The sequence below is a fragment of the Synechococcus sp. NB0720_010 genome (genome assembly GCF_023078835.1).
Lineage (GTDB): Bacteria > Cyanobacteriota > Cyanobacteriia > PCC-6307 > Cyanobiaceae > Vulcanococcus.
In genome coordinates, this window is the sequence record NZ_CP090898.1 from 1,995,157 (window position 1) to 2,410,448 (window position 415,292).

Annotated in this window: 497 protein-coding genes, 7 tRNA genes and 1 riboswitch (1 of these 505 running past the window's edge); of the genes, 242 read left to right on the forward strand and 262 right to left on the reverse strand. The window is 64.0% G+C overall.

Annotated features, from left to right (window positions below):
- The 3 genes in view from LY254_RS10470 to LY254_RS10480 are tightly spaced (each overlapping or abutting the next) and all read right to left on the reverse strand, a layout consistent with a single transcriptional unit that may run on beyond the window.
- A protein-coding gene (locus LY254_RS10470) for an ABC-F family ATP-binding cassette domain-containing protein (RefSeq protein WP_247477028.1) crosses the window boundary here: on the reverse strand, positions 1-193 show its 5' end (the start). It extends 1,745 nt beyond the left edge of the window; only the first 193 of its 1,938 coding nucleotides appear in the window; the start codon lies at positions 191-193; its stop codon lies beyond the left edge, outside the window.
- Positions 190-831 (reverse strand): DUF2301 domain-containing membrane protein, encoded by a 642-nt coding sequence (locus LY254_RS10475; RefSeq protein WP_247477030.1) that lies wholly within the window; start codon positions 829-831, stop codon positions 190-192. Before LY254_RS10475 ends, LY254_RS10470 begins: the two co-directional genes overlap by 4 nt.
- On the reverse strand, positions 828-1,793 hold the full coding sequence (locus tag LY254_RS10480) for a glutathione S-transferase C-terminal domain-containing protein (protein ID WP_247477032.1): 966 nt from the start codon (positions 1,791-1,793) through the stop codon (positions 828-830). Before LY254_RS10480 ends, LY254_RS10475 begins: the two co-directional genes overlap by 4 nt.
- A 55-nt stretch (positions 1,794-1,848) precedes the next feature.
- Here LY254_RS10480 and LY254_RS10485 point away from each other — a divergent pair, with 55 nt between their 5' ends.
- Positions 1,849-2,793: an aspartoacylase gene (locus LY254_RS10485; RefSeq protein ID WP_247477034.1), complete on the forward strand. Its 945-nt coding sequence runs from the start codon at positions 1,849-1,851 to the stop codon at positions 2,791-2,793.
- On the opposite strand, the gene LY254_RS10490 is transcribed toward LY254_RS10485, so the two are convergent.
- The gene (locus LY254_RS10490; protein ID WP_247477035.1) at positions 2,790-3,104 is read right to left on the reverse strand and encodes a hypothetical protein; all 315 of its coding nucleotides are present in this window, start codon (positions 3,102-3,104) and stop codon (positions 2,790-2,792) included. The genes LY254_RS10485 and LY254_RS10490 overlap by 4 nt on opposite strands.
- 189 nt (positions 3,105-3,293) lie before the next feature.
- Here LY254_RS10490 and psbA (LY254_RS10495) point away from each other — a divergent pair, with 189 nt between their 5' ends.
- From psbA (LY254_RS10495) to budA, 3 genes are all read left to right on the forward strand, one after another.
- Positions 3,294-4,373, forward strand: a complete 1,080-nt coding sequence (gene psbA, locus LY254_RS10495) for a photosystem II q(b) protein (protein WP_247476282.1) — start codon at positions 3,294-3,296, stop codon at positions 4,371-4,373.
- Positions 4,374-4,536: 163 nt separating this feature from the next.
- Complete coding sequence (alsS, locus tag LY254_RS10500) at positions 4,537-6,282, forward strand: acetolactate synthase AlsS (RefSeq protein WP_247477037.1); 1,746 nt, start codon at positions 4,537-4,539, stop codon at positions 6,280-6,282.
- Positions 6,283-6,289: 7 nt separating this feature from the next.
- Positions 6,290-7,144 carry an acetolactate decarboxylase gene (budA, locus tag LY254_RS10505; RefSeq protein ID WP_247477038.1) on the forward strand — a complete coding sequence of 285 codons (855 nt, stop codon included), beginning with the start codon at positions 6,290-6,292 and terminating at the stop codon, positions 7,142-7,144.
- Here the strand turns inward: budA and LY254_RS10510 are convergent.
- Together LY254_RS10510 and LY254_RS10515 are read right to left on the reverse strand one after the other, a co-directional pair.
- The gene (locus LY254_RS10510; protein WP_247477039.1) at positions 7,091-7,846 is read right to left on the reverse strand and encodes a 16S rRNA (uracil(1498)-N(3))-methyltransferase; all 756 of its coding nucleotides are present in this window, start codon (positions 7,844-7,846) and stop codon (positions 7,091-7,093) included. The two genes, budA and LY254_RS10510, sit on opposite strands and share 54 nt — an antisense overlap.
- A gap of 6 nt (positions 7,847-7,852) precedes the next feature.
- The gene (locus LY254_RS10515; RefSeq protein WP_247477040.1) at positions 7,853-8,326 is read right to left on the reverse strand and encodes a nucleoside deaminase; all 474 of its coding nucleotides are present in this window, start codon (positions 8,324-8,326) and stop codon (positions 7,853-7,855) included.
- Positions 8,327-8,337: 11 nt separating this feature from the next.
- Here LY254_RS10515 and LY254_RS10520 point away from each other — a divergent pair, with 11 nt between their 5' ends.
- Positions 8,338-8,829, forward strand: coding sequence for a cupin domain-containing protein (locus LY254_RS10520; RefSeq protein WP_010315209.1), 492 nt, complete (start codon positions 8,338-8,340; stop codon positions 8,827-8,829).
- Between the two features lie 99 nt (positions 8,830-8,928).
- On the opposite strand, the gene LY254_RS10525 is transcribed toward LY254_RS10520, so the two are convergent.
- A tRNA-Thr gene (locus LY254_RS10525) sits at positions 8,929-9,000 on the reverse strand.
- 46 nt (positions 9,001-9,046) lie between these two features.
- Here LY254_RS10525 and LY254_RS10530 point away from each other — a divergent pair.
- Positions 9,047-9,307: a DUF3493 domain-containing protein gene (locus tag LY254_RS10530; RefSeq protein WP_071777943.1), complete on the forward strand. Its 261-nt coding sequence runs from the start codon at positions 9,047-9,049 to the stop codon at positions 9,305-9,307.
- On the opposite strand, the gene LY254_RS10535 is transcribed toward LY254_RS10530, so the two are convergent.
- The 6 genes from LY254_RS10535 to LY254_RS10560 form a co-directional block, all read right to left on the reverse strand.
- Positions 9,251-10,270, reverse strand: coding sequence for a low-complexity tail membrane protein (locus LY254_RS10535; RefSeq protein WP_247477041.1), 1,020 nt, complete (start codon positions 10,268-10,270; stop codon positions 9,251-9,253). The genes LY254_RS10530 and LY254_RS10535 overlap by 57 nt on opposite strands.
- A gap of 2 nt (positions 10,271-10,272) precedes the next feature.
- Positions 10,273-13,587 (reverse strand): translation initiation factor IF-2, encoded by a 3,315-nt coding sequence (gene infB / locus LY254_RS10540; protein WP_247477042.1) that lies wholly within the window; start codon positions 13,585-13,587, stop codon positions 10,273-10,275.
- Positions 13,588-13,648: 61 nt separating this feature from the next.
- Positions 13,649-13,930 (reverse strand): YlxR family protein, encoded by a 282-nt coding sequence (locus LY254_RS10545; RefSeq protein ID WP_029626136.1) that lies wholly within the window; start codon positions 13,928-13,930, stop codon positions 13,649-13,651.
- Entirely contained in the window at positions 13,927-15,369 is a 1,443-nt protein-coding gene (nusA, locus tag LY254_RS10550; protein ID WP_247477043.1) for a transcription termination factor NusA, read from the reverse strand. The genes LY254_RS10545 and nusA overlap by 4 nt, the downstream gene beginning before the upstream one ends.
- Positions 15,370-15,411: 42 nt before the next feature.
- Positions 15,412-15,885, reverse strand: coding sequence for a ribosome maturation factor RimP (rimP, locus tag LY254_RS10555; RefSeq protein ID WP_029626137.1), 474 nt, complete (start codon positions 15,883-15,885; stop codon positions 15,412-15,414).
- 151 nt (positions 15,886-16,036) lie between these two features.
- A complete protein-coding gene (locus LY254_RS10560; RefSeq protein ID WP_010315231.1) occupies positions 16,037-16,306 on the reverse strand; it encodes a hypothetical protein in 270 nt (89 codons plus the stop codon).
- Between the two features lie 52 nt (positions 16,307-16,358).
- Here LY254_RS10560 and LY254_RS10565 point away from each other — a divergent pair, with 52 nt between their 5' ends.
- From LY254_RS10565 to rpiA, 3 genes are read left to right on the forward strand one after another with little or no spacing between them, the layout of a single operon-like run.
- Positions 16,359-17,150, forward strand: a complete 792-nt coding sequence (locus LY254_RS10565; RefSeq protein ID WP_247477044.1) for a metallophosphoesterase — start codon at positions 16,359-16,361, stop codon at positions 17,148-17,150.
- Positions 17,151-17,183: 33 nt separating this feature from the next.
- Entirely contained in the window at positions 17,184-18,278 is a 1,095-nt protein-coding gene (locus LY254_RS10570; RefSeq protein WP_247477045.1) for a trypsin-like peptidase domain-containing protein, read from the forward strand.
- Positions 18,279-18,316: 38 nt separating this feature from the next.
- Positions 18,317-19,030, forward strand: coding sequence for a ribose-5-phosphate isomerase RpiA (gene rpiA / locus LY254_RS10575; protein WP_010315237.1), 714 nt, complete (start codon positions 18,317-18,319; stop codon positions 19,028-19,030).
- 4 nt (positions 19,031-19,034) lie between these two features.
- Here rpiA and hisD read toward each other — a convergent pair whose 3' ends face one another.
- Entirely contained in the window at positions 19,035-20,369 is a 1,335-nt protein-coding gene (gene hisD, locus LY254_RS10580) for a histidinol dehydrogenase (protein WP_247477046.1), read from the reverse strand.
- Between the two features lie 108 nt (positions 20,370-20,477).
- On the opposite strand from hisD, the gene rpsT reads away from it, so the two are divergent.
- From rpsT to LY254_RS10645, 14 genes are all read left to right on the forward strand, one after another.
- A complete protein-coding gene (rpsT, locus tag LY254_RS10585) occupies positions 20,478-20,780 on the forward strand; it encodes a 30S ribosomal protein S20 (protein ID WP_010315240.1) in 303 nt (100 codons plus the stop codon).
- Between the two features lie 34 nt (positions 20,781-20,814).
- Complete coding sequence (locus tag LY254_RS10590; RefSeq protein ID WP_247477047.1) at positions 20,815-21,636, forward strand: TatD family hydrolase; 822 nt, start codon at positions 20,815-20,817, stop codon at positions 21,634-21,636.
- 314 nt (positions 21,637-21,950) lie between these two features.
- A complete protein-coding gene (rpoB, locus tag LY254_RS10595; RefSeq protein ID WP_247477049.1) occupies positions 21,951-25,241 on the forward strand; it encodes a DNA-directed RNA polymerase subunit beta in 3,291 nt (1,096 codons plus the stop codon).
- A gap of 78 nt (positions 25,242-25,319) precedes the next feature.
- On the forward strand, positions 25,320-27,224 hold the full coding sequence (locus LY254_RS10600) for a DNA-directed RNA polymerase subunit gamma (RefSeq protein ID WP_010315245.1): 1,905 nt from the start codon (positions 25,320-25,322) through the stop codon (positions 27,222-27,224).
- A 47-nt stretch (positions 27,225-27,271) separates the two neighbouring features.
- Positions 27,272-31,378, forward strand: coding sequence for a DNA-directed RNA polymerase subunit beta' (locus tag LY254_RS10605; RefSeq protein ID WP_247477051.1), 4,107 nt, complete (start codon positions 27,272-27,274; stop codon positions 31,376-31,378).
- Complete coding sequence (locus LY254_RS10610; protein ID WP_010315249.1) at positions 31,375-31,530, forward strand: high light inducible protein; 156 nt, start codon at positions 31,375-31,377, stop codon at positions 31,528-31,530. Before LY254_RS10605 ends, LY254_RS10610 begins: the two co-directional genes overlap by 4 nt.
- The gene (rlmN, locus tag LY254_RS10615) at positions 31,530-32,627 is read left to right on the forward strand and encodes a 23S rRNA (adenine(2503)-C(2))-methyltransferase RlmN (RefSeq protein ID WP_247477053.1); all 1,098 of its coding nucleotides are present in this window, start codon (positions 31,530-31,532) and stop codon (positions 32,625-32,627) included. The genes LY254_RS10610 and rlmN overlap by 1 nt, the downstream gene beginning before the upstream one ends.
- Positions 32,628-32,674: 47 nt before the next feature.
- Positions 32,675-34,417, forward strand: a complete 1,743-nt coding sequence (locus LY254_RS10620; protein WP_247477055.1) for a sodium:solute symporter family protein — start codon at positions 32,675-32,677, stop codon at positions 34,415-34,417.
- 24 nt (positions 34,418-34,441) lie between these two features.
- Positions 34,442-34,567, forward strand: a complete 126-nt coding sequence (locus tag LY254_RS12975; protein ID WP_010315253.1) for a hypothetical protein — start codon at positions 34,442-34,444, stop codon at positions 34,565-34,567.
- Between the two features lie 39 nt (positions 34,568-34,606).
- A complete protein-coding gene (locus tag LY254_RS10625; RefSeq protein ID WP_247477057.1) occupies positions 34,607-35,407 on the forward strand; it encodes a HEAT repeat domain-containing protein in 801 nt (266 codons plus the stop codon).
- 65 nt (positions 35,408-35,472) lie between these two features.
- Complete coding sequence (locus LY254_RS10630) at positions 35,473-35,685, forward strand: DUF2997 domain-containing protein (RefSeq protein WP_010315257.1); 213 nt, start codon at positions 35,473-35,475, stop codon at positions 35,683-35,685.
- A complete protein-coding gene (locus tag LY254_RS10635; RefSeq protein ID WP_247477059.1) occupies positions 35,685-36,077 on the forward strand; it encodes a DUF1257 domain-containing protein in 393 nt (130 codons plus the stop codon). Before LY254_RS10630 ends, LY254_RS10635 begins: the two co-directional genes overlap by 1 nt.
- 9 nt (positions 36,078-36,086) lie before the next feature.
- Positions 36,087-36,482 carry a ferredoxin gene (locus LY254_RS10640; RefSeq protein ID WP_247477061.1) on the forward strand — a complete coding sequence of 132 codons (396 nt, stop codon included), beginning with the start codon at positions 36,087-36,089 and terminating at the stop codon, positions 36,480-36,482.
- Complete coding sequence (locus LY254_RS10645) at positions 36,482-37,681, forward strand: aldo/keto reductase (RefSeq protein WP_247477062.1); 1,200 nt, start codon at positions 36,482-36,484, stop codon at positions 37,679-37,681. The genes LY254_RS10640 and LY254_RS10645 overlap by 1 nt, the downstream gene beginning before the upstream one ends.
- Here LY254_RS10645 and rsmG read toward each other — a convergent pair.
- Positions 37,678-38,406, reverse strand: a complete 729-nt coding sequence (gene rsmG / locus LY254_RS10650) for a 16S rRNA (guanine(527)-N(7))-methyltransferase RsmG (RefSeq protein ID WP_247477063.1) — start codon at positions 38,404-38,406, stop codon at positions 37,678-37,680. The genes LY254_RS10645 and rsmG overlap by 4 nt on opposite strands.
- Before the next feature lie 55 nt (positions 38,407-38,461).
- On the opposite strand from rsmG, the gene LY254_RS10655 reads away from it, so the two are divergent.
- Both LY254_RS10655 and LY254_RS10660 read left to right on the forward strand, forming a co-directional pair.
- Positions 38,462-38,962 carry a J domain-containing protein gene (locus LY254_RS10655; protein ID WP_247477064.1) on the forward strand — a complete coding sequence of 167 codons (501 nt, stop codon included), beginning with the start codon at positions 38,462-38,464 and terminating at the stop codon, positions 38,960-38,962.
- Positions 38,904-39,170, forward strand: a complete 267-nt coding sequence (locus LY254_RS10660; RefSeq protein ID WP_247477065.1) for a DUF3143 domain-containing protein — start codon at positions 38,904-38,906, stop codon at positions 39,168-39,170. Before LY254_RS10655 ends, LY254_RS10660 begins: the two co-directional genes overlap by 59 nt.
- On the opposite strand, the gene LY254_RS10665 is transcribed toward LY254_RS10660, so the two are convergent.
- Genes LY254_RS10665 through LY254_RS10685 form a run of 5 tightly spaced genes read right to left on the reverse strand, consistent with a single transcriptional unit; the run spans position 39,167 to position 42,617 of the window.
- The gene (locus LY254_RS10665; protein ID WP_010315271.1) at positions 39,167-39,331 is read right to left on the reverse strand and encodes a hypothetical protein; all 165 of its coding nucleotides are present in this window, start codon (positions 39,329-39,331) and stop codon (positions 39,167-39,169) included. The two genes, LY254_RS10660 and LY254_RS10665, sit on opposite strands and share 4 nt — an antisense overlap.
- Entirely contained in the window at positions 39,328-40,005 is a 678-nt protein-coding gene (gene bioD / locus LY254_RS10670; RefSeq protein WP_247477066.1) for a dethiobiotin synthase, read from the reverse strand. The genes LY254_RS10665 and bioD overlap by 4 nt, the downstream gene beginning before the upstream one ends.
- The gene (locus tag LY254_RS10675; RefSeq protein WP_247477067.1) at positions 40,002-40,778 is read right to left on the reverse strand and encodes an SAM-dependent methyltransferase; all 777 of its coding nucleotides are present in this window, start codon (positions 40,776-40,778) and stop codon (positions 40,002-40,004) included. Before LY254_RS10675 ends, bioD begins: the two co-directional genes overlap by 4 nt.
- Positions 40,765-41,460 (reverse strand): alpha/beta hydrolase, encoded by a 696-nt coding sequence (locus LY254_RS10680; RefSeq protein ID WP_247477068.1) that lies wholly within the window; start codon positions 41,458-41,460, stop codon positions 40,765-40,767. The genes LY254_RS10675 and LY254_RS10680 overlap by 14 nt, the downstream gene beginning before the upstream one ends.
- Positions 41,457-42,617: an 8-amino-7-oxononanoate synthase gene (locus tag LY254_RS10685; RefSeq protein ID WP_247477069.1), complete on the reverse strand. Its 1,161-nt coding sequence runs from the start codon at positions 42,615-42,617 to the stop codon at positions 41,457-41,459. Before LY254_RS10685 ends, LY254_RS10680 begins: the two co-directional genes overlap by 4 nt.
- 69 nt (positions 42,618-42,686) lie before the next feature.
- Between LY254_RS10685 and LY254_RS10690 the strand changes: the two genes are divergently transcribed.
- Positions 42,687-45,497, forward strand: coding sequence for an RNA helicase (locus LY254_RS10690; protein WP_247477070.1), 2,811 nt, complete (start codon positions 42,687-42,689; stop codon positions 45,495-45,497).
- Between the two features lie 109 nt (positions 45,498-45,606).
- Positions 45,607-46,041, forward strand: a complete 435-nt coding sequence (locus LY254_RS10695) for a 23S rRNA (pseudouridine(1915)-N(3))-methyltransferase RlmH (protein ID WP_010315285.1) — start codon at positions 45,607-45,609, stop codon at positions 46,039-46,041.
- A gap of 1 nt (position 46,042) precedes the next feature.
- Here LY254_RS10695 and purB read toward each other — a convergent pair whose 3' ends face one another.
- Together purB and LY254_RS10705 are read right to left on the reverse strand one after the other, a co-directional pair.
- Positions 46,043-47,338, reverse strand: a complete 1,296-nt coding sequence (purB, locus tag LY254_RS10700; protein WP_010315287.1) for an adenylosuccinate lyase — start codon at positions 47,336-47,338, stop codon at positions 46,043-46,045.
- A gap of 52 nt (positions 47,339-47,390) precedes the next feature.
- Positions 47,391-47,597 (reverse strand): hypothetical protein, encoded by a 207-nt coding sequence (locus LY254_RS10705; protein WP_010315289.1) that lies wholly within the window; start codon positions 47,595-47,597, stop codon positions 47,391-47,393.
- Positions 47,598-47,737: 140 nt separating this feature from the next.
- Between LY254_RS10705 and LY254_RS10710 the strand changes: the two genes are divergently transcribed.
- Positions 47,738-48,571 carry a TlyA family RNA methyltransferase gene (locus LY254_RS10710; protein ID WP_247477071.1) on the forward strand — a complete coding sequence of 278 codons (834 nt, stop codon included), beginning with the start codon at positions 47,738-47,740 and terminating at the stop codon, positions 48,569-48,571.
- A 1-nt stretch (position 48,572) separates the two neighbouring features.
- Here LY254_RS10710 and LY254_RS10715 read toward each other — a convergent pair whose 3' ends face one another.
- Complete coding sequence (locus tag LY254_RS10715) at positions 48,573-48,911, reverse strand: P-II family nitrogen regulator (RefSeq protein WP_247477072.1); 339 nt, start codon at positions 48,909-48,911, stop codon at positions 48,573-48,575.
- A 172-nt stretch (positions 48,912-49,083) separates the two neighbouring features.
- On the opposite strand from LY254_RS10715, the gene queF reads away from it, so the two are divergent.
- Complete coding sequence (gene queF / locus LY254_RS10720) at positions 49,084-49,488, forward strand: preQ(1) synthase (protein ID WP_010315295.1); 405 nt, start codon at positions 49,084-49,086, stop codon at positions 49,486-49,488.
- Here the strand turns inward: queF and LY254_RS10725 are convergent.
- The 7 genes from LY254_RS10725 to LY254_RS10755 form a co-directional block, all read right to left on the reverse strand.
- Positions 49,476-50,756 (reverse strand): cytochrome c biogenesis protein ResB, encoded by a 1,281-nt coding sequence (locus tag LY254_RS10725; RefSeq protein ID WP_010315297.1) that lies wholly within the window; start codon positions 50,754-50,756, stop codon positions 49,476-49,478. The two genes, queF and LY254_RS10725, sit on opposite strands and share 13 nt — an antisense overlap.
- A gap of 25 nt (positions 50,757-50,781) precedes the next feature.
- Entirely contained in the window at positions 50,782-51,498 is a 717-nt protein-coding gene (locus tag LY254_RS10730; protein ID WP_010315299.1) for a cytochrome c biogenesis CcdA family protein, read from the reverse strand.
- Positions 51,499-51,521: 23 nt separating this feature from the next.
- Complete coding sequence (locus tag LY254_RS10735; RefSeq protein ID WP_247477074.1) at positions 51,522-52,703, reverse strand: FtsW/RodA/SpoVE family cell cycle protein; 1,182 nt, start codon at positions 52,701-52,703, stop codon at positions 51,522-51,524.
- Positions 52,704-52,808: 105 nt separating this feature from the next.
- Positions 52,809-53,009, reverse strand: coding sequence for a phycobilisome linker polypeptide (locus LY254_RS10740; RefSeq protein ID WP_247477076.1), 201 nt, complete (start codon positions 53,007-53,009; stop codon positions 52,809-52,811).
- A gap of 32 nt (positions 53,010-53,041) precedes the next feature.
- Positions 53,042-53,530 (reverse strand): allophycocyanin subunit beta, encoded by a 489-nt coding sequence (apcB, locus tag LY254_RS10745; protein WP_247477078.1) that lies wholly within the window; start codon positions 53,528-53,530, stop codon positions 53,042-53,044.
- A gap of 41 nt (positions 53,531-53,571) precedes the next feature.
- Positions 53,572-54,057, reverse strand: coding sequence for an allophycocyanin (locus LY254_RS10750; RefSeq protein WP_247477079.1), 486 nt, complete (start codon positions 54,055-54,057; stop codon positions 53,572-53,574).
- Between the two features lie 412 nt (positions 54,058-54,469).
- The gene (locus LY254_RS10755) at positions 54,470-57,511 is read right to left on the reverse strand and encodes a phycobilisome rod-core linker polypeptide (protein WP_247477081.1); all 3,042 of its coding nucleotides are present in this window, start codon (positions 57,509-57,511) and stop codon (positions 54,470-54,472) included.
- A gap of 163 nt (positions 57,512-57,674) precedes the next feature.
- On the opposite strand from LY254_RS10755, the gene LY254_RS10760 reads away from it, so the two are divergent.
- From LY254_RS10760 to LY254_RS10825, 14 genes are all read left to right on the forward strand, one after another.
- Entirely contained in the window at positions 57,675-58,895 is a 1,221-nt protein-coding gene (locus LY254_RS10760) for a bifunctional 2-polyprenyl-6-hydroxyphenol methylase/3-demethylubiquinol 3-O-methyltransferase UbiG (protein WP_247477083.1), read from the forward strand.
- Between the two features lie 35 nt (positions 58,896-58,930).
- Positions 58,931-59,437, forward strand: coding sequence for an ATP synthase (locus LY254_RS10765; protein WP_371820463.1), 507 nt, complete (start codon positions 58,931-58,933; stop codon positions 59,435-59,437).
- A gap of 50 nt (positions 59,438-59,487) precedes the next feature.
- Positions 59,488-60,216, forward strand: coding sequence for a F0F1 ATP synthase subunit A (gene atpB / locus LY254_RS10770; protein ID WP_010315316.1), 729 nt, complete (start codon positions 59,488-59,490; stop codon positions 60,214-60,216).
- Between the two features lie 170 nt (positions 60,217-60,386).
- Complete coding sequence (atpE, locus tag LY254_RS10775) at positions 60,387-60,635, forward strand: ATP synthase F0 subunit C (protein WP_010315318.1); 249 nt, start codon at positions 60,387-60,389, stop codon at positions 60,633-60,635.
- Positions 60,636-60,764: 129 nt separating this feature from the next.
- Positions 60,765-61,226: a F0F1 ATP synthase subunit B' gene (locus LY254_RS10780; RefSeq protein ID WP_010315320.1), complete on the forward strand. Its 462-nt coding sequence runs from the start codon at positions 60,765-60,767 to the stop codon at positions 61,224-61,226.
- Entirely contained in the window at positions 61,223-61,741 is a 519-nt protein-coding gene (locus LY254_RS10785) for a F0F1 ATP synthase subunit B (RefSeq protein ID WP_247477087.1), read from the forward strand. The genes LY254_RS10780 and LY254_RS10785 overlap by 4 nt, the downstream gene beginning before the upstream one ends.
- Positions 61,741-62,289 carry an ATP synthase F1 subunit delta gene (gene atpH / locus LY254_RS10790; protein ID WP_010315322.1) on the forward strand — a complete coding sequence of 183 codons (549 nt, stop codon included), beginning with the start codon at positions 61,741-61,743 and terminating at the stop codon, positions 62,287-62,289. Before LY254_RS10785 ends, atpH begins: the two co-directional genes overlap by 1 nt.
- Positions 62,290-62,341: 52 nt before the next feature.
- Positions 62,342-63,859 (forward strand): F0F1 ATP synthase subunit alpha, encoded by a 1,518-nt coding sequence (gene atpA / locus LY254_RS10795; RefSeq protein ID WP_010315323.1) that lies wholly within the window; start codon positions 62,342-62,344, stop codon positions 63,857-63,859.
- A gap of 31 nt (positions 63,860-63,890) precedes the next feature.
- Entirely contained in the window at positions 63,891-64,844 is a 954-nt protein-coding gene (locus LY254_RS10800) for a F0F1 ATP synthase subunit gamma (protein ID WP_010315324.1), read from the forward strand.
- An 85-nt stretch (positions 64,845-64,929) separates the two neighbouring features.
- Positions 64,930-65,643 carry a putative 2OG-Fe(II) oxygenase gene (locus LY254_RS10805; protein ID WP_247477089.1) on the forward strand — a complete coding sequence of 238 codons (714 nt, stop codon included), beginning with the start codon at positions 64,930-64,932 and terminating at the stop codon, positions 65,641-65,643.
- 41 nt (positions 65,644-65,684) lie between these two features.
- The gene (locus LY254_RS10810; protein ID WP_247477091.1) at positions 65,685-66,008 is read left to right on the forward strand and encodes a 2Fe-2S iron-sulfur cluster-binding protein; all 324 of its coding nucleotides are present in this window, start codon (positions 65,685-65,687) and stop codon (positions 66,006-66,008) included.
- Between the two features lie 41 nt (positions 66,009-66,049).
- Positions 66,050-66,208 (forward strand): hypothetical protein, encoded by a 159-nt coding sequence (locus tag LY254_RS10815; protein WP_247477094.1) that lies wholly within the window; start codon positions 66,050-66,052, stop codon positions 66,206-66,208.
- On the forward strand, positions 66,205-67,251 hold the full coding sequence (locus LY254_RS10820; RefSeq protein ID WP_247477096.1) for a DUF3326 domain-containing protein: 1,047 nt from the start codon (positions 66,205-66,207) through the stop codon (positions 67,249-67,251). The genes LY254_RS10815 and LY254_RS10820 overlap by 4 nt, the downstream gene beginning before the upstream one ends.
- A complete protein-coding gene (locus LY254_RS10825; RefSeq protein ID WP_247477099.1) occupies positions 67,251-67,670 on the forward strand; it encodes a YchJ family protein in 420 nt (139 codons plus the stop codon). The genes LY254_RS10820 and LY254_RS10825 overlap by 1 nt, the downstream gene beginning before the upstream one ends.
- On the opposite strand, the gene ald is transcribed toward LY254_RS10825, so the two are convergent.
- Genes ald through LY254_RS10845 form a run of 4 tightly spaced genes read right to left on the reverse strand, consistent with a single transcriptional unit; the run spans position 67,667 to position 72,472 of the window.
- Positions 67,667-68,800, reverse strand: a complete 1,134-nt coding sequence (ald, locus tag LY254_RS10830) for an alanine dehydrogenase (RefSeq protein WP_247477101.1) — start codon at positions 68,798-68,800, stop codon at positions 67,667-67,669. The two genes, LY254_RS10825 and ald, sit on opposite strands and share 4 nt — an antisense overlap.
- 47 nt (positions 68,801-68,847) lie before the next feature.
- Complete coding sequence (locus LY254_RS10835) at positions 68,848-70,533, reverse strand: NAD+ synthase (RefSeq protein ID WP_247477104.1); 1,686 nt, start codon at positions 70,531-70,533, stop codon at positions 68,848-68,850.
- On the reverse strand, positions 70,533-71,117 hold the full coding sequence (locus LY254_RS10840) for a nicotinate-nucleotide adenylyltransferase (protein ID WP_247477106.1): 585 nt from the start codon (positions 71,115-71,117) through the stop codon (positions 70,533-70,535). The genes LY254_RS10835 and LY254_RS10840 overlap by 1 nt, the downstream gene beginning before the upstream one ends.
- Positions 71,114-72,472 (reverse strand): GTP-binding protein, encoded by a 1,359-nt coding sequence (locus LY254_RS10845; protein ID WP_247477108.1) that lies wholly within the window; start codon positions 72,470-72,472, stop codon positions 71,114-71,116. The genes LY254_RS10840 and LY254_RS10845 overlap by 4 nt, the downstream gene beginning before the upstream one ends.
- A 26-nt stretch (positions 72,473-72,498) precedes the next feature.
- Between LY254_RS10845 and LY254_RS10850 the strand changes: the two genes are divergently transcribed.
- Positions 72,499-73,821, forward strand: coding sequence for an aminopeptidase P N-terminal domain-containing protein (locus tag LY254_RS10850; RefSeq protein ID WP_247477110.1), 1,323 nt, complete (start codon positions 72,499-72,501; stop codon positions 73,819-73,821).
- On the opposite strand, the gene LY254_RS10855 is transcribed toward LY254_RS10850, so the two are convergent.
- Complete coding sequence (locus LY254_RS10855) at positions 73,818-74,531, reverse strand: TIGR01548 family HAD-type hydrolase (RefSeq protein ID WP_247477113.1); 714 nt, start codon at positions 74,529-74,531, stop codon at positions 73,818-73,820. The genes LY254_RS10850 and LY254_RS10855 overlap by 4 nt on opposite strands.
- Before the next feature lie 101 nt (positions 74,532-74,632).
- Here LY254_RS10855 and LY254_RS10860 point away from each other — a divergent pair, with 101 nt between their 5' ends.
- Positions 74,633-75,109 (forward strand): 30S ribosomal protein PSRP-3, encoded by a 477-nt coding sequence (locus LY254_RS10860; RefSeq protein WP_247477117.1) that lies wholly within the window; start codon positions 74,633-74,635, stop codon positions 75,107-75,109.
- 56 nt (positions 75,110-75,165) lie between these two features.
- Here LY254_RS10860 and LY254_RS10865 read toward each other — a convergent pair whose 3' ends face one another.
- The 6 genes from LY254_RS10865 to LY254_RS10890 are packed head-to-tail and all read right to left on the reverse strand — an operon-like array spanning position 75,166 to position 80,231.
- On the reverse strand, positions 75,166-76,080 hold the full coding sequence (locus LY254_RS10865) for a hypothetical protein (RefSeq protein WP_247477119.1): 915 nt from the start codon (positions 76,078-76,080) through the stop codon (positions 75,166-75,168).
- Positions 76,077-77,231: a PP2C family serine/threonine-protein phosphatase gene (locus LY254_RS10870; RefSeq protein WP_247477121.1), complete on the reverse strand. Its 1,155-nt coding sequence runs from the start codon at positions 77,229-77,231 to the stop codon at positions 76,077-76,079. Before LY254_RS10870 ends, LY254_RS10865 begins: the two co-directional genes overlap by 4 nt.
- Positions 77,228-77,959 (reverse strand): VWA domain-containing protein, encoded by a 732-nt coding sequence (locus tag LY254_RS10875; RefSeq protein ID WP_247477123.1) that lies wholly within the window; start codon positions 77,957-77,959, stop codon positions 77,228-77,230. Before LY254_RS10875 ends, LY254_RS10870 begins: the two co-directional genes overlap by 4 nt.
- A gap of 3 nt (positions 77,960-77,962) precedes the next feature.
- The gene (locus tag LY254_RS10880) at positions 77,963-79,285 is read right to left on the reverse strand and encodes a protein kinase (protein WP_247477124.1); all 1,323 of its coding nucleotides are present in this window, start codon (positions 79,283-79,285) and stop codon (positions 77,963-77,965) included.
- A complete protein-coding gene (locus LY254_RS10885; protein WP_247477126.1) occupies positions 79,282-79,959 on the reverse strand; it encodes an FHA domain-containing protein in 678 nt (225 codons plus the stop codon). The genes LY254_RS10880 and LY254_RS10885 overlap by 4 nt, the downstream gene beginning before the upstream one ends.
- Positions 79,956-80,231, reverse strand: a complete 276-nt coding sequence (locus LY254_RS10890; RefSeq protein ID WP_010315354.1) for a hypothetical protein — start codon at positions 80,229-80,231, stop codon at positions 79,956-79,958. Before LY254_RS10890 ends, LY254_RS10885 begins: the two co-directional genes overlap by 4 nt.
- A gap of 73 nt (positions 80,232-80,304) precedes the next feature.
- Here LY254_RS10890 and LY254_RS10895 point away from each other — a divergent pair, with 73 nt between their 5' ends.
- Complete coding sequence (locus LY254_RS10895) at positions 80,305-82,554, forward strand: transglycosylase domain-containing protein (RefSeq protein WP_247477128.1); 2,250 nt, start codon at positions 80,305-80,307, stop codon at positions 82,552-82,554.
- Here LY254_RS10895 and LY254_RS10900 read toward each other — a convergent pair.
- The 3 genes from LY254_RS10900 to atpD all read right to left on the reverse strand — a co-directional run bounded on the left by LY254_RS10900 (position 82,529) and on the right by atpD (position 85,558).
- The gene (locus tag LY254_RS10900; protein ID WP_247477130.1) at positions 82,529-83,596 is read right to left on the reverse strand and encodes a rhomboid family intramembrane serine protease; all 1,068 of its coding nucleotides are present in this window, start codon (positions 83,594-83,596) and stop codon (positions 82,529-82,531) included. The two genes, LY254_RS10895 and LY254_RS10900, sit on opposite strands and share 26 nt — an antisense overlap.
- A gap of 74 nt (positions 83,597-83,670) precedes the next feature.
- Entirely contained in the window at positions 83,671-84,081 is a 411-nt protein-coding gene (atpC, locus tag LY254_RS10905) for an ATP synthase F1 subunit epsilon (protein ID WP_010315359.1), read from the reverse strand.
- Positions 84,082-84,097: 16 nt separating this feature from the next.
- Positions 84,098-85,558: a F0F1 ATP synthase subunit beta gene (atpD, locus tag LY254_RS10910; RefSeq protein ID WP_247477132.1), complete on the reverse strand. Its 1,461-nt coding sequence runs from the start codon at positions 85,556-85,558 to the stop codon at positions 84,098-84,100.
- Between the two features lie 269 nt (positions 85,559-85,827).
- Here atpD and groES point away from each other — a divergent pair, with 269 nt between their 5' ends.
- The 5 genes from groES to LY254_RS10935 all read left to right on the forward strand — a co-directional run bounded on the left by groES (position 85,828) and on the right by LY254_RS10935 (position 90,342).
- Complete coding sequence (gene groES / locus LY254_RS10915; protein ID WP_010315361.1) at positions 85,828-86,139, forward strand: co-chaperone GroES; 312 nt, start codon at positions 85,828-85,830, stop codon at positions 86,137-86,139.
- 47 nt (positions 86,140-86,186) lie between these two features.
- Positions 86,187-87,821 (forward strand): chaperonin GroEL, encoded by a 1,635-nt coding sequence (groL, locus tag LY254_RS10920; RefSeq protein WP_247477133.1) that lies wholly within the window; start codon positions 86,187-86,189, stop codon positions 87,819-87,821.
- A gap of 284 nt (positions 87,822-88,105) precedes the next feature.
- Entirely contained in the window at positions 88,106-88,465 is a 360-nt protein-coding gene (locus LY254_RS10925; protein WP_247477134.1) for a hypothetical protein, read from the forward strand.
- Positions 88,466-88,524: 59 nt separating this feature from the next.
- Positions 88,525-88,890 carry an MscL family protein gene (locus LY254_RS10930; RefSeq protein ID WP_247477135.1) on the forward strand — a complete coding sequence of 122 codons (366 nt, stop codon included), beginning with the start codon at positions 88,525-88,527 and terminating at the stop codon, positions 88,888-88,890.
- A 126-nt stretch (positions 88,891-89,016) separates the two neighbouring features.
- Positions 89,017-90,342, forward strand: coding sequence for an ammonium transporter (locus tag LY254_RS10935; RefSeq protein WP_247477136.1), 1,326 nt, complete (start codon positions 89,017-89,019; stop codon positions 90,340-90,342).
- Between the two features lie 60 nt (positions 90,343-90,402).
- Here LY254_RS10935 and msrB read toward each other — a convergent pair whose 3' ends face one another.
- The 3 genes from msrB to gpmI are packed head-to-tail and all read right to left on the reverse strand — an operon-like array spanning position 90,403 to position 92,706.
- A complete protein-coding gene (gene msrB / locus LY254_RS10940; RefSeq protein ID WP_247477138.1) occupies positions 90,403-90,873 on the reverse strand; it encodes a peptide-methionine (R)-S-oxide reductase MsrB in 471 nt (156 codons plus the stop codon).
- 4 nt (positions 90,874-90,877) lie between these two features.
- Positions 90,878-91,114 carry a preprotein translocase subunit SecG gene (gene secG, locus LY254_RS10945; protein ID WP_010315367.1) on the reverse strand — a complete coding sequence of 79 codons (237 nt, stop codon included), beginning with the start codon at positions 91,112-91,114 and terminating at the stop codon, positions 90,878-90,880.
- A 20-nt stretch (positions 91,115-91,134) separates the two neighbouring features.
- Positions 91,135-92,706 carry a 2,3-bisphosphoglycerate-independent phosphoglycerate mutase gene (gpmI, locus tag LY254_RS10950; protein WP_247477140.1) on the reverse strand — a complete coding sequence of 524 codons (1,572 nt, stop codon included), beginning with the start codon at positions 92,704-92,706 and terminating at the stop codon, positions 91,135-91,137.
- A gap of 239 nt (positions 92,707-92,945) precedes the next feature.
- On the opposite strand from gpmI, the gene pyrR reads away from it, so the two are divergent.
- Complete coding sequence (pyrR, locus tag LY254_RS10955) at positions 92,946-93,488, forward strand: bifunctional pyr operon transcriptional regulator/uracil phosphoribosyltransferase PyrR (RefSeq protein WP_247477142.1); 543 nt, start codon at positions 92,946-92,948, stop codon at positions 93,486-93,488.
- Between the two features lie 9 nt (positions 93,489-93,497).
- Here pyrR and LY254_RS10960 read toward each other — a convergent pair whose 3' ends face one another.
- The 3 genes from LY254_RS10960 to LY254_RS10970 form a co-directional block, all read right to left on the reverse strand.
- Entirely contained in the window at positions 93,498-93,719 is a 222-nt protein-coding gene (locus LY254_RS10960; protein WP_010315371.1) for a ferredoxin-thioredoxin reductase variable chain, read from the reverse strand.
- Between the two features lie 41 nt (positions 93,720-93,760).
- A complete protein-coding gene (locus tag LY254_RS10965; RefSeq protein ID WP_247477144.1) occupies positions 93,761-94,591 on the reverse strand; it encodes a hypothetical protein in 831 nt (276 codons plus the stop codon).
- A gap of 80 nt (positions 94,592-94,671) precedes the next feature.
- Complete coding sequence (locus LY254_RS10970) at positions 94,672-96,225, reverse strand: Hsp70 family protein (RefSeq protein WP_247477145.1); 1,554 nt, start codon at positions 96,223-96,225, stop codon at positions 94,672-94,674.
- Positions 96,226-96,311: 86 nt separating this feature from the next.
- Here LY254_RS10970 and LY254_RS10975 point away from each other — a divergent pair, with 86 nt between their 5' ends.
- From LY254_RS10975 to LY254_RS10985, 3 genes are all read left to right on the forward strand, one after another.
- Positions 96,312-96,617, forward strand: coding sequence for a hypothetical protein (locus LY254_RS10975; RefSeq protein ID WP_010315376.1), 306 nt, complete (start codon positions 96,312-96,314; stop codon positions 96,615-96,617).
- Positions 96,618-96,620: 3 nt separating this feature from the next.
- Positions 96,621-96,851, forward strand: a complete 231-nt coding sequence (locus LY254_RS10980; RefSeq protein ID WP_010315379.1) for a DNA-directed RNA polymerase subunit omega — start codon at positions 96,621-96,623, stop codon at positions 96,849-96,851.
- Between the two features lie 96 nt (positions 96,852-96,947).
- Positions 96,948-97,256: a DUF1818 family protein gene (locus LY254_RS10985; protein ID WP_371820464.1), complete on the forward strand. Its 309-nt coding sequence runs from the start codon at positions 96,948-96,950 to the stop codon at positions 97,254-97,256.
- On the opposite strand, the gene LY254_RS10990 is transcribed toward LY254_RS10985, so the two are convergent.
- Positions 97,219-98,097: an NAD(P)-dependent oxidoreductase gene (locus LY254_RS10990; RefSeq protein WP_247477149.1), complete on the reverse strand. Its 879-nt coding sequence runs from the start codon at positions 98,095-98,097 to the stop codon at positions 97,219-97,221. The two genes, LY254_RS10985 and LY254_RS10990, sit on opposite strands and share 38 nt — an antisense overlap.
- Before the next feature lie 358 nt (positions 98,098-98,455).
- Here LY254_RS10990 and LY254_RS10995 point away from each other — a divergent pair, with 358 nt between their 5' ends.
- Complete coding sequence (locus tag LY254_RS10995) at positions 98,456-98,683, forward strand: DUF2811 domain-containing protein (protein ID WP_010315385.1); 228 nt, start codon at positions 98,456-98,458, stop codon at positions 98,681-98,683.
- On the opposite strand, the gene LY254_RS11000 is transcribed toward LY254_RS10995, so the two are convergent.
- The 6 genes from LY254_RS11000 to LY254_RS11025 all read right to left on the reverse strand — a co-directional run bounded on the left by LY254_RS11000 (position 98,664) and on the right by LY254_RS11025 (position 102,746).
- A complete protein-coding gene (locus LY254_RS11000; RefSeq protein ID WP_247477150.1) occupies positions 98,664-99,425 on the reverse strand; it encodes a hypothetical protein in 762 nt (253 codons plus the stop codon). The genes LY254_RS10995 and LY254_RS11000 overlap by 20 nt on opposite strands.
- Positions 99,422-99,880: an EVE domain-containing protein gene (locus tag LY254_RS11005; RefSeq protein WP_247477152.1), complete on the reverse strand. Its 459-nt coding sequence runs from the start codon at positions 99,878-99,880 to the stop codon at positions 99,422-99,424. The genes LY254_RS11000 and LY254_RS11005 overlap by 4 nt, the downstream gene beginning before the upstream one ends.
- 47 nt (positions 99,881-99,927) lie before the next feature.
- Positions 99,928-101,307: a UDP-N-acetylmuramoyl-L-alanine--D-glutamate ligase gene (gene murD, locus LY254_RS11010; protein WP_247477154.1), complete on the reverse strand. Its 1,380-nt coding sequence runs from the start codon at positions 101,305-101,307 to the stop codon at positions 99,928-99,930.
- Positions 101,308-101,337: 30 nt separating this feature from the next.
- Positions 101,338-101,409 (reverse strand) — tRNA-Val (locus LY254_RS11015).
- A gap of 40 nt (positions 101,410-101,449) precedes the next feature.
- Positions 101,450-102,232, reverse strand: a complete 783-nt coding sequence (locus LY254_RS11020) for a photosystem II S4 domain protein (protein ID WP_247477156.1) — start codon at positions 102,230-102,232, stop codon at positions 101,450-101,452.
- A 10-nt stretch (positions 102,233-102,242) separates the two neighbouring features.
- Positions 102,243-102,746, reverse strand: coding sequence for a hypothetical protein (locus tag LY254_RS11025; RefSeq protein ID WP_010315393.1), 504 nt, complete (start codon positions 102,744-102,746; stop codon positions 102,243-102,245).
- A 107-nt stretch (positions 102,747-102,853) separates the two neighbouring features.
- On the opposite strand from LY254_RS11025, the gene serA reads away from it, so the two are divergent.
- The 4 genes from serA to LY254_RS11045 all read left to right on the forward strand — a co-directional run bounded on the left by serA (position 102,854) and on the right by LY254_RS11045 (position 106,332).
- On the forward strand, positions 102,854-104,440 hold the full coding sequence (gene serA, locus LY254_RS11030; protein ID WP_247477158.1) for a phosphoglycerate dehydrogenase: 1,587 nt from the start codon (positions 102,854-102,856) through the stop codon (positions 104,438-104,440).
- Between the two features lie 5 nt (positions 104,441-104,445).
- Complete coding sequence (gene prmA, locus LY254_RS11035; RefSeq protein ID WP_247477160.1) at positions 104,446-105,357, forward strand: 50S ribosomal protein L11 methyltransferase; 912 nt, start codon at positions 104,446-104,448, stop codon at positions 105,355-105,357.
- Between the two features lie 179 nt (positions 105,358-105,536).
- Positions 105,537-105,836 carry a ferredoxin gene (locus tag LY254_RS11040; RefSeq protein ID WP_010310832.1) on the forward strand — a complete coding sequence of 100 codons (300 nt, stop codon included), beginning with the start codon at positions 105,537-105,539 and terminating at the stop codon, positions 105,834-105,836.
- Positions 105,837-105,933: 97 nt separating this feature from the next.
- Entirely contained in the window at positions 105,934-106,332 is a 399-nt protein-coding gene (locus tag LY254_RS11045) for a hypothetical protein (RefSeq protein ID WP_247477162.1), read from the forward strand.
- A 65-nt stretch (positions 106,333-106,397) separates the two neighbouring features.
- Here the strand turns inward: LY254_RS11045 and psbV are convergent, their stop codons facing one another.
- Together psbV and rnz are read right to left on the reverse strand one after the other, a co-directional pair.
- Positions 106,398-106,907: a photosystem II cytochrome c-550 gene (gene psbV / locus LY254_RS11050; protein WP_010315401.1), complete on the reverse strand. Its 510-nt coding sequence runs from the start codon at positions 106,905-106,907 to the stop codon at positions 106,398-106,400.
- A gap of 106 nt (positions 106,908-107,013) precedes the next feature.
- Positions 107,014-107,964 carry a ribonuclease Z gene (rnz, locus tag LY254_RS11055; protein ID WP_247479876.1) on the reverse strand — a complete coding sequence of 317 codons (951 nt, stop codon included), beginning with the start codon at positions 107,962-107,964 and terminating at the stop codon, positions 107,014-107,016.
- A 102-nt stretch (positions 107,965-108,066) separates the two neighbouring features.
- Between rnz and LY254_RS11060 the strand changes: the two genes are divergently transcribed.
- On the forward strand, positions 108,067-109,374 hold the full coding sequence (locus LY254_RS11060) for a SpoIID/LytB domain-containing protein (RefSeq protein ID WP_247477165.1): 1,308 nt from the start codon (positions 108,067-108,069) through the stop codon (positions 109,372-109,374).
- A gap of 11 nt (positions 109,375-109,385) precedes the next feature.
- A complete protein-coding gene (locus LY254_RS11065) occupies positions 109,386-110,126 on the forward strand; it encodes a glucosamine-6-phosphate deaminase (protein WP_247477168.1) in 741 nt (246 codons plus the stop codon).
- On the opposite strand, the gene LY254_RS11070 is transcribed toward LY254_RS11065, so the two are convergent.
- Entirely contained in the window at positions 110,119-110,880 is a 762-nt protein-coding gene (locus tag LY254_RS11070) for a YebC/PmpR family DNA-binding transcriptional regulator (protein ID WP_247477170.1), read from the reverse strand. The two genes, LY254_RS11065 and LY254_RS11070, sit on opposite strands and share 8 nt — an antisense overlap.
- 18 nt (positions 110,881-110,898) lie before the next feature.
- A complete protein-coding gene (gene truB, locus LY254_RS11075; RefSeq protein WP_247477172.1) occupies positions 110,899-111,735 on the reverse strand; it encodes a tRNA pseudouridine(55) synthase TruB in 837 nt (278 codons plus the stop codon).
- A 100-nt stretch (positions 111,736-111,835) separates the two neighbouring features.
- On the opposite strand from truB, the gene LY254_RS11080 reads away from it, so the two are divergent.
- Both LY254_RS11080 and LY254_RS11085 read left to right on the forward strand, forming a co-directional pair.
- Positions 111,836-112,570: a queuosine precursor transporter gene (locus LY254_RS11080; protein WP_247477175.1), complete on the forward strand. Its 735-nt coding sequence runs from the start codon at positions 111,836-111,838 to the stop codon at positions 112,568-112,570.
- 6 nt (positions 112,571-112,576) lie between these two features.
- Positions 112,577-113,323 carry a bifunctional 2-polyprenyl-6-hydroxyphenol methylase/3-demethylubiquinol 3-O-methyltransferase UbiG gene (locus tag LY254_RS11085; protein ID WP_247477177.1) on the forward strand — a complete coding sequence of 249 codons (747 nt, stop codon included), beginning with the start codon at positions 112,577-112,579 and terminating at the stop codon, positions 113,321-113,323.
- A 60-nt stretch (positions 113,324-113,383) separates the two neighbouring features.
- Here the strand turns inward: LY254_RS11085 and rpmA are convergent, their stop codons facing one another.
- Positions 113,384-113,647: a 50S ribosomal protein L27 gene (gene rpmA, locus LY254_RS11090; RefSeq protein ID WP_010315415.1), complete on the reverse strand. Its 264-nt coding sequence runs from the start codon at positions 113,645-113,647 to the stop codon at positions 113,384-113,386.
- A 41-nt stretch (positions 113,648-113,688) separates the two neighbouring features.
- Complete coding sequence (gene rplU, locus LY254_RS11095) at positions 113,689-114,042, reverse strand: 50S ribosomal protein L21 (protein WP_247477180.1); 354 nt, start codon at positions 114,040-114,042, stop codon at positions 113,689-113,691.
- Between the two features lie 143 nt (positions 114,043-114,185).
- Here rplU and LY254_RS11100 point away from each other — a divergent pair, with 143 nt between their 5' ends.
- The 3 genes from LY254_RS11100 to kaiC all read left to right on the forward strand — a co-directional run bounded on the left by LY254_RS11100 (position 114,186) and on the right by kaiC (position 117,036).
- Positions 114,186-115,031, forward strand: coding sequence for a circadian clock protein KaiA (locus LY254_RS11100; protein WP_247477181.1), 846 nt, complete (start codon positions 114,186-114,188; stop codon positions 115,029-115,031).
- 38 nt (positions 115,032-115,069) lie between these two features.
- Positions 115,070-115,417: a circadian clock protein KaiB gene (gene kaiB, locus LY254_RS11105; RefSeq protein ID WP_010315420.1), complete on the forward strand. Its 348-nt coding sequence runs from the start codon at positions 115,070-115,072 to the stop codon at positions 115,415-115,417.
- Positions 115,418-115,494: 77 nt separating this feature from the next.
- Complete coding sequence (gene kaiC, locus LY254_RS11110; RefSeq protein WP_010315422.1) at positions 115,495-117,036, forward strand: circadian clock protein KaiC; 1,542 nt, start codon at positions 115,495-115,497, stop codon at positions 117,034-117,036.
- On the opposite strand, the gene nblS is transcribed toward kaiC, so the two are convergent.
- Complete coding sequence (gene nblS / locus LY254_RS11115) at positions 117,033-119,045, reverse strand: two-component system sensor histidine kinase NblS (RefSeq protein ID WP_247477183.1); 2,013 nt, start codon at positions 119,043-119,045, stop codon at positions 117,033-117,035. The genes kaiC and nblS overlap by 4 nt on opposite strands.
- Before the next feature lie 24 nt (positions 119,046-119,069).
- Positions 119,070-120,362 carry a phosphoribosylamine--glycine ligase gene (gene purD, locus LY254_RS11120; protein WP_247477184.1) on the reverse strand — a complete coding sequence of 431 codons (1,293 nt, stop codon included), beginning with the start codon at positions 120,360-120,362 and terminating at the stop codon, positions 119,070-119,072.
- A 79-nt stretch (positions 120,363-120,441) separates the two neighbouring features.
- On the opposite strand from purD, the gene LY254_RS11125 reads away from it, so the two are divergent.
- The 9 genes from LY254_RS11125 (at position 120,442) to LY254_RS11165 (ending at position 128,852) form a co-directional block, all read left to right on the forward strand.
- On the forward strand, positions 120,442-121,488 hold the full coding sequence (locus LY254_RS11125) for a hypothetical protein (RefSeq protein ID WP_247477185.1): 1,047 nt from the start codon (positions 120,442-120,444) through the stop codon (positions 121,486-121,488).
- Complete coding sequence (gene purC, locus LY254_RS11130; protein ID WP_010315429.1) at positions 121,485-122,234, forward strand: phosphoribosylaminoimidazolesuccinocarboxamide synthase; 750 nt, start codon at positions 121,485-121,487, stop codon at positions 122,232-122,234. The genes LY254_RS11125 and purC overlap by 4 nt, the downstream gene beginning before the upstream one ends.
- Before the next feature lie 50 nt (positions 122,235-122,284).
- Positions 122,285-124,546 (forward strand): BamA/TamA family outer membrane protein, encoded by a 2,262-nt coding sequence (locus tag LY254_RS11135; protein WP_247477186.1) that lies wholly within the window; start codon positions 122,285-122,287, stop codon positions 124,544-124,546.
- Positions 124,547-124,556: 10 nt separating this feature from the next.
- The gene (gene lpxC / locus LY254_RS11140; RefSeq protein WP_247477187.1) at positions 124,557-125,399 is read left to right on the forward strand and encodes a UDP-3-O-acyl-N-acetylglucosamine deacetylase; all 843 of its coding nucleotides are present in this window, start codon (positions 124,557-124,559) and stop codon (positions 125,397-125,399) included.
- 5 nt (positions 125,400-125,404) lie between these two features.
- A complete protein-coding gene (gene fabZ, locus LY254_RS11145) occupies positions 125,405-125,863 on the forward strand; it encodes a 3-hydroxyacyl-ACP dehydratase FabZ (protein WP_255439364.1) in 459 nt (152 codons plus the stop codon).
- Between the two features lie 9 nt (positions 125,864-125,872).
- Positions 125,873-126,706, forward strand: coding sequence for an acyl-ACP--UDP-N-acetylglucosamine O-acyltransferase (gene lpxA / locus LY254_RS11150; RefSeq protein WP_029626156.1), 834 nt, complete (start codon positions 125,873-125,875; stop codon positions 126,704-126,706).
- A complete protein-coding gene (gene lpxB, locus LY254_RS11155; protein WP_247477188.1) occupies positions 126,703-127,893 on the forward strand; it encodes a lipid-A-disaccharide synthase in 1,191 nt (396 codons plus the stop codon). The genes lpxA and lpxB overlap by 4 nt, the downstream gene beginning before the upstream one ends.
- Positions 127,890-128,525 carry a peptide-methionine (S)-S-oxide reductase MsrA gene (gene msrA / locus LY254_RS11160; protein ID WP_247477189.1) on the forward strand — a complete coding sequence of 212 codons (636 nt, stop codon included), beginning with the start codon at positions 127,890-127,892 and terminating at the stop codon, positions 128,523-128,525. Before lpxB ends, msrA begins: the two co-directional genes overlap by 4 nt.
- Before the next feature lie 132 nt (positions 128,526-128,657).
- Positions 128,658-128,852, forward strand: coding sequence for a hypothetical protein (locus LY254_RS11165; RefSeq protein WP_010315443.1), 195 nt, complete (start codon positions 128,658-128,660; stop codon positions 128,850-128,852).
- Here LY254_RS11165 and LY254_RS11170 read toward each other — a convergent pair.
- Genes LY254_RS11170 through LY254_RS11190 form a run of 5 tightly spaced genes read right to left on the reverse strand, consistent with a single transcriptional unit; the run spans position 128,849 to position 132,663 of the window.
- On the reverse strand, positions 128,849-129,091 hold the full coding sequence (locus LY254_RS11170) for a hypothetical protein (RefSeq protein WP_029626157.1): 243 nt from the start codon (positions 129,089-129,091) through the stop codon (positions 128,849-128,851). The genes LY254_RS11165 and LY254_RS11170 overlap by 4 nt on opposite strands.
- A gap of 19 nt (positions 129,092-129,110) precedes the next feature.
- Complete coding sequence (locus LY254_RS11175) at positions 129,111-130,607, reverse strand: leucyl aminopeptidase (RefSeq protein ID WP_247479883.1); 1,497 nt, start codon at positions 130,605-130,607, stop codon at positions 129,111-129,113.
- 37 nt (positions 130,608-130,644) lie between these two features.
- A complete protein-coding gene (locus LY254_RS11180; RefSeq protein ID WP_247477190.1) occupies positions 130,645-131,247 on the reverse strand; it encodes a GIY-YIG nuclease family protein in 603 nt (200 codons plus the stop codon).
- Positions 131,248-131,251: 4 nt separating this feature from the next.
- Positions 131,252-131,920 carry a type II secretion system protein GspK gene (locus tag LY254_RS11185; RefSeq protein ID WP_247477191.1) on the reverse strand — a complete coding sequence of 223 codons (669 nt, stop codon included), beginning with the start codon at positions 131,918-131,920 and terminating at the stop codon, positions 131,252-131,254.
- Positions 131,921-131,952: 32 nt separating this feature from the next.
- Positions 131,953-132,663 (reverse strand): response regulator transcription factor, encoded by a 711-nt coding sequence (locus LY254_RS11190; RefSeq protein ID WP_247477192.1) that lies wholly within the window; start codon positions 132,661-132,663, stop codon positions 131,953-131,955.
- 125 nt (positions 132,664-132,788) lie between these two features.
- Between LY254_RS11190 and LY254_RS11195 the strand changes: the two genes are divergently transcribed.
- A complete protein-coding gene (locus LY254_RS11195; RefSeq protein ID WP_010315455.1) occupies positions 132,789-133,112 on the forward strand; it encodes a DUF1825 family protein in 324 nt (107 codons plus the stop codon).
- Positions 133,113-133,154: 42 nt separating this feature from the next.
- Positions 133,155-134,417, forward strand: coding sequence for a tyrosine--tRNA ligase (gene tyrS / locus LY254_RS11200; RefSeq protein ID WP_247477194.1), 1,263 nt, complete (start codon positions 133,155-133,157; stop codon positions 134,415-134,417).
- Here the strand turns inward: tyrS and LY254_RS11205 are convergent.
- Positions 134,414-135,142: a carbonic anhydrase gene (locus LY254_RS11205; RefSeq protein WP_247477196.1), complete on the reverse strand. Its 729-nt coding sequence runs from the start codon at positions 135,140-135,142 to the stop codon at positions 134,414-134,416. The two genes, tyrS and LY254_RS11205, sit on opposite strands and share 4 nt — an antisense overlap.
- 72 nt (positions 135,143-135,214) lie before the next feature.
- Positions 135,215-135,628, reverse strand: coding sequence for a cupin domain-containing protein (locus LY254_RS11210; RefSeq protein WP_247477198.1), 414 nt, complete (start codon positions 135,626-135,628; stop codon positions 135,215-135,217).
- A gap of 140 nt (positions 135,629-135,768) precedes the next feature.
- Here LY254_RS11210 and pyrF point away from each other — a divergent pair, with 140 nt between their 5' ends.
- Positions 135,769-136,440: an orotidine-5'-phosphate decarboxylase gene (pyrF, locus tag LY254_RS11215; RefSeq protein WP_247479885.1), complete on the forward strand. Its 672-nt coding sequence runs from the start codon at positions 135,769-135,771 to the stop codon at positions 136,438-136,440.
- On the opposite strand, the gene LY254_RS11220 is transcribed toward pyrF, so the two are convergent.
- Genes LY254_RS11220 through hpf form a run of 5 tightly spaced genes read right to left on the reverse strand, consistent with a single transcriptional unit; the run spans position 136,437 to position 141,036 of the window.
- Entirely contained in the window at positions 136,437-137,579 is a 1,143-nt protein-coding gene (locus LY254_RS11220) for a glycosyltransferase family 4 protein (RefSeq protein ID WP_247477200.1), read from the reverse strand. The genes pyrF and LY254_RS11220 overlap by 4 nt on opposite strands.
- A gap of 28 nt (positions 137,580-137,607) precedes the next feature.
- Entirely contained in the window at positions 137,608-138,957 is a 1,350-nt protein-coding gene (locus tag LY254_RS11225) for an MFS transporter (RefSeq protein WP_247479886.1), read from the reverse strand.
- A gap of 5 nt (positions 138,958-138,962) precedes the next feature.
- Positions 138,963-139,772 (reverse strand): DNA repair protein RecO, encoded by an 810-nt coding sequence (gene recO, locus LY254_RS11230; RefSeq protein ID WP_247477203.1) that lies wholly within the window; start codon positions 139,770-139,772, stop codon positions 138,963-138,965.
- Positions 139,769-140,440: a deoxyribose-phosphate aldolase gene (gene deoC, locus LY254_RS11235; protein ID WP_247477204.1), complete on the reverse strand. Its 672-nt coding sequence runs from the start codon at positions 140,438-140,440 to the stop codon at positions 139,769-139,771. Before deoC ends, recO begins: the two co-directional genes overlap by 4 nt.
- Positions 140,441-140,448: 8 nt before the next feature.
- On the reverse strand, positions 140,449-141,036 hold the full coding sequence (gene hpf, locus LY254_RS11240; RefSeq protein ID WP_010315472.1) for a ribosome hibernation-promoting factor, HPF/YfiA family: 588 nt from the start codon (positions 141,034-141,036) through the stop codon (positions 140,449-140,451).
- A 47-nt stretch (positions 141,037-141,083) separates the two neighbouring features.
- On the opposite strand from hpf, the gene lipB reads away from it, so the two are divergent.
- The 5 genes from lipB to queA all read left to right on the forward strand — a co-directional run bounded on the left by lipB (position 141,084) and on the right by queA (position 146,718).
- Positions 141,084-141,779, forward strand: coding sequence for a lipoyl(octanoyl) transferase LipB (gene lipB, locus LY254_RS11245; protein ID WP_371820465.1), 696 nt, complete (start codon positions 141,084-141,086; stop codon positions 141,777-141,779).
- Between the two features lie 28 nt (positions 141,780-141,807).
- Complete coding sequence (locus LY254_RS11250; protein ID WP_247477205.1) at positions 141,808-143,724, forward strand: AMP-binding protein; 1,917 nt, start codon at positions 141,808-141,810, stop codon at positions 143,722-143,724.
- 77 nt (positions 143,725-143,801) lie between these two features.
- Positions 143,802-144,245, forward strand: a complete 444-nt coding sequence (locus LY254_RS11255; RefSeq protein WP_247477206.1) for a YlqD family protein — start codon at positions 143,802-143,804, stop codon at positions 144,243-144,245.
- A 68-nt stretch (positions 144,246-144,313) separates the two neighbouring features.
- Entirely contained in the window at positions 144,314-145,627 is a 1,314-nt protein-coding gene (locus LY254_RS11260; RefSeq protein WP_247477208.1) for a dihydrolipoamide acetyltransferase family protein, read from the forward strand.
- 68 nt (positions 145,628-145,695) lie between these two features.
- Positions 145,696-146,718 (forward strand): tRNA preQ1(34) S-adenosylmethionine ribosyltransferase-isomerase QueA, encoded by a 1,023-nt coding sequence (gene queA / locus LY254_RS11265; protein ID WP_371820466.1) that lies wholly within the window; start codon positions 145,696-145,698, stop codon positions 146,716-146,718.
- A gap of 45 nt (positions 146,719-146,763) precedes the next feature.
- On the opposite strand, the gene LY254_RS11270 is transcribed toward queA, so the two are convergent.
- The 3 genes from LY254_RS11270 to LY254_RS11280 all read right to left on the reverse strand — a co-directional run bounded on the left by LY254_RS11270 (position 146,764) and on the right by LY254_RS11280 (position 148,484).
- Complete coding sequence (locus LY254_RS11270) at positions 146,764-147,363, reverse strand: superoxide dismutase (protein WP_010315495.1); 600 nt, start codon at positions 147,361-147,363, stop codon at positions 146,764-146,766.
- A gap of 123 nt (positions 147,364-147,486) precedes the next feature.
- Positions 147,487-148,095: an FKBP-type peptidyl-prolyl cis-trans isomerase gene (locus LY254_RS11275; RefSeq protein ID WP_010315497.1), complete on the reverse strand. Its 609-nt coding sequence runs from the start codon at positions 148,093-148,095 to the stop codon at positions 147,487-147,489.
- Positions 148,096-148,142: 47 nt separating this feature from the next.
- Positions 148,143-148,484, reverse strand: coding sequence for a phasin family protein (locus LY254_RS11280; RefSeq protein ID WP_247477209.1), 342 nt, complete (start codon positions 148,482-148,484; stop codon positions 148,143-148,145).
- Positions 148,485-148,877: 393 nt separating this feature from the next.
- Here LY254_RS11280 and LY254_RS11285 point away from each other — a divergent pair, with 393 nt between their 5' ends.
- Positions 148,878-149,660 (forward strand): sterol desaturase family protein, encoded by a 783-nt coding sequence (locus LY254_RS11285; RefSeq protein ID WP_247477211.1) that lies wholly within the window; start codon positions 148,878-148,880, stop codon positions 149,658-149,660.
- A gap of 90 nt (positions 149,661-149,750) precedes the next feature.
- Here the strand turns inward: LY254_RS11285 and psbA (LY254_RS11290) are convergent, their stop codons facing one another.
- On the reverse strand, positions 149,751-150,815 hold the full coding sequence (gene psbA / locus LY254_RS11290) for a photosystem II q(b) protein (RefSeq protein WP_247479891.1): 1,065 nt from the start codon (positions 150,813-150,815) through the stop codon (positions 149,751-149,753).
- 311 nt (positions 150,816-151,126) lie between these two features.
- Here psbA (LY254_RS11290) and LY254_RS11295 point away from each other — a divergent pair, with 311 nt between their 5' ends.
- The 5 genes from LY254_RS11295 to LY254_RS11315 all read left to right on the forward strand — a co-directional run bounded on the left by LY254_RS11295 (position 151,127) and on the right by LY254_RS11315 (position 154,744).
- Positions 151,127-151,405: a hypothetical protein gene (locus tag LY254_RS11295; protein WP_247477213.1), complete on the forward strand. Its 279-nt coding sequence runs from the start codon at positions 151,127-151,129 to the stop codon at positions 151,403-151,405.
- 165 nt (positions 151,406-151,570) lie between these two features.
- Positions 151,571-153,031: an apolipoprotein N-acyltransferase gene (locus tag LY254_RS11300; RefSeq protein ID WP_247477214.1), complete on the forward strand. Its 1,461-nt coding sequence runs from the start codon at positions 151,571-151,573 to the stop codon at positions 153,029-153,031.
- A gap of 43 nt (positions 153,032-153,074) precedes the next feature.
- Complete coding sequence (locus LY254_RS11305) at positions 153,075-153,581, forward strand: hypothetical protein (protein WP_247477215.1); 507 nt, start codon at positions 153,075-153,077, stop codon at positions 153,579-153,581.
- A gap of 181 nt (positions 153,582-153,762) precedes the next feature.
- Positions 153,763-153,936, forward strand: a complete 174-nt coding sequence (locus LY254_RS11310; protein ID WP_156797832.1) for a hypothetical protein — start codon at positions 153,763-153,765, stop codon at positions 153,934-153,936.
- A 310-nt stretch (positions 153,937-154,246) separates the two neighbouring features.
- Positions 154,247-154,744 carry a mitochondrial inner membrane protease ATP23 gene (locus LY254_RS11315; RefSeq protein ID WP_247477217.1) on the forward strand — a complete coding sequence of 166 codons (498 nt, stop codon included), beginning with the start codon at positions 154,247-154,249 and terminating at the stop codon, positions 154,742-154,744.
- Here LY254_RS11315 and LY254_RS11320 read toward each other — a convergent pair.
- The 5 genes from LY254_RS11320 to ftsH all read right to left on the reverse strand — a co-directional run bounded on the left by LY254_RS11320 (position 154,741) and on the right by ftsH (position 160,189).
- A complete protein-coding gene (locus LY254_RS11320) occupies positions 154,741-156,408 on the reverse strand; it encodes a protein adenylyltransferase SelO family protein (protein WP_247477219.1) in 1,668 nt (555 codons plus the stop codon). The genes LY254_RS11315 and LY254_RS11320 overlap by 4 nt on opposite strands.
- A 48-nt stretch (positions 156,409-156,456) precedes the next feature.
- Positions 156,457-156,529: transfer RNA gene (locus LY254_RS11325), tRNA-Ala, on the reverse strand.
- Positions 156,530-156,619: 90 nt separating this feature from the next.
- Positions 156,620-157,246, reverse strand: coding sequence for a transcriptional repressor LexA (gene lexA, locus LY254_RS11330; protein ID WP_010315515.1), 627 nt, complete (start codon positions 157,244-157,246; stop codon positions 156,620-156,622).
- A gap of 56 nt (positions 157,247-157,302) precedes the next feature.
- Positions 157,303-158,247, reverse strand: coding sequence for an ornithine carbamoyltransferase (argF, locus tag LY254_RS11335; RefSeq protein ID WP_247477222.1), 945 nt, complete (start codon positions 158,245-158,247; stop codon positions 157,303-157,305).
- Positions 158,248-158,308: 61 nt separating this feature from the next.
- Positions 158,309-160,189, reverse strand: coding sequence for an ATP-dependent zinc metalloprotease FtsH (ftsH, locus tag LY254_RS11340; protein ID WP_247477225.1), 1,881 nt, complete (start codon positions 160,187-160,189; stop codon positions 158,309-158,311).
- A gap of 83 nt (positions 160,190-160,272) precedes the next feature.
- On the opposite strand from ftsH, the gene LY254_RS11345 reads away from it, so the two are divergent.
- Together LY254_RS11345 and LY254_RS11350 are read left to right on the forward strand one after the other, a co-directional pair.
- Positions 160,273-160,920, forward strand: a complete 648-nt coding sequence (locus LY254_RS11345; protein WP_247477228.1) for an SOS response-associated peptidase — start codon at positions 160,273-160,275, stop codon at positions 160,918-160,920.
- A gap of 15 nt (positions 160,921-160,935) precedes the next feature.
- Complete coding sequence (locus LY254_RS11350) at positions 160,936-161,682, forward strand: potassium channel family protein (protein WP_247477230.1); 747 nt, start codon at positions 160,936-160,938, stop codon at positions 161,680-161,682.
- On the opposite strand, the gene ribD is transcribed toward LY254_RS11350, so the two are convergent.
- Genes ribD through LY254_RS11370 form a run of 4 tightly spaced genes read right to left on the reverse strand, consistent with a single transcriptional unit; the run spans position 161,679 to position 166,105 of the window.
- On the reverse strand, positions 161,679-162,761 hold the full coding sequence (ribD, locus tag LY254_RS11355) for a bifunctional diaminohydroxyphosphoribosylaminopyrimidine deaminase/5-amino-6-(5-phosphoribosylamino)uracil reductase RibD (RefSeq protein ID WP_247477232.1): 1,083 nt from the start codon (positions 162,759-162,761) through the stop codon (positions 161,679-161,681). The genes LY254_RS11350 and ribD overlap by 4 nt on opposite strands.
- Positions 162,758-163,264 (reverse strand): DUF3122 domain-containing protein, encoded by a 507-nt coding sequence (locus LY254_RS11360; protein ID WP_247477234.1) that lies wholly within the window; start codon positions 163,262-163,264, stop codon positions 162,758-162,760. Before LY254_RS11360 ends, ribD begins: the two co-directional genes overlap by 4 nt.
- A gap of 48 nt (positions 163,265-163,312) precedes the next feature.
- Complete coding sequence (locus LY254_RS11365; RefSeq protein WP_247477236.1) at positions 163,313-165,826, reverse strand: GH116 family glycosyl hydrolase; 2,514 nt, start codon at positions 165,824-165,826, stop codon at positions 163,313-163,315.
- A 27-nt stretch (positions 165,827-165,853) separates the two neighbouring features.
- Positions 165,854-166,105, reverse strand: a complete 252-nt coding sequence (locus LY254_RS11370) for a hypothetical protein (RefSeq protein WP_247477238.1) — start codon at positions 166,103-166,105, stop codon at positions 165,854-165,856.
- Between the two features lie 22 nt (positions 166,106-166,127).
- On the opposite strand from LY254_RS11370, the gene cbiE reads away from it, so the two are divergent.
- Positions 166,128-167,366 carry a precorrin-6y C5,15-methyltransferase (decarboxylating) subunit CbiE gene (gene cbiE / locus LY254_RS11375; RefSeq protein ID WP_247477239.1) on the forward strand — a complete coding sequence of 413 codons (1,239 nt, stop codon included), beginning with the start codon at positions 166,128-166,130 and terminating at the stop codon, positions 167,364-167,366.
- Here the strand turns inward: cbiE and LY254_RS11380 are convergent.
- The 4 genes from LY254_RS11380 to pheS are packed head-to-tail and all read right to left on the reverse strand — an operon-like array spanning position 167,323 to position 170,382.
- Positions 167,323-167,760 carry a DUF192 domain-containing protein gene (locus LY254_RS11380; protein ID WP_247477240.1) on the reverse strand — a complete coding sequence of 146 codons (438 nt, stop codon included), beginning with the start codon at positions 167,758-167,760 and terminating at the stop codon, positions 167,323-167,325. The two genes, cbiE and LY254_RS11380, sit on opposite strands and share 44 nt — an antisense overlap.
- Positions 167,761-167,764: 4 nt before the next feature.
- A complete protein-coding gene (locus LY254_RS11385; RefSeq protein ID WP_247477241.1) occupies positions 167,765-168,433 on the reverse strand; it encodes a response regulator transcription factor in 669 nt (222 codons plus the stop codon).
- Positions 168,433-169,338, reverse strand: coding sequence for an NAD(+) kinase (locus tag LY254_RS11390; RefSeq protein ID WP_010315538.1), 906 nt, complete (start codon positions 169,336-169,338; stop codon positions 168,433-168,435). The genes LY254_RS11385 and LY254_RS11390 overlap by 1 nt, the downstream gene beginning before the upstream one ends.
- Positions 169,339-169,374: 36 nt before the next feature.
- A complete protein-coding gene (pheS, locus tag LY254_RS11395) occupies positions 169,375-170,382 on the reverse strand; it encodes a phenylalanine--tRNA ligase subunit alpha (protein WP_247477244.1) in 1,008 nt (335 codons plus the stop codon).
- 79 nt (positions 170,383-170,461) lie between these two features.
- Between pheS and surE the strand changes: the two genes are divergently transcribed.
- The gene (surE, locus tag LY254_RS11400) at positions 170,462-171,250 is read left to right on the forward strand and encodes a 5'/3'-nucleotidase SurE (protein WP_247477247.1); all 789 of its coding nucleotides are present in this window, start codon (positions 170,462-170,464) and stop codon (positions 171,248-171,250) included.
- Here the strand turns inward: surE and LY254_RS11405 are convergent.
- Positions 171,235-171,810 carry a DUF3611 family protein gene (locus LY254_RS11405; RefSeq protein WP_247477249.1) on the reverse strand — a complete coding sequence of 192 codons (576 nt, stop codon included), beginning with the start codon at positions 171,808-171,810 and terminating at the stop codon, positions 171,235-171,237. The genes surE and LY254_RS11405 overlap by 16 nt on opposite strands.
- Positions 171,811-171,846: 36 nt before the next feature.
- On the opposite strand from LY254_RS11405, the gene LY254_RS11410 reads away from it, so the two are divergent.
- From LY254_RS11410 to LY254_RS11435, 6 genes are all read left to right on the forward strand, one after another.
- Entirely contained in the window at positions 171,847-172,818 is a 972-nt protein-coding gene (locus tag LY254_RS11410) for a bifunctional riboflavin kinase/FAD synthetase (RefSeq protein WP_247477251.1), read from the forward strand.
- A gap of 150 nt (positions 172,819-172,968) precedes the next feature.
- Entirely contained in the window at positions 172,969-174,036 is a 1,068-nt protein-coding gene (locus LY254_RS11415) for a thiamine phosphate synthase (protein WP_247477252.1), read from the forward strand.
- Entirely contained in the window at positions 174,033-174,239 is a 207-nt protein-coding gene (gene thiS, locus LY254_RS11420) for a sulfur carrier protein ThiS (protein ID WP_247477254.1), read from the forward strand. Before LY254_RS11415 ends, thiS begins: the two co-directional genes overlap by 4 nt.
- Before the next feature lie 75 nt (positions 174,240-174,314).
- Positions 174,315-175,211: a DUF1517 domain-containing protein gene (locus LY254_RS11425; RefSeq protein WP_247479893.1), complete on the forward strand. Its 897-nt coding sequence runs from the start codon at positions 174,315-174,317 to the stop codon at positions 175,209-175,211.
- Between the two features lie 123 nt (positions 175,212-175,334).
- Complete coding sequence (locus LY254_RS11430) at positions 175,335-175,499, forward strand: hypothetical protein (protein WP_010315575.1); 165 nt, start codon at positions 175,335-175,337, stop codon at positions 175,497-175,499.
- 115 nt (positions 175,500-175,614) lie between these two features.
- The gene (locus LY254_RS11435; protein ID WP_198001908.1) at positions 175,615-175,773 is read left to right on the forward strand and encodes a hypothetical protein; all 159 of its coding nucleotides are present in this window, start codon (positions 175,615-175,617) and stop codon (positions 175,771-175,773) included.
- Here the strand turns inward: LY254_RS11435 and larB are convergent.
- Genes larB through LY254_RS11465 form a run of 6 tightly spaced genes read right to left on the reverse strand, consistent with a single transcriptional unit; the run spans position 175,745 to position 178,474 of the window.
- The gene (larB, locus tag LY254_RS11440) at positions 175,745-176,425 is read right to left on the reverse strand and encodes a nickel pincer cofactor biosynthesis protein LarB (protein ID WP_247477255.1); all 681 of its coding nucleotides are present in this window, start codon (positions 176,423-176,425) and stop codon (positions 175,745-175,747) included. The genes LY254_RS11435 and larB overlap by 29 nt on opposite strands.
- Positions 176,422-176,853, reverse strand: a complete 432-nt coding sequence (locus tag LY254_RS11445) for a TIGR03792 family protein (RefSeq protein WP_247477257.1) — start codon at positions 176,851-176,853, stop codon at positions 176,422-176,424. Before LY254_RS11445 ends, larB begins: the two co-directional genes overlap by 4 nt.
- The gene (ispF, locus tag LY254_RS11450) at positions 176,850-177,335 is read right to left on the reverse strand and encodes a 2-C-methyl-D-erythritol 2,4-cyclodiphosphate synthase (RefSeq protein WP_247477259.1); all 486 of its coding nucleotides are present in this window, start codon (positions 177,333-177,335) and stop codon (positions 176,850-176,852) included. The genes LY254_RS11445 and ispF overlap by 4 nt, the downstream gene beginning before the upstream one ends.
- A 52-nt stretch (positions 177,336-177,387) precedes the next feature.
- Positions 177,388-177,750 (reverse strand): PIN domain-containing protein, encoded by a 363-nt coding sequence (locus LY254_RS11455; RefSeq protein WP_247477260.1) that lies wholly within the window; start codon positions 177,748-177,750, stop codon positions 177,388-177,390.
- Between the two features lie 13 nt (positions 177,751-177,763).
- The gene (locus LY254_RS11460; RefSeq protein ID WP_247477261.1) at positions 177,764-178,009 is read right to left on the reverse strand and encodes an AbrB/MazE/SpoVT family DNA-binding domain-containing protein; all 246 of its coding nucleotides are present in this window, start codon (positions 178,007-178,009) and stop codon (positions 177,764-177,766) included.
- Between the two features lie 24 nt (positions 178,010-178,033).
- Positions 178,034-178,474 carry an NfeD family protein gene (locus LY254_RS11465; protein ID WP_247477263.1) on the reverse strand — a complete coding sequence of 147 codons (441 nt, stop codon included), beginning with the start codon at positions 178,472-178,474 and terminating at the stop codon, positions 178,034-178,036.
- A 56-nt stretch (positions 178,475-178,530) separates the two neighbouring features.
- On the opposite strand from LY254_RS11465, the gene LY254_RS11470 reads away from it, so the two are divergent.
- Positions 178,531-179,445: an SPFH domain-containing protein gene (locus tag LY254_RS11470; protein WP_010315595.1), complete on the forward strand. Its 915-nt coding sequence runs from the start codon at positions 178,531-178,533 to the stop codon at positions 179,443-179,445.
- A gap of 4 nt (positions 179,446-179,449) precedes the next feature.
- Here LY254_RS11470 and trmD read toward each other — a convergent pair whose 3' ends face one another.
- From trmD to era, 3 genes are read right to left on the reverse strand one after another with little or no spacing between them, the layout of a single operon-like run.
- Positions 179,450-180,148: a tRNA (guanosine(37)-N1)-methyltransferase TrmD gene (gene trmD, locus LY254_RS11475; RefSeq protein WP_247477264.1), complete on the reverse strand. Its 699-nt coding sequence runs from the start codon at positions 180,146-180,148 to the stop codon at positions 179,450-179,452.
- Positions 180,149-180,151: 3 nt separating this feature from the next.
- Positions 180,152-180,616, reverse strand: a complete 465-nt coding sequence (locus LY254_RS11480; protein ID WP_247477265.1) for a phycobiliprotein lyase — start codon at positions 180,614-180,616, stop codon at positions 180,152-180,154.
- 13 nt (positions 180,617-180,629) lie between these two features.
- Complete coding sequence (gene era, locus LY254_RS11485) at positions 180,630-181,553, reverse strand: GTPase Era (protein WP_247479895.1); 924 nt, start codon at positions 181,551-181,553, stop codon at positions 180,630-180,632.
- A gap of 89 nt (positions 181,554-181,642) precedes the next feature.
- Here era and LY254_RS11490 point away from each other — a divergent pair, with 89 nt between their 5' ends.
- Positions 181,643-182,170 (forward strand): hypothetical protein, encoded by a 528-nt coding sequence (locus LY254_RS11490; protein ID WP_010315603.1) that lies wholly within the window; start codon positions 181,643-181,645, stop codon positions 182,168-182,170.
- Between the two features lie 65 nt (positions 182,171-182,235).
- Here LY254_RS11490 and LY254_RS11495 read toward each other — a convergent pair whose 3' ends face one another.
- From LY254_RS11495 to LY254_RS11515, 5 genes are all read right to left on the reverse strand, one after another.
- Positions 182,236-182,970, reverse strand: coding sequence for a Bax inhibitor-1 family protein (locus LY254_RS11495; RefSeq protein ID WP_247477266.1), 735 nt, complete (start codon positions 182,968-182,970; stop codon positions 182,236-182,238).
- A gap of 75 nt (positions 182,971-183,045) precedes the next feature.
- Complete coding sequence (locus LY254_RS11500) at positions 183,046-184,029, reverse strand: PhoH family protein (RefSeq protein WP_247477267.1); 984 nt, start codon at positions 184,027-184,029, stop codon at positions 183,046-183,048.
- Between the two features lie 11 nt (positions 184,030-184,040).
- Positions 184,041-184,451 (reverse strand): 30S ribosomal protein S16, encoded by a 411-nt coding sequence (rpsP, locus tag LY254_RS11505; protein ID WP_010315608.1) that lies wholly within the window; start codon positions 184,449-184,451, stop codon positions 184,041-184,043.
- Positions 184,452-184,540: 89 nt separating this feature from the next.
- Entirely contained in the window at positions 184,541-186,007 is a 1,467-nt protein-coding gene (ffh, locus tag LY254_RS11510) for a signal recognition particle protein (protein WP_247477268.1), read from the reverse strand.
- Between the two features lie 60 nt (positions 186,008-186,067).
- Positions 186,068-188,044, reverse strand: a complete 1,977-nt coding sequence (locus tag LY254_RS11515) for an IMS domain-containing protein (RefSeq protein WP_247477269.1) — start codon at positions 188,042-188,044, stop codon at positions 186,068-186,070.
- Positions 188,045-188,185: 141 nt separating this feature from the next.
- On the opposite strand from LY254_RS11515, the gene pdhA reads away from it, so the two are divergent.
- Positions 188,186-189,295: a pyruvate dehydrogenase (acetyl-transferring) E1 component subunit alpha gene (gene pdhA, locus LY254_RS11520; protein WP_247477270.1), complete on the forward strand. Its 1,110-nt coding sequence runs from the start codon at positions 188,186-188,188 to the stop codon at positions 189,293-189,295.
- A 9-nt stretch (positions 189,296-189,304) separates the two neighbouring features.
- On the opposite strand, the gene LY254_RS11525 is transcribed toward pdhA, so the two are convergent.
- Both LY254_RS11525 and LY254_RS11530 read right to left on the reverse strand, forming a co-directional pair.
- On the reverse strand, positions 189,305-190,219 hold the full coding sequence (locus tag LY254_RS11525) for a histone deacetylase (protein ID WP_247477271.1): 915 nt from the start codon (positions 190,217-190,219) through the stop codon (positions 189,305-189,307).
- 9 nt (positions 190,220-190,228) lie between these two features.
- Positions 190,229-190,399, reverse strand: coding sequence for a hypothetical protein (locus LY254_RS11530; protein WP_247477273.1), 171 nt, complete (start codon positions 190,397-190,399; stop codon positions 190,229-190,231).
- A 70-nt stretch (positions 190,400-190,469) separates the two neighbouring features.
- On the opposite strand from LY254_RS11530, the gene LY254_RS11535 reads away from it, so the two are divergent.
- The gene (locus tag LY254_RS11535) at positions 190,470-190,697 is read left to right on the forward strand and encodes a hypothetical protein (protein WP_247477276.1); all 228 of its coding nucleotides are present in this window, start codon (positions 190,470-190,472) and stop codon (positions 190,695-190,697) included.
- Here LY254_RS11535 and LY254_RS11540 read toward each other — a convergent pair.
- Both LY254_RS11540 and LY254_RS11545 read right to left on the reverse strand, forming a co-directional pair.
- Positions 190,694-191,623 carry an RNA polymerase sigma factor, RpoD/SigA family gene (locus LY254_RS11540; protein WP_247477277.1) on the reverse strand — a complete coding sequence of 310 codons (930 nt, stop codon included), beginning with the start codon at positions 191,621-191,623 and terminating at the stop codon, positions 190,694-190,696. The genes LY254_RS11535 and LY254_RS11540 overlap by 4 nt on opposite strands.
- Before the next feature lie 111 nt (positions 191,624-191,734).
- Positions 191,735-193,348 carry an NAD(P)H-hydrate dehydratase gene (locus LY254_RS11545; RefSeq protein WP_247477280.1) on the reverse strand — a complete coding sequence of 538 codons (1,614 nt, stop codon included), beginning with the start codon at positions 193,346-193,348 and terminating at the stop codon, positions 191,735-191,737.
- A gap of 94 nt (positions 193,349-193,442) precedes the next feature.
- On the opposite strand from LY254_RS11545, the gene mnmA reads away from it, so the two are divergent.
- Positions 193,443-194,594 (forward strand): tRNA 2-thiouridine(34) synthase MnmA, encoded by a 1,152-nt coding sequence (mnmA, locus tag LY254_RS11550; RefSeq protein WP_247479897.1) that lies wholly within the window; start codon positions 193,443-193,445, stop codon positions 194,592-194,594.
- A gap of 22 nt (positions 194,595-194,616) precedes the next feature.
- Here mnmA and LY254_RS11555 read toward each other — a convergent pair whose 3' ends face one another.
- From LY254_RS11555 to LY254_RS11570, 4 genes are read right to left on the reverse strand one after another with little or no spacing between them, the layout of a single operon-like run.
- Positions 194,617-194,958 carry a DUF86 domain-containing protein gene (locus LY254_RS11555; protein WP_247477281.1) on the reverse strand — a complete coding sequence of 114 codons (342 nt, stop codon included), beginning with the start codon at positions 194,956-194,958 and terminating at the stop codon, positions 194,617-194,619.
- The gene (locus tag LY254_RS11560; RefSeq protein ID WP_247477283.1) at positions 194,955-195,245 is read right to left on the reverse strand and encodes a nucleotidyltransferase family protein; all 291 of its coding nucleotides are present in this window, start codon (positions 195,243-195,245) and stop codon (positions 194,955-194,957) included. The genes LY254_RS11555 and LY254_RS11560 overlap by 4 nt, the downstream gene beginning before the upstream one ends.
- A gap of 60 nt (positions 195,246-195,305) precedes the next feature.
- Positions 195,306-195,545 carry a 2Fe-2S iron-sulfur cluster binding domain-containing protein gene (locus LY254_RS11565; RefSeq protein ID WP_247477285.1) on the reverse strand — a complete coding sequence of 80 codons (240 nt, stop codon included), beginning with the start codon at positions 195,543-195,545 and terminating at the stop codon, positions 195,306-195,308.
- The gene (locus LY254_RS11570) at positions 195,542-197,002 is read right to left on the reverse strand and encodes a cobyric acid synthase (RefSeq protein ID WP_247479899.1); all 1,461 of its coding nucleotides are present in this window, start codon (positions 197,000-197,002) and stop codon (positions 195,542-195,544) included. The genes LY254_RS11565 and LY254_RS11570 overlap by 4 nt, the downstream gene beginning before the upstream one ends.
- 109 nt (positions 197,003-197,111) lie before the next feature.
- On the opposite strand from LY254_RS11570, the gene LY254_RS11575 reads away from it, so the two are divergent.
- Both LY254_RS11575 and LY254_RS11580 read left to right on the forward strand, forming a co-directional pair.
- Positions 197,112-197,306: a hypothetical protein gene (locus LY254_RS11575; RefSeq protein WP_247477287.1), complete on the forward strand. Its 195-nt coding sequence runs from the start codon at positions 197,112-197,114 to the stop codon at positions 197,304-197,306.
- A 185-nt stretch (positions 197,307-197,491) separates the two neighbouring features.
- Positions 197,492-197,689 (forward strand): type II toxin-antitoxin system death-on-curing family toxin, encoded by a 198-nt coding sequence (locus LY254_RS11580; RefSeq protein WP_247479901.1) that lies wholly within the window; start codon positions 197,492-197,494, stop codon positions 197,687-197,689.
- 131 nt (positions 197,690-197,820) lie between these two features.
- Here the strand turns inward: LY254_RS11580 and LY254_RS11585 are convergent, their stop codons facing one another.
- The gene (locus tag LY254_RS11585; RefSeq protein WP_247477288.1) at positions 197,821-198,072 is read right to left on the reverse strand and encodes a hypothetical protein; all 252 of its coding nucleotides are present in this window, start codon (positions 198,070-198,072) and stop codon (positions 197,821-197,823) included.
- Between the two features lie 209 nt (positions 198,073-198,281).
- Between LY254_RS11585 and LY254_RS11590 the strand changes: the two genes are divergently transcribed.
- Together LY254_RS11590 and LY254_RS11595 are read left to right on the forward strand one after the other, a co-directional pair.
- The gene (locus tag LY254_RS11590) at positions 198,282-198,632 is read left to right on the forward strand and encodes a nucleotidyltransferase domain-containing protein (protein ID WP_247477289.1); all 351 of its coding nucleotides are present in this window, start codon (positions 198,282-198,284) and stop codon (positions 198,630-198,632) included.
- Positions 198,619-199,014, forward strand: coding sequence for a HEPN domain-containing protein (locus LY254_RS11595; RefSeq protein WP_247477290.1), 396 nt, complete (start codon positions 198,619-198,621; stop codon positions 199,012-199,014). Before LY254_RS11590 ends, LY254_RS11595 begins: the two co-directional genes overlap by 14 nt.
- A 58-nt stretch (positions 199,015-199,072) precedes the next feature.
- Here the strand turns inward: LY254_RS11595 and LY254_RS11600 are convergent, their stop codons facing one another.
- The 3 genes from LY254_RS11600 to LY254_RS11610 are packed head-to-tail and all read right to left on the reverse strand — an operon-like array spanning position 199,073 to position 199,930.
- Complete coding sequence (locus LY254_RS11600) at positions 199,073-199,285, reverse strand: type II toxin-antitoxin system HicB family antitoxin (RefSeq protein WP_247477291.1); 213 nt, start codon at positions 199,283-199,285, stop codon at positions 199,073-199,075.
- Positions 199,282-199,503, reverse strand: coding sequence for a type II toxin-antitoxin system HicA family toxin (locus LY254_RS11605; protein WP_247479903.1), 222 nt, complete (start codon positions 199,501-199,503; stop codon positions 199,282-199,284). Before LY254_RS11605 ends, LY254_RS11600 begins: the two co-directional genes overlap by 4 nt.
- Positions 199,504-199,552: 49 nt before the next feature.
- On the reverse strand, positions 199,553-199,930 hold the full coding sequence (locus LY254_RS11610; protein ID WP_247477292.1) for an Npun_F0494 family protein: 378 nt from the start codon (positions 199,928-199,930) through the stop codon (positions 199,553-199,555).
- Between the two features lie 93 nt (positions 199,931-200,023).
- Here LY254_RS11610 and LY254_RS11615 point away from each other — a divergent pair, with 93 nt between their 5' ends.
- From LY254_RS11615 to LY254_RS11630, 4 genes are all read left to right on the forward strand, one after another.
- Positions 200,024-200,584 (forward strand): nucleoside triphosphate pyrophosphatase, encoded by a 561-nt coding sequence (locus LY254_RS11615; protein WP_247479905.1) that lies wholly within the window; start codon positions 200,024-200,026, stop codon positions 200,582-200,584.
- Positions 200,585-200,604: 20 nt separating this feature from the next.
- Positions 200,605-200,922 carry a hypothetical protein gene (locus LY254_RS11620; RefSeq protein WP_247477294.1) on the forward strand — a complete coding sequence of 106 codons (318 nt, stop codon included), beginning with the start codon at positions 200,605-200,607 and terminating at the stop codon, positions 200,920-200,922.
- A 67-nt stretch (positions 200,923-200,989) separates the two neighbouring features.
- Positions 200,990-201,337, forward strand: a complete 348-nt coding sequence (locus LY254_RS11625) for a hypothetical protein (RefSeq protein ID WP_247477296.1) — start codon at positions 200,990-200,992, stop codon at positions 201,335-201,337.
- Between the two features lie 71 nt (positions 201,338-201,408).
- Positions 201,409-201,840 carry a lysozyme inhibitor LprI family protein gene (locus LY254_RS11630; protein ID WP_247477298.1) on the forward strand — a complete coding sequence of 144 codons (432 nt, stop codon included), beginning with the start codon at positions 201,409-201,411 and terminating at the stop codon, positions 201,838-201,840.
- Between the two features lie 32 nt (positions 201,841-201,872).
- On the opposite strand, the gene LY254_RS11635 is transcribed toward LY254_RS11630, so the two are convergent.
- From LY254_RS11635 to psbD, 10 genes are all read right to left on the reverse strand, one after another.
- Entirely contained in the window at positions 201,873-203,519 is a 1,647-nt protein-coding gene (locus tag LY254_RS11635) for an autotransporter outer membrane beta-barrel domain-containing protein (RefSeq protein WP_247477299.1), read from the reverse strand.
- A 251-nt stretch (positions 203,520-203,770) separates the two neighbouring features.
- Positions 203,771-203,941 carry a hypothetical protein gene (locus LY254_RS11640; RefSeq protein ID WP_247477302.1) on the reverse strand — a complete coding sequence of 57 codons (171 nt, stop codon included), beginning with the start codon at positions 203,939-203,941 and terminating at the stop codon, positions 203,771-203,773.
- A gap of 66 nt (positions 203,942-204,007) precedes the next feature.
- On the reverse strand, positions 204,008-204,190 hold the full coding sequence (locus LY254_RS11645) for a hypothetical protein (protein WP_247477304.1): 183 nt from the start codon (positions 204,188-204,190) through the stop codon (positions 204,008-204,010).
- 342 nt (positions 204,191-204,532) lie between these two features.
- A complete protein-coding gene (locus LY254_RS11650) occupies positions 204,533-205,966 on the reverse strand; it encodes an autotransporter outer membrane beta-barrel domain-containing protein (RefSeq protein ID WP_247477307.1) in 1,434 nt (477 codons plus the stop codon).
- A gap of 383 nt (positions 205,967-206,349) precedes the next feature.
- The gene (locus tag LY254_RS11655) at positions 206,350-207,153 is read right to left on the reverse strand and encodes an MlaD family protein (RefSeq protein ID WP_247477309.1); all 804 of its coding nucleotides are present in this window, start codon (positions 207,151-207,153) and stop codon (positions 206,350-206,352) included.
- Positions 207,150-207,815, reverse strand: a complete 666-nt coding sequence (locus LY254_RS11660) for a hypothetical protein (RefSeq protein ID WP_247477311.1) — start codon at positions 207,813-207,815, stop codon at positions 207,150-207,152. The genes LY254_RS11655 and LY254_RS11660 overlap by 4 nt, the downstream gene beginning before the upstream one ends.
- 75 nt (positions 207,816-207,890) lie before the next feature.
- Complete coding sequence (locus LY254_RS11665; protein WP_247477313.1) at positions 207,891-208,289, reverse strand: HEPN domain-containing protein; 399 nt, start codon at positions 208,287-208,289, stop codon at positions 207,891-207,893.
- Positions 208,286-208,645: a nucleotidyltransferase family protein gene (locus tag LY254_RS11670; protein ID WP_247477315.1), complete on the reverse strand. Its 360-nt coding sequence runs from the start codon at positions 208,643-208,645 to the stop codon at positions 208,286-208,288. The genes LY254_RS11665 and LY254_RS11670 overlap by 4 nt, the downstream gene beginning before the upstream one ends.
- 116 nt (positions 208,646-208,761) lie before the next feature.
- The gene (gene psbC, locus LY254_RS11675; protein WP_029626170.1) at positions 208,762-210,150 is read right to left on the reverse strand and encodes a photosystem II reaction center protein CP43; all 1,389 of its coding nucleotides are present in this window, start codon (positions 210,148-210,150) and stop codon (positions 208,762-208,764) included.
- Positions 210,134-211,189: a photosystem II D2 protein (photosystem q(a) protein) gene (gene psbD, locus LY254_RS11680; RefSeq protein ID WP_185186856.1), complete on the reverse strand. Its 1,056-nt coding sequence runs from the start codon at positions 211,187-211,189 to the stop codon at positions 210,134-210,136. Before psbD ends, psbC begins: the two co-directional genes overlap by 17 nt.
- Before the next feature lie 183 nt (positions 211,190-211,372).
- Here psbD and LY254_RS11685 point away from each other — a divergent pair, with 183 nt between their 5' ends.
- Together LY254_RS11685 and LY254_RS11690 are read left to right on the forward strand one after the other, a co-directional pair.
- Positions 211,373-211,939, forward strand: coding sequence for a photosystem I assembly protein Ycf4 (locus LY254_RS11685; protein ID WP_247477329.1), 567 nt, complete (start codon positions 211,373-211,375; stop codon positions 211,937-211,939).
- 3 nt (positions 211,940-211,942) lie between these two features.
- Positions 211,943-212,644 (forward strand): peptidylprolyl isomerase, encoded by a 702-nt coding sequence (locus tag LY254_RS11690; RefSeq protein ID WP_247477331.1) that lies wholly within the window; start codon positions 211,943-211,945, stop codon positions 212,642-212,644.
- Here LY254_RS11690 and ilvN read toward each other — a convergent pair.
- Together ilvN and LY254_RS11700 are read right to left on the reverse strand one after the other, a co-directional pair.
- Entirely contained in the window at positions 212,641-213,171 is a 531-nt protein-coding gene (gene ilvN / locus LY254_RS11695; RefSeq protein ID WP_010315670.1) for an acetolactate synthase small subunit, read from the reverse strand. The two genes, LY254_RS11690 and ilvN, sit on opposite strands and share 4 nt — an antisense overlap.
- Positions 213,168-214,151, reverse strand: coding sequence for an alpha/beta fold hydrolase (locus LY254_RS11700; protein WP_371820467.1), 984 nt, complete (start codon positions 214,149-214,151; stop codon positions 213,168-213,170). The genes ilvN and LY254_RS11700 overlap by 4 nt, the downstream gene beginning before the upstream one ends.
- Here LY254_RS11700 and LY254_RS11705 point away from each other — a divergent pair.
- Genes LY254_RS11705 through LY254_RS11720 form a run of 4 tightly spaced genes read left to right on the forward strand, consistent with a single transcriptional unit; the run spans position 214,141 to position 216,702 of the window.
- Complete coding sequence (locus LY254_RS11705) at positions 214,141-215,283, forward strand: N2,N2-dimethylguanosine tRNA methyltransferase (RefSeq protein WP_247477332.1); 1,143 nt, start codon at positions 214,141-214,143, stop codon at positions 215,281-215,283. The two genes, LY254_RS11700 and LY254_RS11705, sit on opposite strands and share 11 nt — an antisense overlap.
- 18 nt (positions 215,284-215,301) lie before the next feature.
- Positions 215,302-215,403 carry a cytochrome b6-f complex subunit PetM gene (gene petM, locus LY254_RS11710; RefSeq protein ID WP_010315676.1) on the forward strand — a complete coding sequence of 34 codons (102 nt, stop codon included), beginning with the start codon at positions 215,302-215,304 and terminating at the stop codon, positions 215,401-215,403.
- 60 nt (positions 215,404-215,463) lie between these two features.
- Positions 215,464-216,426, forward strand: a complete 963-nt coding sequence (locus LY254_RS11715; RefSeq protein WP_010315679.1) for an NAD(P)H-binding protein — start codon at positions 215,464-215,466, stop codon at positions 216,424-216,426.
- Between the two features lie 60 nt (positions 216,427-216,486).
- A complete protein-coding gene (locus LY254_RS11720; RefSeq protein WP_010315681.1) occupies positions 216,487-216,702 on the forward strand; it encodes a hypothetical protein in 216 nt (71 codons plus the stop codon).
- Here the strand turns inward: LY254_RS11720 and LY254_RS11725 are convergent.
- Genes LY254_RS11725 through LY254_RS11735 form a run of 3 tightly spaced genes read right to left on the reverse strand, consistent with a single transcriptional unit; the run spans position 216,699 to position 217,904 of the window.
- Positions 216,699-217,181 (reverse strand): hypothetical protein, encoded by a 483-nt coding sequence (locus tag LY254_RS11725; protein ID WP_247477333.1) that lies wholly within the window; start codon positions 217,179-217,181, stop codon positions 216,699-216,701. The two genes, LY254_RS11720 and LY254_RS11725, sit on opposite strands and share 4 nt — an antisense overlap.
- Before the next feature lie 11 nt (positions 217,182-217,192).
- A complete protein-coding gene (locus LY254_RS11730; protein ID WP_247477335.1) occupies positions 217,193-217,732 on the reverse strand; it encodes a DUF2808 domain-containing protein in 540 nt (179 codons plus the stop codon).
- A gap of 7 nt (positions 217,733-217,739) precedes the next feature.
- On the reverse strand, positions 217,740-217,904 hold the full coding sequence (locus tag LY254_RS11735; RefSeq protein ID WP_247477337.1) for a hypothetical protein: 165 nt from the start codon (positions 217,902-217,904) through the stop codon (positions 217,740-217,742).
- Between the two features lie 147 nt (positions 217,905-218,051).
- On the opposite strand from LY254_RS11735, the gene LY254_RS11740 reads away from it, so the two are divergent.
- Positions 218,052-218,222 carry a hypothetical protein gene (locus tag LY254_RS11740; protein ID WP_010315690.1) on the forward strand — a complete coding sequence of 57 codons (171 nt, stop codon included), beginning with the start codon at positions 218,052-218,054 and terminating at the stop codon, positions 218,220-218,222.
- Between the two features lie 7 nt (positions 218,223-218,229).
- Here LY254_RS11740 and LY254_RS11745 read toward each other — a convergent pair whose 3' ends face one another.
- Entirely contained in the window at positions 218,230-218,394 is a 165-nt protein-coding gene (locus tag LY254_RS11745) for a hypothetical protein (protein WP_010315691.1), read from the reverse strand.
- Between the two features lie 160 nt (positions 218,395-218,554).
- Between LY254_RS11745 and LY254_RS11750 the strand changes: the two genes are divergently transcribed.
- Positions 218,555-218,740, forward strand: coding sequence for a hypothetical protein (locus LY254_RS11750; RefSeq protein ID WP_010315693.1), 186 nt, complete (start codon positions 218,555-218,557; stop codon positions 218,738-218,740).
- Here LY254_RS11750 and LY254_RS11755 read toward each other — a convergent pair.
- Positions 218,737-219,243: a hypothetical protein gene (locus tag LY254_RS11755; protein WP_247477338.1), complete on the reverse strand. Its 507-nt coding sequence runs from the start codon at positions 219,241-219,243 to the stop codon at positions 218,737-218,739. The genes LY254_RS11750 and LY254_RS11755 overlap by 4 nt on opposite strands.
- Positions 219,244-219,332: 89 nt before the next feature.
- Between LY254_RS11755 and LY254_RS11760 the strand changes: the two genes are divergently transcribed.
- Entirely contained in the window at positions 219,333-219,581 is a 249-nt protein-coding gene (locus tag LY254_RS11760) for a hypothetical protein (RefSeq protein ID WP_010315697.1), read from the forward strand.
- Here LY254_RS11760 and LY254_RS11765 read toward each other — a convergent pair.
- The 3 genes from LY254_RS11765 to LY254_RS11775 form a co-directional block, all read right to left on the reverse strand.
- Positions 219,578-219,916, reverse strand: a complete 339-nt coding sequence (locus LY254_RS11765; RefSeq protein ID WP_010315700.1) for a hypothetical protein — start codon at positions 219,914-219,916, stop codon at positions 219,578-219,580. The genes LY254_RS11760 and LY254_RS11765 overlap by 4 nt on opposite strands.
- A gap of 4 nt (positions 219,917-219,920) precedes the next feature.
- On the reverse strand, positions 219,921-220,064 hold the full coding sequence (locus LY254_RS11770) for a hypothetical protein (RefSeq protein WP_247477340.1): 144 nt from the start codon (positions 220,062-220,064) through the stop codon (positions 219,921-219,923).
- A gap of 191 nt (positions 220,065-220,255) precedes the next feature.
- On the reverse strand, positions 220,256-220,939 hold the full coding sequence (locus tag LY254_RS11775) for a pseudouridine synthase (protein ID WP_247479908.1): 684 nt from the start codon (positions 220,937-220,939) through the stop codon (positions 220,256-220,258).
- A 178-nt stretch (positions 220,940-221,117) separates the two neighbouring features.
- Here LY254_RS11775 and infA point away from each other — a divergent pair, with 178 nt between their 5' ends.
- Positions 221,118-221,384 (forward strand): translation initiation factor IF-1, encoded by a 267-nt coding sequence (infA, locus tag LY254_RS11780; RefSeq protein WP_010310444.1) that lies wholly within the window; start codon positions 221,118-221,120, stop codon positions 221,382-221,384.
- Positions 221,385-221,438: 54 nt separating this feature from the next.
- Here the strand turns inward: infA and trxB are convergent, their stop codons facing one another.
- The 3 genes from trxB to LY254_RS11795 form a co-directional block, all read right to left on the reverse strand.
- Positions 221,439-222,809, reverse strand: a complete 1,371-nt coding sequence (gene trxB / locus LY254_RS11785) for a thioredoxin-disulfide reductase (RefSeq protein ID WP_247477342.1) — start codon at positions 222,807-222,809, stop codon at positions 221,439-221,441.
- 124 nt (positions 222,810-222,933) lie between these two features.
- Complete coding sequence (locus LY254_RS11790; protein WP_010315719.1) at positions 222,934-223,179, reverse strand: hypothetical protein; 246 nt, start codon at positions 223,177-223,179, stop codon at positions 222,934-222,936.
- A gap of 97 nt (positions 223,180-223,276) precedes the next feature.
- Complete coding sequence (locus LY254_RS11795; protein ID WP_247477344.1) at positions 223,277-224,752, reverse strand: DEAD/DEAH box helicase; 1,476 nt, start codon at positions 224,750-224,752, stop codon at positions 223,277-223,279.
- A gap of 116 nt (positions 224,753-224,868) precedes the next feature.
- Between LY254_RS11795 and LY254_RS11800 the strand changes: the two genes are divergently transcribed.
- From LY254_RS11800 to LY254_RS11825, 6 genes are all read left to right on the forward strand, one after another.
- A complete protein-coding gene (locus tag LY254_RS11800) occupies positions 224,869-225,045 on the forward strand; it encodes a hypothetical protein (protein ID WP_198001912.1) in 177 nt (58 codons plus the stop codon).
- 4 nt (positions 225,046-225,049) lie between these two features.
- The gene (locus tag LY254_RS11805; RefSeq protein ID WP_247477346.1) at positions 225,050-225,718 is read left to right on the forward strand and encodes an SDR family oxidoreductase; all 669 of its coding nucleotides are present in this window, start codon (positions 225,050-225,052) and stop codon (positions 225,716-225,718) included.
- Between the two features lie 63 nt (positions 225,719-225,781).
- A complete protein-coding gene (locus LY254_RS11810) occupies positions 225,782-226,903 on the forward strand; it encodes an NAD(P) transhydrogenase subunit alpha (protein ID WP_247477348.1) in 1,122 nt (373 codons plus the stop codon).
- A complete protein-coding gene (locus tag LY254_RS11815; protein WP_010315729.1) occupies positions 226,900-227,199 on the forward strand; it encodes an NAD(P) transhydrogenase subunit alpha in 300 nt (99 codons plus the stop codon). The genes LY254_RS11810 and LY254_RS11815 overlap by 4 nt, the downstream gene beginning before the upstream one ends.
- On the forward strand, positions 227,196-228,611 hold the full coding sequence (locus LY254_RS11820; RefSeq protein ID WP_010315731.1) for an NAD(P)(+) transhydrogenase (Re/Si-specific) subunit beta: 1,416 nt from the start codon (positions 227,196-227,198) through the stop codon (positions 228,609-228,611). The genes LY254_RS11815 and LY254_RS11820 overlap by 4 nt, the downstream gene beginning before the upstream one ends.
- 50 nt (positions 228,612-228,661) lie before the next feature.
- Positions 228,662-229,672: a YheT family hydrolase gene (locus LY254_RS11825; RefSeq protein ID WP_247477352.1), complete on the forward strand. Its 1,011-nt coding sequence runs from the start codon at positions 228,662-228,664 to the stop codon at positions 229,670-229,672.
- Here the strand turns inward: LY254_RS11825 and LY254_RS11830 are convergent.
- Both LY254_RS11830 and LY254_RS11835 read right to left on the reverse strand, forming a co-directional pair.
- The gene (locus LY254_RS11830; RefSeq protein ID WP_247477354.1) at positions 229,654-230,007 is read right to left on the reverse strand and encodes a ferredoxin; all 354 of its coding nucleotides are present in this window, start codon (positions 230,005-230,007) and stop codon (positions 229,654-229,656) included. The two genes, LY254_RS11825 and LY254_RS11830, sit on opposite strands and share 19 nt — an antisense overlap.
- Positions 230,004-231,227 (reverse strand): 1-deoxy-D-xylulose-5-phosphate reductoisomerase, encoded by a 1,224-nt coding sequence (locus LY254_RS11835; protein WP_247477357.1) that lies wholly within the window; start codon positions 231,225-231,227, stop codon positions 230,004-230,006. Before LY254_RS11835 ends, LY254_RS11830 begins: the two co-directional genes overlap by 4 nt.
- Before the next feature lie 75 nt (positions 231,228-231,302).
- On the opposite strand from LY254_RS11835, the gene LY254_RS11840 reads away from it, so the two are divergent.
- The 3 genes from LY254_RS11840 to LY254_RS11850 all read left to right on the forward strand — a co-directional run bounded on the left by LY254_RS11840 (position 231,303) and on the right by LY254_RS11850 (position 233,905).
- The gene (locus LY254_RS11840; RefSeq protein ID WP_247477359.1) at positions 231,303-232,241 is read left to right on the forward strand and encodes a DUF368 domain-containing protein; all 939 of its coding nucleotides are present in this window, start codon (positions 231,303-231,305) and stop codon (positions 232,239-232,241) included.
- A gap of 66 nt (positions 232,242-232,307) precedes the next feature.
- On the forward strand, positions 232,308-233,666 hold the full coding sequence (locus tag LY254_RS11845; RefSeq protein WP_247477361.1) for a sodium-dependent transporter: 1,359 nt from the start codon (positions 232,308-232,310) through the stop codon (positions 233,664-233,666).
- Positions 233,667-233,689: 23 nt separating this feature from the next.
- A complete protein-coding gene (locus LY254_RS11850; protein WP_010315743.1) occupies positions 233,690-233,905 on the forward strand; it encodes a hypothetical protein in 216 nt (71 codons plus the stop codon).
- On the opposite strand, the gene cysS is transcribed toward LY254_RS11850, so the two are convergent.
- Positions 233,902-235,347, reverse strand: coding sequence for a cysteine--tRNA ligase (gene cysS / locus LY254_RS11855; protein ID WP_247477363.1), 1,446 nt, complete (start codon positions 235,345-235,347; stop codon positions 233,902-233,904). The genes LY254_RS11850 and cysS overlap by 4 nt on opposite strands.
- A gap of 298 nt (positions 235,348-235,645) precedes the next feature.
- Here cysS and LY254_RS11860 point away from each other — a divergent pair, with 298 nt between their 5' ends.
- Complete coding sequence (locus LY254_RS11860; RefSeq protein ID WP_247477365.1) at positions 235,646-236,569, forward strand: helix-turn-helix domain-containing protein; 924 nt, start codon at positions 235,646-235,648, stop codon at positions 236,567-236,569.
- Here LY254_RS11860 and LY254_RS11865 read toward each other — a convergent pair.
- From LY254_RS11865 to LY254_RS11885, 5 genes are all read right to left on the reverse strand, one after another.
- A complete protein-coding gene (locus LY254_RS11865; protein WP_247477366.1) occupies positions 236,547-236,774 on the reverse strand; it encodes a DUF6447 family protein in 228 nt (75 codons plus the stop codon). The two genes, LY254_RS11860 and LY254_RS11865, sit on opposite strands and share 23 nt — an antisense overlap.
- Positions 236,775-236,861: 87 nt before the next feature.
- Entirely contained in the window at positions 236,862-237,980 is a 1,119-nt protein-coding gene (locus tag LY254_RS11870; RefSeq protein ID WP_247477369.1) for an HlyD family secretion protein, read from the reverse strand.
- Complete coding sequence (locus LY254_RS11875; protein ID WP_247477377.1) at positions 237,981-240,860, reverse strand: peptidase domain-containing ABC transporter; 2,880 nt, start codon at positions 240,858-240,860, stop codon at positions 237,981-237,983.
- Positions 240,829-241,695 (reverse strand): peptidylprolyl isomerase, encoded by an 867-nt coding sequence (locus LY254_RS11880; protein ID WP_247477388.1) that lies wholly within the window; start codon positions 241,693-241,695, stop codon positions 240,829-240,831. Before LY254_RS11880 ends, LY254_RS11875 begins: the two co-directional genes overlap by 32 nt.
- Positions 241,696-241,757: 62 nt before the next feature.
- Positions 241,758-245,591: a putative Ig domain-containing protein gene (locus LY254_RS11885; RefSeq protein WP_247477389.1), complete on the reverse strand. Its 3,834-nt coding sequence runs from the start codon at positions 245,589-245,591 to the stop codon at positions 241,758-241,760.
- Positions 245,592-245,857: 266 nt separating this feature from the next.
- Between LY254_RS11885 and LY254_RS11890 the strand changes: the two genes are divergently transcribed.
- On the forward strand, positions 245,858-255,121 hold the full coding sequence (locus tag LY254_RS11890) for a peroxidase family protein (RefSeq protein ID WP_247477390.1): 9,264 nt from the start codon (positions 245,858-245,860) through the stop codon (positions 255,119-255,121).
- Positions 255,122-255,443: 322 nt separating this feature from the next.
- Here the strand turns inward: LY254_RS11890 and polA are convergent, their stop codons facing one another.
- Complete coding sequence (gene polA, locus LY254_RS11895; RefSeq protein ID WP_247477393.1) at positions 255,444-258,401, reverse strand: DNA polymerase I; 2,958 nt, start codon at positions 258,399-258,401, stop codon at positions 255,444-255,446.
- On the opposite strand from polA, the gene LY254_RS11900 reads away from it, so the two are divergent.
- The 3 genes from LY254_RS11900 to LY254_RS11910 are packed head-to-tail and all read left to right on the forward strand — an operon-like array spanning position 258,351 to position 260,480.
- The gene (locus LY254_RS11900; protein WP_247477394.1) at positions 258,351-258,953 is read left to right on the forward strand and encodes a DUF1643 domain-containing protein; all 603 of its coding nucleotides are present in this window, start codon (positions 258,351-258,353) and stop codon (positions 258,951-258,953) included. The genes polA and LY254_RS11900 overlap by 51 nt on opposite strands.
- Before the next feature lie 8 nt (positions 258,954-258,961).
- Positions 258,962-259,213: a hypothetical protein gene (locus LY254_RS11905; RefSeq protein ID WP_010315758.1), complete on the forward strand. Its 252-nt coding sequence runs from the start codon at positions 258,962-258,964 to the stop codon at positions 259,211-259,213.
- Positions 259,203-260,480: a cation:proton antiporter gene (locus LY254_RS11910; RefSeq protein ID WP_247479910.1), complete on the forward strand. Its 1,278-nt coding sequence runs from the start codon at positions 259,203-259,205 to the stop codon at positions 260,478-260,480. Before LY254_RS11905 ends, LY254_RS11910 begins: the two co-directional genes overlap by 11 nt.
- Here LY254_RS11910 and gltX read toward each other — a convergent pair.
- From gltX to LY254_RS11940, 6 genes are all read right to left on the reverse strand, one after another.
- The gene (gene gltX, locus LY254_RS11915; protein WP_247477395.1) at positions 260,385-261,821 is read right to left on the reverse strand and encodes a glutamate--tRNA ligase; all 1,437 of its coding nucleotides are present in this window, start codon (positions 261,819-261,821) and stop codon (positions 260,385-260,387) included. The two genes, LY254_RS11910 and gltX, sit on opposite strands and share 96 nt — an antisense overlap.
- A gap of 23 nt (positions 261,822-261,844) precedes the next feature.
- Positions 261,845-261,918, reverse strand: a tRNA-Asp gene (locus tag LY254_RS11920).
- Between the two features lie 207 nt (positions 261,919-262,125).
- Entirely contained in the window at positions 262,126-262,314 is a 189-nt protein-coding gene (locus tag LY254_RS11925) for a hyperconserved protein Hcp (RefSeq protein WP_006043540.1), read from the reverse strand.
- 37 nt (positions 262,315-262,351) lie between these two features.
- Positions 262,352-262,424, reverse strand: a tRNA-Trp gene (locus LY254_RS11930).
- A 95-nt stretch (positions 262,425-262,519) separates the two neighbouring features.
- Entirely contained in the window at positions 262,520-263,023 is a 504-nt protein-coding gene (rplS, locus tag LY254_RS11935) for a 50S ribosomal protein L19 (protein ID WP_010315765.1), read from the reverse strand.
- A gap of 44 nt (positions 263,024-263,067) precedes the next feature.
- Positions 263,068-263,373 (reverse strand): hypothetical protein, encoded by a 306-nt coding sequence (locus tag LY254_RS11940; RefSeq protein ID WP_010315768.1) that lies wholly within the window; start codon positions 263,371-263,373, stop codon positions 263,068-263,070.
- Between the two features lie 57 nt (positions 263,374-263,430).
- Between LY254_RS11940 and map the strand changes: the two genes are divergently transcribed.
- A complete protein-coding gene (gene map / locus LY254_RS11945; protein WP_010315770.1) occupies positions 263,431-264,297 on the forward strand; it encodes a type I methionyl aminopeptidase in 867 nt (288 codons plus the stop codon).
- Here map and LY254_RS11950 read toward each other — a convergent pair.
- Positions 264,294-265,040, reverse strand: coding sequence for an NAD-dependent epimerase/dehydratase family protein (locus LY254_RS11950; protein WP_247477396.1), 747 nt, complete (start codon positions 265,038-265,040; stop codon positions 264,294-264,296). The genes map and LY254_RS11950 overlap by 4 nt on opposite strands.
- 41 nt (positions 265,041-265,081) lie before the next feature.
- On the opposite strand from LY254_RS11950, the gene ebsA reads away from it, so the two are divergent.
- Genes ebsA through LY254_RS11965 form a run of 3 tightly spaced genes read left to right on the forward strand, consistent with a single transcriptional unit; the run spans position 265,082 to position 267,134 of the window.
- The gene (gene ebsA, locus LY254_RS11955; RefSeq protein WP_247477397.1) at positions 265,082-265,453 is read left to right on the forward strand and encodes a type IV pilus biogenesis protein EbsA; all 372 of its coding nucleotides are present in this window, start codon (positions 265,082-265,084) and stop codon (positions 265,451-265,453) included.
- A gap of 24 nt (positions 265,454-265,477) precedes the next feature.
- Complete coding sequence (locus LY254_RS11960) at positions 265,478-266,584, forward strand: phosphotransacetylase family protein (RefSeq protein WP_247477398.1); 1,107 nt, start codon at positions 265,478-265,480, stop codon at positions 266,582-266,584.
- Between the two features lie 37 nt (positions 266,585-266,621).
- Positions 266,622-267,134: a hypothetical protein gene (locus tag LY254_RS11965; protein ID WP_010315776.1), complete on the forward strand. Its 513-nt coding sequence runs from the start codon at positions 266,622-266,624 to the stop codon at positions 267,132-267,134.
- A gap of 9 nt (positions 267,135-267,143) precedes the next feature.
- Here LY254_RS11965 and LY254_RS11970 read toward each other — a convergent pair whose 3' ends face one another.
- Entirely contained in the window at positions 267,144-267,560 is a 417-nt protein-coding gene (locus tag LY254_RS11970; protein WP_247477399.1) for an MAPEG family protein, read from the reverse strand.
- A gap of 64 nt (positions 267,561-267,624) precedes the next feature.
- Here LY254_RS11970 and LY254_RS11975 point away from each other — a divergent pair, with 64 nt between their 5' ends.
- Positions 267,625-268,116, forward strand: a complete 492-nt coding sequence (locus LY254_RS11975) for a YajQ family cyclic di-GMP-binding protein (RefSeq protein WP_010315780.1) — start codon at positions 267,625-267,627, stop codon at positions 268,114-268,116.
- A 7-nt stretch (positions 268,117-268,123) separates the two neighbouring features.
- On the opposite strand, the gene LY254_RS11980 is transcribed toward LY254_RS11975, so the two are convergent.
- The gene (locus LY254_RS11980; protein WP_247477400.1) at positions 268,124-268,996 is read right to left on the reverse strand and encodes a LysR family transcriptional regulator; all 873 of its coding nucleotides are present in this window, start codon (positions 268,994-268,996) and stop codon (positions 268,124-268,126) included.
- Between the two features lie 59 nt (positions 268,997-269,055).
- Here LY254_RS11980 and LY254_RS11985 point away from each other — a divergent pair, with 59 nt between their 5' ends.
- Positions 269,056-272,661 carry a hydantoinase B/oxoprolinase family protein gene (locus LY254_RS11985; RefSeq protein ID WP_247477409.1) on the forward strand — a complete coding sequence of 1,202 codons (3,606 nt, stop codon included), beginning with the start codon at positions 269,056-269,058 and terminating at the stop codon, positions 272,659-272,661.
- A complete protein-coding gene (gene ggt / locus LY254_RS11990; RefSeq protein ID WP_371820468.1) occupies positions 272,658-274,472 on the forward strand; it encodes a gamma-glutamyltransferase in 1,815 nt (604 codons plus the stop codon). Before LY254_RS11985 ends, ggt begins: the two co-directional genes overlap by 4 nt.
- On the opposite strand, the gene LY254_RS11995 is transcribed toward ggt, so the two are convergent.
- The 4 genes from LY254_RS11995 to hemL are packed head-to-tail and all read right to left on the reverse strand — an operon-like array spanning position 274,469 to position 278,701.
- Positions 274,469-275,839: a TRAP transporter large permease subunit gene (locus LY254_RS11995; protein ID WP_247477411.1), complete on the reverse strand. Its 1,371-nt coding sequence runs from the start codon at positions 275,837-275,839 to the stop codon at positions 274,469-274,471. The genes ggt and LY254_RS11995 overlap by 4 nt on opposite strands.
- Positions 275,839-276,345, reverse strand: a complete 507-nt coding sequence (locus LY254_RS12000) for a TRAP transporter small permease subunit (RefSeq protein WP_247477413.1) — start codon at positions 276,343-276,345, stop codon at positions 275,839-275,841. The genes LY254_RS11995 and LY254_RS12000 overlap by 1 nt, the downstream gene beginning before the upstream one ends.
- Positions 276,345-277,460 carry a TRAP transporter substrate-binding protein gene (locus LY254_RS12005; protein WP_247477415.1) on the reverse strand — a complete coding sequence of 372 codons (1,116 nt, stop codon included), beginning with the start codon at positions 277,458-277,460 and terminating at the stop codon, positions 276,345-276,347. The genes LY254_RS12000 and LY254_RS12005 overlap by 1 nt, the downstream gene beginning before the upstream one ends.
- A 2-nt stretch (positions 277,461-277,462) precedes the next feature.
- Positions 277,463-278,701 (reverse strand): glutamate-1-semialdehyde 2,1-aminomutase, encoded by a 1,239-nt coding sequence (gene hemL / locus LY254_RS12010; protein WP_247479913.1) that lies wholly within the window; start codon positions 278,699-278,701, stop codon positions 277,463-277,465.
- A 231-nt stretch (positions 278,702-278,932) separates the two neighbouring features.
- On the opposite strand from hemL, the gene LY254_RS12015 reads away from it, so the two are divergent.
- A complete protein-coding gene (locus tag LY254_RS12015) occupies positions 278,933-280,387 on the forward strand; it encodes an FAD-linked oxidase C-terminal domain-containing protein (RefSeq protein ID WP_371820469.1) in 1,455 nt (484 codons plus the stop codon).
- On the opposite strand, the gene xth is transcribed toward LY254_RS12015, so the two are convergent.
- Positions 280,384-281,205, reverse strand: a complete 822-nt coding sequence (gene xth / locus LY254_RS12020; RefSeq protein ID WP_247477418.1) for an exodeoxyribonuclease III — start codon at positions 281,203-281,205, stop codon at positions 280,384-280,386. The genes LY254_RS12015 and xth overlap by 4 nt on opposite strands.
- On the opposite strand from xth, the gene LY254_RS12025 reads away from it, so the two are divergent.
- Positions 281,198-281,584, forward strand: a complete 387-nt coding sequence (locus LY254_RS12025; protein ID WP_247477420.1) for a hypothetical protein — start codon at positions 281,198-281,200, stop codon at positions 281,582-281,584. The two genes, xth and LY254_RS12025, sit on opposite strands and share 8 nt — an antisense overlap.
- Here the strand turns inward: LY254_RS12025 and LY254_RS12030 are convergent.
- Positions 281,544-282,380: a tetratricopeptide repeat protein gene (locus LY254_RS12030; RefSeq protein WP_247477422.1), complete on the reverse strand. Its 837-nt coding sequence runs from the start codon at positions 282,378-282,380 to the stop codon at positions 281,544-281,546. The genes LY254_RS12025 and LY254_RS12030 overlap by 41 nt on opposite strands.
- A gap of 67 nt (positions 282,381-282,447) precedes the next feature.
- On the opposite strand from LY254_RS12030, the gene LY254_RS12035 reads away from it, so the two are divergent.
- The 5 genes from LY254_RS12035 to LY254_RS12055 are packed head-to-tail and all read left to right on the forward strand — an operon-like array spanning position 282,448 to position 286,369.
- Positions 282,448-283,095, forward strand: coding sequence for a hypothetical protein (locus LY254_RS12035; protein ID WP_010315801.1), 648 nt, complete (start codon positions 282,448-282,450; stop codon positions 283,093-283,095).
- A 6-nt stretch (positions 283,096-283,101) separates the two neighbouring features.
- Positions 283,102-283,740, forward strand: coding sequence for a hypothetical protein (locus LY254_RS12040; protein WP_247479915.1), 639 nt, complete (start codon positions 283,102-283,104; stop codon positions 283,738-283,740).
- On the forward strand, positions 283,740-284,939 hold the full coding sequence (gene larC / locus LY254_RS12045) for a nickel pincer cofactor biosynthesis protein LarC (RefSeq protein WP_247477423.1): 1,200 nt from the start codon (positions 283,740-283,742) through the stop codon (positions 284,937-284,939). Before LY254_RS12040 ends, larC begins: the two co-directional genes overlap by 1 nt.
- The gene (locus LY254_RS12050) at positions 284,936-285,874 is read left to right on the forward strand and encodes a lysylphosphatidylglycerol synthase domain-containing protein (protein WP_247477425.1); all 939 of its coding nucleotides are present in this window, start codon (positions 284,936-284,938) and stop codon (positions 285,872-285,874) included. The genes larC and LY254_RS12050 overlap by 4 nt, the downstream gene beginning before the upstream one ends.
- A 21-nt stretch (positions 285,875-285,895) precedes the next feature.
- Positions 285,896-286,369, forward strand: a complete 474-nt coding sequence (locus LY254_RS12055; RefSeq protein WP_247477427.1) for a Fur family transcriptional regulator — start codon at positions 285,896-285,898, stop codon at positions 286,367-286,369.
- Here the strand turns inward: LY254_RS12055 and LY254_RS12060 are convergent, their stop codons facing one another.
- The 4 genes from LY254_RS12060 to LY254_RS12075 all read right to left on the reverse strand — a co-directional run bounded on the left by LY254_RS12060 (position 286,370) and on the right by LY254_RS12075 (position 289,053).
- Entirely contained in the window at positions 286,370-286,510 is a 141-nt protein-coding gene (locus tag LY254_RS12060) for a hypothetical protein (protein WP_010315811.1), read from the reverse strand. It lies immediately after the preceding gene.
- Between the two features lie 65 nt (positions 286,511-286,575).
- Positions 286,576-287,151: a HupE/UreJ family protein gene (locus LY254_RS12065; RefSeq protein WP_247477432.1), complete on the reverse strand. Its 576-nt coding sequence runs from the start codon at positions 287,149-287,151 to the stop codon at positions 286,576-286,578.
- A gap of 33 nt (positions 287,152-287,184) precedes the next feature.
- Positions 287,185-287,327: riboswitch (cobalamin riboswitch) on the reverse strand.
- Entirely contained in the window at positions 287,328-288,464 is a 1,137-nt protein-coding gene (locus LY254_RS12070) for a GTP-binding protein (protein WP_247477433.1), read from the reverse strand.
- A gap of 76 nt (positions 288,465-288,540) precedes the next feature.
- Positions 288,541-289,053, reverse strand: a complete 513-nt coding sequence (locus tag LY254_RS12075) for a hypothetical protein (RefSeq protein WP_247477435.1) — start codon at positions 289,051-289,053, stop codon at positions 288,541-288,543.
- 157 nt (positions 289,054-289,210) lie between these two features.
- Here LY254_RS12075 and LY254_RS12080 point away from each other — a divergent pair, with 157 nt between their 5' ends.
- From LY254_RS12080 to LY254_RS12090, 3 genes are read left to right on the forward strand one after another with little or no spacing between them, the layout of a single operon-like run.
- A complete protein-coding gene (locus tag LY254_RS12080) occupies positions 289,211-290,095 on the forward strand; it encodes a metal ABC transporter substrate-binding protein (RefSeq protein WP_247477437.1) in 885 nt (294 codons plus the stop codon).
- Between the two features lie 29 nt (positions 290,096-290,124).
- Complete coding sequence (locus tag LY254_RS12085; RefSeq protein ID WP_247477439.1) at positions 290,125-291,078, forward strand: hypothetical protein; 954 nt, start codon at positions 290,125-290,127, stop codon at positions 291,076-291,078.
- 43 nt (positions 291,079-291,121) lie between these two features.
- On the forward strand, positions 291,122-291,820 hold the full coding sequence (locus tag LY254_RS12090) for a metal ABC transporter ATP-binding protein (RefSeq protein WP_247477442.1): 699 nt from the start codon (positions 291,122-291,124) through the stop codon (positions 291,818-291,820).
- Here the strand turns inward: LY254_RS12090 and LY254_RS12095 are convergent.
- Positions 291,817-292,218, reverse strand: a complete 402-nt coding sequence (locus tag LY254_RS12095) for a transcriptional repressor (protein WP_247477445.1) — start codon at positions 292,216-292,218, stop codon at positions 291,817-291,819. The genes LY254_RS12090 and LY254_RS12095 overlap by 4 nt on opposite strands.
- Positions 292,219-292,249: 31 nt before the next feature.
- Here LY254_RS12095 and LY254_RS12100 point away from each other — a divergent pair, with 31 nt between their 5' ends.
- Complete coding sequence (locus LY254_RS12100) at positions 292,250-293,041, forward strand: metal ABC transporter permease (protein ID WP_247477448.1); 792 nt, start codon at positions 292,250-292,252, stop codon at positions 293,039-293,041.
- Between the two features lie 17 nt (positions 293,042-293,058).
- Here the strand turns inward: LY254_RS12100 and LY254_RS12105 are convergent, their stop codons facing one another.
- The 4 genes from LY254_RS12105 to LY254_RS12120 all read right to left on the reverse strand — a co-directional run bounded on the left by LY254_RS12105 (position 293,059) and on the right by LY254_RS12120 (position 294,785).
- Entirely contained in the window at positions 293,059-293,517 is a 459-nt protein-coding gene (locus tag LY254_RS12105; protein WP_247477449.1) for a M23 family metallopeptidase, read from the reverse strand.
- A gap of 83 nt (positions 293,518-293,600) precedes the next feature.
- Positions 293,601-294,029 carry a hypothetical protein gene (locus tag LY254_RS12110; RefSeq protein ID WP_247477451.1) on the reverse strand — a complete coding sequence of 143 codons (429 nt, stop codon included), beginning with the start codon at positions 294,027-294,029 and terminating at the stop codon, positions 293,601-293,603.
- Positions 294,030-294,033: 4 nt separating this feature from the next.
- Positions 294,034-294,261: a DUF3721 domain-containing protein gene (locus LY254_RS12115; RefSeq protein ID WP_247477452.1), complete on the reverse strand. Its 228-nt coding sequence runs from the start codon at positions 294,259-294,261 to the stop codon at positions 294,034-294,036.
- 59 nt (positions 294,262-294,320) lie between these two features.
- Positions 294,321-294,785 carry a 6-carboxytetrahydropterin synthase gene (locus tag LY254_RS12120; protein ID WP_247477454.1) on the reverse strand — a complete coding sequence of 155 codons (465 nt, stop codon included), beginning with the start codon at positions 294,783-294,785 and terminating at the stop codon, positions 294,321-294,323.
- A 45-nt stretch (positions 294,786-294,830) separates the two neighbouring features.
- Between LY254_RS12120 and hisIE the strand changes: the two genes are divergently transcribed.
- Positions 294,831-295,526 carry a bifunctional phosphoribosyl-AMP cyclohydrolase/phosphoribosyl-ATP diphosphatase HisIE gene (hisIE, locus tag LY254_RS12125; RefSeq protein WP_247477455.1) on the forward strand — a complete coding sequence of 232 codons (696 nt, stop codon included), beginning with the start codon at positions 294,831-294,833 and terminating at the stop codon, positions 295,524-295,526.
- Here the strand turns inward: hisIE and LY254_RS12130 are convergent.
- The 4 genes from LY254_RS12130 to LY254_RS12145 are packed head-to-tail and all read right to left on the reverse strand — an operon-like array spanning position 295,523 to position 300,900.
- Entirely contained in the window at positions 295,523-296,608 is a 1,086-nt protein-coding gene (locus tag LY254_RS12130) for an efflux RND transporter periplasmic adaptor subunit (protein WP_247477459.1), read from the reverse strand. The two genes, hisIE and LY254_RS12130, sit on opposite strands and share 4 nt — an antisense overlap.
- Positions 296,601-299,744 carry an efflux RND transporter permease subunit gene (locus LY254_RS12135; RefSeq protein WP_247477460.1) on the reverse strand — a complete coding sequence of 1,048 codons (3,144 nt, stop codon included), beginning with the start codon at positions 299,742-299,744 and terminating at the stop codon, positions 296,601-296,603. The genes LY254_RS12130 and LY254_RS12135 overlap by 8 nt, the downstream gene beginning before the upstream one ends.
- Positions 299,741-300,394, reverse strand: a complete 654-nt coding sequence (locus LY254_RS12140; protein WP_247477461.1) for a peptidase — start codon at positions 300,392-300,394, stop codon at positions 299,741-299,743. Before LY254_RS12140 ends, LY254_RS12135 begins: the two co-directional genes overlap by 4 nt.
- A gap of 8 nt (positions 300,395-300,402) precedes the next feature.
- Positions 300,403-300,900 (reverse strand): DUF2214 family protein, encoded by a 498-nt coding sequence (locus tag LY254_RS12145; RefSeq protein ID WP_010315862.1) that lies wholly within the window; start codon positions 300,898-300,900, stop codon positions 300,403-300,405.
- Positions 300,901-301,094: 194 nt separating this feature from the next.
- Here LY254_RS12145 and LY254_RS12150 point away from each other — a divergent pair, with 194 nt between their 5' ends.
- From LY254_RS12150 to LY254_RS12170, 5 genes are read left to right on the forward strand one after another with little or no spacing between them, the layout of a single operon-like run.
- Positions 301,095-302,030, forward strand: a complete 936-nt coding sequence (locus LY254_RS12150; protein WP_247477463.1) for an RNA polymerase sigma factor RpoD/SigA — start codon at positions 301,095-301,097, stop codon at positions 302,028-302,030.
- A gap of 44 nt (positions 302,031-302,074) precedes the next feature.
- On the forward strand, positions 302,075-302,440 hold the full coding sequence (locus tag LY254_RS12155) for a YkvA family protein (RefSeq protein WP_010315866.1): 366 nt from the start codon (positions 302,075-302,077) through the stop codon (positions 302,438-302,440).
- Positions 302,440-302,769 carry a hypothetical protein gene (locus tag LY254_RS12160; RefSeq protein ID WP_247477465.1) on the forward strand — a complete coding sequence of 110 codons (330 nt, stop codon included), beginning with the start codon at positions 302,440-302,442 and terminating at the stop codon, positions 302,767-302,769. Before LY254_RS12155 ends, LY254_RS12160 begins: the two co-directional genes overlap by 1 nt.
- Before the next feature lie 47 nt (positions 302,770-302,816).
- On the forward strand, positions 302,817-303,062 hold the full coding sequence (locus LY254_RS12165) for a hypothetical protein (protein WP_010315870.1): 246 nt from the start codon (positions 302,817-302,819) through the stop codon (positions 303,060-303,062).
- A complete protein-coding gene (locus LY254_RS12170; RefSeq protein WP_010315872.1) occupies positions 303,059-303,547 on the forward strand; it encodes a phosphate-starvation-inducible PsiE family protein in 489 nt (162 codons plus the stop codon). The genes LY254_RS12165 and LY254_RS12170 overlap by 4 nt, the downstream gene beginning before the upstream one ends.
- Here the strand turns inward: LY254_RS12170 and LY254_RS12175 are convergent.
- Positions 303,483-304,016, reverse strand: a complete 534-nt coding sequence (locus tag LY254_RS12175) for a Nif11 domain/cupin domain-containing protein (RefSeq protein WP_247477467.1) — start codon at positions 304,014-304,016, stop codon at positions 303,483-303,485. The two genes, LY254_RS12170 and LY254_RS12175, sit on opposite strands and share 65 nt — an antisense overlap.
- Positions 304,016-304,489, reverse strand: a complete 474-nt coding sequence (locus LY254_RS12180; RefSeq protein WP_247477468.1) for a GNAT family N-acetyltransferase — start codon at positions 304,487-304,489, stop codon at positions 304,016-304,018. The genes LY254_RS12175 and LY254_RS12180 overlap by 1 nt, the downstream gene beginning before the upstream one ends.
- Positions 304,490-304,609: 120 nt before the next feature.
- On the opposite strand from LY254_RS12180, the gene LY254_RS12185 reads away from it, so the two are divergent.
- Positions 304,610-304,975, forward strand: coding sequence for an AbrB family transcriptional regulator (locus LY254_RS12185; protein ID WP_010315879.1), 366 nt, complete (start codon positions 304,610-304,612; stop codon positions 304,973-304,975).
- 9 nt (positions 304,976-304,984) lie between these two features.
- On the opposite strand, the gene LY254_RS12190 is transcribed toward LY254_RS12185, so the two are convergent.
- Positions 304,985-307,672, reverse strand: a complete 2,688-nt coding sequence (locus LY254_RS12190) for a hypothetical protein (protein ID WP_247477470.1) — start codon at positions 307,670-307,672, stop codon at positions 304,985-304,987.
- A 3-nt stretch (positions 307,673-307,675) separates the two neighbouring features.
- Complete coding sequence (locus LY254_RS12195; protein WP_247477472.1) at positions 307,676-308,854, reverse strand: DNA repair exonuclease; 1,179 nt, start codon at positions 308,852-308,854, stop codon at positions 307,676-307,678.
- Positions 308,855-308,952: 98 nt separating this feature from the next.
- Between LY254_RS12195 and LY254_RS12200 the strand changes: the two genes are divergently transcribed.
- On the forward strand, positions 308,953-309,288 hold the full coding sequence (locus LY254_RS12200; protein WP_247477475.1) for a c-type cytochrome: 336 nt from the start codon (positions 308,953-308,955) through the stop codon (positions 309,286-309,288).
- 1 nt (position 309,289) lies between these two features.
- On the opposite strand, the gene LY254_RS12205 is transcribed toward LY254_RS12200, so the two are convergent.
- The 5 genes from LY254_RS12205 to LY254_RS12225 all read right to left on the reverse strand — a co-directional run bounded on the left by LY254_RS12205 (position 309,290) and on the right by LY254_RS12225 (position 311,384).
- Complete coding sequence (locus LY254_RS12205; protein ID WP_010315887.1) at positions 309,290-309,556, reverse strand: YciI family protein; 267 nt, start codon at positions 309,554-309,556, stop codon at positions 309,290-309,292.
- 25 nt (positions 309,557-309,581) lie between these two features.
- Positions 309,582-309,884, reverse strand: coding sequence for a hypothetical protein (locus LY254_RS12210; protein ID WP_247477477.1), 303 nt, complete (start codon positions 309,882-309,884; stop codon positions 309,582-309,584).
- 64 nt (positions 309,885-309,948) lie between these two features.
- A complete protein-coding gene (trpA, locus tag LY254_RS12215) occupies positions 309,949-310,761 on the reverse strand; it encodes a tryptophan synthase subunit alpha (RefSeq protein ID WP_247477481.1) in 813 nt (270 codons plus the stop codon).
- 33 nt (positions 310,762-310,794) lie between these two features.
- Complete coding sequence (locus LY254_RS12220; RefSeq protein WP_010315894.1) at positions 310,795-311,133, reverse strand: DUF3007 family protein; 339 nt, start codon at positions 311,131-311,133, stop codon at positions 310,795-310,797.
- On the reverse strand, positions 311,133-311,384 hold the full coding sequence (locus LY254_RS12225) for an NAD(P)H-quinone oxidoreductase subunit L (protein ID WP_010315895.1): 252 nt from the start codon (positions 311,382-311,384) through the stop codon (positions 311,133-311,135). Before LY254_RS12225 ends, LY254_RS12220 begins: the two co-directional genes overlap by 1 nt.
- Positions 311,385-311,427: 43 nt before the next feature.
- Here LY254_RS12225 and LY254_RS12230 point away from each other — a divergent pair.
- A tRNA-Leu gene (locus LY254_RS12230) sits at positions 311,428-311,511 on the forward strand.
- A gap of 10 nt (positions 311,512-311,521) precedes the next feature.
- Here the strand turns inward: LY254_RS12230 and LY254_RS12235 are convergent.
- Genes LY254_RS12235 through LY254_RS12245 form a run of 3 tightly spaced genes read right to left on the reverse strand, consistent with a single transcriptional unit; the run spans position 311,522 to position 314,789 of the window.
- On the reverse strand, positions 311,522-312,259 hold the full coding sequence (locus LY254_RS12235) for a succinate dehydrogenase/fumarate reductase iron-sulfur subunit (protein ID WP_247477483.1): 738 nt from the start codon (positions 312,257-312,259) through the stop codon (positions 311,522-311,524).
- On the reverse strand, positions 312,256-314,169 hold the full coding sequence (locus tag LY254_RS12240) for a fumarate reductase/succinate dehydrogenase flavoprotein subunit (RefSeq protein ID WP_247479916.1): 1,914 nt from the start codon (positions 314,167-314,169) through the stop codon (positions 312,256-312,258). Before LY254_RS12240 ends, LY254_RS12235 begins: the two co-directional genes overlap by 4 nt.
- Positions 314,170-314,174: 5 nt before the next feature.
- Positions 314,175-314,789, reverse strand: a complete 615-nt coding sequence (locus tag LY254_RS12245; protein WP_247477491.1) for a succinate dehydrogenase — start codon at positions 314,787-314,789, stop codon at positions 314,175-314,177.
- A 110-nt stretch (positions 314,790-314,899) separates the two neighbouring features.
- On the opposite strand from LY254_RS12245, the gene LY254_RS12250 reads away from it, so the two are divergent.
- The 8 genes from LY254_RS12250 to LY254_RS12285 are packed head-to-tail and all read left to right on the forward strand — an operon-like array spanning position 314,900 to position 325,090.
- Entirely contained in the window at positions 314,900-315,397 is a 498-nt protein-coding gene (locus LY254_RS12250) for a DUF2231 domain-containing protein (protein WP_247477493.1), read from the forward strand.
- A complete protein-coding gene (locus tag LY254_RS12255; RefSeq protein ID WP_247477495.1) occupies positions 315,397-316,035 on the forward strand; it encodes a DUF2231 domain-containing protein in 639 nt (212 codons plus the stop codon). Before LY254_RS12250 ends, LY254_RS12255 begins: the two co-directional genes overlap by 1 nt.
- A gap of 1 nt (position 316,036) precedes the next feature.
- Positions 316,037-316,978, forward strand: a complete 942-nt coding sequence (locus tag LY254_RS12260) for a cytochrome c oxidase subunit II (protein WP_247477497.1) — start codon at positions 316,037-316,039, stop codon at positions 316,976-316,978.
- A gap of 11 nt (positions 316,979-316,989) precedes the next feature.
- Positions 316,990-318,666: a cbb3-type cytochrome c oxidase subunit I gene (locus LY254_RS12265; protein ID WP_247477504.1), complete on the forward strand. Its 1,677-nt coding sequence runs from the start codon at positions 316,990-316,992 to the stop codon at positions 318,664-318,666.
- Entirely contained in the window at positions 318,663-319,241 is a 579-nt protein-coding gene (locus LY254_RS12270) for a heme-copper oxidase subunit III (protein ID WP_010315904.1), read from the forward strand. Before LY254_RS12265 ends, LY254_RS12270 begins: the two co-directional genes overlap by 4 nt.
- Before the next feature lie 10 nt (positions 319,242-319,251).
- On the forward strand, positions 319,252-320,766 hold the full coding sequence (locus tag LY254_RS12275; RefSeq protein WP_247477506.1) for a GMC oxidoreductase: 1,515 nt from the start codon (positions 319,252-319,254) through the stop codon (positions 320,764-320,766).
- 38 nt (positions 320,767-320,804) lie between these two features.
- Complete coding sequence (locus tag LY254_RS12280) at positions 320,805-323,468, forward strand: glucosidase (protein WP_247479918.1); 2,664 nt, start codon at positions 320,805-320,807, stop codon at positions 323,466-323,468.
- 38 nt (positions 323,469-323,506) lie between these two features.
- Positions 323,507-325,090, forward strand: a complete 1,584-nt coding sequence (locus LY254_RS12285) for a GMC oxidoreductase (protein ID WP_247477508.1) — start codon at positions 323,507-323,509, stop codon at positions 325,088-325,090.
- Here the strand turns inward: LY254_RS12285 and LY254_RS12290 are convergent.
- The 4 genes from LY254_RS12290 to LY254_RS12305 are packed head-to-tail and all read right to left on the reverse strand — an operon-like array spanning position 325,087 to position 327,999.
- Positions 325,087-325,602, reverse strand: a complete 516-nt coding sequence (locus LY254_RS12290) for a DoxX family protein (RefSeq protein WP_247477509.1) — start codon at positions 325,600-325,602, stop codon at positions 325,087-325,089. The genes LY254_RS12285 and LY254_RS12290 overlap by 4 nt on opposite strands.
- Positions 325,603-325,655: 53 nt before the next feature.
- Positions 325,656-326,633 carry a VOC family protein gene (locus tag LY254_RS12295; RefSeq protein ID WP_247477521.1) on the reverse strand — a complete coding sequence of 326 codons (978 nt, stop codon included), beginning with the start codon at positions 326,631-326,633 and terminating at the stop codon, positions 325,656-325,658.
- Complete coding sequence (locus tag LY254_RS12300; RefSeq protein ID WP_247477523.1) at positions 326,630-327,541, reverse strand: SMP-30/gluconolactonase/LRE family protein; 912 nt, start codon at positions 327,539-327,541, stop codon at positions 326,630-326,632. Before LY254_RS12300 ends, LY254_RS12295 begins: the two co-directional genes overlap by 4 nt.
- A complete protein-coding gene (locus tag LY254_RS12305) occupies positions 327,538-327,999 on the reverse strand; it encodes a cupin domain-containing protein (RefSeq protein WP_247477524.1) in 462 nt (153 codons plus the stop codon). The genes LY254_RS12300 and LY254_RS12305 overlap by 4 nt, the downstream gene beginning before the upstream one ends.
- 110 nt (positions 328,000-328,109) lie before the next feature.
- Between LY254_RS12305 and LY254_RS12310 the strand changes: the two genes are divergently transcribed.
- The 3 genes from LY254_RS12310 to LY254_RS12320 are packed head-to-tail and all read left to right on the forward strand — an operon-like array spanning position 328,110 to position 331,001.
- Positions 328,110-328,913, forward strand: a complete 804-nt coding sequence (locus LY254_RS12310; RefSeq protein WP_247477525.1) for an SDR family NAD(P)-dependent oxidoreductase — start codon at positions 328,110-328,112, stop codon at positions 328,911-328,913.
- Between the two features lie 23 nt (positions 328,914-328,936).
- Positions 328,937-329,650 carry a hypothetical protein gene (locus LY254_RS12315; RefSeq protein WP_247477527.1) on the forward strand — a complete coding sequence of 238 codons (714 nt, stop codon included), beginning with the start codon at positions 328,937-328,939 and terminating at the stop codon, positions 329,648-329,650.
- 43 nt (positions 329,651-329,693) lie between these two features.
- On the forward strand, positions 329,694-331,001 hold the full coding sequence (locus LY254_RS12320; RefSeq protein WP_247477528.1) for a chloride channel protein: 1,308 nt from the start codon (positions 329,694-329,696) through the stop codon (positions 330,999-331,001).
- Here LY254_RS12320 and LY254_RS12325 read toward each other — a convergent pair.
- The 3 genes from LY254_RS12325 to LY254_RS12335 form a co-directional block, all read right to left on the reverse strand.
- The gene (locus LY254_RS12325; RefSeq protein WP_247477529.1) at positions 330,982-332,304 is read right to left on the reverse strand and encodes an NAD(P)/FAD-dependent oxidoreductase; all 1,323 of its coding nucleotides are present in this window, start codon (positions 332,302-332,304) and stop codon (positions 330,982-330,984) included. The genes LY254_RS12320 and LY254_RS12325 overlap by 20 nt on opposite strands.
- Positions 332,305-332,360: 56 nt before the next feature.
- Positions 332,361-332,714 (reverse strand): hypothetical protein, encoded by a 354-nt coding sequence (locus tag LY254_RS12330; protein WP_247477531.1) that lies wholly within the window; start codon positions 332,712-332,714, stop codon positions 332,361-332,363.
- A 366-nt stretch (positions 332,715-333,080) separates the two neighbouring features.
- Positions 333,081-333,329 (reverse strand): hypothetical protein, encoded by a 249-nt coding sequence (locus LY254_RS12335; protein WP_156797844.1) that lies wholly within the window; start codon positions 333,327-333,329, stop codon positions 333,081-333,083.
- 409 nt (positions 333,330-333,738) lie between these two features.
- Here LY254_RS12335 and LY254_RS12340 point away from each other — a divergent pair, with 409 nt between their 5' ends.
- The gene (locus LY254_RS12340; RefSeq protein ID WP_247477532.1) at positions 333,739-334,599 is read left to right on the forward strand and encodes a metallophosphoesterase; all 861 of its coding nucleotides are present in this window, start codon (positions 333,739-333,741) and stop codon (positions 334,597-334,599) included.
- On the opposite strand, the gene LY254_RS12345 is transcribed toward LY254_RS12340, so the two are convergent.
- The gene (locus LY254_RS12345) at positions 334,596-336,119 is read right to left on the reverse strand and encodes an iron ABC transporter permease (RefSeq protein WP_247477540.1); all 1,524 of its coding nucleotides are present in this window, start codon (positions 336,117-336,119) and stop codon (positions 334,596-334,598) included. The two genes, LY254_RS12340 and LY254_RS12345, sit on opposite strands and share 4 nt — an antisense overlap.
- 121 nt (positions 336,120-336,240) lie before the next feature.
- Between LY254_RS12345 and LY254_RS12350 the strand changes: the two genes are divergently transcribed.
- The 3 genes from LY254_RS12350 (at position 336,241) to LY254_RS12360 (ending at position 338,370) form a co-directional block, all read left to right on the forward strand.
- Positions 336,241-337,311 carry an extracellular solute-binding protein gene (locus LY254_RS12350; protein ID WP_247477541.1) on the forward strand — a complete coding sequence of 357 codons (1,071 nt, stop codon included), beginning with the start codon at positions 336,241-336,243 and terminating at the stop codon, positions 337,309-337,311.
- A 173-nt stretch (positions 337,312-337,484) separates the two neighbouring features.
- Positions 337,485-338,084, forward strand: coding sequence for a Crp/Fnr family transcriptional regulator (locus LY254_RS12355; protein ID WP_247477543.1), 600 nt, complete (start codon positions 337,485-337,487; stop codon positions 338,082-338,084).
- 1 nt (position 338,085) lies between these two features.
- Positions 338,086-338,370 carry a hypothetical protein gene (locus LY254_RS12360; protein ID WP_247477544.1) on the forward strand — a complete coding sequence of 95 codons (285 nt, stop codon included), beginning with the start codon at positions 338,086-338,088 and terminating at the stop codon, positions 338,368-338,370.
- Here LY254_RS12360 and LY254_RS12365 read toward each other — a convergent pair.
- From LY254_RS12365 to LY254_RS12385, 5 genes are all read right to left on the reverse strand, one after another.
- Entirely contained in the window at positions 338,367-338,924 is a 558-nt protein-coding gene (locus LY254_RS12365) for a ferritin (protein WP_247477547.1), read from the reverse strand. The two genes, LY254_RS12360 and LY254_RS12365, sit on opposite strands and share 4 nt — an antisense overlap.
- Before the next feature lie 277 nt (positions 338,925-339,201).
- The gene (locus LY254_RS12370) at positions 339,202-339,996 is read right to left on the reverse strand and encodes a sulfite exporter TauE/SafE family protein (protein ID WP_247477548.1); all 795 of its coding nucleotides are present in this window, start codon (positions 339,994-339,996) and stop codon (positions 339,202-339,204) included.
- Positions 339,993-340,514: a rhodanese-like domain-containing protein gene (locus tag LY254_RS12375; RefSeq protein WP_247477550.1), complete on the reverse strand. Its 522-nt coding sequence runs from the start codon at positions 340,512-340,514 to the stop codon at positions 339,993-339,995. The genes LY254_RS12370 and LY254_RS12375 overlap by 4 nt, the downstream gene beginning before the upstream one ends.
- Before the next feature lie 17 nt (positions 340,515-340,531).
- Positions 340,532-341,653, reverse strand: coding sequence for a rhodanese-like domain-containing protein (locus LY254_RS12380; protein ID WP_247477553.1), 1,122 nt, complete (start codon positions 341,651-341,653; stop codon positions 340,532-340,534).
- Between the two features lie 49 nt (positions 341,654-341,702).
- The gene (locus tag LY254_RS12385; protein ID WP_247477555.1) at positions 341,703-342,308 is read right to left on the reverse strand and encodes a bifunctional 2-polyprenyl-6-hydroxyphenol methylase/3-demethylubiquinol 3-O-methyltransferase UbiG; all 606 of its coding nucleotides are present in this window, start codon (positions 342,306-342,308) and stop codon (positions 341,703-341,705) included.
- A 44-nt stretch (positions 342,309-342,352) separates the two neighbouring features.
- On the opposite strand from LY254_RS12385, the gene LY254_RS12390 reads away from it, so the two are divergent.
- Both LY254_RS12390 and LY254_RS12395 read left to right on the forward strand, forming a co-directional pair.
- On the forward strand, positions 342,353-342,691 hold the full coding sequence (locus tag LY254_RS12390) for an ArsR/SmtB family transcription factor (RefSeq protein ID WP_371820470.1): 339 nt from the start codon (positions 342,353-342,355) through the stop codon (positions 342,689-342,691).
- Between the two features lie 96 nt (positions 342,692-342,787).
- Positions 342,788-343,048: a hypothetical protein gene (locus LY254_RS12395; RefSeq protein WP_010315968.1), complete on the forward strand. Its 261-nt coding sequence runs from the start codon at positions 342,788-342,790 to the stop codon at positions 343,046-343,048.
- A gap of 3 nt (positions 343,049-343,051) precedes the next feature.
- Here LY254_RS12395 and LY254_RS12400 read toward each other — a convergent pair whose 3' ends face one another.
- Entirely contained in the window at positions 343,052-344,251 is a 1,200-nt protein-coding gene (locus LY254_RS12400; RefSeq protein WP_247477556.1) for an FAD/NAD(P)-binding protein, read from the reverse strand.
- Between the two features lie 47 nt (positions 344,252-344,298).
- Here LY254_RS12400 and LY254_RS12405 point away from each other — a divergent pair, with 47 nt between their 5' ends.
- From LY254_RS12405 to LY254_RS12410, 3 genes are all read left to right on the forward strand, one after another.
- Entirely contained in the window at positions 344,299-344,799 is a 501-nt protein-coding gene (locus tag LY254_RS12405) for a hypothetical protein (protein WP_247477557.1), read from the forward strand.
- Between the two features lie 153 nt (positions 344,800-344,952).
- A complete protein-coding gene (locus tag LY254_RS12980) occupies positions 344,953-345,078 on the forward strand; it encodes a hypothetical protein (RefSeq protein ID WP_256463392.1) in 126 nt (41 codons plus the stop codon).
- 36 nt (positions 345,079-345,114) lie between these two features.
- The gene (locus LY254_RS12410; RefSeq protein WP_010315975.1) at positions 345,115-345,504 is read left to right on the forward strand and encodes a hypothetical protein; all 390 of its coding nucleotides are present in this window, start codon (positions 345,115-345,117) and stop codon (positions 345,502-345,504) included.
- An 81-nt stretch (positions 345,505-345,585) separates the two neighbouring features.
- Here the strand turns inward: LY254_RS12410 and LY254_RS12415 are convergent, their stop codons facing one another.
- Positions 345,586-346,296 (reverse strand): hypothetical protein, encoded by a 711-nt coding sequence (locus LY254_RS12415; RefSeq protein ID WP_247477558.1) that lies wholly within the window; start codon positions 346,294-346,296, stop codon positions 345,586-345,588.
- Positions 346,297-346,589: 293 nt separating this feature from the next.
- On the opposite strand from LY254_RS12415, the gene LY254_RS12420 reads away from it, so the two are divergent.
- Entirely contained in the window at positions 346,590-346,799 is a 210-nt protein-coding gene (locus LY254_RS12420; RefSeq protein WP_156797851.1) for a hypothetical protein, read from the forward strand.
- 266 nt (positions 346,800-347,065) lie between these two features.
- Here LY254_RS12420 and LY254_RS12425 read toward each other — a convergent pair whose 3' ends face one another.
- The 4 genes from LY254_RS12425 to LY254_RS12440 all read right to left on the reverse strand — a co-directional run bounded on the left by LY254_RS12425 (position 347,066) and on the right by LY254_RS12440 (position 349,224).
- A complete protein-coding gene (locus LY254_RS12425) occupies positions 347,066-347,599 on the reverse strand; it encodes a hypothetical protein (RefSeq protein ID WP_247477559.1) in 534 nt (177 codons plus the stop codon).
- Between the two features lie 164 nt (positions 347,600-347,763).
- Positions 347,764-347,979, reverse strand: coding sequence for a Nif11-like leader peptide family natural product precursor (locus tag LY254_RS12430; RefSeq protein ID WP_247477560.1), 216 nt, complete (start codon positions 347,977-347,979; stop codon positions 347,764-347,766).
- Positions 347,980-348,014: 35 nt separating this feature from the next.
- Positions 348,015-348,533, reverse strand: coding sequence for an HPP family protein (locus LY254_RS12435; protein WP_247477562.1), 519 nt, complete (start codon positions 348,531-348,533; stop codon positions 348,015-348,017).
- Between the two features lie 7 nt (positions 348,534-348,540).
- Positions 348,541-349,224 carry a peroxiredoxin-like family protein gene (locus tag LY254_RS12440; RefSeq protein ID WP_247477564.1) on the reverse strand — a complete coding sequence of 228 codons (684 nt, stop codon included), beginning with the start codon at positions 349,222-349,224 and terminating at the stop codon, positions 348,541-348,543.
- Positions 349,225-349,559: 335 nt separating this feature from the next.
- On the opposite strand from LY254_RS12440, the gene LY254_RS12445 reads away from it, so the two are divergent.
- Positions 349,560-349,700: a hypothetical protein gene (locus LY254_RS12445; protein WP_010315999.1), complete on the forward strand. Its 141-nt coding sequence runs from the start codon at positions 349,560-349,562 to the stop codon at positions 349,698-349,700.
- Positions 349,697-350,104 carry a DUF1499 domain-containing protein gene (locus LY254_RS12450; RefSeq protein ID WP_247477566.1) on the forward strand — a complete coding sequence of 136 codons (408 nt, stop codon included), beginning with the start codon at positions 349,697-349,699 and terminating at the stop codon, positions 350,102-350,104. Before LY254_RS12445 ends, LY254_RS12450 begins: the two co-directional genes overlap by 4 nt.
- Here LY254_RS12450 and LY254_RS12455 read toward each other — a convergent pair.
- A complete protein-coding gene (locus tag LY254_RS12455) occupies positions 350,094-350,660 on the reverse strand; it encodes a pyridoxamine 5'-phosphate oxidase family protein (protein ID WP_247477568.1) in 567 nt (188 codons plus the stop codon). The two genes, LY254_RS12450 and LY254_RS12455, sit on opposite strands and share 11 nt — an antisense overlap.
- Positions 350,657-351,010: a hypothetical protein gene (locus tag LY254_RS12460; protein ID WP_247477570.1), complete on the reverse strand. Its 354-nt coding sequence runs from the start codon at positions 351,008-351,010 to the stop codon at positions 350,657-350,659. Before LY254_RS12460 ends, LY254_RS12455 begins: the two co-directional genes overlap by 4 nt.
- Before the next feature lie 32 nt (positions 351,011-351,042).
- Here LY254_RS12460 and LY254_RS12465 point away from each other — a divergent pair, with 32 nt between their 5' ends.
- Positions 351,043-351,444 (forward strand): DCC1-like thiol-disulfide oxidoreductase family protein, encoded by a 402-nt coding sequence (locus LY254_RS12465; protein WP_247477572.1) that lies wholly within the window; start codon positions 351,043-351,045, stop codon positions 351,442-351,444.
- Positions 351,445-351,456: 12 nt separating this feature from the next.
- On the opposite strand, the gene LY254_RS12470 is transcribed toward LY254_RS12465, so the two are convergent.
- Positions 351,457-351,975, reverse strand: coding sequence for a phycocyanin subunit beta (locus LY254_RS12470; RefSeq protein ID WP_010316008.1), 519 nt, complete (start codon positions 351,973-351,975; stop codon positions 351,457-351,459).
- A gap of 87 nt (positions 351,976-352,062) precedes the next feature.
- Here LY254_RS12470 and LY254_RS12475 point away from each other — a divergent pair, with 87 nt between their 5' ends.
- Complete coding sequence (locus tag LY254_RS12475; RefSeq protein WP_247477574.1) at positions 352,063-353,103, forward strand: methyltransferase domain-containing protein; 1,041 nt, start codon at positions 352,063-352,065, stop codon at positions 353,101-353,103.
- Between the two features lie 24 nt (positions 353,104-353,127).
- Here the strand turns inward: LY254_RS12475 and LY254_RS12480 are convergent, their stop codons facing one another.
- The 5 genes from LY254_RS12480 to LY254_RS12500 are packed head-to-tail and all read right to left on the reverse strand — an operon-like array spanning position 353,128 to position 356,851.
- The gene (locus LY254_RS12480; RefSeq protein ID WP_247477577.1) at positions 353,128-353,286 is read right to left on the reverse strand and encodes a hypothetical protein; all 159 of its coding nucleotides are present in this window, start codon (positions 353,284-353,286) and stop codon (positions 353,128-353,130) included.
- Between the two features lie 17 nt (positions 353,287-353,303).
- Positions 353,304-353,951, reverse strand: coding sequence for an NAD(P)H-dependent oxidoreductase (locus LY254_RS12485; RefSeq protein WP_247477579.1), 648 nt, complete (start codon positions 353,949-353,951; stop codon positions 353,304-353,306).
- Positions 353,952-353,982: 31 nt separating this feature from the next.
- On the reverse strand, positions 353,983-354,966 hold the full coding sequence (locus LY254_RS12490; RefSeq protein WP_247477581.1) for a glycine betaine ABC transporter substrate-binding protein: 984 nt from the start codon (positions 354,964-354,966) through the stop codon (positions 353,983-353,985).
- Complete coding sequence (locus tag LY254_RS12495; RefSeq protein WP_247477583.1) at positions 354,963-355,823, reverse strand: proline/glycine betaine ABC transporter permease; 861 nt, start codon at positions 355,821-355,823, stop codon at positions 354,963-354,965. The genes LY254_RS12490 and LY254_RS12495 overlap by 4 nt, the downstream gene beginning before the upstream one ends.
- Positions 355,823-356,851 (reverse strand): glycine betaine/L-proline ABC transporter ATP-binding protein, encoded by a 1,029-nt coding sequence (locus LY254_RS12500; RefSeq protein WP_305852544.1) that lies wholly within the window; start codon positions 356,849-356,851, stop codon positions 355,823-355,825. Before LY254_RS12500 ends, LY254_RS12495 begins: the two co-directional genes overlap by 1 nt.
- Before the next feature lie 378 nt (positions 356,852-357,229).
- On the opposite strand from LY254_RS12500, the gene LY254_RS12505 reads away from it, so the two are divergent.
- The 10 genes from LY254_RS12505 (at position 357,230) to LY254_RS12545 (ending at position 366,382) form a co-directional block, all read left to right on the forward strand.
- Positions 357,230-358,042, forward strand: coding sequence for a class I SAM-dependent methyltransferase (locus LY254_RS12505; RefSeq protein WP_247477584.1), 813 nt, complete (start codon positions 357,230-357,232; stop codon positions 358,040-358,042).
- A gap of 2 nt (positions 358,043-358,044) precedes the next feature.
- Entirely contained in the window at positions 358,045-358,896 is an 852-nt protein-coding gene (locus LY254_RS12510; protein ID WP_247477595.1) for a cyclopropane-fatty-acyl-phospholipid synthase family protein, read from the forward strand.
- Positions 358,896-359,021, forward strand: coding sequence for a hypothetical protein (locus LY254_RS12985; RefSeq protein WP_256463393.1), 126 nt, complete (start codon positions 358,896-358,898; stop codon positions 359,019-359,021). Before LY254_RS12510 ends, LY254_RS12985 begins: the two co-directional genes overlap by 1 nt.
- A 3-nt stretch (positions 359,022-359,024) precedes the next feature.
- Positions 359,025-360,464 (forward strand): urea transporter, encoded by a 1,440-nt coding sequence (locus tag LY254_RS12515; protein ID WP_247477598.1) that lies wholly within the window; start codon positions 359,025-359,027, stop codon positions 360,462-360,464.
- A 2-nt stretch (positions 360,465-360,466) separates the two neighbouring features.
- Positions 360,467-360,691, forward strand: a complete 225-nt coding sequence (locus tag LY254_RS12520; protein ID WP_010316020.1) for a hypothetical protein — start codon at positions 360,467-360,469, stop codon at positions 360,689-360,691.
- Positions 360,692-360,880: 189 nt separating this feature from the next.
- Positions 360,881-361,999: an aspartate carbamoyltransferase gene (locus LY254_RS12525; RefSeq protein ID WP_247477600.1), complete on the forward strand. Its 1,119-nt coding sequence runs from the start codon at positions 360,881-360,883 to the stop codon at positions 361,997-361,999.
- Positions 362,000-362,012: 13 nt separating this feature from the next.
- Positions 362,013-364,049, forward strand: coding sequence for an asparagine synthase (glutamine-hydrolyzing) (gene asnB, locus LY254_RS12530; protein ID WP_247477602.1), 2,037 nt, complete (start codon positions 362,013-362,015; stop codon positions 364,047-364,049).
- A gap of 149 nt (positions 364,050-364,198) precedes the next feature.
- The gene (locus LY254_RS12535) at positions 364,199-365,410 is read left to right on the forward strand and encodes a Zn-dependent hydrolase (protein ID WP_247477605.1); all 1,212 of its coding nucleotides are present in this window, start codon (positions 364,199-364,201) and stop codon (positions 365,408-365,410) included.
- Complete coding sequence (locus LY254_RS12540; RefSeq protein WP_247477606.1) at positions 365,407-366,126, forward strand: DUF1028 domain-containing protein; 720 nt, start codon at positions 365,407-365,409, stop codon at positions 366,124-366,126. Before LY254_RS12535 ends, LY254_RS12540 begins: the two co-directional genes overlap by 4 nt.
- 79 nt (positions 366,127-366,205) lie before the next feature.
- A complete protein-coding gene (locus LY254_RS12545; protein ID WP_010316036.1) occupies positions 366,206-366,382 on the forward strand; it encodes a hypothetical protein in 177 nt (58 codons plus the stop codon).
- Positions 366,383-366,825: 443 nt separating this feature from the next.
- Here the strand turns inward: LY254_RS12545 and LY254_RS12550 are convergent, their stop codons facing one another.
- Positions 366,826-367,365 (reverse strand): L,D-transpeptidase, encoded by a 540-nt coding sequence (locus LY254_RS12550; RefSeq protein ID WP_247477607.1) that lies wholly within the window; start codon positions 367,363-367,365, stop codon positions 366,826-366,828.
- Between the two features lie 156 nt (positions 367,366-367,521).
- Here LY254_RS12550 and LY254_RS12555 point away from each other — a divergent pair, with 156 nt between their 5' ends.
- The 3 genes from LY254_RS12555 (at position 367,522) to LY254_RS12990 (ending at position 369,749) form a co-directional block, all read left to right on the forward strand.
- Complete coding sequence (locus tag LY254_RS12555; protein WP_247477608.1) at positions 367,522-368,427, forward strand: polyphosphate kinase 2 family protein; 906 nt, start codon at positions 367,522-367,524, stop codon at positions 368,425-368,427.
- A gap of 83 nt (positions 368,428-368,510) precedes the next feature.
- The gene (locus tag LY254_RS12560) at positions 368,511-369,539 is read left to right on the forward strand and encodes a DUF4912 domain-containing protein (RefSeq protein WP_247477609.1); all 1,029 of its coding nucleotides are present in this window, start codon (positions 368,511-368,513) and stop codon (positions 369,537-369,539) included.
- 81 nt (positions 369,540-369,620) lie between these two features.
- The gene (locus tag LY254_RS12990) at positions 369,621-369,749 is read left to right on the forward strand and encodes a hypothetical protein (RefSeq protein ID WP_010316044.1); all 129 of its coding nucleotides are present in this window, start codon (positions 369,621-369,623) and stop codon (positions 369,747-369,749) included.
- A 24-nt stretch (positions 369,750-369,773) separates the two neighbouring features.
- Here the strand turns inward: LY254_RS12990 and LY254_RS12565 are convergent, their stop codons facing one another.
- The 4 genes from LY254_RS12565 to LY254_RS12580 are packed head-to-tail and all read right to left on the reverse strand — an operon-like array spanning position 369,774 to position 371,012.
- On the reverse strand, positions 369,774-370,061 hold the full coding sequence (locus LY254_RS12565; protein ID WP_247477610.1) for a hypothetical protein: 288 nt from the start codon (positions 370,059-370,061) through the stop codon (positions 369,774-369,776).
- A gap of 6 nt (positions 370,062-370,067) precedes the next feature.
- The gene (locus tag LY254_RS12570; RefSeq protein ID WP_247477611.1) at positions 370,068-370,349 is read right to left on the reverse strand and encodes a hypothetical protein; all 282 of its coding nucleotides are present in this window, start codon (positions 370,347-370,349) and stop codon (positions 370,068-370,070) included.
- 48 nt (positions 370,350-370,397) lie between these two features.
- Positions 370,398-370,739, reverse strand: coding sequence for a hypothetical protein (locus tag LY254_RS12575; RefSeq protein ID WP_247477612.1), 342 nt, complete (start codon positions 370,737-370,739; stop codon positions 370,398-370,400).
- A gap of 54 nt (positions 370,740-370,793) precedes the next feature.
- Complete coding sequence (locus LY254_RS12580; protein ID WP_371820471.1) at positions 370,794-371,012, reverse strand: Nif11 family protein; 219 nt, start codon at positions 371,010-371,012, stop codon at positions 370,794-370,796.
- A 130-nt stretch (positions 371,013-371,142) separates the two neighbouring features.
- On the opposite strand from LY254_RS12580, the gene LY254_RS12585 reads away from it, so the two are divergent.
- A complete protein-coding gene (locus LY254_RS12585) occupies positions 371,143-371,502 on the forward strand; it encodes a hypothetical protein (RefSeq protein ID WP_247477613.1) in 360 nt (119 codons plus the stop codon).
- A 3-nt stretch (positions 371,503-371,505) separates the two neighbouring features.
- Here the strand turns inward: LY254_RS12585 and LY254_RS12590 are convergent, their stop codons facing one another.
- Genes LY254_RS12590 through LY254_RS12995 form a run of 3 tightly spaced genes read right to left on the reverse strand, consistent with a single transcriptional unit; the run spans position 371,506 to position 372,051 of the window.
- Entirely contained in the window at positions 371,506-371,715 is a 210-nt protein-coding gene (locus LY254_RS12590) for a hypothetical protein (RefSeq protein ID WP_029626211.1), read from the reverse strand.
- A 2-nt stretch (positions 371,716-371,717) separates the two neighbouring features.
- On the reverse strand, positions 371,718-371,912 hold the full coding sequence (locus LY254_RS12595; protein WP_010316058.1) for a hypothetical protein: 195 nt from the start codon (positions 371,910-371,912) through the stop codon (positions 371,718-371,720).
- A gap of 4 nt (positions 371,913-371,916) precedes the next feature.
- Complete coding sequence (locus LY254_RS12995) at positions 371,917-372,051, reverse strand: hypothetical protein (protein WP_010316060.1); 135 nt, start codon at positions 372,049-372,051, stop codon at positions 371,917-371,919.
- 141 nt (positions 372,052-372,192) lie between these two features.
- Here LY254_RS12995 and LY254_RS12600 point away from each other — a divergent pair, with 141 nt between their 5' ends.
- Both LY254_RS12600 and LY254_RS12605 read left to right on the forward strand, forming a co-directional pair.
- Positions 372,193-373,680 (forward strand): FAD-dependent monooxygenase, encoded by a 1,488-nt coding sequence (locus LY254_RS12600; RefSeq protein WP_247477614.1) that lies wholly within the window; start codon positions 372,193-372,195, stop codon positions 373,678-373,680.
- A gap of 102 nt (positions 373,681-373,782) precedes the next feature.
- On the forward strand, positions 373,783-374,805 hold the full coding sequence (locus tag LY254_RS12605; protein ID WP_247477615.1) for a rod shape-determining protein: 1,023 nt from the start codon (positions 373,783-373,785) through the stop codon (positions 374,803-374,805).
- 59 nt (positions 374,806-374,864) lie between these two features.
- Here the strand turns inward: LY254_RS12605 and LY254_RS12610 are convergent, their stop codons facing one another.
- Together LY254_RS12610 and LY254_RS12615 are read right to left on the reverse strand one after the other, a co-directional pair.
- Complete coding sequence (locus tag LY254_RS12610) at positions 374,865-375,035, reverse strand: hypothetical protein (protein ID WP_247477617.1); 171 nt, start codon at positions 375,033-375,035, stop codon at positions 374,865-374,867.
- Positions 375,036-375,080: 45 nt separating this feature from the next.
- Positions 375,081-375,260, reverse strand: a complete 180-nt coding sequence (locus LY254_RS12615; protein ID WP_247477619.1) for a hypothetical protein — start codon at positions 375,258-375,260, stop codon at positions 375,081-375,083.
- Positions 375,261-375,373: 113 nt separating this feature from the next.
- Between LY254_RS12615 and LY254_RS12620 the strand changes: the two genes are divergently transcribed.
- Positions 375,374-375,697 (forward strand): hypothetical protein, encoded by a 324-nt coding sequence (locus tag LY254_RS12620; protein WP_010316070.1) that lies wholly within the window; start codon positions 375,374-375,376, stop codon positions 375,695-375,697.
- A 12-nt stretch (positions 375,698-375,709) separates the two neighbouring features.
- On the opposite strand, the gene LY254_RS12625 is transcribed toward LY254_RS12620, so the two are convergent.
- From LY254_RS12625 to LY254_RS12635, 3 genes are read right to left on the reverse strand one after another with little or no spacing between them, the layout of a single operon-like run.
- The gene (locus LY254_RS12625; protein ID WP_156797860.1) at positions 375,710-375,907 is read right to left on the reverse strand and encodes a hypothetical protein; all 198 of its coding nucleotides are present in this window, start codon (positions 375,905-375,907) and stop codon (positions 375,710-375,712) included.
- 56 nt (positions 375,908-375,963) lie between these two features.
- Entirely contained in the window at positions 375,964-376,179 is a 216-nt protein-coding gene (locus LY254_RS12630; RefSeq protein WP_010316074.1) for a chlorophyll a/b-binding protein, read from the reverse strand.
- Between the two features lie 19 nt (positions 376,180-376,198).
- Entirely contained in the window at positions 376,199-376,435 is a 237-nt protein-coding gene (locus LY254_RS12635; protein WP_010316075.1) for a chlorophyll a/b-binding protein, read from the reverse strand.
- A gap of 293 nt (positions 376,436-376,728) precedes the next feature.
- On the opposite strand from LY254_RS12635, the gene LY254_RS12640 reads away from it, so the two are divergent.
- From LY254_RS12640 to LY254_RS12655, 4 genes are all read left to right on the forward strand, one after another.
- Positions 376,729-377,130, forward strand: coding sequence for a YccF domain-containing protein (locus LY254_RS12640; RefSeq protein ID WP_010316079.1), 402 nt, complete (start codon positions 376,729-376,731; stop codon positions 377,128-377,130).
- 218 nt (positions 377,131-377,348) lie between these two features.
- Positions 377,349-377,585, forward strand: coding sequence for a hypothetical protein (locus LY254_RS12645; protein WP_247477620.1), 237 nt, complete (start codon positions 377,349-377,351; stop codon positions 377,583-377,585).
- 93 nt (positions 377,586-377,678) lie between these two features.
- Positions 377,679-378,089 (forward strand): cupin domain-containing protein, encoded by a 411-nt coding sequence (locus LY254_RS12650; protein ID WP_247477621.1) that lies wholly within the window; start codon positions 377,679-377,681, stop codon positions 378,087-378,089.
- A 241-nt stretch (positions 378,090-378,330) separates the two neighbouring features.
- On the forward strand, positions 378,331-378,477 hold the full coding sequence (locus LY254_RS12655) for a hypothetical protein (RefSeq protein WP_198001916.1): 147 nt from the start codon (positions 378,331-378,333) through the stop codon (positions 378,475-378,477).
- A 137-nt stretch (positions 378,478-378,614) separates the two neighbouring features.
- Here LY254_RS12655 and LY254_RS12660 read toward each other — a convergent pair whose 3' ends face one another.
- Positions 378,615-379,526 (reverse strand): bestrophin family ion channel, encoded by a 912-nt coding sequence (locus tag LY254_RS12660; protein ID WP_247477622.1) that lies wholly within the window; start codon positions 379,524-379,526, stop codon positions 378,615-378,617.
- Positions 379,527-379,579: 53 nt separating this feature from the next.
- Here LY254_RS12660 and LY254_RS12665 point away from each other — a divergent pair, with 53 nt between their 5' ends.
- The 4 genes from LY254_RS12665 to LY254_RS12680 are packed head-to-tail and all read left to right on the forward strand — an operon-like array spanning position 379,580 to position 380,410.
- Positions 379,580-379,741, forward strand: coding sequence for a hypothetical protein (locus LY254_RS12665; RefSeq protein WP_010316090.1), 162 nt, complete (start codon positions 379,580-379,582; stop codon positions 379,739-379,741).
- 33 nt (positions 379,742-379,774) lie between these two features.
- Complete coding sequence (locus LY254_RS12670; RefSeq protein WP_247477623.1) at positions 379,775-379,987, forward strand: hypothetical protein; 213 nt, start codon at positions 379,775-379,777, stop codon at positions 379,985-379,987.
- Positions 379,988-380,018: 31 nt separating this feature from the next.
- Entirely contained in the window at positions 380,019-380,246 is a 228-nt protein-coding gene (locus tag LY254_RS12675; protein WP_043705725.1) for a DUF3104 domain-containing protein, read from the forward strand.
- Positions 380,231-380,410 (forward strand): hypothetical protein, encoded by a 180-nt coding sequence (locus LY254_RS12680; protein ID WP_247477624.1) that lies wholly within the window; start codon positions 380,231-380,233, stop codon positions 380,408-380,410. The genes LY254_RS12675 and LY254_RS12680 overlap by 16 nt, the downstream gene beginning before the upstream one ends.
- Before the next feature lie 8 nt (positions 380,411-380,418).
- Here the strand turns inward: LY254_RS12680 and LY254_RS13000 are convergent, their stop codons facing one another.
- From LY254_RS13000 to LY254_RS12700, 5 genes are all read right to left on the reverse strand, one after another.
- Positions 380,419-380,553: a hypothetical protein gene (locus LY254_RS13000; protein WP_010316098.1), complete on the reverse strand. Its 135-nt coding sequence runs from the start codon at positions 380,551-380,553 to the stop codon at positions 380,419-380,421.
- Between the two features lie 68 nt (positions 380,554-380,621).
- Entirely contained in the window at positions 380,622-380,861 is a 240-nt protein-coding gene (locus LY254_RS12685) for a hypothetical protein (RefSeq protein WP_247477625.1), read from the reverse strand.
- Positions 380,862-381,028: 167 nt separating this feature from the next.
- Positions 381,029-381,271: a hypothetical protein gene (locus LY254_RS12690; RefSeq protein ID WP_371820542.1), complete on the reverse strand. Its 243-nt coding sequence runs from the start codon at positions 381,269-381,271 to the stop codon at positions 381,029-381,031.
- 45 nt (positions 381,272-381,316) lie between these two features.
- Entirely contained in the window at positions 381,317-383,044 is a 1,728-nt protein-coding gene (locus tag LY254_RS12695) for a SulP family inorganic anion transporter (RefSeq protein ID WP_247477627.1), read from the reverse strand.
- A 418-nt stretch (positions 383,045-383,462) separates the two neighbouring features.
- Positions 383,463-383,738, reverse strand: coding sequence for a hypothetical protein (locus tag LY254_RS12700; RefSeq protein ID WP_247477629.1), 276 nt, complete (start codon positions 383,736-383,738; stop codon positions 383,463-383,465).
- A gap of 56 nt (positions 383,739-383,794) precedes the next feature.
- On the opposite strand from LY254_RS12700, the gene LY254_RS12705 reads away from it, so the two are divergent.
- Positions 383,795-383,971: a hypothetical protein gene (locus LY254_RS12705; RefSeq protein WP_247477631.1), complete on the forward strand. Its 177-nt coding sequence runs from the start codon at positions 383,795-383,797 to the stop codon at positions 383,969-383,971.
- Between the two features lie 2 nt (positions 383,972-383,973).
- On the opposite strand, the gene LY254_RS12710 is transcribed toward LY254_RS12705, so the two are convergent.
- From LY254_RS12710 to LY254_RS12720, 3 genes are all read right to left on the reverse strand, one after another.
- The gene (locus LY254_RS12710; RefSeq protein WP_247477633.1) at positions 383,974-384,252 is read right to left on the reverse strand and encodes a hypothetical protein; all 279 of its coding nucleotides are present in this window, start codon (positions 384,250-384,252) and stop codon (positions 383,974-383,976) included.
- 133 nt (positions 384,253-384,385) lie between these two features.
- Positions 384,386-384,607 (reverse strand): hypothetical protein, encoded by a 222-nt coding sequence (locus LY254_RS12715; RefSeq protein WP_247477635.1) that lies wholly within the window; start codon positions 384,605-384,607, stop codon positions 384,386-384,388.
- An 80-nt stretch (positions 384,608-384,687) separates the two neighbouring features.
- Positions 384,688-384,900, reverse strand: a complete 213-nt coding sequence (locus LY254_RS12720) for a galactose oxidase (protein ID WP_247477638.1) — start codon at positions 384,898-384,900, stop codon at positions 384,688-384,690.
- A 128-nt stretch (positions 384,901-385,028) separates the two neighbouring features.
- Here LY254_RS12720 and LY254_RS12725 point away from each other — a divergent pair, with 128 nt between their 5' ends.
- Positions 385,029-385,559, forward strand: a complete 531-nt coding sequence (locus tag LY254_RS12725) for an ester cyclase (protein WP_010316116.1) — start codon at positions 385,029-385,031, stop codon at positions 385,557-385,559.
- Positions 385,560-385,761: 202 nt separating this feature from the next.
- Here the strand turns inward: LY254_RS12725 and LY254_RS12730 are convergent, their stop codons facing one another.
- On the reverse strand, positions 385,762-386,103 hold the full coding sequence (locus LY254_RS12730; protein ID WP_247477639.1) for a hypothetical protein: 342 nt from the start codon (positions 386,101-386,103) through the stop codon (positions 385,762-385,764).
- Positions 386,104-386,265: 162 nt separating this feature from the next.
- Between LY254_RS12730 and LY254_RS12735 the strand changes: the two genes are divergently transcribed.
- The 3 genes from LY254_RS12735 (at position 386,266) to LY254_RS12745 (ending at position 387,560) form a co-directional block, all read left to right on the forward strand.
- Positions 386,266-386,664: an NRDE family protein gene (locus tag LY254_RS12735; RefSeq protein WP_247477641.1), complete on the forward strand. Its 399-nt coding sequence runs from the start codon at positions 386,266-386,268 to the stop codon at positions 386,662-386,664.
- A 39-nt stretch (positions 386,665-386,703) separates the two neighbouring features.
- Complete coding sequence (locus LY254_RS12740) at positions 386,704-386,928, forward strand: hypothetical protein (RefSeq protein ID WP_247477656.1); 225 nt, start codon at positions 386,704-386,706, stop codon at positions 386,926-386,928.
- 428 nt (positions 386,929-387,356) lie between these two features.
- Positions 387,357-387,560, forward strand: coding sequence for a hypothetical protein (locus LY254_RS12745; protein ID WP_247477659.1), 204 nt, complete (start codon positions 387,357-387,359; stop codon positions 387,558-387,560).
- Here the strand turns inward: LY254_RS12745 and LY254_RS12750 are convergent.
- Entirely contained in the window at positions 387,557-387,733 is a 177-nt protein-coding gene (locus LY254_RS12750; protein WP_247477660.1) for a hypothetical protein, read from the reverse strand. The two genes, LY254_RS12745 and LY254_RS12750, sit on opposite strands and share 4 nt — an antisense overlap.
- Positions 387,734-387,840: 107 nt before the next feature.
- Between LY254_RS12750 and LY254_RS12755 the strand changes: the two genes are divergently transcribed.
- Positions 387,841-388,512 (forward strand): hypothetical protein, encoded by a 672-nt coding sequence (locus tag LY254_RS12755; RefSeq protein WP_247477661.1) that lies wholly within the window; start codon positions 387,841-387,843, stop codon positions 388,510-388,512.
- 7 nt (positions 388,513-388,519) lie between these two features.
- Here LY254_RS12755 and LY254_RS12760 read toward each other — a convergent pair whose 3' ends face one another.
- The gene (locus LY254_RS12760) at positions 388,520-388,699 is read right to left on the reverse strand and encodes a hypothetical protein (protein WP_247477663.1); all 180 of its coding nucleotides are present in this window, start codon (positions 388,697-388,699) and stop codon (positions 388,520-388,522) included.
- A gap of 113 nt (positions 388,700-388,812) precedes the next feature.
- Here LY254_RS12760 and LY254_RS12765 point away from each other — a divergent pair, with 113 nt between their 5' ends.
- A complete protein-coding gene (locus tag LY254_RS12765) occupies positions 388,813-389,538 on the forward strand; it encodes a hypothetical protein (RefSeq protein ID WP_247477665.1) in 726 nt (241 codons plus the stop codon).
- A gap of 2 nt (positions 389,539-389,540) precedes the next feature.
- On the opposite strand, the gene LY254_RS13005 is transcribed toward LY254_RS12765, so the two are convergent.
- The 4 genes from LY254_RS13005 to LY254_RS12780 form a co-directional block, all read right to left on the reverse strand.
- Positions 389,541-389,669: a hypothetical protein gene (locus tag LY254_RS13005; protein WP_010316132.1), complete on the reverse strand. Its 129-nt coding sequence runs from the start codon at positions 389,667-389,669 to the stop codon at positions 389,541-389,543.
- A gap of 166 nt (positions 389,670-389,835) precedes the next feature.
- A complete protein-coding gene (locus LY254_RS12770) occupies positions 389,836-390,015 on the reverse strand; it encodes a hypothetical protein (protein ID WP_247477667.1) in 180 nt (59 codons plus the stop codon).
- 4 nt (positions 390,016-390,019) lie between these two features.
- On the reverse strand, positions 390,020-390,196 hold the full coding sequence (locus LY254_RS12775) for a hypothetical protein (protein WP_010316135.1): 177 nt from the start codon (positions 390,194-390,196) through the stop codon (positions 390,020-390,022).
- Between the two features lie 78 nt (positions 390,197-390,274).
- Positions 390,275-390,424, reverse strand: coding sequence for a hypothetical protein (locus tag LY254_RS12780; protein WP_247477668.1), 150 nt, complete (start codon positions 390,422-390,424; stop codon positions 390,275-390,277).
- Between the two features lie 269 nt (positions 390,425-390,693).
- Here LY254_RS12780 and LY254_RS12785 point away from each other — a divergent pair, with 269 nt between their 5' ends.
- The 4 genes from LY254_RS12785 (at position 390,694) to LY254_RS12800 (ending at position 392,750) form a co-directional block, all read left to right on the forward strand.
- Positions 390,694-391,035, forward strand: coding sequence for a hypothetical protein (locus LY254_RS12785; RefSeq protein WP_247477670.1), 342 nt, complete (start codon positions 390,694-390,696; stop codon positions 391,033-391,035).
- 101 nt (positions 391,036-391,136) lie between these two features.
- Positions 391,137-391,304, forward strand: coding sequence for a hypothetical protein (locus LY254_RS12790; RefSeq protein WP_010316143.1), 168 nt, complete (start codon positions 391,137-391,139; stop codon positions 391,302-391,304).
- A 406-nt stretch (positions 391,305-391,710) separates the two neighbouring features.
- Positions 391,711-392,232 (forward strand): alpha/beta hydrolase, encoded by a 522-nt coding sequence (locus LY254_RS12795; RefSeq protein ID WP_371820472.1) that lies wholly within the window; start codon positions 391,711-391,713, stop codon positions 392,230-392,232.
- A 74-nt stretch (positions 392,233-392,306) separates the two neighbouring features.
- Positions 392,307-392,750, forward strand: coding sequence for a hypothetical protein (locus tag LY254_RS12800; RefSeq protein WP_247477674.1), 444 nt, complete (start codon positions 392,307-392,309; stop codon positions 392,748-392,750).
- A 330-nt stretch (positions 392,751-393,080) separates the two neighbouring features.
- On the opposite strand, the gene LY254_RS12805 is transcribed toward LY254_RS12800, so the two are convergent.
- Complete coding sequence (locus LY254_RS12805) at positions 393,081-393,263, reverse strand: hypothetical protein (protein WP_010316152.1); 183 nt, start codon at positions 393,261-393,263, stop codon at positions 393,081-393,083.
- Between the two features lie 458 nt (positions 393,264-393,721).
- Between LY254_RS12805 and LY254_RS12810 the strand changes: the two genes are divergently transcribed.
- Positions 393,722-394,000, forward strand: a complete 279-nt coding sequence (locus tag LY254_RS12810; RefSeq protein WP_247477675.1) for a hypothetical protein — start codon at positions 393,722-393,724, stop codon at positions 393,998-394,000.
- A gap of 525 nt (positions 394,001-394,525) precedes the next feature.
- On the opposite strand, the gene LY254_RS12815 is transcribed toward LY254_RS12810, so the two are convergent.
- Positions 394,526-394,825 carry a hypothetical protein gene (locus LY254_RS12815; RefSeq protein ID WP_247477695.1) on the reverse strand — a complete coding sequence of 100 codons (300 nt, stop codon included), beginning with the start codon at positions 394,823-394,825 and terminating at the stop codon, positions 394,526-394,528.
- Between the two features lie 121 nt (positions 394,826-394,946).
- On the opposite strand from LY254_RS12815, the gene LY254_RS12820 reads away from it, so the two are divergent.
- Together LY254_RS12820 and LY254_RS12825 are read left to right on the forward strand one after the other, a co-directional pair.
- Positions 394,947-395,198 (forward strand): hypothetical protein, encoded by a 252-nt coding sequence (locus tag LY254_RS12820; protein WP_247477697.1) that lies wholly within the window; start codon positions 394,947-394,949, stop codon positions 395,196-395,198.
- A 323-nt stretch (positions 395,199-395,521) separates the two neighbouring features.
- On the forward strand, positions 395,522-396,781 hold the full coding sequence (locus LY254_RS12825; protein ID WP_247477699.1) for a cytochrome P450: 1,260 nt from the start codon (positions 395,522-395,524) through the stop codon (positions 396,779-396,781).
- A 1,348-nt stretch (positions 396,782-398,129) separates the two neighbouring features.
- On the opposite strand, the gene LY254_RS12830 is transcribed toward LY254_RS12825, so the two are convergent.
- Positions 398,130-398,321: a hypothetical protein gene (locus LY254_RS12830; RefSeq protein ID WP_247477701.1), complete on the reverse strand. Its 192-nt coding sequence runs from the start codon at positions 398,319-398,321 to the stop codon at positions 398,130-398,132.
- Positions 398,322-398,843: 522 nt separating this feature from the next.
- Positions 398,844-399,110, reverse strand: coding sequence for a hypothetical protein (locus LY254_RS12835; protein ID WP_247477704.1), 267 nt, complete (start codon positions 399,108-399,110; stop codon positions 398,844-398,846).
- Between the two features lie 139 nt (positions 399,111-399,249).
- On the opposite strand from LY254_RS12835, the gene LY254_RS12840 reads away from it, so the two are divergent.
- From LY254_RS12840 to LY254_RS12870, 8 genes are all read left to right on the forward strand, one after another.
- Positions 399,250-399,753, forward strand: coding sequence for a hypothetical protein (locus tag LY254_RS12840; RefSeq protein ID WP_247477714.1), 504 nt, complete (start codon positions 399,250-399,252; stop codon positions 399,751-399,753).
- 52 nt (positions 399,754-399,805) lie between these two features.
- Positions 399,806-401,545: an autotransporter outer membrane beta-barrel domain-containing protein gene (locus LY254_RS12845; protein WP_247477716.1), complete on the forward strand. Its 1,740-nt coding sequence runs from the start codon at positions 399,806-399,808 to the stop codon at positions 401,543-401,545.
- An 80-nt stretch (positions 401,546-401,625) separates the two neighbouring features.
- Entirely contained in the window at positions 401,626-401,748 is a 123-nt protein-coding gene (locus LY254_RS13010) for a hypothetical protein (protein ID WP_256463394.1), read from the forward strand.
- A gap of 377 nt (positions 401,749-402,125) precedes the next feature.
- A complete protein-coding gene (locus LY254_RS12850) occupies positions 402,126-402,464 on the forward strand; it encodes a hypothetical protein (RefSeq protein WP_247477719.1) in 339 nt (112 codons plus the stop codon).
- Entirely contained in the window at positions 402,458-403,048 is a 591-nt protein-coding gene (locus LY254_RS12855) for an MliC family protein (protein ID WP_247477721.1), read from the forward strand. Before LY254_RS12850 ends, LY254_RS12855 begins: the two co-directional genes overlap by 7 nt.
- Positions 403,045-403,386 (forward strand): hypothetical protein, encoded by a 342-nt coding sequence (locus LY254_RS12860; protein ID WP_247477723.1) that lies wholly within the window; start codon positions 403,045-403,047, stop codon positions 403,384-403,386. The genes LY254_RS12855 and LY254_RS12860 overlap by 4 nt, the downstream gene beginning before the upstream one ends.
- Before the next feature lie 18 nt (positions 403,387-403,404).
- Positions 403,405-403,881, forward strand: coding sequence for a hypothetical protein (locus LY254_RS12865; RefSeq protein ID WP_247477726.1), 477 nt, complete (start codon positions 403,405-403,407; stop codon positions 403,879-403,881).
- Between the two features lie 274 nt (positions 403,882-404,155).
- A complete protein-coding gene (locus LY254_RS12870) occupies positions 404,156-404,431 on the forward strand; it encodes a hypothetical protein (RefSeq protein WP_247477729.1) in 276 nt (91 codons plus the stop codon).
- Between the two features lie 7 nt (positions 404,432-404,438).
- Here the strand turns inward: LY254_RS12870 and LY254_RS12875 are convergent, their stop codons facing one another.
- The 3 genes from LY254_RS12875 to LY254_RS12885 all read right to left on the reverse strand — a co-directional run bounded on the left by LY254_RS12875 (position 404,439) and on the right by LY254_RS12885 (position 405,293).
- Complete coding sequence (locus LY254_RS12875; RefSeq protein ID WP_247477730.1) at positions 404,439-404,657, reverse strand: hypothetical protein; 219 nt, start codon at positions 404,655-404,657, stop codon at positions 404,439-404,441.
- A 127-nt stretch (positions 404,658-404,784) separates the two neighbouring features.
- Complete coding sequence (locus LY254_RS12880) at positions 404,785-404,973, reverse strand: helix-turn-helix domain-containing protein (protein ID WP_247477732.1); 189 nt, start codon at positions 404,971-404,973, stop codon at positions 404,785-404,787.
- A gap of 246 nt (positions 404,974-405,219) precedes the next feature.
- Positions 405,220-405,293, reverse strand: a tRNA-Pro gene (locus LY254_RS12885).
- 84 nt (positions 405,294-405,377) lie between these two features.
- Between LY254_RS12885 and LY254_RS12890 the strand changes: the two genes are divergently transcribed.
- Both LY254_RS12890 and LY254_RS12895 read left to right on the forward strand, forming a co-directional pair.
- On the forward strand, positions 405,378-406,049 hold the full coding sequence (locus LY254_RS12890; RefSeq protein ID WP_247477733.1) for a M23 family metallopeptidase: 672 nt from the start codon (positions 405,378-405,380) through the stop codon (positions 406,047-406,049).
- Positions 406,046-406,747 carry an alpha-ketoglutarate-dependent dioxygenase AlkB gene (locus tag LY254_RS12895; protein WP_247477734.1) on the forward strand — a complete coding sequence of 234 codons (702 nt, stop codon included), beginning with the start codon at positions 406,046-406,048 and terminating at the stop codon, positions 406,745-406,747. The genes LY254_RS12890 and LY254_RS12895 overlap by 4 nt, the downstream gene beginning before the upstream one ends.
- On the opposite strand, the gene LY254_RS12900 is transcribed toward LY254_RS12895, so the two are convergent.
- A complete protein-coding gene (locus tag LY254_RS12900; protein ID WP_071777973.1) occupies positions 406,636-407,034 on the reverse strand; it encodes a Rid family detoxifying hydrolase in 399 nt (132 codons plus the stop codon). The genes LY254_RS12895 and LY254_RS12900 overlap by 112 nt on opposite strands.
- Before the next feature lie 55 nt (positions 407,035-407,089).
- On the opposite strand from LY254_RS12900, the gene LY254_RS12905 reads away from it, so the two are divergent.
- Positions 407,090-408,184 (forward strand): ABC transporter ATP-binding protein, encoded by a 1,095-nt coding sequence (locus LY254_RS12905; protein WP_371820473.1) that lies wholly within the window; start codon positions 407,090-407,092, stop codon positions 408,182-408,184.
- A gap of 3 nt (positions 408,185-408,187) precedes the next feature.
- Here the strand turns inward: LY254_RS12905 and gloB are convergent, their stop codons facing one another.
- Positions 408,188-408,937: a hydroxyacylglutathione hydrolase gene (gene gloB, locus LY254_RS12910; protein ID WP_247477736.1), complete on the reverse strand. Its 750-nt coding sequence runs from the start codon at positions 408,935-408,937 to the stop codon at positions 408,188-408,190.
- Positions 408,938-408,966: 29 nt separating this feature from the next.
- Here gloB and hisG point away from each other — a divergent pair, with 29 nt between their 5' ends.
- A complete protein-coding gene (hisG, locus tag LY254_RS12915) occupies positions 408,967-409,602 on the forward strand; it encodes an ATP phosphoribosyltransferase (protein ID WP_010316491.1) in 636 nt (211 codons plus the stop codon).
- Positions 409,602-411,401, forward strand: a complete 1,800-nt coding sequence (locus tag LY254_RS12920) for an ABC transporter ATP-binding protein (RefSeq protein ID WP_247477737.1) — start codon at positions 409,602-409,604, stop codon at positions 411,399-411,401. Before hisG ends, LY254_RS12920 begins: the two co-directional genes overlap by 1 nt.
- Here LY254_RS12920 and LY254_RS12925 read toward each other — a convergent pair.
- Complete coding sequence (locus tag LY254_RS12925; RefSeq protein ID WP_371820474.1) at positions 411,398-412,090, reverse strand: alpha/beta fold hydrolase; 693 nt, start codon at positions 412,088-412,090, stop codon at positions 411,398-411,400. The two genes, LY254_RS12920 and LY254_RS12925, sit on opposite strands and share 4 nt — an antisense overlap.
- A 139-nt stretch (positions 412,091-412,229) precedes the next feature.
- Between LY254_RS12925 and LY254_RS12930 the strand changes: the two genes are divergently transcribed.
- Positions 412,230-412,700, forward strand: a complete 471-nt coding sequence (locus tag LY254_RS12930) for a GNAT family N-acetyltransferase (RefSeq protein WP_247479926.1) — start codon at positions 412,230-412,232, stop codon at positions 412,698-412,700.
- Here the strand turns inward: LY254_RS12930 and LY254_RS12935 are convergent.
- From LY254_RS12935 to LY254_RS12945, 3 genes are read right to left on the reverse strand one after another with little or no spacing between them, the layout of a single operon-like run.
- Positions 412,697-413,389, reverse strand: a complete 693-nt coding sequence (locus LY254_RS12935) for a TIGR04283 family arsenosugar biosynthesis glycosyltransferase (protein WP_247477738.1) — start codon at positions 413,387-413,389, stop codon at positions 412,697-412,699. The genes LY254_RS12930 and LY254_RS12935 overlap by 4 nt on opposite strands.
- Positions 413,386-414,045, reverse strand: a complete 660-nt coding sequence (locus tag LY254_RS12940; RefSeq protein ID WP_247477739.1) for a TIGR04282 family arsenosugar biosynthesis glycosyltransferase — start codon at positions 414,043-414,045, stop codon at positions 413,386-413,388. The genes LY254_RS12935 and LY254_RS12940 overlap by 4 nt, the downstream gene beginning before the upstream one ends.
- A gap of 8 nt (positions 414,046-414,053) precedes the next feature.
- Positions 414,054-415,199 (reverse strand): trypsin-like peptidase domain-containing protein, encoded by a 1,146-nt coding sequence (locus LY254_RS12945; RefSeq protein ID WP_050778462.1) that lies wholly within the window; start codon positions 415,197-415,199, stop codon positions 414,054-414,056.
- Positions 415,200-415,292: the final 93 nt, after the last annotated feature.

The following is a 415,292-nucleotide window of genomic DNA, read 5'->3' on the forward strand; positions in this document are numbered from 1 at the left end:
GGGGCAGGACCCGGCGGTTGCCACTCCCAGTGGGCTCGAGTCCCGCCAGAACTCGCATCAAGGTGGACTTCCCGGCGCCGTTGGGTCCGATTAGCCCCAGGCGCTCGCGTTCACCGATGTGCAGGGTCAGCCCGTCGAAGAGGGTGCGGATGCCGAAGTCCTTGCGGACATCCACCAGGCTGATCAGGCTCACAAGTTGGGGGGCTGTCGCTGCGCTTCCAGATAAGCAAACACGCTCTTATCGCCCACGTCGGCCGCGGCATCCATCGGGAATTTCCGCAGGGTCAGCACCAGCAGGAGCGCCGCCTCGATGGCCAGCAGGGTCGCCGTGGCTTCTGCGCTGAGCAGATGGCTGAGGCGTCCGAGCAGCGCCAGAGGCAGCAGCAGAGTCACGCCAATGGCCTCGGGGCGGCGGAAGCAGAAAAACTCCTTGAAGCCGATCCCCGCTAGGGCGGCGAAGAAGGGACCCACGGCCCAGATCCAGCGGCTGTCTGTGCTGAGTGCGCCGGCCATTCCTTGGGGACCGGCGCTGATCAGCAGGGCGAGGAAGCCCAGGCATCCCGCCAGCCAGAACCATTGCAGGGCCCGGTGCAGGGGGCGCAGATAGATGTGAATCCAACGCAGGGCCAGGCCAACCCCTGCGGCCAAAGGCAGTAGCCAGGGCCAGATCCACGCTCCACCGAGCTGCTGCCATTGGATCAGCAGTGCGGCCTGGGCCACTGCCGCCGTGAAGAGGGCCAGCCGGTACCCCAGGACCTCGCGCCGGTCCGTGTCCGTGATGCTGTAGGTGCCATAGACACCTTCAAAGACCGGATCGGCGGCGGCGCTCATGCTGAGACGGTTCCTGACACCAGTGTGGCCAGAGCGGGGCCCGCGGGCACGATCCCCGAAGGATGGAGGGGAAACAGGGCGCCGAAGTAGTCCTTGCGCCAGGCCTGATCGCAGCAGGTTTCGGCCACGCCAGGTAGCGCGAAGAAGCGCTGTCTCCAGGCCCAGAGCCCAGGGAGTTGCCAGAGCGGCTGACGGCTGACCCCGAACAGGGGGGCGTAGACCAACTCCAGACGAATCAAGGTGGGGAAGAGCTGAACATCAGCCAGGCTTGGTCTCTCTCCGCAGAGCCAGGGCGAGGTGCCGGCGTCAGCCAGGACCGATTCCGCTTCGCTCAAGGTCTCAAAGAGCGCTGATTCGGCCCGGTCATAGGCCGCTTGGTTGCGGGCAAATCCGCAGCGATAGACCCCGTCATTGACGCTGTATTGCAGGCGCTCGCGCCAGTGCGCGATGGCCTGAGCCTGGTTGGCGGGTTCCAGGTCGAGGGCGTCCTGCGCTGCTGGCCAGCTGTTCAGCAGTTCCATCAGGCGAGCGCTTTCGCCCACCACCACGCCTCCTGAGCGGCTGTCCACCAGGACCGGAACGGTGGCCCGCTGGTTGGGGTCTGCCCCAGCGGCTCGGTAGAGCTCCTGCAGGGTCTGGCAGCCACGGAAGGGCTCGCTGAAGCGCCAGCGGCCTGCCTTGGGATCGGGCTCCACCACCAGCAGCTCAATGCTCTGGTGCAGTTGTCGCAGCTGCCAGACGAGCCAAGCCCGGTGGGCCCAGGGGCAGCTCCGTCCCACGATCAGCACATGGGCCCCCGCCTCACCGGCCGATGGGGGCAGCGCTGGTTTGGCGACAAAGGCTCCGGCGGGGCGGGTGTAGTTCCCCTCGGCATCGGCGGGTCCAAGGCCCCCCATCAGTTGCTGCCACTGCCACTGCCAGCCGTTGCGGGCGGCTGTCACCACGGCAGGGGGGATGGCCATGGACGTTCAGAAGACTTCTGCCAGGCTGACTCAGCTGCGGGCTGGAGCAAAGGGTATGGGGCGGGCTCAGGTGTTGGTTGTGGCGGGGACCCACGGCAATGAGCGCAACGCTCCGGCCTTGCTCGAGCGTTGGCGCAGGGAGCCCCGGGACCTCGATTGCGCTGGGCTGCCTGTGCAGCTGGTCCTCGGTAATCCGGCGGCCCATGCGGCCAATCGCCGTTACATGGATCGCGATCTCAACCGCTGTTTTGCCCCCGAGCTGCTGGCCGATCTCACCCAGCAGCCCTTGGAGCTGCAGCGTGCCAGGGAGCTGCTGGCCCAGTTCGCCCCGACGGGCGCGAATCCCTGTGCGGTCGCGATTGACCTGCACAGCACCACCAGCGGCATGGGCAATTCACTGGTGGTCTATGGACGGCGTCCCGCCGATCTCGCCCTGGCGGCTGGTGTTCAGGCTCGGCTGGGGCTACCGATCTATCTGCACGAGGCCGATGCTGCCCAGACGGGTTTTTTGGTGGAGCGTTGGCCCTGCGGCCTGGTGATCGAGGTGGGGCCTGTGGCCCAAGGGCTACTCAGTGCGCCAATCCTGCGTCAAACCCAGCTAGCGCTCGAGGCGGTCTTCGCGGTCTTGGCCGAGGCGGCCGCCGGGGAGCTGCGCCTGCCCGCGGGCCTTCAGCTCTATCGCCATTGCGGCAGTGTCGATTTGCCCCGGGACTCGGCCGGCGAGGCCATCGCCTGTGTGCACCCGGCCCTCGAACGTCAGGACTGGAGGCCGCTGCAGGTCGGGCAGGCCCTCTTTTGGCAGCCCGGCGGCCAGGACTGCCCGGCTGAATGGCGCTTCGACCCGCAGACCCTGGGTTTTCCTGCCGAGGCCCACTGGCCTGTCTTTATTAATGAGGCGGCTTACGGCGAGAAGGGCATCGCCTTCAGCCTCTGTCGCCGGGAACGTTGGGCGAGCGAGGGGGCCTGGCTTGAGGCCCTGCAGGCCCTGATGGCGGCCTAGCCGCAGGCCCAGGTGCCCTGCTCCTTGGTGCAGGGCAGATCGCTGGTGCTGCCGTCTGCCCAGTAGATCCTGAGGCGGTCATCGGCGCTGTCGGTGCGGAAGGTCAAGGACTTGACCGGCCCGGCCGGGGCCTTGCCGGTGGGATCACTGGTATCCACCCCTCCAGGGTTGGCTTGCCGTTGCTCCAGCTGCTGAAGGCGCAGTTCCAGCCGATTCAGGCGTTCGATCTGCGCTTCGTTATCGCGGCGTTCCCCTCCTTGGCAGCCCGCTAGCAGGAGACCGGCAGCAAGCAGCAGCAGGGGAAGACGCATGGCGCTGAAGGCGTGACAGGCGACTCCTAGCAGCGGTTTTGGGGCTTGGCTACCTGCAGTCATGGAGGCGTTGCGCAAGATCGCTTTACAAAGCGCGCAAACTTCCTTTACATTCCCCGGGGCAACCCGTTTGGGTCGCCCTAACTACCGCTCTGACGGCTTGCCGTTGAGCCTTTCTTTCCCGTACTCATGACGACCACCCTCCAGCAGCGCCAAGGCGCTTCTGCGTGGAACCAGTTCTGCGAGTGGGTCACCAGCACCGACAACCGCCTCTATGTGGGTTGGTTCGGCGTTCTGATGATTCCCTGCCTGCTGGCCGCCACCATCTGCTTCATCGTTGCGTTCATCGCAGCACCCCCCGTCGACATCGACGGCATCCGTGAGCCTGTTGCTGGCTCCCTGATCTACGGAAACAACATCATCTCTGGTGCTGTTATCCCCTCCAGCAACGCCATCGGCCTGCACTTCTATCCCATCTGGGAAGCCGCCAGCCTCGACGAGTGGCTGTACAACGGTGGTCCTTTCCAGCTGGTTGTTTTCCACTTCCTCATCGGCATCTACGCCTACATGGGTCGTGAGTGGGAACTCTCCTACCGCCTCGGCATGCGCCCCTGGATCTGCGTTGCTTACAGCGCACCCGTGGCTGCTGCTTCCGCTGTGTTCCTGGTGTATCCCTTCGGTCAGGGCTCCTTCTCGGACGCCATGCCCCTCGGCATCTCCGGCACCTTCAACTACATGCTGGTGTTCCAGGCTGAGCACAACATCCTGATGCACCCCTTCCACATGCTTGGTGTGGCTGGTGTCTTCGGTGGTTCCCTGTTCTCCGCCATGCACGGCTCCCTGGTGACCTCCTCCCTGGTGCGTGAAACCACCGAGAGCGAGTCCCAGAACTACGGCTACAAGTTCGGCCAAGAGGAAGAGACCTACAACATCGTGGCTGCCCACGGTTACTTCGGTCGCCTGATCTTCCAATACGCCTCCTTCAACAACAGCCGCAGCCTTCACTTCTTCCTGGCTGCCTGGCCCGTCGTTGGCATCTGGTTCACCGCCCTGGGCGTCAGCACCATGGCCTTCAACCTGAACGGCTTCAACTTCAACCAGTCGATCCTGGATTCCCAGGGTCGTGTGCTGAACACCTGGGCTGACGTGCTCAACCGCGCCAACCTCGGTATGGAAGTGATGCACGAGCGCAACGCTCACAACTTCCCCCTCGACCTGGCTGCTGCTGAGTCCACCCCCGTGGCTCTGACCGCACCTGCCATCGGCTGAGGTTGATCCTCAAACCAAAAGGTTCAATCTCGGTTGAACCAGAAGCCCCCTCGCAAGAGGGGGCTTTTTGTTGGGGGGACGCAGATTCCCGAAAAAAAACGAACGCAGGGGCTGTGGTGCAGCGTTGTGGTCATGGTGTGCGAATCAGCCTTCGGACCGTCGGATGACGACATCGGCACGCCATTCCCATCCCCACGCACCGCAGACCTCTAACCGCAGAACACCAGGCCGCTCAGTGGAGCCGGCGCCGCGCTCCAAGGCTCTGACGGGTGCTCAGTTTCTGGTCAAGGCGCTGGAAGCCCATGGCGTCACCCATGTGTTTGGCATCCCCGGGGCCAAGGTCGACAGCGTTTTCACGGCCCTGCTGGATTCGCCCATCGAGCTGGTGCTCTGCCGGCATGAGCAGAACGCGGCATTCATGGCTCAAGCCTTTGGCCGCCTGACCGGCCGCATCGGCGTCTGCCTGGCCACCTCCGGCCCTGGCGTGACCAACCTGGTGACGGGCCTGGCAACGGCGACCACCGAAGGCGATCCCGTGTTGGCGATCGGTGGTGAGGTGCCCCTGGACGATCGCTTTAAGCAGACCCATCAGTCGCTTGATGCCATCGGCCTGATGCAGCCGGTGACGCGCTTTGCCCAGTCCGCCCTCTCGATTCACGACCTACCGGAGGTCCTGGGCAATGCCATTCGGGCGGCTGAGCAGGGCCGGCCGGGGGCAGCCTTTCTGGGGCTGCCCAAGGACGTTGGCTTGGCTGAGATCGAGGCCGACCCATCGGCGGGCTGGGGTGAGCCGATCCTTCAGGGGCCCTGCCATCCCCAGGCCCTGAGCCGGGCCGCGGAGTTGATGGCAACCCTGGAGCGGCCCCTGCTCCTTCTGGGGATGCAGGCTTCAGATCCAGATCTCAGCGAAGCGCTCCAGGCCTATGTGCGCCGCAGCGGACTGCCCTACTGCGCCACCTTCCAAGGGCCCGGGCGCTGGGTCGCGCCGGAGCAGTACGTGGGGCGGTTGGGACTCTTCCGCAACCAACCGGCGGATGCCCTGCTGAGCGCGGCCGATGGTGTCATCTGCCTCGGCTTTGATCCGGTCGAATACGACCCCAGCCTTTGGAATAGCGATCAATCCCGCACCCTGATCAATGTCGATGTAAAGGCTGCGGACCAGGACCAAGCCTTCCTGCCCCAGGTGGAGTTGATCGGGGATCTGCAGCAGACCTTGATTGCCATGGCCACCCTGCCGCCACTGACGATCGCCCCTGATTTCCGTCAGCAGCAGCAGGCCCTCGCCGCTGAATTACGGGCGACGGCCGCCGAGGGTGCCTCCATGGGTGGAGCTGCTCCTGTTCATCCGTTGCGCCTGGTGCACGAGATCAGTTCGGTGATCACCAAGGACACCACGCTCTGCCTGGATGTCGGCTCCCACTACATCTGGATGAACCGCTATGCCCAGGCTGAGCGAGCTCGCCAGGTGCTGGTGAGCAATGGTCAGCAGACCCTGGGCGTGGCCCTGCCGTGGGCCATTGCCGCTGGGATGGTGCGCCCCGGCTGTCCCGTGGTCTCCGTCTCAGGGGACGGGGGCTTTTTGTTCACGGCGACGGAGCTGGAGACGGCGGTGCGGATGGGCAGCCGCTTCGTGCACGTGATTTGGAACAGCCACTCGTACAACATGGTGGAGTTCCAGGAGCAGGCCCACTACGGACGGGTCTCGGGGATCCAGCTTGGCGACTACGACGTCGTCAAGTTCGCCGAGGCCTTTGGCGCGAAGGGCTACTCGATCCAGAACGCCGAGGACCTCGGACCCGTCCTGCGGGAGGCCCTGCAGCAGCCGGTACCGGTTCTGATCAATGTTCCGGTGGACTACTCCGAGAACATCCGGTTGATGCAGAACGTGCACCAGCAGTTCATCCACTGAGGTTCCGATGAGCACGCAGCATGCGAGCGGTCACCACCTGAACGTCTCCGTTGGGGATGGTCTCTGGGACGCGCTGCACGCCTTGGCTGAACGCACGGGCGACAGCGTCAGCCATCTGGTTCGCCGCTCCCTGGCGGAAACCCTAGATCTTGACCACCACACGATCTATCAGGTCTCCACCTCTGGCGCCCTGGTGCAGGGGGTCTATCAGGGTTGCGTGCGCGTGGCGGACATCAAGCGCCATGGAGACTTCGGCCTGGGCACCTTCGATGGCCTCGATGGTGAGGGGATCATGCTCGATGGCACCTGCTGGCAGGCCCGCAGTGATGGGTCGGTGCATGTCGCCCCGGACACGGCCCTGGCTCCCTTTTGGGCGACGACCTTCTTTGCGGCTGACACCACCACGACGCTGCCGTCCGTCAGCAGTTGGGACGACCTCACCACTCAGCTCGATGGCCTAAGGCGCAGCGACAATCTTTTCTGCGCCATCCGTATTACCGGCACGTTCGAGAGGATCCACTACCGCGTGGCCTGCAAGAGCGCCCATGGCACTGACCTGGTGAGCGCGACCAGTCACCAGGCGGAGTTCAGCCAGAGCGGTTTGCGCGGAAGCCTGGTGGGGTTCTGGACCCCCAGCTATGCCCGCACGATCAATGTGCCCGGCTATCACCTGCACCTGCTGAGCGATGACCACAACCATGGCGGTCACATCCTCGACGTCCAGGCCAAAGATCTGACGGTGCAGGTGCACATGGACAACCACGTGCATTTGGCCTTGCCGGAAACGCCGGCCTTCCTGGAGGCGGATCTACAGGGGGATCCCGCCGAGGCTTTGGCCCGAGCTGAGAGCAAACACAGCTGATCCCTGAGCCAGGGTTGCGCTGAGGGCCGTGTCCACGCTCAAGGTCCGCTCCCCTAGATGCACGGGGCGGGCACCATTGGCCTGGGCGAGCTCGATCTCAAAAGGGACAAAGCCGCCCTCGGGCCCGATCATTACCAGAGCGGGTTGGCCGGCGTGCTGAGCCAAGGGCTCCTCGGCCCCCATCTCCGTGATCAGGCAGAGCCGTCCGACGCAGAGCCCTGGGAGCTCGTCTTCGATGAAGGGCCGGAAGCGTTGGTGCAGATGCACCTGCGGGGCGATGGTGTCTCGGGAGCGCTCCATGCCCGCGAGCAGGGCGGCCTCGACGTTGCTGGCTTGCAGCAGCGGGCTTTGCCAGTAGCTCTTCTCGACCCGCGCACTGTTGATCAGGTGCAGATGGCTGATCCCAAATTCGGCGCATTGCCGCAGGATCCGGCGCAGCATCTTGGGTCTCGGTAGGGCCAGCACCAAATCGAAGGGATGGCGCTTGGGTGGCGGTTCGCTGAGGACGGCTCTGAGCACCACGCCACTGGAGTCCAGGGACTCAATCAGCCCCTGACCGCAGGCACCTCCGATGAGCCCGAGCCGCAGGGTCTCGCCCACGCTCGACTTGAGCAAATTGCGGATGTGGCGCGCCCGCTCGTCATTCAGCAGCACGCGCTGCTCGTCGATCCAGTCTTCTGGCCTCAGCAGGACGATGTTCATCGCTGTTCAGCAGCCGATGTCTTCTGCCCAGAGCTCAGGCTTCTGCTGCTGCATGGTTTGCATCAGCTCTTCGCAGCGTGGATCGTCCAGGCAGGTGACTTCGATTCCAGCCTCCTTGAGCCAGGTCTCGGCCCCTTGAAAGGTCTTTCGCTCTCCGATGACCACCCGCCGGAATCCCAGCAGAACGGCCGTTCCGGCGCACATCGGACAGGGAGAGAGGGTGGTGACCAGGGTCAGCTCACGCCAGTCGCGGCGCCGCCCGGCGTTGCGGATGCACTGGGTTTCACCATGGCTGGTGGGATCCCCGTTCTGGACCCGTTGGTTGTGTCCACGGGCGACGATCGTTCCATCCTCTTGGGCCAGGACGGCACCGATGGGAATTCCCCCTTCGCTCCAGCCCTGTTCGGCTTCGGCCCGGGCCGCATCGACCAGACGTTGCATCGTGCTGCGATCGATCGCACCTCCGTGCCGTTGGCCCAAGCATGGCAGGCATGACGCAAGACAACCTCGGTCCGTGGGATCCAGAACGCCACAGCGTGGCTGAGATCGTTGCGGCCCTTGATCTTCAACCTCACCCCGAGGGGGGGTGGTATCGAGAGACCTTCCGCAGCGCGCTCAAGGTGCGCCGCGCCGATGGGGTGCAGCGCGACGCCCTGACCCAGATCCTGTTTCTGTTGGGCCCCGGGGAGATCAGTCGCTGGCATCGGGTGAACCACGCCGATGAGAGTTGGTGCTGCCTAGCGGGGGATCCCTTGGCGTTGCTGCTGGTGATGGATGGGCAGCTGCAGGAGCACTGTCTTCTGCCGGGTTCAGCAGAAACGGTCGTGGTGCCAGCGGGTGTCTGGCAGGCCGCTCGGGCTTCAGGGCGTTGGAGCCTGATGGTGTGTGCGGTCGCTCCTGGTTTTGACTTTGACGACTTTCAAATGCTCAGCGAACTTTCAGAAGCTGAACATCCACCAGCTGCCCTGGTCGAGTATCGATAGAGCTTGGTGCCATCTTTGGCTCGAATTCAAAGCCGCTGGCTCAGATGTCTTGCTGTGACTGCAGGGTCCCATCTCTTTTGAGAGCGTCAGGACCTGAAAAGCCGGAGATCGGACTTGAACCGACGACCTACTGATTACGAATCAGTTGCTCTACCACTGAGCTACACCGGCAGCCCAGTGAAATTAGCATTCAGGCTTCGAAGCCTGAGACGCGCGGATGCCGCCTGACTCCCGTCCCCCACTGGATCCCGATCTCAGGGCTCGTCTGTTGCAGGAGGCTCGCACCCCCTGGCGTGGACTCAGGCGAGGACTCTGGTTGGCCTTTACTGCTTCTGCGGCCGTTGGCCTGGCCACGATGGCGATGCGTTCGGCCGGTGGAGAGGTGGTCCAGTCCTCTGACCTCCTGATTCAGGTTTCGGCGTTAGCCCTCTTCGGGCTTCTCCTCTGGCGCGACCGCTCCCCCAGCGTCGACGACTGACGCGTCGTCCTCAGTGTCTTGGGGTGCTTCGGCAGTGGTCTCTTCGGGGCCGGTTTCTTCGGAACAGGGCTCTTCGTGAACGACCGCTTCCTCCTCGGGCTCTGCGTCGGCGTCTGAGGCTTCCGCTTGCGGCACATCGACGTCTTCTGAGGCAAGGGCTTCAGCGTTGGCCTCGTGGCCCTCGTCGGTTTCCTCAACGACCTCCGCGTCCGCCTGCAAAGGCTCTGCAGCAGCTTCAGACGCTTCTGCGGCGACGGGCTCTGTCTCGGCAGGGGAGTCGGTCTGCTCGGGTTCAGGAGTGACAGCTTCGGCTTCCTCCTGTTGCTCTTGCGGTGTGGCCTTCGGTTCCGGCTCGACGGAAGCCGCAGGTTCGGCAAAGGCCAACGGCGCGAGAAGCAAGAGCGGAAGCCCAGCGTTCAGGCGCTGCTCAGCGGCCTGGATTTGAGTGAGGGGCAGGGTCTGATCTACCAGGCTGGAGGACCGGGTGAGCATCCAGAGGGACTGAATCACTTGGGCCCACTGCCATTGGATCAGCGCCAGCACCGGGATGCAGAGCAGCAGAACCACCAGCCTGGGGCTGCTGGAGAGGGGGGACCAGGCCCAGGCCATGCCGGCGTGGCTGTCGGCCCACCAGGTCAGGGGAAGCAGCAGTGCGGCGCCAAGGGCAATGACAACCTTCAGAGGCAGGGCGGTCTGAAGGGCACTCAGACGAAACTGCTCCGGGCGGCGACCCCGCAGGGGCACCTGCAGGATCAGCACAGACCAGAGGTCGGGAGGAAGGCGCCAGAAGAGGACCGCGCTTCCCAGGGCGCCGATCGCCCAGGTCAGTAAGCGTTCAAAGCCGGGGAAGGGACCCGGGTCTGCCCCTGCAAACAGCAGGAATAGCAGCAGGATTTCGAGCGGCAAGGCCGCGAGCCCCAGTAGCTGGAGCCACAGGAGCGGTTCGCGTCTTGCCGGATTCACGGTCAGTTGCTGAGGGTGCGTCGCTGAGTGACCAGTTTGAAGGATTCCACCCGGTCGCCCTCTTGCCAGTTGGCAAAACGATCACAGCCGATGCCGCATTCGAAGCCGGTGGCGACTTCTTTGACATCGTCCTTGCCGCGGCGCAGGGAGTCCAGGTCGCCCTCGAACACCTTTTCCTTGCCGCGCCAGACGCGGACCTTGCAGTTGCGCTGCAGTTTGCCGCTGGTGACGTAGCAACCCGCCACGGCGCTCTTGCCGATCGTGAAGACGGCCCGAACCTCGGTTTCGCCCAGGGGCTCTTCCACCAGTTCGGGTTCCAGCAGGCCTTCCATGGCCATCTGGATGTCCTCGAGCAGTTTGTAGATGACGTCGTAGTCACGCACATCCACGCCCGTGGCGTCAGCAGCACGCTTGGCGCCAGGCGCCATCGAGGTGTTGAAGCCGACGATGACAGCACCGGAGGCCGCTGCCAGGTCGACGTCGGTTTCGGTGACTTCACCCGGTGCAGAGAGCAGCACGCGGACCTGAACCTCCTCTTGAGGCAGTTGTTCCAGGGACCCGAGGATTGCCTCGACGGAACCCTGAACGTCGGCCTTGAGGATGAGGTTGAGTTCCTTGAGTTCGCCTTCGCTGGCCTGGCCCGACATGGAGGCCAGAGAGACCCGGCGGGAGGCCATCTGTTGGGCCAGACGGGTTGCGCGGGCTTCGGTGGCGCGGTCGCCGACCACCGCACGGGCCGTTTTTTCGTCGGTGTAGACCTCGAACTCGTCGCCCGCCGTCGGCACTTCGCTGAAGCCCAGGGCCTCAACGGCGTAGGAGGGGCCTGCTTCTTTGACGCGCTTGCCGTTGTCGTCGACCATGGCGCGCACCTTGCCCAGGATCGGACCAGCGGCCAGCACATCACCGGTGCGCAGGGTGCCGTTCTGGATCAGCAGGGTGGCCACAGGACCCTTCGCCTTGTCGAGGTGTGCCTCGATGACGGTGCCCCGGGCCATCCGGTCTGGGTTGGCCTGCAGGTCTTCCACTTCGGTGACCAGCAGGATCATCTCCAGCAGCTTCTCGATGTTCTCGCCCTTGATGGCGCTGACCGGCACCATCACGGTGTTGCCGCCCCAATCCTCAGCGACGAGTTCGTGGGAGGACAGCTCCTGTTTGACGCGATCCGGGGAGGCACCTTCTTTGTCGATCTTGTTGATCGCCACCACGATCGGCACCTTGGCGGCGCGGGCGTGGCTGATGGCTTCCAGGGTCTGGGGACGCACGCCGTCATCGGCGGCCACCACCAGCACGGCCACGTCAGTGACCTTGGTGCCACGGGCTCGCATGGCGGTGAAGGCTTCGTGGCCAGGGGTGTCCAGGAAGGTGATCTTCCGCTGCTCCCCGGCGTGGGGCACTTCGACTTGGTAGGCACCGATGTGCTGGGTGATGCCACCGGCTTCGCCAGCGGTGACCCGGGTTTTGCGGATCGAGTCCAGCAGGCTGGTCTTGCCGTGGTCCACGTGGCCCATGACCGTGACCACGGGCGGACGCCGGATCAGGTGAGCGAGATCGCTCTCTTCGATCATCTCGACGGTCTTGGCCGCCGCTTCCTCGACGTCGTCCTCGAGCACCGGAACGCCGAATTCCTGGGACACCGTCTCGATCGCTGAGAGATCGAGGGTTTGGGTCACCGTGGCGATGATGCCCTTGAAGAAGAGGCTCTTGATGATCTCGGAGCTCTCGACGCCCAGCTTGTCGGCCAGCTCCTGCACCGTGAGGTTGCCCTCCGGAACGATGAGCATTTCGGGCCGCTGTTGCTTGGCTTCCCGTGCGGCACGCAGCTCCATCGCGCGGCGGCGCTGACGCTGACGGGCGGTTTCCTTGCGGCGCTTGCGGGCCACAACGGTTGGCTTCGGCTGAGCGGAGCCAGCGCTGCGGGGTTTCGCCGGACGGGCGAGGGAGGCCTGCAGCACCACCGCATCGGTGTCACCGGCGTAGCCGCCGGTTTGTGCGGCCAGCGAGTCGTCGTTCTCGCCAATGATGTGAACGCGCTGGCGCTGCTTCTGGGGTGAGCGGCTGCGCAGTGCATCCAGACGCGCGCTGTCGTCCCAATCGGGGCGGCGGGGACGGCCGCCACCGGGCGGCATGGGAGCACGGAAATTCGGGCGGCGTGGTGCCGACGGGGGAGTGGCTGAAGGACGGTTGGCGTCGCCTGCTCCAGGGGCTCCGGGGGCGCCGGCGGGTGCGCCAGGGGCGCCACCAGGACGCCGAGGCGGCGGTGCGCTGGGCCTTGCTCCAGGTTTCTGGAGCTGCATGAGCTCGCCAGGGGCCACCGGCTTGCGCATGCCAGGCATGCCGGGACGGGTCGGGGGCGCGGGGCGGTTTCCGCCGCCACCAGGACCGCTGACATCACGGCGAATGGGTTTGCCGACCAGCTCCACCTGAGGGCGGGCGGGTTTGGCGGGCTTGCCGCCCTGTCCCACCCGCGTGGGGGCTGGTGCGCCGGGGCGTGTGGGCATCCCTGGCCGCTGGCTCAGGGCCGGGCGGCCGGAGGGTGTGGCAGGACGGGCTCCGCCCTGGCCGCCCTGAGGACGACTCACGAGCTGCGGGCGGCCACCGCCTGCAGCGGGACGCGTGGGGGCGCCAGGACGCTGGGGGGGGCTACCTGCCGCAGGGCGCGACACAGGGGGCGCCGGCTTGCGGGCCGGGGGGGCTCCCGCTCCTGCCGGGGTCTTAGACACAATTGCCGGTGCAGGTCGGCTCGGGGCCGGGGCTGCAGGACGGCTGGGGGGAGCGCTGGCCGCGGGTTTGGCGGCAGGCTTGGCCGCTGCGGGACGAGCCGGAGGCGCTGACGGGGCTGCAGGACGGCTGGGGGGAGCACTGGCCGCAGGCTTGGCTGCGGGCTTGGCCGCTGCCGCAGGGCGGGCTGGGGGAGCGGATGGTGCGGCCGGGCGAGCTGGAGCGGACGGAGCGGCGGGCTTGGCTGCCTGGGGCTGGGGCCGAGGAGCAGGGGCCGCAGCAGCAGGTTTCGCCGGAGCAGGGCTGGCTGCTACCGGTTTGGCCGCTGCGGGTTTCGCAGGCGCTGCCGGTGCAGCAGGAGCGGCCTTCTTGACCGAGAGGATGGCTTTCTTGGGCTCGTCCACCGTCGGAGCGGCCTTGCTGCCATTCCCGCCACCTTTAATCAGGCTGCGGATTTTCGCTGCCTCGTCATCGCTGATGGAGCTGCTATGGCTCTTCGCTGCGATCGACAGTTTCTCGGCGGCATCGAGCACGTCCTTGTTCTCAAGGCCCAAGTCCTTGGACAGCTCGTAAATCCTGACTTTGCCGCTGCTGGTCATCAAGTGCTCCAAGTGGTCGGGGGCAACACGTGCCACCGGGCCATCACCCACAGTGAGGCCACTATTTATCTTGCCTCAGCGCCTGATAAGAGGTGGCATTCAGGCGCTGCGCCAAGGCCGCGTAGATGGAATCTGACACTTGGCACCGGAGTGCCTTCTGCAGACGTTTGCGGCGCTTGGCTTCCTCAAAACAGCTCTCGGTCGGACAGAGATAGGCCGATCGGCCCATCCCTTGGTCCAGAGCCATGCCGCCCTCGGCAAGGCGGATGACCCGTAGCAGGTGCTGGCGATCCAGCAGTGCACGGCAGGTCACACAACGCCTGAGGACGGGCTGTTGCTTCACCGGGCTCCTTCCTCGTCGGTCGTCTCTTCGACAGCCTCTTCGACTGCGTCTTCCGTTGCCACGGCTTCGGTGGTCTCAGCCTCAGCCACAGGCTCTTGCTCGTAGGCCGCTTCGTCGTACTGGGCCTGCTCGCCGTACTCCTCTTCGTCCTCGGGCAGGGGATAGAGCTCCCGAAGACGGGCGTCTTCCTCGGCACGCAGGGCGTGTTCTGCCTCCATCCGGGCTTCAGCTTCCGCCTGAAGCGCCTCCTCTTCCTGGCGCATGGAGATCAGTTCCGCGACCTTCTCGTCCTCAGAGGCCTGGTCGTACTCGGTGCTGTTCTTGATGTCGATCTTCCAGCCGGTCAGGCGAGCGGCGAGACGGACGTTCTGACCCTCGCGACCGATGGCCAGGCTGAGCTGATCGGGGGGCACCAGGACGTGGGCATGCTGCCCTTCGGGATCCACCAGTCGAACCGCTTCCACGCGGGCGGGGCTCAGGGAGTTGGCGATGTACTGGCCCGGGTCATGGGACCAGCGGATGACATCGATTTTTTCGCCACGCAGTTCGTTCACGACCTGCTGGATGCGAGAGCCGCGGGCGCCAATGCAGGCGCCGACAGGGTCCACTTCGCGCTCCACGCTGTCCACGGCCACCTTGGTGCGGGGACCGACCGAGCGGGAGGGGGGGTTGGCCTCACGGGCGACGGCAACGATGCGGACCGAGCCCTCCTGGATCTCGGGCACTTCGTTCTCGAAGAGATAGACGACCAGGCCGGCGTTGGCGCGGCTGACAAACAGTTGAGGTCCGCGGCGCGGAATCTCACTGACTTCCTTCAGGAAGACCTTGAAGGTGGCGTTGGCCCGGTAGTTGTCATTGGGCAGCTGGTCGCGGCGGGGGAGTTCGGCCTCCACTTCGGGGCGACCCAGTCCGCTGCTGACGGCCATGATCACGCTCTGTCGCTCGAAGCGAATCACCCGAGCGGTCAGGACAGGATCTTCCAGGTCGGCGAACTCCTCCTGGATCATGCGGCGCTGCTGGTCGCGCAGCTTCTGGGCCAGCACCTGTTTGGTGGTGGCGGCGGCCATGCGGCCGAAGTCTTCCTTCTCGGGGGTGACGTCCAGCACCACGGTGTCACCGGCCTGGGCGTCTTCCGCCACCTGCATCACTTCGGCCAGTGAGATTTGGTGGTCTTCGCTCTCGACCTCTTCAACGATGATTTTGGAGGCCAGTACCCGGTAGCCCTCTTCGTCGAGATCCAGGGCGACATCGAAGTTGGAGAAGTAGTCCTCCTCGAAGGGGTCCTCGCTAATCCCCAGATAAAGGGTGCGGCGGTAGCGCTCATAGCCCTTGAGCAGGGCTTCACGCAGGGCCGCTTCCACCACCGCAGGGGGCAGTTTTTTCTCTTCGCTGATGTCCTCGATCAGGTTGGAGAGACCGGGGAGCAGGACCAGTGCCATGGCAGGTGGTTGGGTGCGGGATTGGAGAGGGGAAAGGAGGGGTTAGGCCTCTTTGGGAGTCACCAGCTTCACGCTGATCACATCGGGGCGCGGGATTCGAACCGTGCGTCCCCGGACGTTGAGGAGAACGTTCTCCTCATCGCGTTCGAGCAAGAGGCCCTCACGCTCGTTGTCGCCCCCGGATTTGGTGTCGCGGTAGCGGATCGAAACCGGGAATCCGCGGAAGCTGCGGAAGTCTCGGTCGTCGCTCAGCTGCTCGCTGACGCCCGGACTGCTGACTTCCAGGACATAGGGGTCCTGCAGCAGCCCGCTGTTCTCGATGGCGTCGCCCAGCACTCCGCTGAAGCTGGCGCAGTTGTCCAGGCTCACGTCTCCGCCATCGGCCAGACGCAGCTGGACCAGCAACGTCATCGGAATTCGATGGGTGAGCAGTTCAAGGCCGCAGACCTGGAATCCAGCGCCCTCCGCCGCCTGGCTAGCCAGGGTTTGGAGGTCAGGGTGCAGGGGATGCGGCAAAGCCTGAATCGTGAACAGGGGAACGGGCGACCCGTCCGGCACCTGCAGTGATCTGCTGTCTGGCTGTCCAGCTGCTCCCGAGGAGTCAGCGCTGTTCAGTCAGAGGTGCCCGCCGGGCACAACACAACAGTACGTGATCGGCCTTGGAGCGTCAGGCCCCCATGCTGCCGAGATCGACAGCAGGTGGCTCCATGTAGGCATCCCCAGGTTGGGCCTCGCCCCGCAAGCTGGGGTCCTGGTTGAGGCACTGCGACTTTTGTTCGTCTGTGCGCAGGAACTGGCAAACCCGGGCGTAGAGCTTGGAGCGGGTGGAGGGCTTGCCTTGGCTGAAGTGCACCTGATCCAGGCCGCCGACTAAGCCCTGAATCTCCACTTGGCAGAGAGCACAGCGTTGACGGGTGCCCGGGGGGATAGCGGCCATGCCAGCTCGGTCAAGAACGGGCAACTTAGGGCCATTGATCTGCTCCGTTGGTGTGCCTGGCCTCCTTCAGTTGAGTGATCCGCACCTCCTGGCAGACCCTCGGGGGCACTGCCGAGGTCGTCCCTCTCTGGCGTCCTTGCGCCACGGCCTGCGGCAGGCCCTGTCCCAGATCGATCAGCCCCCGGATCTGCTGCTGATCACAGGGGACCTCTGCCAGGACGAAAGCTGGGGCGGGTATCGCCGCCTGCATGAGGTCCTGGAGGACGTTGAACCCCTGAGGGAGGTTCCCCTGGCCTTGACCCCGGGCAACCACGACCATCCGGCCCTGATGCGATCGGCCTTGGGACGTCGCGCTGTGATTGCCCCGGCGGCCCTGGACCTCGGCGACTGGACGCTGCTGTTGCTCTCGAGTCACCGCAGTGGCGCCGTTGCTGGCTTCCTTGACCCCAGGCAGCTGGCCTGGCTCGAGCGCCAGCTGGCGCTGGCCGATCAGCCCGTGGTGCTGGCTTTGCACCATCCCCCCGTGCCCATTGGTGATTCAGGCTTGGATCCGATCGCTCTGCAGGATCCAGGCCCGTTTCTTCGCTGCCTCCAGCGGGCCCCAGCCCTCAAAGCCGTTCTCTTCGGCCATGTCCACCAGCATTGGCAGGGCGAACTGCCCCGCAGCGGCGCTGGGGCTCCCATACCCCTTTGGGCCTGTCCCTCCTCGTTGGCGTCGTTTGCGGCTGTTCAACCCTGTCCGTTGGGGCGGCCTGACTGGCCGGGGGGGCGTTGGCTGACCTTGCAGCCCTCGGGCGAGGTGGCCTCGACCCTGCTGCGTTGGTCTCCCGTGGAATCTGCCTAGCCTTCAGTCCACTTGGGTGTGTTGCGGATCTTGGTGCGCGTTCTGCTGGCCCTGGTGTTGTTGCTGTCCGCTTGGTTCCCGGCGGCTCCAGCCTGGGCGGACTTTGGAAGTAACACCAACCACAGTTTTGTCTCTGCGGCGGTGAAACGGGTTGGGCCGGCGGTCGTGCGGATCGACACCGAGAGGACCGTCCCACGGATTGGTCTGGACCCTTCCTTTAGTGACCCGCTCCTGCGGGAGATGTTTGGCGATCAGATCCCCAATAGCCGCGAGCGCGGGCAGGGATCCGGAATCGTGATTGATGGTCAGGGCATGGTTCTCACGAACGCCCACGTCGTGGATGGCGCTGACCGGGTTGAGGTGACGCTGGCCAGTGGTCAAGAGCTGGAGGGCTCGGTGCTCGGAATCGATCCCGTGACCGATCTGGCGGTGGTGCGCATTGCCAAAACCCAGGGGTTGAAGTCCGCGCCGCTGGGGGACTCCAGTGCCCTGGAGGTGGGGGATTGGGCCATCGCCTTAGGGACCCCCTATGGCTTGGAGCGCACCGTCACCCTGGGCATCGTCAGCAGCCTGCACCGCAACATCACCAGCCTGGGCTTCTCGGACAAGCGTCTGGAATTGATTCAGACCGATGCGGCGATCAATCCGGGCAATTCCGGAGGCCCACTGATTAATGCCAGCGGCGAGGTGATTGGGATCAACACCCTGGTGCGTTCGGGTCCGGGAGCCGGATTGGGTTTCGCGATCCCGATCAACCTGGCCAAGGGTGTTGCGGCCCAACTGAGCCAAGGGGACTCCGTGGTGCACCCCTACCTGGGCCTACAGCTAGTTCCCCTCAATCCGAGGCTGGCTCGCGACAACAACGCTGACCCCAATGCCCTGCTCCAACTGCCCGAGCGGGACGGGGCACTGGTGCAACGGGTGATCCCGGATAGCCCTGCCGAACGGGCTGGCTTGCGCCGGGGAGATCTGGTGGTCCAGGCGGCGGATCAAGAGGTCAGCGATCCCGGGGAGCTGCTGCGTTTGGTGGAGGCCTCCCAGGTTGGTGATGTCCTGGCGATCCGCGTGTTGCGGGGCGAGGAACAGATCGATCTCTCGATCCGGCCTGAGGCGCTGCCGCATTCCTGAGGCCTGAGCTACGGTCACTGGCCAGTGAAAACGGCGTGATGGCGGATCTGCAGGACCAGATGAAACAGGCGGTGGCGGCTGCAGCCACCGAGCAGATCCAAAGCGGAATGGTGGTGGGCTTGGGCTCCGGTTCAACCGCTGCCCTAATGATTCAGGCCCTCGGCGCCAAGCTCAAAAGCGGAGAGCTGCGGGACATCGTTGGGGTGACCACCTCCTTCCAAGGTGAGGTGCTTGCTGCCGAGCTGGGTATCCCGCTGCAGAGCCTGAATGCCGTGGATCGGATCGATCTGGCCATCGATGGCGCCGATGAGGTGGATCCTTCGTTCCAGTTGATCAAGGGCGGTGGCGCCTGCCACGTTCAGGAGAAGCTGGTGGCGGTTCGTGCCAAGCGCTTCGTGGTGGTGGTGGATTCCACCAAGCTCGTGGACACCCTCAACCTGGGCTTTCTGCTGCCCGTGGAGGTGATGCCCGGTGCCTGGCGTCAGGTCCAGGGCCAGCTCAAGGAGATGGGGGGTGACGCCCAGCTCCGTATGGCAGTCAAAAAGGCTGGTCCCGTCGTGACGGACCAGGGCAACCTCGTGCTGGACGTCAAGTTCAGCGGTGGCATCGGCGATCCCGTCAGCCTGGAGAAGGAGATCAACAACCTCCCCGGCGTTCTGGAGAACGGTCTGTTCGTGAACATCACCGACCAGGTGCTGGTGGGCGAGATCAACGACGGCGTTGCCGGCGTCCGGGATCTGGTCAAGCGCTGAGCGCTTAGGCCAGGCGCCGGCGAACGGACTCTGCGTGGCTGTGGAGCCCCTCGCTGTCAGCCAGGGTGCCAACGGCAGCGCCGGTGGCCTCCAGGGCTTGCCGGTTGAAGTGAATCAAGCTGGTGTGGCGCATGAAGGTCTCCACGCACAGCGCTCCGGCGAATCGGGCCGTACCCGAGGTCGGCAGGGTGTGGTTTGGGCCGGCCAGGTAATCGCCAACTGCCTCCGGGGTCCAGGCCCCCATGAAGATCGCCCCGGCCTGTTGGATCTGTTCGGCCAGGGGCTCAGGCTGCTCGACCTGCAGTTCCAGGTGTTCGGGGGCAAAGCGATCACTGAGCTGTGCCGCCTCATCCAGGTCTGAGCAGACCACGATCAAGCCCCAGTCGTTGAGGGCCTGACGGGTGATGGCGGCACGGGGGTGTCCCTCCAGTTGCTGCTCAATCGCGGCGGGGATGGCCCGTGCCAGTTCCTCGCTGGTGGTCAGAAGGATTGCTGCAGCGAGGGGGTCGTGCTCCGCCTGCGCCAGGAGATCGGCCGCGACGTGGTCAGGGTTGGCGCTGGCATCGGCGATCACCAGCACTTCACTGGGGCCAGCTAGTGAGTCAATGGCGACCCGGCCGTAGACCGCTTTTTTGGCCAGGGTCACATAGAGGTTGCCTGGACCGCTGATGACATCCACCCTGGGGATGGATTCCGTGCCGTAGGCCAGGGCTCCCACGGCCTGGGCACCTCCGACCCGATAGATCTCATCGATTCCCGCTAGGTGGGCTGCCGCCAGCACGGTGCTGTTGATGCGGCCGTCGGGTCCGGGAGGAGTCACCATGACCACCCGCTTGACCCCCGCAACCTTGGCGGGCACCGCATTCATCAAGACGGTGCTGGGGTAGCTGGCGCGGCCCCCTGGGACATAGAGACCAGCCCGCTCCACCGGGCGCCAGCGGCGGCCCAGCCGCTCTCCGTGCTCTCCGGTGATGGCCAGGTCCTTGGGCAGTTGGCGCTGGTGGAAGTCCAGGATCCGGCGGTGGGCCAGGGCCAGGGCCTCCTGCAGCTCAGGGGAGGTGGAGGCCCAGGCCGCTTCGATTTCCTCCTTGGGAACGCGCAAAGGATCCGGGCGGACCCCATCAAAACGCTCGGTCAGTTCAAAGAGGGCGGCATCGCCCTGCTGTTGCACCTGCTCGAGGATTCCCTCAACCCGTTGGGCGACCTCTCGGCTTTGGCCGCTACCGGTGCGCTCGGCGATGGCCTCGAGCCGTTGACCGGCCTGCTCGGCATCGCGCAGCAGCTCGATCTGCAGCGGTGCGATCGACTCGGCACGGCTTGGAGGGGAGCTGGCGGTCACGAAACCGTGGTGCGGCGGTGATTGTTCAAGCTAGTTGCTCAGCCTTTTGGGAGGGTCGCAAGCCAGGGGGTAAGCTTGTCGACTGCCGAATCAGCGCCTTTTCCGTCTGTGGCCAATAACAAGTCGTCGAAGAAACGCATTGAGGTTGCCGAGCGCAATCGTCTGCACAACCGCACCTACAAGTCTGCGGTCCGCACCCTGATGAAGCGTTGCTTCGCCGCTTGCACCGCCTACAGCCAGGAGCCCGGCGATGCAGCCAAGCAGGCTGTCCAGTCGAGCCTGAGCGCTGCCTTCAGCAAGATCGACAAGGCCGTCAAGGTCGGCGTGCTGCACCGCAACAACGGTGCCCACCAGAAATCTCGCCTGAGCGCTGCTGTTAAGAGCGCCATCGAGCCCGCAGCGAAGGCCTGATTTTTTAGGTTGGATCCAGGTGAACCTTGGATCCATGGCAGCTGCCGTCGCTCTCGAGAGCCTTCCGGCTCCTTTGATTGACAGCCACTGCCACATCGTCTTTCGAAATTTCGACGAAGACTTGGAGGAGGTTGCTCAACGCTGGCGTGATGCCGGTGTGGGGCGCCTCCTTCACGCATGTGTCGAGCCTTCTGAGATTCCGGCGATTCGAGCGCTGGCCGATCGCTTCCCCGAGCTTCGCTACTCCGTTGGCGTTCATCCTCTGGATCCGGAGCATTGGGCTTCCAACACGCAGCAGGTGTTGCGCGAGGCGGCTCAAGCTGACCCCAGGGTCGTGGCGATCGGCGAGCTCGGTTTGGATCTGTTCCGCGACAACAATCTCGAGCAACAGCTGGCGATGCTCCGGCCCCAGCTGGACCTGGCGGTGGAGCTGGATCTGCCCGTGATCATTCACTGCCGCGATGCCGCTGAACCGATGCTTGCCGAGTTGCGCGAGCGTGCTGAGCGGGGTGCCTGCCCTAAGGGCGTGATGCACTGCTGGAGCGGCACTCCCGAGGAAATGCAGGGGTTCCTCGAGTTGGGGCTCTACATCAGCTTTAGCGGCAATGTGACCTTCCCGAAGGCCACCGACACCCATGCCTGCGCCCAAGCGGTTCCCGCGGATCGATATCTCGTGGAGACCGACTGCCCGTTCTTGGCGCCCGTGCCGCGACGGGGCAAGCGCAACGAGCCTTCCTATGTGATGGCTGTGGCGGAGCGAGTGGCAGTCCTGCGCCAGGAGCCGCTGCAGACCGTCGCCTTACAGAGCACCCGCAACGCCTGTGCACTGTTTGGACCCGCTCTTCACAATGTATGATGTTTCATTGGCCTGGCAGCGAGTCGTGATTTATCCGTGCTCGTTGCAGCCCGAAAGCGCTCGCCAGGGATCTGGTGAGTTAGCCCATGACCAGTGGTGCGTTGTCTTTCCGGTGCGAGTTGTCGTTCCCTGCGGTGTTCAAGCGATCTGAATAGGCGCCCCAGCTGGCCAGTCGCTCCCGAGAGGGACGGCTGGCTCTGTCGTCTGTGTGGTGATGTCGCGCTGACATCCCCCTTCGTCTTGATCTCCGCCTGGTTCTGAAACTGCTGTCCAGGCCCTCCGTTCCGTTTCACCCGTTCCTGCAGGTTCACCGCATGAGCAGCGCGATTCAGGTCGCCAAGACCGCCACTTACCTCCCCGACCTGGTGGAGGTGCAGCGCGCGAGCTTCAAATGGTTTCTGGAGAAGGGCCTGATCGAGGAGCTGGAGAGCTTCTCCCCGATCACCGACTACACCGGCAAGCTTGAGCTGCACTTCATCGGTAGCGAGTACCGCCTGAAGCGCCCTCGCCACGACGTGGAAGAGGCCAAGCGCCGTGACGCGACCTTCGCGTCCCAGATGTATGTGACCTGCCGCCTGGTCAACAAGGAGACCGGCGAAATCAAGGAGCAGGAAGTGTTCATCGGGGAACTGCCCCTGATGACCGAGCGCGGCACGTTCATCATCAACGGCGCCGAGCGCGTGATCGTGAACCAGATCGTGCGTTCACCCGGCGTCTATTTCAAAGACGAGCAGGACAAGAACGGCCGTAAGACCTTTAACGCCAGCCTGATCCCCAACCGTGGCGCCTGGCTGAAGTTTGAAACCGACAAGAACGACCTGCTGCACGTTCGCGTCGACAAGACCCGCAAGATCAACGCCCACGTGTTGATGCGGGCCATCGGCCTGTCCGACAACGATGTCCTCGACAAGCTGCGCCACCCCGAGTACTACCAAAAGTCCATCGAGGCGGCGAACGACGAAGGCATCGCTTCAGAAGACCAGGCTCTGCTTGAGCTCTACAAGAAGCTGCGTCCGGGTGAACCCCCCTCGGTGAGCGGTGGTCAGACCCTGCTGCACAGCCGCTTCTTTGATCCCAAGCGCTACGACCTCGGCCGGGTTGGTCGCTACAAGATCAACAAGAAGCTGCGCCTGACCATCCCCGATGCGACGCGCACCCTCACCCCTGAGGACGTCCTCAGCACGATCGATTACCTGATCAACCTTGAGCTCGATGTGGGTGGCGCCACCCTCGATGACATCGACCACCTCGGTAACCGCCGCGTTCGCTCCGTGGGCGAATTGCTGCAGAACCAGGTCCGCGTTGGTCTGAACCGCCTCGAGCGGATCATTAAAGAGCGGATGACCGTTGGTGAGACCGAGAGTCTGACCCCGGCCCAGCTGGTGAACCCCAAGCCCCTGGTGGCTGCGATCAAGGAGTTCTTCGGCTCCAGCCAGCTGAGCCAGTTCATGGATCAGACGAATCCCCTGGCTGAGCTCACCCACAAGCGCCGCATCAGCGCCCTGGGCCCAGGCGGTCTGACCCGCGAGCGCGCTGGCTTTGCCGTGCGCGACATCCACCCTTCCCACTACGGCCGGATTTGCCCGATCGAGACCCCTGAAGGCCCGAATGCCGGTCTGATTGGCTCCTTGGCCACCCACGCCCGGGTGAACGAGTACGGCTTCATCGAGACCCCGTTCTGGAAGGTGGAGGACGGCATCGTCCTCAAGCAGGGTGACCCCCTCTACCTCTCGGCGGATCTCGAGGACGAGTGCCGTGTGGCTCCTGGCGACGTCGCCACCGACGCCGATGGCCGGATCAAGGCCGACCTGGTTCCCGTGCGCTACCGCCAGGACTTTGAGACCGTGCCCCCCGAGCAGGTCGACTACGTGCAGCTCTCACCGGTTCAGGTGATCTCGGTTGCAACCTCGCTGATCCCTTTCCTCGAGCACGACGACGCCAACCGGGCCCTGATGGGTTCGAACATGCAACGTCAGGCTGTGCCTCTGCTGCGCCCTGAGCGTCCCCTGGTCGGCACCGGTCTGGAGACCCAGGTCGCCCGTGACTCGGGCATGGTCCCCATCACCACCGTCAACGGCACGGTCAGCTTTGTCGATGCCACCGCGATCGTCATTCGCGATGAAGAGGGCAACGACCACACCCACTACCTCCAGAAGTACCAGCGCTCCAACCAGGACACCTGCCTCAACCATCGTCCGATCGTCAAACTTGGCGATCAGGTGATCGCCGGTCAGGTCCTGGCCAACGGTTCGGCCTGTGAGGGTGGTGAAATCGCCCTGGGTCAGAACGTTCTGATCGCCTACATGCCCTGGGAGGGCTACAACTACGAGGACGCGATTCTCGTTTCCGAGCGCCTGGTGCGCGACGACCTCTACACCTCGGTGCACATCGAGAAGTACGAGATCGAAGCCCGTCAGACCAAGCTTGGACCTGAGGAGATCACCCGCGAGATCCCCAACGTTGCCGAGGAGAGCCTGGGCAACCTGGACGAGATGGGCATCATCCGCATTGGTGCCTATGTCGAAAGCGGCGACATCCTGGTCGGCAAGGTGACCCCCAAGGGTGAGTCGGACCAGCCCCCGGAAGAGAAGCTGCTGCGCGCGATCTTCGGTGAGAAGGCCCGCGATGTCCGCGACAACTCCCTGCGCGTTCCCAGCACCGAGCGTGGCCGTGTGGTCGACGTCCGGATCTATACCCGCGAGCAGGGCGATGAGCTGCCGCCCGGCGCAAACATGGTGGTTCGGGTCTACGTGGCCCAGCGCCGCAAGATCCAGGTCGGCGACAAGATGGCCGGCCGCCACGGCAACAAGGGCATCATCAGCCGCATCCTTCCCCTGGAGGACATGCCCTATCTGCCCGACGGCACCCCGATCGACATCGTGCTCAACCCCCTGGGTGTGCCGAGCCGGATGAACGTCGGACAGGTCTTCGAGTGCTTGATGGGCTGGGCTGCATCCCACCTGGATTGCCGCGTCAAGGTGGTGCCCTTCGACGAAATGCACGGTCCTGAGACCTCGAAGAACACCGTTCAGGCCTATCTCGAGGCGGCCAAGTCCCAGCCCGGTAAGGACTGGGTCTACAACCCTGACAACCCCGGCAAGATCCAGTTGATCGATGGCCGGACCGGCGAGGCCTTTGACCAGCCCGTGACCGTGGGCTACGCCCACATCCTCAAGCTGGTTCACCTGGTGGACGACAAGATCCACGCTCGCTCCACGGGTCCCTACTCCCTGGTCACCCAGCAGCCCCTGGGTGGTAAGGCCCAGCAGGGCGGCCAGCGTCTGGGTGAGATGGAGGTCTGGGCTCTCGAGGCCTACGGCGCCGCCTACACCCTGCAGGAACTGCTCACCGTCAAGTCCGACGACATGCAGGGCCGCAACGAGGCGCTCAACGCCATCGTCAAGGGCAAGCCGATTCCCCGTCCTGGCACCCCCGAGTCCTTCAAGGTGCTGATGCGCGAGCTTCAGTCCCTGGGTCTCGACATCGCGGTCTACACCGATGCGGGTGAGGAAGTCGACCTCATGCAGGACGTGAATCCTCGCCGCAGCACCCCCAACCGACCCACCTACGAATCCCTCGGCGTCGCGGATTACGACGACGACTGATTGCTGATCAACTCGGCCCACCCTTTGGGGTGACCGTCAGATCCCTTCTTCCTTCCGATCTCCGCGCGCTCTTAGGTCATGACCAACAGCAATCTCCGCACCGAAAACCACTTCGATTACGTCAAGATCACGCTCGCCTCTCCCGAGCGGGTCATGCAGTGGGGGCAGCGCACGCTGCCTAACGGTCAGGTGGTGGGCGAGGTCACCAAGCCCGAAACCATCAACTACCGCACCCTGAAGCCCGAAATGGACGGGCTCTTCTGCGAGAAGATCTTTGGCCCCTCCAAAGACTGGGAATGCCACTGCGGTAAATACAAGCGGGTGCGCCACCGCGGCATCGTCTGCGAGCGCTGCGGTGTGGAGGTCACGGAAAGCCGGGTGCGCCGTCACCGGATGGGCTTCATCAAGCTCGCCGCTCCGGTGTCCCACGTTTGGTACCTGAAGGGCATTCCCAGCTACGTGGCCATCCTGCTGGACATGCCCCTGCGGGATGTTGAGCAGATTGTTTATTTCAACTGCTATGTGGTGCTCGACCAGGGCGACCACAAGGATCTGACCTACAAGCAGCTGCTCACCGAAGACGAGTGGCTGGAGATCGAAGACGAGATCTACGCCGAAGATTCGGAGATCGAGAACGAGCCCACCGTTGGTATCGGCGCTGAGGCTCTCAAGCAGCTGCTCGAAGACCTGGATCTTCCGGTCGTTGCTGAACAGCTCCGCGAAGAGATCGCTGGCTCGAAAGGTCAGAAGCGCGCCAAGTTGATCAAGCGCCTGCGCGTGATCGACAACTTCATCGCCACCGGTGCCCGTCCTGAGTGGATGGTTCTGGACGTGATTCCGGTGATTCCCCCCGACCTGCGCCCGATGGTGCAGCTCGATGGTGGCCGTTTCGCAACCTCTGACCTCAACGATCTCTACCGCCGTGTGATCAACCGGAACAACCGGTTGGCGCGTCTGCAGGAAATCCTTGCCCCTGAAATCATCGTCCGCAACGAGAAGCGGATGCTGCAGGAGGCGGTTGACGCCCTGATCGATAACGGCCGTCGCGGTCGCACCGTGGTGGGTGCCAACAACCGTCCGCTCAAATCACTGAGCGACATCATTGAGGGCAAGCAGGGCCGCTTCCGTCAGAACCTGCTCGGTAAGCGCGTCGACTACTCCGGTCGTTCCGTGATCGTGGTGGGTCCGAAGCTGAAGATGCACCAGTGCGGTCTGCCCAAGGAGATGGCGATCGAGCTGTTCCAACCCTTCGTCATTCACCGTCTGATTCGTCAGAACATCGTCAACAACATCAAGGCCGCGAAGAAGCTGATTCAGCGCGCCGACGATGAAGTGATGCAGGTGCTGCAGGAGGTGATCGACGGTCACCCGATCATGCTGAACCGAGCACCAACCCTGCACCGTCTCGGCATTCAGGCCTTTGAGCCGAAGCTGGTTGATGGCCGTGCCATTCAGCTGCACCCCCTGGTTTGCCCGGCCTTCAACGCTGACTTTGACGGTGACCAGATGGCCGTCCACGTGCCCCTGGCCATCGAGGCACAGACCGAAGCCCGCATGTTGATGCTGGCCAGCAACAACATCCTTTCTCCGGCAACGGGCGATCCGATCATCACGCCGTCCCAGGACATGGTGTTGGGTGCCTACTACCTCACCGCCGAGCAACCGGCGGGCATCAAGCCTGAGTTCGGTGACCGCAGCCGCACCTTCGCCGGTCTGCGTGACGTGCTCAATGCTTTTGAAGACAAGCACCTGACCATGCACGACTGGGTCTGGGTGCGCTTCAACGGTGAAGTCGATACCGAAGGCGAAGCCAAGGAGCCTGTCCAGCAGGAGACCCTCAGTGATGGGACTCGGATTGAACAGTGGAGGTTCCGTCGTGATCGTCTCGATGAGGACGGTGCTCTGATCAGCCGTTATCTGTTGACCACCGTCGGACGCGTGGTGATGAACAGCACGATCATCGATGCGGTGGCAGCCGCCTGAGATCCCGGACGTTTTCAACCCCTAACTCCCTTTCTTCGCGCGCAGCCATGACCGCCACCCCCTCCAAAAAGACCAGCAAAAAGTCCAGTAAGAAGTCCGCAAAGGCTGAGGCTCCAGCACCCGCAAACGCTCCCTTGAGCAAGGCGGCTCCGACGTTCCGTAACCGGACGATCGATAAGAAGCAGCTGCGCAACTTGATGGCGTGGGCCTACAAGAACCACGGCACCGCGGCGACGGCTTCCCTGGCCGATGAGCTGAAGGATCTGGGCTTCCATTACGCCACCCAGGCCGCCGTCTCCATCTCCGTGGATGACCTGCGGATCCCCGGTGAAAAGGCTCGTCTGCTGGAAGAAGCAGAGCAGCAGATCACCGATACCGAGGAGCGCTATCGCCTGGGTGAAATCACCGAGGTGGAACGGCACACCAAGGTGATCGACACCTGGACTGAAACCAACGAGCGTCTGGTTGAAGAAGTCAAGAAGAACTTCAACGAGAACGACCCGCTGAACTCGGTCTGGATGATGGCCAACTCCGGGGCCCGGGGAAACATGTCCCAGGTGCGTCAGCTGGTGGGCATGCGCGGCCTGATGGCCAACCCCCAAGGGGAAATTATTGACCTTCCGATCCGGACCAACTTCCGCGAAGGCCTGACGGTTACTGAGTACGTCATCTCCTCCTACGGCGCCCGTAAGGGTCTGGTGGATACGGCACTGCGTACCGCCGACTCCGGTTACCTGACCCGTCGTCTGGTGGACGTCGCCCAGGACGTGATCGTTCGCGAGGACGACTGCGGCACCACCCGCGGTATTCCCATCAACGCTGATGACAGGGGCCGTTACGCCGCCAAACTCGTCGGCCGTCTTGCTGCTGAACCCGTTCTGGACGGCGAAGGCAATCTGATTGTCGACCGCGATGGTGAGATCGATGCCGTCATCACCGCCCAGATCGAAGCCGCCGGCGTTCAGACCGTGGTGGTTCGTTCACCGCTGACCTGCGAAGCCGCCCGTTCGGTTTGCCGCAAGTGCTACGGCTGGGCCCTGGCCCACAACCAACTGGTTGACCTGGGCGAAGCCGTCGGCATCGTCGCCGCCCAGTCCATCGGTGAGCCCGGTACCCAGCTCACCATGCGGACCTTCCACACCGGTGGTGTGTCCACCGCAGAAACGGGTGTGGTTCGCTCGCAAATCGCGGGCACGATCGAGTTTGGAGCCAAGGCGCGCGTGCGCCCCTTCCGCACCCCCCACGGTGTGGAGGCTCAGATCGCAGAGAACGATTTCCCCCTGACCCTGAAGCCCAGCGGCAGCGGCAAGGCCCAGAAGCTCTCGATCACCGCCGGTTCCCTGCTGTTCGTCACCGATGCCGCTGAGGTGCCGGCCGACATGATGCTGGCTCAGATCTCTTCTGGCTCCTCCGTCAAGAAGAGCGTTGAGAAGGCCACCAAAGACGTCATCTGTGACCTGGCTGGCCAGGTGCGCTACGAGGACGCTATCCAGCCCAAGGAAGTCACCGATCGCCAGGGCAACAGCACCTTCAAGGCCCAGCGTCTTGGCCGGATGTGGGTCTACAGCGGCGATGTCTACAACCTGCCGCCCAACGCCCAGCCCGTGATCGCTGGCAACACCAAGGTCACCACTGGCGAGGTTCTGGCTGAGAGCCGTCTTGTCAGTGAGTACGGCGGTGCCGTGCGCCTGCGCGAGAGCGCTGGCGACTCCCGTGAGGTCCAGATCGTCACCACCAGCCTCACCCTGAAGGACTGCAAGCTGCTGGGTGAATCCACCCATGCTGGTGAGCTCTGGCACCTGGAGGGTAAGGACAACATCCGCTATCGCCTCAACACCCACCCAGGCACCAAGATCGGTAACGGTGAGGTGATCGCGGAACTCGCCGATGATCGCTTCCGCACCCAGACCGGGGGCATCGTCAAGTTCGCCCCTGGCCTGGCCATCAAGAAAGCCCGTAGCGCCAAGAACGGCTACGAGGTCAACAAGGGCGGCACCCTGCTCTGGATCCCCCAGGAGACCCACGAGATCAACAAGGACATCTCCCTGTTGATGATCGAAGACGGTCAGTGGATTGAAGCCGGCACCGAGGTGGTGAAGGACATCTTCAGCCAGACCGCGGGCATCGTCACCGTCACCCAGAAGAACGACATTCTTCGCGAGATCATCGTTCGCTCCGGCCAGCTGCACCACGTCTCCGACGCCAAGGTCGTGGCTCGCTACAGCGACGGCAAGATGGTCAACCCCGGCGAGGAGATCGCCAAGGGTCTCAAGGCCGAGGCCATGGTCTTCGTTGAAGCCGTCGAGACCTCCGAGGGCGGCGCCCTGCTGCTGCGTCCCGTTGAGGAGTACCGCATCCCCGATGAGGCTCACCTGCCTGATCTCGGTAGCGTCACCCAGAAGAACGGTCCAAGCCTGGGCCTCAAGGCCACCCAGCGTTTGGCCTTCAAGGACGGCGAGCTGATCAAGAGCGTTGAGGGCGTCGAACTGCTGCGCACGCAGCTGATCCTCGAAACCTTTGACACCACCCCTCAAATGACGGTGGATGTCGAGGCTGTTCCCGACAAGCGCGCCAAGACCATCGAGCGCCTCCAGCTCGTGATCCTTGAGAGCCTGCTGGTTCGTCGCGACACCCTGTCTGACGCCAGCCACGGTTCCACCCATACCGACCTCTCCGTCAATGACGGCGACAGCGTCAAGGCCGGTGATGTGGTCGCAACCACCCAAATCCTCTGCAAGGAAGACGGTGTGGTGCAGGTCCCCGATGTGATCGATGGTGAGCCTGTGCGCCGTCTGATCGTTGAGCGCGCAAGCGACACCCGCAGCATTGACCTGGGCTCTGCGAAGTCTGAGGTCAAGCCCGGTCAACGCTTCGTCGATGGCGATCTCCTGGCCAAGGGCGTTCCGGCCCCCTGTTGCGGTCAGGTCCAGTCCGTGGATGGCAACACCCTCACCATCCGCTTGGGCCGTCCTTACATGGTCTCGCCCGATTCCGTCCTGCACGTTCGCGATGGCGAACTGGTGCAGCGCGGTGACTCCCTGGCCCTGCTGGTGTTCGAGCGCCAGAAGACCGGTGACATCGTGCAGGGTCTGCCTCGTATTGAGGAACTGCTCGAGGCCCGCCGTCCGCGGGAATCGGCTGTGCTCTGCCGCAAGGCCGGCACCGTTGAGATCAAGCAGGGCGACGACGACGACTCCGTCACCGTGACGGTCATCGAAGGCGATGACTCCATCACTGAGTACCCGATCCTCCTGGGCCGGAACGTGATGGTCAGCGACAGCCAGCAAGTCACCGCCGGTGAGCTGCTGACCGACGGTCCGATCAACCCCCACGAGCTGCTGGAGTGCTTCTTCGAAGATCTGCGCAGCCGCAAGCCGACCCTGGAAGCGGCCATGGAGGCGATCTCCAAGCTCCAGTTCCGCCTGGTGCAGGAAGTCCAGAACGTCTACAAGTCCCAGGGCGTGACCATCGACGACAAGCACATCGAGGTGATTGTTCGTCAGATGACCAGCAAGGTCCGGATCGAGGACGCCGGCGACACCACCCTGCTGCCCGGTGAGCTGATCGAACTGCGTCAGGTGGAGCAGGTCAACAGCGCCATGGCCATCACTGGTGGTGCTCCCTCTGAGTTCACTCCGGTGCTGCTCGGCATCACCAAGGCCTCCCTCAACACCGACAGCTTCATCTCCGCGGCCTCCTTCCAGGAGACCACCCGCGTGCTGACCGAAGCCGCCATCGAGGGCAAGAGCGACTGGCTGCGCGGCCTCAAGGAGAACGTGATCATTGGTCGCCTGATCCCTGCAGGTACCGGCTTCAGCGGCTTCGAAGAGGAGCTCCGCGCTGAGGCGGGTCCCCATCCCGACATCCTTGATGAGGATGCGATGAACTACCGCCGTTTGCAGAACCTGCGCCCGGATTACACCGTTGATATGCCCGCAGCTCCCTCTGCCGCCAATGCCGGCGCGATCCTCGACGATCCCTCCGATGCCGACCTGGATGCCACCCGCACCCGCCACGGCATCGAGGCCAGCGCCAGCACCACCGCAGCTTTCACCCGCCCCACGGTGGAAGAGGGACTGGAGGAGGAGCTGATCGCCGACCCGGAGGCCGTTCAGGGTCTCCAAAATGAGGGTCTGTTGGCCGACGAGTCATGATCCAGCCCAAGCTCGTTCCCCAGCGTCGTTTGCCGCGCTACGGCTTCCACACCCATACCGAACGACTGAACGGTCGTGTCGCAATGCTGGGCTTCATCGCCCTGCTGGCGGTGGAGTACAAGCTGGGGCATGCGCTCTTGGCTTGGGGTTGATGCCCCAGGCCAGTCCGCCACTGGACGAGGCCCGTCCCCTACTGGGGATGGGCCTCTCTGCTTTGGAGCAGTGGGCCAAGCAGCACGGGCAGGCCGCCTTCCGCGGCCGTCAACTCCATGACTGGCTCTATGCCAAGGGGGCGCGCTCCCTGGATCAGGTCTCGGTCTTGCCCAAGGCCTTCCGCGAGGAGCTCGCAGCCCAACCCCCAGCCGCTGCGTTCGACTGGATGGGACGCTCGCGGGAACTGCACCGCAGCATCGCCAGTGACGGCACCACCAAGTTGCTGCTGGGGACCCACGATCAGCTCAGCATTGAGACGGTCGGGATCCCGGCGGAAGGTCGCCTGACGGTCTGCGTCAGCAGCCAGGTGGGCTGCCCGATGGCCTGCCGTTTTTGCGCCACCGGCAAGGGGGGCCTGCAACGCTCCCTGGCGGTGCACGAAATCGTGGATCAGGTGCTGAGTGTGCGTGAGGTCATGGACCAACGCCCCAGTCATGTGGTCTTCATGGGGATGGGTGAACCGCTCCTGAACGTGGAGTCGGTGCTCGCGGCCATTGATTGCCTTTGCACGGATCTGGGCATGGCCCAGCGTCAGATCACGGTCAGCACCGTCGGGGTTCCGCGCACCTTGCCGCGACTGGCGGAGTTGGCCCTCGAGCGCCTGGGCCGTGCCCAATTCACCCTGGCGGTGAGTTTGCACGCCCCGGATCAGCGGCTTCGCGAGGAGCTGATCCCCACCGCCCATGCCTACCCGATTGAGGCGTTGCTCGAGGACTGCCGCCGGTACGTGGAGATCACCGGCCGCCGAGTCAGTTTCGAGTACATCCTGCTGGGGGGGCTAAATGATCAGCCGCGCCATGCGGCGGCGCTGGCTCAGTTACTGCGGGGCTTCCAAAGCCACGTGAACCTGATTCCCTACAACCCGATCCAGGAAGAGGAGTTCCAGCGCCCCACCCCCCAGGCCGTCGAGGCCTTCCGCCGCGGGCTAATGGACCGGCACGTGGCCGTGAGTGTTCGCGCCAGCCGCGGTTTGGACGCGGATGCGGCCTGTGGTCAGCTGCGCCGCCGCCTCGAAGGAAGCCTGGAGCCCGCGTAGCCGTTGCTGCTGAACTGAGGGAGACTGCCCTCCAGTGAAGGGCGGCCATGACCAGCATCGATTGGGCGATCGTCATCGCCTATCTGGTGGTAAGCCTCGTCGTTGGCCTCTGGCTGGCCCGCCGCAATCGCAGCGAGGAGGACTACTTCGTTGCGGGTCGTCAGCTCAAGGGTTGGCTGGCCGGGGCCTCGATGGCGGCCACCACCTTCTCGATCGATACGCCCCTCTATGTGGCGGGTCTGGTGGGCGTGCGCGGCCTCGCTGGCAACTGGGAGTGGTGGAGCTTTGGTGTGGCCCATGTCGCCATGGCGGTGGTCTTTGCTCCGCTCTGGAGACGTAGCGGCGTCCTGACCGATGCGGCCCTGACGGAGTTGCGTTACGGCGGGCCCACGGCCGCTTGGTTGCGGGGCATCAAGGCCTTTTTGTTTGCCCTGCCGATCAACTGCATCGGCCTGGGCTATGCCTTCTTGGCCATGGCCAAGGTGAGTGAGGCCCTGGGCTTGGCGCCCACGCCCCAGGCCAGGGTCACCCTGCTGGCCATCGTTGGCCTGCTGGTTTTGGTCTACACCGCGGCTGGCGGCCTCTGGGCTGTGGTCGTCACGGACATGCTTCAGCTGGTGCTGGCTCTGCTGGGGGCGATCGCTGTCTCGGTGGCAGCGGTCCATGCCGCGGGCGGGATGGATGCCCTGCTGGAGAGCATCCGCGGTCTCGAGCGGCCAGAGCTGTTGTCGTTGGTGCCCTGGCAGGTCGAGGGCGGACGGCTGCAGTGGCTGGATGGGGCAGGCATCTCCATTGCCACCTTCAGCTCCTACCTGGCGCTGCAGTGGTGGAGCTTCCGCCGAAGCGATGGTGGTGGCGAATTCATCCAGCGCCTGCTCGCCACCCGCGACGAGCGCGAAGCACGGACCGCTGGTTGGGTCTTCCTGGGCGTGAACTACGTCCTCCGCAGTTGGCCCTGGATTGTGGTGGCTTTGGCCGCGGTGGTCCTGCTGCCGGATCAGACCGACTGGGAGCAGAGCTACCCCCTGTTGGCGGTCCAACTGCTCCCCCCTGTGGCCTTGGGACTGGTCGTTGTTTCCCTGGTGGCCGCCTTCATGAGCACCGTCAGCACCTCGGTGAACTGGGGGGCCAGCTATCTCACCCATGACCTCTACCAGCGCTTTATTCGGCCTCAGGCCAAGGAGAAGGAGTTGCTCCTGGTCGGTCAGCTGGCGTCGGTGCTGCTGGTGGTCTTGGGGGTGATCACCTCCTTGATGAGCAGCAGTATCGGCACGGTCTTCCGGTTGGTGATTGCCATGGGGACCGGGCCCGGGGTCGTTCTTGTCCTGCGCTGGTTCTGGTGGCGCGTCAATGCCGCTGCTGAGCTGGCGGCCCTACTCGGCGGCTTCCTGATTGGCTTCTCCACCTCCGTGGTGCCCCTGTTGCGGATCGATGACTACGGCGTGCGCCTCTTGGTGACCACCCTGCTGACGGCTGGGCTCTGGTTGCTGGCGATGTTGGCGACCCCGCCGGAGTCGCCCGAGGTGCTCGAGCGCTTTGTCCGTCAGGTCCGCCCCCCGGGTCCCGGCTGGACCCGCTGGCGCCAGCGGACGGCCGTGCAGGCCGACGAGACGCTCCCAGGCCTGTTGCTCTTGTTGCTGGCTGGCTGCGCCCTGCTGTTTGGTGCCCTGCTTGGCATCGGTGGCTTCCTTTTGAAGCTGCAGCTTTGGGGATGGGGTGGTCTGGTCTTGGCGGTGGTCGGGGGCCTGTTGCTGCGCCGCGGCAGCGGTCGCGTGCCGGCGGAGGGATGATGGCCTGATCGCTTAGGCCCAACCGTGCAATTTCTCCGCTCCACCCTGCTCCCCGCCGCGATCGTGTTGCTCTTTGGTTTGGCCCTGTTTGCGGTGAGTGCTCGCATCTGGCTGCCCGGCGATATGGCAGCCCCCGCGCCGGTGGGTTGAGTCCGGGACTCGGCCACCACGGCCCTTACGATCCTCCGCATGACTGGCCCTTATCCCGAGTCTTCGCAGAGCCCGGCTGAACTGGCCCTGGACCCGGAGATGTTGGCCCGGGAGCTGGCCCAAGAGCTGCTCGGTGACCCCCTTGATGAGCTCGACTCGGCTGAGCTGGCCGCCGCCGATGTCGCAGCGGAGTGCGACCTGGGCTTGGCCTGGCTCGATGGCAGCCATGAGGAGCGCATGCAGGGACTGCGGATCTTCTGCGAGTACCGCGATCCCCGTGCCCCGGCCAAGCTGCTGCCCCTGCTGGAGGCCAGCTGCCCGATCATTCGCATGAGCGCGGTCTATGCCCTGGGGCGGAACCCGGACCTCCAGGCGCTGACGCCGCTCCTGCAGCTGCTGCAAAACGACAGCAATGGCTATGTGCGTAAGGCCGTCGCCTGGAGCCTGAGCAGCTATCCCGATGCTCCGGTCATGAATCCCTTGATCCGGGCCCTGGAAACCGATATCGCAGCGGTCAGGCTCTGGGCCGCGAGCTCCTTGGCCGATGCCGGGGCGACGGGCCTGGCGAAGGCTGATCAGGCCGCTGGTCAGCTGCTCTTGGCCCTCAAGATCGACAGCGAGCCCGTGGTTCGCAGCAACAGCGCCTGGTCCCTGGGCCGCCTCTATGCGGATCTGGTGGAACCCCGCCAGAAGGAGGTGGTGGACTCCCTGCTCAACGCCATGCTCAACGACGCGGATTTGGCCGTGCGCGATGAGGCTCGCCTGGCCCTGGAGCAGCTGGAGAGTCCGGAGATCCTCGAGCGCCTGCAGACCCTGGTGGATGAGGGACTGCTGGCATAGGGCGCCGCTCCACTCAGCAACCGGCTCTCGCGGCTAGCATCGCGTGACACCGCCCGTGTCTCGGGATGGCCCAGCAAACGATCCGCTTTCGCATTCGGCCTGACGGTCGCGTCGAAGAGGTCGTTGAGGGCATCACCGGCCACGGCTGCGAGCAGCTCACCGAGCGGATCGAGGAGAAGTTGGGCGTTGTTCAACAACGCCAGCCCACCTCTGAAGCCTTCCAGGGCCAAACCACCACAGTTCAGCCCGAGCAGACTCTTTCGTCCCAGGTCTCCTGATGTCGCACTTCAGCACCGTCAAAACAGAACTGCGCGATCGCTCCGCTCTGATTGATGCCCTGAAAGATCTGGGTCACTCCCCCATGGAGGGCGAGTGCCAGGTGCGTGGATACCGGGGCCAGACCGTGACCGCTGAGCTGTCCATCCCCACCGAGGGTGCCGGCGATCTGGGCTTCCGTTGGAATGCCGCCTCTGGCAGCTACGAGCTGGTGACCGATCTCGATCTCTGGAGTCAGCCGATCCCCGTCGAGCGCTTCCTCTCCAAGCTCACCCAGCGCTATGCCCTGCGCAGCATCCTGGCGGCCTCGGCCCAGGAAGGCTTCCAGGTGGCGGAAGAGCGCCAAGAGCAGGACGGCACGATTGAGCTCGTCGTGACCCGCTGGGACGGCTAGGCCCTCGGCGTGGGGATTGATCCCTCCGTTGCCTTCTCGGCACCAGCGGCCCCGGCCACCGAGCGCAGCGGTCTCGAGCCCGTACTCGGAGGAGCGCTGCGCCAGAAGGCGGTCTGGGTGGATGAGGCCGTCTGCATCGGCTGCCGCTACTGCGCCCACGTGGCTGGCAACACCTTTGTGGTGGAAGCCGACTGGGGCCGCTCGCGGGCCATCCGTCAGGACGGCGACAGCACCGAGACGATTCAAGAAGCCATCGACACCTGCCCGGTCGATTGCATCCACTGGGTGAGTTACGAGGAGCTGCCCGAGCTCCAAGAACAAACCCGTTACCAGGAACTCCAGCCCCTGGGTTTGCCGACGCCGGTTCGCTCCCGGCGCACCTTCCCGAGGCGGGAGCCCCATTGATGCTGCCCACACGGCGCTTTGGCCGCACCGAGCTGGCAATGCCGCTTCTCTCCCTCGGCGGGATGCGCTTTCAGCAGAGCTGGTCTGACCTGCCGCCGGATCGCATCACGGCTGAGAGCCAGGACAACCTGCGGGCCACGCTGGCAGCGGCCGTGCAGCACGGCTTTCACCACGTCGAGACGGCCCGGCACTACGGCAGTTCCGAGCGGCAGCTGGGTTGGTTGCTACCCCAGGTTCCCGATCCCCAGAGGATTCTGCAGACCAAGGTCCCTCCCCAAGACAATGCCCAGGCCTTCGAGGCAGAGCTCCAGCTGAGCTTCGATCGCTTGGCGGTCGATCGGGTGGACTGCCTGGCGATCCACGGCATCAACCTGCCGGAGCATCTTCAGGCCACCCTCAAGCCAGGGGGCTGCATGGAGGTGGCCCGGCGCTGGCAGCAGGACGGCCGCATCGGCTGCGTGGGCTTCTCAACCCATGGCCCGCTGGAGCTGATCGAGGCGGCCATTGCCAGCGATGCCTTCGACTACGTCAACCTCCACTGGTATTACATCCGCCAGGACAACGGCCCCGCCATTGCGGCGGCCCGCGCCCGGGACATGGGGGTGTTTGTGATCAGTCCCACCGACAAGGGGGGGCATCTCCATAGCCCGTCAGAGCGGCTGCTGGAACTCTGCGCTCCGCTGCATCCGATCGTCTTCAACGATCTGTTCTGCCTGAGTCACCCCGGGATTCAGACCATCAGTGTCGGAGCCTCAGGGCCGCAGGACTTGGCCTTGCATCTGGAGGCCGTCGCCTTGCTTCCCCAGGCCGCTGAGCTGTTGCCTCCGATTGTGAGTCGTCTCGAGGGGGCACGGCTCTCCGCCCTCGGCGATGCCTGGCTGGGCAGTTGGCAGCAGGGGCTGCCCAGATGGCAGGACACCCCTGGACAGATCAACCTGCCCACCCTTCTCTGGCTGCACAACCTCCTGGAGGCATGGGATCTCCAGAGTTATGCCAAGGCCCGCTATGGCCTGCTGGGTGCGGCGAGCCATTGGTTCCCTGGTGCCAATGCCGACGCCTTGGACGAGAGCGTGAGCGAGGCCGAGCTCAAGGCGGTGCTTCAGGCCAGTCCCTGGGTTGAGCAGATCCCCGGCATCCTGCGCCGCCTGCGGGAGCGTGTGGGGGGCACCCCCAGCAAGCGCCTGATGCAGGAGGACTAACTCCCCAGCGGGAATTTGCTGGGAAGTCCCACGGCCCGGGGGTAGGTCTTCGGGCAGGGTTCCTTGGGCTGCAGCACGATCGCGGTGCGTTGCCCCCGCTCCCCCGGCAGCTCCTGTTGACGGCAGGACAGGATCTGGGCCTTGAGCTGCGTGGCCGCCTTCTCCAGTTGGGCTTGGTCCTCCCCGCCCCACTGCCCGCGGTAGAGCAGGGCTTCGCCACCCGGGGCGAGCAGGGGCACGAGATACTCCGCCACCACCGGTGCGGCGGCCACGGCGCGGGCCATGGCCAGGTCGAATTGGCCGCGGCAGCGTTTTTGCCGCCCGGTGAGTTCAATGCGCTCGCAGCGCAGCTCCACGCGCTCCCCCAACCCCAGGCTCTGGGCCATCGCCTCAACGGCCTGGGTTTTGCGCCCCACGGAATCCACCAGGGTCAGCTGCGCCTGGGGGAAGGCAATGGCGACGGCCAGCCCCGGGAAGCCCCCCCCGGTGCCGACATCGATGCAGCGCAGGGCGGCTTCGGGGTTCGCCTGCAACTGCGGCACCAGGGGCCAAAGGCTGTCGAAGATCTGGGCGATCCAGAAGTCATCGCCCTCCACCAAGCGGGTCAGGTTGACCCGGCTATTCCACTGGCGCAGCTCCTCCTGGAGTTGGAGGAAGCGCTGGAGCTGATCGTCGCTGGGTCTCCAGTGCAAGGCCTCCCATAGTGCGTCTGCTGGCGCTGGCATCCCCTGGGCTGATCTCGTCACACTCTCTAGGATCCTCCCCAACCGGTGTCCTGCGTTGGCGGCTGCCAATCACTACGAACTGCTGGAGGTGCCCAGTGAGGCCTCCAGTCAGGAGTTGAGGCAGGCCTTTCGCAGCCTGAGCAAGCGCTACCACCCGGACACCACCGACTTGCCCGAGGCCGAGGCCCGGGAGGCCTTTCGCCTTCTCCAGCAGGCCTACCTCACCCTCAGCGATCCTGAGCGCCGGCGCAGCTACGACGCGACCCTGCAGGCTCCGCTGCCCCCTCGGCCACTACGGACCGCACCGAAACCAGTTCCGGTGCGTCGCGCCCTCTCCGGTGGTGAGTGGTTCGCGCTGCTGCTGCTGGCCGTGGCGGTTGCCTTCAGCCTGGTGTTGGGGGTCGGCCTGGCTTGGTCCCGCGGCGCCGAATTCCTCAAGCCCCCCAGCTGGCTGGAGGCCGGTGGGCAAACTGATGGGTCAAGCCCGCTGCTTGTGGATGTCGGATCTGCCGTCGCCTCAGACCCCGCTGTACAACCACCCGCTGCCGGTTCTTGAGCGTTGGCTCGCTGAGCTCGGCGGCATCCAGCGCGGCCACCACTCCTGTGAATGGGACCTGACCACCGTCGCCTGGAGCGCCGAGATGGTCTTGGGTTCAGAAGAACTGACGGTGCGCTGGGGGCAGGGTGTGGGCTCAGTCGAGCGCCACTTTCCCTACGGCCTCACCCGCGCGGACGTGCAGGCTGCGATCCTGGCGGGCCCCTAAAGCTGGCGCTTGCAGACCTCGCTCTGCTCTTCGTTGAGCGTGGAGAACGGGCCACAGTTCACCCAGCGCACGAACGAGAGTTCGATGTCGGTGAACAGCACCAGGATCCCAGCGCAGAGGGCTGTGACAGCAGCGATGACCGCGACTGAGGAGGGTTTCATGGGCGGCTCGTGACCCCCTTGAGCTTATGAACGAGATCCAAGGCCTGCCACTGCTGTTGCAGGCTGACGGCATCGAGGCTCGGGAGCGGCGGCAGACAGCCCAGCACCGGAACCCCTGAGATGCTCTCGAGGGTGCTCGCATTGTTGGGATGGGGCTCCCCGTTCAGCAGGATCCCAAGCAGCGGCAGATGGCGGCTGCGCAGGGCCTCGATCGAGAGCAGGGTGTGGTTCAAGGTGCCAAGTCCCGAGCGGGCCACCAGCAGCACCGGCAGGTTCCAGCGTTGCAACTGCTCAATCTGCAACCAGTCCAGGCGTAGGGGCACGAGCAGCCCACCGGCGGTCTCCACCACCAGGGGACCCTCCACGGCCGGGAGGCAGAGGTGCTCGCAGTCAATCGGGGGCTGATCCCCAGGTTCCAGTTCGGCGGCCCAATGGGGCGAGACCGGAGCGGCGAAGCGATAGGCCTCAGGCAGGACCCGCGCGTCCGGGAGGCCGAGCCAGCGCTGCACCCGCTCACGATCCCCTTCTCCGTTCTCCAGCCCGCACTGCACCGGTTTCCAGTAGTAGGCCTTCAGGCCCTGCACCACTAGGGCGCTGACCACGGTTTTGCCGACATCGGTGTCGGTGCCGCAGATCACTAGGCGTTGGTTGGCACCAACCGGTGTGTCTGTCATCGCTTCTGTCCCAGGAGCACCAGCACCTCCCAAACGATCGCCTGCTGCGGGCCCGGCCAGGCCCGCAGCAGGCGGCGGAGTTGTCCCGCATTGAGCTTGGGACTGCGGCTGGCCTGGGCGCCGATCGCCTTGATCTGTTGCAGGAACCAGAGACCGCCCCGGTTCGGACGGCTGAACCGCAGCACCTGAGCGTGATGCAACTGCAGCCGGTGCTGGGCGCAGTCGATCAGCCGTTGGGCGCAAGGGAGCTCTAGGGCGGTGCAGGGCACCCCTGCCTGGGCTGCGGCCTGGTGCCAGAGCGGGAAGCTGCCGGAGGTGGGGACCCCCAGGATCAGCCAGCCTCCAGGTTGGAGTTGCTCACACCAGTTCCCCAGCTGCTGTTCGGGTCGCTCCAGCCATTGCAGGGCGAAGCTCGAGGCCAGGGCCGCCGGTTGCTGCAGGCTCGCCGGCAGGCCCTGATTGAGATCCCAGTGGATCAGCGCAGCGTTCTCACCAGCGCCCTGCTCGAGGAGGGCGCTGCAGGCGTCGATCCGTAGCCAGGGGCCTTGGCCGAGGGCCGCCTCCAGGGAGCGACTCAGCAGCCCACTGCCTGCCCCCAGATCAGCCAGGGGACCGGGGGGGAATCGCACCCCCTGGCGGGCAGTGAGGCCGGCGAGCCGTTGGGCGACAGCGGCCTGAAGGCGCGCCCGGCTGGGGTACAGGCGGGCCCCCTCGCTGAAGCAGCCGCGGACGGCCTCGCTAAAACCCTCTGCCGGCGGTTCAGGCCTGGACATCGGCAATCCAATCGAGCACGGCGTCCGGCAAGGCCGGATCGATCAGGGAGTGCCCCAGGTCGTCGCGTGTCCAGACCGTGGCCTGGGGCAGGGCTTGCTGCAGTTCCAGGCGACTCCTGGCCGTCACGATCTGGTCCTGGCCAGCCTGGACCAGCAGCACGGGGATTCCGCTGGGGAAGCCCGCCGGGAGACCGCTGGTGGCCCCCAGGTGCTCGAGGTCCTCGAGCAGTCGTTCCCGGCCCGCATCGCTGATTCCCTGTTCCAGGGGGCCAGCGGGCAGCAGCGACCTGGATTGCGGTGCAGCGGCTTGCCGCAGGAAGTCCCGCAGTTGCTCCTGCTCCTCTCCGAGCTTGATCCTGCGCCCCATGGCCCGCAGGGCCGCACTGATGGCCCGCCCCTCTCGGCCTTCCGGGACAAAGCGGGTGAAGCTCGCCAGCAGTACAGCCGCTGTGGCTCCCTGCCAGAGGTCCTCGTTCAGCAGGTGCGGGCCGAAGGAATGGGCCAGGACAACGCGCCGCTGGGCGCTGGTCTCCCAGCGGGGTTCCAGGGGGGATTCCTGGCCATAGCCCCGTTCTCCGCAGTCCATGGACCAACCCCGCGCCGCAGCGCCCTCCGCCCAGGGAGCCCAGCTGCGGTGGTCCCCAGCCCAGCCATGCATGCCGATGAGCTGGATCGCGCTCATGGTTCCCCCAGGGCCTCAATCAAACGGGCCAAAGTCCCGCCGGGGCAATCGTGCCGAAGCACGAGCCGCAGCCGTGCCGTTCCCACAGGGACGGTCGGGGGCCGGATCGCCACGCTCAGCAGTCCTGCCTGCTCCAGTTGCTGCTGCAGTGCCAAGGCGCGGTGATCGTCCCCCACCAGCAGCGGCAGGATCGGCCCGCTCCCGCAGGGCCTCGGCCAGCCCGCTGCCTCGAGGGCGTCACGCCAGCGCTGGGACCGCTGCAATAGGGCCAGGCGCTCGGGTTCCCGCTCCTGAATCGCAGTAAGACCGGCGGCGGCCGCCGCCACGAGCGGTGGCGCCAGGGCCGTGCTGTAGCGGAACGGACCGGAGTGCTGCAGCAACCAGTCCCCCACCGTGGCATTCCCCGCCAGAAAGGCTCCGCCACTGCCAAAGGCCTTGCCGAAGGTGCCGCTGATCAGGCTGATGTCCTGGATGCGGTAGCCCAGGCCTCGGCCCCCCTCCCCCAGCACCCCAAGGGCGTGGGCCTCATCCAGCAGCAGGGCCGCGCCATGGCCGCGGCAGAGCTCGGCTAAGGCGGCGACATCGGGGGAGCTGCCCTCCATCGAAAACAGGCTTTCACTGAGCACCAGCAGCCGGCGTTGGGGGGCGTCGCGGCGGGCGCGTTGCAGCTGCGCCTCCAGGTCACTGAGGTCGTTGTGCTGAAAGCGCCGCAGCTTGGCCCCCGTCGCTTGGATCCCCACCAGCAGCGAGTGGTGAATCAACCGATCGGCCAGTACCCAGGTGTGCCGGTCCGCCAGGGCCTGAACCGCAGCAATGTTCGCCTGAAATCCGCTGGGGTAGAGCAGGACCCGCTCGCGCCCCAGCCAGGTGCCCAGGGCCCGCTCGAGGGTCCCGTGCAGGGGACGTGTTCCGCTGATCAGCCGAGAGGCCCCAGCCCCCACCCCTTCGCTCTGGATGGCTTCAGTCGCTGCACGCTGGAGGGCCGGATCGCGGCTCAGCCCCAGGTAGTCGTTGCTGGCGAGATCCAGCAGGGGAGATCCCTCTGCGACAAAGGCGGCCTGGCCCGCCGGCTGCAGGCTGCGCAGACGGCGGCGGCGTTCCGGAGCCAGGGCGGCCAGATCGGCGGCCAGGGGTGCCAATGGATCGGCTGCCTCCATCGCCCCAGCTGCGCCCTCGGGTGGATGCCCTCAGTTTGCCCGTTTGGCTGGAGCCCATAGGATCTACTAATGCCCAGTAGCGCTTCGGTCCCCGGCACCCCGGCCCAGTCCACGGACGTGCCGCCCCTGGAGCAACTCTTCCCCTTCAGCCTCGATGACTTTCAGCTGGAGGCGATTGAAGCCCTGAATCAGGGCCATTCGGTGGTGGTCAGCGCCCCCACCGGATCGGGCAAGACCCTGATCGGTGAGTACGCGATCCATCGCGCCCTGGCCCACGGTCAGAAGGTCTTCTACACAACGCCGCTCAAGGCCCTCTCGAACCAAAAACTGAGGGATTTCCGCGAGCAGTTCGGGGCCGAGCGCGTCGGCCTGATGACCGGCGACCTCACCGTGAACCGGGAGGCCTCGATCGTGGTCATGACCACGGAGATCTTCCGGAACATGCTCTATGCGGAGGCCGAGCAGGGGGATGACCCCTTGGCCGACGTGGAGGCCGTGGTGCTCGATGAGTGCCACTACATGAATGACTCCCAGCGCGGGACGGTCTGGGAGGAGTCGATCATTCACTGCCCTCCGGTGGTGCAGCTGGTGGCTCTCTCGGCGACGGTGGCCAACGCCGGGCAGCTCACCGACTGGATTGAGCAGGTCCATGGGCCGACCCGCTTGGTGATGAGCGACTTCCGGCCGGTGCCGCTGCAGTTCAGTTTTTGCAGTGCCAAGGGCCTGCATCCCCTGCTCAACGACGAGGGCACGGGCCTCCACCCCAACTGCAAGGTCTGGCGTGCCCCCAAGGGGGGGCGTAACCGCCGCGGGCCCAAAACCCCGAGGCCGCCGCAGCCGGAGGCACCACCGCTGGGGTTCGTCGTGGCCCAGATGGCGGAGCGGGAGATGCTGCCGGCCATCTATTTCATCTTCAGCAGACGCGGCTGCGACAAGGCCGTTCGGGACCTGGGCAAGGTCTGCCTGGTCAGCCCCCAGGAGCAGGCCCGCATTCAGGCGCGCCTGGATGTCTTCATGGCGGCCACCCCCGAAGCCGTACGCGATGGCGGCCATGACGATGCCCTGCTGCGGGGGATCGCGGCCCACCACGCCGGGGTGTTGCCGGCTTGGAAGGAACTGATTGAGGAGCTCTTCCAGCAGGGGCTGGTGAAGGTGGTGTTTGCCACCGAGACCCTGGCGGCCGGCATCAACATGCCCGCCCGCAGCACCGTGATTTCAGCCCTCTCCAAGCGCACGGAGCGGGGCCACCGCCCCCTGATGGGCAGCGAGTTCCTGCAGATGGCCGGCCGGGCGGGTCGCCGTGGACTGGATTCCCAGGGCTACGTCGTCACCGTGCAGAGCCGCTTTGAGGGTGTCCGGGAGGCGGGGCAGCTGGCCACCAGCCCGGCTGACCCGCTGGTGAGTCAGTTCACACCGAGCTACGGCATGGTCCTGAACCTGCTGCAGCGCTATGAGCTCTCCAAGGCCAAGGAGTTGGTGGAGCGCAGCTTCGGTCGCTACCTGGCGACCCTCGATCTCACGGAGGACGAGGCCCGCATTAGTGAGCTGCGCGAGCAGTTGGGGGACCTCAGCGGCACCGTTCAGGAGGTTGATTGGGAGGACTTTGAGGACTATGAGAAGCAGCGCGGCCGCCTGCGGGAAGAGCGCCGACTGCTGCGGATCCTCCAGCAGCAGGCCGAGGAAACCCTGGCCCATGAACTCACCTTGGCCCTGCGTTTTGCCAGCGAGGGAACGCTGGTGAGCCTGAAGGCTCCGGTTCTGCGGGGCCGGGTCACACCGGCGGTGATCGTTGAGAAGCAACAGGGCTCAGGTCAGTTCCCGCTGCTGTGCTGCCTCACCGACGAGAACGTTTGGGTGCTGGTGCCCTGCAGTGCAGTGGTCAGCCTCCATGCCGAGCTCACCTGCCTTCAGGTCAAGGATGTGGCTGTTCCCGAGCTGCACCGCCCCGGCGAGCTGCGCCATGGCGATCAGGCCAGTGGTGGCCTGGCCTTGGCCGTCGGACACATGGCCCGGCGCCACGACATGGTCACCCCCCAGTACGACCTGGCCGGTGAGGTTCAGGCCCAGGCCCATCTGGTGCGTGAACTGGAGCTGGCCCTGGAATTGCATCCGGCCCACGGCGCCGGCGACCGCAAGAAGCTGCGCAAGCAGCGCTTCCGCATGGAGGAGTTGGAGGCGGAGATTGCCGAGCGCCAGCGCGTGCTGCACTTCCGCGCCAATCGCCACTGGGAAACCTTCCTGGCATTGATCGAGATCCTGCGCTTCTTCGGCTGCCTCGAGGGGGACGAGGGCCTGGATCCGAGCGAAGTGGGCCGCACCGTGGCCGCCCTGCGGGGGGACAACGAGCTCTGGCTGGGATTGGCGCTGATGAGCGGTCACCTCGATGAGCTGGATCCCGCGGACCTCGCCGCCGTGCTGGAGGCGATCTCAACGGAGGTGAATCGCCCGGATCTCTGGAGTGGCTATCCACCGCCGCCAGCGGCCGATGAGGCGATGCATGACCTGCGCGGCATTCGCCGCGAACTGCAGCGGCAACAGGAGGCAGGCAAGGTCGTGATGCCGGTCTGGTTTGAAGGGGAGCTGATGGGCTTGGTCCATGCCTGGGCCAAGGGCGTCAGCTGGAGCGACCTGATCGCGAACACCTCGTTGGATGAGGGCGATGTGGTGCGGATCATGCGCCGCACCGTCGATCTTTTGGCGCAGATCCCCTACTGCGAAGCCATCAGCGAGCAGTTGCGCACCAACGCCCGGGCGGCCCTCAAGGCGATCAACCGCTTCCCCGTGCGGGAGCCGATCGATGGCGGCCAGGCTTCAGGGGAGGACTCCAATCCCGCTACCGCCCGCCAGGCCGATCCTTCGGCGCTTAATCCCGCGGCCTAAGCACCAGCCAGACGATCAGCAGCAATCCGGCCGTACTGCCCACGGTGTACAGCCAGTCGGCGTAGGGCGTCCAGAAGAGGGCAAGGGGCATGGGTAGCGTGAGCGCGTGATGAATCCGTCCCGCATCCGCATCCTGGCGGTGGGCAAGTTGCGCAAGAGCTGGGTGCTCGAGGGAGCCTCCACCTTCCTCAAGCGCCTGCCGGGATTGCAGGTCCTGGAGCTCCGCGATGCCGGCATGGCCAAGGAGGCCGAAGCGATCCTGGCGGCCCTGAAGCCTGACGAGCGCTTGGTGATCCTCACCGAGGAAGGCCAGACCTTGGACTCGGTGGCTCTGGCCCAGCGTCTCGAGGGCTCGGGGTCAGAGCGCTTGGCCTTTGTGATCGGCGGCGCTGAGGGCATTGACCCGGCCTTGAAGGCCCGCGCTAGCTGGCGCCTGAGCCTCTCGCCGATGACCTTCCCCCATGAACTGGCCCGGTTATTGCTGCTGGAGCAGCTCTACCGGGCGATGACCATTCAGCAGGGCGGGCCGTATCACAAGCCCTGAATCAGATCGCGAGGCGCTTCCAGATCACGTCCAGGTTGGCCTGGTGCAGATCGGTGGAGAAGCACTCCGCCAGCTGCTCGGCGGTGAGGCGTGAGGTCACCTCGCCATCGGCCTCCAGGTTGGCCCGGAAGTTGCCGCCCTCGGTGTTCCAGGCGGTGTGGGCGTTGCGCTGCACGATCCGGTAGGCGTCTTCACGGCTGATGCCGGCTTCCACCAGGGCCAGCAGCACCCGCTGGCTGAAGACCACGCCGCCGTAGACGTTCATGTTGCGGGCCATATTGCCGGGGTAGACCCCCAGACCCTTCACCACGGAGGTCATCTCCCGCAGCATGAAGTGGAGGGTGACCGAGCAGTCGGGCAGCATCATGCGCTCCACGGAGCTGTGGCTGATGTCCCGCTCGTGCCAAAGGGCGCAGTTCTCCAGCGCTGCCACGACGTAGCTGCGCAGCACCCGGGCCAGGCCACTGATCCGTTCGCTGCGGATCGGGTTGCGCTTGTGGGGCATGGCGGAGCTGCCCTTCTGTCCCTTGGCGAAGTTCTCCTCGACCTCCAGCACGTCGGTGCGCTGTAGGTTGCGGATCTCGGTGGAGAAGCGCTCGAGGGCGGCACCCACCAGGGCCAGGGTCTGGATGTACTCCGCGTGGCGATCGCGGGAGATCACCTGGGTGCTGGCGGTGTCGGGCACCAGGCCGAGCTTGGCGCAGGCGATCTCCTCCACCCGGGGGTCGGTGTTGGCGTAGGTGCCCATGGCACCGGAGATCTGGCCGACGCTGACGGCGGTTTCCAGGTGCTCCAGGCGCTGCTGGTTGCGCACCACTTCGGCGAGCCAGCCAGCCACCTTGAAGCCGAAGGTGATGGGTTCACCGTGGATGGCGTGGGACCGGCCGATCATCACCGTGGCCTTGTGCTCGCGCGCGAGGGCCCGCAGGGCGTCCGCGAGCAAGTCCAGCTCCTGGCGCAGCAGCTTGACGGAGGCCTTCATCTGCAGGGCCACACCGGTGTCGAGGACATCGGAGCTGGTCATGCCCACGTGGATGTGGCGACCGGCGTCACCCACGTGCTCGTTGACGTTGGTCAGAAAGGCGATGACGTCGTGACGGACCTCGGCTTCGATCTCGAGGATCCGCTCGACGCTGAAGCTGGCTTTCTCTTTGATCGTCGCGACGGCCTCAGCCGGGACGCGTCCCAGTTCGCAGTTGGCTTCGGTGGCTGCAATCTCCACGTCCAGCCAGCTCTGGAACTTGGCCTGCTCGCTCCAGATAGCGCCCATCTCGGGCAGGGTGTAACGCTCGATCAAGGCCGCGCCTGGCTCACATCAAGACCAATGTATGGAATGGCCTTTCGGGGCCCTAGGCGACGCTGGTGAGCTTGTGGTGCTCCACCTCCCACTGCACCAGTGGGCCCCAAGCCTGTTGTTGAACCCAGCAGCGCCCTCCACGGCAGCGCAGCACTTGGAAGGGGGGCAGGTCCGATGGCTGATTGCGCAGCTTCACGAAGCTGCCGGGTTGCAGCAGTTCAACCACCTTCGCGCTGTGGGGTTTGGGAGTGCGGGCCACGGTGGTACCCCTTGGTTTGGAACATCCTCAGGAGTGTTCCCAGGGAAACCCATTCAGCACCGGTTTTTATTCGGTTTCGCTTCGAGCTTTGTGATTAAACGGGCGTACGGCACGATGCAGAGGTGCTGGGCCGCTGCCCGATGGGTCGAAAGCGACGCTTGGATCTGCAGCTGGTGGAGCTGGGTCTGGTCACCTCCCGTCAGCAGGCGCAGCAGTTGATCCGTGCCGGCAAGGTCCGCAGCGGTGATCGCATCCTGGATAAGCCTGGACTTGAGGTGCTGCCGGAGCTGGAGCTGCAGGTGGAGCAGCCCCAACGGTTTGTCTCCCGGGGTGGCGAGAAGCTGATGGCGGCCGTTGAGGCCTTCCCCTTAGGCCTGGATCAGCGCGTCTGCCTGGATGGTGGGATCTCCACCGGTGGCTTCACCGATTGCCTGCTGCAGCACGGGGCATCCCGGGTCTATGGCGTGGATGTGGGCTACGGACAAACAGCCTGGAGCCTGCGCACCGACGAGCGCCTGGTGCTGAAGGAGCGCACCAACCTGCGCCACCTGCAGCCGGAGGATCTCTATGGCAGCGATGACCCCTGGCCTGATCTGGCCGTGGCGGACGTCTCGTTTATTCGCTTGGCCTTGGTGCTGCCGGCCTTGGGCCGCCTGCTGCATGGCGAGCGCCGCGAGGCGGTGCTGTTGGTCAAACCTCAGTTTGAGGTAGGAAAAGAGCGGGTCGGGAAGGGGGGAGTGGTGCGAGACCCCCTGGCCCATGCCGATGCCATTGCGGGGGTGATCGCTGCGGCGGAGCGGGAGGGCTGGCGCGCTTGTGGGGTGGTGGCGTCTCCGATTACCGGGCCCGCTGGCAACCACGAATATCTGCTCTGGTTGCGTTCAGGGGACTGGAGCGAGCAAGAGAAAACCTCCGAAGTGCCCCCCACAGAGGAACACATTCGGAGGTTGGTGGAGCTGACCTTGGCCAGCTAGCTCAGATCGCGCTGTTGTCCTTGTCGCCGGTGCGGATCCGGACCACGGACTCGACGGGGCTGATGAAGATCTTGCCGTCGCCGATCTCGCCGGTGCGGGCGGCTTCTTGGATGGCATTCACCACGGTGTCGACGCGGGCGTCATCCACCACGATTTCCAGCTTGAGCTTCTGCAGGAACTCCACGGTGAACTCAGAACCTCGGTAGCGCTCGACTTGGCCCTTCTGGCGACCAAAGCCGCGAACCTCGCTGACGGTCATGCCGACGATGCCGGCGTTGACCAGGGCCAGCTTCACGTCTTCGAGCTTGAAGGGGCGAATGATGGCCTCGATTTTTTTCATGGCTCAGGGCTGGAGATGGGGGAATTCTCTCAGGAAAATCCGGCGAGGAAAGGTCTTTGCGGACCTTCTGAAGCCATTAGGGCGCAGTCTTTCGGCGGGCGATGTGACCGTTGATACCGCCTTGGTTGAAGGGCCGCGATGCGTAGCATCCGAAGTCAGGACGAGCGCTTGGATGACTGCGACCGCAACAACCCGTACCCCCCTCTACGGAGAGCGCGCCATTGCCGAGGCGGAGCTGATCTGCTTCGACAACCCCCGGCCTGAGCGCCCCTACGAGGTGTCGATCACCCTGCCGGAATTCACATGCAAGTGCCCGTTCTCGGGTTACCCCGATTTCGCCACCCTGCGCCTGATCTATCAACCCGGTCCCCGGGTGATGGAGCTCAAGGCGATCAAGCTCTACGTCAACAGCTACCGCGATCAGTCGATCTCCCATGAGGAGGTGACCAACCGCATCCTCGATGACTTCGTCGCGGCCTGCGCTCCGGTCTGGATGCAACTGGAGGCCGATTTCAATCCCCGCGGCAATGTCCACACGGTGATTCGGGCCTGCCACGGCACCCGTCAGCCCTGCTGAACCTCCGCGATCAGCAGCGGCAATTCATTGGCCAGGGCTGTCAGGTTGCGGTTGCAGAGACCGGCAACGTGGAGCTTCTGGCCACCGGCCTCGGCGATCGCCCAGATCTGACGGGTCGCGATCAGGCTGAGGGCACCGCCGGCCAGGGCGATGGCAAATCCGCCATAGACCAAGGGCACCCCGGGGTCCCGTTTGAGCAGGATGCCGCTGGCTGGGACCACACCGGCCACCCGCAGCGGAATTCCCTCGACCTCAGCGGCGTCCCCCCCGGGGATCAGGGTGGCCAGGATTTCAGCGTCGGCGGAGTAGGCCGTCACCGGACCTTCCTCACTGGAGAGAGCCAGAAGCACCGGGTTGCTGCCATCGGGCCGGGTGGGAAGGACGATCCCCCAGACCTGTTCTCCGAGCTGGGGAAAGCTTTGAAGCGGCAGCTCCAGGATTGGGCTCTTCCCGAGTTGAACCTTGATGGCGGAGAGGGCCCAGTCCGCCTGATACAGGGTCATGCCGCGGTAACGCAGCGGATGGTTGACGCTGATCTCCGCCTGGGAGACCTCTTGGCCTTGGCTCGGGGTCAAGGTCAACTGGGAGCGGAATTGTTCCGGGCGTCCCGCCGGGTCCCGCTCGACGCCGAAGCGCTCCAAGCTGACGCTGACCTGGGTTTCACCGCGGCTGTTCAGCAGCTCCAACTCGTTGCCAGGGGCGAGGAACCGCTCCAGACGTTGGCCGCCGAGGGATCCCCAGGCGGCCCCCACCATCAGGACCACCAGGCCGGCGTGAACAAGCAGTGGACCGACCCGTCCCAGCACGCCTTTGCGGGCCGCTAGGCGGTCCCCTTGGGGTTGGAGTTCCCAGCCACGGCTCTGAAGCAAGGTCTCAAGTCGCGTCAGGCTGGCCTTGGGATCGGGAACGGCGATGGTCTCCGCCAGGGTGAGCTTGCTGAGCTGACGGGGGGTTTGGTAGTCGATCCAGCGCAGGGCGGCCTGTAGGGCCGGCCACTGGCGACGCCAGCTGCAGAGGATCAGGGCGAGCCCAAGCCAGGCCAGCAGGGCGAGGAACCAGCTGCTCGAATACACGTGATCCAGCTGCAGCGAGAGGATCGCGTCACCATTGAGCAGTCCCAGCCAGGGTTCTGGGTCATAGACGCGGTGGTAGAGCGCGGCGGCTTCCTTCTGCGGCACAAAGGTCCCCAGTCCGCTGGCCGCGGCGATCAGGATCAACAGGCCAATGGCCACCCGCAGGTCAGAGATCCAGGCGATCAGTCGCTTCATCGGTGGGGTGGAAGGAAAGCTGGGGTTAGGTCCAGCGGGCCAGCAGGGTCAGGCAGCCGGTCAGCAGCAGCACGGCCCCGCTGATGGGCGGTACCCATTGCCCGAGGGAGCGCAGGGCCAGGAGTCGGGGAGCCCAGGCCGCAGCGGTGCCCGCCAGCAGCAGAGGCATCACCTGCCCAGCGGCGAAGGCGGTCAGCAGCAGGGCGCCGGTCAGGGGGGTCCCGGACTGGGCGATCCAGGCCAGCAGGACCGCCAGCACAGGGGTGGTGCAGGGGGAGGCCGCCAGGCCGAAGGCCAGGCCTGCGGCCAGTGGGGCCAGGGCGGGTGGCACCCGCTGCCGCCACTGCTCCGGATCGGGCCCCGCCGGCAGCTGCAGGGGCACCAGGCCCAGCAGATTCAGACCCATCACGACCGCCAGCAGGGCCACCAGGGTCGGCACAACACCAGGAACCTGGCCATAGATGCGGCCTAGAGCGCCGCTGCCCAGGCCCAGGAGAACCAGGGAGCCGACGATGCCGCTGCAAAAACTGAGGCTGCGGGCCCAGGGACGCTGGCCGCCGCGGTCAAATCCCGCCAGGTAAGCCAGCGTCACAGGCAGCAGCGAGAGGGAGCAGGGGCCCAGGCTGGTGATCAAACCGCCAGCAAACACCAGCCCCACGGTCAGGGGCCCTGGATGGGCCAGGGAACTGCTCAGCAGCTGCTCACCACTGCGGGCCCAATCCGCTAGGGCCTGAGCCAGCATCAAACGGTACGCAGCGCGAGGGGTCAGCCTATCGGCATGCTCTGCCGCTTGGCTTGGATCCGGCGGTTGCGGTGGGGCTTGCCGGGCTCCAGGCCGGCCCCCTCCAGGGAGCAGCGCAGCAGGAGGCCTGCGGTGAGCAGGCTGGAGAGGAGGGAGTTGCCGCCGTAGCTGATCATCGGCAGCGGTAATCCCGTGGTGGGCATGGCACCACTGGCCACGGCGATGTTCAAGATCGACTGGCCCACCAGCAGGGTGGTGCAGCCGATGGCCACCAGCCGCTGTTGGTTGCTTCTGCAGCTCAGGGCAATGCGCAGGCCGACAAAGCCAAAGAGCAGCAGGAAGACCAGCAGCAGCAGGGATCCGACGTAGCCGAACTCCTCAGCGAAGACCGCGAAGATGAAGTCGGTGGTCTGGATCGGGAGGTACTGCAGCTTCTGTGTGGACAGGCCATAGCCCTCACCCCAGAGACCACCGGAGCCGATGGCCAAGAGGCTCTGAACCAGCTGATAGCCATCCCCCTGGGCATCTTTCCAAGGGTTGAGGAAGGAGGTGACGCGAATGCGCTGGTATTCGTTGATCGAGATGCTTCCCACCGCCACGGCCAGGCCAGCGCCGGCGGTGCCGAGCATGGCCCAAAGCGGCAGACCTGACCCCAGTGCCATCAGCCAGAGCAGGATTCCGCAGAGGGATGCGGTACTCAGGTTTGGCTGTTTGAGGATCAGTCCGAGGGTCACCACAAAGACCCCGAGCCAGAGCACCTTTTGATCGATGGAAATGCGTCTCCAATGGGAGAACAGGGCAGCTCCCTGGAGGACGAGAAAGGGCTTGATCAGTTCGGTCGGCTGGATCTGAATCGGCCCGATCACCAGCCAACGGCTGGCGCCATTCACTGTGCTGCCGATCACCAGGGTGAGGGCGACGAGAACGCTTCCGGCCAGTAGGGCTGGACCGGCCATGCGCAGCCAGCGCCTGAGGTTGATGCTGATGCCTGCATAGAGCAGGCCCCAGCTCACCAGCATCCAGATGGCCTGGCGTTTGAGGTAGTAGCTGGCATCCCCCATCTCCCGGGCGGCGACCCACCAACTGGCGGATCCCAGGACGGCCAGGCCCAGGAGGCACCAGATCGCGATCATCCCGAGGAGCAAGCGTGCCTCTGCGGGCCAGTGCTCAAACGGCACGGGGAGCCACGGTCGCTTAGCGGGCAAGGGGGTGCGCAAATCAGACACTGACTATCCCGTATTTCTCTGGCGCTTGCCAACAAAAAAGCCCGGCAGTGCCGGGCTTTTGAAGAAGGTTTCGGCCTGAAGGAATCAGTTGCCCAGGTTCACCTGACGGCGACCAGCAACGAGTTCAACTTTCAGGATTTTGCCCCCTTGCTTCATGATCCGCTGCTGTTCAGCGAACCAGCTTTCATAGGGCACCCACTTGGTGAAGAAGGTGTTCTGCAGCTCGCGCTGGGAACGGGTCTTCTCCGGGCAGGGAATGCAAGCTGTGATTTTGAAGAGGCGCATGGATTGATCCGCAGGTTTGCCGAAGGCAGGGATCAGTTACCCAGGCCGGAGCTGATGTAGTCGAAGTACACGCCCATTTCACGGCCTGCGTCAGGACCCACCAGGGAAGCGGTCACTTCCTTCATGGCCTGGATGGACTGAACGGTGGCGCCGATGGGCACACCCAGGGAGTTGTAGGTCTCCTTGAGGCCGTTCAGAACGCGCTCGTCGAGGATCGAGGTGTCACCGGCCAGCATGGCGTAGGTGGCGTAGCGCAGGTAGTAGTCGAGGTCGCGGATGCAGGCTGCATAGCGACGGCAGGTGTACATGTTGCCGCCGGGACGGGTGATGTCCGAGTACAGCAGCGACTTGGCCACAGCTTCCTTGATGATCGCGGAAGCGTTGGCGCTGATGGTTGCAGCGGCACGAACGCGCAGCTCACCGCTGGCGAAGTACTGCTCCAGGCGCCCCATGGAGGAGCTGTCCAGGTACAGACCCTGAACGTCGGCCTGGTTGATGACGTTGGTGATTGCGTCTTGCATGGAACCTGTTCGAAGAGGCGGGGATCAGAGAGAGAGCAACCTCAGGAGAGGGCGCCGACGACGTAGTCGAAGTAGAAGCCAGCCTCTTCGGCATCAGCACCGGTGAGCAGGCCCATGGCGGCGTTCTTCATCTCGCGCACGGCTTCAGCCATGGCTTCGAGGGGAGTGCCGAGGGAGCGATACATCTCCTTGGCGCCGATGATGCCGATCTCCTCGATCGGGGTGACATCGCCGGCGATGATCCCGTAGGTCACCAGGCGCAGGTAGTAGTCCATGTCCCGCAGGCAGGAGGCGGTCATCTCTTCGCCATAGGCGTTGCCGCCGGGGGAGATGACGTCGGGACGCTTCTGGAAGAGGGCGCCGCCAGCGGTCTTGACGATGCGCTCACGGCTCTCGCTCAGGACCTGGGCGACGCGAAGACGGCGCTGACCGCCGCTCACGAAAGCCTTGATCTGGTCGAGTTCGCCAGGGCTGAGGTAGCGGGCTTCGGCGTCCGCGTTGATGATCGAGTTGGAGACGATGCTCATGCAGTTCTGCCTCGAAACAAGCGGTCGCCTGAACGGTGACCGATATCCGGTGGGTAAGGGGGAGTCTCCAGCCTTGAGCGATGCAGTGACCTGCGTCGACGCGAGCTGAAGGAGCGACAGCTGAGCTGTGCGCCGAATCATTCTGTGGCAACGCCCCGCGCCGTCCTGAGTCCCGGTAACAGTTCTTCACGGCGATTATTTTTGCTTGAAACCCTTGCCGGCACTGGGTTTCTCTTGATCGAAGACTACGTTCAGGCTGCGGCGGTTGCTAACAGTCAGATTTGCTTCATGGCTCCACTGAATATTTATCTTTGTCTCAATCTTTTTCGCTTCATTGTTAAGAATGCCCATTAAAAAGCCGGCTCGTTAGAGCCGGCGAGGTGGACAGGGTCTGGATCTGAGGCTGGACTTCTCAGCGCCCCACTGGATTGAGTGCGGCATTGCCGCCATAGAGGGCGGCCGTGCGGTTGACCGTGCTCAGGGGGATCCCGTTGCTGGTGCCCATGCCCTTGAGGTAGGGAACGGTGTCGCGACCGAAGTTCTCGGCGTAGGCAGGATTGTTCAGAACGCCGTCGATGGCGGTGCGCATGCCCTCAACACAACGGGTGTTGAGGAAGGCGCTCGTTTCATCGGCCTGCGCTGCCCGACCCAACAGGGCGATATGGGCGGCGGCGGCGGCCTTGAACGGGGCCATCCGGTTCAGTCGGCTGACGAACAGGTCACAGCCTGCAACCCGAGCGACAAACTCGGCGACGCACAGGCGACCTTGACGGAGCTGGGATTCGGCATCCCCCAGTTGTTCTGACGCCAGGGGCTGGCGACCGAGCAGCTGGCGATAGACCGCCTCGATCACCTGCGTGACTTCAGCGCTGCTGGGATCCATGGAGAGCTTCACGGCGGTGCCGAGGCTCTTGCGCTTTCCGAAACCTTGCAGGGTTCCAGGCTTCAGGGCCCTGGCCATGGCAGCCCGGGGCTGCTCGGCGTTAGCGCCAGCTCCGCCAGTCGACACAGCGGCGTTCCAACCACTGCCGAAGCTGCTGCGGGCGGGGACCGCCGCGGCTGCAGAGGGGGCCGGGGCAAAGCTGGTGATCCCTGCCGCGCTCCAGGTGGGAGCTGCGCCGCCACCGGGTTGCCAGCGGGGAGCGCTCCACTTGCGCTCGGGCGAGGGCTTGGTCTGGACGGAATCGGGGCCGGAGCGCTTGGACGGTGCTGGAGCCAGCTGCTCTCCACCGGTCAGGGTGGCGCTCCAGCCGCCACGCACGACGCTGGTGCGGCCCTTGAGGTTGCGGGGGGTCAGCGAACTGCTGTCGCGGAAATCGCTTGGGGGGGTGACCTCAGGGCGAATCCGTGGGGTGATGTCGGCGTAAGCCGCTGCGTTGAAGGCGCGCTTCAGCGAGGGCACGCGACGGGTGTTGAGGTCGTTCGGGGTAATGAACCGCTCATAGGGAACGGTGTCTTCGCCGAAGGTCTCGCTGTACTCGCTGCTGTTGAGCATGGCGTCCACCACGCCGTAGAAGCCCTTGCGGGCAGCCACGTCGAAGTAGCTGTCAATTTCCCAGCGGCCAAAGGTGGGGCGGCCCAGCAGGCGGCGGTGCATGACCTCGATGGCCTTACAGATGTAGAGGCCACTCCAATAGCGACGGCGGAAGGCCTCGCTTCGTGCCACCTGGCGAATGAATTCACGCAGGCTCAGGTCACCGTTCTCGAGCTTGATTTCCTCGACGGTGTTGTGCTCGCCGGCGTAGCCGGTGTTGCCCAGGACCTGGACATAGACGGCGCGAATCACAGCCTGCGTGCTGGATTCGGTGTTGCGGATGCTGGGTTGACCGCCGCGACGGGGAACGGAGTTGCCGCCGGTGGCGATCTGCTGAAGCCTCACCAGCTTCGGCCCTGCCTTGCGGGGGGTCGATGCCCGGAACTGCGGGCTGTTCATCTGGCCCGGCTGGCGCATGCCATTGCCCACCAGGATGCGGCGGGTGTCGTAGCTCAGCGGTGCCGGACGGGTCGACACATTGGCGGTACCCGAGGGGAAGATCGCGCCGTAGTTCAGGCCCAGAGGATCGTTGCCGCCGCCATAGGGGTGCTGATCGGCGTAGGGCTGGCGGTAGCTGGCGTAGAGGGTGACGTATTGGGGAGCGCCTTCAAAGGGAGCGCTGAAGCGGAACAGCTTGCGGTTGGATCCCCAGCCGGCGCTTTCCTGTGCTTCCTCGCCGATGTCCCGCAGGTAGGGAACGGTCTCCTCGCCGAACACCTGGGCGTACTCCATGGTGTTGATCAGCGAATCCACGAGGCCCTTGAGGCCCTGGGCGCTGACGATGTCGAAGTAGCGGGTGAATTCCTCGCGGGAGCTGATGCCCCGGCCCAGGAAGTGGCGGAAGGCCAGCTCAACGGCACGGCTATTGGAGAAGCGGCCGTAGAACTGCTGTTGGTATTCCTTGCTGTGGCCGAGGGAGCGGATGAACTCCCGCATGGAGATGTCGCCCTGGCGCACCTGGGTGGCTTCCACGGGGCAGGGCACCTGGCTGTAGGCCTTGGCGATGTCCCGCTCGAAGATCTGGCGGTAGGCCGCCCGCACCACTTCTGCTTTCTGGCCGCCACTCATGGCGGGCCTCATGATGAAGCGCTGGGCCTTGCCTTGGGCCGCCAGGGCGTAGATCGCAGGCAGCTGCAGGCCCTGGTTTTCGGGGCTGCCCAGGCGCTGGCGGGCCGAGGGGGTTGGCACGGCCAGCTCTTCGAGCAGGACGTTGAAGCTCTCGATCAGGAGTTGACGGGCTTCGGGCAGGTCCTTCAGCAGTTCAGCGGCACCGGCACGCATTTCCTGCAGGGCCACGTTGGTGGCGGCCAGGGAACAACCCTTCTCCAGGACATCGCGGAGACCACGGGTGTTGACCCGCAGGATGCTGGGATCGCCAGCCACGACGGCGTAACCGACGTAGCGCAGGAACCAGGCCAGGTCGCGGATGGACTTTTTCATCCGCTCGGTGCCATAGATGGCCACCGAGATCGGGTTGAAGCCCGTGGGCAGAACCACGCGGACATCCGCGTCACCGCCGGCTCCCTCCAGGAGGCGGGTGAAGGCATTGCCGCGCTTGGTGCTGCCGCTGGCGCCAGCGAAGGTCTGCACGGAGCGCTGGAACGCGGCTTGGTCGGCCGCCAGTGGGGTCTGGGACCCGGCCGCCACTGGGTTCAGAGGCGCATCGAGATAGGAGAGCGGGGTGCCGCCCGCAAAGATCCGGTTGGCCGCCCGAGCGACGATGGCTTCGGCATTGGCCGAGACGCGACGGGCCGCCTCAACCCGGAGCTGGCCGCTCTGGAAGAAGTTCGTGAGGTTGCTGAGCTCGCCCCCATCCGGGAAGCGGTCCTGCTGCTCCGCCTGACGGACGCTGGAGAGCGGCAGGGTGTCGTAGCGCTGAGGAGCAACCCTGCTGCTGCCGCTGCTGGCGGTCACAGTCATGGACGAAAGCGAACCTGGCCTGGGCACGTTACGGCTGGCCCTCTGGCCTCCTGGCAGGCCATGAACAAATGTTTGCAGCCCGTTGTGGGTTTGCTCGAGCGGCAAGGCCGGGACATGAAATGCTCGGCCTCAGCGGATCCACCTTCTGACCCGCTTCCAGCCCATGACTCAGGCCCCTGCTGATGCCGCCACCCCGGTGGTGAGCGACTTTTACGACCGCTTCCCCTATCCCGGGGATCCCCTCCAAGACGGCCCACCGCCCGGATACAACTGGCGCTGGTGCGTTGACGCTGCCTACTCGGCCAGCACCGGTGCCTTGCCTGCGGCCCGTTCGAGCGCTGAGCCCCTCAGGATTCTTGATGCGGGCTGCGGGACGGGGGTCAGCACGGACTACCTCGCCCATCTCAACCCGGGGGCAGAGATCCTCGCGGTCGATATTTCGCCGGGGACCTTGGAGGTGGCGCGAGAGCGCTGCCGGCGCTCCGGTGCCCTGGACCGAGCCCAGGTCCGGATCGAAAACAGGAGCCTGCTTGAGCTGGCAGGAGAGGGGCCGTTCGACTACATCAATTCCGTCGGGGTCTTGCACCATCTCCGGCAACCGGAGGCCGGGCTGAAGGCCCTGGCTGCGTTGCTGAAGCCCGGTGCCTTGCTGCATCTCTTCCTCTATGCCGACGGTGGCCGCTGGGAGATTCACCGCACCCAGCGGGCGCTCACGGCGATGGGCGTGGGGACCGGAGCGGATGGACTGCGGTTGGGGCGTCAGCTCTTCACGGAGCTTCCTGAGCACAACAGGTTGAGGCGCCATCACGAGCAGCGCTGGGCGATCGACTGCGCCGCCGACGCGAACTTCGCGGACATGTATCTCCACCCGCAGGAGACCAGTTACAACCTCGAGCGCCTGATGGCGTTTGTGGCGTCCGCAGACCTGGACTTTGCCGGCTTTTCCAACCCGGAGGTCTGGGACCCCGCGCGGCTGCTCAAGGGTGAATTGCTGGAGCGGGCTCAGGCTCTTCCACCCGAAGCGCAGTGGCGTTTGGTGGAGGACCTGGATCCCGACATCAGCCACTTCGAGTTTTTCTTGAGCAAGGGTCCGGTTCAGAAGCAGCGCTGGGATGAGGACAGGGATCTACTGGCGGCCCTGGGCTGCCGAAACCCATGTCTCTGGGGCTGGCCAGGTCGCGCCCTGTTGGATTCCGACATGGCACCTCTGGACCTGAGTGCCGAGGGCTTCAGCCTGTTGCAAGCGCTCGAGCAAGCACCGGCAGATACTCCGCTGGGTCAGCTCCCATTGGACTGGTCAACGGCTCAGATCGCTTCTGTCGCAAGGGAACTGCAGCTGCAGCGCGTTCTTCTGCTTCGCTCAGGACCAGGCTTCAGCGCGTGATAGATTCCGCGCGCCTTTTCAGAGCAAAGGCGCCTTTGTTGGCTGCTTCATCACCCCAGTCAGATCCGGACTCTCACCTCGAGGGGCTGGACGCACTGGATGACACGGCGAGCCAAGAGACGGTTCCTTCTCCCCCTCTGGAAACAGAGTCCTCTGGGTCCTCTGCTGTCGCTGAAACCGAATCGGTTCCCGCTGATAGTCCTGACCTGGCTGACTTTCAGAGGCTTCAACGTCGCCTGATCCTCGCCACCTTGCTGGTGTCCGCCATTGCGGTCCCGGCCACGGCCCTGATCTACGACCTTCACATCGCCAGCAGCTTGCTGGTCGGTGGCCTCGCCGGCGCTCTCTACCTCAGGCTTCTCGCCCGAAGTGTTGCGAAGCTCGGCAACGGTTCCAAGAAGGTGGGCAAGTTCCAGCTTCTGGTCCCTGTGGTTCTTGTTCTGGCTGCAGCTCGCCTGCCCCAGCTCGAGTTGTTACCAGCTCTGCTTGGTTTCCTGCTCTACAAGCCCGCGGTGATTCTTCAGGCACTCACAGATCGCTGAGCGCCAAAAACCTTTTCAACGTCGCATTTGCGACCCCGAACGTCGACCCGATGGGTTCCTTGCCACTCGTTCTTCCCTTTGCCGAACTGGAGGTGGGTCAACACCTCTATTGGCAGCTGGGAAATCTCAAGATTCACGGCCAGGTGTTTCTGAGCTCCTGGGTTGTGATCGGAGCCTTGCTCGCCTTTGTCGTGGTGGGCACGCGCAAGATGGAGCGCGATCCCCGTGGTGTCCAGAACCTTCTGGAGTTCCTCTGGGATTACATCCGCGACATGGCCCGCGAGCAGATCGGCGAGAAGGCCTATCGCGATTGGCTTCCGTTCATCGGCACCCTCTTCCTGTTCATCTTTGTGAGCAACTGGGGCGGCGCTCTGGTGCCCTGGAAGCTGATTCATCTGCCCAGTGGCGAGCTTGGTGCTCCGACCGCTGATATCAACACCACCGTTGCCCTCGCGCTGCTGGTGTCCCTGGCCTACTTCTATGCAGGCCTGAGCCGGAAGGGCTTCCGCTACTTCGAGTACTACGTGGAGCCGACTCCGATCATGCTCCCGTTCAAGATCGTTGAGGACTTCACCAAGCCCCTCTCGCTCTCCTTCCGTCTGTTCGGAAACATCCTTGCCGACGAACTCGTCGTTGCAGTGCTGGCCTTCCTCGTGCCTCTCGTGGTGCCCCTGCCTGCGATGTTCCTCGGCCTGTTCACCAGTGCCATTCAGGCGCTGATCTTCGCCACCCTCGCCGCCTACTACATCGGTGAAGCGGTGCACGAAGAACACCACTGATACTCATCAGTCCCCCTGCCTGATCGGGGTCACCCGCTCTGGCAAACTCCTTGCGCGCAGGTCCGGTTCAATCCGGGCCCATCTCGGTTCAGTCCAGATGTCCCAGGCGCAGGGATAACGTCCCGGTCCCAATCCGCGCTCTCCCAGCGCCCTACATCCTTCGTTCCACCATGGATTCCATCACCTCCGCCGCGTCTGTTGTCGCTGCTGGTCTGGCCGTCGGCCTCGGCGCCATTGGCCCTGGTATCGGTCAGGGCACCGCTGCAGGCGGCGCTGTCGAAGGCATTGCTCGTCAGCCCGAAGCTGAAGGCAAGATCCGCGGCACCCTGCTGCTGTCCCTGGCCTTCATGGAAGCTCTCACCATCTACGGCCTTGTGGTCGCTCTGGTGCTGCTGTTCGCCAACCCCTTCGCTGGCTGATCGCGCTTGAGGTGACGAGGGAAGGGCGGCCTTCAGTTCGCTGAACCGCCCATCCCCTCAACCTTTGCCTCAGCCTTTCGCTTCCGCCGCCGTTTTGCGGCCCGCTTCAACCGCCCGCACCCCTGCCTCATGACCAGCTGGCTTTTGCTAGGTGCAACGGAGGGAGGTCTCTTTGACCTCGACGCCACCCTGCCTCTCATGGCAGTTCAGGTGGTTCTCCTCACCTTCATCCTCAATTCCCTGTTCTTCAGCCCCGTTGGACGGGTCGTGGAAGAGCGGGAGGGTTACGTGACCACCAGCCGTGCGGAGGCCAAGCAGAAGCTGGCCCAAGCCGAACGCTTGGAAGCTGACCTCAAGGAACAGCTCAAGGACGCACGTCTGTCCGCCTCGAAGCTGATCCAAGAAGCGGAAGCTGATTCCGACAAGCTTTATCGCGAGGCCCTGGCTGCAGCGACCGCTGACGCCAACGCCTCCCGTGAGCAGGCACGCCGCGAGATCGATGCCCAGCGCGAGTCGGCCTTGGGCCAACTCAAGACTGACGCCGACAAGCTCGGTGACCTGATCGTCGACCGTCTGCTGGCCGCCCGATGACCATTCCTTCCCTCTTCGCCAGCCACGGTGGCTTTGGTCTGAACCTCAACGTGTTCGAGACCAACATCGTCAACCTGGCGATCGTGCTCTTCGGCCTCTACAAGTTTCTGCCCAACTTCCTGGGCAGCATCCTTGAGCGCCGCCGCGCGATCATCCTGGCCGACCTGAAGGACGCTGAAGAGCGCCTCAGCTCAGCCACCGCCGCCCTCTCTCAAGCCCAGCAGGATCTGGCCGCTGCTCAGCAGAAGGCCGAACAGATTCGTGTTGACGGCAAGGCTCGCGCTGAAGCGATCCGCCTTGATTCTGAGAAGCGCACCATCGATGAGATGGCTCGTCTCAAGCAAGGTGCTGCCGCTGATCTCGACGCTGAGGCGTCCCGCGTCAGCAACCAGCTCCGCCGTGAGGCGGCTCGCTTGGCCATTGAGAAGGCTCTCGCCACCCTGCCCGGCAAGCTCAATGCTGAAGCCCAGGCGCAGTTGGTGGATCAGTCCATCAAAACGTTGGGGAACGCCTGATGCCGCTGCTCAACACCATTACGACCCCCTACGCCGAAGCGTTCCTGCAGGTTGCTGACAGCCGCAAGGAAACCGACGAGGTGGTGGATCAGGCCAAGGCCGTTCTCGGCCTCTGGAATGAGTCAGCTGATTTCCGGGAAGCCATGGGCTCTCCTGTGATCGAGGTTGACGCCAAAAAGGCGGCCCTTGAGAAGCTGTTCGCTGAGCAACTCAAGCCCTCTTTCCTCAATCTGCTGAAGCTCCTGGCTGATCGCCAGCGCATCGGCATGCTCGACGCGGTGCTGGATCGCACCCTCGAGCTCTACCGCGAGCAGCGCAATATCGCTCTCGCCTCTGTCACCTCTGCCTCTGCTCTCACTGAGGAGCAACAGGCTGAGCTCAGCAAGAAGGTTCAGGCCGTGGCCGGTACCGACAAGCTGGAGATCAATCTGAGTGTCGACCCCACTTTGATCGGCGGTTTCGTCGTCAAGGTCGGCTCCAAGGTGATTGACGCCAGCCTCGCGGGTCAGGTGCGTCGCCTCGGACTGGCGCTGGCCAAGGTGAGCTAGCTCCGCACCCGAACCCCTTTCTCACCCCTCGTCCTCAACCCCAACGCCTCCCATGGTTTCCATCCGCCCCGACGAGATCAGCGCGATCCTCAAGCAACAGATCGCTGATTACGACAAGTCGGTTTCCGTCAGCAACGTCGGCACCGTGCTGCAGGTCGGCGACGGCATCGCCCGCGTCTATGGCCTCGAGCAGGTCATGGCCGGTGAGCTGATCCAGTTCGAAGACGGCACCGAAGGCATTGCTCTCAACCTCGAAGACGACAACGTCGGCGCGGTGTTGATGGGTGAGGGTCGCGGCATCCAAGAGGGCAGCACCGTCAAGGCCACCGGCAAGATCGCCTCGGTGCCCGTCGGCGACGCCATGCTCGGCCGTGTGGTGAACCCCTTGGGTCAGGCCATCGATGGCAAGGGTGATATCCCCACCAGCGAGACCCGCCTGATCGAATCGATGGCGCCTGGCATCATCCAGCGCAAGTCGGTGCATGAGCCCATGCAGACCGGCATCACCGCCATCGACGCGATGATCCCCATCGGTCGTGGCCAGCGCGAGCTGATCATTGGCGACCGCCAGACCGGCAAGACCGCCATCGCGATCGACACGATCATCAACCAGAAGGGCGAGGACGTCGTCTGCGTCTACGTCGCTGTCGGCCAGAAGGCTGCCTCTGTGGCCAACGTCGTTGAGGTGCTCCGCGAGAAGGGCGCCCTCGATTACACCGTGATCGTGGCTGCGAACGCCTCCGAGTCCGCTGCTCTGCAGTACCTGGCTCCCTACACCGGCGCAGCCATCGCTGAGTCCTTCATGTACAAGGGCAAGGCCACCCTGGTCATCTATGACGACCTGACCAAGCAGGCCCAGGCCTACCGTCAGATGTCCCTGCTGCTCCGTCGTCCCCCCGGTCGTGAGGCCTACCCCGGCGACGTGTTCTATTGCCACAGCCGCCTGCTCGAGCGCGCCGCCAAGCTGAGCGACGCCATGGGCAAGGGCTCCATGACCGCCCTGCCGATCATCGAAACCCAGGCTGGTGACGTCTCGGCGTACATCCCGACCAACGTGATCTCCATCACCGACGGTCAGGTCTTCCTGAGCTCCGACCTCTTCAACTCCGGTCTCCGCCCCGCCATCAACGTGGGTATCTCCGTGAGCCGTGTTGGTGGTGCTGCCCAGACCAAGGCCATCAAGAAGATCGCCGGTACCCTCAAGCTTGAGCTGGCTCAGTTCGATGAACTGGCCGCCTTCTCCCAGTTCGCCTCCGACCTGGATGCTGCGACTCAGCAGCAGCTGGCCCGCGGTAAGCGTCTCCGCGAGATCCTCAAGCAGCCCCAGTTCAGCCCCCTGATCCTGGCTGAGCAGGTCGCCGTGGTTTACGCCGGCGTCAAGGGCCTGATCGACGAAGTTCCCGTCGAGTCCGTCGTTCAGTTCTGCCGCGAGCTCCGCGAGTACCTGAAGACCAACAAGCCCGAGTTCATCAACAAGATCCAGACCGAGAAGCAGCTCAGCGAAGACGCTGAGGCCATGCTCAAGGCTGCCATCAACGAAGTGAAGTCTTCGATGCTGGCTGCGGCCTGATCCCTGACGGTTACCCCGGAGAGTCCAATCCATGGCCAACCTGAAGGAGATCCGCGACAGGATCAGTTCCGTTAAAAACACCCGGAAGATCACCGAGGCCATGCGCCTCGTGGCAGCCGCCAAGGTCCGCCGGGCACAGGAACAGGTTCTGCGCAGCCGTCCGTTTGCTGATCGTCTTGCCCGCGTTCTGGAGAATCTCCAGACCCGGATGCAGTTCGAGACCGCTGACGCGCCGCTGCTCGAGAACCGCGACGTCCGCACCATCACCCTGCTCGCCGTGACCGGCGACCGAGGTCTGTGCGGTGGCTACAACGCCAACATCATCAAGCGCACGGAACAGCGTCACGCTGAGCTGAAGTCTCAGGGTTATGACGTGGATCTGGTGTTGATCGGCCGCAAGGTCGCCACCTACTTCCAGAACCGCGCCAGCCAGTACACGATTCGCGCCACCTTCATGGGGCTCGAGCAGGTCCCCAGCGCTGCTGAGGCCGGCAAGATCGCCGACGAGGTGCTCGCCGAGTTCCTCTCCGGCACCACCGATCGTGTCGAGATCATCTTCACCAAGTTCATCAACCTGGTGAGCTCGAAGCCTGTTTCCCAGACCCTGCTGCCCCTGGATCCCCAGGGCATTGCCAGCGCGGACGACGAGATTTTCCGTCTCACCACCCGCGACGGTCAGCTGGGCGTTGAAACAGGAACGGTCAACAACGACCAGCCTTCTCTGCCTTCTGATCTGGTGTTCGAGCAGAGCCCCGATCAGCTGCTGAATGCACTGCTGCCTCTGTATCTGCAGAACCAGCTGCTGCGTTCCCTGCAGGAGGCGGCCGCTTCCGAGCTCGCCAGCCGGATGACCGCCATGAACAACGCCAGCGACAACGCCAAGGCGCTCGCGAAGTCCCTGACCCTGGACTACAACAAGGCCCGCCAGGCCGCCATTACCCAGGAGATCCTGGAAGTGGTCGGCGGTGCTTCTGCCATGGCCTGAGCACGTTGCTCAGACGCCCAAAGCCCTCCCGTGTGGAGGGCTTTTTTTGTGCCTTGTTCCAGGATGAGGGAAGCGCCGGCGCCCCATGACGCTTTCCCTGCAACCGCTCTTCCCTTTGGCCCTGGGCACCGCAGATCTGGCCCTGGATCCGATGGATGCGGTGTTACTGCTCCAGGATGTCCTGGCTCTGCGGGGCGAGGACAGCGGCAACCCCCATCCCGGTTGCGCCTGGACCGGCGACATCAACGGTGTCTGGCGGGTTCACCAGCTTCCGGCTTTTGCGGCCATTAGCGATCAGGTGCGCCGGCATGCCTGGGCGTACCTGGAGCAACTGGGCTTCCACTGCGACCAGGTGGCCCTGCACATTCAGCGGTCCTGGCCGGTGGTGAGTGAACCGGGCCAGGCGGTGGGCCGTCATCACCATCCCAATGCCCATCTGAGCGCCATCGTCTACCTCAATGGCGATGGCTCCGGCCGCAGTGGTTGCCTTCGGCTTTACCCCGCCCGGCAGAGCAATGAGCTGGTGCCAGGCTTATCCGTGGGCCATGGCGGTCCCCTCGAGGGGGCCCTGCACTGGAATGCCCCCCACTTCGATTTGGCCCCACGGGCTGGGTTGCTGGTGCTCTTTCCCGCACAGATCGACCACGCCGTCACGGCCAATGAGGACGAGGGCGATCTGCGGGTGTCCCTGGCCTTTGATCTGGCCTTGAGTGCACCGCTCTATGAGCAGCCTGGGCTGGCCCCACCGGAATACCTGGCTCCGCACCCGCAGCAGTGGGGCGTCCTGCCCGGGCCGTGATCCTGGACAATGGGGAGCTTCTGGACTGAGCTGCTCCCTCCATGGGCGAGACCTACACCGTTGTCTGTGAACTCGACGGCACCAGCCACAGCTTCAGCTGCGCTGCCGATCAGACCGTTCTCGCTGCTGCGGAAGCCGCCGGTGTGGCTGTCCCCAGCTCCTGCTGCTCCGGTGTCTGCACCACCTGCGCTGCCGTGGTGAAAGAGGGATCTGTTCATCAGCCCGACGCCATGGGCGTCAAGGCTGAGCTGCGGGATCAGGGTTTTGCGCTGCTCTGTGTGGCCTATCCCCGCAGCGACCTCAAGGTGCTCGCCGGCCAAGAAGACGCGCTCTATGAGGCGCAGTTCGGTCAATACCAAAAGTGAGTCCAGGGCTCTCTGGCTTTCGATCCCTGGCGCTCACCCTGGTGGCGCAGCCTGGTCCGCTGCTGCCGCAGATTGACGCTGAACTGCGTCAGTACGGGGTGCCGTTGCGCTGGGCGATCACCCAGGCGGTCTGGCGGCCCGATGGTGGCCGCCAGCTGACCCTGGAAGCGATGGTGCACCAGCCCGCCCTGCTCGTATGACCCGCCCTGGCGCCCCCTTGCCCACCGTGATGGTGGTGCCCACGGGCATCGGCTGTGAGGTGGGCGGCTATGCGGGTGATGCGGTGCCCGCGGCGCGCTTGTTGGCGGCCGCCAGTGGCTGCTTGATCACCCATCCCAATGTGATGAATGGGGCCTCGCTCTATTGGAGTGACCCCCGCATTCACTACGTCGAGGGATCAAGCCTCGATCGTTTCGCTGCCGCTGAACTGGCGCTCCAGCCGGTTCGTTCTCAGCGCATTGGTCTGCTGCTGGATGCCGGTATCGAGGAGGAGCTGCGGCTGCGGCACCTGCAGGTGGCCGACGGTTGCCGGGCCAGCCTCGGGCTGAGCCTGGGTCCGGTGGAAACCACTACGGCTCCGATCGGCGTCAGCCTGAGCCAGGGGAAGAGCGGTGCCAGCTGGGGTCAGCTGGCGCGTCCCGACGTCTTGCTGGAGGCTGGGGAGCGCCTGCGCGATGCCGGTGCCACGGCCATCGCCGTGATCGCCCGCTTTCCGGATGACCCCGATAGCGAGGCCCTGACGGCCTACCGCCAGGGGGGCGGCGTTGATGCCCTGGCTGGTGCCGAGGCGGTGATCAGCCACTGGCTGAGCCGTCAGCTGAATCTGCCCTGTGCCCATGCGCCGGCGCTGAGCCCCCTGGAGATCGATCCCCAGTTGGATCCCCGGGCGGCGGGCGAGGAGCTGGGTTACACCTTCCTGCCCTGCGTGCTGGTGGGTCTGAGCCGCGCTCCAGCCCTCTGGCCAGCGGACCAGGCCCCCGCCGAATCGATTCGCGCGGAACAGATCGGTGCTGTGGTGGCCCCGGCTGGAGCCCTGGGGGGCGCGGCGGTCCTGGCCTGCGCTGAGCGCGGCATTCCGGTGATCGCCGTGGAGAACCCCTGCGTTCTGTCGGTGACGGCCGAGGCCTTGGGGATCGAGGTGCTCCGGGCTAAGAGCTACAGCGAGGCCGCTGGGCTGCTGCTGGCCCTGCGGGAGGGCATCAGTCCCGAGGCGCTGCAGCGTCCGCTGCGGCGGCTGGTCTGATGGCGGGCTTTGGCGTGCGCAAGGACCCCTGCCCCTGCGGCGGCGGGGTCTACGCCGACTGTTGTGAGCCGTTCCACCTGGGCCAGTCCCTGCCGGCCACGGCTGAGCAGTTGATGCGCTCGCGCTACAGCGCCTTCAGCCGCAACCTGATCAACTACTTGATCGAGACCCACCCCTCCCCTGAGCCCGTGGCCGAGCGGCGTCAAGCCCTCATGGCCAGCAACCGCGGCGTGCGCTGGACCCAACTGCGGATCAGCGCACGGGAGGCCGGAGGCGAGGCTGACCTCAGCGGCCGGGTGAGCTTCGAGGCCCACTACCGCCAGGCGGGGCAGACCCATCTGCTGCGGGAGTGCTCCCGCTTTGGTCGCGAGGGTGGGGTGCTCGAGGGGCGTTGGCTCTATCTCGACGGCAAGGCCTAGTTCAGGCAGGCCATCGGGTGACGATTGCCCACCCCCAGCGCTTTGGCCACGCCGGGATGGCAGACGGAGCCGCCGACGGTATTCAGGCCTGAGACCAGTTCGGGCCGGTCGGTGACCGCCTCGATCAGGCCCCGACCGGCGATCGCCAGGATGTAGGGCAGGGTGACGCTGACCAGGGCCTCGGTGGAGGTGTAGGGCACGGCGCCGGGCATGTTGCCGACGGCGTAGTGCTGCACGCCATGGATGGTCACCACCGGATCGGTGTGGGTCGTCTCCCGGCTGGTGGCGATGCAGCCCCCCTGGTCGATGGCGACATCGACGATCACCGAACCCGGTTGCATCTGTTTGACGAGGTCCTCGCTCACGAGGGTCGGGGCGCGATCGCCCGGACGCAGCACCGCGCCGATGACCAGGTCGGCGCTCGGGATCAATCGCTCCAGGCGGCCAACGCTGCTGACCAGGCTCACCATCCGCCCTTGGCGTGCCGGCTCCAGTTGCCGCAGTCTCTCGGGGGAGAGATCCAGCAGCAGCACCTCCGCATCCATCGCGGCGGCGACCCGGGCGGCGTTCCAGCCGACACTGCCGGCCCCCAGGACCACCACTCGGGCCGGCCGCACCCCGGTGCAGCCGCCCATGAGAACGCCGCGCCCGCCGTGGGGTTTCTCCAGCAGGTGCGCGCCCACCTGGGCGGCGAGCCGGCCGGCGATCTCGCTCATGGGCGCCAGCAGCGGCAGGCTGCCGTCGGAGAGCTGAACCGTCTCGTAGGCGATGGCGGTGGTGCCGGCCTCGATCAGGGCCTCGCCGACGGCGGGGTAGGCGGCGAGGTGCAGGTAGGTGAAGAGCACCTGATCGGCGCGCAGGAAGGGGAATTCCTCTGTCTGGGGTTCCTTGACCTTGACCACCAGGTGCGCGCCCCAGGCCTCCTCGCGGCTGACCAGTTCCGCCCCGGCGGCGACATAGGCCGCGTCCTCAATTCCGGCGCCGGCGCCGGCCTGGTGCTCCACCCGCACCGAGAGGCCATGGCTCACCAGCTCGCGCACGGCATCGGGCGTCAGCGCGACCCGCTGCTCATCGGGCTTGATTTCCCGTGGCACGCCGATGCTGGCGATCGGTGCGATGGAGCCGGCCATGGCAGACCTTCGATCACCTCCAAGATGGCGAGCTCAGGCTCCTCTGGCTACTGCGCCGCAGCTGCGATGGGCATTCGCCAACCGCTGCCGAAGGCCCGCTGGCTGAGCTTGAGCACCGGCGGGGCCTGGCGTCGCTTGAACTCCGCCCGGCGCAGCAGCCCCATCACCCGCTCGGCCAGGGCTGGGTCGGTTCCCTGCTGGGCCAACTCCTCGGGGCTTTGGTGCTCCTCCAGCAGGGCCTTCAGCAGCGGATCCAGCACGGCGTAATCCGGCAGGGAGTCGCTGTCTTTTTGATCGGGGCGCAACTCGGCACTGGGGGGTTTGGTGCGAATGGCGGAGCCGATCAATTCCCCCTCCGCCGGTAGGCCCAGCTCCTGGCGCACCGCTTGTGCAGCCTCGGAATCAATCCAGTCGCAGAGATGAAACACGGTTGATTTGTAGAGGTCGCCGATCACCGCTAGGCCACCATTCATGTCGCCGTAGAGGGTGCAGTAGCCCACGGCCAGCTCGCTCTTGTTGCCCGTGGTGAGCAGAAGCTGTCCCTGTTGGTTGGCCACCGCCATCAACAGGGTGCCCCGGATGCGGGATTGCAGGTTTTCCGCCGTCACCCCCGCCGGCGTCCCCCCCAAGGGAGCGATCAAGGCGGCATCGAATCCACCCATCAAGCCCTCGATCGGCACCGTCTGGGTGCCGATCCCCAGGCGATTGGCGAGCTCCAAGGAGTCGTTGATGGAGCCCTCTGAACTCCAGGGCGAGGGCATCAACAGCGCCTGCACCTGCTTGGCGCCCAGGGCCGCCGCCGCCAGCACCGCCACCAGGGCCGAATCGATGCCACCGCTCAGTCCAAGCAGCGCTTTGCCGAAGCCGCATTTGCGCGCGTAGTCCCGTACCCCCAGAACTAGGGCCCTCAGCAGCAGTTCTTCGTCGCAGGGGATCGGCGCTGCAGCGGAGGCGTCGCCGAGTGTCCAGCAGGCCAGATCCGCTTTTCCAAAGGCCAGCTGAGCGGCCACCTCACCGTTCGCGGTTGCGGCGAAGCTGCCGCCATCAAAGATCAGCTCGTCATTGCCTCCCGCCTGGTTGACGTAGAGCACGGGGGCGCCCAGGCGCTGGGCGGCGCTCTTGGCGAGCTGTTGCCGCAGTTGGGGTTTGCCCTGGCCGAAGGGGGAGGCCGAGAGATTGATCAGCAGGTCAGGCTTCAGCGCCGCCAAGTCCCCCACCGGATCGCCCCCCAGGAGCCGTTGGCTGTGGAGCTGCTCCTCCACCCAGAGGTCCTCGCAGATGGTCAGGCCCAGGCGCCAGCGGCGCCCCCCCCGCTCGAGCTCCAGCAGGCAAGGCTCTTCGGCCGGGCGGAAGTAACGCCGTTCATCGAAGACGTCGTAGCTGGGGAGCAGACGTTTGCGGGCCACGATCCGCCAGACGCCCTTCTCCACCAGGGCCACGCTGTTGAACAGATCGGGCTGCTGACCATCGCTGACCGTCTCACTCACCCCCAGCAAGAGGCTCTGGCCGGTTGGCAGGTCACGGGCTAGCCCGTCCAGCACCGCGTCTTGTTTGTGCCGCAGGGACGGGCGCAGCAGCAGGTCCCGCGGGGGGTAGCCCCAGAGCGCCAGTTCTGATGAGACCACCAGGTCGGCACCGCCCTCTGCGGCGTGGCGGCAGGCCTCAAGCAGTTGAGCCCCGTTGCCGCTCAGGTCCCCCACCAGGGGATTGATCTGGGCCAGGGCGACGCGCATTAGGGGGCGAGCTTGGAGGTGAGGCCATAGAGATTGTGCTTGAGCAGTTCGGGCCAGAGCACTTCGGGAATCGAGCTGTTCTCTTGCCCGCCGCGAATGGCCGAGCTGGCGGTTGCTGGCACAGGCAGCTCCAGCAGCTCCACTTGGGCCCCCAGATCCCGCAGCTTCTCCAGGGCGCCTGTCGCCATCGGGTGGCCCTGGCGCGGCACCACGGTGAGGCGGCAGCGCTGCAGCAGATCTGCCGCCCGATACCAACTGGGGATTTGAGCGGCGAGATCGCCCCCGACGACAAACACCAGCTGCCGATCCGGCCAGCGGCGGGCGGCGCGATCGAGGGTCTCGATCGCTTTTGGACTGCTGAGGTCCTGCGCCAGCTGCACCTGGTCGTTGCCCAGGCTCTCGATCAAGGTCCCCAGGAGCTGGGCGCGGAGCTCCAGCGGTGCCCCGTGCTGCTTGAAGGGGTTGTCGCTGGCCCAGGCCGCCACCTGGCCGTAGCGCTCGGCCAGGCCGAGCAGCAGGGCCTGATGCCCTTCGGTCGGGGGATCGGCGCTGGTGCCGAACAGGGCCAGTTCGCGGCTGCTCACGGCAACAGCTGGCCCGAGGGGATGGGGCCTCCACCCATGCGCTGCCACTGCTGCAGCCAATCGCGCACCTGGGGGTCTTGGCCGGCCAGGCGCCGCAGTAGCGAGGCGGGCCGAAAGCGCCCCCGCTGGGCGCTCCGCAGGAGCTCCGCCGCCGCCAGGCGTCCAGTCAGGCGGGTGCTGTAGACCGCCAGGGCCGCCTGGGCCATGGCCACCGGAGCCGCCGGTGCCAGGCTCAAGCCGCCACTCAGGGGGGCGGCCAGCAGCAACACCTGCCGCAGTCCCCCCAGCAGCAGTTGGATGCCCAATTGGGTTCCCCCCAGCAGGGCGTTTTGCGCCGAGAGCCGTGTCAACAGGGCCCGGGCGCCGCTGCTGCTCATCTCCAGGTCGTAGAGCTTGCAGAGCTGCAGCACCAGGGCGGTGTCGATCGCAAAGCCGCCGGCGAGATCCAGCAGTAGCAGCGGATTGGCGGCGACCCCGGTGGCTTTCATCGCCGCATAGCGGCCGATTAGCCCTTGGGCGGCGGCCTTGCCGCGTTTCAGGCGCCAAGCATGCAGGCTTTGGCTGAAACGATCCGCCGCCCGCAGTCCATTGAGGCCCAGCAGCAGGGAGCCCTGGTCCTGGAGTAGCTCCAGCAGGGCCCTGCGCAGGGGTGCGATCTGCGCTGGCTGGGGTTCGCTGCGCACGCGGCCCCCCTCCAGCAGCACCGCCCGCCGCGGGGCGGCGGCCACCGGCAGGATCTCCAGGTGCTGCGCCTGGCGGGGGAGGCGCGAGCGGATGCTCTCGATCAGCGCCGAGCGCTCGCCGCTCGGCCAGTTGTCGATGCGATTGAGCACCAGCAGCAGCGGTTTGCCGGCGCCCAGTAGCTGCTCGATCGCCTCGGCCTCCGGGGTCGTCAGGTCGCTGTCGAGCACCAGCAGGACCAGGTCGGCCCCCAGGGCGACCCGGGCCGCCAGGCGATGGCGGGCCCGGGCGGCAATCTCATCAATGCCCGGGGTGTCGACCAGCTCGATCTGGCTGAGATCGGGCACCTGGACCCCCCAGGTCTCGCGCTGCTGCTTGCGGGTGCAGCCGTGGGCCACGTCCGTGGCGAAGGCCGGCTTCTCCAGCAGGGCATTCAGCAGGCTGGATTTGCCCACGCCCACCCGGCCAAAGACCGCCACCCGCAGCCGCCGCTGCTTCAGCGCCAGCAACTGTTGATCCAGGGTGCGCAGCTCCGGCTCCAGCACCGAGCGCTCCCGATCGCTCAGGCGCAGGTCTCCCCGCCATTGCGAGAGCAACAGGGCGCAGCGTTCAGCGGTGGAGGGCTGAGGCAAGGGCAGGGGCCTGGTCGCCACGTATTGAAGCGGTTGTGCCATCGTCGCGCTCAGCACCGCTCGCTTCCATGTCGCTCGCTCCGGACGTCTTTGCCCAGCGCCGTGCTCGTTTCTTTCAGGCCCTTGGCGGCGCTGCTGCGGTGATTCCCGCGGCTCCGCTGGTGACGCATCACGCCGACTGCGAGTGGCCTTTTCGCCAGAACAGCGACTTCTGGTACCTGACGGGTTTCGATGAGCCCGACGCGGTTGCGTTGTTTCTGCCCCATCGGCCCGAGGGGGAGCGGTTTGTTCTCTTTGTGCAGCCCAAGGAACCCAGCGCCGAGGTCTGGATGGGCTTCCGGTGGGGCTGTGAGGGGGCCGTGGAGCGCTTTGGCGCAGACCTGGCCCACCCCCGCGAGGAGCTGGCGGAACGGTTGGCCGATTATTTGCGCGGTGCCGAAGGCATCGCCTTTCGGGTGGGCAAGCACCCCGAGGTGGAGCCCCACGTGCTGCAGGCCTGGGCTGGTCAGCTCGACCGTGCCCCCCGCAGCGGTACGGCGGCCCTGGGCCTGGTGGCGCCCTGTCCGCTCCTGCATGCCCTGCGGCTGCGCAAGAGCCCCGAAGAAATCGCGCGGATGCGCGAGGCGGCCCGCATCTCCGCCGAGGCCCATGAACTGGCCCGCCAGGTGGCTCGCCCAGGGCTGAACGAGCGCCAGGTTCAGGGGGTGATCGAGCAGCACTTCCTCGAGCAGGGGGCCCGCGGCCCGGCCTACGGCTCGATCGTCGCTGGTGGGGACAACGCCTGCGTGCTGCACTACACGGCGAACAATGCAGTGCTGAAAGACGGCGATCTGCTCTTGATCGACGCCGGTTGTTCTCTGAACGACTACTACAACGGAGACATCACTCGCACCTTCCCAATCAACGGCCGCTTCAGCGCCGAGCAGCGCGCCCTCTATGACCTCGTGCTCGCGGCCCAGGAGGCGGCCGTGGCCGTCGTTGCTCCTGGGCAGACGGCTGAAGGCGTCCATGACACCGCCGTGCGCGTGCTGGTGGAGGGCTTGGTGGACTTGGGTCTGCTGCGGGGCGAGGTGGACGGGATCATCGAGCAGGGGGCCTACCGGCACCTCTACATGCATCGCACCGGCCATTGGTTGGGCCTGGACGTCCATGACGTCGGTGCCTATCGCCTGGGTGAGCACCATGTGGCCCTGGAGACCGGCATGGTGCTGACGGTTGAGCCAGGTCTCTACGTCAGCGATCGCCTGCCGGTCCCTGAGGGGCAGCCTGAGATCGAGGCACGCTGGAAGGGGATTGGCATTCGGATTGAGGACGACGTGGCGGTGACCGACCACGGCCACGAGAACCTCACCGCCGCCGCCCTCAAGGCTCCGGCGGCCTTGGAGCGCTAGGCGATCGCCTGCTCCAACGCCGCCAACACAGCGCTGGTGTTGGCGATGACCGCATCAGCACCGGCGGCCCGCAGCTGCTCCTCATAGGCCCCGCGGCGCGGGCTGTTCTGGAGGTGCGGCGGGGCCACCGCCAGGCTGATGAAGCGTTGAGCGGGGCGCTCTTGGCGTGCCCGCACCACGGTGGTGACGTCAGCCACGGTGTCCCCCAGGTAGGCCACCGGCACGGTTGCCGCTGCCAGAGCGTCCGCCAGCCGCAGGAAGCCGCTGGGGTCCGGTTTGTCGGGGGCCTCCCCCATGGCGATGAGCGGCGGTTGCCTCAGGCCAAGGCGGGTCTCCAGCACGAAGCGGGCCGAGGGGGGCTCGGCGCCACTGACAAATCCCCAGGCCACATCCGCCGCCGAGAGAGAGGCAAAGAACGTGGGATCCACCAGCAACGGCTCGTTGCGGATGAAGCCCGCCCAAGCCGCTGGGTCACCCTCTGGATCACCACCGAAATAGAAGCTGTTGAAGACCTCTACCAGTGCCTCAAAGGCCGGGAGGTCTTGCTGACCCTGCCGGCGCAGCAACTCCAGGGAGGCCTCCCAGTCGTTGTTCCAGCACCCCTCGGCCTTCAGGGCATCGATGCTCTCGGGGGTGGGCCGCTGGCCGCTGTAGTGATGCACCGTCTCCACGATGGCCTTGCGGTAGCTGCCTCCCACATCGCGGATCACGCCGTCGATGTCGAACAGGAGAACAGCGCGCGGGCTCAGGGGACTGGAGAACAGCGGCTGGTAGGTTAGTTGTTTGTCATTAAGCCTTGAGCGCGGACACCATGAGCACCGAGAGCGCTGAGAGCGCCGCGGCGACTGCTGCTACGACTGCCTCGACAGAAGCTCCGGCAACGGAGACCACTGAGGCTCGTCCGGTGCTGAGTGGTGCCAGCGCTGCCCTGGCGACCGCCACCATCGACGAGAACGGCGTTCCCTCCGGCCGTACCCCGAAGGCCGATGAGGGCCGCTTCCTGGTGAAGATCCTCTGGCTGCCCGACAACGTGGCCCTGGCCGTCGACCAGATCGTCGGTGGCGGCCCCAGCCCCCTGACCTCCTACTTCTTCTGGCCCCGTGAGGACGCCTGGGAAACCCTGAAGACGGAGCTGGAAGGCAAGAGCTGGATCACCGATAACGAGCGCGTTGAAGTCCTCAACAAGGCCACCGAGGTGATCAACTACTGGCAAGAGGAAGGCAAGGGCAAGAGCCTGGAAGAGGCCAAGCTCAAGTTCCCCGACGTCACCTTCTGCGGTACCGCCTGATTTGCGCTTACCCCGTGTCCTTGGCCCCCGCAGAGCGGGGGCTTTTTTGTGCCTGCTCAGCGGCGCGGGCTGACCACTTGATCAAAGCTGCTGGCGGTGATCAGTCCCGGTTGGCTGGCGGTGTCCACGGTGAAGGAGCGAGATTCCGCCTGGCTGGTGCCATCCGGATAGACGAAGGTCACGACCCCCTGCAGGGTGACCTTGCTGCCATCGCGGCTGACTTCCTGGAGGTTGTCGACGGCCACCCGTTGGAACTGGCTGAAGAAGGCGGGATCGAACTGATCGGCGGCTTGGGGGCTGAAGAGTTGCTTGGCGGCAGCGGTGTTCCCTAGGGAGATGTCGTCGTACAGCTGGCGGACGGTCTCAATGGCCTGGTTCAACTGCAGTTGGGCTGGATCCAACTTGGGTTCGCTGGTGGCCGGCTCCGGTTCGGTTTGGGTGGGTTTGGGCTCGCTCACCAGGGCCGGCGCTGGGGCCGTGGAGGGCGTCATGGAGCGGTTGAGCAGCACCAGCCAGGTGAGGGCACCAACAACGCCCACCACCAGCACGCCAGCGATGAAGCTCAGCACTGCGACGACACCGCTGTTGGAGTGAACGGGGGTATCCACCCCGGCGGTGGGCTCGTCCTGGAGGTCGCTGGGGATGGCCTGGCCATCGGGGGCCAGGCCCAGCAGGCCCCGCAGGACGTCGGCCATCCGCAGGCACAGGGCCGGGGCGAAGAGAGCGTCGAGCTCCTGCTGCAGCCGCAGGTTGAGTTGGGTTTCGCTGGGTAGGGGCGGCCGCTCGGCCACGGCCTCCTGGAAGGCGGCGGTTTGCACCAGGTGCTTCAGGGCCGGCAGCAGCAGCAGTTCGTTGTCTCCGCAAAAATCGCTGAGCAGCGCCTGGTAGCGGCGCGCATCACTGCTGATCCCCCGCTCAAAGTCCGCCAGGATTTGGCGCCGCAGCTTCACGCCGAGCTGGTAGTCGTTCATGGTCGCGCCGGGGCGCGGGATGGCTCTTGAGTCTCGCTCGCCGCCTCCCATTGCGCCCGCAGGGCTTGCTCCAGGGCTGGGCAGATCTTCGGCTCCGCCTTGGCACCAGGCGCGTTGCTGGCAATCAGGGCGCCTAGGGGATCTCGCTCGGGGTGATCCAGCAGCGCCTGGGCTTGGGCGGGACTGCTCTTGAAGGCCAGGAATTGCTGGCGCCGTTGCTTGAGGCTGGCCTCAATCCGCTCGGGGTGCTGGCAGAGCTGTTGGATCTCGAGGGCCAGCGGATCAGGGGTCTTGGGCCACCACCAGAGGGCCCCCGCGATCAGGGCTGCGGCAGCGCCCAGGGCGGTGAGGACCCCCGCCTTCCCGCGCCGGGCTGGTTCGCTGCGCTGGGCGATGGCAACGGAGACATCGTCACCGCTGCCTTGGGCCGTGATTTCCTCCAATCCCTGGACCAAGGCCTCCCCCTGGATCTCCAGCATCTGCTGGCAGAGCTGCAGGAAGTCCCCATCTGTGGCGCAGGACTTGCGCACCCCATCGGTGCAGAGCACCAGGGCGGTTCTGGGGAGGGCGGACTGGAGTTGGACCCGCGTGGACCAGGCATCCAGGGCTTCGCTTTGGCAGAGGCTCAAGGTGGCCTCTCCTGTGGCGTTGCTCAGTTGCTCCTGGTTCACCAGACGGGCATCCCCATCGGCGTGGATCTCCACGAGGTCCCAATCGCCGATGCCGGTGCAGCCCCACCAGTCGGGGCTCAGCAGGACCAATCCCAGGGTGCAGCCGTAGAGCGCGCTGGAGAAGGCTTCGTCCGCTGAAGCGGCCTGGCTGCTCCAGTGCTCCTCGATCGCCCGGAGCCAGCGCTGCTGAATCGCGTTGGGCAGCTCCTGCGCGAGCAGCCGGCGCCAGCCGTCTTGATCCTGAAGGGAGAGTGTCCTGGCCAGCGCCGCGACCGACTCCTCTGCCGCAGCGCAGGCCAGCTGGCTACCCACATCGCTGAGGCGATAGCGGCTGCCGCCATGGCCATCGGAGACCAGAAGCAGTTGCAGCTCAGGGCCGACTTGGCAGACCCGGGAGGCGTCTTGGCAGGGTTTGCCCTGCCGCCGGTGGGCGGCGCCGATCACGCTGCAATGGCGTGCGCCAGTCCAGGCGGGTCTCACCACACCAGTGGACCGACGTCGTCGACGGGGTCCAGCAGGGTCGGCGGCAGATCCGGCAGGGGAATGTTGCCTGCATCCTGCGGCGTGTCATCCAACCGGCTGGCGGGCATGGAGGCCGCTCCGACCACGGCGGTGGAGGCCCATTGGATGTACTGCGCCAGGGTCGTGGCATTGCTGGCCTGCAGCGGTCGCCGCGGCGACTTGCCGCCACCGCTGGGCTCAGGACCAATGAACTGCTGCAGCACCTCGAGGTCGGCGTCATGGCCCATGGCAATCGCCAGGCGCACGGCCTTCTGGGCCCAAGGCTGACGCATCAGCTGGCTTAGCCCCGCATCGAAGTCGTCGGTGGGTTGGCCGTCGGAGATCAGCACCAAGACCGGGGGGAGAGCCCGCTCCTCCATCGGCGGGGACTGCAGCACGCCGGCCACCAGCTCCAGCGCTTCCCCCATGGCGGTGATGCCACCGGCCTCAAGATCACGCCACTGCAGCTCCTGCACCGGTGTGGGCTCGGCCAGATGCCAGGCGGCGCCATCGGCAAAACGCACGGCCCGCACCAGCACCCGGGCTTCAGGGTTTTGCTCGGCAACCTCCGCCATGCCCGGCAGGGACTGCCGGATCGACTGATTCAGGGCTTGCATCTTGCCCTGGGCGGCCATGGAGCCGGAGCAATCGCAGAGGTAAATGAAGTGCAGTGGGCGGTTGCTGAGGCGAACGTTGGGGAAGGGCATGGCTTATCTGCGGATCGGGGTGATCGGCCCGGCCTGGGTGCTGAGTTGCTGCAGGGCCGCGACATTACAGGTTTTGCCCGGCTCCACCTCCAGCAGCTGGCCGTTGCTCAACTGGCCTTGCCAGGCCGTTGCTCCGAGGTTCCTGAGACCGACAACGCTTGGGTCCGTGGGGTGGCCGACCAGCTGCGCCAGGGGCTGATCGAGCCGCTCGCTGTCGCGTCCATCGAAGTGATGGGGGTAGAGGTCATTGCCTGGGCAGGCGGCCACCTGTCCTCGGGGGAGCTGCAGTTGCAGGACTGCCGGGTTGGTGTGACCGCAGCTCCAGCAGGGTCCGCTGTGGAAGAGTTCTTCGCCGCAGTGCTGACAGAGGTGGCGTTGGTCCAGGCAGCGCGCGAGCACCTGCTTCCACTGCCCGGTCAGGGGGCGTATGCCGGGTTGCCGAAGCCCCGCGCCAAAGCTCGTCTCAAACAGCTGCTGCAAGCTCCGCGGGTAGATCGGCCAGGTCAGCAAGGCCGCGGCGTGTTCCTCTGAATCAGGCCGGTTCGCGGGGTTCTCTGGATCAAAGATGAACAGGGCCTCCTCGCCGTAGAGCCGGCGCCGGGCCGGTTCATCGAGGCAGCGGATCGCCAGTTCCTGTCGCCCGCGGAAGGGGTCGTGGCGGGTGAGCAGCCGAAAGAGCAGCACGGCCAGGCTGAATTGATCCGTGCTGGCACTGGGTTTGGCTGCCCCCAGCAGCACCTCCGGGGCCATGAATCCTGGGGTGCCGAGCACGCTGCCGGCGCCCTGGCCGTCGATCGCGACGTTGTCGTTGTCGCAGATCAGGATCGCGCCATCGCCTGGCCTGAGGAAGAGGTTCCCCAGGGAGATGTCCTTGTAACAGAGCCCCTTGAGGTGGAGTTCGTGGAAGGCATCGGCCAGATGAAAGCAGGCCCGCAGGATGTTCTGCAGGCTGATCTCCATCCGCCCGCCGGCATGGAGATGGGCCCCCTGGAAACCACTGGGACGCAGGGGCATCAAGTAGCCAAAGCCTGGCTCTTGGCAGCGGATCAGGGGCCGACTCTCGGCGCTGGGCTCCAGCAGTGCCATGGGCCAGAGAAAGGCGCCGTTGGGAGCCCCCAGGCGAATGCTTTGCTGCAGGCGCTGCCGCAGTAGTGGGTCGCGGGCGATGCAACTGGGGAAGTACCACTTCAGGGCGAGCTCCTCCGCACCGCAGCGCACGGCGTAGACCTGCCCTTGGGTTCCGCCCCCCAGGAGGCGCGTGAGTTCAAGGGGTTGATCGAGGCCGTCGAACGGCAGGTGTGTCCCCAGCGGCAGCAGGCTGTTCATCGGCCCTGGCTGGCGAGGGCCTTGCGGATGCCGTTGCGATGGGCCAGGGCCGTGCGGCGGTTGGCAAAGCCATGGCGTAGGGCACGGCCATCCCGTAGCACCACCACCAGGCTGTGGTCCTTGCGGGAGCCCAGCACGATCCAGCCGCCCAGGGCGCCGATTTCTAGAGGCCAGAAGATCAGCGGGAAGGGCAGCAACAGCAGCCCCCCGAGGCAGAACAGCAACCACCAGCTGAAGACGTGGGGGTGGCGGGGCAGGCTCTGCACTCCCGCCGAGAGGATCTCGGCCAGCTCCACCGCTTCCCCATCCACATCGATTCGGCGGGGCGCGGCTGGTTTGGGCGCTGGCTTGGTCGCAGTGGTGGTGATCAGCTCAAACTGCAGCAGGGGGCCCTGGAGTCCCAGCCGGATCTCATCGCCGTCCTCGAGCTGGCGGCACTGTTGAATCCGTTGCCCTTCGAGGAAGGTGCCGTCGTTGCTCTGCCACTCGCAGATCAACCAGCCCTGGGTTTGCGAGAACCGGACGACGGCGTGGTGATCGGAAACCCCGGTTTGGCTGGCGAGGCAGAGCCGATTGCTCGGAGCCTTGCCGATCGTCAGGGGCTGTTTGGGATCGAGGGGCGCGGCTTTGCTGGGATCGCTGGCGAGCAGCAAGCGGGCTTTGGGGGCGCTCATCGCTCTCCTCGCCGGCGCGCCCACCAGAGTCTCCAGTCATCGCGCAGGTCGTTCCAGAGGCCGCCATCCCCCTCGCGATAGGGCACGACACGACCGGGGAAGAGGACCGCTTTGCTGGCCAGCGCCAGCGCCACGAGCACCATCAACAGCAGGATCCAGCCCGGGATCGCACCCACCCAGGTGAAGGCAAAGAAGGCCCGCAGGGCATAGAGCCCGATCGTGATCGCCAACCAGAGGCGGAAGGGCTCCCAGGGGTCCCGTTGACGCTGCACCGAAGGGGGGCGGAGGTGGGCTGGTCTTAGCCTATGGCTGGACTGCAACACCCGCCTGAGCACTTCCTCTCGCTTGGATCGTCTTGCCTCACCGGCCGTTCGGGAGGCTTGGAAAGACTTTGCCCGTGCAGCCCTTCGCGGACCTTGGCGAGAGCGGCTCGAGGCGGTGCGGAGCACCCTGCCTGCATTGCTGGAACACCAGGCGCGCCTGGAGCTCTGGGGGAAGGACGGGAAGATCCAGGAGCTCAAGCTTGAGCCCAGGCGTTATCGCCTGGGCCGTGATCCGGCCTGCGAGCTGCCGTTGAGCGATCCGAGTCTCAGCCGGGTGCACGCGATCCTTGAGAAGGAGCGTCCCAGCGACCGGGACTTTGCATTGGAGGACTTTGGTTCCTCCAATGGCCTGTTCCATCGGGATCGTCGGATCCGCTGGATTCAGCTGCGGGATGGGGATGCGGTGCAGCTGGGCTCGCCCCTCAAGGGCCAGGCGCCTGAGCTGCGCTACGTCCACCCCCGCAGCCCCCTGGAGCAGGCGATTCGCCTGGTGGGCATCACGGCCTTGGCAGGCTCAGCCCTGTTGGTGAGTGGCATGCTGCTGGCCGCCAGCATTGGCGGCGGCTCCCGGATCCGCAGCATCGACGGTCCGGTCAAGATCTTTGCGGCCGATGGTCAGCAGGTGGATGCCAAGGAGGGGGCCTCCACGGCGCTGCCGTCCTTACGGTCCTATCCGCTGCATCTGCGCCAGGCCCTGCTGGCCTCCGAGGAGGCCCGCTTTGGTTGGAACAGCGGCATCGACCTGTTCGGCACCCTGCGCTCCGCTGTGTTGGGGAGCGGCGGCGGCAGCGGCCTCACCCAACAGGTGGCGCGCATGGTCTACCCGGAGGTGGGGCGCGACCTGAGCCTGACCCGCAAGCTGCGCGAGCTATGGGTGGCCCTACAGCTGGAGGTGGGCTTCAGCAAGAACCAGATCCTCAAGCTCTATCTCGATCGCGCCTACCTGGGCCTGGGGACCGAAGGCTTTGAGCAGGCGGCCCAGCTCTACTTCCGCAAGTCCGCCAGCGATCTGGACGTCGGCCAGTCGGCCTTTTTGGTGGGACTGCTCCCCAGCCCGAACGGCTACAGCCCCTGCAACCTCGAGGACCCAGGTGCGGGCCTGGAGCGCCGCAACCTGGTGCTGAAGTTGATGCACGAGCAGGGTTGGTTGAGCGATCAGGGCCTGATCGATGCCCAGCGGCGGCCCCTGAACATCGATCCCTCGGCCTGCCGGGAGTCGAGCTTCAGCAGTTACCCCTTCTTCAGCGACTACGTCATTGGTGAGCTCGAGGGCACCCGCTTTGGTTTGAACCTCAGGGGCGGTGATGGGGCTGGCAATTACGCGGTGGAGAGCACGATCAACCCCAAGCTGCAGCAGTTGGCCCAGGAGCAGCTGAAGCGTTTTTTGGAGGGGCCCGCGGCCGCGGCGGGGCTGACCCAGGGGGCGCTGATCAGCCTGAATACCGAGACCGGCGACATCCTGGCCTACGTCGGCGGTGGCGATTACAGCCGCTCGAGTTTTGATCGGGTTCAGGCCCTGCGCCAGCCCGGCTCGACCTTCAAGTTGTTCCCCTTCCTGGCGGCCTTGGCCGCCGGCGTCTCACCGTCCGAGTCCATCTCCTGTGCCCCACTGGACTATGTGGGGGGCTGCCGTCAGTCCGCCGGAGCGATCAGCGTGGCCGCGGGTCTGGCGGGTTCGGAGAATGTCGTGGCCCTGCGGCTGGCGGAGCGGGCGGGGTTCTCCCAGGTGCTCAAGCTGGCGCGACGGCTGGGCATTTCGACGCCGCTGGACGCGGACTACAACACCATGCTGGGCGGCCGGGAGACCTATCTCTACGAGATGGCCCGGGCCTATGCCGTGGTCGCGAACGGGGGGAGATCGGTGCCCGTGCACGGGGTCAGCCGCATCTATGACCTGGGCATCTGCCGATCGCTGAAAAGCCTGGACCGCTGTCCGGCCAGGGGTGTGACGACCCCGATTGGAGAGCGATCTCGCCAGTTGATCCGGCCGGAGGTGGCTGCGGCGATGGATCAGATGTTGGCTGGGGTGGTCCAGGGCGGAACGGGCAGAGCGGCGGCGGTGGTCCCGGATGCCCGCGGCAAGACCGGCACCACCAACAACGGCGTGGATGCCCTGTTCATCGGCTACTCCCCCTCGCTGAAGGTTCTGACGGCGATTTGGATGGGGAACGACGACAACCGTCCCGCCTCCGGAGCGAGCGGTGGCTTGGTGGCGCAGCTTTGGGGGCGCTACATGCAGCAGGCCGCTAGAGCCCTGCCTGCAGCCGGCTGATCAGGGCCCAGACCAGACCCAGGATCAGTCCCCAACTGCAGCTGGAGGCCAGCAGGCGTTGCAGGGCCGTGCTGCGTTCCTCGGGTTGCTGGCGGGGGAGCTGCCAGCCCAGTTGCAGGGCCCCCACCAACAGCAGCAGTACCCAAGCCGGGATGCTCAGCCCCAGGGGGCGAAAGACCAAGAGCTTCCACTGCAGCAGGCTGGAGCCGGCCGCTAGGCCGATCAAGGCACAGACCGGCCCGGCCGATCCGCTCCAGGTTCGTTGGACGCTCCAGCGTTTGGCGCAGAGTGCGGCCAGGCCCAGGCAGGCCAGGGCCGTCAGGCTGTAGCGCAGGATCACCTGGCCGAGGGGCAGGGGCGAGTTCCCCAGGATGATCAGCAGCACGGCCACGTTCACCGCGGCTTCGAGACCGCTGCCATGGACCCAGGGGGAACTGATCCAGCGCCAGACCTGCCGCGGTTGTGAGGCCTGCTCGCTGCTCAGACTCCAGCGTCGCCTCAGGCTGCTGCGCCACGGTCCGACGGCCAGGCCGGCCAGGCTTATCACCAGCACCAGACCCCCGCTCCAGCCCCAGCCATCAAAGATCAGCCGGTCCAGTTCCTGGCCGAACCAGCTCAGCACCAAGGCGCCGCAGGCTGAGAGGGCCAGCCCTGGGGCGAGTGGTTCCAAACCCTTGAGGGCCGTTGCGGCAGGAGCGGCCGCAACGCTCTGGCGCGGTGGGACGGCCGCAGGCTCGGGCTTGCTTGTCCCGCAGGCGGCGTCGAGCAGATCCTGAAGCTCGCTTTGGACCTCGGCGGAGTAGGTCTGTCGAATGTGTGCCCCCAGGCTGGCGCGGGCACTGGTTTGGCTGGCGCCGCTGCCATGGAGCAGCTGCAGCAGCAGGGGTTGGTTGGCAAGGTCGCGAATGGGACCCCTCAGCGCGTCCTCCGCGCCGAGGGCATCGACGAGGCGATTGGCGATCGCCCGTCCGCTTTGCAGCGCCTCAGGGTTCTGGATCTGCCATTGGCGCAGCTGCCTGCCGAGAGTCGTGCCGAGGCCCATGGCTTGGGATCTGTGGGCTGAGCATAAAAAAGCGCCCCATTTGGGGCGCTGGTGCGTGCAACTGAAGGCAGCGCTCAGTTGTTCAGGGTTGCCGCTTGAACCCGAGCGCGGGCACGGGAGACGGCTTGTTGGGCCTTGAGCTTCTCGGTGCTGGCGGCCTGACCTTCGAACTGGTTGGCAGCAGCGGTGGCGGCTTCCAGTTCTTTGTTGGCTTCGTCAGCGTTGATAGCGCTACCAAGCTCAGCGGTGTTCACCAGGACGGTGACTTCATCCGCTTCGATCTCGGCAAAACCACCCTGGAGGGCGATGGCTTTCCAGTCGTTGTTCTCGCGCACACGCAGCACCCCGTAGTCGAGGGCGGTGAGCAGGGAGACGTGACCGGGAAGAATGCCCAGTTGGCCCGTGGTGGAGGGAAGGATCACTTCGTCGGCAGGGCCGTCGAAGACGCTCTGGTCTGGAGCCAGAACGCGGAGGGTGAGAGACATCAGCTAACGCTCCGGATCAACCTTTGGCGTCGGCTTGGATCTTGGCCGCCTTGGCCTTCACTTCGTCGACGTTGCCCACCAGATAGAAGGCAGCCTCGGGCAGGTGATCCAGTTCACCGGAGAGAACCATGTTGAAGCCCTTGATGGTGTCCTCGAGCTTCACGTACTTACCGGGCATGCCGGTGAAGATCTCAGCCACGAAGAAGGGCTGGGAGAGGAACTTCTCGATCTTGCGGGCGCGGTCCACGGTGCGACGGTCGTCTTCGGACAGTTCGTCCAGACCCAGAATCGCAATGATGTCCTGGAGCTCCTTGTAGCGCTGCAGGGTGGACTGGACGGCGCGGGCGGTGCGGTAGTGCTCGTCACCCACAACGGAGGGCTGGAGCATGGTGCTGGTGGAATCCAGGGGATCCACAGCGGGGTAGATGCCCTTGGAAGCCAGGCCGCGGCTCAGCACGGTGGTGGCGTCCAGGTGAGCAAAGGTGGTTGCGGGTGCGGGGTCGGTCAGGTCGTCCGCAGGCACGTACACAGCCTGAATCGAGGTGATGGAACCCTCGAGGGTTGAGGTGATGCGCTCCTGCAGTTGACCGACGTCGGTGCCCAGGGTGGGCTGGTAGCCCACAGCGGAAGGCATGCGGCCCAGCAGTGCGGAGACTTCGGAGCCGGCCTGAACGAAGCGGAAGATGTTGTCGACGAACAGCAGCACGTCCTGCTTGTTCACGTCGCGGAAGTGCTCAGCCATGGTCAGAGCCGAGAGACCGACGCGCATGCGGGCGCCGGGGGGCTCGTTCATCTGGCCGTAGCAGAGGGCCACCTTCGACTTGGAGAGGTCCTCGGCGTTGATCACGCCGGATTCCTTGAATTCCTCGTAGAGGTCGTTGCCCTCGCGGGTGCGCTCACCCACGCCACCGAACACGGACACACCGCCGTGCTCTTTAGCGATGTTGTTGATCAGCTCCTGGATCAACACGGTCTTGCCCACGCCGGCACCGCCAAAGAGGCCGATCTTTCCGCCCTGGCGGTAGGGAGCCAGCAGGTCGATCACCTTGATGCCGGTCTCGAACACCTTGGGCTTGGTCTCGAGGTCGGTCAGCTTGGGAGCTTCGCGGTGGATGGGGGCGGTGGTGGTGGTCTTCACCGGACCCTGCTCGTCAACGGGCTCACCGAGCACGTTGAAGATGCGGCCGAGGGTGGCCTCACCCACGGGCACGGAAATCGGAGCACCGGTGTCCAGGGCGCCCATGCCGCGGACCAGGCCGTCGGTGCCGCTCATGGCGACGGCGCGGACGCGGTGGTCGCCGAGCAGCTGTTGAACCTCAGCGGTCAGAGCAACGTCTTGACCAGCCGAGTTTCTGCCCTCAATGCGGAGGGCGTTATAGATCTTTGGCAGCTTGCCGGCCGGGAATTCAACGTCGATCACCGGTCCGATCACCTGCCGGACGATGCCTTTGGTGCCGGTGGCAGTAGCAGCAGCCATTTAAAGGAGAAGTCGCAGGACGCACAGCGGGACGCAGCCCGCCTGAAGCGGCGCAAACATACCACCGCGCCCCTGCACCCCGTCACCCCTCCCCTGCCCTGTTCGGTCACCCGCCCCGCGGGGTGGTTGTGGAGTCGGGAAGCGCGCCCATAACTTGGCACTCAGGGGATGTGAGTGCTAACTCGCGTTCCCAGGCGTTTTACGCCGCGACCCTGGCAGCGTCTCTGGCGCCATGCCAATGGTTTCGCCAACCAACCCGAATTCCATCCATGGCTGCTGTTTCCCTCAGCGTTTCCACCGTCAAGCCCCTGGGCGATCGCATCTTCATCAAGGTCTCTGAGTCCGAAGAGAAGACCGCCGGTGGCATCCTTCTGCCCGACACCGCCAAAGAAAAGCCCCAGGTGGGCGAGGTGGTTCAGGTGGGCCCCGGCAAGCGCAACGACGACGGTTCCCGTCAGGCTCCTGAAGTGAGCGTTGGCGACAAGGTGCTCTACAGCAAGTACGCCGGCACCGACATCAAGCTCGGCAGCGACGAGTACGTGCTCCTCTCCGAGAAGGACATCCTGGCTGTCGTCAACTGAGCCTCAACACCGTCTTCTAACCACCCCTACCGCGAGATTCGCCTCCCATGGCTAAGCGCATTATTTACAACGAGCAGGCCCGCCGCGCCCTCGAAAAAGGCATCGACATCCTGGCTGAGGCGGTTGCCGTGACCCTCGGCCCTAAGGGCCGCAACGTCGTCCTCGAGAAGAAGTTCGGCGCTCCTCAGATCATCAACGACGGCGTCACGATCGCCAAGGAGATCGAGCTCGAGGATCACATCGAGAACACCGGTGTCGCCCTGATCCGTCAGGCCGCCTCCAAGACCAACGACGCCGCCGGTGACGGCACCACCACCGCGACCGTCCTGGCCCACGCCATGGTCAAGGCCGGTCTGCGCAACGTTGCTGCTGGCGCCAACGCCATCACCCTGAAGAAGGGCATCGATAAGGCCGCTGAATTCCTGGTCCAGAAGATCAAGGAGAACGCCAAGCCCATCAGCGACTCCAACGCCATCGCCCAGGTCGGCACCATCTCCGCCGGCAACGACGAAGAGGTGGGCCGCATGATTGCCGACGCCATGGACAAGGTCGGCAAAGAGGGTGTGATCTCCCTCGAGGAAGGCAAGTCGATGACCACCGAGCTGGAGGTCACCGAAGGCATGCGCTTCGACAAGGGCTACATCTCCCCTTACTTCGCCACCGACACCGAGCGGATGGAAGCGGTTCTGGAGGAGCCTTACATCCTGCTGACCGACAAGAAGATCGGTCTGGTGCAGGACCTGGTGCCCGTGCTCGAGCAGATCGCTCGCACCGGCAAGCCTCTGCTGATCATTGCCGAGGACATCGAGAAGGAAGCCCTGGCCACCCTGGTGGTCAACCGTCTGCGCGGCGTCCTGAACGTGGCGGCTGTGAAGGCCCCTGGCTTCGGCGATCGCCGTAAGGCCATGCTCGAGGACATCGCTGTTCTGACCAACGGTCAGCTGATCACCGAGGACGCCGGCCTCAAGCTGGAGAACGCCAAGCTGGAGATGCTGGGTACTGCCCGCCGCATCACCATCAACAAGGACACCACCACCATCGTGGCCGAAGGCAACGAGGTGGCTGTGAAGGCCCGCTGCGAGCAGATCCGCAAGCAGATGGATGAGACCGACTCCACCTACGACAAGGAAAAGCTGCAGGAGCGTCTGGCCAAGCTGAGCGGCGGTGTGGCCGTGGTCAAGGTGGGTGCCGCCACCGAGACCGAGATGAAGGACAAGAAGCTGCGCCTGGAAGACGCCATCAACGCCACCAAGGCGGCCGTTGAAGAGGGCATCGTTCCTGGCGGTGGCACCACCCTGGCTCACCTGGCTCCCGCCCTCGAGGATTGGGCCAAGGCCAACCTGTCCGGCGAAGAGCTGATCGGCGCAACCATCGTGGCTTCCGCTCTGACCGCTCCCCTCAAGCGCATCGCTGAGAACGCCGGTGTGAACGGCTCCGTCGTGGCCGAGCACGTCAAGAACAAGCCCTTCAACGAGGGCTACAACGCTGCCGTTGGTGAGTACGTCGACATGCTGGCCGCCGGCATCGTGGACCCCGCCAAGGTGACCCGCTCCGGTCTGCAGAACGCTGCCTCGATTGCAGGCATGGTTCTGACCACCGAGTGCATCGTGGCTGACATGCCCGAGAAGAAGGAAGCAGCTCCTGCCGGCGGCGGCATGGGCGGCGGCGACTTCGACTATTGAGGCCGGTCGGGGAGAGGGTGACCCCTCCCCGATGAACCTTCAGTCATTGCAATGCATCTGGGGCACATTCGTGCCCCTTTTTTGTGCCTATCGCTCGGCGTCGATCAGGGCGACCCCAGTCCTGCCAGGACTATTTGTCTAGGCGCTGCAATGCAGAGCTATGCCAGAGGGCCGCTTTTCTCTTGCCGCGAGGGCGAGCTGGTGCGGGTGCAAATGCTCGCCATTGAGCAGGGGAATGGGCGTGAAGAGGCGGACGTATTGTTTCGGCTATATGAGTCTTGGCTGTGCCGCGTCCTGGTGCCTTTGCTGCGAACTTCAGGCCTGAGGTTCTCGATCGCTTTCGGGATCTTTGCCGGCGGCAGGGCAGGCAGTACACCAAGGTTCTTGAGCGCCTTGCGGAGGTGTATCTAGAGACTGAGGGTGCTGTTCTAGATGGAGCGGTCTCCGCTGGACCGGCGGACCCCGATCGGAAGAAGCGGCTGGTCCAGGTGGAGTCACTTCAGAACAAGCTGCTGGAGGACCTCTTGAAGCGAGTGGAGCTTCTCGAGAAGCAGAAGGTGAAGACGGACTATGAGATCGAGCGTGTTCAGAAGAGCGTTGCTTTTCTGCGCTCCGGTCTTCAAGAGCCCGACTCCAAGGGCTGAAGACTTAGGGGCTTTGAGTCACCCGTGTTCGAATGAAGGCCTGCTTTCCCAGGTCTTTCATGCTCGCTTTTCGTCGCTGGTTGAAGGAATTCACGGAGTTCTTCTTTCAGAAGGGCAATGCCCTGAACCTGGCCATTGCGGTGGTGGTGGGCACCCAGTTTCAGCAGATCGTCGATGCGCTCACGAAAGACCTGTTGATGCCATTGGTGAATCCCCTGATTCGCAATGGCGGCTGGGAAAAGTGGGAGATTCCCTATGCCGGTGGGCAGCTCCTGATTGGACAGGCTCTGAATGTGCTGCTCAATTCCTTGATTGTGGGCTGGGTGCTGTTCTTCATTGTTAAGGCGATCAACCGGTCCCAGCGCATGGCCTCGGCGGGGATGGATCGCCTGCGTGCTGCCCAGGGCGGGGAAGCCGAGGTCTGAGCGGACACGGATCACCTAGAGCCCGTCAAATTGTTCGCAGCGAACAGTCCATCTCCTGCGTTGTCTGAAACGGTAGCCGTCATCACCGAATGAGTTCGCGTGCCGTTTCTTTCGCGACAGCGCCGATTGCTGATCGCTCTCCTCACCGTTCCTGCGCTGCAGTTCCTGCTGGGTGCGTTCTTGCCAGCCCAGGCGGCAGAAGCCTCGCTGGATAGCTCCGACAACACCCTGCTGCTGATCTCAGCGGCGATGGTGCTCTTGATGACCCCTGGTCTGGCCTTCTTCTACGGCGGCTTTGTTCAGGGGCGCAACGTGCTCAACACGATGGCGATGAGCTTCGTGATGATGGGCATCGCCACCTTGGTCTGGGCCAGCTTTGGTTTCAGCTTGGCCTTCGCCGATGGCGGCGCCGCCCAGGCGGTAGTGGGGAACCCCTTCACCTTTGCCCTGCTCGAGCGTCTGCCTGAGGTTTGGGATGGTCTGGCGGTTCCCGGCCTGACCTTTGCCCTGTTCCAGGGCATGTTCGCGATCATCACGCCGGCCCTGATCTCCGGTGCCCTGGTGGAGCGCATCAGCTTCCGCTTCTGGTGCCTGTTCACGCCGATCTGGCTGTTGCTGGTCTATTCCCCGCTGGCCCACATGGTCTGGGGCGGCGGCTTCCTGGGCAAAGATCTCGATTTCGCCGGTGGCACCGTCGTGCACATCAGCTCCGGCGTGACCGCACTGGTGCTGGCCGGTCTGATCGGTGCGCGCCGTCAGTGGCCCAAGGCGATCCGTCCTCCCCATGACGTGACCCAGATCCTGCTGGGTACCGGGTTGCTCTGGTTTGGTTGGTTCGGCTTCAACGGCGGCAGCCAGCTGGCTGTTGGCGGCGCCGAGATTCCCTTCACCACCACCCACGTCGCTGCTGCTGCGGGTCTGGTGGCTTGGTCGGTGGTGGAGACCTGGCGCGACGGCAAGCCCACCGCCGTTGGCATGGCCACCGGGGCTGTGGCTGGCTTGGTGGGCGTGACCCCCGCCGCTGGTTTTGTGACCATCGGCTCGGGCATGGCCATCGGTGCGATCACCGCCGTCCTCTGCTACATCTCGGTCCAGGTCAAGGTGAAGTTGCGCTTTGACGATTCCCTCGACACCTATGCCGTCCATGGCGTCGGCGGTACCGCGGGTGCCCTGCTCACCGGCGTCTTTGCCAACGCTGAGTTGATCTCTTCCCATCCCGCCGGCCAGATCCTGGCCGAACAGGGCCGTGGAGCTCTGGTGCTGGGTCAGCTGCAGGCGGTGCTGGTGGCCTATGGCCTGGCTGCCCTTGGCACCTTCTTGATTGCCGGTGTCTTGCGCGGTCTTGGTGTTCAGTTCCGTGTCGGCGAAAACGCTGAAAACCTCGGCGTTGATGTGGCTGAACACGGCGAAGAGGCCTACGCCGAGCGCGTCGGTTCGCCTCAGCTGTTCTGAGCACAAGCTCAATAAGCAAGCCCGGGGTGCAGCGCATCCCGGGCTTTTTGCTGTCTTGTTTTAGGCGTTGGGCGTAAAGGTCAACGCAACTCCGTTGTTGCAGTAGCGCTTGCCGGTCGGGCGAGGGCCGTCACCGAAGACGTGACCTTGATGGCCGCCGCAGCGGCGGCAGTGGTATTCGGTCCGGGGGACGATCAATTTGAAGTCCACCTTGGTCTCGATCGCATGGGCCAGGGGCTCCCAGAAGCTGGGCCAGCCGGTGCCGCTGTCGTACTTCGCCTTGGAGCTGAACAGCGGTAGATCACAACCGGCGCAGTGGAAGATGCCGGCGCGTTTCTCGTTGTTCAGGGGGCTGGAGAAAGGACGCTCGGTCCCCTCCTGACGCAGGACCTGGTACGCCGCTGGAGACAGGCGTGCCTTCCACTGGGCATCCGTGAGTTGCCACTGAGGATCAGCTGCCTTGCTGGCAGCATCCGCCGATTTGCCGCCTACCAGCAGGGCCAAGGAGGCGAGCAATCCCCGTCGTGTCATCGCGTTAGAGACCTTTGAACCAGCCGGCGCTGAGGGCCGTGGCCAGTCCCATGAAGATGGCGAGCAGGGTCCAGGTGATGCGGTTCAGGGTCGCTTCAGCGCTGCGGGCGCTGCTGAACATCGAGCTGCCGCTGGAGGCGATGCCACCCATGCCATCCCCCTTGGGGCTGTGCAGGAGAACGGTGATCACCAGCAGTGCACCACTGCTGAGCCAGATCCAGGTGAGGGTGGTTTGAATCATCGATGCAGCCTAGGCAGTGACTAGACGCCGAGGGTCTGGGGGATGCGGCTGGGTTGGCTTGGGCTGCCCAGGGGCGTGATCAGGGAGGTGCCAGTCATGCGGCTCGGCTGCTCCAGGCCCAGGATCTCCAGCAGGGTCGGGGCCACATCCGCCAGGCCACCACCACTGCGCAGTTCGACGGCGGTGCCGTGACCGGGGATCTTGCGCTTTTCGCCCTCCACCAGGATCAGGGGGACGGGGTTGGTGGTGTGGGCGGTCCAGGGCAGGCCATCGGGGCCTTCCATCAATTCGGCGTTGCCGTGGTCGGCGGTGACGATCAGGGTGCCGCCCATGCGGTTGGTGGCCTCCAGCAGGCGGCCCACGCTCCGGTCGACTGCGCCGATGGCTTCAACGGTGGCTTCCATCGCCCCGGTGTGGCCCACCATGTCGGGGTTGGCGTAGTTGATCACCACCAGGGAATAGATCCCCTTGTTGACCGCGGAGATGCAGTTGTCGGTCAGCTGCTCGGCGGACATCGCTGGAGCCTGGTCGTAGGTGGCGACGCGAGGGGAGGGGACCAGGTGACGGTCCTCGCCGGGGTAGGGCTGCTCGATGCCCCCATTCATGAAGTAGGTGACGTGGGGGTACTTCTCGGTTTCTGCCGTGCGGAACTGCCGCAGCCCGGCTTCGGAGACCACCTGACCCAGGAGTCCATCGAGGGACTCAGGGGGGAAAGCCACGCTCACCGGCAGGCCGGCTTCGTATTGGGTGAAGGTAACGACGTTGAGGTCGGGGATGAACGTCCGCTCAAAGCCATCGAAGCCTTCCACCACCAGCGCTTTGACCAGCTGGCGGACGCGGTCAGGGCGGAAGTTGAAGAGCACCACACCGTCCCCGGATTCGATCGCGCCGGGAGCCAGTCGGGTGGGCTCGAGGAATTCGTCGTAGATCTCCTCGCCGTAGGACGCCTTCAGGACCTCCTGGGGCGAGAGTTCGCTGATCGTTCCCTCTTCGGTGAGCAGGCGGTAGGCCTTTTCGGTGCGCTCCCAGCGGTTATCACGATCCATCGCCCAGTAGCGCCCGCAGAGGGTGCTGATCCGGCCGATTCCTGCCTTCTCGATCTGGGCTTCGATCGTGTTGAGGAAAGGCTCGGCGCTTTGCGGCGGGGTGTCACGGCCATCGGTGATGGCGTGGATGCAGACCTCCTTGAGGCCGCGGGCCTTGGCCCATTGCAGCAGGCCCCCCAGGTGGTCGATGTGGCTATGGACGCCACCGTCGGAGCAGAGGCCGATCAGATGCAGCGTCTTGCCACTAGCCCGGAGTTGATCGGCCAGGGCGTTGAGTTCTGCGTTCTCAGCGATGCTGCCGTCGCGCACGGCCTGGCTGATGCGCACCAGTTCCTGGCGAATGATGCGGCCGGCGCCGATGGTCAGGTGACCGACTTCCGAGTTGCCCATCTGATCGTCCGGGAGGCCGACATCGGCGCCGCTGGCTTCGATCAGGGTGTGGGGATAGGCATGCCAAAGGGCATCCATCACCGGGGTTTGGGCCGCCCGGATGGCGTTATGGCTGTCGTCGTGGCGGTAGCCCCATCCATCCAGGATGCAGAGCACAACAGGCGCAATCGCTCCGTTCTGGGAGGACTGCGAAGGACCTGCTGCGGTCCCCGCGTTGTGCGAGCTCGATTCGGTGGACGGTATGGCTGTCACCCGATAAAACCCCGCCTTTCCCTGCACAACCAGATGGGTCCAACCTACCTCTTGCCTTGCGCTGAGCCAGTCCTCAGCATGGTTGCGTCAGCTTTTGGCTACACCATGGGTTCCCACGCCCATCGCGCTCCCTTCTGAGACCCATGGCCGTTGATCGCGTTGAAATCCTGTCAGCGGTTGAGTTGGGACGGACCCTGAACCGCTTGGCCTCCCAGGTGCTGGAGAGCATCGATGACAGCCGCGATCTGGTCTTGCTGGGTATCCCAACCCGAGGGGTTGCCTTGGCCGAGGTTTTGGCTCAGTTGCTTGAGCAGCTCTCGGGGCATCCGGTGGACTGCGGCAGCGTCGATCCCACCTTTCACCGCGATGACCTGGATCGCGTCGGTACACGCCTGGTGACGCCGACCTCCTTGCCGTCGAGCCTCGATGGCAAGGAGGTGGTTCTGGTGGATGACGTGATTTTCACGGGGCGCACCGTGCGCGCTGCTCTTGAGGCTCTGCAGGCCTGGGGCCGTCCCAAGCGGGTTTCGCTGCTGGCGATGGTGGACCGCGGCCACCGGGAGCTGCCGATTCAGCCGGACTTCTGTGGTCGCGTGGTGCCAACGAACCGCCAGGAGCTGATCGCCCTCTGCCTCAAGGGGATCGACGGCGAAGAGGGGGTGTTCCTCTTAAAAGGTGAGCCCTAGGGCTGGCCCTCAGGCCACCGCCTCAAGTTCATCGGCGCGGAAGTGGGCGCGGAACTTTCCGAAGGCCACGATCACCGGCATGGTCGGGCTGATGGTGCGGCCCTTGTAGTCGTTCAGGACCTGGAAGACCTCCCCCTGCTGGCCCTTGAGATCGAAGGCCTGGCCGCGGTGCTGCGGGTGGTGGAAGACCACAACGCTCTGGCTGACCGTGACTTGATCTCCCGCCTGCATGAAGGATCGCCCTGAAGTGGTGGCCATCCTGTCACGCGTGATTAACGCCTGCAGGCTGTCTCGGGCCCATCCTCGATGACCTGTCCCCCCAGTTCGGCGCAGGCTTGGCTGAAGGCTTGCCAGTCATCCAGCCCTTGGCTGAGCTTCTGGCTGACGAGTCGGCTGAGCTGGGCCTCGGGGACGTTGGAGCCCAGGCCTCCATGGGAGTCGTGCTCGCCGTGGTCGCGCTTGCGCAGCCCCTCGATTCCCCCCTCGACCTGTTGGCGTAGGGCTTGGGTGTGTTGTTTCCACCAGGGATGTTCGATGCGATTGAGGGCATCGAGGGCTTCCCACCAGCGCTCTTGGGGGATCAGCCGGGCAGCGCGCTCCTTTTGAAACCGGTTTCGGCTCCAGTCCTCACGGAGTTGATCGCCCAGGGCAGTGCCTTGGGGGTTTTGGTCGGCATTCAGGCTCTTGAGCACCGCCAAGGCCCGATCCAGTTGTCCGCGGCGGTAGAGGGACAGGGCTTCGGTCTCCAGTTGCTGTTGCCAAGTCAGCAGGCGCTGTTGGTCCTCCGGGGTGCTGTTGCCGGAGTTGACGAGCAGACGCTGCAGTTGCAGAGCCTGGGCTGGTTGTTGGGCCAGCCAGAGCTGTTCGGCTTTCAGCCGGCGGCAGCGGCTGAGTTCCAAGGGGGCTTGGCCCCCGAGCCAGCGCAGGGCTGAGAGCTGTTCGCCAAAGAGCAGGCAGTCATCCAGTCGCCCGGCTTTGGCCGCTTGATCGAGCCGAGTGGGAAGTTGTTTCTCCCACCAGTAGGCCGCGCCAACCCCCGATGCCACCAAGCCCAAGGTGAGCACCAGCCAAAAACGCGGAAGCCGGTGTCGGCGGATGGCCAAGTGGCGGGTCTGGAGTCCAGCTCCGTTCTATGCAGCGACCTTCCAGTGATCACGCGGCCAGGGGCAGAGTTCGAGCCGGCCTAGCGGACCGCCCCCAAATCGATCGTGCTTTGGCGGATTTGGGTCTGTAGATCCAAAGGCTCAACCTGCAGGTGGCAGGCCGAATCGATCCAAAACCGCAGCTCGATGCGGTCCTCGCCGGGACTGCCGCAGGGGCTCAGGGGAATCTGGACAGGAGCCTGCGGCCAGGCCTGGACTCGTGCGGATCCGGTGCTGTTGCGGCGCAGGACCGGCAGGCCATCGACAAAGACGACTTCGCTGCGTTCCTCGGCTTGTGGTTCGCCAAGCACCAGTTCCAAGGCGCTCTGTTCGGCCTGGCTGCAGGACAGGCGGATGGTCAGGGGTTGCTCGATCGGCCAGCTCTGGCCCGCCATGAACAGCGGATGCCAGCGATGTTCAGCGCTGCGCTGATCCCAGCAACGCAGGGAGACCCCTTGGCTGAGCACATCTTTGATGCGAACACCGGGGGTCAGGCTCAAGGCGCCCAGGGCCACGGCTTCCACGGGGCGGCTCCCCCGCAGGGGGATGCCCGGGAGCCGTTGCTGGAGCCATTCGCGAATCAAGGGGATCTGGGCGCTTCCCCCCACGGGCAGAACCGCATCAATGTCCTCGGCTTGCACGCCCGCGGCCCGCGCTGCCGCCAGAACGGTCTCCAGCAAGTCGTCCAACAGGCTCAGCAGCCCCCGCTCCTCGAGCAGGTGCTGGAGCTCATCCCGCTGCAGCCGCAGCGGGATGGCGCTGGCGTCCTGGGGCGTCCAGAGCGCTAGCGCCTCCTCTGTTTCGCTCAATTCGCACTTGAGGCGTTCGCAGACCTCGAGCAGTCCCCGCGGTGGGCTGGTCCAATCCGGGCAGAGATGGGCCGCGATCCAGCGGTCGAGATCGCGGCCGCCGATGGCCAGTCCGGCCTTCCCCAGGACCTCGGCGGTCCGCAGGGTTTGCTGACTGTTGTTGAGGGTCCGGCCGCCAAAGCGCAGCAGTTGGGCGATGGGTGCTGCCCGGCCCTCGCCGCCCGGGAGCGCCACCAGCGACAGGTCGGTGGTTCCCCCGCCCACGTCGACCACCAACACACGGCTGCCCGGGGGGAGGCCTGCGCCGATGGCCGCAGCGGTGGGCTCATCCACCAGGGCCACATCAGGGACGTCCATGGCTTCGACGGCCTCCAGCAGCCACTGGCGGTAGCCCCGGTAGCCATCGATCGGTGCGGTCAGCACCAGGCGATCCGGTGCGAGGGCCTCCGGTAGATGGGACCAGATCTGCTCCAGCAGCAGGCGCCCGCTTTGCTCTGGGCTCAGCCAGCTGGCACTGGTCTCGCGGCTGGGTTGACCGATCAGACGTTTGAAGTCCCGCTGCAGCTGGGGCCCGTCCTGCTCCAGGAGTCCCCCTTCGACGACCTGCCGTCCAATCAGCGGTTGGCGGGTCTCCCGATCCCCCAGCCAGATCAGGCTGGGGATGACGACAGGATCGGCACTGCTGAAGGGCGGCAGCGGCAGCAGGCAGGCGCTCTGATCGCCGGCGCCTTGATGGGCCACCACCGTGGTGGTGCTGCCGAGGTCAATGGCAAGGGTGCCGGCCATTGGCCAAAGCTGAAGGGAAACTGCCGTCTAAGAGGGTGACGCAAAACCAGACTTCATGGTGAGACAAGCGGGACTTGTCTTGGGTCATGGAGCGGGTTGCTGTTGCCCTGTGGTCGTTCTATCGGGAGGATCCCGAGCAGGCGCGTCGCCTGGATCCTCTCCTGGCCGCGCGGCTGTCCCGCGGTTGGGGGTCCTTGCGGATCGAGTGCAGGGATCTCGCCCACCGCGCCATGGTCTGTGGTGTGATCGATCTACTGAGGCCACCGCTGGAGGCGCTTCAGCTGGCCCGCGAGATTCGTCTGGTGGTGGCTGGTGAGGAGCCGATGGTCTTCCCCGTCAGCGTTCCCTTATCCAGCAGTCTTCTGACCTACGATGAATCGATCGGCGAATAGTGCATGTATCTCGGCGTCAACGTCAGCCCCAAAGAGCTCGCGCAGCGCGCTGAGAATCTCGTTCGGCAGTCCAGCAACCGCTACCTGACCACCGTCCGCATCGCATTCCGCGCCAAGCAGCGTCGTTTCGATGACTTCGATGGTCTGCTGGAGGATTCGATGGTGAAGCCCGTGCAGCGCGCCATCATCGAGCTGAGCGACGAGCAGGACCAGCCCGATCTGCTTCCTGGTTGAGCCTTAACGGATGCGGTTCGCTCCCGGGTGACCGTGATTGAACGCGAAGGAGAAGGGTGGCGGTTGGCATGGGATGCCGGCCGTCACCCTTTTTCCGTGTTGATCGGGGGGGATGGCTGGGCGGTGGAGCTCAGTGAGGCCGAGGCCTGCAGCCTCCGCGATGGCCTGGGCGCGCTCATCGACCAGCACCGTCAGCTGATCGATCAACTGATGGCCGAAGAAGCGATCGAGCTTGAGCTCGAACGGGAGTGCTGGTGGATGGCCCTCGATGGCGATCGCCAGGGCTGGGCGTTGCGGGTGATGCTCACCCCTGGGCCGGGGCAGCGGGCGATCGAGGGCAGCTGGAGCCGGGAGGCAGCCGCTGGCTTTACCGCGGCGCTCTCGCAGCTCCATGGCCAGCCGTGAGGGCGTGCAGGGCGCAGTAATCCAGCCCATCGAGGCCTGCTGCAGTGGATCCTTGCAGCAGGTGCAGGAGTCCTTCGAGCCCGTCGCCATTCAGTCCTGCGGCTTGCGAGGCCTGGAGGAAGAGGGCGAGGTCCTTGCGCAGGTGGGCCGTGGGGAAGTTTGGGTTGCCGTAGTCGCCCGCGAGTTCCCGCTCCAGTTTCTTGTCGAAGGTGGGGGCGTAGAGGGCACTTCCGCGCAGGATCTCCATGAAGGCCTCTACCTCCACCCCGCTGCGCTGCACCAGATGCAGCGAGAGGCTGAAGGCATGGGTGAGGCTGGCGATGAGCTGGTTGAGGGCCAGCTTGCAGGCCATGGCGCTGCCCACGGCCCCAAGCCGCCTGGGGGCTTCGCTGAGTTGGGTCAGGATCGGTTGGGCCGCGGCAAAGACCGCAGGCTCGCCTCCCGCCATCAGTTGCAGCCGGCCCAGGAGGGCTTCCGGTTTGCTGCCCAGGACCGGAGCTTCCAGGTAGCGCCCTCCGCGCGCTGCCACACCATCGGCCAGGGCCTGGCTTTCCTCGGCGCCGATCGTGGCGATTTGGATCACGGTGCGGCCGTCGAGCTGCTGATCCAGGTCCCCGAGAAGCAGTGCCGAGGTGCTGGGTCCATCGCTCAGCACGGTGATCAGCCAGTCCGCCTGCTCGGCCACCTCCCGGGCCGTGGCGGCGCTGCGGGCTCCCGCCTGGATCAAGTCTTGGCAGCGCTCCGGCGAGCGGTTCCAGACCCAGAGTTCCTGCTCACCCTCGAGGAGCCGCCGGGCGATCGCACCCCCTAGCAGGCCGGTTCCAAACAGGGCGATGGCCATGGCGGCAGGGGTGAGATTGCTGATGAGATCATCGCTCTGATCAGGACTGCTGATCTCCGTTTTTCTCCCAGCCGAGCGCGCCTCTTCCCCAGGGTTTTGCACTGGTTTTCCACAGCCTGAGGGCGCCAGCGGGCAGTCGCCGCGGTCGCCTGGGGAGAACGGCCATCAATTCGGCAAGCCCTGTTGACAAGCCCTGGGGGCCTGACAGGGGTGCTGGCTCGCTCCCCGCTGTAGGGCGCAAACCCGCTCGGGCTGCTGTGATCTAGCCCTGAGATCCCCTGGGAATGGCTCGATCAGGGCGGTGTTGACCGTTCCCTCGCGTTGTGGGGAACTAGTGCTCATCGACCGCAGGAACGGCATGGAAGCAACTGGCACGGTGAGCATGTGCGCTGAGGTTCCCGAGCCCCTGCTTCAGTCCATGCAGGGCTTCATTGAGGCCCACCCCAACTGGGACCAATACCGCCTCTTCCAGGCGGCCCTGGCCGGCTTTCTGGTCCAGAACGGCGTGCAGACCCGTGAGATCACCCGTTGCTATCTGGCGAACCTCTTCCCGCAGCAATCGCGCTTCAGCGAGCCCCTCGCCTGATCCGGCGCCATTGGACATAGCTGTTGGTCACGGTCGTGGCCATCAGGCAGAGGGATGGCACCACCACCGCGCAGGTGATCAGCAGGCCCGAGCCATCCCAGAGCAGTTCACTCAGAAGGCCCAGGATGAAGGGCAGGCCTGTGATGGCCAGCAGCACCGCCGAGAGAGCCAGCAGCCCCGGCCCTTGCTGCTCCAGCAGCACAAAGCCTGCCCGGAAGGCTTGGGTCGCTCCGAGGCCTTCCGCCACCACTAGGCAGGCGTTGAAGATCTGACTGAGGGCGAGTCCCCCCCCGAGGACGACGCCAACCACCAGGGGCAGGGGCGCCAGAGGCTCAGCAATCAGCAGCAGCAGGGACCAGCTCAGGAAGCTCGTCAACACGATCAGGCTGAGGGCGGCGGTGAGTCGCAGGACCCCCCGGGTGAGGTGCCAGCTGCAGGCACCGTGCCAGCGATAGAGGGCGTCGGCCTTTGGGGCCAGGCCGCGACTGAGATCCAATCCCGCTCGCGTGAGGCCATCGATCAACCAGATCAGGCTGATGGCATACAGCGCAATCCCGATCAGCCGGATCAGTAGGGAGAGTCCAGCGTTGCTGATGGCTTCCCCCAGGCCGAACAAGACCCAACCCAACAGATGCAGGCCAAACAGGCTGGCGGTAAAACCAAGAACAATCCGCGGGTGGGCCCTCAGTTGGCTGAGGCTGTCGAGCAAGGCTCGCCCCGGCTTGATCTGGGCTTGCTTCAAAGGGGTCCGAGGAGGGCAAGGAGCCGCTCAGCGCTGGCATCCGGGACCGGCAGGATCGAAAGACGATTGCCGTTGCGCACCACCGGCAGCTCCTCGACGCTGAACTGCTCCCGCAGGGCATCAAGGCTCAGCATGGCGCCAAAGGTGCCGACGTACTTCAGGCGAACACAGTCCCAGCGGGGCGCTTCCGGTTTGGATTTGGAGTCGAAGTATTTGTTCTCTGAATCGAATTGAGAGGGGTCAGTGATCCCGGTCTCGATCACTTCCATCATCCCGACAATGCCCGGTGGTTTGGCGTTGGAGTGATAGAAGAAAGCGCGATCGCCGATCGACATCGAGCGCATGAAATTGCGCGCCTGATAGTTGCGAATGCCATCCCACAGCGTTGTGCCCTCGCGCTGGAGATGCTGGATGCCATAGACATCCGGCTCACTCTTCATCAGCCAGTAGGCCAAGGCTGCTCGTCCCGTTGGCCGCGAGTGTAAGGCGGTTGTTCAGGCCCCTAGAGGCCCTCGGTCAGGGAGCGGAAATGCTCGCCTCGCGCTTCAAAGTCGCGGTATTGATCGAAGCTGGCGCAGGCCGGTGAGAGCAGGACAGCTCGGCAGTGTTCCCGTTGGCTGAGCTGTCGTGCCGCAGCCACCGCTTCAGGGAGCGCGTCGCAGCACTCGATGACGCCGGTGTACCCGCCGGAGAGCAGCAGCTCTTGGAAGTGGGATTGGGCGGCACCGAAGAGCACTACGGCCTTGGCGCTGCGTTGAAGCGCCGCGATCCAGGCGCTGGCATCGCCCTGCTTGGCCTCCCCGCCGGCCAGGGCCACGAGCGGACCTTCGACGGCCCGCAGGGCTACCTCGGCGGCGTCGTAGTTGGTGGCTTTGCTGTCGTTGATCCAGTCGACCCCATCGAGGCTGCGGATCAGCTCGAGTCGGTGGGGGACGCCGGGGAAGGACCGCAGGGCCGCTTCCATCGCCGAGCCGCTGAGGCCCAGCTCCAATCCCACGGCCAGGGCCATCAGCATGTTCTGGCGGTTATGGGCCCCCGGCATGGCCAGGGCGTTGGCTGGGAGTAGGGCGCCGCTGCGCTGCATGACCTGATTGCCCTCGATCCAAAGCCAGGGGTCGATTCCTATGGCCAGGGCCGCCTCCCGGGATGCCGCGGTGATCCAGCGGGCCTTCGGCCAGCTGGCGGCATGGGCGCAGAGGTCAGGGTCATCCCCATTCAGCACCTGGATCGCAGAGCGCTCCAGCAGTCCCCGTTTGATGGCCCGGTAGTTCTCGAGCGTTCCGTGCCGCTCCAGATGATCCGGAGTCAGCGTGGTCCAGAGGCCGATGGCCGGAGCCAGCTCCGGGGCTGATTCGATTTGATAGCTGCTCAGTTCCACCACCAGGGCCTGGGGCCGGGTCTGTCCGTCAGAGAAGCGTTCGAGGGCCAACTCCGCGGCGGAGTGGCCGACATTGCCGCACATCGGCGCGTCGACGCCCCCCTGCTCGAGCAGGTGAGCGACCAGATGGGTGACCGTGGTCTTGCCGTTGGTCCCGGTGATGCCAATCCAAGGGGTCGAACCGCTGGCTTCCCAGGCGGTGCTGATCTCACCGTTGGTGGGGACTCCTTGCTGCCGCAGCCAGATCAAGGTCGGGTGATCCCAACGGATGCCCGGGCTGACGATCACCCGCTCACAGTCCGCCAGGAGCGGCTCAAAGCTCTCTGGTGCCAGGGGCTTACCCAGCTCCACCGCGATCCCTTCGCTGCGGAGCTTCTCGGCCTTGCGCTGATGCTCAGCCCCCTGGCCGCTTTCCAGCACCAGAACGTTGGCTCCCTGCCGTGCCAGTAACCGTGCGGCCCCAAGACCCGATCGGCCCAGCCCGAGAACCACGGTCACTGGCATGGCCTTGATGCTCGGGAGCGAATTAAAAAGTGGGCGATACTGGAATCGAACCAGTGACTCCTACCGTGTCAAGGTAGTGCTCTACCTCTGAGCTAATCGCCCTCAGAAGCCTTTCGGCTTGAGGAACCTAGCAGTCGGTGGATCAGCGTCTTTGCATCACCAGGCGCCAGCGTTCCCGTTTGGTGGGCTGAATCTCGAGGATCTCCAGCTCCCCTCGGCCATCGAGGCGGACCCGGTCGCCCTGCTTGAGCTCTCGGCTGGGGCTGGTGATGACGGACCAATTCACCCGAACGGCCCCCGCCCGGATCCAGTCGGCCATCTTGCTGCGGGACACCCCAAGCCCCGCAGAGGCCACGGCATCCAGGCGCAGTGAGGCTTCGACGCTGCTGAGTTGCTTCGGGGTGCGGCTGGCGGGGAGTTGCAGGGCGCTGACGGCCACGGCCTCAGTGCTGATCTCCACGCTGCGCACCTGAGCCGTTCGTCCCCCCCAGGCCTCTGCGACTTCCTGCCGCAGGATCAGTTGGGCGCCGCGGTCACCCCGCATCCAGATGTCGCCGAGGTCCCCCGCTTGGGCTCCGGCCTGGATCAGGCCTTGGCGCACATCCAAGGGTTCGGCTGGATCAAACAGGAAGTTCCCCGTGATCACGAGCCCCTGCAGGGGGGCTTCTGGTCGTTCGCCGTCGCTGATCTCGACGCGCCGCAACAGCAACCTGCGGCGCTCCGCCTGGGGCCATCCGCCGTCGCTGGAGAGGGTCAGCTCGGTCAGGCTGCCGAGCCGCTCTTGCGCCTCCTCGAGGAGGTCAGCGGCGAGGAAGTCACTCCAAACGGGTTCCCAGGTGCGCAGGGCCTGCTCCGCCAGGCCGATGAGCGCCCCCATGGCCTCGGGGTTGCTACAGCCCTGCAGCAGTTGATCACGGGGCAGCATCGGCGCGCTCCTAGTTGTCGCCGAGCCGCACCACGCTCTGGGGATTGGCCTCCTTGAGCCGGGTCCAGGGCACCTCGACGCCGGTGGCGGTTTCCAGCAGTAGCAGCCAGTTGCCCTCCTCGAGGCGATTGCGCAGGGCGCGGATGCGGTCGTCGCTGTCGGAGCTCACGCTGGCCGCCGCGGCGTAGCTCCCCATCAGGCCTGAGCCCAAACCCAGCAGGCCGCCGATCAGATGGGAGCCCACCTCTCCGGCAAAGGCAAAGGTGTCGAGGTCCGTCATGAAGGTGAAGGTCACGCCGGCGAAGAAACCAAAGGGCATCAGCCAGGTGGCCATCCCTTTTTGGCGCCGTTTGCGGGCGATCGAGGGGTTCAGCTCATCCACCTCGGCCATGGCGGTTTCTCCAGTCCCCACGGCGACGAGACGCACCGGGGCAGGGCTGAGGGAGGCCAACTGTTCCTTGAGTTGGTGCAGTCGCTTTCGCGACGAGAGCACCACCACCACGCTGCTGCCCACGGAGTCACGCTTCAGACCAGCCGATTCTCCATGGTGCGGCCTGCCGTTGTGGCGGCTTCAAGGTCCCTCTCTACACTTCACCTCCGGCCGCTCCACCCCGCCGGGTCATGACGAAGGTTCTGGTATCCGATCCCATCGATCAAACAGGGATCGACATCCTCTCTCAGGTGGCCCAGGTGGATGTCCGAACGGGCCTGCCGCCTGAAGAGCTGAAGTCGATCATTGGCGACTACGACGCCTTGATGATTCGTTCGGGCACCACGGTGACCGCGGACATCATCGAGGCCGCCTCCAAGCTGCGGATCATTGGCCGGGCCGGTGTGGGGGTCGACAACGTCGATGTCCCGGCGGCCACCAAGCGCGGCGTGATCGTCGTGAACTCGCCCGAGGGCAACACCATTGCGGCTGCCGAGCATGCCCTGGCCCTGATGCTCTCGCTCTCCCGGCACGTGCCCCACGCCCACGGCAGCACCATGGCTGGTGGCTGGGACCGCAAGAAGTACGTCGGAAACGAGCTCTATAAGAAAAAGCTGGGCGTGGTTGGCCTGGGCAAGATCGGCTCCCACGTTGCCCGGGTCGCCAAGGCGATGGGGATGGACGTGATGGCCTACGACCCCTTCGTCTCGGCGGAGCGGGCCCAGCAGATGCAGGTGCGTCTGCAGGAGCTGCCGGCCCTGTTCGCTGAAGCCGATTACGTCAGCCTCCACCTGCCCCGCACTCCGGACACCGAAAACCTGGTGAATGCGGAACTGCTGCGGACGATGAAGCCCACCGCTCGCATCGTGAACTGCGCCCGGGGCGGAATCATCGATGAAGCGGCCCTGGCTGAGGCGGTCGAGAACGGCGTCATCGCCGGTGCAGCACTGGACGTCTACGCCAAGGAGCCCCTGGCCGCCGATAGCCCCCTGCGCAAGGTGAGCGAGCGGCTGATCCTGACCCCCCACCTGGGGGCATCCACCGAAGAGGCCCAGGAGAACGTGGCAGTGGATGTGGCGGAGCAGATCCGCGATGTCCTGCTCGGTCTTCCCGCCCGCAGTGCCGTGAACATCCCCGGCTTGAACGCCGAGGTGATGGAGCGCCTGAAGCCCCACCTGCAGCTGGCCGAGATTTTGGGTCAGCTGGTGAGTCAGCTGGCCGGCGGCCAGATCAGTGAGTTGGAGGTGCGTCTCCAGGGCGAATTCGCCAATCACCCCGCCCAGCCCCTGGTGATTGCCTCCCAGAAGGGCCTGCTCTCCACCGCCCTGGGGGATTCGATCAACTTTGTGAATGCCGGCCTGGAGGCCAAGGAGCGCGGCATCCACGTGGTCGAGGTCAAAGATGACGCCGCCCGCGACTTTGCCGGTGGTTCTCTGCAGCTCACCGCCAAGGGCGCCAACGGCAGCCACGTCGTCACCGGTGCGGTCTTCGCCGATGGCGAGCTGCGGGTGACCACGATCGATGAGTTCCCGGTGAGCGTGACCCCGAGCAAGCACATGCTCTTCACCCGTCACCGCGACATGCCCGGAATCATTGGCCACATCGGCTCGGTCCTGGGCGAGCACAACGTCAACATCGCCTCGATGCAGGTGGGCCGCCGGATCGTGCGCGGTGATGCCGTGATGGTCCTGAGCCTGGATGACCCCCTGCCTGCCGATCTCCTGGCGGGGATCCATGCCATTGAGGGCATTCAGCAGGCGCACCCCGTCACCCTCTGACCCCGATGGCCTTGGCTTGGTGGCGGCTTGAGCTGCTCGCGCTTCCAGAACTCGAGGAATCGCTGACCTGGAAGCTCAACGCCCTGGGGATTCCCAGGGTGGCTCTGCGCCATAGCCCCGACCAGCCCCAGGACCGGAAGTTGGTGGCCTGGCTGCCCGCGTCCGATTGGCCGGAGAGTGAACGGCAGCAGCTGGAGCAGGCCCTGCAGCCCCTGGCCGAGACCTTTGGCTTGACCCTGCCGACCATCCACTGGTTTGAGCAGGACGACGAGGACTGGAGCCTGAGCTGGAAGCAGCACTGGGAACCCGATCCCGTCGGTCAGCGCCTGTTGATCCTTCCCGCCTGGCTGGAGCTGCCTCCCGAGCACGCCCACCGCCAGGTCATCCGGATGGACCCCGGCAGTGCCTTTGGCACCGGCAGCCATCCCACAACAAGGCTCTGCCTCGAGGCGATCGAGCAGTTGGCGGATGAGCGCGGCGGAAGCTTGGGGCCCATTCGTGTGGCTGACCTGGGCTGCGGCAGCGGGATCTTGGGCATTGCCTCCCTGCTCGAGGGCGCAGGCAGCGTGGCTGCAGTCGACACGGACTCCCTGGCGGTGCGCGCCACCCGAGACAACGCCGTGGTGAGTGGGTTTGCCGAGCAGTTCCAGGTGGACCTGGGCTCGATTGAACGCCTGGCGGAGCTGCTGGAGGGGCGTCCTGCTGACCTGCTGCTCTGCAACATCCTGGCCCCGGTGATCGAGGCCCTCTGCCCAGCCTTTGACACCGTTCTGGCCCCCGAGGGCCTGGGCCTGCTCAGTGGATTGCTGGTCAGTCAGGCCCCGCGCTTGCAGCAGGTTCTGGCGGAGCAGGGCTGGAGCGCTGAGCTCAGCGCCCAGCAGAGTCAGTGGGGACTGATGACCATCAGGCGCTCCTGACAAAAATCCGAAACCGTGGCTTGTTGCATAAGTCACGCTGATGTGTGCCCATGCTTCCCATTGGGCTTCGCCTTGAGATCCCCTCGAAACCCCAGGAACTGCCCTTGTCGGATGTAGGAAGGGTCCGTCCTACAGGGCCTGGGTGTTTTGTCCAGGAGCCTGTGAGCCCCATTCCTTTCATGGCTTCCTACAAGGTCACCCTCATCAGCGAGGCAGAGGGCCTCAACAAGACCATCGAGGTTCCCGACGACCAGTACATCCTCGATGCCGCTGAAGAGCAGGGCATCGATCTCCCCTACTCCTGCCGTGCTGGTGCTTGCAGCACCTGCGCCGGCAAGATCACCGCTGGCACCGTCGACCAGTCCGACCAGAGCTTCCTCGACGACGACCAGATCGAAGCTGGCTTCGTTCTGACCTGCGTGGCTTACCCCACCAGCGACTGCACCATCAAGACCCACGCCGAAGAAGAGCTGTACTGAGCTCGACCCGGGGCGTGCCCATTCACGCCCCGTCTCTTTGTGCTTTTAGAACCACCCCCCGGGGTGGTTTTTTTGTCTTTAGTCCCCGCCTGCCGTTGTGACTGCCTCAGCCTCGGCTTCAACCCCTCCTCAGGTGCAAGAGGTTTATGCGCCAGGTAGCGAGCACACCAGCCCTGGTGCGCAGTACAGCTTTCGGGTGGTTGGCCCCTGCTGCCGGCTGTTTGACCGTGAAGAGCTGCCCTGGCCCTGCTGCCGGCTCTCCTGGCGCAGCAAGGAGCCCAGCTGGCGTCGTGTGGGCAAGCGCTTCGTCCCTGACCTAGCGGCCCGCCGGTGCCCCTCCTATGCGGTGGAGCTGCTGCAGCCGGGTTCAAGGCCCACCCAGACCGTGCTGACGCTCTTCTCCCAGCGCCTCAGTGCGCCCCTGCAGGAGTGGTGGTACAGCAAGCAGCCCACCTCCTGCGATCCCAGCAACCTCACGCCGCCGGAGGCTGCCTGATCTGGGGCATAAAAAAAAGCCCCGCCGTGACGGCGGGGCTTTGCAGTCGTTGAGGTTGAGCGAGATCAGAAGTAGATCTTGCCGCCGCCCCACTGGGGACCAAGCACTTTGGGAGCGGTCAGGATGAAGCCGGCCATCAGGCGCAGGTCTTCGTCGTTCATGTTCCGCATCTGCACGAAGACGTCGCTGCTGCGGATGCTGGGGTGCACGTCGGCAATGCTGTATTCGCCGTCGTAGCTGGTCGGGTCCTTCATGTAGTCGACCAGGGCCTCAACGTTGTCACGGGCCGGGGTGGCCAGGGCCAGGGTCTCGGGGTCGAGGCCAACGTTGTGGTTGGTCTTGGTGATGCCGCCGGCGTGGCAGACGCCGCAGCTGTTGTTGAAGGTCTTACGACCTGCGTTGACTTCCTGCTCGCTGAAGGTCACGGTTGTGCCTGCGGCATCAGCGGGCACGGTGAGCTGCTCAGCAGTCCACTGGGCGGCCTGGGCAGGGCCGGCAAGACCCACCAGCAGAGCCAGGGGCAGAAGCATCAGCCGGGCCAAGGACCGGAGTGCAGAGGAGAAAACAGAGGCCATCGAAAAAGCCGGCGACGTGGCGTTTAAAACGCGCCTGAGTCCTTGTATCACGGCTGGCGGGCCCGCTGGTTGACCGCGGCCAAGGCACTCACGAACTGTTGCAGGCCTAGGGCTCCTGGGCGGCGACCTCCAGGGTCAGGAAATCCTTCGCCAGCAGCGTGTTGGGGAAGATCGCCTGGGCCTCCGCCAAGAGGTCATCTGGGGTGACGGGATTGCCGGGCACGTAGCGCGGGCTGAGGTGGGTCAGGGCGAGCTGCTTGACCCCAGCCGCCAGGGCGGTTTGGGCGGCCATGGTGCTGGTGGAGTGCTGTTTGGCGAAGGCCATTTCGGCCTCGGCATGGGCGAAGGTGCTCTCGTGGATCAGCAGGTCGGCGCCGGCAGCCAGTTCCACGGCCGCTTCGCTGAAGACGGTGTCGGTGCAGTAGACGACGCTGCAACCCGGACGGTCGGGGCCGCAGAGGGCCTCCCCGTTGATGATCCGGCCGTCCTCCAGGGTGACGCTGCGGCCGGCCTTGAGCTCGGCGTAGATCGGCCCAGGGGGGATTCCCAGGGCTTTGGCCTGTTCCACGTCAAAGCGCCCAGGGCGGGGCTTCTGCTCCACCCGGTAGGCGAAGGCCGGCACCCGGTGGATCAGCGCGGTGCAGCGCACGGTGATGTCGTCGTCATCCAGCAGCAGCGCTCCAGTGCGGGCTGCCTCTTTGACCCGATGGCTGCGCAGGGGATAGCCAATGCGCATGGAGGAGGTCCGCATCACCCCCTCGAGGTAGTCCCGCAGGGGATCCGGTCCGTAGAGGTCGATGCCGCTGCAGGTCCCGGCCAGCCCGAGGCTGGCCAGCAGGCCCGGCAGGCCAAAGGTGTGGTCACCGTGCATGTGGGTGATGAAGACCCGACGCAGCTGGCTGACCCGCAGCTCACTGCGCAGGAACTGATGCTGGGTGCCCTCGCCGCAATCAAACAGCCAGATCTCCGCCCGCTGCGGCAGGCGCAGGGCCACCGCTGACACATTGCGGGCTCGCGTAGGGACTCCCGAGCTGGTGCCGAGGAAGGTGACCTGCACGGCCGGTGTTCTCCCCGGTCTCTCTGGATTGATCGTGCCACGGCGGGGCTGGCAGGGCTCGCCCGGGCTGGTCACAATGGCCTGCCTTTCCTATTGGGGTCGATGCCGCGGCGCACCCATCCCCAACTCGCCGCCCTGGTTGCGGGGATCTGCATGGCGATGGCCGTGGCCCCATTGCGCGCGGCGGAGCCCTGGTTGCGGGTGTTGGTGCTGGAGGCCCCCAGCCTGCGCCTTAGGGCCGCTTCACCCTCGGGTGGCCTGCGGGTCCTGGATGAGCGCGGTCAGCAGCTGGGACTGGAGCCGTCCGGGGCTGAGCTGCGTTTTGAGGCGCAGCGCCAGCAGAAGGAGCTGTGGTTCGAGGCGGTGCCTGAAGCCCAGGGGCCGGATCGTGATCCAGGCCTCTGGCTTGGAGCGCGTCACTACCGCGGCCGCCTGCAGCTGCGGCGTCAGGGGGGCCAGCTGCAGGTGGTCAACCACGTGCCCGTGGAGACCTATCTCCCCAGCGTGGTCGGCAGTGAGATGCCAGCCAGTTGGCCCGAGGCGGCCCTGAAGGCCCAGGCGGTGGCAGCCCGCACCTACGCACTGAAGGCGCGCAAGCCGGCTGCGGCCTTCGACCTCAAGGCCACCGTGGCCAGCCAGGTCTACAAGGGGGTGGAGGCGGAAACCGCCAGCACCTGGGGGGCGGTCAACCAGACCCGCGGTCTGGTCCTGACCTTTGGCGACGCCCTGATTGATGCGGTCTTCCACAGCAGCAGCGGTGGAGCAACCGAGAGCAGCGGGGACCTCTGGACCCGCCATCTGCCCTATCTGGTCAGTGTCCCCGACTTCGACCATGCCTCGCCGGTGCACCAGTGGAGCAAGCCCCTCGATGGGCCCCTGTTGCGCCGGGCGTTCCCCGAGCTCGATCAGGTCCTGGCGATTGAGGTCCTGTCCAGAACGCCCACCGGCCGGGTCAAGCAGGCGCGTGCAGTCGGTCGCGCTGGCCAGCAGGTGCTGCTGAGCGGTGCCCAACTCCGGAGCCGCCTGGGCCTGCGCAGCACCTGGGTTCGCTTTGAGTTGGCCCCGACCAAGACCTCCAGCATTGAGCCGTTCGGCTTGACGGCCAGTCATGCCCCCCTGGGTTGGCCGGCACCACCGCCGCCGCTGCCTGCCTTCTCCCTGCCCCAGGCCCGTCCACTGCCGGGGGCGGCTGTTCAGCTGGTGGCCGTCGGCCGCGGCTATGGCCACGGCATCGGCATGAGCCAGTGGGGGGCACTGGCTTTGGCCCAGCGGGGCGAGAGTTTTGAGGCGATCCTGCGCCACTACTACCGCGGCGTGCAGCTGGAGTCCTATGGGGCCCTGGCGCAACGGGCCAGACCTCAGCCAGGCTTAAAGCCGGAGGCATGGCAGGCGATGGCCCCCCGTTTGTGAGCACTCAGCTGATGACCCTGACGCGGGCTGCCGATGGCGGCGCCGTGGCGGAGTTGGTGGCTAGTCGTCTGCTGGAGGCACTGCGCTCCGGGGGCAACCTGGGCCTGGCCACGGGCCGGACGATGCGGCCGGTCTACGGCGCTTTCGTGCGGCAGTGGCGCCAGTTACCCGCCGAGGAGCGTCAGCGGCTCTTGGCGGGATGGTGCAGCTTCAACCTCGATGAATACGTCGGCCTGGGTGCGCAGGACCCGCGCTCCTTTGCCGCGTTTATGCAGGCTCAGCTGGGGGCACCGCTGCAGCTCCCCCCTGGTGCCCTGCGGATTCCCAATGGTCTGGCGGCTGATCCGCAGCAGGAGGCCCGGCGATACCGCCAGGAGCTCCAGGGGGCCGGGGGCATTGGGCTGCAACTGCTGGGCCTCGGCAGCAATGGTCATGTGGGCTTCAACGAGCCCCCCTGCGGCCCAGAGCAGCCCTGCCGGGCCTTGGCCTTGAGCCAGGCCACCCGGGAGCAGAACGCCGCGGACTTCGGCGGAGACCCGGGATCCGTCCCCGATCAAGCCATCACCCTGGGGACGGCTGAGATCCTCGGGGCCCGTTCCCTGCTGTTGGTGGTGACCGGCGCGGCCAAGGCCGAGATCCTGCGGCGCTCCCTGCAGGAGCCGCCCTGCGAGCAGGTTCCCGCCAGTTGGTTGCAGCGCCATCCCCAGTTGGAGGTGGTGGCGGACCCGGAGGCGGCCTCTGCCCTCAGCTGAGGGCGGCGTCCATTAGGGCTTCGTCCGCCTCCAGGTTGGAGGTGACTGTCCGTACGTCGTCCAGCTCTTCGAGGGCATCGAGCAGCTTCAGGCAGCCGGCGAGGGTCTCGGGATCCTCCAGCTGGCAGGGGGTTTGGGCAATCCAACGGTGTTCCCAGCTGCTCACGGGCAGGCCGGCACTGCGCAGGCTGTCCTGCAGCGATTCCAGTTGTTCAAAGGCGCCGAGGATGTCTGCACCGTCGGCATCAATCTCGTAGCTCAGCACCGGCTCCTCAAGGTTGAGCAGCTGCTCCAGCAGGTCCTCGTCCTGCAGGCCGGCTTGGCTGAGGCGCACGACGCTGCGGTGCTCAAAGAGGTAGCCGACGCAGCCGGTCTCCCCGAGGTTGCCGCCGTTTTTGTTGAAGGCCAGTCGAATCTCCGCGGCCGAGCGGTTGCGGTTGTCCGTGAGGGATTCGATCAGCACCGCCACGCCCCCGGGCCCATAGCCCTCGTAGCGCACCTCTTCAAATTGATCGGCCCCGCTTCCCCCCTGCCCGGAGCCCTTGGCGATGGCCCGCTCGATGTTGGCGTTGGGCACCCGCGCAGCCTTCGCCTTCTCGATGGCGGTGCGCAGTTGGAAATTGCCCGCCGGGTCCGCGCCGGCCCGGGCCGCCACCATGATTTCCCGTCCCAGCCGCGTGAAGACCGCTCCGCGCTTGGCATCCACCACGGCCTTGGTGCGTTTGATTTGGGCCCATCGGCTGTGGCCGGCCATGCGTGATTTCCGAGTGAACTAGCCCGCGGCGTCGAGCACGAGCTTGGGTTGGAGTTGCCCAGGGGAGGCGACCCGGGCCATGCCCGCCAGGTTGCCATCTGGATTCACGACCACAACGGCGTCCTCGACTGCCCAACTGGGGTCACAGTCCTGCAGGCGCCCGCAGCGCCAGCCCGCGAGCCCCTCCTCGTCCAGCCGGTGTAGGGGGAGGTGGCGCAGGACCTCCAGGGGGTTGAGCAGTGCCGGAGGTTCCCCCTCCAGTTGCTCCAGGGTGACGCTTTGCGCCAGGTCAAAGCCCAGGGCTTGGGTCCGCCGCAGGCGCGCCAGGCTGCCCCCGCAGCCCAGGGCCTCGCCGAGGTCTCGGGCCAGGGAGCGGATGTAGGTGCCAGAGCTGCAGTGCACCTCCAGTTCGATCTGCCCTTGGGTTGGATCCCAGCCCAGCAGCTCCAAGCGGTGAATCGTCACCGGGCGGGGGGGCAGCTCAGGGCACTGGCCGGCGCGGGCCAATTTGTAGGCGCGCTCTCCATTGACGTGGACCGCTGAGACCGCCGGAGGTCGCTGTTGAATCGCCCCGCGAAATGGCGCGAGAGCCTCGCCGATGGCCTCTGGGCTGAGGTTGGGCAGGGGGCGCTGCTCCAGGACCTGGCCCTCCAGGTCATCGCTGTCGGTTGTGACCCCCAGTTGGATGACCCCCCGATAGGTCTTGTCGCTCTCCAGATAGGGGAGTAGCCGGGTGGCGGGCCCCAGGGCAATGGGCAGCACACCGGTGACTGCGGGATCCAGGGTCCCTCCATGCCCCACCCGTTTGAGCCCGTAGGCCCTGCGAATCCTTGAGACACAGCTGTGGGAGCTCATCCCTGCGGGCTTGTCCAGTACGAGAAAGCCGCAGGTCAACGCTGGATTGAGGCGAGCACGCCGCAATGGTGCCACCGTGTGGCACAGCTGATGCCCCCCAATGCCCGTGGATGAGGCGCTGCAACAGCGCCGGGAGCTGGCCTTTCTTGTCCTCTCGGGTCTGTTCCTTGGAACGATGGGGATGTTGAACATCCTTGGCCTGACACGCTTCCTGCAGCTCGGTCAGATCGGCTCATGGCCGGTGGTGGTGGCGGTTGGAGCCCTCCCCTATCCGGTGACCTTCCTCTGCACGGACCTGATCAGTGAGATCTGGGGCGAGCAGCGGGCCAATCAGTTGGTCTGGGTGGGCTTGCTGTTGAACGGTTGGATCGTCCTGGTGCTCTGGCTCGGCGGTGTGTTGCCGGGTCTGCCGGGGGCGCCGGAGGAGACGTTTTTTGCCGTTCAGGGCTTGGCCTTTGGTGCGATCGGAGCGTCGATGGCGGCCTACATGGCGGCCCAGTTCACCGATGTCCGCCTGTTTCATTTCTGGAAGCGGCGCACCGGTGGTCGGGCGCTTTGGTTGCGCAACAACGGCTCGACCCTGGTCAGCCAGTTGGTGGATACGACGGCGGTGGTGCTGATCAGCCACTACGCCGCCCACGTCCTTCCGGTGCGCGCGGATCTTCCGGTGGCGCCTCAACTGCTGAGCTTCATTGCCAGTGGCTACCTGTTCAAGGCCCTGGCGGCCTTACTGGACACCCTGCCCTTCTATTGGCTAACGGCCTGGCTGCGCCGCTGGTTGATGGTTCCCGGGGCTGGGGCGGAGTTGGGACCTGAGCAGCGACCTCTACGGTGATCAGCCATGACCGTCACCGCCGCTCTCTCCCTCGATCACTTTCTCTCCGGGGGATTTGATCTACGCCAGCATCTGGCCTCCCATCTCCAGCTCACGGCAGCGGAGCTGGAGCAGCAGTTGCCGATGGCGACCGAGGCCCTGGCCGCTGCCCACCCTGGGGCCTTTGATCCCGAGCAGGCGGGGAGCTTCTACGAGAACGAGGTGGGCCATGCCCATCTGCTGGAGCTCGCGGCTTGGCACCTGAGCAGTGCGGATTACATCGCGGACACCCTGCGCTTGCAGGCCATGTTTGCCAAGGGGCAGGTCCTCGATTTCGGCGGCGGGATTGGCACCCATGCCCTGGCGGCGGCGGCACTGCCTGAGGTCGAGTTGGTCTGGTTCGTCGACCTCAACCCCGCCAATCGCGCTTTCGTGACGGAGCGGGCGGAGCGCTTTGGCTTGACCCACAAGCTGCGTTGTTTCCGCGACCTCGGCGACGCCGCCCTGCCCGAGCGGTTTGACACGGTGGTGTGCCTGGACGTCCTTGAGCACCTCAACGATCCCTCGGCGCAGCTCGAGCAGTTCGCTCAGCGGATGGGGCCGGAGGCGATCGCCCTCCTGAATTGGTATTTCTTCCAGGGGTTCAACGGCGAGTATCCCTTCCACTTCGATGATCCGGCCCTGGTGGAGCGCTTCTTCCGCACCCTCCAGGCCCGCTTCCTGGAGGTGTTCCATCCCTATCTGATCACCACCCGCGCCTACCGCCTGGCCTGAGGCCGGGCCACAAAAAAGCCGGCACCTGGGTGCCGGCTCAATCAACCGTGGTGCTGGGCTTCAGCCGAGGGCCACGTTGATGCGCTTGCGGGTGCGCAGACCGCGCTTGATGGTGTCGAAGCTGACCACACCGTCGACCAGGGCGAAGAGGGTGTCGTCAGCACCGCGGCCGACGTTGTTGCCGGGGAGCACAGAGGTGCCGCGCTGGCGGATCAGGATCGAACCGGCGCTGACGGATTCACCGCCGTAGCGCTTCACGCCAAGACGCTTGGCGTTGGAGTCGCGGCCGTTACGGGTTGAGCCGGTGCCTTTCTTGTGGGCCATGGGGGAGGAAACTCAGGAGTTCAGGTGAAGGATCTGGAGGTTCAGGCCAGTGCTTTGCCGCCGACGCTGATGGACTTGACCATCACGCGGGTGAGCTCCTGACGGTGACCGTTCTTACGGCGGGTCTTCTTCTTAGGGCGCATCTTGTAGACGATGATCTTCTGGCCGCGGCGGTGAGCCATCACCTGCAGCTCAACGGTGGCCCCTTTGACGTAGGGCTGACCCACGTTGGCGGCCTTGCCGTCGTTCACCAGCAGCACGTTCTCGAGGGTGAGGGTGCTGTCGACCTCGGCGTGGATCCGGTTGAGGTCGTAGTAGCGGTTGGGCTGAACCCAGACCTGGGTGCCCGAGGTCTCAACGATGGCGTATGGGCCGGTTTGCGAATCAGTACTCATGACAGAAGGGGCGTGGTCAGGCTGACGGGAGGACGCCGTCATTGGGGCCTGCCACGGCAATTGGAAGACAAACAACGAGTTTCACCGCTCGAGGGCACTCCCGTCAACACTGAGGTCACTTGCCAGGGCTCCAACTCAGGGCCATGACCCAGCCGGCGCTCACTATTGCTTCGCTGCTGTCGGACCCTCGTCTGGTCAAGGCTGCCACCAGCTGGCTGAAGGGTGAGCGCTACTGCCTGGAGGACCTGGGCTCCCTTTCCGACCCGATCGCTGAATTGCTCCAGCGGCGGGATGCCTTTGATGTGGTGCTGCTGCAGCAGGGTGTCACGCCCCCAGAGGCCCTCCAAGGCTTGCGTCAGCAAGGAGTGCTTCTGCCGGCGGTTGTGGTGGGGGAAGTCAACGGCCGCGTCGACTACCACGAGGCGGAGGTGCATCTGCCCCAGGACCAGCTTGAACAGGTTGTCTACAGCCTGGATGCAGCGGTTTCGCGCTTCCTGCGCAAGGGACTGTCTGCTCAATCGGAGTCGGGCGGTGAGTCGGCCTCGACACCGCTGTCCTGGCGGCTACCCAATCGACTTCAGGGGCGCCTGGGCTACCTGGGGGTCTTCTACAAGCGGGATCCGTCCCTGTTTTTGCGCAATCTCCCGGAGCCTGACCACGGCGAGTTGCGCCAGTCGTTGCAGCGGGGCTACCGCGACATCCTGATCAGTTACTTCAAGGATCCTGCGGCGGCCAACCAGGCGATCGAGAGCTTTGTCCACAGCGCCTTCTTTTGCGATCTCCCGGTCAACAGCGTTGTTGAGATCCATGTGGATCTGATGGATTCCTTCTGGAAGCAACTGCGGCTTGAAGGCCATAAAAACGATTTTCTTCAGGATTACCGCCTTGCGCTTTTGGATGTGATGGCCCATTTGTGTGAGATGTACCGGCGTTCCATTCCCCCGGATCTCCCCTTGGCGGAACCACCGCCTGGTGAGGCCGTTGGTTAGTTCTTATTCGTTCCATTTGTCTTAAGGAGGTGATTCCGATGAGTCCACGCAAGACCTACATCCTGAAGCTCTATGTGGCTGGAAACACGCCCAACTCGATGCGCGCATTGAAGACCCTGCGGAATATCCTTGATACGGAATTTCAGGGTGTGTATGCCCTGAAAGTGATTGATGTTCTGAAAAACCCTCAGCTCGCTGAAGAAGACAAGATCCTGGCGACGCCCACCCTCGCCAAGATCCTTCCGCCACCGGTGCGTCGAATCATTGGTGATCTCTCAGACCGGGAGAGGGTTTTGATTGGTTTGGATCTCTTGTTTGAGGAGCTCAGCGATGAGGCCTTGTCCGAGTCCTTGTTGGACCAGGATGCGGTGGGTGATCTTGTGTGAAAACCAACGTTTCCTTCACAAGAGCGGCTGTCATAGCCGTGAAAACGAACTAGATTTCTGACAGGACCATCCTCCCCATGCAGGACCCCAGCCCACAGTCCAATCATCTCGCCTCGGTCCAGAAGCTGCCGACGGGGATTGAGGGGTTTGACGACGTTTGCCAGGGCGGTCTCCCCATTGGTCGCTCCACCCTGATCAGTGGGACATCGGGTACGGGAAAAACCGTGTTCTCGCTGAACTTTCTCTATAACGGCATTCGTCAGTTTGACGAGCCCGGGATTTTCGTCACCTTTGAAGAGTCGCCGCTCGATATTCTCCGCAATGCGGCCAGCTTTGGCTGGAATCTTCAGGAAATGGTGGAGCAGGACAAGCTGTTCCTGTTGGATGCCTCCCCTGATCCGGAAGGGCAAGATGTCGCTGGCAGCTTCGATCTGTCAGGTCTGATCGAGCGAATTAACTACGCGATCCGTAAGTACAAAGCCCGGCGTGTGGCGATCGATTCGATCACGGCCGTTTTTCAGCAGTACGACGCGGTCTCGGTCGTGCGCCGGGAGATCTTCCGCTTGATTGCCCGCCTGAAGGAGATCGGCGTCACCACGGTGATGACCACCGAGCGGATTGATGAATACGGTCCCATCGCCCGCTACGGGGTGGAGGAATTCGTCAGCGACAACGTGGTGATCCTCCGCAATGTCTTGGAGGGGGAGCGCCGCCGGCGGACGGTGGAAATCCTCAAGTTGCGCGGTACCACCCATATGAAGGGGGAGTTCCCCTTCACCATGGGCTCCCACGGCATCAGCATCTTCCCGCTGGGGGCCATGCGCCTGACCCAGCGCAGCTCCAATGTCCGCGTGAGCTCGGGTGTCCCCCGCCTCGATGAGATGTGCGGCGGCGGCTTCTTCAAGGATTCGATCATCCTGGCCACCGGTGCGACAGGGACGGGTAAGACCCTGCTGGTCAGCAAGTTTGTGGAGAACGCCTGCGCCAACAAGGAGCGGGCCATCCTCTTTGCCTATGAGGAGTCCAGGGCCCAGCTGCTGCGCAATGCCACCAGTTGGGGGTTGGATTTCGAGGAGATGGAGCGCCAGGGACTGCTCAAAATTATTTGTGCCTATCCCGAATCAACGGGCCTAGAGGATCACCTCCAAATCATCAAGACCGAAATCAGCCAGTTCAAGCCATCGCGGATGGCGATCGACTCCCTCTCGGCCCTGGCGCGGGGCGTGAGTCATAACGCCTTCCGTCAGTTTGTGATCGGCGTGACCGGTTACGCCAAGCAGGAAGAAATCGCGGGCTTCTTTACGAATACCTCCGAAGAATTCATGGGGAGTCACTCGATTACTGACTCCCATATCTCGACGATTACCGACACGATCCTGCTGCTTCAGTACGTCGAGATCCGTGGTGAGATGGCCCGCGCTCTGAACGTCTTCAAGATGCGCGGTTCCTGGCACGACAAGGGAATCCGTGAATACATCATTACGAGCAATGGCCCTGAAATTAAGGACTCCTTCTCGAACTTTGAGCGGATTATTAGTGGTGTGCCGCACCGCATTGACCACGATGAGCGCAGCGAGCTCTCACGCATCGTGAAGGGGGTTGGCGAGGGCCAGTTCTAGATCCCGTCACCCAAATTGCTGGTGCTTCGCCGTTCGGCCTGCAGGCGCAGTTCCGTGTCGTCAGCGTCTTCGAGGGGCAGGTCAAACCAGAAGGTGGTGCCCACATTGAGTTCGCTCACCATGCGAACGGTGGCACCGTGCTTCTCCAGGATGCCCCGCACGATGGAGAGTCCTAGACCAGTTCCCACTTCGGTGTGAACAGCGTTCTCGACCCGGTAGAAGCGATCGAAGATCTTCTCCTGGTCTTCTCGGGAGATGCCTGAACCGGTATCGGAGATTTCCACCCGTAACTTCGGCAGCGGCGCGGTCAGCTCGCAGGCGGGGTTATCCGGGTTGGCTGCGGTGCTGGGATCAATCGTGCAGATGTCAGGCCAGGGGTAGGCCCGCAGGCTCAGGCGGCCCCCGGCGGCAGTGAACTTCAGGCCGTTGCCCACCAGGTTGTCGAGCACCTGCAGCAGCAGGTCCCAGTTGCCGCGAACCCGGGGCAGCTCGTCGATGACATGAAGGTCGAGCTCGACGCCTTTTTCCTTGGCGTTCAGCTTGTAGTTGCGCAGGGTTTGCTCCATCGCCGGACCCAGCTCCACCGCTTCCATCGACCAGGCCCGATCGCTCTCCAATCGGGAGAGATCGAGGACGTCATTGACGAGGCGGGTGAGGCGATCGGTCTCGGCGTTGGCGATCGCCAGAAAGTCCTTCCGGTCCTCCTCGCTGAGCTGCTCGCCCATGTCGTGGAGGGTCTCGACGTAGCTCTTGATGTTGAAGAGCGGCGTGCGCAGCTCATGGGAGACGTTGCTGATGAAACGGCTCTGGGCGGCGTTGAGTTCCACCTCGCGGGTGAGGTCCTGGACGGTGACGGCGATGCCCTTCAGGGTTTCGCCGCTGGCATCGCGCACGGACTGCAGAACGATGCGCAGGGTGCGCGGCGGTTCACCAAAGCTGCAGCGCACATCGCTGCTCTCCTTGTCGTTCTCCAGCAGGCTCTCAAGGGGGGTCTGCAACTCGAGGTTCAGTCCCTCCGGCAGTTCGTCCATCAGGCGCGTGCCCTCCAGATTGCGGCCCTCCCAGCGGAACAGGCGCCTGGCGGTGGGGTTAACCAGCACCACCCGCCCTTCGGAATCCAGCAGCAAGGCCCCATCGGCCATGGTCGCGATCAGCGATTGCTGCTTCACCTGGGCGGCGGTGAGCTCTTCGATGTTGGCCTCGTTGTAGGCCTCGAGCTGGGAGGCCATGTCGTTGAAGCCGTCCAGCAGTTCCCCCAGTTCACCGCCAACGGGTAGGGCAATGCGCGCCTCGAAGTCCCCCCCTGCGATGGAGCGCACCCCCCGCAGCAGCTCCTTCACCGGCTGGGTGATGGTCAGGGCGTTGAAGACGGCCCCCAGGATCACCAAGATCCAGATCGAGATGAACACCGCCACCGTCACCTCGCGGCTCAGGGCGGCACTGGCCAGGGCGGCTTCGTTGGGGTTGATCCCCAGAGCCAGCACACCCATGTAGCGGCCATCGGCCACCAGGGGCACGAAGACATCGGTGACCTGGCCATCGGGGGTCAGGTGTTGCCGGATCAGAGGGTTTTGGGGACGTTTGGAGAGTTCGGCGGGCAGTTCCAACTTGCGGCTGAGCAGCAGCTCACTGCTGCCGGTGGTGCCGCTGATGGGGATCCCCAGGTAGATGATCCCCTCGGGATCGGCGAAGAAGATGTAGCGAAGGCTGCGGCTGGATTTCCAGAAGCGTTCGGCGACGGCCGCCAGCTCCCGGTCGTTGCCCTGGGCCACCAGGGGTGTGACGTTGGCCGACAGCAGCAGGCCCAGGTCGCGGGCAAAGCGGGTGTCGCTCATGCGCACATCCGCCTGGATGCCGTTGAGCGCAAAGAAGGTGATGGCCGTCATCACCAGGCTGACCACCAGGGTGGCGGCCGCCAGCAGCTTGGTTTGGAGGCTGAATTCCGCCCACCAGCGCACCAGGCTCTGCCACCAGCGGCGAGGGGCAAGCGGTGTGGAGCTGCTGGTCAAGGTGCTGGGATCGGCGGCGGAAGCTTAGTGGCTGCGGACCTGGTGGCCGATGTCGCGGCGATAGGTCATGCCCTCAAAGTGCACCTGCTGGAGGCCCTCGTAGGCCTTGGCGAAGGCGGCGTCAAAGTCGCTTGCTTGGGCCACCATCGCCAGCACCCGGCCCCCGTTGGTGTGGCAGACCCCGGCTTCATCCCGGCGAGTTCCAGCATGGAACAGCTGTAGATCGGCGCCGTTCTCCACGGAGCTCGAGATGGGGTCTCCCTTGCGGATCTCCCCGGGATAGCCCTGGGCTGCGGCAATCACGCAGGCGCTGCACTGGTCATGGATGGTCAGGCTCGGGGCGGTCTCAAGTTGGCCGGTGGCGCAGGCCATAAGGACCGCCGCAAACTCCGGACCCATCAGGGGCATCAGGGTCTCGCATTCGGGGTCCCCGAAGCGGCAGTTGAACTCGATCACGCTCGGACCGGTTTCGGTGAGCATGAGGCCCGCATAGATCACCCCCCGGTAGCTGATCCCCCGGGCCTGCAGGGCCGCCAGGGTGGGATCAAGCACCAGTCGTTTGACCTCCTCGAGACCGGCTTGATCCAGCAGTGGGGCCGGGGCATAGGCCCCCATGCCGCCGGTGTTGGGGCCCACATCCCCTTCGCCAATGCGTTTGTGGTCCTGGGCGGGGGGCAGCAGCACCATGCGCTGGCCGTCACTGAGGGCAAAGACCGAGACCTCGGGGCCGTGGGTGCGCTCCTCCAGCACCAGGGAGGCTTCGCCTCCAAACCGTCCAGCAAAGATCTCTTCAATCGCGGCGCGGGCTTCGTCCACGCTCTCGGCCACGGTCACCCCCTTGCCGGCGGCCAGTCCGTCAGCCTTCACCACAAGGGGCTCGCCCTGGGCGTCGAGAGCACGGAGGGCTTCGTCTCGGCTGTTGGCTTTCCAGTAGCCCGCCGTGGGGATGCCGGCCTCCACCATCAGCGCCTTGGCCCACTGTTTACTGGCCTCCAGCTGGGCGCCATCCGCTCCAGGGCCGAAGACGGCAAAGCCAGCCTGGCGCAGGCGGTCGCCGAGGCCCGCGGCCAGGGGGGCTTCGGGACCCACCACGACCAGGTCAATCCTTTCGTCTTGGCAGGTCTTCAGCAGGGCGTCCTGATCGCCCTCGCTGATGGCCAGCTGGATGCAGCCCTCGAGTTCAGCGGTGCCGCCGTTGCCTGGGGCCACCCAGACCTGCTGGACGCCAGCGCTGCGGGCCAGGGCCCAGGCCAGGGCGTTCTCCCGTCCGCCTCCTCCGACGACCAGCACGTGTTGCGGGGCAGCGGGCGCGGTCATGGAGGGCAGGAGGCGGGTGGTTTGTTCGGTGATCACAGCGGTGAGCTCCCCTAGGTTGTCCCCCAGAAGACCGCTGCCGGTGCCTTTCCTTCTTTACTCGCCGGTGGGGGCGCGCCGGCGGCAGCCGTGGGCTTGGGGCTTGGCGCTGCTTCCCTTGGTGCTGTCTGCGGCCCTGCCCGCCGAGGCCAAGTTGCCCTTCATTGGCGATCTGTTTCGCGGTCAGCCGAAGCCCAAGGTCCAGGGACCCTCGGCCCCAGAACTCGAAGGGAGCACCCCGGAAGCGGAGTTTCAGGAGCTACTGAAAACCGGGGACCTACGGGCCCTCAACCTGGCCTGCCAGGAGGCCGCCAGCTTTGACTTCGTGACCCGGTTGCAGTTGCTCCAGCAGCGGTTGTTGACCGTGGCTCCGCCGCCCCAGCCCTTCCCGGTGGTGTTGGTGAATGCCAATGCTCTGCTCAGCTGCCGGGCCCCCGATGCGGCCCTGGAGGTGCTGAACCGCTTTGGTCCGGCTCCCGGTCTCGAGCGCGAGCAGTGGTTGGTCCAGCGCTGGCGCGCCGCCATGGCTGGTTTGCATCACGACTTGGCGGCGCGCCTGTTGGAGCAGTTGACCGCGGCTGATCCCGAGCGCCTGGAGACCCTGGCCCTTCCTGTCCGGGTGAATGAGGACGGCACCGTGCTGACGCGGCCTGCCCTGGATCTCTACGTCGAACACCTGATCGTTCTGGAGCGCCACCAGGAGGCGGCGGCGCTGCTCTTGGCCGGACGACGACCGGGTCAGGTGGCGGCGGAGCGCCTCAGCCAAGCGGTCGCTCTGCTTGCGCAACTGCCCTTGGCCGAACGCGATCAGCTGATGGAGCGCGCCCTGGATCAGGCGGCGGCGGCCCAGGCCTGGGGCCTGGCCATCGCCTTGCTGGAGCAGCAGCGCGTCTTGATCGAATCCGAGTCCGGCGCGGTGGCGGAGCGCTCCCGCGCCCGCCTGAGCCGTCTGAGCCAGCGCCTGGATGATGCCTACAGCGAGTGGGCGATCACCCGGCAAGATTCAGGACAAAGCGCCAGGGCCGACGCATTGCAGCAGCAGTTGCGTTCCCCCCGCGATCCCGGAGGCCACGCCGCACCGCAACCATGACCGCTTACACCCTCGGATCTCTCCTCTACGAAGGCAAGGCCAAGCGCGTCTTCCAGACCGATCAAACCGATTTGGTGGCGGTTGAGTACAAGGACGACGCCACCGCCTTCAACGCCCTCAAAAAGGCCCAGCTGGCGGGCAAGGGGTTGATGAACTGCCAGATCTCGGCGCGGCTGTTCGAGTTGCTCGAGCGGGAGGGGATAGCCACCCACTACCTCTCCCTGCAGGAACCCAACTGGATGTTGGTGAAGCCGGTTCAGATCGTTCCGGTGGAAGTGGTGGTGCGCAACATCGCCTTTGGCTCGCTGTGCAAACAGATGCCGATCGAGCCCGGCACCCCCTTGGATCCGCCGCTGCTGGATCTCTATTACAAGGACGACGCCTACGGCGATCCCCTGCTGACCGATGCGCGACTGGAGCGTCTGGGGGTGCTGACGGCACCCCAGCGCCAGGAATTGGAGCGTCTGGCCATGGCCGTCAACGCGGTGCTGCGTCGCTTTTTTGCCGAGATCGCCCTGGAGCTGGTGGACTTCAAGATCGAACTGGGTTTCACCACCGACGGTCAGCTGGTGGTGGCCGATGAAATCAGTCCCGATACCTGCCGTCTCTGGGACAGGAACGTCAGCGGCGATGCCCAGGAGCGGATCTTGGACAAAGATCGCTTCCGTCAGGATCTCGGCGGTGTGGTCGAGGCCTACGGGGAGGTTCTCAAACGGGTCCAAGCCGCCTGTCCAGAACCCCGCTGAGCCAAGTAGGTTCGGCGGCATTTGCGGTTCGCCGCTCCAGTCCCCGTTCCATGGCTGCAACCCGCAACGGCAAGAACCACGCATGGAGCCTGGGGCTGGCACTGACGTTGCCCCTGGTCGCTGGGGTTGGCCCGGTCTGGGCCCAGGACAAGAGTCCGGAACCAGAGGACCCTGCACCGGTAGACCAGCCTGCGTCTGAGACCCCCAGTTCCAGACCATCACTTGCCCCCAGCACCAGTGATTCCTTGGCGCCAGCGGCTCCCGCTGAGCCTCAGGTGTTGATCAGTGAGGTGGTGGTCCAGGGGGCTGAGGGGCATCCGGAGCAGGAGCGGATGGAGATCGCGGTGTACGACGCGATGGCCACCCGCCCCGGCAGTCGCGTCACCCGCGCTCAATTGCAGACGGATCTGTCCGCGATCTACGCCAGCGGTTGGTTCTCCGACGTCCGGATTCAGCCGGTGGATAGCCCCCTGGGCGTCCGGCTCGTGGTCACGGTCGTGCCGAACCCGGTGCTCACCAAGGTGGACCTTGAGGGCGTTAGCGAGACCACCAAGCTTCCGGACAACCTCATCCCCGACATCTTTGCCGCGGACTACGGCAAGACCCTGAATCTCAACGCCCTGCAGGCCCGCATCGCTGAGCTCCAGAAGTGGTACGCCGATCAGGGCTATTCCCTCGCTCGGGTCACCGGTCCAACCCGCGTCAGCCCCGCGGGTGTGGTGCAGCTGCTGGTGCGTGAGGGCACCGTGGCGGGCGTCGAAGTGCAGTTCCTCAACAAGGAGGGCGACAGCACCAACGACAAGGGTCAGCCGATCCGCGGCAAAACCAAGACCTGGGTGGTCACCCGAGAGATTTCGATCAAGGCCGGCGACACCTTCAACCGCCGCCAACTGGAAGACGACATCAAGCGTCTCTATGGCACCGGTCTCTTCGGTGATGTGAAGGTGACCCTGCGCCCGGTCGCGGGTGAGCCCGGTGCCGTCACGATTGTTCTGGGTGTGGTGGAGCAGTCCACCGGCTCCCTCTCGGGCGGTATCGGCTATAGCCAGAGCCAGGGCATCTTTGGTCAGATCCAGCTTCAGGACAGCAACCTCTTCGGTCGCGCCTGGGATTTGGCCCTGAACGTCACCTATGGCCAGTTCGGTGGATTGGCGGATGTGTCCTTCACCGACCCCTGGATCAAAGGCGATAAGTACCGCACGGCCTTCCGCACCAAGGTCTTCCTGAGCCGGGAAGTCCCCCAGGTGTTCCAGAGCCAGCAGAACGGCAACTTCTACACCGTTTCTGACGTCTCCCAAGGCTTCTTCAACGCCCCGAGCACGGCCCTGGCCTACCAGAGCAACTCGACGGTCTTCACTGGTCCCTATGCCTCGCCGACGGCAGCCAAGGCTGCGAATCCCCAGCTCGGCGACAACAACAACTGGTTCCAGCTCGACGGCAATGCCGTGGCGATCCAGCGGATTGGTGGCACGGCCTCCTTGGCCCGCCCCCTGAACGGCGGTGACCCCTACAAGAAGGCCCCCTGGAATGTTGTCGTTGGCCTAAACGCCCAGCAGGTCAAGCCGATCAACTTTGCGGGGGAGGCGATGCCCTACGCCACGGCCTCCAACAATTTCAGCGGTAATGGCACCACCACGGTCAGCAACGTGATCTGTGTGGCCTACAACTGCGAAAACGGCGCGACGACGAACCAGTTGGTGGGCCTGCGCCTGGCGGCTTCGATGAACACGCTCAATGACCCGCGGAACCCCACCCAGGGCAACTTCCTGAGCGTTGGCACCGAGCAGTTCGTCTCCGTCGGTCAGGACTCCCCGACCTTCAACCGTCTTCGGGCCAGCGCCACCCACTACATCCCGGTGAACTGGCTGAAGTTCTACAAGGGCTGCCGTCCCAAGCCTGGGCAGAAGGAAGACTGCAAACAGGCCTTGGCTTTCCAGGCTTCGGTGGGTACCAACCTCGGCAACATGCCCGTCTACGAGGCTTTCTGCTTGGGTGGCTCCAACTCCGTTCGCGGTTACTACGACTGCGACCTGGGCGTGGGTAAGAGCTTCGGTGAGGCGACGGTGGAATACCGCTTCCCGATCTTCAGCATCATCAGTGGCGAGATCTTCGTGGATGCCGGCAGCACCTTTGGCAGCCAGGCCAATGTCCCAGGGAATCCCGGGACGCTGCTTGATAAGCCCGGTGATGGTGTCTCCCCGGGTGTCGGCGTGATCGTCACCACCCCGGTCGGCCCCCTGCGTTTGGAGGTGGCCAGCCAGGACTTCACCGACGAATGGCGCTTCAACCTCGGTGTGGGTTGGAAGTTCTGAGGCGGCTCCTGTGACCCTTTGGCCCAGCGATTACAGCCAAGCGTGGACCCTGGCTCAGCCCGTGGAGCGCTCCGGTGTGGGCCTCCACAGCGGTGTTCAAGCCAGGGTTCGTCTGGAGCCTGCGGAGCAGCCGGGTTTTTACGTGGGTTGGCTCAACGCCCCTGAGCGTCCCCACGTCCGATTGCAGCCCTCCCAGGTCTGCGAAACCCAGCTCTGCACCGCCCTGCAGCTGGGTGAGCAGCGTCTCGCCACCGTGGAGCATCTGCTGGCTGCCCTGGCCGGTGTCGGGGTGACCTCGGCGCTGATCCTGGTGGATGGCGAGGAGATCCCCCTGCTGGATGGCTCGGCCCAGCCCTGGGTTGAGGCCTTGGCAGAGGCCGGCCTGCGCTGCCTCGGTCCCCGTCCTGAGGCTGCACCTCTGGCCGCACCGATCACCCTGCAGCAGGGCCAAAGTTTTGCCACGGCGCTCCCGAGTGATCGCCTGCGCTTGGGGGCAGCCATCGAGTTCCCCCATCCCGCCATTGGCCGTCAGCTGTTCAACCTCGAACTCACCCCCCAGGCCTTCGTCGAGGAGATCGCCCCGGCCCGCACCTTCGGCTTCAAAGACCAGGTGGATCAGCTGCGGGCTGCGGGCTTGATTCAGGGCGGTGCATTGGATAACGCCCTGGTGTGCGACGGGGAGGGTTGGCTGAATCCCCCGCTGCGCTTTGCCGACGAGCCCGTGCGCCATAAGCTGCTTGACCTATTGGGCGATCTCGCCTTAGCGGGACTGCCTTTGGCCCAAGTGTTTGCCTTCCGTGGCTCCCACGGACTGCACACCGCCTTGGCCGCCGCTCTGGTTTCTTCTCGCTGAGTTCCTTGTCTTCATCCGCCACCCCTTCCGCCCCAGTTCTGACCAGCGAGCAGATCCAGGGGCTGCTGCCCCACCGCTATCCCTTCGCCCTGGTGGACCGGGTGATCGAGCATGAGCCGGGCAAGCGGGCGGTGGCGATCAAGAACGTCACCTTCAACGAGCCTCAGTTCCAGGGTCATTTCCCCGGTCGCCCGCTGATGCCAGGCGTGTTGATCGTCGAGGCCATGGCCCAAGTGGGGGGCTTGATCGTCACCCAGATGCCGGATCTCCCGAAGGGGTTGTTTGTCTTCGCAGGGATTGATGGCGTGCGCTTCCGCCGTCCGGTGGTGCCGGGTGATCAGTTGGTGATGACTTGCGAACTGCTGTCGCTCAAGCGACAACGGTTCGGGAAGGTCAAGGCGGAGGCCACGGTGGACGGACAGCTGGTCTGCTCCGGCGAATTGATGTTCTCCCTGGTCGACTGAATTCCCCCCATGACTCAGGCCGTTATGAACGGGGACAGCACCCGAATCCATCCCACCGCCGTGGTGGATCCCAAGGCCCAGATCGATGCGGGCGTTGAGATCGGCCCCTATGCCGTGGTCGGTCCCGAGGTGTCGATCGGCTCAGGAACGCGCATTGGCCCCCATGTGGTGCTCGACGGTCGCGTCAGCATCGGCAAGGGCAACCGCATCTTCCCGGGGGCCTCGATTGGCGCTGAGCCCCAGGACCTCAAATACAACGGTGCACCCACCGAGGTCGTGATTGGCGATGACAACGCCATCCGCGAATGCGTGACCATCAACCGTGCCACCCATGAGGGAGAGCAGACCCGCATCGGTGATGGCAATTTGCTGATGGCTTACAGCCACCTGGGTCACAACTGCGACCTGGGGAATCGCATCGTGATCGCCAACGGCGTCGCCGTGGCCGGCCATGTGGTGATCGGTGACCGCGCCGTGATTGGAGGCGTGCTGGGCATCCATCAGTTCGTCCACATCGGCACGATGGCGATGGTGGGTGGGATGAGCCGGATCGACCGCGATGTTCCGCCCTTCGCGATCGTTGAGGGCCACCCCGGTCGCCTGCGGGGCTTGAACCGGATTGGCTTGAAGCGCAGTGGTCTGAGCGAGCTGGATGGCGGCGCACAAACCAAGCAACTGCAGCAGGTCTGGGCCCAGCTCTATCGCGGTGATGTGGTGCTGGCTGAGGCGATCAAGGGCGTGCGTGAGCAGAGCCTGTTTCCCCCCGCCGAAACCCTGGTGAGCTTCCTGGAGGCCTCGATTGGCCCCGGTCGCCGAGGTCCCCTGCCCGCCGGGCGTTCATGAGGCGACTGCTGATTAGCACCGGCGAAGTATCCGGTGATCTGCAGGGCGGCCTGTTGGTCAAGGCCCTGCGGGAGGAAGCCCAGGCCCGTGGTCTTGAGCTGGAGCTCTTCGCCCTCGGCGGTGAGCGCATGGCCCAGGCCGGTGCAACGCTCCTTGCGAACACGATGGCGATGGGCGCCATTGGCCTCTGGGAGGCTCTCCCCTTGGTCTTGCCCACCCTGCAGGTGCAGCGCCGGGTCAATGCCTGGTTGCGTCAGTCCCCCCCCGACGGCTTGGTGCTGATCGATTACATGGGGGCCAATGTCAACTTGGGCCTCAAGGTCAAGCGGCTGCTGCCGAAGATCCCGATCCTCTATTACATCGCTCCCCAGGAGTGGGCCTTTCGCGTTGGCGAGGGGGGGACGACCCGGCTGATCGGCTTCACCGATCGGATCCTGGCGATCTTTCCAGAGGAGGCCCGCTTCTACGGCTCCCGCGGGGCCGATGTCACTTGGGTGGGGCACCCCCTGATCGACACCTTGACCCAGCTGCCCAGTCGTGAGGCGGCCCGCACTCAGTTGGGCTTGAAGCCGGATCAACGCCTGTTGCTGCTGCTCCCTGCCTCGCGCCAGCAGGAGTTGCGCTACCTGCTGCCGGACTTAGCCCAGGCGGCCGCTGAGTTGCAGCGGCGCTGCCCGGGGCTGCAGGTGGTGGTGCCGGCGGGTCAGGCCAGTTTTGAGCCGGTCCTGAAGGAGGTCTTGACCCAGGCTGGAGTGCAGGCCCGCGTGATTCCGGCGGCGGAAGCCGATGCCCTGCGTCCGGTCCTCTGTGCGGCAGCGGATCTCGCCATCAATAAATCCGGCACCGTCAACTTGGAGTTGGCCCTGCGGGGGGTGCCCCAGGTGGTGGCCTACCGGGTCAGCCGACCAACGGCTTGGGTGGCCAAGCAGATCCTGCGCTTCAAGGTCGATCACATCTCACCGGTCAATCTGGTGGTGGGTGAGCGCCTGGTCCCGGAGCTTCTGCAGGACGACCTCACCCCCGAGTCTGTGGTGGAAGCAGCCCTGCCGCTGCTGGAGGATCCGTCCGCCCGGGAGCGGGTTGCGCAGGGCTATCGCCGCTTGCGTGAGCTCCTTGGGGAACAGGGCGTCACCCGTCGGGCGGCCGCGGCGATCCTGGATGCCCTGCCAGGGGGGAGTGCGGCATGATCCGGCGCCTCTTGTCCGCCTGCTTGGCCATCGGCCTGCTGCTGCTAGGTCCCTGTGCCTCCGTGCTGGCCGCCACGGAAGAGGCGGTCCTCGCTGGTGGCTGTTTCTGGTGTCTGGAGCACGACCTGGAGGACCTGCCGGGGGTGATCGATGCCGAGAGCGGCTACAGCGGTGGCCATCTGGACAACCCCAGCTACGGGCAGGTCAGCTCTGGCGGCACCGGGCACCAAGAGGTGGTGCGCGTCCGCTTTGATCCCCAGACCATCAGCTACCCCACCCTGCTGCGGTCCTACTGGCGCAATATCGACCCCCTCGATGGTGGCGGGCAGTTCTGTGACCGCGGCGGGTCCTACAAACCGGTGATCTTCACCGAGGGCGAGCAGCAGCTCAGTCAAGCCAAGGCCAGCCTTCAGGCTGCAGCCAAGGAGCTGGGTAAGCCCGCCTCAGCGATCAAGGTGCAGATCAAGCCCCTCAAGCGGTTCTGGCCCGCCGAGGGTTATCACCAGAATTACGCAGTCAACAACGCGATCAAATACAACTACTACCGCTGGGCCTGCGGCCGGGATCGCCGCTTGGATCAGGTCTGGGGATCAAAGGCCCGTAGCGATGCTCCCTGGGTGACTGGACGCTGACCGGAAAGCTGAGGAAAAGCTAAAGAGCCGATTGCGCAAAATTCGGTTTTTTCGAGTGCTGATCCGGTTTTTACGCCTTTTTCCTCCCGGCCGCCCGAATTACCCTTACCTTGTCTCGACTGCAGGTTTTGTATGTATCTGCTGACGATTCGCGATGGTCTCGTGACACGTCATATCGGCCCTTACGCCACTCCGAAGCAGGCTTCGGACGATCTCGATCGCCTGTTGAAGCTCTTTGGTGATCGGGCTCGCTGGCAAATCCACGCCCTGGAAGAGCCGGCTTCCCTTCTTGGGGCGTCCAGCGCTTCAGCCGCCGCCGCTGCCTAGCGGCGCGGTTGGTTCTGTCCTGGGTAGCCCCGCAGCAGTCCGCTTTCCACCATCAGTCCGACGGCGGCCACGATGGCCACGAGGCTGAGGGTTCCGTACCAGAACCAGGGGCCGTGGGGCTGTCCCAGGGCTTGGAGTGTCCGCCGCTGGACGGCCTCGCCAAAGAGACAGAGTCCCGCCGGCAAGAGCAGGACGCCCAGCTGGGCTTTGACGTACCACCGAAGTTTGGGCACCGCCACGCTGCAGGTCTGCCTGAGCCTAGGCGGCTCCCCCGGCCAGGACCCAATTCACCAGGGTGCGAACGCCAAATCCAGTGGCACCGGCGGGATCCAAGCCCCGTCCCTTGTCGCTCCAAACCGTGCCGGCGATATCCATGTGGGCCCAGGGGATGTCCTTGTTGACGAAGTCCTGCAGGAAGAGGGCCGCCGTGATCGAGCCACCGGGGCGCGGGCCGGTGTTCTTCATGTCGGCCAGGCCGCTCTTGAGGCCAGCGCGGTAGGAGGCCCGCAGGGGCATGCGCCAGAGGTTCTCGCCGCCGTCTTCGCCGGCCTGCACTAGGGCCTGGGCCAGGGTGTCGCTGGGGGACCAGAGGCCGGCGATCTCGTCGCCCAAGGCGATCACGCAGGCGCCCGTCAGGGTGGCCAGGTCCACCACCGCGTCAGGCTCCAGCTTGCAGGCGTAGACCAGGGCGTCGGCCAGGGTCAGGCGACCTTCGGCATCGGTGTTGTTGATCTCGATCGTTTTGCCGTTGGAGGCGGTGACGATCGCTCCGGGGTGGATCGCTCCGCCGCTGATCATGTTTTCGCAGGCGGCCACCAGCATGTGGACCTCGATGCCGGCCGGTTTGAGTTCCGCGATGGCTCGCATGGCGCCCAGCACCGCAGCGCTGCCCCCCATGTCGAACTTCATCATGTCGATCTGGGAGCCGGCGGTTTTGAGGTTGTAACCGCCGGAATCGAAGGTCAGGCCCTTGCCGACGAGTACCAATCGCCGCTTGATCTCCCCATCGGGGACATAGGTCAGGTGGATGAACTTCGGTGGCAGGTCCGAGCCCTGGGCCACGGCCAAGTAGGAGCCCATGCCCAGGGCTTCACAGTCGCTGCGCTCCAGCACCTTGAGCTGCAGGCCGAAGTCGCGGGCCATGTCCGTGGCGGTCTGCGCGAGGGCGGCTGGGGTGACCACATTCGGAGGTGCTGCCACCAGTTCGCGGGCCAGCTCGACGCCGCTGCAGAGCGCTTGGCTGCTCGAGGCGGCGCCTTGGCAGGCGCTCAGCTCAGCTGCGGGTAGGCCCAGCAGCTCCACCTGGGCGGGTTGCTTAGCGGGTTCGGCTTCGCCTTTGAAGCGCTGGTCCTTAAAGAGGCTCAGCCGCACGGCCTCAGCCATGGCTGAGGCGGCAGCGATCGGGGCCAGGCCCTCGAGCGGCAGGGCGAGCCCCAGGCTGCTGGCGCCACTGGCGTTGGCTGCTTTGGCGCCCATGGCCGCGGCGTGGCGCAGCTGCTCGAGGTTGAAGTCCGCGGCGGCCCCAAGGCCCACCACCACCAGGGTGCTGGGCTGTTGATCCAGCAGCTCCACCACCAGGCTCTCGCCCGGCTTGGCTTTGAAACGGCGCCGCTCCATGCGCGCCAGCAGGGCTTCGCCAAAGCGGCTCTTCAGCAGCTCACGGCTGCCCTCTCCGGGGGCATCGCTGAAGAGACCCACCACCAGGGCCTCCCCCGTCCAATCGCGGGCGGTGGCACTGCTGCAGCGGATCTCCATGGCCATCTCGAGCTCAATGGGCGCGATGGTAGGGCGATCAGCCCGGCTCGGCCGTGAAGGGGGTGGCCCAGCGGCCGCGGGTTTCCTTGTTAAACGGAGGCAGCCAGTGTCGAATCAAGGCTTGCTCCAGGGCTTGCCGTGCCCGCCGTTCGCTGGGGGCGTCGTGCCAGAAGCGGATGCTCAGCTGGCTCTGGAGGTTGGCCTGCTGCAGCGCCTCGCCATAGGCCGCTAGGTAGCCCTTGCAGTCGTGTTCGCCTTTCCAGCGCCGATCGGCCTGTTTGGTCTCCCCCACATAAAGGAGGAGTGCCCCCTCCAGGTGGGGCGGCCGGTCCACGACGAAATACAGGGCCGCACCATCGGGTTGGCGTTCGGGCCATCGCCAGAACTGCAGATGTTGTGGGGCCAGCTGCAGCGGATCGAGGCGTTGCACAGCCGCCGCACCGAGGCTGCCGCCTCCGAACAGATCCATCTGACCTGGGGGCAGCTGGCTGCCGCTGGCCACCGCCTCAAAGCGGGGGCTCTGGTAATCCAGTAGACGCTGCTGCCAGGCGATCAGCTGATGCTCCTGCAGGGGTAGGGCCTCGCCGCTGATCCCGCCACCGACGGGTGTCGCGCCAAACAGTTCGCCTTGCCGTCCCATTCGCCTAGGCCGAGCGCGGCAGTTCTGGACCGGCGGAACCTTGGCCGAAGCGCACCTTCCCGATCAGCTCCTCCACCACCGACGCCGGCAGTTGCAGTCGCTCCTGTAGCTCCGCAAGGTCCTGGAAGGGGGCCCGTTGCCGCTCGCGCAGCAGCCGTTGGCGCCGCTCCGGGCTCAGTTGGGGCAGTTGGCGCTCGAGCGCCTGGGCCGGGGCGCGGTTGAGGTCGATCAGCAAGGGCGTCACGGCCGTTGGGGCGCCATCGCCGTACCAGCGGAATTGCAGCAGGGGTTCCCAGCTGGCCACCAGTGCAGCGGGGAGGTCCAACAGGCGCTGGAGGTCGTCTGGACCGCTGAGTTGCACCCCACCCTGCTGGAGCCGCAGGAGCAGGTCGACTTGATCGCGCGTGATCTGCGGCAGCCGCAACCAGTCGTTGGCGCTGGCGCGATTGACATCGAGGCGCCAACCCAGGGCCGCCGCGTGCTGGACCTCCTGGGCGTTGGTCAGCCGCAGGTTCGGGTTGTGCTCGAGCTTGAGGGCGAGGAGGTCTTGCTCGACGCTCTCCTCCAGGGGCTGGGGTTCCGGCGCGGCAGGTTGTTGTGCACGCCGCGGCAATTCTCCCGCCGCCTCCAGCAGTCTCCGGGCCAGAGGATCCAACCAGTGGCCTCGGCCCATGGCGGTGTCGGGTGCGGCGGAACCGCCTGACCTTAACGAGGGTCTGGCCACTCGACCAAGCCCAGGCGAATGCCTTGGACCGCGGCCTGAATGCGGCTGTTGGCATTCAGCTTGTGGAAGATGTGCCGGATGTGGTCTTTCACCGTCTCAACCGACAGGTGCAGGCGTTGACCGATGCCCTGGTTCTCGGTCCCGCCGGCCATCAGTTGAAGGATGTCCACCTCCCTGGGGGTCAGCTGCGCCAAGGGGGTGCCCTGGCCCTCGGCAAAGGCTTCGAAGTAGCTCTTGCTCAGGTTCCGGTCGAGGTAGAGCCCGCCGCTCTGCATGGCGCGAATCGCGGCCAGAAAGCTGCCGAAACCCAGGTTGCTCTCCAGGCAGAGCCCATCGCAGTTGGCCTGCAGTGCTTGGTGAATGGCCATCAAGCGCCGGGGCTGGGTGACCACCATCAAGGTGGCGGGCGGCTGGGGCAGGGCTTTGGCTTGGGCCACCAGGCTGCCGCCGTTGCCCTGCTCGAGCCGGTCAGTGCAGATCAGTACATCCGCCTGCCCCTGCTCCAACCTCTGCAATCCCTCGTCTTGGGTGGTCACCGCCCCGACGATCTCGGGCCCCGGCTGCAGGGCGGCAATGAAGAGGGTCAGGGCGAGCCGTGAGCCGCTGCAGACCACCACGCGGGATTGACTGAGCAGCGCGTTGCCTGCGGCCACGTTGCCCCGCACGGCCGCCAGGGAGGGGGTGTAGTCCATCGCGACGCAGGCTGCACTGTTCACTGTGCGCACGGGCCGCGAACTTGGCAGCCCGTTACGCCTATCCGCACTCGTCAGGGCCGCTCAGGCTCGACACAATCGTTGGGCCCGCCCGGCTCAGCCTGATGGCCTTCTTTGAATCCGAGATCGTTCAAGAAGAAGCCAAGCGCCTGTTTGGCGATTACCAGCAACTGATGCAGCTGGGCGGCGAGTACGGCAAGTTCGATCGGGAAGGCAAAAAGCTCTTCATTGAGCGGATGGAGGAGCTAATGGACCGCTACCGCGTGTTCATGAAGCGCTTTGAGCTCTCCGATGACTTCCAGGCCAAGCTCACGGTTGAGCAGCTACGCACCCAGCTCAGCCAGTTCGGGATGACCCCCGATCAGATGTTTGAGCAGATGCAGCGCACCCTGGATCGAATGAAGGGGGAGCTGGACGCCGAAAGCTGATCCCCGTCTGCGTACGATCCGACCCCAGACAGCAGGGCGGACATGGCCAAGGGCGAGTGGGGACTGCCGCAGTGGTTGGAGCGCGGTGTCGCTGACCTGTTCCCCACCGGTACGGAAGCCAGTGATGCCGACCAACAGCTGGCCGCCCGCCTCGCTGAGGCCGAGAAGGCCGGCCGGCCCCTGCGGATCAAGCTCGGCATCGATCCGACCGGCAGTGACATTCACCTGGGCCACTCGATCCTGTTCCGCAAATTGCGGGCCTTCCAGGATGCGGGCCACACGGCTGTGCTGATTATCGGTGACTTCACCGCCCGCATCGGTGACCCCACGGGCAAAAGTGCCACCCGCGTTCAGCTCACGGCTGAGCAGGTCGAGTCCAACGCCCGCACCTATCTCCAGCAGCTCGGCCAGGGCCAGGACCCCGCGCGTGCCCTGCTGGATTTCGAGACCCCGGGCCGCCTGGAGGTGCGCTGCAACAGCGAATGGCTGGCCTCCCTCGATCTACCCAAGGTGATCGAGCTGCTGGGGATCTCCACCGTCGGCCAGATGCTGGCCAAGGAGGACTTCGCCAACCGCTACGGCTCCGGTACTCCGATCTCCCTGCACGAATTTCTCTATCCGCTGCTGCAGGGCTATGACTCGGTGGCCGTGCAGGCCGACCTGGAACTGGGGGGGACGGACCAGAAGTTCAACGTGGCCATGGGCCGCGACCTGCAGCGCCACTTCGGCCAGCGCACGCAGTTCGGGATGCTCCTGCCGATCCTGGCGGGCCTCGACGGCGTTCAGAAGATGAGCAAGAGCCTGGGGAACACCGTCGGTCTGGCCGAAGACCCGCTCTCGATGTACTCCAAGCTCGAGAAGGTGCCCGATGCGGCGGTCGAGGAGTACCTCACCCTGCTGACCAATCTCGATCTGGCGGCCCTGCCGGATAACCCTCGGGAGCGCCAAAAGGCGATGGCCCTGGAGGTGACGCGCCAGCGCCACGGCCAGGCGGCGGCTGATCAGGCTCAGGCCGATGCCGGCAAGCTCGTGGGCGGTGCCAAGGGCAGCGGGGCGGCGGACGCCGAGGTTCCCGAGGCATCCCTGGCAGAGGTGAACTTCCCGGCGAAGGCCTTCTATTTGCTCAGCGCCGTCGGCATCTGCGCCAGCAGCAGTGAGGCGCGCCGCCAAATCCAGGGCGGTGGGGTCAAGCTCGATGGCGAGAAGCTGGCAGATCCCAACCAGGAATTTGCAGGGCCCGATCAGTTGGCCGGCAAGGTGTTGCAGCTGGGCAAGAAGACCTTCCGGCGCCTGGTGGCGGGTTAAACCGCGCTGACCCGGCCCGATTGGATGTCAAAGAAGGCTGGCTGGATCTTGACCTTGCCGCTGGCCTGGGCGTCCGCCAGGACCTGGCTGCGCTTCACCAGCTGCCCGGCGGCGTAGCGGGCGTTGCCCTGAATCGCTTGGGTGAGGTCGTCGTTGGGTTGCAGTGATGCGCGGATCGGCTGCACCAGGTCCTCCAGCAGCGGTGTGAGCGGTTCCGAGCCCATGGCGGCGGCGACGGCACCGCAGCCGCTGTGGCCCATGACGACGATCAAGGGCACCTCAAGGGCGGCCACGGCAAATTCCAGGCTGGCGATGCCGTCGTTGAAGGCGCTGTTGCCGGCCACCCGCACCTGGAAGAGCTCGCCTGAGCCGACGCCAAACATCCACTCCGGTGCCACCCGAGCATCGGCGCAGCTCAGTAGCGCTGCCCAGGGCCGCTGGCCTTGGGCTAAGGCCTGAGGATCGATGTGGCAGCTGGCATCAAAGATGGCCTGCTTGATCTGAATCCGCTCCTGGGGATTGCTGGCTTGGATGCTGCGTTGCCAGGCCTTGCTGAACACCTTGTTGCGCTCGAGCATCCAGGTGAAGGTGTCGCCACTGGGGCTGCAGACCTCGAGCTCCTGGCGCAGCTGCTGGGCTTCTTTGCTCCAGCCCTTACCGATGGCGGTGCTGCCGGCGGCGGCGAGACCCAGGGCCTGCAGGGCATGGCGACGGCTGAGGGGCATTCGAGCGCGGGCGTCTGCCCACAACCTGTGGAGCCCGGGCCCCCTTGGCTTGATTTGGTTGGCTTTTGTGACCTAGAGGCTGCGCAGCACAGCCAGATCTTCCGCATCCAACGGCGTCGGGATCCCGTGCTCCAGCAGGTCAGCGAAGCCACCATCGCGGCTGAGCACTGTGATCAGGTAAACCCTGCCTGGGCCTGGGTTCTCCAGGTCGTGGATCGCATCGCCGGGGACGCTGACAAAGTCCCCACCACTGGCGGTGATGCTGGATTCACCGACGTGGAACACCACGTTCCCCCGCAGAACGAAGAACAGCTCGGCGGCCTGGTGATGGCTGTGGGCGGGGACCCGATCGCAGGGGTCATGCACCTCTAGGAACTGCGTGCAGCCGCCGGCTTCCGGCTTGCTGAGCAGGGCCAGCCGGCAGTGGTCATTGCTGCCCAGCCGAAACCCCTGGAGTTGCTCGGGATGCAGGATCCGCGGACCCATGGGCGAGGCAAGGTGCTGATCCCATGCTGGGTGGCTCCTGGAGAACGCGCCAGGACAATTCGTAGCCTGAGATCTTCATCGAGAGCTGCCTCCCCGTGACCAGGCCTGCCGCTGAGCGGATCATCGTTGCCCTCGATGGCATGGCCCCGGATCAGGCCCTGGCCTTCAGCCGCGGGGTCGAGGGCCTGCGCTGGGTCAAAGTCGGCCTGGAGCTCTTTGTTCAGGCGGGCCCTGAGGTGGTGGCCCAGTTGCGGGAGCAGGGCCTGCGGGTCTTCCTCGACCTGAAGTTCCACGACATCCCCGCCACCATGGCCGGTGCCTGCCGGCGGGCGGCTGGCCTGGGTGCGGAGCTGATCACGGTTCATGCCTGCGCCGGTAGTGAAGCCCTGCAGGCAGCCCAGGCCGCCGCTGCTGAGGGCGCCCAAGCCGCTGGACTGGCCGCTCCGACCCTGCTGGCGGTGACGGTGCTGACCAGTTGGGAGGAGCAGCGGCTGCAGCGGGAATTGGCCATCCGTCAGGACATCGCTGAACGGGTTCCGGCCTTGGCGGCCCTGGCCGCAGGGGCGGGAATTGGCGGTTGCGTCTGTTCTCCGCTGGAGGCCGCCAGCCTGCGGGCCCAGCACCCAGAACCCTTCGCGCTGGTGACCCCAGGGATTCGCCCGAAGGGCAGCGCCGCGGGCGATCAGGCCCGGGTGCTGGGTCCCGCTGAGGCCATCGCTGCTGGAGCCTCCCAGCTGGTGATCGGCCGCCCGATCACCAAGGCTGAGGACCCCACCCTGGCTTTTGCCGCCTGCTGCGCCGAGCTGGCCTAGGCCACTGCCTGCGCCGCCGGGCTGAGCTCGCCGTAGAGCCGCTCCAGCTGGTCGATGTTGCGGGTGAGGGTGTAGCGCTCCAGCGCCCGCTGGCGGGCACGCCGGCCCAGTTCTGCACTAAGGACGGGCTGGTCCCGCAGCACCGGCAGCAGGGTGCGCAGTTGGGTGGTGACCCCTTGGGTGCTGATGACGATGCCGGCCCCGCCCTCGAGCACCTCCCCATCGGCCCCGGCATCGGTGGCGACACAGGCGGTGCCACTGGCCATGGCCTCCAGCAGTGCCAGGGAGAGCCCCTCCACCAGGGAGGGAAGGAGAAAGACCTCCGCGAGCTGCAGGAGCGCCAGCCGCACGGCCTGCTCCGGTTCATGGCCCCACCAGAGGATGCCGGCGTCCTCGCCGTAGTTCTGCATCAGCGATTGGCGCATCGGACCATCGCCCACCACCACGAGCTTGCAGCCGCTGGGCTGGACCAACTTCCAGGCCCGCAGCAGCGCTTCGACGTTCTTCTCCGTGGCGATTCGCCCCATGTAGAGAAAGACCCGCTGGCCACTGAAGCGTTGGCGCAGCTCCTGCAGCCGTTCGGAGGGTGCGGTTGGGTTGCTGGGACTCCAGCGCTGGGGGTCGACCCCGTTGGGGATCACCGCCAGGCGATCCCTGGGGACCCCGAGTCGCATCAACACATCCGCCTGCAGTTCCGAGAAGACCACCACCCGGTCGTACTTGGCCAGGGATGGGGCGTAGAGCTGATAGGTCAGCTGCTGGGTGCCGGCGCTCAGGTTGCGCAGGCTTGCGTCAAAGGGGGGGTGGAAGGTCGCCACCAGCGGCAGGCCCAGCTGCTGGCAGAGATCCGGCAGCCGGAAATCCAGGGGGGAGAGGGTCAAGCTGGCGTGCACCAGATCCGGTTTCAGCCGCTCCAGCGACTCCCGCAGTTCCCGCTGGGCTCCTGGCGAGGGGATCGTGTAAACCTGCGACTTGACCAGATAGGGCAGGGCCACGTCCGGGCTCGCCGTTCCTGGACTGTCGAAGTGGATAAAGCTGATCTCGTGGCCCCGATCCCGTAGGGCCTCGGTGGTGGTCAGGCCGTAGGTGACGTTGCCGCAAAAGGGTGACTTCTTGCCCAACCAGGCGATGTGGGCCACGCAGCGGCTACTCGACCAAGTGCCGAAACTAGCAGCGTTTCCACGGCTGCTCGAGCAGCGCAGCGGCCACCGCCAGCCCCGCCAAGACCCAGAGGACCGGCAGTAGCCCGTAGCGGCTGACGATTGCGCCGGCGAGCACCAGCGGCAGGCTCAAGGCGATGTTGATCAGGTTGTTCTGCAGGCCAAAGACCTTGCCCCGCATCGATTCCGGGGTGTCCTCTTGGATGGTGGTTTGGGCGGGGATGGCCAGCAGGGCGGCCCCCACACCGAGCACTGTGCAGAGGGCGAGGGTAAAGCCGAGGCTGCCGCGCAGTTGGCCGAGCAGCACCAGGCTCCAGGCGATCGTTCCCAGGCCCGCGGAGGCCAGACGGCGGCGGTTGAAGCGATGACCGATCTGGGCGACAGCGACGGCGCCCAGGGCGAGGCCGATGCCACTCATGGCCAGCAGGGTTCCGAATTGCGTGGGTCCCAGCTGACGGATGGCGGAGGCCAGGCTGATCGCTAAGACATAGAGCGCCGCCAGAAGGCTGTAGAGCAGCACCAGTTGCAGCATCGCGCTGCGGACGGTTGGACGCTGCTTGAGCACCTCCAGGCCTTCGGAGATCTCGCGCCAGATGTTCTCGTCGTGGCTGCGCTGCGGCGTTTCCTCGACGCGAATCCAAGCGATCGAGAGGGCAGCCAGGCCGTAGCAGAGGGGCAATAGGGCGAATTCGCCGTTGGCAATGCCCAGGGCACCCAGGCCATATTTCAGACCCCGCAGGATCGGATCACCCAGGGCAAAGCCGACGATGGTGGCGGCCATGCTCGTGGCCTGATAGAGCGAGTTGGCCGCCAGCAGCTGACGCGTGGGCACCAGCATCGGGATCGCAGCCTGCTCTGCCGGTGCAAAAAATTGGGTCAGCACCGACTCCAAAAAGGTGATGACCAGCAGGGCCCAGTAGCCCCAGCTCAGCCCCAGCCAATGGGGTCCATCCAGCAGGCAGAGGGGAGTGAGCAGGGCCAGGCCGGCACGGATGCCATTGCTGGCCACCATGACTTCGCGCTTGCGCCAGCGATCAGCCCAGACCCCAGCCACTAAACCCAGGACCATCGCTGGGATGGTGTTGGCCACATAAATCCCCGTGGCCAGCAGGGTGATCCACTGGGCCCGGCCCTCGATGCTGAGGTTGAACGCACCGGCGGCCTCCACCAGCGCACCGCCCTCGGGTGGTGTTGCCCCCGCCCAGTACTGGGCGATGAGGAACACCATCAACACGATGTAGAACTTGTCCGCCAGCTGGCTGAAGATCTGCCCAAGCCAGAGCTTGCGGAATTCGGGCAGGGCCAAAACCCCCTGGAGCCCTGTGTTGTCACCTGGAGACCGCGGGTCTTCGCTCACGTTCTTCAGGACCTCCCGGCTACCGATGATGCCCCATCGTCGAAGCACTGCCTCAGCATTCGCCAGGACCGGGCGCTGCGGTTGAGGTGTTCTCGGCACCAGAGCTCCAGCAGCTGCAGCAACCGGAGCCAGACCGACTCCGGTCCCATCAGCGTTCCATCCCGCTTGCGCGGCAACGCCGGCCGCAGCAGCCGCTGCAACAGGGCCAGCTCGGAGGCGTTCAGCATCATCTGGGCGCCGGGCACAGCGCCGATCACGAAGCCCTCACTGGGCAGCAGGCTGCAGCGCCAGTCCCAATTCCCCAGGGGCGGATCCAGGGGCTCCCCGCTGCGGCAGCACTCCGCCAGGGGCAGGGCGTAGCCCCCCAGGGCCAACAGGTGGGTGAGGCCCTGAACACTGATGGCCAGGGCTTCCATGCTGTCTTGCTTCTCCTTGACCACCAACTCCAGGCGGGCGAGCTGCACCAGCAGGTCCTCTAGTAGACCCTCGATCGCATCGCCACTGGGCACCAGCAGCAGAGCTACCTCGGCCAATCCCTGGGCGGCGGCCAGGGTCTCCAGCCGCTCCGCCAGGTGGGAGAAGTTGCGCAGCACCCGCAGTTGGCGCACACGCTTCAGGCCGCTTCGGCCCCCCACCTGCAGGCTGAGGACCGCCAGGGGCACAGCGGCGGCCAGGGAACTCTTGGGCTTGCGGGCGCCGGGGGCCGCCAGTCGGATCAGGCCCTCCTCATTGCTGAGGACCGTGATCAGACGGTCGCTTTCGCCCAGGGGACTGCTGCGCAGCACCAGCCCCTCAAGCCGTTGCTCTGGGCTCACGCTGACTTGGCCCGCAGGGCCTCCATCAGGGCCACCCCCCGGCTGGTCCCCAGCCGGCTGGCCCCGGCTTCGACGAGGCCGTAGGCCTGCTCGAGTCCGCTGATGCCACCGGAGGCTTTGATCGCGGCCCGGCCACGGGCCAGTTGCCGCAGCTGTTTGACCTGCTCAAGGCTGGCCGCCGGGCCAAAGCCGCTGCCGGTCTTGAGCATGCTTGCGCCGACATCGATGCTGGCCTCGACGGCCCACTCCAGAACCTCGGGCGACAGCCGTCCCACCTCCAGGATCACCTTGAAGGGCAGCCCCAATTCGGCGATCGGGGCAAGGTCCTCGCAGAACTGACTGCTGTTGCCGTCGGCCAGGGCCCCGAAGTCCGGCACCACATCGAGTTCGTCGGCACCGGCGGCAGCGGCCCATTCGGCCTCTTGGCGCTTGATCTCGGCGGGAATCGCGCCGAAGGGGAAGCCGATCACACTGATCAGCTTCGGGCCCCGCCCGCCGCTTGGACCGAGCCGCTCCCTGGCGAGATCCAGCCAGCGGGAGGCCAGGCAGACCCCTGCAAAGCCGAAGTGTTTGGCCTCATCGCAGCAGCGGAGGATGGCCTCCTGGCCCTGGTGGGGATCCAACAGGGCGTGATCGATCAGGGGAGCGAGATCGGGCAGGTCGCGCACAGTTGCGTTCAGTCCTTGGCCTGGATGACGCCAAATCCTCCATGGTTGCGGCGGTAGACCACCTGCAGCTCATCGCTGCCGGCGTCGCGGAAGAGATAGAAGTCGTGGTCGATCAACTCCAGTTGATGCAGGGCCTCCTCGAGGCTCATCGCCGGCATCGAGAAGTACTTGCGGCGCACCCCGCGGCTGGGAAGACCGGCTTCCTTGCCGTCCAGCAGAGATCCGCTGACGCTGTCATCGCCGGCCATCTCCACCACGCTGGGGGTCTCGCTGGCGTGGTGGCCATGGCTGTGGTGGTGGTCGCCGTGGCGGTCCTTGTAGCGGCGCAGCTGCCGCGTCAACTTCCCGGCCACCAGATCGATGCTGGCGTAGAGGTTTTCGCTGCGTTCCTGGGCGCGGATGACGGTGCCGTTGGCGAAGACCGTCACCTCGGCGGTCTGTTGCGGAACCCGGGGATTGCGGGCTACCGAGAGATGCACGTCCGCCTCTTTCACCATCCCGTCGAAATGACTGGTCGCGCGCTTGAGCTTCTCTTCGGTGTACTCGCGGATGGCTGGAGTGACCTCCAGATTGCGGCCATGAATCACGAGCTTCATCCCTTGCCTCCTCGGCGGTGGACCCGCTTAAACGCTAGGAACGGTCAGTGAGTTCAACCACGGCCTCGCCCACCCGCGACGCAATCTGTTTCGAGCCCACCGGCTGCGTTCCCTTCGCGCTGGCCTGGGATTGGCAGCAGCAGTTGCAACGGCGTCTGCTGGAGGACCCCGATGGGCCGGAGGCAGTGCTGCTGCTGGAGCATGAGCCCTGTTACACCCTCGGTCGCGGGGCCGACCCGGGGTTTCTGGGCTTTGATCCAGCCGATCCCCCCGCGCCGCTGTTTCGGATCGACCGTGGCGGTGAGGTGACCCACCACTGCCCAGGGCAGTTGGTGCTGTATCCCGTGCTCAACCTGCAGCGCCATGGCGCTGATCTGCACCTCTATCTGCGGGAGTTGGAAGGGGTGGTGATCGATCTGTTGGCGGAGCTGGGCCTGGAGGCCGGCCGCCTGGAGGGGCTCACAGGGGTTTGGCTGGAGGGCCGCAAGCTGGCCGCCATTGGGGTCGGTGCCCGCCGCTGGATCAGCCAGCACGGCTTGGCCTTGAACGTGGAGGCGGACCTCGCCGGTTTTGCCGAAGTCGTGCCCTGCGGGATTGCGAACCGGGAGGTTGGGCGGCTGGTGGATTGGCGGCCGGAGCTCTCGGCGGCGGCGCTGCGGCCACGGCTGCTGGAGACCTTCGCGCGTCGCTTTGGTTTGCAGTTGCGAGCCCCAACCCTGCAGGAGCAGCTCCAGGGGTGGTAAGACCGGGGCCAACTGACTGATATCCCCCATGCCGCTCGCCAAGATCAGCTGGACTGGCAGCCGCCAAGATCAGCGCGCCTTGGCCGAGAGGCACGACTGGAGTGCACTCCGCGGCCTTGAGCAGCTCTGGGGGCAGCTGGCTGAACGCCACGGCGATGCGCCTGCCCTCGAGGCTCCCCATGCCAAGCCGCCGGAGCAGCTGAGCTTCCGCGCCCTGCATCAACAGATCGAGCAGGCTGCGGCAGGGTTTGCGGCTCTCGGGGTCCGGCCGGGGGAGGTGGTGGGGTTGTTTTCGGAAAACTGCCCCCGCTGGCTGGTGGCGGACCAGGGTCTGATGCGTCTGGGGGCTGCGGATGCGGTTCGCGGCAGCGCGGCCCCCGTGGATGAGCTGCGCTACATCGCGGGCGACTGCGGCGCGGTGGCGCTGGTGCTGGAGTCCGCAGAGCTGCTGCAGCGTTTGAAGCTCAGCAGTGAGCTCCTCGGGCAGTTGCGCTTTGTGGTGCTGCTGCAGGGGGACCGCGGTTCGGTGGTGCCGGTGGTTCCCTGCTTCACCTGGGATGAGCTGATGGCCAAGGGGGTGAGCAGCCCCGCTCCTGCCTGGCCTGAAGGGGGAGAGGAGCGCCTGGCCACCGTGCTCTACACCTCGGGCACCACGGGCCGGCCGAAGGGCGTTCCCCTGAGCCACGCCAACTTGCTGCAGCAGTTGCGCAGCCTCGGTGTGGCGGTGGCGCCGCGCCCGGGCGATCGGGTCCTGAGCGTTCTGCCGATCTGGCACGCCTATGAGCGCAGCGCGGAGTACTTCCTGCTCTCCTGCGGCTGCCAGCAGACCTACACGACGCTCAAGCAACTGCGTCCGGATCTGCAGCGGGTTCGCCCCCACTATCTGATCAGTGTTCCCCGGCTCTGGGAAGCCCTGCTGAGCGGCTTTGAAGATGCCCTGAGCGCCATGCCGGCGAGCCGCGCCAAGCTGCTGCGCTCGGCCCTGAAGGTCAGCCGCTTCCACTGCCTCTCGAGGCGGGTGGCGGCGGATCGCACCTTGATCCGTGAGCGCAAGCGCCGTCGTCTGACCGCCGCCGCCGGGGCGCTGCTGAGTTGGCCCCTGCATGGGTTGGCCGAGCAGCTGTTCTGGCCAAAGGTCCGCGCTCAGCTGATCGGAGGGCGCCTGCGCACGGCCATCAGCGGCGGCGGTGCCTTGGCGATCCACGTCGATGGTTTCTTTGAGGCCATCGGTATTGAGCTGCTGGTGGGCTACGGCCTGACCGAAACCAGCCCGGTCTTGACCTGCCGTCGCCGCTGGAACAACCGCCGCGGCAGCTCCGGCCAACCGCTGGCGGGCACCTCCATCAAGATCACCGATCCCGAGACCGGGGCGGTGCTGGCCATCGGCGAGCGGGGCAAGGTCTTGGCCAAGGGCGCCCAGGTGATGGGCGGCTACCTGGGCAAGCCAGAGGCCACCGCCAAGGTGCTCGATGCCGAGGGCTGGTTTGACACCGGTGACCTGGGCCACCTGCTTGCCGACGGCACCTTGGTGCTGACCGGCCGCGCCAAGGACACGATCGTCCTGAGCAGCGGCGAGAACATCGAGCCGGGCCCCCTGGAGGAGTGCCTGGTGGCCTGCTCCCTGGTGGAGCAGGTGATGCTGGTGGGGCAGGACCGCAAGGCCCTGGGCGCCTTGGTGGTGCCGAAGCTGGAGAATCTGGAGGCCTTCGCGGCCGAGCAGGGGATGTCGGCCGCTGATCCGGCGCTGCTCAAGGCCCTGACCAGCCGCCTGAATCGCCGCCTGCAGTCCCGGGTGGGCGCCCGCCCGGATGAACGGCTGGCGGGGGTGGCCCTGGTGGAGGCCTTCAGCATCGACAACGGCTTGCTGACCCAAACCCTCAAGCAAAAGCGCGATCGCATCGCCGATCGCGATGCCCAAGCGATTGAGGCGATCTACGGGCGCTAGGGCCGGGAACCCGCCCGAGCCGGGCGTTGTCGGCCTCGCTCGCCCCTGACAGGCTGGGCGCCGCGAATCCCCCTCCCATGGCCGACGGTTCCCTCTCCGTGAAGCGCTCCATCACCGTTCGCGCGGTGGTTACGCCCCGTTGGAAGGAGGACGCCGAGCGCGAGATCAGCGCGGCCATCGCCAATAGCGACGCCCAGCTGGGGCAGCTCGAGCAGGAAGGGCAGCAGCTGGTGGACGCGATCCGCAGCCAGAGCGCCAACCCCCTGGATCCCCGCGTCCAGGAGCAGGTGGGTTCTGTGCAGGAGCAGGTGGCGGCCAAGCGCGCCGAGCTTGAGGAGCAGAAGCGTCAGCTGCTCGAGCAGCAGCGCCAGGTCCGCGACCTGGAGATGGAGCAGATCGTTGAGCAGGGCCAGCTCGACAGCTTCACCGACGTCAAGGTGGGCGACAACCTCGTGGAGAAGCTCCAGGTGGCTGTGGTTGTGCGCGATGGGGTGATCGAGTCGATCGAGGGAGCCCTCTGAGTCGCCACTCCGGAGGTCCCTGCCGCTGAGCCGCGTAAAATCCGCCTCAATTGAGCGGCAGACCTCCGTTGGCCACCCACGAAATCTTCATGCCCGCCCTCTCCTCCACCATGACGGAGGGCAAGATCGTGGAATGGCTGAAGAAGCCAGGTGACAAGGTCGGCCGCGGTGAGTCCGTCCTGGTCGTCGAGTCGGACAAGGCCGACATGGACGTGGAGTCCTTCAACGAGGGCTACCTCGCAGCGGTGTTGATGCCCGCCGGCAGCACGGCCCCCGTTGGTGAAACCATCGGCCTCGTGGTGGAGACCGAGGCGGAGATCGCCGAGGCCCAGGCCAAGGCCCCCAGTGCACCAGCCGCCGCTGCCCCCCCCGCTCCGGCACCTACTCCTGCAGCTGCTCCTGCCCCCGCACCCGTTGCTGCAGCCCCGGCACCCGTTGCTGCTGCCCCCGCTCCAGTGACCAATGGCCGCGTTGTGGCCAGCCCCCGGGCCAAGAAACTGGCCAGCCAGCACGGCGTCGCCCTCGAGACCCTGCGCGGCAGTGGCCCCCACGGGCGAATCCAGGCCGAGGACGTTGAGCGGGCCCTGGGTCTGACCGTGGCTGTTCCCCGCGTGGCCGAGGGCTCAGCTCCCGCTGCCAGCGGCAGCGGCAATGGTGCCGCTGCTCCTGCGGCTGCACCGGCGGGCAATGCCTTTGGTCGTCCCGGCGAGAGCGTTGCTTTCAACACCCTGCAGGGTGCGGTCAACCGCAACATGGTGGCGAGCCTGGCGGTGCCGACCTTCCGGGTCGGCTACACGATCACCACCACCAAGTTGGACGCCTTCTACAAGCAGGTGAAGAGCAAGGGCGTCACCATGACCGCACTGCTGGCCAAGGCCGTGGGCGTGGTGCTGGCCCGTCACCCCCAGGTGAATGCCGCCACCAGCGCCGATGGCAGCGCCATGGTTTACCCCGCTGCGGTGAACGTGGCTGTGGCCGTCGCGATGGAAGACGGTGGCTTGATCACCCCCGTGCTGGCCAACGCCGATAAGACCGATATCCACTCCCTGGCCCGCAACTGGGCGGATCTGGTGAGCCGGGCCCGCAGCAAGCAGCTGCAGCCTGAGGAGTACAGCACCGGCACCTTCACCCTTTCCAACCTTGGGATGTTCGGTGTGGATCGCTTCGACGCGATCCTGCCTCCGGGCACTGGCGCGATCCTGGCGGTGGCCGCCTCCCGTCCCACCGTCGTGGGCGGCAAGGACGGCTCGATCCGCGTGGCGAACCAGATGCAGGTGAACCTGACCTGTGATCACCGCGTGATCTACGGCGCCGATGCGGCGGCCTTCCTGAAGGATCTGACCCAGCTGATCGAGACCAACCCCGAGAGCCTGGCCTTCTGATCAGCGACGATCAGCTGCTTTCGAGCTACGTCTTCGATCTCCCGGAGACGTTCATCGCCCAGCGGCCCGTGGAACCGCGCCATGCGGCTCGGTTGCTGGCGCTGGAAGGCCCTGAGGGCTGCAGCCACCAAACGGTTTGGGAGCTGCAGCAGCTGCTGAAACCGGGCGACTTGCTGGTGGTCAACAACACCCGGGTGCTGAAGGCGCGCCTTCAGGCCCGCCGGGCCAGCGGCGGCGCGGTGGAGCTCCTGGTGCTGGAGCCTGTGGAAGGCAGTAATTGGCTCTGTTTGGCCAAGCCAGCCAAGCGCCTGAAGCCGGGCGAGATCCTGCAGATGGAGCATCCCGGTCAACCCCCCCAGCCCCTGGAGATCGTGGCCATCGACGCCGAGACCGGCGGCCGGGTCGTGCGCTTTCCGGCGGAGTGCACCACCCCAGAAGCGATCGAGGCGCTGCTGGCGCGCTATGGCGAAATCCCCCTGCCGCCCTACATCCACCAGCACTCCAGCGAGGACGACAGCCGCTACCAGACCCGCTATGCCTCGCGGCCCGGGGCGGTGGCTGCTCCGACGGCGGGCCTGCACCTCAGTGATGCGCTGCTCGAAGCCCTGGAGGCGCGAGGTGTGCAGCGCACCACCGTGACCCTGCATGTGGGCCTGGGCACCTTTCGGCCGGTGGAGACCGAGGACCTGACCCAGCTGGAGCTCCACAGCGAGTGGGTTGAGGTGTCGCCGGCCGCTGTGGAGGCCGTCGCCCAGTGCCGCGCCCGTGGCGGCCGGGTGATTGCGGTTGGAACCACCTCCGTTCGTAGTCTGGAGGCCGTGGCCCAACTCCATGGGGGCGAGCTCCAGCCCCATGCCGGGCCGGTGAATCTGGTGATTCAGCCCGGCTATCGCTTTGCGGTGGTGCAGGGACTGCTGACGAATTTCCACCTGCCCAAGAGCTCGCTGCTGCTGCTGGTCAGTGCCCTGGTCGGTCGCCGCCGCCTGCTGGATCTCTATGAGGAGGCCAAGGCCGAGGGCTATCGCTTCTTCTCCTATGGCGATGCGATGTGGATCGCACCGGAATCGGTTCTCGAGAGCGCCAGGCCATAAAAAAAAGCCCCCGCTTGTGCGGGGGCTTGGCTTGGATCGCTCGGATCAAGCGGCGGCCAGGTTGGCGGCCACGAAGTCCCAGTTGACCAACTTGTCGAGGTAGGTGCTGATGTAGTCGGGGCGGCGGTTCTGGTAGTCCAGGTAGTAGGCGTGCTCCCAGACATCCATGGTCAGCAGGGCCTTCTGGCCGTGGGCCAGGGGCAGATCGGCGTTGCCGGTCTTGGTGACCTTCAGGGTGCCGTTGTCGAGCACGAGCCAGGCCCAGCCGCTACCGAACTGGGTGGCGCCGGCTGCCTTGAAGGCCTCAACGAACTTCTCGAAGCTGCCGAAGTCAGCGTTGATCTTGTCGAGCAGCGCGCCGCTGGGGGTGCCGCCACCGTTGGGCTTGATGCACTGCCAGTAGAAGCTGTGGTTCCAGACCTGGGCGGCGTTGTTGAACACACCAGCCTTCCCGGCATCACCGGCCACGGCAACGATGGTGTCTTCGAGGCTCTTGCCTTCCAGATCGGTGCCAGCCACCAGGTTGTTGAGGTTGGTCACGTAAGCGTTGTGGTGCTTGCCGTGGTGGAACTCAAGGGTTTGGCGGGAGATATGGGGCTCGAGGGCGTCGAGGCCGTAGGGCAGCGCGGGCAGCGTATGAGCCATGAACGGAAGGATCGTGCTTTTCAATGCCCGGCCAAATGCCGGACGGCGGCGGCATCCTAACGATCGTTTGCAGTTTCGACAGTCGCGGGAACCGCACCGCTGGCGCGGCTCCCATGGAACGGATCAGCCCTTGATCTCGAGCAGTTCCACCTCAAAGATCAAGGTGGCGTTCGGGGGGATCACACCACCGGCACCGCGCTCGCCGTAGGCCAGATCGGGGGGGATCACGAGCTTGCGCTTGCCGCCCACCTGCATGCCGGCGACGCCCTCATCCCAGCCCTTGATGACGCGACCGGCGCCGAGGGGGAAGCTGAAGGGACCGCGGCCGTAGCTGCTGTCGAACTCTTTGCCGTTCTCAAGGGTGCCGCGGTAGTTCACAACCACGAGCTGACCGGAGCTGGCCTCAGGGCCATCACCGATCACCAGGTCGGTGATGCGCAGACCGCTGGGGGTCATCCGTTCTTTGGCCGCAACCATTTCTCCTCCGAGGGCAGACGCCCCACTGTCGGCGATGACGTCGCTGGCCATGGTGAAGAGGCTGGGGTTGGGGTCCTCCGGATCGAGCTCGATCTGGCCGCTGAAGCTGGCCTGGACTGGGGCACTGGCCACGGCCTGTTGCACGGCCGGCTGGCTGGGGGCGGCGTTCACGGTGGAGGGCGCCACGATCTGGCTCACCAGTGCCAGCAAGAGGCAGCCGACGCAAACGGCGGAGCTGATCAGGATGTCCCGCATGGCTGGATCAAAGAGGCATCAAGGGCCGATTCTCGCCTAGTCGCCTCTCAGTCCGGGATCTCGAGTTGGGATTGCTTTTGCCGGAGCTGCTGCTCCAGGCGATCGATGCGGCCCCGCAGTTCATCCACCTCCCGCTGGCGGGCCAGGCCCAGGTCCTGCAGTAGGTGGTCCAGGTTGCGCTCGACCTGCCGTTCGGTCTGTTTCTCCAGCTCGGGGTTCTCGCCGCGAAGGCTGGCGAGAACGTCATCCACCAAGGCGCTGGCCTGGTTTGGATCCAGGCGCCCACTGCTGACCCAGGCCTGGGTCACGCTCCGCAGGCGATCGGCCACCAGTGAAGTGGTGCCAAGGCCGCGGAAGAGAAGTTGTTGCAGGGTCCGGCTGGGATCCATATCACTTCTTTAGTGGTAAGCGAGCTGAGCTGATCAGAGAGGGTTGGCGCCAGCTCTGCCTTTTGCTGGTCTAGCTGGCCCAGAGTTCAGGCGCCTATGAACAGTGCGCCTGACCCAAGCACACCAACAGTTTTGAGTATGGCCAGGCTTGTGGTTTATCTGATCGCGTGAGTCATCCTTTTTGCCTGCTGAGTTGATGCTCTGCTGGAGCGCGGCGTGCTCTTTATGGACCCAGTTTCTTATGCATTGTTCGAATCATTAAGGATCGGGATTGAGAGGCTTCCTTGATACTCGCGATTGGCAGTACATGCAGAAGATCTGCTGCGTATTTGAGGCTTGATCCCTTGGGTTGCTGAAGGTTAATAGCTTGGTCTAGATGGAGTTGGATTCACGATGACGGTGCCAGGGCCTTTCGCTTCGGTCGTTGTCTTGCTTGATGGAGTGAATCTCTTTTTGATGGGCTTTGTTGTGATCTTTCTGATCATCAGTGCTCGCTCTGTTCTGATCGCTCTTGTCTCGGGGCTCTTGCTTCGAGATGGTCCCAACTGTTTTGGCCGAGCGAATGCCAACGATCTTCGACTCAGCTTTTCGTCTTCATTGGTCTTCGCTTGTGTTGGCTCAGTTTCGCTGATCCTGCATGGATCTGGGTACGTACAGCTTTACCATCACGAGTCTGAATGGCAGCTTCCTTTTCAGTTGACAGGATTTCTTGGTGTTTTGGCTGTGCAGGATGCCGTCTTCTACTTTGTTCATCGCCTTCTGCATCATCCTGCCCTCTACAGGATTGCGCACCTAGGGCATCATCGGTCAAGGCATTATTCAGCCTGGACTTCATTTGCTTTTGACCCAATCGAGTCACTCTTCCACTCTGTTTTTATTGTGGTTGTTGCGATGGCCGTTCCGCTTCACTTCGTCACACTGTTTGCCCTTCTTGTGACGATGTCTGTTTGGGCTGCTTTGAACCACATGCCGCCGGCTGGATTGCCGGAGGCATTTCCTCATCACTGGTTGGGGCGTTGGTTGATTGGCCCTGTTCATCATTCCATTCATCATCAAAAACAGGGCTCTAACTTTGGACTTTATTTCACGTTCTGGGATCTTCTATTCGGAACGCAGGATCAGGGCTACGCTCGAAGTGTCTCGCGCGTTGTTAGAAAAGATTCACTGTTGCGTTGAATGGCTCAAAAAAGGACTGGTGAAATTCTCGCCAGTCCTCCTTCTCTTGATTGCCTCAGTCAGGGCTTTTGTCTGTTGGATCCGCCATTTTTACGTCATGGCTATTTGGAGTGTGCTTGAGACCGCAAGATCAAGTGGGAAATTGTGCGCATTCCTTTCGTGCATGGCTTCGATGCCAAGATCTGTCCGGTTTAGTACATCAGCCCAGCTGTGAACGACACGACCTTGAGGATCAAGGATCGATTGATTGAAATTTAGACCATTCAGTCCAAAGGAAAAGCTGGCGATTGCAAGGGACGAGAACCAAATCCCGAGTACTGGCCATGCAAAGAGAATGGCATGGATACTTCGGCTGTTATTCAATGCTGCATAGGGGAAGACGAGCCGACCGAAGTAGGCGTGAGCTGAGACGATGTTGTAAGTCACCTCCTTCTGGCCAAAGCGATATCCACGATTAATCGACTCCTGTTCTGTGGTTTCTCGAACCAGGTTGCTTGAGACGAGTGATCCATGAACTGCCGCGAGGAGTGCCCCCCCAAATGTTCCGGCTACGGCAAGCATGTGAAATGGATGCATTAATACATTGTGTTCAGCTTGGAGGACAAGCATGAAGTTGAATGTGCCCGATATTCCAAGAGGCATTCCCTCTGAAAACGAGCCCTGGCCCATTGGGTAAACCAGAAGTACAGCCATTGCTGCTGACCAAGGTGCTGAAAAGGCAATGGCAATCCACGGCCGCATTCCTAGGCGATAGCTCAATTCCCACTGCCGCCCCATGTAGGCCGTGATGGCGATCAGAAAGTGAAAGACAATTAATTGGTACGGTCCGCCGTTGTAAAGCCACTCATCCAGACTTGCCGCTTCCCAGATCGGATAAAAATGGAGTCCGATGGCATTTGAGCTGGGCACGACTGCGGCGGTAATGATGTTGTTCCCACTGAGTAGTGATCCTGTGATGGGTTGCCTGACGCCGTCCAGGTCGACACCCGGAGCGCTGAGGAAGGCAATCACAAACGCCGCAGTGGCAGCGAGGCTCGTTGGAATCATCAAGACCCCAAACCAGCCGATGTAAAGCCTTTGGTTGGTCGAAGTGATCCAGTCTCCAAATGCAGACCAGGTCTGCAGTCCATTGCGGTTGGACAAGAATGTTGTCATGAAAAGTCCTTTGAGGTTCAGTCCCGCTGCCAGACTTGTGGCACTCAAATGGCCCGGCTATTTCGGGAGCTGGTGAACGAAGAAAGTGCATTTCAAGGATCTTGATTCCTCAGTGATCTCTGCACCTTCTCCGATAGACCCTGATGCCTTCCCTCTGGGCCTTTGGGTTTCGCTGTATCTTTGCTTCACTTTGGCTTCAAGCCAATGTCGATCGATCTAAATCTTCTTTTTCTAGATGCAGAACCGCTGCATTTCCTCCTTGGATCTGCAGGTGTTGGCTTTTCCTTAGCCAGTTGATTCATAATCCTGAGGTGGATTCACTTCGTCGCCGCAGCATCAGCGAGCTCAGTCTTCGTGACTATTGCCTTTATCGGGCTATTTGCTCAGAGCTCGAGGTTCTCGAGGACTCCATTCAGATTGATGGTCAATCAGGCGGTCATCTTCTAGAGCTGGCGGTGGCCATGCGTGATCGACGTCTCCTTGTCGAGTGGTTGCGTGAATTGGGGTATCCCCCAAGCTCTGATCTCAGCTACAGCGGTATCACTCCAGAGTTGGAAGAGCAGCTGATCACCCATGGATCTGATTGGTAGCTCTTTCGTTTAATTCGCCGCAACTTCTCTGCGCCACTGAACACGTGTCCGTGTAATCACTGAGAGACTGCCCCAAAGCTGATGGCAGCTCTCTTTGCGCTGGGCTGTTGTCTTTCGCTGCTTCCAGCCCTGTAGCAGCCAGGACCCTCTATAGGGTCAGTGGCCATGGCAGAGAACCGGCGACTGGTCTGGAGCGGAGCCCTCGCGGCTGGTCTGCTGGCCGGTGTGGCGCTCCCCCCCCTGGGATCCCCGCCCCTGCTCTGGCTGGCTCTGGTGCCGCTCTGGGCCTTTGGTCCTGGGCCGGCGGCCCTCTGGGCTGCTGCTGCGGTCTTGGTCAGCCATCGCTGGCTGCTTTGGTTGCACCCCCTCGATTGGATTGGGGTGCCCCTGCCCTTGAGCCTGCCGCTTTGTCTGCTGCTCTGGTTGGCCCTCGGACTGCTGGGGGCAGGGTTGGTGGCGCTCTGGCGCGCCCTGGTGGGGCGATTGGGCGCTGGCCGTTGGTCTGTGGCGCTTCTTGCCTCGGCCCTTTGGGGCTTGGGTGAGGTCTGGATGGCCAAGGGGCCTCTGTTTTGGCTGGGGCTGGGGGCGGCCGTTCTGCCGGGTGATCGCGCCCTGGCGGGGCTGGCCCAGTGGATTGGGGCCGGTGGCTTGGCGGCGCTGCAGTTACTGCTGGCCTGGGGGCTCTGGCGTTTGCTCCTCGGCTGGTGGGAGGGGCGACGCGGGCTTTGGTGTGGCTGGCTGTCCTGGTTGCTGGTGCTCGCCCTGCTCCATGGTCTGGGCTGGCAGCAGCTGCAGCGCAGCGCCCTAGAGGACCCAGGTGCTCCCTGGCTGTCGGTGCTGGTGCTGCAGCCCGATATCCCCACCCGCGAGAAGTTCAGTTGGGTTCAGCAGCGGTCTCTGGAGCGGCAGCTGCGCCAGGCCCAGGCCGATGCGGAGGCCCAGGGCGCTGACCTGTTGGTGCTGCCCGAGGGGGCCTTGGCTCTGGGGCAGGGGCTGCCCACTGCAGCGGGAGTGGAGGTTCTCAGCGGTGGCTTCCGTCAGGAGGAGACCCAGCTGCGCAGCAGTGTTCTGCGCTTTCCCCCTCAGGCACTGCAGGCGGAGGGGGGGATCGATAAGCACCGCTTGGTGCCGCTAGGGGAATGGGTCCCCGGTGGAGCTCTTCTGCGTTGGGCTGGGTTGTCTGCGGTCGGTGGGGTCGAGCCGGGAGCGGCCTCGCGTCTGCTGCAGCGCCCCCAGAGGGATCTGGCGGTGGCCATTTGCTACGAGATCGCCGATGGGTCTGGGTTAATCGCTGCATCCCAGGCGGGGGCTGGCTGGATCCTGGCCAGCGCCAACCTCGACCCCTATCCCCTGCAGTTGCAGCGGCAGTTCCAGGCCCTGTCCCAGTTGCGGGCGATTGAGGCCAGTCGCTGGCTGGTCAGTGCCGCCAATAGCGGCCCGAGTCTGGTGGTGCAGCCCGATGGGCGGCTGGGGGCCTCCTTGGCTCCGATGGAGCCAGGAACCCTGTTGGTGCGGCTGCAGGCTCGGGCGAATCAGACCGTCTACGGGCAACTGGGGGAATGGCCGCTGTTTCTGGCGGCGGGCGCCGGACTCGTCGCAAGTCGGTCTCGCATGAGACAATCTTGAGACTTGCTTAAGGCGCCTTTTGGTTTCCTTCCGCTCTGGTCTGTTGGGTCTGGGCTTGGCGGCCGCATCGGCGCTGCTGACTCTGCCTGCCAGGGCTGTGGATCCGGCTGATGCGGCGCTGGAGGCGGCCTCTGCCCTGGGGGTCGTGGTGATCCAGGGGGCGGACTGCGGCGGGCCGCGTCAGCTCGCCACCTACAACATGGGCGCGAACGTCCTCTGTCTCTCCAAGGCCCTTGACCTTGATCCGCAGAAGCGGGCCAGGGCGATCCAGCACGAGTTGGTCCATGTGGTGCAGGACTGCCTTGATGGTTTGGGTACGCCCACCTCGCTGACCCTGGCGGAGGGATTGCGCTCCAGCGGTCAGCTCAGTGGAGAACAGGTCAACGGCTTTTTTCTGCAGCATCTGCGCAAGCAGGGCAATTTGAATCACGTCGTGGCTTCAACGGCGCAGTTGCCATTGGAAAGTCGTCAACGTGAGTTCGAGGCCTACGCCCTGCAGGCGGATCCGGCGATGGTGGCGCACCTATTGAAGTCCACCTGCACGCTCTAAGTCGTCGGCTAATCGCGGATTGGAGTTGACTGTCAGGCCACGCAGACAGCGCGGTTAATGGATGCGTCTGTCTAGGTATTCAGCACCAGGTTATTGTGCCTAAATCACCAAAAGTATGGCATTTATACCTGGAAGAAATGCCCTGACCAGGGTTAGGACATCAGGAGTTGCCGCCTTTGCTGTGACCGCTTATCCCTGCTGCGCTGCCTGTAAGAACTTCATCATCGCTGGCGGCATGGGGGTCTGCCGCTGTTGGCGGATGACGATGAGCTTGAAGGACGCCGAGGCTCAGGTGCGATGCCCCTATTGGCTTCGCGCGGAGGCGGTTGAAGATCCCTTTGAGACCTTCGATTGAGTCAGAACTAGATTCAGTGAAGAGCACGTTGGTGTCCTGCGTCACCTTCTGAGGTCTTGGGTTTGCTCTTGATGGGGCGGTTGGCCGCCCAGAGTTAAGACGCTCTGGACGCAGCTGTGATGCCCGACGTGCTGTCCCTGACGGCGATCCTCCTGTATCTGACGGCTAAGGGGGTTCATGCCTTTTGGCTCGCTGACTCTCCGCCTGCGCCTGGCTCGGGTCGGGGCTGAAAACCGGAGAGATTCGGCGCGAACAACCTCCCACCTTCTCGAAATGGGTCCACTGAGACCAGGGTTGAGAGGGATGGGGTATGCGGTTCTCCAGGCCCATTCGCTTTGCGGTCCTGTTGGCTGCGCTGCTCGGGTTTGGATTGCAGGCGTCCCCGGCTCGAGCGGAGCGTCTCAGGTCCATCGCGTTGCTCGCCGGGCTGCTGCGCCGGGCCGGCACCGAGACCTTGGTGGCCCGGGATTGCCCCAAGCAGTTGATGGGTGCTTTTGTCTTCGCCCGCAATGCCGTGGTCTTGTGTGCCAACAACCTCAAGGACGATCCGGAGCGGGTCTGGGAGACCTTGGCCCATGAGTCAGCCCATGTGATGCAGCACTGCCGGCGTCAGCCGATCTTTGAGCGGGATCGTCTGGGCTTGGATTTCTTGCTGGCAAGCCATCAGTCACCGGAGCTGTTCAAGGCCGTTGGCCAGTACCACCCCAGTCAGCACCGCACGGAAATCGAGGCGCGGATTGTTCAGGGTTTGCCGGCTGAGGAGGTGATGAATCTCTTTCGCCGCTCCTGCGCGGATCGCCTGCTCTAGGACGAGCAGCTGTAGTGCGACAGCCCGCCGGCATTGAAGAACTCGCGGGGTTTGAGCCTGTCGTAGGTCGCCGCAAGCTCTGCTGGAGGGGTGGCGTAGGGATCGCGGAAGACCGTCTGGAGTTCTTGGATCAAGCTCAGATCGCCTTCAGCAGCACGCTCGTAGGCGGGGGCGATGAGCCACTCCCGCCAGGTGATCTGGGGATTGGCCTGGCGCATGGCGGCCCTAGCGGCCTCGGGGTCGCCCAGCTGTTCGCGCCAACGCTGCAGCCAGGTCGTCCAGCGCTGCTCGAGTTCAGCGTCGATTGGCAGATAGAAGCTGGGTTTGAGCGCCTCCACCTGCTCCGGGAGTTCAGAGAGGTGGCGGAAAGCCAAGGTGTAATCGGCCCTGGAGCTGGCCAGCAGTTGCAGCAGATCCTTCAGAAGGTCATCGTCGTAGCTCGCTAGTCCCAGCTTGCGGGTCCACATCGCCTCGAGTTCGCTGCGCATCGCTTCTGAGAAGCCCTCGCGCAGCCCATCGAGCTCAGCCAGCGCCACCGAGTCGTCCTCCAGCAGTGGCCGCAGGGCAGACCAGAACATCTGGTAGTTGGCCTCTGCGGCTGCCGGTTGGTTGAACAAGCAGAAGTGCTCGCCGCCGCCGGTCCAGGGCTGGAAGCGGGGATCAAACAGTTCGCAGAAGCCGAAGGGCCCGTAGTCGAGGGTGTAACCGCCGGCGGCGCAGTTGTCGCTATTGAAGTTGCCCTGGCAGTAGCCCACGCGAATCCAGTTCGCCACCAGGGCCGTCAGCCGTTGGCGGAAGAGCCGGGCCAGCTCCAGCACCTGCTGAGGGAAGGGCAGCGCTGCGTTGATCTCGGTGCGGTAGTTGCGCTCGATCAGGTGGGCGGTGATCTGCTGCAGCTCCCGCAGGGCCCCGGGGTGGGCGTTGCTGCGCACCCGGCGGGCAAAGAGCTCCAGCTGGCCCACCCGCAGGAACGACGGTGCCACCCGGGTCGTGATTGCGGCTGGGTTGTCGACCATCACGTCCGGCTCGAAGGAGCGCGATTGCGGGGAGTACCAGGGCCGCCGCACGCCCTCGGCGCGGGACATGTAGAGGCTGAGGGAGCGGGTGGTGGGTACCCCCAGGGCATGCATGAACTCCTGGGCGAGGAACTCGCGAACGCTGGAGCGCAGGACGGCCCGGCCATCAGCGCCGCGGCAGTAGGGGGTGGGCCCCCCACCCTTGAGCTGCATCTCCCAGCGTTGGCCCTGAAAGAGGCCTTCGAAGATTGAGATCGCCCGCCCGTCGCCGTAGCCATTGCCGGTGCCGAAGGGGCACTGCTGGATGTACTCCGTGCCGTAGATCGAGAGGGCATAGCCCGTGGCCCAGCCATAGGGCCGCATGGCTCCTCGCGCCACCCGGCTGTCACCGGAGAAGAGCCGGCGGAAGTCCTCGTCATGGGCCAGGCCTTCGCCTAGCCCCAGCTCCGCGAACAGGCTGGCGCTGTGCGCCACGTACTCCGGGGCCGGTAGTGGCTTGGGGGTGACGGGGACGTAGTGCCCTGAACGGACCTGTCGCGGCAGGTGATCATCCCCATCGCTGCTGGACTCCGGGTCGGCCTGGAGGGTCTCCAGCAGGGAGTAGTCCACCTGCGCCGCAAAGGCCTCAAAGCTGTCGGTGGTGGTCATGGGTGTTGGGCACAAAAAAACCCAGGTCAAGCCTGGGCTTTTGGAAAGTGGAGCCAAGGAGACTCGAACTCCTGACCCCCTGCATGCCATGCAGGTGCTCTACCAGCTGAGCTATGGCCCCTTTTGATACCGATGAGCTCACCTGACGCTGGTCGTCAGGGATGGCCCGGAGGCCGTGCTTTCGATGCGAAGAGCTTACACCGCAGAGGGTCTAAACCTGGCGCCAGACAGCGACGAGCTTCCCTTGGATCGCCACCTGATCGGCATCGATCAGGATCGGTTCGTAGGCGGGATTAGCGGCCTCTAGGCGCACCTGGCGTCCATCGCGGTGGAAGTGCTTGAGGGTTGTGCCGCTGCCGGGCACCAGGGCGCTGACGATCGTGCCTTCTCGCAGGCGGCTCGGTTCGCTGACGGGTTCCATCAGGACGACGTCACCGTCGGCGATGTGGGCGTCCACCATCGAGTCCCCGTTGACGGTCAGGGCGAAGAGCCCGCGGGTGGCCAGCACCGGCTCGAGCTCGAGTCGTTCCTCGACGTCGTCAAAGGTTTCGACCAGGCCGCCGGCGGCCACGGCCCCGAGTACTGGAATACCGCCCCCGAGGGCGTCGCCCAGGAGCTGCAGGGTTCGGGCCTGGCCCTCTTTCCAGGTGATCCAGCCCTTCTGTTGCAGGTGGCGCAGGCGACTCTGAATGGGAGCCGGTGAGCGCAGCCCCATGGCCTCCATCATCTGGCGGATGGAGGGGCTATGGCGATGTTCGCCGATGTACTGGGAGAGCCAGTCGTAGAGCTCTTGCTGGGCAGTGGTCAGGGGCTCAGGCGATCCAGCGGGCACCGGCAATGCATTTGTTCGTCAATACATTTGTACCGCTGGTGCTTGGCTTTGGCAACCGGCTGTTACGAGAGCAGGGCTGCCAGCAGGGCCTGCTGCGCGTGCAGGCGGTTCTCCGCTTGATCGAAGATCCGGCTGCTGCTGCCCTCCATCGCCCCGGCGCTGATCTCCAGGCCCCGGTAGGCCGGCAGGCAGTGCAGGACGATGGCCTTGGGGTCGGCCTCGGCCACGAGCTCCTCATTGAGGCACCAGCCGTTAAAGGCCTGTTCCCGTTCTCCCTTCTCCTCTTCCTGGCCCATGGAGGCCCAGACGTCGGTGTAGAGGGCATGGGCGCCGCGCACGGCGGCCACCGGTTCTTGAATGACCTCGATGCTGCAGCGACCGCCGGCCAGAGCCCGGGACTGCTCGAGGACCGCAGCGCTTGGCTCATAGCCCTTGGGGCAGCCCACGCGGATGTTCACCCCCAGCAGGGCGCCACAGAGCATCAGGGAGTGGGCGACGTTGTTGCCGTCCCCCACGTAGGAGAGGGTCAGCCCCTCGATCGAACCAAAGGCCTCCTGCATGGTCAGGAAATCGGCCAGGGCCTGGCAGGGGTGCTCCAGGTCGGTCAGGGCATTGATCACCGGAACCGAGGCCCAGTGCGCATACTCCGCCAGCTCCTCCTGGGCAAACGTGCGGATCGAGAGGGCGTCGACGTAGCGACTCAGCACCCGGGCGGTGTCGGCCACGGGTTCACCGCGCCCCACCTGGGAGACCTGGGGGTTGAGGTCGATGGTCTGGCCGCCCAGGCGGGCCATGGCCACGGTGAAGCTCACCCGGGTGCGGGTGGAGGCCTTGCTGAAGATCAGGCCCAGCACCTTCCCGCCCAGATCAACGCGGGTGCGGCCGGCCTTGAGGTCCGCGGCCAGGTCGAGCAGGGCTCTGGTTTGTTCCGCGCTGATGTCAGCTGACGAGAGGAAGTCGCGTCCGCTGAGTTCGGAGAGGGAGGAATAGCCGCTCAGTGCAGCCATGGGCCCGTCTTCAAAGACCCCTTATCCGAGATGACGGGCCCCCGCGTCAACCCCTTGGAGCTCAAACGATGGCTTGAGAGTCCTCGGGCATGACGCTGCTGGCGAGCAGATCCTTGAGGTCATCGCCTTCAATCACCTCTTTTTCGAGGATCTGCTGGGAGATGCTCTCCATCAGCTCACGGTTGTGGTGCAGGATCGAGAGCGCCCGGTCATGGGCGCGGTCCACCAGGGTGCGCACCTCCTTGTCGATCGCCTGAGCCGTGGCGTCGCTGACGACCCGGCGGGGATTGTTGGCGCCGCCGAGGAAGCGGCTGCCGCCCTGCTTGTCGTAGGCCAGGGGGCCAAGGATGTCGCTCATCCCGTAGGTGCCGACCATCTGCTCGGCGATGTCGGTGGCCCGCTGCAGGTCGTTGGCCGCACCGGTCGTGACCTCGCCAAAGACGATCTCTTCGGCGCTGCGGCCCCCCAGGAGGGTGGCGATCTGACCCTCGAGGTCTTCCTTGGAGTTCAGGAAGCGCTCTTCGGTGGGCAGCTGCAGGGTGTAGCCCAGGGCCGCCATGCCGCGGGGAACGATCGAGATCTTGGCGACCTTGCTGCCGCCAGGCATCAGGTGGCCGACGATGGCGTGGCCGACCTCGTGATATGCCACGACCTTTTTCTCGTCGGGCTGGAGGACGCGGCTCTTCTTCTCAAGGCCAGCGACCACGCGCTCGATCGCCTCGTTGAGGTCACCTTGTTCAACGGAGGTCCGCATGGCGCGGGCGGCCAGCAGGGCGCCTTCGTTCACCAGGTTGGCCAGATCCGCACCGGCAAAGCCGCTGGTGGCCTGGGCGATCTTGTCGAGATCAACCCCTGGGGCGAGCTTCACCTTGCGGGCATAGATGTCGAGGATGGTCTTGCGGCCCGAGAGGTCCGGGCGATCCACCAGCACCTGCCGGTCGAAGCGGCCGGGGCGCAGCAGGGCGGCGTCCAGGGTCTCGGGTTGGTTGGTGGCGGCCAGGACGATGACGGGCTTGTCCTTGGCGGCGAAGCCATCCATCTCGGTGAGCAGCTGGTTGAGGGTCTGCTCGCGCTCGTCGTTGCCTCCGACGACGCCCATAGAGCCTGCGCGGCTCTTGCCGATGGCGTCGAGTTCGTCGATAAAGATGATGCAGGGCGCTTTTTTCTTCGCCTCCTCAAAAAGGTCCCTAACGCGGGCGGCGCCGGCACCAACGAAGAGTTCGACGAACTCCGAGCCGCTGATGATGAAGAAGGGAACGCCCGCTTCACCGGCGACAGCCTTGGACAGCAGGGTCTTACCGGTGCCCGGGGGGCCCACCAGCAGGACGCCCTTGGGAATGCGTGCGCCGATCGCCGTGTAGCGCTCCGACGACTTCAGGAAGTCGACGATCTCGGTCAGCTCTTGCTTGGCCTCATCGACGCCCGCCACATCGGCAAAGGTGACCCTGGATTCTTCATCCGGGACGTAGACCTTGGCTTTGCTCTTGGTGAAGCTCAGGGCACCCTGGGCGCCCCCCATGGAGCGGCGGGCGAAGAACTGCAGCACCAAGATGAAGATCAGGGGCGGCACGATCCAGCTCAGGGCCGTGGTGATGAAGCTGGGCTTCTGGGGCGGAGCGGCGGCGAACTCAACACCGTGCTCCTCCAGTCGCTTCGGCAGATCCATATCGAAGATCGGCGTGGTGGCGAGCACCGAGGGGGCGTCCTCCTCCGGAGGGGCCTTGAGCTCGTAGCGGATCTGTTCTTGGGTGATGTAGGCGCGGCGGACGTTGCCGTCGTCCACCTGACTGACGAAGAGGGAGTAGGGAACCCGAGGCACCTGCTGCATGCCCTGGTTGGGCAGGAAGCTGCTCACCAGCAGCAGCACGCCAAAGCCAATCAGCAGCAGATTGACGATGCCGAAGCGCCGGTTCGGGGGCGTGTCGTCCTTGCGGATAGGCATGCGACGGGTGCGCGTTTGCCCCAAACTAGGGTTGCTGCAAGGCCCCAGTGGGGGGTGAGAACCGAACGGGGGCCGGTCAGACCATGTGCGGTCGTTACTCCCTGACCTCCCGTCTGGACCAGCTGCTGCCCAGGCTGGGAGGGGGCTTGCCGGACGGTTTGCTGGCGCACTACGCGCCGCGGCCCTTGATTAACCCGGGGGAGCCGGTGTTGGCCCTACGCCAGGAGCACGGTCAGATCAGTCCGGCCTTAATGCTCTGGGGGCTGCTGCCGGAGTGGAGCAAGGACCCCTTGAACGGGCCCCGGCCCTTCAATGCTCGATCGGAGACCGTGGCGGAGAAGGCCAGCTTTCGCGGCGCCTGGCGCCATCGGCGCTGCCTGCTGCCGGCCGATGGGTTTTACGAGAAGGGGCATCGGCTGGCCCCAAGTGATGGCGGGATCTTTTGGTTGGCGGGTCTCTGGGATCGCTGGATCGGACCGGATGGCAGTGAGGTGGAGACCTGCTGCGTGCTGACCACCTCGCCCAATGCCTTGGTGGCTCCGCTGCATGACCGGATGCCGGTGATCGTTCCTGAGGGGTTGGAGGAGGCCTGGATGGAGCCCCTGGATGGGCCGGGCCTGCGGGCCCTGGAGCCCTTGATGCAGGGCTGGTCGCCGGAGGGTTGGGCGGCTGAGGGGCCGGTCAAACCCAAAGCCAAAGCCAGCTCGGACCAGTTGCCCCTGTTTGGTTGATCGCCAGACTGGGCCATGGCCCGCAAGAACCAACGCCACCTCGGCTATCGCCTGCTGCTGGCGAACTGTCTGACGGTGATCGCTTGCTTGATGCTTCCGCTGGGCATGCGGCAGCTGTCGGCCTTGGGTTATCTGTCTTTGCCGTGGGTGCTGAGCTTCAGCTTGGGGGCACCCCTGGAGTCAGGCCGATGGTCGCTGCAACGCTCCCGGGTCTATCGCCTGCTGGCGCTGCTGACCTTTGCCTCCTCGATGGGTTGGTACTTCACCGGTGCCAATGCCAACCAGGCGGGCTTCCCGCTGCTGTTTGTCTGGACGCTGCTGGTGGCCTGGAGCTGTGAGCGCCTGATTCGCAACCTCGCGCAGGAGCGACTAATTAGCCGGGATGTGTTGATGGGGGCCCTGGCGGGCTACCTGCTGGTGGGTCTGGCGGCGGGGCTGCTGTTTGCCGTACTGGAGTCGCTGGCACCCGGGAGCTTCTTGAACTCCGTGGCCAAGGATGTCTCCCTGCTGCATGGTTCAGCGGGGCAGGCGGCCCGGATTTTCTCCCTGGATTTTGTCGAGCTCAACTACTACGCCTTCATCACCCTGACCACAACGGGGTACGGCGACATCAGTCCGGTGACGCCCCAAAGCCAGATGTTGAGCGTGATGGTGGCGGTCTCCGGGACGATTTACTTGGCCCTGGTGATGGGTCTGCTGATCAGCCGCTTCACCGTTCAGGACGTCGAGGAAGAGATCGCCGAAGAGCAAAGCAACGACTAGTGCTGCAGTTCCAATAGCCAGTCGTTGCCGAGGCGCCGGAGTCGTTGCTGCGGCCATAGCTCCGCCTGGTTGACATCGACCAGCCCCAGCTCGCCAAGGGGGGTGCGAGCGGCCAGGCCGCCCAGCAGTTTCGGGGCGATCACGCCTGCCAGTTGCTGCACGCAACCCTCGCGCAGCGCTGCGGCGGCCAGTTCCGCTCCGCATTCCCAGAGGACCTGATTGCAGCCCCGCTGGGCCAGGAGCTCCAGGGCTGCCCGGGGCTGGCACTCCGGCAAGGCCAGGTGCTCTACCCCGAGTCGATCGAGCTGCTGCTGTTGCTCGGCTGGGGCCTCACTGCCGTGGAGGACCAGGGTGTGGGCCAGGCTTTGATCCCAGAGCTGGGCGTCCTGCGGGAGATCCAGGCTGCGGCTGAGGACCATCCGCAGCGGCTCCGGGCTGCGCTGGCCGCGGCTGGTCAGCAGGGGGTTGTCGGCTCGGACGGTGCCGCCCCCGACGAGAACCGCGTCGCATTGGGCCCGTAGCTGATGCACCCAGGCTCGGGCCGGGGGACCGGAGATCCACTGGCTGGCGCCATTGGGCAGGGCGGTGCGGCCATCGAGGCTCATGGCCCACTTAAGGATTCCCCAGGGGCGCCCGGTTTGCACCCGCTGAATGAAGCTGCGGTTGAGGGCCTGGGCTTCGGCTTCGCAGACCCCGCTGATGACCTCGATGCCGGCGGCCTGCAGTTGGGCGATGCCGCCGCCAGCCACGCGGGGATCGGGATCGCGCATGGCCACGATGACCCGGCGGACCCCAGCGGCGATCAGGGCTTCACTGCAGGGGGGTGTGCGGCCGTGGTGGCAGCAGGGCTCCAGGCTGACGACGGCGGTGCCGCCTTGGGCGCGCTCGCCGGCCTGGCGCAGGGCATGGACTTCGGCGTGGGGCGTGCCGGCTTGGCGGTGGAAGCCCTCACCCACCAGTGCCCCCTGGCGATCGAGGACGACGCAACCCACTAGAGGGTTGGGGCTGGTGCGTCCGGCGCCGAGGGCGGCCAGCTGCAGGGCCCGCTGCATCCAGGGCCGCCAGGCGCTGCTGCTCATCCGGCGTCGCGCCAGCTCGGCAGGCTGCGCCATTCACCGACCACAAAGGGAGGAACCGGCAGCTCCACAAACACCCCGGGCAGCTCCAGGCGTAGGGGGCGGTTCTGGTGCAGCTCGGCCAGCAGTGGATTGAGGTCAAATTCGGCCGCGGCATCCCGGCCATCGGCGGCCAACTTGGGGTTGGCGGTGGTGATGTCCTCGAGCTCCCAACTGCCCCGGCCGGAGTGCACGATCAAGGAGGTGGGGTGATCCAGGCGGACGCGGCCGGGATAGCCGACGATCCGCAGGGTGACGGGGCCGCCCGGGGGACCGGTGCGGTAGGCCACGGCCTGCCAGCTCTGGTAGTCCAGATCCCGCAGGCTCTCGAGGCTTCGCACGATCTCTGTGCCGTTCTCATCGGGGTGCAGGTGCACCTGGGCGTTGGCGGGTTGGCCCAATCCCAAGGCGATTACCCCGCCGATCAGCAGGGAGAGGGCAATACGCAGAAGGGAGCCGAACGCCATAACACCATTGCTCTGAGGCCAGCGTATGGAACCGAGTTGTGGTTCCGCTTAGCCCCGCTCCGCCCCTGGGATCCGCTGCCAGTCGGTGTGGGTGGCCCAGACCCCCCAGATGGCCATGGCCCGCAGGTAGTGGCAGGCGCGGAAGGTGTTGACGGCCGTGATCGCCTCGGGGGTGCGGAACTGCAGGCCGCCGGAATAGACCTGATTGACCACCGCTGAGGTGATCGCCAGGGCGGTCTCGGTCTCGCCCATCAGCCGGAAGTAACTGGCGATGCCGAAGTTGATCCCGGTCCAGACCTCCAGCGGGTGGGTGCCGTTGGGATCCAGGGGGGTGCCATCGCGGCGCAGGCCATTGGCAACGCCCAGGCTGCCGCCCTCGAACTTCTCGAAACAGGAGTCCTTGACGGCATTGAGGGTGCTGCGGCTGTTGGCCTCGCTCACCACCGGCTCCAGGCCCAGCAGGCGGGCATAGAAATCGCCGCAGAGCTGATCAGCCATCACCACCGGCGTGCCGCTCTCGGCATCGATGTCGTAGTACTCGCCGTTCCAGAGGAGCCTGTCGAAGTTTCCCCGCGCCTGCGCCAGCCAACCACTGAATTCCTGTTGCTCGGCCGAGGTGTCTAGGCCGGTGCTGAGTTGCAGCTGCTGGGCGATCGCCAGGGCGGCCTCGAGTGCCGCAATCCAGAGGGCGCCGCAGTAGGCGCTGACGCCCTTGAGCGGCCAGTCATCAAAGGTCTGATCCGGCGCGCCGCCGTTGTCGGGTAGGCCGTCGTTGTTGATGTCGAAGGTCTTGAGATAACGCAGGGCTTCCACCGCGGCCGGCCAGCAGTCCGCCAGGAAGCGCAGGTCCTCGCCGTTGGGGGCGAGCTTGAAGGTGCGCCAGACCTGCAGCACGTAGTCGCTGGCGAGGTCCTTCCAGAGGTTGCAGTCCTGGTAGGCCGTGTAGTTCGTGGCATCCCAGGGCTTTTCGTTCGGCGCCCCCAGGTCATGGGGTGTGGCGCCTTTGACCTTGCGGGCGGCTTCCACGCGCCCCTTGCCCTGGGTGAAGTACCAGCCGATCGGCCGTGGCGTGGCATCGGCCGCGGGGATGGCCCGGGCAAAGCTGCGCAGCACCGCCTTGTCGAGCTCCGGCCAGAGCTGCAGCAGTGCCAGGGAGCCATAGAGCCGCACGTCCAGGCTCTCGTACCAGGCGTAGTCCAGGCACTCCAGCACCCCGAATCGGCCGACGGGGTCTTCGCGGCTGGCGGCACTCCAGAGGCTGCCGCCGCTGCAGAGGTCGTAGAGCTCGTTGAAGAGCGCCATCCGCAGCGGCTCGGGCAGATCACTGCGCTCCAGCACCGGTTGCTGCCAGGCCTCGATCTGTTGGCGCCAGCTGCGCCAGTCCCGCAGACCTTCGGCGGCGATGGCGGCGGCGTTCTTGCCGCTGGCGCCGAAGAAGTCGGTGTAGCGCCGCAGGGCACTGGTGCCGGTGGCGAAGGCCGTGACCGGCAGGTCCCAGCTGATCACCACCGGGATCTCGATGCTCTGGCCGGGCTCCAGGCGGCAGCGCACCGCCAGGGCCGCGCTGACGGGCTCGGCTGCTCCACTGCGGCGGTTGTTGTTGCTCTCGGGGATCGAGCCATCGCGGCTGAAGCTGCCCCAGAGCTCCGAGCCGTCGCCCTGGGGATTCCAGCGGCTGCAGCGTTGGATGCTCACGCCGGCTTGCTCCTGCGTCGCGATGCACCACTGCCCTTCCCCTTCGGCGACCGGGGAGGAGACATCACCCCCTAGGACGACTCCCTTGAGCGAGCCGTCGTCGATCCAATCGTTGCGATGGCCCTCGCTCTTGCCGATGGCCGGGGCGTAGTTGTGTTCGGGGCTGCCGTCATCGCGGAAGTGCACCTCTGCCGATGAATCGGTGTTGGTGAACCAGCCGCAGGTGTTGCGCCAGCTCAGCATCAACGAGAGGTCCAGGGCCTGGCGCGTGGGGTTGCGCAGGGTCCAGACGAAGGTCGCCAACGGGTAGCTGGTCTGCTGGTAGTTGCCGGGGAGGATCGGGCTGAAGGCCTCGCAGCTGACCTCGGCCTCGAAGACCCCTTGGTAGTGGCTCCAGCTCAGCGGATAGCGCGCGGCGTAGGTGCCGGTTTGGCGTTGCTCACTGCTGGCGGGATACCAGCTCCAGCTGGAGAGGGGGTCTGCGGCTTCGGGGCGTGAGTCATCCCGGTTGGGCTTCACCGCCAGGGCGTGGGCCCGTTGCTCTTTCCCGTTGCTTTCAAAGAGCGAGAACTGGCAGTCGGGCAGCACGCCGAACCAGTGCTCGCCGCCATCGAGGTGCCAGAGGTTGAAGGAGCCATCAGGGGCGCGGCCGATGCAGCCGGCGCCAAAGCCGCCGAGGGGCATCCCATGGTTCGGGCCGTCGTCCAGGTTGCTCGCGTAGCGAACGGTGTAGGGCGACGCCCAGCCCTGACCGAGGGCTCGGCTCCAGCTTGCGGTGGGGGGGTGCCAGGTGGAGGGGCGTGAGGCGCGACTGAGGCCGGCGCGGCGCAGCAGGGACTTCAGGGCGGAGAGGCCGAGGCGCGCCATGGGGCAGCTAATAGTGCCGCCAGCTTGTCAGAGTTGAGAGGGGTTGGCCCGTTCGTTGGCCTCCTGTTCCACCAGGGCATCAAGAGTGGCGGCGGAGCGCACCAAAGCCTGGTAACGCTGCACCACCCGGCGGTTGCGCTCCAGCCAGCCAGCGGGGTTGCCTTGGGCCACGGCCAGGCTGCCGCTGTTGTCGTCATCCAGCAGGTCCAGGTCGCCCTGTTGCGCGATCAGGGCGACGACCAAGTCATGCAGGCGTTGACGGCGATCGGAGGGGTTCATCGCTCAGCAGCAGAATGCACCCATGATTGAGGTGATTGGCACCGACGCGGGCGCTCCGGCATCGCTGCCCCTCGACAAGCAGCAGTTGTTGCGCCAGGCCCCCTTGGTGGCGGCGCCCCTGCGTCTGCATGACGCCCTGACGGCCTGGGACGGCTGGAGTGGTGCGCGGCTGATTGCCAGTGACCAGCCCAGCGCCCTACTCGATCAGCTTCAGGGGCAGGGGCAGGCTGTGGTGCTTGCCAGTGGAGACCCCCTCTGGTTTGGCATCGGCCGGCTGCTGATTCAGGGCCTTGGCGCCGAGCGCTTGCGGTTTCATCCGGCTCCCTGCTCCCTGCAGCTGGCCTTCTCGCGCCTGGCGCGCCCCTGGCAGAACGCCGCTTGGATCAGCCTGCACGGCCGTGATCCCGGCGCCTTGGCTGTGCGCCTGCAGCAGCGGCCAGAGGCCCTGGCGGTGCTGACCGACCCCAGCCGCGGTGGGGTCAAAGAAGTGCGTGAGCTGCTGCGCGCCTCGGGTCTGGAGCAGGCCTATGGCCTCTGGCTCTGTGAGCGGCTTGGGCATCCGGGGGAGCGGGTCCAGCGGCTGGCCTCCTCGGCTGCGCTGCCCGCTGATCTCGACCCGCTGCATCTGGTGGTGTTGCTGGCGGAGGTCCCGGCACCTACGCCGCCGGAATCCCTGCCCCTACTCGGTATTGCAGATGGCGCCTACCTGCAGCACCCCGATCGGCCCGGTCTGATGACCAAGCGGGAGGTGCGCGTTCAGCTCTTGGCCGAGTTGGAGCTGCCGGCCGCTGGCGTTCTTTGGGATCTCGGCGCTGGAGTGGGCTCCATTGGTCTGGAGGCCTTGCGGCTGCGGCCGGGCCTGCAGCTGTGGGCGCTGGAGCAGCGCGGCGGCTCGGCGGAGTTGATCCGCGCCAATGCCCAGCGACTGGGGGTGGTTCCCGCGGGTGTGATCGAAGGCCGGGCGCCCGAGGCTCTCTCCGAGTTACCGGACCCCGACCGCGTCTTAATCGGCGGCGGCGGCCGTGATCGGGCGGCGCTGCTCCAGGCCGTGCTGGATCGGCTGAAGCCCGCTGGCATCGTCGTGATCCCCCTAGCCACCGTTGAGGCCCTGGCGGAGCTGCGCCCCGTTCTTGAGAGTGCTGGCCTCGCGGTGAGCATCAGTCAGCACCAGGCCTGGCGCGGTGCGGCCCTGGCCGATGGCACGCGGCTGGCGCCCCTTAATCCGGTGTTGATCCTGCGGGGACAGAAGAAATCGGGGTAATCACCACGGGCATCCCCACCCGCAGGCCCAGGCGTTTGGCTTCTCCTGCCCCGAGTTCCACGACCCCATCCCCTGGCTCCATGGGGCCATAGCTGCGGCAGGGCAGGTGCGGGCAGGGAGTCGTCTCGGGCTCAATGGCGATCACCCGGTTGCCGTTGAGAAAGACCATGTCGAGGGAGGCCGGGGTCTTGTGCATCCAAAAGCGCAGGGGTTGCGGCTTGGGGAAGGGGAACCACATGCCCCGCAGCGGAGCCAAGGGCGGGCGGCCCTGAAGCCCTCGCCGCTGTTGCTCTTGGCTGCGGGCCACCTCGAGGGCAATGCAGGGCTGCTTCTCCTCAAGGCACCACTGGGCCTCGATCGGCAGTTGCTGGGGCGGCAGAGCGGGAGTTGGCATCGCCCTAGCCCAGTTGGGGAGGGCCGTCGCTGAGGCAGTAGCCCCGGCCGCGCACGGTGTGGATCAGGCGCTTGCCGCCGCCGGTCTCGAGTTTTTGCCGCAGGTAGCGCACGTAGACCTCGATCACGTTGCTGGCGGCGCCCTGCTGATCCCGCCAGACCGTCGCCAGGATCCGTTCGCGGCTGACCACCTCGCGGGCATGCCGCATCAGCAGCTCCAGCAGGGCGTACTCCCGCGCGGTTAGGGCGATGGTTTGGCCATTGCGGCGCACCTCATGGCGGCTGGGGACGATCGAGAGGTCCCCCAGTTGCAGCAGATCCCGCGGCGGCCGTTGCTTCTCCTGCAATTTCAGATGCACCCGCAGCCGGGTCAGCAGGTCACTGGCGCCCGCGGAGGACAGCCAGAAGTCATCGCCCCCCTCGATCAGCACCTGGGAGCGGGCGGGAACACTGTCCTCGACGATGTCCAGCAGCATCGGAAGCGCCCCGAGGTGGGAGCGCAACTCCTGAATCCGCGCTCCCCACTCGGCCGAGAGCACCACCAGCTCACACCCGCCCTGGCTGGCTTGTTGCAGGCCGCGTTTGCCGATCAGTGGGCTGTACCCCGAGGCGCTCAGACGCTCGGCGAGGGCCTCGGACGTCTCCCCCAGCAGCAGGACGCAGATGTCGCCCATCAAGCGCCGGGCTTGGCCACGTGCGGCAGGCCCCAGCCGAGCTTGTTGCGCAGCACCTGGAAAAACTCATGGTCCGCCAGGCGCACAAAGCGCACTGGGTGCTCACTGCGGCGGATCAGGACCCGATCCTCCGGCCAGACGTAGCAACCGGCGCTGCCGTCCACCACCATCATCAGCCGCTCCGGGGTGGCGGGGAAGACCGTCACCGGCTCCTGATCGCTGAAGACCAGGGCCCGTGAGGCCAGGGAGTGGGGCGCAATCGGGGTGAGTTGCAGCACCGGGCAGTCGGGGCTGATCACCGGTCCGCCGGCGCTCAGCGCATAGGCGGTGGAGCCCGTCGGGGTGGAGAGGATCACGCCATCGGCGGCGATGTCCACCGGGGCATGGCGCCCCACGGCGATCTCGAAATGGCACATCGAGGTGATTGGCTCGCGGTGCAGGGCCATCTCGTTGAGGCAGAGCAGTTCCCAGCGGCGCTGGTCCCCGCGCATCACGGTCACCACCAAGGTGGTGCGTTCCTCCACCGTCCATTGACCGGCGATCACCTGCTCGAGGGCCTCCTCGAGCTTGGGCAGGTAAGTCTCAGCCAGGAAGCCCAGGTGGCCGGTGTTGATCGTCAGGATCGGCACGTCGATCGGTGCCGTCATTCGGGTGGCCGAGAGCACCGTGCCATCGCCCCCCAGCACCATGGCCATGTCCATCCCGGCTTCGAAGTGGGGCGGGACGCAGGCAACGTGGCCCTTGCTGCGCAGGTGTTGCTCAGGATTGGCGAAACCCACCATTCCGGCGGCACTGCTGGCGCGCAGCACGTCGTAGCCCGCCTGCTTCAGGCGGGCCTCAATCGTGTCGGCGGTGGACAGGGCAAGGTCCTTGCCGTCGTTAATGATCAGTCCGACGCAGGGCAAGGAGCAGCTCAGGTGGTCCCCCAGAGTTTATGGGGATCAGAACTGTTCGAGGAAGCGCAGATCGCTCGTAAACAAGCGGCGGATGTCATCAATGCCGTGGCGCACCATGCAGAAGCGCTCCACCCCCAGGCCGGCGGCGAAGCCGCTGTAGCGCTCGGGGTCGATGCCCATGCCCTGGAGCACGGCGGGGTCGACCATGCCGCAGCCCATCACCTCGAGCCAGCGGCCGCGCCACTGCACATCCACCTCGGCTGAGGGTTCGGTGAAGGGGAAGTAGCTGGCGCGGAAGCGCACCGGCAGATCGCCGAAGAACTGCTGCAGAAAGGACGTCACCGTGCCGCGCAGATGGCTGAAGTCCAGTCCCTCATCGATGGCCAGTACCTCCACCTGGTGGAAGACCGGCGAGTGGGTGGCATCCACGGCATCGCGGCGATAGACGCGGCCCGGGGCAATGATGCGGATCGGCGGGGCGTTGTTCTCCAGGTGGCGGATCTGCACCGGAGAGGTGTGGGTGCGCAGCAGCTGGTGATCGCCCAGATAAAAGGTGTCCTGCATGTCCCGGGCCGGGTGGTGCTCGGGGATGTTCAGGGCGGTGAAGTTGTAGAAGTCGCTCTCGATTTCAGGCCCTTCTTCCACCTGGTAGCCGAGGCCCGAGAAGATATCGACGATTTCTTCGATCGTGCTGATCAGGGGGTGGCGGTGCCCCACCGGCGTGAAGCTCGCCGGCATGGTCACGTCCAGGGTCTCGCTGGCGATGCGCTCGGCCATCGCGGCGCTCTTCACCGCCTGCAGGCGATCGCTCAGCAGGCTCTGCACCTGCTCCTTGAGCACGTTGGCCCGCTGACCGACCACCGGCCGCTCATCGCCGGGCAGCTTGCCCATCGCTCCGAGCACCCCGGAGAGCCGACCCTTTTTGCCCAGCAGGCCCACCCGCAGCTCCTCGAGGGCTGCGGCATCCGCGGCGGCGGCGATCTCTTGGGCAGCCTGGGCCTCCAGCTGATCGAGTTGATCGGTGAGCTGCTGCAGGCTGACGGTGGCGCTCAAGGATCGACTTCAACGAGCGCCGACTTTAGGTAGACGCCTGTTTCAGGCCCCTTAGCCTCAGGCCAGGCGTGAGGGCACTGTGCGGATCCTGATCAGTAATGACGATGGCGTCTTCGCTGATGGCATCCGTGCCCTGGCGGCTGAGGCCCTGCGGCGCGGTCATCAGGTCACGGTGGTCTGCCCCGATCAGGAGCGCTCCGCTACGGGCCATGGCCTGACCCTGCAAACCCCCCTGCGGGCCGAGCGGGCCGACGAGCTCTTTGCGGAGGGTGTCACCGCCTGGGCCTGCAGCGGCACCCCCAGCGATTGCGTCAAGTTGGGCCTCTTTGCCCTGCTTGAGGAGTGGCCTGACATGGTCCTCTCGGGCATTAACCACGGCCCCAACCTGGGCACCGACACCCTGTATTCCGGCACGGTCAGTGCGGCGATGGAGGGAACCATCGAAGGCCTGCCCGCCCTGGCGGTGAGCTGCGCCGATTACAAGTGGCGCGACTTCGAGGCGTCCGCGCGCATTGCCCTGGATGTGGCCGAGCAGAGCCGCCGCGAGGATTGGGACAAGGGCATGCTCCTCAACCTGAATGTCCCGGCCCTGCCGCTGGAGTCCATCGGGCAACTGCGCTGGTGCAGAAAGGCCGTTCGCCGCTACACCGACCAATTCGTCAAGCGCGCTGACCCCCGCGGCCGCACCTACTTCTGGTTGGCCGGTGAGGTCGCCAATGACCTCGAGGCCGAAGTCGCCGGTCCCAAGGAGTGGCCCATCGATGTGGCCCATGTGGCCGCAGGCGGTGTCTCGCTGACCCCACTGCAGCCGGAGTTGTTCTGGCGCGGAGACCTCTCAGCCCTCAAGCCGCCTCACTTCGAGCGGTAGATCCGCTGCAGGAACCAGAGCGAGAAGATCAGACCGATGGTGTGGGCGAAGAGCACCTGGGTGTTGCTCAGCACCGAGAGCATCTCAATGGAGGTGATCGGATAGCCCACCAGGCTGCGGGCGCTGGTGCCCCCCACCGGAGAGCCAAAAAAGCCGGGGGCCTGCAGCGAGGCCTGGACAAACAGGCTGCCGGCCAGGGACTGATAGCCCACGGAGGCAAAGACCAGCCCGAGCACATCCGCCAGCAGGCCGCGTTTGATCAGCTTTCCGGCTTCGCTGCGGCTGGGCTTCGCGCCGCTGCCTAAGGCCCGCCCGAGCCGCACGATCAACCAGCCCTGCCAGAGGCTGTAGAGCAACACAAAGAAGGACAGGGTCGTCAGGGAGAGGCCCGGTCCTAGACCCAGGGCCCGCTCGGAATTGCGGGCCAGGCTGCCGCCGATGTTGTTGAAGAGCAGCACCCCCACGACCACGATCCCCAGGGCGGTTTGCGTCCAGAAGCGGATCCAGGCCATCCGCCTCAGCCCTAGGGAGAGCAGCTGAAAGTCGAGGCGATCGGCCATGGGACGAGGGGGGATGCCCAAACCTGCCATGGGAGAATGCCTCTGGCGAGGCCTCGAGCGCTTTTGGTTGTGATTGCAGCGCTCGAGCCAGGGCAGGCGAAGGGGCCGACGGCGGTGGCCCTCGGCAGCTTTGACGGTCTGCACCCGGGGCATCGCAGCGTGATCGCGGCCGTCACCGAACGCGCCGCCCAACGGCATCTGGTGCCGACGGTGGTCAGCTTCTGGCCGCACCCCCGGGAGGTGCTCTTCGCCGAGGCGCGGCTGCGGCTGGATTTGCCCAGCGAGAAATTGGCCCTGCTGGAGCCCCTGGGGATCGAGCAGTTGGTGCTCGTGCCCTTCACCCGCGAGCTGGCGGCTCTCTCCCCCGAGGCTTTCGTGCAGCAGGTGCTGCACGAGCAGCTTCAGGCCGGCCTGGTGGTGGTGGGCGCCAACTTCCGCTTTGGCGCAGGCCGCAGCGGCACTACCACAACCCTTCAGCAGCTCGGCGCTGAACGGGGCATCGAGGTTCAGATCCAACCCCTGCTGGCCGAGGGGGAGGAGCAATTCAGCAGCAGTCGCATCCGACGTGCCCTGGCGGCGGGAGATCTGCAGGAGGCCACCCGGCTGCTGGGCCGTCCCTATCGCTTTGGGGGCAGCGTGGTCAGCGGCCGCGGCCTAGGACGTCAGCTGGGTTGGCCCACGGCCAACCTGCAGGTGGATGGCCGCAAGTTTTTGCCCCTCGAGGGGGTCTATGCCGCTTGGGCCTGGCTCGGTGAGGAACGGCTGGCGGCGGTGATGAACCTGGGCCCGCAGCCCACGGTGGATCCCACGGCCCCATCGGCCGTTGAGGTTCATCTGCTCGGCCGGACTCTTGATCTCAACGGCAGGGAGCTGCTGGTGGAGCCGGTGCAGCTGCTGCGCAGCCAGCAGCGCTTCGAGAACCTCGAGGCCCTGGTCCAGCAGATCCAGCGCGATGCGGAGAGCGCCGCGGCGCTGTTGGAGTCAGCTGCCGGGGTAGGCGTTAGTTAGGCCCCAGCCGATGAAGGCGGCGATCGCCCCCAGCAGCAGAATCCCTGAGATCAGCACCACCATTGGGCTGTCGGATTCGCCCTGGGCCATCGCCATTCCTTTTGGTTTGCGCCACAAACCTAAGCAGAGAGTCCTGCCCGTGCAGACGCCATGACCACACCTGAACAGCCGGCTGCGGTGTTGCGGTTGCTGGACGCCAACCTGGACCGCGCCCGTGAAGGGCTGCGGGTGATCGAGGACTGGTGTCGCTTTGGCCTGGATCGGGCGGATCTGGTGGCCCGCAGCAAGGACATGCGCCAACGCCTGGGCCGCTTGCATGACGAGCGCTACAAGCGGGCCCGCGACGCGGCGGGTGATGTGGCGACGGGCATGGCGCATCCCGCCCAGCGGGAGCGGGAGCAACCCCAGGCAGTGGTCGCGGCGAACTGCGGCCGGGTGCAGGAAGCCCTGCGGGTCCTGGAGGAATTCGGCCGTGGCGTGGATGATCGCCTGGCTGAGGAGGCCGCGGCGGTTCGCTATGCCCTCTATGACCTGGAGGTGGATGTGATGCGAGCCAGTGCCGGCGGGCAGGAGCGGCGGGAGCGGCTGCGGGCGGCGCGGCTCTACCTGGTGACCAGTCCCTCGCCTCGGCTGGAGGCCGTGGTGGAGGCGGCCCTGGAGGGCGGCGTTCGCCTGGTCCAGTACCGCGCCAAGGACGGAAGCCTGGGTCCCGATGGCCAGCCGATCACCGATGCCGTGCGCCTGCAGCAGGCCCAGGCGCTGCGGCAGCTCTGCAGTCGCCACGGGGCCCTGTTCCTGGTGAACGACCGCATCGACATCGCCCTGGCGGTGGATGCCGATGGCGTGCATCTGGGCCAGGGGGATCTGCCGCCGGCCCTGGCGCGGCAGCTGCTGGGGCCGGAGAAGTTGATTGGCCGCAGCACCCATGCCCTGGCGCAGCTGCAGCAGGCCATGCGCGATGGCTGTGATTACGTCGGCGTTGGACCAGTGAACGCCACGCCGACCAAGCCCGGCCGTCAGCCGGTGGGATTGGATTACGTCCGCCAGGCCTCTGCGGAGAGCGCCATTCCCTTCTTTGCGATCGGCGGCATTGAGAAGGACAACCTGCCTTCAGTGCTGGCCACCGGTGCCACCCAGGTGGCCGTCGTGCGGGCGATCACTGAGGCGGCCGATCCCGCCCAGGCCGCCCGCGAGCTGTTGGAGGTCCTGGGGGAATGATTGAGATTCGGGTCAACGGCGAAACCACCAGCTGCCCGGAGGGCTTGAACCTGGTGCAGATGCTGGAACACCTCGGCTACCGCCCCCAACTGGTGGTGGTGGAGTTCAACGGCGAGATCCTGCCTCGCGCCCGCTGGGCTGAGCAGCCGGTTCGGGAAGCCGATGGTCTGGAGGTGGTCACCATCGTCGGCGGGGGTTCTTAGATTCCATCGAGCTAGAGCTCTGCCGTGGCCGCTTCACGTCCCTCCTCGCTCGTGAGACGGCTGCTCAGCGGCTTGATGGTTCCAGCCCTGGTGCTCACACTCCTGCTGGCGATGCCTCAGGCCAGCCAGGCAGCCAGTGGCGGTCGCATCGGCGGCGGCAGCTTCCGTTCCGCCCCCATGCCACGTAGTTATGGCGGAGGCGGTTATCGCGGCGGCGGCTACCAGCGCGGCTATGGCGGCGGCTTCGGCTTCCCCTTCGTAGTGCCCTTCTTCTTTGGTGGCGGCGGCCTGTTTGGCTTCCTGATCCTGATGGCCGTAGTCGGTCTTCTGGTGAACGCAGTGCGGGGCGGCGGTGGCGGCGGCTCCCTGCCGGCGGGCATGCAGGGCGGTGCTATCGATCGCGCGCCAAGCGATGGCCCTGTTTCGATCGCCCAACTGCAGGTCGGTCTGTTGGCTTCGGCGCGGGAGCTGCAGCAGGACCTGAGACAGCTCGCCGGCAGTGCTGACACCAGCACCAGCAGCGGCCTGCAGCGGGTCCTGCAGGACAGCACCTTGGCCTTGCTGCGCCAGCCGGATCTCTGGGTCTATGCCAACGCTGAGGTCGGGCAGGTTCCCTTCCAGGCTGCGGAATCCACCTTCAATCGCCTCTCGATGACCGAGCGCAGCAAGCTGCGCAGCGAGGTCACCAGCAACGTCTCGGGAACGGTGAGCGCCAATAGCGGTGGACCGGCCGGTGATGCCGATGCCGTCAGCGACTACATCGCCGTCACACTGCTTGTGGCCAGCCGCAGCCGCCTGACCCTCAAGCCGGGGAATGGCTCCGAGGACTTGCGCGAGACCCTGCGCATCCTGGGTTCGGTTCCGTCCAGTCAACTGCTGGCTTTGGAAGTGATCTGGCAGCCGGAAGGGGCGGGTGATGTGCTGAGTGCTGATGAGCTGATTACGGCCTATCCGCAGCTGAAGCACCTCTGATTGGGCTCTGCGGATTTCCTCAAGAATTGAGGAACTAAAGAATCTCTTCGGCTCTTGATCGCCAAAACCCGTTGTTAAGCAATGGGTTCAATTTGTAGGGTCTGAAGACTTCAATTTCAGACCGTGTCCACCCCGCGCCACACCGCCGAGACCTCCGCCATGAAGTGGCAGGCCAACGGTGAATTGGCCGGCGTGGATCTGCAGGCCCTGCTCAGCCGCCTGAACAAGGTGGAGAGCGAAGAGCGGGCCCGCGAGCTGGAGTGGCTGAGCCGCCACGAGGCGGTCTGAGGGTTGGCGCGGCGTTGCGCCGGGGCCAATCCTGAAGGCCAGCCGCAGATTCGGCCTGGGCTAGTTGCACCCCCTGGGGGTGCTCAGCACACTGCGGTGCACCGGCGTTGCGTGAATGGCTCGGCGATCGATGCAGTGGGTGAACACCCCCGTGTTGATGGAGGCCTTGGATCGCTACGAACAGGGGCGACTGCCCCGCTCGATGCGTCTCTGGGTGGAGGCGGTGCTGGAGATCGAGCGCCCGCTCAGTGCTCCGCTGCGGCCCCACTGCTGAGCAGGATCCGCAGGGCGGCCATGGCCGCGCCATAGCCGTTGTCGATGTTCACCACGCTCAGGCCCGGAGCGCAGCTGGCCAGCATTCCGTGCAGGGCAGCCTGGCCGCCGGCACTGACGCCGTAGCCAACGCTGACCGGCACTCCGATCACCGGTTGGGGCAGTAGGCCCGCCAAGACTGTGGGTAGGGCGCCTTCCATGCCGGCGCAGGCGATCAACACCCGGGCCTGGCGCAGCCGCTCCAGTTGATCCAGCAGCCGGTGCAGGCCCGCCACGCCCACATCCAGCACCAGTGCGCAGCTGATGCCATGCCATTGCAGGGCGAGCTGCGCCTCGGCGGCGACCGGTAGATCGCTGGTGCCGCCGCTGAGGATCAGGACCTCGCCGAGCGCCGGCCGGGCCGCCGCCGGAGCGCCAAGGCTGAGGCAGCGGGCATCGCTGTGGAACTGCAGCTGCGGGTCATGGGCGAGCAGCGCGGCCACGTCCTGGGCTTTGGCGGGATCGACCCGGGTGGCCAGGGCCAGCTCGCCGCTGTCCTGTTGCCGCTGCAGGATCGCGGCAATCTGTTCGGCTGTTTTGTGCTCTCCCCAGATCGCCTCGGCCATGCCCAGGCGTTGGCGGCGTTGCAGATCCAGGCGGGCCTGCTCGCTCATGCCGCGGGGATCAGTTCCCCTTCAAAGACCAAGGGAAAGGGATTGCCCTGGCCTTGGCCCGTGGCTTCGCGAGCGAGTTGCTCAAAGCGCTCTTGCACCGCCTCCACCTCCGTCTCGGGGATGGCCTTCCACTGCTGCCGGCTGGCCCAACGGATCAGCAGGGTGCCCTCTTCCCGCTCGCTGTCCCAGAGCAGGTCACGGCCGAGGTACCCGTCCTGCTGCTTGAGCCAGGGCTCCCAGCTGCCCTGCTCGGCCTGCAGCCAGGCGGCGCGGCCGTCGGCCGGCACTTTGATGCGCAGGTGCTCCACGACGACAACCTCCAGCTGACCGCCCGGCTTCGCGTTGGTGGCGATCGCCACGTCGGGATGGCCGGCCAGCAGCATCGCCAGGCAGAGCACAAGTGCGGCGACCCTAGCGAGCAGCCTCATGGCTGTTGCAGCAGCGCCACGGCCTGGCAGGAGATCCCCTCCTCGCGGCCCTCGGCACCGAGCTTTTCATTGGTGGTGGCTTTGACGCCCACCTGATCCGGCTCAAGCCCCATGCGCGCCGCGATGGCGCTGCGCATGGCGTCGATGTGGGGCTTGAGCTTGGGGCGCTCGGCGATCACGACCGAATCCACGTTGACCACGCGCCAACCCCGCTCGGTCACCAGGGCCACCACCTGCTCCAGCAGCACCAGGCTGTCGGCTCCTTTCCACTTGGGATCGTCGGGGGGGAAGTACTTGCCGATGTCCCCCAGGGAGAGGGCCCCCAACAGGGCATCCATGATCGCGTGCACCAACACGTCGGCATCGCTGTGGCCATCGAGCCCCAACCCGTCTGGATGCTCTAGCTGCTGCCCGCCCAGGATCAGCGGCCGACCAGGCACCAGGCGGTGGATGTCGTAGCCGTTGCCGATCCGCAGCTGCATGGGGCACAAGGGAGATCCGGACGCCGACCCTATCGCCGCCTTTGATCAGAGCTCAGCCCAGCATCTCCACCCCGTCATGGCAGGCGAAGCGTTGATCGAAGCTGAGCACCGGTAGGGCGCCATGGCTGCTCGCTCGGGCCAGCAGCAGGTGATCGGCAAAGTCACCTCCCTTCAGAAATCGGCCGAGGGCATCGATGACTCCGTCGACATCGACGACGGCAACGCCACGGGTGCGGACCAGGCGATGCAGCAGGGCATGGCGCTGGCTTCGCTCGAGGCCATAGCCACGCAGGACCCAGCCCACCTCGGCAAGCACGACATCGGGAATGAAGGCGCCGCCCGCTGCAATGGCATCGAGAAACGCTTGTTCGGCCAGAGGGGTCTGAACGGGGTCATCCCCGATCAAGATTCGCACTACAACGTTGGTATCAAGCGTCCGCACGGCCGGCAGCAGCGGCGATGGCGCGATCCATGTCCTCGAGGGTCATGGATCGCTGGACCGTTGGTCGATCGCGAAAGAGGTCCTCTGGTTCGTAGAGCGAGGGCACCAGGATCAGTCGTCCGTTTGGATCAACACTCACCATCAGGCGTGTTCCAGGGGTTAAGCCCAAGGATTCCCGCAGCTGCCGCGGAATGGTCAGCTGGCCCTTTGAGCTGAGAGTCACGCTGGTCATCCATCCAAGGTAAGGCAGCTGGCCTTACTTGGTTGATTGCTGCTGCTCCGGCAGCACCTGCAGGTTGGTGCCGGAGCGCCCCATCACCAGGACCTGGCTGCCGGGCTGGAGCGCTTGACGGGGTTCAAGGTTCTCGGCTGCCCAGCTCTGGCCGTGCCAGAGAACCCTCCCCTGGTCACTGCCGGCCCCGAAGCCGCTGATGACCTCCGCGTATTGGGAGGCTTCGCTCTGGCGAATGGCCCGTTCCCGCTTGCGCGCTGACCAGCGCTGCAGCACGAGCAGGAGTGCCACCGAGCCCCCCGCAAAGAGCAGCAGCTGCAGTCCCAGGTTCAGGGGCAGCCAGGCGCTGAGTAGGGAGACCAGCAGGGCCGCCAGGGCCGCGGCGAGCAGGCCATCGAACTCCACCCCGAGCCACTCCAGGGCCAGGAGGACCAGGGCCAGCAGAAACCAGAGCAGCGCGGTCACGGGGTTGCGATCAGGCAGCTGCTGCCTAGCTTGAAGCCAACGGATCAATTGGGCCAATGGAAGCGCTGTTTGGCTTGCCGGCCCTGGTGGTGATGGCCTTCCTGGGGCTGAACAGCATCAAGGTCACCAGCGGCGGCCAGTCCCGACTGGTGGAGCGACTGGGTAAGTACGACCGGCAGCTGCAGCCGGGGCTCTCACTGGTGCTTCCGGTGGTGGAACGGGTGGTCAGCCATGAGTCGCTGAAGGAGCGGGTGCTGGATATCCCGCCGCAGCAGTGCATTACCCGCGACAACGTCGCCATCGAGGTCGATGCGGTGGTCTATTGGCAACTGCTGGAGCACGAGCGGGCCTACTACTCGGTCGACAACCTGCAGGCGGCGATGGTGAATCTGGTGCTGACCCAGATCCGCGCCGAGATGGGCAAGCTTGATCTCGATCAGACCTTCACCACCCGCCAGGAGGTGAATGAGGCGCTGTTGCGGGAGTTGGATTCCGCCACCGATCCCTGGGGCGTGAAGGTCACGCGGGTGGAGCTCCGGGACATTCAGCCCTCCCGCGGGGTGCAGCAGGCGATGGAGCAGCAGATGACGGCCGAGCGGGAGAAGCGCGCCGCGATCCTGCGCTCTGAAGGCGAGAAGGAGTCCCAGCTCAATGCAGCCCGGGGCCGGGCCGAAGCCCTGGTGCTCGATGCCAGGGCCAAGCAGGAAGCCCTGCTGCTGGAGGCGGAGGCCCAGGCCAAGCAGCAGGGACTCTTGGCCCAGGCCCGCGCCGATGCCGCCACCCGCCTAGCCAAGGCGATGCAGGCCGATCCCGAGGCGGCGGAGGCGATGCGCCTGCTGCTCGCGGGCGACTGGATGACCATGGGCGAATCGATGGCCCAGGCCCCCGGGGGCAGCGTGCTGATGGTGGACCCGCAAAGCCCGGCGGCCCTGCTCGGTGCCCTCAAGGGGCTGCAGAAGCCCGAGGCCTAACAGCTCACTGCTGTTGCTGCTGCTCTTGCCAGCGGGCGTAGAGATCGGGCCGGCGCTCTTCGGTTCGCTGCTGCTGTTGATCGGCGCGCCAGCGGGCGATGGCGCCGTGGTCGCCGCTGCGCAGCACCTCCGGGACGGTCATGCCGCGGAAGTCAGCCGGCCGGGTGTAGTGGGGGTGCTCCAGCAGCAGGGCACTGTGGCTTTCCTCCTCCAGGCAGGCCTCGGTGCCGACGGTGCCCGGCAGCAGACGCACGACACCATTGATGATCGTCATCGCCGGCAGTTCACCCCCGGTCAGCACGAAGTCGCCGATCGAGACCTCCTCATCGGCCAGGGAGCGAATGCGTTCGTCGAATCCTTCGTAGTGGCCGCAGAGGAAGACCAGCTGGTCGTAGTCCGCAGCCCAACGGCGCAGATCCTGCTGGCGTAGGGGTTGCCCCTGGGGCGACATCAACAGGGTGCGCCGGCGCGGCTGGGTTGGGATCGATTCGTAGGCGGCAAAGACCGGCTCGGGTTTGAGCACCATGCCGGCACCGCCGCCATAGGGCTCGTCATCCACCTTGCGGTAGCGGTCGGTGGCGAAATCCCGGGGGTTGTGAACGTGGAGCTCAGCGCGGCCGGCGGCGAAGGCGCGGCCGATGACCCCAAGACCCTGCAGCGGCGCGAAGGCCTCCGGGGTCAGGCTGACCACATCGAGACGCATCGCTCAGGCGGCGGGCCGGCTCACCCGGCGAATCTCAGAGCTGAAGCTGGCGCGGCCGGGGGTGCCATCGGCCGGTTGCTCGATGGTGGAGCGCAGCCGCAGGTTGGGCTTGTTGAACCAGATCCGCTCGCGGATCTCGTTGCCATCGCGCTCGATCACCAGTTCCAGGCTGCTGTCGGGCCAGAGGGTCCAGCGGCCCTGCTGATCTCCGGCGTGGAACTGCCCATCGGCCTGAAACTGCAGCTGCTTGGGCGCCTGCTCCTTGGGCCCGACGCTCAGCCCGCCGGGGTTGCCCTCGAGGTAGCGGACCACCAGTTCACCGCGCTCGCTGCTGTGCCACTCGTCGCCCTCACCGGCGTCGCTGTCATCGCCCAGCACGAAACGGGACCGAAGGCTCATCCACTCGCCGTCGCAGAAGCGCAGGAAGGCTTCGATCGAGTCGGGGGGGAAGGAGGCGTTGTCGCTCATGGCGGCGATTCTCTCAGCTGTCGCCGCGGTAGCCCAATTCCGCCAGCCGTGAGGAGTTGCGGCGCCAGTTGGGAACGACCTTGACGAAGAGCTCCAGGTAGACCGGACCGGCGATCAGTTTCTGCATCTGCTGCCGGGCGCCCGTGCCGATTTGGCGCAGCATGCTGCCGCCTTTGCCGATCAGGATGCCCTTCTGGCTGTTGCGCTCCACCAACACGGTGGCCAGCACGGCGGTGCGTTCCTTGTCATCCACCACCCGCTCGATCTGAACGGCGACGGAGTGGGGGATCTCTTCGCGGGTGTGCTGCAGAACCTGCTCACGGATCAACTCCGCCAGCAGCAGCTGCTCGGGCTGGTCGCTGACCGCATCCGGTGGATACAGGTGGGGGCCTTCAGGAAGCTCCGCGGCGAGGGCACTGACCAGGGCCTCGGTCCCATCGCCGTTGAGGGCGCTGACGGGGTGCAGGGGCCAACCGGGCACCAGCTCGCGGTAGCTGGCCTCCAGCTCGGCGGCCTGGGCCGGGTCCACCAGGTCGGATTTATTCAGCGCCACCTGGACCGGCACCTTGATGCGCTCCAGCAGTTCCACGATGAAGCCGTCGCCTCGGCCGGCGGCCTGGCTGCCATCCACCAGCAGCAGGACCTGATCGACTTCGCCGATGGCACCGCGGGCGGTCTGCACTAGCCGCTCCCCCAGCAGGTGGTGTGGCTTGTGGATTCCAGGGGTGTCCACCAGGACCAGCTGGGCTGTGGGGGTGGTGAGGATTGCCCGCAGCCGGTTGCGTGTGGTCTGGGCGACGGGGGAGGTGATCGCCACCTTCTCCCCCACCAGCTGATTCATCAGGGTGGATTTGCCCACGTTGGGCCGTCCCACTAGGGCGACAAAGCCCGAGCGAAATCCTTCGGGGCTCTGCCCCAGGCTGAAGCCCCCGGCCATGGCCTCGGCCGGCAGATCGCTCAGATCTGGCAAAGGCGGCAGCTGGTCGTGTGACTCCATAGCCTCACCTTGGCAGTTCAACCTCCCCCATGACCGAAGCCGCCCCGCTGGAGCCCACGTTTCAACAGGCGATGGAGATCACAGCCCAGTGGCTGGGGCTCTGGGAAAACGGTGAACTCAGCGATGAGGTGATTGGCGATCGGGTCTCTGAGCTGGTGGCCAGCCGTGATGGCGCCCGGGGGTTCTTTGTGGTCTCCCTGGCAGGGGATTGCCCGCTGATGGACCGTCTGCCGGATCCGGTGGTCTTGGCCCTGCGCCAGGCCGGCGATGGCGTGGTGGATCTCAGCGCCCGCAACCTGGCGATGAGCACGGCCATGGCGCTGCATCACGGTCGCAATGCCGATGAGGCGCAGCAGGCAGGATCGGAGCGGGTACAGGCGCGTTGCACCGAACTGCTGCGGTTGCTGGAACCTGAGGCCGTGAAGGCCCGCCTGGAAGTCCTGCTGGAGGCGACCGAGGGCCGCGGTGAGGACGTGGCCTTCCTCAAGCGCTGGGGGTATGACGCCGCTCAGACCGCGGCGATTGCTGAGGCGGTGCTGGCCGTGGCGGAGGGCTGAGGCGCCCCCTCAGCGCATCAAAAAAGCGCCCCGTTTGGGGCGCTTGGGTGAACCAGGGAACGGGATCAGTCGCGGCGGCCGCCACCGTTGAGGGCGATCACCAGACGCAGGATGAAGATGAAGAGGTTGATGTAGGTCAGGTACATGCTCAGCGCACCGGCCAGGTACTGGTCGTCGCTGTAGGTGCGGGGCATCGTGTAGAAGTCCACGAAGGCGGCGCCCACGAAGATCACGGTGCCGAAACCGGCAATCAGAAGCTCCATGCCGCCCATGCCGAAGCCGGGCACAAAGATGCCGCCAACGATCTGGACGACCATGGCGATCACTAGGCCGAGGATGCCCAGGCCGACGACGCCGCTCAGGGCCTGACCGACGCTGTCGCTCATGCGGCGGCCCATCACCGAGGCGGCCACGAAGGTGACGCCGGTGGCCAGAGCCGCGGTGCCGATGGCGCCGATGCCGGCGGTGCCGATGGCCAGGGCGACGATGCCGCTCAGGGTGAAGCCGGTGATCAGGCTGTAGGCCGCCATCAGCGGCAGCGCGGTGCTGTTGTTCGCCTTCAGGGCCACGTTCTGGGCCACGAAGAAGAGGATGAAGTTGCCAATCAGGGCCACCCAGAACAGGGGCATGAAGCTGGCGGGGTTGCTGGCCAACAGAGCCAGGCCGCCCATCACGCCACCGGCGGTGAGCACCATGCCGCCGCCCACGTAGGGCAGCGCCTTATTGACCACGTTGGGCCCCACGAGGGCGCTCGATTGCGCCTCGCGGATGGCCTCCTGGAAATTGCTGCTGGCCGGCATGGCACAGAGGATGACTGGCTTCATCCTGCCAGCGATCTCCAGCTTGTGTGCCCTTTGGGGGTGTGGATCCCCCGACTAACGCCGGGACTTGGCCGCATCCCGGGCGGCGTAGGCCGTGACCAGGCGCTGCACCAGCGGATGGCGCACCACATCGGCGGCGCTGAGCCGGCAGACGGCAATGCCCTCGACCCCCTCCAGGACTTGAGCGGCTTCGATCAGGCCGCTCAACTGCCCCTGGGGCAGGTCGATCTGGGTGGGGTCTCCGGTGACGACCATCTTTGATCCCTCCCCCAGGCGGGTCAGCACCATTCGCATCTGGGCGGGGGTGGTGTTCTGCGCCTCATCGAGGATCACGAAGGCCTCCGCCAGGGTGCGGCCCCGCATGTAGGCCAGCGGCGCCACCTCAATGACGTTCTTCTCGATCAGCGCCGCGGTCCGCTCCTGTCCCAGCAGGCTGTGCAGGGCGTCGTAAAGGGGCCGCAGATAGGGGTCCACCTTCTGCTGCAGATCCCCTGGCAGAAAGCCCAGGCGCTCGCCGGCCTCCACGGCCGGGCGGGTCAAGATCAGCCGCTCCACCTTGCGCTCCTGCAGGGCTCGGACTGCCTGAACGGCCGCCAGGAAGGTCTTGCCGGTGCCGGCTGGACCGAGGGCGAAGGTGAGGTCGTGGCGTTCGATCGCCTCGACGTAGGTCTTTTGTTTGAGGGTCCGGGGACGCAGCAGCTTCCCGCTCTGGCTGCGGGCCAGCACCTGTTTCCCCAGCTGCTGGTGCTCCTCTCCGCGGCCCGTATCCAGGGCGGAGAGGGCGGTTTGCACATCCACCTGGGTGATGCCTTGGCCTTCCTGCCAAAGGGGACGCAGCAGTTCCACCAGGCCGGCGGCCCGCTCCAGCTGGGTCGGCCTGCCGCGCAGTTGCAGCGAAAGACCCCGCAGCACCAACGAAGCACCAGTCAGGGCTTCCAGGCGATGCAGGGTCGATTCAGCTTCACCGGCCAGGGCCATGGCGGCGTCCTGGTCGGGAAGGTCGATGGTGAAGGCCGTGAGGCTTTCAGCCCCGGGCATGGGGGAGGGCCTCAGGCTTCAGTTGCTTCTTCAGCGGGAGCCTCTTCGGCGGCAGCGGCGGCTTCTGCAGCAGCAGCGGCCTCAGCAGCCTTGGCTTCGGCAGCTTCCTTAGCGGCCTGCTTGGCAGCAGCCTCGCGGATGGCGGCTTGCTTCTTCTGGCCGACGACCACGGAGGGACGCACTTTCTTCTCGATCAGACCGCCGCGCTCGAGCAGGGTTTGCACGACCTCGGTGGGCTGAGCGCCTTGGGCGAGACGGGCGCGGATGGCCTCGGTGTCGAGACGGGTCTCCTTGGTGCGGGGGTTGTAGAAGCCCAGCTCCTCAAGGGGACGACCGTCGCGGCGTGAGGTGCTGTTGCAGGCCACCAGGCGGAAGCTCGCTTCCCGCTTCTTACCGAACCGCTTCAGGCGGAGCTTGATCATTGTGGCCTTGCCTTGCTGACTGGATAAACGCGCGTTGATTCCCCAGGGAATCGGGCGCAAACGACAACAATACTCTCTGGGGTGACCCCCTAGAGCTGGCCGAAGCCTTTGCGCTTCTTGGCGGGTTTAGGGGCCTTGGGCATCCCGCCGCCACCGCGGCCACCCATTCCCCCCATGCCGGGCATTCCGCCCATTCCAGGCATCCCTGGCATTCCGCCCATGCCGGGCATTCCAGGCATGCCGGGCATTCCGCCACCGCGGGTCATCTGCTGCATGAAGCCTCGCATCTGCTGGAAGTTCTGCAGCACCTTGTCCACATCCGCGGGGGTGTGGCCACTGCCGCTGGCGATCCGGCGCCGGCGGGAGGGATTGGCGGCCAGCAGGTCGGGGTCGCAGCGCTCGGCTTCGGTCATGGAGCCAACCATCGCTTCGATCTTCTTGAGCTGCTCTTCGCCCTGCTTGAGCATCCCGTCGTCGATCTTGTTCATCCCCGGGATCATTTTCATGAGGCCGCCCAGGGAGCCCATGCGCTTGATCAGGCGCATCTGCTTGATGAAGTCCGAGAAGTCGAAGGTGGCTTCCTGGAGCTTCTGCTGCATCTTGGCCACGTCGGCCAGCTCGACCTCCTTCTGGGCCTTCTCCACCAGGGTGAGGACATCGCCCATGCCGAGGATGCGGCTGGCCATCCGCTCGGGGTGGAAGGGCTGGAGTGCCTCGACCTTTTCGCCGGTGCCGATGAATTTGATCGGTGCGCCGCTGACCTTGCGGATCGAGAGGGCCGCCCCGCCGCGGGAGTCGCCGTCGAGCTTGGTCAGCACCGCACCGGTGATGCCCACCTGATCGTGGAAGGCCCGTGTGAGTTCGGCGGCCTCCTGGCCGATCATCGAATCCACCACCAGCAGCACCTCATCGGGCTGGACGGCTTCGCGGATCCGCACCATCTCCTCCATCATCGAGGTGTCGATCTGGAGGCGGCCGGCGGTGTCCACCAGGACGGTGTCGAAGCCTTCGGCCTTGGCCTTCTCAATGCCGGCGGCGGCGATGGCTTCCGGTTTGGCGTCGGTGCCAAGGCTGAAGACCTCAACGCCGATCTGCCCGCCCAGGGTTTTGAGCTGCTCAATGGCCGCGGGCCGGTAGACGTCGGCCCCCACCAGCAGCGCCCTGCGTCCTTTTTCTTTGAGGTGCAGGCCGAGCTTGGCGGTGGCGGTGGTTTTACCGGCGCCCTGCAGGCCCGCCATCAGCACCACCGCCGGAGCGCCCTCTTTGCCGGCAGGGGCCAGGGGTGCGTTCTCGCCGCCCATGGTCTCCACGAGTTGCTCGTGAACGACCTGAATGAATTTCTGGTCGGGGCTGATGCCCCGCACCACCTCTTCCCCTAGGGCCTTCTTGCGGACCTCTTCGACGAAGTCCTTGACCACCGGAAGGCTGACGTCGGCCTCCAGTAGGGCCCGGCGCACGTCCTTGAGAGCACCGTCGATGTTGCCCTCGTTGATGGCCCCCTGACCGCGCAGGTTCTTGACGGCATCTTCAAACCGTTGGGAGAGCTCGTCGAACATGGGGGCGCCTGTGATCGAGTGATCGTAAAAAGCGACCGTCTCGGCAGCGGGTCGGGCGCGTCAGTTCTTGGCGGTGGGTTTGTAGGCCACGAGCTGCCAGCTGCCGTTCCTGCGGCCAAAGATGTAGGTGTTGCGCAGGGTCATCTCAGGAGTCCTGCTCAGGACCTGACCGGTGCTGCTCTTGCGTTCATCGCTGTAGGTCAGGACCACCTGGGCAGCGATGCGGACGGGGGAGCGGTCGCTGACCTTGAAGCCGGTGATGGTGGTCTTGACGGTTTCAGTGGCTCCGCGCTGGCGGTTGGCCTGGCTTTGGCGCTGCAGACGCTGGATTTGATCGCTGCTGGCCAGATCAGCCAGGGATTCGCTGGGGGCTCCACCGGCGAGCACCGCGGCTTTTTCCGTTAACCAGGCCTCCAGTAGGCCCTGCAGTTGGCCGGCACTGGGGTCGGGGGCCTTGAGCGGGAAGGGGGCTTCGAGCGGCGCTGGTGCTGGGGTTTCGGGTTGAACCAGGGCGCTGCTGGCGGCCGTTTCCACCTCACTGACCCGTGGTTTCAGAGCCATCCAGCCGCCGAAGCCAAGGACGAGGGCAGCGACGGCCGCACCAACCGGCAACCCCCAGCTGGGGAGCGCCTGCAGCCGTTCGTTCAGGCCGCCGAGTTGGGGCCATTGGAGATCGGGGAGCCTCCAGCGGGGGCCATCCCAGAGCTCGTCATCGTCCTCCTCGCTCTCCTGCTCCAGCGACTCAAAGCTGCTGGGGCTATCGGAGCTGCCTGAAAGGTCGAAGCTCGGCCAATCGCCGAAGGGGCTGCTGGTCTCGGCGGTCGCTGGTGTCTCGAGGCTGGTCTTGGCACTGAACTGGCGGCCGCGGATGCGGTCCTGTTGATCGATGTAGGCCTGGACATCCCGGTCAGCGAACCAGGCATCGAGGTTGGCGTCGACGTCGATGTCGCGGAATCCCTCGAGCACCTCGCGGGTGAGCCAGTCACGGCAGTAGGCGCAGAGGCGGGCCAGGGGGTCGTCCCCCTGTTCCAGGGCCCACTGCTTCAGGGCGGCATCCGCCCCGAGATCAAAGAGGCGCTCCGCTTCGTCTACCTGACCGAGCAGCAGTTGCTGGCAGGAGAGGAAGACCTCAATGCCCGGCTGGCCGCTGTTCTTCAGGCGTTCGTAGGCCTCGAGAATCCGCTCGGGCTTGCGCTGGGAGAAGCCCGAGGCCGTGAGGGCAAAACTGGCGAGAAAGTCAGCGGTGGCTGAGCCGGCATCGCCCCAGCGGCTGAACAGTTCCACCTGCTCCTGGGCCGTCAGGAACTGACGGATCTGCTTGAAGAACGGCTGGAACTCGCTTTGGGGGAAGGTCAGATCGGCGTGGCCCTCGAGACCGCCCCGTTGCTGCACCAGCTGCTCCAGCAGCGCAATACCCTGTTGGCGCGAGCCGCTGGCGGAGAGATCGCGGCTGATCAGATCCAGCACCCGGTAGGGGAGGAGTTCCTTGAGGTCCTGCTCGAGCTTTCGGCGCTGTTCGGCCTGTTGGCCCATGCGTTGCAGCAGCTGCAGACCCTGCTGCAGGGTCAGGGCGGCCGCCTCATAGCGGCGTTGGTCGCGGTAATCCCGAGCAGTGCCCTGGCAGGCCAAGCCAGCCAACAGGGTCAGGTCGGCTTCGCGGCTGCTGCCCAGGGCGGGTGCTTGGGGTGGCTGAAGCCCGCGGGCGGCGCTGTCGAAGGCCTCCTGGGCTTGGCCGGCCTCCATTAAGAGGAGAAGACCGCCGACCTCACGGGAGGGCGGAATCTCCAGGGCGGCGATGGAACCGTTGGCGTTGTCCGCAATGGCCGTCAGTTCCCGCTCATAGGCCTGGCGGCGGGTTTCGTCACTCAGCAGGTCGGCGCTGGCTTCCAGCAGCTCGGCCCGGGCCTGGAGAGTGTCTTGGGTGAAGCCTTGGTCTGGCGCGCGATCAAGACGCTGCTGCAGGGTTCGCAGCACGCTCTGCCGGTCGGAGCTGGCATTCACGCCGAGTAGGCGGAAGTGGTCGATCGGCAGTTCCAAATTGAGCTCGGATTGGCGGGCGCTAATCGGACGTGACTGTAGGCAGAGTCTTCGGTTTTGGCCGTCCTTCGTGCACCTTTTGGAGATGGACCCCGTACAGTCAGGCCAGCATCAGAGTCCCCGGAGAGCAGGACCTCAGCCATGACACAGGCCGATCTTGGACAGGGCGTCGCCACCAGTGGTGCTCCCTCCTGCTCCGCCGATGTCAATCAGGTCGGCTTGCATGCCGAGCGGCTGATGAATCTCTATCCCTCGACGCCGGCGACGGTGACCCGGGATGAGGGGTTGATGCTCTACCGCGACATGACTCTCGGTCGGCGCTTCGAAGACAAGTGCGCCGAGATGTACTACCGCGGCAAGATGTTTGGCTTCGTTCACCTCTACAACGGCCAGGAGGCCGTGAGCACGGGGGTGATCAAGGCGATGAAGATGCAGCACGACTGGTTCTGCAGCACCTACCGCGATCACGTGCATGCCCTGAGCTGCGGCGTGCCGGCCCGCGAGGTGATGAGCGAGTTGTTCGGCAAGGAGACCGGCTGCAGCAAGGGCCGCGGCGGTTCGATGCACCTGTTCTCCAAGGAGCACCACCTGCTGGGTGGCTATGCCTTCATTGGTGAGGGCATTCCCGTGGCCCTAGGTGCCGCCTTCACCAGCCGCTACAAGCGCGATGCCCTGGGGGATTCCAGCAGCGATGCGGTGACCGCCGCCTTCTTTGGCGATGGCACCTGCAACATCGGCCAGTTCTACGAGTGCTTGAACATGGCGGCGCTCTGGAAGCTGCCGATCTTGTTTGTCGTCGAGAACAACAAGTGGGCCATTGGTATGGACCACAACCGCGCCACCAGTGATCCGGAGATCTGGCGCAAGGCCGCAGCCTTCGGCATGGCCGGTGAAGAGGTGGACGGTATGGATGTCCTGGCCGTTCGCGGTGCTGCCCAGCGTGCGATCGAACGGGCCCGGGCAGGCGAGGGCCCCACGGTGCTGGAGTGCCTGACCTACCGCTTCCGCGGTCACTCCCTGGCGGACCCCGACGAGTTGCGGGCTGAGGCCGAGAAGGAGTTCTGGGCCCAGCGGGACCCGATCAAGCGCTTGGCGGCGCACCTGATCGAGCACAACCTGGCGACCACCGAGGAGCTCAAGGGAATCGAGAAGGAGATCGACGCCGAGGTGGCCGATTGCGTGGAGTTCGCCCTGTCGGCCCCAGAACCCAAGCCCGAGGAACTGACCCGCTACATCTGGGCGGAAGACTGAGCGGCAGCCCTAGAGCCCGTGCAAGCGGGCTTGCTCGCTGGCGGCGCGAAAGACCAGGCCGTGGCGCAGCACCAGCGGCGTGAGCGCGTCGTAGCCGCCGCCGATTACCGTCGCGACCGGGATGTTGCGGCGCAGGCAGCTGTCCAGGACGAGGCGGTCGCGGTTGAGTAGGCCCTGATCCGTGAGGTTCAGCCGACCGAGTCGGTCTTCCCGGTGGGGATCGACGCCGGCGTTGTAGAGCACCAGATCCGGTTGCTCTTGATCCAGGAGAGTTGGGATGAGATCGCCGATTGACTCCAGATAGGCGTCATCCCCCAGACCATCGTCGAGGGCGAGGTCGACGTCGCTCTGTTGTTTGCGCAGGGGGAAGTTGCTGCCGCAGTGGACCGAGAGGGTGAAGACCCGCGGTTCATCGCGGAAGATCGACGCGGTGGCATCCCCTTGATGCACATCCAGATCGATGATCATCAGGCGCTGGACCTGGCCTTCTGCCAGCAGGACCTGGGCGGCGACGGCGAAGTCGTTAAAGATGCAAAAGCCGCTGCCGTGGTCGGGGTAGGCGTGGTGGGTTCCCCCGGCGAGGTGGCAGGCGACGCCGTGTTGGAGGGCCAGGCGGGCGGTCAGGAGCGACCCTCCCACCGCCAGCCAGGTGCGCTGCACCAAGGGGGTTGTGGCTGGCAGGCCGATCCGGCGCTGCTCCGCGGGCAGCAGCTCCCCGCGGGCGAAGGCCTGGTGGTAGCGGCGGCTATGGATCAGCTCCAGTGAGCGCCGCGGCACCGGAAGGGGGGTATGGATCTGCTCCTCCCTCGCCAGGCCCTGCTCCTCGAGCAGGGCACGCAGGAGCTTGAACTTCGCCATCGGGAAGCGATGGCTACTGGGCAGAGGGGCCGAGTAGGCCGGGTGGTAGACGAGCGGCAGGCGCACCGGGGGTGATCAGTCCTCGTCGCCGTCGAACTCTTCGTCGAAGAGGGACTCCCGCAGCAGGCGATCCACCAGCAGCCCCATGTCATCGAGCTGCAGTTGCTGCATCAAGAGCTCGAGCTCCTTGATCACCGGCTCCGAGAGCCGCAGGGTGATCGGAAGGCTGTCCTCTCCGCCGAGCATTGCGGGTAAGCGTTGGTGCGCGAAGTCTGGCGGAAACCGGGCTACAAAGGAGTGCAATCAAGGGATCTCGATGGCTCCGGTTTGGCTGGTGATCTTGTTTTGGTCCGGATCCGTCCACGGCGGCACGGCGATGCAATCCCTGCCGATGAAGACCTTCGCGGATTGTCAGAAGTCCCGCGACATGCTGATGGCCCAGCTCAAGACCAGCCCCGTGAGCAAGAGCAAGGCCCTTAACAGCTTCTGTATTTCCGGCTCGGAGCTGCCCGCAGCGCCAACCCCGGCAGCGACGGAGTCCTAGATGGCGGTGGGCAGGCGGCGGGTGAGGTGACGCAGCTTGCGTAGGGCCTTGAGTTCGACCTGGCGCACCCGCTCGCGGGAGACCTCGAGCATGCGGCCGATTTCAGCGAGGGTGTGGCGCTCCTCCCCTTCCAGGCCAAAGCGCAGCTCAAGCACCTGACGCTCCTGGTCGGTGAGGTGGCTGAGCCAGCGTCCCAGCTGCTCTTGATGGATGCCGCGCTCGACCTGATCGAGGGGCTCGCTGTTGCTCTGATCGGCAATGAGATCGCCGAGGAAGCTGCGCCCTTCTTCTCCGTTCACCGGGGCATCCAGGCTGGAGGTGGTGAGGGCCTGGCGCAGCAGGGAATCCAGCTCATCGAGAGGCATGTCCATCTCTTCCGCAATTTCCTTGCGGCTGGGCATGGCACCGAGCTTGTGGGCCAGCTCAAGGCTGACCTTGCGGATGGCGGTGAGGCGCTCGGAGAGGTGCACCGGCAGGCGGATGGTGCGCGACTGACAGGCGATCGCCCGGGTCATGCTCTGGCGAATCCACCAGAAGGCATAGGTCGAGAACTTGTAGCCGCGGGTGGGGTCGAATTTCTCCACGGCGCGCTCGAGGCCCAGGGAGCCCTCCTGGATCAGATCGAGCAGTTCCAGGCCCTTGCCTTGGTATTTCTTGGCGACGCTGACCACCAGGCGCAGGTTGGCTTTCATCATGCGCTCTTTGGAGCGCTTGCCCACACGCATGATCTTCTTTTCATGCGTTGTATAGGCCTCGCCTTTGTCTTCTTCGGCAAGCCGCATCATCGCTTGCACTTGATTGCCGAGTTCGATTTCTTCCGCGGGCGTCAGCAGGGGCACCCGACCAATGGTTGAGAGGTACCAACTAATCGGATCGCTGCTGCGGCGCCGACTGCTGCTGGTGTTGGAGCTGGTGGCGGCTGCCATAGAGGCTCCTGTTGAAAGGTGGGAAGAATCTCCTATGGCTTTTTTTGAAAGTGCTGGGATTTCAGTAACGCTTCAGCTTTGAGATACGAAAGATCACAACACTTTTGAGACTCAGGTGCACAACTGGCCGCTGCGGATTCTGTTAACAATCCCTGACTTCGTTTTTCTCTCCATCGCGGCCAACATTTCGGCAATCTGATGCGGTGTAGCAGCGCCGATGCCGTGCAGCGTGCTGACTTGCAGCCCGGCGCTGGCGTGGGCCAGGGCTGCCAGGGCGAGCAAGGAACCACTGCAGCCGGCGCCGCTGGCCTGCGCGAGGGCGCCCAGTCCTCCGGCGTAGCCCGCAAGGACATCGCCCAGGCCTGCGCGGGCGGCATGGCTGCTGGCGCTCCTGAGCTGCCAGCGCTCTCCGCTGGGATCCGCAATGACGCTCCGGGCCCCCTTGAGCAGCACGGAGCAGCCGCTCTGCTGGGCCGCCGCCGCGCAGGCCTCCAGCGGCGGCAGTCCGGTGAGATCGGGGAAGAGGCGCTGAAATTCGCCGGGATGGGGGGTGAGCCAGCTGGGGCCCGAGCGGCCTCGCAGCCAGGGAAGGGCGGCGCGCTGGGCGAGGCGGTTGAGGCCATCGGCATCGAGGACCAGTAGGCCAGGGAAAGCCTGCAGCGTCTCCCAGATCGCTGCATCGTCTGTCGTGTTGCCGATGCCCGGGCCGATGACCAGGGCATCGAGCCGCTCCAGGGCTGAGGGGGCGAGCGCGCTGAGATCCAGGTACCCATCGCCGCGGCTGGGCAGCCGGGCGGAGAGCACCGCATGGGGGAGCTGGCTCCAGAGCTGATCGGCGACGGCCACGGGGACGGCGGCCCGCAGGCTGCCGAGGCCACTGGCGCTGGCCCCCAGCAGAGCGAGCAGGGCGGCACCGCGGTAGGCGTCGCTGCCGGCGACGACCAGGAGGCGCCCCCGCTGGTATTTCGAGGCCGCGGCAGCGGGCGTGGGCCAGGGGGCGCCATCGAGGTCGCTGGGGCTCAGGCCCCGGGGCTGCTGCGCGGGCAGTTGCTCCAGTAGAGCCATGGGAAGCCCCAGGTCGATGCGCTCCAGTGCTCCGGTCCAGGCCAGGGCGCTGTCTTGGATGAGCCCCTGTTTGATCAGGCCGATGCTCAGGGTCAGCCCGGCGGTGGCGGCGGTCTGACCCAGGGGCAGGCCACGATCGGCGCAGAGGCCTGTGGGGCCGTCGATGGCGATCAGCCGCTGGGGTTGTTGCCGTTGGCGCTGGGCCAGCAGGGACTCCAGGGCCTCTCCCGGGGGCCGGCTTTGGCCGATGCCAAAGAGCGCATCGATCCAGAGGGCCGGATCACTCGGGTCGGGCGGGCTGCCCAGCTGGGGAATTCCCAGCCAGAGGGCATGGCGCAGGTGGTTCTCGGTGAGGGGCTTGCGCCGTTCAAAGGGAGACCAGAGCCGTACGGGGATGCCTGCGAGCTGCAGCTCCCGGGCGATGACCAGGCCATCGCCGCCGTTGTGGCCGGGGCCGACCAGCACCAGCGCCCCCCGCGCTTGAAGCTCTGGCCAGAGATCGGGGTCCTGCAGCCGCCGGCTGATGGCCAGGGCGGCCTTCTCCATCAGCGCCTCCACCGGCAGGCCGTGCTCGAAGAGCACCTGCTCGAGTCCGGCCATCTGCTGGCCGCTGACCAGCAGGTGCTCGGCGTCGCGTGGGGGCCAACAGGACGAGGCCAAAACAGCACTGACGGCGTCAGTTCCATGATGGAGAGAACAGCCACCGTTGGCATTGGCGCGCTTCTCCGCTGTTCCCGTTGCATCTGAGGCCTCCGTGGCGGCAACGGAGGCGGGGGCGCTGGCGATTGAGCGTCTGCGCCAGTGGCCGGGGGAGCACCGGGTGGCCGTGGGGCTGTCCGGCGGAGTGGACAGCTCCCTGACGGCGGCCCTGCTGGTGGAGGCCGGCTGGGAGGTGGAGGGGCTGACCCTCTGGCTGATGAGCGGTAAGGGCGCCTGCTGCGCCGAGGGTCTCGTGGATGCCGCTGGGGTCTGCGAGCAGCTGGAGGTGCCGCACCACGTGGTGGATTTCCGCGAGCACTTCAAGGAGCAGATCGTTGATTTCCTGGTGCAGGGCTACGAGGCCGGTGTCACACCGCTGCCCTGCTCGCGCTGCAATCGGGAGGTGAAGTTCGGGCCGATGTTGCGCTGGGCCAAGGAGGAGCGGAACATCGATCGGATCGCCACGGGGCACTACGCCCGGGTGCGCCATGGCGATCAGAGCGAGAACGGTCGCCATCAGCTGCTGCGCGGCTTGGACGAGCGCAAGGACCAGAGTTATTTCCTTTATGACCTGCCCCAGGAGGCCCTGGGTCGGTTGGTGTTTCCCCTGGGCGAGCTGACCAAGCCCGACACCCGCCTGGAGGCGGATCGTCATGGGCTGCGCACGGCCCAGAAGCCCGAGAGCCAGGACCTCTGTCTGGCGGACCACCACGGTTCGATGAAGGCCTTCTTGGATGCCTACCTGCCGCCACGGCCGGGGCAGATCGTGCTGGCCGATGGCCAGGTGGTGGGCGAGCACGACGGCATCGAGCACTTCACGATTGGCCAGCGCAAGGGCCTGGGCGTGGCCTGGAGTGAGCCGCTGCATGTGGTCCGCCTGGATGGCGCGATGAATCAGGTGGTGGTGGCCCCCCGCCGGGATGCGGCCCGCGGCGAGGCCGTGGTGGGCGCGGTCAACTGGGTCTCCATCGCGCCACCCACTGAGCCGCTCGATGTGGAGGTGCAGGTGCGCTACCGCAGTGGACCCCAGCAGGCCCGACTGATTCCCCTGCCGGAGACCGATTCCGACCGCGCGGCCGACCGACCGCACCGCTGCCGCCTGGAGTTCGCCGAGGAGCAGTTCTCGATCACCCCGGGCCAGGCGGCGGTGTTCTACGCCGGCGAGATGGTGCTGGGGGGTGGCTTAATTCAGCGCGATCACCAGTAGGGATCGGCGAATTGCGACTGTTTCAGCTCGTTGTCTCTGTACTGAGGATTTCGAGGACTCGGTCTCGGATCCAGGGGAATTGCCGATAGGCCTGCCAGACCTCCTCAAGGTCCACCTTGTCGTAGGCATGGATCAGGAGATCGCGCATTCCTGCCATGCCGCGCCAAGGCAGATCGCTGTGAGCATCGCGCAATTCAGAGCTGATCCGTTTGACGGCTTCTCCCATGACTTCCAGGCATCGGATGAGTGCGTCCTGCAGATAGTCCGTCCGCTCCAGCGCATCGAAATCTGCAATCGGAAATCCCAGGGCACGCTCGATCACCGCAAGGATGTCGTTGAGGGCGTCTTGATCCGATGGGGTCATGCCAGGGGAATGGCGTCTGCCTCGACGCGATCACGCAGGCTTGGTTTGAGGTTGCGGCGACGGATCAGATCGACGCTGTGCTGGAGCAGGGTTTCCAAGTCCTGCTTGAACTCTGCGTGCTCAAAAAGGCTCGTGCCTTGGGGCAGATCAACCAGAAGATCGATATCACTGGTTGCTGTCGCTTCATCGCGGGCCACGGAGCCAAACACAGCGATGTTGGAGGCGCCATAGCGCGCTGCGATCAGCTGCAGTTCTGGAGTGAGGGCCTGAAGTTCTGAAAGCCGCATCTGCTCTGCCGAGCGTGACTTAAGCCTACGGGTTGCCTCTGAATCCTTTCTGCTTGGTGCTCACCAGTAGGGATCCGTCGCCAGCTCCACGCTCAGTTGACCGCTTTTGCTGGCGGGAACGGTGGCGATGCAGGCCCGGATGGTCTTGCCGTTGACGTCGATTTCGCAGGCGCCACAACTGCCGCCGAGGCAGCCCGTGGGGATTGAGAAACCGGCCTCGCGTGCAGCCTGCAGCCAATCCTTCCCCGCACTGCAGCGGGTCTGCTGTCCATTGGGCCACTGGATCAGGACGTCCTTCATGGCTTGAGCAGGGGCTCCAGGTTGACGTGTTGCTCGAAGGCATCGGCGAGGCGATCGAGCAGTGCCTCCCGCTGACGGCTGTGGTGGGGTTGGCGTTCACTAAGCAATGGCAACCCCTTACGCGCCCTGAGCTGGTTGAGCCAGCGCCGCCGCCAGGGGCCACTCTCAAACACACCATGGAGATAGGTGCCGGCGATACGGCCTGAGACCCAGCCCAGGGACTCATTCTCTGCCAGGGTCTCGCACGCTTCGATCGCCTTGGTGGCTCCCCGGTGCAGTTCAAAGCCCTCCAGTAGCGCAGGCTCTGATCCTTGGGGCCATCGCGCCGGACTGCTGCATTGCCGCAGCGCCTTGACCTCTCCAAAGACCGTGCGCAGTGGCAGGAGCCCTAGGCCGCCGTGGCTCGAGCCGGCACCCCCTTCCAGTCCCTGGGGATCAAGCAGTTCGCGCCCCAGCAGTTGCATGCCGCCGCAGATACCCAGCACGGCTCCGCCCTGGGAGGCATAGGCCGAGAGTTGCTCCCCCAGGCCACTGGCCTGTAGGGCCGCCAGGTCCCGCAGGGTTTGTTTGCTGCCGGGCACCACCACGGCATCAGGGCGCCCCAGTTCCTGGCCCGGTGCAATCCAGTTGAGCTGCACAGTGGGCTCAGCCTCGATGGGGTCGAGGTCGGAGAAGTTGCTCAGCGAGGGCAGCTTGAGCACGGCGATCTCCAGCTCGGCCCCGCGTTTGCGGCCGCGGCGCTCCAGCAGATCGAGGGAGTCCTCCGGGGGGAAGAGTTCATCCAGCCAGGGCATGACGCCGAGTACGGGGATGCCGGTGTTGGCCTCGAGCCAGCGGCGGCCCTCATCAAAGAGTTCGCGGCGCCCACGGAAGCGGTTGATCAGTAGACCCCGAATTAGCGGACGCTCGACCGGCCGCAGTAGCGCCAGGGTGCCGACCAACTGGGCAAAGACGCCGCCCCGTTCGATGTCGGCCACCAGCAGGCAGTTGGCCCGCAGGTACTGGGCCAGGCGCAGGTTGGTCAGGTCCCGGGGTTGCAGGTTGACCTCGACCGGACTGCCGGCCCCCTCCAGCACCAGTCGCCCGCCGGGGTGGCTTGCCTTGAGGTCGCTGAGGCCCTGGCGAATGGCGGCCCAGCCGGGGCGGAACCAATCGCGGTAGTAGTGCTCGGCGCGGCAGTTCCCGACCGACTGCCCCAGGTGGATGACCTCGCTGGTGCTGTCCCCCTGGGGCTTGAGCAGCACGGGGTTCATGGCACAGGCGGGCTCCAGTCCCGCCGCCCAGGACTGCAGGGCCTGGGAGTAGGCCATCTCGCCGCCGGCCTGATCCACCCAGGCGTTGTTGCTCATGTTCTGCCCCTTGAAGGGCAGGGGTGTCTCCCCCCGGCGCCGCAGCACCCGGCAGAGGGCGGCCGTCATCAGGGACTTGCCGGCACCGCTGCTGGTGCCCAGCACCATCAAGGGGGTGGGGTTGGGGGCGGGCAAAGAGCGGTAGAGCTGTGGCCGCAACCTAAAACTGACTAGGTGGTGCCAAGATCAACCGTAGTAGTACAGCGAGAGCCAAGGGATGACGTTGGCGATTGAACTGTCTGATCAGCAGGCCAAGGCGCTGGCCGCTGCCGATGAACAGTTGCACGTCAGCGAAGCAGAGTTGGCTGCTGCTGTGGTGCGCGATTTCGTGTCAGAGCCAGCTTCTGACTTTGCGGCGGCCTCTCAGCTTGTGCTTGCCAAAAACAAAGAGCTGTATCGCCGCTTGGCTTGATGCGTTGGTTGACCTTGGCTGAGGTCCTGGCTCTTCACCGCCAATTGATTGAGCAGAGTGGTGGTTCAGAGGGTCTTTGGGATCTGGGCCTTCTCGAATCCGCTCTGGCTCAGCCGTGGTAGAGCTTCTCCGGCGAGGATTTGTACCCGGGTTTTTGGGAGAAGGTTGCCTGTCTGGGCTTCTCTTTGATTCAGAACCATCCTTTCGTTGATGGCAATAAACGCATTGGCCACGCAGCGATGGAGGTCGTGATGGTTCTCAATGGGTTCCAACTCGTTGTGGATGTGGACGAGGCGGAGAGGCTGGTTTTGTCTGTTGCGGAGGGAACTGTGGATCGCTCAGCGTTGTCGCAATGGCTCGTGGAGCATCAGGCTCCTGTTTGATGCTCAGATCTTCTGAAAGGTCACTAAGCCGGTATTGACCAACTGAATCAAGCCAGCGCAGCATTCCGTTGGAGTCGGCTGATGGAGGTGTCGGCCAGTTGGAATCGGATAACTGCAATAGGGCGTCGAGCCTATTGTTTGCCTCTCACAATCTCCTCGTTTCTTGCTCGATGTCGTAGACGGGTCGCCAGTTCAGCATCGCCAACAAGCGCCGCCAAAGCGGCAAGGTGGAGACATACTCCGATCTGCTCATCCAGAGCGGCGGCTCTGAGGTGGATGAGTGCTCCATATCCAATGTTGCTGAAAAAAGAAATTGCAAGCAGGAGGGCACCTGCGATCAGGGTGGCGGCGGCCTGGCGGTCGAGAACGGGTGGGCTGTCCATCACCGTAGCGGCGCCATTCGGGCGTCGTTTCTTGATGCTCTCCGCTATTACCAGTCGGCGGCATCCGTGAACGCACGGAAGGGTCGCGTTAGACCAAAACCGTCGCGACCGAGGCATGGGCTCTCGGGCGAGGGGCTGCCTCTTCTTGCAGAACCACGATGAGGTTTGAGGTCGGCACTAGCCTGACCAGAGCTCAGCGCAACGCAGCGGTGGCCGCTTCCGGTTTTTCTAAAGAGGCCTGGTCGGTGACGGAGGAGAAAGTCCTCGAAGCCGTCGACCGTCTTGTGAAGGCAGCAGCGCCTTTACGCCTGATTGCCTTTGGATCTGCATCCAAGGGAGAGCTGAGCTCTGCCAATGACCTGGATCTGCTCGTGGTTGAACCATCGGTGCAGAGTCGCTACGCAGAAACGGTGCGCCTCCAGAGAGCCCTGAGAGGAATTCTGATGTCCGTCGATGTTGTGGTGACGACGGCGGAGCACTTCCGTGAACGCTCTGCAATCCCGGGAACTGTTGAATTCACCGCACACCATCAGGGCAGGGTGCTGCATGACTCCCTCTGATCAGGGGCTTCTTCTTCTGCGTAAGGCAGCCCAAGACCTGGCTGTATTGGAAAAGTTGATCAACGATCCTGAGATCTCCGACGAGACCCTGGGGTATCACGCTCAACAAGCCGCAGAGAAATGCCTCAAGGCTCTGCTGGCTTCTCCCAAGCTGGACTATCCCCGGAGCCACAGCATCGGTCTTCTGCTTGACCTTCTTGAGGCACAGGGTTTTGTCCTGCCCCAGGAGTTCCAAGAGCTGGAACTGTTCACACCTTTTGGCAAGATCTTTCGGTACGACGAATTGCCGCTCGAGGAGCCCCAGGACCGCTCTCGGTGGCCGCTGTTGATCAAAGAGCTCTATGCATTTGCCGTTTTGAAGGTCCGAGACTCAGGGGATTAGCCCTACTAGCCCCGTGTTCATCACTCCCCGGCATCCGTGAACGCACGGAAGGACGGTCTCAGACCACAACCGTCGCGACCGAGGCATGGGCTCTCGGATGAGGTTCCGCCTCTTCTTGCAGCCCATCAAGATGAAAACGAATGGCGGAACGGATCTCTTGCAGAACCGCCTCACGTGTTGCAGCTGTTGCGACGCACCCGGGAAGGTCCGGTACGTAGGCCGAGAAGTTCTCTCCGGCAGGCTCAATGACAACGGCGAACGATTGATTCATGGCAGGGCCACTCCCGATTGCTTCGCAATGCTTTTGAGGGTGCCGGTGGCGAGATCATCACTTGGCTTACCCGCAACCGTAACGCGACCTGGCCGGTCTGGATGCTTGAACTGCCTGTGACTGCCTCGCGTTGCAACCAGAGTCCATCCGGCAGCGTTCAGTCGAGAGATGACATCTCGAACCTTCACGGCATCGAGGCTGAGCTGGTTGTTCACCATCAGCCAGTAGCCCACTCCCCGGCATCCGTGAACTCACGGAAGGACCGAGCTAGAGCCTCGGCCAGTGCTGCTTGATCCAGTGGCGCAGGCGGGAGGGGAGGCTGGCGCTGGGAATCTCCCCGGGCCAGTCCGAGAGCACGACCCGCCCGAGGGGCGTCAGGCGAACCCGTTCGGTCAGGCCCTGGCCATCGACCTCGCGGCGTAGCACCCCCAGTTGGATCAACCAGATCAGGAGGTCTTCGCAGTGGTTGGCTGAGAGACGCCGGCAGCTGAGGGCAGTCCAGTCGGAGCGAGCCGCGAGCTGGGTGCTGCTGAGGGCCTCCCGCTCGAGTTCCTCGTAGAAGCGGCGCCGAAAGGGCAGGCAGCGCACGGCCCGCCTGGCCCGGATCAGCGCCCGTTGCTCCTGCTGGCTAAGGCGGGGCTGCATCAACGGGAGCGCTGGGGTCCCTTCATTGTGGTCATCAGCTGGCTCCTACCGCCCGAGACCCTTGCCAGAGTGGGCCGAGCTCAAGGATCGGTCGTGCTGCTGTTGGCCTCTGCCTCCCCCGCCCGCCGGCGCTTGCTGGAGCAGGCGGCGATCCCCCATCGGGTGCAGGTCAGCGGGGTGGATGAGGAGGCCATCAGCCACCCCGATCCGGCGCAGTTGGTGCAGCTCCTGGCCCGGGCGAAGGCGCGGGCGGTGCTGGAGAGCGGGCTCGATCGGGAGGTCTCGGCGGTGCTGGGCTGTGATTCGGTCCTGGCGTTTGACGGGGAGGTCTTTGGCAAACCCGCGGATCCCCAGGAGGCCATCAGCCGCTGGCGGCGGATGCGCGGCGCCTGGGGGGAGCTGCATACCGGTCATGCCCTTCTGGATCCTGCGGGGGGCGAGCGGGTGGCCGCGGTGACGACTCGGGTGCTCTTTGCTGATCTGAGCGACGCCGAGATCGAGGCCTATGTGGCGACGGGTGAACCGCTGCAGTGCGCCGGTGGCTTTGCCCTGGAGGGCCGCGGCGGCTGCCTGGTGGAGCGCCTGGATGGCTGCTTCTCCAACGTCATTGGCCTGAGTCTTCCCTTGCTGCGGCAGTGGTTGAGCGCGGCCTGAAGCCTTGCCGAAATCCACTGTTGCCATTTTTCTTTGGCCGTAGCTATCGCGAAGACAAGGCCCTCCTCACACACCTGGCCATGAAGACCTTCGCGCTTGCAGCAGCATGCAGCCTCCTGGTTGGTAGCGGATTCACGCTGAACGCCAACGCCATGGAGCCGATCCAGCTCTCCACGGCTCTGCCCACTGCCGACCACGGACTGATGGCCGAGCAGGCCTACATGGAGGACGCCTCGGCCCGCCACAGCGTCGAGGTGGCAGACGATGCGCTGTTGCCCCTGGAGTTCAAGAAGCCCTCCGGACCGCAGGGCTACAACGTCCTCAACCTGAGCTTCTGAGGGATCGTTGCGAAGGCTGGCGCTTCGCCGTGGTCTCAGCAGAATTCAGGCAATTCCTCCTGGGCTGATGGGTCGACGTCTAAGCCTCAGCCTGGCCCTCCTGAGCGCGGGCTGGATGGCGGCGCTGCCGGTGCAGGCCCAAAGCCCCAGGCCTCCCCAGGCTCTGGCGGTCTTGCTCAAGCAGCTCAAGGCCCAACCCCTGGGCCTCTACGACGGGATGCGTTTGCTGCGCATCCCCCAGAGCGATGGGGGGAGCCTGACCATCAGCGTCAGTTGCGAGCGTCAGCTCTGGCGCGTCCAGAGCCGTCAGACGCCCGCCGGCCGGCCGACGTTCTATGGCGACAGTCCGTTCCTGAGCGCAACGGGGATTGATCGCTCCTGGGTCTGCACGGGCCCCGCTCGGGTTCTCGAATGAAGCGCGCGCCTGCGCTTCGATGTGTTGGCCCCCATCCCTCAGGGCTTCTGCAACGCTCCGTACAAGTCGTCATGCTCCATCAACCACGACTGCGCTTTTGCTGCGTTTCCCTGTTCGCACTGGCTGCTTTGGCGGGGAGTACCCAACCAGTGGCGGCCCAACCCAATCCCTGTGCCCACACCATGAGCACGGTGGAGACATCGCTGTGCATCGCCAAGGTTCTTGAGCAGAAGGATCGGGACTTGGCTCTGGCCATGCAGAAGGTGGCAACGGAGGCTGCCGCGATGCCCGGCGGTCAGTTCCCCACGCTCTGGAAGGACAACCTGACGGGCTTCTTTAAGACCAGCGCGGATCCCGAGGACCAGCTGGCGGCGTTTCAGCAGGCCCGCCGCAATGCCTGCGTTTACATGAACTCGATTGCCTTCCAAGGCACGGGCTTCGGCATCTTCGTTAGCAACTGCGAGATCCGGATGACCGATGCCCTGATGCAATCTTTGGATTAACAGGTCTAGCCAGTAACGAGTCTTCTCTAGCCCTACCAGCTGTAGCGAAAACCTCCGCCGTAGGTCAGCTCGTTGCCGTTGGACCAAAAGGATCCAGCAACGTTGCTGTAGATCGCGGTGCTGGAACTGATTTCATACTCAAGTCCAAGGGAAACATCGACGTCATTGCTACCTCGGTTCTGGCCGTAGACATCGATTTCACCTGCTTCTGGCAGATCGACGAAACCACCAGTCACCTCGTGCTCTTCGTCGGAGTTGCCATTGACGTCGTAGCGATAGCCAACACCAAGCCTCGGGATGAGTCGACTTTCAGAGGAGACAACTATGGGAGCCTGCAGAATCAAACCACCACCAAAGATCACCGATGTGGCTGTGTGTGGATTGAGCTTGAGGTTGAGGGACTGTGCACCTGATTCCTCAATGAGCCCTTGGGAGTACCCAGCGAAGGAAACCAAGGCATTGGGCTTGAGAAGGATGGCGTTACGGCGTTCTTTCTCTTTTTGCTTGGGGTCCGCTGAGTCAGTGACTTTTGAGAGAGTGAAGGCGTATTCACCTGTTAACGCAACGGTGTAGCCGTTGGAATTCCAGTCCGCTTCTGCAAGACGATTGATCGTGCCGAACTGGATTGGCCTGCGTGAATCGCTGTTGAAGCGCGAGTAACCGCCAAGCAGGGCAATGGTTGCTGGTTCAGATGGCTTGTACAAGCCGTAGAGGCCGCCCGAGTAGGTATCACTATTAACCCGTGTATCGGCAAATTCGTAGTTGTAGAGATTGTTCTGTCCGTAGCCAAAAACTCCGCCAATGCTGAACTGATCGCTCAGTGCGTATTCGACGCCATAGGTGGACTGGAAGATGTTGTAGTCAAGCGAGCCAAGGTCCTCTGTTCCCCTGAGGCTGGCCTGTGTGTTGGTGCCGTCGATGACAAGAGACCAGGGGAGTTTCTTTGTGACCTTTACGGTTTTGCAGTTGGTTGACTCTTTTGAAACCTCTTGGTCTTTGGTGCTTGCTGTCAATGCGTTTCCATTCTCGTCAACACAAACTTTGACCTTTTCGGTTTTTGTATAGGAGATCTTGTTGTCAGCAAGTGCAATGGCCAATGCATTCTTTCTGAATCGGTTCATCGATTCAAGGCCAACCGATAGGTTGCTGGCGTAGGCCTCAGCTGTCAGCTGCTCCCAAGATGATGCATTAACAGAGGCAAGAACAGTGACGCAGTCTCTTGTTGTTGCGGGATTGATTGATGCATTGCTCACGCAACTCACCAAGGAAGTCAGTGCCCCTTTGGTATTGTCTGGTTGATCGGTTGGCTTGGGAGCAGGGGCAAGAAATCCCCAGGCAAAAGATGCAGAATCAGTAGAAAGGGGCCAGGCACGGTTTTTAGATTTGATACCGCCAAGAAAAAGGACCCCATTATTGTCAAACTCTGAATCTGCGAAGACTGTGCCATCTGTATTCCATGCCTGAGCGAAATCAATGCTGAGCTGGTATTTCCGCCACCAGGGAGAACTTTTTATCTTGTTCAGTTCATCGCTCGAAAGGTTGCTAGGAGTGCTGCTTGGCAGAGCGAAAACCTTGTATTGAGTGCCATTGACTGTGATGATCTCCGAACTCGCAGGCAGTGCACTCAGAAGCTGAAGGCCACACGCCACCGCCGCAGTGGCAAGTGCGGGGAGCCTCATTCGAAGAAATTGCACAGGTCTTTGTTGCTTCAGCAGAATATCTCGCGCCTCTGTGAGGAGGAGCCACCCCAGCAGGCCAGCTGCCGAGCTGGATCCGCTCCCACTGGGATGTCGATTGCCTCTGGCCAGTCTCCAGCTCAATCCCATCGCTATCGGTGGAGCACAGGCCCCACCGCCATGTCCGAGTAATGCGTATCTACGGCTGGGATCGGCTCCAGGGGCTTCAGGGCTTCACTCCGGTCGGTTGAGTTCTAGTTGTTCTCGGCTCCAGGCTCGCCGTCCTGCATGACGGCCATCACGTTGCAGCCAGGAAAGAGGTCCTGTCTAAAGGCCCTGGCCTGTTCTGCACTCTCTGCGTGGAACAACGTCCCGACAATCTCGCCCTTAGAGACCTCAACGGCCAGGTCGAACAGCTTGCCCATAGATTTGTCGCTTACACCATGGATTAGCCACGGACAGGGCAATCGAGGGAGCGAGCAGCCCCACCCTCACCACGGCATCTCCCTGCAGACCGAGTGCAGCTCTTTAGATGTGATGACTTCCTTCCCTCTAAAGCTGTCGTAGATGCACATCTGATGAACGTGCCAGCCAACGCGATGCAGCGAACCAATCCCCCAAGTCAAAAGGGCGAATGGGCCAACAAACCAAAGAACAGCCTTGAACTCTTTCATGGCTTCAGGCTCCAACGGGAACGGCGGCCGACGTCACCCCATTGGCGGCATCAAAGGCGCTGATCAGGTCAAGACCTGGGGTTGCACGCCATGCCGCGGCCAAAGCACCGGATAGGAATTTCAAGCGTTTATGTCTCTGAGGGCTTCGAACCAAACTCTCAGGGCTACCGCTCTGCCCTGGTCGCCTCTGCGATCAGCCGCTGAACGCGGTCCAGCACGGACTCATTGCTGAGCCTGGATCGCACCGCTCCACCTGGAGTGCTGGTGCCCGCCGCCGTCTAGAGCGGATCAATGGGAGACGCTGCGGGGTCTGATGGAGCTGGTGGGGGAGCTGATACCCAATCACCAGCTGTAACGGAAGCCTCCGCCGTAGGTCAGCTCGTTCCCGTTAGACCAAAAGGATCCAGCAACGTTGCTGTAGATCGCGGTGCTGGAACTGATTTCATACTCAAGTCCAAGGGAAACATCGACGTCATTGCTACCTCGGTTCTGGCCGTAGACATCGATTTCACCTGCTTCTGGCAGATCGACGAAACCACCAGTCACCTCGTGCTCTTCGTCGGAGTTGCCATTGACGTCGTAGCGATAGCCAACACCAAGCCTCGGGATGAGTCGACTTTCAGAGGAGACAACTATGGGAGCCTGCAGAATCAAACCACCACCAAAGATCACCGATGTGGCTGTGTGTGGATTGAGCTTGAGGTTGAGGGACTGTGCACCTGATTCCTCAATGAGCCCTTGGGAGTACCCAGCGAAGGAAACCAAGGCATTGGGCTTGAGAAGGATGGCGTTACGGCGTTCTTTCTCTTTTTGCTTGGGGTCCGCTGAGTCAGTGACTTTTGAGAGAGTGAAGGCGTATTCACCTGTTAACGCAACGGTGTAGCCGTTGGAATTCCAGTCCGCTTCTGCAAGACGATTGATCGTGCCGAACTGGATTGGCCTGCGTGAATCGCTGTTGAAGCGCGAGTAACCGCCAAGCAGGGCAATGGTTGCTGGTTCAGATGGCTTGTACAAGCCGTAGAGGCCGCCCGAGTAGGTATCACTATTAACCCGTGTATCGGCAAATTCGTAGTTGTAGAGATTGTTCTGTCCGTAGCCAAAAACTCCGCCAATGCTGAACTGATCGCTCAGTGCGTATTCGACGCCATAGGTGGACTGGAAGATGTTGTAGTCAAGCGAGCCAAGGTCCTCTGTTCCCCTGAGGCTGGCCTGTGTGTTGGTGCCGTCGATGACAAGAGACCAGGGGAGTTTCTTCTTGACCTTGGCCGTTTTGCAGCTGGCTGACTCTTTTGATGCTTCTTGGTCTTTGGCGCTTGCCGTCATTGCATTTCCATTCTCATCAACACAAACTTTGACCTTTTCGGTTTTTGTGTAGGAGATCTTGTTGTCAGCAAGAGCAATTGCCAGAGCGTTCTTCCTGAACCGATTCATCGATTCCAGGCCGACGGAGAGGTTGCTGGCGTAGGGCTCAGCGGTCAGTTGCTCCCATGCAGCGTCAATGGCCGACGCACTTCCTAAGCGCCACAGGGAGTTCGTCACGGCTATCAGGTCGCCAAAGGTTGACGAAGTGGGATTTGCAGTATTGGCAATGGCGGTTAGTTTCCCTCCAGCGGTCGCGCCTGCATTTTTTGAAACGCCGGATGTGGTTGTTAGTGATATGGTCGAATTGCTCGCGACTGTTGATACAGTGCTGGAGGGCAATGGTACGGCTATTGCGTAAGAGGTGCTTAAGACATCAGGCTCGGTCCAGTTGCCAAGTCTGTCGACAAAGCTCACGCTAGTGCCGCTAGCACTATAGGCGTACTGGTACGACATGCTGCAATACCCATACAAGCAGAAAGTGCTTGCTTGGCCTAGGAATTGCTGTGCGCTCCCAAGGTCGTTCCACCAGGGTTGAGACTGAAGTAAGGCGCCACTACTTTGATATGAAGTGATTAAAGGGCTTATCTGGTATTTGATTCCATTTACCGTCGCATCGCTAGCAAAAGAGACAGTCCCTACCCCTTGGGTGGCGAATATGGTGGCTGCAATATGTATCGCTCGTGCAACCAGGGAGGTTCGCCGCATGAATTCTCGCCGGGGCATACAAATATTGGCTCATGCTACCGGCGTGCGAGGAATCTTCCGCTTAGTTCCCGCGCTCTCAATTGAGACGAAAATCAGTCTGTGATTCCTGTCGCCCCCGTCAGAAGCTGCAGCAGTTTCCGGCTGATCCTGCTGAGTTCCTGAAGCTCCTTCAAGGTGTTCACCAGGATCGGCTGGGTTTGCTCCAGCACCTGCTGAGCACGATTGGAGGTGGCCTCGGCACTGGCACCGGTAGCGCTGATTTGCGTGAGCGTTTTGCGCAGGGTGGGTGCTGTCGCTGCGGTTTCCCGTTGCACTACGCCGCTGAGGTTGTCGACGCTCCCGAGGGTTTTGCGGATCTCGCGCAGGGTGTCGGGAACATCCTCTGCCGTGAGTTTGGTGGTGTTGTTCAAGGTGGCCTGCAGGGCCTTCTGGGTTTGATGCAGATCCACCATCAGGCTGCTGATGGCGGGCGGTTGCTCATAGGGCAGGGTCGTGTCGCGCATGCCGTGCTTCTCCAGGCTCACCGGCCAGGGCTGCGGATCCGGACTGACCACCAGGAAGTGCTCCCCGACAAGACCTTGCTGCCCTTGGCTGGCCTTGCTGCGTGGTCCCACCAACGGCGCAAATCGCTCGTCAATTTGAAACTTCACCTGCACCTTGGCGTTGGGCAGCATCTCCAGGGAGCGCACCTGACCGACCTGCATGCCTGAGATCTGAACCGCCTGGCCAGGCCTGATGCCGTTGGCATTGGCCGCCACCAAGCGCAGGTTCAAAAAGCGTTGGCCCCAGCGCTGCTCACGCGCCAAGCCAATGATCAAGGCTCCTAGTAGCAGCACACCAGAGCCAAGAAAGAGGAGTTTCTCGTGACTCCGCGTCGGTGGATTCGGCATCGTCATAGGGAGCTCGCCTGCAGACGGATGGGATCGAGCACCGTGATCCAGAGCAGCTTGAGGGCAAAGAGAACCATCAGTCCCTCGATCAAGAGATTGCTGACCATCAAGGCCGGATGGCGTTGGCGTTTGAGTTCCTGGTAGCCCCGCCATTGACTCCAGGCGCAGATGCCGGCCAGGAAGAACGAGCAGCGCAGCATGGCCCGCAGGACATCCTGCAAGTCAACACCGCTGAGCAGCGCCTGCGCTTCACCAATCAGGTCACTGCGGGGCGTGGTCAACGCTCCCGCGCAGAGCGAGGAGATCAAAAACAGCACCAGCAGAACCGCGGCGAGCAGTGCCGAGGCCGGGACGCTGATTAGCCAGGCCCTGGAGCCGTGGCGTTCGACGCGATCCAGCCAGTTCGGCATCATCAGCGCCATCGCCAACAGGGAGACCAGCAGCGGTCCGACCAACTGCAGCACCAGCAAGGTCAGCAGCTCCAAGCTGAAGCGACTGTTCTGCCCAAGGGGACCGGCACTCAGCTCAACGATGCCGGCGCCAACCACCAGCCCCGAGAGCAGCACGGGACCGCCGCAACGTTGACCGTTGCGCTCGGCGGTGTTCAGCACCCGCCAGATTCGATCACTCGTGAGCTGGCTTTGCACCAGAGCGCTCAATGGCTCCACCCAGGTTGCCGATGCGTGCCTGATCGTCTACGGCTGATCGCTCAGCCGATAAACAGTGCCACAAAGCACCAACGCTTAACTCGCATCAACCAAAGCGGACTCGACAAATTGCAAGACGGCCTTGGAGGCCTCTTGTGCCATCCCGGAGTCGTTGGCATCGAACCGGTCGATGGGAGCCTCATCGTCTCTTGGATATCGGGTCTCACTATTCATCCGACTCAAGGCCTTGAGGCGCAGTGAATCAATCCAGACGGTATCGACACCTTGCTCGCGAATCGCTTCAGCTAAGCGATCCAGAGAATGGCTGTAAGGGGGCAGTGTCCCCAGGGAAATCAGCAGTCCCTTAAGGGCTTTCTCCGCCGCTTGGCTGTAGTGATAGCAAGCCTGGCTGTGGAAACCCTGTGACTGAGTGAGTTCTCCAACTTCGAAGTCACTCTTGGCTTGCCGCAGCCAAGCCTGTTGTCGTTGGCTCATCCTTTTGCCAGGCAAAGGGCGTCTTTGGCAATGGCCCGCCAGTACGGGTCCTGACTTTGTGACTGTTGGAGCCAGTCCGTTGTGCTGAGTGCCAAGGCGTCATCGGCCATGCCAATGGCGAGAACAGCCTCTGCCAGTTGATCAGCTGTTGCCTGGTCCCCAGCGACGGCCAGCATGTCCACGTCGGAGTAGGCGTCCCAGTCGCCGCGAGCCAGTGATCCAAACAGCCAGAGGCTGGAGCCTGGACACTGGCTGACAACAGCTTCAGCGTTCGAGCGAAGTTGAGCTAACCGTTCTGTTCGCTTTCGTTCGCGAATTAGCGCAACTTTGGCGGCGGTGGAGGCTGCTTCGACCATGGTTCAAGAATATGCAGGACTTCAGTCTTTTGCTGGCTGAGCCCGTCCTGTCCACAAAGGCCACAAAAAAAGCCCCCGCCGATGGGCGAGGGCTGAGGGACGATCGCTGAGAGGAATCAGTCGAGGTCAGGCATGGCCAGGGTGGGCTCGGCCTGACGGTCGATGCCCTTCTCGAAGCCAGCAGCAGCAGCGCGGGCGCGGCCGGCGTGCCAGAGGTGACCCACCAGGAAGAAGAAGGCGAGAACGAACTGAGTCGCAGCCAACCACTGACGGAGGTTCACGAAGTTCACCGAGTTGGGCTCGGTGATGATGCCGCCCACAGAGTTCAGAGACGCGTTGGGGGCGTGGGTCATGTACTCAGCCGCGCGGCGCACTTGCCAGGGCTGAATGTCGTTCTGGAGCTTGTCGAGGCTCAGGCCGTTGGGGCCACGCAGGGGCTCCAGCCAAGGACCACGGAAGTCCCAGAAGCGCATGGTCTCACCACCGAAGATGATCTCGCCGGTGGGGGAGCGCATCAGGTACTTACCCAGACCGGTGGGACCCATGGCGGAGCCGATGTTGGCTCCGAGGCGTTGGTCACGCACCAGGAAGGTGAAGCTCTGGGCCTGGGAGGCTTCGGCGTTGGTCGGGCCGTAGAACTCCGAGGGGTAGGCGGTGTTGTTGAACCAGATGTAGGCCGAGGCGATGAAGCTCATGAAGCTCAGGGCGCCAAGGCTGTAGCTCAGGTAGGCCTCACCGTTCCAGATGAAGGCGCGACGCACCCAGCCGAAGGGCTTGGTGACCACGTGCCAGATGCCACCGAAGATCAGGGTCAGACCCAGCCAGATGTGGCCACCGATGATGTCCTCCATGGAGTTCACACCGATGATCCAGCCCTCACCGCCAAAGGGAGCGCGGAAGAGGTAGCCGAAGATCACACCGGGATCCAGGGTGGGGTTGGTGATCAGGCGAACGTCGCCACCACCAGGGGCCCAGGTGTCGTAGACGCCGCCGAAGAACATGGCCTTGAAGACCAGCAGCAGAGCGCCGACGCCCAGAAGAATCAGGTGATAACCAATGATGTTGGTCATCTGGTTCTTATCCCGCCAGTCCTGGGAGAAGAACGCGGAGTAGTTCTCCAGGATTTCGGGACCACGCAGGGCGTGGTACAGGCCGCCGAGGCCGAGCACGGCGGAGCTGATCAGGTGCAGAACACCAACGACGAAGAAGGGATAGACATCCACAACTTCACCGCCAGGCCCAACGCCGTAGCCAAGGGTGGCGACGTGGGGGAACAGGATCAGGCCCTGCTCGTACATGGGCTTGTCGAAGGTGAAGTGGCTCACCTCGAACAGCATCATGGCGCCGGCCCAGAAGACCATCAGGCCTGCGTGGGCGACGTGGGCGCCGAGAAGGCGACCAGAGAGGTTGATCAGACGGGCGTTACCCGACCACCAGGCATAGCCGGTGGAGTCGAGGTCCTTCCCGCCGATCCCGGAGAGAGAAGGATTAGAGAGCGTTACCACGGGGCAGAACCTCTTCAGGGAAGACGAAGTTTTCGTGCGGTTGGTCCGCGGGGGCCATCCAGGCGCGCAGGCCTTCGTTCAGAAGAATGTTCTTCGTGTAGAAGGTCTCGAACTCGGGGTCCTCAGCAGCGCGGATCTCCTGCGACACGAAGTCGTAGGCACGCAGGTTGAGGGCCAGGCCAATGATGCCGATGGAGCTGGTCCAGAGGCCCATGACGGGCACGAACAGCATGAAGAAGTGCAGCCAGCGCTTGTTGGAGAACGCGATCCCGAAGATCTGGCTCCAGAAGCGGTTGGCGGTGACCATCGAATAGGTCTCTTCTTCCTGTGTGGGCTCAAACGCCTTGAAGGTGTTGGCCTGCTCGCTGTCCTCAAACAGCGTGTTCTCCACCGTGGCGCCGTGGATGGCGCACAGCAGAGCGCCGCCGAGGATGCCGGCCACGCCCATCATGTGGAAGGGGTTCAGGGTCCAGTTGTGGAAGCCCTGGAGGAACAGCAGGAAGCGGAAGATCGCTGCCACGCCGAAGCTCGGAGCGAAGAACCAGCTGCTCTGGCCGAGGGGGTACATCAGGAAAACACTGACGAACACCGCAATCGGGCCGGAGAAGGCGATGGCGTTGTAGGGACGAATGCCGACCAGACGGGCAATCTCGAACTGACGCAGCATGAAGCCGATCAGGGAGAAGGCGCCGTGCAGGGCCACGAAGGTCCACAGGCCGCCGAGCTGGCACCAGCGCACGAAATCGCCCTGGGCTTCTGGGCCCCAGAGCAGAAGGAGAGAGTGGCCCATGGCATCAGCCGGGCTGCTCACCGCAGCGGTGAGGAAGTTGCAGCCCTCCAGATAGGAGCTGGCAATGCCGTGGGTGTACCAGGAGGTGACAAAGGTGGTGCCGGTCAGCCAGCCACCCAGTGCCAGATAGGCAGTGGGGAACAGGAGCAGACCCGACCACCCGACAAAAACGAAGCGGTCGCGCTTGAGCCAGTCATCGAGGACGTCGAACCATCCCCGCTGCGGCGCGCGCCCTACAGCGATCGTCATGGGTGGGAAAACCGCGAGCTGTGGGTTACCGGGCGATGGTAACAACGTTCATTGGCGCTGCGAGACGGGTTTTGACGGCCTGACACGCCACGTCACCATTGCGTTTTTAAGTACTAATGCCTAGTCCTCCCCAGAGGGGCGCGTGGGGGAGCGAAGATGGCAGGCCCTCGGATCCTGCCCTGCATGGCATCGGCCTCCGCCGCCAAGGCTGCACCCTCCTCTGATCTGCTCGAGCAGGCGGTGGTGGGCTCCCGCCGTCTCTCCAATGTGTTGGTGGCCGCTGTGGTCAGCACTGGGGGACTGGGTTTTCTCCTGACCAGCGCCTCGAGCTACCTGGGCAAGGATCTGCTGCCGATCGGACACCCTGCTGCCCTCTCCTGGGTTCCCCAGGGACTGGTCATGGGTCTCTACGGCATCGCCGCCGCCCTGCTCTCCTCCTATCTCTGGGCCGTGATTGCCATTGATGTGGGCGCCGGCAGCAACAGCTTCAATAAAAAGAGTGGTCAGCTGACGGTCACCCGCCGCGGCTTCCGCGAGTTGATCAGTGTCAGCACTCCCCTCAAGGAGATCCAGGCGGTCAAGGTGGACGTGCGCGACGGCCTCAATCCACGTCGTCGTCTGGCCCTGCGCGTTCAGGGTCGCCGTGATCTGCCCCTGACCACCGTCGGTGAGCCGATGCCGCTGGCGGAGTTGGAGCGCGGCGGTGCTGAGCTGGCCCGCTTCCTTGGGGTTCCCCTGGAGGGCGTCTGAGCGATGGTGCGCTCCCTTCTTCTCGCCCTCTTGCTGGTCCTTAGTCCCTTTGGACTGGTGGCCTGCGCCGCCCCCTCGCCGACGGCGAGCTACGGCTGCGGAACAGCGGGAGTCCCCTGCCTGCAGGGCAAGGCCCTGGTCGAGCTCAAAACCAGCAAGGGTGTTGTTCAGCTGAGCCTGGACGGGGCGGAGGCCCCCCTGACCGCTGGCAACTTTGTCGATCTGGTCCGCCGCGGCGCCTACAACGGCACCGTCTTCCACCGGGTGGTCAAAGAGCCGATTCCCTTTGTCGTTCAGGGCGGCGACCCCCAGAGCTCCAAGCCCGAAACCCCTGTCTCGGCTCTGGGAACCGGCAGCTTCATCGACCCCTCCAGCGGCCAGCCGCGCTTCATCCCCCTGGAACTGCTGTTTGAGGGTGAATCCGGCCCCCGTTACGGGGAGATTGTGACCAGTCCAACCCAGCAGCAGCGTCTGAAGCTGCCCCATGAGCGCGGCTCCCTGGCGATGGCCCGCTCCAGTGATCCCAACTCAGCCAGCGCGCAGTTCTACATCGCCCTGCGGGCCCTGCCTGAGCTCGACGGTCGCTATGCCGTCTTTGGCCGGGTGACCAAGGGGATGGATGTCGTCGATCAGATCAACCAGGGCGACAAGTTGATCAGCGCCAGCGTCCTAGAGGGCGGAACGCTGGTGCGCGACGCCAATTAGGCGGGAACCCGCTTGTCCAGGCTGGTGACCTTCAGGTAGGCCGTATTCACTCCGGAGGCGCGCTCCAGAGCGATGCGGCCCGTGCGGGCAATCTCCAGGATTCCGTAGCTCTCGAGGACGTTCTCGATGGCCACGAGCTTGCCGGGGTCCCCCACGACTTCGATGACCAGAGCGCTGTCGGCCACGTCGACAACCTTGGCGCGGAAAACCTGCACCAGATCGAGGATGGCGGCGCGGTTTTCCGGCGGTGCCGAGACCTTGATCAGCATCAGTTCCCGCTCCACCGAAGGGATCGGGGTGAGGTCGGTGACCGCCAGCACGTTCACCAGCTTGTCCAGCTGTTTGGTGAGCTGCTCGAGGGTTTGGGCGTCACCGTCCACGACCATCGTCAGACGGGAGTGGCCGCGCTTCTCGGCCGGGCCGACGGCCAGGCTTTCGATGTTGAAGCCGCGACGGGCGAACAGACCAGCGATGCGGCTGAGGGCACCGGATTCGTCTTCCACCAGCACCGAGAGGGTGTGCTTCATGCCCAGGGCTGTTCGCGTGGCTGACCGCTCCCCAAGTTACGTGCCAGCCAGGTGGTCACCACCCTGTTGAACAGTTCAGGGTGTTCGTCGTGGGGACAGTGCCCCAGCTCCTGAAGCAGCTGGAGCTGGAGATCGCTCTTGTGGGGCTGCAGTTGCCGGCTGATCTGGGCTGGGACCAGGCGGTCCTGGCTGCCCCAGAGCACCAGCAGTGGTTGCTGCATCCGTTGCAGCAGTGGGGCGGCGGTGGCTTCGCGGGGGCGCAGGGCCATGCCGATGCTCATCGCCCGCAGGGCCTGGGCCGCCTGGGGACGCAGGGCCGGCCGGGCGATCAGCCGCCGCAGTTCGCCGTCCACCGCCCCCAGGTCCTGATAGGCGCTGCGCAGCCCGAGATCCAGCAGCGGTGTTCGTGCGATCAGGGGGACCAGTAGCTCCAGCGGCAGGATCCGGCAGAGGACGATCACCAGCCGGCGCTTCCAGGCCCGGCGCCAGCGGGGCCGCCGCCGCCGCAGGGGCATCAGCAGCGTGGGATCGGGCAGCGGGGCCGCCACGACTCCCTGCACCCAGGTGGGAAAAAAGACGGCGCAGGTCACGGCCACCAGGCTCCCCAGGGAGTTGCCCACCAGGACTGCCGGTCCCTGGACGACCTGCTCCAGAAAGCCCTGGAGTTGCCGCGCCCAAAGCCTGTTGTCCAGGGGGCGATGGCGACGGTGCCGCGGCTGACTGGAGTCGCCAAAGCCCACGAGGTCGATGGCATAGACGCACCAGCCGGCCTGCGCGAAGGCGGCGGCGTTGTGGCGCCAGTGGCCACTGGCGGCACCAAAGCCATGGATCAAGACCAGCGCAGGTGCGCTCCGCTCGCCGACGACGCGCCAATGGCAGGCGTGGCCTTGCCAGTGCCAGGTCCCGTGCTCACCCCAGTGCACCCCCGCAGAGGCAGGCTGGAGATTCAATCGCGGTGGCGCAGTCACAGTGGCCGACACGGCTAGCCCAGCTCACTATTGCGAAGGGGCCGCGCAACTGGTGCTGGGGCCGGGCTTTTTTCGGCCGCAATCCCGTCCCTCCCGGGATGCGGGAGTCCTGCTGAGCCGGTGGCTGACCCGGGAGCGGCCCGGGCGGGTGCTTGATGCCATGGCCGGCTGCGGCATTCGCGCCCTGCGTTATGGCCTGGAGGGGCGGGCCCAGGAGGTCTGGGCGAACGATGCCGACGGGGATCGCCTGCCCCTGCTGCAGGAGAACCTCCAGCCCCTGGGGGACCGTCGTCTGGAGATCAGTGCCCGCACGGCCCAGCACCTGCTGGCCGATTGCTTGATGCAGCAGCGGCGTTTCGATCTGCTCGACCTGGACGCCTTTGGCTGCCCCACAGCCCTGGTTCCCTTGGCGCTAGAGGCCCTGGAGTTCGGGGGTGTTCTCTACCTGGCCAGCACCGACGGTCGCTCTCCGACAGGCCATGACCGCCCCGCGGCGATCCGCTCCCTGGGGGCTGCAGCGCGGGCCCATCCCTCCAGCTGGGAGCTGGCCCTCCGCCTTCAGTTGGCGGTGGTGGCCAAGGCCGCCTGGGCCCTCGGCCGGGGCATCCGGCCCCTGTTCTCCTTTAGTGAGGGCCGCACCTTCCGGACGGCCGTTCAGTTGTTGCGTCGCCCCCAGCCTCGGGAGGAGGAGCAGTTGGGGCTCTGGGCCTACTGCCATCGCTGTGCGGAGCAGTCCCAACAGAGCCTGCTGCGGCTGCGCCGATGGCCGGCCTGCGCCTGCGGTGATGACTCGGCCGCTCCCCTGGCAATTTCGGGGCCCCTCTGGCTGGGCCCCCTGCAGGACCCGCTGGTTCTGCAGGAGCTGCTTGAGGAGTCCCAGGCCCTGCCCCAGCAGAGCCTGGCTCCGGCGAGCCGCCGTCTATTGGAGGGGCTGCGCGCTGACGACGGTTTGCCGGTGTCGTGTTGGCCGCTGGATGTGCTGGCCAAACGTCTGGGGGGCGGCCCGCCCCGCTTGGATGCCTTGATCGACGGCCTGCGCTCGGAGGGCTATGAGGCCAAGCGCTCCGGGGTGATGTCTGCTCAGTTCCGCTGCAATGCGCCCTTCAGACGCGTGGTGGAGCTGGCTTCTGCGCTAAATAGGTAGCTGTTACGGCTTGGGTTCATGGCCTCGGAAATCTTCGGCACCGCAGCGCTGTTCTGGGTTCTGATTCCCCTGGGTCTTGTGGGCGGTGCCCTGCTGCTGAAGCTCCAAGGCGACAACTGATCCCTGATCGCGGGCCGGTTCGGCTCGCCTTTAGGCTCGGGCGTCTTTCGAGTCAGCCCGATGCAGGTCCTGGTGATCGGTGGAACCGGAACCCTGGGTCGCCAGATCGCGCGTCAGGCCCTGGATGCCGGCCATCAGGTCCGCTGCATGGTGCGTTCGCCGCGCAAGGCGGCCTTCCTGCAGGAGTGGGGCTGTGAACTGACCCGCGGCGACCTGCTGGAGCCCGACAGCCTCGATTACGCCCTAGAGGGGCAAGAGGCTGTCATTGATGCCGCGACGGCGCGGGCCACGGATGCGGGCAGCGTCTACGACACCGATTGGACCGGGAAGCTCAATCTCCTGAACGCCTGTGAGCGCGCCGGGGTGAAGCGTTTTGTCTTCCTCTCCCTCCTGGGGGCCGAGAAGCATCGCGATGTCCCGTTGATGGACATCAAGCACTGCACCGAGCAGGCCCTGATCGATTCCGACTTCGACTACACGATCCTGCGCGCTGTGGCCTTCATGCAGGGCCTGATTAGTCAGATCGCGATTCCGGTTCTGGAAAGCCAGACCGTCTGGGTGAGCGGCACGCCGACCCCGATTGCCTACATGAACACCCAGGACCTGGCCCGCTTTGCGGTGGCTGCCCTGGCTCGCCCGGAGACCAGCCGCAAGGCCTTCCCGGTGGTGGGAAATCGGGCCTGGAGCACCGGTGAGATCACCCAGATGTGTGAGAAGTACACCGGCAAGAGTGCTCGCGTGATTCGCGTGCAGCCTTTCCTGCTGCGGTTGATGCAGGGCTTCAGCTCCTTCTTTGAGCCCGCCGTGAACGTGGCGGAACGCCTGGCCTTCGACAAGGTGATGGGCGGTGGCGAGCCCCTGTCGGCTCCGATGGAGGAGAGCTATGCCGCCTTCGGCCTGGACCCCGCGGAGACGACCGAGATGGAGGCCTACCTGAAGGAGTACTACGACACGATCCTCAAGCGCCTGCGCGACATGGAGGCCGATCTGGACAAGGACGCCAAGAAGAAGCTCCCCTTCTGACACCCCTCTGGCGCAGTGAGTGGTTCGCTTGTACTATTGAATCAGTGTTGAGGTAGCTCGGTGGCCATTGCTCAGATCAAGAACCTGCAGCGTCGTCTCGGTTTGCTTGAGCAAGAGGCCGTCGAAGAGGTCAGCCGCGCCTGCGGCAGTGATCTCTGGCAGACCGTCGGTTTTGACGTGGTCGACAGCATGGAGGATGCCGATCGCCGTGCCCGCGCCAACTACTACTACGGGCAGCTCCAGGTGGTGCGTGAGCTGAAGGACGCCCTGGGCTAGGCGGTGAGGGAGCGGATCGGGACACCGCAGGAATAGAGGTGTCCCGGAACCAAGGCGACTAGAGCGAGTTCATGGTCTTGATGGCAGGCCTTGCTCTTGGTCACAAAGGCAGCCGCGTCGTTCGCCCCCCAGACCAGCTCGCCTTTGGCCTCTTCTCTGTATTCCTCCCAAAGCTCAGCAAATTCCTCGCCATCGGCTCCGTTGAGCAGGGCCTCAATCGCTGGCTCGGGTCCGATCTCTTCATGCAGCACGAAGAGCTGTTGGATTAAGGGGTGATCCACGGTGCGGGAGATGCGCAGCACCGATCCGATCGTTCCAATCGCCGTCGCGTAGACCCGGGTGGGTGGTTTGCGGGCATCGATCACGGCCACAGGCAGCGCAAGGGACCAGCTCGCCTGCGCTTCTGCCTGGCGGGCGATGTCCGCTAGCTCCTCGCGCACGCTCTCCACCAGAGCCTGGATGCCGCTGTCCTTTGCCATGGCAGCAGTCTCTAGCGCCCCCAGTCATCGAGGATCTCCATCCTGGCGAAGCCCAGGGGTGCAGCAGCAGGGTTGGGGCCCGCTGGCAGGGCCTCGACTGCAAAGAGATAGAGGTCGTTGAGGGAGGGGTTGTTGGGTGGCCGCAGGACCACGGTCAGCGTCGAACCCGCGGGCTGTGGCTCGGGAAACTCCAGTCGCATGATCCGTTTTTGTTCATGGAACTGGGCGCGGACCGGAATCGCTGTCCCCTCTTGGCGCGGGCGCCCGAAGAACGCCGTGGTTTGTGTGGGGTCAATCCAGAAGGTCTGATCGCTGCCTGAGGTTTGTGTGATCACCAGTCCCCCGAGATCTGCCCCGGCGTTCTGCGCCAGTGAGACGGTGAAAAAATATTCAGGCCCCCCCTGGTCGACGAGCCAGTCGTAGTTGGTGAACTCCACCCTCCAGGGGGGCTGGGTGAAATAGCTCTGACCGTTGAGTTCAAGGGATCGGCCAGGCGTCGCTGCTCCCAGGCTCAATGCCCCGAGCAGGAACCAGCGCTGGACCCGTGCCATCCGTTGCTTAGGCCGCGAGATCCTTTTGCTGTTGCAGGCGCACGCGGTGGGCCACCAGCTTTTCCTGTTGCCGCAGTGCTTCGAGTTGCTTGCTGGAGACCCGAGGGTTGTGCACCTGCCAGTCCCGGTCGGCGGCCGCCTGGTCTGCAGTTGAAGAACCGTGCTGTTCCATGTCTCACCGCTTGCGCCTGGTCCACTCCAGCACTAACAGGCCAGTCCTTGGGCGGGTCTTCATGTTTGCGTAAGGCCCGGTATTTCTGCTCTGGACACCACTCTTTCCCTCGTCGTAGGAAAAGAACCACAGCCAGAGGAGGGGACGATGGCTGATCAACGGCACCCAGAATCCGGAAGCTGCGAACGGAGGACCTGCCTGAAGTGGCAGCCCAGCGGCGAGCTCTCAGAGCATGACTTCGCCAGCCTGATGGACCTGTTACTCGTGGCCGATCAGGAACTCCACGCGGACGATCACTGCGACCTCAAGAGCGCCTGAGGAGCTGTCAGCTCAGGACCGCAGCCCGTTCTTGCTCTTGAGCGCGGGCTAGGTCTTCGCTGAGGACCAGCAGGGCCATGCCCATGAGGGCGAGGGCAGTACCGCAATCCTGATGGCTGCTGCGCTCGATCAGTCGGGCTGTTTGCAGATGTTGGGCCCAACTCAGCTGCATCGGATTGCATCTGCAAGACCATCACTCTCAACTGCGCGGACGAGGCGGCGTGGCTTTGCTTACAACCTGAAACACTGACAATCGCGCTGACTCGTAGCTGCTGTTACGTCTTGCTTGGTTCAGCCCGATACGTTTCGATCAGTCATCGACTGAAGGCGCAATGTCCAACGCGATCGAACTCACGGTTGGTCAGCAGTTTGAGATTGAGCGTTTCAATCGCGCTCTGGATGCCACAACGGATCCGGACCAATTGCGCGATCTAGCCAAGCAATTGATGCAGGCTTGGCAGACCCAAAAGGCCGCCACCAAGTGGGCGATCGAGCACCAGCAGGGCCTCTCCTGCTAGGAGAGCCAGTCCAGGGGTAGGGAGAAGGTGAGGACCCCGTGGGTATTGCTGGTCGGTCCTGGAGTGATCGCAACGCAGGCCAGTTCGCGGTCTTTCCAGGCCTCCCGAGATTTGGCCACAAAGGCTGCAGAATCGCCGACGGACCAAACCGCATGGCCCTTCTCTTCGCGCTCTTCGCGATAACGCTCATAGACCTCGGTGAAGTCCTCCGCCTCGGAACTATCGAGGAATTCCGTTAGGGCTCGCTCTGGGTCACTTTCCCTGGCTCGCTTGAGAAAGGACTGCAGTAAGGGGTGATCGAGGGCACTACTGGCCACCAGTACTGAATTGATCGTGCCGACGTGGGTGGTGACCACCTGCGGAGCGCTGTTTCGGGCATCGATCACAGCGCAGATTGTGGAGAGGGACCATTCCCGTTCCGCCTTGACCAAATTGGCTGGCGCGCGCAGCAGTTGGCGCACATCGCCCACGAGGTTTTTGACGAACTGCTCGGAATCCCCCATCGCCCGATCTCCCCCTTTGGCAGACCGTAGCGATTGCGGAGCCTGGATGAAGCGATTAGGACTACCGGGCGCGGCCTCGATTCAGGCGAATGCTGGTTTTAAAAATCACCAACGCCTCCAAGGTCGTTGCGGCCAAAACCAACCGCTTGTTTGAGGCGCTGACCCCCGACCGCCTGGACCAGAAGCTGGTGGAGGAGCAGGTGATGAAGGGGCTGATCGAGCAGCTCAGGGCCGAGGGCATTGAGGCCGAGGTCGCCCTTGTGGATGGCCTGGATTTCGGTACCAAAGGGGTCTTGGTGACTGAGCGCCTACGAACCAAGCACCGGGAACGCATCTAGCGCCGTTGGCGCCACTGCCAGAAGGTGCGGATCAGCTTGCGGTGGGGTGGTGTGACATCCACCATCGGCCGTGGGGCCGCTTGGCGGTACAGGTTCTCGAAAAACGGCTCCAGCGGAGTCCCCTGGAAGGGATTGCGTTGTTGCGCGGCGACCGTCTGCTCGGCCTCCTTGCGCAGGCGCCGGAGAGTCGGGATCAGCATCAGGCTGACCACCAGCGCCATCAGCAACAGATAGGGCAACAGGCTGGCCAGCCAGATCGTGGCCACCACGGCGGCGCAACCCTGCAGCAGGACCGTGATCCAGCGGGGGCGTTGGCGGCCAGGTAGCTGTTTCACCGAATCAGTCCGTGAGCACTGCGTGGAAGTTGCAGACCTTGCTCAGGCTGTCCTGGTCGCAAAAATCAATGCTGTTTTTGGAGCGCTGCAGCCGCAGCTGAGAGGAGAGAACGGCAGTGCTGACCAGTAGGACCCAGAAGCTGAGCACCGCTGCTGTTCGAAGCAGATCCCCAGCGCTCCTCAATGCTTAGCTGCTCCCGGCATGGCCTTTGTGCGCCAGCACAACGGCAACTTCACGGATCAACTCTCGCACTCCATAGAGAGCCAGAGCGCTCACAATGCCTGCAACCAGTAGGGGCACGGCGTAGTCCATGGGGAAGCGCGCGCGTTTCCCCTGTCTTATCTCCGGAATTTGGCTTTGGCGACGCCACCCTTCCCCCAGCCTCCAGCGCGGCCCGACTTTCCGCCCCCCGCGCGGCCGCCCCGGCCTGATTGCAGCAGGGATTGAAGCCGTCGATCTTCTTCGTCATTAACCGATCGCCACTGGCCCGGTGCCAGCCCGTCCAGGCTGAGAGGTGGGCCTCCATCCATCAGGTCCATCGCCACCCGCAGCAGCCGCAGGGTGGGCAGTCCGACGGCCGCGGTCATCCGCCGCACCTGCCGGTTACGCCCCTCCCGGAGCTCCAGCTGCAGCCAGCTGGTGGGGATGCTCTGGCGCACGCGAATGGGTGGATCACGCTCGGGCCAACCCGGGTCCTGCAGGGCCTGCGCTTGGGCGGGCAGGGTGCGTTGGCCCTGAATCACCAGCCCTGAGCGCAGGGCGTTGAGGGCATCCTCGCTGGGAATGCCCTCGACTTGGCTCCAGTAGCGGCGCCAGTGGCCCCAGGAGGGATCGGTCAGCCTCTGCTGCAGTCTTCCGTTGCTGGTCAGCAGCAACAGGCCTTCGCTATCGGCATCCAGCCGCCCCGCTGCATAGACACCGGGAACCTCGATGTAATCGGCCAGGCAACCCCAGCGACTGCCCTCTTCAGGGGTGAACTGACTGAGAACGCCGTAGGGCTTGTGGAACAGGAGGGTGGTCAGGGTTCAGGAGGCCTGGCGAGCCTTCCAGAGATTCACAACCCCGATCGAGATCATCAGCAGACCCAGATCCATCGAAACGGGGGGGAGAACCATGCTGGCTGCCAAAACAATCGTGAGCCGCGACCCTAGCGACAACTAAGCTGTGGAGAGCACTTGGGTTGGCCACTAGCAGCAGCGCATGATTGAGACCTCCGGCGTCATCGAGAAGGAACAGGGCAACGGGTTCTACCTGGTCACCCTCGAGCAGCCCGCTGGCCACCAATGCCTCTGCCGCGCCGCCGGCAAGCTGACCAAGTTCCGCATCAAATTGCTGGCGGGCGACAAGGTGCTGGTGGAGATCAGCCCCTACGACCTGAGCCGCGGTCGCATCACCTACCGCGAGCGCAACGCCAACGCCGGCCCCCGTCCAGGTGGAAACCGTCCTGGCGGTCCCCGTCGTCGTTGATCACTCTTCAACCCCTGGCCGGAGCGGCCAGGGGTTTTTTGTGGCCCGTACCGCCTAGAGCAGGCTTTCGATCGCCGCCTTGAACTCGCTGCGCTGCTTGACCCCGCGGAACTGTTGCTTGAGTTCCTTGTTCAGGAAGACCTGAACGGTGGGTGTGCCGCTGACACCGGCCTGCTGCGCAATCTCCTGTTCGGCCTCGATGTCGATTTCGATGCCCTGGGCCTGTCCTCCCAGTTCATCCAGGACGCGCTTGAGTTGCGGTTTGAGCACGTGGCAGGGGCCGCAGGTGGGTGAGGTGTAGACGACCACCAGCGGTTTGGTGCTGTCGTGATACAGCTTCCTCAAGGCAAAACTTCCCTTCTGCCACAGGGCATCGCTGCTGAAGTTGGCCTCATCGCTGACGGCTGTGCGCTTGGTTTCGCCCACCTCGGCTGGATCGACGGGCTCATGGCTGACGGTGACCGCCAGGTCCTTCTCCGTCAGCCAGCGTTCGGCGGCGAGGGCGGCCTGGCAGCCGCTACCGGCGGCCGTGATCCCCTGGCGCCACTCCGCATCGGCCACGTCTCCGGCGGCATAGACCCCCTCAAGGCTGGTCTCGGGGCGCCCCGGCTGGGTGATTAGGTAGCCCTTGCCATCGGTGCTGAGCTGCTCGCGCACCAGGCGGGTGTTGGGGGTGTGGCCGATGGCATAGAACATGCCCCGCACGGGGAGCTCTTCGCTCTGGCCGGTCGCGGGATCCTTGAGCTGGATCGCCTCGAGCCACTCGCCACCGCTGCAGTCCGCCACCTGACGGTTCCAGTGCACCTGCACCTTGGGGTTGGCCAGCACCCGGTCTGCCATGGCCTTGCTGGCGCGGAGCTTGTCGCTGCGCACGATCAGGTGGACGCGGCTGGCGTATTTGGTCAGATAGACCGCTTCTTCGCAGGCGGAGTCGCCTCCGCCGACGACCGCCAGCTCCACATCTCGGAACTGCGGGGTCGCACCATCACAGATGGCGCAGGCGCTGATGCCGGCGTTCCAAAAGCGCTGCTCGCTGGGGAGGCCCAGGCGATTAGCGCTGGCACCCGTGGCCAGGATCACAGCGTGGGCCTGGATGGTCTGCCCGTCCGCCTGGATCCGGAAGGGGCGCTGTGAGAGGTCGATGGCCTCGGCGTCGGCCTCGATTAAGCGGGTGCCCCAGCGGACGGCCTGGGCCTTGACCCGGTCCATCAGCTCGGGGCCGAGGATTCCATCGGGGAAGCCGGGGAAGTTCTCGACGTGGGTGGTGGTCATCAGCTGACCGCCAGGGATTCCGCCATCCTGAAAACCCGTGATCACCACAGGGCTGAGGTTGGCCCGGGCGGCGTAGATCGCTGCGGTGTAGCCGGCGGGGCCGGAGCCCACGATGACGAGGTTTTCAACCGATCCGGGCGCGCCAGCGGCCATGGCCTAAAGCGGAATGACTTCGCTTTAGTTTAGGGATCTCCCTGGCGGCGATTGGGGAGGGGCTGGACGGTTGTCCGTATCCCCTTCGCCAGAGCAAATAAACGGGAAGGTCTAAAGATTCTCTTTAGATTTCAAGTAGGCCGTCGGATTCGTTGCTGGTTTCGTTCTCTGAGCCCTTCTCGAAGCTGGGCACCATCAAGACCTGGTCCAGGATCAGTTCGGGCTGGTCGTCGGCGCAGAGGATCCATTCCCGGAACTCCTCTGTCAGGGCGTAGCTGTCTTCATAAAGCTCGCGATCATCCAGGTAAGCGATGCGAGTGACGGCCCAGTTGCTTGCGACCGAGATGCGCCGTTGGGTTGAACCGTGCATGGTTCTCCGTGCGGTTGAGACCAGGTTGGCGGCTGGAGTGCCGCTTTCCGGGCTTGATTCGCACAAATTCGCATTCAGTGCTGAATATTCGATGTAGTCATTGCTGCATTAAAAAGTCAGGAAGGCGTGGTCCTCGCACCCGAATCACCCCTCCGGCACCATCCTCGACGGCCTGCAGCGGCAAACTGGCGCCTCGGTTTTGTCCACTTGCTTCTTCCGGAGCGTCGCTGCTTTTCGGCCTCAGGACGTAGGGCTCGCTCAGGGACCAGGTCCGGGCGTACTGCATCAGCAGCGGATCGGCTGGGGCAAAGACGTAGGAGGGGTGCCGCGGCACGCTCTCGGCGCTGGCCCGCTCTCCATTCATGCGAACGGCTCGGGTGATGGCCTGCACGAAGCGAGTGCGGGTGACGACGGTGGTGAGGTAGGCCACCACCCGCAGCCTCGGTGCATCGAAGCCCTCGGCGCACATGTCGATGCTCACCAGCCAGTCGGAATCGCCCGCCTTGAAGCGCTCCATGCGTTCTGCGGCTTCGGGGTCTTGGGAGTGCACCAGTTGAACCCGGTCCCCTTCCTCCTCCAGCAGTCCGCAAATCCGGCGGGCATGGGCAATGTCACGGGCCACCACCAGGCCGCCCGCCTCGGGATGCTCGCGCCGAACGGATTCCAGCCGTTTGCGGGCATTGAGCAGCAGCCGCAGGGCGATGCTGCTGCTGTCCCCCAGGCGAATGGCGCGCCGCAGGTTCCGCGCCCGCCAGCTCTCGCGCTCTTCCTGGGAGAGGGGCGAGCGCTCGGTGTCTGACAGTTCCCCCTGCCGGCCGTGATCCACCCAGCCGTCCTGGAAGCGGAATTCCAGGGGGCGCACGTCACCGGCCTGGATCAATTCCCTGGGCTCGACACTCAGATCAGGAGCGATCTGCTCGACCCACTCCTGGCCGTCATGGACCTGGATCCGCCGGGCGGCGCAGAAGCCGAGGTTGTCGGCTCGAAACGGCGTGCCGGTGAGCCCCAGGCGCAACTGGGCGCTCTGGCTGAGCCGGCTAAAGGCATGGCCCCAGGCCGTGGCCTCCGGTTCCTCTGGGTCGACCCCGAGGTGGTGCACCTCATCGGCGATGGCCAGCCAGGGACCCCAGCCCCACTGCCTGAGCTGATGCTCCAGGGACTCCAGGTTGCGGCCCGCCGCCTGATAGGTGAGCAATAGGCCCTGGCTGTCCGCCAGGTCGCTGCCGCAGAGGCCCGGTTGCCAGTCCTGGATCTTCAGGTTGAGCCGCTCGGCAGAGGCAATCCACTGGGCGGCGATGGAGCTGCGGTGGCAGAAGACCAGAAAGCGCTCCAGCCGGCCTTCCCGAAGCAACCGCTCAAAGCTCAGCAGGGCCCCGAGGGTTTTGCCAGCCCCGGGCCCGGCGTTGATCAGAACATCGCTGCCCCGGTTGGTTTCCAGCCGGCGCCGCAGCAGTTGGATCAGCTGGGTCTGCCACTGCCGCGGTTGCAGGTTGCTGAGCGGCCGCTGCTCAACAGCCTTGGCGGCAGCCGGAGCGCGCCGGGGAACGCGCAGGTCGAAGGACAGCGATGGCATGCCGCCATTGTGTGGCGATTCGGCCAAAAAAGTTGGGCACTTCTACCTATTCGCATTGGCGCTGGAGGCACTAACTTCCGGCCATCACCCGCTCCCGGGCTTTGCCCCTGTTGCCCATGGATGAGCGTTTTCTGTTTGCACTCACCCCAGACGAGCTTCGGCAGCGCTTTGAGGAGGCGCTGTCTCTGGAATGCGATCTGGACCCAATGATCCTGCGGGCGCGCCAGTTGCGCCGACAGGGCTCCAGTCCCCAGGCCCGCTGCTTAGAACAGGAGCTTCTGCCCCTGTTCTGAGTCCATGCGAGTCGCGGTCACCGGCGCTTCCGGCAAAACCGGCTGGAGAGTGGTCGCCGAGGCCCTGGCCCGCGGTTTCGAGGTTCGGGCGATCGTCCGACCTGGCTCAGTCCTCCCACCTGGTTTGGAGGGAGCCGAGGTGCATCGCCTCCAGCTGAACGACAGCGCGGCCCTGCAACAGGCCCTGCGCGGCTGCGATGCCCTGGTCATCGCCACCGGGGCTCGACCCAGTATTGATTTGTTGGGCCCCCTGAAAGTCGATGCCCTTGGCGTGCGCCAGCAGCTGGAGGCTTGCCGCTCCGTCGGCCTCAAGCGCCTGGTGCTGGTGAGTTCCCTCTGTGCGGGCCGTTGGCTGCACCCGCTGAACCTCTTTGGCCTGATCCTGGTCTGGAAACGCCTCGGCGAGCAGTGGCTCGAACAAAGCGGGCTAGAGGTCACGATTGTTCGCCCGGGGGGCCTCAAGGAAGCCGAGGAGGACATCGCCGCGCAGGAGCTGCGCTTCTCCGGTCCTGATCAACAGGAGGACGGCAGCCTTCCGCGCCGCCTGGTGGCCCGGGTTTGCCTGGATGCCTTGGAGGTCCCAGCCAGCGCGGGACGCATCATTGAGATCACCAGCACTGTTCCGGACGTTCCGGCCCCTGAACCCCCTGCGCTTGCCAGCTGGTTGGCTTGAGAACGCTTACGGCCGTATGCGAATCTGCCTCAACCCAGGGTCGAGACATTGATTCGTGTTTTAGTGCCAAGGGAGTGCCGTCCTGGTGAAACCAGGGTCGCGGCCACTCCCGAAACCGTGCGCCGTTTGGCGGCACGCGGCTGCACCTTTGTCGTCGAGCGGGGCGCTGGTCAGGCCAGCGGTTACGACGACGCGGCCTATGAAGAGGCCGGTGCTGCGCTGACGGACCCCAGTGCTGAGCAGTGGTCTCAAGCGGACGTCGTTCTGACGGTCCAGGGTTCGGATCTGGCCCAGAAGCATTCCCCGAAAGCCGGAGCTCTGCTTCTGGGTTTGCTTGAGCCCCACGGCAACGACGCCCTCAAACAGCGTTTTCAGTCCGCTCAGGTGAGCGCACTCGCCCTTGAGCTGCTGCCTCGGATCAGCCGGGCCCAGAGCATGGACGTGCTCTCCTCCCAGGCCAACATCGCTGGTTACAAGGCCGTTCTGCTCGCTTCGGCGGCCCTGGATCGCTACGTGCCGATGCTGATGACGGCCGCGGGCACAATTCAGCCGGCCCGCGCCCTGATCTTGGGTGCCGGCGTTGCGGGCCTTCAGGCCCTGGCGACCGCCCGCCGCCTGGGCTCCGTGGCCTACGTCAGCGACGTTCGCCCCGCCGCCAAGGAGCAGGTGGAGTCCCTCGGTGGCCGCTTTATTGATCCGCCTGAGTTGGATCAGAAGCCCGGCGAAGCCGGTGGCTACGCCAAGCAGGCCACAGAAGCCTTCCTCGCTGAGCAGCGCCGTCAACTCACCGAACAGTTGGCCCTGGCCGACATGGTCATCTGCACGGCCCAGGTGCCGGGTAAGAAGGCGCCGCGTCTGATCGATGACGCGATGCTGCAGCACATGCGTCCCGGCAGCGTCGTGGTTGACCTGGCGGTCGCCCAAGGCGGCAACTGCGAAGGCACCGTGCCCGGCCAGACCGTCATCCGCCACGGCGTTCAGCTGATCGGCGGCGATGGCCTGCCCTGCAGCGTGGCCAACCACGCCAGTGCCCTCTATGCACGCAACATCGCTGCGCTGCTTGAGCTGTTGCTCAACACCACCGCCGAGGGTGCCTCCTCGGTGAATCTCGATCTGGACGACGAGATCGTCTCGGGCTGCCTGTTCAGCCACAACGCCCCTGAATCTGCCGGAGGTGCTGCATGAGCAGCCTGAATGAAGCCCTTTGGGTGCTGCTGCTCGGCAGCCTCCTGGGTCTGGAACTGATTGGCAAGGTGCCCCCCACCCTGCACACCCCCCTGATGAGCGGCGCGAACGCCATCAGTGGCATCACCGTGCTGGCCTCCCTGACCCTGATCGCTCAGGCCCAGGGCAACCCCGGGATGTTGATCCTCGGCGCGGTCTCCCTGGGCTTTGCCCTCTTCAACGTGATCGGGGGCTTCCTCGTGACCGACCGCATGCTCGCCATGTTCAGCCGCAAGAAGTCAGGAGCACGCCGATGAGTGGCCTCGCGCTGTTTGGTTATCTGATTGACCTGCTGGCGGTCCTGCTGCTGGCCCTGGGCCTCAAGGGCCTCTCCAAGGTTCGCTCTGCCCGCTCCGCCAACGGCCTGGCTGCCCTGGCCATGGGCCTTGCCGTGGTGGGTCTGTTGATTCAGTTGGCGCCCTCGCCGGTGGCTTGGGTCTGGATTGCCGTTGGTACCGCCGCTGGCGGCCTGCTGGGTCTGATCACGGCTCGCCGGGTGCCGATGACCTCCATGCCGGAGACCGTCGCCCTCTTCAACGGCTGCGGTGGCATGGCCTCCCTGCTGGTGGCCATTGCGGTGGCCCTCTACAACTCCGCTGAGTCGGACATGGTGGCCCTGGTGTCCATCGTGATCTCGGTCTTCGTGGGTGCGATCACCTTCAGCGGCTCCATCGTGGCGATGGGCAAGCTGCAGGGCTGGATCGACACCCCTGGTTGGACCCAGAGCCAGGTGCGCCATGGCGTGAACATCGCCATCGCCGTTGCCGCTCTGGTGGGTGCCTTTGCCCTCCCCGGCGATCCCGCTGGCTCGTCCCTGTGGCTGCTGGTGGTGGCCTCGAGCCTGCTTGGCATTGGCGTGACCCTGCCCATCGGCGGTGCCGACATGCCGGTGGTCATTTCGTTGCTGAACTCCTATTCCGGCGTGGCGGCTGCCGCCGCTGGCTTCGTGGTGGGCAGTCAGCTGCTGATCGTGGCGGGCGCCATGGTCGGTGCCGCTGGCCTGATCCTCACCCAGGTGATGTGCGACGGCATGAACCGCTCCCTGGTGAGCGTTCTCTTCGGTGGTGCCCTGGGCGGCGCTGCTCCGGTTGGTGGTGGCGGCGAAGAAGCCGGCTATACCCGGATCGTCAGCTGCAGCCCCGAGGAGTGCGCCATGGCCCTCGAGAGCGCTGAGCGCGTGGTCTTCGTCCCCGGTTACGGCCTCGCCGTGGCCCAGGCCCAGCACGCCCTGCGCGAGCTGGCCAAGATGCTCGAAGCCAATGGCTCCGAGGTCAGCTACGCCATCCACCCGGTGGCCGGCCGCATGCCGGGTCACATGAACGTGCTGCTGGCGGAAGCCGATGTGCCCTACGAGCAGCTGCTCGAGATGGACACCATCAACCCCGAGTTCCCCCGCACCGATGTGGTCATCGTCCTGGGTGCGAACGACGTGGTGAACCCCGACGCCAAGAACGATCCCAACAGCCCCCTCTACGGCATGCCCGTGCTTGAGGTGGACGGGGCCCGTCAGGTGTTCGTGGTCAAGCGCAGCATGGGCGCCGGTTATGCCGGCATCAAGAACGCCCTGTTTGAGCTGCCCCAAACCGCCATGGTCTTCGGTGATGCCAAGGCTGTGCTGCAGGGCCTCTGCGCTGAACTGCGCAGCCAGGGCGTCGGTAAGGGCGCTTGATTCGCTCCTCGTCAATGAGCAGCATTGGGGGCCCTCGGGGCCCCTTTTCCATGGACGGTGAGCCTCCCTTTGAGCCTCGCTTCCCCTGGCTGAACGGCGATCTGCAGACCCTGCGGGACACCTTCCGCTCGGATGCCCTTCCCCCCGATCAGGGGCAGCCCTTGCCCTTTGATGTGGGCAATGGCGATCAGCTCCTCGCCAAGTGGGATGCCCCCCTCTCCGGGCCGGAGCCCCTTGGCCTCGTGCTGTTGATGCATGGACTGGGGGGATCAAGCCAGCGCGGCGGACTGAGGCGGATGGGTGACACCCTCCAGCGCGCCGGCTTTGCCGTGCTTCGGCTGAACATGCGCGGCGCCGGCGACGGCCGTGCCCTGGCTCGCGGCACCTATGCGGCCAACAGCAATCGCGATCTGCTGCCGGTCCTGCGCCAGGCCCGCAGCTTGGCCGCTGGCCTCCCCCTGCTTGGGATGGGGATTTCCCTGGGCGGGACCAAGCTGCTCAATGCCCTGACCTCCAGCTCACTGGAGCGCCGCACGGCCGGTCTCGATCCCCAGGCGCCACTGCTGGATGGGCTGGTCACCATCAGCACTCCAGTCGATCTGGAGAGCTGCTCCCGCCAGATCGAGTTGCCCCGCAACCGCCTCTATCAGCATTGGCTCTTGAAGCGGCTGGTGGCCCAGACCCTGGCCGATCCGTTTGGGGTGACGGACGCCGAGCGTCAGGCCCTGGAGGGGCCCCTCGAGAGCATCCGAGCTTTTGACGCGGCGATCACGGCTCCCCGTTGGAGCTATGGCTCGGTGGACGACTACTACCGCCAGGCCAGTCCCCTCTGGCGTCTGCAGGAGCCCCGGATCCGGCGAGAGCTGCCCCCCTGCCTGCTGATTCACGCCGAGGATGATCCTTGGGTGCCCGTGGAGCCCACCAGAAGCCTGGAAGCCTTCCAGGATGAGCGCTTACAGCTGCTCGTGACCGCCAAGGGCGGCCATAACGGCTTCCATGGCCGCGGCGGTTGCTGGACCGATCAGCTCACCGCCCGCTGGTTTCAGGCCTTGCTCGCCTGAAAGGGCATCCGTTTGACGATCCACTCCTCGATGGGGGCGCCGCCGATGACGTGCTCCCTCAGGATCCGCTCGATGCGCTCAGCGGTGACCCCGCCGTAGACGATTCCCTCGGGCCAGATCAAGAGCACCGGACCCTCGGCGCAGATGCGGAGGCAATCGGCCTTGCTGCGCAGCACGATCCCTTCAGGGCGTGCTGGATCCTCCAGGCCCCACTCCCGCACCAGGCGCTTGAGGGCAGTCCAGCTCTCAGGGCCGACGGTTGGGTCGGGGCTGCAGAGCGCCTTTGCCGGGGTGGCGCAGAGCAGCAGGTGGTGCTGAATCAACGGCTGGCTCAAACAGAGACGGCTGCAGCTTCACGCACCGCCTGACGGGACCAGCTGTCGACCGCCAGCACGTCGTCCAGGGAGGGATGGGCCATGAGGTCAGCCTTGTGGCGATCGCAAACCCTGTCGATCAGCTTCGGGATGTCGAGGAAGTGGATCTTCTCCTCGAGGAAGAGCGCCACGGCCTGCTCGTTGGCGGCATTCATCACCGCGGGCATCGTTCCCCCGGCGCGGCCGGCGGCATAGGCCAGTTCCATGCAGGGGTACTTGGCGGGGTCGGGCTTGCGGAAGGTCAGTTGCCCCACCTCGGTCAGATCCAGGCGGCGCCAGGGGGTCTCCAGGCGCTCCGGCCAGCTCAGGCAGTAGAGGATCGGCAGCTTCATGTCGGGCCAACCCAGCTGGCCCAGCACGGAGGAATCCGCTAGCTCCACCATCGAGTGGATGATCGACTGCGGGTGGATCACGATCTCGATGTGGTCGTAGTCCAGACCGAAGAGGTAGTGGGCCTCGATCACCTCCAGACCCTTGTTCATCAAGGAGGCGGAGTCGACGGTGATCTTGCGACCCATGCTCCAGTTGGGGTGGCTGGTGGCATCGGCCACGGTGGCCTTGTGTAGATCCGCCGCATCCCAGTCACGGAAGGCACCGCCGCTGGCGGTCAGTTGAATCCGGCGTAGACCCGGCGTCGGCACACCGGTGGAGAGCCGGGCGGTGTCAGCCCAGGGGGTGCCCTGCAGGCACTGGAAGATGGCGGAGTGCTCGGAGTCCGCGGGCAGTAGGCGCGAGCCGCTCTTGGCGAGCTCCGGCAGCACCACCGGACCAGCGGCGATCAGGGTCTCCTTGTTGGCCAGGGCCAGGTCCTTGCCGGCGCGAATCGCCGCCAGGGTGGGCAGCAGGCCGGCGCAGCCCACGATTCCGGTGACCACCAGGTCGGCGCTGGACCAGGCCGCGGCGGTGCAGAGCCCGTCCGTGCCGCCCACCAGCTCCGGCAACTTGGCGGGGCGCTCACTGGCGGAGAGGGCCTGGAGCCGCTCCTGCAGGGCCGGGAGTTTGGCTTCATCCGCCAGGGCAACCACCTCAGGGGCGTGCTTCTGGATCTGGCGGATCAGCAGATCGAGGTTGTTCCCGGCCGTCAGGGCGACGACGCGGAAGCGATCGGGGAACTCCTCGACGATCTCGAGGGTTTGCGTACCGATTGAGCCTGTGGAGCCGAGCACGGAGAGGGCTTTCACGGCGGAGCTCCAGGGATCAGCGGCCAGTTTCCCATTTCCAGGCGCGTAGCGTTGCCGGCACTCCTTTGATCCGCGATGGCCGAGCAGAACCCGGCGGCGCCCCAGCGCTGGCCCTACGTCCTGGGATGTGGCTTCGCCATGGGCGCCGCCGATGTGGTCCCCGGGGTCTCGGGGGGCACGATGGCTTTCATCCTCGGCATCTACGGCACCCTGCTGGAGGCTGTCTCGGGCTTTGACTTCGAGCTCCTCGGACTCCTGCGACGCGGCGCCTGGGCGGAGGCCGCCGAGCGGGTGCACCTGGGCTTTTTGCTGCCCCTTTTGGCTGGCCTGTTCGGTTCAGTCCTTGTGCTGGTGCGTCCGATCACCTGGCTCTATGTGAACCAGCCGGCCCTGCTCTTTGCCTTTTTCTTTGGTCTGATCGTCGGTTCGATCGTGTTGATCGCCCGCCATGCCCATTGGGGCGCTGCCGGCCTGGTGGCGATGGTGGTGGGTGTGGCGGCGGCGCTGCTGCTGGTGACCCGTACGCCGGTGACCATGCCCCACGATCCCTTCACGATCTTCTGGAGCGGGGCCGTGGCGATCATGGCGATGATTCTTCCGGGCGTCTCCGGCTCCTTTCTGCTGCTGGTGCTCGGCCAGTACCAGTACGTGATGGAAGGGGTGAAGGCCCTGGATCTGGCGACCCTGGTGCCCTTCGCCCTGGGCTGTGCAACGGGGCTGCTGCTGTTTGTGCGTCTGCTGAGCTGGCTGCTGAAGCGCTGGCATGGCCAGACCGTGGCCCTGTTGATGGGTTTCATGGCCGGCTCCCTCTGGAAGATCTGGCCCTTCCGCACCGTGCTGGAGAGCACCACGAATGCCAAGGGCAAGTTGATCGTCCTGCGGGATGCCCTGGCGGCGCCCCCCAGCGGCTCGGCCTTCGCCCTGGCCCTGCTGCTGATGGGGCTGGGTGTGCTTTTGGTGTTGGGCCTCGAGCGGATTCAAGAGCGCATGGGCGCTGCGGAGATGGGCGGCTGAGTCCAATCCGTTGATGCAGCTCCCTTGCCCCGCCGGTGAAACTGGGGGCTGCTTTTTGCTGCCCCGATGACGTCCCACGATCGTGGTCACCCCCCCGAGCAGTGGGGCTCGTCTCTGGGCTTCGTGTTGGCCGCCGCAGGCAGCGCGGTCGGTCTGGGCAACCTCTGGGGCTTCGCCTATCGGGCCTCCCAGGGGGGCGGGGCGGCCTTTGTGCTCCTCTACCTGCTGATCGTCTCGCTGGTCTGTCTGCCGGTGCTGGTGGCAGAGATGGTCCTGGGGCGCAGTACGGGCCACGCCCCCCTGCTAGCTCCGATCACCGCCGGCGGTCGCCGCTGGGCCCCGCTGGGTTGGCTGTTCCTGGCCGCTGCGATGGGGATCCTCAGTTACTACGCCGTCCTGATGGGCTGGACGGGCCGCAGCTTGATCCATGCCTTGAGTTCGCCGCTCCCAGCCGACATTCCCGCGGCGGAGCGCTTCTTCGCTGGCATCAGCAGCGGCGGTGATGCGGTGCTGGGGCACCTGATCAGCCTGGCCCTCACCGGGGTGGTGGTTGCCGCCGGCATCAAGGCCGGCATCGAGCGCCTCACCCGCTGGGCCATGCCCCTGCTGTTTCTCCTGCTGCTGGCCCTGGCGATCTGGGCGGCCTTTCTGCCCGGAGCCCATGCGGGCTACAGCGGTTTTTTGCTGCGCTGGGATCCCAGCAAGCTCACGGACCTGGGCACGATCCGCAACGCCTTCACCCAGGCCTTTTTCTCGATCGGCACCGGCATCGGCGCGATCTTGGCCTACGCCACCTACCTCGATCGCAAGAGCGCTCTCCCCGGTGAGGCCGTGGCGGTCGTCGGGATGGACACCGCCGTTGGCCTGATGGCCGGCTGCATCACCTTCCCGCTGGTGGCCAGCTTTGGTCTGGTGGATGTGGTCAGCGGCAGCACCGTGGGCACCCTCTTCATCAGCCTGCCGACGGGGCTGGCCTCCCTGGGGGGCGGTGGCCGGGTGGTGGCGGCTGTCTTCTTCCTATTGGCCTACGTGGCCGCCATCACCTCATCGGTCTCGCTGCTGGAGGTGCCGGTGAGCTCGTTGATGGATCGCCTGGGCTGGAGCCGCTCCAGGGCCGTCTGGCTGATGGTGCTGCTGATTGCTGTGATCGGCCTTCCTTCTGCTTTGGACATTGGGGTGCTGGAGCGGATGGATGCCCTCTTTGGCGGGGTCTGCCTGATCGCCGGTGGCCTGCTGCTGGCCCTGCTGCTGGGCTGGCAGGTGCCTGATCGCTTCCGCAGCGATCTGCTGGAGTCGGGGTCCTCGCCTGAGCTCGTGCGGCTTCTGCGCTGGTCCCTGCGTTGGATTTCGGTGCCGGCCATCAGCCTGGGCCTGCTGATCTCGATCATCGATCTGGCCAAGAGCTGGAGCGGCGCTGGCGCTTAACTGAGCGGAGCTTTCGTCTCCCCATGGCCATCGGTCCCCAGTGGCTCCAGCGCTTCAACTTCATTGAGCGGGCGAAGCTGGAGCGTCAGCTCTGGGAGGCCTTTGAGCGGGGCGAGCCGATCGAGACCCTGGTCGAGGAGTGTGAGCCCGGGTTTCAGAAGGAGGTCTGGAGCACCACGGCCACCCGCATTCGCAAGATCGAGCAGATGATGAAAAACCAGCAGGCTCCCAAGCCCTAGGCCCTGAGCCACTCCGTCAGGCCGCCGGGCTTGTCGATCAGTTCGATCCCCTGGGTCTTGAGTTCGTCGCGGATCTGGTCGGCGGCGGCAAAGTCCTTGGCGGCTTTGGCCGCCTTGCGGGCTTCAATCTGCGCTTCGATCTCAGCGTCGCTCGGACCGCCGCCGCCGCTGGCGTTGCCCTCGGCTCCCTCGTGCTTCAGCCCGACGACCTCGGCCAGCTCCAGCAGCAGGGCCAGTTGCTGTTGATGGCTGGCTTGCTCCAGTTCGCCCTGGGCGCTGGCGTCGCCGCGCTCGATCCGGTTGGCCAGACCCCGCAGGGGCTTGGCCAGCTCAAACAGCACCGCCAGGGCGGCGGAGGTGTTGAGGTCATCGTCCATGGCCGCGGCGAAGCGTCCGCGCGCATCCGCCAGGGCGGTTGGCAACTGTGAGGCGGCGATGCTGGTGTCGCCGGCGAGGCCGAGGGCGGCGTTCAGTCCTTTCCAGCCGGTGGCGGCGGCCTCGAGGGCTTCCGCGGTGAAGTCGAGGGGTTTGCGGTAGTGGGCCTGCAGGGTGAAGAGGCGCAGGGTCATTGGCGAGACCCCGGAATCCAGCAGGGCGCGGATGGTCGTGAAGTTGCCGAGGGATTTCGACATCTTCTGGCCGCCGACATTGACCATGCCGTTGTGGAGCCAGAAGTGGGCCAGCTCCTTGCCGGTGGCGGCTTCCGATTGGGCGATCTCGTTCTCGTGGTGCGGGAAGACCAGATCGGCACCGCCCAGGTGGATATCGATGGTGTCGCCGAGTTCCTCGCGCACCATCGCTGAGCACTCGATATGCCAGCCCGGGCGCCCCTGGCCCCAGGGGGAGGGGAAGCTGGGTTCGCCGGGTTTGGCTCCCTTCCAGAGGGCGAAGTCAAAGGGGTGCTGTTTGCGGGCTTCCTCGGCACTGGCCACCCGACCGGCGGCGTTGTCCTGCTGTTGCTCCAGATCGCGGCCGCTGAGCTTGCCGTAGCCGGCGTGCTTCATCACGGCGAAGTAGACGTCTCCATCGGCGGAGTAGGCCGCCCCTTTGGACTCCAGCTCGCTGATCAGGCCGCGGATGGCATCGAGGCTGCGGGTGGCCCGCGGCATCCGATCCGCCGGCAGGATGTTCAGACGCCCCATGTCGGCGACGAAGGCGTCGATGTTGCGCTCGCTGACCTCCTCCATCGAGCTGCCCTCTTCGCTGGCGCGGTTGAGGATCTTGTCGTCGATGTCGGTGTAGTTCTGCACGAAGGTCACGGCGTAGCCGCTCCAGCGCAGGTGGCGGCGCAGCACGTCCCAGGCGATGTAGCTGCGGGCGTGGCCCAGGTGGCAGAGGTCATAGACCGTGACCCCACAGCAATAGATGCTGACCTTGCCCGGCTCCAGCGGCCGGAAGTCCTCAACGCGGCGGGTGAGGGTGTTGGTGAGGCGCAGGGTCACAGGTGCGGTCGAGCTGAGGTCCGGGCCGCATGGATCGTGGCACACGTGCTGACACACATCCGCCGGCCCAATCAGGTCAAACGGACGAAGAGACACCTTGAGTTAGTCCAGTCTTGATGCCGCTTTGAGGCGAGTGAGACTGCGGCGCACTGGTCGGCGCTCGCTTCGGATCAAGCCTCTTTCCTGTGCAGATCTGCTTGGCTCTGCGTTGCTGTTCTCGGTGATCTCTAGGTAAGACCAGTTGTCCTGGCCCAAGGTGATCTCAACAGCACATCTGGGCTTGCAGGTGGAGCCTGAGATGGCCGCCTGGCTGTCGCGACTCCAGCTGAATCGAGACTCAGCTTTTGGTGGGCCGAGGATCCGCGATGTGCAGGTCGAAACCTATCGGGGTTCACAGCTCACCGTCCTCAAGATGTCGGCGGCTGGGATCTCTGATCTGCGCTTTCGTCATCATCCCGCCATGGTGAGCGTCGTGATCCCAACCCGGGGCCGCTTTCAGGGCGTGGCAGCCGGACGTTCTTTCACGGCGGTGCTCAATCAAGTGGGCTGTGTGCTGCTCCCGGACGATCCGCTCGCGTTGACTGCGGGATCCGATGTGCTGTCGGCTCTGGTGATGCAGCTGCCGCTGCAGGGCCTTCTGGATCTCTGCCAACGCCAGGGTGTCGCCCAGCCCAATCTGCACCTGTTGCTGGATGCCCTGGCGGGACAGGAAAGGTTGTTACTGGCTTGCTGCGAGCGGTTGCTGCAGTTGGCACTCCGGCCCGAGGGTGAAGCGCGCTCCACATTGGCGTTGCCACTTGAAGCCTCCGTGCTCGCGGTGATGGCAAGCGGGCTGGTGGGGCGTGATCAGTTGCCGCACGGTTCTGTGCAGGATGCCCATGCTCTGCATGTGGAGCGTGCCATGGCTTACATGGAAAGCCACATGTCCGAGGTGATCGCTCTGCAGGATCTGTGTCAGTCCTGCTACATCTCTGCGCGCACACTTCAGGTGTCCTTTCAAAAGGTGCGTGGCTGCACGCCTCTGCAGGCCCTTCAGGAGATCCGTCTGGTCAGTCTGCGGAAGCATCTTTTGAAGCGCCTTGATTTAAGAGAAGCCTGCGCGTTGGTGGGTTTGCCTCCCACAGGGCGGATGGCTGCCAATTACAAACGACTGTTCGGTGAACTGCCGAGTCGGACCCGCCAGCGCGCAGGCCGGGTGATTAGTCGGGTAGACGGTTTGTGAGCTCCTGTAGCAGGGTTCGATGGGCGATGCTCAGATAATCAACATCGCGCCGAAGCCTGGTGATCTGTGCTTCACAGTCGTAGGCAGCTTTGACCAGTTTCTGGGCTTCATCGCTGAGATCTGCAATCGGATAGCTCCGATCACCGATGGTGAGTGTCGCGGCTGGGGTGCCGTTCTCTGTACGGGTGATGGTGGGTTGTTCCATAACTTGGGAATGAAGGTAGGAATGTCCGATGTCGCTGTGCCTGATGAGCCGGTCTCGCCATTCAGGGCGAGCGTGATCGTGTACACATCAGTGTCGCTCTGCCATCGGTTTGAAGATGTCCTCAAGAAAATCAAAAACAACAGCAATCACTGGTTTTTCATGCAGCACAACCCGGGCGGTGATGCCCATTCCAGATCGCAGAGATTCCGCCGGGTAATGCTCTGGAATACCGCTTTTGTTAATGCGAATTCGGGCGATGTAGGCCTGTACCTGACCCTTGCCGTCCAGCGCAGATGTGGTGGGAGACAATGATTCAATAACACCTCGAAGTGTGCCGTGTTCATTGGCTGGAAAGGCATCCACGGTGATCTCTGCCCGTTTACCCCGTTGGATGGGTGCTGCCAATTTGGATGACACTTGTACCGAGGCAATCAGGCCATCACTGGGCACCACTTTCGCGAGAACTTCACCTTGGTCCACCCGTTGACCAGTCACCTGAACGGCCAGTTGCTGCAGCGATCCACCAATGGGCGAAACCACATCGAATTGAGCTGAGCGGTCGCGCAACTCCCGTAGTTGCATGCTCAGGTCATTGATCTCGATCCTGCGCTGTAGATCCAACTTGGCTTTCTCTTCCAGCAGGGCCTGGTGCTCGGCTTTGCTTTGAAAGAGCTCGTTTTTCTTTTCGAGCAACTGCACCTCCTGCGCGGCGCCCTGCTGCACCAGATTTCGCAGCCTGGCCACCAGGCCGGTGTTCAATTGGATACGTGCCTTGGCTTGACTGAGGCGGATGGCAAAGGCGAGGTCATCACGTTGTCCCTTTTGCTTGAGGAGTTCAAGCTTGAGGGGAATACTCTCCAGTCTTGGCTGTAAATCACCACGGCTTAGGGTGAATAAGACTTGCCCTTGTTGCACCATTTGGTGTTGCACGGCATTCACCCGTTCCACCACGGCTGAATCGGGGCTTTTGATGCTGGCCTCCGCGCGTATCGTCTCCAGCTGTCCAGGCAGATTGCTGGTTTCTTCAATGCGGCTGAGGCATGACCAGCTCAGCAAGGCTAGAGAACCCAGCCCCAGCGACCAGATCAGGGCGCGGCTCCAGCGCGGGGGAGGCGTGAGCAGAATCTGGTGACAGGCTGTTGCGTCATTAGCTTGTTGCAGCTTGCGTTTTGTTAGTTGTCTTAGGTCGGTCAAGAGTGATTTCATTTAGCCTCCAAACTGTTGTTGATAAAGGGCGTAGTAGCGACCTGATTGGGCCATTAATTCTTCATGAGTGCCTACGGAGTCGATGCGGCTGTTGTGCATCAGGACAATTTGATCGGCATGAATCAATGTGGAGAGTCGGTGGGTGATCATCAGTAGGGTGCGGCCTTTGGCGTGGCTTCGAAGATTCCTCACAACCTGCTGTTCTGTATCCACATCGAGGGCACTTGTGGCCTCATCCAAAATCATCAAATTGGGGTTTTGCAGCAGCATTCGAGCCAGGGCAATCCGTTGCCGTTGTCCACCAGATAGACCTCCTCCCTTTTCTCCAACCGGAGTGCTGTAGCCATAGGGAAGTCCCATGATGAAGTCGTGGGCACAGGCAAGGCGTGCCGCTTCTACCACCTGATCCGTTGCGGCTTCCGGATCGGCTACGGCGATGTTGGAGTAGATCGAACCTTCGAATAGCAGGCAGTCCTGTGGAATAAATCCCAGCTGCCTGCGTAGGGAGTAGAGCTCAACCTTGCTGACATCCAGGCCGTCAATGAGTACTTTTCCTCGGCTTGGTTCATAGAGCCTGGGAATCAACTTGAGCAGGGTGCTCTTGCCGCAGCCGCTTTGCCCTACCAGACCCGTAAAGCTGCCCTTGGGAATCGTCAAGCTCACCCCGGACAGCTGTCCGCCACTGGTGGCTCCGTAACTAAAGCTCACCTGATCGAAGCGAATCGTCCCTTCGATTGGGGGCATGCTGATGTTCGCGTCTTCGATGTCCTCGGTTTCTAGGGGTTGGTTCACCAGATCCCCGAGCCGTTCCACGGCTAGAGAGACCTCCTGGAAGTTCTGCCAGGTGCCAGCTAGGCGCAGGATCGGTTGGGTCACATAGCCGCTGATGATCCGAAACGCGATCAGACCGCCCAGTGTCAGCTGGTTCTGCAGAACCAGCCATGCCCCCACGGTGATCACCAGAATGTTGCTGCTTTTATTGATCAACTGCAGGGCGTTGGAGCTGGCCGTGTTGGCTAGAACCGAGCGAAATCCCTTGTTGATGCCATCGAGGTGCCGGTCTTCCCAGTTCCGCCTTGTCGTCAACTCACTGTTTTGCACCTTCACGGTCTGGATGCCGTTTAGCACTTCCACCATGTAGGACTGGGTTCTTGAGTACGCCTCAGCACGCTGCCGGATCAGGTGCTGGGTAATCGGTGTCAGGCCAAGGATGACTAGCAGTAGTAGTGGAATACTTCCAAGGATGATGCCGGCAAGAATCGGCGAGTAGAAAAACATCACCCCGAAGTAGAGCATCGCAAACAGTGCATCGAGGACCACCGTGAGTGCAGTGCCAGTAAGGAAGCTCCGAATCTTGTCGAGTTCATTGAGGCGGCTGGCCAGCTCGCCTACGGGATGCTTTTCGAAATAGCGAATATTGAGCCTCAGTAGGCGAGAAATAATTGCCGAGCCCAGGCTGATATCAACCCTGTTGGAGATCTCCATGAACTGGAAGGTGCGCAGATTACTGAAGATCAGTTCCAGAACCATTAGCAGCACCATCACCACCGCAAAGCCGCCGAGCGCATTCACCGAACCCTGGCCAATGACCCGGTCGATGATCTGTTGAAAGAGCAGTGGTGTCGCCAGGGCAAAGAGTTGCGCCAGAAAGCTCGAGATGAAGACCTCCACAAGTCCAACCTTGTAGCGGCTCAGGAAGGGCAGCACCCAGCTCAGGCCAAAGCGCTGCTGTGGTGTATGCCGGCCCGCGCTGATGGTCACAGCCTTTAGATCCGAACCGAACCGCTCGCTCAGGACCTCACCATTGAGTCGTTCAGCCTTGGTGTTGGGGTTGAGAATTAACAGGCCGGATCCATTGGCTTCAATAATGAGGCTCGGATTTTGCTGGGGATCCAGAATCACGGCAGGCGTGGGCAGACGGCTGGCATCGGCAGCCCGAAACGTCACGATTCGCCCGGCCAGCCCGAATTGATCCGCCACGCTCACCAGCTTTTCCAGGCTGAGGTTCTGTTCGCTGGCGGCGAGAAAATGTCCTGCTTTGCGCAGGTTGTCTCTCCGCATGGGTAGCCCGTAGAACTGGGCCAGCATCGTGAGCACAGCGGTATGGCACTCCGCCGCCGTACCGCCACCCACGGGGCGAAACCCGAGTTGTCGGATCTGCTGAGCAAGGCTTGGTTGCTGTTGCTCCAGTGCTGTGGTCTGGCTGTCGGGCGCTGCGTTGGTCGGGGCGTCCCCACGGTCAATCGGTCGTAGCCCGGCGGTGCGTCTGGAGTGCTCTTCCTTGGGATGTTCAGCGTCGCTCCAGATCAGAACGCGCGGCTTCTCCTCACCCAGGAAGCAGCGAATCGCCTCCGATGTGACCAGCTGTCCGTAATGAAACCCTTTTGTGGAGCGATCGGCATAAATTAGTGGTCCTTTTGGTTCGCTTTTTGGTGGTGGATCTCCTGTGGGCAATATCTGCCAGCGCCGCAGGTAGATCTCCGGAGTCTGCTGGTCCTCTGGCACATTGATCCCGTAGCCCTGGATGTATTTCTGGATCAGCGGTAGTTCACTCGGGGAGAGGCCGCTGCGTAAATGATCTAGAACTGCTTCCTCCAGTTTTGGATCCAAGGGCAGCGTGCCGAGCACGATGGCTTCGCAGTCTGTGGAGGCCATCAGCTCCTCCCCCAGGTCGCTGTTCAGCAGGGTCAGGGCACCGCAGAGATAGGGACTCTCCGGTCGCAGCACGGTGTGGCTGCCGAACCAGCGATCGGGATCCAGCAGCCGGCAATGCCCTTCCACCACCAGCAGCACTTCGGGACTTGAGCCACTGGTCTGCAAGACCGATCCTGCGGGGAATCGGCGATGGTCACAACCCAGTTGTTGTGCCAGAGCGCGCAAGGCATCTGCATTTGCCGTTGTGAGTTGCATCACGGAATTGACCCTGCAACCAGCTCGAGAGCTGTTGCAGCTCGGTCTTGAGATCGCCGCAGATCCTCGACTTGAAATTCATTTCCTCGAGAAAGTTTTGCGTATGTGCGTCGTATACGCTGTCGAACCGGTACTCCAAGCGCAGCAGCGTGTGCCACTCAGCGGCTTCAAACGGGCCGATCAACTGGCCGGCCTGAGCCGTGCGCAACCGGCCGGCGATCTCCGGATGGGGGGTGGTCAAGTCAACAGGGCCGACAATGCCCTGCGTTTTTGCCTCCGGACCCCGTGAATGGAGACGTGCCGCCTCACCGAAGCTGATCTCGCCAGCTTCGATGGCATAGAACAGTTCGCGGCAGAGGCCCGCATCATCTACGCGAATCAGGCTATACAGCACCCTGTCTAGATTGTCCTTGTAGCGCAGGTAGAGTGATTCGACGTTGCCACAGAATTGCTCGCGGAGTTCTGTGCGGCGCCAGTCATGAATGGCCTCGGAGATGAGATCAGCCCTGCTCATGCCACGTTGAAGGCACCATTGCTGCTGCTCCTCCTGGTTTTTTAGACCGTGTTTGCTGCAGTATGTCTTCGTGGCATCTTCGGCAACCTTATTGGGGTCTGACAGGTTGTTGTGTTCAAAGACCAAGGCTCTTTCTTTGAGTTGTCTCAGGAAGGGTTCTGCCAACTCGAAGCGAAATAGCAGTGAAATTAGCTCCACACTGCTGGCATCCTTCAGCGCTGTAAGAAGCGACTCGGCCGTCAATGTCGAAGGCTCTGCTGTATTCATGATTGGCGAGTTGTTGATTGCCATGTTCGTGATCGCAGTCGGTCTGGCAGTGGTCACGGCGATACTGTTGGTTGTGTTTGATGTGTTCAGCCCTTCTGAGGCATCAGTCCCAGCTGCACCTGGCAGTTGAGGAGTTCACTGACCATCAGGGCATCAGCCATGGCCTGATCAATGTCTTGCGCCAGCAGTAGCGATTGCTTCAACTGCTGCAGTTGGATTCGCTTCTGAGGGTTGGCTGGCGGATCGCGCTGCCATGCCAGGTGATCCAGCCAGCTGCCCCAATTCAGGTCCTCCTCCTGGTGGTCCAGGACGCGTTCGATCATGCGGCTCACATCAGCCAGTAGTGCGCCTGGATGGCTACTGCTGCAGATCAACTGCCACAGAGAGGCCTGCTGATCCAGCTCACGGGTGACCAATAAGGTGTTCGGCGCATGGATCTGATTGGCCTGCAGGCTGATGCGGCCGTGCTCGATCAACAGCTGAAGTGGCATCGGAGTACCTCTAACGGGGTAAAGCCGCAGATGCCATGCAGCTTTCAGCTCGGGATTACGCCGCTGCAGCTGAATCGCTCGGCCGAGCTTCGATTTGAGCAGCAGGGAGCGAAGACCACGCTCACCACCGGCGGGCATCGTCATCATCGTGATCACGAGGCCCGCCAGGCTCGCTGGATGCTGAAAAAACTCGAGCAGATTCCCTAGCAGGCTGCGGAAGTCATCGGGCTGCTGAGTTTCCATTCGCCGCCTCTGCTGCCAGGTGTCCATGGCTTCGCGTCCCTGCTCGTCAGGCTCGTTGCCTTGCCGCAGGCGTCCGCGTTTCAGCGCTGACTCGCTCAGAGGAACTTCGGTTTCATCCGTCGGTGCTGCCGGGTGCCCTGCCGCTGTCACGGTTAGAAGAAGTGGTTGGTCGTTGCCCCGCAGGTCAGCACCCACTCTTCCGACGTAGAGGGTCGGAACTTGTGCTGTGCGTGTCTCTGGCCCAGACGGTCCTGATAGATCGAGCTGCAGAGCACTGGCTGATTCGCCGCGCAGCGATGGGCTCTGCGATGGGCTCGTCTCGACGACGATGCGAATGCCGACACCGCGGACCCTGTTGGCTTTCTCCTGTCCCTCGCGAATCAATCGATCAATCAGTGTCTGAGCGCTGAGCGACTTGATTTCCAGTTGCCGTGCTGCATCGCTGCCATCGGCCATGGCGAGTCCCAGTCCACCCGCTGACTCCTCATTGAGCATCAGATCCAAGCGGATCGGAGCCGATGGATCCGTGAGCTCAAAATCAAGGACAAGAAACGTCTCGGCAGGCTGGTCACCAAGCGCCTCACCCAGGCCGAGTTCCGGCAGGCTGGCAGCGCTGAAGCGCAGGCGGTTCTCGTTAAGACGGCTTGGATCGACCTGCCGAAACAGAGGGAAGACCGCAGTGATCGATTCGTCGAGGGGGCGATCGGCTGGCTGTCTCAGCTGCAGACCTGTCCAGTGCAGATCCAGATCAAGCCCGATCACCCCTGGGTTGAGGCTGCTCTGCCGCTGATCAGTCAGTTCCACACGCATGGACAGCTGAGTACCAGCGGGCAGGGTCCCAAGTTGCTCCGTCCTGATCCGCTCGCCGCTCCCTGAGAGATAGAGGCGGGGTTCAATGCTGAGCAGGTTGTCCTCACCGCGGCTCTGCTTCGTGCCACCCTTCTGGTCAGCTGTGATGACATCGAGGTTGAGTTGATAAAGGCTGATCGCACCACTGCGATCCGTTGCAGTCAGGGTCAGTCTGTGTAAGCCTTGGTCGCCTTCACCTGGTGAAAATCTCAGTTCGCCGGTGTCAGGATCAAAAACCAGGTTGCTCTCGCGGTTTTTCTGCAGGCCGAAACTGAGTTTGTCGCTATGAATCTGATCGAGATCTCCAAATAGATCCCTGGCTTCCAACCATACATCGCTGTTGATGAGGATGCGGCGCTCGTCAAACGCCCCATCCAGGTAGAAGGGGGCTTGGTTGCTATTCTCAACCTGCAGCAAGAAACGCTTCTCTGCTAGGGCTCCAGCTTGATCAATCGCCTTCAGTCGGATGCGATGCTCGCCCACTGAATCGTTATCTGTGCTACCGCTAAGTCTGTTTCGCTGTGGATCAACTTCAAGCCATCCTGGAGCATCCACTTCAAACCGGAGCTGGTCGCCAATCAAGATGTCGTCGTCCTGAAAAAGCACCCCATAATCCAACTGGAATGTATCCCCTTCCTGCAGGATGATCTGCTCCAGCTCTGGACCAATCCGATATGGACTGCGGTTGAAATCCCTATCCACTACTTTGAGTCGCAGTGGCACAGCTGCTGACTCACCGGCAAGATCGGTGGCAACCAGTTTGATGTTGAGCAGTTGTGTTTCGCCTGCTGGAATCAGGCCGCTAATCGTCCCCCTCTCTGCATCGATTGTCAGCAGCGAAGCAAGCTGCTCAGCATTCTGTAGATCCAAGCTGTAGCTCAGCTGATCTCCGGCATCCACATCGCTGATGCTTTGCTCCGGCAGCCTGATTTCGAATGGACGGTCCTGCCGGACCCAGATCTCTGGGAGAGGTTGCCCATTCCAGAGCGGCGCATCGTTGGTGTTGATCACCACCAGCTTCACGGTCTGCTGTGTGGTCGCTCCACTCTGATCCTGTGCTTCCACGCCGATCTGCCAGTGGCCCACCTCGCTATTGCTTGCCTGCCCACTGAGCAAGCCGCTTCGTTCATCCAGCACCAACCATTCCGGTGCTCCTCTGCTCAGCTGATAAGTCAGGCTGTCGCCGACGCTGACATCGTCATCCTGGAAGGCATCGGCCAGATTGATCGTGAATGCTTCGTCTTCCAGGATCTCGATTGGGTCGATTGCAATGGCCTTGGGGGAGTCATTGACATTGAGAACGTTGAGAAGCAGCGTCTGCTCCCACGCTCGACCTGAGTTGTCGATGGCTTGCAGCAGCAGTCGGTGCTCTCCCACCTGTGCTTGCTGGGCAAGGCCGAACAGCACGGGAATGGGTCGGCTCTGGCTGTCGACGACCACCACCTGCTCGGCAGAGAGGGCGGCGTTGCCGCGTGCGGGATAGTTGCGGGGAATGATCGTGAGATCGGGCCCTTCTTCCCCATTCGTGAGCAGTCGATAGTTGAGCTGAGCAAAGCTTTCTCGCCAGCTGTCGCCCAGAATTTCACCATTACCACTGCTGGGCAGGCTTGCGGCCACCAGACCACTGAGGCTTCCTGCTGCTGCATCGAGGTTGCCCGTATCACGAAACAGCGGCAGTGATGGTGTGAGGTTGACCTGCTCCAGCTCCACTGCATCGGACTTCCAGAGCAGATCCAGCTCCAGGCCGATCAGGCCGAGGCCTGCATGGCGCGTGTCTGTGACCACCACATCCAACTGCATCCCATCGCCTAAGGGATCTTGGAACAGGCCTTCAATCACCACCTTCTCCGCCAAGGTGGCATCGGGTAATCGCCACTCGTAAGTCAGCCAGTCGATGGGCTGACCGTCTGCCTGATTCAGGATCTGGAGCTGCTCCACGTTCTGCGCTTGCGGCAACAGGCTCTGAAGCTCAAGGCTGAAGGGGCGGTCTTCAAGCACCAGTCTCTGTTGCAGCGCCAGCGGCTGATAGGTCAGAAACGCGTCCTGGCCAATGGCTGATTGCAGAAGGGGGGGGGTGCTGACCTCCGTGGGACCTGTCAGTTGATCCGGGACGGTGGTTGTTGTGATCTCTCCTCCAAGGGCCGCGATGGCTGTATCCAGCTGATCGAACTGCTCTGGTGATCGGACTGGAGGTGTGCTGTCCAGAACTCCCAGCGTGTTCATCACATCGCTGGCTGTCTCAATGGGTTCGCTGAGCGGTGACGTCAGTGGCTCCTGTAGATCAACAGAGGCGCTGAAGTTGCTGTCGGTCTGCAGAGGATCGCTTGTGAGTGCCATACACCAACCAAGACCTCAGCCATGGTGATCAGCCGGTTTGTGAATGGCCTGGCTCAGGCATTGGAACGTCGCTTTTGGGACAAGCCTGCGTTTTGTGCTGCCTGAGTGCGCAGGTTTGTCCGATTTACGCGGTTCTGGCGTTCTGACCAAGAAGGTCGCTGATCAGCTCGTCATGGTTATGGAGGTCATAGCTGGAAAGGCCTCAGGTTTCGTAGGCCTCCCTTGGCTATGTCACTTCCTCCTGTGCACTTCCTCGGACACAGTTCATGGCCAGTTCATTCCACGTTAATTACGCCGACTTACAACGGATTCTTGAGAATATCAAGATTGCCGAGCGCGAATCTGCCGGTGAGAACCTGCTCGACATCATTACAGAGGTAGCCACTGGCTCCCCTGCGATCACGGGAACAACCTTTGTCAATGCGGCGAATCTTCCCCTGGGCCTGCGCCATGTTGATGGCAGCTACAACCAGCTGATTCCTGGATCGCCAGACGGGGTTCTCACGGGCGCGGCTGATCAATCATTTGCTCGCCTGGTTGATCCCAGCTACATCAGCGAGACCGGAAGCCCCAGCCTGGATCTCAATCCTGATCCCGCCAGTTTCCTTGAGGTCACGAACAGCAGCTATGACCCAGAGTCTCCCAACCCTCAGAACGATCCGGGCATTCATCCCAACAGTGTTGTTGATGCATCTGTTCGCACCATTTCGAATCTGATCGTTGATCAGACCATCAGCAACCCTGCTGCTATCGCATCCGCTCTACGTTTGGCGGGTCACGAGGATCCTGATGGCCAGGCGCTCATCCTGCATGAGCAGGCGCGTGTGCTCCTTGATCCTTTGGCCGCCGAGGCGGACCAGGCTGATGCGCGAACGGCATTAACGAATGCCCTGGCTGAAACCGGTGTCACGATCACGTCGGATGGCTCCATTGTTGTGGAGCATCGCAGCGCTGATATCGGCCTTTCGCCGGGTAACAGCAGCTGGATGACGATCTTTGGTCAGTTCTTCGACCACGGACTTGACCTGCTTGCCAAGGGTGGCCAGGGAACGGTGTACATCCCGCTTCAACCTGATGACCCTTTGTATGTGGAGGGCAGCTCTTCCAATTTCATGGCTCTCACTCGAGCCGCTGGCAACCCTGGCACGAATCTGATTACACCCTGGATTGATCAGAACCAGACCTATACCTCCCATCCCTCGCATCAGGTCTTCCTGAGGGAGTATCAGCGCATTGATCGTCAGACGGGTGCTCTTCTGACTGATCCTACTCAGACTGAGTGGGAGGCCGGTCTCACCGTTGCCACAGGCCGCTTGCTGAACGGTGCGCAAGGTGGTGTTGCGACTTGGGCTGACGTGAAGGCCCAGGCCCTCACCTACCTCGGCATTGCTCTGGATGACCGGGATGTGCTCAAGATCCCTCAGGTTCTGACCGATCCTTACGGTCGCTTCATTGCGGGCCAGAACGGCTATGCCCAGTTACTCGCTGTGGATCCACAGGGCCAGCCGATCACGGTGGAGGGCACTGCTGAAGGTGTGATTCCATCTGAGCTCAATGTGAGCCGGATTGCCCAAGCTTTCCTGGATGACATCAACCGGGCCGCTGTTCCCGTGATCGTTGATGGACAGCTGCTGCAGGATGCCGACATGGCTGTTGGCCTCTCTGACGCGGTGCCGGATGGTCGGGGTGGCTTCACCACGTACGACAACGAACTACTGGATGCTCACTATGTGACCGGCGATGGTCGTGGCAACGAAAACATCGCCCTCACGGCCATCCATAGTGTTTTTCATGGCGAGCATAACCGTGTGCTTGAGGCCAACAAGCTCACGATTCTGCGCAGCGGTGACCTGGAGGGTATCAACGAGTGGTTGCGTAGACCCCTCGCTGATGATGTTGCTCTCCCGTCCTCTCAGGCCAGTGATGCTGATCTGACTGCTTTCGCGGCTGGGCTGCAGTGGGATGGTGAACGCCTATTCCAGGCGGCAAAATTCTCTACCGAGATGCAGTATCAGCATATCGTCTTTGAGGAATTCGCTCGTCGGATCCAGCCAAATATCGCTCCATTCGTGTTTACTAACTCGGCAGATCTTGATGCTCGTATTGTTGCCGAGTTCGCCCATGCGGTCTACCGCTTTGGTCACTCCCAGCTGGGTGATGGAGTCGCCAGATTGGAAGCGGATCTGGCTTCTAGAGATCTGGGCCTGATTCAATCCTTTCTCAACCCGCTGGAGTTTGCCAATAGCGGCCTCGATGCCGAGGCGGCTACAGGTGCCATTGCCCGCGGGATCACGCGTGTGGTGGATCAAGAGATCGACGAGTTCATTGTCGAAGCGCTGCGCAACAACCTGCTAGGGGCGCCGCTTGACTTGGCCAGTCTCAACTTGGCCCGCGGACGTGACCTGGGTGTCCCGTCGCTCAATCAGACCCGGGCTCAGCTCTATGCGATGACCGGGGCTGTTCAGCTCAAGCCCTACACCGGTTGGACGGTTGATCCAAATCAAGCTGATTCCCATGGTTTCTTCCAACATCTGAAGAATCCGATGTCGGTGGTGAATCTCATCGCTGCCTACGGCACACACCACACCATCACAGAGGCTACAAGCATTGAGGCCAAGCGTCGTGCTGCGATGTTGATTGTCTTCAACACGCCGTTTGATGGTCAAGAGCCGCCCGCTGATTCTCTGGACTTCCTGAGGGGTACGGGTGCGTATGCCGACCAGGAGACCGGCATCAATGATGTGGACCTTTGGATCGGGGGTCTGGCAGAGCAGGTGAATGAATTCGGCGGCCAGCTGGGAGAAACCTTCAACGCAGTCTTCCAATACCAGATGGAGCAGCTGCAGAACGGAGACCGCTTCTATTACCTGAGTCGTACACAGGGGATGAACCTGCTGACCCAGTTGGAGGCCACAACCTTCTCCGATCTGGTGATGCGGAACTCGGATCTTGGCGATCCGCATGCGACTCACCTGTCTGCGCACATCATGGGTGTGCCGGATCTCATTTTAGAGCTCGATCTCAATACGGCTCAAGCCAATTACAGCGGTGATCAAGAGCTTGATGCTTTGGTTGGAAGCGAAAATACAGCTGAGCAACGGGGCTCTCTAGACCCCACGGCATCCACGCTCTTCGATTTCCTCCTGGGGGGTGCGGCCACGAGCAAAGTTGTTCGTCAGTACGGATCTTTAGATCTTGACGGTAACGGTTTTGTGGATGGCAACGTCTTGCGCTTCACCGGCGGTGAACATGTCGTTCTGGGCGGAACAGAGGGGAATGATGCCATCTATGGCGACAAGGGCATCGATACGCTATGGGGCGATGGCGGTGATGACTATCTCAATGCCGGCATGGAGTCTGATCAGGTCTTTGGTGGCGACGGCGATGACATTATTATTGATCCCTTCGGTGATGATTTTCTCCGTGGTGAAAATGGAGATGACGTAATCGTCAATGGTGCTGGCCTTGACGTTGATTTTGGCGGTGCGGGTCAAGACGCGATGTTTGCCGTCGTTGATAGCACTGAAATGTTTGCCGGTGAGGATAACGACTTTATGCGTGGCGGTTCAGCTCCTGATCTCATGATGGGAGGTGAGGGCGACGACTGGATGGAGGGTGGCGAAGGCTTTGATTACATGGCCGGCGAAAATTCGGAGCTGTTCTTTAACAGCCCAATTGTTGGTCATGACATCATGAATGGCCAAGGTAACGATACTGATTATGACGGTGAAAATGGTGATGATATTATGGTACAGGGCGTAGGCATTCAGCGCAACAATGGTATGAATGGCTTTGACTGGGCTATTCACAAAGGTGACCCTGTTGCGGCTGATACGGACCTCACGCCGCAGATCCCAGGTCTGGTTGAAATCCCAGATGCTGCCTTGGCGGTGATACTACGTGACCGTTTTGATTCTGTTGAAGGCTTATCGGGCTGGAAGTATGACGACTATCTGAGGGGATCTGTTCGTTCCATTGACCAGAATCCCTGGTTCCAGAACCAGCTCACACAGGCTGGTGTCGACAGGATTCGTGGCCTGCGCGCTGTGCTTGGTGGTGAAGATCTTGCTGATCCAGATGCTGTTGCCTTCGGTGACCCCAATATCGATGGGAATTCGGATGGCCAGATCTTCCTCGGCGGAGACGGTAGTGACACCATCATGGGCGGAGTTGGCGATGATCTCATCGATGGCGATGCCTGGCTGAATGTTCGCATCGAAGGGACTCGTAAAGACGGTTCTTATTTTACGGTCGACAGCCTTAGTGACTTGTTCGTTGATCTCGTCTCAGGGGCTATTGATCCTGGTGAGATCCATGCTGTGCGTGAGATTCTGTATGACGATCGCGCTGACGGCTCTAACCCCGATGATGTCAATCTTGATGTCGCTGTCTTCCAGGACCTGAGGGGCAACTACGACATTGCTTTTGACGCGGACGGTTCTGTCACTGTGTCGCATCTGACCGTTTCAGACGGCCTGCAGAGTGACGGGATCGATCGACTTCGCAATATTGAGGTCGCACGTTTTGCCGATCAGGATCTGCGGCTGGTTAATGATCCTGCACTGTCTTCGGGTTTGCTGGCAACCACGGAGCTCTCCACAACGGGCTTTTTCGGTTTCTTCGGTGCCGCTAACCGCGTTGGCCTTGCCGCTCCAGCCCTCTTTGACGCGAATAACGTCACACCTGATAACCCGCTAGGGCTTGTTGATCCAAGCTCGGTTTCTGTTTCCTTCTTTGATGCCGCTGATTCTGCCACTGCGCTGCCGCTCTCGGCGGCCGGTGAGCTGGTGTTGGCCGCCACGCCCGGCCGGCAGCTGTCGATGACAGCCAGCTATATCGATGCAGCTGGTTTCACCAATACCTTTGAGGCACCCATCTTCAATGCGATTGTTGGCACTGCTTTGGCCAATACGCTGACGGGTACGGCTGATCTGGATTATATCTTCGGTGGTGGTGGAGCTGATGTTCTGCTCGGTAATGGTGGTGATGACTATCTCTCTGGTGGTGTGGGTTCCGATCTGCTCAATGGCGGTGACGGTGTTGACCTTGCCAACTTTGCCGGAGTGGCCACTAGTCTTTTCAACGCGGCTAATCCTCCAGCACAGGCAGTTGTGGATGCCAGATTCGACCTGAATGGTGTCAACCTTACGGTCTCAACTCTCACCGGCGGTCTTGACACGCTTGTATCGATTGAACGCCTGCGCTTCAGTGATGGCGTCTTTGATCTTGTCGCTGGTGCCACCAACGCTGCTGATGATCTGATTTATAGCGGTGAGCAGCGTGCGTTGCTGTTTGGTGGTGGTGGTGATGACCATCTGCGTGGCGGAGCTGACGATGATGTTTTCACCTACACCGCAGCCGGCACGATTGTCGAGAACGCCAGTAGCGGCGGCGGCCGCGATTCTGTTGACGGTGGTGCTAACCGTGAGCTTGGTGATCGCCTGGTGATTCAAGGTGATAACACCACAGAGACGTTCCGTGTGATTGCCGTGGCAGGGGATGTCAATGCATCACACCGTGCTGAGTTAACGGCAGCGGGCTTTGCCGCCATCGCTGAGACTACCGAGATCGTGATTCTCCGGGGTACCGGTAATCTGTCTGCTATTGCGCCACTGACGACCGATAACTTTGCCGTCATCGCTGAAGTGATAGAGATTGAAGAGTTAACGATTAATGTGAGTGGTGCTGGCCGAACTGGTACCCAACGTGTTCAGGTGATTGGTGACTTTAATCCCACCAGCCTGCGCACCAACACCATCACGATCAGTAGTGATGGCACTGGCGTTGATGTTGATGTGACCAGCCTTGAATCCGATCACCGTGTTGTGCTTGATGCCGGCACGATCCTTGGTCAGCGCCCTCAGGATGTTGTTCAGACAGCTGCGAACGAAATCATGAAAGCTGATCCCATGACGCCTGATCAGAACAATGAACTTGCTGATGGCAACGTGTCTGCATCGCTCACCTTGCGAGACGCCCAGGATCTTCTTGATCTTGTGCGTGGGATTGCCCCAGAGCGTCTCGATCCCGAGAATGCCGATGCGGTTGGTGTTCGTGATCTGGCTGGCGCTGAGAACAATCGCGCCAATGCCACCTTCGGTGCAGCGAACGAACCGTTCATTCGTCTCACTGAAGCGCGATTCGGCGCTGTTGACCCCGACTCTGGCACCGCTGAGATCAACCCGATCTTCGCTGGGCTCGACCCCCGCCAGATTTCCAACAGTGTGGCGACCCAGCAGCCGCAGACTCCCCCCAGCAGACAGGCGAACCTGTTCTGGATGTCCTTTGCCCAGTATTTCGACCACGGCCTCGACTTCGTTGTGAAGGGGGGTAATGGGACCATTCCCATCGGCGGCGTCGGTTCTGGTGGTGCTGATAACCCTGCAGATCTCACGCGGGCAACGATCACCGGTTGGGATGCTGATGGCCCGCAGCACCTCAACCAGACATCCCCCTTCGTTGATCAAAACCAGGCCTATGGCTCCACTGCCCTGGTTGGTCAATTCCTGCGTGAATCCGACGGCGCGCGTGGCTTGGGATCTCATTTGATGTCAGGTGGCGATGATCCTTCCGCTCCCGGATTCAAGTTGCTGCCGACACTGCGCACACTGCTGGACCACCACATCGCAGCCCAAACTATTTTCACTGGCACCAAGCTTGGTGACTTAACCCTGACGGAGTACTACCCCGCTCTGATCAAAGCTGACACCTCTGACTACGACCCGGCTGTCATCGCTGAGCTGAACCGTGATTTTCTCGGATCGGGTTACTCCTTGCTTGTTGATCTCAATCCGTTTGTCTCGCCTCTTGAGCATGTTGTAGCTGGTGACGGCAGGCCGAACGAGAATGTCGCCCTCTCTTCGATTCACTCGATCTGGGCGCGTAATCACAACTATCACGTTGACCAACTAACGGAGCTTTACTCAGCGGCTGGCCTTGATGTGACCCCGGAGGAAGTCTTCCAGGCAGCCAAAATCATCAACGAGACGGAGTATCAGCGCGTCATCTTTACGGAATTTGCCCAGGTTCTGTTGGGGAGTGCTGGGATTCGTGGTTATGGCGAGCACGGCTTCGATGACTATCAACCGGCTACGGACGCTCGCATTAGCCACGAGTTTGCAGCCATGGCCTATCGCGTGGGCCACACCATGATTGCTGACGACTTCACGATCCTTGATGCTGATGGGCAGCCAGTGCGCGTGCCCCTGGTGGATCTTTTCCTCAACCCCACCAATGAGGCGGGGGCCTTCACGTTTGACCCTGATGGTCCAGGACCTGCGGCGCCCCTCAACGGCGATGCCGCGCTGAGTGTCTTGGCCTCTAGGGGGTACACCCCCGTTCCTGGCTATGAGCAGCTAGGCGTTGCCCGCATCCTCGGGGGTATGGCCCTCCAGCCTGCTGAGGAGGTTGATCCCCAGGTGGTCGATGCCGTTCGCAACGATTTGGTTCGGGTGCGTGCTGATCTGGCTGCTTTCAACATCGCCAGGGGCTGGGATCTTGGTCTCGGCACGCTTAATCAGGTCAAGGCCGGCCTGCTGGCTTCCACCAACCCTTATGTCCAGGAAGCCCTCAGCTATGTGGGCCTCGAGAACATGACCCCCTATGCCAGCTGGGAGGACTTCCAGCTGCGTAATGGTCTTGCCGATGCGGAGCTGGAGCGGCTTCGTGCCGCCTATCCCGATCTTCACCTCGAGTCCCCCGCTGTGGAGGTGTTCCGTCAGTTCAATCCTGATGTGCAGCTATCGGTCCAGGGCGATGGCAGCGCCGTGGTTTCGGGCATCGATCGCGTTGATGCCTGGGTGGGTGGTTTAGCTGAGCAGAAATTCGAGGATTCACTGCTGGGCACCACCTTCTGGACGATCATCCATGAACAGCTGGATCGCCTGCAGGAGGGTGACCGCTTCTACTACCTCTCCAGGGTCGATGACCTGGACTTCTATGAGGCCTGGGCCAAGGAACAGAGCTTTGCCGACATTGTTGAGCGCAATACTGGCCTCACAGGTCTACCCAAAGATATTTTTGCAGTCTCTGATTCCGAAGTATTAGTTGGATTGCCTGCTGCGGATGGGGCTCCGGCAGACGGTGGCGCTCCTGCTCCTGTCGATCCTGACCCCGCCGATGGGCTTTTGACTGACGCTGAATCCGACGTTGTGGCTAAGGCATTGCACCTGGGCCTGAGTCTGCACAAGCTTCCGGATTTCACCGGTGATGAACCGAATGAGCTCGTGCTGCGCCCCTTTGGTTCACCGGCAGAGCGATCTGCTCAGTTCTACCTGATGCTCACGGCAGAGTCGCTGCGCGATGCCAGCATCGACACCCTGGATGTCACCTTCGATCTTGGAGAGGACTTCGTCAATGTTTTTGAGCTGAGCGGGGAGCAGATCTTCTTCTCCGATGACCTTGCTCTCCAGCGTCGCGTACAGATTGATGGCAGTAAGCTTCGTTTTGAAGGTGCCGGGCTGGGTGCACTTGGCGCTGGCCAGGGTGTTTCAGAAAAGGCCCCCATTGCGGTGATTGCTCTCACCCCGCGAGAAGACATTGATGAGCAGATTCTTGCGGCGCGCCTGGCCGATCGCTATGGCTTCACCAATTCTGAATCCTGGCAGCAATCGCTCCAGTTCAGTGTTGATGCCAATGTCCATGAGATCATGTTCTCTGATCTCATGTCGCTCGGTGATCTCGGCGGCGAGGCGGCATTGCTCACCGACGAGCTTCAGGTGCTTGCCCGTGCTGCTCAGGTGGATCTGCTGACGGACGACGTCTTCGCCTTGGGCACAGAACGCCAGGTGCTCAAACCGGGTGAAGGAGGAATCACCAACCTGATCCGCTCAGGAGACACCCTGGAGCGCACCACCCAGTGGCAAAACGGCGGTGAATTCACCCTGCAGGACCTGTCGATCACCGACCTCAATCAGGCGGGTGTTGCCACCTCCAAGAGCTCGATTGCAGGTGGTTCGGATGCCTTGGCTGTTGGTGCGACAGCCGACATCACCACAGAGATCAGTGTGTACGGTCCTGCTGGTTCGGTTCTGGACAGCGCAGCCCTCGGCTTCCAAATTGATGCCCTCGGTGGCTATCACTGGGATACGGCTGCCATGCCTACGTTCCAGCAGAAAAATCTGGTCACCTACCAGGCCGACCTCAACTATGACGGTCGTGTCAGCATGAAGGACTTGGCCTTCCTGAATGCCGGTGTGAGCCGTGGTTACAGCCGTGATGTTGATGCCAACTATGATGGGACACTCGATATCAAGGACCTCGCGGTGATTGATGCCGAATGGGGGCAAAGTCTCCATCAGGGTGAAGGTCAGTTCCTGGGTTCTGATTTCATGTCTATGGCGGATCTGTCTCAGCAGGGCCTGCAGCAGTGGGACAGCTCCGCCTTCATCGCTCAGAATGCAATCGAAGCGGAGCAGCAGGTTTCGAATCCTGTTGCTGAATCCGGTGGCACATTCGTCACGGTGCAGGGCTTTGAGGCGCTTCTTGCTCAGCTCGAGCAGCAGCAAACCCAGCAGTACGACCTGACCTAACGGCAATTGCCCCTCAGCCTTTGGCTGAGGGGCTTCTTGTCTCTAGAAGCTGGTCAAGAGATCGATGCAAGAGGGTGGCGTCTCTTGCATCGATTGTTTCGTGTCATGGAGTGGTCGATCCGCTTGGGAGAGTTCAGTGAGGGGAGCGCTGTTAGCGCTCTGCCGGTTTAATGGTGGTGCGCAGTTATTCAGTGCCTCAGAGTTGATCCGATAGCTAAAGCGGAGTGCCATGCGGTCTACGCGCTGCGTTTAGACGTCTAATTTCTTTGCAACCGCTAGTGATCAACTGCCGCGGATTTGCCCCGCTGCTGCATCAGCGCTCTCATTTCGCTTCCATCCAGTTGGGGCCAACGCCGGTCTCCACCACCAGGGGCACAGACAGGGTCACCGCGCGCTCCATGGTTTCACGCGTGAGGTTGAGCACCGTCTCCAGGGCCTCGGGGGCGGCTTCGAGCACCAGTTCGTCATGGACCTGCAGCAGTAGCCGGGCGGGCAGGGCGCTCTCAGTGAGCCGTTGCTGCAGCTGCACCATCGCCAGCTTGATGATGTCGGCGCTGGAGCCCTGGATCGGGGCGTTGGCGGCGGCGCGCAGTTGCTGGGCTTCCATGCCGCCGCGGCGGGCGACATCCAGTTCGATCTCCAGGGGGTCCTTGCCCAGGTGACGTCCCAGGCCGCTGGGGTCAAAGGCAAAGGGTCGCCGGCGCCCCAGGATCGTTTCGACGTAGCCGCGGCTGAGGGCGAGCCGCTCCTGCAGCTCCAGAAAGGCGAAGACCTTCGGGTAGCGCTGCTTGTACTTGCTGAGGAACTCCTTCGCTTCGGCCTGGCTGACCCCCGTTTCCCGGGCGAAGCGCTGCACGCCCATCCCGTAGATCACCCCGAAGTTGATCGTCTTGCCCAGGCGGCGCTCGTCGCTGCTGACCTCGTCTTTTTCAAACAGCAGCCGGGCGGTGAGGGCGTGGACGTCATCACCGCTTTGATAGGCCTTCACCAGCACCTCCTCGCCGGAGAGGTGGGCCAGGATCCGCAGCTCGATCTGGGAGTAGTCGGCGCTGATCAAGGTCCAGCCGGCCTCCGGCAGGAAGGCCTTGCGAATCCGCCGAGAGAACTCCGTGCGTACGGGAATGTTCTGCAGGTTGGGGTTGCTGCTGGAGAGCCGTCCGGTGGCGGTGACGGCTTGGTTGAAGTCCGTGTGAACCCGTCCGGTTTCCGCCTCCATCAGGGCGGGAAGGGCATCGACATAGGTGCTCTTGAGCTTGCTCAAGGTGCGGTGCTCCAGCACCAGGGGCACCACCGGGTGGGCGTCCTCCAGCTTCTCGAGCACCGTCGCGTCGGTGCTCCAGCCGGTCTTGGTCTTGCGCGACTTCTTGCGATCGAGCCCGAGGGTGTCAAAGAGCAGCTCACCGAGCTGCTTCGGTGAGGCCAGGTTGAAGTCCGTGCCGGCGGCCTGCTTGGCGTCGCTCTCCAGTCGCTCGAGGGTGGTCTTGAGTTCCCGGCTGAGTTCGCCGAGGTAGTCGGTGTCGATGCGAATGCCGGTGGCTTCCATTAGGGCCAGCACCGGCTCCAGGGGCAGCTCCACCTGATCGAGCAGCGCCGTGAGGGGTTCACCCAGGAGCTCAAGTTGGCCGCGCAGCAGTGGGGTCAGGCGGTAGGTGACATGGACATCCATGCCGCAGTAGAGGGCGGCCTGGGCCATGGGGACGGCCGAGAAGTTGGAGCCCTTGGGGACCAGCTCGCTGTAGCTGGTGGGTAGGAAGCCGAAATTCCGCTGGGCCAGCAGCTCGAGGCCGTGCTTGGCGTTGGCATCCCGCAGGTAATCCGCCAGGAGGGTGTCCATGACAACGCCCGCCAGGGGCAGACCATGGCGCAGCAGGATCAGCCGGTCGTACTTGGCGTTCTGCAGCGTTTTGGGGTGCGCGGCGCTGCTGAGCCAGGGAGCCAACGCCCCCAGTACTTGGTCGAGGGGGAGTTGCGCTGGATCGCTCAGTTCCGCTTGATGTCCCAGGGGGATGTAGGCCAGCTGATCGAGCCCCTCGCCCCAGCAGACTCCGAGGCCAACCAGTTCGGCCTGGAAGGGGTTGAGGCTGGTGGTTTCAGTGTCCAGTGCCACAGGGCTCTGGCGGTCGCAGCAGCCCAGGAGCCTCTGCACCAAGGCCTCGAGTGCCTCGCTACTGGTGATCAGTTGGGGCGTAAGGGCCGGCGGCGCAGCGTCGCGGGCGTCTCCGTTATCGGCGGCCGGATCGCTGAGCGCTTCGGCTTTTGCTTCTGCTTTGGCTTCGGGTTCGGCGGCGGCGACGGCCGGGGGTGGTTCGTTGGAGAAGACCGTGGCGAAGCTGTTGACCTGGCGCCGCAGGCTGAAGAGTTCCAGTTCCTCCAGGCTTTCGGCGAGGGAGTCGCTCTTGACCGCACCGAGGGGCAGACGCGGGTCCGTCGGCAGCGGAATGTCCACCAGGATTTCCGCCAGCATCCGCGAGCGGTAGGCGTTCTCTTTGTCCGTGCTGAGCTTGCCCAGCAGCGCCCCCTTCAGGGCTCCCTTGGGATCTTTGGCCTTGGGGCCCGCGGCTTCGAGTTGCTCCAGCGCGGCATAGATCCCATCGAGGTCGCCGTAGGCCTGCAGCAGGTTGATGGCGGTCTTGGGACCGACGCCTTTGACCCCCGGGATGTTGTCGCTGCTGTCGCCCGTGAGTGCCTTGAGGTCCACGACCTCTTCGGGGGTGACCCCCAACTTGGCCACAACACCATCGCGGCGAATCTCGAGCGGTCCGCTGCTCTTGGCATAGGGCCCACCCCCCATATAGAGGACAGCGATGTCGCGCTCGTCGTCCACCAGCTGGAAGAGGTCACGGTCACCCGAGAGGATGCGCACCCGCCAGCCATCGTTGGCGGCTCGATTGGCCAGGGTCCCCAGGACATCGTCGGCTTCGTAGCCGGGAGCCATGCAGAGGGGAATGTCGAGGGACTGCTCGAGGATCTGCTGCAGGTTGCCCAGATCCTGGAAGAAGTGTTCTGGCGCTACGTCACGATGGGCTTTGTAGGCCTCGTCAGCTTCATGGCGGAAGGTGGGTTCAGCCGTGTCAAAGGCGATGACCACCCCCTGGGGGGCCAGGCCTTTGCAGTTGTCCAGCAGGGCCTTGAGAAAGCCATAGGTGACCGAGGTGGGAATGCCCTCTTTGGTGCTCAGTCCCCCCTCGCCCCCTTTGCTGAAGGCGTAGAAGCTGCGGAAGGCCAGGGAGTGGCCATCCACCAGCAGCAACAGGGGTTTGAGGGTGGTGCCGCCGGTCAAAACGCCCTGGAGATCAAGTGGGCCCAGCCTGGCAGAACGGGCCGGGCTGCTTTGAGTTCCTGCGGCCGTTATCGCTGGTGGCTCGAGCGGCAGTGGCAGCCGCAGGCCCCGCGGTTGCTGTTCGTCGGGCTGAATCCTTCCCGCGCCACGGCCGAACGTGATGATCCGACCCTGCGGCGCTTGATCGCGTTTGCCCAGGCCTGGGGCTACGGATCGCTGGAGGTGCTGAACCTGTTCGCCCGCATCTCGGCCAGTCCGGCGGTGCTGCGGCGCAGCGCCGATCCGATCGGCCCGCAGACCGACCAGTGGTTGCGGCGGCGCTTGGGCGTCCTGGCGGACGCGCCCGGGGCCGCGGTCTGGCTGGGCTGGGGCAACGGCGGCCGCTGGAGGGACCGGGACCAAGCGGTGTTGCGCCTCTTGCGGCAGCAGGGTGTGCCGCTGCTGGCCCTCGGGCTGACCGCGAGTGGCCAGCCCCGGCATCCGCTCTATGCCGCCAAGGCTGCGCAGCCGCTGCGTTTGACCCATTCTGGGGAAGAGCTTCGGCCTGGTTGAGCGCCTCGATGACCCGCACCCCCAGCCGCTATGCGATCCATCTGCTGCTCTCCGGGGGGCATGAGCAGGTGGTGCACTTCCCCAGCCTCGATGCGTTCCAGCAGTGGTACGGCACGGTCCTGAACGCCGGCCCGGCCGATGCCTTCATCAACGTGCCGATCACGGAGTTGCCCGATGAGTACCTGGTGGTGCGCCCCAGCGCCGTGAAGGGGATCCGAGTGGAGCCGGTCTTCGGTGCCCTCGATGACGATGACTTCTGAGCTGATCTGGGGCTTTTCGTTTTTTGCCGGTGCCCTGGCCCAGCTGATCGCACGCCTGAGTGGCTGGCCTTCGGTGGTGCTGCTGCTGGCGTCGGGGCTGCTGATCGGTGATGCCGGACTGGATTGGGTGCAGCCCGAGCGCCTGGGGGGAGGGCTGGAGTCCTTGGTGGGCTTGCTGGTGAGCTTGGTGCTCTTTGACGGTGGCCTGAATTTGCGTCTGGCTGGCCGCGACCTGCAGCGCACGGTGCTGCAGTTGGTGCTTACCCGTGGTCTGCTCGGGCTGGTGGGCGGAGCCCTGCTGGCCCATGAGCTGGCGGGGTTGTCCTGGCCCTTGGCCTGGGTGTTTGGGGCCATCGCCCTGGGGACAGGGCCCACGGTGATCACGCCCTTGGTGCAGCAGATGCGTCTGGTGCCGCGCCTTTCGGCGGTGCTCGAGGCTGAAGGCCTGATCCTGGAGCCGGTGGGGGCCGTGCTGGCCTTGCTGCTGCTGCAGTTGGCCCTGGGTGATTTGTCCCAGTGGGATCAGGTCCTGCCGCTGTTGCTGCTGCGCCTGGGCGGTGGGGTGTTGATGGGTGGTTGTTGCGGCTGGCTGCTGGTCCTGGTGCTGCAGCGTCTGCCGAGTGAGGCCGAGGGACTCCGGTTGCAACTGAGCTTGGGGGTGCTGTTTTTGTTGGTGAGTGGCACCCAGGTGCTCTTGCCGGAGGCGGGGCTCCCGGCGGCGGTGTCGGCGGGGATCGTGGTCGGCCTGCGGCTCAAGGACGAAGCGAGCAACCTCGATGACCTGATTGCCCACCTGGCGCAGCTGGCGATCACGGTGCTCTTTCCCCTCTTGGCCGCGGATCTCTCCTGGGCTGAGCTCTCGCCCTTGGGCTGGGGTGGTGTCAGCTGTGTGGCCGCCCTGATGCTGTATCGCTGGCTGGTGGTTCAGGCCGGTTCGCTGGGCCTGCCGGGATTGAGTTGGGGCGACAAGTTGATGCTCAGCTGGGTGGCGCCACGGGGAATCGTGACGGCGGCCGTGGCCAGCTTGTTTGCCCTGAAATTGAGCGCCGCCGGGGTGAGTGGCGGCGGTGCGCTGAAGGGCCTGGTGTTCCTGACGATCTTGATCACCGTGGCGGTGCAGGGGCTGTCCGCTCCCCTGCTGGCACGGCGCTTGGGGCTTGTGGAGAGCGACCTAGAGGCTGCGCTCGATGCGAGCCCTGGCCTCGCCACTGGGCTGGAGCAGCAACCAGGTGGTGAGCAGGTCGGGACCTTGAAGGCTGCCGAGTAGGGCGGCCCGCAGGGTCTTCATCAGGACGCCTTTCTTGACGCCGGCATCGGCCACGGCCTTGCCCAGCAGTTCTTGGGCGGTCTCGGCTGTCAAAGCGCCCTCGGGCAGATGCTCGAGCAGGGCCTTCAGGGCCGGTCGGGCACCGTCAAGCTCGAGTTGCTTGAGGGCGGCCTCGCTGAGTTCGGGGCGCTCAAAGAAGGGACGGGCCTGCTCGATGCCGTCCTTGAGGGTGACCAACGAGGGACCGAGCAGGGCGCAGAGTTCCTGGAGCCAGCTGGCGTCGCTGTGGCTCCAGCCCAGGGCCTTCCATTGGGGCTCGAGTTCAGCCAGAAGTTGCTCGGGGCTGCGCTCGTGGAGCACCTGGCTATTGAGCCAGTTGAGCTTGTCCCAGTCGAAGCGGGCTCCAGCTTTGTTGACCCGATCAAAGCCAAAGACCTGGGCCGCGTCGCTCAGGCTGAACCGCTCTTCCATGCCCTCCGGCGGCGACCAGCCCAGCAGGGTCATGTAGTTCGCCAGGGCCTCAGCGGTGTAACCCTGCTCGCGGAAGTCATTGACCGAGGTGACGCCGTCGCGCTTGGAGAGCTTCTTCCCTTCCTTGTTCAGGATCAGAGGGGTGTGGGCAAATTCGGGGACGGGTGCACCGAGGGCTGCATAGAGCAGCAGCTGCTTGGCGGTGTTGGCGATGTGGTCTTCGCCGCGGATGACATGGCTGATGGCCATGGCGGCGTCATCCACAACCACCACCAGGTTGTAGAGGGGGTCGCCGATTTGATCGGCCGGAGCACGGCGGGCAATGACCATGTCGCCGCCCAGGTCGCTACCGGACCAGCGCATGGCGCCGCGGACCAGGTCGTTCCAGGTGATGACGGCCTCGTCATCAATGCGAAAGCGGATGGTGGCCTCGCGGCCCTCGGCGATGTAGGCCTGCTCCTGCTCGGGGCTGAGGTCGCGGTGGCGGTTGTCGTAGCGGGGGGCGCGGTTGGCGGCAGCCTGCTGCTCCCGCATTTCAGTGAGCTCTGCTTCGCTGGCATAGCAGCGATAGGCCTTGCCGGAGTCCAGTAGCTGCTGAATGGCGGCGCGATGGGCCTCGATTCGCTCGCTTTGGATCACGGGCTCCGCGTCCCAGTTGATCCCCAGCCACTTCAGCCCTTCAAGGATGTTGGCGGTGTATTCCGGCTTGCTGCGCTCCTTGTCGGTGTCTTCGATCCGCAGCAGGAACTCCCCACCGAGGTGACGGGCGAAGAGCCAGTTGAAGACCGCCGTGCGAGCGGTACCGATATGAAGCGTTCCAGTCGGGCTGGGGGCGAGACGCACACGGACCGCCGCTCCAGTTCCAGTCACTGGCGTTGACCTCAAGGTGGAAACGGGACTGACGGGATTCGAACCCGCAACTTCCGCCGTGACAGGGCGGTGCTCTAACCGGTTGAACTACAGTCCCTTGAGCGCTCTAAGAGCTCTCTCCGTCTGGGATTTCAAGGCCCCAGCCGTGTCGCGTTTGCGACCTCAAAAGTATCCGTTGTCGCCCTGCCCTCCGTCAACACACTCAGGGCCTGAGCCGGCCAACCTTGTGAACTGGCCCTGGTTTTGGGCACAAAAAAACCCGCCAAGGGCGGGCTTGAGATGGTGATGAGCGGAGCTCAGACGATCAGGGGCGGAAGCCGGCGGGTTCGATCAGGCGGACCTGATTGCCACGGGCGGTGAACTCACGGCCTTGGTCGCTCTGGACGACGACACGACCGCCGGATTTGACGCGGATCACCCGGGCACGAACCCAGCCGAGGGCGGCGGATTCCAGAACCTTGACCACATCACCGGGCTGTAGATCCAACTCCATGTCCGGAAACGAGAGACTGCAGGTAGGGGACATCGAACGCGCCGTGGAGGACTTGAACCCCCGACATCAGGTTTTGGAGACCTGCGTTCTACCAACTGAACTAACGGCGCAGGGCCGATGTCCCCTCTTCAAAGACTTCTGCTGAGCAGAGGTCTTCAGTGGCCACTCCTGGGAGAAGTGGCCGATGTGCTGGAGGCGGTGAGCCTCAGCGATCGAAGCGCTGCTTGACGCGAGTGGCTTTGCCCACCCGGTCGCGCAGATAGAAGAGCTTCGCCCGACGCACCTTACCGCGGCGCTCCACCTTGATGGAAGCCACTTGGGGGCTGTGGATCATGAAGACGCGCTCCACGCCGACGCCCTGGAAGATGCGGCGAACGGTGATGGTCTCGTTGAGGCCGCCGTGGCGCTTGGCGATGATCACGCCTTCGAAGGGCTGGATGCGCTCCTTGTTGCCCTCGGTGATGCGCACGCCGATCCGGACGGTGTCGCCGACGTAGATGTCGGGGAGCTCCTTGGGGTTCTTGGCGATCTGCTCGGCCTCAAAGGCCTGCATCAGGGCGTGGGCGCTGAGCTTGCCCACAGTGGCTTTTGCAGCAGCAGGCTTTTCGGCCACAGCTACGGCGGAGTCAGTTGCAGCCTCGGTGCCGGCGGCTTCCTGGGTCTCTTCGTTCTTGATCTCGTCGGTCATGTCCTTGGAATCCGCTGCCATCCCAGCTCCGTTAAAACGCCTGGCCAAACAACCAGTGTACTGGCTCAAGGTGCCCCCGAATTCCGGGGGCGCAGACGCCACAGCCGGCGGATTGCCAGGGTGGTGCCTGTGACCAGCATCCATAGCAGACCGAGCCCGTTGAGCAGCACGTAAATCGGCTCCGCGGTGGTGCCCAGCCATTCCCCTTCGTGCAGCACCATCAGCCAGTGCACCTGGTCCCGGCCGAAGCCTCCCCAATCCTTCAGAAGCCGATAGGCCATTCCGCTGCAGACGGTCAGCAGCAGCGGCAGCACCACCAGCGGAGCGATGGCGGCATGGAGGCGCCGCATCCAGGCCAGGGTTGCTTGCATGCGGCACAGTTCAGGGCTCAGGTTCTAACTTGCAGAGAGCAGGCCTGCACTGGCGCGATGAACCTCTTTGCTGATTTGCTGGCCGCCACCCAGAAAGAACAAGGTCAGGTGCCCCAGTCGGCGGTGACCCAGACCGGCCCCCGGATTCAGAAAAGTCGCCGCGGTGTCGAGGTCAAGAGCGCGCGTGAGATCGAGACGATGCGCCAGGCCAGCCGGATCGTGGCCACGGTCCTGCGGGAGATCATGGAGTTGGCCCAACCGGGCATGACCACAGGGGATTTGGACGCCCACGCGGAGAAGCGCATTCGCGAGATGGGTGCGACGCCCAGCTTCAAGGGCTACCACGGCTTTCCCGCCAGCATTTGCGCCTCGATCAACAACGAGGTGGTCCACGGCATCCCCAGCAACAAGCGGGTGATTAAGGCCGGTGACCTGGTCAAGGTCGACACCGGCGCCTACTTCGACGGCTACCACGGCGATAGCTGCATCAGCCTGTTGGTCGGTGAGGGTGCTTCCCAGGAGGCCCAGGACCTGGCGCGGGTGGCCCAGGAATCACTGATGAAGGGCCTGGCGACGGTCAAGGCGGGCAGCACCCTGCTGGATCTGGCCGGTGCGGTTCAGGACCACGTCGAGGCCAACGGTTTTGCGGTTGTGGAGGACTACACCGGCCATGGCGTGGGCCGCAACCTGCATGAGGAGCCCTCGGTTTTCAACTACCGCACCCGGGAGCTGCCGAACATGAAGCTGCGCCCGGGCATGACCCTCGCGGTGGAGCCGATCCTGAACGCCGGCAGCAAGGTTTGCCGCACCCTGAAGGACCGCTGGACCGTGGTGACCGTTGACGGCAGCCTCTCGGCCCAGTGGGAGCACACCATCGCGGTGACCAGCGACGGCTGCGAGATCCTGACCGACCGCGACTTTTAGGGCCGGCTGCTGACCAGCCGGAAGTAGGCCCAGCGACTGAGGGTCGCAAGGGGCATCAATAGATAAGTCAAGGGGTTTGGTGTGACGATCACCAACCCCAATCCCCAGTGGGTCTGCCGCAGGATTTCCCGGGCGACAAACGCCGCAGACATCAGCCCGATGGGATTGAGGGCGGAGCGAAATGGGCCGAGGACCAGCCGGCGGATTCGGAAGGTCTCAGTGGCCAGGTCCAGGCTCCGCAGGCTCAGCAGTTGGCCCTGCAGCCGTTTGCTGATCTCATAAAGCGGGCTAACCGCCGCTTGGATCTCGGCCTCGGAAGTGTTGATCCAGGCCTCCCGTTTTCGCGTGCCGTCGTCCTGCTGGGCGAAGAGCTCGAGCAACCTCCAGCTGCTGAGGGCATTGACCTCGAGCGATCGCACGATCGCTTCGGGGCTGCGCTCGCCATGGCAGTTCACGCCATGGTTGATCACCAAGATGTCGGCCCGCGCTAGCACGTCGCTCAGGGCCTGCTCCTGGCCCACGCTCCAGCGCACCTGTTCGAGGGGGATGGGGTCACCATTGGCCCGCTCAATGCGTAGCGGTCGATCGCTGCTGGTCAGGGCGATCAGCAGCGCTCCCTCCGCGTCGAGCTGCTGCAACAGGGCTTGGCCCAGGCTGCCGCTGGCTCCAGTGAGGGCAACGGTGCGTCCTTGAAAGCGCGGCAGTCCCATGCAGCGGTGGGCGATGGCCTCAGCTTGCGCCATCCTCGGTGCAGAGGACGGTGCTTGGCATGTCGGCGGGGCTGGTGGCCTTGTTCGCTCCCTATTGCCAGGGGAGCGCGCGCCCGGCGGAATTGGAGCGTGCCCTGGAGACCTTGGCCCGTGGCTCCTGCTCTGGGGTGCGTCAGCTCAAGCCCGCTGGGCAGCGGCCCTTTGAGCTGCGCTGGCGTGCGGGGGTGGCCCCTTCGGAGCCGGCGCAGTTGGAGTTGGTGGTGGAGGCGGACCCGACCCGTCCGTCGCCGGCACTGCCTGGGGCGAGCTACGCCTGTTCGGTGGCCACCTCTCAGCTGGTGCTCTGGCTGATGGATTGCAGGGAGCAGGACGGTTCGATGGATCTGCCTGAGAGCTTCTGGCAATGGTTGTTGCTTGGACTCGATCCGCCCCCCGGCACCCCTTAGATTCGATTGAACAACTGGGTTGACATGGGCCAGGGCAACGCGGCGAATCACGCTTGTTCCCCCGCCCTGCTGATCGGTTCCTGTGCGCCCTTCAGTGGCAAATCGGCGGTGGTGCTGGGCTTGGCCCGCCAGCTGCTGCAGCGTGGAGTGAGCGTTCGGCTGGGCAAACCCCTGGCCGATAGCGCTGAGGGCTCAGACCCGCTGATCGACGATGACGTGCGCTTCGTCGGCCAGATCCTGGGACTCAAGGATGACCAGCTGGTCCCTTCGGTTCATCTCAAGGACGCCGAAGCAGCTCGGGCGCGTCTGCTGGATGGCAACCTCCAGCCAGGGGCTGGATTCCAGCGGCTGCAGCAGCAACTGCAGTCTTCGAGCGAGGGGCTGACCTTGATGGAGGCCTCAGGAAGCCTCAACGATGGCCGTCTCTATGGACTGAGCCTGGCCCAGGTGGCCGAGGGCTTGCAGGCGCCAGTGCTGCTCGTCCACGCCTGGGACGACAGCAGCAGCGTTGAGCCCCTGCTCGCCGCGCGCGATCAACTGGGTGAGCTGCTGGCTGGGGTGGTGCTCAATGGAGTGCCCCCCGCCCAGGTGACGGCCCTGCGCGCTGATGTGGTCCCCGCCCTCGAGCGGCTTGGCCTGCCGGTGCTGGGGGTGATGCCCCGCTCGCCGCTGCTGCGCAGCGTCACCGTCGAGGAATTGGCTCGCCGCCTCGATGCCCGGACCCTGTGTTGCCCTGAGCGCCACGATCTTCTGGTCGAGACCCTGTCCATTGGTGCGATGAACGTGAACTCCGCCATGGAGTTCTTCCGTCGCCGCCGCAACATGGCTGTGGTCACGGGTGCGGACCGTACCGATATTCAATTGGCTGCGCTGGAGGCCTCGACCCAGTGCTTGATCCTCACGGGTGCGGGTGAACCGTTGCCCCAGTTGATCTCCAGGGCTGAAGAACTTGAGGTTCCCTTGCTGAAGGTCGACCACGACACCTTGACGACCGTTGGGGTGATCGAAAACGCCTTCGGTCAGGTCCGACTGCATGAATCGGTGAAGGCCACCTATGCCTTCCGCCTTGTGGAAGAGCATTGCGATTTTGAGCGGCTTTTCAGTCGCCTACGGCTGCCAGTCCCTGCGTAATCACTGCTAGTTTCGAAACGTCAGCTGGTGTTATGCGTTGACCCGGTCTCTTGATTTGCCGGCCCTCGACCGGATTGACACCCTGGCTCAAGAGCTGGCGATGCTCCAGGACCGGAGTAAGCGTCGCATTGCCATTCTCGGCAGCCGCCATGTGCCGGTGGTTTCGGTCCACCTGGTGGAGTTGGTGGCCCGCTCCCTGGCCCAGGAGGGGCACAGCTTGATTACTTCGGGCTCCCAGGGCGTGAATGCCGCTGTGATTCGCGGTGTCCTGGAGATCGACCCGTCACGGTTGACGGTGCTGCTGCCGCAAAGCCTGGATAGACAACCCCGGGAATCCCGCGAGCAGCTCGATCGGGTTCTGCACCTGGTCGAGAAACCTGAGAACGACGAACTGCCGTTGCCGATGGCCAGCAGCCTCTGCAACCAGGAGATCATTCGCCGCTGCGATCAGCTGATTTGCTTTGCCTTCCACGACAGCGAGACCCTGCTGGCCAGCTGCCGAACCGCAGAAGACATGGGCAAGGTGGTCAGCCTGATGTTCTTCGACTGACCCACCTGCTCAGTTAGCCGCGGCAATGACGGCCTGCAGTCCCTCCCAATAGAGAAGACCGGCGCAGGTCATGGCACCGGCCCAGCAGAGGGAGCGAACGGGCGGAAGGTTGGCGACGTAGGCGGCGATGTAGCCCAGCCGTAGGGCGGGATAGATCCAAGCGGCGGCGATGGCCACCGGCGAGCTGACGCCGGCCATCAGACAAATCAGCGCGGCGGGGGCGTAGAGGGTGAAGGCCTCAAAGCTGTTGAGGTGCGCCCAGTTGGCCCGCTTGCCCCAGTCCGGCAGCCGCTCGGCCATGGCCCGGGGGGCGGCCAGGTCGCTCAGTTGGAAGTCGGCCTTGGAGCGGGCCGCGCCGAGGGGCACCAGGCTGGAGACCACAACACCGGCGCTGAGGAAGAGCGACCAGGCAAAGGCGGGATGCATCGGGGCCAACGGGCTTGGGTTGCCTCCTTTTCTAGGCTGAGACTGGTTCACCCCGCGCGACCGCATGGCCTCCAGCTACTCCTTCGACGTCGTCTCCGATTTCGATTGGCAGGAATTGGTGAACACCCTGGACCAGGTGCGCCGCGACGTCTCGACCCGCTACGACCTCAAGGATTCGGGCACCGAAGTGGACCTGGAGGAGACCAGCCTGACGATCACGACCGCAAGCGATATGACGCTGCAGGCGGTTGAGGATGTGCTGCGTCAGAAGGCGACCAAGCGCAACCTCTCGCTCAAGATCTTCGACTTCCAAACCCCTGAGCCCGTCGGCGGCAACAAGGTCAAGCAGGTGGTCAAATTGCGCAAAGGGCTCAGTCAGGAGCTGGCGAAAAAGCTCAGCAAAACCATTCGCGACGAGCTCAAGAAAGTCACTGTCGCCATTCAGGGTGATGCCCTGCGGGTGACCGGCAAAAGCAAAGATGACCTTCAGGCGGTGATTCAGCTGCTGAAGGACCAGGACGTCGAAGTGCCCCTGCAGTTCCAGAACTACCGCTGAGTGCTGGTTAGCAAAGGAGTCGAATTTCTGGCCAGCGCTGCTTCATGGCCCGCAGTGGTTCCTGGAATCGTTCAAGCAGTGGTGTGACCTGAGGCCGTTCCGCGAACCCACGCTTGAGTACAAGCGCATCGCCGGACTCCAACGGCAGGCTGAGCGGCAGTTTGACCATGCTTCCTCCCAGCAGCTCCAGACTCATGGCGGTGGCATAGCCAATGGTCAGCTCTGTTTCGCTGCGACCCTCCCATTTCTTGAAGTCGTAGCGCTGCATCCGCATCGGAGAAGACCAGAGGCCAATGTTCTTAAGCGCCGCCTCCACTTGCGGATAGGCCCCTTCTGGCAGGGCCAGGCTGGGGTAAGCCGTGAGGTCCTCAAACGTCAACGCCCCCTGTCGCAGCAGTGGATGGCTGGGGGTCACCACGCAATGCACCGGCATGGCAGAAAGAGGCAGGCTGATGAACTCGGGGTCGTGAGCTGCCGGTGCGTCTGGCATGGGGCCCACCCATGCATCAACGATCCCCAGGCGCAGCAACTCCAGGTTGCGGGGTACGCCGACGATGTCGCAAAGCCCGACCATCCAGCCCGCTGGGGGCGGATCAGTGATCAGCGGCCGCCACCAGTAGGAGGCCTCGAGTCGGAGAGGGGCTAGCCCCTTCCAACGGGCCATTTGATGCACGCTGCGCTCGGCATTCAGCAAGAAGGCATCGCTTAAGAGATCCCATTCCCCATCGATTTTCTGGCTGCAGACCCCAAAGATGGTCTGCGCCTGTTTGGCGCGGCGCGAGACGCTCGATTGACTGAGGGCCAGCTTTTCGGCGGCTGCCTCTCCGGTCCTGAGCCAGAGCAGTCCGTCCAGTGCCGCCAAGGTTTCCAGATCGACCATGGGCGAGCGGCTAGCTAGGCGTTTTTAAAATTCTCGTGGATTGTGTTTCCCGTCAGCCCATGACCCGCTCAGGCTGGCGTTTTTGGATCGATCGGGGCGGAACCTTCACCGATGTGGTGGCCTGCAGGCCGGATGGGGAGCTGGAGGTCTTCAAGGTGCTCTCGGAGCAACCCGACCATCCGGGGGATCCGGCGGTTCGGGTCATTCGTCAGTGCCTGGGACTGGGGACGGAGCAGCCAGTCATTCCTCCGGGGCTCGTGGCCGAGGTGCGGCTGGGGACCACGGTGGCCACGAATGCCTTTTTGGAGCGAGGCGGTGCGCGCACCCTGTTGCTGATCAACCGGGGATTCGCTGATCTGCTGACGATTGGAGATCAGCATCGGCCTGATCTCTTCGCCTTGGCCATTCACCGTCCGCAGCCGTTGCAGGGCCGGGTGATTGAGGTTCAGGGCCGCTTAGCGGCTGATGGCCAGGAGCTTGAGCCCCTGCTGTTGGATCAGGAACTGCGGGCTGCCGTTCAGGCGGCGAAGGAGGACGGCTACAGCAGTGTTGCCGTGGCCCTGCTGCATAGCACCACCAATGGGAGCCATGAGCAGCAACTTGGCTCCTGGTTGGAGCCATTCGGCTTTGAGCAGATCGCGCTCTCCCATCAGGTCAGTCCCCTGCCGCGCCTGGTGCCGCGGGGGCAGACCACGGTGCTGGAGGCGTCTGTGGGTCCGGTGCTGCAGGGTTATCTGCAGCAGGTGCAAGAGGCCCTGGGCCGCCATGTGCCGCTGCGGGTGATGCAGTCCAGTGGTGTCTTGGCTGCCCCAGCAGCGCTGCGCGCCAAGGACACGATCCTGTCGGGGCCGGCCGGGGGGCTCGTCGGTGCGGTGCGCACGGCGGCGGAGGCGGGCTTTGGCCGCATCGTCGGTTTTGACATGGGCGGAACGTCGACGGACGTTTGCTACTGCGATGGGCACTGGCCCCGCTTGGAGCAGGTGGAGCTCGAGGGGCTGTCGATTCAGGCGCCGATGCTGGCGATTCACACCGTGGCCGCCGGCGGTGGATCGCGCCTCCAGTTCGATGGTGTGCGCCTGCGGGTCGGTCCCGAGTCGGCGGGGGCGGATCCCGGTCCGGCTTGCTATCGCCGCGGTGGGCCCCTGACCATCACCGACGCCAATCTGTTGCTCGGGCGGCTGCAGAGCGAGCAGTTCCCCGCGGTGTTCGGCCCCAAGGCTGATCAACCGTTGGATGGGAGTGTTGTGCGGTCGCAGTTCGACGCCCTTGGCGAGCGCTTGGGCTGCTCCGCCGAGGCGGCGGCCGAGGGGGCTCTGGACTTGGCCTTGGAGCGGATGGCCGAGGCGATTCGCCGCATCTCGATCCAGCAGGGCCATGACGTGCGTGAAGCCGTGCTCTGCTGCTTCGGTGGGGCTGGCGGCCAACACGCCTGTGCCCTGGCGGAGCGGCTGGGGATGCAGCAGGTGCTTCTGCATCCCTTCGCTGGTGTGCTGTCGGCCTACGGCATTGGCCTGGCGGATGAGGGGCAGGTGTGGGAAAAGTCCTGGGGGCGTCCGCTCTCAGCAGGCGGCTTGGCTGCACTGGAGGCGATCACGGCTGAACGGATCCGTGCCGTTCCCGCGTCTCCCCAGCTGCAGCGGACCCTTCAGTTGCGCTTGCCAGGCCGGGACCAGTGCCTAGCGGTGCCTTGGCCCCAGCCCTGCCCCGGACCTGAGCGGCTGCGGCAGCAGTTCATCGCCCAGTTCCAGCAGCGCTACGGCTACCTCCCCAGCGGCGACCGGCCCGAGATCGTCGTCGATCGCCTCAGCCTGGAGTTCAGCTGGCCCGGTGCCATGGCTCGCCCCCGCTCCAGCTATGCCGTCGCAGCCGAACCCCAAGGGCCCGGGAGCATCTCGGTCTTCCTGGATGGCGCCTGGAGGTCCGCCGCCCTCTGGCAGCGCGCCCAGATCGCCCCGGGTCAGTGCATTGAGGGTCCGGCCTTGATCTGCGAGGCCACAGGCACCAACCTGCTTCCCGCGTCCTGGCGTGCTCGCTGCCTGCCTGGGGGCGAATTGCTCTTGAGCCGTGAGGCTGCGGCTGGCCTGCAGCCCAGCAAGGCTCAGACCACTGATCCTGACCCGGTCAATTTGGAGTTATTCGGCCATCGCTTCATGGCGATTGCTGAGCAGATGGGCACCCGTCTGCAGCAGACCAGCGTCTCGGTGAACATCAAAGAGCGTCTGGATTTCTCCTGTGCCCTCTTTGACGGGCGGGGACGTCTGGTGGCCAATGCGCCGCACATCCCCGTTCACCTGGGCTCCATGGGGGAGAGCGTGTTGTCCCTGATGCGGGCCGTTCAGCAGGGGGAGCTCGAGCCCCTGCAGCCCGGGGATGCGGTCGTCTCCAACAACCCGTTCAATGGCGGCACCCATCTGCCGGACCTCACGCTGATCACGCCGCTGTTTTCCCCCTCAGGCGGTGACCAGCCTGTGGCCTTCGTCGCCTCCCGCGGCCACCACGCCGATGTGGGAGGGATCACGCCTGGATCCATGCCATCCAGTAGTCGTTCGATTGCGGAGGAGGGACTGCTGTTCGACAACGTCCCGCTGGTGCGGGGCGGCCGGCTGCTGGAGCAGGCCTGGCGGGAGCGGCTGGCCCAGGGGCCCTGGCCGGCTCGCAACCCCGATCAGCTGCTGGCGGATTTGCAGGCGCAACTGGCGGCCAATGACCTCGGGATTCAGCGTCTGTTGTCCTTGATGGATGCGGTGGGTGAAGCTCGGATGCTGTCCTACATGGGGCACGTCCAGGATCAGGCGGCCGCAGCTGTGCGTCAGGTCCTCAGTCGACTGTCCGATGGCGAGGCGCGGGTTCCGCTGGATGCCGGCCCTGAGATCGTCGTTCGCCTGTCGGTGGATCGACAGCAGCGCCGCGCTCGGATTGATTTCAGCGGGACCTCCGCTCAGATTGAGGGCAATCTCAACGCCCCCTTGGCGATCACCAAGGCTGTGGTGCTCTATGTCTTCCGCTGCCTAGTGCAGGAGCCGATTCCCCTCAATGCCGGCTGTTTTGATCCTTTGGAACTGGTGGTGCCGGAAGGCTGTCTGTTGAACCCCCGGCCCCCAGCCGCCGTGGTGGCGGGGAACGTTGAGACCTCCCAAGCGGTGGCCAATGCCCTGTTTGCCGCGGTGGGGGCGCTGGCGGCCTCCCAGGGGACGATGAATAACTTGAGCTTTGGCAATGCCCATTGCCAGTACTACGAGACGGTGTGCGGCGGAACCGGAGCTGGCGAGGGGTTTGCGGGTGCCGATGCGGTGCAGAGCCACATGACCAACTCCCGCCTGACGGATCCAGAGATCCTGGAGCAGCGCTTACCGGTGCGGCTTGAGCACTTTGCAATTCGTGCCGGCAGCGGGGGCATCGGCCGCTGGCCCGGTGGCCATGGCGTGGTGCGGACCCTGACGGCTTTAGAGCCCTTGACCGCCTCCCTGCTCAGCGGCAGTCGCCTGGTGCCCCCCTTCGGTCTGGCCGGTGGCGGCGCTGGGGCCTGCGGTCAAAACAGCCTGCGGCGGGCAGGCACTACGCAGCTGGAGCCCTTGCCGGGGTCTGCGCTGCTGGAGCTGCAACCCGGCGATCAACTCCAGATGGCGACCCCCGGTGGCGGCGGCTATGGAGCAATGAAGCCATGAGACGACACTCCCCCTTCGCCATGGGTTTGGCCTGCCTCGCCCTGGCCTTCCCCAACGCGGCCGGGGCGAACCTCTTGCAGGAGCGCAGTCAACGTTTCCATCCCGTTGAGTCCTCCGCCGGAGTCGTGGCAGCCCAGGAGGCCCAGGCCGCGGCGGTGGGTGCTGAGATCCTGCGCCGGGGCGGTAATGCCGTCGATGCGGCCGTCGCGACGTCCTTTGCCCTAGCGGTGACCCTGCCCCAGGCGGGCAATTTGGGCGGCGGCGGCTTCCTGTTGCTCTGGCTGCCCAAGCGGGGGCCGATTCGCACCTGTGCCGCGGTAGCCCGGGGACCGGAGCTTCCCCAGGCCATCAGCCTGGGCCGAGGCGAGGCCGTGGCCCTGAACTTCCGCGAGAAGGCTCCGCTGGCGGCCCGGGCGGATCTGTTCTTGAACCCCGACGGCACGGTGAATCGTCAGCGGGCCCTGCGCAGCCTCCTGAGCACGGGGGTCCCCGGCACGGTGGCTGGCTTGACCCAGGTGCAACGCCGCTATGGCTGCCTCTCCCTCGCCCAGGTGATGCAGCCGGCGATTGACCTGGCTGAACAGGGAGTTCTGGTGGGGCCGGAGTTGAGTGACTCCCTCCAGGCGGCGGCGCCGTTGCTGAAGGCTGATCCCACGAGCCGTTCCCAGTTCTTCAAGCCCGATGGGGCCCCCTACCTGAGCGGCGAGCGCCTGAAGCAACCGCTGCTGGCGCGCAGTCTGCGCTGCATTGCTGAGCAGGGCGCCCGTTGCTTCTACAGCGGTCCCTTGGCCGAGAACCTGGTCGCTTTGATGCAGGCCCAGGGCGGTCTGATCAGCCTGGAGGATCTCAAGCGCTATCAAGCCCCCTGGATGCGTCCGCTGCAGGGGGAACTCCGGGGCTATCCCGTGCTGACGATGCCCCCTCCCAGCGGGGGCGGGGCCACCCTGCTGCAACTGCTCAAGGTCTTGGAGCCGCTGCAGCTTCAGCGCAGCGGTCTGAACAGCGCCGCGACGATTCACCGGATGGTGGAGGCCATGAACCTGGCCTACCGGGACCGCAACCGACTCCTCGGCGATCCGGACCAGGTGGCGATGCCGCTGGGTCGTCTCCTCAGTGATCGCTATGCCGATGCCCAACGGCAACGGATTCGGCTCGATCGTCACCGCCCTGCCGCTGAGCTGGAAGCCGAGGTCCTGCCGGCCCAGGGCGGCACCAATACGACCCACCTCTCGGTGGTGGACCGCGATGGCGGGTTGGTGAGCACCACCACCACCTTGAACACGGCCTACGGCAATGGCATCAGCGTTCCTGGCGCCGGGTTCCTGCTCAATAACGAGATGGACGACTTCACGGCCAAGCCCGGAGCGCCCAATGCCTACGGCCTGCGCCAGGGCAGCCAGAACGCCATCGCCCCAGAACGCCGTCCCCTCAGCTCAATGACCCCGACCCTGGTGTTCCACGCCGATGGCAGGCCCCTCTTGGCCACGGGCAGCCCCGGCGGAAGCCGGATCATCACCACAGTTCTGCAGGTGCTGCTCAACCGGTTGGTGCATGGCCTTAACCTGGCCTCAGCGGTGGCAGAGACCCGGATCCACAGCCAACTCTGGCCTGATCAAATCAGCACGGAGCAGGGGTTGAGTCCCGACACCTGGAGGCTGCTGGAGCAGCGGGGCCATGAACTCCAGCTGCGCCCAGCGATGGGGTCAGCGAACTCCGCGGAAGTCCGCTACGACGCCGAGAGACTCCTTGGCAGTTGGGGTGTGGCTGACCCCCGTCGACCGGATGCGGCGGCGGCGGCTGAGCACCCCTAGACGCGCAGCATCGACGGCAGCCAGTTCACCAAGGGCGGGAAGCAGACGATCAGCAGCAAGACCGCGAGTTGAACGCCGATGAAGGGCCAGGCACCGCGGTAGATCGACTGGGTGCTGACCTCGTCTGGAGCCACCCCGCGGAGGAAGAACAGGGCAAAGCCGAAGGGGGGCGAGAGGAACGAGGTCTGCAGGTTCGCGCCGATCAGCACCCCAAACCAGAGCAGGGCCTCAGGTCCCAGCAACTGACGCGCGCTGGGCAGCAGCAAGGGCAAGACGATGAACGCGATCTCAAAAAAGTCGATGAAGAAGCCCAGGGCAAAGATCACGGCCATGCTCACCAGCAAAAAGCCCGCCTTGCCCCCCGGCAGGTTGAGCAGCAGATCGCTGATCAGCTGATCGCCGCCCACGCCGCGGAAGACCAGGCTGAAGGCTGTGGATCCCAACAGAATTGCCATCACCATCGCGGTGGTGCGCAGGGTGTCGTCGCAGACCTGACTGAGGCCGCGGCGATTCAGTCCCCCCTCCAGTGCCGCCAGGGCCATGGCTCCGATCGCCCCAATCGCTCCAGCTTCGGTGGGGGTGGCCAGGCCAAAAAAGATGCTGCCCAGCACCAGCAGGATCAAGCCCAGGGGCGGCAGCAGCACCTTCAACAGTGCCCCGCCGCTGGGCTGGCTGGAGCCGGCCTCGGCGGTGAGGGCTGGTGTCAGTTCCGGCTTCAGGCTGCTGATGACCAGGACGTAGAGCGCGAAGCCCGCGGTCATCAGTACCCCGGGGATCAGCGCCCCCAGAAACAGGTCGCCAACGGAGACCCCCAACTGGTCGCCAAGTACCACCAGCACGATGCTCGGCGGAATGATCTGGCCCAGGGTGCCGGAGGCGGCAATGACTCCCGTTGCCAGGGAGCGGTCGTAGCCCGCCCGCAGCATCACCGGCAGGGAGATCAGTCCCATTGTGGTGACCGTGGCGGCGACGACACCGGTGGTTGCGGCGAGGAGCGCCCCCACCAGCACAACCGCCAGGGCCAGGCCGCCGCGGACTCCCCGCAGCAGTTGGCCCATGGCCACAAGCAATCGTTCGGCGATGCCCGAGCGCTCGAGCATGGCCCCCATGAACACGAAGGCCGGAATCGCCAGCAACGTGAAGTTGCTCATGATCCCGAAGATCCGCTGGGGCAGCGCCGTCAAGAACTGCGGTTCAATCACCCCAACGGCCATCCCCAACAGGGCGAACAGCACCGAGATGCCGCCCAGGCCGAAGGCCACCGGGTAGCCGCTCAGTAACGCCAGCACCAGGGCGATGAACATCGCGGGCCCCAGGACCTCGCCGGGGAAAAAGGTGATGACGTAGCCGAAGGCCTCCAGTTCCATCAGCGCTCACGCCTCAGGCGCAGCGCCTGGGCCAGGCCCTGCAGCGCCAACAAGCCAAAGCCCAGGGGGATCAAGCTTTTGATCCAGTAGCGCGGCAGGCCGTTGGGATCCGGCGACTGCTCCCAGATCTGCCAGGACTGCAGGGCGGGCAGTAGCGAGACCAGCAGCACCATGACCGCGAAGGGCAGCAGCAGCAGCAACGTCCCGCCGAGTTCAATCCGCCGTTGTTTGCGGGCGGACCAGCGGCTGTGGAGCACATCCACGCGGACATGGCCATTGCGCTGGAGCGTGTAGCCCAGCCCCAGCAGGAAGGCGATGGAAAACAGGGCCCACTGGGCCTCGATCAGGGCGTTGGAGCTCAGGCTCAGTCCCAGGGCCAGGCCGAGGTGGCGCCCGACCACATTCCAGGCTCCGACCACCAACATCAGCAGGATGGCCCAGCGACCAATCCAGGCGGCAGCCTGGTTCAGTCGATCGATCTGATCAGGCCAGTCCAAGCGCGCCATCAGCGGGGTTGGCCGTAGCTGAAGCTGGCGTAGGAGAGCTGATTCACCCGGTTCCAGGCCCAGATCTGCTCACGGAAGGTCTGCCAGCCGGCGTAGAGGGTTTTGAAATCCTGGTTCGTTCTCGCCGTGTCGGCGTAAAGCTGGTCGCTGGCTTCGCGGGCGGCCGTCAGGATCGCTTCGTCGTAGGCACGCAATTGGGTTCCGCCTGTGATCAGGCGCTGCAGGGCCTGACCGTTGAGGCTGTCGTAGCGGCTCAGCATCGAGAGGTTCGCTTCGTAGCAGGCCGTGCTGAACATCGCCTGATAGTCCGCCGGAAGGGCGCGCCAGGCGCTCTGGTTCACCAGGGCCGCGAGGGTCGGACCTGGTTCCCACCAGCCTGGGTAGTAGTAGAAGCGGGCCGCCCGGGGGAGGCCGAGCTTCTCGTCGTCGTAGGGGCCGGTCCACTCCGCCGCATCGATGGCGCCACGATCAAGGGCCAGGTAGATCTCGCCGCCGGGTAGGACCTGAACGTTCACCCCGAGGGCGGCCATGACCTTGCCCCCCAGGCCGGGGATGCGCATCTTCAGGCCCCTCAGGGACTGCAGTCCCTCCAGTTCCCGTTTGAACCAGCCGCCCATTTGGGCTCCGGTATTCCCCGCCGGGAAGCTGATCACACCGAAATCGGCGTAGAGGCGATTGATGGCCTCATTGCCGCCACCCTCATAGAGCCAGGCGTTCTGCTGCTGCGCCGTCAGGCCAAAGGGCACGGAGGTGCCGAAGGCCAGCGCGGGGTTCTTGCCGACGTAGTAATAGCTGGAGGTGTGGCCGCATTCGACGGAGCCGTTTTGCACGGCGTCGAGCACTTCCAGGCCCGGCACTAGTTCCCCGGCGGCATAGGGCTCGATCTGGAAGCTGCCCTCGCTCAGTTCCGCGACCCGGCGGCTGATGGTCTGGGCGCCGCCAAAAATCGTGTCCAGGGAGTGGGGCCAGCTGGTGGCCATGCGCCAGCGCACCTGGGGCCGTGCGACCCCGGAGGCATCACCGACTTTGCGGATGCGGCAGGCACCCAGTAAGGAGGCTGCTCCCGCGGAGCCCGCCGCTGTGGCCGCAGCCCGCAGCAGGCCCCGCCGCTGCATCGTCAGGCCACCATGGAGAAGCACTCGCGGAAGGCCGCGATGGTGGTGTCGATGTCTTCGTCGGAGTGGGCCAAGGAGGTGAAGCCCGCCTCAAAGGCGCTGGGGGCCAGGTAGATGCCGCGCTCGAGCATGGCGCGGTGCACCTTGCCGAACCGCTCCGCATCGGCGGCTTTGGCCTCTTCGAAGTTGCGCACCGGACCCTCGCAGAGGAAGAAGCCGAACATGGCGCTCACCGAACCACCGGTGATGGGCAGACCCGCGCTGCGGGCGCCATCCATGATTCCGGCGATCAGGCGGCTGGTCATCGCTTCAAGGCGCTCGTAGCTGCCGGGTTGCTTCAGCAACTCCAGGGTCTTGATGCCAGCGGTCATGGCCAGGGGGTTTCCGCTGAGGGTGCCGGCCTGATACATCGGGCCGGCGGGGGCCACCATGCTCATGATGTCGGCGCGGCCGCCGTAGGCACCCACGGGCAGTCCGCCGCCAATGACCTTGCCCATGGTGGTCAGGTCAGGGGTGACGCCGAACTTGGCCTGGGCACCGCCGTAGCTGATGCGGAAGCCGGTCATCACTTCATCGAAGACCAGCAGGGCGCCGTTCTCCTTGGTCAGCTCACGAATGCCCTCGAGGAAGCCGGGCTCGGGGGTGATGAAGCCCGCGTTGCCGACAATCGGCTCGAGGATCACACCGGCGATCTCACCGGGGTTCTCAGCAAAGAGTTGCTTGACCGCTTCCAGGTCGTTGTAGGGAGCGGTGAGGGTGCTGGCGGCGGTGGTGCGCGGCACGCCAGGGGAATCGGGCAGGCCCAGGGTGGCCACACCGGAGCCGGCCTTCACCAGGAACATGTCCGCATGGCCGTGGTAGCAGCCTTCGAACTTGATGATTTTTTCGCGGCCGGTGAAGGCGCGCATCAGGCGCAGCACCGACATGCAGGCCTCGGTGCCGCTGTTGACGAAGCGCACCATCTCCACGGAGGGGACGGCATCGATCACCATCTCGGCCAGCTGGTTCTCGAGGGCGCAGGGGGCGCCGAAGCTCGTGCCTTTCTCCAGGGCGTCGTGCAGCGCGCTGATCACCTCAGGGTGGGCATGGCCGCAGATGGCAGGACCCCAGCTGCCGATGTAGTCGATGTAGCGGTTGCCATCGACGTCCCAGGCGTAGGCCCCTTTGACGCGGTCAAAGACGATCGGCTGGCCGCCTACCGAACGGAAGGCGCGCACGGGTGAACTGACGCCGCCGGGCATCAGCTTCTGGGCGGCACTGAAGAGTTCCTGGGAACGGGTGGTGTTGTGCACAGGTGCCGAGACAGGAGCCGAGGTCAAAACGGAATCCGCAGACTGGATTGGGGCTCGAGACCCCAAATGGGCCTTAAGCGTCGCCCATCCTTACGCAATCACCGCCCAAGCGGTCGAGACCGTGCCAGCTCGTTAAGGTCGTTGGGCATCCCCACAATCGCTGTGAATCCAGACTGGGGCTTGGTTGAGCGCCGATTGAAGGCCCTGCTGCCGGCGCGCTCGGTGGTGGCCAAGCGTCAGGAGTTGCTGGCCTACGACTGCGATGGTTTGACGCTGCATCGCCATCAACCGCCCTTGGTGGTTTTGCCGGAGACCACCGCTGAGGTGGCGGCGGTGGTGCGCCTTTGCAACGAGCTTCAGGTTCCATTCATCGCCCGAGGCAGCGGCACGGGCCTCTCGGGCGGAGCCTTGGCGGAGCAGCCCGCGCTGGTCATCGCCACCAGCCGCATGCGCCGGGTGATCGCCATTGATCTCCCCAATGAGCGCATCACCGTGGAGCCCGGGGTGATCAACAGCTGGGTGACGAGGGCGGTCGCCGGTGATGGCTTCTATTACGCCCCCGACCCCTCCAGCCAGGTGGCCTGCAGCATCGGCGGGAACGTGGCGGAGAACTCCGGCGGGGTGCACTGCCTGAAGTACGGCGTGACGAGCAACCACGTCCTGTCGATGGAGGTGGTCCTCCCCGATGGCAGCGTGACGACCCTGGGTTCGGGCATGGCGGAGACCCCCGAGCTGGACCTGCGTGGGGTGTTCATCGGTAGTGAGGGAACCCTGGGGATTGCGACGGCCATCACCCTGCGCCTGTTGCGGCAACCGGCCTGCGTGGCGGTGCTGTTGGCGGACTTCGCCTCGATGGAGGCGGCGGGCGAGGCCGTGCGTCTGGTGACCGCCGCTGGGGTCCTGCCGGCGGGCATGGAAATCATGGATCGCCGCTGCATCCATGCGGTCAATGACTTCTTCGGCGTGGATGAGTACCCCCGCGAGGCCGCAGCTGTTCTGTTGGTGGAACTCGACGGGCACCCCCTGGAGGTGCAGGAGTCGGTGCAGATGGCCGCGGAGCTCTGCCGGGAGGCAGGAGCCGGTGGGGTCCGTGAGGCCTGGAGTCAGGAAGAGCGCGATCGCCTTTGGAAGGGCCGCAAGAGTGCGATTTCAGCCCTGGGCCGCCAATTCCCCAACTACTACTTGCAGGACGGGGTGGTGCCGCGGACTGCCCTGCCGCGGGTCTTGGCGGCGATTGAACGATTAAGTGAGGAGCACGGTCTGGCGGTGGCCAACGTCTTCCACGCCGGTGATGGCAACCTCCACCCCTTGATCCTGTATCGCGCCGATGAGCCCGGCGTGAACGAGCGGGTCACGGCCTTGGGGGCAGCCATCTTGAAGCTCTGCCTCGATGCTGGCGGCAGCATCAGTGGTGAACACGGGGTGGGCAGCGACAAGCGCTGCTACATGGACTGGATGTTCAGTCCCGATGACCTCGAGACGATGCAACTGGTACGGCGGGCCTTTGATCCAGACGGCCTGGCCAACCCCGGCAAGATCTTCCCCACCCCGAAGAGCTGCGGAGAATCGGCCCGTCGCTGGATGGAGCTAAAGGAGGAGGGCCAGCGCCTACCCGAGGGGGTCGAGCTCTACTAGGGCCAGCTGTCCTCGTCTTCGTCCTCTTCCGGCGGCCAGGCCAGGTTCACCACCACCGGGGCATGGTCACTGGGTTGGACATTGCCGCGGGGCTGTTTGTCGATGACGCAGCCGGTGGCGCAGCCCAGGAGCTCCTCTGAGAGATAGATGTGGTCGATGCGCCAGCCCAGGTCCCGGTCCCAGGCCCCGCTGCGGTAGTCCCACCAGCTCCAGTGCCCACTGCCCGGTTCAAAGACACGAAAGACATCCGTGAGGCGATCGGCGAGGGCGGCGCGCAGGGCTGTGCGCTCTGGATCGCTGGCCATGATCGTGCCGCTGAGGCGTTGCGGGTCCGGTAGATCCCGGTCCTCCAGACCGATGTTGAAGTCCCCCACCATGCAGAGCGGATCCCCCTGCTCCTCCTGCACCGCCAGGTAGCGCTGCAGGCAGGCCAGCCACTCAAGCTTGTAAGGGTATTTCTCGCTCTTGAGGGAGCTGCCATTGGGGACGTAGAGGTTCAGGATCCTCACCCCATCGACCAGTCCGCTGATCACCCGTTTTTGTTCGCTGAGCGGCCCCGCGTCCGGGAGCAGGGCGTCGAAGCCCACCTGGACGTCCTCCATCGGCTCTCGGCTGATCAGGGCGACGCCGTTGTAGGCCTTCTGTCCGCTGATGGCGCAGTGGTAGCCGATCTGCTCAAAGGCCTGCAGCGGGAACAGGTCGTCGCTGACCTTGGTCTCCTGCAGGCAGAGCACATCCGGTTCATGGGTCTGCAGCCAGGCCAACACTTGATCCAGGCGGGTCCGCACGGAATTGACGTTCCAGCTGGCGATGCGCATCGATGGGAGGTGGCTTGGGGCTGCTCCTAGCATTCCCGCCAAGCTGTTCGATCGAAGTGCCATGTACCGGGGACTCACCGCGGCCTTGATCGCGGCCGCCGCAGTGCTGCCCCTCGCGGCTCGCGCCCAGTCCGGCAACACGAACCTCGCTCCCGAGCCGAGCGTTTTTGATCAGGGCCCCGGTGGCACCAGTCGGAAGGGCGGGTCGCTGCTGGACAGCACGAATCCGATCGACCTGATGAACAAGCTGCGGCGCAGCTCGGCGATGGATGACGCCACCGACCCCGGCGACGCCATTGACGCGGCACTGCGTCAGCTCGACAGCCAGCCTGCTCCCCCTAGCTCTGGGGCTTCTTCTCCGCTGGTGACGGCTCCTTAGCGCTCTTTTTGTTCTCCCTGAGGCTGTCGAGTCCCCAGCTGGCGGCGACACGATCCAGGCGTGGGTCTTTCTTTTCCGGTTGCCTGGCCTGGGCGTCCGCCAGGGCCTGACCAGCTCCCGCGAGGTCGCCTTGGTCTTGTTTCAGCAAGGCAATGGCAAGAAGAGGTCTGGGGTCTCGCGGGAAATCTTTGGCGAGCTGTCCATAGAGGGCTAATGCGTCCGCGCTCTTTCCTTGCCGCTGGCGCAGATCACCCAGCAGCAGGCCAAGCCCCAGCTTTTGTGGCTGGGGGGTGGGTTTACTGCTGGCCTCCAGCAGGGTCTTGAGCTGGGCCTCGGCTTCGGCGCCGCGCCCCTGCTCCAGTTGGATCAGGGTGAGCAGTTGCAGCGCTTCAATCCGATCGGGCTTGAGGTTGAGGATCTGGCGTAACTCCCGCTCAGCCCCGGGGCGGTCGTTGTTGTCGCGGCGGAGCTCCGCCAGCAGCAGACGCAGCTGCCAGTTCTGAGGCTGCTGATCGGCCAGGCGCTCCAGCACGAGGCTGGCCTCCTGGGATTGACCTTGCTGAATCAACAGATCGATGAGCCGCTGCTGATCCGCGTTGCTGGCGGATCCGTCGCCGAGGCGGGCTTGCAGCAGGGCAATTTGGCGCTCATTGCTGCCCTCGGGGCTGCCCTGGGCTTTGAGGGCTTGGTGCTGACCCAGCAGCCAGCCGCCGGTGAGTGACACCGTCACCAGCCCCGATGCCACCAGGGCGATGAGCACGCCATCGCGCTGGTTGGTGCGGCCGCGTGCCGGCATCGAGGAACCTGCAAGTGGGCCTCAGTCTGGGCCCTTTTTGCAAGCTCGGTACATTGTCCAGCGGGCGATGGATTTCACGAGCGCCCAGAGGGTTTCAGCCACGATGCGTCAACACCCCATTTCCCCGGTCACAGAACCGATGCAGTACCGCGCCATCGGCGTGGTGCGGGGGACTTACGTGCCGGCTGATGCAGATCAGCTCACCCGTGGAGTGATCCAGACCGAGGACGGCTCAGAGATTGATGCCGTTGTCCTTGGCCGCGTGCTGACGCTGATGCGTCGTCACTTGGACCTGAGCAAGCCCCACCTCTGGGTGGCCTATCCCCGTTTCCGCGATCCTGATCAGCTCCATCTCCAGCTGGTGGGGGTCTGGGAACCCAGCACCCTCTCCCCCGAGGAGAGTGCCGATGAGGGGGATGACCTGCCCGAAGGCGATGGTTATTTCTCGGTGCGCGGCGAGTTGATCTACACCCGTCCAGAGGACGGTGATCTGGTCGTCAAGATTCGCCAGCAGCCCAGGCCTGACGGTCGCCGCCCAACCCCATTCAAGCTCCAGCTGAAGGGCCAGGTGGATCCTGCCCATCTGCGCCACTTCGTTTCATTGGATCTGCGCCGCGAGGGTCAAACCCTGCAGGTTGAGAACCACGAAGTCATTGCTCCTGTGCCCCAACGGGCCGGCCGCGGTCGCGGCGGTCCCCGCGGTGCTCGCCGCTAGGTGCGTCTGGCCAGCTCCGATCAGGGATCAACGGCGGCCTTGCGGGCCGGCGTTGCCGTGGCGGGGATCAGTGTTGTCTCCGTTGTGGGCCCTGTGCTGGGCCTCTCCCCCTGGCTGATTGCCGGAGCGGCCGGTGGGGCACTGACGGCCCTGACGCTGGATGCGGCCCGCTTCGGTGGCCTCGGCGGACATCTGCTGGCGGAGGCCTTGCCCTTTGGTTTGGGTCGCGCCCGGCTGCGGCGCATTGCTGTGCATGAGGCTGGGCACCTGCTGCTGGCCGCAGAGAACCAGTTGCCGGTGAAGCAGGTTCTGGTGGGCAGCCGCGCCTGTTTGCGCCATGGTTTGCGCGTGAACGGCAGCACCGAATTGGAACCTCCTGCCCAGGTGAAGATGCCGCTGGAGGATCTGCGGCGTTGGAGCCGGGTGCTTCTGGCCGGGATGGTGGCCGAGGTTGTCGAGTACGGCGGCTCCCGCGGCGGCGCCGATGACCGGGCTCTGCTGGGACGGCTCTGGGGTCTCTCTGGCCACGATGTGATGACGGCGCAAAACGAGCAGCGTCGTGCCCGCCGCGAGGTGCAGCAGTGGCTGGAGCAGCACCGTGAGCAGCTTCAGGCCAGTGCGGAGCAGCTTCTGCAGGAGGCCTGATGGGATCCCTGGCGGTGGTGGATTGCCCGACGGGATTGGCCGGGAACATGCTCCTGGCGGCCCTGTTCGACTGCGGACTGCCTGAGGAGGTCGTCCACCAACCCCTGGCGGCCTTGGGTTTGGCTGGGCTCTATCGCCTGCAGCTGGAGGAGCGCCGCAGCGCAGGACTGCGTGGCTTGCATCTGGAGGTGGAGCTGATGGAGCGGCAGCCCCCCCATCGCCACTGGGCGAGCCTCAAAGAGCAGATTCAGGCAGCCGATTGGCCGCAGGCACTCCGTGAGTCGGTGTTGAGGGCCTTTGGGGTGCTGGCGGAGGCGGAAGGCGCGGTCCATGGCCACCCGCCCGAGCAGGTGCATTTCCATGAGGTGGGGGCTCTGGATGCCCTGGTGGATGTGGTCGGCGTCTGCGCTGGCTTGCAGCACTTCGGGGTTGAGCGCCTGATCTGCAGTCCTCCACCCGCTGGCCATGGCCAGGTCAAGAGTGCCCACGGCCTGCTGCCGGTGCCGGTGCCCGCGGTGCTGGAGCTGGCCACGCGCCATGGGGTTCCGCTCGCCACGAGTGCGGGCTTTCCTCCAGCGGAATTGACGACGCCGACGGGATTGGCCCTGATGGTGGCTTGGGCAGAGTGCTTCGCGCCGGCGCCGTCCCTGCGTCCGAGCCGGCTGGGGATCGGGCTGGGCACACGCGAGTTGGATCGCCCGAATCAGTTGCGCCTGCTCCTGGCTGAGGCGGATGTCCCCGCTAGCAGCGCTCCCGAGTTGCAGACCGTTGTGCAGCAGCAGGCCCAGATCGACGATGCCACCCCGGAGGATGTGGCCTTCCTCCAGGAGGCCCTGCGGGAGGCCGGGGCGTTGGAGGTCTTTGCCCAGCCGGTCGTGATGAAGAAGGGACGCGCGGGCAGCTTGATCACAGCATTGGCCTGGCCGGAGCAGGCGGAGGCCCTGCGGGCGATCTGGTGGCGCTATGGCAGCAGCCTGGGGGTGCGTGAGCAGCAGCAGCAGCGCTGGGCCCTGCCTCGGCAGATCGAGCAGCGGCAGACGCCCTGGGGGCCCGTGCGCTTCAAGCGCTCCATCCGACCCGATGGCAGCGTGCTCTGCAAGCCGGAACTGGAGGACTTGATTCCCTTGGCGCAGCAGCGGCAGCTGCCCCTGGATCAGCTGCGTGCAGAGCTGCTCCGCTGGTTGGAGGAGCAGCCGTGATCCAGCGGCTGAGGGGGTTCTCTCTGCCTGGGGGTGCCCGGCTTTGGGTGAGTGCAGCGAGCTTTGCTTTTGTTCTGACGGCTGTGGTCTCCCACGGCAGCCAGCTCTTGCAGCTCAGCCTGGATCGTCAGTCCTGGCTCTGGCTTGCCTTGGGCCTCGGGCTGAGTGCCTTGAGCCTGGTGGTCAATGGCTTGGCGTGGGGAGTGGTGCTGCGCTGGTTCGGTGCGGCACCGCGCTGGACGCCTGTGCTGCTGCTCTTCCTCGAGTCGAATCTGCGCAAGTACCTGCCCGGTGGGGTGTGGCACCTGGTCACGCGGGTTCGGGCCCTGCGCGCTGGTGGACCGTGTCGCCAACCCCTGAGTGGTCGGCAGGCTCTGGGGACCGTCCTGCTGGATCCGCTTTTGATGGCGGCGGCGGCCTTGGCCCTGGTGGCCCTGGGGGGAGGGCTGGGTCTGTTGGGCCTGCTGCCTTTGCTGGCCTTGGTACCGCGTTGGTTGAACCCTCTGCTGGAGGGTCTGGAGCGCCGCCGCGCCCAAGCCCTGGAGGTTGATCCCGCCGGCCTGAACCCAGGGAGCCTGCGCTTGCCGGGCTATCCCTGGCTGCCCCTGCTGGCGGAGTTGGTCTTTGTTCTCTGCCGCTTTGGAGGCTTCGCCTGCTGCGTTCAAGCCTTTGACCTCAACGTTCAACTGAGCTGGTGGGGCTGGTTGTCCGGGTTCGCCCTGGCCTGGACGGCTGGGCTGGTGGTGCCTGCTGCCCCTGGGGGGCTGGGGGTGTTTGAGGCGGTGTTGGTGCTGCGCCTGGCGGTGTCGGTCCCCGAGGCCCCCCTGCTGGCGGTGGCCCTGAGCTACAGGCTCGTGGTGTCCCTGGCGGATTGTCTGATGGCCGCCGCTGCCCGCCGGGACCTGGCGGCACTTCGCAACAGTGGGTATTGTTGAGAAGTGCCCTGAGAGAGCGTCTTGCCCGCTGGTCCCGTCTCCCCGGTGCAGGCCGATGCCTTACGCAGCTCGCTGCATGACCGCGGACAGCGTCTAACGCCCCAGCGGCAACGGGTCTTGGCCCTGTTTGAGCGCCTGGGTGAGGGGAGTCATCTCAGTGCCGAGGAGGTGCATCAGCGCCTGCTGAAGGCGGAGGAGCGGGTCTCCCTGGCCACGGTGTATCGCACCTTGCGGCTACTGAGTTCGATGGAGCTGCTCTGCGAATTGGAGCTGCCCGAAGGGGGCCGGCGCTTTGAGCTGGCCAGTGATGAGGCCCACCGGGACCACCACCACTTGGTCTGTGCCCGCTGCGGACACACCGAGGAGTTTGAAAGCGAAGCGGTGCTTCAGGCCGGCGGTGAAGCAGCGGCTCTACACGGCTTTCAGCTGCTCAACTGCGTCTTGAACGTGCGGGCGCTCTGTCCCGCTTGTTCCCAGCAGGACGACGAGGTTTGATCAGCGGCGGTTGACCCGGACCGGCACGAGCGACGGTTGCATCAAACCGCCGCCGCCGTTGTCATCGTCCGAGTCGGTGGCAAGCCAAAAAATTAGACCGACGAGCCCCAGAACCGTTGTGAGTGCAGTGAACTCGGCCATCCGGGGGATGCGGTTCGACACACCATAACGGCGTTTTTCGCTTCTGCTGTCGCGGATGCTGCAGCTCAGAGGGGTGCAATCGCCAGCAGCCCGCCGGCCAGCACCAGCAGCCCGGCCCCGAGGCTGGCCAGGTTGCGGTCAAGCCGCTGGCTCAGCCAGGCGCTGCCGCCCACCACCGCAGCGGAGCTCAGCAGGGCGCCAATCCACCAGAAGGAGCTGCCACTGGATTCCAGGCCGTGGAGCATGGCGTGCAGGGCGACGGCCCCGCCAACGGTGAGGGCCAGGATCGAACGGCCGCAGTGACCGCGCAGCACCAGAACAAGCACGGCAGCAACAGCCGAGATTGCCAGTGCTGCCAGCACTTCAGCCCCGGGTAGTTGTCCGCCAAAGCTGCCCACGATCGAACCCAGCAGCGCGCCAGCAACGGCAGTCGTCAGCAACGGGCGCCCGGCCTGGGCAACGCAGAGACCGACGGTCACCAGCATTAGCAGGTGATCCAGTCCCAGCAGGGGGTGCAGGGCTCCACCCATCACGCCATGGTCGGCGCTGCCATGGGCACCGGCCGGGAGCATGGAGAGCAGGCTCAGTCCCAGTCCAGCTGCAGTGCTGCTCAGCAGCGATCGGGTCAGTTTTGAGTTCATGGCAGATCCGGTCCGCGCCGGTGCTGAGGTTTTTTTTGGGGGGGTGAGGGCGGCGAGCGTTCTGACTGAGGAGCGGGCGCTCCCATCACAGCTGCGGGACAGTGCCGGAGTCACACCGAACTTTCCTCGTTGCCTTCCTGGGCTGGTTCCAGGAAACCGCTGCTCGGATTATCGCTTCAGGAGAAGCCCTTGCCGGCATCTTTGGCGACGCAGGCCTGAAGTTGCTTGCGGATCTTGGCGTGGTCGAGGTTTTTGCCGATCACGACCAATTGGTTTTTGCGGTCGCTGGGCTTGCTCCACTCGCTGTCGTCGATGGAGAAACGCTTGCCGGCCAGGTGGAAGACGTGGCGCTTGCTGCTCTCGTTGAACCAGAGGATTCCCTTGGCCCGGAAGACCCCCGCAGGCAGCTGGTTGTCGAGGAAGTTCTGAAACTTCCGCAGGGAAAAGGGCCCCTCGGCATTGAAGGAGAGGGACGTGAATCCCTCGATGGCGAGGTGATCCGCGTGGGAATGGTCGTGGGAGTGCCCGTGATCGTGACTGTGGTCGTGTGAATGACCGTGGTCGTGCTCGCAGTGCCCGTGGTCGTGATCACAGTTGCTGTGGTCCTGGTGGTCGTGGGAATGATCGTGGTCGTGCTCATGGACGCAGTGACCGTGGTCGTGGTCGCAGTCGTCGTGGTTTTGCTGCGCAGCCACCTTGTCGCTTTCGAAGAGGCCCACGCTGAGCAGCAGCGGCAGATTGACCTCCCCTTTGACCGAGCGCAGGATCCGCGCATCGGTTTTGATCTCCCGCAGCTTGTCTTCCACCGCAGTGAGGCGCTCCTCGCTCACGAGGTCGCACTTGTTAAGCAGAAGGATGTCCCCATAGACCACCTGGGCCCGGGCCACCTCCCCATCGAGGATCTCGTCGCTGAAGTTCTCAGCATCGACCAGGGTGATGATCGAGTCGAGCCGGGTCTGATCCCGTAGATCGCTGCCGAGGAAGGTCATGGCCACCGGCAGCGGGTCAGCCAGTCCAGTGGTCTCCACCACCAGATAGTCGACCGGATCTGGGCGATCGAGGATCCGGTAGACGGCGTCCAGCAGCTCTCCATTGATGGAGCAGCAGATGCAGCCATTGCTGAGTTCGACCATGTCCTCGCCAGTCGCGATGATCAGGTCGTTGTCGATGCCGATTTCTCCAAACTCGTTGACCAGCACAGCGGTTTTGACGCCCTGCTGGTTGCTGAGGATGTGGTTGAGCAGCGTGGTTTTTCCTGCGCCAAGGAAGCCCGTGAGGATGGTCACGGGAAGCCCGCTAGGGGCCTGTTCCATCAGGCTGCTGCTCATGGTGAAGGCGGCTTGCTGCGGCTGGGATCGATCCCCTCAGTCTGGGACGTGGCCTGCAGCTTTAGACGCTGCTCAAGCCACAGGCCTTCAGATAGGCCTGGTCGATGGTTTGGCTTTCGGCTGAGCTCGTGAGGTCCTTGTAGGTCTTGGCGGCAGCCTTGGCTCCAGCGCCATCGCCATCGGAGAGGGCATCGAGCATCGCGTTAATCACGCCGAGTTCCTGTTGCTCGAGCTTGAGGTAGGCCGCTTGGGCGCTTTTGCAGGGGCCATCCTTGAGATCGGCCTGAATGCTCTGCAGAGCGTCGGTGTAGCTCGTGGCGGTCGCCCGGGTCTGTTTGATCAGGGCCTCATGGTCGTGGTCATCTTCAGGATCAAAGCGATCGGGAGAGAGCTCGATCGCGGCCAGGAGATGGCCTTCCAGGGCTGTGATGGCTCCCTCGTTGTAGGCATAGACCTCTTTTTGCGGGCCGCTCATTGCGGACTGGTCTGCGCTGGGCGATTGGCAGGCGGCGAGGGCGAGTAGGCCGCTGGCGAGTGCCGCGGCATGGACGGCTGAGCGACGTGGGAAGGACATCGGCTCTCGAGAGGGCGGGGAGTTGGTTTCAGGCTGATCAGGAATGGCCAACACGGCAACGGGCCAACCCTTAACCGAGACTGAGAACCGTTATCGTTTCCGGAGCTGCGGGGTGGGTTTGGCGCGTTCTTTGGCGCTTGCGGCTGTTGCAAGTGGATTGACGCTCGTTGCTCCGCAGGCCAGTGCTGCACAGGCCTCCCCCTCGGTTGTTGCAGCGAACGGCATTCTTTGCGACCTCGTTGGTGTGCTGGCGGGATCGAGTGCTTCTGTCGCCTGCCTGGTGCCCGCTGGAGCCGATCCACACGACTACCGCCTGAACGCCAGGGACCGAGCAGCGATTCAGTCGGCCTCTCTGGTCTTCTTGAACGGCTATCGGTTAAGTCCTGCCCTCGAGCGTGTCGGGAAGCTCAAGCGCACGGTCAAGGTGGCCGAACGGGCGGTCCCCTTGAGTCCATCGCGTGATCCGCATGTCTGGCACAACCCGCTCCAGGCGGTGGCGATGACGAGGGCGGTCTCCTCTGAACTCAAGACTTTGGTGGCGGCCCCTGCCCGCCCGGCGATTGAGGCACGCGCGGCTCGAGTGGCCTCCGTGCTCCAGCAGTTGGATCGATGGGCTGCCGTGCAATTCGCGACGGTGCCCAAGGGGCATCGTGTGGTGCTGACTGAGCACGATGCGATTGCCGCGTTGGCCCGGCGCTACCAGGTTCGCTATGTGCCCTTGATGCGCTCCTTTGCCTCAGGCGGCCCGCTGCGTCCCAGCAGTTTGGGTGAGATCACACAAGCGGTGAAGGGATCGGGAACGAAGTATCTGTTCTCGGAGTCCAAGGCCAACTCAAAAACCTTGCGCCGCATCAGTAAGACCTCGGGGATTCCGATTTATCGCCAGCACTTGGTGGTTGATGGAGTCGCCAAGGGACAGACCTACGTCGCCACGTTCGTCTCCAATGTCTGCACCTTGGTTGATGCCCAGGGTGGACGCTGTGACCGCTCCGCCGCTCACGCACTCGTCGTCCGTTGGAAAGCGATTCGCTCGTCTCGCTGACTGTCGAATCCTCGCTTTGATCTCCTTAGATGATTGGCCCCCGTTCGCTGTTCTTGCCCTTGAGGTGCCTCCCCTTTGGTGTGGGCTGTGCTCTGTTGCTCTCGGCCCCCGCTTTCGCCCACGGCGGCGCGACTGGCGAGGAGCTAAAGCCTGGCGAATTCAAGGCCTCCCCTGTGATCACCATCGAGGGACACGGTGGTCTGGAGAACAATTTGCAGGGGCCGCCCAGGCACTACGCCATCGATGGTCTTTATGGAACGGTTTTGGAGTGGGGGCTCAAGAACCAGGGCAGTTTTGCGATCGAGGCGGCGATTGGTCCAGCCTTTGTCTGGGGTGAGGCTGAGCATTTTTATGGCCAGGTTCATGCCCATGGGGGGCATGCTGATGAAGAGCACGAGGGTGAGTCCTTTACCTCTGCCAGTCCATGGCGCAGGACGGACATTAAGGGCTATCTCACCGCTCGCTATCAACCCTGGAGCAACCTTTCCTTCCAGGCAACCTGGAAGCCGTACTACATCACTCGAACTGAAACCCTGGATGGTCTAGAGGATCAGTTGGGTTTGAGGAATGAGATTCAGGCGGGTGTGCTCTACGCCTTTGGTGATGGCGACGTCAATTTCGCCTTGGGTGATGGCCTGGAGAGTGTTGTGGATGGACTGTTTGTGTCTGCAGTCAACAACACGGGCTGGGATAGTGATGGAACCTATTTGGGCAACTACACCGATACCTGGGGTGGGTTTGGTTTTAACTACGACCTGCTGAATGTGACGCTCTCAGCTGGTCCACGGTTCTACACACCCGGCCGCTACGCCAACCTTCCGCAGCGTACGGATTGGGGTGGAGAGATTGAGTTCGAGTATCCCTTCACCACGTCAGTCGTTGGCTTTGCCCACTGGCAGGCCGTGTACAGCACCCAGGCTGGTGAAGGCTGGGGAATTGGATTTCAGCACCACATCGGTACTGGTGTGACTTTCCGCTTCTAGGGGCTTTTCTAGCGATCCGACTAGCTTGAGCTCTAGAGGCTGGATGGCTTTGCTTCGCGTTCAAAACCTCTGCGTTCATCGCGGCCAGCAACTGGTTCTCGATGACGTCTCTTTCACGATCAAGTCCGGCTCGTTAACGGCTTTGGTTGGCCCCAATGGAGCAGGCAAGAGCACGTTGTTGCATGCCCTAGAGGGGCAACTTCCAGCCACCTCCGGCCTCCTGGAGTTGGCTGGTTTGGCCCTCACCCCTGCATTGGCCCGTCGAGAGATTGCGCTGATGCCGCAACGCGGAGCCATTGATTGGAGTTTCCCAATCACGGTCCAGGAGTTGGTTGCCCTGGGGCGTCTTCTCGGGCGTCGACCGGGCTGCTGCGATGTGGAGGCGGTTTTACAGCGGGTGGGTCTGGCTGGCTTGGGTTCACGACGGTTGGATGAACTCTCCGGCGGTCAGCAGCAGCGGGCGCTGCTCGCGCGCACGTTGTTGCAGCCAGCCCAGCTCTTGCTCCTCGATGAGCCCTGCGCTGCGATTGATCCCCCATCGCGCACCAATTTGTTGCGGGTCATGCGTCAGCTCTGCGATGCGGGATTGACCCTGCTGGTGAGCAGCCATGACTGGGGAACTGATCTGGATGCCTACGACGAAGTGCTGGTCCTGGATCGAGCGCTGCTTGCCCAAGGTCCGCCCGAGGCGGTACGGCGCTCCTTGGGCGACCTCAGGGTTGGGCATCAATGCTGTGGTTAGTCGCTTTGACGGGACTGGCAGCTCTCGCACAGTCCGAAGAACTCCAGGGTGTGAAAGATCAACGAAAACCCTTTGCTGTCCTCGGTTTCGAGGTCAACGTGATGAACAGGACAATGGTTGAGGACCGCGGTGGCGCCGCAGTCCACGCAGGTTATGTGATGCTCGTCCCGCCCCAACGGAGCGAAGAGGGCTTCGCCGCTGGGCAGATGCCGACAGCGGATCAGTCCCCGTTGCTGGAGTTGGCGCAGGTGCCTGTAAACCGTCGCCAGTCCCATGGGGCTGTGGCTGCTCCGCAGCTGGGCATGCAGCTCCTGTCCCGACAGTTCTTGCTCGGCGTCCTCCAGGTGCTGAATGATCAGCTGCTGCCGCTCCGTGATGCCGGCAACCTGGGGGGGCATGCGCGTCCAGTTTGGATGGGGTCCAGATCCTATGGCTGACGCCTGGTGGCTCTTGCCCTTCAGCATCGCCCTGGTGGTGGGCGTGCTCTGTCCCCTGGCCGGAACGGCTCTGTTGGTGCAGCGCCGGTTGTTCCAGGTCAATTTGATCTCCCATGCGGTGCTGCCAGGACTGGTACTCGCCGTGTTCTGGGGGCTGGAGCCAAGCCTCGGCGGATTAATCAGTGGCGTGGTGTTCGCGCTGCTGGCTGAGCGGCTCACGGGGCTTCTGCCCCAGGGCGATCGCAATCGGGAGGCCGTGCTCAATGCCGTCTTGGCGGGATCGCTGGGGCTGGGGGTCCTGCTGATTCCCTTGCTCGGGGTCCGAGTGGATCTCGAGGCGATCTTGTTTGGGGATCTTCTGGCGGCTGGTCCAAGGGAGCTCTTGCAGAGCCTCATTGCCTTGGTCCTGATCGTCGGCGTGCTCGCCGGCCGCTATCGCCAGTACGTCTATCTCGGGGTGGATCCCGTTGGGGCCCAGGCTGCTGGGCTGCGTGTCTCGGCCCTGCGCTTGCTGTTGACACTGGTCACCGCGCTGGCGGTGGTGAGCGCGATTAGCGCCGTGGGCATTGTCTTGGTGGTGAGCCTGATGGCAGCACCTGCTCTCTTGGCCTTGCCGAAGGCCAGGAGTTTGCGGCAGGCCCTGCTGCGCTCCTCCTTGTGGGGACTGCTCCTCTGCGGGGGAGGATTTCTGTTGGCGGTTCAGGATGCAGTCAACCTGCCGCCGGGTCCTGTGATCGGTGTTGTCTGTCTGGCCACCCTGCCGTTGCCACTCTTGCGCCGCTGATCAACGGGCGGGGGCTTTTAGTCTTGCTTCACCAGGGCGGCCGGTGAACCACCGGTCCCTGTGAGGCTGGCCGCAGGCTTGGCTTGCTCCTGCGCGACCTCGCTATAGAAGCTGGTGTCCAGGTTGCTCAGCAGTGCGGGGCGGTTGGTCTCGAAGTGCAGGTGGGGCCCGGTGGTCCAGGCGCCGCTGTTGCCGCAATGGCCAATCAGGTCGCCCCGCTTGTAGGTCCCGGGCGCTTGGGCGCTGTGCAGATGGCTGTAGCTGGTCTCTAGACCGTTGTTGCCCACGAGCACCACGGTGTTGCCGTGGGTGTGGCTGCGGATCACGCTGGCCACTCCGTCGTGGGCGGCGCGCACCGGTGTTCCGACCGCACAGGCGATGTCCAGGGCCGGGTGCTCGGCGTGGGCGTCTTGGGTCACAACCCCTGGCATGGGATTCAGCAACTGCAGCGCGGGGACCAGGAGTGCGACGGGCAAGAAAAAGCTTTCGTGAAATAGAAAGCGAATCTTAAGTTACGACCCCTGAGACTTGAATGTCGTCTATGCGACAGGTTCGGGTTTCAGTCCGGATGTGCGCTGCAGGGCATCCAGAGGTCTCCCATGGCATGGGCTCCTTCGCAGCCCAATTCATGGGCTTTCTCCAGGGCAATCTGCCGGCTGGGGTAAGCCATCAACTGTTCCTGCGGGGGCGTGCTGCTGTGGTGTTGATGCCCGCTGCTCGGGCTCAACGTCCAAATCCCCATGGCGCTCAGACCTGCCACGGCGACACCCATCCCCACCACGCAGGCGTTCACAACGCCCATGCCAACAACGCCGAGACTCAGAACGCCCATCGGCACAACGCCGATGCTGACGACGCCCATGGGCACGATGCCGATGGAGATGATCCCCAACGGGGCAATCCCAACGGCCACCAGTTTTGGCGTTCCGCCGCATTGGGAGCCCTGGTCGATGGCCAGCTTCTCTTTGATCAGTGTTGGGGTGGCCATTGGTTCAGTGGTTCATCGGCTGTTTGTTCCCTGATGGGTGCTTCTCACAGGGCATCCACTGATTACCCATGCGGTGGGCACCGCTGCAGTTGAAATGCTCTTTGGCGGCCTGCTCAGCGGCTTCACGGGTTGGATAGAGCGCTGGCACTCCTTCTGCCCCAGCTGGGTCAGGGATGGCCAAGGTCAGCAGCAATCCGCAGACCAGTTGGATGCGAAGAAGGCTTGGCCGCACTTCAGGGATTGCGCCAGACGCTGGACCCTAAAGGCAATCCATGGGGCTGGATGGTCGTCTTAAGCAGTCCGAAACCAAGTGGGGACTGCGGCGTAGCAGGCGGCGTTCTTCTCGTTTTCACGGGCCTCGACCTTCCAGCAACAGCTGCGGCCGCCATCACGGGCCTTCAATAGCTTGTTGGCCCAGTCCCAGACCAGGGCAGCGCTGGCTTCCATGCCGACGTTCTCCATGACCCGTAGATCCAGGGCCCCCTGCTCATGCAGGGATTGCCATTGCGCCAGCAGCGGGTCGTCCGCATTGACCAAAAAGGTGTGGTCAAACTGCTGCCTCAGTTGCTTCTCCAGTTCGCTCAGGCTGGAGAAATCCACCACGAAGCCGTTTTCATCCAGCTCCTCGGCCTGGAACCAAAAACAAAAGCTGCGGCTGTAGCCGTGCACAAAGCGGCAATGGCCGCTGTGCCTCCACTGCCGGTGGCAACAGGGGTAGCCGCTAAAGGTTTTGCTGCAGGTGTAGGCGGCGGTCATCCCCGGTGAATGCTGGATGTGGGTCTTGAGGGAGGATCGGGGTAGATGGATCGGCAGCCCTTGCAGGCATCATTTCAGGCCCCAGATCCGGCCTTCATTCGCTCCCTTCGTTTTAACGAGGCCGGCCTGATCCCGGCGGTGGCTCAGGACTGGCTCGACGGGGCGGTCCTGATGGTCGCCTGGATGAACCACGAGGCGATTGAGCGCACCTTCGCCACGGGCGAAGTGCACTACTGGAGTCGCTCCCGCCAGGAGCTTTGGCACAAAGGTGCCACCAGTGGCCATACCCAGGCCCTGCGCGGCCTGCGCTACGACTGCGATGCCGACGTGCTGCTGCTCACGATCGAGCAGCGCGGCGATGTGGCCTGCCACACCGGAGCGCGCAGTTGCTTCTATGACGATGGACCGAGCCCGACGGCTGGTGGTGCCGGCGCCGCTCCCCCGCCCGCCGATGTCTGCACGGAGTTAATGCGGGTGATCGAAGGACGCCGTGACCAGCCGGAACCCGGCAGCTACACCAACAAGTTGCTCGAGGGCGGCGATAACCGGATCCTCAAAAAAATCGGTGAGGAGAGCGCCGAGTTTGTGATGGCCTGCAAGGACAACAGTCCTGAGGAGATGGCGGGTGAGGCGGCCGACATCGTCTTTCACCTGCAGGTTGCTTTGGCCCATCACGGCGTGAGCTGGCGCCGGGTGCAGGAGGTGTTGGCCTCCCGCCGGGGTGCTCCGCGCCGCGACTAGGGCTGTTTGAGACGAACGGGGGTCCCATGGCGGAGCCCGCTGCCGTTGCTCAGGATCACCCGATCGGTGGCCGAGAGGCCTTTGAGGACCGGATAGCGATCCCCCTGCAGGGGGCCCAGGGTGACGCTGCGCTGGAGCGCCACGTTGCTGCCCGCCGGTAGGCGCTCAATGGTCGCCAATGGCGTCTTGCCCGGGTCTTTTTTCCATTGGGCAGGGGTGCCAACGACGAAGACGAAGGTCTGGCCAAATTGGCGCGTGACCGCCTCAAACGGAATAGCCAGGTGACGCTCCGCGCCAATGATCAAACGGGTTCGCAGGCGCTGCCCGTCGCGAAGCATGCCCTGAGGATTCTCGATCTTGGCCTTGGCCAGCAGGGTCTGACTTTTGGCGTTGATGTTGGGATCGATCATCGTCACCCTCCCCTTGGCGACGGGGCGCTGCCCTTGACCATCGAGTAGTTGCACCAGCTGCCCGCTGGCGAGCCGGTTCGCCTGGCCGGCCGGCACGTCGATCCGGGCCTGCAGGGCTTCGTTGCGGATGATCCGGCTAAAGGGGCTTCCGGCCTGGAGGACATCCCCTGCTTTGACGCTCAGATCACTGATGACCCCAGCGATGGGGGCCCGTACATCCTTGTAGGAGAGGTCCGCCAACTTTGCCGTCAGGGCTTGGCGCGAGCCGATCGCTTTGGCTTCGAATTCATCGCGCTGTAGCGCGGTTGCCGCCCCTTCCTGGGCCAAGCCGGCCAGTCGCTCAAAGGCCAGTTGATCGCTCTTGCTTTGGGCCTGCAGGGCTGAGACGTCCGCCTTGAGCTGGGTTTGATCGAGGACCAGCAGCAGTTGCCCGGCCTCAACGGACTGACCGGATTGGACCAGGACCCGTTGGATTCGTCCACCGGCCTGGGCCGCCAGCTCGATTTCATCGGTGGCCTCCAGGGTGCTGACGGTGTCGATGCTTTGCACGAACACCTCCCGCTCAAGTGGAGCGGCCGTGACCTTCTGCGGCGGACGCCCAGTCGAGCTGCCGCAGCCGCAGAGTGCGAGTAGTCCAAGGGCGGCCAGACCTGGCCAGAGTGCTTTAGCCATGGCTCCTCCGGGCTTTGAGCTCGAGCTCCCAGCCCTTGATCAACCTGTAGCTACTGGGCACGACAAATAGGCTCAAAACGGTGGCCACCAGTAGGCCAAAGAACACCACAGTGCCGATGCTGATGCGGCTGCTGGCGCTACTGCCGCTGGCCAGCAGCAGGGGCAGAAACCCCGCCAGGGAGGAGATGGCCGTCAGCAGGATCGGCCGCAGCCTGGAGCGGGCGGAGTCGCGGATGGCCTGGTCCAGGTTCAGTCCCTCCCGCAACCGTTGATTGGCAAATTCCACGATCAAGATTCCGTTTTTGGCGGCCAGGGCCACCAGGACCAGCAGTCCCATCTGGCCATAGACATCCAGGGGCAGACCGCGCAGCACCAGGCCGCCCAGTGCTCCAAGCAGGGCTAGGGGAACGGTGATCAAGATGATGAACGGGTCCAGCAGGTTCTCGTAGAGGCCGGCCAGCACCAGCGCCATGACCAAGACCGCCAGGGAAAAGACCCGGACGGTGCTGCCGCCGGAGCGTTTCTCTTCCTCCGCTAGACCGGTCCAGGCCAGGTCCGTGCGCCGTCCGCCCAGTTGCCCCTGCAGCCGCTCGAGCTCAGCCATGGCTTGGCCGGTGCTGACCCCCGAGGCTGGTAGGGCACGAATGCTGATGGAGCGCACCAGGCGGCTGTGGTTGATCGTGCTGGCCCCACTGGAGGCCTCCACGCGCACCAACTGGCCAACGGGGATCAGGGTTCCTGATTTGGCGCGCACCTGCAGGGCGAGGACGTCGTCGAGGTTGCGCCGGCCCTCTCCATCCAGCTGCACAATCACCCGGCGGACCTGATCGCCCTCAAAGCTGTCGTTGACGTAGCTGCTGCCCAGGCTGGCCTGCAGGGTGCTGACCAGTTGGCTCAGTTCCACGCCGAGGGAGGCCATCTGCAGGCGATCGGGCTCCAGCCGCAGGAGCGGGGAATCGGCGCTGAAGCGGGTGGAGACCCGCTCAAACAATCCGCTGGCATTGGCCGCTTGGATCAGGCGTTGGGCCTCGCCCGCAAATTGCTGCAGCGAGAACTGCCCGTTGCTGGTGTCCAGCAGCTCGAGCTCCAATCCCCCTTCGCTGCTGAAGCCGCGCACGCTGGGGGGCTGGCTGACGATCACCGTGGCCCCGGAGATCGTTTTGCGCAGTTGGCGGTTGAGCCGTTGGGCCACCGCCTCGGTGCTGGGGCGTCCAGGCCCCCGCTTGCCGATCGGCTGAAGCCGCAGGAAGAGCAGTCCCTTGTTGGGGGTGCTGTCCCCAAAGGAACGGCCGGCATAGAAGTTGCCGGTTCGAATCGCGGGGTCCGCCTCCGCCAGCGCTTGGACCTGTTGCATCACCGCCTCGGTGCGCTGCAGGGAGAGCCCCTCCGGCAGCACAACGACCCCCCGTAGTTGGCCATTGTCCTCCTGGGGAATGAAGGCCGTCGGTCTCCAGCTCAGCCCCAGGGCGGTCACCAACAGGCCCACCAGGACGCTGGCCATGACGCGGCGCCGCAGCTTGAGGGAGCCCTCCAGCCAGCGGCCGTAGGGGGCCTCCAAGGATTCCAGCCAGCGCCGGGGCGGATCAATCCAGCGCAGCAGCCAGGCGGGCTCGCGTTGTTCCGCGTGGAGCAGGCGGCTGGCCGCCACCGGCGTGAAGCTGATGGCGTTAAACGTCGAGACCGCAATGGCGGCACTGATGCTGATGGCGATGGGCGCGTAGAGCCGGCCCACGCTTCCCTCCAGCCCGATCACCGGCAGGAAGACGACCACCAGCACCAGGGAGGTCGCCACCACCGCCCCACCGAGCTCCGCCATGGATTCGCGGGCGGCGGCCAAGGGGGAGGCCCCCGCTTCCAGCCGCCGTCCGATGTCCTCACTAACGACGATGGCGTCGTCGACCACCAGGCCCGAGGCCAGCACCATCCCAAACAGGCTGAGGGTGTTGATGGAGCCGCCGGCCAGCTTGATCAGGCTGATCGACCCCAACAGAGAGACCGGAACCGCCAGGGCGCTGATCAGGGCTAGACGGCTGTTGCCAAGCCCCAGCAGCAGGGCAAGAAACACCAGCAGTACCGCATCCCGGAGGCTGCCGGCGGTCTCACCAATGCTGGTGCGAATCGTCTCGGCTTCGTTGACGATCAGCTGCAGATCAATGCCAGGGGGAATGTCCGGCTGGAGCTCCGCTAAGGCCTGCTCCACCGCCTCACTGACCGCCAGGGCATTGGTGCCATCCCGCTGGTAGACGCCAATGGCCACAGCGCTGCTGCCCTGGAGGTTCGTGGCGATGGCGTCATAGCTCTCACTGCCCAGACCCACGCGGCCGATGTCCCTCAGCAGCACGACTCCGCCTTCGGGGCCCTCGCCGACCACCAGTTGTTCGAGTTCTTCGCTGCTGCGCAGCCGGCCCTCCATCTCGAGCGGGAGGGTGGTGGCCTGCCCCGGGGGCATGGGCGCTTCGCCGGTTTGTCCCAGTGCGGCTAGGACGTTCTGGGCCTGCAGGGCCCGCTCGACATCGTTGATTGTCAGTTGACGCTCTAGCAGTGCCGCGGGGTTGAGCCAGAGCCGGAAGGCCAACGGGCTTCCGCCAAACAGACGCACATCGCCAACCCCCTCGACCCGCTGGAGCCGCTGCTGCACCACCTGGCTGACCCAGCCATTGAGGAACTGCGGGGTGTAGCGCTTCGGATCTGCGCTGAAGCTCAGGACCATTAAGAGGTCATCGGAGCTGCGCCTGACCTGCACGCCCAGGCGAGCGACCTGGGCTGGTAGCCGCCGCAGCACCTGGGCGATTTCGTTTTGGGTGTTGACCTGATTGAGTTCGGGGGAGCCGCCGCGGAAGTTCAGCCGGATGCTGCTGCCACTGCTGCTGCTGCTGGAGCGGATGCTCTCGAGCCGCTCGAGTCCGTTGAGCTGCTGCTCGATTAAGGCGGTCACCCCCTGCTCCACCACCTCGGGGCTGCCGCCGGGGTAGGAGCTGCGGACACTGACCCGTCCGGGGGCAATGCTCGGCAGGTTCTCGACCTGCAGGCCGCTCAAGCTCAGGGCTCCCATGAGCAGCAGCAGCAGACTCAGCACCAAGCTGAATACGGGCCGTCTCAAGAACAGGTCTGAGAGGGTCCGCCTGGGCGGAGTCATGGCTGGGTGCTGGGCTGATCAGCCTGGGTCAAACCGGGCTGTTCTTGCAACCACTTCAGGGTGGCTTGATCCCTGGGGCTCAGCTGCAGGACCGGGACCGCTCCGGCCTTGACCGCCAGCGCATCGCCGGCTTGGTCGCTATGGCCCCAGAGACCAAAGGCGTGGCCCAATTCATGCAGGCTGGTGGCCTGAATGGCCGTTTGCGCTTGCCCGGGGCTGATCAGCACGGTCACCAGCGGCTCGAGGGACCAGCGCTGATCCCCGCGGACCTCACGCAACTGAAGCAGGGCCCGTCCATTGCTGGCGCGGTTATTGAGCAGGGGAGGCCGACGCCGCTCCACCAGAACGTGGGCCCGCAGCGGCTCGGTGACCAGGTGAATCGGCAGCTGGTCTTGCCAGGTGCGCAGGGCAGCCTGCACCGCCTGATGCCAGCGCTGCTGCCAAATCGCCCCAGGCCCCTGGGTGGTCACGGGCTCCACCCAGACGCACCACTGCTTGCGATGGGGCCAGCCTGCGGGTGTGGTCTTGAGACGACTGCTGTAGCCAGCGCTGCTGGCGGTGGTCTGGACCGGCTCGATCAAGAGCGGCCCCTGGCCGGACCAGGGGCGCACCTCAGAGGCCAGGGGGCAGGCTGGAGGCGGTAGCTCCATTGCTGGGGCTAACCAGGCAGGCCGACGCCCCGGGCCATCAAGGTGGCCAGGAAAGGAATCAGGGCAAAACCCACCAGTTCAATGTTGAGGATCCAGGCCAGCCGCTTGGCCAGGCCTTCGCTGACCTGGGGCAGTTCCCCTTTGCGCAAAGGGATGGCCCAGGTGATGTAGGTGATCGTGGGGTAGAGGGAGAGGCCACCCACGGAGAGGTAGAGGCCGACCTTCCACCAGAACAGAGGGTTCTCCGTATAGAACTCTGAGCCCTGTCCGAAGTACATCACCCGCAGGATCCCGCTCACCAGGAGGGCGAGGGCCGCCATTCCGTAGACCACATCGGTGATCACCATCAAGGTGGCGTCCTTGCGGTTGGGGTTGGGCTGGATCAGGCGACGCTCCAGCACGAGGGCGCCGAAGCAGAGCATGAAGCTCAGGTAGTGGACGTAGGCCACGCCCGCTCGGGTGAGAACGGTCGGTGCGATGTCGGCGATCAGAGCCGGGGCGGGCATTGCCTTGGACTGGATGGGGCCTCAGACCGTAGCGAGCGAGCGACTGAGCTGGTTTTGTTCAGGCTTTGGAAGCCAATCTGCAATTGGGAAATAAGTCTGAATTTGGGAAGCAATTTTGAAAGTTGGAAGCTTTTTAGTGGCTTTCTTTTTTGAGTCAAAAACCCCTTAGGTTCAAATCAGCAGAACGCGCAAACATGGCCAGCTCGCTGAGTGCTTTCTTGGGTGAAATTGGTCGTCACCAGTTGTTGACGCCAGAGCAAGAGCTGATGCTTGGCCGCAAGGTACAAGCCATGGTGCAGCTGCACGAGCGCTGCACCATGGCTGGTGGTGTTGGTGAAGCCTGCAGCTACAACGACATCGAGAAGCGCACGATGCGTGTGGGCGAGCGGGCTAAAGATCAGATGATCACGGCCAACCTGCGCTTGGTGGTCAACCTGGCAAAGCGTTACCAGGGCAAGGGACTTGACCTGTTGGACCTGATTCAAGAGGGGACCCTGGGTCTGACCCGAGCCGTTGAGAAGTACGACCCCACCCGCGGCCACCGCTTCAGTACTTATGCCTACTGGTGGATTCGCCAGGGACTCAACCGTGCGCTCTCGACCCAAAGTCGCACGATTCGTATTCCTGTCAATGTCAACGAAAAACTGACACGTTTGCGGGCTGCAAAGGCGCGTTTGATGCAGCGCAATGGCATGGCGCCTAATTCACAACAGCTGGCCACAGCGTTGGGTTTGCCGCTCGATGAAATTGAGGATTTGCTCGGTTGTGAGCTCCGCAGCGTCACCGTCAGCCTGCAGGGCATCGTCAAATCCAAATCCGATCCCACGGAACTGGTGGATGTGCTTCCTAGTGAGGATCTGCCTCCCATGGAGCGCTGTGAACTGGCGGAGCGCAATGCCGCGGTTTGGAAGCTTCTGGATCAGTCCAACCTCACGCCGAAAGAGCGCACTGTCGTGATGCTGCGCTTTGGTCTCGATGGCAGCCATGAGTGGCGCACCCTCGCTGAGGTGGCCCGTCTCCTGGGCTGCAGTCGGGAGTACTGCCGTCAGGTGGTCCAGCGGGCCCTGCGCAAGCTGCGCAAAGTGGGCATCCAGAGCGGATTGGTCGACGTCAGTTCTGTCGTTCAGTAGGTCGGCCTTCAGAATGGTGTCACCGCTTGAGGTGACACCAGCCCATGGCTGTCGATCCTGCTGCTCAACCCATTGATGCCCAAGTGCTGGGCAGCACCGAGGTCGATGAGGGCGCGCTGCGACGCCTCCTGCGTCGTGCAGGTCGCGCGATCGCGCGGCCTGCCATCGAATGCCTCGAGTTGTTGCTGGATTCCGGCACCCCGCCACAGGTTCGCCTGACGATGCTGGCGGCCCTGACCTATCTGCTGGTTCCGGTTGATTTGATCCCGGACTTCATCCCGGCGGCGGGCTTCAGCGATGACCTGGTGGCCTTGACCGCCCTGCTCGGTCTCTGCTCGAGTCACATGAGCGAACCCATTCGGATGCGGGCGCAGCGCAAACTGGATCGCTGGTTTCCTCCGACGCGCTGATGGCTGCTCTGACCTCTGAGCAGTTAGACGAACTGCAATCGTTCATCAAGGATTGGCTCCGCCACAGCGGCCGGACCCAGTCGGACCTGCGGCGAGCCCTGCGGGCAAGCTCGATTCGGATGCCGGTCCTTCTGGATGAGTTGGACCGCACCTACCGCCGTGACGGTTTGGTGGGCCTGGCTGAACGTCTCTGTGCCATTGAGGCGGTCTGGCAGAGCGAGGACCAAGGCGGGGTTGGTTCCGCCGATGCCGCTCCAGCCGTTGAGGACTCCCTTGGGCAATTGGATCTGCTCCTGGAAGAAATCCGACTGGAAGTCGGAGACGGCTGACGGAGGCCTGCACTCACGTCACAGTGGGTGCACGTTGCACCGTTGAGATGACCTGCGCGCGTTGGCTGGCTTGGGCGTCCGTTGCGGCCCTGGGTGCTGCAATGCCTTCGGCCGTTCATGCCCAGGCGGAGAGTTTCCTCTGGGGACCCGGCAGCAATGTGGGCCCCTCCACCACCGTGGAACCCAAGAACTGCGTGACGGCGGCCGACGGAAGTATCACCTGCGACACCAAGTTGGTGAACCCTCCGGGGGATACTCCGGCTAAGCCTCAGTACACGCCCTTTCGCAATTGAAGTCTCTGTTTTGTGATCGCGCGTTCCTGCGAGGAATCTCGGGTTTCGAACGCGCTCTGGCCAAGGTCCTCTCGGTCACCCTCACCGTGGTGTTGGTGGTCGCGACCCTTCAGCTCCTGATCTTTTTGGGCAGTGACCTGCTGGATTTGCAGGTCAATTGGACCGGTGAGGGCCTGGTGAGCCTGTTGGATCAGGTGCTGGTGATCCTGATTGCCCTGGAGGTGCTGCAGAACCTCACCGCTTACCTGCGGGAGCATGTGATTCAGATCGAATTAGTGCTGGTCACGGCCCTGACCGCCGTGTCCCGCAAGGTGATCGTTTCTCCCCCGGGGATGCAGAAGGACCCTGCGGTTCTGATTGGCTTGGGGGTGGCGATCCTCTCCCTCGCTGCCGCCTATTGGCTGGTGCGGCAATCCAACCTCAAGCGCCCACCGACCAGAACAGAGCTAGCCAGACCGTCCCAGGATTCGGGTCGGTTGCCGTAACCCGATGGCGGCGATGCGGCGCAATCATCAGCGCATCGCCGACGCAGAGGTCCCGCGGCTGCTCTTCGTCTTCAAAGTGCAGCGACGCACTTCCGCGCAGAACCAGAACCCATTCGCTCTCCTCTTGGTCGTACCAGCCCTCGGCTGGGCTGCTGGCCTGGCAGGAATGAATTCGCTCGAGGCGCCAGTTCTGTCCACTGGCGAGCACGTCGGTTTGTTCCTGGCCTGACTCCGGGCAGTCCCCCCGCAGCAGATTGGGTTGATCAGCGGGCCTGTCTGGCTGGGGGCTGCTGTCCCCCCAGCGCCGGCCGATGTCAAAGCCAAATTGGGCTGCCAGTTGGACCACATCGTGGTGGTTGCTGCAGTCTCTGAGGGCTTGCCGAAGCTCGGGCTGGGCTTCAGTCAAGGCCACGAAGGCATTGAGCTGTTGGATCTTCTGGAGGAACTGTTGGAGCTGGGCTTCGGCCATCAGCTCAGTATCGGGTTCAGCGTTTTGCTGAGGTTGAACCGCTCGAAGTGCACCCCGCGGATCAGGAGCTCTTCTCTCCAGCGGATCCGCCAGCCCAGCTTCAGCAGTAGAGGGGTGGAGATCAGGCTGGCTTCGGTGACGAGGGCGCCGAGCTTGTCCTGAGTCGCTTCCGCCTCAATGGCCTCAATCAGGGCGCGTCCATGGCCCCGCTGCTGGTGTTCAGGATGGCAATAGAGCAGGGATAGGCGTTGGCTTGGATCCCGCAGGGCAAAGGCGAGGACGCCTCCATCCGTTGCTTCGCTGGCCAGGGCGCGACCGCGCTCGAGCTGAAGTGCTAGTGCCGGACCTTGACTGGCCCAGGCTTCTCTTTGTGCCTGCGTGTACAGCTTCGGGTCGCAACTCAGGACGGCCTTCTGATAAATCGTGATCGCCTCAGAGTGCTCGTCCCTGCGTAATTCACGGATTCGATGCATCGAGGCCTTTGATACTCAACTCCTTGCCGAATTCTGGCTTGGTTTGATCTTCATGGAGCTGGTGCCTAGTTAAACCGTGTTGTATGTTGCACGAGTATCTGGCTCAAGCCCTCTACCTCAATGCTCACCGGTTCCGATCTTCTGGCCAAAGTTAAAGAGCTTGGCGATGTAAGTAAGTCCGATATCGTCCGCGCTTGCGGTTATGTCTCCTCCAAGAAGGACGGCGGCGAGCGTCTGAACTTCACCGCTTTCTACGAAGCGCTTCTCGAGGCCAAGGGTGTTGAGCTTGGCGTGAGCAGCAAGGTCGGCAAGGGTGGCCGCAAGCTCAGCTACATCGCCACCGTTCAGGGCAACGGCAACCTGCTGATCGGTAAGGCCTACACCGCCATGCTGGATCTTCAGCCCGGTGACGAGTTCGAAATCAAGCTCGGCCGTAAGCAGATCCGTCTGATTCCCGCCGGCGGCAGCGACGAAGACGAAGAGTGATCGACAGCCCTAACGGCTGAGCGTGACCTCCACGCCATTGGCCCCCTCCAGCGATTGGAGGGGGCTTTTTTGTGCCCAGCCCAGAACGTTTTGATAGTCCTCGGGATGGCAGCTGAGCAGGATGATTTGAATCCCCTGCTCCATCCCCCGCTGCAACATTGCTTGCAATGGATCGAGGCGTTGCCGATCGGTATTGGTAAAGGCGTCGTCGAAGACCAAGGGCAGGGCACCGTCATAGGCACCCATCAGGACTTCGGCCATGGCCAGTCGCAGCGCCCCTGCGAATTGTTCGCGCATGCCTCCACTGAGTCGCGCAAAGTCATAGGCCTGGCTGTCCTGCAGCAGTTGCAGTTGCTGGAAGCCATGTTTGGGATTGAAGGCCAACAGGGCCTTCTCCGCTCCTGTCGGCAAGAGGGCCCCGAGGTAGGGATTGAGGGCTGAACAGAGCGGTTCGCTGTAGCGATTGGCCAGCTCAGCTTGGGCCTGATGGAAGTGCTCCTGCAGCAGTTGCAGAGCGTTGGCCTCCCGTTCTTGCGTTTGGCGTTCCTGCTGGACGTTCTCCCAGCGGGCCTGGGCTAGCTCCAGTTGAGCACTGGGGTTTTGGGCTCCCAGGCTGGCGCAGCGCTGTTCGTTCTGCCCCCGCTCATTGAGGAGAAGCTCTTTCTCCTGGTTGAGCTGCTCGAGCAGTTGCAGGGCCCCAACGGATCCCTGGCGGTGTTGCTGCAATGTTTTTCGTTCGCTCTCCATCGCCGCTAGGACCGCTCGCCGCTCCTTGACGTCTTGCTCCAGGTGTTGGAGCTGCTCGACGCTCGCTGGGGTTGACTCTTGTTGCAGTCGTTGCTCGACCATCGCCAAGGAGCCGGCGAGTTGCTCGAGCCGATTGCGGCATTGCTCCAGCTGGCGGCTCTGGGCTAGCTCCTGTTGCCGCTGTTGCTGATGCTGTTGCAGCTGCTGATCGAGGGCGCTGCTTTGTTGCTGGATGGTCTGGCGTAGCTGCGTGTCCAGCTCTTCGAGTGCCGTTGGATCGCTGGGCAGTCCCTCCTGGCGATCGAGACTGATGGCTTGCTCCAGGTCCTGCTGGCGCGGGAGCAAGGCACTGAGACGTTCGCTCAGCCCGGACCAGGGGATGGCCTTGGCTGCGCTGCGAAGGTCGCTGAGATCCCGCTCCAGGCTGCGCCGTTGTTGCTCAATCGCCTCCGCGGCTTCGCTGTTGACGGCCCCGAGCTGCTGGGTTAACCGTTCGCAGTCTTGGCGGCAGCGCTCCAGCTGAGCCTGGGCCTGGGGCAGCGCGTCGCCGCCGCCGGGGCTCACCCGTAGGCGGACGGCAGCTCCAACCTGCAGTTCAGTGATGCTGTTGAGCTGGCGCTTCTCTCCGGCCTGGATCGCTTCACCGGCGAGCGTGATGGCCTGATCGCTTTGGATCACTTCGATGCTGGTGGCCATGGCCTCCAGCCGCGCCTGGGCCTGGGCGAGGGCCTGCTCGGCGCGCCGCAGTCCGCGCACCTGTTCGGCATCGATCGGCGGCAGTTGGGACAGGGTTTGCTTGAGCCGGTTCGCTTCTGACTGCAGGCGGTTCATCTCCTGCTGGTGGGCTTCAAGCTGTTGGCGCTCCCTACGCAGTTGCAGGAGGTCGAGCCGCTGACGCACTCCCTCTTGCCGCGTCCGCAGGGTTTGCAGCTGTTGCTGAGCGGCTGCGATCTGCTGCTCCTGCTTCTGCTGCTGCTCGGTTTTGAGGGCGTCCTGCTCGAGTGCCCGCTTCAGCTGCTCTTGCAGCAGGAGTTGCTCTTGCTGCTGCTCCTGCTGGGTTCGCTTGAGTTCCTGCTGTTGTTTCTGCTGTTGCTCAAGGGTCTGGCGTTGCAGCAGCACCGGTTCAAGTTCCGCCTGCAGCAACTGCTGTTGCTGCTCCAGTTCCCGCTCTCTCAGTAAGGCGGGCCGCAGGTCCTGGTCAATGCAGTGGAGCCTCTCGGCGATGGCGCCCAGGCGCTCCATGGCTTGTTCGAGCTCGAGCAGTTGTTGTTTGGCCCCGTTCAGCTCCTCCAGGCACTCCTGTTCCCGTTGCAGCACTTGGGCGAGGGCTGATCCGGCCTTCACGCGCCCCGTCGGAGTGAACACCTGTCCCAGGCGCTGCTGGAGTTGCTCGACCACCTGGCGATCCAGGGGGGACTGCAGCGTTCCTAGATCGGTCTTGGATTGAAGCTGCTGGAGCAGCCGCTCGTAGTCGTAGCTCTCCGGCTTCCCCTCCAGGGGGTTGAAGCCTGCGTCCCCCTGCCGCACCCAGAGGTGGGCCCAGCGCTCGGGCAGCTGCGCGATCCGCCTGCCTTCGACGGGACCCTCCAGGCCGAGCAGCCGCGCCAGCTCTTCTTCCGCTGCTGGACCACTGAGGGCCTGCCCTTTCTGGTTGCTGAGCTGACAGGTTCCCCCGGCACCAGCGAAGCGTTTGCGCAGCGTCCAGCGTTCTCCCTGGGCGGCAAAACAGAGCTCGACCTCCGGCAGGCCGCCATGGGTGCGTGAGCGCAGCTCCTCCACACCGCGCCCGGTGGCGGTGGAGCGCAGGAAGAGGGTTTTGTGGAGTGCCTCCACCAGGGTGCTTTTGCCCGATTCGTTGACCCCGCCGACCAGGGTCAGTTGGCGACCAAAGCTGAGCTCTAGATCGAGGTGTTGACGAACCCGTTGCAGGCGGCAGGAGAGCAGGTGCATGGCTTACTCCCCTGCGCAGCGGTGCAGTTCGGCCAGGGCCAGCTGCAGCAGTTCGCGCCGCTCCTCCAGCAGCGCGCTGTCCGCCAATTCGCTCTGAAGGCGATGGGCGACGTTGGCAATCAAGGGGTCACTGGGGCGCTGGCTGAGGGCCTTGAGTTCGATTGGATCGGGAGCCTGGGCGCAGCGCCCGCGGCGCTTGAGCCGCAGCAGTTGTGCCTCCAACCGCTCGATCAGCGCGTCGTAGCGGCGATGACCCTCGAGGCTCAGGCTGCCGCTCTCCTCCAGCAGCAGAAGATGTTGTCCTGGCTCGTCGCCCAGGAGCGTCTGGAGCTGCGCTTCAAAGCGCTCCAGCTCCGCGTCGCTGCTCAGCCGCACCGCCGTGGCGTGCCATTGCAGCATCGCAGTCGCCAGAGGGGTCACCTTGGGAAGACTCCCCCGCTCAGCGCGCACCGCCAGGACGACTCCATCGCGGTAGGCGTCATGGCGAGGAAAGCGATCGGGCTCCGGGGTCCCGCTGTACCAGGCCTTGGCATGGACCTGCTTGAGGCCATGCCAATCCCCCAGGGCGACGTAGTCCAGCTGCTCCAGTAGGCCAGCGTCCAGGCGCAGTTGGTTTTGGGCGCTGGTGGGATTCTCCTCATCGGCATCCAGGTCATCGGAGCCAAAACCATGGATGGAGCCATGGGCAAGCAGGAGGCGAGGGCGGTCGCTGGGCAGTGAGGCCCAATCGATCGATCGCACCCATGCGGTGGGGTCCTGGCTGTCCGTGCGGCGCAACAGCGGGCAGGGCAGCACGATCGCCTGCTCCAGCACGAGCGGTTCGCGGCTCAGGAGCACCTGGAGGTTGGGGGCCCGGCGCTGGCACTCCTCCTGGAAAAAACGTTGGTGCCAGACACTGCCTGGGGCACCGTGGTCATGGTTGCCAGGAATCACCAGCACCGGGCAGCTCAGGCGGCCGAGGGCCTGGCAGACCGCACTGATGTCACTGCTGCTGGGGGTTGGTGAGTCAAAGAGATCACCGGCGACCAGGAGGAAGGCGGCCGCCTGCTCCTTGGCGCATTGACCGATTTGATCGATGGCGGCGATGCGCACCTGCCGCAACTTGGCCCGCTTGTCGGGGTCCTGGACCCGGGCGTAGGGCTTGCCGATCTGCCAGTCGGCGCTGTGCAGAAAGGACAGCATGGGGTGCGTGGGTGTGGGGCTATTTGAGCGCGGACACACCGGGAGTGGGCCGGTCAGACTGACGCTTGGCGCGCTGCGCCCCCCTTGCCCTTGACCCGATGTCCTTTGCGTTGCTGCGCCGGCTGTTGTTGGCTCTGGTGTTGGTGCTGGGTTTGAGCGTGGCCCAACCTGCCTGGGCCGATGGTGCCCAATTGTTTGAGCTCCACTGCGCGGGCTGTCACCTCAATGGCGGCAACATCATTCGCCGCGGCAAAACCTTGAAGTTGGCGGCCCTAGAGCGCCAGGGCATTGCCTCCCAGGAGGCCATTGCGGCGATCGCTGCCCAGGGCCAGGGACAGATGAGCGGCTACGTCGAGGCCCTGGGTGAGGACGGTGTCCAGCAGGTGGCTGAGTGGGTCTGGCAGCAGAGCCAAGCCGGTTGGCCGAAGGCTTGATCTAGAAGGCCTGGATCCAGGGGTAGACCTCGAGGGCCGTCCAGATTCCCTGGCGCCAATACACATCGTTGTGGAGCAGATCCACCACCTGCTGCTTGGACTCGGCCTCGTAGATCCCGAAGACGTGGCTGCTGGTTTCCGTGGGTCCCAGGGTGATCAATACGCCGTCATCCTTTTGGCGCTGCAGCCCCGCGAGATGCTCCTCGCGGTAAGGGGTGCGTTTCTCCAGCGCGTTCTCGCAGTAGGTCCCCCAGAGAACAAAGCGCACGGATCAGCAGGCGTGTGCGAGCAAGTTACAGCCAGCCACTGGCGAAGATCGGCTGGCGAATTTTGGCGGGCAGCAGCACCGGCAGGTTGCTGGGTTCGGCGCCGGCTTTGTCGCTCCAGCGCACCTTGCAACGGAAGTTGCCGTCCTTGACTTTGAGCACGTATTGCTGAGGAACGGCCTGTTCGGGCATCAGGTACTGGGCCTGATTGCAGGCATCCACCTCAGAGATGTTGGAGGTGTACTCACTCCAGCCGGCCTGGGCGGCGCTGGGGGCGACCAGCAGCGCGGCGCCAAGGAGTCCACGGGAGAGGCGGTTGCGCAGCGCCATTGAAAACGGTCCCTCGCAGGGGCGAACTGCGCTGATTCTGCCGTGCGGATCGAGGGCTGGCCGCTTAGTTGTCGAGGGCCTGGCGCAGTTGGCCGCAGAACTGACCCGCAGCAGCAGCAATGTCCCCCTGCTGGCTGTGGCTTTCAGCCATGACCTTGACCAGGGCGCTGCCGACGATGGCGCCATCGGCGCCCCAATCACGAACTTGGCGCGCCTGCTCGGGGCCGGAGATGCCAAAGCCAACGGCGACTGGGGTTGGCCCCATTCCTTTGAGTTGATGCACCAGGGTGGCGACCCGGTTTTCCAGGGTGGTGCGGACACCGGTGACCCCGGTGACGCTGACCAGGTAGGTGAAGCCGCGGCTGGCCTGGGCGATGCGGGCCATGCGATCGCTCGGGGTGGTGGGCGCCACCAGCAGCACGAGATCCAGCCCTGCCGCTTCGGCAATGGCCGACAGCTTTTCTGCTTCTTCCAGGGGGAGATCAGGCACCACCAGGCCGGCGGCACCCGCCGCTGCGGCATCGCGGCAGAAGGTCTCCATGCCGCGGTTCAGCAAGGGGTTGCTGTAGGTGAAGAGGATCACCGGGATGGTGAGCTCGCCCTTGAGGCTGCGGAGCATCTCCAGCACCCGACCAGGGGTGGTCCCGCTGCCCAGTGCTCGGCTGGCCGCGGCTTGGATCACCGGACCATCGGCCAGCGGATCGCTGTAGGGAATCCCCAGTTCGATCATGTCGGCCCCGCCGGCCTCCAGGGCCAAGAGGGTCGAGCGGGTCTGCTCCAGATCCGGATCGCCGGCCATCAGGAATGGCATCAAGGCGCAGCGGCCCTCGGTCTTGAGCTTCTGAAAACGCTGCTGGATCGGGGTGCTGGTGGTCACGGCAGCGTGAGATCTGCAGCTGAGCCTATGGCCTCAGCCTTCGCTGTCCTGGGCGAGTTCCCGCATGAGCTTCTCTTGCTCTTCGGGGCTGAGGGCGTCAAAACGCTTCTGCAGCTCTTCGTCGGTGGCAGCGTCGTAACCCGAGCGGTAGCGGCGGCGCTGCTCCATGTAGGTCATGTTTCCGGTCACGACCCGGAACAAGTAAGAGCCCGTCCAGACCAGGACGATGACCACCAGTAGGGCCTGGGCGGCAATGCCCGCACTAAACCCTTCAAAGCCAGCGGCTTGGAAGCCCCAGTAACCGATGCCGCCGATGCCAAAGATGGCCAGGCCGGCCAGAAGCGCCTTGCCGCGTGTGATGCCGGATCCCATTAAGTGTTGCCCTGGCCCTGCAGACGCAGATTCACGAAGGGGGCGAAGACGATCAGTCCGGGGAAGAACAGGAAGACCAGTCCATAGACCGCCGTGCGCTCGATCTTGCCCATCACGGTCCAGCGCTTGGTCATCCAAGCCATCAGAGCCAGGGGGACTGCCACCAGGTAGGCACCGGCGAGTGCCCCGTAGGCGGCCAGCACCAGCAGGGTCTCACTGGTGAGGGAACTGAGGAACCCGGGCAGCGGCACGGCGATGGTGCAACGTCCCGCCAAATCTAAGATGGTCTGCGCCGGGACCATGGCGGAATTGGTAGACGCAGCGGACTTAAAATCCGCAGACGGCAACGTTGTGAGGGTTCAAGTCCCTCTGGTCCCACTGACTGCTCTTAGCGAGCTTCGCCGTTCATCCAGCTGATCCAGTCCGCGGAAATCTCTTTCGGGCAGACGGCTTCGCATTCGAGATTGCTGCTGCAACTCCCGAATCCTTCCTGCTCCATCGCGGCCTGCATCGAACGCGCCCGTGAGCGCCGTTCGGGTTGTCCCTGGGGAAGCTGGCCGAGGTGCGCCAACTTGGCGGCGGTGAAGAGGCTCGCCGAGGCATTGCGGCAACTGGCAACGCAGGCGCCACAGCCGATACAGGTTGCTGTTTCAAAGGCGGAGAGAGCCTGCTCCTGTCCGATCAACATCGCGTTCCCATCGGGTGCTTGCCCGGTGTTGATCGAGCAGTAGCCGCCGCCGGCAATGATCCGGTCCAAGGCTGAGCGTTCAACCGCCAGATCTTGAATGAGAGGGAAGGCCGCAGCGCGCCAGGGTTCCAAGGTCACGGTTTCTCCGTCCTGGAACTCCCTCACGTAGAGCTGGCAAACAGTCGTCGCCCGCTGGGAGCCATGGGCCTGGCCATTGACGAGGAATCCGCAACTGCCGCAGATCCCTTCCCTGCAGTCGTGCTCGAAGTAGATCGGGCGCTCATCGCTGCGAATGAGCTGATCGTTCAACTGATCCAGCACCTCCAGCAAAGAAAGGTCGGGGCTGAGGCCTTTGAGCGTGTAGGTCTGGAAGGTGCCCTTGGTCTGCTGGTGCTCCTGGCGCCAGATCCTCAGCGTGAGAGAGAGGGTGGGCGTCATCGGTAGCTGCGGGTGCTGGGTTGCAGGGCTGTGAACTGCAGAGGTTCGCTGTGACGTAAGGGGTCGGCACCGTCTTGGTACTCCCAGGCGGCGATGTGGGCGAAGTGCTCGTCATCTCTCTGGGCTTCACCCTCTGGGGTTTGGTGCTCCTCGCGGAAGTGGGCCCCGCAGGATTCCTCGCGGGCCAGGGCGTCCCGGAGCATCAACTGGGCTAAGCCAAAGAAGTCGCTTAACCGAAGCCCTTTTTCCAATTCGAGATTGGGTCCCTCGGCGCCGCCTGGAATGCGAACCCGCGCGTGGAAGTCCTGCTCGAGTTCACGGACCTCCTGGAGTCCCTGGCTCAGTCCAGCGGCATCACGGCTGATGCCGCAGCGCTCGATCATCGTCAGGCCCAACTGACGGTGGAATTGATCGACTGGGGTGTCACCTTTCGTGGCGACCAGGCGGGCAATTCGTGTCTGGGCAGCCGCCAGGGCTTCCCGGCAGGCCGAATGGTCTTGCGTGACCAGCGGTCCGCTGTGACTCGCCAGCCATGCGGTGACGGTGGCTGGTGCGATGAAGTAGCCGTCTGCGAGGCCTTGCATCAGGGCGCTGGCGCCAAGGCGGTTGGCCCCATGTTCAGAGAAGTTGGCTTCCCCGAGCACGAAGAGCCCAGGAATGGAGCTCATCAGGTGGTAGTCAACCCAAAGCCCGCCCATCGTGTAGTGCGGTGCGGGGTAGATCTTGAGCGGCTTGGCGTACGGGTCTTCGCCGCTAATCCGCTCATACATCTCCAGAAGGTTGCCGTAGCGCTTCTCGATGACATCGCGGCCGCTCTCTCGGATGGCATCGCGAAGATCCAGGTAGATCGAGCGACCGGCTGGGCCCACACCTTGGCCTTCATTGCAGAGCTCCCGTGCCCTGCGGGATGCCACATCCCTCGGGACCATGTTCCCGTAGCTGGGGTATTGGCGCTCGAGGAAATAGTCCCGCTCGGTCTCAGGAATGGTCTCTGGATCACGGCTGTCCTGGCGGCGTTGCGGCAGCCAGACGCGGCCATCGTTGCGCAGGCTCTCGCTCATGAGCGTGAGCTTGCTCTGGTAGGGATCGCCGCTGGGGATGCAGGTGGGGTGGATCTGTGTGAAGCAGGGATTGGCAAAGAGGGCCCCCTGTTCATGGGCCCGCCAGATCGCACTGGCGTTGGATTTCAGGGCATTGGTGGAGAGGAAGTAGACGTTGCTGTAGCCACCGGTGGCGAGCACCACCGCATGGCCCGTGTGGGTTTCCAGGGCTCCACTGAGCAGATTGCGGCAGATCACCCCTCGGGCGACCCCGTCGACGCGAATCAGCTCAAGCAGATCCCGCCGGGGTAGCAGTTCCACCCGCCCGAGTTGCACCTGGCGCATCAGGGCCTGGTAGGCGCCGTAGAGCAGCTGCTGACCGGTCTGCCCACGGGCATAAAAAGTGCGGCTCACCAGGGAGCCGCCGAAGTTGCGGGTGGCCAAGGTGCCGCCGTACTCGCGGGCAAAGGGCACCCCCTGGGCCACGCATTGATCAATGATCGCGCTGCTGATTTCAGCGAGGCGGTGACAGCCCGCTTCGCGGGCGCGGAAGTCGCCGCCGCGGACGGTGTCCCTGAAGAGTCGGCTGATGCTGTCGCCGTCAACGGCAACCGGCCGGGCGGCGTTGATCCCGCCCTGGGCAGCGACCGAGTGGGCACGGCGGGGACTGTCGTGAAAGGTGATCACCTTCACGCGGTAACCCTGCTCAGCCAGGGTTGCTGCGGCCGAGGATCCAGCTAAGCCCGTTCCAACAACCAGGATCGTCAGCTCTCGCTTGCGCAGCGGGCTGATCAGGGGCAGCTCTTCCTTGGTTCTTGTCCAGGCATCACGAACCGGACCCGAGGGAATTCGAGGATTGAGGGCGTTCATCGGCGTCATCCCTGCAAGGCCAACCAGCCGGCGGAACCGGCGAAGCCCAGGCCAAGAATCAATCCCACTGCGCGGGCCGTGCTGCGGATGATCCCAGCGTTCTCTGGACTGAGGACTCCCAAGCTGCGCTGTGCCGACTCACCGCCCTGGACGACATGCAGTCCGAGGGCAAGGCAGGCCAGTCCGTAGAGGGTCAGGGTGATGGGGGACTGGAGGCTTGCGCTCAAGTGCAGGAGCTCGAGGCCAGGGGCTGGTCGCGGTAGTCGTAGCTGTTTGAGGTGGACAGCGATGAAGAGCAGCAGGGTGAGACCGCCGAGGGGTTGCAAGCGGGCGCTCCAGCTGCCAAGACGATCGCCACGTCGACTCTGGAGCTGAGCATGGTTTCCCGCTCTCCAGTTGCTGAGAGTTTTGCCCAGGCTGATGCTGACGTGCAGGCCGGCCGCGAGTAGCAGCAGTCCCTCAACGACAGGCAGCCACCAGCTCTGATGCAGGGCGCTGGCGTAGTTCTCGAACTGCAGTGGCGCGAGAGGAGCAATGGCGACGCCGATGAGATGAAGCACAAGGAACGCCATCAGCATCAGGCCGGAGCCTGCTAGGAGCACGCGGCGGACCATGGCCATCGGTTGCTGCCTTGAACGCTAGGCAGGTCGCCTCCGCTTCATGACAAATCGGCTGACAGTTTGAAAAGCCGTGGCCAGGCTGATCACTGTTGAGCCCTGGCCCGTTCTTCATGCTTGAGCTGCTGCCGCCGCTCAACGATCACAACCTCCCTTGGATGGACACGATTCATCCAATCGTGGTGCATTTCGTGATCGCCATGGCCCTGATCGGGTTCGTGTTCGATCTGATCGGGGTGATCTGGCGCCGCCCGGCGCTGTTTGAAGCCAGTTTCTGGAATTTGTTATTCGCGACGGGCGCGATCTTCGTTGCGATCATTTTTGGTCAGGTGGAGGCCGGTTTGGCCTCGCCCTATGGCGCAGCGCGCAACATCCTTGATATTCACACCACGATTGGCTGGTCCCTGGCCGGTGTGTTGTCGCTGTTGACGGGCTGGCGCTATGTGCTGCGCAGCCGTGATCCTGAGGCGCTGCCCCTCTCCTTTCTCGGCGCTGGGGCCTTGGTCAGTGCCTTGATCATGGTTCAAGTGGTCTTGGGCGACAAGCTGATCTGGACCTATGGCCTGCACACCGTGAAGGTGGTGGCGGCCACCCGGGAGGGGCTGATCTGATGCTCGTTCAGGCGATGGCCTTGGCCTACAGCCCAGAGGCCACTCCCATTGATCAAATCGCGGGGGAGTTAGGGCCGAATGGCTTGCCCTATGCCCTGCCCATTCATCCGAATTTGGTGCACCTCACCATCGGTTTGTTTGTGATTGCGATTGCCTTTGATGTGGTGGGTGCTCTGTACCCCCTGGAAAAACGGGTCTTTCGCTTTTTGGCCCTTCCGATTACCCGCGGGGGCTTTCACGACGTCGGTTGGTACAACCTGCTGGCCTGCTGCCTGGTGACTTTTTTCACCGTCGCCAGTGGCTTCTACGAAATGCTCACCGCCGTCCCGCTGCCGGGTGTTGTGAGCACCTTTGGGCTCGGCAGCATGACCACGATGCTCTGGCATGGCGTGGGCGGCGTGCTGCTGCTCACGGTGATTACGGCCATGACCGTTTGGCGTGGTTTCCAGCGCTATCTCTGGCGGCGCGACATGGGGCGGCAGGTGCAGTGGCTCTACCTGCTGGTCGGCCTCGGCATGTTTGCGCTGCTGGGTTTGCACGGGACCCTCGGCGCCCAGTTGGCGGCTGAATTCGGTGTGCACATCGCGGCTGACCAGTTGCTGCAGGCCGGCGCTGACCTTCACGCCGCCCTGCCCTGAGATGAGCAATAGCGCCCCCCGCCCCAGCCTCTCCCGGCCCGCTCTGTTGGCCTGGTTGGTTTGGGTTGTTCTGCTCCTGGCCCTCAGCGTCTGGATGGGTCAGCAGTCCCACCATTGGCTTCCTGTTCAGGCCTCAACGGCGGCGCCGTTGGTGGATGACCTGTTCAGCTTGGAGACCGCCATCGGCACCCTCGTCTTCTTTGGCGTGGTCTCGGTGATGGTCTGGGTGGTGCTCTTCAACCGCGCCGAGAAGTACGACGACAGCGACGCCTTCCCGATTGAAGGCAACACGAAGTTGGAGGTCATCTGGACCGCTATTCCCTTTGTGTTGGTGATGGCGATTGCCTTCTGGACGATTCGCGCCAGCGACAAGTTGGGGATGTTGGGTCCGATGGAGCACATCCATCTGCGCAATTCCACAGAAGAGGTTGGGGGCTATCCCGGTGATCGCTTGCCGGCCGAACAGGTGGAGGTGATTGCCCGCCAATGGTCTTGGGAGTTTCGCTATCCAGGCAGCAATGTCTCCTCCACGGAACTGCACCTGGAGCTGGATCAACCGGTGAGTTTGCGGTTGGTCTCCGAGGACGTGCTCCACAGCTTGTTTATCCCCGCCTTCCGCATCAAACAGGACGTGGTTCCAGGCCGGGCGATTGATCTGAATCTCACGCCAACGCGCGAGGGGATCTACCGCCTGCGGGATGCCCAGTTCAGTGGCACCTGGCATGCCGCGAATCAGGTCGATGTGGTGGTGGAGAACTCCCAGGCCCATCAGCAGTGGCTCGAGCAGGCCGCGCGCCAACCGCTGCAGCCGGGCCTGAGCCTTGCCGTGGATGAGTTCGCCATCCGTCAGACCAAGCCCAACCCGGGCTGGGCGACCGTCCCTCCCGCTCCGCCCCCTCAGGTGAATGTCCCTGGAGACCCCAATCAGCCCCATGACGCCTGAGACCTGAGCCGATGACCATCGCCACCTTTCCCCCTGAACCGCCACCGCAGAGCAGCTGGAAGCGCTACTTCGGCTTTTGCACGGACGCCAAGGTCATTGGCATCCAGTACATCGTTACGGCCTTCTTCTTCTTCTTGATCGGTGGCCTGCTGGCCATGGTCATCCGCGGGGAGCTGATTACACCTGCCGCCGATCTGGTTGATCGCTCGGTCTACAACGGCATCTACACGATGCACGGAACAATCATGTTGTTCCTGTTCATCTTTCCGGTCCTCAACGGTCTCAATAATCTGTTGATTCCAACCATGATCGGTGCGCCCGACATGGCCTTCCCGCGTCTGAATGCGGTGGCCTTCTGGTTGGTTCCGATCTTTGGATCGATTTTGATCGCCAGCTTTTTTGTCCCAGGTGGTCCGGCCTACGCCGGCTGGTGGAGTTATCCGCCCGTCAGTCTTCAGAACCCGGCGGGACACCTCTTCAATGGCGAGGGCCTCTGGATTACGGCTGTGGCCCTATCGGGGGTGTCCTCGATCATGGGTGCGATCAACTTTGTGACGACAATCCTGCGCATGCGGGCCCCGGGGATGACCCTGACCCGGATGCCTGTGTTTTGTTGGACCGCCTTTGCGGCCCAGTCCCTGCAGTTGATTGGCCTGCCTGCACTGACCGGTGGGGCGATCATGCTGTTGATGGACCTGAACTTCGGCACCAGCTTTTACCGGGCCGAGGGTGGTGGTGATCCGGTGCTCTATCAGCACTTTTTCTGGTTCTATTCCCATCCGGCGGTCTATGTGATCATCCTGCCGGTCTTTGGGGTCTTCTCAGAGCTGTTTCCGGTGTATTCCAGGAAGCCACTCTTTGGTTACCTCTACGTCGCCTTTGCCTCCTTCATCATTGTTGGCCTGGGCTTGATTGTTTGGGTTCACCACTTCTTCACCAGTGGTGTGGCGCAGTGGATGCGCAATCTGTTCATGGTCACCACCATGTTGATTGCCGTGCCAACGGGGGTGAAGGTCTTTGCCTGGCTGGGCACCCTTTGGGGCGGGAAGTTACGCCTGACGACCCCGATGCTGTTTTGCCTGGGGGGCCTCTTTAACTTTGTCTTTGCTGGCATCACCGGCATCATGCTGGCCACGGTGCCGATCGATATTCACGTCTCGAACACCTACTTCGTCGTCGGTCATTTCCATTACGTGATCTACGGGGCCGCGGTGATGGGGATCTTTGCGGCGATCTACCACTGGTTCCCGAAGTTCACCGGGCGCATGCCCTACGAAGGCCTCGGCAAACTGCACTGCCTGCTCACCTTTGTGGGGGCGAATCTGAATTTTCTGCCGATGCATCCCCTGGGGCTGATGGGCATGCCGCGGCGGGTGTCGAGCTACGACCCTGAATTCACCTTCTGGAACGTGATCGCCAGCCTGGGCGCCTTCCTGCTGGGGGTTTCGATCATTCCCTTCCTGCTCAATATGGTGAGCTCCTGGATCCGGGGTCCCAAGGCCACCCATAACCCCTGGAATGCCATCGGACTGGAGTGGTTGTTGCCCTCTCCGCCGCCGGAGGACAACTTTGGGGAGGAGGTCCCCACTGTGATTGCGCGTCCCTACGGCTATGGCAGCGGCGAACCGCTGGTGGAACACCAGGCTGAGCTGGAGCGTGCCTTGGTGCTGCAGGAGGCGGCGCAATGACGACGACGACCCCTCAGGCTGAGTTGGAGCTGCATCCCAAGCACAACCTCACCGGCTTCATCATTTTTCTGTGCTCAGAAAGCGTCATCTTTCTGGCCTTTTTCAGCGGCTATGCCCTGCTGAAGACCTCAGCCCTCGACTGGCTTCCCCCTGGTGTGGAGGGGTTGGAGTGGAAGATGCCGCTGGTGAACACCGTGGTCCTGGTGTCCAGTTCCGGGACGATCGCCCTGGCTGAGCACTTCAAGGCCAAAGAGAACATGGCCCTCTTCCGGGGGTTCTGGCTGCTGAGCATGGCCATGGGGGCCTACTTCCTCTTTGGGCAAGCCGTGGAATGGGGCGGCCTGAAGTTTGGCTTCACCTCGGGAACCTTTGGCGGCACGTTCTATCTCCTGACCGGTTTTCACGGCCTCCATGTGGCGACGGGAATCCTGTTGATGGGATTGATGTTGGTGAAGTCGTTTATCCCTGGCAATTACAGCGGCGGGGAACAGGGAGTTCAGGCCACGTCCTTGTTCTGGCACTTCGTGGATGTCATCTGGATCATCCTCTTTTTGCTGATCTACGTCTGGCAGTAGCCCAAGAACCATGATCATTGACGACATTCACTACGACGTCATCGTGATCGGCAGCGGTGCTGCTGGCGGGACGATCGCTGGACAGTTGGCGGCCTCGGGCAAGCGCATCCTGCTGCTGGAGCGCGGTGGGGTGATGCCCCTGGCGGATCAGAACGTCGCGGACGTCGACTTGTTCCGCAAGGACCGCTACCACCCTGGCGAGCAGTGGTTCGGGACCGATGGGGACCCCTTCTCGCCCCAGACGATCTATGCCTTGGGTGGCAACAGCAAGATCTGGGGCGGCGTTCTCGAGCGCATGCGTGAGCGTGAGTTTGGCGGGCTCCCTCTGCAGGAGGGGACGGCTCCGAATTGGGAGCTGAGCTACGAGGATTTCGCCCCGTACTACGACCGTGCCGAAGCGCTCTATCGGGTCCACGGCGAAGCCGGTGTCGACCCGACTGAGCCTGGGCGCACTGGGCCCTATGGCCATCGCCCGAGGTCCTTTGAGCCCTGGGTGGCTGAGCTCAGGGCAGCGCTGGAGCGCCAGGGGACCCACCCCTATGCCTTGCCGCTGAGCTGGTCGGAATCCGCTGAAGACCCCACGGGTGATGCGGAGTTGTTCGGCGTGGATCTGGCGAAACAGGCCAGCAATGTCAGCATCCGTGATCGGGTCAAGGTGCGTCGCCTACACGTCAACCCCAGTGGCAATGAGGTGCGTGCTGTCGAGGCGGAGGTTGACGGTCACGCCTGGTTGTTCAGTGGCGATCTGGTGGTTCTGGCCGCCGGCGCCATCAACAGTGCTGCGATCCTGCTGCGCTCGGCGACCGAGCATCACAGCCGCGGACTCGCCAATGGCTCTGATCAGGTGGGCCGCAATCTGATGAAGCCCCAGCTGACGTCGATCATTCAGCTGGCGGCGGCGGCCAATTCCGGTCGCTATGGCCGCAGCCTGGGCATCACGGATTACCTCTGGGGCGACAGCAATGTCAGCTTCCCCCTGGGCTCGATTGCCAGTGGCGGTGGTGTTCTGCAGGACGCCCTGTTTGCGGAATCCCCACCGGTTCTCTCCCTGGTGACCAAGTTGATGCCCAACTTTGGCCTGGAGCAACTGGCTGCGCGATCGGTGACCTGGTGGGCGATGAGCCCGGTCCTGCCCGACGCCCATAACCGGGTGACCCTGCGGGGGAATCATCTCCAGATTCACTACCTCCCGAACAATCGCGAGGCCCATGACCGCTTGGTCTATCGCTGGATCGACACCTTGAAGAAGGTGGAGAACGATCCCCTCTGTCATGTGGTGAAGCCCGCTCCAACGCACCCCCGCGGTGAGGCTCCGCTGACGGTGATGGGCAGTGTCTGCGGCACCTGCCGCATGGGCTCCAATCCGGCGACCTCGGTGGTGGATCTCCAGGGGCGGAGCCATGAGCTGGCCAACCTCTATGTCGCCGATGCCAGCGTCTTCCCCAGCTGTCCTGCCGTGGGCATAGGGCTGACGGTGATTGCCAACGCCCTGCGGATTGGCGATCAGGTGTTGGGTGTGCTGTGACCAGCGGCTCGAGCCAGGTGACCTCTGAACTCCGCCGGATGGCGGAACGGGACCAGGACCAGGTGCCCTGGTCGCTTTGGGGCAGCTATTTGCCGGAGCGCCAATGGGGGACGGTTCGAGAGGACTACTCCGCCGATGGCAACGCTTGGACCTCCTTTCCCCATGACCATGCCCGTTCACGGGTCTATCGCTGGGGAGAGGACGGTCTGCTGGGGATCTGCGATTCGGAATGTCGCCTCTGCTTTTCGCTGGCCCTTTGGAATGGTCAGGATCCAATCCTCAAGGAGCGCCCCTTTGGCTTGGCCAACGGCGAGGGGAACCACGGCGAGGATCTCAAGGACTACTACTTCCACCTCGCCAATACGCCGACCCACAGCTTCATGCGTGGGCTCTACAAGTACCCGCAGCAGCGCTTCCCCTACGAAGACCTGATCGCTGAGAACGGCCGGCGCAGTCGCGATGAACCCGAGTACGAACTGGTCGACACCGGCATCTTTAACGAGAGCCGCTATTTCGATGTCTTTATCGAGTACGCCAAGCGCTCCCCCCGCGACCTGGCGATTCGCCTGAGGGTGATCAACCGCGGTGATCAGGCGGCTCCGTTGACCCTGCTGCCCACCCTCTGGTTACGCAACACCTGGAGCTGGGCCTATCCGGATGAGCAGGAGCAGCCGATGGCTCTCAAGGGTGATGTCCTGCAGGCCCAGGTGGGCGGTGGCTTGGGCGCTTACGAACTCCACTGCCGCAATGAGGGGCGTTGGATTTTTACCGACAACGAAACCAACACCGAACGCCTCTACCAACAGCCCAATACGCGGCCCTATCAAAAAGATGGCTTCCACCGCTATTTGATCGAGTCCGAGCAGGGAGCGATCAACCCCCAGCAGAGTGGGACCAAGGCTGCTCGCCTCCTGCAGCGCACCCTGCAACCTGGCGAGGAATGGCAGGTGGACCTGCGCCTGATGGCCCAGGACGAGACCAGTGGGAATGAGGCCTTTGGTCCTGAGACCGATGCCCTGTTTGTGCAAAGGGAGCGGGAATGGAACGAGTTCTTCGCCGAGCGTGTTCCCAACCTCTCCAAGGAGGACCGTTTAATCCACAGCAGCGCCGCGGCGGGTTTGCTGTGGTGCAAGAAGTACTACGGCTGGAGTGTTCTGCGCTGGCTGGACGGCGATCCGACCTCCCCGGTGCCACCCCCCCAGCGCTGGGCGACGGACAACGCGGAATGGCAGCGGCTGCATGCCCACGACGTGATTTCGATGCCCGATGCCTGGGAGTACCCCTACTTCTGCCAATGGGACCTGATGTTCCATGCGGTCGCCTTTGCGGTGATCGATCCGGCGACGGCCAAGCAACAGGCGATGGTTCTGCGGACGCCCCACTACACGGCGCCGAATGCGCAAACCCCTGCCTACGAGTGGGCCCTTTCTGATCCCAACCCGCCGATTGGCGCCTGGGCGGCGATGCGCATTTTTCAGATCGAGCGCAAGCAGAACGACGAGGGCGATCTGGGCTTTCTGCATGCGGCCCTGCGGAAGTTGATCCTGGAATACGGCTGGTGGGCGAACCGTAATGACCGGGGGGGGGACAACCTCTTTGAGGGGGGCTTCCTCGGTCTCGACAACATCGCGGTGTTTGATCGCCGTTACCCCTTGGCCGATGGCAGCCGCATTGAGCAGTGCGACGGGACCGCCTGGATGGCCTCCTTGAGCCTGAACCTGCTCAATATCAGTGTGGAATTGACGCGCACGGAACCCGAGTACGCCGATATCGCGGAGCGGTTTGTCTACGACTTTGTTCAGCTGGCCCTGACGCTGAACCTGCCCGGCAATCGCGGCTACCTGAATTGGGATGAGCAGGACGGCTTCTATTACGACGTCATCAAACGACCGGATGGATCGACGGAATACCTGCGGACCCGCTCGGTCTCTGGCCTGATTCCACTGTTGGCTGTGGCCAGCTTTGACGTTGAGACGATCAAACGGCTGCCTGTTCTTGATGTCACCCAGAGCTTGAGCTGGTTTTTGCATGAACGCACCAGCCCAGATTGGTTGTTGGATCACTTCGGGCAATGGCGCCATGACCGCCTGCTGTTTGCCCTGGTGCCGGAGCAGCGGCTCCGCCGCATCTGCGAGCGGCTCTTTGACGAATCAGAGTTTCTCTCGCCCTACGGCATTCGCGCCCTCTCGAAGGTCTACGAAGACCAGCCCTACAGCTTTACCGAGGGGAGTGAGACCCAAACCTTGGCCTACAGCCCAGCCGATAGCCCGGTGGCGATGTTTGGTGGTAACTCCAACTGGCGCGGTCCCGTTTGGATCCCAATCAACTTTCTCTTGATTGAGTCCCTGCAGAAGTTTGGCCACTACTACGGCGCTGACTTCAAGGTGGAGTTCCCCACCGGCTCTGGCTGCTGGATGAATCTTTGGGATGTCTCGCTGCAACTGCAGCATCGTTTGGTCAATTTGTTTCGCCGTGATGCCTCCGGTCAGCGGCCCTTCTTGGGCGATGTGGAGCTGTTTCAGAACGATCCCCATTGGCGGGATCTGATGCTGTTCAACGAGTATTTCCACGGCGACAACGGCCGGGGGGTCGGGGCGAGTCACCAAACCGGTTGGACGGCGATGGTCTGCAAGATGATCAATCAGCTCAGCCGCTATCCAGCGCCAGGCGCCCCTTCATCACAATCAGCGGACAGCCATTGAGCCCGTTTCTAGTTTGCGGGTAGTGGCTGGTTGATCCAGTGTTCGAGGCACAACTGCAGAAGCCCGATCGTCAGGACTTCGATCTGGTGATCATTGGCAGTGGTGCTGGTGGCGGCACCTTGGCGCGGGTTCTCGCGCCGACGGGTCTGCGCATCTTGATCCTGGAGCGCGGGGATTGGTTGCCCCAGGAACCGGAGAATTGGGATGCCGAAGCTGTTTTTCAGAAGGGTCGATACGTCTCCAAAGACATCTGGTACGACGGCAAGGGCCAGCCGTTCCAGCCAGGAAGTCATTACTTCGTCGGTGGTGCCACCAAGATGTATGGCGCCCACCATTTCCGTCTGCGGCAGCGGGACTTTGAGGAGCTGGAACACCGCGACGGCGTCTCCCCGGCGTGGCCCCTGCGCTACAGCGACTTCGAGCCTTTTTACCAAAAGGCCGAGGAGATGTATCACGTCCATGGACTTCGCGGTGAGGACCCCACCGACCCCCCAAGTTCAGCGCCCTATCCCCATCCGCCGATTTCCCACGAACCGCGGATTCAACAGCTTGCCGATGATCTGCGCTCGGCCGGATTGAACCCCTTTCATGCCCCCAGTGGCGTGATGCTGAATGAAGCCAATATGGAGATCAGCCGCTGTAGGCGCTGCAACAACTGTGATGGCTTCCCCTGTCTGGTGCATGCCAAAGGTGATGCCGAGGTCTGTGGTGTCAGACCGGCGCTCAAGGAAAGCGGAAATGTCTCCCTCTTGACCCGCGCTGAGGTGAAGCGCCTGGTGACCAATCCAGAGGGGAGTGCCGTCACCTCCATTGAGGTGGAACGCGATGGGGAACAGCTCAGCTACAAGGCCAATGTTGTGGTCGTCAGTTGCGGTGCGGCGAATAGCGCCCGCTTGCTGTTGATGTCGGCCAACGATCGTCATCCCCGCGGATTGGCCAATGGCTCCGATCAGGTGGGCCGGAACTACATGTTCCACAACAGCAAGGCCGCCGTTGCCCTGTCCCACGAGCCCAATCCAACGGTCTTCCAGAAGACCATCTCAATCAATGACTGGTATTTCGGCGATGCCGATTACGACTACCCGATGGGCAATATTCAAATGACGGGTAAGACCCGCGGCGCGATCATGAAGGGCTACGCCCCGCTGGAGACCTTCCTGGTTCCGGGCTGGACCATGGACAAAATCGCCGAACACGCCCTCGACTTTTGGGTGTCAACGGAGGATCTGCCGGATCCAAATAACAGGGTGACGATTGATGCGGGGGGGCACATTCACCTGAACTACAAGGTCAATAACCAGACCTCAGCGGATCGGCTCTGGGGTCGCCTTCAGGGAATCCTCGACAAGCTCTACTTGAAGAAACACCTGGTGGAGCGTCAGGTGTACATCAAAAATGCCATGGGCATCGCGGCCGTGGGTCACCAGGCTGGGACCTGCCGGTTTGGCACGGATCCGGCGAGCTCGGTGCTCGATGTCAATTGCAAGGCCCATGAGCTCGACAACCTGTATGTCGTCGATACCAGCTTCTTCCCCAGCATTGGGGCGGTGAATCCATCCCTCACCGCCATCGCCAATGCCATTCGTGTGGGCGAGCACCTGACGGCTCGCCTGAGGACCTAGAGGGTGAGGCCGGTCTGGAGCACCTGCTCGGTAATGGCGTGATCCAGCGAGAAGAAGCCGCCGCCGCAACCGATCAAGACAACACACATCACGACATACATCGCCGCTTTCTCCCAGCTGGGGGGCTCGCCCACCCCAAGGGGGCCGGCGTAGTCCCCTTCTGGAATCAGATAGGGGTCAACGGCAACGAAGGGCAGTCCACCCTTCATCTCCAGGACCATGGCGTAGGCCATCGACACCAGAATTCCAAAGGCCGCAATCGGGGTCAGGATTCCGGCCACCAACGCGATGCCGCCGGCCCACATCGATCCGGCTGAGAGAAAGCAGAGCCAGGCCGGGGTGCCCAACATTTGCGACCAGGTCTGCAGGTTTTTCAGCTTCGGCCAGCCATGGCGGATGAAGCAGATCCCCGTAAAGACCCGCAGCACCAGCAAGGAGGCTTCCGCAATAGGCGAAGGGGCCAGACCTGCGGGTGCATCGGGCACCAGCAAATTCACAAGAGTGACGTCCACAGCACTTCCGTGACTTCCCGAAAACTAGACATCACAACCGAAACCGGCCGCGCTTAATCCACGCTGATTAACTGCAGCTGGTGGCCGTCTGGATCGCGCACCTGCAATCCCCGCTGGAAACCCAAGAGCGCCGCCTGCTCGCTGTTCAGCGTCTGCACTCCGTCGGACACGTGCGAGCCGCCAAAGGACTCGAGACGTTGGCTGATGGCATCGAGCTCTGCGACCTCAAGACGGATCTGCCAGTGGGCCAGGTCTGCCGCGGATTGATCGACCGGCAGGGGCCTCCCCCCGGTGGGCTCGATGTAGTTCAGGCATTCCACCCCCGCTCCCTCAGGGCAGCGGTGGGAACTGATGTGGACCCGCGTTCCCTCCAGACCATCCAGCCGGTCCTGCTCCAGGCCATGGTTCACCCCATCACCGCCGAAGCGCAGGCCTAGGAGGTCTCCATAGAACGCAGTGCTGCGTTCGGTGTTGGCGTTGGCAATGGCGCTGTGGTCGATGCCAAGGAAGGTCCCGGCAGGCGTGTTGGGATGCCAGCGGGCATCGCCTTTGCCCCCTGGGAACTGCAGCAGCTCAAGGCAGTGCCCTTCGGGGTCGTGGAATTTGTAGGCCTGAATTCCAGCCGCCCCTTGGTTCCACTGCGGCAACGTTTGCGGACCAGTGGAGATGGGCTGAAGCGCACCGGCCTGCACCTGGGCCGTGATCGGCTCCGCCGCCTTCGCCATGTCGGAGACCACGATGCAGATGTGCTGAAACCAGAGATCGCAACTTCTGGAATCCTGCTGAATCGGACGCCCTGGGGGCAGTCCTGGGCCTAGTTCCAGGACCTCGGTGAACTCCAAACGCTCCTGGCCGAGTTGGAGTTGGTGCAGGCGCAAGCGGCTTCCAGGCAGGCCGATGAGCTCCGCGTAGGGACCGGCGTCGATGTCGAACGCGGCCACCGGGCTGAAGCCGAGGTGTGTTTCGTAGAACGCGCTGAGGCGGTTGGCATCTGAGCAGCTGAAGCCGATGCTTTTGATCTGGGGAGTCATCGGGTACCTCGGGTGTTTGTGAAGAGGGAATAGAGCTGGTTCGAGGCACAGATGAAGAGGCGACTGCCGTAGCGATCGCCAAAGCAGAGGTTCGAGACCCGTTGGGGAACGCGAATTTTTCCGAGGAGCGCTCCATCCGCGGCAATCACATGCACGCCATCACCGGCGCTGCACCAGAGGTTCCCCTGCTCATCGATTTGAAATCCGTCGGCCCAGCCGACATTGACTTTGTGAAAGAACTGACCCGGTCCCAGGCTGCGTCCATCGGCTGCAACTGGATAGCGAATGATGTGTTGCCGCGGTTCATCGGCGTCAGGGGCTCCTGTCTCAGCGACATACAGCCACTGCTCATCGGGTGAGAAGGCCAGACCATTCGGTCCGTCGAGGTCGCGGATCACTGCATCAAGCGCGCCTGTTTCAGGGTCCAGGCGATAGAGCGCAGCGGGCTGCTCAGAGGCTTGCCGGCCCCCTTCGTAGTCATTGAGCAGGCCATAGAGGGGATCGCTAAACCAGATCGATCCATCCCGCTTCACCACGACATCGTTCGGTGCATTCAGGCGTTTACCTTCGGCCGCATCCACCAGGGTCGTCACCTGTCCATCGTGTTCCAGTCGGGTGAGACAGCGACTGCTGTGATGGCATTGGATCAGGCGTCCAGCGGCATCACGGGCTTGTCCGTTGGCGAAGTCAGAGGGTTCCCGAAAGACACTGACCCCATCGCGTTCGCTCCAGCGCAGCGTGCGGTTGTTGGGGATGTCGTTAAACAGAAGGCAGTGGTGGTCTCCAAACCAGAGCGGACCCTCCAGCCAGCGAAATCCCTCCGCAAGTAGCTCGAGCTCCGCGTTGAAGAGCACCAGCTGCTTGAAGCGCGGGTCGAGGCAGTCGCAGTGAGGAGCAAGCGGGCTCATGGCTGGGCAAAACAACCCGGTTGCAGATTCAGCCAGCGCTCATCCCGCGGTTGGATGGCCATCTGGATGCAGGGTTCATCCCCCAGTTGTTCGGAGAGGTGACCGCAGCGTCCCTCGGCATCGGTGATGCAGTTCTGATCGCCGCCGAAGGAGAACTCGCCAGGCCCCACTTCAATGCGCTGGCCATCCATGCTCGTGATGGCCCAGCGCCCCTTGAGCACATAGATCAATTTGGGTGCTGGGTTTTCATGCCAGCTCGCTTTCCAACCCACGGGTAGGACCACGGCCGTGGCCATTAACTCGTTCTCAATCACCCGGTTGAACAGAGGGGTATTGCGCGGTCCCAGTTGGATCAACTCAAAACCGCTGAGCTCGCAGTAGGTCTGTCGACTGATGCCATCGGCATCACGCCAAAGGTGCCAGTAGCCAAGAGCAATGCCTTGGTCGCTGTTGTTCACGGTCTCTTGTTGCGGTGGGCCCCAGCTCAGCTTGTCCTTGGTCCTGGTGGTTGTCAGCTGTGGTCTGTTACCGCCGCCATGCATACCCTGCGGATGAGTGATCAAACGGCATGTCGACGAATCCCTACGCCATGGAGACCCTCTCCAATTTCCTCAAGGGAAAGGTGATCATCGTGACGGGCGGCAACAGCGGAATTGGTAAGTCGATTGTTGAAACGGTGGCCCGCCTTGGCGCCAAGGTGGTGATCGACTACCGCTCCCATCCCGAGGCAACGGAAGAGCTCGAGCAAGAGATTGGCGAGCTGGGGGGCTGCTCCTATGGGGTGCAGGCCGATGTGGGCAAGTTGGATGATTTGCAGCGTTTGGTTGAGGCCGCGGTGAGTCGTTATGGCCGCCTCGATGTCATGGTGAATAACGCTGGTATCGAAACCAGGACGTCGATTCTGGACACCACGCCAGAGGATTTCGACAAGGTCCTGAATGTCAACCTGCGCGGCGTTTTCTTCGCGACCCAGTACGCCGCCAAGCAGATGATCGCCCAGGGCAGTGGCGGCCGTGTGATCAATATCTCCTCGGTGCATGAGGACTGGCCGATGCCCAATAACACCCCCTATTGCGTGGCCAAGGGTGGTGTGCGGATGTTGACCCGAACCGCTGGCGTGGAGCTGGCCTCCAAGGGCGTGACGATCGTGAATGTGGGGCCGGGCGCTGTGGCCACGCCGATCAACGACTCGACGATGAACAACCCGGAGTTGCTGGCCAAGCTCAACGCCGCGATCCCGATGGGGCGGATGGCTCAGCCCGATGAGATCGCCAAGGTGGTGGCTTTCCTGGCGAGCGATGCCGCCAGCTACATCACGGCCACCAGCATCTTTGCCGATGGCGGAATCATGCAGAGCAGTCCTGGTCTTTAAGGGCACGCCTTGACCGTGCGGTCATGAAGATCACCCCCGAGCAACTGCTGCAGATGCGCCGCCGCCATCGCGGTTATCGCATCACCTTGGGGGCGCAACTCCTGTTGCTGTTGCTGTTGCCGGTGGCACAGCGGGTGCCCTGGTTGCTGTCCTTGATGCTCTGCCTGCTGGCCATCGAGTTGATGGTGTTTTTGGCGCGCTATTCACCGCTGGGGCGTAAACGCCTGACCTACAGCCTGGGGACGCTCGCGGTGGTGCTGGAGATCACCTGGCATCTGGCCCTGCGTTGGTGGCCAATCCTGGGAAAAATTCTGACCCTGCCCCATGTCATGGTCTGGGTTCTGTTTCTTTTGGTGGTGGCGATTCGCAAGGTCAAGGCTCTGGTGCGGGAGCCCTATGTGACCTTCTCGGTTGTGCTTGGGGCCGCCTCGGGTTACCTCAGTGTCGGTCTGGCTGGTGGTGTGCTGTTGACAGCTCTTTGGGTGCTGCACCCAGCGGCCTTTCTGCAATCATCCCTGCCTCAGCTCTCGGCCCTGGGCGACCTCACCGTGGCCGTGGCTCCAGCCCTGATGGCGGCCTCGTTTTCATTGCTTACCACTGTGGGAACGGAGGTGCTGCGTTCGAGTGATGTCACGGTTCAGGTGTTAGCGAACCTGATCACGATTAGTGGGCAGCTCTACGTCGCCATCTTGATTGGTTTGATTTTGGGGCGTGTGCATCACCGGGCCGTGATCTGACGCGATTTCGGCGGCATCATGTGCTCGGTTTGAGAGCACCGCCGTGGTTCTGCGCACCCGCGAGCTGATCCGCAACCTGTTGCAGTTGTCGCTGCTTGGTGTGCTCGTCGGGGTGGCCTGTTGGCCCTTCAACATGCTCGATCGTTGGCAGGACCAACTGCTGGGTCTGCTGCCGGCCTTCAGTGGTGAGGGGTGGACCCCAACCTCCCTTGCCTTGGCCTGTTCGCCGCTGGTGGTGGTGCCGATCCTGCTGTTGTTGCAACGGGGAATCTGGGCCCGGGGCGCCGGCTCGGGTATCCCCCAGACCATGACCAGCATTGAGCATCCAGCCCAAGCCTCGGCGCTGCTGGGCTGGGCACCCAGCCTGCAGCGCTTGGCCCTTTGGGGAATCGCCAGCCTTGCCCTGATCCCGATCGGCCGTGAGGGGCCCGTGGTGCAGGTCGGTGCGTCGGCCGCCCATTTTTTGCGGCGCCGTTTCCCGAATTGGTTCTATGGCTTAGGGCAAGCCGAGCTCTTGGCGGTGGCCGGCGGTGCTGGTTTGGCCGGGGGTTTCGATACGCCGCTCTTGGGTGTGGTGTTTGTGGTGGAGGAGTTCATCAGTGCCTTTTCCTCCACCCTGATCTGGCCTGCCCTGGTCGTCAGTGGGATGGCCGCCTCCTTCAGCAACCTGGCCGGTCAGCCGATGTTTGCCTTGGGCACCGTGGGCGTCGAGCCGATGGAACTGCTGCAGGTGCTTTGGGCGCTTCCCGTTGGCCTGCTCGGCGGTTTGGTGGGGGCGGCCTTCGCCCGCCTGTTGCTGGCGGGCACCCGTCGGGGTGTTGCGTTGGCGCGCCGTTATCCGATTCGTTTAGGCCTCGGTGTCGGAGCGTTCCTGTCGCTGTTCCTGCTGGTCAGCGGCGGTATGGGAGGTGGTGACGGCGAGCTGCTGATGGGGCGGTTGCTGTTTGGCTCAGCCGATGGGGTGGAGCTCCCCCATGGGTTGTGGACCGATCTGCTCACGCTTGTGCTGCGGATCATTGGTCCGGTTTTGGCCCTCTCCACCGGTATCCCCGGCGGATTGATTGATCCCTCCTTCACCTTTGGCGCGGCCATGGGACAGGTGATCGGCGATCTTGCGGGCTCGCCTCAACTCTTTTTGGCCTTGGGCATGGTGGCTGGACTGTCCGGCGCCACCCAGCTCCCGGTGATGTCAATTCTCTTTGGGATTCGACTGGCGGGAGATCAGCAGTTGCTACCGGGACTGCTGGTGGCTTGCGTGCTGGCCGCCTACGTCAGCCGGCAGTTCGTTGCCAAGCCGATCTACCACGCACTCCATGCCCTGAGTGGCGAAGCTACGAAGACGTCTCCGTAATCACCAGGGCTGAGCGCTCGCGGGTGGCAATCATCCAGAGCCATTTGGTCAGCAACGTCAACCGACTTTCATTGGCGGGCATGAAGGCCAGGTGCGCCAGGCCCCAGAGGACCCAGCCCAGGGGACCGCTGAGTTTGAGGCCCCGCAGGTTGGCGACCGCAAAGAGTGGTCCGACCACCGCCATGCTGCCGAAGTCGGTGAACGCAAATGCGGGATTGGGCTGGCTTTGGCACTGGGCCAGGATGTCCTTGGCCACCCAGCCCCCCATCTGCACCGCCGGGCCGGCCATCCCAGGCAGGGGTTTGCCATCGCGGGTATGGCTGTAGCTGCAGAGATCTCCGATCACTCGGATCTCGCCATGCCCTTTGATCGAAAAGTCCGGCTCCACTACGACTCGGCCGCCACGGTCGAGTTCACAGCCGGTGCGCTCGGCCAGCAGCTTCCCGAGGGGGGAGGCGGCGACACCGGCCGTCCAGCAGATGGTGTTGGCCTCCAGGGTGACTTCGCCATCTTTGGTGGTGATGACGACCTTGCCCTCGCTGATGTCCTTGACACGCCCCCCCAGCAGGAGCTCGACCCCCTTGGCTTTGAGGTGATCGCCAGCCGAGGCTGAGAGCTGCGGATCCATGGCCCGCAGGACTCGATCGCCTGGGTCCACCAGCGTGACCTTGCAGTGGGTGGGATCGATCTGCATGAAATCCCGCTCCAGGGTGTGCCGCATCAGATCGTTGAGGGATGCGGCGAGTTCGCAGCCGGTTGGACCTCCTCCGATCACCACCACGGATTGCAGCCACTTGCGGCGTTCTGGGTCGGGGGTTTGCTCGGCCTCCTCGAGGGAGTTCAAGACTTTGCGGCGGATGGCGTAGGCATCCTCCAGGGTCTTCATCGGAATGGCCTCGCTGCGCCATTCGTCATGGCCGAAGTAGCTGCTGGTCGCTCCTGCGGCCAGAACGAGATGGTCGTAGCGGTAGCGGCGGTTGTTGAAGACCACCTCCTTGTCCTTGGTATTGATGTCATCCACTTCCCCCATCAGGATCTGGATGTTTTCGGATTCCCCCAACATCACCCGCAGGGGGGAGGCCACATCGGTTTGGGAGACCAGGCCAGAAGCCACCTGATAAAGCAGGGGCTGGAATAGGTTGAAGTTGCGCCTGTCGATCAGGGTGACGCGAACGGTCTTCCCCGCCAGGACATGGGCCGCCCGCAGCCCGGCAAACCCACCGCCAACGATCACCACATGGGGCGCGGATCTGAGCAATTCAGACGGAGGGGTCAGCTCGAGAAAAAAGCGTTCGGGAGCCATCGGCCAGTGGGTGCTGACTTCAAACTATCCACGGTTTTCAAAGCTGGCTTTAGCGCCTAGAGACCCAGCCGGACTTTCACAGACCCTTCGGGTTGAACTTGAACCTCCATCGGTTTCTCTTCTCCCACGCGGACCTGCATCGGTTTTTTCTCGCTGATCTCGACGTTGATCGGTTTGGGATGACTCATCCTGAGCTGAATCGGCACAGCCTCCCTCATGCGGACCAGCACCGGCTTCTCCATGACGAGGTCATGTTGCAAGGTCCCCCCGACGGTCACCGGCTTGCTGAAGCTCACCTCCAAGCGGAGTTGAATCGGGTGCCGGCTGCTTCGTGCCAGCAGCACAAAACCCATGGCCCCAAGTAGGAGCACGGTGACCGGCCAACGGAGATCGAGCCAACGCTTATCCATGGCTTGAGTTAAGCCTGATTGGACGATTGGCGCTCAACGTTGTCCCAATAAGTCATCCCAGCTCGGAGGGCAGCTTGGCCTGGGGCTGGCCTGTGGCCGCTGCTGATGACGGCTGGTGTCGACGCTTTTGTTTGGCTGCTTTGTCTGGCTTGCGGTTGTGTTCTCTGGCCGCAGCTTGGAATGTGTGTGTGGCATGAACTGAATCTGGAATGGGATATGAACGCACGCAGCTTTTGCTGTGACCTCAAGATAGTCCTGATGACTTGGAGTAACCACTGGCTGATGGCAATCCAGCCCGTTCTCATCCTTGCGGGTGGTTAGTTCTTCAATACATCGACTGCAGTCTCAATCTCCACACAGTTGCCATCAATGCGAATGTTTCTCCAGGTATTCGAAAACTGCTTGGTAGTGGGCTGTCGTCCAGGACTTGCGACCTTGCATCGCTTCTGCAAATTCGGTCGCCTCGATCTGCCGCTCACGCTCGCGTCTTGATCGTTCGTCCAGTTTTCGCCAGGTTGACTCTCTCATCAGATCTTGGCCGCGGCGGGTTGGATTGGATCCACCGACGATGTCCTCCGCTTCAGCAAACTCCCCTTCCTTGAGCGCAGCGGCCATGCCCAGCACCACTGCATCAGCCCTCAGCGCAACCGTTGCAGCGAAACCCTGCCCTCACACCTGGCTCACTGATCACTGGGAGCTTGCGTTTCCAAGAGCAGACTCTTCTATCTGCAACGGTTGTTTCTTGGTTGCGACGGGGCACCCCCAAGTCGTTTTGGAGCGCTGCTGGAAGGGTTGATCCAGCTGGATCAGTTCATAGGACCAGTGACAACTCAGGGCGGCCAAGAGGCTTTGGCGATCTCCAAAGATCCGGAGCATGGTGGTTGTGTCGCTCCGCCAAGGCTGGCCCCAGCTGAGGACGGTGCTGCGGCAAAGGATGCGACGGGGTGCGCCAAAAAGCACAGCCGGCGGTAGCGGACGGCGGCCTGATTGCGTCAACCTGGGGAGACCTTGCTCGATCCCAGCCATGCACCGTCGCGCGCTGCTGCTGCTCATGGCTGGAGCGGCCACGGCCACCGTTGCTGCTGGACACAGTTGGGCCCAGGTGGCGAGTCCACCTCCCCTGAGCACCACCCGCTTTTTAGCGGTGGGCGATGTGGGCAGCGGCAACGTCCATCAGCGGGCCGTTGGGACCCAAATGGCGGCGGTGCATCGCCGGAAGCCCGTGGACTTGGTGCTGCTGGCTGGGGACAACATCTACCCCTCAGGAGACATTCGCAAGGTTCAGTCGACGTTCCTTGGTCCCTACGCCGAGTTGCTGGCCGCCAAGGTCCCCTTCCACGCAGTCCTGGGCAACCACGACATCCGCACGGCCAACGGCGATCCCCAGGTGGCCTACAAGCCCTATGGCATGAAGGGGCGCTTCTACAGCGTCCGCCGCGGCGAGGTCGAATTTTTCATGCTGGACACCAACGGCAATGCGCCCTGGACGTCCCAGTTGTCCTGGCTGCGCTCCGCCTTGGCCAAGAGCCAGGCCCCCTGGAAAGTGGTGGTGGGCCATCACCCGATCTACTCCTCCGGTCTCTACGGCAACAACCCCGGCCTACGGGGCAAGTTGAGCTCCTTGATGCAGCGCCATGGGGTGCAGCTCTACATCAATGGCCATGAACACCACTACGAGCGCAGCAAGCCGATCGACGGCATCACCTACCTGATCGTTGGAGGCGGAGGGGCCTATCTCCGCCCCGTGATCGCCAAGCCCCAATCGGCGAAGGCCGTGAGCGTTTACAGCTTTGCGGAACTGGAGGCTGGGCCCAACAGCCTGACCGTGCGGGCTTGGGACCGTGACGGAAAGCTGATCGATCAGGGCGTCGTCGCTCGCCGCTAGCGCTGCTCCAGTCGATCCAGGCTCGGGATCAAGGCGGCGGCGGCGATCAGGCCCATGCTCAAGATCAGCAGGGCTGGGATCAGGGCCGCCCCGACTCGCTCATCGCTGGCGTACTGATAGACGCGAACGGCCAGGGTGTCGAAGTCAAAGGGCCTGAGCGCAAAGGTCAGCGGCAGTTCCTTCACCGTGTCGACAAAGACCAGCAGGCTCCCCATCAGCAGCGGTCCCCGCAGCAGGGGGAGATGGATGCGCTGCAGCACGCCCCCCCAGCTCTGGCCCAGGGAGGTGGCGGCCTCATCGATGCTCGGGGGAATGCGCTCCAGGGCCGCGTCGAGGCCGCCTTTGGAGACCGCTAGGAAGCGATCGACGTAGCCCCAGACCAGCAGCAGCAGAGGGGCCAGGGCCAAGGGGCCACCAATCAGCATCAGGGCGAGGGCCAGAACGGTGCCCGGAATGGCGTAGCCCAGGCCAGCGGCAAAGCTCAGGCGCCGAATGCCGGCATTGGGAATCCAGCGTTTGGCAATGGAGAGCACCAGGCTGACGACCACCGTCAGGACGGCGGCCACCAGGGCCAGGCCAAAGGAACGGAGACCCAGCTCGAGCAGTTCCGCGCTGTCTTCGCTCTGGAGCTGGTCCCAACTCAGCAGGGCCCAAACCAAGGGCAGGCCAAGGCTCAGCAGGGGAGGGGCCAGGCAAAACAATTGACTGAGCCAGCGCTGATGCCCCTGAAGCCGCCAGCGCTGTTCGGGCTCGCCGCCGCCGCTGATGGTCCAGCAGCGGCTACGGCGCCGCAGGGTGCGCTCCGCTCCGACCAGGAGGCCCACGATCACCAGGGCCATCAGGGCCAGAGCGACAGCGGCTTGGGGATCCCCCTCTTGCTGCCAGCGCATCAGGATCCCGGAGGAGAGGGTCGGGACCCCGAGCAGTTGCACCGCTCCCAGCTCGTTCACCACCTCCATGCCCGTGAGCGCCACCCCGGCTCCAATCGAGGGCAGGGCCATGGGCAGGGCCACGCGCCAAAAGCTGCCCCAGGGGCCGACTCCGAGGCTGCGGCAGGCCTCTAGCTGCCGTTTGCCGCTCACCGAGAAGCTCTCGGTCGAGAGCAGGAAGACATAGCTGTAGGTGCTCAGCACCATCACCGCCAGGGTGGGGTTGAAGCCATGGATGCGCTGGCCAAATCGACTGCCCAGGTCGATCAAGGTGGCCGCCAGCAGATAGCTCGGCGTGGCCAGGGGCAGCAGCTGCGCCACCCGCAACCAGCGGCGCCCGGGGAAGTCACAGCGGGCCGTCAGCCAGCCCGTTCCGGTGCCTAGTGCGGCGGCCAGCCCCCCGACCAGGAGCACCAGGGCCAGGGTGTTGCGCACCTGAACCGGGCCTTCATCACCCAGGCCCCAACTCTCGATGCCGCCGCCGCTGAGGGCAAACCAGGCCAGGCCGAGGACCGGGGCGAGGGCCGCTGCGCAAATCAGCAGGACTCCGGCGCCCAGCAGGCTTCGCTGTGGCAGTTGTCCCCGTGCCAATGCTTTGCCTGAGGCTGCGGCGCAAAGCCTACGGGGAAGGGATGTGATGAATGTCACAGATGCGGGTGGCCAATGATCAACCCCGCGGCAGAGGGGATCGGGCCTGGGCATAGTTCCGCCAGTGCTCTTTGATTCGGTCTTGGCGTTTCAGCGTCTTCGTTCCTTCATCGCACCTGAGCGCCTGGCAGCGGCTGCTCTGCTCGGCGTCACCGCCGGTGCGGCTGTCCTGACCTCCCTGGCGAAGGCCAACAGTCAGGAAATTGGCGTCTATTCGGGCCGCCACTACAACACCGACAAGGCGCTCTACAAGCAATTCACCCAGAAGACGGGGATCAAGGTCCGCTTGCTTGAGGCGAAGGATGACGCCTTGATCGAGCGGATTAAACGCGAAGGATCCAACAGCCCAGCCGATGTTCTGGTGTTGGCCGATGCGGCGCGCCTGGACAAGGCTGCAGGCGCGGGTCTGTTTCGCCCCAGTCGCTCGGTCTCGCTCAGCCGCGACGTGCCTGCGAACCTGCGGGACTCCAAGGGGCTCTGGTTTGGCCTGACGCGTCGGGTTCGCGTGGTGGTGGTGAACCCCAAGGCGGTGAACCCGGGCAGCATCCGCACCTACGCCGACCTGGCCAATCCGGCCTTGAAAGGCAAGCTGTGCCTGCGCAATCGCAAGAGCGTCTACAACCAATCGCTGGTCGCTGACCAGATGATCCTGCGCGGCGATCAACAGGCTGCGGCATGGGTGAAGGCCATGACCGCCAACGTCACGCAGCCCTACTTCAGTTCCGATACCCCCCTGATTCGCGCCGTCGCCAATGGCCAGTGCGGCGTTGGTCTGGTCAACTCCTATTACGTCGCCCGGATGCTGGCTGGCGGTAACGGCTCCTCCGACCAGAAGCTGGCCGACCGAGTGAAGGTTCTCTTCCCCAATCCCGCCCACGTGAACATCACCGGTGCCGGGGTGGTCAAAACCGCGAAGAACCCCGAGGCGGCGCTGAAGTTGATCGAGTTCTTGGCGTCACCCAGTGGAGGTCGCGGTTATGCGGAAGCCAACAACGAATATCCGCTGCGGGGCTTTGGCAATAACGCGGTGCTCAAGCGCCTGGGCACGTTTAAGGCCGACGGGGTCTCGGCCCAGCAGATGGGTGCCAAGAACAAGGCGGCGGTGGCCTTGATGCAGTCCAGCGGTTGGCGCTGACGCCCTGGCGCAAGAGCGCAAGGACTCGGCCAGCCGCCCTGCGCGGCTGGCTTTTTTGTTGCGCGGCCCGCGCTCCATTTGCAGCTAGGAACTGCTATTGAGAATCGCTTGCAAAAGGCGGGGTTTCTTGTTTATCTTGCGACGCATTCGCAACTAGCCCGTTTTCGGGGGTCATGTCCTTCCGCTTTCTCCCTGACGCCCCTGCCAGTGCCGTGCGGATGCCGGTCGGCCAAACCGTCTTGCTCGATCCTGCTTTGCATGCCGGTGGCAGCTGCATCGAGGTGCTCGAGGGCATGGCTCGCGTCTATTGCCCCTGTGAGGAGACCGAGGGGATGACCCTGGCCTTCCTCCAGCCCGGCGATCAGCTCCGCACCGATCGGCTCTGCAGTGAGGGTGTGTGCGTGGAGGCCTTGACTCCGTTGGTCTTCAGCAGCGATGCCAAGGCTGTGGGGGCTGGCGGCTTTGACCCGGTCAATGAGTGGACCCTGCAGCTGCTGCGCATTCGCCACCTGGGCACGGCTGAGCAGCGGTTGCATGCTCTCTTGAGCCTCTTGGTCCATCGCCTGGGTCGCCGCTGCGGCGATTGGTGCGATCTCCCTTTCCGCCTTACCCATGACCGGATCGGTGAGTTGATCGGTGCGACCCGGGTGACTACCACCCGGATGATCTCGAAGTTCCGTCAGGCCGAGCTGCTGGAGGCGCCATTGGGTGAGGCTGGCTTCCGCCTGGCTCCAGCCCTGGTGGATTCCGCTCCTCTGGCTGGGGGGTTCTGAAATGCAGTGCCCTTGTGAGGCCGGCGTCTCGGTGGATGCCCTGGGCTGTCTCTGCCGGGAGGCGGAAGGGTTGCGGTCGCGTTTGGTTCGCATCGATGCAGACCAGGCGCGCTGTCAAAACCCTGCTCTGTGCCGGCGCTTGCAGCGGGAATCGGAGCAGCTGTTTTTGCGCCTGGCTGAGCTCAGGCGACTGGGCCAGTGGCTGCAGTCCGCGCCCGTGGCGGTTGATCGCTTGACGCTGTCGCTGTTTCAGGAGCTCTGCAGGCGGCCCCTACCCAGTTCTTAGGCGACGGAGGCCGGTGCGCTTTGGCCGGCGGTGAGTTCTCCGTCGATCACCAGCAGGGCGGCTGGGTCGGAATGGGAGAAGCTGATGCGATCCAGCAGATGTGCCGCTTGGTTTTCTGAGTCGATCTGGCTCTGCACGAGGGGATCGAGGAAGACGGTCGTGCGCACATCGCCGCTGCGCTCGGCCATGGCATAGAGCTGATGCAGGGAGGTGGTGACCTCGGCCTCCATTTGGAAGATGCCTTGGAAGACCTCTTCGACGCTGGTCCAGCTCTGGCGCGGTGCTGTGAGGGGTTCCAGCGTGACCGCCTGGCCCCGGGCAATCAGGTAATCCGCGAACAGGCCGGCGTGGTGCTGCTCCTCGCTGGACTCCTGTTTCAAGAAGCTGCTGAAGCCCCGCAGCCCGCGTTCGGCGAACCAGATCGCCAGGGCCCAGTAGGCCGCACTGGCTTGGCGCTCCATGGTCAGGTGCTCCTGCAGCGCCCCGAGGAGATCAGGGGCCATCGGTTGGGCCACGGCCCGCCCGGCGGGGCCGCGGGCGATTGATTGGGTCATGGGGGGCCGTGGGGAGTTGGCCGCAAGCTACGGGCTCAGCTGGTCTGGCGCAAATCAATGCTGACAATCAACTCGCTTGCGCAAAAGAGAATCGATTGCAATAAGATGACTGCATTGCGATCCTGCACGGTTCGACCCTGATGGCCCCATCCATTGGCCCCTCCTCGGATCTGCCTGTCCAGCCTGAGGGCAGGCTCCAGGCCTGCGCCAAAAAGAAGGGTTGCAAGCAGAAGAAGTGCTCGAAGTGGAAAGGCGGGAAGTGTCGTTGCGGCCGGGACTAGCTCCCAGGGCGGATCAGGTCGGCCCGAGGGGATTCGCCCGCCGGCTGCCGTTTCCAGGCCTCTGCGCCGGTCAGGACGGCTGAGGCAATCAGTAATAAGGAGAAGCCCCGCCGTAGATGGCGATCGCTGAGGTGAGGAGCCAGCCATTGGCCGGCCACCGCGCCCGCGGCTCCGCCCGCCAGCAGCGGAATGAGGAGCGGAAGGCTGGCCTGCGGCCAGTGGCCCAGGGCAGCCAAGGCCACCAACCCATTGACGGCGATCAGCAGCAGGCTAGTGCCGCTGGCGAGGGCCATCGGTAGACCGGCCAACAGCACCAGGGCCGGAACGATGGCGAACCCTCCGCCGACGCCGGCGATGCCCGTCAGTAGACCCACCAACAGACCCTGCGGCAGCAGCAGAGCTTCGGACGCCGCGCGGCCGCCTGCCGGGGCTGGACGTAGGAGCAGCCAGGAGGCCAGGACGGCGGCGGCGGCAAAGACGCTGAGTTGAACCGCCTCAGGGATTAGTCCGGCCTTGACCCAGCTCCCGCCGATCCAGCTGCCGGCGAGGGCCGGGAGTCCCAGCAGTAGGGCGGGCCTGGGGGCGAATTGGCCGCGGCGGAGGTAGGGCCCCAGGTTGGCCAGCGCCAGGATCATCACGACGATCAAGGAGAGCGGCACGGCCTCCTTGGTCGGCAGAGCGGCGCCGCTGACCAAGAGAGGCAGCAGCAGGATGGAGCCCCCTGCCCCGAGGACGGAGAGCAGAAAGCCGATCAGGCCGCCCCCCAGTCCCAGCAGGATCAGGCTGATCACAGGGAGACCCGGTTCCAGGGCATGACGGCCAGCAGGCGGGCCATGCCACAGAAGCCGCTGACGCCGGCAAAGGTCAGGCCAGCGCCAACGAACCAGGTCAGCGCAATCCAGCCGGGGGCGACGGTGTTGCTGAGGATCAGGCCCAGCAGCACCAGTGAACCGGCGGCAATTTGCACCTGACGCATCAGGGGCAGGGGTGCGTTTTTGAGTTTGCGCACGGGGAAGCCGGCCCCCTGCCAGGTGGGGAGTCCCCCCTGCAGCTCACTGAGCGGGTGGGGGTGCCCCTGGGCCATGAGTTGCCCGAGGGCGCGGTTGCTGCGGTTGCCGCTTTGGCAGACCAGCACCAGGGGGCCCTGGGGAAGATCCGCCTGCAGCAGGCGGTTGAGCGGCACGTTCAGGCTGCCGGCGATGTGACCGCTGGCGAACTCCATCGGTTCACGCACATCAATCACGCTGATGCGCTTGGCGGCGAGTTGATCGGCCAGGTCGTGGGCGCTGATCGGTTGGGTGTGGGTCATGGGAGTGGGTGGGGTGATTAGTGGTGGATGGAGCCCACGAGTGGGTAGCCCTCATCGCTCCAGCGCAGGAGCCCGCCGCGCAGATTCGCGACGCGATCGAAGCCGGCCTTCAGGAGCTGTTGGGTGGCCAAGGCCGATCGGCTCCCCGCATGGCAGACCACAACGAGGGGACGGTCGCTGGGTAGCTCTGTTTGGCGCTGCTCCAGGTCCTGCAGGGGAATGTGCAGGCTGGTTTCGATCCGGCCATCGGGGCCCTCGACTTCGTCCTCCGAGCGGACATCCAGCACGGTCACCGCGTTGCGATGTTCCGCCAGCCAGCTGGGGGGGAGCTCGGGGAGCCCTGCGAAGCTGCGCTGAACCGGTGCCCAGTGCTGAGCGGGTTGCTCGTCGCGGGGCTGACCCGAGCGCATGTTCCCGGGAAGGGCGATGGCGATCTTGCCCGGGTGGGGCAGCTTCATGTTGGTCATGTGACCCACGAAGTCCCGTTCATCGGCACCACCGCCGAGGCGCGCGTTGAAGGCTTTCTCCTCGGCCACTGAGGTGAGGGTTCGGCCGGTGTAGTCGTGGCCTGGGTAGAGCAGGCAGCTGTTGGGCAGGCTGAAGATCTGCTCGGTGATGGAGCGCCAGAGGGTGTGGGGGTCACCCTGCTGGAAGTCGCAGCGCCCGCAGCCGCGAACCAAGAGGGCGTCGCCGGTGAAGGCGGCGGATTGGTCGTCCAGGACGTAGGTGACACACCCATCGGTATGCCCCGGGGTGCTGCGCACCTGCAGGTGGCGGCTGCCAAAGGCCACGTGGTCCCCGTGCTCGAGGGGCAGGGTGACGTTTTGGGCGCGGGCGGACTGGGCGAGGCCAATGGCGCAGCCGGTGGCTTGCTGCATCAGCCAGCTGCCGGTGACGTGATCCGCGTGGGCGTGGGTATCGAGGCTGGCGACCAGCTGGATTCCCAGCTCGCGAATGAAGGAGAGATCTCGGTCGTGTTGTTCAAACACCGGATCGATGATCACGCCCTCGCCGGAGGTGACATCGGCCAGCAGATAGGTGTAGGTCCCCGTTGTCGCGTCGAAGAGTTGGCGATGCAGCAGGGGTTGCCCACCGGCTGCATCAGAGAGCGCGACCGGGGAGGGCGCGATGGAGGCCATGGACTCCGCTTCAGGCTTGTATGACTATACACGCATAAAGCCTTTGTGATCACGCGCCCTGTTTTCGGCCAAAGGCTTGAACCACAGCGCTCTGGCCCTGGTGGAAGGGGCCTTCCTCGATCCAGCGTTCGGTTTCCTGGAGTTCGAGCCAGGTCAGTCCCTGGAGCTCGGCTTCCAGCTGGGCCGCTGTGATCAGTAGCGCCGGGTTGGGCGGCCCGCCGGTCCCTCGGTTGAGTTGCGCCGGGTTGTAGGCCTCAAGGATCAGGTGCCCTCCAGGTTTGAGCGCTGCAACGGCGCGCCGGTGCACCAGGGCCCGGAGTTCGGGTTCGAGGTGCATCCAGATGGCGACGATCAGGTCGACGCTCTCGGGCTCGGGGCTGAAGTCTCGCAGGTCCCCGCAGCGGCAGTGCAGCGTCACTCCCTGGGTCTCGGCGAGCTGTTGGGCCATTTCCAGGCCGACGGGGCTGAGGTCTTGGGCGGTGACGCGGTGCCCCTGTTTGGCCAGGTGGACGGCGTTTCGCCCTCCCCCTTCCGCCAGGCAGAGGGCGTCTCCAGGGGAGAGGGAGGCCGCCTTGGCTCTCAGGAAGTCGTTGGGCTCTGTGCCGTAGGCGTAGTGGCTCTCGCGGAAGCGCTGATCCCAGAACTCCTGATTCATTGGCGAGGCCAGGCATAATGCGTTTATCGTCATACAGCATTGCAATGGGCGCCGCAGGTGCAATGCCCTCCCAGGAGTTGCTGGAGGAGTACAGCCAGTTCTTTCGGCTGCTGAGTGAGCCGGCGCGGCTGCAGCTGCTCTGCCATCTCAAGCAGGGGCCCATTGATGTCGCGGCCTTGATTGAGGCCACCGGTTTTTCCCAGTCCCACATCAGCCGGCAGCTCGGTCAGTTGCAGCGCGCGGGTCTGGTCCGCTGTGAGCGTGAGGGGACTCGAACGATCTGGCAGGCGGAGGGCGATTTGGTCGATGACCTGTGCGCCTTGGTTCAAAACCGTCTCAAGCAACGACTTCAGGCCCAGCTGGATCAGCTCCAGTCGGCCTGAGAGTTGCGTTTTCTGTTCTCAATGCTTAAGCGCCCCTTGATTTCTGTTTGATCAGCGGTAATCGGCGTAGGTTGGTTTTCTTCGGTTAAAGGGGCGATGCAGGTCACGCACCGGTCTGAGGACAACGTCCAGATCACGATGAGCCGCGAAGAAGTCGCGATGCTTGTCGATCTCTGCCACGCGGCAGCCTTCTCAGACTTGCTGCCGCAGCGGCGTGAGTCCCAGGTTCGGGTTCAGCGTTTCGTCTGGGATGTGCAGAACACCCTGTTTGATGCCGCCCAGTCGGTCTGGCAGGCCAAGCGTCACCTGACCATGCCGGTGAGCTCCGCGCGCCGCCGCTCGTCCGTCGCGGCCTAAGCCCTAGAGCTGCTTCATCAGTTGTGTGGCCAGGTCTTCGGCACTCAATAGAGCACCCTCGATCCGGCCAAAGCCGTCCCCAGCGAGGCTGTCCCCGCAGAAGCCGATGGCACTTTCCGGGCAGCAGCTGTGGCCGGGGTCCAGTCCTGGAGCCAGCGGGAAGGCGGCTCCCCAACGCATCAGTTGCCTTGGTGCGTCACCCAGGGTTTGTCCGCTGAGATCCGTCAGGGCCTGGGTCAGGGCATCTAGCACCCGCCTTTCATCCGAGGGATCCGGCTTGGCGCCGAGCAGTTGAGCGGCCGATGAGCGCGATCCGTAGACATGGAGATGGGCCGCGGCGAAGGCGGGACTGGATTCAGCGACCACGGCACAGCGCCCGCCGGCCAGGGGTTGGATGCTGATGCGTCGCAGTCCCCAACGCTCCTGGGCCGAGGGGGTGCATTGCAGAACTTGCCAGGGCAGTGCCAACCAGGCGCTGGCCTGCTCCGGCGGAAGGGTTAGCAACAGATTGCAGCTGGCCTGGCCCTCGATCGAAGCCAGCTGGGCCTGCGCAGCGTTGAGCTGGGGATCAGCCAGGCTTTCGGCTGCCTGCTCTAGCGGAATACCGTCCCAGCCAAAGACCTGCTGACAGCGGGGATGGGCCAGCAGTGTTCCGCTGAGGACCAGCCAGCGGGCCTCGACCAAGGCTTCCCCGCTGCTGTTTTCCAAAGTCCAGCGCAGACCGGTTTTGGAGCGTTCGGGCCTCAGGTGGCGCACAAGGGTTCCAAAGCGCCTGCTCAGGACTCCGCCCTCTGCCTCGGCCAGCTCCAGCAGTCCAGCGGCGAGGGCATCCATTCCTCCGCGGCCCTGCCAGAGCTGCCCGTCGCTGAAGCCATCGTCAATGGCAGGGCCCAGTGACCGTTGCCCATCGAGGCTCTGAATGGATCCGCGGAAGGGGCTGATGACCTCCCGTTGCTCGAGTGCCTGAAGCAGCTCTGGCGGCGTCTGGGCTCGGATGTTGAAGAGCGGGGCCCCATGGTTGATCCGTAGGTCCGGGTCTTGGCGCGAGTAGCGGGTGGCCGCTCGGCCCGCGGGACCGCGCCCGATTTCCAGGAGTTCCATGGATCCGCGCCAGCCGCGCCGGCGCAGCGAGGCCGCCAGCGCACAGCCCGAGACTCCTGCGCCGACGATGGCGAGATCAGTGCGCGGGAGCGAGGAGGGCAACGGAATCGACCAGAGCCTGACCATGCTGGGTCTTTGCTTGGGCTGTCGTGGCGGAAGGGATTGATCAATCCATCACGGCCGAGGCGTTGCTTGCCCTCGAGGGGCGAGCCCGATCGGAGGGAACGGGCCTTGAGGCCGCTGATCTGGTCGGTTGCTGGCAGTTGGAGCAGGTCTGGCCGAAGGGGCGACTCCAGGCGTCCCAGTTCTCAGGGGTGCTGTTGCGGGGACTGGCGGCTCAGCTGGAGATCCGCGAGGAGGCCGGCGCGTTGCAGCTGCGCAACAGCGTGCGGCTGGGCGCCGTTGAACTGTTTTTTGAAGGTCCTGGAGCCCTCAAGGGGCGCCGTCCTCTGCTGCAGTTCCAATTTCTGCGGATGGGTTTGAGGGTCGCTGGGCGGCAGTGGTGGGAGCGTGCCTTGCCGGCTCCGGCTCCCCAGCGGACGCCGTTCTTTGCCTTGATTGGCCGCGATGCCTCCGGTTGGCTGGCGGCTCGAGGGCGTGGGGGTGGCCTGGCCCAGTGGCGGCTTCCTGGTCAACATGGGCTGAGTTGAACGGTCCTTGGCTCGATGGGGTGCCCCCGCTGCGGCAGTTGGTCGGTGAAATCCGACCGAAGCTTGGGAGGCCGGATGGTCTGCGGGAGGTGTGGCACGCCCCTCGATGGCGTCGCCCAGCGGGGACGGGGGCCAATGCCCAGGCTCTCGGGCATGTCCCGTCAACCCTGGCGCGTTGGCTTGATCGCCCTGGTTGCCTTGGCGGCGTTCTTCGCCGCCTGGAATCCCCGCGCTCCGATCCAGCAGCAACGCACTCCTGCTTCCCAGGGGTTCCTCTGACCGGGCAGGGTGGAGGCGCTGTCGCTTCTGCGTCTCATGGCTGATGCCCCCTATTTGATCGTTCTGGCTTTGCTGGAGCAGGGCGGGCAGCGGGCGATGCCCCTGCAGGGCAAGTCGCTGCGCGAGGCCCTGCCCGCTGGGGCTGATCCCGGTGAGGTCGGACGTGAGCAGGCGCTGGATCTCTTGGTGCGGGTCTGGCAGCGCAGCGACCAGGGCGAGTTGCGTCGCGCAGCTGGAGAACGGAGTCTGCTGCTGGTCACGGTGCCGATTGAGTCCCTGCAGGACCAGCTCCCGGCGTTGAAGGCCCAATGGCTCAACGACGGCGACACCGCGGCCCTGATCGCCGCATTGCAGGATCTCGGCAGTGGGCTTTGGTCGCTGACCATGGAGCACCGTCAGCCTTTGGCCTATCAGGCGCTGGCTTGAACTGAACGCTGGAGTTAAGGGCGCAAGAGAAAGCCCCCAGTCGGGTAGCGGCTGGGGGCTTGTTGTCTTGATGGGTTGGTTTTAGAGGCCGAGCCCACCGAGGGGTTGGATGCGCTTGAGGGGGATGTTGCGGTGGACCTTGAGGTTGGAGGACTTGTGTAGGCCCTGGATGGTGCGGTTGACCTTGATGTTGGAGAGTCCGCGGAGGCGATCGCCGCTGATAGAGGGAGATTGCTTGCCGGGGAAGTTTGGAATGCCTGGCAGTTTGGGGTAGACGGTGGATTTGGGGAGGTTGGGGAGTTTGACGCCGGGACGTGTACCGACGTTTCCAGGACGTTTGCCAGGGCGCTTGCCGGGGCCTTTGCCGCGAAGGGGCTGTCCATCTAGGCACAAGCCCCCACATTCTTCGTAACCATGGCCGTGGTCGTAGTCATGGCCGCGGTTCATGGAGCCTTCAATGACGCCACCGAGGATGCCGCCGACCACGCCACCGAGGAAGGCTTCTCCCGAGGAGGAGGACTGAACGGGAACGGGTTGGGTGGTGTAGACGACGTTGAGGTTGGGGTTGTGTTGTCCTTGGACCATGGCCTCTGCACTGGCGAGGCAGGCGAGATCAAGGCTGGTCATGTCGATGGCTGACTTGATGAGCAGCTCACCGGTTTGCCGAGAGAAGCAGTCGTAATCGAGGGAAGCGGCTTGAGCGTTGGTGGTGATGGCCAGGAGGGAGGAGCCGGCAAGGGCAGCGGCGGTGATGCCAGTGAAGCCTTGACGGAAGAAGGAGAGGGAAGTCATGGGAGGAGCGTGTGAGGAGTGAGGAGAGGGGGATGTGTTCCCCGCTGATCACAAGCTCGCCCGGTTGGGAGGAGAAGTTGTTGAGGGACGCCACGACCTGAGGTGACGTTGGTCTCAATTTGCGACGGCTAAAGAAATAGGGGGCTTGAGGGTGGACTGAGAGGGCCTGAAAGGGGCGATGTGAGCAAGGTCACAGGCGGGCTTGATGGAGGTCCGGCGGCGGCTTTTTTCTTCTGGAAAAGTGAATTCATCGAGGCCAATCGGCCTTTGTTGTTCCCTCTCTGACTCCTGTGATGACCAGCTCGACTCGTCCTCTGAATTTCGATGTTCATAGCGGTGTGATGAAGCGCTCGAGCGCTGTCTCGAGCCGACGAGCCGCGGTCTATTTGCTCTATGGGGTCGCCGGGATTGTGCTGTTCCACGTGCTGGGGTCGGGCGCAGTTCTGGCGAGCAGCGGCGTGGCGATTGCGTTTGTACTGGGAGTGCTGGCGTCCTGCGATTGATGGGAGTGCTGTTTGGGACCGGAGTTTTTTGATCTGTTGTTTTGCATTTGAGGAGTGAGTCGATGACGGAACCGTGTTTTGTGGATGTAGATCGCTATGTGGCTGATCAGTTGCGGCGTGGTTGGCGGCTTGCGGTAGCAGGTCTGCGTCGTCGTCGCCGGCAGCGGAGGTGGCGGGGATGAGGGCAAGCCCGCAGTCGAGGAATCAAAAGAAAGCCCCCAGGCCGGCGAGCGGCTGGGGGCTTTTGTGTGGTTTGGGGCCAGAGATCAGAAGAGATTGGGGCGGAGCTGCAGTGGGCGACGCAGTCCTTCTCTGGAGGTGCGGTTGAGGACCTTGATGGCGTTGTTACGTTCGCTGAGCTGGCGGAAGGTGTTGGCGCGGTTGCCGAGGGGATGGCGAGCCTGTTGACGCTGACCATGGCCATGACCGCCATGGCCGTGGTGACCGTGATGGCCTTGATTCATCGAGCCTTGGATGACGCCACCGAGGACACCGCCGAGGACACCGCCCAGGAAGGCTTCTCCCGAGGAGGATTGCTGAACGACGGGTTGGGTGTAGGTGACGGGAATGACTTGAGAGGGAGCCGGAGCGACCGCCTGCAGACCAGGGACACAGGCCAGATCAAGGCTGGTCATGTCAACGGCGGATTTGAGGAGGAGCTCGCCGGATTGACGTGAGAAGCAGTCGTAATCGAGGGAAGCGGCTTGAGCGTTGCTGGTGATGGCCAGGAGGGAGGAGCCGGCAAGTGCAGCGGCGGTGATGCCAGTGAAGCCTTGACGGAAGAAGGAGAGGGAAGTCATGGGAGGAGCGTGTGAGGAGTGAGGAGAGGGGGATGTGTTCCCCGCTGATCACAAGCTCGCCCGGTTGGGAGGAGAAGTTGTTGAGGGACGCCACGGTCTGAGGTGACGTTGGTCTCAATTTGCGACGGCTAAAGAAATAGGGGGCTCAATCCCCCTTCTGGCGCTCAGTTGTATTCGCCGGGCATGTCGTTCTTATGGACCGTGACCCGATCGAACTTTTTGCCGGAGACCCGCAGCAGTTCATCCCCAGAGAACTCAAAGCCGAGCTTCAGGCCGATCTGCGCCACGTCATCGGCGGTGGCGGCGGCCAGGACCTGCTGCTTCAGGGCCTCATCGGCCTGAAGGCGAGCCAGGAAGGCCTTGAGTTGATCGAGCGACATGGCAGCGCCGTCGGGCGCAACAGTCTCCCAGAGGCTCAGAGCCAGTGATGCGGATAGTGCTCCGCACCGGGCTGCAGCCGGCTATAGGCCACGGCGATCAGCATCATCACCAGCGAACCGCTGAGCACGGGCATCCAGATGAATCCAGGCTGGGCCTTGAGCAGGACCCCCAGCAGCGCCACCGCCCCGGCCGGTGGATGCAGGCAACGCAGCACCTGCCCCAGGGCGATGGTCACGGCCACGGCCAGGCCCATCACCCAGGGGGCATCGCCGAAGGCCATGACGCAGGCGACGCTGACGATGGCGGCCACGGTGTTCCCTAGGACCACATTCCGCGGTTGCGCCAGGGGGCTGGACGGGTGGCCAAAGAGCAGAACGGTCGAGGCTCCGAAGGGTGCCACCACCAGGGGGTAGTGACTCCAGAGACTGATCAAGCCCAGGGCCGTAATGGCCAGCAGAGCACCCAGCCAAGCTCCGATCACCTGCCGCTGTTGGAAGCGCGGTTGGTACTCCCTGCCCCGTTGGCGCTCCGACTGGATCCTGTCCCAGACCATCGGTCTTTCAGCTCAGATAGGGATCCAAGAAGGACAGCGGGCGACTCATTGTTGCCGAGAAGCCCAGCATTCCTCGGTCCCGATGCTCATAGAGCAGGGAGTCGTCGCTCTCCAAGAGGAAGGTGGCTCCGCGTTGGGTGATGAAGTCATCACGGGGGACATAGGTCCGCCAATTCCCCAGCACCTCGGTCATGTTGCGCAGGCGCACGGTGGCGAGCTCAAAGGGCCGCTGGAATCCCTCGCCGCCCGCCAGGCGAAAGAGGGGACTCTCGAAGCGTTGCGGCGCTGATCGATCTCCGGTGTAGCCGCGCAGGACTTCGCTCAAGGTCCCTGGGGAGCCGATGCCGGCACACATCAACAGCAGACCCGGCCAAGGTCCGCCGGGCGTCTGCAGGCCGGAGTAGAGCTCGAGCGCGCGGTGCAACCTCGGTTCGCTCTCCACCCTGAGGTTGCCCCTGGGGAAGCCGGTGAACTGGCAGAACCGCTCGGCTCCGGCCTCGTCACCAATGCCGATCGCCAGGGTCTTGATTCCGGCCTGCTCCAGCCTGGGCAAAACGGGGGCAAGCGCCTGGGCGTATTCCAGCGAATCGAAATCCCCGAGCTGGCTCATCAGGATCACCAGCCGTCTGGACCCTGGCTCCATCCCTGGGATAGAGCGGAGGGCGTCCAGCAGAAGGTCGGGCGTCGTCATGGGTCTGAGGTCATCGGCGTTGAGGACGGCTCTGGTCTCAACGTCTCCTCAGCCTCGCTGAACGGGTGGGGTGGGGCGAGATGCACCTCGCCCCGTTTGAGGCGCGTCTGACGAAGAGAGCAACCTCAATCCATTGATGCCATCGCCCCGGGATGTTGTCCACGGAGGGTTGGCGACTGCAGAAAAGCCAAAAAAACTCCGCTGGTCAATCGACCGGCGGAGGTGCGTCTCTTCGTCAAAAGCGCAGGTCCTTCCTAGGAAGTCGACCAGCCCAGGCGCCATAGGTATTTGTTCCTGGTCGTATCCAGCACAATGGCGAGAGGGGAGGCCTGCCCATGCGCCGTCATCGTTGGCTCTTGTTGATCGCAGCCCTGGCTTGCATCGGCAGCTTGCTGCTCTGGATTGCTGAGATCGATGTGGGGATTGAAGAGTCCCTCCCTACCCCGGCTCCTGTTGCTGCTCCCTCCAATCCATGACGGCTCTTTTCTCCCACTTCCTGCTGGTCTTCACCCTGGGGCTCTTTCATCTGGTGGGTCCCGTGCCGGAGGACCTGGGTGTGCAGAACGGCGCCCTCTCCCCCTGCCCCAGTCCGGCCCATTGCGCCCGCGTGGATTGGGCCGTGGCCAATCCCGAGGCGGCCCTTCAATCTCTGCTCCCGGTGATCCGGGCCACCCCGCGCACCGAGATCGTCGAAGAGGGGAACGGCTACCTGCACGCGACGGCCACGAGTGCCCTGTTTGGCTTCGTCGACGATCTCGAGCTCTACGCCGATCCCAATGCTGGGGTGCTTCAGGCCCGCTCGGTCTCACGTCTGGGCGATTCGGACCTGGGTGTGAATGCGAAGCGCCTGCAGGATCTGGCGGATCAACTCAAGGATTGAGGCACTCTTCCGCCCAGTCCTGATCCAGCCGCCAGCGGCGACGCCGGTGGGGGTGACCCACCAGCTCCAGCAACTCCACCTGCTGGATCTCGATCCGCACCAATTCAAAGGTCTCCGGTAGCGGGACCGCATCGCCGAGGGCCTCGGGAAAGTCCCCCAGGGGATCAAAGGGGGCTCCGGGTTGGGGCCAGCCCCAGAGACTCCGCGCTCCGGGATGGAGTTGTTGCCAGTGTTGGCTGCGGGCGGACTGATCGTCGTCGGCGTTCAGGAGGAGGCGATGCCCCCTAATCCGAAATTGTGATTTCGCCTTGGGCAGAAGCCAGCAGAGCTCCAGCCTGGGTTCAGCGCTGAGTTCAGCGCTCTTCTCGCTGCGTCGATCCGTGAGCAGATCCAGTTGGCAGGCTCCGGCCCAGCCGCGGAAGACGAGCGTGCGCACCCGAGGCGCCCCATCGCTTCCGAGGGTGGCCAATTGGAGCCATCGGGCCTGGGGAGACCTCCCTTCCCGCTGCCGCGCTCCGCGCAGGAGCGGCCTCCAGGGCGGCAGAGCATCACTCATGCCGCGGACTCGCAGCGGTAATGGGCGATCTCGCCGCCGCCGCGCCGGCGCTCAGCAAAGTCAGGCTTGGCTGGATCGGCGGCCTGCCACCACCAGCGCCCATCGGTGTAACTCGGGGCCCCGGCGTTGTTGGTGCGGGGCAGTTGCAGGCTCACGCCTCGCCACTCGATCACGACAAAGGCACCAGGAACGGTCCCGCCCGCGCTGTTGGGAATTCCGCTGGCATCCACGGCGCCCTGGTGCACTTCGGCGCTCAACGGATCGCCCTCACAGAGGTATTGCGTGGCGCTGGCCTGCAGCGGCCAGAGCAACAGCAGCAAGGCCATTGCCAGATGGAGTAACGCGGTCACGGCAGCGGCACAGCGGAGATCAGGATGGCGCAATGACCCTGGTGCTCGTGTACGACGGCGGCTGCCCCTTTTGCAGTCATTTCGCCCTGCGCTCAGAGCTGGTGGGCGGGCTGCCGGGACTGGAGATCCGCGATGGGCGCGCTGATCACGCCCTGCGCACTGAGCTCAAGCGCCGTGGCCTGGACCTGGCCCGCGGTGCGGTGGTGCTGGAGGGGGACCAGGCCTGGCATGGGGCCGAGGCGATCGCCCAACTCTGCGGCCGGCTGCGCCCGAGTGATCCCCTGCTGGCCTTGCTGCGTCAGCTCTTTGCCGCTCCGCCCCAGGCCCGCCGCCTCTATCCCCTTCTGCTCTGGGCACGCCGGCGGGCCTTGCAATGGAAAGGCCTGCCTGAGGACCCCGATCAAGGGGTGCCTCGGCAGGCCGGCAAGAGCTGATCTCAGCGGAGATCAGGCAACAGCAGCAGCAGCGCGATCGAAGTAGGTGCCGATCTCGCTCATCAGAGCGGAGCAGTCGCCGGGGGTGATGCCGTTGCGATCGTTAGCGATCGAGATGGCAGCGTCCTTCATCTTGCGGATGCCTTCAGCCACGGAAGCGCCAGGAACGCCCAGGGCCAGGTAGGTCTCACGCAGGCCGTTCAGGCAGCGGTCTTCCAGCACGGAAGCGTCGCCGGTGAACACGGCGTAGGTGACGTAGCGCAGCACGATCTCCATGTCGCGCAGGCAAGCAGCCATGCGACGGTGGGTGTAAGCGTTACCGCCGGGGGCGATCAGAGCGGGCTGCTCGTCGAACAGCGCGCGGGCTGCATTGGTGACGATGGCAGAAGCGTTGGAGGTGATGCGGTTCACAGCATCCATGCGCTTGTTGCTCTCGCTCACCATGGCGGCGAGGGCATCAATCTGACCAGCGTTCAGGAATTCGCCGCGGGCGTCAGCCTGGGCAACAACCTTGGTGAAAGCGTCGAACATGAACAATTGTGTTCTTGTCCTCAGAATGTAGGGAGGCCCTGGGCGCGAGCGTGAGCACTACGGTCAGGACGCGCCCAACGCTCAGGCATGCAAGACGTCGTTCAGGCCTATTACGGCAAGGAACTGCAGAGCACCGCTGATCTCAAGACCAGTGCCTGCTGCGATGCCGACGCGGTCCCCAACTGGCTCAAGCCCCTCTTAAGCCGGGTCCACCCTGAGGTGAGCAGCCGCTACTACGGCTGCGGTTTGGTCTGCCCGCCCCAGTTGGAGGGCTGCCGCGTGCTGGATCTCGGCAGTGGCAGTGGCCGCGATGTCTATCTGCTCTCCCAGTTGGTGGGTGCCTCGGGTGAGGTCGTCGGGGTGGACATGACCCCGGAACAGCTGGCGGTGGCTCGGGAGTACCTGCCGTTCCATGCGGAGCAATTTGGCTATGCCAACGTCCGCTTTCTCGAGGGGCAGATCGAGCGGCTGGAGGAGCTGGATCTGCAGCCCGCCAGCTTTGACGTCATCGTCAGCAACTGCGTCTTGAATCTCTCCACCGACAAGCCTGCGGTCTTGAGGGGTATTCAGCGGCTCCTGAAGCCCGGTGGGGAGTTCTATTTCTCGGACGTCTACGTGGACCGGCGCCTACCGGCGGCCGTTCAGCGTCATCCGGTGCTCTACGGCGAATGCCTGGGCGGAGCGCTCTATTGGAATGACTTCCTGCGGATGGCCCGCGGGGCGGCCTTCACGGATCCGCGCCTGGTGAGCGACCGTCCCCTGGAGATCACCGAGCCCCAGCTGGCGGCTCTGGTGGGTGAGGCCCGCTTCTACTCCGCCACCTACCGGCTCTTCAACATCCCTGAACTGGAGGATGCCTGCGAGGACCACGGTCAGGCCGTCATCTACCGCGGCTCCATCGACCAGGCGCCCACGCGACTGGAGTTCGACAAGCACCACAGCATCGAGGCCGGCAAGGTCTTCCCGGTCTGCGGGAACACCTATCGGATGCTGCACCAGACCCGTTTCGCTCCCCACTTCCAGTTCATCGGGGACTTTGATCGCCACTACGGGCTGTTTGAGGGTTGCGGTTCGGCCATTCCCTTTGACCAGCTCGCCGCTGTCAGTGCGGCGGCGAGCTGCTGCTGATGGCCTGGGCTCAAGCCTTGGCTTTTAACCGAAAAAGCCCTTGCTGTTGAGCCAGAGCCCTAAGCCCAGCATCGGTACGAACACGGCGCCAGCGATCTGGAGCTTGATGCGCATGGCCGAGGGTTCGGCTTTGACCGGCTGTGCTGGCTTGGTCGAGGTCTTCTTGGAGCGGGATTTCGCCATGGGGGTGGGGGCCGGAGTTAGCGGTGCTCAATCAGATCGGAGGCGGAGTAGCGGACCTTGGCGAGGCCGGCGTACTTGTCCTCGGCGCTGCGGTAGCCGCAGGCGCAGACCACGCAGCTTTGGTAATCGCTGCTCTCGAGTCCCAGGATCTTGTCGTAGTCGCTGGGACTGAAGCCCTCGATGGCGCAGGTGTCCACCTCCAACAGGGCGGCGCTGGTGAGCAGGTTGCCCAGGGCGATATAGACCTGGTTGGCGCTCCACTGGCCAATGGCCTGGCTACGGGGTCCGTCGATCAGATCCACCTGAATCATCTGGCGGTACCCCTCGAGCAGGCTGGCGTCGATGCCCCGGGTTGAGGCGGTGGCCTCGATCAGCCGATCGGCATCGGCGGCCAGGATCTCCCGCTTCTTCAGCAGCACCACCAGGTGGGAGCAGTCGGTGATTTGAGATTGGTTCCAGGAGTGGGGGCGTAGCTGGGCCCGCAGCTCGGCGTCGGTGATGACCAAGAACTTCCAGGGCTGGAGCCCATAGGACGAGGCCGTTAGAACCAAGGCGGACTCAAGCGCCTCCCAGGTTTCAGTCGGGATGCGCTGGCTGGGATCGAAGGTCTTCGTGGCGTAGCGCCACTGCAGGGCCTGCAGCAGTTGCGGGGAGGCCGTCGCCATCAAGGTTCAGTCGTTGGCCACAGCTTCCCATTCAGCCCGCAGCACCTGAGGGCCCGATCTGACCGCTGACCCAGTAGCGGACCCGTTCCGGATGCTGATCGAGGTACGCGTCCACGGCGGACTGGGCCGTGTCTTGATGGGCCTTCAACAACACCTCGGCCAGATCGGCATCGGGGATCCGAAAGCGCGTCAAGAAATCGGTGACCTCAGGGGCGAGAGCACTGAGGTCTGGCTGGCCGATGGCGTGGATCCATTCAGTTCCTCCGAAGGCGCGTTTGGGGTCGCTGAGGAATCGCAGTTTGTAGCGAGCAAACATCCAGTGGGGTGTCCAGCTGGTGACCACGACCCAACGACGCTCGCGGATGGCCTGGTCCAGCACGGCACTCATCGCTGCACTGCTCGAGGCCACCAACTTGATCGCGCTGAGGTCGTAGTCCTTCAGGGCGACCTGTGAGAGCTGATTCAGGCCCGATCCCGGGTCGATCCCTTGAACCTGATGGTCAAAGCGCGCAGCAATGGAGGCTTGGCGGAGATCGCCAATGGAGTTGACCAGATCCGGATCGACGTAGTCGGGGACGACCCAGCCCAGCCGTCCGGAGTACATCGGACCGAGGTCTAAGACCCGATCGCGGACGCGCTTCCAGTAGTCCCGATGGGTCAGGGGAAGCCAGGCCATCAACATCAAATCCAGATCCCCTCGGGCAACGGAGGCGTATTGGATGCCGATGTCGGCCAGGACGCGTTCGACGGGCCAGCCCAGTTCCGTCTCGATCAGTTGCTTGGCCATCAGGCTGATCACCTCCGCATCAGCCCAGGGGGACCAGCCCAGTCGTAAGGGTCTCCGCTCAGTCCGGCCCTGCGCCTGAATTGTGCTTTGAGCCAGGGATTCGCTGCTGTTGCGTTGGCCCCCCTGTTGTTGGCGACCCAACTGGACCAAGCTCGCCAGCGAGAGTCCCGCCAGGCCCATGCCGCCCACCAGGGCGCTGCGCCGTGACCAGCGTGGAGCGTCGCTCATCGTTGTCTCCGGGCGTTGCTGGGTGAGAGGCCCTGGCTCAGGCGATCGAGAATCACCGCCAGGATCACCACCGCGATTCCCCCCTCGAAGCCCAGGCCAACATTGAGCTGTTGAATGCCTCTGAGCACGACATCGCCGAGGCCGCCTCCGCCGATCATTGAGGTGATGACCACCATGGAGAGCGCCAACATGATGGTCTGGTTGACCCCGCTCATCACCGTCGGTAGAGCGCTGGGGAGTTGCACCATCCACAGCAGTTGCAGGTCGCTGCAACCAAAGGACCGTCCGGCCTCCACCAGATCTGTGGGCACCTGAGTGATCCCCAGGTAGGTGAGCCGCACGATCGGAGGCATGGCGAAGATCAAGGTGGCGATGATCGCGGGAACGGCTCCTGTGCTGAACAACATCACCGCCGGGATGAGGTAGACGAAGGCCGGCATCGTCTGCATCAGATCCAGTCCGGGGCGCAGCAGTCTCCAGAGCCAGGGCTGACGGGTCCCAAGCACCGCCAGGGGAAAGCCCAGAAGCAAGGCCAACAGTGAGGAGGTGATCACGAGGGCCAAGGTGGCGAGCATCGGCTCCCAAAGACCCAGGGCCAGGACCAGGTTCAAGCCCAGCAGGCTGAAGAGGGCAAAGCTGCCTCCCACCAAACGCCACCCCACCACGGCAACGACCAGGGCAAACAGCCATGGCGCGGGTTGAGCCAGGACGAACTCAAGCGTTGCGGTCAATCGCTCAATGGCGACCTGGACCACGTCGAAGAGGCCCTGGCCGTTGTTTAAGAGCCACTCCACAGCGGCATCTACCCCTAGCCCCAGCGGCCCGGCCTGCTCGAGACTCGCCAGCGTGAGCACCATCAGCCCTGCTCCTTAAGGGCCTGCAGCAGCCCCCTTGGTGTCACCACTCCCAATGGTCGTCGTTCAGGGTCCAGAACGGGGGTGGGCCAGGGGTTGCTTGAGACCGCATGAATGGCCTCGTTCAGCAGGAGTTCCGAGGGGAGAGCTCCGGCGGCTGAAGCCTCGATCCAAATGTTCTCTGGGTTGCGTAGGCCTTGGAAGCGTCCCTCGGAATCCAGGCTGAGAGTGATCCCCAGGTCTTCGGGGATGGGTTCGACGATCTGCCGCAGGGTGAGCACCGAACCCCGATCGACCGTTTGAAAGAAGGCCCGGACCGCGGGGTTCGCCGGTGCTTCAAGGAGCTCCTGGGGTGTTCCGCACTGCAGCACCTCCCCCGATTGCATCAGGGCGATGCGATCGCCAATGCGGATGGCCTCATCGAGGTCATGGGAGATGAACACCACTGTGCGTCGCTGTTCGGCCTGCAGGTCCAGCAGTAGGTCCTGCATGTCTCGGCGGATGAGCGGATCGAGGGCGGAGAAGGCCTCATCCATCAACAGGATCGGGGGATCCAGCGCCAGGGCCCGGGCCAGTCCCACCCGCTGCTGCATCCCTCCGGATAGTTGGGCTGGCTTCTGCTTCAACTGGCTGCCCAGCCCCACCCGCTCCAGGGCACGTCTGGCTTGCTTCTGACGCTCCGCCCTGGGAACGCCGGCCACCTCCAGGCCAAACGCAGCGTTGTCGAGAACGCTGCGTTGCGGGAACAGGGCAAAGGACTGGAAGACCATGGCCATGGCGTTCCGGCGCAGTTGGTTGAGCGCCTTTGGAGAGAGTGTCGCCAGGGCCTGGCCGCGCACTTGCACGGATCCCGAGCTGGGCTCGATCAGTCCGTTAATCATGCGCAACAAGGTGGACTTCCCCGAGCCCGAGAGGCCCATCACCACAAAGATCTCGCCGGGTTGGATCGTGAGGGAGACCTGCTGGACAGCCGCTTTGGGCTGCCCCAAGAACTGCTTTGAAACGGCTTGAAGTGTGATCTCTGCAGACACCTCAAAGCCGAAGCACTGCGGCGACCCTAGCGATCAAAAGCTCAATCAACAGGCTGAAGGGTGATCGTCAGGTCTTTAGCAAGTTCAAACATTTGCTCGAATGGCCTTTGCTCACTTTGATGTCGGCGACTGAGCGGCAATCAGATCACTTTGCAGCTTGAAGCAACCACTGACAGCCCTAGGCCTCATCGATAGGTTGCGGCCATGGCTTAGTTCACGACTTCGTGAACTGTGTCCGGAGGCCTCTTCAGAGGTGATCCCCCAGCCCTATTGCTGAGCCCTGAAGGTTTGCGTCTATCGGTGGCTCCCGAGGATTGAATGACGACATCCCACCGCACACAAGCATCCTCGGCCCATCGGCCGAAGACTGCTGGAGCAATGGATGAGCAGCGGTTTGGTGCCGCTCCTGAATCTGTTCGTGAGACCGATCACTATCAGCAGGAGTACATCGAGCAGTTCGCTGATCGATGGGATCGCCTGATCGATTGGGAGGCCCGCGCGCAGGCGGAGGGTGATTTCTATATCCGGATCCTGCGCGAGCACGGGGTGAAGTCCGTGCTGGACGTCGCGACGGGGACGGGGTTCCACTCCATTCGCCTCCTCCAAGAAGGTTTTGATGTGGTGAGTGCCGATGGCAGTCCCAACATGCTCGCCCGCGCCTTCCGCAATGCCCGAGATCGTGATCAGCTCCTGCGGACTGCCCAGGCGGACTGGCGCTTTCTGAACCGGGATATCCACGGCACGTTTGATGCTGTGATTTGTTTGGGTAATTCTTTTACGCACCTGTTTCGCGAGCGTGATCGGCGTAAATCTCTGGCGGAGTATTACGCCGTCTTGAAGCACAACGGCCTGCTGATTCTCGACCATCGCAATTACGACCGCCTGCTTGAAGGTGGTGCCGCCGTGAAGCAGGGGAAGGGGACGGTCTATTGCGGAGAGGATGTCTCAGTGAGCCCCGATTGTGTGGATGAGGGTCTTGCTCGCTTCCGCTATGCCTTCAGTGATGGCAGTACTTTCCACCTCAACATGTTCCCGCTTCGCTATGGCTATGTGCGTCGCTTAATGCGCGAGGTGGGTTTCCAGAAAATCACCAGTTACGGCGATTACCAGCGCGGCAAGGATGATCCTGACTTTTATGCCCATGTGGCCCATAAGGCCTATGAGGTTGATGGCGATACAACGGTGATCTAGTCATGACTCAGACCCAGTTCTCAGTCGCTGAGCGCACGGCTTCGGACTACTACGACAGCGTCGATGCTGATCGCTTCTATGAAGAGGTCTGGGGTGGCGAAGACATTCACATCGGTCTCTATGACTCCGATGCCGAGGCCATCGCACCTGCCAGTCAGCGCACGGTCAATGCCTTAATTGAATTGATCGGAACGCTCCCACCTGGGGCGACGGTTGTTGATTTGGGTTCGGGCTACGGCGGCGCCGCCCGCCGCCTCGCCAAGGAGTTCGGGGCCCGCGTTGAGGCGATCAATATTTCCGCCGTTGAGAACGCTCGCCATTGCCAGCTCAATGAACGCGCTGGATTGCAAGGGCAAATCCAGGTGCATGACGCCTCCTTTGAGGACGTTCCGCTTCCGGCCGGTTGTGCCGATGTGGTCTGGAGTCAGGACGCCATCCTTCACTCAGGCGACCGGCAGAAAGTCCTTCAAGAGGCTGCGCGCCTGCTGAAGCCGGGGGGGGTCATGGTCTTGACCGATCCGATGGCCGCCGATGGGGTGGAGGCCGCGTCCCTCACGGCCATCCTCGATCGCATTCATCTCCCGGACCTCGGGTCACCGGATCGCTATCAGCAGTGGGCGGGCCAGGCCGGACTCGTGCGGGAGGTCTGGCAGGACCAGACGGCGATGCTGGTTCGCCATTACAGCCGTGTTCGCGAGGAGCTCACGCGACGGGAGCAGGAGCTGCAGGCCAAGATCAGCCCGGAATACCTCCAGCGCATGGCCGCGGGCCTGGGGCACTGGATTGAAGGAGGGCAGCAGGGGCGCCTGAGTTGGGGGTTAATGCGCTTCCGCAAGCCAGCTGCAGAGGTCTGATGGATTCGTTCGCGGGCGCTGTCTTGATCTTTGTGGTGGGCGGTGTCGTCACCTTGGCGACCACCGTGATGGTGATTCAGGGCCATCTGCACTGGCGTGGCCGGGATCCCTGGGGGGAGGGCTAAGTCATGGCGTTTGTTCCCCTGCTGGCTGTTCAACCCTTCTTGGCCCCCGGGATCGCCTGGGCCCTGGTGGTGATTTTTTCGGTCCTTTGGATCGCCCTTGGGGTCTCCTGGGGACGCCGGGGTTCTGGCGATGCCGATGACTACATGCTGGCCGGCCGCAACATCGGTTTGGCCCTGAGCACAGCCACCTTGATGGCGTCCTGGGTGACCGGAAACACCACCTTGCTGGCGCCTGAGTTCGGCTATCGCAACGGTCTCTGGGGGATGTTCAGCTATGCCCTGGCCGGCCTGGGCCTGGTCCTGTTTGCACCCTTGGCTCTGCGGATCAAAACGCTGATGCCCAAGGGGCGCACCAGCGGCGACTTCATCCGCCTGCGCTATGGCCGAGCCGCCTGGTGGGTCTTCATGGTGATCACGGCGATCTACACCCTGGGCTTCCTGGTGACCCAGGCGATGGGGGCCGGGATCCTGCTGGAGGCCCTCTCCGGCTTCGACTATCGGCTCGGGATGGTTGTCGTCATCGGTGTCTCCACGATCTACACCCTCTATGGCGGCATGCGCGCCGTGGTGGGAACGGACTTCATTCAGTCCCTGCTGATCATGGGCCTGCTGGTCTTGGTCGCTGTTCTTGCCCTGCAGCAGTTCCCGGTACAGGAGCTCCACCGGGAACTGGCGGCGCAGCATCCAGAGCGCCTGAATTTGCTGTTGCCCGCTGGCTTGTTGATTGCTTGGAACTCCGCCCTCTTCTCCATGGGAGAGGTGTTTCACAACAACATCTGGTGGTCACGGGTCTTCTCCAGCCGCGCCTCCGTGGTGTTTGCCTCGTTTGTGCTGGGCGGTTTGGCCTGGATGACGGTGCCGCTGGTGACCGGTTCGATCGGCCTGGTGGCGCTCGCGCAGGCGGTGGATCTGCCCCAGGTGAACATGCTCTTCCCGGTGGTGGCCTCCCAGCTCTTGGGCGCCGGTGGTGCAGCGCTGGTGTTTGTGGTGGTCTTTGCCTCCTTGACCTCCACCCTGGATTCCCTCTTGGCGTCGACGGCGGATTTGGTGGCGGAGGACGTGGTCTTCAAGTTGCTGAACCCCAACTTGAGTGATGCCCAGTTGCGGCAGGCCACCCGCTTGGTGGTGCTGGGTTTGGGGCTGTTGACCCTGCTGCTCTCCTGGCCGCGGCTCGACTCTCTGGCCTCTGTGCTGTTCTTCACCGGTGCCCTGGTGGCGTCCACGATTTGGCCGGTGGCCTACGGGCTCTACTGGCCTAGCGCCAACCGCTGGGCGGCGATTGCGGCGATGGTCTCAGGCAGCGCCGTGGGCTTAGGCGCCTATTTCCTGATCGCTCCCTACTGCGCAGCTCTGCTGTCTGCGGCGGTGTCCGCAGTGGTCATGGCCGTCGGTACCCAGCTCCAGCCGGAGCGTTTCAACTGGTTGACCCTGAAGGAGGGATAGGGATGAAACGTTGGTCGCTCAAAACCCGTGTTGCCCTTGCTGCGGCAGCCCTGGCTCTGGCCTTGCCCGCCGCCCGAGCGGCGCAGTCGACGGACTCCCCGCGCTGGCTGGTGGATCTACCGCTGTTGCGCCTGGTGATTTATGGAAGTGTGGCGGGGTTGGCGCTTTCTGTGCTGGTTCTTCTGCTGATTTGGTGGAACGAATGGAGGCGCGGCGATGTCTGGTAACGCCTTTGTTTGCATGCCCCATGGCAAGAAGAGTGGCGTTTGTGTAGCCGTTGCTACGCAAATCTGCCCCGTTTTAAGCAGCTTGAACTTGGAGAAAGTGATGTGGCAGGGTGGATTTTGGTTTGAGACTCAGTGCGACCAATTCCGCCGCAGCGTTCTGCAGCAGTGGGCCTGGGTCCCCTAATCGCTATGACTGCACTCCACTCCGTCAAGACGAGTACCGGCGCTGACGCACCCGTGCGTTTTGATCCACTGGGGCCGGATGTCTTTGGCGCAGCCTCTCCCCAGGCCCTGTTGGGGGCGATTCAAGAGGACGGCGAGGCGCTCCAGGATCTGGTGGGGCAGCACGTGATCTCGATTCAGCCCTTCCGGCCCGAGACCCTGCTGCAGTTGTTTCGTCTGGCAGCCAAGTTTGAGAGCAATCCCGATCGCTATACGGCCCACAACACGCCGTTGAAGGGAAAGATTTTGATCAACGCCTTCTACGAACCCAGCACCCGCACGCGGCTGTCCTTTGACAGCGCCTGGCACCGTCTGGGCGGCGATTCGATCAACATCACCGACCGCGCCACGACGGGCCTGGCGAAGGGGGAGTCGCTGGAAGACGTCGCCCACATGTTCAACAACTACGGCGACTGCATCGTTCTGCGCGATACCGACTCCCAGGCCATCTATGCGATGACCGACACCCTGCGGATTCCGATCATCAACGCCGGCAATGGCATTGATGAACACCCCACCCAGGCAATGGCCGACCTCTACACGATGCTCAAGTGGCGCCCCGCCTTGGCGTCCCCTGAGGTCCCCGAGGATCAGCGGGCGCGCATCGGCATCGTTGGCATCCCCAGCCGCATGCGCACGGTTCGCTCACTGCTGCGGATCCTGGCCAAATTCCCGCAGATGGTGGAGGAGTTGGTCCTCATCCATGACCCGGCCAACGATGCCAGAGAGGACCTCTTTGATCGCGGCCAGCTGGAGGAGTTGCAGCAGGCGGGTCTGAAGGTGCGCTGCACCGGAGACCTGCAGGGCGAGATCCCCGGTCTGGATGTCATCTACATCAACGCCATTGCTTGGGTGGGCGATAGCTATGAGGTCCACGGCAACAGCTTTCGGCTGACGCGGGATCTGCCCTACAAGCCGGACGCCATCGTGTTGCATCCCCTGGCCCGTGGGCCGGAACTGAGTACTTGCCTCGATGACACCCCCCACAACTGGTACTTCAGTCAGGCCCGGGGGGCGGTCTTCCTGCGCATGGCTCTGTTGACCTGCATGGTGGACCGCACCAACCGGGTCATGGATGTGATCTGAGGAGGACGAAGGGATGTGTGGAATTGGTGGGGTCTTCAGCACCAGGGCGGATCAGCCCGTTGACCCGCAGCTGTTGGTCAACATGGCTGCGATCCAGGAGCATCGCGGTCCCGATGGTTTTGGCTACCGCACGCTGGATGAAGCCGGCGTGGGCTTCTGTCATGCCCGCCTCTCGATCATTGATCTGAATGAGACCCGGGCCCGTCAACCCTTCCTGAGCGCAGAGGCGGGGGCCGGCGCCCGGGTCCTGATGGCCCACAACGGCGAGTTCTATGACTTTCAGCGGATCCGCGCCGATCTGACGGCCCGCGGTGTTCGCTTCAGCAGCAAGAGCGATTCCGAGATCCTGCTGCGTCTCTATCAACAGCAGGGTTTAGGGGCGACGCTGCCGCAATTGCGCGGTGAGTTCGCCTTCGCGATCTACGACGAGGCCGGCGATGTGTTGCACCTGGTCCGGGATCGCTTCGGGATCAAACCCCAGTACTGGACGATCACATCCCAGGGCTTGGTCTTTGGCTCGGAACTCAAGGTCCTGTTTGCCCATCCGGCGGTCGAGCGGCGTTTCACCTCCGAAGGGCTCTTCCACCAGTTGATGCAAACCATGGTCCCCGGGACCACGGCCTTCGCGGGCATCCATCAGGTGCCGCCTGGCCATGGCATCAGTGTTCGCCGGCGCAACGGCAACCTTGAGGTGGAGACCTGGAAGTACTGGGACATGGACTTCCCGCGTCAGGGCGAGCGGGACAGCAGTAAGAGTGAAGCCGACCACATCGAGGCGATCCGTGCCGCCCTGCTGGAAGCGGTGGAGTTGCGGATGGTCGCTGATGTCCCGGTGGGTTGCTACCTCTCCGGAGGCATTGATAGCTGCTCAATCCTGGGGCTGGCCGCTGCCGTCAGCCAGAGCCCGGTGAAGGCCTTCACCATTGGCTTTGACGACGCGCGCTACGACGAGTCGCCCATCGCCCAGGAGATGGCCGAGGCCACAGCCGCTGAGCAGGACGTCATGCGTCTCTCGGGCAAGGAGCTCTATGGCTGGATGGAGCGCACCCTCTGGCACACGGAGCGCACGATCTACAACACCCTGGCGGTGGCCAAGTTCTTGATGAGCCGCCACGTCAACAGCGTCAACTACAAGGTGGTGATGACCGGAGAGGGCTCCGATGAGCTCTTCGGTGGCTATCCCGCCTTCCGCCGCGACATGTTCCTGCACGGTCTGCAGGATCTGCCGGAGCCGGAGCGCAAAGCCTGGGAAGACCTGCTGCAGCAATCGAATGCCTTGGTGCAGGGGGCGATGTTGGCGGCTGATCAAGTGGATGACCCCGACCTCGATGCGGTCGTGGGCTTCACCCCCAGTTGCCTCCAGCCTTGGTTGGCCTGTGCGCCCTTGGTGCCGGACCTGCTCGCGGAGGCCCATCGCTCGGTCCTTTCGGACTATTCGCCGGGCCAGGCCATCGCCAAGACCCTGGATCCCGATCAGCTGGAGGGGCGCCACGCCCTCGATAAGGCCCAGTACGTCTGGATCAAGACGATGCTGGAGGGCCAGATCCTCACCTGGGGTGGTGACCGGGTGGACATGGCCAATTCCATGGAGGCGCGTCCGGCCTTCTTGGATCACCACCTGGCGGCAGCGGCGGTTCAGGTCCCACCTGAGCTGCGGATCAAGGGCAAGACCGAGAAGTACGTCCTGCGCGAGGCCATGGCGGGCCTTTTGCCGGAGGTGCTCTACAAGCGCGAAAAATTTGCCTTCATGGCTCCGCCGGCCCACACCGAGCCCGAGAAGTGGGAGCAGATGAAGCAGCTGGCCGATGACTACCTGAGTGATCAGGCGATCGAGGCGGCGGGACTCCTGAGCGTCGCGGGTGTTCGGGCCCTCTTCGCCCGCCATGACGACCCGGCCACGACCGATGCGGACCGCGTTCAGATGGACGCCATGATCAACCACCTGCTTGGCGTGCAGATGTTGCACCGGATGTTCATTGCCGCGGATGTGCCGGCCCAGGCCCGCGCCAAGGCCGATGCCCTCGGCTGGCACCCGGCCGCTGCGGCTTAAACGGTCGCAACGGTTACGCAGTACTTCGCCCTCCTGGCGGATGGTGGGGGGGCTTTTTTGAACGTGCAGGTCTGCGGTTGGTTCTCTCTGCCCCGGGCTCCCAAACCCTTGCGCCCACCGCTCAACTGAAGAGACCCTCGGTCAACGCCATGCGCCTCCTGGCCTCCTTGGAGGCCATGGCCGAAGTCGGTCTTCAGCCAGATGGTTCCATTTGCCGGCGCGGCTTCAGCGCCGAGGACCGTCAGGGCCGTGAACTGCTGAGTGAATGGCTGATCGACGCGGGGATGAGCCTGCGCATCGATGCCGCCGGCAATCTGATTGGTCGCCTGGAGGGCTCAGAGCCCAACCTCCCCGCGCTGGTGAGCGGCTCACATCTGGACACCGTTCCAACCGGTGGTCGCTACGACGGCACCCTCGGCGTCTTGGCTGGACTGGAACTGGTCCGCTGCCTGAAGGATGCCTCGCTTCAGCTGCGGCACCCCTTTGAGCTGATCGTCTTTGCCGATGAGGAGTCCACGATGGTGGGCTGCAAAGGGATGGCCGGAACGGCCAGCGGCGACCCCAGCGATTACACCACCAGTAACGGTGATCCGATTGAGCGGAACCTGGCTCGCCTGGGTGGGGATTGGGAGCGCCTGACCACTGCGGCCCGCAGCGATGACGCCATCGCTGCTTTTCTCGAGCTCCACGTGGAGCAGGGTGCTGTTCTGGAGCAACGCGGCGACAGCATTGGTGTCGTTCAAGGGGTGGTCGGCCAGCGCCGTTTCACGATCCGCGTTTGCGGGCAGGCCAACCACGCCGGTACGACGCCGATGGATCAGCGGCAGGATGCCCTGGTGGCCGCCGCGCAGGTCGTCTTGGCGGTTCAGACCATGGCCCTCGAGCACCCCGGTGATCCGGTGGCCACGGTCGGCAGATTTGAGGTCTGGCCGAATGCCGCCAACGTCGTTCCCGGGGAGGTTCAGTGCAGCGTCGATCTGCGCGATCTGGACCCCGAGGTCTTGGCCTCCCTGAGTGCGCAGCTCGAGGAACGCCTGGCGTCTATTGCTGAGGCCAGTGGTTGCAGCGTGACGATGGAGCCCCAGTTCTCTGTGGATCCGACCCCGGCTGCACCGCTGCTGATGGAGGCGATCGCCGCCTCGGCCTCAGCCTTGGGCTTCTCCCACAGCGCCCTTCCCAGTCGCGCCAGCCATGACGCCCAGGAATTGGGCCGCCGTTGGCCGATGGGCATGGTTTTTGTCCCCAGCCATCGGGGCCTGAGCCATTCCGCGGCCGAGTACACGAGCCTTGAGCAGTGTGTTGCCGGAACGTCTGTGTTGCTGGAGGCGTTTCTGCGCCTGGATGCCCAGCTCTCGGGATGACCTTTTCAATCCTGGCGCGGGATCCATCCAACGGGCGCTTTGGCGTGGCGGTTGCCACCTGTCACCTCGCCGTCGGATCAACGGTTCCCCATATCCGCTCTGGGGTTGGGGCCGTCGCGACCCAGGCCCACACGAACCCCTATCTGGGGATTTGCGGCCTCGAGCGCATGGAGCAGAACCGGGATGCGGAAACCGTCCTGGCCAGCCTTTTGCGGGATGACCCGCAGATGGAGCACCGTCAGCTGCACCTGATTGATGCCTGCGGCCGTACGGCGGGCTGGACGGGCTCTGAATGCGGTCCCTATGCCAGCCATCGCTGCCATCCGGATCTGGCGGTCGCGGGCAACTTTCTCGCTGGCGAGGCTGTCCTGCTGGCGATGGAGGAGGCCTTTCTGTTGAGTGATCCATCCTGGAAATTGGGGCGTCGCCTGCTGAGCGCCCTTCGCGCCGGTGAGGAGGCCGGCGGTGATCTGCGCTCCCCCCATGCGACATCGGCTGCCCTGCAGGTCAGCGGCGAGGCGGCTTTCCCGCTGTTGGATCTGCGGGTGGATTTTGAAGAGCGCGCTGTCGACTCCCTGATGGCGCTGTACGAGCGCAGTCAGCAACTCTGGGTGCAGCAATGGCGTGATTCCTTTGCTGAACTGCCCAATCCCGCAGGCACGGCCCTTAACCGAACGGTCACACCGCTTGTCGGGGACGATCCCTCGGCGGCTTAACCGAGCGAGCGGGACGTAACGCTGACTACGTCACCCCCCCATCGGATACGGCTCAATTGGACGAGCCATTCGTCGCCGCATGACGGGTTCGATCGAGATCCCCACGTCATCCACCACGCCTCAGGTCAAACTCCACTACTGGACCAATGGCGGAGCCCAGAGCGTTGTTGTCCCCCTCGATGAGGAGGTCCAGCGCCACCGCCTGTTGCTCTCCAACGGAGCAGTCCTGCTCAAGCGGGAACTGATGGCCGCCTAGGCAAAAAAAAAAGCCCCGCCAAAGGCAGGGCTTTTCGGGATTCGCTTCAAGGGTGTGACCTTGTTTCCACCTTTGAGGCGAATCCACTCCTCACACGCACCAACCGTCGCCAGAGGACTGGCACAGTGCCAGTTCTTTGTAACCAGTTGTTCAACCGCACAGGCTCTGGGACATTCGCTTCCCTAGAACGGCGCTTGGAAACATTCCATTCCAACCTCACACCACGGCAAGCCCCCTCGTCATGAGGGGGCTTTTTTGTGACTGGAGCTTGCCCACAAAAAACCCCGCCGAGGGCGGGGTCGGGGGGTGTGAGGAATGGTGCAACCCATGCAGGTAGACCATGCCGCCGGCATGAACCAGTGGAGCGCTGATGGCCGCTGTTCCACCTCGGCGGTACTTCTGCTTTAGCCAGGACCTGGGCGGTTGGCAGCGGGTGCTTCTGCTTAGTTGCTGACGATCAGGGTCTGGGCTGCACTGCGGCGGACCAGCTCGGCCAGGCTCAACATCTCGTCCCTGTGGATCAGGCCGATACAACCGCCGGTTCCGCTGTTCCAGTTGCGGCCGGCACTGGGGTCCAGGTGGATTCCTAAAACGCGGCGGCCCGTGCTGAAGAGGGGCTCGAGGCCGATCCAGACGGGGCCGAGCTCCCGCGGATACTCATGGCCCAATGGTTCGACTGCGCCGATCGAATAGGTCCCTGGCGGGAGGGGCGCCTGGCTACCCAGTTGGTGCCGGTTGGCGCCTTGGTATTCCGCCCGTCCGCTGACGGCTTCGAAATGCCGCACCGGTTGTCCAGGGATCTCGAGTTTCAGGTCCCAGATCGGATCCCCTGTGCGGGGGAGGCGGCGGTTGGTGCGCTCAAACGTCAGCCTTGGGGCCGGCGCTTTCGGCTCGGCAATCGCCAGCTCTTGGGCCGCGGCGGATGGTGCCAGGGTTGCGGCGAGAACGCAGCCACCCAGCAGCTGACCAAGCTTGCGACCCATGGGACTCCCGCGTGAGATCGGGGTGTCCTAGGGGGATTTCTTTTTCTCTCTTCAGAGAAAAACCAGTTGTGCAGTCGGCTCAGCGGCTGTCAGGGCTGACATTGCCTCCTGTGGTGGTCAGGGTGACTTCAGGCGATTGCTGTTCTGAGGCTGCCGATGGAGAGGGAACTGAGCCAGGTGCTCACGCAGTGCCATCACCTCACCAGGCCCTATCGAATCGACAGCGGGGATGGATTCCGGCTGAATCAGATCGATCCTGGCGACACCCTGGATCTGCCCTCCGACAAGAAGGCGGCCCGCGAGGCACTCGAGCAGGGCGTTCAGATGCTCTCGGAGCTGCAGCAGCGTCTTTATGCCCAGAACAAGTGGGCGGTGCTGCTGATCTTTCAAGCGATGGACGCCGCGGGCAAGGACGGAACGATCAAACATGTGATGAGTGGGGTGAATCCCCAGGGCTGCCAGGTGACGTCCTTTAAGGCCCCCTCTGCGCTGGACCTCGATCACGATTACCTCTGGCGCGCCAATCAAGCCCTGCCGGAGCGCGGGCGCATCGGGATTTTTAACCGCAGTTACTACGAAGAGACCCTGGTGGTGCGGGTCCATCCGGAGCTGTTGGCCAAGCAGTCCTTGCCGCCTGATTTGGTCGGGCCAAAGCTCTGGAAACAGCGTTTCGAGGACATTCGCCACTACGAGCGCTATCTGAGCCGTAACGGGGTGGTGGTCCTGAAGTTCTTCTTGCACCTCTCCAAAGAGGAGCAAAAGCGCCGTTTCCTGCAGCGTTTGGAGCGTCCCGAGAAGAACTGGAAGTTTTCAGCGGCCGATATCCGCGAGAGGGGGTTCTGGGAGGACTACAGCCAGGCCTATGAGGAGATGATTCGCGAGACCGCCACAGCCCATGCGCCGTGGTTTGTCGTGCCGGCTGATCACAAGTGGTTCACCCGCTTGGTGGTCGCGGCGGCGGTGATTGAGCGTTTGGATGGCCTGGATCTGCGCTATCCCGAGGTCAGCCAGGAGGCAAAGCAGGCCCTGGCCCAGGCGCGCGAGCAGTTGCTGGCTGAGTGATGCGGTAGCGATCCGCTGACAGAGCCGCTGCTGCGTGAGGGAAGTCGGTGACGATAGGTCCCATCGCCATCCAGGGCTGAACCGTGACGCAAAGCAACTCCAACGCCAAGAGCAGCAACCAGCGTCCCTTCGCCTGGATCCGCGACCTGATTCCCTCGGGGATCAAAGAAAAGATTAAGGAGACGGTTCCTGGGATCGCTCCGCCTTCCAGCGACTCCATCGAGGTTGTCGAGGGTGTCCAGGACGCTTCCACCCACGTGGTGTTTCTACCCCGTGATCCCCAATGGGCCTACTGCTTCTGGTCCATCAGCGCGGCGGATCGCAAGAGCGCCCAGAAGGCCGGTGCGACCCAGCTCTGCATTCGTCTAGCGGACGTGACGGGCCTAGGCGGCGAGCAGTCCCATCCCCATACCCTGCAGGAGCTGGTGGTGGATGGCAACGCCAGTGAATGGTTCTTGCCCGTGCCCCTCGATGGCCGCGACTACCGGGTCGAGTTGGGCTATCGCCTGCGCTCCGGTGGTTGGTATTCCCTGGCCTTCTCGGCCGTGGCTCACGTCCCAGGCATGGAGCCCTCCCAGCGCATTGCCGATGCCTTTGTTCCCTTCTCCCTGGAGGTTGGCCCGAGCGCTGCTCCTCAAGCGCTGACCACCCCCAGCTTTACTGCGGGCGTGCAGCACGAGCAGCACTACCAGCGGGCGACCCTTCCCACCCGTAGCCGCCGCGTCGGCTCCGAGGTGCTGCACGAATACGACCTGGCGGGCCCTGGTCCCCTGAATGATTCCGGGGTGGGTGTCTGGGCCAGTGGCCGCACCGAGTCCGGTGCTGGCGCAGCCCGTCAGCGCTCCTTCTGGTTGGTGGCTGATGCCGAGCTGATCGTCTACGGCGCCACGGATCCTGCCGCCAGCCTGTTCATCGGTGACGAGCAGATTCAGCTGGAGCGCGATGGCAGCTTCCGCATTCACGTCCCCTTCCGTGATGGTGAGCAGCTCTACCCGGTTCGCGCGATTGCCGCTGATGGTGAGCAGGAGCGCTCCATTGCGATGGAGTTTGAGCGCCGCACCCCCCACGCTCGGGTCAACACCGCCGAAGAGGCCCAGACCGAGTGGTTCTAACGGCTGGTTTTCGACAGGTCTCGGAAACCCCCGCTTTCCGTTGCGGCGGTGCTAAAAAAATCCAGTTCTGATCGTTCCGGAATGGACTACCTCGTGCTTGCCTCCGCTGTCGCTCCCCGAGGCGTTCCCGTGATCCTGCCGGCCCTCGGCGGTGCAGGTTTGATTGCCCTGCTGGTCTTCTTCCTGTCTCAGGCTTCCGCCAAGAGCTGAGACCGTTCATCGAAGCCGCCGCGCCTAGTCCTGGGCGGCGGCTTTTTTGTGTTCGGCTTCGGCTGGATCGGGCTGCGTGAAGGTCAAGACGCAGTAGTAGCGCGTATTGCCGTAGCCGATCTCCACGTCGTTGCAGTTGCTGCTGGTCACCCTGGCCCCCTTGGGCAGTTGTGACATGGCCTCCTGCCAGGCCTGTTGGCGGCTAAGGGGTGATTGCGAGGAGACGGATCCTTCCGCAGCCAGGCCCTGCATTGAGAATCCAAGCAGTGCGGCGGTGCCGATGGCCAAGCTGCTCTGGCGCCAACCGTTCATTGGGGTTCAGCGGCTCTCTCCAGACATAGCTACGGACGGCTCCAGTCCGTTGATCCAGCGCCGACCGGCGGGGACCAAGGAGCGCTCGACTTCCCGCCAGGGAAATCCCCCCTGCTTGCAGTCGAGGTCCTCCCCCATGCCGTAGCCCAGGCCGTCATGGACCTCCTCGAGGGCCTGCGGGAAGCTCAGCTGCTTGATCGAGGCGTAGACCCGCGCAATCGCGTTGACCTCTCCGGGGGTGCTGCTGCCGTTGGCATAACGCTCACGTAGCGCTTGTGCAGAGTGCATGGGCTGGGCCTTCCCCTCTGCCCTCAAGGCTGGCAGCGGATTGCTGGGCTAGCTCGGATTGAGGGCCTGACATTCGAAAAACGTTTCCTTCAGGCTGCTGTGATCGCGATCCAGCGATCCCGTCCCTTGCATGGCCATGCTTAGCCGCGATTCCAGTCCGAGCAGCGCGGTGTAGCAGCGCAGTTGGTTGGCATCATCGGCGCGGTTTTTCAGTTGATGGGAGGTTCCCATCGCTGCGCTGCAGTCCGCCCGCGAACCTCCGTTGAAGCAGCGCATGGCCGCCTGTTGCAGGCTGAGCAGGGACTGGGCCTGGGCCGCTGGCGCGGCCAGCAGCGCGAAGAGCAGGAGCCAGCGGCGGTTCAACGGGGCATCGGCCGATGAGCGCAACACTAAGAAGCCGGCCCCGATTGGAGCCGGCTTCGGACGTCTTGCGTTGTGATCGCGCTAGTGCGTGTGCGGAGCCTCCTCGCTGTGGTCGTGCTGCCAGCGGGTCAGGGTCGCTGGGGAGAACTTGTGTCCATGCTTGCGGGCAACAGAAACCACGCAGCTGTTGTTCTCGCCGCACTTGTCGAGCTCGCGCTGCATGCTTGTGTTGCCCTTGGCTTTACGCATGAACAGTTCAAGTTGATGTCTTGACATGGCGTATTCCATGGAAAGATCCACCTACCGTTAGCGGTAGATCTGCTGCGATTGGCCTGAGTTCAGCTTCTCTCCCTGTTGAAGATTGTCTGTGTTTGTTCTCTCTATTCAGAGAAAAAGATCGGGTCTTGGCTCGCTCGGTAGGGTCATCGGCATGAACGTTGCATCCCCTCTGGCCCGTCTTCTGGGCGCTTCTGCGGCTGCCGTTGCCGTCTTGGCTGCTCGAGTCTTCGCGGCGGAGCCTGATCCCTATGCCCAGTTCATGGGGCACTACGAACGGGTCTTGAAGGCTCAGAATTCGGGCGATCTCTATCGCCTCTGCCGCTCCATGCAGGCGATGGATGGCCTGTTGATTGAGCACTTCGCCGTGTTTGAGCAGCGCGATCCCGGTACGGACTGGATGGAGGTGCGGGCTTCCTACAAGCCTGTCCTCGACGACCAGTGCGGCCAGGTCAGTGTTCCCCAGAAGAGCCCGCCGAAGGGGGATGCTCCTGCTGCCAAGCCCCAGAGCTAAGGCTCAGTCGTCGCTCTGCAGGAAGCGCGGAGCGAAGCGCCAGGCCAACACAAGGCTCGCGAGGCCGTAGGCCACAAAGGTGGTCGCTTGGCCGAAGCTGCCCGTGCCGTAAAGCTCACGCTCCAGCAGGACGTAATCCATCACGGACGCCACTGTCCCCCAGAGGATCACCCAAACCGAGACATAGGCAATGCCCTTGAGCGTGCGTTCCATGCTCACCACATCCACTCGTCAGGGGAGGGGATACCGCTTTCGCGGCGCACCCGAGCGATGCGTTCGCTGGCGCGCTGCTGTTCTTCGCTGCGGCTGAGCCAGGGCCGAATCCGATTGGCCGCCTTGCTGGCATCCAGGGCGGAGGGCAGTCGGGTCAGCTTGTAGTTCGCCCCGTTATGGGTGGTGGTCTCCGTCATCGCGCTATCGGTTCAGCCAAAGCTTGATCGCAACCGTGGCGGCGGCCGCCGCCAAGATCCAATAGAGCCAGGTCAGGTTCAGCACCGTCGCCAGCACCAGGCCGATCACAAAGAAGACCAGAAATCGGCCGAGGGTCATTTCTGCTTCGCTTGATAAATCGACCCTAACGCACTGCGGCGGTTGCTCTTTCAGTGAAAGAAGCGGCCAAAAAAGAAGTGGAACTCTCCATGCCCAACGCGTTTTGTTGTGCAGCCTTGGCGGAGAGTTGATGCAGGCGTGATGTCCCAACCGGTGTTGGTGGTGGGTGCGGGGCCAGTAGGTCTCACCCTGGCGCTCGCCCTGCGTCAGCAGGACATCGCCGTTCGGGTGGTGGAACGGGAGCCGAAACCCTCCGAGCGCTCCAAGGCCCTGGTGATCTGGCCGCGGACCCTGGAGTTATTGGATCTCCAGGGCTGCGTTGAGCCCTTCTTGAAGGCTGGGATTCAGGGCCATGGAGCCCGGATCCAGGCTGGTCAACGCCTGCTGGCGGCGCTCTCCTTTTCCAAGGTGCAGAGCGCCTTCCCCTACGCCTTGATGATTCCCCAGAACCGCACTGAGGCGGTTTTGACCCAGTTGCTGGCGGAGCGGGGTGTCTTGGTGGAGCGCCAGCTGGAACTCAGCGGGTTCGCCGCCTCCGATGACGGTGTGACGGCCGAACTCAGCCGAGCCGATGGCAGCACGGAAACGATGGAGTGCAGTTACCTGCTGGGCTGCGACGGTGCCCACAGCCTTGTGCGCCATCAGCTGGGTCTGGCCTACAGCGGCGAAACCCTGGAATCGAATTGGGTTCTGGCGGACGTCAAGCTCGACGGCCCCGCAGCCTCCGATCAGGTGGCCGTGGTCTGGAATCCCGAGGGGATCCTGGCCCTGTTCCCGATCGTCGGAGATCGCTTCCGCATCATTGGCGATGTCTCGGGGACGGAGGCGGCCGATCCGAGCCTGGAGCAGGTTCAGAGCCTGGTGGAGCAGCGCTTGGGATCAGGCTTCCGCGCCCATGATCCGATCTGGCTCAGTCATTTCCGGATCAACGAGCGCAAGGTTGATCGCTACAGCGTCGGTCGGGTCTTCTTGGCGGGGGATGCGGCCCATATCCACAGCCCAGCTGGGGGCCAGGGCATGAACACCGGGATGCAGGATGCCTTCAACTTGGCTTGGAAACTGGCCCTAGTGCTGCAGGGCAAGGCGGGGCCACAGCTGCTGGAGACCTATTCCCCGGAACGCAGCGGGATTGGCGATCGGGTGCTGCGCAATGCCGGTGTGTTGACGCGGGTGGCTCTGCTGCGGCAGCCCCTGCTGCGTCGGCTGCGGAATCTGGCGTTCACGAATTTGGGCCGCAGTCGTCGCGTTCAAGGTCGCCTGGTGGCCCAGCTCTGCGAGACCGATCTGCACTACCGCGGCAGCGCCCTGGCTCCGGTTCTGGCTCGCTCAGGAGGCGGACTGCGCCCCGGTGAGCGCACGCCGGATCTGCCCTGCCAGGGCCCCAGTGGCCAGACGCGACTGCACGCCCTGCTGCGCTCCGGTCGCTTTGTGTTGCTGTCTGTTGGTGCGCCGCTGCCGCCGGCCGGCTCTGCCCTGGCGAGCGACTGGTTGGTTCCGGCTAGTGCGGAACCCCAGGAGGGCTACATGGCTGGCCAGACCTATCTGATCAGGCCGGATGCCTACCTCTGCAGCAGCAGCCCCAGTGCCGATCAGGAGCGCCTTGTGGCCCTGTGGGATCAGTGGCGCTGAGCTGGTTTTCGACGAGTTGCATCGAAGAGTGGAAGATTTGATTAAGTCCGAAGAACGGATATTCAGGTTTGATCAGTTTTGGGTTGATCAGCAAAAAACACCATGTTCTGGCCTTTCCGGACTAGCTCCTCCATCGGTGTCGATCTGGGGACGGCGAACACCCTGATGTACGTATCAGGCAAAGGAATCGTCCTCGACGAGCCCTCAGTTGTCGCTCTTGATTTAGAACGCGGCATCCCACTGGAGGTGGGAGAAGGCGCGAAACGCATGATCGGTAAAACACCTAAAGCGATCCAGGCGATTCGTCCCCTGCGCGATGGCGTGATTGCTGATTACGCCGCCGCCGAGCTCATGATCCAAACCTTCATGCGCCGCGGCAATGCCGGTAAGTCCACCGCCCCTCGCATGGTGGTTGGCATCCCCAGCAGCATCACCGACGTGGAGCGCCGGGCTGTCCGTGAAGCCGGCATCACCGGCTCAAAAGAGGTCTATCTGATCGATGAGACCGTGGCCGCCGCCATCGGCGCTGGCCTGCCGATCACCGAGCCCGTCGGCAGCATGATCGTTGACATCGGTGGTGGCACAACCGACGTCGCCGTCTTGAGCCTCGGCTCTCCCGTGGAGAGTGAGTCCATTCGGATTGCCGGTGATGAAATCACCGAGAGCATTGCCGACTATCTGAAAAAGACCTATGGCCTGGTGATCGGTGAAGCCACCGCTGAGAAGGTCAAGATCAGCATCGGCTCGGCCCATTCCAATGCCCGCAACGATGATCGCCACATGGAGGTGAGCGGCTTCAACAACCGCACCGGACTGCCCGAGAGCATCACCGTCACCGCCGGTGAAATTCGCGAGGCGATCCAACAGCCCCTGGGCGCCATCGTTGACACGATTAAGCGCGTCCTGGAGAACACCCCCCCAGAGCTCGCCGCTGACGTTCACGCCCGCGGAATCGTGCTCGCCGGTGGCGGTGCCTTGATCCCGGGGATCAGTGACTTGATTACTGAATCCACGGGCATCTTCACCATCGTTGCCGATGATCCGCTCCACTGTGTGGTGAACGGTTGCGGTCAGGTTGTGGACGACTGGCAGAACCTCAAGCGCTGCACCAGCGCTGACGCCTAGGTCCGCTCTCCGGCCTTAAAACACTGGCCCCCGGGATCACCCGGGGGCTTTTTTGTGTCCTAGCTGGCCTGGGTGAGGGCCAGGAGTGCCAGCACCTTGTCCTCCAGTTGGTTGATTCGTCTCCACTGCGCGGTGCCCATCGTGCTGGGGGCCAGTTCAGCGCGCAGGTCCTCCAATAGGCCCAGGGTCTCTCGGGCGGTGTTCTGGAGTGACGCCGTCTTGATCTTCATCAAGGATCCGCAGTCGAGCCCATCAAACAAGCCCCTTCGTTGGCGTCAAGGGCTGTTCTCTTCATGCCAATAGAGCAGGGAGTTGGCTCGGTGCAAACCAGTGACGTTCTGGCAGAGGCCTGAGGCCCAGCAGACCCGGTAGTCGCCATCACGCAGGGCTTCGATGCTGGAGCCCTTGGGGGTGATCACCAGCACCCGTTCTGGATTGATTGAGCAATGTTCCATCGCCTCCTCGTCTGCCGATCAGTCATGGCTCAGCTGCCTGGGGATTGGCAAGCCTGGGCTAGGCCTGAATTTTTCGCCTGCGCGAGGTATTTAGACAGTGTTAGGGCTGGTTCATGGACCAGATCCAACGACCAGAATTCGAGACTGTCCTCACGACGCTGCACCAGAGTTTCTCCGGTGATCGGGGTGTGGGACGGGCCTTTTGGGAGAAGGGGCTGATCGAGCGTGTGGAGTCCCATGCGCTCACGCCCCATCGCCTCAAGGAGGCCTGCGGATTGGTGCGCTCCTACGAATGGGCCGAGCACTACGTGCTGGAGGCCCCTGATCTCCATGAGGCCTGGAGCCGTTCTTTGGAGGTGCTGACCGCCACCAACAATCTGCTGGCCTGGGCCTCGGAATTGGGGTTGATCTATTCGCGCTCCACCAGTGCGGATTGATGCTCCTCGGGGCTAGAGCGTCGAGCGCCACTCGTTGAGCAGCTGGTAGCGCCACTCCGGCCTGATCAGCTCGCTGCGGAAGACCGCGAACTGGTGTTGTGGGTAGTCCGCTTCGGCGAGCGACTTGGCCTGCTGCCGGTTCTCTGCGACCACGTGGAAGCGGCCATAGTCAGCCGGCCCGGAGTGAAAGACCTCAAAAATGTGATTCATCGCGTCCATGGCCTCTGCCTCCGGCCTAGCAACGCGATGCCCTTGTCGTCAGCGCCTCAGCTCAGATACCAGCGCACCAGCGCCAAGACCTGGCCGGCTGGCCCAAAGCCCGTGAGCCATTCGCCAACGAGCGCTGCGGCAAAGCCGACCATGGCGACCCGGCCGTTGAGTTGCTCGACGGCCTTCAGAGCGGAGACGTCCCAGGGTCTCTGGGAGGTCATGCTCTTACCGAAGGACTCGACCGGTTCGTAGCGGAACTCCTGTTTGTTCATCGCGAGCGCCTGGGCCGGATCAGAAACAGAAGGGAAGGTACTGGGTGTGGCAGGCGGCGTAGCCGTCAATCAGGGGACCCAGGCCGATCTGGTGGGCGATGCCCTGGCCGGTGAGGCCCTCGGTGATGATCCCGATCACGATGCCGAGCATCGCCATCCGACCGTTGAAGCGCTCGACCTGCTTGAGCTGCTGCGCGTGAATCAGCTCTTCAGCGCGGTTCTGGCACCACTGATCTGTGACTTGGTTGTTGTTCATGACTGTTGGGGTTCGGATTTGAGTAGGGATGCGGCGATCCAGCCGGCGAAGAGAAGAACTGCGGTCAGGGCCATCGTTTATTTGCGGGTGGGGCCCAGGTCGCTGGGGCGAGAGAGCACATACACCACCCCTGCGGTCAGGAGCGCACCCACGACAACCATCGCTGTGATGGCCATCCCGTAATCGGCTTCCATGGTGGTGTTGCGAAACGTAAAGCGAATGTAACTCTCTGTAACGTGCTTTGGCAAGTCATCTGTGCCGGCTCGACAGTCCCGTCAGTGGCGGCGGCTCCCTTGTTCCGTTTCCTGTTCAACCTGCTCTGGTTTGTCCTGGGCGGACTGGTCATGGGCCTGGGCTGGTGGTTCGCAGGCCTGCTCTGTGCCATCAGCGTTGTCGGCCTGCCCTGGGCTCGCTCCTGCTTCGTGATCGGCAACTTCTCCTTTTGGCCTTTCGGTCAGGAGGCCATTTCGCGCCAGACCCTCACGGGTCGCCGCGATTGGGGTACGGGTCCCCTGGGGACCATGGGGAACGTGATTTGGTTTCTCGTGGCCGGTTGGTGGCTGGCGATCGGTCACCTGGCCTCAGCCCTGGCCTGCTTCCTCACGGTTGTGGGAATTCCCTTTGGCCTGCAGCACATCAAGTTGGCGCTGATCGCCTTGGCTCCCGTCGGCATGACGGTCGTTCCGAAGCGTTGAGCTGGGCTCATCCAGAAGCGAGGCCTTGAGCAGTCCGGCGATGCCCCAGATCAGTTCCAGTGGATCGGTGAGCAGCGGCACAACGGCAGGCCTGGTCCCCTTCCCTAGCGACGCGGCTGGATCAGCGGATCGGGACGCAGGATTCTGTTCAGCTTTTGCGCAGGTGTGTGTTGTGGGCCGTCGCTCTGGCTAGGACGAGGGTCCACCTCCCACTTGCCATGCTTCGGCGCTACCAGGTCTGGAGTTGCAGTTCCTCCACTCCGGGTGCGCGCTCAGTGCAGGCGGAGAACCGTGAGCAGGCCATTGCCCTGGCGCGGCGCTTTCATCCGACGGGCCCCCTGGTGGCCATCGACGCGGAGTTGATGGAGCTAGCGCACCCGATCACTGGTGAAGGCGGCCACCATCCAGGCCAGCAGGCTGAGCACCGCGGCACCAAAGGCGAGGAAGGCCAATAGGACGTGTTCCATCGCTCCCTTCTAGGACGCTTGCCTGTGAATCGCTGCTCGTGGCTAACGCCCCTGGCCCTCGTGTGTCTCTGCGGCGCCCTTGTGCCAGAGGCCTGGGCCCATGACGACCATGGAGCCGCTGCCCTCGGAGTCGAGGTCAGGGAACTCGCGAACTCCAGCAAGGAGTGGGATGGCCGGATCCTTCCGCCCTATCCATCCGGTCAGCCCCAGGTCAAGGTCCTGCGGATCACGATCCCTGCGGGGGTTCGTCTTCCCCTGCATTGGCATCCGGTGATCAATGCCGCGGTGATTCTCAAGGGCGCCCTCTCCCTGGAGTTGGCGGATGGCTCCAGGCGGACCTTTGGTGAGGGCGAGGCCTTGGTGGAGGTGGTCAATACCGTCCACACCGGACAGGCCCTGGGCGATGACCCCGTGGAGCTGGTCGTCTTCTATGCGGGAGTGCAGGGTTCCCCTACGACGGTCCTGACCACAACGGCCCAGCCCCCGCGTTAGCGCCGGAGTGGCTGGCGGCCTGATGCCACATCAGCAAGGTCGCGAATTCGCGGTTCGCCCGTTCGCTATCGCTGGCGCACTGCTGGCGCAGCCAGGCGCAGCGAGCCAGGTGCGCGAGGTCGGAGGCCGGGAGGCTGATGGGGATGCCCTGCGAACCTGCTCAGCCTGCCAGGTCTGACGGGGCGAGGCGTCGTCGTCTGGCGTTTTGACCAGGCAGGATGCAGCAGTTGCGCTGAAGCCGGTGAAAGAGATCAGTTTTTGGGAATGGCTTCTGCGCCTCTCCGGCAAGGTCGCGGCCGTCTCCGGTGTGATCGGCCTGTTGGTCTGGCTCACCTGGGTGATGCTCGACGTGAAGAACATGCAGTCGGGCTTCACCCTTCCCACCTAAGAGGGTGCTGACGGCGCAGGGTGTCTTCCTCCGCGTGCGCCTTGGCGCTCCGCCAGCTCCTTGATCGTGGCCTTGCTCGTCAGAAGGGCAGCGTGTTGATTGCTACAGCGGACCTTTAAAAAAGCTGAGGCTTGCGCCTAGGACCAGCGGCTGGGGTCCCGGTTGATGGGTAGCCGCCCCAAGGGAGAGGTCGGCAGGAGGTCGGCGCTGATGGTGCAGCAGATCGCATCCATCGGCACGCAAAAGCTGCTGCCGTCTTGATCAAAGGGCCCCTCGACGTAGGCGCCGATTCGCTCAGCGGTGATGAAGCCCAGAAAGAGCACCGCGCCGGTCCAGGCGGAGTCGCGGCTGGCAAAGCTGGCGAAGAGGGCGTAGCCATAGAGCCAGCAGATCAGGCGAATGAAGACGTCGTAGGTCGGCGGTAGCGGGGTGTTGCGAATGCGCTGCAGACCTCCCAGGGAATTGATGAAGGCGGTGCTGCAGCGCAGCAGGGCATCGCGTCCCCAGTCGTTGATGGCGCCTTGGCTGTAGAGCGATCCGATGAGCTGCGCCCTGTGCTGCAGGCTGCCCTGCAGGCTGATGTCCGCGGAGAGTCCCAGGCTGCGGCTGAGGGCATCCACCAGGGTGCGGGCATCGCTGCGCCAGATCCCACGCAGCTCAAAATTCAGCACCCAGCACTGCAGCACCTGCAGGGCCACCAGTTGCTGCTGTTGCTGGCGGAAGGCTTCCTGGCTGCCGATCAGGGTCTGCAGGGTGTCGCGCCATTGCCGCGCTTCGTTGGTGATCGATCCCCAGAGCACTCGGGCCTCCCACCAACGGTTGATCGCCTGGGTGTTGCGAAAGCCCACGAAGATCGAGACCGCGATCCCCAGCATGGAGAGGCCCGAGCCATCAATGATCGAGAGGTCCCGGACCTGGGGATCGGCCTTGATGGCCAGGGCTAACCCGCAGAGCATCAGCATCAGCAGCAGGTCCAGGCGCATCCGCAGCAGCAGTTCCCACAGCACCCAGGGGATGTTGCGGCGAGCCATCTTGGGCGGCTGACTCACGGGGACTCGGAGGGCTGCTTCGATCATCATTCCCCTCCCCTCCAGCGTCGACCATGGCCGATTGGACGCCCACCCCTGAGCAGCGCGATGGCGTGATCGCACGCACGTTGGAGTTCTTCCGCGATGAATGCGATGAGCTGCAGCAGGAGCTGGGTTGTCCGGAGGCTTTCATCGCTGAGTTGCTCACGGCCTTGGCCCAGACCTACGTCCGCTGAACTGCCCCCATCTGGGGGTAGGCCGCCCGGTGGATGCTCCCTGAGAGTGATTCCATCAAGAAGCGGGAGGTCGCGATGGCAGCCCTTAAGAACGGTGGAGCGGCCGGTGACTGTCTGGGGTCCACCTGCATGAAGTGGACCGCCAGCGGTGAGCTCTCGGAGTTGGACCTCCATCGGGTGATGGAGCGCTTGGCCCGCGTGGACGCCAACGTCGTCGAGGTCGACACCAAAGCCCAGGCAAGCTAGAACGCCTGTACTAGTTCGCTTGGGGTGGCTGATGCCCGCTTTTCTCTCGGTGCGTCTTGGTGATGTGGTGCTGGTGGAGCCCCCTGAGCAGGACTGGTGGGTCGGTCAGGTGATTCACCGCGAAGGCGGGGCCAGGGACAATGGCAATAGCTTTTTTCAGATCGCCTGCGTGGACACGGGGGTGATCCGAACGGTGAATCCCAACAGCGTCACTGGCGTTGTGAAGCCTTCTTCCCCCAGCGCATGCTCAGCGGCTTGATCCTGGTCCCGGTCCTGTTTGCCTTTTTTGGCTTGTCGGAGGACGACACCGAACAGTTGTTCGGCAAGTCAGGTGAGACACCGCCGCCAGCCCATGAACGCTGTCTCAAGGCCCGTGATTACAAGGGCTGCATGGAGTATCAGCGGCGCCAGGCCGACGACTAACCGTCCCCTTAGCTGGCGAGATGGGTGGCGAAATCGATCGCGATCCAGGCGGCGCTCAGGGCAATCAGCAGGGGCAGTACACCTTTGACGGTCTCAAGGACCTCCTGGCGCAGCTGGTCTTGCTGCTCGGGGGAGCGGGTCATTGCGGCCTGGGCGAGTGAACTTCTCCAGAGCTAAAAGTTCAAGGCTGCAATGGCATGAGCGCATTCACCTAGGCGAAGGCAAACCAGTCCAGGCGTTGGGCTTGGCCATCGGCCTGGATCTCGAGGAGCTCAAGGCCTTTGACGGTTCCGTCCTGCCGGTACCAGGGGTCTTGGCAGAGGCTGCTGAAGGCCTGACGGGCGGCTTCGAGGGATGGGAAGTCACCAACCGGGGTGCTGCCCCAGGCGTCGTGGGTCTTGATCCGGTAGGGCATGGATGGCGGCCATCGCTGCGCACCAGTGTCCGGCACCTGCTTCAACAACAAACCCCCCAGCGTTCGGCGGGAGCGCTGGAGGGTTGTTGTTGGGGGCCTCAAGGGGGGCGGCCCCCGTTCGGATAGCGGGTTGGTACTCGACCGCTTCCACAACCGTTATGGCTTCGTGCCTGAGCCTTGGTCCATAGGCACATTCACGGGTTCTAGAAGATGCCGAGGGTCTTCTTCTTGCAGTAGCCCGCTCCGATGTTCATCCAGCCGGAGCGGCAGGGTTGCCCGTTGGTGGGAGCGACCTCGTAGTAGATGGGTGAGACGCAATGGCTCCCTAAATCGTTGACATAGCCGAGCGGACACTGATCCTGGCCTGCGGCCTTGGGGATTCGCTTCTGGGCCCAGCTGGGGCTTGGGGCGGCGAGGGTCAGCAGCAGCAGTCCGCTGCCGCTCAGGCTGAGGATGGTGCGCGTCAAGGGCCCAGTTCCACTGGAGTCAAGCTAGGAAGCCTGTCCCGATTCGGCTGCAAGCTGATGGGCGCGGGCGTTGAGCAGGGCCTCCTGACGGTTGAGGCAAAGCTCGACGCCGATGAAACGGGTGATGGCGAGCCGCCTGAGCCGTTCTCGGTAGCGCTCCTGGGGAACGGCGATGATCACCCGTCGTCCCTGGCGCGTGGCGTCGCGGCAGACCGCATCAATGGCCAGGGAGGCCGTGACACCCAGGTGGGAAACCGCTGTTAGATCCAAGATCAAGGTGGCGTAGGCGGAGCTCTCCTGGAGGAGTTGGGTCAGATAGCGGCTCGCCCCAAAACTCAGTGGTCCGGCAAGGCTTAACAGCGCCAGCTCACTCCCGGCCTCCCGTAGCAGGACTTGCTCCTCGGCGTTGAGCCTGACGGGGGACGGCTCGTCAGTGTCTCCATCGCCGCCGGTAATCCGTCGGCTGGCTTTTTGGAGGGCATCGGCCTGGTCCTTGATGGTGATCACATTGGCGAGGGAAACCCCAATGACGACGGCGGTGACCAGGTCCCAAAAGACCGTGAGCAAGAGAACGAGCCACATCAGGCCCGTGGCTTTCCAGGACAGGCGAGGGGCGCGCTTGAGGAAGCTCCAGTCGACGATCTCCAGGCCGACATGCAGCAGGATTCCCCCGAGGACGGCCAGGGGAATCTCAGAGGCGAAGGAGCCGGCCCCCAGGGTGACGATCAGTAGGGCGAGTGAGTGCACCATCCCTGAGAGGGGAGTGCGTCCGCCCGCTTGAACGTTGGTGACGGTGCGCATCGTGGCGCCCGCTCCAGGCAGACCCCCGACCAGGGCGGCAGCCATGTTGCCGATCCCCTGGCCAATGAGTTCACGGTCCGAGCGGTGCTGGGTGCGGGTGATGTTGTCGGCCACCAAGGAGGTCAGCAGCGAGTCGATCGAGCCCAGGACGGCGAGGGTGATGGCATAACCCCCCAACAGGCGGAGGTCGTCGAAGCGAAGCTGCGGCCAGCGCAGGGTCGGAAGCCCCTGGGGGATGGCGCCCAAGCGGGGGATGGAGCCCTCGGGCAGCAGGGTGCTGAGCGCTGAGATCAGCACCAAGGCCACCAGCGGTGCTGGAAGCCAGCGGTTCCAGCGCCGGGGGTAGGAGCGGATCAGGGCAAAGGTCAGGGCGCCGATCAGCAGGGCCAGGCCGTTGAGGTTGGGCAGCTGAGCGGGCAGGGCCGCCAGGATCTGGGGGATGGTGCCTTTGAGGCTGAGGCCCAGCAGGATCGGCAGCTGCAGCACCACGACGATCACGCCGATCCCCGACATAAAGCCGGAGATCACCGAGTAGGGCATCTGAACGATGTACTGCCCCAGGCGGAAGACCCCGAAGAGCACCTGCAGGGCGCCAGCCAACAGGGCCACGGTGAAGGCCACGGCCAGCCCCGCCTCTGCTCCATAGCGACCGATCAGCGCCGTGATCACCGCCGCCATGATCACGGTCATCGGACCGGTGGGCCCGGAGACCTGGGAGGGCGTGCCCCCGAGGGGGGCGGCGATGAAGCCCAGAACGATGGCGCCCCAGAGGCCGGCGATCGCCCCGGCTCCGGAGGTCAGCCCAAAGGCCATGGCCAGTGGCAGGGCCACCACGGCAGTCGTAATGCCGCCGGTGAGGTCCCCGCGCCAGTTCTTCAGCCAGGGTTGGCTCCAGGTGCGACTAAGTCGCCAGATCTTCGCCTCGGGGGGCTCGCGGAATGGAGAGCGCATGCTGCCGCCGTCAGCTCTCCCCAGGATGCCGGCGATGGCAAGGCTCGGGGGTGGGGGCCAGGATCAGCAAAGAGAGGCCCCCGAGTTGGAGCGCGGTCGCGGGGCGATCGTCTCCTGCACTGTTATGACGCCGCAGCATCGACTCCCGTCATGAGTGCAAATGCTCAGTCACGACGAAATTCAGTCGCCAGTGCTGGAGGGCTGCGGCGGCATGGGACGTTTGCGAATCGTCAGCGGACGATTGCCGAATTGCCGTCTGGCCAAGTTGAAGGCATGACCTTCGCTAAAGGCAATGAGGTGGAGTTCTGAATCCCCATCGGGGAAATGAACCGTGAGATCAAAACAGGGCAAAACAGGCGCCGATCAGCCACATCTCCATGTCGTAGCCATGCTGCGCGCTGCCGTCAGCTACAGCGCTTCACTCAGGCACTTCGCTGTCCTTGTGATGGCGGGGTTGATAGCCCTGGGCTTCTGCTAAAAAGCGCAGCCAGACCTGGCTTTTGCGATCAGGCATCCCCGCTGCACCGATCAGGCCCAGGGGGCCAAAGAGAAGGCCTGCCCAAAACCAACGGGCCCATCGACGCGCCTTGGCGCGCGCGATCGAAGCCGAGATGAAGCCACAGGGGAGGCAGACCATCAACAGGCCAATGACGTAGCCCATCGCCGCACGCAGGTACTGCTCTTCTCTTAGCAAGCTTGAACGCCCAGGGCGAGTCTCTGCGGTTGGATGGTCAAAGCACTCGGGGCGTCATGCCGGCACTGCAGAGCGGATGGATTGAGCTCGCTGTGTTGGCTCTGCTGTTTCTGGTTCTGCAGGCCTGGTGGCTCACTGCACTCGCCCGTCGGCGAGCCCTGGCCAAGCCCCTGAGCGAGGCGGAATTCCGTCAGGTTCTCGAGCGCATCTGGATCTCGAGATCCCGCTCCTGAGCTCAGGCCTGAGTGGGTTGGATGGCACAGGTCAGGGCGCAGGCGTGCTGCTCCTCGACCATGCGCCTGAGTTCGTGATCCCGCAGCAGCAGCATCAGCCGCGTTCCGCCCATCCCTCCTATCGCCGTGCCTGTTTGCTCGCTCACCCACTGCCCAGCCGATTGCAGGTCCGGGAAGAGCGCGGGACAGAGGCGCACCAGGCGGCCAGCCAGTCCGGTGCTCACCCAGCGTTCATGGGCTGAGCGTTTGACCTGCTCCTGGATGTTCTCGGTCATGGTCATCTGGAGCCGGAGGAGACAAGGATTGGACACTCACCTCTTCCTTCTGGACTAATCGAGTTCAGCCCCTTGCGGCGTAGGGATTAATACCTGCTCCTTCCGTTTTTCTTCCAAATTGCGCGGATTTGGGTTCTGCTCAGGGCTTTGGTGGTCTGGAGCCAGCGTGATTGGGGAAGGGGTGGGTGCTGCTGTGGTCGCCACCCTCTCCGTAATGCTCGAGGTAGGAAAGCCCCATGGTGCGCAGCATCATTCCGCAGGCGTGGTGGTCGGCGCCGTATTGCTGCCGCCAGCGTTCGACCAGCTCGATGACGTCTTGATAGCCGCTGTTGAGGAAGTCCTCGGTTGGTTCCCAGGGCACGGTTGAGGGGCTTTGGTAGGCGAGCTGACCACAGCTTCTCAGTATTTGGCTGAGGCGTCCTGTCTTGTTATGAGCTGTGGTCAGGCTGCCTCGGGGCACCAGCCCAGCTGACGCTCTCGTCTGATCAGCCAGTGCTGGCATTTCTTCGTGAGGTGTTCGCCTTGGGCGAGCTGCTTGGACTGGAGCTTGCAGCCCAGCAGGGTGCGGCAGTGGGCGTCGGTCCCGTAGGTGAAGTGCTGGCAGGTGATGCAGACGCGGCCTGAGCGTGAGGCCCGCAGCAGCCTGGCTTCCATGAACTCCCACTCATCCATGCGTTCTGTGCAGGTACGCCTGTACTACTACTGACTTGGTGTCATTGCAAGGGGCAGGGCTTGTTCGTGCCGAATGCGCTGCTGACAATGGAGGCCTTCGCGGCTTTCCGATGACGGCAGATGGCTTGGCTCAGGCCATTGACGCGATTTTTGAACGTCACATGCAGGCCGAGTTAGCGGGAGATCTGGATGGCACCTTGGCGACGATGAGCGCCAATCCCCATCTGGTGAACATCCCCACGATGGTGGGTGGTTCGGGGCCGCAAGGGGTCCGCCGTTTTTATGCCAATCGCCTGGTCGGTCAGTTTTTCCCGCCCGATGTGACCTTTGCGCCCATTTCGCGCACCCATTCGGCGGAGCGGCTGGTGGATGAATTGGTGATCCGCTTCACCCATACCCATCCCATGGATTGGATGCTGCCGGGGGTCGAGCCCACAGGGCGGCGTGTGGAAGTGGCCTTTGTGGTGATTGTTGGGATCGAGGGAGATCGGGTGAGCTATGAGCACATCTACTGGGATCAGGCCACGGTGCTGGTGCAGTTGGGCTTGCTGAAGCCTGAGGGGCTGCCTGTTGTGGGACAAGGCGGCGTCGCCAAGCTCCTGGATCCATCGCTCCCGGATCCTTTCTTCCAGGAAGGCTGAGCGCAGAGATGTGGGATTGCTGATCTCAGCAGTGACGGCAACAGTTGTTGGTTGGCGTTGGTGTGACAGTCGTCCCAGTTGGTGTTCTCACCATGCTCCGAATGTTGACGTTGGTCGCCACCCTCTTGGTGCTGAAAACCGCGACGGAGATCTGGCTGGCTGAATCCCTGCTCAGCTCACGTCCTTCGCAGCGTTCCCTGGCTTAGTTCGGGGCCAGGGCCTGGAACAACTCCCGGATGGAGTCAAGGTCGAGATCGGTGTTGATCAGGACCGAGCTCTCAAAGTCTTCCTGAAAATCACTGAGGCTCTGCAGGATGTCCTGGCTGGTTCCTTGTCCAGGCATCGGAGCGGTGGACTGACCTTGCTCATCCCGCGAGAAGATGCGCCAGAACGCCAGCACACACTGCTGACCGGGAGAGAGCGGCGTCTCGGCCAGGGACCAGGGGTGGTCTGAGGCCACGCGTTTGATCTGCTCCCAGCTGCTGTGGCTGCTCAGTTGTGCGTCAACGCCGGAGAGCGCCTCGAGAAACTCCTCTTCCGACATGGCTCCAGCCAGGGTGTGGGGCGCGTTGCACCGCACCCCTGATGAGGACGGTCCGTGACGTCGAGCCGTCTCCAAGGCAGTCATGGCCCAGCCGCTGGCTCGATTGCAAGGGGCCGATTGGATCGAGCGCCAAACTCTTGGGGACGCAAACGAGATCTGCAGTTGGCGCCTTACTCGGGGACCCGTGTTCAGGAAACGCCTGAGGGCTTGAGTTATCGCATCGTCTACCAGCGACGCGGTGGTCTACCGATTGATTGGTTGGATACCGATGGCGACCCCCTGGAAGGCACCGATCGCCTTCGGGCCCAAGAGGACTCGGCCCGGTTCTTGGCTCAGAAACGCAATCCCTTCAGCCGTTTTCTGCGGGGCTTCATTGCGGTCCTTGTGGTGGTGTTCAGCTTCAGCCCAGGCGCATCGCCTTGGATGCTGAGCATTGGACTGTTGATCTACCTCGAGATTGCGATCCGATCCAAGCAGCGGGTTGGCCTCTACCAAGGCATCGCTCGACAGATCGAACAGAGACTCTTCGCGATCGATCAGGCCAGTCAGTCGGAGCCCTGAGGGAGCCCCCGTAGCCTCTCCGCAGCGCGATCGGGATCCATGGGTTTGCAGCTGCACTCCGAAGCCTTCCTGCACGAGGACGGGGTGACCTACTGCATTAAGCGTGCGTCGCTGGACCAGGACTTCACCATCTATGAGCAGCGCGATGGTGAGTGGGTCGACAGCGGCCTGGACCGGGCGGTGAAGGAGCTGAACTTTGCCGAGTTCAAGCGCCTGGGGCTGCTGATCAAACGAATCATGGATCAGGACCGCTGGATCGCCTGATCTCCCATAGGAGGAGGCCGCCCCTCCCGGATGGAAGAGACGGCCTAGTTCGCTCGTTCATGCATGGAATGACCCGTTTCGTGGATGACGAAAGAGTGGGTCGGAGCTGCTGAGGGAGGTCACCTGGGGCCAGGTGTCCAGGTGTGGAGCAGTTGTGACTCCTTGGGGCACCTGTGGCGGTGCAGATGGAGTGCCGACAGCTCAAACGCACACGTTTGTTTGATCTGACGGCCCGCTCACGGTTTGAGAAGACTGTTGGAGCAGGCGCCTTCAGTCAGCTCGCTCCTGACGTCTGGTTGGGTGGAGTGTCGACCATTTGAGGCCTCTCCGATCTCGATGGGCCTAGCTTCAGTCGGATTCGAGGGGAAGACAATCGGACTTAATGCCCATTGCCCTGCAGGCTTAATCGCCCGAAAGTGATGGGTTGCTTGCCGAAGCGATCGCGCCAGCGGCGTCAGTTGCCTCGGCTCTCCCTGCTGGCTTGGCTTGGTCACTGGTGTTTGCGCCTGCTCAAGATCGCCCTGGTGGGCCTGACCACCTGCGGTTTGGGCTGGGTCTGGCTGGCGATGTACCTCTACTACGAGCGGTTTAAGCAGAGACGCCTGCCGGCTTCGGAACATCGAAGGCGTTAGCCGCGGACGCCTTCGATGCATTTCACGCTGGCTTTTGGCTGCCATGCCGTGACCAGCTCAGCGTTGGCTTGGCACTGCTGCATGTTCGCCTGCGGCACTTTCTCGAGGGCCGCCGTGGTGCGATGCGGCGAGTAGGTCGCCCAGGTGATGATCAGCCAGGTGATGGGTTCCATGGGGACTGCAGCGTTTGCGGAATCCTGGCGCTTGGCTTCGCTGATGGCGTCCTCAAGGACTCTGGCTAAGGGTTGGGAACGACTGCTCGCCGAGCGCGCGATTGCCCATGACCGTCTCCATCCGTCTGTCTGGCCTGCTCACGGCACCCCTCCTGTTGTCTGTTGTCATGGCGCCGATGGACGGACTGGCGCGGGGCGGCGGCGGCGGACGGGGGGGTGCTGGTCGCGCTGGTTATCACTACGGCGGTGGAACCTGGAATCGCGGCTATCAGGGTGCCCATCCGTTATATGGCGACAACGTTCGCCCGAGCATCGATCCAGAGGCGTTGAACCGGAACATCAACCTCCAGAACAACTTCTATGGGCGCGATTTCAACGGGTGGCGTGAGACCTGGCGTAACGGCGGTTATTGGGCAGATCGCCCCTGGCGCACCGGTTGGTATGGCGGTTGGACGAGCTGGGCTTGGTGGCCGGAGAGTGCGCCGGCCTGGGGTGTGGCTGGGTTGGCGACGGGGGCGGTCATCACGGGCTTGCTGAATGACGCCGCCGACAACAGCTCCCCCTACTTTTTGGTGCCGGGAACGAGCTACGAACTCAACTACGCCTCTGTCGAGGCGGTGGGTCTCTATGGCGCGAGCTTCAGTTACAGCATCAATGGCTCCTCGTTGATGGGAGCTGTGGACTGTCAGCAGGGGTTACTGAATGGGCAGAGGCCCGGCACATCTGGCCAGGCGCAATTGCTCAATGCTGTCTGCCAGGTGGCCTATGGGGCCGGGTGAAGACCGTTCAGTGGTGCCAGGCAACAGGGTTGCGGCACTCCTGATCTTTCAGCGTTTCGTAGGCGGTCCAGAGTCCTTCGACTTCGGCGCACTTCAGGTTGCGATCGCAGACGCGATAGCGACCATTGCCGACCGCATCAATCGTGGAGCCGCGGGAGGTGCGGCATATCCGCTTGGCTTCTGCCATGGATGGAAGGCATGAAGGAGTTGTCCTACGGGTCTCTATTTCCGTGCGGTCAGCAGTATTTCGGCAGGTGACAGGACCCGTGGCTAGAGACGAGATAGCGGCCTGGCTCATGGGTGACGACGTTCAAGAAAAGCTGCAGTCGTTGGCTGCTGGCGGGCAGCTTGGTGCTGGCTTTTGCGTCTCCTGTCCAGGCGGTTCCGCGGCGCATCATCCTGCTGCGCCACGGGGAGAAGGCGAACGACTACGCCCTATGCAGCCTCGGGCAAGAGCGTTCCCTAGCGATTCGCGACACCTACCTGGGCCGAGGGGCTAGCGATCCGTCTGTGTTTGCTGGTCAGCCACCGGCGGCGTTCTTGGCAATCACCCTCCATACCTTGGAATTGGCGGCTCCCTCTGCTGCGAGTTGGGGGCTACCGATCACCGCTTATGCCGTCGTGCCGATGGAGGGCCGCGATGTGGATCTGCAAGAGGAGATGAATGCCGCGACCAAACTTGCGGCGGCTGATGTCTTGAACAACCCGGCCTGGCACGACCGCACCCTGGTCATGACCTGGGAGCACCTCAACATCGCTAGCAGGCGCCTGGAAAACCAAAGCGATGGCGTGGCGGTGACATTGCGTCAACTGCTCAATCTTCAGCAGCTCTCCGGTGTTCCTGCCAAATGGGAAGGCAGCAACTACGACTACTTCTGGGTGGTCGACTTCGACCCTGCGACCTCGACTAGCCCGATTGGGTTTCAGATGCTCAAACAGACCTATGGGTCTCCCTTCGGCGGGCTTCCGCAGAACAACTGGGGCGCGCCCCTGCCCCAGGGTTATCCACCGGGCTGTCTGCGCTGAGCTCAGTGGGCGTGGATCGAATAAAGGGTGATCCCCATGGCCCGCAGGATGAAGTAGCCCGTGAATCCGACGAGATTGAGGCCGATGACAAAGGCCCAGACTCCCCAAGGCTGTTGTTTGTCGAGCTTCATTCCCCTGCGGACGCTCGCTTCAGTGTGACGCGTAGCCAACAGCTCCCGCATCGCTTGGCCGGTGGGGAGTGTTGGTTGGGGGGCGGAATAGGCCCCCCGGATCGGACAACGGGGGAATGCACTCGCCCGTCTCCTCAGCGGTTATGGCCCTGGTCTTGAGCGGCTGTCAACGGGTTGGGTTGTTGATCTCGATTGCGAGTGGGTCCGGTTCCCCTTCGGTGATGGCCACCGAGCGGAGATAGATCGCGCTGGAGCGGTCACCGGCTGATTCCATCGCTCGGCGCATGGACCACCAGTACTGGAGGGTCTCCTCCTCGGTCCATTCGAGGGTTTGTTCGCTCGACATGGGGCTAACCCAGGCGGCAGCCAAGGTTGACCGTGCCTTGATCCAGCAGGCGCCCAAGCCGTAGGGCCACTGCCGCTTCGCGCCGGTTGAAGGAACCCTGGTGGGAGGCAATCCAGGACACCTCGGCTTCGGTGACGACCCCTGTGGCGATCGAGCTCAGAAAGACAGCCCCGAGAGACATGAGAGATCTGTAACGAAGTCTTTACATTCTGTCTCGCGCTGGCTGGAGCTGTGGATTGGTCTTTGCTCTCGGGGTGGCTCAGTAGCTGTTTTGCTTCAGGGCGGAGAAGCGTGAGCCGGTCTCCCAGATTCCAACTGCGCTCTTGGCGCGGGCCTTGCCGGTGTTTTGAAGTTGCACTGCTGCCGCGCCCGCGGCGTAGCAAGCGGCAAAGACGGCGATGAACCCCATGGCTCTCCTGCAATCGCAAGACCTTTGCTGAAGCGGATCGGTCGACTGGTTCAAGTCGAACCGTTTCCCCTGGTTGAGTATTTCTGCTTAGGGCTGGTCCGATTAGGCGCCACCTTTGCGTGCTGTGCGCTTGCGCACGACGGCAAAGGCAGCCCAGAGGAAGAGCGCGATTAAGACGACGTCTGCAATGGGACTCATCAAGTGGCCCTCGGGCTTGGTCACTTCATAGGTATCGAGATGTTGGTTGGGTCCTTGGCCGCGGAGCGCAAGTGTTGCTCATCTGGGGCTGGCTCCCCGTTCCCCGGCAGGGTGATTACTGCTGGCTTGATCCCGAAGCTTTTCTGTCGATTGCCCCTAATTGGCTTGGAGCGACCGAGCTTGTGCTCCACCACATGCAGGGTTTCATGTTCAGGATTGAACGACTCACACCCCAGGGCTGGAGTCAGTCAGAGGAGCACGAGCAGCGGGAGCTCGCCGAATTGCAGGCCATGCTCAAGAGTCAGGCCGATGGCCGCACGTATCGCGTCACCAGTCCGGAGCTGAGCACCCTCTGCGTCTTCACGCAGCAGGGCTCCCGCTGCTGGCAGTTGGATCAGCCGGCGGTTGCTTGAGCCCATGGCAATCGGCCTGAATACCCATTGCCTGAGCTGCGAAAGCATTCGACAGTGATCAGCTGATCCTTTCTTTGAGTCGTTGTTTCGACAGAGGTGAGATGGCTGCCCATTGCAAAGACAAGTTCCGCTCCTTCTGGAGGCGCTTTCAGAGCAACCTCAAGACCAACCGCTTTCCGGTTGAGTTGGGCGAGGCGGGATCGGCGCGTCGAGCAGCAGAGGTGGAGCGGATCACCAGCAAGCAGACCCCGCCGATTGACATCCGATGACGCAAGCGGCGTGCGCCTTTTGAGTCGCCAGGGGTTGGCTGGCTTGATGCTTTTCTTTCGCGCGAAATATTTTCCTGGCCGCGTTTGTTCTTCTCGCTACATCTTGCGGTCTTTCTGTAGCCAATTTGTCTGTTATCTGCGCCCCTTGGAGTTCAAAAATAAAGACAAAGAGTTGATCTGAGCTGCCTGGTTCTTGGGGTTTCCATATCGGGAAGGGTTCATTTGCAGAGTCCTTCTCGAGTTGCCTTCCATGTTGAAACTGATTGTTCCTCTTGCTGGTGCAAGTTGTTTGTTCTTGGGCCTCTCAGCCCAGGCCAATCCCCAGGCCCCATTGCCTCTCTCCTCGGATGAGTCTGGAGTTGCCTATGGGGAAGCCGTTTTTATTCCTCCCCATGGCGGGCCACGGATGACGGCTCGTGCTGTCGGCTATGGCTTTGTTCGCTCCAACACCCTGCTGCCCCTCGGCGGTGCAGAGGTGATCGATAACCCCGTTCCTGAGAACCTCTCGGATCTGTCCGGCTGGTCCAGGGAGCAGCTTCAGGCTGGTCTTCAGCAGCAATACAGCGTGGATGTAGCCGCTGTGGCTCGCTTCCTGTATTCCCCCAAGGGCGAGCAGTTCCTGAAGGAGAGCATTCAGGAGAACAACTACACCCCCTACTACAGCCAGCAGAACAGCCTGCAGGCCGTGCGTAGCGCCATCATTCTCGACTCAGCCGACGGCAAGCTCTCGAGCTACGGAATGATGAAGATGTTGCCGACCGACCAGCGCCTCCAGGGCTCAATGAAGGTCTGTGATGTCAACGCTCTTGAGAACAGCCAGCAGGCCACATCGCTGCTCAGCTGGTACATGAACACCCCGGCTTGCATCGCGGCTTACACCGCCGAAGCTCCCGAGCCGGTCAAGCAACCCGTGCGCGGTCTCTGGTGATCCGGGGGTGATTCTCTTGTGATCTGAGCGCCCTCTCGGGGGCGCTTTTTTCTGTGCTTGCTTCCAGGTCTGGCTTGCACCAGAGTTCGCGCATTCTTCGTTCTGTTCTGGAAGGGAAAGAGATGAAACGCTTTCTCTTGAAAGCCTTGTTGCTCCTGTCTGTTGTGCCCTGGATGCCCATCCAGGCCAGTGCACAGGGCGTTCAGCAGACCTTTGATCAGATCGAGCGCTTGCAGAAGGAGGGGCCAGCGTTTCAGCGTGCAATGAATCTGGCGCGGACAAAAGCAGTGGCACTCAACGGTGGGTTGGGTCAGTACGTGCCGGCGGCCTGCATGTTTTCGACAACGCTTGCGCGTCAGCGTTGTTTGATGCGAGCCGATGCCCTGGGTTTCGTCTTTCGGTTTTCCGGCGGACCTCCTGGCTGGGAGATGGAAGGACGGTCTCCTGCGGTGATCACCGAGGTCTCCGTCAGTGCAGATGGCAAGGCACTTCTGAACATTCAGAACAGCGTGCAATGAGCCGCGCGCCATTGAGCATCTGCAATCCTTAATGCAGGACCGAGTACACCAGGGCACACTTTTGAGCGGTAGCAGTCGCTACAGTTTGAAGACGTTCGTCCCCTTTGGGGATGCATGATTTGACAGCAGGGAACGGGGCTGTCATCTCGAGGCTCATGCCATGAACACTCTCGCCCTTATCCGCGCCCAGATCCTCAAGGCCAAGCGTCTTGAGCAGGCTCAGTTGGCCGGTTTAAGCCGGGTTGTGGTGCCGATTTTTTGATCGTTGCCGCAAGTGCTGGATGCGCCCCTTCGGGGGCGCTTTTTTGTGGCAAGGCGTCAGTTGGCGACTCAGTCCTCGATGGGGATTGAATCCCGCTGCCGGCGGGTTGGCCCGGTGCAGGTGCGAATGCTCAGGGGATGGTCGCCAAAGGCCCGTTTGGCCAGGCTCAGGGCCACGGATTCGTTGATCGCGACCAGGTGCACCCGCTTCTCACCGTGGGGAGTTTGGGCGGTCACATCAAAACCGAGCATTGCCTGAGGCAACAGAAACCACACTCTTGATAGGCCGTTCTGGTGCTGGGTTCCAAAAGCTTTAGAAGAATTTCCGTTGTCCTTTGATCTGACTTGGCCGCTGACATCCATGCTGATGCCCCTTGTGGAGAGGCTGGATGTTGTCGCTGCGGTGTTAGGTTGATGTCTGACATCAAAGGCGTGCTGCGTCGGCCCTTCACTGCATGGTCGCCGCTCACATCGACTGAAATACACGGAGTAAGGCTCAGATATCGGTTTGTTGTCGCCCATAGCGACCACGGCCAGTTCATTCCAATCCCCATTGCGGGCGCGTGACGGCAGTGTTCAAGCGTCTTTTCTCCGCTTTGGGGTTTGTCTGGACCAAGGACAGGATTTTTTCGGCTTCATTGTTGCGAGCAGTTTCCCGCTGACTACGGCTTAGAACTTCTCGGGCCTGTTCTTGGCTGATCAAGAAGTGGATGAGCGTTCCTTCTGATATCTCCGCTGTTTTCCAAGGCACCATTCGTTTTCCCGTCTCCTCTTGCGTGCCGATTGTCGTCAAAAAATCTTTTGCTATTGAGTTCTTCTCGTGTTTGATCAGTTCATTCTGCTTCCTGTTGCCGGAGATCGGTCACTTGTATTGGACAGCAGCCATGATGACCTTTGGTCCGCGCAGGCCAAGCGTTATCAGCGGCTTGTTTTGGATCCTGAGCTCCTGCCTGCGCTCACGTCAGGGCCAGCTTTTCATGGTCCTTTAGAGACCGTCGGTTCAATGGGCAGCGATCTCTAGAGCCTTGAGCAAAGGCTCCTCTGGAGCCGTGCATCGTTTGGCGGAGTTCTGCATCCGTTCAAATGCTCATAGCCCTTTCCCTCTTTGCAGGCCATAACTGAGGAGTGCCACCTCAAGGCATAGGGAGGATCCTTTGCTTCCAAGGTTCTCCGCGGGGATCATCACTCTGCAGAGGCCCCTCTTCATCTATCGCACTGGGGGGAACTGTGCTCGATTACAACGTTGATCCTTTAGACGATCAGATCATCGTCGAGATTTCTCTTGCGCAGCTGAACAGTGTCCAGCATGAGGCGTCATCTGAGCTCGGCTCGCCGTGGGGGTATAGCCATGAAACCTGGTGTGTTAACAGGCACCACGCCCTCTTTCAATGTACAACTCAAGAAGCGAATCTGATGCGCCGCGGTGTCAACTATCGCTCGACGAAGGGAGTGTAAGTCGCGCCTTGAAGAGTGATTCAATCCTCCAGCCTCCGGCCCGAGGATGGTCTTGAGGCTTAGTAGTCGTCTCCGTACTTCACTGACGAGGTGGAATCCATCAGTTCAACCGTCGTCTGGTAACCGTTTTCAACGGTGAATTCATGTTGTGCTGCGACATCTTGCAGCGCCGCAACATCCAATTTGGGAGCGGTGATCCAGCTGAATCCTTTCCCGAAGGTGTTGTCCGGATTGACGACATACCAGTGGCATGCGGTGTCGGGGACGGACACAGAGCATTTTGTCCAGTCGTTGTCCCACTGAGGCACTTGAACGAAGGAGAGGGCCGCGAGTAATACGCCAAAGAGTCCAGTCAGCATTGCCGCCCATCTGAGTGAGCTGGACGCTATCAGGGAGTGCCGCGGGCAGAGGGTGTTGCTTGCTGCTGTCCTCGCGCTCTTGCGATGGCGGCACCAGCATGGGTGGAGTGCTCGGTCCGTCATGCTGCACAACCCCTTTTGCCCCATTGCTGGAGCCAAGATCCTCAGTCTGAAGGCCACGGTGATTCTGTTGCTGACGCTTTTGATCAAGTCCAAGATTCGGATTGCGACCTTCTCAGGTCTGGGCGCCCTCTTGCTGCTTCTTCAGACCCTGGTCTTCTTTGCGGTCAGCGGTGGCTTGGCCGTTGCAGCCGCAGGAGCTGCCGTTTACGCCGTCCAACAACGCAAGACCACTACGGCTGCTGCTGTGTAATTACCCCCAAATGGGGCTATCGCGATTGTGACGATCAATCCGATGATTCGCTCAACCCCGAAACGGGGGGACGGAATAGCTCACCCCTGACACTTTCCGGTGGGCAGGGGGATTTTTTTTGACTTCACTGCAGCAGCCATTGAATGGACAGCGCCCTTCCGGCCTGGATGGCGCGAAACAGGAGGCTCGTCCAGAGGACAGCGCGCAGCGTCGTCGCTATCTGAAGGCGTTGACGGATCCGGCCCCTGTGTTGATGACCCAGCCCCCTCTGGCTGACGCCGTCATCCAATCGATAAGTTGATCGCCTGCGCGCGCCTGGGCCCATGCCTGTCAAGCCCCTGCCCAACACCGGTGCGGTGAGCGGCCTGAAGGAAACCCTTGATTTCTTCGGCGATCCGAGCTTTGCCCAGAGGCGCTTTGAGACCTATGGCGATGTCTTTGCCACCAAGCTGCTGACCCAGCCCATCGTCTTTATCCGCGGCGAACGGGCGATCAACGATCTCTTTCGCCAAGGCGAGTTACTTGAGGGCTGGTGGCCTGAGAGTGTCAAACAGCTGCTAGGCAGTCGTTCCCTCGCCAACCGCAGTGGAGCGGGTCATAAGGCCCGCCGGCGTGTGGTCGGTCAGCTGTTCTCCAGTGCAGCCCTAGCCCGCTACACCCCATCGATCTCTGGCCTGGTGGATGAGCTCGCAGAGGAGCTGACCTCGGCTGGTGGCCCAGTTCCCCTGGCCGGGAGGATGCGCCGCTTCGCCTTTGCCGTGATCGCCTCCACGGTGTTAGGGCTCGATCCGGATCGCCGTGACGCCCTGTTCGCTGACTTTGAGATCTGGACCAAGGCTCTGTTCTCGATTCCCTTGGCGATACCGGGCACACCCTTTGCCAAAGCCCTGGCAGCTCGCCAGCGGTTGCTGAAGCGCATCAAAGATGTCTTGAAGGAGGGCCGCAATCAAGGTGGCCTCGATCTCCTCAGTGGTGGCCTGGATGAGGCGGGGATTCCTCTGGAGGACGACGATCTGGCGGAGCAACTGCTGCTGCTGCTCTTCGCTGGTTACGAAACCACCGCGTCATCGCTGAGCTGCTTGTTTCGCGCCTTGCTGCTGCATCCGGAGGTGATGGATTGGCTGCAGAGCGATGTCATGGCCACTGGGTGGCCTGCGACCACAGCAGTGCAGTCACAAAAGCTGGATGCCACCGTGCTCGAGGTGATGCGGCAAACCCCGCCGGTGGGTGGGTTCTTTCGCCGCAGCCTGCAGGCGATTGAGCTGGCTGATGTGGCCGTGCCAGCGAACAGTGTGATCCAGGTGGCGCTCACGCCAACGGCGACCAGCAGCGGCACAGACCTGACGGAGTTCCGTCCGCAGCGCCATCTCGATGGTTCGTTTGGGCAAACACTGCTGCCCTTTGGCGGTGGCGAGAGGGTCTGCCTCGGTAAAGCCCTGGCCGAATTGGAAATTCGTTTGATGGTCGTTGGCTTGTTGCAGCAGGTTCAGCTTGAACTGGAGCCGGATCAAGATCTTTCGCTGCAGCTGGTGCCCAGCCCCATCCCACGGGGAGGCCTGATGGTGAGCGCAACAGCACGCTGACCCTCAGGTTCGAGTTATTGGGGGCCATGTGGTGGGCCCCCGCTCGGACAGCGCTGTCTTCACCGCGCCTCCAACTCGGTTATGGCCTAGGTGGGGTTGCGGGTGCAATCCTCAGCGCCTGATCCGAGCAACTCCATAGCCAACGGCAAGGCCAACAGCACCGCTTCTCAGACCGATCGCAAGGGTGCGTCGGTCTACTGCACTCATTCGTCCAACGCTCATGACAGCGGCTGCTCGGGCAATCCAGCAGCGGATGGGTTCATGAAAAGAACCAAGTCATCGCCAGTTTTCCTGGCATTGGAAGACGCAGGCTGGAGATGCGAAGTATTGGTCGCTTCTGCTATTGGGTTGGTTGTTGACGTCGTGTCGAAGGTTCGAAGATTGGATTGATCTCTAGGGGGAGTAACTCCTGCACGCTGAGCTGGACTATGTCTCCACTGGTTATTTTCTCGGGTTCATATGTACGCGGCTTTTGATCATAGTGTCGAGAAACTAGCGCTACATTGAGCAGCAATGCTGCAACCAATGTGATCAAGAATGCTGACAGGGTCTTCACCATTTCTCGGTCTCGCTTTTGGTGCCAGCGTAGTGATTGGCGAGAGATAAGGGCGAAGTAGGTCTACGCCGCATTTCATCTGCTGGTGTCTGATGCATTTGTGCTGAAGAGGCTTCCTGTGCTCCCTCAAGCACTGTTTACTGGTGACTGAGGACAGCGGTGGTTTAGGTCAGGAACGCCAGCTTTAGGGTCTGATGAACGAGTGCATGATGCGAACTCTCGATGCAGCATCGCACCGCGAGAGACAGCGGCAAATCGATGCTGTTGAATTTGCGATTGCGATTCACGGGCGCAAGTCTTGGACGACGGCTCATGACCAAACGGTTTTTGCCTACCTGAAGAAGCACCCACGTTGATTGCGAGGTCACTGCTCAGGCGACTCAGCGGCGGAGAGGTGGATCCCCAAAAGAGACGGGTGCCACCGGTCCGCCATTCTTTGCTCAGAAAAGAGGACGCCAGCTTTTGCATCCACTTCTGGTTAGCCGCTTAGTGGCTCAGGGATGTCGTTGGCTCTTTGTAGGTCTCAAGTCTTTCAGTCGACAGCAGTTCCCGTACTCGTCTACCGGGAACTCATGCAGCACATCACCGCTGTGTCCAGACACGATTCTGTAACTCCTTCCTGAAACCCAGCACCTGGCTTTTGTGGTGGTGTACGCATTCCACCAAGCATGCCGCACCACCTCGTCGACCCATATTTGCCCTGCCGCGTCAAAACGCTGAACAATGATCATTGCTCTAGCTCGCGATGAATATTGTCCAGGCTTCTACAGATTTTGCACTTCCTCAAGCATTTTAAAGACCGGCTTCGGGATCGCTACATGTTTTGCAGGGCTGGGTGCTCGTGAGCGCAATGAATGAATTGACTTTCAAGATGCGCCTATCAGTTATGTGGGCCGCATTTGCTTGATTCTCATTGTCTTGCTGGGCTTTGAGTCCGCCGCCGCCGAACCCAGCCAGTCCAATCGCTTCTGCTGCCTCGTCCATTTGCTCTGCTGATCTCCATTTTGATCAGCAGAGACTGCATCCTCTTCGGCTTGAAAGTGGAAGACATCTAGCGATTGAGGAGCAATGGCTACCAAAAACAGTGTGATCCCCAGGACATGGGCGGTTTGCACGACTGCGCCCCTTTGTGATTCACGAGAGCGTTCACTCGACCTTCGTCACCTCAATGTGACCAAGTTCCACAACGACGAAGCCGCATTAACTGGCTACACGCTGGACCGCTGGGATCTCCATGGCGTTCCTTGCGAGTGTTTGGAGTGCGTTGCCGACTATCAAGACCTGCTGCTGATGCAGCCAGATCAGAACAGACGACGACTGAGAGAGTCGTCCTGACCATGGACAGGGAGGAGGCCTACACCCGATTACGTGCTGGCTGGGAGGTTGACCCACATCTCCTGGAACTGATCGAAGGTGACTACGACAGCCCTCAGCGCAAGCGATTCATTCGTGGTCAGCAGAAGCTGGTTGATCGCTTAGGACTCAAGGAGCTCCCCGACCCAAGCGTTAGTTCTTGATCCAGATCCTGGAGAGGAGCCAGGCAAAGAGGCCGCAAGGAAGGGCGAACCCAATTATTGGGACAGCCGCGGCGACTGGAGCGGACAACGCGCTCGGGAGCCAGGCGCCCAGGTTTGACTGCCAGTTACCGGTCGCTTCTGTGCAGAAGCTGGGTGCCAGGAACATCACCGGCACGAACATCGTCGAGAGCACGGAGGTGAGAACGATCTTCTGGGCATCGGTCATCGCCAGTCGTCCGCTCCCTGATGCAGCCATCCTCGCTCTGATCACCAACAGCCCCTCCGATTTCAAAAGAGAATGGAGGGGCTAGAGCAACTGCGTCAGGCAACAGCTCCCGACCCACATCTCATGACCATGGGTGGAGCGATGGCATTCCCCGCTCGGACGCACCGAGTTGTGGTCCACCTACTGCAAGAGCAAGGGCGGCAAGAAAGGAGCCCGCACGGCTGAGCGTCGCCTCTACCCGCTGCTGGTGAATGACGTTGACGGCCCCGTGGATTGGAGCCTGCTGCAGCGCGTTCACCTTGGGGAGGAACTGCCGCCGCTGGGGCAGCCAGGCAAGGCAGGCGAGGCGATCCGCACGTTCTTGAAGCGTCAGCCGACTTGGCAGTCAATCGCCGCTGAGGCCGCGGCTGAGGGCCAAGAACTGGTGCCGTACAGCTTCCGCCATCGCTACAGCGCGACTGGGCACGGGCGTGGTCTGCAGCCCAAGCAGATGGCCGACGCCATGGGCCACAGCCTTGAAGTGCATATGGGCAACTACGCCCGCTTCATGACGCGCGACCTGGCCAGCGCCTTCGAGGTGGCGAATGGGGTGATGGCTTCGCAGCCCATCGCTGAAAGTGCTGCCGACAAAGGGAAGCCTCAGCCACGAGAGGGTAAATCCTTTAAGGGGTGATGCCTTTACGGGTTTGCGCCCGCTATATTCCGCAGGCTAAAAGTATCCAGCAATGAAAGCAGGCTCAAAGAATAGGGGGCGGCAGATTCTTGCTCTTTGCGCAGTTGCCTTTTTTCAGGTTCCAGCCAGGGCCGATCTCGTAAATGTAGACGGAAAGACTTATAATATTCAAACCTTTTACGGAAACTACAACGCTCACGCCTCGACGCTTCAATCAACTCCTTGGTGGCCTTATGAGTCAGATGCTAAGAAATTTGCAGGGGAGTGGGTTAATGCGGGATATTCGACTGGGAAAACAGCTTACTTTGCCTGGGCAAAACGACCCCTCTATGGAGTCTTTAACATCATGGCCTCCGATGGACAAACCTATATTAGTACACAGGGCAATGCTGTTGGTCCAAACACAAGCGTGGTCTATGCGTTCAGTGCACCGCTTCCTTCACAGACCACGTCACTAAACTCCTCGGGATCAAAAGTAGTCGTATCGACTGGTCCTGGAATTTCCAAGAACACAGGGAAGGTTGCAGGTGGAAAGCTTACGTACTTGTCCGCAACATCAAGCACTGCGTCATCGCAATTTGCAGATGTCCTGAAAGTCTTTGGGGCACTTACATCCCTTTCAACACAAAGTCAAGTCGACGCGGCCTATGAGCAGCTCACTGCAGAGCCCTATGCCAGCAACCTCTCCGTCGGCCTAGAATCGATGAATCGGTTCAGGAAGAACGCTCTGGCAATTGCTCTTGCTGACAACAAGATCTCCTACACAAAAACCGAAAAGGTCAAAGTTTGTGTTGCTGAGAATGGAAATGCAATGACGGCAAGCGCCAAAGACCAAGAAGCATCAAAAGAGTCAGCCAGCTGCAAAACGGCCAAGGTCAAGAAGAAACTCCCCTGGTCTCTTGTCATCGACGGCACCAACACACAGGCCAGCCTCAGGGGAACAGAGGACCTTGGCTCGCTTGACTACAACATCTTCCAGTCCACCTATGGCGTCGAATACGCACTGAGCGATCAGTTCAGCATTGGCGGAGTTTTTGGCTACGGACAGAACAATCTCTACAACTACGAATTTGCCGATACACGGGTTAATAGTGATACCTACTCGGGCGGCCTCTACGGCTTGTACAAGCCATCTGAACCAGCAACCATTGCCCTGCTTGGCGGTTACTCGCGCTTCAACAGCGATTCACGCAGGCCAATCCAGTTCGGCACGATCAATCGTCTTGCAGAAGCGGACTGGAATTCCAACGGCTACACCGTTGCGTTAACAGGTGAATACGCCTTCACTCTCTCAAAAGTCACTGACTCAGCGGACCCCAAGCAAAAAGAGAAAGAACGCCGTAACGCCATCCTTCTCAAGCCCAATGCCTTGGTTTCCTTCGCTGGGTACTCCCAAGGGCTCATTGAGGAATCAGGTGCACAGTCCCTCAACCTCAAGCTCAATCCACACACAGCCACATCGGTGATCTTTGGTGGTGGTTTGATTCTGCAGGCTCCCATAGTTGTCTCCTCTGAAAGTCGACTCATCCCGAGGCTTGGTGTTGGCTATCGCTACGACGTCAATGGCAACTCCGACGAAGAGCACGAGGTGACTGGTGGTTTCGTCGATCTGCCAGAAGCAGGTGAAATCGATGTCTACGGCCAGAACCGAGGTAGCAATGACGTCGATGTTTCCCTTGGACTTGAGTATGAAATCAGTTCCAGCACCGCGATCTACAGCAACGTTGCTGGATCCTTTTGGTCTAACGGGAACGAGCTGACCTACGGCGGAGGCTTCCGTTACAGCTGGTGATTGGGTATCAGATCCCCAACAAGCTCGATCACGACCCTTAGCGACTGCCACTGATCAGCCGTCTAGCTAATGCGCTTGATGTGGGCCTCTCGCTGGAATACGAAACGTCAGAAGCCCTCTCCCTCTATGCCGGCGTGGGTGGTGCCTTCTGGAGCAATGGCAACGAGCTCAGCTATGGCGGGGGGCTCAAGCTGCGCTGGTGAGAGCTGCAGGGGAATGCTTTGAGCTTCGAGAAAGGCATCGACCGCAAGGCCGAGCCCACTCTGGACATGCCCGACCTCGACTGATCGCCTCGATCACTCGTTCGTCCTCTAACCCTCGCCGCAAGGCGGGGATTTTTGGTTGCACCGATCACCCGAGAGCATTTCGCTCTGATCAAAATCAGCCTGCGAGAAGCCCTGGCCAGGCAGTCCCACTGGCGACATCTGCACCCGGACCGGAAGCTGGCGCTGGCCGGGATGACTGCGAGCAACACAACGACACCACAACCGCTTGGTCTCAGATCCCAACTCGCAAGACTCGATGCATGGGGCGAAAAAGGTTTTGCAATGACCAGAATTCGGTGAGCTCCGACTTCGCCATGACACGCCCCCTGCCTCATCTGATCAGCCTTGGCCTAACGGCCGGACTATTCACCGTGATCAGTGCCCCAGCCCTGGCCAACAAACTCGACGCTGTCACCCAGCGTCTAGGCAACGCATGCAAATTGCGCGTGGTGGAGCAATTTGACGTGAGCATGGCTGAAGCGCGGATCAGCCTCGGCGCCACGCTGAAGCAAAGCCTCGATTCAGGCGCGATGACCATGAAAGACGTGAAGGCCAGCGGCCTCAGCTTCAACTGGGCGGTGGACGGCAAAACAGCCAAGGGCTATTGCAATGTGAACTACGACGGCACGGTGAACGAGTTCAAGCAGTGGTAAAACCACTGGCCACGGCGGCAGCCTGCATCGGTGCCGCCGTAGCCGCCCTTTACTGGGGCCAGGGCTACATCATCGGCTTCATCTACGGCCAGGCGATAAAAGGCCATCGGGCGGCCGAGGGGCGTGGGCTAGAGGCCTACTGCCTGCTGAGCCGCCACGATGACTCGCTACCGATTCAGCGAGGGCCGTGTGCGTTCAGGGAACGCGATGGAGACATAACAGTGTCGATGCAGCCACATGGAACGTTCAATTTCGCGGCCAATCAACACGGGATCAGCCACCAACATGCTGACAACGCCGATGGCATCCGCTTCACCAGAGAAGGGGAGTTCACCTTGCAAGTGTTCTGGCGCAAACCGCTTCAGTGCTCTGGCCCCATTGCAGCTCCAGTGTCGGTCGTGTTCATCAATCTCGGCGATGCCCCCAGCGTTGATCTAGCCGTGGGTGATCAACACGTGCTGCTCCCGATCGCGCGTTCCGGCAGCGGTTCTCGCTACAGCAGTTCAGGAGTCGAACTCTGGGACCACCAGGGCAAGACTCGTATCAGCTGGTTTGGGCAGAACCTCGCTTGCACAAACCAGTGATCGAGCAACAAAGGATTCAGCGGCTGGAAGCCATCAGCACCGACTACAGCGAGTTGCCCAGACGGGTGTTGTTCGTGCTTGGGTCTGGCCAAAGCCCGGCGGTGGATGTGTTTGAAGAAGCAGCCAAGCAGCGCTTCACCACGATTGAACCGCAGCTGCTCAATGAGCTCGCAAGGGGCCAGAGGCGATCGATCACGATCTCAACACCAGCACAGATGATTCCCGAGATTGTGCGCTCCCTGGCCACCGTAAACGTAGCCATCTACCAAGTGGTCCTGCTCGAAGGTGATGATGAGCAACCTCCAGTAGCAGCTGATTCAATGACTGCCGTGGACTGAACAAGCGGAACTGCTCGAATGGTTCAGACCCTCCTGGCCTTGGCATTTGTATGGCCCATCCCCCTGTTCGGCAGGAGCGGTGGTGAACGCACCAATGAAGCGGCCTTGCAGCAGCTGCGGATGGCCTTCGAGGCTATGGATGTAGCCGTGGTGAGCGACCATCCCCGCTGCCGCGAGCCCAATCTCTATGGCCTCTACGTTCGTGGCAGCCGGCAAGTCGTGGTCTGTCCTCGTGGCGACCAGAGCAGCACACTGCGCCATGAGGACTGGCATGCCGTGCAGAGCCTCTGCCTCAACAATCGACGCTGGCTCAGCCGCGAAACGATTGAACAACAACTAACCCGAACTGATCGCGCCGAACTTCAGGCCCTGGTGGCCCCGGATCGCTGGTGGCGTGAAGCTGAAGCTCGAGCCATCGCCAACATGAAGGTGGGCGACTACCTACAGGAACTGGAACGGGCATGCAAGCCCCCAGGGGAGAGACCTGCAGTTTGAAACGCAGCAGAAGAGCCCAGCCCTGGCGCCGTGTGACACCCTCCAATTCCGCCGCCGGGTGGCGAATAAGGGCTTAAGCCTCGTGGTTGCTGAATCACTCAGGTTCCTGGAAGCTGTAGTCGAGGCCGGCAGACTTTCGCAACTGCTGCATCCATGCGATCGAGGGTCACAGTGGGGCAACCTTCAGGCAACCTCCATGAATGCACTTCACGGGCAAGGGCGCTGGGTGCTCAGTGTTTTGGCAGGCCTCGTAGCACCTGGGAGCCTCCTTCATGTGGCACGAGCCGAATCTGATCAGGCGCTTGCGGTCCTGCTGAAACAGCTCAATGCCAAGCCCCTCGGCCTCTACAACGGGGTGCGCCTGTTCCGTCTGAACCAACCCGGCGGCGGCACCCTCACGCTGTCGGTGAGCTGCGCACGCGAACAATGGCGTGTGCAAAACAGCGACAGCGCCAAGGGCCAGCCGAGTTTCTACAACACGCCCTTTCTCTCCGCCAAAGGCATCAACCGCACCTGGGTGTGCACGGCGCCAGGGAGGGTATTGGAGTAACGGCGGTTCAGCTGGCGGCCATGGCCCGGGCTTGAGCCATGGGGTGTTGGTCGCGCTCAAACCGCGCCACGATCTGTGTGTGCAGGGCCCGTTCTGCCGCCGACTGATCGCCGGCATGGGTGATCAACAGCACGCTCAGCCCCACGGCCAGCGCTGTGATTCGCTTCACACCAAGAACCAGCAGCAGCTCCAATAACTGTGGAGACGGGGTCCGGGCGACTGGCAAACAGGCTGCATTCCTCGTGCAGAGCAGCCAGGCCTGGTGTGGCGGGTGGATGCAGGGCCATTGGTGCAGCGAAAAGCCCCGGGCCGTAGCCCAGGGCTCTTGATGGCTGGCGGAGTGGGGTGGGGTGTCAGCTCTTGCTCGCCCTTACCTCCCAGAACGCCGCACCCAAGCTGTAACTCGCCAGACCGCTCTGCTGCTCATAGCTCTGGCGTGCATTGAGTAGGCCGGCGGAGCGCCAGCGATGCAGCGTCCGCTCGCTCACGCCCAGGCAATCGGCGGCCTGACGTTGCACGGACCAGTGGGGGGTATGGGTCATCGGTGTGGATGCGAAGGACAGGAACTCCTGGGATCGGAGATCTGCGATCGATCCATCAGCGGATCCGGCGAAAGGGGATGGATGCGTTCAGAGATGACGCAGCTCGGTATCGCCGCCGTTGAGGCTTGCTCGCAAAGGAGGCTACGGGGGACGGCCCTGACAACCCCGGACACTCCCAGCCAGAGCGGGAAGGATTTTTGAGCCCGTTTTGAGCCCGCCGCTCAGGCCTGGTTGGTGAGAAGTCAATCGGGGCGACAGGATTCGAACCTGCGACCTAGTGCTCCCAAAGCACCCGCGCTACCAAGCTGCGCCACGCCCCGTATGTCTGGAGCTTACCGGTCGATCCGCTGGGCTGGCCGTGGCGCTGGGCCCCGGTACAACGGGCCCGAAGTCCTCGCCCCACCATGGGATTCGGCCCCGTTCGCGCTGTTGCTGTCCTCGCCGGGCTGACGGGCTGTCTGTTGCCTTTCCCGGCTCTGGCCCTCCCCGAGAGGCCATGGCAAATCCCTGGCGATACTCCGGTCGCTGACCTGACGCCCGGGATGGGAATCAGCGAGGCCATGCCCGATTCCCTGGCCTGGCCGCTGCGTCCTGGTCAGCCGATCCGTGTGGTCTATCCCTTGGCGGTCAAAGCCACGGAGGTGGACCCCTACGGCTGGCGCTATTCGAGTTCCCGCGGGGCCTGGCGCATGCACGCCGGTCAGGACCTGGTGGCTCCCGCGGGCACGCCTGTTCTGGCCATGCTTCCTGGACGTGTGGTTCTGGTGGAGCCCATCGACGGCTACGGCCTCACGGTGGTCCTGGACCATGGCCGCGGTTGGCAGAGCCTCTATGCCCATCTGCAGAGCGCCAACGTCCGCAAAGGTGACTTCCTGACGGCCGCCTCCACCCTGGGCCTGGTCGGCCAGAGCGGCCGTGCCAGTGGCCCCCATCTCCATGTCGAGTTGCGCCAGCGCCAAGGGGAGCAGATGCTGGCCCTCGATCCCACCCCGGTTCTTGATCAGGCCACACGCCTGACGCTCCTGGCCCCGCCCCCCGTGGCTGAAGCTCGGGTGATTGAACCAGCCCAGCCTTGATTGCGATTGAGCGTCCTGGCCTGAAGCTTCGCCACGGTTCCGCCTGGCTACAGGGCCATGGAATCGCCACGGAATCCCTGCGTCAGCGCCTGGCTCAGGAGGTTCCCTGGGAGCAGCCCCTGGTGCGCGTCTTTGGCCGCCAGCACCCCACGCCTCGTCTGACCTGCTGGATGGCTGACCCCGGCTGCAGCTACCGCTACAGCGGCCAGGTGCAGCCCATCACCCCCTGGAGTCCCTCCATTGCGCCCCTTCGCGATCTCCTGGAGCAGGAGTTGGGGGTTCGCTTCAACAGCCTGCTGCTGAACCGCTACCGCACTGGAGACGACCGCATGGGCTGGCATGCCGATGACGAACCGGAACTCGACAACCAGGCCCCCATCGCCTCCTTGAGCATCGGCGTTCCGCGCGATCTGCGTTTTCGCCCGAGACGTTCTTCTCTTGCGTCCGCTGAGGCGCCCTTCTCGCTTTGCCTGGATGACGGCGATCTGTTGGTGATGGATCCGCCCACCCAGGCCCACTGGCAGCACGCCCTACCGGCCCGTGCCCGGGTCAGGACCGAGCGGATCAATCTCACCTTTCGGCTGATTCAGCCCAGCACCGCGATGCAGTCGATCTCCACCCGGGCGGCCTTCGGCAGTGCGGCCACCTCCACGCAGGCGCGAGCCGGGGAGACGCCCTCTCCAAATACCTCGGCGTAGAGCGCGTTCACCTTGGCGAAATCCCCCAGATCGGCCAGGAAGACCGTGGTGCGCACCACCTGCTGCGGCGTGCAGCCGGCTTCCTTGAGCACGGCCTGAAGGTTGCTGAGCACCTGGCGGGTCTCAGCCTCCACATCTCCATTGCCGACCATCGCGCCGGTGGCTGGATCCAGCGCGATTTGGCCGGAGCAATAGAGCACCCCACCCGCCTTGACGGCCTGGTTGTAGGGGCCGACCGGTGCGGGTGCCGCGGCGGTTGTCACCGCCTCAATCGCTGGAAGGGTCATTGCACGAGAGGATGTGGCGCCGAGCCTATGGCGAACCTGCTGAATGCGCCCTGAGATGCCCAGCCCTGATCTCCCCCAGGAGCCGCAGGTGGAGCTCAGTGGCCTGTGGCATCGCTACAGCGGCCCCGCCTCCAGTGGTGACTGGACTCTTCGCGACATTGATTTCCAGCTCCAGCCCGGTGAGTTGGTCGGACTGCTGGGCCCCTCGGGCTGCGGCAAAACCACCCTGCTGCGCCTGATCGCTGGTTTTGAGAAGCCCGACCGCGGCTCTGTGTCCATCGGCGGTCGCCCCGTGGCCGGGCAGGGACGTTGGTTACCCCCGGAGCGCCGCGGAGTGGGCATGGTCTTTCAGGACTACGCCCTCTTCCCCCACCTCGATGCCTGGCGTAACGCCTGCTTTGGCCTCAGGCCAGGTCAGGACACCAGTCGCGCCTCCTGGCTGTTGGAACTGCTGGGCCTCAAGGGCCTCGAGCGCCGTTATCCCCATGAGCTCTCCGGCGGTCAGCGGCAGCGCCTGGCCCTGGCCCGCGCCCTGGCTCCGGGCTGTTCCCTGGTGCTCCTCGATGAGCCCTTCTCCAATCTGGATGTGGAGGTGCGGCTGCGCCTGCGGGCGGAGCTTCCCGGTGTCCTGGCCCGTTGCGGCGCCAGCGGGGTGATCGTGACCCACGACCCGGAGGAGGCCATGGCGATCTGTGATCGGGTGGCGGTCCTGGAGTCCGGGCATCTGCACCAATGCGCCAGCCCCCACGACTTGGTGACGGCCCCGGCGACCTCCTTTGTCGGTCGCTTTGTGCTGCAGGGCAACCTGCTGCCGGCCCAGCTCCAGGACGGTCTTTGCCTCACGCCCCTCGGGGTGCTCGAACCAACGGAGGCCGGGGCTGCTGCGTCCTCCTCCTCGGACTTGGAGGTGCTGGTCAGTCAGCAGGCCATCGCCTTGGTTCCGGACGATGACGCCGAGGCCTGGGTCGTGGGCCGGGAATTCCTCGGCCGTGAGTGGCTCTATCAGGTGCAGCTCGATGACCGACGCCTGCGCCTGCGTCTGCCCTTGGAGCTGGACTATGCCCGCGGCCAGCGCTGTCAGTTGCACCTGCGCGCAGGTGAGCAGGGCCGGCTCTACCCCAGTGGTGCCGCCCTCATCGCCCGCGGCTGAGCCCTAGCCCCGCCAGAGGTCCTTGTGACCGCGCAGCTGGCGCAGCGCCGCCGCGTCTTGGGCCCGGATGAACAGGTTCGTCTCCTGCTCCAGTCCAATGTGGCTGGGAATCGTTGGCCGTCCCTCACGACGCAGCTGCTGGACCTCCGCCAGTCGCGTGCGGATCGCGGCATTGTCCGGTTCCCGCTCCGCCGCCCAGCGCAGGTTGCCTTCGGTGTACTCATGGGCGCACCAGACCCGGGTCTCGGGCCCCAGGGCGGCCAGGCTGCCCAGGGAGCTGAGCATCTGCTCGGGGGTGCCTTCAAACAGGCGACCGCAGCCGCCGGCAAACAAGGTGTCGCCGCAGAACAGCTCAGCGGCTCCTCCCGCCTCCGGCTCCACGACATAGGCAATGTGGTGACGCGTGTGGCCGGGCACCTCCAGCACCCTCAGCTCTCGGCCCAACAGCCTCAGCTGATCGCCCCCCTGGACCCCTTGGGTTTGCAGCGGGATCCGCTCACGATCCGTGGCACTGGCGATCACCGCCGCCTCGGGCCAGCGCTGCAACAGCCCGGGTGTTCCGCCGATGTGGTCGCTGTGGTGGTGGGTGTGCAGGATCGCCTCCAGCTCCAGACCCTTCTCCTCCAGCCAGGCGATCACGGGCTCGGCCACCGCCGGATCCACCACCACCGCACCCGGACCTTCGCCGTGGAGAACGAACACGTAGTTGTCGCTCAGCACAGGGATCAGCGAAACCGTCGTGGCGGCATGCATCGTTAAAGTCCCGGTTCAGGCTGCCAACCATGATCACCGTCGCGCTGGCCAAGGGAGCCCTGCTGAAGGACTCGGTCCGCCGCTTCGCGGCCGCCGGCCTGGATTTCGCAGCGGTGCTGGAGCCGGGCAACCGCCAGCTGATGGTGCCCAGCGTCTGTGGTCGCGCCCGGGCGCTGCTGGTGCGCAATGCCGATGTGCCGGTCTATGTGGCCTACGGCCAGGCCCAGCTGGGGGTGGTGGGCTACGACGTCTTGAAGGAACACCAGCTGCCCGTGGCTCAGTTGGTGGATCTGGGCTTTGGCGGCTGCCGGATGAGCGTGGCCGTGAAGGCCTCCAGTCCCTATCGCCGGGCCAGTGACCTGCCGGCCCACTGCCGCATCGCCAGCAAGTTCACCCGCTGCGCTGAGGAGTACTTCGAGGCCCTGGATCTGCCTGTGGAGTTGATCCATCTGGCCGGCTCGGTGGAGCTCGGTCCGATCACCGGCATGAGCGAAGCCATCGTCGATCTGGTGGCCACCGGCCGCACCCTCGAAGAAAACGGCCTGATCGCCATCGAAGATCTGTTCCACTCCACCGCCCGCCTGGTGGGCCATCCGCTGTCGCTGCGGCTCGATTCCGGCGAGATCCAATCGATCGTCGATCAAATCGCCAGCGCAGGCGCTTGATGGCCAAGCGCGATCGTCAACGGCTGCTGCGTCTTCTGCCCTACCTCGGGCGCGATCGCAAACGGTTGCTGCTCACCCTGGTGCTGCTGATCCCGGTGGCGGGTGCCGCTGCGGTTCAACCCCTGCTGGTCGGACAGGCGATTTCGGCCCTGCGTCAGGAGCCGGTGCTGCCCTGGCTGCAGGCCATGCCCCTCTCGGGCCAGTTGCGGACCCTGGTGTCGCTCTTGCTGGTGGCGGTCCTGATCCGCCTGGGTCTGCAGGGTGTCCAGAGCTTCAACGTGCAAGCCGTTGGCCAACGTCTGACCGCGCGGATCCGCAACGACCTGTTTGCCCATTCGCTCGACCTCTCGCTGCGCTTCCACGACCGCACGCCCGTTGGCAAGTTGCTGACGCGCCTGACCAGTGACGTCGATGCCCTGGCCGAGGTCTTTGGCAGTGGCGCCGTGGGGCTGCTGGCGGACCTGGTCACCCTCTTGGTGATCGCCGGGACGATGGTGGCGATTGAACCGCGCCTCGGGGTGTTGCTGCTGTCGGTGCAGGTGCCAGTCACCTTGACCATGCTCTGGTTGCAGAAGCGCTATCGCAAGGCCAACTACCGGGTCCGCGAGGAGCTCTCCCAGATGAACGCGGATTTGCAGGAGAACCTTCAGGGTCTGGAGGTTGTGCAGATGTTCCGCCGGGAGTCCCACAACTCCGCCCGCTTTGCCCGCACCGCTGATGCCTACCGCAATGCGGTCAACGGCACGATCTTTTACGACTCCTCGATCTCGGCGTTGATCGAGTGGGTGTCCCTGGGGGCGATTTCCCTGGTGCTGGCCCTGGGGGGCTGGATGGTCACCGCTGGGGCGATGGGCCTGGGCACCCTGACGACCTTCATCCTCTATTCCCAGCGTCTGTTTGATCCCCTGCGCCAGTTGGCGGAGCGCTTCACTCAGATCCAAGGCGGCCTGACCGCTGTTGAGCGCATCGGTGAGCTGCTGGAGGAGCCCATTGAGATTCAGGAGCTGCCCCTAAACCAGCGCTCCTCGGCCGCCATTCGCAGTGGCAGCGACTTCAGCAGCGCCGGTGAGGTGATTTTTGAAAACGTCTCCTTCGCCTACCGCCCGGACGATCCGATCCTGACGGACCTCTCCTTCCGGATTGCTCCTGGGGAGCACGTGGCCTTGGTCGGTCCGACCGGATCGGGCAAGACCACCATCATCCGCCTGCTCTGCCGCCTCTATGAACCCCAGCAGGGCCGGATCCTGCTGGATGGCGTGGACATCCGAGAGTTGCCCATCCCCACCCTGCGCCAGCGCCTCGGGGTGGTGCTGCAGGACACCTTCCTGTTCAGCGGCAACGTGGCCGACAACCTGCGCCTCGATGGCGCCATCAGCGATGTCGAGCTCGAGCGCCTCTGCTCGGAGCTGGGTCTTGAGCCCCTGCTCGATCGACTGCCTTCGGGGCTGGCTACAGAGCTGCGCGAGCGCGGCAGCAACCTCTCCTCCGGTGAGCGCCAGTTGCTCTCGGTGGCGCGGGTGGCGATCCGCAATCCCTCGGTCTTGGTGATGGACGAGGCCACGGCCTTCCTGGACCCGTCCACCGAGGCCACCCTGCAGCGGGATCTCGATCGGGTTCTGCGCCAACGGACGGCCATCGTCATCGCCCACCGCCTGGCCACGGTGGAGGCAGCCCACCGCATCCTGGTGCTCAAGCGCGGTCGCCTGATCGAAGAGGGAACCCACACGGCCCTGCGCGCAGCCGGTGGTCTCTATGCCCAGTTGGCCGACCTTCAAGAACGCGGTCTGGCCAGGCTCTAGGACAAGGTTCGATCCAGCCAGTCCTCGATGACTCGGGCGAGGGCGTCTGGCGCGCTGCGCATCGGCAGATGCCCTTCCCCTTCGAGCTCCTGCACCTCGGCATTGGGGGCGTAGCCCGAGAGATGGCGGACGTAGCGCGGCTCCATCACCGTGTCCTTGCTGCCCACCACCCAGAGGCTGGGGACCTGCAGTTGGCTCGTCAGCGCCGGCAGCTGGCGCACGGCCCCGCGCTGCATGCTGCAGGCCAGCAGCCCGCGGGCGGCACGGAGCTCCGCCACCAGGGGGCTGCGAATGGCCTCGGTGCCAGGGAGCTGGGCGAGCCAACTCGGCCGCCAGCGCAAAAAGGTGGCTCCGCCGTTGCGCACCATCCGAAAGGGCCGCGGCTGATAGACCCCGCCTCCGGAGGCGACCTGGATGATGCCGCGCAGTTGCTCCCCCAGATGGGGGGCGGCATGGAGCACCAGGCTTCCCCCCAGGGAGTGGCCGATCAGCACGATCGGCCGGCCGCCGGCTTGCTCCTGGGCCGCCTCCGCCAGCCAGCGGCCATAGCTGACCAAGTTGGTCCGCAGGCCTTGGGGCCTCGGGCGTTGGCCAAAGCCCGGCAGATCAGGGGTCCAGCAGTCCCACCTGGGCTCCAGGGCCGTGCGCAGCGGATCCCACAGCCGCCCGGAGAGCAGCCAACCATGCACGCCAACCAGCAGAGGTGCTGTGCCCAGGGATCCCAATGCAAGAAACGGACCCAGCCTGCATCAAGGGGGTGACCTGGTGGGTCAGGATCAACCGAACCCCGCAGGGAGCTCCGTTCTGATTGGTTCCAGCGCCACTGAACTGGAGGAGCTCTACGGCCGGGACCATCGCGTCTGCGCGACCCCAAACGCCCCGACTTCACTGGTCTTGAGCCAGGAGCGGGAGATTGATCTCTATGAGCTCGAGCAACTCACCGATGCGGTGGGTTGGAGCCGCCGTCCGATGAGGCGGGTGCGCATTGCCCTGGAGAACAGCCTCCTGGTGGTGGCCCTCTGGCGCCATGACGCCCGCCTGCCGCGCCTGGTGGGCTTTGCCCGCTGCACCGGTGACGGGGTGATCGAAGCCACGGTGTGGGATGTGGCCGTCCACCCCCATTACCAAGGTCTGGGCCTGGGCAAACAGCTGATGCAGTACGTGATCGAGCGCCTGCAGCGGATGCAGGTGGAGCGCATCAGCCTGTTCGCCGATCCCGGCGTGATCGAGTTCTATGGCGCCCAGGGTTGGGAGCTGGAACCGCAAAACCGCCGCTGCGCCTTCTGGTACGCCCCCTAGGGGCTGCGGTAGTAGCGCTGGGCAAGCTCCTGGGCCGTGGCGCCGCGGCGCCAGGCCCGGCGCAGGGCCGCGTTGCGTTCTGCCGTTCGCAGCACCCCATCGCGTCTCCAGCGGCGGCCATCGACTGCCAGTGGTTGGCCGAGCCGGCGCAGGGGGGCCAGGGGTTGGAGCCGTTGGACCAGATCCAGGTCCTCCATCAGCGGCAGGGGCCGCATGCCCCCGGCCTGCTCCAGCAGGGCCCGCGGCAGCAGCAGCCCTTGGTCGCCGTAGGGCAGGGCCCGGATCATGCAGCGCAGCTGAACGGCCAGCTCCAGCAGCCGCAGCGGCAGACCGGCCGCGGCGACCTGGAAGTCGAAGTACCAAGCGGCTGGTGCTTGCCCCATGGCGCGCTCCACCGACGCCCCCCAACGGGCCGGAAGCCTGCAGTCGGCATGCAACAGCAACAACCAAGGAGACGTTGAGGCGGCAATGCCGAGCTGGAGTTGCAGTCCACGGTTGGCGGCGCAGCGGATCACCTGGGCGCCGGCGAGCTGGGCCACGTCGGCGGTCCCTGGATCGGCGCTGGAGTCCACCACGATCAGCTCTGTCTCTAGCCCGAGTGGGGCCTGCTGCAGATCGGCGAGCAACAGCGGTAGGCGCTGCGCTTCCTGCCGCGCGGGAATGACGACGGCCAGGGACGGTCGCTTCATGCGGGCGGTAGCTGGCAGCGCAGCCAGTCCTCCAGATCGCTCGGTTCATCGAGGTCGTTCTGCTGTCGCAGCAGGACCGCAGGGAGCTGGTGCGCCGCGGCGGCAGCCAGGCTGCGCTGCAGCACCTGATCACTGCCCCAGGGGATGCCACTCATCAGCCGGGATCCGGCGCGGCGGAAGCCGGAGCGGTTCAGGCCAATCAACCAGTAGCCGCCATCTCGGGCGGGCCCAAGGACCAGCGGTGCCCTCAGGAGTGCCTCGGCTGCGGCGTCGAGATCACTGGTTTCCAGGGCGGGCAGATCCGTTCCAATCACGATCACCCGCTCAGCCCCCGCCTGGAAGGCCCGCTGCAACTGCCGCTGCATGCGGCAGCCCAAGTTGCCTCCGCCCTGTGGCCCGAGCTGAACCCCTGGAGCGAGAGCCTGCAGCTGCCCCTGCCAGCGGCGCAACCCGCGGGGCCCCAGACCGTCGACGGCCATCAGCAGCTTGTGCTGGTGCCGTTGGCTCCAGCGGCCGCTGACCTCAAGGCTGTGCTGCGTCAGCTGGCGTTGGATCTGGGCCGCCGCCAGTCGACCCGTGTGGCGGGCCAGCCTGGTTTTGCAGCGTCCGGGGGCTGGCCAGCGGGCCATGACCACCAGGGTCAGAGGGGCAGCCAAGGCCGCGCCTACTTCCCGCGGGGGAGTTCAGCGGGCTTGATCTGGAGGGTGAGCGTCCGCTCCTTGCGCTGGATCACGATCGCCAGGTTCTGGCCGACGCGTCCCTGGTCCACCGCGACCTGCACTTCGGAGGGGTTCTTCACGGGCTTGCCGCCGACCTGCTCAATCAGGTCACAGGCGCGCATGCCTCCCTTGGCGGCTGGACTGCCGGGGATGACCTCCACCACCACGACGCCTTTGGTCTCCGGCAGCCGGCACTCGGCATCGGTGGCATTGACCTCCCTGGCGAGTTGGGGGGTCAGGGCCTGGAGCCGTACACCGATGTAGGGGTGGGAGGCCTGGCCGCGATCGAGGATTTGTGCGGCGATTTGGCGCCCGAGGTTGATCGGGATGGCAAAGCTCAGACCCGCGCCAGGGGCCTGTCGGATGGCGGTGTTGATCCCAATCACCTGACCGCGATCATTGATCAGGGGACCGCCGCTGTTGCCCGGGTTCACGGCCGCGTCGGTCTGGATGTAGGGCACCCGTTGCCCCTCCCCGAGGGCATTGGTGCGCTGCACCGCGCTGATGATTCCCAAGGTGACGGTGTTATCGAGACCCAGGGGGTTGCCGATCGCGATCGCCCATTCGCCGGGCCGCACGCCTTTGGAATTACCCAGGGGTGCCACGGGCAGGTTCGCTGCTGCCACCTTCACCACAGCGACATCGGTGACCGGGTCAGAGCCCAGCACCTTGCCCTTGAAATTGCGGCCATCCGGCAGGGTGACGCCCACTTCATTGGTGCCCTCGACCACGTGGGCATTGGTCAGGATCACCCCGTCGGATCGGGTGATGAAGCCCGAGCCCTGCCCCTGCTGCTGCTGCACCGAGGGACCACTGCCAAACAGTCCGCCCATCGGGTTGACCACCCGCCGCACCGTGTCGATTCGCACCACCGCCGGTCCGACCTTGTCGACCGCGTTGACCACAAAACTTTTGCCCCCCGGTAGGGGGGCGGCGGCGGGCGCATCGCTGACCTGAGCGCCGTCTCCGCCCCTGCTGCCGTTCCAGAGCGGTAGCCGCAAACCGCCGGTCCCGCAGCCGCTCAGGCCCACACTCAGCAGCAAGCAACCCAAGGCGAGCTGGGGGCGAACGCCATGCATCAAACGGGTCATGCGCAGCAGAGATGTGGGGCAGGTGTTCAGGCGCATCATCGGAGACACTCCCGCCTCAGACCACCCCTATATTCATGGACCCCAGGGGATGAC

Bases quoted from the DNA above. Each gene is read 5' to 3' on its own strand.
- LY254_RS10780 (WP_010315320.1), top strand. From the start codon at position 60,765: ATGACCAGCTGGCTTTTGCTAGGTGCAACGGAGGGAGGTCTCTTTGAC.
- LY254_RS12550 (WP_247477607.1), bottom strand. From the start codon at position 367,365: ATGGGTCGCAAGCTTGGTCAGCTGCTGGGTGGCTGCGTTCTCGCCGCA.
- LY254_RS12495 (WP_247477583.1), bottom strand. From the start codon at position 355,823: ATGGTGCTCACGCTGGCGAGTCTCGAGCAGGCCGGGCCGCTGGGGCTA.
- LY254_RS11890 (WP_247477390.1), top strand. From the start codon at position 245,858: ATGGCCAGTTCATTCCACGTTAATTACGCCGACTTACAACGGATTCTT.
- larC (WP_247477423.1), top strand. From the start codon at position 283,740: ATGGGATCCCTGGCGGTGGTGGATTGCCCGACGGGATTGGCCGGGAAC.
- LY254_RS10825 (WP_247477099.1), top strand. From the start codon at position 67,251: ATGGCGGGCTTTGGCGTGCGCAAGGACCCCTGCCCCTGCGGCGGCGGG.
- LY254_RS12315 (WP_247477527.1), top strand. From the start codon at position 328,937: ATGAAGATCACCCCCGAGCAACTGCTGCAGATGCGCCGCCGCCATCGC.
- LY254_RS12120 (WP_247477454.1), bottom strand. From the start codon at position 294,785: ATGACCGCCGCCTACACCTGCAGCAAAACCTTTAGCGGCTACCCCTGT.
- LY254_RS10610 (WP_010315249.1), top strand. From the start codon at position 31,375: ATGATCCAGCCCAAGCTCGTTCCCCAGCGTCGTTTGCCGCGCTACGGC.
- LY254_RS12890 (WP_247477733.1), top strand. From the start codon at position 405,378: ATGGGATTCGGCCCCGTTCGCGCTGTTGCTGTCCTCGCCGGGCTGACG.
- LY254_RS10625 (WP_247477057.1), top strand. From the start codon at position 34,607: ATGACTGGCCCTTATCCCGAGTCTTCGCAGAGCCCGGCTGAACTGGCC.
- thiS (WP_247477254.1), top strand. From the start codon at position 174,033: ATGATTGAGATTCGGGTCAACGGCGAAACCACCAGCTGCCCGGAGGGC.
- map (WP_010315770.1), top strand. From the start codon at position 263,431: ATGAACCTCTTTGCTGATTTGCTGGCCGCCACCCAGAAAGAACAAGGT.
- LY254_RS12675 (WP_043705725.1), top strand. From the start codon at position 380,019: ATGCCCGCTTTTCTCTCGGTGCGTCTTGGTGATGTGGTGCTGGTGGAG.
- LY254_RS10805 (WP_247477089.1), top strand. From the start codon at position 64,930: ATGACGCTTTCCCTGCAACCGCTCTTCCCTTTGGCCCTGGGCACCGCA.
- LY254_RS12140 (WP_247477461.1), bottom strand. From the start codon at position 300,394: ATGGAGCTACCGCCTCCAGCCTGCCCCCTGGCCTCTGAGGTGCGCCCC.
- pyrF (WP_247479885.1), top strand. From the start codon at position 135,769: ATGGCCCCGGATCAGGCCCTGGCCTTCAGCCGCGGGGTCGAGGGCCTG.
- LY254_RS11315 (WP_247477217.1), top strand. From the start codon at position 154,247: ATGCGGTTCTCCAGGCCCATTCGCTTTGCGGTCCTGTTGGCTGCGCTG.
- LY254_RS11595 (WP_247477290.1), top strand. From the start codon at position 198,619: ATGACTCCCTCTGATCAGGGGCTTCTTCTTCTGCGTAAGGCAGCCCAA.
- LY254_RS11175 (WP_247479883.1), bottom strand. From the start codon at position 130,607: ATGGAGATCCGCTGCAGCAGTGCCACCGCCCGCGATTGGACGGGGGAG.
- LY254_RS12155 (WP_010315866.1), top strand. From the start codon at position 302,075: ATGGCTGTCGATCCTGCTGCTCAACCCATTGATGCCCAAGTGCTGGGC.
- LY254_RS12755 (WP_247477661.1), top strand. From the start codon at position 387,841: ATGACCGTCTCCATCCGTCTGTCTGGCCTGCTCACGGCACCCCTCCTG.
- LY254_RS12760 (WP_247477663.1), bottom strand. From the start codon at position 388,699: ATGGCAGAAGCCAAGCGGATATGCCGCACCTCCCGCGGCTCCACGATT.
- rlmN (WP_247477053.1), top strand. From the start codon at position 31,530: ATGCCCCAGGCCAGTCCGCCACTGGACGAGGCCCGTCCCCTACTGGGG.
- LY254_RS12850 (WP_247477719.1), top strand. From the start codon at position 402,126: ATGACACGCCCCCTGCCTCATCTGATCAGCCTTGGCCTAACGGCCGGA.
- ribD (WP_247477232.1), bottom strand. From the start codon at position 162,761: ATGAGCAGCAGCGCCTGGCGGCCCTGGATGCAGCGGGCCCTGCAGCTG.
- LY254_RS11100 (WP_247477181.1), top strand. From the start codon at position 114,186: ATGACCCAGCCGGCGCTCACTATTGCTTCGCTGCTGTCGGACCCTCGT.
- truB (WP_247477172.1), bottom strand. From the start codon at position 111,735: ATGAGCTCCCACAGCTGTGTCTCAAGGATTCGCAGGGCCTACGGGCTC.
- LY254_RS11685 (WP_247477329.1), top strand. From the start codon at position 211,373: ATGGCATCGGCCTCCGCCGCCAAGGCTGCACCCTCCTCTGATCTGCTC.
- LY254_RS12595 (WP_010316058.1), bottom strand. From the start codon at position 371,912: ATGACGGAGACCACCACCCATAACGGGGCGAACTACAAGCTGACCCGA.
- LY254_RS12340 (WP_247477532.1), top strand. From the start codon at position 333,739: ATGCACCGTCGCGCGCTGCTGCTGCTCATGGCTGGAGCGGCCACGGCC.
- LY254_RS12525 (WP_247477600.1), top strand. From the start codon at position 360,881: ATGACTGCACTCCACTCCGTCAAGACGAGTACCGGCGCTGACGCACCC.
- LY254_RS12830 (WP_247477701.1), bottom strand. From the start codon at position 398,321: ATGGACGAGGCAGCAGAAGCGATTGGACTGGCTGGGTTCGGCGGCGGC.
- LY254_RS12485 (WP_247477579.1), bottom strand. From the start codon at position 353,951: ATGGCGACGGCCTCCCCGCAACTGCTGCAGGCCCTGCAGTGGCGCTAC.
- LY254_RS12625 (WP_156797860.1), bottom strand. From the start codon at position 375,907: ATGAATCACATTTTTGAGGTCTTTCACTCCGGGCCGGCTGACTATGGC.
- apcB (WP_247477078.1), bottom strand. From the start codon at position 53,530: ATGCAAGACGCAATCACCAACGTCATCAACCAGGCCGACGTTCAGGGT.
- groL (WP_247477133.1), top strand. From the start codon at position 86,187: ATGGCTAAGCGCATTATTTACAACGAGCAGGCCCGCCGCGCCCTCGAA.
- LY254_RS10785 (WP_247477087.1), top strand. From the start codon at position 61,223: ATGACCATTCCTTCCCTCTTCGCCAGCCACGGTGGCTTTGGTCTGAAC.
- LY254_RS12670 (WP_247477623.1), top strand. From the start codon at position 379,775: ATGCTCCCTGAGAGTGATTCCATCAAGAAGCGGGAGGTCGCGATGGCA.
- LY254_RS12780 (WP_247477668.1), bottom strand. From the start codon at position 390,424: ATGGGGTTCATCGCCGTCTTTGCCGCTTGCTACGCCGCGGGCGCGGCA.
- LY254_RS12515 (WP_247477598.1), top strand. From the start codon at position 359,025: ATGGCGTTTGTTCCCCTGCTGGCTGTTCAACCCTTCTTGGCCCCCGGG.
- LY254_RS10760 (WP_247477083.1), top strand. From the start codon at position 57,675: ATGACTCAGGCCCCTGCTGATGCCGCCACCCCGGTGGTGAGCGACTTT.
- LY254_RS12145 (WP_010315862.1), bottom strand. From the start codon at position 300,900: ATGCCCGCCCCGGCTCTGATCGCCGACATCGCACCGACCGTTCTCACC.
- LY254_RS11610 (WP_247477292.1), bottom strand. From the start codon at position 199,930: ATGCAGCCCCGCCTTAGCCAGCAGGAGCAACGGGCGCTGATCCGGGCC.
- LY254_RS11565 (WP_247477285.1), bottom strand. From the start codon at position 195,545: ATGAAGGACGTCCTGATCCAGTGGCCCAATGGACAGCAGACCCGCTGC.
- LY254_RS11350 (WP_247477230.1), top strand. From the start codon at position 160,936: ATGGCCCGCAAGAACCAACGCCACCTCGGCTATCGCCTGCTGCTGGCG.
- LY254_RS10630 (WP_010315257.1), top strand. From the start codon at position 35,473: ATGGCCCAGCAAACGATCCGCTTTCGCATTCGGCCTGACGGTCGCGTC.
- LY254_RS12710 (WP_247477633.1), bottom strand. From the start codon at position 384,252: ATGACCATGACCGAGAACATCCAGGAGCAGGTCAAACGCTCAGCCCAT.
- LY254_RS11320 (WP_247477219.1), bottom strand. From the start codon at position 156,408: ATGACCACCACCGACAGCTTTGAGGCCTTTGCGGCGCAGGTGGACTAC.
- ald (WP_247477101.1), bottom strand. From the start codon at position 68,800: ATGGCCGGCTCCATCGCACCGATCGCCAGCATCGGCGTGCCACGGGAA.
- LY254_RS13000 (WP_010316098.1), bottom strand. From the start codon at position 380,553: ATGACCCGCTCCCCCGAGCAGCAAGACCAGCTGCGCCAGGAGGTCCTT.
- LY254_RS12260 (WP_247477497.1), top strand. From the start codon at position 316,037: ATGAGCAATAGCGCCCCCCGCCCCAGCCTCTCCCGGCCCGCTCTGTTG.
- LY254_RS11815 (WP_010315729.1), top strand. From the start codon at position 226,900: ATGAGCAGCCTGAATGAAGCCCTTTGGGTGCTGCTGCTCGGCAGCCTC.
- LY254_RS12695 (WP_247477627.1), bottom strand. From the start codon at position 383,044: ATGCGCTCTCCATTCCGCGAGCCCCCCGAGGCGAAGATCTGGCGACTT.
- LY254_RS11725 (WP_247477333.1), bottom strand. From the start codon at position 217,181: ATGGCAAAGGACAGCGGCATCCAGGCTCTGGTGGAGAGCGTGCGCGAG.
- LY254_RS11845 (WP_247477361.1), top strand. From the start codon at position 232,308: ATGACGTCCCACGATCGTGGTCACCCCCCCGAGCAGTGGGGCTCGTCT.
- LY254_RS11690 (WP_247477331.1), top strand. From the start codon at position 211,943: ATGGTGCGCTCCCTTCTTCTCGCCCTCTTGCTGGTCCTTAGTCCCTTT.
- LY254_RS12415 (WP_247477558.1), bottom strand. From the start codon at position 346,296: ATGACTTCCCTCTCCTTCTTCCGTCAAGGCTTCACTGGCATCACCGCC.
- LY254_RS11435 (WP_198001908.1), top strand. From the start codon at position 175,615: ATGGCTCGGCGATCGATGCAGTGGGTGAACACCCCCGTGTTGATGGAG.
- LY254_RS12310 (WP_247477525.1), top strand. From the start codon at position 328,110: ATGTCGACGAATCCCTACGCCATGGAGACCCTCTCCAATTTCCTCAAG.
- LY254_RS12165 (WP_010315870.1), top strand. From the start codon at position 302,817: ATGACCTGCGCGCGTTGGCTGGCTTGGGCGTCCGTTGCGGCCCTGGGT.
- LY254_RS11630 (WP_247477298.1), top strand. From the start codon at position 201,409: ATGCTCCATCAACCACGACTGCGCTTTTGCTGCGTTTCCCTGTTCGCA.
- cbiE (WP_247477239.1), top strand. From the start codon at position 166,128: ATGATTGAGGTGATTGGCACCGACGCGGGCGCTCCGGCATCGCTGCCC.
- prmA (WP_247477160.1), top strand. From the start codon at position 104,446: ATGGCCTTGGCTTGGTGGCGGCTTGAGCTGCTCGCGCTTCCAGAACTC.
- LY254_RS12545 (WP_010316036.1), top strand. From the start codon at position 366,206: ATGACGGGTTCGATCGAGATCCCCACGTCATCCACCACGCCTCAGGTC.
- LY254_RS10980 (WP_010315379.1), top strand. From the start codon at position 96,621: ATGTATCTCGGCGTCAACGTCAGCCCCAAAGAGCTCGCGCAGCGCGCT.
- LY254_RS11975 (WP_010315780.1), top strand. From the start codon at position 267,625: ATGGCCTCCAGCTACTCCTTCGACGTCGTCTCCGATTTCGATTGGCAG.
- LY254_RS12740 (WP_247477656.1), top strand. From the start codon at position 386,704: ATGGGTTTGCAGCTGCACTCCGAAGCCTTCCTGCACGAGGACGGGGTG.
- LY254_RS11060 (WP_247477165.1), top strand. From the start codon at position 108,067: ATGCCGCGGCGCACCCATCCCCAACTCGCCGCCCTGGTTGCGGGGATC.
- LY254_RS12440 (WP_247477564.1), bottom strand. From the start codon at position 349,224: ATGACGACGCCCGACCTTCTGCTGGACGCCCTCCGCTCTATCCCAGGG.
- purC (WP_010315429.1), top strand. From the start codon at position 121,485: ATGACCGCTTACACCCTCGGATCTCTCCTCTACGAAGGCAAGGCCAAG.
- LY254_RS12805 (WP_010316152.1), bottom strand. From the start codon at position 393,263: ATGCTCGGTTTTGATGTGACCGCCCAAACTCCCCACGGTGAGAAGCGG.
- LY254_RS12265 (WP_247477504.1), top strand. From the start codon at position 316,990: ATGACCATCGCCACCTTTCCCCCTGAACCGCCACCGCAGAGCAGCTGG.
- LY254_RS10520 (WP_010315209.1), top strand. From the start codon at position 8,338: ATGACGCAAGACAACCTCGGTCCGTGGGATCCAGAACGCCACAGCGTG.
- LY254_RS11960 (WP_247477398.1), top strand. From the start codon at position 265,478: ATGGGCCAGGGCAACGCGGCGAATCACGCTTGTTCCCCCGCCCTGCTG.
- LY254_RS12570 (WP_247477611.1), bottom strand. From the start codon at position 370,349: ATGCACTCTGCACAAGCGCTACGTGAGCGTTATGCCAACGGCAGCAGC.
- rpsP (WP_010315608.1), bottom strand. From the start codon at position 184,451: ATGATCAAGCTCCGCCTGAAGCGGTTCGGTAAGAAGCGGGAAGCGAGC.
- pyrR (WP_247477142.1), top strand. From the start codon at position 92,946: ATGGCCGTTGATCGCGTTGAAATCCTGTCAGCGGTTGAGTTGGGACGG.
- LY254_RS12680 (WP_247477624.1), top strand. From the start codon at position 380,231: ATGCTCAGCGGCTTGATCCTGGTCCCGGTCCTGTTTGCCTTTTTTGGC.
- LY254_RS11860 (WP_247477365.1), top strand. From the start codon at position 235,646: ATGGCCGCCTGGCTGTCGCGACTCCAGCTGAATCGAGACTCAGCTTTT.
- LY254_RS12645 (WP_247477620.1), top strand. From the start codon at position 377,349: ATGCTTCGGCGCTACCAGGTCTGGAGTTGCAGTTCCTCCACTCCGGGT.
- LY254_RS10635 (WP_247477059.1), top strand. From the start codon at position 35,685: ATGTCGCACTTCAGCACCGTCAAAACAGAACTGCGCGATCGCTCCGCT.
- ftsH (WP_247477225.1), bottom strand. From the start codon at position 160,189: ATGCCTATCCGCAAGGACGACACGCCCCCGAACCGGCGCTTCGGCATC.
- trmD (WP_247477264.1), bottom strand. From the start codon at position 180,148: ATGCGTCTCGATGTGGTCAGCCTGACCCCGGAGGCCTTCGCGCCGCTG.
- LY254_RS12150 (WP_247477463.1), top strand. From the start codon at position 301,095: ATGGCCAGCTCGCTGAGTGCTTTCTTGGGTGAAATTGGTCGTCACCAG.
- LY254_RS12095 (WP_247477445.1), bottom strand. From the start codon at position 292,218: ATGCCCCCCCAGGTTGCCGGCATCACGGAGCGGCAGCAGCTGATCATT.
- murD (WP_247477154.1), bottom strand. From the start codon at position 101,307: ATGCCAGTGACCGTGGTTCTCGGGCTGGGCCGATCGGGTCTTGGGGCC.
- xth (WP_247477418.1), bottom strand. From the start codon at position 281,205: ATGCGCATCGCCAGCTGGAACGTCAATTCCGTGCGGACCCGCCTGGAT.
- LY254_RS11275 (WP_010315497.1), bottom strand. From the start codon at position 148,095: ATGCGGGACATCCTGATCAGCTCCGCCGTTTGCGTCGGCTGCCTCTTG.
- infB (WP_247477042.1), bottom strand. From the start codon at position 13,587: ATGACCAGCAGCGGCAAAGTCAGGATTTACGAGCTGTCCAAGGACTTG.
- LY254_RS11840 (WP_247477359.1), top strand. From the start codon at position 231,303: ATGGCCGAGCAGAACCCGGCGGCGCCCCAGCGCTGGCCCTACGTCCTG.
- LY254_RS12990 (WP_010316044.1), top strand. From the start codon at position 369,621: ATGGACTACCTCGTGCTTGCCTCCGCTGTCGCTCCCCGAGGCGTTCCC.
- LY254_RS12705 (WP_247477631.1), top strand. From the start codon at position 383,795: ATGCCGGCACTGCAGAGCGGATGGATTGAGCTCGCTGTGTTGGCTCTG.
- LY254_RS11740 (WP_010315690.1), top strand. From the start codon at position 218,052: ATGGCTGATCAACGGCACCCAGAATCCGGAAGCTGCGAACGGAGGACC.
- secG (WP_010315367.1), bottom strand. From the start codon at position 91,114: ATGATTCAAACCACCCTCACCTGGATCTGGCTCAGCAGTGGTGCACTG.
- LY254_RS11800 (WP_198001912.1), top strand. From the start codon at position 224,869: ATGGATGAGCGTTTTCTGTTTGCACTCACCCCAGACGAGCTTCGGCAG.
- LY254_RS10490 (WP_247477035.1), bottom strand. From the start codon at position 3,104: ATGCGTCTTCCCCTGCTGCTGCTTGCTGCCGGTCTCCTGCTAGCGGGC.
- LY254_RS11570 (WP_247479899.1), bottom strand. From the start codon at position 197,002: ATGGTGCTGGGCACCAGCAGCGGTGCCGGCAAGTCCCTGATGACGGCC.
- LY254_RS11865 (WP_247477366.1), bottom strand. From the start codon at position 236,774: ATGGAACAACCCACCATCACCCGTACAGAGAACGGCACCCCAGCCGCG.
- LY254_RS12770 (WP_247477667.1), bottom strand. From the start codon at position 390,015: ATGTCGAGCGAACAAACCCTCGAATGGACCGAGGAGGAGACCCTCCAG.
- LY254_RS12240 (WP_247479916.1), bottom strand. From the start codon at position 314,169: ATGAACGCCCTCAATCCTCGAATTCCCTCGGGTCCGGTTCGTGATGCC.
- LY254_RS12825 (WP_247477699.1), top strand. From the start codon at position 395,522: ATGCCTGTCAAGCCCCTGCCCAACACCGGTGCGGTGAGCGGCCTGAAG.
- LY254_RS10715 (WP_247477072.1), bottom strand. From the start codon at position 48,911: ATGAAAAAAATCGAGGCCATCATTCGCCCCTTCAAGCTCGAAGACGTG.
- LY254_RS12245 (WP_247477491.1), bottom strand. From the start codon at position 314,789: ATGGCCATGGTCCGCCGCGTGCTCCTAGCAGGCTCCGGCCTGATGCTG.
- LY254_RS12435 (WP_247477562.1), bottom strand. From the start codon at position 348,533: ATGGTCTGGGACAGGATCCAGTCGGAGCGCCAACGGGGCAGGGAGTAC.
- LY254_RS11995 (WP_247477411.1), bottom strand. From the start codon at position 275,839: ATGGAACTGGAGGCCTTCGGCTACGTCATCACCTTTTTCCCCGGCGAG.
- LY254_RS11410 (WP_247477251.1), top strand. From the start codon at position 171,847: ATGCCTCTGGCGAGGCCTCGAGCGCTTTTGGTTGTGATTGCAGCGCTC.
- LY254_RS11880 (WP_247477388.1), bottom strand. From the start codon at position 241,695: ATGGCAATCAACAACTCGCCAATCATGAATACAGCAGAGCCTTCGACA.
- LY254_RS12665 (WP_010316090.1), top strand. From the start codon at position 379,580: ATGGCCGATTGGACGCCCACCCCTGAGCAGCGCGATGGCGTGATCGCA.
- LY254_RS11640 (WP_247477302.1), bottom strand. From the start codon at position 203,941: ATGGGCAAGCTGTTCGACCTGGCCGTTGAGGTCTCTAAGGGCGAGATT.
- LY254_RS11135 (WP_247477186.1), top strand. From the start codon at position 122,285: ATGGCTGCAACCCGCAACGGCAAGAACCACGCATGGAGCCTGGGGCTG.
- LY254_RS12085 (WP_247477439.1), top strand. From the start codon at position 290,125: ATGATTGGCCCCCGTTCGCTGTTCTTGCCCTTGAGGTGCCTCCCCTTT.
- rpoB (WP_247477049.1), top strand. From the start codon at position 21,951: ATGAGCAGCGCGATTCAGGTCGCCAAGACCGCCACTTACCTCCCCGAC.
- rplS (WP_010315765.1), bottom strand. From the start codon at position 263,023: ATGGCAGCGGATTCCAAGGACATGACCGACGAGATCAAGAACGAAGAG.
- LY254_RS11250 (WP_247477205.1), top strand. From the start codon at position 141,808: ATGCCGCTCGCCAAGATCAGCTGGACTGGCAGCCGCCAAGATCAGCGC.
- nusA (WP_247477043.1), bottom strand. From the start codon at position 15,369: ATGGCACTGGTCCTGCTCCCCGGTCTCTCCAACCTGATCGAGGACATC.
- LY254_RS12535 (WP_247477605.1), top strand. From the start codon at position 364,199: ATGCGCCTCCTGGCCTCCTTGGAGGCCATGGCCGAAGTCGGTCTTCAG.
- LY254_RS12425 (WP_247477559.1), bottom strand. From the start codon at position 347,599: ATGACTTCCCTCTCCTTCTTCCGTCAAGGCTTCACTGGCATCACCGCC.
- LY254_RS12585 (WP_247477613.1), top strand. From the start codon at position 371,143: ATGAACGTTGCATCCCCTCTGGCCCGTCTTCTGGGCGCTTCTGCGGCT.
- LY254_RS10560 (WP_010315231.1), bottom strand. From the start codon at position 16,306: ATGGCCGCTATCCCCCCGGGCACCCGTCAACGCTGTGCTCTCTGCCAA.
- LY254_RS12275 (WP_247477506.1), top strand. From the start codon at position 319,252: ATGATCATTGACGACATTCACTACGACGTCATCGTGATCGGCAGCGGT.
- LY254_RS11665 (WP_247477313.1), bottom strand. From the start codon at position 208,289: ATGAGCCAACGACAACAGGCTTGGCTGCGGCAAGCCAAGAGTGACTTC.
- LY254_RS12555 (WP_247477608.1), top strand. From the start codon at position 367,522: ATGGAGAGGGAACTGAGCCAGGTGCTCACGCAGTGCCATCACCTCACC.
- LY254_RS12280 (WP_247479918.1), top strand. From the start codon at position 320,805: ATGGCGGAACGGGACCAGGACCAGGTGCCCTGGTCGCTTTGGGGCAGC.
- LY254_RS12130 (WP_247477459.1), bottom strand. From the start codon at position 296,608: ATGGCTAAAGCACTCTGGCCAGGTCTGGCCGCCCTTGGACTACTCGCA.
- LY254_RS12330 (WP_247477531.1), bottom strand. From the start codon at position 332,714: ATGGATAAGCGTTGGCTCGATCTCCGTTGGCCGGTCACCGTGCTCCTA.
- LY254_RS12090 (WP_247477442.1), top strand. From the start codon at position 291,122: ATGGCTTTGCTTCGCGTTCAAAACCTCTGCGTTCATCGCGGCCAGCAA.
- LY254_RS11365 (WP_247477236.1), bottom strand. From the start codon at position 165,826: ATGGCGCGCCTCGGCCTCTCCGCCCTGAAGTCCCTGCTGCGCCGCGCC.
- LY254_RS12565 (WP_247477610.1), bottom strand. From the start codon at position 370,061: ATGAACGGTTGGCGCCAGAGCAGCTTGGCCATCGGCACCGCCGCACTG.
- LY254_RS10970 (WP_247477145.1), bottom strand. From the start codon at position 96,225: ATGGCCGGCACCCTTGCCATTGACCTCGGCAGCACCACCACGGTGGTG.
- LY254_RS12985 (WP_256463393.1), top strand. From the start codon at position 358,896: ATGGATTCGTTCGCGGGCGCTGTCTTGATCTTTGTGGTGGGCGGTGTC.
- msrA (WP_247477189.1), top strand. From the start codon at position 127,890: ATGATCCGGCGCCTCTTGTCCGCCTGCTTGGCCATCGGCCTGCTGCTG.
- LY254_RS11065 (WP_247477168.1), top strand. From the start codon at position 109,386: ATGACCCTGACGCGGGCTGCCGATGGCGGCGCCGTGGCGGAGTTGGTG.
- LY254_RS11165 (WP_010315443.1), top strand. From the start codon at position 128,658: ATGTATCTGCTGACGATTCGCGATGGTCTCGTGACACGTCATATCGGC.
- LY254_RS11415 (WP_247477252.1), top strand. From the start codon at position 172,969: ATGACCACACCTGAACAGCCGGCTGCGGTGTTGCGGTTGCTGGACGCC.
- LY254_RS12720 (WP_247477638.1), bottom strand. From the start codon at position 384,900: ATGGAAGCCAGGCTGCTGCGGGCCTCACGCTCAGGCCGCGTCTGCATC.
- LY254_RS11490 (WP_010315603.1), top strand. From the start codon at position 181,643: ATGACCGAAGCCGCCCCGCTGGAGCCCACGTTTCAACAGGCGATGGAG.
- LY254_RS12135 (WP_247477460.1), bottom strand. From the start codon at position 299,744: ATGACTCCGCCCAGGCGGACCCTCTCAGACCTGTTCTTGAGACGGCCC.
- atpD (WP_247477132.1), bottom strand. From the start codon at position 85,558: ATGGCTGCTGCTACTGCCACCGGCACCAAAGGCATCGTCCGGCAGGTG.
- LY254_RS12070 (WP_247477433.1), bottom strand. From the start codon at position 288,464: ATGGAACAGGCCCCTAGCGGGCTTCCCGTGACCATCCTCACGGGCTTC.
- tyrS (WP_247477194.1), top strand. From the start codon at position 133,155: ATGGCCAAGGGCGAGTGGGGACTGCCGCAGTGGTTGGAGCGCGGTGTC.
- rpiA (WP_010315237.1), top strand. From the start codon at position 18,317: ATGGCGGATCTGCAGGACCAGATGAAACAGGCGGTGGCGGCTGCAGCC.
- LY254_RS11760 (WP_010315697.1), top strand. From the start codon at position 219,333: ATGCTGGTTTTAAAAATCACCAACGCCTCCAAGGTCGTTGCGGCCAAA.
- LY254_RS12295 (WP_247477521.1), bottom strand. From the start codon at position 326,633: ATGACTCCCCAGATCAAAAGCATCGGCTTCAGCTGCTCAGATGCCAAC.
- LY254_RS11345 (WP_247477228.1), top strand. From the start codon at position 160,273: ATGTGCGGTCGTTACTCCCTGACCTCCCGTCTGGACCAGCTGCTGCCC.
- LY254_RS11605 (WP_247479903.1), bottom strand. From the start codon at position 199,503: ATGGTGAACAACCAGCTCAGCCTCGATGCCGTGAAGGTTCGAGATGTC.
- LY254_RS12160 (WP_247477465.1), top strand. From the start codon at position 302,440: ATGGCTGCTCTGACCTCTGAGCAGTTAGACGAACTGCAATCGTTCATC.
- LY254_RS10600 (WP_010315245.1), top strand. From the start codon at position 25,320: ATGACCAACAGCAATCTCCGCACCGAAAACCACTTCGATTACGTCAAG.
- LY254_RS12775 (WP_010316135.1), bottom strand. From the start codon at position 390,196: ATGTCTCTCGGGGCTGTCTTTCTGAGCTCGATCGCCACAGGGGTCGTC.
- LY254_RS12615 (WP_247477619.1), bottom strand. From the start codon at position 375,260: ATGGAACATTGCTCAATCAATCCAGAACGGGTGCTGGTGATCACCCCC.
- LY254_RS11190 (WP_247477192.1), bottom strand. From the start codon at position 132,663: ATGGACTACACCCCCTCCCTGGCGGCCGTGCGGGGCAACGTGGCCGCA.
- LY254_RS11820 (WP_010315731.1), top strand. From the start codon at position 227,196: ATGAGTGGCCTCGCGCTGTTTGGTTATCTGATTGACCTGCTGGCGGTC.
- LY254_RS12810 (WP_247477675.1), top strand. From the start codon at position 393,722: ATGAGCGTTCCTTCTGATATCTCCGCTGTTTTCCAAGGCACCATTCGT.
- LY254_RS12600 (WP_247477614.1), top strand. From the start codon at position 372,193: ATGTCCCAACCGGTGTTGGTGGTGGGTGCGGGGCCAGTAGGTCTCACC.
- ilvN (WP_010315670.1), bottom strand. From the start codon at position 213,171: ATGAAGCACACCCTCTCGGTGCTGGTGGAAGACGAATCCGGTGCCCTC.
- asnB (WP_247477602.1), top strand. From the start codon at position 362,013: ATGTGTGGAATTGGTGGGGTCTTCAGCACCAGGGCGGATCAGCCCGTT.
- LY254_RS12445 (WP_010315999.1), top strand. From the start codon at position 349,560: ATGCGCCGTCATCGTTGGCTCTTGTTGATCGCAGCCCTGGCTTGCATC.
- LY254_RS11040 (WP_010310832.1), top strand. From the start codon at position 105,537: ATGGCTTCCTACAAGGTCACCCTCATCAGCGAGGCAGAGGGCCTCAAC.
- LY254_RS10510 (WP_247477039.1), bottom strand. From the start codon at position 7,846: ATGAACATCGTCCTGCTGAGGCCAGAAGACTGGATCGACGAGCAGCGC.
- LY254_RS11530 (WP_247477273.1), bottom strand. From the start codon at position 190,399: ATGCTCGGCGGAGAGGACAGCCTTCCGATCACCCTGCGGCTCTCGGAG.
- LY254_RS11205 (WP_247477196.1), bottom strand. From the start codon at position 135,142: ATGCCCCTCAGCCGTCGCCATGCCCTGCAGGCCCTGGGTCTCGCCGCC.
- LY254_RS10900 (WP_247477130.1), bottom strand. From the start codon at position 83,596: ATGGGCCTCGGCACGACTCTCGGCAGGCAGCTGCGCCAATGGCAGATC.
- LY254_RS11085 (WP_247477177.1), top strand. From the start codon at position 112,577: ATGACCGTCACCGCCGCTCTCTCCCTCGATCACTTTCTCTCCGGGGGA.
- LY254_RS11925 (WP_006043540.1), bottom strand. From the start codon at position 262,314: ATGGAGTTGGATCTACAGCCCGGTGATGTGGTCAAGGTTCTGGAATCC.
- LY254_RS11470 (WP_010315595.1), top strand. From the start codon at position 178,531: ATGGAAGCGCTGTTTGGCTTGCCGGCCCTGGTGGTGATGGCCTTCCTG.
- LY254_RS11585 (WP_247477288.1), bottom strand. From the start codon at position 198,072: ATGGACAGCCCACCCGTTCTCGACCGCCAGGCCGCCGCCACCCTGATC.
- kaiC (WP_010315422.1), top strand. From the start codon at position 115,495: ATGCAGGACCCCAGCCCACAGTCCAATCATCTCGCCTCGGTCCAGAAG.
- LY254_RS11540 (WP_247477277.1), bottom strand. From the start codon at position 191,623: ATGGCAGCCGCCACCAGCTCCAACACCAGCAGCAGTCGGCGCCGCAGC.
- LY254_RS11425 (WP_247479893.1), top strand. From the start codon at position 174,315: ATGGTTCCAGCCCTGGTGCTCACACTCCTGCTGGCGATGCCTCAGGCC.
- LY254_RS12750 (WP_247477660.1), bottom strand. From the start codon at position 387,733: ATGGAACCCATCACCTGGCTGATCATCACCTGGGCGACCTACTCGCCG.
- budA (WP_247477038.1), top strand. From the start codon at position 6,290: ATGAGCACGCAGCATGCGAGCGGTCACCACCTGAACGTCTCCGTTGGG.
- LY254_RS11385 (WP_247477241.1), bottom strand. From the start codon at position 168,433: ATGGGCGACATCTGCGTCCTGCTGCTGGGGGAGACGTCCGAGGCCCTC.
- LY254_RS11300 (WP_247477214.1), top strand. From the start codon at position 151,571: ATGGCAGAGAACCGGCGACTGGTCTGGAGCGGAGCCCTCGCGGCTGGT.
- LY254_RS12395 (WP_010315968.1), top strand. From the start codon at position 342,788: ATGCAGGTCACGCACCGGTCTGAGGACAACGTCCAGATCACGATGAGC.
- LY254_RS10605 (WP_247477051.1), top strand. From the start codon at position 27,272: ATGACCGCCACCCCCTCCAAAAAGACCAGCAAAAAGTCCAGTAAGAAG.
- LY254_RS10475 (WP_247477030.1), bottom strand. From the start codon at position 831: ATGAGCGCCGCCGCCGATCCGGTCTTTGAAGGTGTCTATGGCACCTAC.
- LY254_RS11910 (WP_247479910.1), top strand. From the start codon at position 259,203: ATGACTTCTGAGCTGATCTGGGGCTTTTCGTTTTTTGCCGGTGCCCTG.
- LY254_RS12375 (WP_247477550.1), bottom strand. From the start codon at position 340,514: ATGACCCACACCCAACCGATCAGCGCCCACGACCTGGCCGATCAACTC.
- LY254_RS11655 (WP_247477309.1), bottom strand. From the start codon at position 207,153: ATGACGATGCCGAATCCACCGACGCGGAGTCACGAGAAACTCCTCTTT.
- rplU (WP_247477180.1), bottom strand. From the start codon at position 114,042: ATGAGTACTGATTCGCAAACCGGCCCATACGCCATCGTTGAGACCTCG.
- argF (WP_247477222.1), bottom strand. From the start codon at position 158,247: ATGGCTGCACTGAGCGGCTATTCCTCCCTCTCCGAACTCAGCGGACGC.
- LY254_RS10620 (WP_247477055.1), top strand. From the start codon at position 32,675: ATGACCAGCATCGATTGGGCGATCGTCATCGCCTATCTGGTGGTAAGC.
- LY254_RS11850 (WP_010315743.1), top strand. From the start codon at position 233,690: ATGGCCATCGGTCCCCAGTGGCTCCAGCGCTTCAACTTCATTGAGCGG.
- LY254_RS12540 (WP_247477606.1), top strand. From the start codon at position 365,407: ATGACCTTTTCAATCCTGGCGCGGGATCCATCCAACGGGCGCTTTGGC.
- LY254_RS12605 (WP_247477615.1), top strand. From the start codon at position 373,783: ATGTTCTGGCCTTTCCGGACTAGCTCCTCCATCGGTGTCGATCTGGGG.
- LY254_RS10875 (WP_247477123.1), bottom strand. From the start codon at position 77,959: ATGCCCTTCCCCAACGTTCGCCTCAGCAACCGCCCACTGCACTTCATT.
- LY254_RS10960 (WP_010315371.1), bottom strand. From the start codon at position 93,719: ATGCAGGCGGGAGATCAAGTCACGGTCAGCCAGAGCGTTGTGGTCTTC.
- atpE (WP_010315318.1), top strand. From the start codon at position 60,387: ATGGATTCCATCACCTCCGCCGCGTCTGTTGTCGCTGCTGGTCTGGCC.
- LY254_RS12455 (WP_247477568.1), bottom strand. From the start codon at position 350,660: ATGAGTGATGCTCTGCCGCCCTGGAGGCCGCTCCTGCGCGGAGCGCGG.
- LY254_RS12270 (WP_010315904.1), top strand. From the start codon at position 318,663: ATGACGACGACGACCCCTCAGGCTGAGTTGGAGCTGCATCCCAAGCAC.
- LY254_RS11825 (WP_247477352.1), top strand. From the start codon at position 228,662: ATGGACGGTGAGCCTCCCTTTGAGCCTCGCTTCCCCTGGCTGAACGGC.
- alsS (WP_247477037.1), top strand. From the start codon at position 4,537: ATGACGACATCGGCACGCCATTCCCATCCCCACGCACCGCAGACCTCT.
- LY254_RS10850 (WP_247477110.1), top strand. From the start codon at position 72,499: ATGTCGCTCGCTCCGGACGTCTTTGCCCAGCGCCGTGCTCGTTTCTTT.
- LY254_RS12905 (WP_371820473.1), top strand. From the start codon at position 407,090: ATGCCCAGCCCTGATCTCCCCCAGGAGCCGCAGGTGGAGCTCAGTGGC.
- LY254_RS12590 (WP_029626211.1), bottom strand. From the start codon at position 371,715: ATGGAACGCACGCTCAAGGGCATTGCCTATGTCTCGGTTTGGGTGATC.
- era (WP_247479895.1), bottom strand. From the start codon at position 181,553: ATGGCCGGGGGCTTCAGCCTGGGGCAGAGCCCCGAAGGATTTCGCTCG.
- LY254_RS12365 (WP_247477547.1), bottom strand. From the start codon at position 338,924: ATGACCCAATCAATCGCCCGCGGCCCCGCCGGGCGGGCCGTGGCCCAA.
- LY254_RS11885 (WP_247477389.1), bottom strand. From the start codon at position 245,591: ATGGCACTCACAAGCGATCCTCTGCAGACCGACAGCAACTTCAGCGCC.
- LY254_RS10995 (WP_010315385.1), top strand. From the start codon at position 98,456: ATGGAAGCAACTGGCACGGTGAGCATGTGCGCTGAGGTTCCCGAGCCC.
- LY254_RS12845 (WP_247477716.1), top strand. From the start codon at position 399,806: ATGAAAGCAGGCTCAAAGAATAGGGGGCGGCAGATTCTTGCTCTTTGC.
- gloB (WP_247477736.1), bottom strand. From the start codon at position 408,937: ATGCATGCCGCCACGACGGTTTCGCTGATCCCTGTGCTGAGCGACAAC.
- LY254_RS10755 (WP_247477081.1), bottom strand. From the start codon at position 57,511: ATGACTGTGACCGCCAGCAGCGGCAGCAGCAGGGTTGCTCCTCAGCGC.
- purD (WP_247477184.1), bottom strand. From the start codon at position 120,362: ATGACCGCGCCCGCTGCCCCGCAACACGTGCTGGTCGTCGGAGGAGGC.
- LY254_RS11795 (WP_247477344.1), bottom strand. From the start codon at position 224,752: ATGCCATCGCTGTCCTTCGACCTGCGCGTTCCCCGGCGCGCTCCGGCT.
- LY254_RS10990 (WP_247477149.1), bottom strand. From the start codon at position 98,097: ATGGCCATCGCCCTGTTTGGAACCGGCCTGCTAGGGGGTGCGATCGCC.
- LY254_RS12865 (WP_247477726.1), top strand. From the start codon at position 403,405: ATGGTTCAGACCCTCCTGGCCTTGGCATTTGTATGGCCCATCCCCCTG.
- LY254_RS12000 (WP_247477413.1), bottom strand. From the start codon at position 276,345: ATGGCGCGCTTGGACTGGCCTGATCAGATCGATCGACTGAACCAGGCT.
- LY254_RS12815 (WP_247477695.1), bottom strand. From the start codon at position 394,825: ATGCTGACTGGACTCTTTGGCGTATTACTCGCGGCCCTCTCCTTCGTT.
- LY254_RS10865 (WP_247477119.1), bottom strand. From the start codon at position 76,080: ATGAACGACTACCAGCTCGGCGTGAAGCTGCGGCGCCAAATCCTGGCG.
- LY254_RS10645 (WP_247477062.1), top strand. From the start codon at position 36,482: ATGCTGCCCACACGGCGCTTTGGCCGCACCGAGCTGGCAATGCCGCTT.
- hisG (WP_010316491.1), top strand. From the start codon at position 408,967: ATGATCACCGTCGCGCTGGCCAAGGGAGCCCTGCTGAAGGACTCGGTC.
- LY254_RS11360 (WP_247477234.1), bottom strand. From the start codon at position 163,264: ATGGCGTTCGGCTCCCTTCTGCGTATTGCCCTCTCCCTGCTGATCGGC.
- LY254_RS10480 (WP_247477032.1), bottom strand. From the start codon at position 1,793: ATGGCCATCCCCCCTGCCGTGGTGACAGCCGCCCGCAACGGCTGGCAG.
- LY254_RS11495 (WP_247477266.1), bottom strand. From the start codon at position 182,970: ATGCCGGCCAGCAGCAATTTCCAGGAGGCCATCCGCGAGGCGCAATCG.
- LY254_RS12490 (WP_247477581.1), bottom strand. From the start codon at position 354,966: ATGAGCGACGCTCCACGCTGGTCACGGCGCAGCGCCCTGGTGGGCGGC.
- LY254_RS10590 (WP_247477047.1), top strand. From the start codon at position 20,815: ATGGCAGCTGCCGTCGCTCTCGAGAGCCTTCCGGCTCCTTTGATTGAC.
- LY254_RS10690 (WP_247477070.1), top strand. From the start codon at position 42,687: ATGCCCAGTAGCGCTTCGGTCCCCGGCACCCCGGCCCAGTCCACGGAC.
- ffh (WP_247477268.1), bottom strand. From the start codon at position 186,007: ATGTTCGACGAGCTCTCCCAACGGTTTGAAGATGCCGTCAAGAACCTG.
- LY254_RS12730 (WP_247477639.1), bottom strand. From the start codon at position 386,103: ATGTCGGAAGAGGAGTTTCTCGAGGCGCTCTCCGGCGTTGACGCACAA.
- atpA (WP_010315323.1), top strand. From the start codon at position 62,342: ATGGTTTCCATCCGCCCCGACGAGATCAGCGCGATCCTCAAGCAACAG.
- LY254_RS12075 (WP_247477435.1), bottom strand. From the start codon at position 289,053: ATGTCCTTCCCACGTCGCTCAGCCGTCCATGCCGCGGCACTCGCCAGC.
- LY254_RS11180 (WP_247477190.1), bottom strand. From the start codon at position 131,247: ATGGGACGGCAAGGCGAACTGTTTGGCGCGACACCCGTCGGTGGCGGG.
- LY254_RS10665 (WP_010315271.1), bottom strand. From the start codon at position 39,331: ATGAAACCCTCCTCAGTCGCGGTCATCGCTGCTGTCACAGCCCTCTGC.
- bioD (WP_247477066.1), bottom strand. From the start codon at position 40,005: ATGACAGACACACCGGTTGGTGCCAACCAACGCCTAGTGATCTGCGGC.
- LY254_RS10845 (WP_247477108.1), bottom strand. From the start codon at position 72,472: ATGGCACAACCGCTTCAATACGTGGCGACCAGGCCCCTGCCCTTGCCT.
- LY254_RS10675 (WP_247477067.1), bottom strand. From the start codon at position 40,778: ATGTCCAGGCCTGAACCGCCGGCAGAGGGTTTTAGCGAGGCCGTCCGC.
- LY254_RS11210 (WP_247477198.1), bottom strand. From the start codon at position 135,628: ATGGGTCCGCGGATCCTGCATCCCGAGCAACTCCAGGGGTTTCGGCTG.
- psbA (WP_247479891.1), bottom strand. From the start codon at position 150,815: ATGACAACATTCTTGTCCAACCGCAATGGACTGCAGACCTGGTCTGCA.
- LY254_RS12390 (WP_371820470.1), top strand. From the start codon at position 342,353: ATGGGCGCCGCAGGTGCAATGCCCTCCCAGGAGTTGCTGGAGGAGTAC.
- LY254_RS12210 (WP_247477477.1), bottom strand. From the start codon at position 309,884: ATGGCGCTGCGCAACCGCCTCTCCCGTGGACTCCTTGGCGCCGCGCTG.
- lpxB (WP_247477188.1), top strand. From the start codon at position 126,703: ATGAGGCGACTGCTGATTAGCACCGGCGAAGTATCCGGTGATCTGCAG.
- LY254_RS11635 (WP_247477299.1), bottom strand. From the start codon at position 203,519: ATGAGGCTCCCCGCACTTGCCACTGCGGCGGTGGCGTGTGGCCTTCAG.
- LY254_RS11195 (WP_010315455.1), top strand. From the start codon at position 132,789: ATGGCCTTCTTTGAATCCGAGATCGTTCAAGAAGAAGCCAAGCGCCTG.
- LY254_RS12510 (WP_247477595.1), top strand. From the start codon at position 358,045: ATGACTCAGACCCAGTTCTCAGTCGCTGAGCGCACGGCTTCGGACTAC.
- LY254_RS10880 (WP_247477124.1), bottom strand. From the start codon at position 79,285: ATGAACAGCCTGCTGCCGCTGGGGACACACCTGCCGTTCGACGGCCTC.
- ispF (WP_247477259.1), bottom strand. From the start codon at position 177,335: ATGCAGCTGCGGATCGGCAACGGCTACGACATCCACCGCCTGGTGCCT.
- larB (WP_247477255.1), bottom strand. From the start codon at position 176,425: ATGAGCGAGCAGGCCCGCCTGGATCTGCAACGCCGCCAACGCCTGGGC.
- hisIE (WP_247477455.1), top strand. From the start codon at position 294,831: ATGGATCGGCAGCCCTTGCAGGCATCATTTCAGGCCCCAGATCCGGCC.
- LY254_RS12610 (WP_247477617.1), bottom strand. From the start codon at position 375,035: ATGAAGATCAAGACGGCGTCACTCCAGAACACCGCCCGAGAGACCCTG.
- LY254_RS12005 (WP_247477415.1), bottom strand. From the start codon at position 277,460: ATGCAGCGGCGGGGCCTGCTGCGGGCTGCGGCCACAGCGGCGGGCTCC.
- LY254_RS11500 (WP_247477267.1), bottom strand. From the start codon at position 184,029: ATGCCCGGGGCTGAAAGCCTCACGGCCTTCACCATCGACCTTCCCGAC.
- LY254_RS11370 (WP_247477238.1), bottom strand. From the start codon at position 166,105: ATGAACCCCTCCGATCGCCGTCAACGCCTGCATGACTTGGTCGTCGCC.
- LY254_RS11905 (WP_010315758.1), top strand. From the start codon at position 258,962: ATGACCCGCACCCCCAGCCGCTATGCGATCCATCTGCTGCTCTCCGGG.
- LY254_RS10740 (WP_247477076.1), bottom strand. From the start codon at position 53,009: ATGCGCCTCTTCAAAATCACAGCTTGCATTCCCTGCCCGGAGAAGACC.
- LY254_RS12235 (WP_247477483.1), bottom strand. From the start codon at position 312,259: ATGACGCCCACCCTCTCTCTCACGCTGAGGATCTGGCGCCAGGAGCAC.
- LY254_RS11070 (WP_247477170.1), bottom strand. From the start codon at position 110,880: ATGGCCGGCCACAGCCGATGGGCCCAAATCAAACGCACCAAGGCCGTG.
- LY254_RS12195 (WP_247477472.1), bottom strand. From the start codon at position 308,854: ATGCTGTCCTTTCTGCACAGCGCCGACTGGCAGATCGGCAAGCCCTAC.
- ggt (WP_371820468.1), top strand. From the start codon at position 272,658: ATGAGACGACACTCCCCCTTCGCCATGGGTTTGGCCTGCCTCGCCCTG.
- psbV (WP_010315401.1), bottom strand. From the start codon at position 106,907: ATGGCCTCTGTTTTCTCCTCTGCACTCCGGTCCTTGGCCCGGCTGATG.
- LY254_RS11985 (WP_247477409.1), top strand. From the start codon at position 269,056: ATGACCCGCTCAGGCTGGCGTTTTTGGATCGATCGGGGCGGAACCTTC.
- LY254_RS12945 (WP_050778462.1), bottom strand. From the start codon at position 415,199: ATGACCCGTTTGATGCATGGCGTTCGCCCCCAGCTCGCCTTGGGTTGC.
- LY254_RS12030 (WP_247477422.1), bottom strand. From the start codon at position 282,380: ATGCCGGCACGCGGCCGCACCAACCAGCGCGATGGCGTGCTCATCGCC.
- LY254_RS12060 (WP_010315811.1), bottom strand. From the start codon at position 286,510: ATGGCCGAGTTCACTGCACTCACAACGGTTCTGGGGCTCGTCGGTCTA.
- LY254_RS10820 (WP_247477096.1), top strand. From the start codon at position 66,205: ATGACCCGCCCTGGCGCCCCCTTGCCCACCGTGATGGTGGTGCCCACG.
- LY254_RS10810 (WP_247477091.1), top strand. From the start codon at position 65,685: ATGGGCGAGACCTACACCGTTGTCTGTGAACTCGACGGCACCAGCCAC.
- LY254_RS11805 (WP_247477346.1), top strand. From the start codon at position 225,050: ATGCGAGTCGCGGTCACCGGCGCTTCCGGCAAAACCGGCTGGAGAGTG.
- LY254_RS12385 (WP_247477555.1), bottom strand. From the start codon at position 342,308: ATGAATCAGGAGTTCTGGGATCAGCGCTTCCGCGAGAGCCACTACGCC.
- LY254_RS11460 (WP_247477261.1), bottom strand. From the start codon at position 178,009: ATGACCAGCGTGACTCTCAGCTCAAAGGGCCAGCTGACCATTCCGCGG.
- LY254_RS12190 (WP_247477470.1), bottom strand. From the start codon at position 307,672: ATGCACCTGCTCTCCTGCCGCCTGCAACGGGTTCGTCAACACCTCGAT.
- LY254_RS12255 (WP_247477495.1), top strand. From the start codon at position 315,397: ATGCTCGTTCAGGCGATGGCCTTGGCCTACAGCCCAGAGGCCACTCCC.
- LY254_RS10930 (WP_247477135.1), top strand. From the start codon at position 88,525: ATGCTCGCTTTTCGTCGCTGGTTGAAGGAATTCACGGAGTTCTTCTTT.
- LY254_RS11405 (WP_247477249.1), bottom strand. From the start codon at position 171,810: ATGGCCGATCGCCTCGACTTTCAGCTGCTCTCCCTAGGGCTGAGGCGG.
- trxB (WP_247477342.1), bottom strand. From the start codon at position 222,809: ATGGCCGCTGGCGCGCCCGGATCGGTTGAAAACCTCGTCATCGTGGGC.
- LY254_RS10835 (WP_247477104.1), bottom strand. From the start codon at position 70,533: ATGCGCGTCGCCCTGGCCCAGATCAATCCCCTGGTGGGGGACCTGAGC.
- LY254_RS12250 (WP_247477493.1), top strand. From the start codon at position 314,900: ATGCTTGAGCTGCTGCCGCCGCTCAACGATCACAACCTCCCTTGGATG.
- LY254_RS11600 (WP_247477291.1), bottom strand. From the start codon at position 199,285: ATGAATCAATCGTTCGCCGTTGTCATTGAGCCTGCCGGAGAGAACTTC.
- LY254_RS12795 (WP_371820472.1), top strand. From the start codon at position 391,711: ATGACGGCTCGTGCTGTCGGCTATGGCTTTGTTCGCTCCAACACCCTG.
- LY254_RS11445 (WP_247477257.1), bottom strand. From the start codon at position 176,853: ATGAGGCTGCTCGCTAGGGTCGCCGCACTTGTGCTCTGCCTGGCGATG.
- LY254_RS11555 (WP_247477281.1), bottom strand. From the start codon at position 194,958: ATGACCCCATCGGATCAAGACGCCCTCAACGACATCCTTGCGGTGATC.
- LY254_RS12185 (WP_010315879.1), top strand. From the start codon at position 304,610: ATGCTCACCGGTTCCGATCTTCTGGCCAAAGTTAAAGAGCTTGGCGAT.
- infA (WP_010310444.1), top strand. From the start codon at position 221,118: ATGATTGAGACCTCCGGCGTCATCGAGAAGGAACAGGGCAACGGGTTC.
- LY254_RS11940 (WP_010315768.1), bottom strand. From the start codon at position 263,373: ATGCAAGCAACCCTGGCCTGGATGCGGCGCCTCCATGCCGCCATCGCT.
- LY254_RS12450 (WP_247477566.1), top strand. From the start codon at position 349,697: ATGACGGCTCTTTTCTCCCACTTCCTGCTGGTCTTCACCCTGGGGCTC.
- LY254_RS12900 (WP_071777973.1), bottom strand. From the start codon at position 407,034: ATGACCCTTCCAGCGATTGAGGCGGTGACAACCGCCGCGGCACCCGCA.
- LY254_RS12065 (WP_247477432.1), bottom strand. From the start codon at position 287,151: ATGAACTCAAAACTGACCCGATCGCTGCTGAGCAGCACTGCAGCTGGA.
- LY254_RS10730 (WP_010315299.1), bottom strand. From the start codon at position 51,498: ATGCTGGCTCAGGCCCTAGCGGATTGGGCCCGCAGTGGTGAGCAGCTG.
- LY254_RS12835 (WP_247477704.1), bottom strand. From the start codon at position 399,110: ATGGCTGCATCAGGGAGCGGACGACTGGCGATGACCGATGCCCAGAAG.
- LY254_RS11480 (WP_247477265.1), bottom strand. From the start codon at position 180,616: ATGAGCGACAACGCCTCCTTCCCCCCCGACTCGATCGAAGCCTTCCTG.
- LY254_RS12430 (WP_247477560.1), bottom strand. From the start codon at position 347,979: ATGTCGCTCGATCAACTCAAGGCCTTCCTGGCTCGCCTTCAGGCCGAT.
- LY254_RS10975 (WP_010315376.1), top strand. From the start codon at position 96,312: ATGGAGCGGGTTGCTGTTGCCCTGTGGTCGTTCTATCGGGAGGATCCC.
- LY254_RS11745 (WP_010315691.1), bottom strand. From the start codon at position 218,394: ATGCAGCTGAGTTGGGCCCAACATCTGCAAACAGCCCGACTGATCGAG.
- LY254_RS12200 (WP_247477475.1), top strand. From the start codon at position 308,953: ATGTCCTTTGCGTTGCTGCGCCGGCTGTTGTTGGCTCTGGTGTTGGTG.
- LY254_RS11715 (WP_010315679.1), top strand. From the start codon at position 215,464: ATGCAGGTCCTGGTGATCGGTGGAACCGGAACCCTGGGTCGCCAGATC.
- LY254_RS10885 (WP_247477126.1), bottom strand. From the start codon at position 79,959: ATGAGCGCCCCCAAAGCCCGCTTGCTGCTCGCCAGCGATCCCAGCAAA.
- LY254_RS12465 (WP_247477572.1), top strand. From the start codon at position 351,043: ATGACCCTGGTGCTCGTGTACGACGGCGGCTGCCCCTTTTGCAGTCAT.
- atpB (WP_010315316.1), top strand. From the start codon at position 59,488: ATGGGTTCCTTGCCACTCGTTCTTCCCTTTGCCGAACTGGAGGTGGGT.
- LY254_RS12635 (WP_010316075.1), bottom strand. From the start codon at position 376,435: ATGAACAACAACCAAGTCACAGATCAGTGGTGCCAGAACCGCGCTGAA.
- LY254_RS10800 (WP_010315324.1), top strand. From the start codon at position 63,891: ATGGCCAACCTGAAGGAGATCCGCGACAGGATCAGTTCCGTTAAAAAC.
- LY254_RS12995 (WP_010316060.1), bottom strand. From the start codon at position 372,051: ATGACCCTCGGCCGATTTCTGGTCTTCTTTGTGATCGGCCTGGTGCTG.
- hemL (WP_247479913.1), bottom strand. From the start codon at position 278,701: ATGCCCGGCGGCGTCAGTTCACCCGTGCGCGCCTTCCGTTCGGTAGGC.
- LY254_RS10725 (WP_010315297.1), bottom strand. From the start codon at position 50,756: ATGAAGCGACTGATCGCCTGGATCTCTGACCTGCGGGTGGCCATTGGC.
- LY254_RS11575 (WP_247477287.1), top strand. From the start codon at position 197,112: ATGACGTTGGCGATTGAACTGTCTGATCAGCAGGCCAAGGCGCTGGCC.
- LY254_RS12630 (WP_010316074.1), bottom strand. From the start codon at position 376,179: ATGAACAAACAGGAGTTCCGCTACGAACCGGTCGAGTCCTTCGGTAAG.
- rpmA (WP_010315415.1), bottom strand. From the start codon at position 113,647: ATGGCCCACAAGAAAGGCACCGGCTCAACCCGTAACGGCCGCGACTCC.
- atpC (WP_010315359.1), bottom strand. From the start codon at position 84,081: ATGTCTCTCACCCTCCGCGTTCTGGCTCCAGACCAGAGCGTCTTCGAC.
- serA (WP_247477158.1), top strand. From the start codon at position 102,854: ATGACGAAGGTTCTGGTATCCGATCCCATCGATCAAACAGGGATCGAC.
- LY254_RS11970 (WP_247477399.1), bottom strand. From the start codon at position 267,560: ATGCATCCCGCCTTTGCCTGGTCGCTCTTCCTCAGCGCCGGTGTTGTG.
- LY254_RS11270 (WP_010315495.1), bottom strand. From the start codon at position 147,363: ATGGCTCATACGCTGCCCGCGCTGCCCTACGGCCTCGACGCCCTCGAG.
- LY254_RS11285 (WP_247477211.1), top strand. From the start codon at position 148,878: ATGACGGTGCCAGGGCCTTTCGCTTCGGTCGTTGTCTTGCTTGATGGA.
- LY254_RS12505 (WP_247477584.1), top strand. From the start codon at position 357,230: ATGGATGAGCAGCGGTTTGGTGCCGCTCCTGAATCTGTTCGTGAGACC.
- LY254_RS12820 (WP_247477697.1), top strand. From the start codon at position 394,947: ATGCTGCACAACCCCTTTTGCCCCATTGCTGGAGCCAAGATCCTCAGT.
- LY254_RS12880 (WP_247477732.1), bottom strand. From the start codon at position 404,973: ATGACCCATACCCCCCACTGGTCCGTGCAACGTCAGGCCGCCGATTGC.
- LY254_RS10750 (WP_247477079.1), bottom strand. From the start codon at position 54,057: ATGAGCATCGTCTCCAACTCGATCATCAACGCGGACGCCGAAGCCCGC.
- LY254_RS12470 (WP_010316008.1), bottom strand. From the start codon at position 351,975: ATGTTCGACGCTTTCACCAAGGTTGTTGCCCAGGCTGACGCCCGCGGC.
- LY254_RS11280 (WP_247477209.1), bottom strand. From the start codon at position 148,484: ATGGATCCCAGCCGGACCCTGCAACAACTTCTCTTCCGCGGCCTTGGC.
- LY254_RS10695 (WP_010315285.1), top strand. From the start codon at position 45,607: ATGAATCCGTCCCGCATCCGCATCCTGGCGGTGGGCAAGTTGCGCAAG.
- LY254_RS11755 (WP_247477338.1), bottom strand. From the start codon at position 219,243: ATGGGGGATTCCGAGCAGTTCGTCAAAAACCTCGTGGGCGATGTGCGC.
- hpf (WP_010315472.1), bottom strand. From the start codon at position 141,036: ATGAAGCTCGTGATTCATGGCCGCAATCTGGAGGTCACTCCAGCCATC.
- LY254_RS12025 (WP_247477420.1), top strand. From the start codon at position 281,198: ATGCGCATCGATGGGAGGTGGCTTGGGGCTGCTCCTAGCATTCCCGCC.
- LY254_RS11380 (WP_247477240.1), bottom strand. From the start codon at position 167,760: ATGCCAACTCCCGCTCTGCCGCCCCAGCAACTGCCGATCGAGGCCCAG.
- LY254_RS11080 (WP_247477175.1), top strand. From the start codon at position 111,836: ATGCCCGTGGATGAGGCGCTGCAACAGCGCCGGGAGCTGGCCTTTCTT.
- LY254_RS11625 (WP_247477296.1), top strand. From the start codon at position 200,990: ATGGGTCGACGTCTAAGCCTCAGCCTGGCCCTCCTGAGCGCGGGCTGG.
- psbA (WP_247476282.1), top strand. From the start codon at position 3,294: ATGACGACCACCCTCCAGCAGCGCCAAGGCGCTTCTGCGTGGAACCAG.
- LY254_RS13005 (WP_010316132.1), bottom strand. From the start codon at position 389,669: ATGAAGCTCGACAAACAACAGCCTTGGGGAGTCTGGGCCTTTGTCATC.
- LY254_RS10485 (WP_247477034.1), top strand. From the start codon at position 1,849: ATGGGGCGGGCTCAGGTGTTGGTTGTGGCGGGGACCCACGGCAATGAG.
- LY254_RS12480 (WP_247477577.1), bottom strand. From the start codon at position 353,286: ATGGCGAAATCCCGCTCCAAGAAGACCTCGACCAAGCCAGCACAGCCG.
- LY254_RS12725 (WP_010316116.1), top strand. From the start codon at position 385,029: ATGACGGCAGATGGCTTGGCTCAGGCCATTGACGCGATTTTTGAACGT.
- LY254_RS12220 (WP_010315894.1), bottom strand. From the start codon at position 311,133: ATGGGATCCGGCATCACACGCGGCAAGGCGCTTCTGGCCGGCCTGGCC.
- LY254_RS12175 (WP_247477467.1), bottom strand. From the start codon at position 304,016: ATGGCCGAAGCCCAGCTCCAACAGTTCCTCCAGAAGATCCAACAGCTC.
- LY254_RS12475 (WP_247477574.1), top strand. From the start codon at position 352,063: ATGCAAGACGTCGTTCAGGCCTATTACGGCAAGGAACTGCAGAGCACC.
- lpxA (WP_029626156.1), top strand. From the start codon at position 125,873: ATGACTCAGGCCGTTATGAACGGGGACAGCACCCGAATCCATCCCACC.
- rsmG (WP_247477063.1), bottom strand. From the start codon at position 38,406: ATGCCAGCGCCAGCAGACGCACTATGGGAGGCCTTGCACTGGAGACCC.
- LY254_RS12380 (WP_247477553.1), bottom strand. From the start codon at position 341,653: ATGGCCTCCATCGCGCCCTCCCCGGTCGCGCTCTCTGATGCAGCCGGT.
- LY254_RS11670 (WP_247477315.1), bottom strand. From the start codon at position 208,645: ATGGTCGAAGCAGCCTCCACCGCCGCCAAAGTTGCGCTAATTCGCGAA.
- LY254_RS12620 (WP_010316070.1), top strand. From the start codon at position 375,374: ATGGACCAGATCCAACGACCAGAATTCGAGACTGTCCTCACGACGCTG.
- LY254_RS12360 (WP_247477544.1), top strand. From the start codon at position 338,086: ATGCAGTGCCCTTGTGAGGCCGGCGTCTCGGTGGATGCCCTGGGCTGT.
- LY254_RS10660 (WP_247477065.1), top strand. From the start codon at position 38,904: ATGTCGGATCTGCCGTCGCCTCAGACCCCGCTGTACAACCACCCGCTG.
- psbD (WP_185186856.1), bottom strand. From the start codon at position 211,189: ATGACGATCGCTGTAGGGCGCGCGCCGCAGCGGGGATGGTTCGACGTC.
- queF (WP_010315295.1), top strand. From the start codon at position 49,084: ATGACTGCGACCGCAACAACCCGTACCCCCCTCTACGGAGAGCGCGCC.
- LY254_RS12100 (WP_247477448.1), top strand. From the start codon at position 292,250: ATGGCTGACGCCTGGTGGCTCTTGCCCTTCAGCATCGCCCTGGTGGTG.
- LY254_RS12980 (WP_256463392.1), top strand. From the start codon at position 344,953: ATGTCCCGTCAACCCTGGCGCGTTGGCTTGATCGCCCTGGTTGCCTTG.
- LY254_RS11255 (WP_247477206.1), top strand. From the start codon at position 143,802: ATGGCCGACGGTTCCCTCTCCGTGAAGCGCTCCATCACCGTTCGCGCG.
- atpH (WP_010315322.1), top strand. From the start codon at position 61,741: ATGCCGCTGCTCAACACCATTACGACCCCCTACGCCGAAGCGTTCCTG.
- msrB (WP_247477138.1), bottom strand. From the start codon at position 90,873: ATGACACGACGGGGATTGCTCGCCTCCTTGGCCCTGCTGGTAGGCGGC.
- groES (WP_010315361.1), top strand. From the start codon at position 85,828: ATGGCTGCTGTTTCCCTCAGCGTTTCCACCGTCAAGCCCCTGGGCGAT.
- kaiB (WP_010315420.1), top strand. From the start codon at position 115,070: ATGAGTCCACGCAAGACCTACATCCTGAAGCTCTATGTGGCTGGAAAC.
- LY254_RS10685 (WP_247477069.1), bottom strand. From the start codon at position 42,617: ATGGAGGCAGCCGATCCATTGGCACCCCTGGCCGCCGATCTGGCCGCC.
- LY254_RS10530 (WP_071777943.1), top strand. From the start codon at position 9,047: ATGCCGCCTGACTCCCGTCCCCCACTGGATCCCGATCTCAGGGCTCGT.
- LY254_RS10710 (WP_247477071.1), top strand. From the start codon at position 47,738: ATGGGTCGAAAGCGACGCTTGGATCTGCAGCTGGTGGAGCTGGGTCTG.
- LY254_RS12790 (WP_010316143.1), top strand. From the start codon at position 391,137: ATGGCTGCCCATTGCAAAGACAAGTTCCGCTCCTTCTGGAGGCGCTTT.
- LY254_RS12920 (WP_247477737.1), top strand. From the start codon at position 409,602: ATGGCCAAGCGCGATCGTCAACGGCTGCTGCGTCTTCTGCCCTACCTC.
- LY254_RS11185 (WP_247477191.1), bottom strand. From the start codon at position 131,920: ATGGGCCGAGGCCACTGGTTGGATCCTCTGGCCCGGAGACTGCTGGAG.
- LY254_RS12520 (WP_010316020.1), top strand. From the start codon at position 360,467: ATGAAACGTTGGTCGCTCAAAACCCGTGTTGCCCTTGCTGCGGCAGCC.
- LY254_RS12325 (WP_247477529.1), bottom strand. From the start codon at position 332,304: ATGGCTCCCGAACGCTTTTTTCTCGAGCTGACCCCTCCGTCTGAATTG.
- LY254_RS11730 (WP_247477335.1), bottom strand. From the start codon at position 217,732: ATGGCACGGGTCCAGCGCTGGTTCCTGCTCGGGGCATTGAGCCTGGGA.
- LY254_RS11020 (WP_247477156.1), bottom strand. From the start codon at position 102,232: ATGCTGCCCCGTGATCAACTGCTGCAGGGCTGTAGCAACCCCGAGGCC.
- LY254_RS11735 (WP_247477337.1), bottom strand. From the start codon at position 217,904: ATGGAACAGCACGGTTCTTCAACTGCAGACCAGGCGGCCGCCGACCGG.
- LY254_RS11560 (WP_247477283.1), bottom strand. From the start codon at position 195,245: ATGCGGCTTTCAGAACTTCAGGCCCTCACTCCAGAACTGCAGCTGATC.
- LY254_RS10860 (WP_247477117.1), top strand. From the start codon at position 74,633: ATGAGCACCGAGAGCGCTGAGAGCGCCGCGGCGACTGCTGCTACGACT.
- LY254_RS11535 (WP_247477276.1), top strand. From the start codon at position 190,470: ATGGCTCCGGTTTGGCTGGTGATCTTGTTTTGGTCCGGATCCGTCCAC.
- LY254_RS12410 (WP_010315975.1), top strand. From the start codon at position 345,115: ATGGCTGATGCCCCCTATTTGATCGTTCTGGCTTTGCTGGAGCAGGGC.
- LY254_RS12355 (WP_247477543.1), top strand. From the start codon at position 337,485: ATGTCCTTCCGCTTTCTCCCTGACGCCCCTGCCAGTGCCGTGCGGATG.
- LY254_RS11750 (WP_010315693.1), top strand. From the start codon at position 218,555: ATGTCCAACGCGATCGAACTCACGGTTGGTCAGCAGTTTGAGATTGAG.
- LY254_RS12335 (WP_156797844.1), bottom strand. From the start codon at position 333,329: ATGGCCGCTGCGCTCAAGGAAGGGGAGTTTGCTGAAGCGGAGGACATC.
- pdhA (WP_247477270.1), top strand. From the start codon at position 188,186: ATGACACAGGCCGATCTTGGACAGGGCGTCGCCACCAGTGGTGCTCCC.
- LY254_RS12035 (WP_010315801.1), top strand. From the start codon at position 282,448: ATGGATTTCACGAGCGCCCAGAGGGTTTCAGCCACGATGCGTCAACAC.
- LY254_RS12300 (WP_247477523.1), bottom strand. From the start codon at position 327,541: ATGAGCCCGCTTGCTCCTCACTGCGACTGCCTCGACCCGCGCTTCAAG.
- LY254_RS11870 (WP_247477369.1), bottom strand. From the start codon at position 237,980: ATGAAATCACTCTTGACCGACCTAAGACAACTAACAAAACGCAAGCTG.
- LY254_RS11645 (WP_247477304.1), bottom strand. From the start codon at position 204,190: ATGAAAGAGTTCAAGGCTGTTCTTTGGTTTGTTGGCCCATTCGCCCTT.
- LY254_RS12180 (WP_247477468.1), bottom strand. From the start codon at position 304,489: ATGCATCGAATCCGTGAATTACGCAGGGACGAGCACTCTGAGGCGATC.
- LY254_RS12935 (WP_247477738.1), bottom strand. From the start codon at position 413,389: ATGAAGCGACCGTCCCTGGCCGTCGTCATTCCCGCGCGGCAGGAAGCG.
- petM (WP_010315676.1), top strand. From the start codon at position 215,302: ATGGCCTCGGAAATCTTCGGCACCGCAGCGCTGTTCTGGGTTCTGATT.
- LY254_RS11790 (WP_010315719.1), bottom strand. From the start codon at position 223,179: ATGCACGGTTCAACCCAACGGCGCATCTCGGTCGCAAGCAACTGGGCC.
- LY254_RS12110 (WP_247477451.1), bottom strand. From the start codon at position 294,029: ATGGCCACCCCAACACTGATCAAAGAGAAGCTGGCCATCGACCAGGGC.
- LY254_RS11980 (WP_247477400.1), bottom strand. From the start codon at position 268,996: ATGGTCGATCTGGAAACCTTGGCGGCACTGGACGGACTGCTCTGGCTC.
- LY254_RS11950 (WP_247477396.1), bottom strand. From the start codon at position 265,040: ATGGCGCAAGCTGAGGCCATCGCCCACCGCTGCATGGGACTGCCGCGC.
- LY254_RS12420 (WP_156797851.1), top strand. From the start codon at position 346,590: ATGACCAGCTCGACTCGTCCTCTGAATTTCGATGTTCATAGCGGTGTG.
- LY254_RS10680 (WP_247477068.1), bottom strand. From the start codon at position 41,460: ATGAGCGCGATCCAGCTCATCGGCATGCATGGCTGGGCTGGGGACCAC.